This is a genomic window from Bradyrhizobium agreste (assembly GCF_016031625.1).
Taxonomy (GTDB): Bacteria; Pseudomonadota; Alphaproteobacteria; order Rhizobiales; family Xanthobacteraceae; genus Bradyrhizobium; species Bradyrhizobium agreste.
The window spans coordinates 1-461,373 of record NZ_JACCHP010000001.1 but is presented as its reverse complement, the minus strand read 5'-3'; the positions used below and the strand labels follow the sequence as shown (position 1 = coordinate 461,373).

General features: G+C 58.3%; 357 protein-coding genes, 1 tRNA gene and 46 pseudogenes (1 of these 404 only partly in view). 242 read left to right on the top strand and 162 right to left on the bottom strand.

The window, feature by feature from the left end; all coding sequences use genetic code 11:
• The 14 genes from sufB to HZZ13_RS37810 all read left to right on the top strand — a co-directional run.
• Positions 1–1,073, top strand: partial view of a Fe-S cluster assembly protein SufB gene (gene sufB, locus HZZ13_RS01880; RefSeq protein ID WP_197957950.1) — the 3' portion only. It extends 424 nt beyond the left edge of the window; the window shows 1,073 of its 1,497 coding nt (coding positions 425–1,497); its start codon lies off the left edge, out of view; its stop codon occupies positions 1,071–1,073.
• A 66-nt stretch (positions 1,074–1,139) separates the two neighbouring features.
• The gene (gene sufC, locus HZZ13_RS01875; RefSeq protein WP_197957949.1) at positions 1,140–1,892 is read left to right on the top strand and encodes a Fe-S cluster assembly ATPase SufC; all 753 of its coding nucleotides are present in this window, start codon (positions 1,140–1,142) and stop codon (positions 1,890–1,892) included.
• Positions 1,893–1,911: 19 nt separating this feature from the next.
• Positions 1,912–3,234, top strand: a complete 1,323-nt coding sequence (gene sufD, locus HZZ13_RS01870) for a Fe-S cluster assembly protein SufD (RefSeq protein ID WP_197957948.1) — start codon at positions 1,912–1,914, stop codon at positions 3,232–3,234.
• Complete coding sequence (locus HZZ13_RS01865; RefSeq protein WP_197957947.1) at positions 3,231–4,478, top strand: cysteine desulfurase; 1,248 nt, start codon at positions 3,231–3,233, stop codon at positions 4,476–4,478. Before sufD ends, HZZ13_RS01865 begins: the two co-directional genes overlap by 4 nt.
• A 446-nt stretch (positions 4,479–4,924) precedes the next feature.
• Complete coding sequence (gene nifD / locus HZZ13_RS01860; protein ID WP_197958104.1) at positions 4,925–6,427, top strand: nitrogenase molybdenum-iron protein alpha chain; 1,503 nt, start codon at positions 4,925–4,927, stop codon at positions 6,425–6,427.
• A gap of 66 nt (positions 6,428–6,493) precedes the next feature.
• A complete protein-coding gene (gene nifK / locus HZZ13_RS01855; protein WP_197957946.1) occupies positions 6,494–8,050 on the top strand; it encodes a nitrogenase molybdenum-iron protein subunit beta in 1,557 nt (518 codons plus the stop codon).
• Positions 8,051–8,147: 97 nt separating this feature from the next.
• Positions 8,148–9,794, top strand: a complete 1,647-nt coding sequence (gene nifE, locus HZZ13_RS01850; RefSeq protein ID WP_197957945.1) for a nitrogenase iron-molybdenum cofactor biosynthesis protein NifE — start codon at positions 8,148–8,150, stop codon at positions 9,792–9,794.
• Between the two features lie 9 nt (positions 9,795–9,803).
• Positions 9,804–11,210: a nitrogenase iron-molybdenum cofactor biosynthesis protein NifN gene (gene nifN / locus HZZ13_RS01845; protein WP_197957944.1), complete on the top strand. Its 1,407-nt coding sequence runs from the start codon at positions 9,804–9,806 to the stop codon at positions 11,208–11,210.
• Positions 11,207–11,602: a nitrogen fixation protein NifX gene (gene nifX / locus HZZ13_RS01840; protein WP_197957943.1), complete on the top strand. Its 396-nt coding sequence runs from the start codon at positions 11,207–11,209 to the stop codon at positions 11,600–11,602. The genes nifN and nifX overlap by 4 nt, the downstream gene beginning before the upstream one ends.
• Before the next feature lie 6 nt (positions 11,603–11,608).
• Positions 11,609–12,085, top strand: a complete 477-nt coding sequence (locus HZZ13_RS01835; RefSeq protein WP_027571429.1) for a NifX-associated nitrogen fixation protein — start codon at positions 11,609–11,611, stop codon at positions 12,083–12,085.
• Positions 12,082–12,282 (top strand): CCE_0567 family metalloprotein, encoded by a 201-nt coding sequence (locus HZZ13_RS01830; protein ID WP_027571428.1) that lies wholly within the window; start codon positions 12,082–12,084, stop codon positions 12,280–12,282. The genes HZZ13_RS01835 and HZZ13_RS01830 overlap by 4 nt, the downstream gene beginning before the upstream one ends.
• 15 nt (positions 12,283–12,297) lie before the next feature.
• Positions 12,298–12,597: a ferredoxin III, nif-specific gene (fdxB, locus tag HZZ13_RS01825; RefSeq protein WP_197957942.1), complete on the top strand. Its 300-nt coding sequence runs from the start codon at positions 12,298–12,300 to the stop codon at positions 12,595–12,597.
• An 856-nt stretch (positions 12,598–13,453) separates the two neighbouring features.
• On the top strand, positions 13,454–13,606 hold the full coding sequence (locus tag HZZ13_RS37815) for a hypothetical protein (protein WP_512699600.1): 153 nt from the start codon (positions 13,454–13,456) through the stop codon (positions 13,604–13,606).
• Positions 13,599–13,682 carry a hypothetical protein gene (locus tag HZZ13_RS37810; RefSeq protein WP_512699603.1) on the top strand — a complete coding sequence of 28 codons (84 nt, stop codon included), beginning with the start codon at positions 13,599–13,601 and terminating at the stop codon, positions 13,680–13,682. The genes HZZ13_RS37815 and HZZ13_RS37810 overlap by 8 nt, the downstream gene beginning before the upstream one ends.
• A 7-nt stretch (positions 13,683–13,689) precedes the next feature.
• On the opposite strand, the pseudogene HZZ13_RS01820 reads toward HZZ13_RS37810, so the two are convergent.
• A pseudogene (locus HZZ13_RS01820) lies at positions 13,690–14,785 on the bottom strand (transposase).
• A 310-nt stretch (positions 14,786–15,095) separates the two neighbouring features.
• Here HZZ13_RS01820 and HZZ13_RS01815 point away from each other — a divergent pair.
• The 3 genes from HZZ13_RS01815 (at position 15,096) to HZZ13_RS01805 (ending at position 17,564) form a co-directional block, all read left to right on the top strand.
• Positions 15,096–15,968, top strand: a complete 873-nt coding sequence (locus HZZ13_RS01815; RefSeq protein ID WP_210349179.1) for a host specificity protein — start codon at positions 15,096–15,098, stop codon at positions 15,966–15,968.
• Between the two features lie 1,003 nt (positions 15,969–16,971).
• Entirely contained in the window at positions 16,972–17,331 is a 360-nt protein-coding gene (locus HZZ13_RS01810; RefSeq protein WP_197957941.1) for a transposase, read from the top strand.
• Positions 17,328–17,564, top strand: coding sequence for a hypothetical protein (locus tag HZZ13_RS01805; RefSeq protein ID WP_197957940.1), 237 nt, complete (start codon positions 17,328–17,330; stop codon positions 17,562–17,564). Before HZZ13_RS01810 ends, HZZ13_RS01805 begins: the two co-directional genes overlap by 4 nt.
• A 611-nt stretch (positions 17,565–18,175) precedes the next feature.
• On the opposite strand, the pseudogene HZZ13_RS01800 reads toward HZZ13_RS01805, so the two are convergent.
• Positions 18,176–18,456, bottom strand: a pseudogene (locus HZZ13_RS01800) (transposase domain-containing protein); the annotation flags it as partial.
• 455 nt (positions 18,457–18,911) lie between these two features.
• Here HZZ13_RS01800 and HZZ13_RS01795 point away from each other — a divergent pair.
• Entirely contained in the window at positions 18,912–19,307 is a 396-nt protein-coding gene (locus HZZ13_RS01795; protein WP_197958102.1) for a Rieske (2Fe-2S) protein, read from the top strand.
• Positions 19,308–19,314: 7 nt separating this feature from the next.
• On the opposite strand, the gene HZZ13_RS01790 is transcribed toward HZZ13_RS01795, so the two are convergent.
• The gene (locus HZZ13_RS01790) at positions 19,315–19,905 is read right to left on the bottom strand and encodes a hypothetical protein (protein WP_197957939.1); all 591 of its coding nucleotides are present in this window, start codon (positions 19,903–19,905) and stop codon (positions 19,315–19,317) included.
• A 262-nt stretch (positions 19,906–20,167) separates the two neighbouring features.
• Between HZZ13_RS01790 and HZZ13_RS01785 the strand changes: the two genes are divergently transcribed.
• From HZZ13_RS01785 to HZZ13_RS01710, 15 genes and pseudogenes are all read left to right on the top strand, one after another.
• On the top strand, positions 20,168–20,488 hold the full coding sequence (locus HZZ13_RS01785; protein WP_197957938.1) for a HesB/IscA family protein: 321 nt from the start codon (positions 20,168–20,170) through the stop codon (positions 20,486–20,488).
• 38 nt (positions 20,489–20,526) lie between these two features.
• A complete protein-coding gene (locus HZZ13_RS01780; protein ID WP_197957937.1) occupies positions 20,527–20,817 on the top strand; it encodes a NifU family protein in 291 nt (96 codons plus the stop codon).
• On the top strand, positions 20,814–21,995 hold the full coding sequence (nifS, locus tag HZZ13_RS01775) for a cysteine desulfurase NifS (RefSeq protein WP_197957936.1): 1,182 nt from the start codon (positions 20,814–20,816) through the stop codon (positions 21,993–21,995). The genes HZZ13_RS01780 and nifS overlap by 4 nt, the downstream gene beginning before the upstream one ends.
• Complete coding sequence (gene nifT, locus HZZ13_RS01770; RefSeq protein ID WP_027571421.1) at positions 21,992–22,216, top strand: putative nitrogen fixation protein NifT; 225 nt, start codon at positions 21,992–21,994, stop codon at positions 22,214–22,216. The genes nifS and nifT overlap by 4 nt, the downstream gene beginning before the upstream one ends.
• 255 nt (positions 22,217–22,471) lie before the next feature.
• Entirely contained in the window at positions 22,472–22,696 is a 225-nt protein-coding gene (locus HZZ13_RS36640) for a hypothetical protein (RefSeq protein WP_246504248.1), read from the top strand.
• 687 nt (positions 22,697–23,383) lie between these two features.
• Positions 23,384–24,931: a nitrogenase cofactor biosynthesis protein NifB gene (gene nifB, locus HZZ13_RS01760; RefSeq protein WP_197958101.1), complete on the top strand. Its 1,548-nt coding sequence runs from the start codon at positions 23,384–23,386 to the stop codon at positions 24,929–24,931.
• 10 nt (positions 24,932–24,941) lie between these two features.
• Positions 24,942–25,166 carry a 4Fe-4S binding protein gene (locus HZZ13_RS01755; protein ID WP_197957935.1) on the top strand — a complete coding sequence of 75 codons (225 nt, stop codon included), beginning with the start codon at positions 24,942–24,944 and terminating at the stop codon, positions 25,164–25,166.
• 282 nt (positions 25,167–25,448) lie between these two features.
• Entirely contained in the window at positions 25,449–25,763 is a 315-nt protein-coding gene (locus HZZ13_RS01750; protein ID WP_027571419.1) for a nitrogen fixation protein NifZ, read from the top strand.
• The gene (locus HZZ13_RS01745) at positions 25,760–25,999 is read left to right on the top strand and encodes a nitrogen fixation protein NifZ (protein ID WP_197957934.1); all 240 of its coding nucleotides are present in this window, start codon (positions 25,760–25,762) and stop codon (positions 25,997–25,999) included. The genes HZZ13_RS01750 and HZZ13_RS01745 overlap by 4 nt, the downstream gene beginning before the upstream one ends.
• 14 nt (positions 26,000–26,013) lie before the next feature.
• Complete coding sequence (locus HZZ13_RS01740) at positions 26,014–26,373, top strand: DUF3024 domain-containing protein (RefSeq protein WP_197957933.1); 360 nt, start codon at positions 26,014–26,016, stop codon at positions 26,371–26,373.
• Positions 26,374–26,406: 33 nt separating this feature from the next.
• Complete coding sequence (locus HZZ13_RS01735) at positions 26,407–26,676, top strand: DUF6129 family protein (RefSeq protein ID WP_197957932.1); 270 nt, start codon at positions 26,407–26,409, stop codon at positions 26,674–26,676.
• Positions 26,677–26,825: 149 nt separating this feature from the next.
• Positions 26,826–27,156, top strand: a pseudogene (locus HZZ13_RS36630) (DegT/DnrJ/EryC1/StrS family aminotransferase); the annotation flags it as partial.
• 345 nt (positions 27,157–27,501) lie between these two features.
• Complete coding sequence (locus tag HZZ13_RS01725) at positions 27,502–27,747, top strand: hypothetical protein (RefSeq protein WP_197957931.1); 246 nt, start codon at positions 27,502–27,504, stop codon at positions 27,745–27,747.
• Positions 27,747–28,193 carry a Rieske (2Fe-2S) protein gene (locus HZZ13_RS01720; protein ID WP_376707013.1) on the top strand — a complete coding sequence of 149 codons (447 nt, stop codon included), beginning with the start codon at positions 27,747–27,749 and terminating at the stop codon, positions 28,191–28,193. Before HZZ13_RS01725 ends, HZZ13_RS01720 begins: the two co-directional genes overlap by 1 nt.
• Positions 28,194–29,584: 1,391 nt before the next feature.
• A complete protein-coding gene (locus HZZ13_RS01710; RefSeq protein ID WP_197957929.1) occupies positions 29,585–29,932 on the top strand; it encodes a (2Fe-2S) ferredoxin domain-containing protein in 348 nt (115 codons plus the stop codon).
• A gap of 411 nt (positions 29,933–30,343) precedes the next feature.
• Here HZZ13_RS01710 and HZZ13_RS01705 read toward each other — a convergent pair whose 3' ends face one another.
• Both HZZ13_RS01705 and HZZ13_RS01700 read right to left on the bottom strand, forming a co-directional pair.
• Positions 30,344–31,087, bottom strand: a complete 744-nt coding sequence (locus tag HZZ13_RS01705) for an OmpW/AlkL family protein (RefSeq protein WP_376707012.1) — start codon at positions 31,085–31,087, stop codon at positions 30,344–30,346.
• A gap of 449 nt (positions 31,088–31,536) precedes the next feature.
• Positions 31,537–31,950 carry an ArsC/Spx/MgsR family protein gene (locus tag HZZ13_RS01700; RefSeq protein ID WP_197957927.1) on the bottom strand — a complete coding sequence of 138 codons (414 nt, stop codon included), beginning with the start codon at positions 31,948–31,950 and terminating at the stop codon, positions 31,537–31,539.
• Positions 31,951–32,504: 554 nt separating this feature from the next.
• Between HZZ13_RS01700 and nifH the strand changes: the two genes are divergently transcribed.
• From nifH to HZZ13_RS01665, 7 genes are all read left to right on the top strand, one after another.
• The gene (gene nifH / locus HZZ13_RS01695; protein ID WP_197958099.1) at positions 32,505–33,389 is read left to right on the top strand and encodes a nitrogenase iron protein; all 885 of its coding nucleotides are present in this window, start codon (positions 32,505–32,507) and stop codon (positions 33,387–33,389) included.
• Between the two features lie 151 nt (positions 33,390–33,540).
• Positions 33,541–34,344, top strand: coding sequence for a nitrogen fixation protein NifQ (locus tag HZZ13_RS01690; protein ID WP_197958098.1), 804 nt, complete (start codon positions 33,541–33,543; stop codon positions 34,342–34,344).
• Positions 34,345–34,630: 286 nt separating this feature from the next.
• Complete coding sequence (gene nifV, locus HZZ13_RS01685) at positions 34,631–35,818, top strand: homocitrate synthase (RefSeq protein WP_197957926.1); 1,188 nt, start codon at positions 34,631–34,633, stop codon at positions 35,816–35,818.
• Positions 35,819–36,276: 458 nt separating this feature from the next.
• Positions 36,277–36,618: a nitrogenase stabilizing/protective protein NifW gene (gene nifW / locus HZZ13_RS01680; protein ID WP_197958097.1), complete on the top strand. Its 342-nt coding sequence runs from the start codon at positions 36,277–36,279 to the stop codon at positions 36,616–36,618.
• Positions 36,619–37,617: 999 nt separating this feature from the next.
• Positions 37,618–38,727: an electron transfer flavoprotein subunit alpha/FixB family protein gene (locus tag HZZ13_RS01675; RefSeq protein ID WP_197957925.1), complete on the top strand. Its 1,110-nt coding sequence runs from the start codon at positions 37,618–37,620 to the stop codon at positions 38,725–38,727.
• An 11-nt stretch (positions 38,728–38,738) separates the two neighbouring features.
• The gene (locus HZZ13_RS01670) at positions 38,739–40,046 is read left to right on the top strand and encodes an FAD-dependent oxidoreductase (RefSeq protein ID WP_027571404.1); all 1,308 of its coding nucleotides are present in this window, start codon (positions 38,739–38,741) and stop codon (positions 40,044–40,046) included.
• Between the two features lie 38 nt (positions 40,047–40,084).
• Entirely contained in the window at positions 40,085–40,381 is a 297-nt protein-coding gene (locus tag HZZ13_RS01665) for a ferredoxin family protein (protein WP_197957924.1), read from the top strand.
• A 236-nt stretch (positions 40,382–40,617) separates the two neighbouring features.
• Here the strand turns inward: HZZ13_RS01665 and ahpD are convergent, their stop codons facing one another.
• The 4 genes from ahpD to HZZ13_RS37585 all read right to left on the bottom strand — a co-directional run bounded on the left by ahpD (position 40,618) and on the right by HZZ13_RS37585 (position 43,630).
• Positions 40,618–41,166, bottom strand: a complete 549-nt coding sequence (gene ahpD / locus HZZ13_RS01660) for an alkylhydroperoxidase, AhpD family (protein WP_197957923.1) — start codon at positions 41,164–41,166, stop codon at positions 40,618–40,620.
• Positions 41,167–41,172: 6 nt separating this feature from the next.
• Positions 41,173–41,727, bottom strand: coding sequence for a peroxiredoxin (locus HZZ13_RS01655; RefSeq protein ID WP_197958096.1), 555 nt, complete (start codon positions 41,725–41,727; stop codon positions 41,173–41,175).
• Positions 41,728–42,332: 605 nt separating this feature from the next.
• On the bottom strand, positions 42,333–42,977 hold the full coding sequence (locus HZZ13_RS01650; RefSeq protein ID WP_197957922.1) for a hypothetical protein: 645 nt from the start codon (positions 42,975–42,977) through the stop codon (positions 42,333–42,335).
• 542 nt (positions 42,978–43,519) lie between these two features.
• Positions 43,520–43,630, bottom strand: coding sequence for a DUF2478 domain-containing protein (locus HZZ13_RS37585; protein ID WP_197957921.1), 111 nt, complete (start codon positions 43,628–43,630; stop codon positions 43,520–43,522).
• A 1,734-nt stretch (positions 43,631–45,364) separates the two neighbouring features.
• Here HZZ13_RS37585 and HZZ13_RS01640 point away from each other — a divergent pair.
• From HZZ13_RS01640 to HZZ13_RS37580, 3 genes and pseudogenes are all read left to right on the top strand, one after another.
• Positions 45,365–45,625, top strand: coding sequence for a hypothetical protein (locus HZZ13_RS01640; protein WP_197957920.1), 261 nt, complete (start codon positions 45,365–45,367; stop codon positions 45,623–45,625).
• A 156-nt stretch (positions 45,626–45,781) separates the two neighbouring features.
• Complete coding sequence (locus HZZ13_RS01635; RefSeq protein ID WP_246504247.1) at positions 45,782–46,027, top strand: hypothetical protein; 246 nt, start codon at positions 45,782–45,784, stop codon at positions 46,025–46,027.
• Between the two features lie 810 nt (positions 46,028–46,837).
• Positions 46,838–48,478, top strand: a pseudogene (locus HZZ13_RS37580) (NEL-type E3 ubiquitin ligase domain-containing protein).
• Between the two features lie 282 nt (positions 48,479–48,760).
• On the opposite strand, the gene HZZ13_RS01625 reads toward HZZ13_RS37580, so the two are convergent.
• The 10 genes from HZZ13_RS01625 to HZZ13_RS01585 form a co-directional block, all read right to left on the bottom strand.
• Entirely contained in the window at positions 48,761–49,480 is a 720-nt protein-coding gene (locus HZZ13_RS01625; RefSeq protein ID WP_197957919.1) for a hypothetical protein, read from the bottom strand.
• 58 nt (positions 49,481–49,538) lie between these two features.
• Entirely contained in the window at positions 49,539–50,288 is a 750-nt protein-coding gene (locus tag HZZ13_RS01620; protein ID WP_197957918.1) for a P-loop NTPase family protein, read from the bottom strand.
• A gap of 1,030 nt (positions 50,289–51,318) precedes the next feature.
• A complete protein-coding gene (locus HZZ13_RS37805) occupies positions 51,319–51,549 on the bottom strand; it encodes a hypothetical protein (protein ID WP_512699602.1) in 231 nt (76 codons plus the stop codon).
• Positions 51,550–52,025: 476 nt separating this feature from the next.
• Positions 52,026–52,478, bottom strand: a complete 453-nt coding sequence (locus tag HZZ13_RS01615) for a tetratricopeptide repeat protein (RefSeq protein WP_197957917.1) — start codon at positions 52,476–52,478, stop codon at positions 52,026–52,028.
• A 105-nt stretch (positions 52,479–52,583) separates the two neighbouring features.
• Positions 52,584–54,683, bottom strand: a complete 2,100-nt coding sequence (sctV, locus tag HZZ13_RS01610) for a type III secretion system export apparatus subunit SctV (protein ID WP_197957916.1) — start codon at positions 54,681–54,683, stop codon at positions 52,584–52,586.
• Between the two features lie 12 nt (positions 54,684–54,695).
• Positions 54,696–55,121, bottom strand: coding sequence for a hypothetical protein (locus HZZ13_RS01605; protein ID WP_197957915.1), 426 nt, complete (start codon positions 55,119–55,121; stop codon positions 54,696–54,698).
• A 2-nt stretch (positions 55,122–55,123) separates the two neighbouring features.
• On the bottom strand, positions 55,124–55,660 hold the full coding sequence (locus HZZ13_RS01600) for a hypothetical protein (protein ID WP_197957914.1): 537 nt from the start codon (positions 55,658–55,660) through the stop codon (positions 55,124–55,126).
• A 33-nt stretch (positions 55,661–55,693) separates the two neighbouring features.
• Complete coding sequence (locus tag HZZ13_RS01595; protein ID WP_197957913.1) at positions 55,694–56,587, bottom strand: SctD/MshK family protein; 894 nt, start codon at positions 56,585–56,587, stop codon at positions 55,694–55,696.
• A 119-nt stretch (positions 56,588–56,706) separates the two neighbouring features.
• On the bottom strand, positions 56,707–56,898 hold the full coding sequence (locus HZZ13_RS01590) for a hypothetical protein (RefSeq protein WP_027571392.1): 192 nt from the start codon (positions 56,896–56,898) through the stop codon (positions 56,707–56,709).
• A 42-nt stretch (positions 56,899–56,940) separates the two neighbouring features.
• The gene (locus HZZ13_RS01585) at positions 56,941–57,249 is read right to left on the bottom strand and encodes a hypothetical protein (protein ID WP_197957912.1); all 309 of its coding nucleotides are present in this window, start codon (positions 57,247–57,249) and stop codon (positions 56,941–56,943) included.
• Positions 57,250–58,215: 966 nt separating this feature from the next.
• Here HZZ13_RS01585 and HZZ13_RS01580 point away from each other — a divergent pair.
• Positions 58,216–59,631 carry a DUF1521 domain-containing protein gene (locus HZZ13_RS01580; RefSeq protein ID WP_197957911.1) on the top strand — a complete coding sequence of 472 codons (1,416 nt, stop codon included), beginning with the start codon at positions 58,216–58,218 and terminating at the stop codon, positions 59,629–59,631.
• Positions 59,632–60,334: 703 nt separating this feature from the next.
• Here the strand turns inward: HZZ13_RS01580 and HZZ13_RS01575 are convergent.
• The gene (locus tag HZZ13_RS01575; RefSeq protein WP_027571389.1) at positions 60,335–60,538 is read right to left on the bottom strand and encodes a hypothetical protein; all 204 of its coding nucleotides are present in this window, start codon (positions 60,536–60,538) and stop codon (positions 60,335–60,337) included.
• Between the two features lie 433 nt (positions 60,539–60,971).
• On the opposite strand from HZZ13_RS01575, the gene HZZ13_RS01570 reads away from it, so the two are divergent.
• The 4 genes and pseudogenes from HZZ13_RS01570 to HZZ13_RS01555 form a co-directional block, all read left to right on the top strand.
• Positions 60,972–61,910 (top strand): class I SAM-dependent methyltransferase, encoded by a 939-nt coding sequence (locus HZZ13_RS01570; RefSeq protein ID WP_197957910.1) that lies wholly within the window; start codon positions 60,972–60,974, stop codon positions 61,908–61,910.
• 545 nt (positions 61,911–62,455) lie between these two features.
• Complete coding sequence (locus HZZ13_RS01565; protein WP_197957909.1) at positions 62,456–63,598, top strand: TlpA disulfide reductase family protein; 1,143 nt, start codon at positions 62,456–62,458, stop codon at positions 63,596–63,598.
• Positions 63,599–64,184: 586 nt separating this feature from the next.
• Entirely contained in the window at positions 64,185–66,017 is a 1,833-nt protein-coding gene (locus tag HZZ13_RS01560) for an ABC transporter ATP-binding protein (RefSeq protein WP_197957908.1), read from the top strand.
• A gap of 803 nt (positions 66,018–66,820) precedes the next feature.
• Positions 66,821–67,003 (top strand): annotated as a pseudogene (locus HZZ13_RS01555) (ribonucleotide reductase barrel domain-containing protein); the annotation flags it as partial.
• Between the two features lie 629 nt (positions 67,004–67,632).
• Here HZZ13_RS01555 and HZZ13_RS36610 read toward each other — a convergent pair.
• The gene (locus HZZ13_RS36610; protein WP_246504245.1) at positions 67,633–68,499 is read right to left on the bottom strand and encodes a hypothetical protein; all 867 of its coding nucleotides are present in this window, start codon (positions 68,497–68,499) and stop codon (positions 67,633–67,635) included.
• A gap of 305 nt (positions 68,500–68,804) precedes the next feature.
• The gene (locus HZZ13_RS01545; protein ID WP_246504244.1) at positions 68,805–69,500 is read right to left on the bottom strand and encodes a secretin N-terminal domain-containing protein; all 696 of its coding nucleotides are present in this window, start codon (positions 69,498–69,500) and stop codon (positions 68,805–68,807) included.
• A gap of 172 nt (positions 69,501–69,672) precedes the next feature.
• On the opposite strand from HZZ13_RS01545, the gene HZZ13_RS01540 reads away from it, so the two are divergent.
• The 14 genes and pseudogenes from HZZ13_RS01540 to HZZ13_RS01475 all read left to right on the top strand — a co-directional run bounded on the left by HZZ13_RS01540 (position 69,673) and on the right by HZZ13_RS01475 (position 82,816).
• Positions 69,673–70,185, top strand: coding sequence for a nodulation protein NolB (locus HZZ13_RS01540; RefSeq protein ID WP_246504243.1), 513 nt, complete (start codon positions 69,673–69,675; stop codon positions 70,183–70,185).
• An 8-nt stretch (positions 70,186–70,193) separates the two neighbouring features.
• Positions 70,194–71,060, top strand: a complete 867-nt coding sequence (gene sctJ / locus HZZ13_RS01535) for a type III secretion system inner membrane ring lipoprotein SctJ (RefSeq protein WP_197957907.1) — start codon at positions 70,194–70,196, stop codon at positions 71,058–71,060.
• An 11-nt stretch (positions 71,061–71,071) separates the two neighbouring features.
• Positions 71,072–71,704 carry a nodulation protein NolU gene (locus tag HZZ13_RS01530; RefSeq protein WP_197957906.1) on the top strand — a complete coding sequence of 211 codons (633 nt, stop codon included), beginning with the start codon at positions 71,072–71,074 and terminating at the stop codon, positions 71,702–71,704.
• Complete coding sequence (gene sctL / locus HZZ13_RS01525) at positions 71,701–72,321, top strand: type III secretion system stator protein SctL (RefSeq protein ID WP_197957905.1); 621 nt, start codon at positions 71,701–71,703, stop codon at positions 72,319–72,321. Before HZZ13_RS01530 ends, sctL begins: the two co-directional genes overlap by 4 nt.
• Positions 72,318–73,673 (top strand): type III secretion system ATPase SctN, encoded by a 1,356-nt coding sequence (sctN, locus tag HZZ13_RS01520; RefSeq protein WP_311972583.1) that lies wholly within the window; start codon positions 72,318–72,320, stop codon positions 73,671–73,673. The genes sctL and sctN overlap by 4 nt, the downstream gene beginning before the upstream one ends.
• On the top strand, positions 73,649–74,185 hold the full coding sequence (locus tag HZZ13_RS01515; protein ID WP_197957904.1) for a hypothetical protein: 537 nt from the start codon (positions 73,649–73,651) through the stop codon (positions 74,183–74,185). The genes sctN and HZZ13_RS01515 overlap by 25 nt, the downstream gene beginning before the upstream one ends.
• Positions 74,182–75,303 (top strand): type III secretion system cytoplasmic ring protein SctQ, encoded by a 1,122-nt coding sequence (gene sctQ / locus HZZ13_RS01510; protein ID WP_197957903.1) that lies wholly within the window; start codon positions 74,182–74,184, stop codon positions 75,301–75,303. Before HZZ13_RS01515 ends, sctQ begins: the two co-directional genes overlap by 4 nt.
• Entirely contained in the window at positions 75,296–75,961 is a 666-nt protein-coding gene (gene sctR, locus HZZ13_RS01505; protein WP_197957902.1) for a type III secretion system export apparatus subunit SctR, read from the top strand. The genes sctQ and sctR overlap by 8 nt, the downstream gene beginning before the upstream one ends.
• 2 nt (positions 75,962–75,963) lie before the next feature.
• On the top strand, positions 75,964–76,239 hold the full coding sequence (locus HZZ13_RS01500; RefSeq protein ID WP_197957901.1) for an EscS/YscS/HrcS family type III secretion system export apparatus protein: 276 nt from the start codon (positions 75,964–75,966) through the stop codon (positions 76,237–76,239).
• Between the two features lie 10 nt (positions 76,240–76,249).
• A complete protein-coding gene (gene sctT, locus HZZ13_RS01495) occupies positions 76,250–77,071 on the top strand; it encodes a type III secretion system export apparatus subunit SctT (protein ID WP_197957900.1) in 822 nt (273 codons plus the stop codon).
• Entirely contained in the window at positions 77,068–78,105 is a 1,038-nt protein-coding gene (locus HZZ13_RS01490; RefSeq protein ID WP_197957899.1) for an EscU/YscU/HrcU family type III secretion system export apparatus switch protein, read from the top strand. Before sctT ends, HZZ13_RS01490 begins: the two co-directional genes overlap by 4 nt.
• Positions 78,106–78,285: 180 nt before the next feature.
• Positions 78,286–78,558, top strand: a complete 273-nt coding sequence (locus HZZ13_RS01485; RefSeq protein WP_197957898.1) for a hypothetical protein — start codon at positions 78,286–78,288, stop codon at positions 78,556–78,558.
• Between the two features lie 453 nt (positions 78,559–79,011).
• A pseudogene (locus HZZ13_RS01480) lies at positions 79,012–80,480 on the top strand (S10 family peptidase).
• Positions 80,481–82,229: 1,749 nt separating this feature from the next.
• Positions 82,230–82,816 (top strand): annotated as a pseudogene (locus tag HZZ13_RS01475) (GNAT family N-acetyltransferase).
• 2,962 nt (positions 82,817–85,778) lie between these two features.
• Here the strand turns inward: HZZ13_RS01475 and HZZ13_RS01470 are convergent.
• From HZZ13_RS01470 to HZZ13_RS01440, 7 genes and pseudogenes are all read right to left on the bottom strand, one after another.
• Positions 85,779–86,011: pseudogene (locus HZZ13_RS01470) on the bottom strand (IS66 family transposase); the annotation flags it as partial.
• Between the two features lie 219 nt (positions 86,012–86,230).
• Positions 86,231–86,404, bottom strand: a complete 174-nt coding sequence (gene tnpB / locus HZZ13_RS36605) for an IS66 family insertion sequence element accessory protein TnpB (RefSeq protein ID WP_311972582.1) — start codon at positions 86,402–86,404, stop codon at positions 86,231–86,233.
• Between the two features lie 352 nt (positions 86,405–86,756).
• Positions 86,757–89,030: a hypothetical protein gene (locus tag HZZ13_RS01460; protein WP_197957897.1), complete on the bottom strand. Its 2,274-nt coding sequence runs from the start codon at positions 89,028–89,030 to the stop codon at positions 86,757–86,759.
• Between the two features lie 1,248 nt (positions 89,031–90,278).
• Entirely contained in the window at positions 90,279–90,941 is a 663-nt protein-coding gene (locus HZZ13_RS01455; RefSeq protein WP_197957896.1) for a CpaD family pilus assembly lipoprotein, read from the bottom strand.
• A 10-nt stretch (positions 90,942–90,951) separates the two neighbouring features.
• On the bottom strand, positions 90,952–92,406 hold the full coding sequence (locus HZZ13_RS01450; RefSeq protein WP_197957895.1) for a type II and III secretion system protein family protein: 1,455 nt from the start codon (positions 92,404–92,406) through the stop codon (positions 90,952–90,954).
• A gap of 28 nt (positions 92,407–92,434) precedes the next feature.
• A complete protein-coding gene (locus HZZ13_RS01445; protein WP_197957894.1) occupies positions 92,435–93,124 on the bottom strand; it encodes a response regulator in 690 nt (229 codons plus the stop codon).
• Positions 93,125–95,040: 1,916 nt separating this feature from the next.
• On the bottom strand, positions 95,041–95,280 hold the full coding sequence (locus HZZ13_RS01440; protein ID WP_197957893.1) for a hypothetical protein: 240 nt from the start codon (positions 95,278–95,280) through the stop codon (positions 95,041–95,043).
• A 1,177-nt stretch (positions 95,281–96,457) separates the two neighbouring features.
• Here HZZ13_RS01440 and HZZ13_RS01435 point away from each other — a divergent pair.
• The 12 genes from HZZ13_RS01435 to HZZ13_RS01380 all read left to right on the top strand — a co-directional run bounded on the left by HZZ13_RS01435 (position 96,458) and on the right by HZZ13_RS01380 (position 114,936).
• On the top strand, positions 96,458–96,898 hold the full coding sequence (locus tag HZZ13_RS01435) for a VirK family protein (RefSeq protein ID WP_197957892.1): 441 nt from the start codon (positions 96,458–96,460) through the stop codon (positions 96,896–96,898).
• 2,364 nt (positions 96,899–99,262) lie between these two features.
• Entirely contained in the window at positions 99,263–100,603 is a 1,341-nt protein-coding gene (locus HZZ13_RS01430) for an NtaA/DmoA family FMN-dependent monooxygenase (protein ID WP_197957891.1), read from the top strand.
• 43 nt (positions 100,604–100,646) lie between these two features.
• On the top strand, positions 100,647–102,335 hold the full coding sequence (locus HZZ13_RS01425; RefSeq protein WP_246504242.1) for an ABC transporter substrate-binding protein: 1,689 nt from the start codon (positions 100,647–100,649) through the stop codon (positions 102,333–102,335).
• Between the two features lie 4 nt (positions 102,336–102,339).
• The gene (locus HZZ13_RS01420) at positions 102,340–103,296 is read left to right on the top strand and encodes an ABC transporter permease (protein ID WP_311972581.1); all 957 of its coding nucleotides are present in this window, start codon (positions 102,340–102,342) and stop codon (positions 103,294–103,296) included.
• Entirely contained in the window at positions 103,293–104,156 is an 864-nt protein-coding gene (locus HZZ13_RS01415; protein ID WP_197957888.1) for an ABC transporter permease, read from the top strand. Before HZZ13_RS01420 ends, HZZ13_RS01415 begins: the two co-directional genes overlap by 4 nt.
• Positions 104,157–105,881 carry a dipeptide ABC transporter ATP-binding protein gene (locus HZZ13_RS01410; RefSeq protein ID WP_197957887.1) on the top strand — a complete coding sequence of 575 codons (1,725 nt, stop codon included), beginning with the start codon at positions 104,157–104,159 and terminating at the stop codon, positions 105,879–105,881.
• An 871-nt stretch (positions 105,882–106,752) separates the two neighbouring features.
• Positions 106,753–108,234, top strand: a complete 1,482-nt coding sequence (locus tag HZZ13_RS01405; RefSeq protein WP_197957886.1) for a pentapeptide repeat-containing protein — start codon at positions 106,753–106,755, stop codon at positions 108,232–108,234.
• A 192-nt stretch (positions 108,235–108,426) separates the two neighbouring features.
• Complete coding sequence (locus HZZ13_RS01400) at positions 108,427–109,308, top strand: pantoate--beta-alanine ligase (protein ID WP_197957885.1); 882 nt, start codon at positions 108,427–108,429, stop codon at positions 109,306–109,308.
• Between the two features lie 331 nt (positions 109,309–109,639).
• Positions 109,640–110,881 (top strand): cytochrome P450, encoded by a 1,242-nt coding sequence (locus HZZ13_RS01395; protein ID WP_197957884.1) that lies wholly within the window; start codon positions 109,640–109,642, stop codon positions 110,879–110,881.
• A gap of 221 nt (positions 110,882–111,102) precedes the next feature.
• Positions 111,103–111,405: a hypothetical protein gene (locus tag HZZ13_RS01390; protein ID WP_246504241.1), complete on the top strand. Its 303-nt coding sequence runs from the start codon at positions 111,103–111,105 to the stop codon at positions 111,403–111,405.
• Positions 111,406–112,017: 612 nt separating this feature from the next.
• Entirely contained in the window at positions 112,018–114,222 is a 2,205-nt protein-coding gene (locus tag HZZ13_RS01385; protein WP_197957883.1) for a T3SS effector XopP-like protein, read from the top strand.
• Between the two features lie 507 nt (positions 114,223–114,729).
• Positions 114,730–114,936 carry a hypothetical protein gene (locus HZZ13_RS01380; protein ID WP_197957882.1) on the top strand — a complete coding sequence of 69 codons (207 nt, stop codon included), beginning with the start codon at positions 114,730–114,732 and terminating at the stop codon, positions 114,934–114,936.
• A gap of 1,169 nt (positions 114,937–116,105) precedes the next feature.
• Here HZZ13_RS01380 and HZZ13_RS01375 read toward each other — a convergent pair.
• Entirely contained in the window at positions 116,106–117,425 is a 1,320-nt protein-coding gene (locus HZZ13_RS01375; protein WP_197957881.1) for an MFS transporter, read from the bottom strand.
• Positions 117,426–118,387: 962 nt separating this feature from the next.
• On the opposite strand from HZZ13_RS01375, the gene HZZ13_RS01370 reads away from it, so the two are divergent.
• A complete protein-coding gene (locus tag HZZ13_RS01370) occupies positions 118,388–119,128 on the top strand; it encodes a glycoside hydrolase family 12 protein (protein WP_197957880.1) in 741 nt (246 codons plus the stop codon).
• Positions 119,129–120,672: 1,544 nt separating this feature from the next.
• Positions 120,673–121,368, top strand: coding sequence for a GntR family transcriptional regulator (locus HZZ13_RS01365; protein WP_197957879.1), 696 nt, complete (start codon positions 120,673–120,675; stop codon positions 121,366–121,368).
• Here HZZ13_RS01365 and HZZ13_RS01360 read toward each other — a convergent pair.
• The 4 genes from HZZ13_RS01360 to HZZ13_RS01345 form a co-directional block, all read right to left on the bottom strand.
• On the bottom strand, positions 121,277–122,974 hold the full coding sequence (locus tag HZZ13_RS01360) for an ATP-binding cassette domain-containing protein (protein WP_197957878.1): 1,698 nt from the start codon (positions 122,972–122,974) through the stop codon (positions 121,277–121,279). The two genes, HZZ13_RS01365 and HZZ13_RS01360, sit on opposite strands and share 92 nt — an antisense overlap.
• On the bottom strand, positions 122,961–124,592 hold the full coding sequence (locus HZZ13_RS01355) for an asparagine synthase-related protein (RefSeq protein ID WP_210349174.1): 1,632 nt from the start codon (positions 124,590–124,592) through the stop codon (positions 122,961–122,963). The genes HZZ13_RS01360 and HZZ13_RS01355 overlap by 14 nt, the downstream gene beginning before the upstream one ends.
• Positions 124,593–124,612: 20 nt before the next feature.
• Positions 124,613–125,170 carry a lasso peptide biosynthesis B2 protein gene (locus tag HZZ13_RS01350; protein WP_197957876.1) on the bottom strand — a complete coding sequence of 186 codons (558 nt, stop codon included), beginning with the start codon at positions 125,168–125,170 and terminating at the stop codon, positions 124,613–124,615.
• Positions 125,171–125,242: 72 nt separating this feature from the next.
• Entirely contained in the window at positions 125,243–125,389 is a 147-nt protein-coding gene (locus HZZ13_RS01345) for a hypothetical protein (RefSeq protein ID WP_197957875.1), read from the bottom strand.
• A gap of 587 nt (positions 125,390–125,976) precedes the next feature.
• On the opposite strand from HZZ13_RS01345, the pseudogene HZZ13_RS36595 reads away from it, so the two are divergent.
• A pseudogene (locus HZZ13_RS36595) lies at positions 125,977–126,188 on the top strand (IS256 family transposase); the annotation flags it as partial.
• Here the strand turns inward: HZZ13_RS36595 and HZZ13_RS01340 are convergent.
• Positions 126,185–126,610, bottom strand: coding sequence for an SET domain-containing protein (locus HZZ13_RS01340; protein WP_210349173.1), 426 nt, complete (start codon positions 126,608–126,610; stop codon positions 126,185–126,187). The pseudogene HZZ13_RS36595 and the gene HZZ13_RS01340 overlap by 4 nt on opposite strands.
• Before the next feature lie 949 nt (positions 126,611–127,559).
• Here HZZ13_RS01340 and HZZ13_RS01335 point away from each other — a divergent pair.
• Positions 127,560–127,805, top strand: coding sequence for a hypothetical protein (locus HZZ13_RS01335; RefSeq protein WP_197957873.1), 246 nt, complete (start codon positions 127,560–127,562; stop codon positions 127,803–127,805).
• 286 nt (positions 127,806–128,091) lie between these two features.
• Here HZZ13_RS01335 and HZZ13_RS01330 read toward each other — a convergent pair whose 3' ends face one another.
• A complete protein-coding gene (locus HZZ13_RS01330; protein ID WP_197957872.1) occupies positions 128,092–129,453 on the bottom strand; it encodes a hypothetical protein in 1,362 nt (453 codons plus the stop codon).
• A 643-nt stretch (positions 129,454–130,096) separates the two neighbouring features.
• On the opposite strand from HZZ13_RS01330, the gene HZZ13_RS37135 reads away from it, so the two are divergent.
• Entirely contained in the window at positions 130,097–130,219 is a 123-nt protein-coding gene (locus HZZ13_RS37135) for a hypothetical protein (RefSeq protein WP_283817101.1), read from the top strand.
• Between the two features lie 342 nt (positions 130,220–130,561).
• Here the strand turns inward: HZZ13_RS37135 and HZZ13_RS37755 are convergent.
• Positions 130,562–130,774 (bottom strand): annotated as a pseudogene (locus HZZ13_RS37755) (DUF4760 domain-containing protein); the annotation flags it as partial.
• Between the two features lie 1,103 nt (positions 130,775–131,877).
• Positions 131,878–131,949: transfer RNA gene (locus HZZ13_RS01325), tRNA-Arg, on the bottom strand.
• Between the two features lie 11 nt (positions 131,950–131,960).
• On the opposite strand from HZZ13_RS01325, the gene HZZ13_RS01320 reads away from it, so the two are divergent.
• Entirely contained in the window at positions 131,961–132,119 is a 159-nt protein-coding gene (locus HZZ13_RS01320; protein ID WP_197957871.1) for a hypothetical protein, read from the top strand.
• Positions 132,120–132,286: 167 nt separating this feature from the next.
• On the opposite strand, the gene HZZ13_RS01315 is transcribed toward HZZ13_RS01320, so the two are convergent.
• On the bottom strand, positions 132,287–132,670 hold the full coding sequence (locus tag HZZ13_RS01315) for a hypothetical protein (protein ID WP_197957870.1): 384 nt from the start codon (positions 132,668–132,670) through the stop codon (positions 132,287–132,289).
• A gap of 141 nt (positions 132,671–132,811) precedes the next feature.
• On the opposite strand from HZZ13_RS01315, the gene HZZ13_RS01310 reads away from it, so the two are divergent.
• Together HZZ13_RS01310 and HZZ13_RS37575 are read left to right on the top strand one after the other, a co-directional pair.
• A complete protein-coding gene (locus tag HZZ13_RS01310) occupies positions 132,812–133,183 on the top strand; it encodes a hypothetical protein (protein ID WP_197957869.1) in 372 nt (123 codons plus the stop codon).
• A gap of 53 nt (positions 133,184–133,236) precedes the next feature.
• On the top strand, positions 133,237–133,470 hold the full coding sequence (locus tag HZZ13_RS37575; protein WP_197957868.1) for a nucleotidyl transferase AbiEii/AbiGii toxin family protein: 234 nt from the start codon (positions 133,237–133,239) through the stop codon (positions 133,468–133,470).
• 189 nt (positions 133,471–133,659) lie between these two features.
• Here the strand turns inward: HZZ13_RS37575 and HZZ13_RS01300 are convergent, their stop codons facing one another.
• Positions 133,660–133,908: a hypothetical protein gene (locus HZZ13_RS01300; protein WP_197957867.1), complete on the bottom strand. Its 249-nt coding sequence runs from the start codon at positions 133,906–133,908 to the stop codon at positions 133,660–133,662.
• Positions 133,909–135,300: 1,392 nt separating this feature from the next.
• Here HZZ13_RS01300 and HZZ13_RS01295 point away from each other — a divergent pair.
• Positions 135,301–135,543, top strand: coding sequence for a hypothetical protein (locus HZZ13_RS01295; protein WP_197957866.1), 243 nt, complete (start codon positions 135,301–135,303; stop codon positions 135,541–135,543).
• Positions 135,540–136,733, top strand: a complete 1,194-nt coding sequence (locus HZZ13_RS01290; protein ID WP_197957865.1) for an AAA family ATPase — start codon at positions 135,540–135,542, stop codon at positions 136,731–136,733. The genes HZZ13_RS01295 and HZZ13_RS01290 overlap by 4 nt, the downstream gene beginning before the upstream one ends.
• A 1,595-nt stretch (positions 136,734–138,328) precedes the next feature.
• On the opposite strand, the gene HZZ13_RS37130 is transcribed toward HZZ13_RS01290, so the two are convergent.
• Positions 138,329–138,457, bottom strand: a complete 129-nt coding sequence (locus HZZ13_RS37130; protein WP_283817100.1) for a hypothetical protein — start codon at positions 138,455–138,457, stop codon at positions 138,329–138,331.
• A gap of 145 nt (positions 138,458–138,602) precedes the next feature.
• Here HZZ13_RS37130 and HZZ13_RS01285 point away from each other — a divergent pair, with 145 nt between their 5' ends.
• Positions 138,603–140,393, top strand: coding sequence for a hypothetical protein (locus HZZ13_RS01285; RefSeq protein WP_197957864.1), 1,791 nt, complete (start codon positions 138,603–138,605; stop codon positions 140,391–140,393).
• Positions 140,394–140,511: 118 nt separating this feature from the next.
• On the top strand, positions 140,512–140,868 hold the full coding sequence (locus HZZ13_RS01280; protein WP_197957863.1) for a hypothetical protein: 357 nt from the start codon (positions 140,512–140,514) through the stop codon (positions 140,866–140,868).
• Between the two features lie 1,017 nt (positions 140,869–141,885).
• On the opposite strand, the gene HZZ13_RS37570 is transcribed toward HZZ13_RS01280, so the two are convergent.
• Both HZZ13_RS37570 and HZZ13_RS01275 read right to left on the bottom strand, forming a co-directional pair.
• On the bottom strand, positions 141,886–142,089 hold the full coding sequence (locus HZZ13_RS37570) for a DUF6894 family protein (protein WP_376707011.1): 204 nt from the start codon (positions 142,087–142,089) through the stop codon (positions 141,886–141,888).
• A gap of 403 nt (positions 142,090–142,492) precedes the next feature.
• Positions 142,493–142,786, bottom strand: coding sequence for a hypothetical protein (locus tag HZZ13_RS01275; protein WP_197957862.1), 294 nt, complete (start codon positions 142,784–142,786; stop codon positions 142,493–142,495).
• Positions 142,787–143,160: 374 nt separating this feature from the next.
• Here HZZ13_RS01275 and HZZ13_RS01270 point away from each other — a divergent pair, with 374 nt between their 5' ends.
• From HZZ13_RS01270 to HZZ13_RS01235, 8 genes are all read left to right on the top strand, one after another.
• The gene (locus HZZ13_RS01270; protein WP_246504240.1) at positions 143,161–144,546 is read left to right on the top strand and encodes an ABC transporter substrate-binding protein; all 1,386 of its coding nucleotides are present in this window, start codon (positions 143,161–143,163) and stop codon (positions 144,544–144,546) included.
• Positions 144,547–144,616: 70 nt separating this feature from the next.
• On the top strand, positions 144,617–145,579 hold the full coding sequence (locus HZZ13_RS01265) for a carbohydrate ABC transporter permease (protein ID WP_197957861.1): 963 nt from the start codon (positions 144,617–144,619) through the stop codon (positions 145,577–145,579).
• A gap of 11 nt (positions 145,580–145,590) precedes the next feature.
• A complete protein-coding gene (locus tag HZZ13_RS01260) occupies positions 145,591–146,451 on the top strand; it encodes a carbohydrate ABC transporter permease (RefSeq protein ID WP_197957860.1) in 861 nt (286 codons plus the stop codon).
• 14 nt (positions 146,452–146,465) lie between these two features.
• A complete protein-coding gene (locus HZZ13_RS01255; protein ID WP_246504239.1) occupies positions 146,466–147,389 on the top strand; it encodes a ribokinase in 924 nt (307 codons plus the stop codon).
• The gene (locus tag HZZ13_RS01250) at positions 147,386–148,156 is read left to right on the top strand and encodes an SDR family NAD(P)-dependent oxidoreductase (RefSeq protein WP_027571328.1); all 771 of its coding nucleotides are present in this window, start codon (positions 147,386–147,388) and stop codon (positions 148,154–148,156) included. The genes HZZ13_RS01255 and HZZ13_RS01250 overlap by 4 nt, the downstream gene beginning before the upstream one ends.
• The gene (locus HZZ13_RS01245) at positions 148,149–148,976 is read left to right on the top strand and encodes an HAD-IIA family hydrolase (protein ID WP_197957858.1); all 828 of its coding nucleotides are present in this window, start codon (positions 148,149–148,151) and stop codon (positions 148,974–148,976) included. Before HZZ13_RS01250 ends, HZZ13_RS01245 begins: the two co-directional genes overlap by 8 nt.
• Positions 148,976–150,088 (top strand): ABC transporter ATP-binding protein, encoded by a 1,113-nt coding sequence (locus HZZ13_RS01240; RefSeq protein ID WP_197957857.1) that lies wholly within the window; start codon positions 148,976–148,978, stop codon positions 150,086–150,088. Before HZZ13_RS01245 ends, HZZ13_RS01240 begins: the two co-directional genes overlap by 1 nt.
• Positions 150,042–151,901 carry a phosphoenolpyruvate hydrolase family protein gene (locus HZZ13_RS01235; RefSeq protein ID WP_197957856.1) on the top strand — a complete coding sequence of 620 codons (1,860 nt, stop codon included), beginning with the start codon at positions 150,042–150,044 and terminating at the stop codon, positions 151,899–151,901. The genes HZZ13_RS01240 and HZZ13_RS01235 overlap by 47 nt, the downstream gene beginning before the upstream one ends.
• A 4-nt stretch (positions 151,902–151,905) precedes the next feature.
• Here the strand turns inward: HZZ13_RS01235 and HZZ13_RS01230 are convergent, their stop codons facing one another.
• The 4 genes from HZZ13_RS01230 to HZZ13_RS01215 form a co-directional block, all read right to left on the bottom strand.
• A complete protein-coding gene (locus tag HZZ13_RS01230) occupies positions 151,906–152,457 on the bottom strand; it encodes a hypothetical protein (RefSeq protein ID WP_197957855.1) in 552 nt (183 codons plus the stop codon).
• A gap of 669 nt (positions 152,458–153,126) precedes the next feature.
• Positions 153,127–154,125 carry an NrtA/SsuA/CpmA family ABC transporter substrate-binding protein gene (locus HZZ13_RS01225; protein WP_197957854.1) on the bottom strand — a complete coding sequence of 333 codons (999 nt, stop codon included), beginning with the start codon at positions 154,123–154,125 and terminating at the stop codon, positions 153,127–153,129.
• Between the two features lie 21 nt (positions 154,126–154,146).
• Positions 154,147–154,872, bottom strand: a complete 726-nt coding sequence (locus tag HZZ13_RS01220) for an ABC transporter ATP-binding protein (protein ID WP_197957853.1) — start codon at positions 154,870–154,872, stop codon at positions 154,147–154,149.
• Positions 154,869–155,639: an ABC transporter permease subunit gene (locus tag HZZ13_RS01215; RefSeq protein ID WP_197958089.1), complete on the bottom strand. Its 771-nt coding sequence runs from the start codon at positions 155,637–155,639 to the stop codon at positions 154,869–154,871. Before HZZ13_RS01215 ends, HZZ13_RS01220 begins: the two co-directional genes overlap by 4 nt.
• Positions 155,640–156,038: 399 nt before the next feature.
• On the opposite strand from HZZ13_RS01215, the gene HZZ13_RS01210 reads away from it, so the two are divergent.
• The 4 genes and pseudogenes from HZZ13_RS01210 to HZZ13_RS37565 form a co-directional block, all read left to right on the top strand.
• Entirely contained in the window at positions 156,039–157,133 is a 1,095-nt protein-coding gene (locus HZZ13_RS01210; RefSeq protein ID WP_197957852.1) for an LLM class flavin-dependent oxidoreductase, read from the top strand.
• A 290-nt stretch (positions 157,134–157,423) separates the two neighbouring features.
• On the top strand, positions 157,424–157,669 hold the full coding sequence (locus HZZ13_RS36590) for an FAD-dependent oxidoreductase (RefSeq protein WP_246504237.1): 246 nt from the start codon (positions 157,424–157,426) through the stop codon (positions 157,667–157,669).
• 83 nt (positions 157,670–157,752) lie between these two features.
• On the top strand, positions 157,753–157,992 hold the full coding sequence (locus HZZ13_RS36585) for a hypothetical protein (RefSeq protein WP_246504236.1): 240 nt from the start codon (positions 157,753–157,755) through the stop codon (positions 157,990–157,992).
• Between the two features lie 84 nt (positions 157,993–158,076).
• A pseudogene (locus HZZ13_RS37565) lies at positions 158,077–158,254 on the top strand (ATP-binding cassette domain-containing protein); the annotation flags it as partial.
• A gap of 10 nt (positions 158,255–158,264) precedes the next feature.
• Here HZZ13_RS37565 and HZZ13_RS01195 read toward each other — a convergent pair.
• Together HZZ13_RS01195 and HZZ13_RS01190 are read right to left on the bottom strand one after the other, a co-directional pair.
• Positions 158,265–158,747 (bottom strand): FAD/NAD(P)-binding protein, encoded by a 483-nt coding sequence (locus tag HZZ13_RS01195; RefSeq protein WP_197957851.1) that lies wholly within the window; start codon positions 158,745–158,747, stop codon positions 158,265–158,267.
• Positions 158,704–159,411 (bottom strand): FAD/NAD(P)-binding protein, encoded by a 708-nt coding sequence (locus HZZ13_RS01190; RefSeq protein WP_197957850.1) that lies wholly within the window; start codon positions 159,409–159,411, stop codon positions 158,704–158,706. Before HZZ13_RS01190 ends, HZZ13_RS01195 begins: the two co-directional genes overlap by 44 nt.
• Positions 159,412–160,314: 903 nt before the next feature.
• Here HZZ13_RS01190 and mblB point away from each other — a divergent pair.
• The 5 genes from mblB to HZZ13_RS01165 all read left to right on the top strand — a co-directional run bounded on the left by mblB (position 160,315) and on the right by HZZ13_RS01165 (position 166,085).
• Complete coding sequence (gene mblB, locus HZZ13_RS01185) at positions 160,315–161,481, top strand: anti-phage 6A-MBL system MBL-fold protein (RefSeq protein ID WP_197957849.1); 1,167 nt, start codon at positions 160,315–160,317, stop codon at positions 161,479–161,481.
• Positions 161,478–163,721 carry an anti-phage 6A-MBL system cap2_3 protein gene (gene cap2-3 / locus HZZ13_RS01180; protein WP_197957848.1) on the top strand — a complete coding sequence of 748 codons (2,244 nt, stop codon included), beginning with the start codon at positions 161,478–161,480 and terminating at the stop codon, positions 163,719–163,721. The genes mblB and cap2-3 overlap by 4 nt, the downstream gene beginning before the upstream one ends.
• Entirely contained in the window at positions 163,696–164,898 is a 1,203-nt protein-coding gene (locus tag HZZ13_RS01175; protein ID WP_283817099.1) for a patatin-like phospholipase family protein, read from the top strand. The genes cap2-3 and HZZ13_RS01175 overlap by 26 nt, the downstream gene beginning before the upstream one ends.
• Positions 164,899–165,306: 408 nt before the next feature.
• Complete coding sequence (locus HZZ13_RS01170) at positions 165,307–165,540, top strand: hypothetical protein (RefSeq protein ID WP_197957846.1); 234 nt, start codon at positions 165,307–165,309, stop codon at positions 165,538–165,540.
• Positions 165,541–165,890: 350 nt separating this feature from the next.
• On the top strand, positions 165,891–166,085 hold the full coding sequence (locus tag HZZ13_RS01165) for a hypothetical protein (protein ID WP_197957845.1): 195 nt from the start codon (positions 165,891–165,893) through the stop codon (positions 166,083–166,085).
• 179 nt (positions 166,086–166,264) lie between these two features.
• On the opposite strand, the gene HZZ13_RS01160 is transcribed toward HZZ13_RS01165, so the two are convergent.
• From HZZ13_RS01160 to HZZ13_RS01150, 3 genes are all read right to left on the bottom strand, one after another.
• Entirely contained in the window at positions 166,265–167,767 is a 1,503-nt protein-coding gene (locus tag HZZ13_RS01160) for a M48 family metalloprotease (RefSeq protein ID WP_197957844.1), read from the bottom strand.
• 26 nt (positions 167,768–167,793) lie between these two features.
• On the bottom strand, positions 167,794–168,252 hold the full coding sequence (locus HZZ13_RS01155; protein WP_197957843.1) for a hypothetical protein: 459 nt from the start codon (positions 168,250–168,252) through the stop codon (positions 167,794–167,796).
• 179 nt (positions 168,253–168,431) lie between these two features.
• Entirely contained in the window at positions 168,432–169,502 is a 1,071-nt protein-coding gene (locus tag HZZ13_RS01150) for a PD-(D/E)XK nuclease family protein (RefSeq protein WP_197957842.1), read from the bottom strand.
• 403 nt (positions 169,503–169,905) lie between these two features.
• Between HZZ13_RS01150 and HZZ13_RS01145 the strand changes: the two are divergent.
• Positions 169,906–170,193 (top strand): annotated as a pseudogene (locus HZZ13_RS01145) (ParB/Srx family N-terminal domain-containing protein); the annotation flags it as partial.
• 345 nt (positions 170,194–170,538) lie between these two features.
• On the opposite strand, the gene HZZ13_RS01140 reads toward HZZ13_RS01145, so the two are convergent.
• Positions 170,539–171,066, bottom strand: a complete 528-nt coding sequence (locus HZZ13_RS01140; RefSeq protein WP_197957840.1) for a hypothetical protein — start codon at positions 171,064–171,066, stop codon at positions 170,539–170,541.
• A gap of 89 nt (positions 171,067–171,155) precedes the next feature.
• Positions 171,156–172,664, bottom strand: a complete 1,509-nt coding sequence (locus tag HZZ13_RS01135) for a PIN domain-containing protein (RefSeq protein WP_197957839.1) — start codon at positions 172,662–172,664, stop codon at positions 171,156–171,158.
• A 139-nt stretch (positions 172,665–172,803) separates the two neighbouring features.
• Here HZZ13_RS01135 and HZZ13_RS01130 point away from each other — a divergent pair, with 139 nt between their 5' ends.
• Together HZZ13_RS01130 and HZZ13_RS01125 are read left to right on the top strand one after the other, a co-directional pair.
• Entirely contained in the window at positions 172,804–173,007 is a 204-nt protein-coding gene (locus tag HZZ13_RS01130; RefSeq protein ID WP_197953486.1) for a hypothetical protein, read from the top strand.
• Positions 173,008–173,019: 12 nt separating this feature from the next.
• Positions 173,020–173,616: a Fic/DOC family protein gene (locus tag HZZ13_RS01125; protein WP_197957838.1), complete on the top strand. Its 597-nt coding sequence runs from the start codon at positions 173,020–173,022 to the stop codon at positions 173,614–173,616.
• 380 nt (positions 173,617–173,996) lie between these two features.
• Here the strand turns inward: HZZ13_RS01125 and HZZ13_RS01120 are convergent, their stop codons facing one another.
• From HZZ13_RS01120 to HZZ13_RS01080, 10 genes are all read right to left on the bottom strand, one after another.
• On the bottom strand, positions 173,997–174,422 hold the full coding sequence (locus HZZ13_RS01120; RefSeq protein ID WP_197957837.1) for a CopD family protein: 426 nt from the start codon (positions 174,420–174,422) through the stop codon (positions 173,997–173,999).
• Positions 174,423–174,424: 2 nt separating this feature from the next.
• Entirely contained in the window at positions 174,425–174,496 is a 72-nt protein-coding gene (locus HZZ13_RS37800) for a copper resistance protein CopC (protein ID WP_512699601.1), read from the bottom strand.
• A gap of 59 nt (positions 174,497–174,555) precedes the next feature.
• Positions 174,556–174,783, bottom strand: a complete 228-nt coding sequence (locus HZZ13_RS36575) for a copper resistance CopC family protein (protein ID WP_246504235.1) — start codon at positions 174,781–174,783, stop codon at positions 174,556–174,558.
• Positions 174,784–174,829: 46 nt separating this feature from the next.
• Entirely contained in the window at positions 174,830–175,123 is a 294-nt protein-coding gene (locus tag HZZ13_RS01110; protein WP_197957836.1) for a hypothetical protein, read from the bottom strand.
• A gap of 137 nt (positions 175,124–175,260) precedes the next feature.
• Positions 175,261–175,746, bottom strand: coding sequence for a cytochrome b/b6 domain-containing protein (locus tag HZZ13_RS01105; protein ID WP_197957835.1), 486 nt, complete (start codon positions 175,744–175,746; stop codon positions 175,261–175,263).
• Positions 175,747–175,749: 3 nt separating this feature from the next.
• A complete protein-coding gene (locus HZZ13_RS01100) occupies positions 175,750–176,565 on the bottom strand; it encodes an FAD:protein FMN transferase (RefSeq protein ID WP_197957834.1) in 816 nt (271 codons plus the stop codon).
• 2 nt (positions 176,566–176,567) lie between these two features.
• Complete coding sequence (locus HZZ13_RS01095; RefSeq protein ID WP_197957833.1) at positions 176,568–177,023, bottom strand: FMN-binding protein; 456 nt, start codon at positions 177,021–177,023, stop codon at positions 176,568–176,570.
• Between the two features lie 18 nt (positions 177,024–177,041).
• Positions 177,042–177,905 carry a DUF6662 family protein gene (locus HZZ13_RS01090; protein ID WP_197957832.1) on the bottom strand — a complete coding sequence of 288 codons (864 nt, stop codon included), beginning with the start codon at positions 177,903–177,905 and terminating at the stop codon, positions 177,042–177,044.
• Between the two features lie 477 nt (positions 177,906–178,382).
• Positions 178,383–178,685: a hypothetical protein gene (locus HZZ13_RS01085; protein WP_197957831.1), complete on the bottom strand. Its 303-nt coding sequence runs from the start codon at positions 178,683–178,685 to the stop codon at positions 178,383–178,385.
• 57 nt (positions 178,686–178,742) lie between these two features.
• Entirely contained in the window at positions 178,743–179,057 is a 315-nt protein-coding gene (locus HZZ13_RS01080) for a hypothetical protein (protein WP_197957830.1), read from the bottom strand.
• Positions 179,058–179,376: 319 nt separating this feature from the next.
• Between HZZ13_RS01080 and HZZ13_RS01075 the strand changes: the two genes are divergently transcribed.
• Positions 179,377–180,324, top strand: a complete 948-nt coding sequence (locus HZZ13_RS01075) for a S1/P1 nuclease (RefSeq protein WP_197957829.1) — start codon at positions 179,377–179,379, stop codon at positions 180,322–180,324.
• A 343-nt stretch (positions 180,325–180,667) separates the two neighbouring features.
• On the opposite strand, the gene HZZ13_RS01070 is transcribed toward HZZ13_RS01075, so the two are convergent.
• The gene (locus HZZ13_RS01070; RefSeq protein WP_197957828.1) at positions 180,668–181,510 is read right to left on the bottom strand and encodes a hypothetical protein; all 843 of its coding nucleotides are present in this window, start codon (positions 181,508–181,510) and stop codon (positions 180,668–180,670) included.
• Positions 181,511–181,831: 321 nt separating this feature from the next.
• Positions 181,832–182,608, bottom strand: coding sequence for a site-specific integrase (locus tag HZZ13_RS01065; protein WP_197957827.1), 777 nt, complete (start codon positions 182,606–182,608; stop codon positions 181,832–181,834).
• Positions 182,609–182,984: 376 nt separating this feature from the next.
• On the opposite strand from HZZ13_RS01065, the gene HZZ13_RS01060 reads away from it, so the two are divergent.
• From HZZ13_RS01060 to HZZ13_RS01050, 3 genes are read left to right on the top strand one after another with little or no spacing between them, the layout of a single operon-like run.
• Complete coding sequence (locus HZZ13_RS01060; protein ID WP_311972577.1) at positions 182,985–184,235, top strand: Tm-1-like ATP-binding domain-containing protein; 1,251 nt, start codon at positions 182,985–182,987, stop codon at positions 184,233–184,235.
• Between the two features lie 52 nt (positions 184,236–184,287).
• Entirely contained in the window at positions 184,288–185,091 is an 804-nt protein-coding gene (locus HZZ13_RS01055; protein ID WP_311972576.1) for a phosphoenolpyruvate hydrolase family protein, read from the top strand.
• A complete protein-coding gene (locus HZZ13_RS01050; RefSeq protein ID WP_197957826.1) occupies positions 185,084–186,859 on the top strand; it encodes an FAD-dependent oxidoreductase in 1,776 nt (591 codons plus the stop codon). Before HZZ13_RS01055 ends, HZZ13_RS01050 begins: the two co-directional genes overlap by 8 nt.
• Before the next feature lie 330 nt (positions 186,860–187,189).
• On the opposite strand, the gene HZZ13_RS01045 is transcribed toward HZZ13_RS01050, so the two are convergent.
• The 5 genes and pseudogenes from HZZ13_RS01045 to HZZ13_RS01030 form a co-directional block, all read right to left on the bottom strand.
• Positions 187,190–187,558: a hypothetical protein gene (locus HZZ13_RS01045; protein WP_197957825.1), complete on the bottom strand. Its 369-nt coding sequence runs from the start codon at positions 187,556–187,558 to the stop codon at positions 187,190–187,192.
• A 491-nt stretch (positions 187,559–188,049) separates the two neighbouring features.
• Positions 188,050–188,227: pseudogene (locus HZZ13_RS36570) on the bottom strand (DUF6494 family protein).
• Positions 188,228–188,576: 349 nt separating this feature from the next.
• Positions 188,577–188,942, bottom strand: a complete 366-nt coding sequence (locus tag HZZ13_RS01040) for a tetratricopeptide repeat protein (RefSeq protein WP_197957824.1) — start codon at positions 188,940–188,942, stop codon at positions 188,577–188,579.
• Positions 188,943–189,016: 74 nt separating this feature from the next.
• Positions 189,017–190,327 (bottom strand): adenylate/guanylate cyclase domain-containing protein, encoded by a 1,311-nt coding sequence (locus HZZ13_RS01035; RefSeq protein ID WP_246504234.1) that lies wholly within the window; start codon positions 190,325–190,327, stop codon positions 189,017–189,019.
• Between the two features lie 559 nt (positions 190,328–190,886).
• Positions 190,887–191,861 carry a hypothetical protein gene (locus HZZ13_RS01030; protein WP_197957822.1) on the bottom strand — a complete coding sequence of 325 codons (975 nt, stop codon included), beginning with the start codon at positions 191,859–191,861 and terminating at the stop codon, positions 190,887–190,889.
• Positions 191,862–192,098: 237 nt separating this feature from the next.
• Here HZZ13_RS01030 and HZZ13_RS01025 point away from each other — a divergent pair.
• The 8 genes and pseudogenes from HZZ13_RS01025 to HZZ13_RS00990 form a co-directional block, all read left to right on the top strand.
• Positions 192,099–192,286: pseudogene (locus tag HZZ13_RS01025) on the top strand (IS110 family transposase); the annotation flags it as partial.
• A 518-nt stretch (positions 192,287–192,804) separates the two neighbouring features.
• Complete coding sequence (locus HZZ13_RS01020; protein ID WP_197957821.1) at positions 192,805–193,668, top strand: branched-chain amino acid ABC transporter permease; 864 nt, start codon at positions 192,805–192,807, stop codon at positions 193,666–193,668.
• The gene (locus tag HZZ13_RS01015; protein WP_018645259.1) at positions 193,665–194,885 is read left to right on the top strand and encodes a substrate-binding protein; all 1,221 of its coding nucleotides are present in this window, start codon (positions 193,665–193,667) and stop codon (positions 194,883–194,885) included. Before HZZ13_RS01020 ends, HZZ13_RS01015 begins: the two co-directional genes overlap by 4 nt.
• A 65-nt stretch (positions 194,886–194,950) precedes the next feature.
• Entirely contained in the window at positions 194,951–195,961 is a 1,011-nt protein-coding gene (locus HZZ13_RS01010; RefSeq protein ID WP_197958086.1) for a branched-chain amino acid ABC transporter permease, read from the top strand.
• Complete coding sequence (locus HZZ13_RS01005; RefSeq protein ID WP_197957820.1) at positions 195,948–196,682, top strand: ABC transporter ATP-binding protein; 735 nt, start codon at positions 195,948–195,950, stop codon at positions 196,680–196,682. Before HZZ13_RS01010 ends, HZZ13_RS01005 begins: the two co-directional genes overlap by 14 nt.
• The gene (locus tag HZZ13_RS01000; RefSeq protein ID WP_197957819.1) at positions 196,675–197,370 is read left to right on the top strand and encodes an ABC transporter ATP-binding protein; all 696 of its coding nucleotides are present in this window, start codon (positions 196,675–196,677) and stop codon (positions 197,368–197,370) included. Before HZZ13_RS01005 ends, HZZ13_RS01000 begins: the two co-directional genes overlap by 8 nt.
• A gap of 76 nt (positions 197,371–197,446) precedes the next feature.
• Positions 197,447–198,703, top strand: a complete 1,257-nt coding sequence (locus HZZ13_RS00995) for an amidohydrolase family protein (RefSeq protein ID WP_197957818.1) — start codon at positions 197,447–197,449, stop codon at positions 198,701–198,703.
• Between the two features lie 150 nt (positions 198,704–198,853).
• Positions 198,854–200,074, top strand: a complete 1,221-nt coding sequence (locus HZZ13_RS00990) for a substrate-binding protein (protein WP_197958085.1) — start codon at positions 198,854–198,856, stop codon at positions 200,072–200,074.
• Between the two features lie 58 nt (positions 200,075–200,132).
• On the opposite strand, the gene HZZ13_RS00985 is transcribed toward HZZ13_RS00990, so the two are convergent.
• Positions 200,133–200,915: an enoyl-CoA hydratase-related protein gene (locus tag HZZ13_RS00985; RefSeq protein WP_210349170.1), complete on the bottom strand. Its 783-nt coding sequence runs from the start codon at positions 200,913–200,915 to the stop codon at positions 200,133–200,135.
• 710 nt (positions 200,916–201,625) lie between these two features.
• Between HZZ13_RS00985 and HZZ13_RS00980 the strand changes: the two genes are divergently transcribed.
• Both HZZ13_RS00980 and HZZ13_RS00975 read left to right on the top strand, forming a co-directional pair.
• On the top strand, positions 201,626–202,951 hold the full coding sequence (locus HZZ13_RS00980; RefSeq protein ID WP_197957816.1) for an MFS transporter: 1,326 nt from the start codon (positions 201,626–201,628) through the stop codon (positions 202,949–202,951).
• 200 nt (positions 202,952–203,151) lie between these two features.
• The gene (locus HZZ13_RS00975) at positions 203,152–205,785 is read left to right on the top strand and encodes a CehA/McbA family metallohydrolase (RefSeq protein ID WP_210349169.1); all 2,634 of its coding nucleotides are present in this window, start codon (positions 203,152–203,154) and stop codon (positions 205,783–205,785) included.
• 164 nt (positions 205,786–205,949) lie between these two features.
• Here HZZ13_RS00975 and HZZ13_RS00970 read toward each other — a convergent pair whose 3' ends face one another.
• A complete protein-coding gene (locus HZZ13_RS00970; protein WP_197957815.1) occupies positions 205,950–207,041 on the bottom strand; it encodes a LacI family DNA-binding transcriptional regulator in 1,092 nt (363 codons plus the stop codon).
• 264 nt (positions 207,042–207,305) lie between these two features.
• Between HZZ13_RS00970 and HZZ13_RS00965 the strand changes: the two genes are divergently transcribed.
• The 4 genes from HZZ13_RS00965 to HZZ13_RS00950 all read left to right on the top strand — a co-directional run bounded on the left by HZZ13_RS00965 (position 207,306) and on the right by HZZ13_RS00950 (position 212,473).
• Positions 207,306–208,508 carry a CaiB/BaiF CoA transferase family protein gene (locus tag HZZ13_RS00965; protein WP_197957814.1) on the top strand — a complete coding sequence of 401 codons (1,203 nt, stop codon included), beginning with the start codon at positions 207,306–207,308 and terminating at the stop codon, positions 208,506–208,508.
• A gap of 248 nt (positions 208,509–208,756) precedes the next feature.
• A complete protein-coding gene (locus tag HZZ13_RS00960; protein WP_197957813.1) occupies positions 208,757–209,908 on the top strand; it encodes a glycoside hydrolase family 88 protein in 1,152 nt (383 codons plus the stop codon).
• 159 nt (positions 209,909–210,067) lie between these two features.
• Complete coding sequence (locus tag HZZ13_RS00955; protein WP_197957812.1) at positions 210,068–210,997, top strand: dihydrodipicolinate synthase family protein; 930 nt, start codon at positions 210,068–210,070, stop codon at positions 210,995–210,997.
• Positions 210,998–211,006: 9 nt separating this feature from the next.
• Positions 211,007–212,473: an NAD-dependent succinate-semialdehyde dehydrogenase gene (locus HZZ13_RS00950; RefSeq protein ID WP_246504233.1), complete on the top strand. Its 1,467-nt coding sequence runs from the start codon at positions 211,007–211,009 to the stop codon at positions 212,471–212,473.
• A 708-nt stretch (positions 212,474–213,181) separates the two neighbouring features.
• Here the strand turns inward: HZZ13_RS00950 and HZZ13_RS00945 are convergent.
• Genes HZZ13_RS00945 through HZZ13_RS00935 form a run of 3 tightly spaced genes read right to left on the bottom strand, consistent with a single transcriptional unit; the run spans position 213,182 to position 216,332 of the window.
• Positions 213,182–214,084 carry an NAD(P)-dependent oxidoreductase gene (locus tag HZZ13_RS00945; RefSeq protein WP_197957811.1) on the bottom strand — a complete coding sequence of 301 codons (903 nt, stop codon included), beginning with the start codon at positions 214,082–214,084 and terminating at the stop codon, positions 213,182–213,184.
• Positions 214,081–214,767 carry an HAD family hydrolase gene (locus HZZ13_RS00940; RefSeq protein ID WP_197957810.1) on the bottom strand — a complete coding sequence of 229 codons (687 nt, stop codon included), beginning with the start codon at positions 214,765–214,767 and terminating at the stop codon, positions 214,081–214,083. The genes HZZ13_RS00945 and HZZ13_RS00940 overlap by 4 nt, the downstream gene beginning before the upstream one ends.
• Positions 214,764–216,332, bottom strand: a complete 1,569-nt coding sequence (locus tag HZZ13_RS00935; protein WP_246504232.1) for an amidophosphoribosyltransferase — start codon at positions 216,330–216,332, stop codon at positions 214,764–214,766. Before HZZ13_RS00935 ends, HZZ13_RS00940 begins: the two co-directional genes overlap by 4 nt.
• Before the next feature lie 260 nt (positions 216,333–216,592).
• Here HZZ13_RS00935 and HZZ13_RS00930 point away from each other — a divergent pair, with 260 nt between their 5' ends.
• Positions 216,593–217,327, top strand: coding sequence for a hypothetical protein (locus HZZ13_RS00930; RefSeq protein WP_197957809.1), 735 nt, complete (start codon positions 216,593–216,595; stop codon positions 217,325–217,327).
• On the opposite strand, the gene HZZ13_RS00925 is transcribed toward HZZ13_RS00930, so the two are convergent.
• Positions 217,299–217,595 carry a hypothetical protein gene (locus tag HZZ13_RS00925; RefSeq protein WP_197957808.1) on the bottom strand — a complete coding sequence of 99 codons (297 nt, stop codon included), beginning with the start codon at positions 217,593–217,595 and terminating at the stop codon, positions 217,299–217,301. The genes HZZ13_RS00930 and HZZ13_RS00925 overlap by 29 nt on opposite strands.
• Before the next feature lie 234 nt (positions 217,596–217,829).
• On the opposite strand from HZZ13_RS00925, the gene HZZ13_RS00920 reads away from it, so the two are divergent.
• Positions 217,830–219,269: a hypothetical protein gene (locus HZZ13_RS00920; RefSeq protein WP_197957807.1), complete on the top strand. Its 1,440-nt coding sequence runs from the start codon at positions 217,830–217,832 to the stop codon at positions 219,267–219,269.
• A gap of 122 nt (positions 219,270–219,391) precedes the next feature.
• Here the strand turns inward: HZZ13_RS00920 and HZZ13_RS37310 are convergent, their stop codons facing one another.
• Positions 219,392–219,517, bottom strand: a complete 126-nt coding sequence (locus HZZ13_RS37310) for a hypothetical protein (protein WP_311972575.1) — start codon at positions 219,515–219,517, stop codon at positions 219,392–219,394.
• Positions 219,518–219,984: 467 nt separating this feature from the next.
• Here HZZ13_RS37310 and HZZ13_RS00910 point away from each other — a divergent pair, with 467 nt between their 5' ends.
• Positions 219,985–220,203, top strand: coding sequence for a hypothetical protein (locus HZZ13_RS00910; RefSeq protein ID WP_197957806.1), 219 nt, complete (start codon positions 219,985–219,987; stop codon positions 220,201–220,203).
• Positions 220,204–220,279: 76 nt separating this feature from the next.
• Here the strand turns inward: HZZ13_RS00910 and HZZ13_RS00905 are convergent, their stop codons facing one another.
• A complete protein-coding gene (locus tag HZZ13_RS00905) occupies positions 220,280–220,831 on the bottom strand; it encodes a Pycsar system effector family protein (protein ID WP_197957805.1) in 552 nt (183 codons plus the stop codon).
• A 9-nt stretch (positions 220,832–220,840) separates the two neighbouring features.
• Positions 220,841–221,953: a Fic family protein gene (locus tag HZZ13_RS00900; protein WP_197957804.1), complete on the bottom strand. Its 1,113-nt coding sequence runs from the start codon at positions 221,951–221,953 to the stop codon at positions 220,841–220,843.
• A gap of 291 nt (positions 221,954–222,244) precedes the next feature.
• Between HZZ13_RS00900 and HZZ13_RS00895 the strand changes: the two genes are divergently transcribed.
• The 3 genes from HZZ13_RS00895 to HZZ13_RS00885 are packed head-to-tail and all read left to right on the top strand — an operon-like array spanning position 222,245 to position 225,998.
• Positions 222,245–223,801 carry an adenylate/guanylate cyclase domain-containing protein gene (locus HZZ13_RS00895; protein ID WP_197957803.1) on the top strand — a complete coding sequence of 519 codons (1,557 nt, stop codon included), beginning with the start codon at positions 222,245–222,247 and terminating at the stop codon, positions 223,799–223,801.
• The gene (locus tag HZZ13_RS00890; protein WP_197957802.1) at positions 223,801–225,483 is read left to right on the top strand and encodes a ThiF family adenylyltransferase; all 1,683 of its coding nucleotides are present in this window, start codon (positions 223,801–223,803) and stop codon (positions 225,481–225,483) included. The genes HZZ13_RS00895 and HZZ13_RS00890 overlap by 1 nt, the downstream gene beginning before the upstream one ends.
• Entirely contained in the window at positions 225,480–225,998 is a 519-nt protein-coding gene (locus HZZ13_RS00885; RefSeq protein WP_197957801.1) for a Mov34/MPN/PAD-1 family protein, read from the top strand. Before HZZ13_RS00890 ends, HZZ13_RS00885 begins: the two co-directional genes overlap by 4 nt.
• On the opposite strand, the gene HZZ13_RS00880 is transcribed toward HZZ13_RS00885, so the two are convergent.
• Positions 225,979–226,908, bottom strand: a complete 930-nt coding sequence (locus HZZ13_RS00880) for a TIR domain-containing protein (RefSeq protein ID WP_197957800.1) — start codon at positions 226,906–226,908, stop codon at positions 225,979–225,981. The two genes, HZZ13_RS00885 and HZZ13_RS00880, sit on opposite strands and share 20 nt — an antisense overlap.
• A 496-nt stretch (positions 226,909–227,404) precedes the next feature.
• Here HZZ13_RS00880 and HZZ13_RS00875 point away from each other — a divergent pair, with 496 nt between their 5' ends.
• The 3 genes from HZZ13_RS00875 to nodU all read left to right on the top strand — a co-directional run bounded on the left by HZZ13_RS00875 (position 227,405) and on the right by nodU (position 230,871).
• Entirely contained in the window at positions 227,405–228,085 is a 681-nt protein-coding gene (locus tag HZZ13_RS00875) for an aminotransferase class I/II-fold pyridoxal phosphate-dependent enzyme (protein WP_197957799.1), read from the top strand.
• Between the two features lie 7 nt (positions 228,086–228,092).
• The gene (locus HZZ13_RS00870) at positions 228,093–228,593 is read left to right on the top strand and encodes an aminotransferase class I/II-fold pyridoxal phosphate-dependent enzyme (protein ID WP_197957798.1); all 501 of its coding nucleotides are present in this window, start codon (positions 228,093–228,095) and stop codon (positions 228,591–228,593) included.
• A gap of 523 nt (positions 228,594–229,116) precedes the next feature.
• On the top strand, positions 229,117–230,871 hold the full coding sequence (nodU, locus tag HZZ13_RS00865) for a nodulation protein NodU (RefSeq protein WP_197958081.1): 1,755 nt from the start codon (positions 229,117–229,119) through the stop codon (positions 230,869–230,871).
• Positions 230,872–231,053: 182 nt separating this feature from the next.
• Here the strand turns inward: nodU and HZZ13_RS00860 are convergent, their stop codons facing one another.
• The gene (locus HZZ13_RS00860; RefSeq protein WP_197957797.1) at positions 231,054–231,392 is read right to left on the bottom strand and encodes a hypothetical protein; all 339 of its coding nucleotides are present in this window, start codon (positions 231,390–231,392) and stop codon (positions 231,054–231,056) included.
• Between the two features lie 525 nt (positions 231,393–231,917).
• On the opposite strand from HZZ13_RS00860, the pseudogene HZZ13_RS00855 reads away from it, so the two are divergent.
• Positions 231,918–232,185 (top strand): annotated as a pseudogene (locus HZZ13_RS00855) (integrase core domain-containing protein); the annotation flags it as partial.
• Between the two features lie 48 nt (positions 232,186–232,233).
• Here HZZ13_RS00855 and HZZ13_RS37560 read toward each other — a convergent pair.
• On the bottom strand, positions 232,234–232,467 hold the full coding sequence (locus HZZ13_RS37560) for a type II toxin-antitoxin system YafQ family toxin (protein WP_376707017.1): 234 nt from the start codon (positions 232,465–232,467) through the stop codon (positions 232,234–232,236).
• A gap of 51 nt (positions 232,468–232,518) precedes the next feature.
• Positions 232,519–232,785, bottom strand: a complete 267-nt coding sequence (locus tag HZZ13_RS00845) for a type II toxin-antitoxin system RelB/DinJ family antitoxin (RefSeq protein WP_104464508.1) — start codon at positions 232,783–232,785, stop codon at positions 232,519–232,521.
• Positions 232,786–233,512: 727 nt separating this feature from the next.
• On the opposite strand from HZZ13_RS00845, the gene HZZ13_RS00840 reads away from it, so the two are divergent.
• A complete protein-coding gene (locus tag HZZ13_RS00840) occupies positions 233,513–234,844 on the top strand; it encodes an MFS transporter (RefSeq protein WP_210349168.1) in 1,332 nt (443 codons plus the stop codon).
• Positions 234,845–235,526: 682 nt separating this feature from the next.
• On the opposite strand, the gene HZZ13_RS00835 is transcribed toward HZZ13_RS00840, so the two are convergent.
• Positions 235,527–235,748 (bottom strand): hypothetical protein, encoded by a 222-nt coding sequence (locus HZZ13_RS00835; protein WP_197957795.1) that lies wholly within the window; start codon positions 235,746–235,748, stop codon positions 235,527–235,529.
• Between the two features lie 531 nt (positions 235,749–236,279).
• On the opposite strand from HZZ13_RS00835, the gene HZZ13_RS00830 reads away from it, so the two are divergent.
• A complete protein-coding gene (locus HZZ13_RS00830) occupies positions 236,280–236,756 on the top strand; it encodes a DUF3833 family protein (protein ID WP_197958079.1) in 477 nt (158 codons plus the stop codon).
• A gap of 262 nt (positions 236,757–237,018) precedes the next feature.
• Here the strand turns inward: HZZ13_RS00830 and HZZ13_RS36560 are convergent, their stop codons facing one another.
• The 3 genes from HZZ13_RS36560 to HZZ13_RS00815 all read right to left on the bottom strand — a co-directional run bounded on the left by HZZ13_RS36560 (position 237,019) and on the right by HZZ13_RS00815 (position 240,081).
• Positions 237,019–237,378 carry an ATP-dependent DNA ligase gene (locus tag HZZ13_RS36560; protein WP_246504230.1) on the bottom strand — a complete coding sequence of 120 codons (360 nt, stop codon included), beginning with the start codon at positions 237,376–237,378 and terminating at the stop codon, positions 237,019–237,021.
• An 845-nt stretch (positions 237,379–238,223) separates the two neighbouring features.
• Positions 238,224–238,427, bottom strand: coding sequence for a hypothetical protein (locus HZZ13_RS00820; protein ID WP_197957794.1), 204 nt, complete (start codon positions 238,425–238,427; stop codon positions 238,224–238,226).
• A gap of 1,432 nt (positions 238,428–239,859) precedes the next feature.
• Positions 239,860–240,081 carry a hypothetical protein gene (locus HZZ13_RS00815; protein ID WP_197957793.1) on the bottom strand — a complete coding sequence of 74 codons (222 nt, stop codon included), beginning with the start codon at positions 240,079–240,081 and terminating at the stop codon, positions 239,860–239,862.
• 239 nt (positions 240,082–240,320) lie between these two features.
• Here HZZ13_RS00815 and HZZ13_RS00810 point away from each other — a divergent pair, with 239 nt between their 5' ends.
• Genes HZZ13_RS00810 through HZZ13_RS00805 form a run of 3 tightly spaced genes read left to right on the top strand, consistent with a single transcriptional unit; the run spans position 240,321 to position 241,602 of the window.
• A complete protein-coding gene (locus tag HZZ13_RS00810) occupies positions 240,321–240,443 on the top strand; it encodes a recombinase family protein (RefSeq protein ID WP_197957792.1) in 123 nt (40 codons plus the stop codon).
• Entirely contained in the window at positions 240,440–240,769 is a 330-nt protein-coding gene (locus HZZ13_RS37555) for a transposase (RefSeq protein WP_376707010.1), read from the top strand. The genes HZZ13_RS00810 and HZZ13_RS37555 overlap by 4 nt, the downstream gene beginning before the upstream one ends.
• Complete coding sequence (locus tag HZZ13_RS00805; RefSeq protein WP_376707009.1) at positions 240,763–241,602, top strand: IS3 family transposase; 840 nt, start codon at positions 240,763–240,765, stop codon at positions 241,600–241,602. Before HZZ13_RS37555 ends, HZZ13_RS00805 begins: the two co-directional genes overlap by 7 nt.
• A 31-nt stretch (positions 241,603–241,633) precedes the next feature.
• Here the strand turns inward: HZZ13_RS00805 and HZZ13_RS00800 are convergent, their stop codons facing one another.
• The 4 genes and pseudogenes from HZZ13_RS00800 to HZZ13_RS00790 form a co-directional block, all read right to left on the bottom strand.
• On the bottom strand, positions 241,634–241,909 hold the full coding sequence (locus tag HZZ13_RS00800; RefSeq protein WP_197957791.1) for a hypothetical protein: 276 nt from the start codon (positions 241,907–241,909) through the stop codon (positions 241,634–241,636).
• Between the two features lie 12 nt (positions 241,910–241,921).
• Positions 241,922–242,050: pseudogene (locus HZZ13_RS37550) on the bottom strand (c-type cytochrome); the annotation flags it as partial.
• Between the two features lie 714 nt (positions 242,051–242,764).
• Complete coding sequence (locus tag HZZ13_RS00795) at positions 242,765–243,694, bottom strand: hypothetical protein (RefSeq protein ID WP_197957790.1); 930 nt, start codon at positions 243,692–243,694, stop codon at positions 242,765–242,767.
• 242 nt (positions 243,695–243,936) lie between these two features.
• Positions 243,937–245,052 (bottom strand): Y4kA family protein, encoded by a 1,116-nt coding sequence (locus HZZ13_RS00790; RefSeq protein ID WP_197957789.1) that lies wholly within the window; start codon positions 245,050–245,052, stop codon positions 243,937–243,939.
• 665 nt (positions 245,053–245,717) lie between these two features.
• Here HZZ13_RS00790 and HZZ13_RS00785 point away from each other — a divergent pair.
• Together HZZ13_RS00785 and HZZ13_RS00780 are read left to right on the top strand one after the other, a co-directional pair.
• Positions 245,718–248,093: a T6SS phospholipase effector Tle1-like catalytic domain-containing protein gene (locus HZZ13_RS00785; protein WP_197957788.1), complete on the top strand. Its 2,376-nt coding sequence runs from the start codon at positions 245,718–245,720 to the stop codon at positions 248,091–248,093.
• Between the two features lie 43 nt (positions 248,094–248,136).
• Positions 248,137–248,706 carry a hypothetical protein gene (locus tag HZZ13_RS00780; protein WP_197957787.1) on the top strand — a complete coding sequence of 190 codons (570 nt, stop codon included), beginning with the start codon at positions 248,137–248,139 and terminating at the stop codon, positions 248,704–248,706.
• Between the two features lie 203 nt (positions 248,707–248,909).
• Here HZZ13_RS00780 and HZZ13_RS00775 read toward each other — a convergent pair whose 3' ends face one another.
• Positions 248,910–250,805, bottom strand: a complete 1,896-nt coding sequence (locus tag HZZ13_RS00775; protein WP_197957786.1) for a ParB/RepB/Spo0J family partition protein — start codon at positions 250,803–250,805, stop codon at positions 248,910–248,912.
• Between the two features lie 655 nt (positions 250,806–251,460).
• Between HZZ13_RS00775 and HZZ13_RS00770 the strand changes: the two genes are divergently transcribed.
• Together HZZ13_RS00770 and HZZ13_RS00765 are read left to right on the top strand one after the other, a co-directional pair.
• Complete coding sequence (locus HZZ13_RS00770; protein WP_197957785.1) at positions 251,461–252,039, top strand: hypothetical protein; 579 nt, start codon at positions 251,461–251,463, stop codon at positions 252,037–252,039.
• Between the two features lie 50 nt (positions 252,040–252,089).
• The gene (locus HZZ13_RS00765) at positions 252,090–252,647 is read left to right on the top strand and encodes a hypothetical protein (RefSeq protein WP_197957784.1); all 558 of its coding nucleotides are present in this window, start codon (positions 252,090–252,092) and stop codon (positions 252,645–252,647) included.
• An 836-nt stretch (positions 252,648–253,483) separates the two neighbouring features.
• Here HZZ13_RS00765 and HZZ13_RS00760 read toward each other — a convergent pair.
• Positions 253,484–254,407, bottom strand: a complete 924-nt coding sequence (locus HZZ13_RS00760; protein ID WP_197957783.1) for a nucleotidyl transferase AbiEii/AbiGii toxin family protein — start codon at positions 254,405–254,407, stop codon at positions 253,484–253,486.
• Entirely contained in the window at positions 254,404–255,018 is a 615-nt protein-coding gene (locus tag HZZ13_RS00755) for a type IV toxin-antitoxin system AbiEi family antitoxin domain-containing protein (RefSeq protein WP_197957782.1), read from the bottom strand. Before HZZ13_RS00755 ends, HZZ13_RS00760 begins: the two co-directional genes overlap by 4 nt.
• 68 nt (positions 255,019–255,086) lie before the next feature.
• On the opposite strand from HZZ13_RS00755, the gene HZZ13_RS00750 reads away from it, so the two are divergent.
• Entirely contained in the window at positions 255,087–259,169 is a 4,083-nt protein-coding gene (locus HZZ13_RS00750) for a helix-turn-helix domain-containing protein (RefSeq protein WP_311972574.1), read from the top strand.
• A 194-nt stretch (positions 259,170–259,363) separates the two neighbouring features.
• Here HZZ13_RS00750 and HZZ13_RS00745 read toward each other — a convergent pair whose 3' ends face one another.
• The 4 genes from HZZ13_RS00745 to HZZ13_RS00730 form a co-directional block, all read right to left on the bottom strand.
• Positions 259,364–260,323 carry an alpha/beta fold hydrolase gene (locus tag HZZ13_RS00745; protein WP_197957781.1) on the bottom strand — a complete coding sequence of 320 codons (960 nt, stop codon included), beginning with the start codon at positions 260,321–260,323 and terminating at the stop codon, positions 259,364–259,366.
• Between the two features lie 134 nt (positions 260,324–260,457).
• Positions 260,458–260,949, bottom strand: a complete 492-nt coding sequence (locus HZZ13_RS00740; protein WP_027577596.1) for a phasin family protein — start codon at positions 260,947–260,949, stop codon at positions 260,458–260,460.
• A gap of 572 nt (positions 260,950–261,521) precedes the next feature.
• Complete coding sequence (locus HZZ13_RS00735) at positions 261,522–262,958, bottom strand: IS1182 family transposase (RefSeq protein ID WP_197957780.1); 1,437 nt, start codon at positions 262,956–262,958, stop codon at positions 261,522–261,524.
• A gap of 1,037 nt (positions 262,959–263,995) precedes the next feature.
• A complete protein-coding gene (locus tag HZZ13_RS00730) occupies positions 263,996–264,430 on the bottom strand; it encodes a protease pro-enzyme activation domain-containing protein (protein ID WP_197958077.1) in 435 nt (144 codons plus the stop codon).
• Between the two features lie 245 nt (positions 264,431–264,675).
• Between HZZ13_RS00730 and HZZ13_RS00725 the strand changes: the two genes are divergently transcribed.
• A complete protein-coding gene (locus HZZ13_RS00725) occupies positions 264,676–264,981 on the top strand; it encodes a hypothetical protein (RefSeq protein WP_197957779.1) in 306 nt (101 codons plus the stop codon).
• A gap of 138 nt (positions 264,982–265,119) precedes the next feature.
• On the top strand, positions 265,120–265,473 hold the full coding sequence (locus tag HZZ13_RS00720) for a hypothetical protein (protein WP_197957778.1): 354 nt from the start codon (positions 265,120–265,122) through the stop codon (positions 265,471–265,473).
• A gap of 344 nt (positions 265,474–265,817) precedes the next feature.
• Here the strand turns inward: HZZ13_RS00720 and HZZ13_RS00715 are convergent, their stop codons facing one another.
• The 6 genes from HZZ13_RS00715 to HZZ13_RS00690 all read right to left on the bottom strand — a co-directional run bounded on the left by HZZ13_RS00715 (position 265,818) and on the right by HZZ13_RS00690 (position 273,560).
• Positions 265,818–266,009, bottom strand: coding sequence for a hypothetical protein (locus HZZ13_RS00715; protein ID WP_311972573.1), 192 nt, complete (start codon positions 266,007–266,009; stop codon positions 265,818–265,820).
• Between the two features lie 187 nt (positions 266,010–266,196).
• Positions 266,197–266,934 (bottom strand): hypothetical protein, encoded by a 738-nt coding sequence (locus HZZ13_RS00710; RefSeq protein ID WP_197957776.1) that lies wholly within the window; start codon positions 266,932–266,934, stop codon positions 266,197–266,199.
• A gap of 1,455 nt (positions 266,935–268,389) precedes the next feature.
• Entirely contained in the window at positions 268,390–268,584 is a 195-nt protein-coding gene (locus HZZ13_RS00705) for a hypothetical protein (RefSeq protein ID WP_197958113.1), read from the bottom strand.
• A 136-nt stretch (positions 268,585–268,720) separates the two neighbouring features.
• Positions 268,721–271,804, bottom strand: coding sequence for an EAL domain-containing protein (locus tag HZZ13_RS00700; protein WP_197957775.1), 3,084 nt, complete (start codon positions 271,802–271,804; stop codon positions 268,721–268,723).
• 333 nt (positions 271,805–272,137) lie between these two features.
• The gene (locus HZZ13_RS36555) at positions 272,138–273,145 is read right to left on the bottom strand and encodes a sensor histidine kinase (RefSeq protein WP_246504229.1); all 1,008 of its coding nucleotides are present in this window, start codon (positions 273,143–273,145) and stop codon (positions 272,138–272,140) included.
• Positions 273,146–273,371: 226 nt separating this feature from the next.
• Positions 273,372–273,560 (bottom strand): hypothetical protein, encoded by a 189-nt coding sequence (locus tag HZZ13_RS00690; protein WP_197957774.1) that lies wholly within the window; start codon positions 273,558–273,560, stop codon positions 273,372–273,374.
• Between the two features lie 404 nt (positions 273,561–273,964).
• On the opposite strand from HZZ13_RS00690, the gene HZZ13_RS36550 reads away from it, so the two are divergent.
• Positions 273,965–274,165, top strand: a complete 201-nt coding sequence (locus HZZ13_RS36550; protein WP_246504228.1) for a hypothetical protein — start codon at positions 273,965–273,967, stop codon at positions 274,163–274,165.
• Between the two features lie 50 nt (positions 274,166–274,215).
• Here the strand turns inward: HZZ13_RS36550 and HZZ13_RS00685 are convergent, their stop codons facing one another.
• From HZZ13_RS00685 to HZZ13_RS36540, 7 genes are all read right to left on the bottom strand, one after another.
• Positions 274,216–274,602 (bottom strand): response regulator, encoded by a 387-nt coding sequence (locus HZZ13_RS00685; protein ID WP_197958076.1) that lies wholly within the window; start codon positions 274,600–274,602, stop codon positions 274,216–274,218.
• 9 nt (positions 274,603–274,611) lie between these two features.
• Positions 274,612–274,974, bottom strand: coding sequence for a PRC-barrel domain-containing protein (locus HZZ13_RS00680; protein WP_197957773.1), 363 nt, complete (start codon positions 274,972–274,974; stop codon positions 274,612–274,614).
• Between the two features lie 533 nt (positions 274,975–275,507).
• Complete coding sequence (locus HZZ13_RS36545) at positions 275,508–275,723, bottom strand: hypothetical protein (protein WP_246504267.1); 216 nt, start codon at positions 275,721–275,723, stop codon at positions 275,508–275,510.
• Positions 275,724–277,617: 1,894 nt separating this feature from the next.
• The gene (locus HZZ13_RS00675) at positions 277,618–277,794 is read right to left on the bottom strand and encodes a hypothetical protein (protein ID WP_197957772.1); all 177 of its coding nucleotides are present in this window, start codon (positions 277,792–277,794) and stop codon (positions 277,618–277,620) included.
• 276 nt (positions 277,795–278,070) lie between these two features.
• The gene (locus HZZ13_RS00670) at positions 278,071–278,385 is read right to left on the bottom strand and encodes a PilZ domain-containing protein (RefSeq protein ID WP_197957771.1); all 315 of its coding nucleotides are present in this window, start codon (positions 278,383–278,385) and stop codon (positions 278,071–278,073) included.
• Positions 278,348–278,725, bottom strand: coding sequence for a hypothetical protein (locus HZZ13_RS00665; protein WP_197957770.1), 378 nt, complete (start codon positions 278,723–278,725; stop codon positions 278,348–278,350). Before HZZ13_RS00665 ends, HZZ13_RS00670 begins: the two co-directional genes overlap by 38 nt.
• A 360-nt stretch (positions 278,726–279,085) precedes the next feature.
• Positions 279,086–279,280 (bottom strand): hypothetical protein, encoded by a 195-nt coding sequence (locus HZZ13_RS36540; protein WP_311972588.1) that lies wholly within the window; start codon positions 279,278–279,280, stop codon positions 279,086–279,088.
• A gap of 481 nt (positions 279,281–279,761) precedes the next feature.
• On the opposite strand from HZZ13_RS36540, the gene HZZ13_RS00660 reads away from it, so the two are divergent.
• Positions 279,762–280,550, top strand: a complete 789-nt coding sequence (locus HZZ13_RS00660) for a hypothetical protein (protein WP_197957769.1) — start codon at positions 279,762–279,764, stop codon at positions 280,548–280,550.
• A 670-nt stretch (positions 280,551–281,220) separates the two neighbouring features.
• Here the strand turns inward: HZZ13_RS00660 and HZZ13_RS37545 are convergent.
• Positions 281,221–281,421 (bottom strand): helix-turn-helix domain-containing protein, encoded by a 201-nt coding sequence (locus HZZ13_RS37545; RefSeq protein ID WP_197957768.1) that lies wholly within the window; start codon positions 281,419–281,421, stop codon positions 281,221–281,223.
• Positions 281,422–281,763: 342 nt separating this feature from the next.
• On the opposite strand from HZZ13_RS37545, the gene HZZ13_RS00650 reads away from it, so the two are divergent.
• From HZZ13_RS00650 to HZZ13_RS00630, 5 genes are all read left to right on the top strand, one after another.
• The gene (locus HZZ13_RS00650; RefSeq protein WP_197957767.1) at positions 281,764–282,441 is read left to right on the top strand and encodes a hypothetical protein; all 678 of its coding nucleotides are present in this window, start codon (positions 281,764–281,766) and stop codon (positions 282,439–282,441) included.
• Positions 282,442–283,554: 1,113 nt separating this feature from the next.
• Entirely contained in the window at positions 283,555–285,510 is a 1,956-nt protein-coding gene (locus HZZ13_RS00645; protein ID WP_197957766.1) for a gluzincin family metallopeptidase, read from the top strand.
• Position 285,511: 1 nt separating this feature from the next.
• On the top strand, positions 285,512–286,516 hold the full coding sequence (locus HZZ13_RS00640; RefSeq protein ID WP_197957765.1) for a M12 family metallopeptidase: 1,005 nt from the start codon (positions 285,512–285,514) through the stop codon (positions 286,514–286,516).
• A 389-nt stretch (positions 286,517–286,905) separates the two neighbouring features.
• Positions 286,906–287,208 carry a hypothetical protein gene (locus HZZ13_RS00635; RefSeq protein ID WP_197957764.1) on the top strand — a complete coding sequence of 101 codons (303 nt, stop codon included), beginning with the start codon at positions 286,906–286,908 and terminating at the stop codon, positions 287,206–287,208.
• A gap of 532 nt (positions 287,209–287,740) precedes the next feature.
• The gene (locus HZZ13_RS00630) at positions 287,741–288,406 is read left to right on the top strand and encodes a hypothetical protein (RefSeq protein WP_197957763.1); all 666 of its coding nucleotides are present in this window, start codon (positions 287,741–287,743) and stop codon (positions 288,404–288,406) included.
• Positions 288,407–288,583: 177 nt separating this feature from the next.
• Here HZZ13_RS00630 and HZZ13_RS37125 read toward each other — a convergent pair whose 3' ends face one another.
• Entirely contained in the window at positions 288,584–288,706 is a 123-nt protein-coding gene (locus tag HZZ13_RS37125) for a hypothetical protein (RefSeq protein WP_283817097.1), read from the bottom strand.
• A 688-nt stretch (positions 288,707–289,394) separates the two neighbouring features.
• Here HZZ13_RS37125 and HZZ13_RS00625 point away from each other — a divergent pair.
• Positions 289,395–289,688: a transposase gene (locus HZZ13_RS00625; RefSeq protein WP_197957762.1), complete on the top strand. Its 294-nt coding sequence runs from the start codon at positions 289,395–289,397 to the stop codon at positions 289,686–289,688.
• 1,240 nt (positions 289,689–290,928) lie between these two features.
• Here the strand turns inward: HZZ13_RS00625 and HZZ13_RS00620 are convergent.
• Both HZZ13_RS00620 and HZZ13_RS00615 read right to left on the bottom strand, forming a co-directional pair.
• Positions 290,929–292,419 (bottom strand): radical SAM family RiPP maturation amino acid epimerase, encoded by a 1,491-nt coding sequence (locus HZZ13_RS00620; protein ID WP_197957761.1) that lies wholly within the window; start codon positions 292,417–292,419, stop codon positions 290,929–290,931.
• 138 nt (positions 292,420–292,557) lie between these two features.
• A complete protein-coding gene (locus HZZ13_RS00615) occupies positions 292,558–292,932 on the bottom strand; it encodes a Nif11-like leader peptide family natural product precursor (protein ID WP_197957760.1) in 375 nt (124 codons plus the stop codon).
• A gap of 1,005 nt (positions 292,933–293,937) precedes the next feature.
• Here HZZ13_RS00615 and HZZ13_RS00610 point away from each other — a divergent pair.
• The 6 genes and pseudogenes from HZZ13_RS00610 (at position 293,938) to HZZ13_RS00580 (ending at position 307,017) form a co-directional block, all read left to right on the top strand.
• Positions 293,938–294,513, top strand: a complete 576-nt coding sequence (locus HZZ13_RS00610) for a hypothetical protein (protein WP_197957759.1) — start codon at positions 293,938–293,940, stop codon at positions 294,511–294,513.
• A 1,128-nt stretch (positions 294,514–295,641) separates the two neighbouring features.
• The gene (locus HZZ13_RS00600) at positions 295,642–296,484 is read left to right on the top strand and encodes a prolyl oligopeptidase family serine peptidase (RefSeq protein WP_246504225.1); all 843 of its coding nucleotides are present in this window, start codon (positions 295,642–295,644) and stop codon (positions 296,482–296,484) included.
• A gap of 816 nt (positions 296,485–297,300) precedes the next feature.
• Positions 297,301–297,602: pseudogene (locus HZZ13_RS36530) on the top strand (EAL domain-containing protein); the annotation flags it as partial.
• Positions 297,603–297,816: 214 nt separating this feature from the next.
• Positions 297,817–304,284, top strand: a complete 6,468-nt coding sequence (locus tag HZZ13_RS00590) for a non-ribosomal peptide synthetase (protein ID WP_210349166.1) — start codon at positions 297,817–297,819, stop codon at positions 304,282–304,284.
• Positions 304,281–305,615 (top strand): MATE family efflux transporter, encoded by a 1,335-nt coding sequence (locus HZZ13_RS00585; protein ID WP_246504224.1) that lies wholly within the window; start codon positions 304,281–304,283, stop codon positions 305,613–305,615. Before HZZ13_RS00590 ends, HZZ13_RS00585 begins: the two co-directional genes overlap by 4 nt.
• Before the next feature lie 667 nt (positions 305,616–306,282).
• Positions 306,283–307,017, top strand: coding sequence for an outer membrane protein (locus HZZ13_RS00580; RefSeq protein WP_246504223.1), 735 nt, complete (start codon positions 306,283–306,285; stop codon positions 307,015–307,017).
• Between the two features lie 144 nt (positions 307,018–307,161).
• Here the strand turns inward: HZZ13_RS00580 and HZZ13_RS00575 are convergent.
• Positions 307,162–307,311, bottom strand: a pseudogene (locus HZZ13_RS00575) (SOS response-associated peptidase); the annotation flags it as partial.
• Positions 307,312–307,320: 9 nt separating this feature from the next.
• Positions 307,321–307,504, bottom strand: a pseudogene (locus HZZ13_RS37540) (hypothetical protein); the annotation flags it as partial.
• Between the two features lie 985 nt (positions 307,505–308,489).
• Between HZZ13_RS37540 and HZZ13_RS00570 the strand changes: the two are divergent.
• Entirely contained in the window at positions 308,490–309,365 is an 876-nt protein-coding gene (locus HZZ13_RS00570; protein WP_246504222.1) for a TauD/TfdA dioxygenase family protein, read from the top strand.
• A gap of 1,291 nt (positions 309,366–310,656) precedes the next feature.
• On the opposite strand, the pseudogene HZZ13_RS37305 reads toward HZZ13_RS00570, so the two are convergent.
• Positions 310,657–310,800 (bottom strand): annotated as a pseudogene (locus HZZ13_RS37305) (LrgB family protein); the annotation flags it as partial.
• A 335-nt stretch (positions 310,801–311,135) separates the two neighbouring features.
• On the opposite strand from HZZ13_RS37305, the gene HZZ13_RS00565 reads away from it, so the two are divergent.
• The 6 genes and pseudogenes from HZZ13_RS00565 to HZZ13_RS37535 all read left to right on the top strand — a co-directional run bounded on the left by HZZ13_RS00565 (position 311,136) and on the right by HZZ13_RS37535 (position 315,479).
• The gene (locus tag HZZ13_RS00565) at positions 311,136–311,612 is read left to right on the top strand and encodes an Lrp/AsnC family transcriptional regulator (RefSeq protein ID WP_197958074.1); all 477 of its coding nucleotides are present in this window, start codon (positions 311,136–311,138) and stop codon (positions 311,610–311,612) included.
• Positions 311,613–311,965: 353 nt separating this feature from the next.
• Positions 311,966–312,541, top strand: coding sequence for a hypothetical protein (locus tag HZZ13_RS00555; RefSeq protein ID WP_197957755.1), 576 nt, complete (start codon positions 311,966–311,968; stop codon positions 312,539–312,541).
• 239 nt (positions 312,542–312,780) lie between these two features.
• Complete coding sequence (locus HZZ13_RS00550; protein ID WP_197957754.1) at positions 312,781–313,371, top strand: DUF6088 family protein; 591 nt, start codon at positions 312,781–312,783, stop codon at positions 313,369–313,371.
• Positions 313,364–314,381: pseudogene (locus HZZ13_RS00545) on the top strand (nucleotidyl transferase AbiEii/AbiGii toxin family protein). Before HZZ13_RS00550 ends, HZZ13_RS00545 begins: the two are co-directional and overlap by 8 nt.
• 346 nt (positions 314,382–314,727) lie before the next feature.
• Positions 314,728–314,853, top strand: a pseudogene (locus HZZ13_RS00540) (ABC transporter permease); the annotation flags it as partial.
• Positions 314,854–315,254: 401 nt separating this feature from the next.
• Positions 315,255–315,479: a ubiquitination-like system serine protease family protein gene (locus HZZ13_RS37535; protein ID WP_376707008.1), complete on the top strand. Its 225-nt coding sequence runs from the start codon at positions 315,255–315,257 to the stop codon at positions 315,477–315,479.
• Here HZZ13_RS37535 and HZZ13_RS00535 read toward each other — a convergent pair.
• Positions 315,393–315,641: a transposase gene (locus tag HZZ13_RS00535; protein ID WP_197957753.1), complete on the bottom strand. Its 249-nt coding sequence runs from the start codon at positions 315,639–315,641 to the stop codon at positions 315,393–315,395. The two genes, HZZ13_RS37535 and HZZ13_RS00535, sit on opposite strands and share 87 nt — an antisense overlap.
• 708 nt (positions 315,642–316,349) lie before the next feature.
• A complete protein-coding gene (locus HZZ13_RS00530) occupies positions 316,350–316,631 on the bottom strand; it encodes a helix-turn-helix domain-containing protein (protein ID WP_197957752.1) in 282 nt (93 codons plus the stop codon).
• Positions 316,632–317,249: 618 nt separating this feature from the next.
• Here HZZ13_RS00530 and HZZ13_RS00525 point away from each other — a divergent pair.
• The 3 genes from HZZ13_RS00525 (at position 317,250) to HZZ13_RS00520 (ending at position 318,455) form a co-directional block, all read left to right on the top strand.
• On the top strand, positions 317,250–317,522 hold the full coding sequence (locus HZZ13_RS00525) for a DNA -binding domain-containing protein (protein ID WP_197957751.1): 273 nt from the start codon (positions 317,250–317,252) through the stop codon (positions 317,520–317,522).
• A gap of 155 nt (positions 317,523–317,677) precedes the next feature.
• On the top strand, positions 317,678–317,872 hold the full coding sequence (locus HZZ13_RS37530; RefSeq protein WP_376707007.1) for a transcriptional regulator domain-containing protein: 195 nt from the start codon (positions 317,678–317,680) through the stop codon (positions 317,870–317,872).
• 61 nt (positions 317,873–317,933) lie between these two features.
• On the top strand, positions 317,934–318,455 hold the full coding sequence (locus tag HZZ13_RS00520) for a DUF2285 domain-containing protein (protein WP_210349184.1): 522 nt from the start codon (positions 317,934–317,936) through the stop codon (positions 318,453–318,455).
• 243 nt (positions 318,456–318,698) lie between these two features.
• Here HZZ13_RS00520 and HZZ13_RS00515 read toward each other — a convergent pair whose 3' ends face one another.
• Positions 318,699–319,649, bottom strand: a complete 951-nt coding sequence (locus tag HZZ13_RS00515) for a LysR family transcriptional regulator (RefSeq protein WP_246504220.1) — start codon at positions 319,647–319,649, stop codon at positions 318,699–318,701.
• A 111-nt stretch (positions 319,650–319,760) separates the two neighbouring features.
• Positions 319,761–320,042, bottom strand: a complete 282-nt coding sequence (locus HZZ13_RS00510; RefSeq protein WP_197957750.1) for a helix-turn-helix domain-containing protein — start codon at positions 320,040–320,042, stop codon at positions 319,761–319,763.
• 3,251 nt (positions 320,043–323,293) lie between these two features.
• On the opposite strand from HZZ13_RS00510, the gene HZZ13_RS00505 reads away from it, so the two are divergent.
• From HZZ13_RS00505 to HZZ13_RS00490, 4 genes are all read left to right on the top strand, one after another.
• Entirely contained in the window at positions 323,294–324,388 is a 1,095-nt protein-coding gene (locus tag HZZ13_RS00505) for a KamA family radical SAM protein (protein ID WP_197957749.1), read from the top strand.
• A gap of 117 nt (positions 324,389–324,505) precedes the next feature.
• A complete protein-coding gene (locus HZZ13_RS00500) occupies positions 324,506–325,366 on the top strand; it encodes a MaoC family dehydratase (protein WP_197957748.1) in 861 nt (286 codons plus the stop codon).
• Between the two features lie 482 nt (positions 325,367–325,848).
• Entirely contained in the window at positions 325,849–326,025 is a 177-nt protein-coding gene (locus tag HZZ13_RS37525; RefSeq protein WP_197958071.1) for an IS3 family transposase, read from the top strand.
• Between the two features lie 424 nt (positions 326,026–326,449).
• Positions 326,450–327,310 carry an acyl-CoA thioesterase gene (locus tag HZZ13_RS00490; protein WP_197957747.1) on the top strand — a complete coding sequence of 287 codons (861 nt, stop codon included), beginning with the start codon at positions 326,450–326,452 and terminating at the stop codon, positions 327,308–327,310.
• A gap of 154 nt (positions 327,311–327,464) precedes the next feature.
• On the opposite strand, the gene HZZ13_RS00485 is transcribed toward HZZ13_RS00490, so the two are convergent.
• Positions 327,465–327,626 carry a hypothetical protein gene (locus HZZ13_RS00485; RefSeq protein WP_197957746.1) on the bottom strand — a complete coding sequence of 54 codons (162 nt, stop codon included), beginning with the start codon at positions 327,624–327,626 and terminating at the stop codon, positions 327,465–327,467.
• A gap of 289 nt (positions 327,627–327,915) precedes the next feature.
• On the opposite strand from HZZ13_RS00485, the gene HZZ13_RS37120 reads away from it, so the two are divergent.
• The 3 genes from HZZ13_RS37120 to HZZ13_RS00470 all read left to right on the top strand — a co-directional run bounded on the left by HZZ13_RS37120 (position 327,916) and on the right by HZZ13_RS00470 (position 332,067).
• Positions 327,916–329,133 carry a M24 family metallopeptidase gene (locus HZZ13_RS37120; RefSeq protein WP_311972572.1) on the top strand — a complete coding sequence of 406 codons (1,218 nt, stop codon included), beginning with the start codon at positions 327,916–327,918 and terminating at the stop codon, positions 329,131–329,133.
• Complete coding sequence (locus tag HZZ13_RS00475) at positions 329,130–330,290, top strand: amidohydrolase (RefSeq protein WP_197957744.1); 1,161 nt, start codon at positions 329,130–329,132, stop codon at positions 330,288–330,290. The genes HZZ13_RS37120 and HZZ13_RS00475 overlap by 4 nt, the downstream gene beginning before the upstream one ends.
• A 400-nt stretch (positions 330,291–330,690) precedes the next feature.
• On the top strand, positions 330,691–332,067 hold the full coding sequence (locus HZZ13_RS00470; RefSeq protein WP_197957743.1) for an MATE family efflux transporter: 1,377 nt from the start codon (positions 330,691–330,693) through the stop codon (positions 332,065–332,067).
• A 593-nt stretch (positions 332,068–332,660) separates the two neighbouring features.
• Here HZZ13_RS00470 and HZZ13_RS00465 read toward each other — a convergent pair.
• The gene (locus tag HZZ13_RS00465; RefSeq protein ID WP_197957742.1) at positions 332,661–332,963 is read right to left on the bottom strand and encodes a hypothetical protein; all 303 of its coding nucleotides are present in this window, start codon (positions 332,961–332,963) and stop codon (positions 332,661–332,663) included.
• Between the two features lie 1,439 nt (positions 332,964–334,402).
• Here HZZ13_RS00465 and HZZ13_RS36510 point away from each other — a divergent pair.
• On the top strand, positions 334,403–334,870 hold the full coding sequence (locus HZZ13_RS36510; protein WP_246504218.1) for a hypothetical protein: 468 nt from the start codon (positions 334,403–334,405) through the stop codon (positions 334,868–334,870).
• A 923-nt stretch (positions 334,871–335,793) separates the two neighbouring features.
• On the opposite strand, the gene HZZ13_RS00455 is transcribed toward HZZ13_RS36510, so the two are convergent.
• Positions 335,794–336,798 (bottom strand): radical SAM protein, encoded by a 1,005-nt coding sequence (locus HZZ13_RS00455; protein ID WP_197957741.1) that lies wholly within the window; start codon positions 336,796–336,798, stop codon positions 335,794–335,796.
• 594 nt (positions 336,799–337,392) lie between these two features.
• On the opposite strand from HZZ13_RS00455, the pseudogene HZZ13_RS36505 reads away from it, so the two are divergent.
• The 3 genes and pseudogenes from HZZ13_RS36505 to HZZ13_RS36495 all read left to right on the top strand — a co-directional run.
• Positions 337,393–337,637: pseudogene (locus HZZ13_RS36505) on the top strand (transposase); the annotation flags it as partial.
• A gap of 1,904 nt (positions 337,638–339,541) precedes the next feature.
• Positions 339,542–340,222, top strand: a pseudogene (locus HZZ13_RS36500) (reverse transcriptase domain-containing protein).
• Positions 340,223–340,411: 189 nt separating this feature from the next.
• On the top strand, positions 340,412–340,636 hold the full coding sequence (locus HZZ13_RS36495; RefSeq protein WP_311972571.1) for a group II intron maturase-specific domain-containing protein: 225 nt from the start codon (positions 340,412–340,414) through the stop codon (positions 340,634–340,636).
• Between the two features lie 281 nt (positions 340,637–340,917).
• Here the strand turns inward: HZZ13_RS36495 and HZZ13_RS00440 are convergent, their stop codons facing one another.
• The 3 genes and pseudogenes from HZZ13_RS00440 to istA form a co-directional block, all read right to left on the bottom strand.
• Positions 340,918–341,895 (bottom strand): IS110 family RNA-guided transposase, encoded by a 978-nt coding sequence (locus HZZ13_RS00440; RefSeq protein WP_376707006.1) that lies wholly within the window; start codon positions 341,893–341,895, stop codon positions 340,918–340,920.
• 180 nt (positions 341,896–342,075) lie between these two features.
• A complete protein-coding gene (gene istB / locus HZZ13_RS00435) occupies positions 342,076–342,906 on the bottom strand; it encodes an IS21-like element helper ATPase IstB (protein ID WP_246504265.1) in 831 nt (276 codons plus the stop codon).
• A 17-nt stretch (positions 342,907–342,923) separates the two neighbouring features.
• A pseudogene (istA, locus tag HZZ13_RS00430) lies at positions 342,924–344,433 on the bottom strand (IS21 family transposase).
• Positions 344,434–344,728: 295 nt separating this feature from the next.
• On the opposite strand from istA, the pseudogene HZZ13_RS00425 reads away from it, so the two are divergent.
• The 4 genes and pseudogenes from HZZ13_RS00425 to HZZ13_RS37520 form a co-directional block, all read left to right on the top strand.
• Positions 344,729–344,965, top strand: a pseudogene (locus HZZ13_RS00425) (IS110 family transposase); the annotation flags it as partial.
• A 486-nt stretch (positions 344,966–345,451) separates the two neighbouring features.
• Positions 345,452–345,649, top strand: a complete 198-nt coding sequence (locus HZZ13_RS36490; RefSeq protein ID WP_246504217.1) for a hypothetical protein — start codon at positions 345,452–345,454, stop codon at positions 345,647–345,649.
• Between the two features lie 27 nt (positions 345,650–345,676).
• On the top strand, positions 345,677–346,774 hold the full coding sequence (ltrA, locus tag HZZ13_RS00420; protein WP_246504216.1) for a group II intron reverse transcriptase/maturase: 1,098 nt from the start codon (positions 345,677–345,679) through the stop codon (positions 346,772–346,774).
• Positions 346,775–346,887: 113 nt separating this feature from the next.
• Positions 346,888–347,098 (top strand): annotated as a pseudogene (locus HZZ13_RS37520) (IS110 family transposase); the annotation flags it as partial.
• Between the two features lie 171 nt (positions 347,099–347,269).
• On the opposite strand, the pseudogene HZZ13_RS00410 reads toward HZZ13_RS37520, so the two are convergent.
• The 3 genes and pseudogenes from HZZ13_RS00410 to tnpA (HZZ13_RS37515) all read right to left on the bottom strand — a co-directional run.
• Positions 347,270–347,488 (bottom strand): annotated as a pseudogene (locus tag HZZ13_RS00410) (IS66 family transposase); the annotation flags it as partial.
• 68 nt (positions 347,489–347,556) lie between these two features.
• Positions 347,557–348,003, bottom strand: a complete 447-nt coding sequence (gene tnpB / locus HZZ13_RS00405) for an IS66 family insertion sequence element accessory protein TnpB (RefSeq protein WP_376707005.1) — start codon at positions 348,001–348,003, stop codon at positions 347,557–347,559.
• Positions 347,979–348,272, bottom strand: coding sequence for an IS66-like element accessory protein TnpA (gene tnpA, locus HZZ13_RS37515; RefSeq protein WP_197957738.1), 294 nt, complete (start codon positions 348,270–348,272; stop codon positions 347,979–347,981). Before tnpA (HZZ13_RS37515) ends, tnpB (HZZ13_RS00405) begins: the two co-directional genes overlap by 25 nt.
• A 633-nt stretch (positions 348,273–348,905) precedes the next feature.
• On the opposite strand from tnpA (HZZ13_RS37515), the pseudogene HZZ13_RS37510 reads away from it, so the two are divergent.
• The 10 genes and pseudogenes from HZZ13_RS37510 to HZZ13_RS00355 form a co-directional block, all read left to right on the top strand.
• Positions 348,906–349,680 (top strand): annotated as a pseudogene (locus HZZ13_RS37510) (MaoC/PaaZ C-terminal domain-containing protein); the annotation flags it as partial.
• A 1,086-nt stretch (positions 349,681–350,766) separates the two neighbouring features.
• A pseudogene (locus tag HZZ13_RS36480) lies at positions 350,767–350,934 on the top strand (alanine dehydrogenase); the annotation flags it as partial.
• Positions 350,935–350,962: 28 nt separating this feature from the next.
• A complete protein-coding gene (locus tag HZZ13_RS37505) occupies positions 350,963–351,145 on the top strand; it encodes a hypothetical protein (protein ID WP_376707004.1) in 183 nt (60 codons plus the stop codon).
• Positions 351,146–351,265: 120 nt separating this feature from the next.
• The gene (locus tag HZZ13_RS00385; RefSeq protein ID WP_197957736.1) at positions 351,266–352,495 is read left to right on the top strand and encodes a CaiB/BaiF CoA transferase family protein; all 1,230 of its coding nucleotides are present in this window, start codon (positions 351,266–351,268) and stop codon (positions 352,493–352,495) included.
• 611 nt (positions 352,496–353,106) lie between these two features.
• A complete protein-coding gene (locus tag HZZ13_RS00380; RefSeq protein WP_197957735.1) occupies positions 353,107–353,880 on the top strand; it encodes an SDR family NAD(P)-dependent oxidoreductase in 774 nt (257 codons plus the stop codon).
• A 1,125-nt stretch (positions 353,881–355,005) separates the two neighbouring features.
• Positions 355,006–355,944: an ectoine/hydroxyectoine ABC transporter substrate-binding protein EhuB gene (ehuB, locus tag HZZ13_RS00375; protein WP_246504214.1), complete on the top strand. Its 939-nt coding sequence runs from the start codon at positions 355,006–355,008 to the stop codon at positions 355,942–355,944.
• A gap of 129 nt (positions 355,945–356,073) precedes the next feature.
• The gene (gene ehuC / locus HZZ13_RS00370; RefSeq protein ID WP_197957734.1) at positions 356,074–356,802 is read left to right on the top strand and encodes an ectoine/hydroxyectoine ABC transporter permease subunit EhuC; all 729 of its coding nucleotides are present in this window, start codon (positions 356,074–356,076) and stop codon (positions 356,800–356,802) included.
• Entirely contained in the window at positions 356,802–357,461 is a 660-nt protein-coding gene (gene ehuD, locus HZZ13_RS00365; RefSeq protein ID WP_197957733.1) for an ectoine/hydroxyectoine ABC transporter permease subunit EhuD, read from the top strand. The genes ehuC and ehuD overlap by 1 nt, the downstream gene beginning before the upstream one ends.
• 77 nt (positions 357,462–357,538) lie before the next feature.
• Positions 357,539–358,315 (top strand): ectoine/hydroxyectoine ABC transporter ATP-binding protein EhuA, encoded by a 777-nt coding sequence (ehuA, locus tag HZZ13_RS00360; RefSeq protein ID WP_283817105.1) that lies wholly within the window; start codon positions 357,539–357,541, stop codon positions 358,313–358,315.
• A gap of 497 nt (positions 358,316–358,812) precedes the next feature.
• A pseudogene (locus HZZ13_RS00355) lies at positions 358,813–359,863 on the top strand (phosphotransferase family protein).
• Between the two features lie 643 nt (positions 359,864–360,506).
• Here HZZ13_RS00355 and HZZ13_RS00350 read toward each other — a convergent pair.
• Positions 360,507–361,977: pseudogene (locus HZZ13_RS00350) on the bottom strand (aspartate ammonia-lyase).
• 334 nt (positions 361,978–362,311) lie between these two features.
• On the bottom strand, positions 362,312–362,788 hold the full coding sequence (locus HZZ13_RS00345; protein ID WP_197957732.1) for an Lrp/AsnC family transcriptional regulator: 477 nt from the start codon (positions 362,786–362,788) through the stop codon (positions 362,312–362,314).
• Positions 362,789–362,918: 130 nt separating this feature from the next.
• Here HZZ13_RS00345 and HZZ13_RS00340 point away from each other — a divergent pair, with 130 nt between their 5' ends.
• From HZZ13_RS00340 to HZZ13_RS00320, 5 genes are all read left to right on the top strand, one after another.
• Positions 362,919–364,454, top strand: a complete 1,536-nt coding sequence (locus HZZ13_RS00340) for an NAD-dependent succinate-semialdehyde dehydrogenase (RefSeq protein ID WP_197957731.1) — start codon at positions 362,919–362,921, stop codon at positions 364,452–364,454.
• A 10-nt stretch (positions 364,455–364,464) separates the two neighbouring features.
• Positions 364,465–365,865 carry an aminotransferase gene (locus HZZ13_RS00335; RefSeq protein ID WP_197957730.1) on the top strand — a complete coding sequence of 467 codons (1,401 nt, stop codon included), beginning with the start codon at positions 364,465–364,467 and terminating at the stop codon, positions 365,863–365,865.
• 41 nt (positions 365,866–365,906) lie between these two features.
• A complete protein-coding gene (locus HZZ13_RS00330; protein ID WP_197958067.1) occupies positions 365,907–366,461 on the top strand; it encodes a peroxiredoxin in 555 nt (184 codons plus the stop codon).
• Positions 366,462–366,467: 6 nt separating this feature from the next.
• The gene (locus HZZ13_RS00325; protein ID WP_197958066.1) at positions 366,468–366,992 is read left to right on the top strand and encodes a carboxymuconolactone decarboxylase family protein; all 525 of its coding nucleotides are present in this window, start codon (positions 366,468–366,470) and stop codon (positions 366,990–366,992) included.
• Between the two features lie 550 nt (positions 366,993–367,542).
• A complete protein-coding gene (locus HZZ13_RS00320; RefSeq protein ID WP_197957729.1) occupies positions 367,543–369,153 on the top strand; it encodes a GMC family oxidoreductase in 1,611 nt (536 codons plus the stop codon).
• Here the strand turns inward: HZZ13_RS00320 and HZZ13_RS36470 are convergent.
• Positions 369,127–369,598: pseudogene (locus HZZ13_RS36470) on the bottom strand (IS5 family transposase); the annotation flags it as partial. The gene HZZ13_RS00320 and the pseudogene HZZ13_RS36470 sit on opposite strands and share 27 nt — an antisense overlap.
• 877 nt (positions 369,599–370,475) lie before the next feature.
• Here HZZ13_RS36470 and HZZ13_RS00310 point away from each other — a divergent pair.
• From HZZ13_RS00310 to HZZ13_RS00230, 17 genes are all read left to right on the top strand, one after another.
• Complete coding sequence (locus HZZ13_RS00310; protein ID WP_197957727.1) at positions 370,476–371,177, top strand: integrase catalytic domain-containing protein; 702 nt, start codon at positions 370,476–370,478, stop codon at positions 371,175–371,177.
• The gene (locus HZZ13_RS00305; protein ID WP_197957726.1) at positions 371,174–371,566 is read left to right on the top strand and encodes a hypothetical protein; all 393 of its coding nucleotides are present in this window, start codon (positions 371,174–371,176) and stop codon (positions 371,564–371,566) included. Before HZZ13_RS00310 ends, HZZ13_RS00305 begins: the two co-directional genes overlap by 4 nt.
• Positions 371,567–371,925: 359 nt before the next feature.
• Complete coding sequence (locus HZZ13_RS00300; RefSeq protein ID WP_197957725.1) at positions 371,926–373,830, top strand: MBL fold metallo-hydrolase; 1,905 nt, start codon at positions 371,926–371,928, stop codon at positions 373,828–373,830.
• A gap of 1,070 nt (positions 373,831–374,900) precedes the next feature.
• Positions 374,901–375,104 carry a hypothetical protein gene (locus HZZ13_RS00295; RefSeq protein WP_197957724.1) on the top strand — a complete coding sequence of 68 codons (204 nt, stop codon included), beginning with the start codon at positions 374,901–374,903 and terminating at the stop codon, positions 375,102–375,104.
• Between the two features lie 528 nt (positions 375,105–375,632).
• Complete coding sequence (locus HZZ13_RS00290) at positions 375,633–376,523, top strand: ABC transporter permease (RefSeq protein ID WP_197957723.1); 891 nt, start codon at positions 375,633–375,635, stop codon at positions 376,521–376,523.
• A gap of 2 nt (positions 376,524–376,525) precedes the next feature.
• Positions 376,526–377,416 (top strand): ABC transporter permease, encoded by an 891-nt coding sequence (locus HZZ13_RS00285; protein WP_246504262.1) that lies wholly within the window; start codon positions 376,526–376,528, stop codon positions 377,414–377,416.
• A gap of 4 nt (positions 377,417–377,420) precedes the next feature.
• Positions 377,421–378,518 (top strand): ABC transporter ATP-binding protein, encoded by a 1,098-nt coding sequence (locus HZZ13_RS00280; RefSeq protein ID WP_197957721.1) that lies wholly within the window; start codon positions 377,421–377,423, stop codon positions 378,516–378,518.
• Positions 378,519–379,019: 501 nt separating this feature from the next.
• Positions 379,020–380,105 (top strand): ABC transporter substrate-binding protein, encoded by a 1,086-nt coding sequence (locus HZZ13_RS00275; RefSeq protein WP_197957720.1) that lies wholly within the window; start codon positions 379,020–379,022, stop codon positions 380,103–380,105.
• A gap of 1,129 nt (positions 380,106–381,234) precedes the next feature.
• Entirely contained in the window at positions 381,235–382,662 is a 1,428-nt protein-coding gene (locus HZZ13_RS00270) for an aldehyde dehydrogenase family protein (protein WP_197957719.1), read from the top strand.
• A gap of 740 nt (positions 382,663–383,402) precedes the next feature.
• Positions 383,403–384,422 carry a TauD/TfdA family dioxygenase gene (locus HZZ13_RS00265; protein ID WP_197957718.1) on the top strand — a complete coding sequence of 340 codons (1,020 nt, stop codon included), beginning with the start codon at positions 383,403–383,405 and terminating at the stop codon, positions 384,420–384,422.
• A gap of 341 nt (positions 384,423–384,763) precedes the next feature.
• On the top strand, positions 384,764–385,726 hold the full coding sequence (locus HZZ13_RS00260; RefSeq protein WP_197957717.1) for a D-2-hydroxyacid dehydrogenase: 963 nt from the start codon (positions 384,764–384,766) through the stop codon (positions 385,724–385,726).
• 362 nt (positions 385,727–386,088) lie between these two features.
• A complete protein-coding gene (locus HZZ13_RS00255) occupies positions 386,089–387,186 on the top strand; it encodes a DUF2817 domain-containing protein (RefSeq protein WP_197957716.1) in 1,098 nt (365 codons plus the stop codon).
• 1,071 nt (positions 387,187–388,257) lie between these two features.
• Positions 388,258–389,322 carry an amidohydrolase family protein gene (locus HZZ13_RS00250; RefSeq protein WP_197957715.1) on the top strand — a complete coding sequence of 355 codons (1,065 nt, stop codon included), beginning with the start codon at positions 388,258–388,260 and terminating at the stop codon, positions 389,320–389,322.
• A gap of 26 nt (positions 389,323–389,348) precedes the next feature.
• Entirely contained in the window at positions 389,349–390,449 is a 1,101-nt protein-coding gene (locus tag HZZ13_RS00245; RefSeq protein WP_197957714.1) for an amidohydrolase family protein, read from the top strand.
• Between the two features lie 2 nt (positions 390,450–390,451).
• On the top strand, positions 390,452–390,865 hold the full coding sequence (locus HZZ13_RS00240; protein ID WP_197957713.1) for a Rieske (2Fe-2S) protein: 414 nt from the start codon (positions 390,452–390,454) through the stop codon (positions 390,863–390,865).
• Between the two features lie 691 nt (positions 390,866–391,556).
• Positions 391,557–391,862 (top strand): non-heme iron oxygenase ferredoxin subunit, encoded by a 306-nt coding sequence (locus HZZ13_RS00235; RefSeq protein ID WP_197957712.1) that lies wholly within the window; start codon positions 391,557–391,559, stop codon positions 391,860–391,862.
• Entirely contained in the window at positions 391,859–393,070 is a 1,212-nt protein-coding gene (locus HZZ13_RS00230; protein ID WP_197957711.1) for an NAD(P)/FAD-dependent oxidoreductase, read from the top strand. Before HZZ13_RS00235 ends, HZZ13_RS00230 begins: the two co-directional genes overlap by 4 nt.
• Before the next feature lie 626 nt (positions 393,071–393,696).
• Here the strand turns inward: HZZ13_RS00230 and HZZ13_RS00225 are convergent.
• Positions 393,697–394,362 (bottom strand): integrase catalytic domain-containing protein, encoded by a 666-nt coding sequence (locus HZZ13_RS00225; protein WP_197957710.1) that lies wholly within the window; start codon positions 394,360–394,362, stop codon positions 393,697–393,699.
• 825 nt (positions 394,363–395,187) lie between these two features.
• Between HZZ13_RS00225 and HZZ13_RS00220 the strand changes: the two genes are divergently transcribed.
• The 4 genes and pseudogenes from HZZ13_RS00220 to HZZ13_RS00210 all read left to right on the top strand — a co-directional run.
• Positions 395,188–396,822, top strand: a complete 1,635-nt coding sequence (locus tag HZZ13_RS00220) for a thiamine pyrophosphate-requiring protein (protein ID WP_197957709.1) — start codon at positions 395,188–395,190, stop codon at positions 396,820–396,822.
• Between the two features lie 111 nt (positions 396,823–396,933).
• Positions 396,934–397,105: pseudogene (locus HZZ13_RS37500) on the top strand (hypothetical protein); the annotation flags it as partial.
• 149 nt (positions 397,106–397,254) lie between these two features.
• Positions 397,255–398,106 (top strand): IclR family transcriptional regulator, encoded by an 852-nt coding sequence (locus HZZ13_RS00215; protein ID WP_197957708.1) that lies wholly within the window; start codon positions 397,255–397,257, stop codon positions 398,104–398,106.
• Between the two features lie 137 nt (positions 398,107–398,243).
• Positions 398,244–398,447 (top strand): annotated as a pseudogene (locus tag HZZ13_RS00210) (adenine deaminase); the annotation flags it as partial.
• 412 nt (positions 398,448–398,859) lie between these two features.
• Here HZZ13_RS00210 and HZZ13_RS37110 read toward each other — a convergent pair.
• The 3 genes from HZZ13_RS37110 to HZZ13_RS00195 form a co-directional block, all read right to left on the bottom strand.
• On the bottom strand, positions 398,860–399,351 hold the full coding sequence (locus tag HZZ13_RS37110; RefSeq protein ID WP_197957707.1) for an alpha-hydroxy-acid oxidizing protein: 492 nt from the start codon (positions 399,349–399,351) through the stop codon (positions 398,860–398,862).
• Positions 399,348–400,124, bottom strand: a complete 777-nt coding sequence (locus HZZ13_RS37105; RefSeq protein WP_197957706.1) for an alpha-hydroxy acid oxidase — start codon at positions 400,122–400,124, stop codon at positions 399,348–399,350. The genes HZZ13_RS37110 and HZZ13_RS37105 overlap by 4 nt, the downstream gene beginning before the upstream one ends.
• Before the next feature lie 352 nt (positions 400,125–400,476).
• A complete protein-coding gene (locus HZZ13_RS00195) occupies positions 400,477–401,586 on the bottom strand; it encodes a M14 family metallopeptidase (RefSeq protein WP_197957705.1) in 1,110 nt (369 codons plus the stop codon).
• 1,759 nt (positions 401,587–403,345) lie between these two features.
• On the opposite strand from HZZ13_RS00195, the gene HZZ13_RS00190 reads away from it, so the two are divergent.
• Both HZZ13_RS00190 and HZZ13_RS00185 read left to right on the top strand, forming a co-directional pair.
• Positions 403,346–404,515, top strand: coding sequence for a M24 family metallopeptidase (locus HZZ13_RS00190; RefSeq protein ID WP_197957704.1), 1,170 nt, complete (start codon positions 403,346–403,348; stop codon positions 404,513–404,515).
• Between the two features lie 129 nt (positions 404,516–404,644).
• On the top strand, positions 404,645–405,526 hold the full coding sequence (locus HZZ13_RS00185) for a beta-keto acid cleavage family enzyme (RefSeq protein WP_197958065.1): 882 nt from the start codon (positions 404,645–404,647) through the stop codon (positions 405,524–405,526).
• 589 nt (positions 405,527–406,115) lie between these two features.
• Here HZZ13_RS00185 and HZZ13_RS00180 read toward each other — a convergent pair.
• Positions 406,116–406,718: a plasmid pRiA4b ORF-3 family protein gene (locus HZZ13_RS00180; protein ID WP_197958064.1), complete on the bottom strand. Its 603-nt coding sequence runs from the start codon at positions 406,716–406,718 to the stop codon at positions 406,116–406,118.
• Positions 406,719–408,271, bottom strand: a pseudogene (gene tnpC, locus HZZ13_RS00175) (IS66 family transposase); the annotation flags it as partial. It abuts the gene before it with no gap.
• 504 nt (positions 408,272–408,775) lie between these two features.
• Here tnpC (HZZ13_RS00175) and HZZ13_RS36460 point away from each other — a divergent pair.
• Positions 408,776–409,222 (top strand): recombinase family protein, encoded by a 447-nt coding sequence (locus tag HZZ13_RS36460; RefSeq protein ID WP_246504212.1) that lies wholly within the window; start codon positions 408,776–408,778, stop codon positions 409,220–409,222.
• A 101-nt stretch (positions 409,223–409,323) separates the two neighbouring features.
• Positions 409,324–410,847 carry a recombinase family protein gene (locus tag HZZ13_RS00170; RefSeq protein ID WP_246504211.1) on the top strand — a complete coding sequence of 508 codons (1,524 nt, stop codon included), beginning with the start codon at positions 409,324–409,326 and terminating at the stop codon, positions 410,845–410,847.
• Here the strand turns inward: HZZ13_RS00170 and tnpB (HZZ13_RS00165) are convergent.
• Together tnpB (HZZ13_RS00165) and tnpA (HZZ13_RS00160) are read right to left on the bottom strand one after the other, a co-directional pair.
• Positions 410,835–411,140: an IS66 family insertion sequence element accessory protein TnpB gene (gene tnpB, locus HZZ13_RS00165; protein ID WP_197957703.1), complete on the bottom strand. Its 306-nt coding sequence runs from the start codon at positions 411,138–411,140 to the stop codon at positions 410,835–410,837. The genes HZZ13_RS00170 and tnpB (HZZ13_RS00165) overlap by 13 nt on opposite strands.
• Positions 411,134–411,556 carry an IS66-like element accessory protein TnpA gene (tnpA, locus tag HZZ13_RS00160; RefSeq protein WP_197957702.1) on the bottom strand — a complete coding sequence of 141 codons (423 nt, stop codon included), beginning with the start codon at positions 411,554–411,556 and terminating at the stop codon, positions 411,134–411,136. The genes tnpB (HZZ13_RS00165) and tnpA (HZZ13_RS00160) overlap by 7 nt, the downstream gene beginning before the upstream one ends.
• 11 nt (positions 411,557–411,567) lie before the next feature.
• On the opposite strand from tnpA (HZZ13_RS00160), the gene HZZ13_RS00155 reads away from it, so the two are divergent.
• Positions 411,568–411,807, top strand: coding sequence for a hypothetical protein (locus HZZ13_RS00155; protein ID WP_197957701.1), 240 nt, complete (start codon positions 411,568–411,570; stop codon positions 411,805–411,807).
• Between the two features lie 848 nt (positions 411,808–412,655).
• On the opposite strand, the gene HZZ13_RS00150 is transcribed toward HZZ13_RS00155, so the two are convergent.
• The gene (locus HZZ13_RS00150) at positions 412,656–413,519 is read right to left on the bottom strand and encodes an SDR family NAD(P)-dependent oxidoreductase (protein WP_246504210.1); all 864 of its coding nucleotides are present in this window, start codon (positions 413,517–413,519) and stop codon (positions 412,656–412,658) included.
• 1,503 nt (positions 413,520–415,022) lie between these two features.
• On the opposite strand from HZZ13_RS00150, the gene HZZ13_RS00145 reads away from it, so the two are divergent.
• Positions 415,023–415,898, top strand: coding sequence for an acyl-CoA thioesterase (locus HZZ13_RS00145; protein WP_197957700.1), 876 nt, complete (start codon positions 415,023–415,025; stop codon positions 415,896–415,898).
• 438 nt (positions 415,899–416,336) lie between these two features.
• On the opposite strand, the pseudogene HZZ13_RS37495 reads toward HZZ13_RS00145, so the two are convergent.
• Positions 416,337–416,555: pseudogene (locus HZZ13_RS37495) on the bottom strand (IS66 family transposase); the annotation flags it as partial.
• Positions 416,556–416,787: 232 nt separating this feature from the next.
• On the opposite strand from HZZ13_RS37495, the pseudogene HZZ13_RS00135 reads away from it, so the two are divergent.
• Positions 416,788–417,959 (top strand): annotated as a pseudogene (locus HZZ13_RS00135) (IS110 family RNA-guided transposase); the annotation flags it as partial.
• Positions 417,960–418,225: 266 nt separating this feature from the next.
• On the opposite strand, the pseudogene HZZ13_RS37490 reads toward HZZ13_RS00135, so the two are convergent.
• Positions 418,226–418,413: pseudogene (locus HZZ13_RS37490) on the bottom strand (IS66 family transposase); the annotation flags it as partial.
• A gap of 942 nt (positions 418,414–419,355) precedes the next feature.
• Here HZZ13_RS37490 and HZZ13_RS00130 point away from each other — a divergent pair.
• Positions 419,356–420,204 (top strand): CmcJ/NvfI family oxidoreductase, encoded by an 849-nt coding sequence (locus HZZ13_RS00130; protein ID WP_283817096.1) that lies wholly within the window; start codon positions 419,356–419,358, stop codon positions 420,202–420,204.
• An 839-nt stretch (positions 420,205–421,043) separates the two neighbouring features.
• Here the strand turns inward: HZZ13_RS00130 and tnpC (HZZ13_RS00125) are convergent.
• From tnpC (HZZ13_RS00125) to tnpA (HZZ13_RS37100), 3 genes and pseudogenes are all read right to left on the bottom strand, one after another.
• Positions 421,044–422,705: pseudogene (tnpC, locus tag HZZ13_RS00125) on the bottom strand (IS66 family transposase).
• A complete protein-coding gene (gene tnpB / locus HZZ13_RS37485) occupies positions 422,620–423,087 on the bottom strand; it encodes an IS66 family insertion sequence element accessory protein TnpB (protein ID WP_376707003.1) in 468 nt (155 codons plus the stop codon). The pseudogene tnpC (HZZ13_RS00125) and the gene tnpB (HZZ13_RS37485) overlap by 86 nt, the downstream one beginning before the upstream one ends.
• Positions 423,068–423,502 (bottom strand): IS66-like element accessory protein TnpA, encoded by a 435-nt coding sequence (gene tnpA / locus HZZ13_RS37100; RefSeq protein ID WP_376707002.1) that lies wholly within the window; start codon positions 423,500–423,502, stop codon positions 423,068–423,070. The genes tnpB (HZZ13_RS37485) and tnpA (HZZ13_RS37100) overlap by 20 nt, the downstream gene beginning before the upstream one ends.
• A 937-nt stretch (positions 423,503–424,439) precedes the next feature.
• Between tnpA (HZZ13_RS37100) and HZZ13_RS00110 the strand changes: the two genes are divergently transcribed.
• The 6 genes from HZZ13_RS00110 to HZZ13_RS00085 all read left to right on the top strand — a co-directional run bounded on the left by HZZ13_RS00110 (position 424,440) and on the right by HZZ13_RS00085 (position 433,473).
• Complete coding sequence (locus tag HZZ13_RS00110; protein WP_197957698.1) at positions 424,440–425,552, top strand: ABC transporter substrate-binding protein; 1,113 nt, start codon at positions 424,440–424,442, stop codon at positions 425,550–425,552.
• A gap of 112 nt (positions 425,553–425,664) precedes the next feature.
• Positions 425,665–426,729, top strand: a complete 1,065-nt coding sequence (locus HZZ13_RS00105) for an ABC transporter ATP-binding protein (RefSeq protein ID WP_311972568.1) — start codon at positions 425,665–425,667, stop codon at positions 426,727–426,729.
• 7 nt (positions 426,730–426,736) lie between these two features.
• Positions 426,737–427,639, top strand: coding sequence for an ABC transporter permease (locus HZZ13_RS00100; RefSeq protein ID WP_197957696.1), 903 nt, complete (start codon positions 426,737–426,739; stop codon positions 427,637–427,639).
• Entirely contained in the window at positions 427,636–428,448 is an 813-nt protein-coding gene (locus HZZ13_RS00095) for an ABC transporter permease (RefSeq protein ID WP_197957695.1), read from the top strand. Before HZZ13_RS00100 ends, HZZ13_RS00095 begins: the two co-directional genes overlap by 4 nt.
• A 77-nt stretch (positions 428,449–428,525) precedes the next feature.
• Entirely contained in the window at positions 428,526–429,620 is a 1,095-nt protein-coding gene (locus HZZ13_RS00090) for an NADP-dependent oxidoreductase (protein ID WP_197957694.1), read from the top strand.
• A gap of 1,840 nt (positions 429,621–431,460) precedes the next feature.
• Positions 431,461–433,473 carry a methyl-accepting chemotaxis protein gene (locus HZZ13_RS00085; protein WP_197957693.1) on the top strand — a complete coding sequence of 671 codons (2,013 nt, stop codon included), beginning with the start codon at positions 431,461–431,463 and terminating at the stop codon, positions 433,471–433,473.
• Positions 433,474–433,877: 404 nt separating this feature from the next.
• Here the strand turns inward: HZZ13_RS00085 and HZZ13_RS00080 are convergent, their stop codons facing one another.
• Positions 433,878–435,563, bottom strand: a complete 1,686-nt coding sequence (locus HZZ13_RS00080) for an MFS transporter (protein WP_197957692.1) — start codon at positions 435,561–435,563, stop codon at positions 433,878–433,880.
• A gap of 1,584 nt (positions 435,564–437,147) precedes the next feature.
• Between HZZ13_RS00080 and HZZ13_RS00075 the strand changes: the two genes are divergently transcribed.
• Together HZZ13_RS00075 and HZZ13_RS00070 are read left to right on the top strand one after the other, a co-directional pair.
• Positions 437,148–437,609: a GNAT family N-acetyltransferase gene (locus tag HZZ13_RS00075; RefSeq protein WP_246504209.1), complete on the top strand. Its 462-nt coding sequence runs from the start codon at positions 437,148–437,150 to the stop codon at positions 437,607–437,609.
• A gap of 432 nt (positions 437,610–438,041) precedes the next feature.
• Positions 438,042–438,359, top strand: a complete 318-nt coding sequence (locus tag HZZ13_RS00070; protein ID WP_197957691.1) for a hypothetical protein — start codon at positions 438,042–438,044, stop codon at positions 438,357–438,359.
• A 1,853-nt stretch (positions 438,360–440,212) separates the two neighbouring features.
• Here the strand turns inward: HZZ13_RS00070 and HZZ13_RS00065 are convergent.
• Together HZZ13_RS00065 and HZZ13_RS00060 are read right to left on the bottom strand one after the other, a co-directional pair.
• On the bottom strand, positions 440,213–440,689 hold the full coding sequence (locus HZZ13_RS00065) for an Lrp/AsnC family transcriptional regulator (RefSeq protein WP_197957690.1): 477 nt from the start codon (positions 440,687–440,689) through the stop codon (positions 440,213–440,215).
• 3,827 nt (positions 440,690–444,516) lie between these two features.
• On the bottom strand, positions 444,517–444,999 hold the full coding sequence (locus HZZ13_RS00060) for a MarR family winged helix-turn-helix transcriptional regulator (protein WP_197957689.1): 483 nt from the start codon (positions 444,997–444,999) through the stop codon (positions 444,517–444,519).
• 469 nt (positions 445,000–445,468) lie between these two features.
• Between HZZ13_RS00060 and HZZ13_RS00055 the strand changes: the two genes are divergently transcribed.
• Both HZZ13_RS00055 and HZZ13_RS00050 read left to right on the top strand, forming a co-directional pair.
• On the top strand, positions 445,469–447,001 hold the full coding sequence (locus tag HZZ13_RS00055) for a porin (RefSeq protein WP_197957688.1): 1,533 nt from the start codon (positions 445,469–445,471) through the stop codon (positions 446,999–447,001).
• A gap of 1,080 nt (positions 447,002–448,081) precedes the next feature.
• Positions 448,082–449,206 (top strand): annotated as a pseudogene (locus HZZ13_RS00050) (IS256 family transposase); the annotation flags it as partial.
• A 420-nt stretch (positions 449,207–449,626) separates the two neighbouring features.
• Here the strand turns inward: HZZ13_RS00050 and HZZ13_RS00045 are convergent.
• Both HZZ13_RS00045 and HZZ13_RS00040 read right to left on the bottom strand, forming a co-directional pair.
• Positions 449,627–451,243, bottom strand: coding sequence for an acyltransferase family protein (locus tag HZZ13_RS00045; protein ID WP_197957687.1), 1,617 nt, complete (start codon positions 451,241–451,243; stop codon positions 449,627–449,629).
• Between the two features lie 1,082 nt (positions 451,244–452,325).
• A pseudogene (locus tag HZZ13_RS00040) lies at positions 452,326–452,577 on the bottom strand (transposase domain-containing protein); the annotation flags it as partial.
• A gap of 232 nt (positions 452,578–452,809) precedes the next feature.
• On the opposite strand from HZZ13_RS00040, the pseudogene HZZ13_RS00035 reads away from it, so the two are divergent.
• Positions 452,810–453,995 (top strand): annotated as a pseudogene (locus tag HZZ13_RS00035) (IS110 family RNA-guided transposase).
• On the opposite strand, the gene HZZ13_RS36435 reads toward HZZ13_RS00035, so the two are convergent.
• The 7 genes and pseudogenes from HZZ13_RS36435 to HZZ13_RS36415 form a co-directional block, all read right to left on the bottom strand.
• Positions 453,938–454,345, bottom strand: a complete 408-nt coding sequence (locus tag HZZ13_RS36435; protein WP_311972587.1) for an IS66 family transposase — start codon at positions 454,343–454,345, stop codon at positions 453,938–453,940. The pseudogene HZZ13_RS00035 and the gene HZZ13_RS36435 overlap by 58 nt on opposite strands.
• 116 nt (positions 454,346–454,461) lie before the next feature.
• A pseudogene (locus HZZ13_RS37750) lies at positions 454,462–454,728 on the bottom strand (IS66 family transposase); the annotation flags it as partial.
• Positions 454,691–455,341, bottom strand: coding sequence for an IS66 family transposase zinc-finger binding domain-containing protein (locus HZZ13_RS36430; protein ID WP_311972567.1), 651 nt, complete (start codon positions 455,339–455,341; stop codon positions 454,691–454,693). The pseudogene HZZ13_RS37750 and the gene HZZ13_RS36430, both read right to left, overlap by 38 nt.
• 55 nt (positions 455,342–455,396) lie before the next feature.
• Positions 455,397–455,744 carry an IS66 family insertion sequence element accessory protein TnpB gene (gene tnpB, locus HZZ13_RS00025; RefSeq protein WP_197957686.1) on the bottom strand — a complete coding sequence of 116 codons (348 nt, stop codon included), beginning with the start codon at positions 455,742–455,744 and terminating at the stop codon, positions 455,397–455,399.
• A 456-nt stretch (positions 455,745–456,200) separates the two neighbouring features.
• Complete coding sequence (locus HZZ13_RS36425; protein WP_246504207.1) at positions 456,201–456,473, bottom strand: hypothetical protein; 273 nt, start codon at positions 456,471–456,473, stop codon at positions 456,201–456,203.
• Between the two features lie 47 nt (positions 456,474–456,520).
• Positions 456,521–456,682, bottom strand: a complete 162-nt coding sequence (locus HZZ13_RS36420; RefSeq protein ID WP_246504206.1) for a hypothetical protein — start codon at positions 456,680–456,682, stop codon at positions 456,521–456,523.
• A gap of 8 nt (positions 456,683–456,690) precedes the next feature.
• Positions 456,691–457,617 (bottom strand): IS4/Tn5 family transposase DNA-binding protein, encoded by a 927-nt coding sequence (locus tag HZZ13_RS36415; protein WP_311972566.1) that lies wholly within the window; start codon positions 457,615–457,617, stop codon positions 456,691–456,693.
• Positions 457,618–458,824: 1,207 nt separating this feature from the next.
• Between HZZ13_RS36415 and HZZ13_RS00015 the strand changes: the two genes are divergently transcribed.
• Both HZZ13_RS00015 and HZZ13_RS00010 read left to right on the top strand, forming a co-directional pair.
• Complete coding sequence (locus HZZ13_RS00015) at positions 458,825–460,165, top strand: LLM class flavin-dependent oxidoreductase (RefSeq protein ID WP_197957685.1); 1,341 nt, start codon at positions 458,825–458,827, stop codon at positions 460,163–460,165.
• Positions 460,166–460,382: 217 nt separating this feature from the next.
• Positions 460,383–460,839, top strand: a pseudogene (locus tag HZZ13_RS00010) (transposase); the annotation flags it as partial.
• A 285-nt stretch (positions 460,840–461,124) separates the two neighbouring features.
• Here HZZ13_RS00010 and HZZ13_RS00005 read toward each other — a convergent pair.
• Positions 461,125–461,373, bottom strand: a pseudogene (locus tag HZZ13_RS00005) (IS110 family transposase); the annotation flags it as partial.

Here is a 461,373-nt window from a genome sequence, read left to right as displayed (position 1 = left end):
TCGCGGTCGACGCGGTGTTCGACTCGGTCTCGGTCGCGACCACGTTCAAGGCCGAACTGAAGAAGGCCGGCGTGATCTTCATGCCGATCTCGGAGGCGATCCGCGAGCACCCTGAATTGGTGCAGAAGTACCTGGGCTCGGTGGTGCCGACCTCGGACAATTTCTATGCGACGCTGAACTCGGCGGTGTTCTCCGACGGCTCGTTCGTCTACGTGCCGCCCGGCGTGCGCTGTCCGATGGAGCTGTCGACCTATTTCCGCATCAACGAGCGCAACACCGGCCAGTTCGAGCGCACGCTGATCATCGCCGACAAGGGCTCCTACGTCTCCTATCTCGAAGGCTGCACCGCGCCGCAGCGCGACGAGAACCAGCTGCATGCGGCCGTGGTCGAGCTCGTCGCGCTTGATGATGCCGAGATCAAGTACTCGACGGTGCAGAACTGGTATCCCGGCAATTCGGAAGGCAAGGGCGGCATCTACAATTTCGTCACCAAGCGTGGCGACTGCCGCGGCGCCAATTCCAAGATCTCCTGGACCCAGGTCGAGACGGGATCTGCGATCACCTGGAAGTATCCGAGCTGCATTCTGCGCGGCGACAATTCCCGTGGCGAGTTCTACTCGATTGCGATCTCGAACGGCTTCCAGCAGGTCGATTCCGGCACCAAGATGATCCATCTCGGCAAGAACACGTCGAGCCGCATCATCTCCAAGGGCATCGCCGCCGGCAAGTCGCAGAACACCTATCGCGGCCTCGTCACGGCGCATCGCAAGGCGACCGGGGCGCGCAACTTCACCGCCTGCGATTCGCTGCTGATCGGCGACAAATGCGGCGCGCACACCGTGCCGTACATCGAGGCCAAGAACTCCTCGGCGACGTTCGAGCACGAGGCGACGACCTCGAAGATCTCCGAGGACGTGCTGTTCTACTGCATCCAGCGCGGGCTCAGCCAGGAAGAGGCGGTCGGCCTCGTCGTCAACGGCTTCGTCAAGCAAGTTCTGCAAAGACTTCCGATGGAGTTCGCAGTGGAGGCGCAGAAGCTAATCGCGATCTCGCTCGACGGATCCGTCGGATAACCAAACCTCCCGCGAGCCACCTCGAATGCGGCTCGCCACATGATGCATTTCAGGGGGCAGATCAGAATGGCGCTACTCGAAATCCGAGATTTGCATGTTGGTGTCGAAGACCGCGAAATCATTCGCGGCCTGCATCTTAGCGTCCATGCCGGTGAAGTGCACGCGATCATGGGGCCGAACGGCTCCGGCAAGTCGACGCTCTCGCACGTCATCGCCGGCAAACCCGGCTATGAGGTCACCGACGGGCAGATCCTGTTCAAGGGCGAGGACCTCCTGCAGATGGAGCCGGACGAGCGTGCCGCCAAGGGCGTGTTCCTGGCGTTCCAGTATCCAGTCGAGATCCCCGGCGTGACCACCATGAACTTTCTGCGGGCGGCACTGAACGCCCAGCGCAAGGCGCGCGACCAACAGGAATTCTCCACCCCCGCATTTCTGAAAAGAGTCCGCGAGGTGGCCGGTTCGCTCAACATTCCCCAGGACATGATCAAGCGCGGCGTCAATGTCGGCTTCTCCGGCGGCGAGAAAAAGCGCAACGAAATTTTACAAATGGCGTTGTTCGAGCCGGGTCTGTGCATCCTTGACGAGATCGATTCCGGCCTCGACATCGACGCGCTGCGTATCGTCGCCAGCGGCATCAACGCCTTACGTTCGCCGGAACGGGCGATGATCGTGATCACCCACTATCGGCGGCTTCTCGACCATATCGTGCCGGACATTGTGCACGTGATGTCGAAAGGGCGGGTTATGAAGAGCGGCGGCAAGGAACTCGCGCTGGAGCTCGAGGCTTGTGGCTACGCCCAATTCGAAGACGCGGCCTGACGGCTCTAGGGATTTCCCGATGAAGCAGGTTTTGGTCAAAGCCGACGCTGAGCGTGCAATGGGCAATGTTTTCGCTGCAGCGCGTGGACGGCTGCCCGGTGCAGGCCCTGTCCCCCAAATCCGGGAGAGGGCATTCGAGATCTACGAGCGTACCGGCCTCCCGCATCGGCGCATGGAGGATTGGAAATACACAGATCTGCGCGCCCTGATCGGCGAGGTACTGCCGCTCGCTCCGCGACCCGATGCGGAGGCGCTGGTGCGCGCAAAGGTCTCGGTCAAGCAAGTGGCTGCCGATCAGGCGGTCAAACTGGTTTTGGTGGATGGCATATTCGCGCCGGAGCTATCCGATCTCGGCGACCTGGAAAACGAAGTCGTTGTGCGGTCGCTGCGAGAGGTTCTGGAGAATTCGGCCACTGGGGCCATGGCCGGTCTGGTGCTGTCGACGACGAGCGATCCGGCGATCTCGCTCAATGCCGCGATGGCGACAGATGGCTTGGTGATTACGGTCGCCGACGGCAATGCGCTGGAGCGTCCAATCCAAATCGTTCACGTCGCAACCGGACTGTCGGTGTCCACCTTTACACGCTGCTATCTGCAGCTCGGTAAAGGAGCGCATGCGGCCATCGTGGAAAGTTTCGTCCCGGCTGAACGCGCGAGCGGCTATCAAGCCAACGATGCGATAATCGCCCTGGTTGGTGACGAGGCGAGCCTTTCGTATATCCGCGTGGCAGCTGCTGCCTCTGACGCCGTAAATATCTCGTCGGCGATCATCGCAGTCGGCGCCAGGGCCAAGCTCGACCTCTTCAGTATGACCTGCAGCGGCTCCATCAGCCGCTATCAGGAATTCATCACGCTGGCCGGCGAGGGAACCAAGCTCTCGGCGAATGGGGTTAATCTCATCAGGGATAGGCTCCACGCGGACACAACGATCGTGGTCGACCACGCGATGCCACATTGCACCAGTCGAGAGAAGTTCCGCGCGGTCGTAGACGATTGCGGTCGCTCGGTGTTTCAAGGCCGAATTATCGTTCGTCCCGCCGCCCGGAACACGGATGCCACCATGACGACGCGAGCGTTGCTCCTATCCGACCAGGGCGAGGTCGACAATAAGCCGGAGCTTGAAATCTTGGCTGACGACGTGACCTGCGGCCACGGAGCGACATCGGGTGCGCTGGACGACACTCTCGTATTCTATCTGCGCGCCCGGGGGCTACCAGAGAAGGATGCGCAGATGTTGTTGATTAAAGCGTTCATTGGCGAGTCGATTGAGGAGATCACTTCCGAGAATCTGCGCGATCTTGTGACGGCGCAAGCTGAACACTGGCTGCGGGCCGGGCGATGAGCGCACATCCCGCCGTGAGCAATGGCAGTTACGAGGTCGACCGTCTGCGTAAAGACTTTCCTGCGCTCGCTATGACGGTGTACGGCAAGCCGCTTGTCTACCTCGATAACGCTGCATCCGCGCAAAAGCCCACCGCGGTGCTTGACCGTATGATGCAGGTGTACTCCAGCGAATATGCCAACGTTCATCGCGGCTTGCACTACCTCGCTAACGCGGCGACAGAGGCGTATGAAGACGCCCGTACCAAGGTGGCGCGGTTTGTGAACGCGCATTTAAACGAAGAGATCATCTTCACCCGGAGCGCCACGGAGGCAATCAATCTGGTGGCCCAGACTTTTGGCCGTGAACGCATTACCCCGGGTGATGAGATCGTTCTCTCGATTATGGAACACCATTCCAACATTGTGCCATGGCACTTTCTCAGGGAACGACTCGGTGCAGTGATCAAATGGGCGCCAGTGGATGATGACGGAAACTTTTTGCTCGATGATTTTGAGCGACTGCTGACCCCGCGCACCAAGATGATTGCAATCACGCAGATGTCGAACGTGCTCGGCACGGTATTGCCGGTGAAAGATGTGGTGAGAATCTCGCATGCTCGTGGTATCCCGGTGCTGGTCGACGGCTCGCAAGGATGCGTCCATCTGAGCGCCGACGTCTGCGACATTGACTGCGATTTCTACGTCATGACGGGCCACAAACTCTATGGTCCGACGGGGATCGGTGTGCTCTACGGCAAATCTGAGCATCTGGCATGGATGCCGCCCTTCAATGGCGGCGGGGAGATGATCCGCGAGGTCTCGCGTTCCGGCGTCATTTATGGTGATCCGCCACATCGGTTCGAAGCGGGTACGCCGCCGATCGTCGACGCCATCGGTTTGGGGGCGGCTATCGATTACATCAATTCAATAGGCAAGGCGCAGATCCGCAGGCACGAGAGCGTACTGCTCGCTTACGCGCAGGAGAGGCTGGCGGACATCAACTTCGTGCGCACGATCGGGACCCCGGCCGAGAAGGGGCCGATCATTTCCTTTGATATGAAGGGTGCGCATGCCCATGATATTGCCACCGTCGTCGACCGCGCTGGCGTAGCGATGCGGGCCGGGGCCCACTGTGCGATGCCGCTGCTCAAGCGCTTCGGCGTGCTAGCGACGTGCCGTGCGTCCCTCGGACTTTACAATACACGTGAAGAAATTGATGTGCTTGTGCGTGCGCTGATCAAGGCGCGGCAGCTATTCTCGTGATTGGCGAGCCTACGACTCCAGGTGGCGAGGCAGCTCGCATTGAGATCTGGAGCATGCGGTCATACACCTCATCGTCTACGCAGCACGTAAGCGCCTGCAGATCTCAGCAGGCATAGATAGCATTGGAAACCCTGTGTAGGCCAGCGGCCTTCCAGTTCGGTCCGGCGAGCGCGATTGCGGAGCATTGCTATCGCGGACACGTTCTAGAATTGGGCGGGCAATTTCACCCATAACCAGCCCTTGTTCCATTTCGAACAGCGCCAAACCAAGAGTTCTCTGCCCTAAGCGTGATGTCGGGTTCGCAACAATACCCACTGTCACTGCACGAGGTGCGCTAAGTGATCTTGATTGCTCTGTTTTTTGTGCTCACGAGACGCTGGCATGCTGGTTGCAAAAGTCTTGGTCAAGAAGCCGCCCCCGCAACAGCTAACTTTGAAGGACATCAGATGAGTCTCGCCACGACCCAGAGCATCGCAGAAATCAGGGCTCGCAACAAAGAGCTGATCGAGGAGGTGCTGAAGGTCTATCCGGAGAAAACCGCGAAACGGCGTGCCAAGCACCTCAACGTTCACCAAGCCGGCAAGTCAGACTGCGGGGTCAAGTCCAACGTTAAATCCATACCTGGCGTGATGACGATCAGAGGCTGCGCCTATGCAGGGTCAAAGGGGGTGGTCTGGGGACCGATCAAGGACATGGTCCATATCAGCCATGGCCCGGTCGGCTGCGGTCAGTATTCGTGGGGCTCGCGACGCAACTACTATGTAGGCACGACGGGCGTCGATAGTTTCGTGACCCTACAGTTCACCTCCGACTTCCAGGAAAAGGATATCGTATTCGGTGGCGACAAAAAGCTGGCCAAAATTCTTGACGAAATCCAGGAGCTGTTTCCACTTAACAACGGCATCACGATCCAATCGGAATGCCCGATAGGATTGATCGGTGACGACATCGAAGCCGTGTCAAGAGCGAAATCCAAGGAATATGGCGGCAAGACCATCGTGCCGGTCCGTTGTGAGGGCTTTCGGGGAGTGTCGCAGTCACTAGGCCACCACATTGCCAACGACGCGGTGCGCGATTGGATTTTCGACCAGCCCGAGTCGGATAGCAAACCAAGGTTTGAGCCGACGCCGTACGATGTTGCGATCATCGGAGACTACAATATCGGCGGCGACGCCTGGTCATCGCGAATTCTGCTGGAGGAGATGGGCCTGCGGGTGATCGCGCAGTGGTCCGGCGACGGTTCACTGGCTGAGCTCGAGGCAACGCCGAAGGCAAAGCTCAACATTCTGCATTGCTACCGTTCAATGAACTACATCTCACGCCACATGGAAGAGAAGTTCGGTATCCCGTGGTGCGAGTACAACTTCTTCGGGCCTTCGAAGATCGCCGAGTCTCTGCGCAAGATTGCGGGGTATTTCGACGATAAGATTAAGGAAGGCGCCGAGCGGGTGATTGAAAAGTACCAGCCGCTGGTGAACGCCGTGGTCGCAAAGTATCGCCCGCGCCTGGAGGGCAAGACGGTGATGCTGTACGTCGGCGGGCTGCGTCCGCGTCATGTGATTGGTGCATACGAGGACCTCGGGATGGAAGTCATTGGCACCGGATACGAGTTCGGGCACAACGACGACTATCAGCGCACAGCTCAGCATTACGTAAAGGACGGCACGCTCATCTACGATGACGTCAATGGCTATGAGTTCGAGCGCTTCGTCGAAAAGCTCCAGCCTGACCTCGTCGGCTCGGGTATCAAGGAAAAGTACGTCTTCCAAAAGATGGGTGTGCCGTTCCGGCAGATGCACTCCTGGGACTATTCGGGCCCATATCACGGCTATGACGGCTTTGCGATCTTTGCGCGCGATATGGACATGGCGATCAACTCGCCGGTGTGGAAGAAAACGAAGGCCCCCTGGAAGGAAGCTTCGAGGACCAAGCTCCTGGCTGCAGAATAAACCAACTCATCTCGCTCTCTGGGAAAGCCGGGGCGACACCAGTCTCGATAGTGAAGGATTTCAACAATGGCGCAGAGTGCCGAACACGTGCTCGATCATCTCGAGCTGTTCCGCGGTCCAGAATACCAGCAGATGCTGGCCAAGAAAAAGATATTCGAGAATCCTCGCGATCCCGCCGAGGTAGAACGTATCAAGGAATGGACGAAAACGTCCGAATATCGCGAAAAGAACTTTGCGCGGGAAGCGCTAGCGGTAAATCCGGCCAAGGCATGCCAGCCGCTTGGCGCCGTATTCGCCTCTGTTGGCTTTGAGGGCACGCTGCCCTTCGTCCACGGCTCGCAAGGTTGCGTGGCTTATTACCGCAGCCATCTGTCGCGGCACTTCAAGGAGCCTAGCTCCTGCGTCTCCTCGTCGATGACGGAAGACGCTGCCGTATTCGGCGGCCTGAATAACATGATCGACGGGCTCGCGAACAGCTACAACATGTACAAACCCAAGATGATTGCGGTCTCGACGACCTGCATGGCCGAGGTCATCGGCGATGACCTCAACGCCTTCATCAAGACGTCGAAAGAAAAAGGCTCGGTTCCGGCAGACTTCGACGTGCCATTCGCCCACACGCCAGCGTTCGTCGGCAGCCACGTTACCGGTTATGACAATGCGCTCAAGGGCATTCTAGAGCATTTTTGGGACGGTAAGGCCGGAACAGCGCCGAAGCTGCAGCGCAAGCAGAACGGGGCGATCAACATCATTGGTGGGTTCGATGGCTATACCGTCGGAAACCTTCGCGAGATCAAGCGCATCTTGGCGTTAATGGACATCCAGTACACGATTCTAGCGGACAATTCTGAAGTTTTCGATACTCCGACAGACGGCGAATTCCGGATGTATGACGGAGGCACGACCCTGGAAGATGCGGCCAACGCGGTTCACGCCAAGGCGACAATCTCCATGCAGCAGTGGTGCACCGAAAAAACGCTGCCATTCGTGGCTGAGCATGGACAGGACGTCGTATCCTTCAACTACCCCGTGGGCTTATCCGCAACGGATGACTTTATCCTGGCGCTGTCACGCATCAGCGGCAAGGAGATTCCCGAGCAACTCGCGCGAGAACGTGGCCGCCTGGTCGACGCGATCGCTGACTCCAGCGCGCATATCCATGGCAAGAAGTTCGCGATCTATGGCGATCCGGATCTTTGCTATGGGTTGGCTGCGTTTCTGCTCGAACTCGGCGCCGAACCGACCCATGTGCTATCCACCAACGGCAACAAGGCGTGGCACGAAAAAATGCAGATGCTGCTTGCAAGCTCGCCATTTGGGCAGGGCTGCCAAGCCTATCCGGGCCGAGATCTCTGGCACATGCGCTCACTCCTGTTCACCGAGCCAGTCGATTTTCTGATTGGCAACACTTATGGCAAGTATCTGGAGCGCGATACTGGAACGCCACTGATCCGCATCGGCTTTCCGGTTTTTGATCGGCATCATCATCACCGCTCCCCCCTATGGGGCTATCAGGGCGGCTTGAATGTGCTGGTGAAGATCCTGGACAAGATCTTCGATGAGATCGACAAGAAGACAAACGTTCTTGGCAAAACTGACTACAGTTTCGACATCATTCGTTGATGAGCGACCGTGCGCGTGCCATCGCCAAAGCACTTGACGATGGCACAAGCACACGAGGGTTGACCATGCAATTAGTTTCCGCTGAGAGGAAAACGGGATGAGTTCACTAGCGGCCACGCTCCAGAATATTTTCGACGAGCCGGGCTGCGCCAAGAACGGCAGTAAGTCGGAGGCTGAACGCAAGAACGGCTGCACCAAACAGCTGCAGCCGGGTAGCGCTGCCGGCGGCTGCGCTTTCGATGGCGCCAAGATTGCGTTGCAGCCGTTCACCGACGTCGCTCATTTGGTGCATGGTCCGATCGCGTGCGAAGGCAATTCCTGGGACAATCGCGGCGCGGCGTCGTCCGGCGCGAATCTGTGGCGTACCGCATTTACAACCGATTTGAGCGAAACCGATATTGTATTTGGAGGCGAGAAGCGGCTCTGCAAAGCGATCAAGGAGATCATCGAGAAGTGCGACCCGCCCGCCATCTTCGTCTATCAAACCTGCATCCCGGCGATGATCGGCGACGACATCAACGCAGTCTGTAAGGCAGCATCTCAAAGGTTCGCAAAGCCGGTGATCCCGATCAATTCGCCGGGTTTCGTCGGCTCGAAGAACCTCGGTAACAAGCTCGCCGGCGAGGCATTGCTAGAGTATGTGATCGGGACGCAAGAACCGGACTATACCACGCCGTACGACATCAACCTGATCGGGGAATACAACCTTTCGGGAGAGCTCTGGCAAGTGAAGCCATTGCTAGACGAGCTTGGAATACGGATTCTCTCCTGTATCTCCGGAGACGGCAAATATCGCGAAGTCGCGTCATCTCATCGCGCGCGGGCGGCGATGTTGGTGTGCTCAAAGTCCATGATCAACGTCGCACGCAAGATGGAGCAACGCTACAGGATCCCGTTCTTCGAGGGGTCGTTCTACGGTATTCAAGATTCGAGCGAATCGCTGCGTCAGCTTGCCCGCTTATTGGTTGAGCGCGGCGCTCCGACAGATCTGCTCGGCCGCACTGAAGCAGTGATCGCGCGCGAGGAAGCGTGGGCATGGGCTGCGATAGAGCCGTACAAGTCACGATTCGAAGGCAAGAAGGCCTTGTTGATTACCGGCGGCGTCAAGTCATGGTCGGTCGTTGCGGCGCTCCAAGAAGCAGGGCTTGAGTTAGTCGGAACCAGCGTCAAGAAATCAACCAGGAAGGACAAGGAGCGCATCAAGGAGCTCATGGGGCAGGATGCCCACATGATCGAGGACATGACGCCGCGCGAAATGTATAAGATGTTGAAGGACGCAAAAGCGGACATCATGCTATCGGGCGGCAAGTCGCAGTTCGTCGCGCTGAAAGCGGTGATGCCCTGGCTCGATATCAACCAGGAGCGTTGCCACGCCTATATGGGCTATGTCGGAATGGTCAAGCTGGTGGAGGAGATAGATAAGTCGCTCTCCAGTCCGATGTGGGAGCAGCTACGTCGACCGGCACCATGGGAGGCATTGGCCAAGGCGATGAAGCAAATGCAATCGCCGATCTCCGCGATCGCCCGCAATTCGACGCTCGCCGAAACTGAGCGCCGCGCGACGAAGATCTGCGTGTGTAACACGGTCGATCTGGGCACGATTGAGGATGCAATCTACGCGCACGGCCTGAAGAGCGTCGCAGCGGTCAGAGAGCATACCAATGCGGTCGGTGGCTGCTGCCAAAGACACATCGAAGATATCTTGGTTTCCGAGCCGTCTGCCCTGCGACAGGCCGCAGAATAGCGAGGCGTCATGGCAATCGTCACGGCGCCGACAAAAGCCTGCGCTGTCAACCCGCTGAAGATGAGTCAGCCCATCGGCGGCGCATTCGCCTTCATGGGGCTGCGCGGGGCGATGCCGCTTCTGCACGGCTCCCAGGGGTGCACATCCTTCGGTCTCACGCTCTTTGTCCGGCATTTCAAAGAGGCAGTACCGCTGCAGACCACCGCGATGAGCGAAGTCGCGACCGTACTCGGTGGCTATGAGAATCTCGAGCTGGCGATACTGAACATCTATAACCGTACCAAGCCAAAGATCATCGGAATCTGCTCGACCGGCGTCACCGAGACCAACGGCGACGATGTGGATGCCTACCTCAAGCTAATCCGGAGCAGTCATCCGCAACTCGCAAAGTTGCCACTGGTGTATGTCTCGACGCCTGATTTCAAGGGCGCGTTCCAGGACGGCTGGGAGAGGGCTGTGGCGCGCATTGTGGAGGTGCTGGTGGAGCCCAACGCCAACGGCCTGCGGGATCCATCGAAGGTGAATGTTCTGCCGGGATGTCACCTCACGCCCGGCGACCTTGATGAACTCCGTGTCATACTGGATGATTTCGGGTTGTGCCCGTCCTTCCTCCCTGATCTGGCGGGATCGCTCGATGGACGTATCCCCGATGAGTTTACGCCAACGACCATCGGCGGCATCGGCGTCGACGAAATTGCGAGCATGGGCCGCGCCGGGTGGACAATTGCAATCGGCGCGCAGATGCAGCGCGCGGCAGAGGTCATGCAGGGCAAGACCGGCGTGCCTGTTCGTGTCTTCGAGCGGCTGTGTGGCCTGTGTCCGAACGACGAATTCATGACGTTCTTGAGCGAGATCAGCGGCCGCCCCATACCGCTGAAGTATCGGCGCCAGCGCGGTCAGCTCGCCGATGCAATGCTGGACGCGCATTTCCATATTGGCGGTCGCAAAGTTGCGATCGGCGCTGAGCCAGACCTCCTGTTCGATCTGTCCGGCATGCTGCACGACATGGGCGCGCAGGTGACCGCGGCCGTGACGACCACTCAGTCGGGGGTGATTGAGCGGATCAAGACCAAGGAAGTACTCATTGGCGATCTTGAGGATCTGGAATGGCTTGCCAAAACGAGGCATTGCGACCTGCTGATCACGCATTCGCATGGCAGGCAAGCGGCGGCTCGGCTGAAAGTCCCGTTCTATCGTACGGGTTTTCCGATGTTCGATCGACTTGGTGCGGGACACCAACTATCCGTGGGCTATCGTGGTACCCGCAATCTGATCTTCGACATCGCCAATCTCGTGATCGCGCATCGCGAGGAGAACGATCAGCCTACGCCCGACAAATGGCGGACTGCGGCCGGGCTGCCACCATACTCGGGGTATCGCAGTCCGATCGGCGCAGATGAGGGGGCCATTGCATGAAGGTCGCGTTTGCCACTCAGGACCTGAAACGCGTCGATGCCCATTTTGGTTGGGCAAAGAATATCGCAATCTACGATGTCACGCCTGGCGGTCACGTGTTTCTCAAGGCGATTGAGTTTGAGGGCGATCTTAAGGAGGACGGCAACGATGACAAGTTGGCGCCGAAGATCGAGGCGATCAAGGATTGCGCGATTCTTTATGTCGCCGCCATTGGCGGTGCCGGGGCTGCGCGAGTGGTGGCCAACAAGATCCATCCTATTAAGGTGAACAAGCCAGAAAGTATTCTGGTGTTGCTCGAGAAACTCGAGCGCGTACTGAAGGGCACGCCACCTCCTTGGCTACGCAAGGCTATGGCAAAAGACCGACGCCGAACCTTCGAGTTCGACGAATGAGGTGATATGATTGCAAAAATAGAGCGGCAGGGGAACGCCGTCGACGCGCCGTTCCTCATGGAGTTGATCAAGGTTTGGCGTGCTCAGGACACCAACGGAGCCTGGAAGGCGAAGAGCGATCTCGATCTGCTCGAACTCTATATTCTAGACGAGGAGAAACGGCGTGCATTGCCGATTATCGGTGATCCCGATCCCGATACGCTGTGGCGGCTTAAGCTGTTCTTCGATGCGGTCGCGCTCTCGATCGAGAGGGAGACCGGCGTGATGACCCAGCCGATTCTGGATCTGCATCATGAAGGCTTCGCCCGCATGGTGCTCATCTCAGGCCGTCTGATCGCCGTGAACAAGCAGCTGCGCGATGTGTATCGCTTCGGATTCGATAATTTGGTAAAGCTCGCGCAGCAGGGCGATAAATGTGTCAGCGATGGAATCGAACTGATTCGGAAGTTTCCCGACGTGGCGAACTATTGGGGATACTCATGAGCGATCGTGAAGAACTGAAGGTAGAACTAAAGAAACTGTCCGTCAAGGCGACACAAGCCAAGATGGATCTGCACGACCTTTCGGAAGAATTGCCCGTCAACTGGACCTCGATCATGGTGGTGGCGCAGAAGGCGTACAACGCCTATGCCGAACTGGAGCGCAAGAGCCGTGATCTGAAGGCGATGGAAATTACCTGAAGGAGGCCCCGACCCATGTCATTTGCTACGCGAGATGGACGCGAATGGACGCCAGAGTATCTGATCTCGATCAATAGCAAGAAGTGCATCGGCTGCGGCCGATGTTTCAAGGTGTGCGGTCGAGATGTCATGACTTTGAAAGGAACCAACGAGGAAGGCGAACTTGTCGATCTCGACAATGACGAGGACGATGAGATCGAAAAGAAGATTATGGTTCTGAACGATGAGGGTGCCTGCATCGGCTGCGGTGCGTGCGCCAGGGTTTGCCCGGCGGACTGCCAGACCCACGTTTCGGCCGCAGCCGAAGCTGCATAAGCGAAGGCATCTCTCTCTCTCTCTCGCGCGCGCGCGAGGACGGCGCAGCAGCTGGCGGGATATGGAGGGAGGAGCCGTTGGTGATCAGGTGAACCCGCAACGGAGACGCGGCCGGCGGGCTCGAGTCCACGTTTTCGCCAAAGGCGCCTAGTCCTTACGCGGGGCGGATGGCCAAGTTGCCTTCGTGTTCTTCATAGATTGTGAATTGCTTATTTCCGAAATAGGGGACGTTCCCGCGGAAACAAGGTGCCGATCTTCTCCTGTAGCGTGCCCGGCTGCGGGATCGGCAGGAGCGTAAGTCGGCTGCGGTGCGCCGGTCGTGGTCAATTGTCTGCCTGATCATGGCCGATCGCGTCGAAGCGCATGTGATGGGGGCACCTGTGCCTCCGCAATTCTCCAATTGGGACGCTGCCCGGAATTAGATGGACGGTGCGACGCCGCGACAAAAGCACCGAGCGGTAATTCTGGTCGCAAGCCGCCGATCCTCGACACACGGCTGCAATGGCCAATGTTCCTGGTCGAATGGGTCTCTCAATGGTGGCGACGGTCCGAGGAAACGACGGTGGTGCAGGTCTGCACCGTTGGGTGTCGCATCCTTGATGGATCGAGCGTCGGCAATATCACGCTCCGTCAGCCTACGATTGGTAACCCGCGCGTGTGCATGCGCGTCGGAGTGCCGCGCAGATGCTGCGGTCAGGTTGTGGTCAGCTAGCTTGTATATTCTAGCGAACTTGCGAGGCACGAGCTCAATCGGGTGCAATTTTGCCGATAGGAGAGCGATCTAAGAGCAGGAGGCCCGGCACGAATTAAAGGAGACCATTTTCAGGAACAGTTTAGCCGCAACGATCCGCTGGTCGTGAACGCGGGCGATATCTTGCGGGAACATCAACTGCGGGAGGACAGCGAGCATCCGTTGGTTTTGTCACGTCCTGCCACAAGAGGCATGGACCCCCGTCTGGCGGAGATGGGTTTTGTTCACGTGGGCCGCAACCACTGGGCGGGTGCTTGACCCGAATCAGCACCCAGAAGTGTGGACGAACAGCGAAAACGACGAGTGGCGGCGGGTCGACAAGCCTACGAAGTAGTCGACCGTTAACAAACCGATTTCAGCGGTGAGCGGTCGCTGAGGACAGCGATGATGGTGGTCAGGAAGAGACGCCAAAGAGCCCTCGGGCAGACGAGGATGCGGCGGAAGTTGTCGCCGACGACGGAGACGATGACGTTGGCGGCATCGCCGGCGTGGCCTTTGAGGTAGCAGCGGCCGAGGTAACTGTCGGCCTTTAGTGTCCGACGACGGGTTCGATGCCGAAGACCCCGCTCTTTTGGCCGGAGATGAAGACGCGACGCGGGTGCGCCTAGCTCGTAAGGTGCGCTGGCCTTTCCCTTGCCGATGCACTTCCCCTCCCGCGCGTGGAAGGAATTCAGCTTCCGGCCGCACCGGCGCTGCTGCTGCGAGCGGATCTGCGTGGCCCGACCAAGCGGGAGGGCGAACGCGTCTCGAGCGCAACTGGCCTTCCATCTCGCGGCGGATGTCGCGGATGATCGGGCCTAGCCAGCTGCGCAGGATGCGCATGTGCCGCTGATGTCGCTTGAATAGGCGTAGCGGGAAGCCATTATTGCCGCAGTCTTGGCAATGCGAAGATAGGACTACCGCAGCTTGACCCCTTGCTTGCTCGCCAGGCGGTTGAGCCCCTTGATCGTCGCGTGCAGCTTGGCATCGGTTGGGAAGGTGATGGCCTTCTGCACGGTCGTGTCGACCGTGACCGCATGAGGGCCTGATTGCGTAACGCGCCGGCCTCGTGCGCCACCCGCAGGCTCTCGGCGAGCAACAGCTCCAGCTTGTGCTAGCCGCTTGCGCCAGTGGCTCAGGTCCGAGCGCTCGTGCAGGAAGGCGTGACGAAAGAACCCTTCGCCGATGAAGTGCTGGAAATACAGGTCGTGGAGCCAGTGCTCGCATACCCCCTCATCGGGCAGGCTGTAAATGTGCTTGAGCAGCAGCCCGATCACAAAGCGGGTCACGATTCCGGACCGGCCGTTCACGCTGTGCAGCGGTGCGATCTCGCTCTCCACCCAGTCGCAATCGACCCTGCCGGCGAGCTGACCAGCGCGTGCTTCATACTGATGATCTGGTCTAGCCTGGCCCGGAACAGATCGCCCGATCCGTCGTCCTGTGCTTCTTCGTTTGCATCGCCACCTCCGATGCGACCACGGAATCATGGCTGGCGATTCGACAGAATCTCAAAAATGAAGTTGCAAGGCTCCGATGCCCGGTGCACCAAACACTGCATCGCAAACCAGTCCACAGCGGCAAAAATGCGATCCTAGCTCAATCGCTTAGCCGTTCTTCGTGGATCACGAAGTAGCTTCCTCTTCACAAGAGCGCGCAACTGATGCTCAACCGGGCGCGTCAGCTCATAGTCAGCTACACCTCTTACCATCCTCGGTAGAGCTCGCGCGAGCTCAGAACCCCCAAACCGTACCGACAGGAGGACGATCCGATGTATGGCCGAATTGTTGGCTCATCCAGCCAATCCACAAGCGCTACCCAGGCTGATGAAGCGAGGCATTCAGATGACGAGGGCTTTTCGGAAAGGCTTGCAGGCATGGCACCCGATGCTGGCCCAAGTTCGTCTCAGGCAGCGACACGGCCGTATTCCGTAGTTTCACGACCTCCGATCGACGAGATCGACATCGAGACCTTTGGGGAAGAAGTGAAGGCTTTCTATAGCGATGACATCAAGCACATTGCTGATAATCCACAGGAATACTCGGATTATATATCGACAAAAGCTGAGCGCGCAGCATACGTTGCTAGAACCGAGGGTCACACCGATGAAGATACGGATGAGGCGCGATATTACGCCTATCGCTTGGGTGACAAAACTGTTGGGCTTCTGAGGACAGAAGGCGGACTTCGGGTAGGAGGAAGGCGATTCAGCGCCCAGTTTCCCGGTCGAAACCGGGTCACATCCCAAGTAGATCTTCGGGTTACTCATCCGCTCGTCGAGAACGCTGGCGATATTCTACTGGAGCATCAGCTTCGGCAGGACGGCGAGCGAGCATTGATTATGTCAAAACCTGCGTTGCCAGGCATCGAGCCCCGTCTGGCTCAGATGGGCTTTGTTCCTGTGAGTGATAAGCACTGGGTGCTTGATCCTCACCAGCATCCCGACAAGTGGACGCATAACGCTGAAGGTAAATGGCAACGGGCAGGCAAACCTGAAGGATATCTCGCCGCCGAGAGTAGTGGTGCTCAGGCAAGAATCGAGCGGGCTGCGAGTGAAGCGAGTGATGAGACAGAGTCATCCGGCGACAACCCGTCTTGGTACTTCGAGCGACTTAATCTAGGCCCGGGGTCGCCTGCAGAATAGTCGCTGTGAACGAGGCCGGACCTTCAAGCGGCGACTACTGAGCTCGTTGAGTATGTTGCTGCAGGAATGGCTCGCCACTTCAAAACGAGCTTAGGCGGCGGGGTCGCGCCCGGAGTGCTGTACCGACCAGCGCTGGGCCGCTCGCCGCCAGCGCGGCTTAGTCCTCAGCCGCCTTTGCTGGCGCTGCGCAGTCCCGTGCCCCCGGGGTCGGCTAGAGTCGGTCACCGAGCAAATCTTGCTGAGTGGGACACCATACAGTTGGCGACATCTCGCTCGCGAGCGCAATGTGTCTTGTCAATTGTGGTCTCTCTGCGAGATGGTCAAGCTTGGCCGCGAGCTTCGCTTGGAACTGTGGGGGAAAGTGGGTGATGACGGCCTGAGACAGGCGGCGTATCAAGACGGGTGTAGAAGCCTGCCAGACCTTCGAGGAGAATAATACGACATGAATGAGACTACCAATACTGTCCCGCATCGTCTGCCTACGAGATCGATGACCGACTAATCGGAGTCCGGCGCGGCCGGTGCGCGGCAGCTTCTGGCGCAGGCCGTCGAGGTAGAAGCCGAGGCATTTCTTGCCACGGTGGAGGATTCGAAGCTTGCCGACAGACGCGCCCGTGTCGCATGGTTACGGCCCGGCGCGAACATTGTGACCGGCGTCGGACTGGTCGAGGTGGCGCCAGCGAAGATTCGTGACCGCGGGGCGGCGGGAGATGGGCGGATCCGGTCAGCTCGGCGATCCTGCCGCTGTGGGCAAGGCGGACCAGAACCCTGGATGTCTGCGGTGCTGTACCTGCGCGGCAGCTCGAGCGGTGATTTCCAGGATGACGGCCTTGCGGGGCAAGAACGCGTCCAACCTGTCACCTGCGGTGATTTCCCGGCTGCCGGCGGAGTGGCAAGGCGAGTACGAGCGCTGGCAAAGGCGCGATCTGTGGGCGCGGCGATACGTGTACGTCTGGGCTGATGGGGTCTTGCTGCAGGCCTCATGGAAGATCATGGCGAATGCATGCTGGTGCTGATCGGGGCAACGCCGGAAGGCAAGAAGGAACTGATTGGCTTTCAAATTGGCGTGTTGGAGAGCGCACAGAGCTGGTGCGAGCTCCTGATCAACGTCAAGCAAGCGCGGGTTGCAGATTGCCCCCGCAATTGCGGTCGGGGACCGCGCGCTCGGCTTTCGAAAGGCGCTCGAGGTCTTTGCGGCATGCGACACCAGCGATGCTGGGTGTACAACACCGTCAATATCCTAGAAATGCTCCCGCTCTCGGTGCAGGCCGCCATGAAGAAGTATCCGCACGAGGTCTATTGGGCGCCGAACCGGACGTCCGCTCGAAGCGGCAATCGCGGAAGCTCGCGCTCGACTATGTGACCAAGAACCAGTCTTTGCGGAAAGATAACGGGCGGACGGTCGAAATCCCGGTTAAGGATCGCGAAACCCTGATGGACTTCTACGGCTTCCCTGCCGAGCATTGGGATCAATTGCGTACGACGGACGAGATCAATAAGCGATTTCTTCCTGGTGAGACGACGATTGCGGCGATGGCCGCAACTCCATTTTTTCTGTTCGGCTACGCTGGCGTGGAACGGACGGCTCTCGGCTAGAACTTGCCGTCAGCCACGATTATAGTTCTTGGGCGCGGGCGACCTCGTGGCGAAGCCTGATGCGTCGGCTGCAAGCGTCACCGGACTGCCCATTTGGTCTTGCCGAGCTGAGGCGCCCGCGCGCCGGTGTTTGGCCGCGGCGGTTTCCATTGCGACGCAAATCGTTGGCGGCTTTGCGCCGCCTGGTTGCCAATCAACATCTCGCGGTGGCGCAGCGCCTTGATGTTGTAGGATAGAAGGCAGGACCACGCCGGCTGCCTTTCTGCTGGGATGTCCGGCTTGAGACTCGACCTGACAGCCGGTGCGTGTAGCGGCAGGTGTCCGACAAAGATCTCACGTCCGGCGTCGCGCAATCGGTGCCGCGGTCGGTCAGGATCCAGCTCAGCGGAATGCCATGCCCGTCGAAGAGCGGCACGAGCCTGTCGTTCAGCCGCTGTGATCGGCGCCTTGGGGGCATACAGCTTGGCTAACGCACCTTGCTGTAGGTCTTGATAAAGGTTTCTGCTGATCGATGCGCCCGTTCCTGTTCATGTTGCCAACATAGAAGGTGTCCTGCGTGCCGCACCGGCCGAGGCACTCGCTCTCGAATGTAAGTGGAAAAGCTGCGGCCGTCACACGGCGTGGTTCCATGGCGTAAGCGCGTCGATTTCGCTGCTCGACCATCCGTTGGCGATACGCTGGAATTGTAGGGCGAGCCAGGCGAACGGATCGACGTTATTCATCTTTGCCGTCTGTAGCAGTGTTGCGATGGTCGCCCAGGTCGTCCGCCGCCGTCGTTACCGGCAAAGAGGCTATTCCTTGTAATTATTGGTAGCCTGATGGCGTGTTCGCAGATTTTGGAGTCGAGCTCAGAGCTTTCTGCAACATGCAGCTCGTAGAACTTGCGCCGGCTGTGTAACCAGCAGCGACGCGCGAGCGCAAGGGTCTTGGCCTAAAGCGGGCGCACGCTCGCGGCTTGCGCACCATCGGAACGCTGGAAGCGAGCGTTCAGCTTTCCTGCGAAGGCACTTGCGATGCCGGATACGCCATCGGACGGCATCGCCACGGGGCCTTTCACAGGTGGCGAACCAGCAGCAAAGACCAGCAGCCGCGTTTAGGTCTCCGAAAACTAGCCCAGAAATGTTGGAACACGAAAGCTGCAGCTGCGCAGCCAGCATGGAAACGGCAGCAAGGCTCAATGCTCGTGCGAATTAGTCTAACTGTGCACCCCCGCCAATGAAGTGCGATGCAACAGTGAAGCTTGCACGTTGTATTCCGGAAACACGAGCCGTTCCGGCACTTGTACGGTTCTTGCACGGTTGATTGCACGGCGACAATGAAGAACGTCTTGCAATGTACGAGCGATCAATGCAGCCAAATGCGATCTATGCGGTTTGCGGCTTTAACGACATTCCGAGCCGCCACGCCATGGGATTCCATCTCATGGTCGTCGATGATGGTGGCAATCACCGCCCGTGGTCCATCATTGTGGTGCGCTGGGGCAAAAAGGTGCTTGGCTATGTCAACGAATGCCCCCACAACAGCGTCAATTTGGACTGGGAGCGGAACCAATTCCTCGATCCATACGGTATCCGACTGATGTGCGGCAAACACGGTTCTACCTTCGAACTCGGTACTGGGCGGTGCGTCGAAGGTCCGTGTAAGGGTAGAGCGCTCACGCCGATCGCGTTGACAGTTCTGGATGGTGATATCTGTGTCGTCGGCGTGCGCCTTGTTGAAGACGATGCGGCCCAGAACGAATGAACCGCGCTTAGACTGGCCGGTTCTCGTTACGGTTTCTGACCGGTTCCATCCTCTTCAGCCCGTCCTCGTAGGAGATCTCGTTGTAGGCCAGATCGAGTTTCCTTGCCTCATCGAGCAGGTAATCGAGCTTGCCGCCCGCATCCAGCTTCTTGATGTCATCCTTATTGATCCCGACCAGGTCCATCATCTCCTTCCAAACCGTGGATTCATCGCACGGTAGGACGCGGAAGGTAATACCATCGAGCTTGGTTCGGTATTTCGCCAGCAAGTCTATGTTGTTACAGAACATGAAGTAACTGCCATTTGGGCTTAACGCGCCATCGAGCACAGTTGCGACGTCAGCAAGATAGGCGAATGAGTGCAGGTAGCCGGCCAGCACCGGAATGGTGCCTTCTCCCTCCTGCGCGATCGCCAAAACCTGCTCAATCGAATAGTCCGGCGGCCGTTTCTCGTCCGCAACTTGAGCCTGGAATTTTAGTGCGACGTCGCCGCGAAAACCGAACCGGCCCGGCTTGGTAGTCCCGCCTTTGAGTACGGCATTGAGCAGGCGGCCCTCGCTCTCAAGTCTGCCGAGTGCGGTGTTCTCGATTGCAGTCATTAATTCGTCCTCGATCTAAGCTCTTCACCGACGCGTTGGCCAGTGCCCGACGCGATGCAAATTGCTTGCCGTCGCGTGCGTCGCTGCCCCGAGCGTAGCTTAGAAAGAAAACGCGTCGAGGGGCTGCACCTAGTTCTGTCAGGAACCCAACACCGATCCAAAGCCAACAGGCGCGATTCGAAAAAGTGCGCATCATCAAGCGTCTGCGCGCTGGCACGTGACTTGCCCTTAGCAGCTAGATCCAAGCTGATGAGGGAAAGCCGTGATCAACCTGACGGACAGCGCAGTGAATGCAATCAAGAGCGCGATTTCATCGTCGGCGCGCCCGACCAGCGGTCTACGCGTCATGATCGAAGCAGGCGGCTGCAACGGATTCAAATACAAGATGGGCCTGGCCGAGGAACCGAAGCCTGACGACACCGTGATCGAATGCGACGGGCTGAAGGTGTTCGTCGATAAAAAGAGCCGTGAGCATCTGGTGGGAACGACCATCGATTTCGTGATGGCACTGGAGAGTTCTGGCTTTACCTTTCACAACCCGAACACCACCGCGAACTGCTCCTGCGGAAAATCTTTCAGCTGATGAAAATCGTTCAGCTGATGAGGAGGAGACATCGAAGCATGCCGGCCGAACCAGAACAACTGAGGCAATCGTTATCCACCGCGACAGACCGAGAGCGTCGCATTAGCGGCGTAATCGAAGAGATCCGATCCAATCTGAAACGCGACGGTGGCGACTGCCACCTGATCGGGATCGATGACAGCAGGGTCATGGTTAGGTGGACCGTTACCTGCACGTTGTGCAAGCTTTCGAGGATGACGCTGAAAGGCATTCAGGCGCGGCTGGTCGATAAACTCGGCGAATTGGTTCGCCTGATCCCCGTTGCTGCTGTAGGCGAGGCAGTGGATTGAGCGGAAATCGAGTGCCGATTTACCTCGATAACAATGCAACGACGCGGACCGATCCATCCGTCGTGCAAGCCATGTTGCCGTTCTTCACCGAGCAATTCGGCAATGCCTCGTCCACGCATGCCTTTGGCAGCGAGGTCGCGGTCGCTGTGAGGCAGGCCCGGCGTAGCTTGCGGGGCCTGCTAGGGAACGCACATGATCATGAAATCGTTTTCACCTCGGGGGGGACCGAGGCCAATAATGCCGCGGTCCTCTCTGCGCTTGCGACGCAGGAAGACCGCGACGAGATCGTCACCACCTCGGTAGAGCACTCTGCCGTTCTTGCGCTAATCGAGCAATTGGCGACAAGAGGAGTCAAGACGCACATCGTACCCGTAGATTCCCGCGGCCGGCTCGACATCGAGGCGTTTCGCCGCGCGCTCGGGCCACGCACAGCGATTGCCTCGGTTATGTGGGCGAACAACGAGACCGGAACGATGTTTCCTGTGGAGTTTCTGGCAGGGTTGAGCCGTGAGGCGGGCGCGCTGTTTCACACCGATGCAGTCCAGGCCATCGGTAAAGTGCGAGTGAACCTAAAGGACAGTGCGATCGATATGCTGTCGCTGTCCGGGCACAAACTGCACGGCCCCAAGGGGATTGGCGCGCTATATTTGCGCAAAGGGACAAAATTCCGGCCGCTGATCTGCGGCGGATCACAGGAACGAGGGCGCCGCGGCGGGACCGAGAATGTTCCCGGCATTGTCGGCCTGGGAAAGGCTGCCGAGCTTGCGGCGGAGCGGCTCGAACCGGAGAGCGTTCGCATTCGCGGATTGCGCGATCGGCTTGAGCAGGGAATTTTACACAATGGCGAGTGCGTTGCGCTCGGCGATATCGGCAATCGATTAGCGAACACGGCCCTCATTGCCTTCGATCATCTTGAAGGCGAAGCCATCGCGCACCATCTCAATCTGGCGGGCATTGCCGTGTCCCTCGGATCAGCCTGCAATTCCGGCTCAATGCAGCCATCGCATGTTCTGCGTGCCATGGACGTGCCGGCGTGCCGGATCCGTGGCGCGGTGCGCTTTTCTCTGTCGCGTGAAACCTCCTTCGCGGAGGTCGATGAGGTCGTGTGCGCAGTGTCCGAAATCGTGGCTCGCCTGCGCGCCACCTCCTGCGTCACAGCCAGGGAGTTGACCTCGTGAAAATCATGATCCGCCGGTCTCCGGACGCGGGCCTGTCGATCTACGTGCCAAAAAAGGATCTCGAAGAGCCAATCGTGGAATCCGAGCACGAAACGCTATGGGGCGGCTGGATCAAAGTAGCTAATGGCTGGGTACTCGATTTGCCCGAGATGGCGAGCGACACACGGCTACCGATTACAATCAACGCTAAAAAACGGGGCGAGAACGGGGACGATCCGTGAAAGGCGCCCCCGCAGATCGACTTTGTCGATGCGGCCGATACAAAAGCCACGCTCGTGGACACCGCTGCCGCCCTGAAGGCCGCGAGCATTGTTCCCCACCTCGGTCCTGGCCTCGCCGAATTGTGCAGGTCCGATATGCCGACCACACCGGAGGCGTTGGCCGGCTTCTTCGATCGAGGTTGCGCTGCCGCGGCGGGCTAGGGCAATGCGTGGGCGTCGGCGCAACATGTCGAGATCAACAAGGATCGCTCCACCGTGACGGCATTGATGACGCAGGCTTTCGCTCGGCCAGTCGAGCCGACGCTATCGCTGCCACTCATGGTCGACGTCTGGTATTATGCCGCCACGCTCGCGGCGCTCGGTAAGCGCGATCGATGGGGCGAAGTGCAAGGTATCACCGTATCACCCGCGTCGGCATTGGCGAAAATCGCTGGTATCGCTTTTACGATCTACTTGGCCGAGAGATCGGCAGTGCCGTGACCGTCAGCTGGGCGACGGGGGTGCTGTACAAGTCGCATGGCAGCGTGCAGCCGGCCAACAACTTCCTTATCTCCAACGCGGACTACGTCGAGGGCGTTGACCGAAATCGACATTCATCATCAAGGTCAACCGGAGAGACCTTTCTCTTGATCGGCTGTCGCTTAACGAACAGCTGTTGCCTAGCTATGCGAGGCAGATCATCGAGCGCTCGGCCCACACCCACTATGCGATCGTTGATTCGGACGCGCTCTCTCGCAACAAGCTCCGCTTTCTACTTGAGCAAGGCCTGACACCGCTTGCGATTGGGCTCCGTTGCGCGGTTGAGATACTGCTTACCCATTGGTGGCCTTGCGAAACTGGTATCCCCCAGCTCGTATTGGCATATTGTGAGAGCCGCAACGCGAGAAAACCCGTTCAGATGGGGCCGGGTTCCGGCGAGCTTAGCGCGAGAATGAATACGCAAGCCATGGAGCTCTGCGTGAGAATGACGACGTATCTGTCGCATCGTCAACAAGTGCATCATTGCTGTTCTTTCATGCGCCAGCGACGATCGTTTCCGCTAACTCTTTGGCGTATGGCTGCAATTTCGTCGTCTCCGCCATGGCATGCAAGTTGCTACTCAGCTCCTTGAGGCTCGCTCGCGGATGGTCCTGGGTGGCCGATGATGCCTGCAGGGAAAAATTTAAGATGAATGCGGTCGTGGAACGCGGAAAGCATGTCAAAGCTGCAGTGGATAACGGCAGGATGATGCAGTCTGCCGCCTGCTGCGCTTCGGCCAAGTCCGCGCAGGCGAGCTGCGGCTCGGAGGCAGGCCAAGGCGATCTGCCAACCGAAATCTGGGAAAAGGTCAAGAACCACCCCTGCTACAGCGAAGAAGCGCATCATCATTACGCCCGCATGCATGTCGCGGTCGCGCCTGCCTGCAATATCCAGTGCAATTACTGCAACCGAAAATACGACTGCGCCAACGAATCGCGTCCAGGTGTGGTGAGCGAGAAGCTCACCCCTGAGCAGGCGGTTAGAAAAGTGCTTGCGGTCGCGACCACCATTCCGCAGATGACAGTGCTTGGCATCGCTGGTCCCGGCGATCCCTTGGCCAATCCAACAAAGACGTTCAAGACGTTCGAGCTGGTTGCCGAGGCGGCTCCCGACATCAAGCTGTGTCTGTCAACCAACGGACTGGCTCTGCCGGACCATATTGATACCATCGCCAGGTCGAAGATTGACCACGTCACCATCACCATTAACATGATCGATCCCGAAATCGGCGCCAAGATCTATCCGTGGATCTTCTTCAACCACAAGCGCTACACCGGCATTGACGCGGCAAGGATACTCACCGATCGCCAGCTGCAAGGTGTCGAGATGCTGAGCGAACGAGGTATCCTGTGCAAGGTCAACTCGGTGCTGATCCCAAACATCAACGATGACCACCTGATCGAGGTCAACAAGGCGGTGAAGTCGCGCGGTGCCTTCCTTCACAATATCATGCCGCTGATCTCCGCGCCCGAGCACGGCACAGTATTTGGCCTCAACGGTCAGCGCGGACCGACGGCGCAAGAATTGAAGGCGCTGCAAGATGCTTGTGAAGGAGAGACAAAAATGATGCGGCATTGTCGCCAGTGCCGCGCCGATGCGGTCGGGCTACTCGGGGAGGACCGCAGGGCAGAGTTCACCACCGATCAGGTCATGAAAATCGACGTCCAATATGACCTAGAGATGCGCAGGGCATATCAGGTCAGGGTAGAGCATGAGCGCGCCGCTAAAGTCGCGGCCGCCCAAAATGAGCGTGCGGAATTTGCCGGAGAGATGAGCGCGATCACTCTTCTAGTTGCCGTCGCAACCAAGGGCTCGGGGTTGATCAACGAGCACTTTGGGCATGCAAAGGAATTCCAGGTTTACGAACTTTCTACATCCGGCGCCAAATTCGTCGACCACCGCCGCGTGGACGTTTACTGCCAGGGCGGTTATGGCGAGGAGGACAGGCTTTCCGCCATCATGCGTGGCATCCGTGACTGCCATGCGGTCTTCGTCTCAAAGATCGGCGGCTGCCCGAAAAGTAATCTGATCAAGGCGGGAATCGAGCCGGTCGATCAATACGCCCATGAGTTCATTGAGAAGTCCGCGATCGCCTGGTTCAGATCCTATCTGGACAAGGTGAAACGCGGGGAGATCCAGCACGTGCAGCGTGGTGACACCGCGATCCGGCAAGGATCTCTGATCTCTGCAGGGTAAGGGGGAAGATGTGCCATTTAAGATCATCGCCTCGCAGTGTACGAGCTGCTCGGCCTGCGAACCCTTATGCCCGAACGTTGCTATCTCGGAGAAGGGGGGCAGCTTTGTCATTGAAGCTGCGAAATGCACTGAATGTGTTGGTCATTTCGACGAGCCGCAATGTGCTGCCGCCTGTCCGGTCGACAATACCTGCGTGGTTGACACGTCCTTGCCTCGCTACCAGCCGCCAGCCTAAAGCGTGACCCCCATGAACGGCCTCCGAAGAGCTGGTGCTGAGAACGTCGCAAGCGTCGTGCTGCGCGTTGGCGGCGACGGCAGCAGGGCCCTGGCGGCATTTCATCCTGCGCGGCTGCCCAAAGGCGCTTCGCGAGTCCGAGAGTGGCCTTCCCACCCAGCGCTGCTATCGTCAATGAGACTGACCACGCCGCGCGAGCATGAAGTGATGCAGGATCTCGCCTGCTGTGGGCGAGGCGACTCTCTACATCTCTACGAAGAAGCGATGCAGGAGGAGCGGTACATGAACAGCATTGTTCGCGACAGCGACGTCGTCGAGCTCAGCGACCCGCCTGCCTTCAGCTTTGGCCAAAAGCTGCGAGCCAATCGCACCATCCGCAATGATGGCACCTATCGCGGCAAAGAGATTGGCGAGGTCTTAGTCAAGAAGGGGGAGGTGGGTTACGTCGTCTCGATCGGCACGTTCCTGCAGCAATTCTACATCTACGGCGTTGAGTTTCTGGAAAGCGGCTACCGCGTTGGCATGAAGCGCAAGGAACTAGAGCCGGTGCACGCCTGCGAGGAGATTGATGATCTGCCGTTACCGGAGGAGTCATGACTCAGCCCGGCTTTCCGAAGTATCGGCGGGGCCAGCGGGTCAAAACCGCAGTCGACCTCATCAACGACCACTCATATCCCGATGCGGAGCCCGAGGGAGTCTTACTTGCTGCCGGAGCGACCGGCGAGATCATCAACGTCGCGATCCATACCGAAGCGAACGTGCCGATCTATATTGTCGATTTCGGTGAGCAGATGCTCATCGGCTGTCTTGAAGAAGAGATCACAGTGCTCTGAACGGAGGCGTCACCATGAATGCCGCGTTGATGAGAACGGTAAGGGCCGGGCTGGTGCCTCACCCCAACGAGCTCGATCGCAAACGGATCGAGCGCGGCTTGAGCTCACGCAAGCGCTATCTCTACGTCTCGCCGAACGTGACGGCGGTGAGGGGCGGCTACCTGGTCGAGAGCCCCTGTTGCTCGCGCAACATCGACAAGGATGGCGCTCTCATCGATGTCGCACTGATCCATTATGATGCCGTGAGCGGGATATGGAAGCTATTTCGCAAGAACCACGCGCGAGGAATCTGGGAATTCTACAGCCTTTACCATCGGTTGACTTCTGCAATCGACGAATTGAATGCGGATCCGGAGCGTCTGTTCTGGCAATGACACCCGCCTTTGATGAGTCATAGAGGAGCCACGATGGCGCTCACCCCGGAGGAACTGATCGAAATCGAGCGGCTGCTTGCAGCCGATGGCGCCGAGATGCGTCCGTTTGTCGAGCTGCGGCGCCGCTTTCCGCAGCTTGCTTGGGTGCGCTGTGATGCGTCGGACGTGGCGGATCCGCCGTTCCGGCAGTTTCCGCGTTTCGACCTTCATCTGATCGATGGATCGGATCATTGCGTGCAGATTACCGCCGATCCGACGCGGGCGACCGGCATCGTATTGGCCAAAAGGAATGTTGGGTGGTGAGCACTGAACGAGCAGAGTATCCGCTTGATGGCGCTCACACTGTGGAGGAGAATACATCATTTATTCCACTGTCCGATCCCGATATCGCCTTCGCCGAGCTCTCTGCCGTGGAAACGCTGCTGTGTTCGCCGCAAATCTCCAACGGACGAATCACTGAGGCGTTTGAGCAAGCTTTCGCTGCCCATCTTGGCCGCAAATATGCTGTTGCGGTCTCGAGTGGTACCAGGCGCGACGCCACTATCGATGATCTGCGCGGCGCAAAGGTTGAATCCGCCGCCTATAGCCAACCGCCGCACCTGCAACACCACTACGTTGACTTCGGCTATCGGCGTGGCGATTTCCTGGTTACGGAAAAAAAGAGCGGATCGTGCTCTGGCGCTTCCGTTTCACCCCCATCTCACGAACAAGCAGATCGAGTTTATCGTCGAGACCGTGAAAGATGCGTCGATCAACGTAGGAGCGGGTGCAGCGAGTTACTGAGATGCTCGTCATCCACGACACGGAAGAACGAGGAGTGAATGGCGAATCGTAATTGTTGTCATCGCTACAGATGAGCAAGCGGACCGAGCATACTCGTTTTTGGCAGCTTTGCCTGGCGCGATCGTGATCCACACAACTGCGGGAGCACGCCGGATGCCCTGGAGGCATGCACTCGTCTTAAGTCCGCAAGAGAAATGTTCCAAGCGAGCGCGAAGAAGACCTGCTCGATGGTAAAAAAGCCTTCGCGTCTAAGGCGCGGCTTGCGGCCCACGCGCCAAGGTGCCCGCGTCGAGATCGTCTGGTGTCAGCTCGGGATCTTTGGAGTTACCAAAACAGGGGAGCGGTATGAACTCGCAAGAAGTCATCATCCACGTCCGTTTCGGTCCGAACGGGAGAGTGATCCAGATCAGTGAGCGTCCGGCGAAGCTCACGCCGAACCAATGGTTTGATGTCCTCAACGTCCGTGCCAGCTCGGCTTATCGGCCGCTCGCTCGTGGCCGCGGGATTTTTCGGCTGAGCCGGACTGCAATCGAAGCCTTCAAGCAGGAAACTGCGAGGCCGGGATTAGCGAACCGAGAATCGGCGACCTGATGAGCGATCAGATCGAGGTTTTTGTCGTCTGTCCGGCCGATGCCATCGAGCGGAGTGGGGCCATGGGCTTTAGCCTGTCGCGGATCGACGACAGGGGCGAGAGCCGGCCGTTTCCAATTATTGTGGTGCGCACCTTCGGCAACGACTATTTTGGTTACGTCAATCGTTGTCCGCATGAGAGCGTCTGGCTCAACATCGGCCCCGGTGTGTTTTTCTCGGCGGACCGCTCCTTTCTCAGATGCGGCCGGCACGGTGCAAAATTCGAGATCGGCACTGGGATGTGCATCGACGGCCCCTGCGCTGGACAATCCCTTGCGCCTGTAGCGCTCGCCGTGATCGAAGATGACGTCTGCCTGTGCGGCGTCAAGCTGCTCGAGGACGATCGGTTTGCCGACCCCTTTGGGGACAGCGACGAAACCATGGATATCACGATCCATCCGGACTAACGGTCCTATCGCATTGTTATGCTCCAGTCCCTGAGGCGCTTTGCCCTCGGATGAGGCCATTGTACTCGTGAGCGTTGGCAGATGCGTGTCACAGCTTTTGATTTGTGAGACAGAACGGGCACCTCGTCGCATTGCGGCCTTGCACTCCGCGACCTCCGCAGCACCAACAAGCTGCTCTTGCGCTGGCTCATCAAGCGAGCCGGCAGGCGGGACATGCTTCCTACGACCGGCGGTATGTTTTAGCGGGAAATGCCCTCGGCGGCTGGAAGTTCGCCGAGGGCATCGTCTGGGCTTGAGGGATGGAGGGACCCAGACTGACAGGATCGTTTGGGGAGGAGGAATGACGATCCTGTGTCAGTAGTCTCTGGCCGGCTGCCGCAGCTGGCGTTATTGCCTGCGTAGCAACTGCCATGCCAAGCCTCCGTTCGTGCGACGCCCTTAGCTGATCGCGCCACTATCGTCAGCTGGGCTTAGGAGCAAATGCATATGAGCAGGTGCTCGTTGTTCGTCCCCTAGTTGCCGCTGCAAGCGCGTCTTGTATCGTGTGAAGCGTGGGCCCATTCTGGGACCGCTGTGTTGTCGGTTTACCTTCCTGCGAATCGGGGTTGCGGCCGGCTTGGTCTGCAGCCTCAAAAATGGCTTAGCGATCTTCGCGGGCTCGTTGGGCTCTTGCGACAGGCGCTATCTGTTGAGCAAATGATAGATCGGCAGCGACGGAACGCTGCGTGCAGCTTCAGGGCTAAAAAGATGCTGTGGGCTCGGCGCGGTCAATGCGCCAACCCCTCGCCCCTTGGCAGAACAGAGCGCCCGATTCACTGCGCGATCGTCGAGCCCTTGCTAGGCGGCTTGAGGGGGTATGAAGATCGCTGCTCATTCCAAGATATGATAGCGGAAGAGGTGGGCAAAATAACCGATATTGTCAGTTATGCTGCGTACGAACTTGCAGAAGGTTGAGGCTGGAGTTCAAACGCCAGATGTTTGTCGTGTCCGAAACAGAAGCGAACGACGTTGTCGTAACCTCGGCAATAATTGTGAGTCGCGCCGGGCAAAGCAAGAGATCGTTGTACAAACGAACGTTACGCATCTGGTGTGCAACTTGCTTTGGAGAATTTGGATGGTGAGCAAGTGATGCAGGAGTAGAAAGATCGCCATGAGGGCAGAAGAGGTTGGAATTGATCAAGGAGGCTGCTCCGGAGGTGAAAGTATCTATCGCTGATCTTCAGCGACGACAATCACTATGGCGCCCGCTCATTTCATCTGCTTTGGCAAGTGCGAGTGGGAATCAGTAGCATCAATTCTTCGATGCGGCGTTTAATCGTAAGAGATTGTGGGGGGATGTGCTCGTACCTTGTCCCTTCTTAGATGAAGCCCATTGATCACAGGATAGGCGCATGAACCTAGAAACCGAATCCGAGCTTCCTCAACTTTATAGGCATCATGTCTTTGCCTGCAACACGCAGCGTCCGCCAACTCATCCGCACGGCAGCTGTGGAGCCTCCGGCGCGCAAGCCCTGTGGGATCGAATGGGCAAGGCAGTCGAAGCGCAAGGCCTCAACGATATTGGCTTGACGATGGCAGGCTGCCTTGGCTTTTGTAACTCTGGTCCCTTGATGGTCGTCTATCCCGATGGAGTGTGGTATCGCGCGACCACGCCTGAGGACGTTGACGAAATCGTAAACTCCCACCTCAAGCGGGGCAAACGTGTCGACCGCCTTGTGATGGTGCTAAAGCGAAGCTAGAGACGTCGCTTACGGGCCACGTGCGCGGGCTAGCGAGCATTGATGGCTTGTCCGCCCATGAGCTGGCCGCGCGGAGCTCGGATCGTCTGAGGGTCGCGGATGCCTCATGCTCAGGGTCTGCGAACAGCAGTCATTGACCTTGGCGCGGCGTCCCGCCTTTTTCAAAGCGGACTAAACAAAAATATGAACACATGCCGGGTCGATCTGTTTGTGTACCGTCACTCCGTGCCGCGCGATCCGTAGCTCACAACGAGAGCAATGCTGTGAATGGCTCTCCGTGTCTCGTGAGATGACGCGTCCTTCGCGTCATCTCGCTCCCTGCTTGCACTGCGGAGGTTAAGGGAAGCGCTCGATGAACTCGCCGCGTCCGGAATGATCAAACGGATTCCCCTCTCTGGTCCTGTTCTCGTGTCAGAACTTGTAAGTGACGCCGCCGCTGACGAGCCATGGATCGACATTGGCGCGCCCGGTGACGGCAATTGCATTGTTTACGGTCGCGGAGTACTCCGGCCGCAGCCACAGCTTCTTCACGTCAAAGTTGAGGCCCCAGTGGCGATCAAGCATGTAATCGAATCCGAATTGGACCGCCGCGCCGAATTGGTTACTGATGTGCAAATCCGTCACGGCAAGACCGGCGAGCGACGTATTGGCTGCCGATTGGTTGAAGAATGCGGTGTAGTTGATGCCCGCGCCGATATACGGCTTGAGTGCGCCGAAATCGGTGAAGTGATATTGCAGGGTCAGTGTTGGCGGCAACAGCCAGGCTTTGCCGATATCGAGCCCAGTGAGCGCGCCATTGCCGCTGATATGATGGCGGGTCACGCCGAGAATGAGTTCGGCGGCAACGTTTTTTGTAAAGAAATAGGTGATGTCGAGCTCGGGTACGGCTTGATCGCTGATCGAAAGCCCAGAACTTGGTGACGACAGCGAGGGCGCCCCAGCGACGCTGACTGAGCTGCCTGCGGTATCCGGCAAAATGCCAAGCACGCGCAGGCGGATCATCCATGGATTGAAGGGTTCGATCGGAGGGGCTTTATAGTAGACCGGCGCCCGACCCAGATCCGCAGCCTGTACCGAGATGCTGGCCAACGAGGTCCCGAGCGCGAGGAGCGATGCCCTCGTCAGAACTGTCCTTTGTCTCATCGAATTCTCCATTCCAAAATTCGCGCGAAGAGCCGCGCGAGATCTTTGTCACACACGGGGTATGGCGGAGGATTTGATGCCGATCAAAATGGGAGCGGTCAGAACGCAATTATGCCGCTAAGTTGCATAAGGATCACGGCCGTGAATCCTGGAGTCTGTTCTGATCGTTATTCAATTCAAGAGAGCCGTGTCTCTTCAAGAAACCGCCTCTCGGCCTGGTGCTCTCTGATCGAAATCCAGGCCGCGGATGTCATGTGCGATAAAGGCGGCAGCTGTCGCGGCCTCTCGCAAGCGCGACAAGCGCGGCATTCGAGCGCAATATAGGCGATGCCCTCACATCCGGAGCAGCCACTCGCGCGGGCCATTTCACCGAAGGTCCGTATTGCCTGTTGAAGGAAGCCGGAAGTAGGAAACGTCATCTTTGGCTTTTTTGATGGACTTGGGGACGCTCCTTCGCCTCCTCACGTCTGCGGACAACGCGTGCGGTTTGCTTCGTGCAAGCATCCATCGAGATCATCTTGCGTGTTGCCGACAAGCAGCGACAGCACGGGCTCATGATCGAATCCGGAACATCGTGCCCCGTCTACGTCGAGCAGCGGTCGTCGTATAAGGAGCGGATCGCTCACCATCAATGCGAGTGCGCTTGCCGCGTCGATAGTATCGGCATTGACTTCGCCTGACTTGATACGCGCCGCAGCTCGGTTGAACCAGGAGGCGACGGGCATATTGCCGAAGAAGCCGCGTAATTCCTCCGCATCCCATGGCTCCTTCAAGATGTCTTGCGCGATCACGTCGTGGCCGGCGGACTGCAGTGCTTGAATCTGACGCGCGTTAGTAGCGCAGCCGGGCTTCTGATAGAAGATGATTGTCGCCACCACATACCTATGTAGGCGCGCTGAGCTGAACGATTGGCACGGCGCGGATGCTTCGGGAGCCTGTTCAATTTCTTGCTGATTATCTCCAAAATCAACGCACCAAGCGCCGTGCCACGTATGCATCCTCGCCGCTGGTGCGCCAGGTTTCGGGCCCGACCGACAGATTCACTGTAGTCACATCGGAGCAAGTTCCGTTCCACACCTGAAGTCATCGGAACAGGTCCCGCCTAATCGGCTTTTCGCGTTGATGGGTGTGCCCCTTGTCGGTTTTCTGACAGCCACGCAGATCCTGTTAGATCCGAAACAGGCAGGGTTTTACTCACCGCCTAGTTGGTGTTCAGAAACGTAATCAGAAGCTTAAGGAGCTCGGTCAAGCGTTGGCACGGCGGTTGCTAATAAGCGGCAGCAACACTGAGTGAGGGCTGAGTGCACGCCGACGCGTAAGACGAGCGATGTGCTCCTTCCCTTGAACCCGTGTGCCCCCGTTTCTGAGAAAGAAACAAGCTCGCGCGCAAGAAGCGCAACTTTTGGCAAATCGGTTGATGGAGAGCAACATGGCTTCACTGAGACAAATCGCGTTCTACGGGAAGGGCGGCATCGGCAAGTCGACCACTTCGCAGAACACGCTGGCGGCGCTGGCCGAGATGGGTCAGAAAATTTTGATTGTAGGGTGTGACCCGAAGGCGGACTCGACCCGCTTGATTCTGCACGCCAAGGCGCAAGACACGATTTTGAGCCTTGCAGCGAGCGCCGGCAGCGTTGAAGACCTCGAGCTCGAGGACGTAATGAAGGTGGGCTACAAGGACATTCGCTGCGTGGAGTCCGGTGGTCCTGAGCCGGGTGTCGGCTGCGCCGGCCGCGGCGTCATCACCTCGATTAATTTCCTGGAGGAGAACGGCGCCTACGAGAACATTGATTATGTCTCATACGACGTGCTCGGCGACGTCGTTTGCGGTGGCTTTGCGATGCCAATCCGTGAGAACAAGGCGCAGGAAATCTATATCGTGATGTCCGGTGAGATGATGGCGATGTATGCCGCGAACAACATTTCCAAGGGCATCTTGAAATACGCGAACTCTGGCGGCGTACGGCTGGGCGGTCTGATCTGCAACGAGCGGCAGACCGACAAGGAGCTGGAACTGGCGGAAGCGTTGGCCAAAAAGCTAGGCACTCAGCTGATCTACTTCGTGCCCCGCGACAACGTGGTGCAGCATGCCGAGTTGCGCCGCATGACGGTGCTCGAATATGCACCCGATTCCAAGCAGGCCGATCACTATCGCAATCTTGCGACCAAGGTGCACAACAATGGCGGCAAAGGCATCATCCCGACCCCGATCTCCATGGACGAGCTCGAGGACATGCTGATGGAGCATGGCATTATGAAGCCTGTGGACGAATCCATCATCGGCAAGACCGCCGCCGAACTCGCGGCCTCGTAAGGGTCGCGAGTCGCGGCCTTGTGAAGGCGCGCAACGGATGCCGGTCTCCCTCACCGCCCATCCCGGGGAGGCCGGCATTCTGATGATCGACCCTGACCAAAACCCGGATGTGGCGGGGGCAAACCTGACTATTGTGGAAACCCGCAGAATTATGTCCGAAGCGAACTTCCTTCAGTTGATGGCTGCTTGTGCCGATGATGCCAACAGCCGGATGCATAGGGGAATTGCAACCTACCGTCTACTCACCGGTGTGCCTCCTGCAGATGCCGATATTACCATTGACAGCAATCTGGATCGCCATGTCCTGGCGTCTATCCTGGCGGCTGCAACAATGGATGGTGGCTCCCTTCCCGAGAAGGCCGGCCTATCCGCCCTTGAACTGGCGGCCTTGCTGGAGCAGTACTTTCCCTCACTTGAGATCAAGCTCGCGGAGCAGCTCTCGGTTTTCAAGTGCGAAGAGGACGAAGAGATTGCAATGCTGCGCGATCTCTTGCTCAAGCAGCGCTCGACGGAAGGGGATATTGGCCACTGGCTGGCTGCGATGATAGCGCGGCGCGCCATGGAGCCGGGCCATCTGTGGGAAGCTCTCGGCTTGCGCAATCGCGGCGAACTCTCTCGGCTGCTGAGCCGCCATTTCGGTCCGCTCGCCGCGCGCAATTTCAACAATATGCGCTGGAAGCGCTTCTTCTACCGCATGCTTTGTGAGAATGAAGGCCTCGTGATGTGCACAGCACCCGTGTGCACGCAATGTGTCGACTTCAACCTCTGCTTCGGCGAAGAAAGCGGTGAGAGCTGGATGGCCGAGCGCCGGCGCGATTTTCTGTTGCAGGCGGCTCGGCCGCTCGTTGCTGGCGACTGGCCATCTGAACCGCCACATGGGTCCGCGATCGCCCCGTCATCCGAGAAAGCCTCGCCGGATTTGGTAAGCCGCGCGGGAGGTTGCGGGCGCGGCTGACGCCGTTTCGATGCGAGCGAGTGACCATGTGTGCAAGGCGGCGGCGGGCCCCAAGTGTTCCGCGACAATTCTCGATATCCCGGCGCGCCGCAATTGCATTTGCGTTCGAAATCGGCGCGGCAACAGGCAAGGCGTCCGCTTCATGAGCCTGTCGCATTTGCGACAATCCATTTGCTGAAGAAGGTCGAGGACCGAAGCGTTAGCTTCGTCAGTGGGTTGCCTGGGACGACGGGCTGGCATGCTGGTTGCTGAAGCTTAGCTACGTTAAACAATGAGGAGCTCTCGCGTGATTGCCGCCAGCACCGCCAAATCGTCCTGGTCCGACCAGGTGCGCGCCAAGCCTATCGTGCTCAACGACACGACATTACGCGACGGCGAGCAGGCACCTGGCGTTGCGTTCACCACAGAGGAAAAGCTGGCGATCGCGCAGGCGCTGGCGCGGGCCGGAGTCACGGAGATCGAGGCGGGAACGCCGGCGATGGGCAGCGAGGAGATCGCCGCCATCCGCGCCATTGTCGAAGCAGATCTTCCGCTGACCACCATAGGCTGGTGCCGGATGCGGGAATCGGATGTCGACGCGGCGATCGAAGCAAAGGTGTCCATGATCAATATGTCGATCCCGACCTCCGACGTTCAGATCGCGGCCAAGCTAGGTGGACATCGCGACCTGGCGCTGGAACGGGTGAAGCGAGAGGTAGGCTATGCCTGTGAGCACGGACTTGAGGTCGCCGTCGGTGGTGAGGACTCCTCCCGCGCCGACATCGATTTTCTAATCAGACTGATGGCAACCGCAAAAGCCGCGGGCGCGCGTCGCTTTCGTATTGCAGATACGCTCAGCGTGCTCGATCCCGACGCAACCTATGCGCTGGTCAGGAATTTGCGTGCGACCACCGATCTCGAACTCGAATTTCACGGTCACAATGATCTCGGACTCGCAACCGCCAACACGCTCTCCGCCATCAAGGCTGGCGCGAGCCACGCCTCAGTGACCGTCATCGGGCTGGGCGAGCGGGCTGGGAACGCACCGCTAGAGGAAATCGCGGTCGCACTCAAGCAGCTCTATGGGCGCGAAACCGGCGTCATACTCTCGCAGCTCGAGAATGTCGCCGCGGTGGTAGCAGCCGCGGCCGCACGTGCGATTCCTATGAACAAGGCGATCGTCGGAGAGCATGTATTTACGCACGAATCCGGCATTCATGTCGATGGCCTTTTGAAGGATCAACGCACCTATCAATCGCTTGATCCCATTTTGCTTGGCCGCTGCAACCGCTTTGTGATCGGCAAGCATTCCGGACTTGCGGCGATCACCGCGTTACTCGATGAACTGAAGCTCGTCGCCAGCACCGATCAAGCCAGACAGATCCTGTCGCAAGTCCGCAAATATGCCATCGAGCACAAGCTGCCGGTCGAGCGCGAAACGGTGGCGGCGATCTGGCGCGACGTGTGCGGATGCCTGGCAACCCACCCCGCGTGAAAAGCCGTGTCCAGCAGCGTCTGGGTCGGTCAGTCGCAAGAGACGCGCCGCACGGACGGCGTCCGAGGTCGCTGATGGGCACGAACGGCGTCCAGCTTTCGCACGTCAGAGTCCCTGGCGCGAACTCACCTCCAGATCTTACTTCCCGTTCCGCCATACATGTTGTGATCTCCTACCCAATGGCGAGCCGTCGCCGGACTGCCAATCGGCGTCTTCTCGCGCGGCTGATCTCCGGTCCGGCGACCGTCCTGACGAGCGTCAACCTCGATCGTGGTTTGGCCATTGGTCCCGGATCTTCATCGGGGCTGACTTCGTCACCGGTGGACCCGCCGATCTGGGCTCTGGGCAGCGAAGTTGAGGGTACCGGTCTGGCTTTGGCGATGCGCACCCGCTGTGCGAGGCGTGACGGCGGCAGTCAACAGGTGCACCCCATCTCATTGTCCGAAGGAGAAGTTTCGATGATCAACCCATCCCCGGCAGCCGGTATCCTGGATCGGCTCAGCAAGGCCTCGTCGGCAGAGGATTTTTTTTCGCTGCTAGGCGTCGATTACGACCCTAAAATCGTGAATGTCGCGCGCCTTCACATCTTAAAGCGCATGGGACAGTATTTTGCCCAAGAGCAATTTACTGGTGCCGCAGAGCCGGAAATCAGAGCTCGATGCAAGGCGATGCTGGAGCAAGCCTATGCCGATTTCGTGGCATCGTCACCGATCGACCAGCGAGTGTTCAAGGTTTTGAAGGATGCCGTCGCAGACCCTAAAAAGGCCGCGGCCTTTGTCCCGTTGAGCGAGCTGAAGTGATCTCGCGCTCCACTGCAAGCAAGGTTTGCCCGACGGGGCGCGGTGGCAACCCGATGTGGGGCCTTCGTCGTTATCAGGGTCAACTCTCTGCAGCGATCACCCGAGCGGCGCCTGTCGTATTCCCGACCCATGTCTGGACTGGTCGTGTCCACGGTATCAGCGGCTATTTCAAGTGTCTGCCAAACCATTACTTTCGACAGACTTTCAATGGTTTTTGCAACTGGTACGACACTTGCTGTTGTCCTGCCGATCCGATCATCGAGGCCGACCGATGGTAGTCGTCCGAGATGAGAGTGAAGGAAGACCCATGATGCTGCTTTTAGTGCCTGCCGAGCGCTGCGCCATCATCCCGTGGCCTACGATCGCGCCAAGTCCGTTCGAAACGGTCTTTGACGCAATCGAAGCTCCGTATCGACGGTGAGATGGTGGTCAATGGATAAGTCGCCCGTTCGCGTCACACCTGGAAAGGCTATGCACAGCACCGTCCACATCAAACCGGCTCCCGATTCCGCTCAGATTTGTATCCATCTCATGGCGAATAGCAACATGCGTCAGGAAGAGGGCCAGCGTCGGCCCATACGGGTTGTCGGCACTGGAGGCTCGGCATGGATTGCGTGACAGGTGCGCTGACAAGATCGCCCTCGTCGTCACAGTCAATGTGGAGCCGCTGGGCCGAAAGTGAGGCGCAGGTATTGCGCAGCGAACGGACTAGCCAACTCAGGCATGAAAGCGACCGGTCAGAATCACCGCGGCGCCTTGACCGCCGCGGTGGCGCTCGTCGAACCCGGCGCGCAAGAGAGTCCAGTGTGGAAGACCTCTCCAAATGCGGCCGGACCGGTACGCTCTCGCGACGACGCGTCTTGTTGGGCCGCCGGGTCGGACCAAGAAGACGAGGCAGAGCAGCCGGCCACTTGCTGACCAAAAGTGATCTTCAGTGAACGAAGCTAAAAAGCAAACCTGTGGCGCGGGGCGCGCCTACCTTTGAGGGAAATTTAGAGTATGAGCAATGTCACCAAAACGACCCTGCCGGCGGCGGCCGGCCGCGCAGCAGCCAAAAAAGAACTGCCGGAGCACTTCAAGGCGTACAAGCACGTCTGGGTCTTCGTCGAGCTGGAGCGCAGCCAGGTTCATCCGGTTTCCTGGGAGCTCATGGGTGCGGGGCGTAGGCTTGCCGATAGGCTAAAGGTGAATCTTGCCGCTGTCGTTATCGGTCCGGAGGGGCAGCACACACGTAACGCCGCGCTTGAAGCTTTTTGCTATGGCGCCGATTTGGCCTATCTCGTGAGCGACAATGTTTTGTCGGATTACCGCAACGAATCCTATACCAAAGCGCTAACCGAACTGGTCAACACCTACAAGCCCGAGATCCTACTGTTGGGGGCGACGACGCTCGGTCGCGATCTCGCAGGTTCCGTGGCGACGACCCTGTCGACGGGGCTCACTGCCGACTGCACCGCGCTGGACGTCGACGCCGATGGTTCGCTTGCGGCAACGCGCCCGACCTTTGGTGGCTCACTGCTCTGCACGATCTATACCTTGAATTATCGTCCGCAAATGGCAACCGTCCGCCCGCGGGTCATGCCGATGCCTGAGCGTGTCGTACGCGATGCTGCTCGTATCATCGTCCATCCGCTCGGCCTTGTCGAAGACGATATTGTCACAAAAGTATTGTCGTTCCTACCCGACCGCGATGCAGAAACGTCCAATCTGGCCTATGCCGATGTCGTGGTTGCGGGCGGTCTGGGACTGGGATCGCCTGAGAACTTTGGGTTGGTGCGCGAGCTCGCAACTCTGCTTGGCGCCGAATATGGCTGCTCGCGTCCTCTGGTGCAAAAAGGGTGGGTGACGTCTGACCGGCAAATCGGCCAAACGGGCAAGACCATTCGGCCAAAGCTCTATATTGCCGCCGGCATTTCCGGTGCGATCCAGCACCGGGTTGGCGTGGAGGGGGCGGATCTGATCGTCGCCGTCAATACTGACAAGAACGCTCCGATCTTCGACTTCGCCCATCTCGCGATCGTCAGTGACGCCATCCAATTGTTACCGGCGCTGACGGCCGCATTTCGCGCCCGGCTTTTGCCGAACTCACGCGCCCGGATCGCGGTCTAGAGGAGATGATGATGATTGAAGAGAGATTCGATGCGATCGTGGTCGGAGCCGGTATGGCCGGCAACGCGGCGGCATTGACCATGGCCAAACGCGGCATGAAAGTGCTGCAGCTCGAGCGGGGCGAATATCCTGGATCGAAGAATGTGCAGGGCGCCATCCTCTATGCCGACATGATGGAAAAGCTGGTCCCCGAGTTTCGAGAGGAGGCGCCGCTCGAGCGTCACCTGATTGAGCAGCGGTTCTGGATGATGGACGATCGCTCCCATGTCGGCATGCATTACCGCTCAGAAGACTTCAACGAGGAACGGCCGAACCGGTACACGATTATACGGGCCCAGTTTGACAAATGGTTCTCTTCCAAGGTGCGGGAGGCTGGCGCTACCGTGCTGTGCGAGACGACCGTCACCGAGCTCGTTCGGGACGAGCGCGAAAGGATCGTCGGTGTTCGCACAGATCGCCGAGACGGCGAAATACATGCCGATGTCGTCGTGCTGGCCGAGGGGGTCAATGGCCTGCTCGGGACGCGCGCGGGCCTGCGCGCGCGGCCGAGACCCGACAACGTTGCGCTCGCGGTGAAGGAGATGCACTTCTTGCCTCGCGAGACTATCGAGGCGCGCTTCAATCTCAAGGGCGATGAAGGCGTCGTGATCGAGGCGGCCGGTACCATTTCCCGCGGCATGACTGGGATGGGCTTCATCTATGCCAACAAAGAGTGCATTTCGCTCGGCATCGGTTGTCTCGTTGCCGACTTCCAGCGCACGGGCCAGACGCCCTACGGCCTTCTCGATCAATTCAAGAGGCATCCCTCTGTGGCGCCCCTGATAGCAGGGTCCGAAGTCAAGGAATATTCGGCGCATCTCATTCCTGAAGGCGGGTACAAGTCGATCCCGCAGCTTTATGGCGAAGGCTGGGTCGTAGTGGGCGATGCGGCTCAACTCAACAATGCCATTCATCGAGAGGGCTCTAATCTCGCGATGACTTCCGGCCGCATCGCCGCCGAAGCGATAGATCTGGTGAAATCGCGCGGCGAGCCGATGAGTGCAACAAATCTGGCGATATACAAGAAGATGCTGGACGATTCCTTCGTCATCAAAGATCTAAAGAAGTACAAGGATTTGCCGCCCCTGATGCATACGCACTCACAAAACTTCTTTCTCACCTATCCGCAGCTCATCTCCAAGGCGATGCAAAACTTTGTGCGCGTCGATGGCACGCCCAAGGCTGAGAAGGAAAAGGCGACCCTGAAATCCTTTGCCAAGGCGAGGTCATGGACGGGTCTGTTCGGCGATGCTTATCGTTTTGCACGGGCCTGGCGCTGACCGCGACAGCGTGAAGGTCAACAATGGAAGGTCAAACCATGAATGTCGAACCCCCAGTGCGCGTCGAAGACAAGCTGTATTACAACCGCTATCTTGTCGACATCGGTCATCCTCACGTCAAGGTCCGTGCGCACACGACGCCATCACCGCAACTACTTGCACTTTTGAAAGTCTGCCCCGCGCGATGTTACGAGCTCAATGACGACGGCCAGGTTGAGATAACAGTTGACGGCTGCATCGAGTGCGGCACCTGCCGCGTGATCGCCGAGCCCACCGGCGACATCGAATGGAGCCATCCGCGCGGCGGGTATGGAGTGCTGTTCAAGTTTGGGTGATAGTGGAACAAAGGGCCGTGGTGCGACCGCGGTTAGGCGACAGGATCTCACCGCATGTGTGGCGTATTCCGCGCCAGTTGCACGGCGCCTGGAATTGGAGCAAGACGCTCTTCATGCGGACGCTGCGCAAGACATGATTTGCAGATGTCCCGCTCGTTCGGGAGCCGCAAAGGACCGGTTGTGGCGCCACTGAGTGGCGCCACAACGCTGTCAATCGGATGGCGGAAGAAGAAGAATCAGCCCCTCGCCTGAGAGGGGTTGGGCCCAGCGGCCTCGATTGCGATCGCCACTGACTGCATGATCGCGGCAAAGCGCACGGCGGTCTGGATCGCTTCGGAACTGACGCCCGAGGCTCTCAGTGTCTTCTCATGGGCATCGATGCAAGCACCGCAGCCGTTTATGGCGGAGACCGCAAGCGACCACAGCTCGAAATCCGGTTTGTCGACGCCGGGATTGCCGATCACGTTCATACGCAGCCGTGGCGGCATCGTCTTGTATTGCGGGTTGGAAGCGAGGTGAGCGAAGCGGTAATAGACGTTGTTCATTGCCATCACGGAGGCGGCGGCTTTTGCTGCGGCGATCTCCACAGATGTCATCACGGCGGCGGCAGCCGATTCGATTGCGGCAATCAGGGCTGCATTGCGGGTGGCAATCGCGCTCGCCAGCAGAAGCCCGTATTTTCGTTGTGGCGAAAGCGTCTCATCGGCCGCCAAGGAGGTCAAGTTAAGCCTGACGTCCTTCGCGAAATCGGGAATCCTATCGCTTAGTTGTTCGATCGGCGACATGCTGCCTCAAGCAACCTTCAAGGTTTCGCCGCCGATTTCACGGTTGCAGGGACAGAGCTCGTCGGTTTGCAGCGCGTCCAAAACGCGGAGCGTGTCCTTAGGACTGCGCCCGACACTGAGATTGGTCGCATAGACGTGCTGAATCGTATTTTGGGGGTCAATAATAAAGGTGTAACGATAAGCAACCCCTTCGGGTGAGCGCACGCCAAGACCATCGACGAGCGTTCCCTTTGTGTCGGCAAACTGCCAGATTGGCAGATTGTGCAGGTCGACATGTGAGCGCCGCCAAGCGAGCTTGCAGAACTCGTTGTCAGTCGAGCCACCGAGTACAACAGCATCGCGGTCGGCGAATTCCTTGGAAAGCCGGGCAAACTCAGCGATCTCTGTCGGGCAGACGAAGGTAAAATCCTTGGGATAGAAGAAGATGATCTTCCATTTTTCTGCAAAGCTCGCTTCGGTCAGTGTCTCGAATGCACTCTGTCCTCCTTCTTCGTGCGCTTGAAAACCGGGCTTCACGCCTGTGATTTCGAACGGCGGCAACTGACTTCCAATTCCGAGCATGCTGTCCTCACAAATGTGTTTTTTGTAGATCGTGACTTCACCGTTGAAGCAAACTGTATGCCATCCGTTCTCGGGAGTGGATTCCAGCGGCTTTGAGACGAACATGCTCGCTCGCTTGGGGAGCCCGATCGGCGCCAATAAAAAATCAGTAGCCAAGCGCTTCGCTCCAACGATTCACGATCACAAGGCAGCAGCGTGCCAACCCCTACAATCACCATTCCTGCCACGGTATCTTGGCCTGTCGGTCCAAACCTCTGTGTTTCTCGGAAATACATCGTACCGAACTCTTTGCAAATCGGATCGCGAACAAAACGAGCTGCGTCGACGCAGCTTGTTACTGATCGTCTCGATGCGTGCCCTTTGCGGCTTCAACCGCTTCACTAGGCTAAGCGTCATCCACCAACATCGGCGACGTTCCTAGCCCGGGGCAGCCGGTCAGGCGTGCAGTTGTCGGGAGTTGGTCCTACTGCGCCCAATGAGGGCATGCCCGTCTTAGCACGATTCACACATGCCGGACGCTCAAAGTGCTTGAATCGACCGTAGCGTCAGGTTGTAGGCCTTGCGAAGGCAGAACGCCATATTGGGAGCCAGCATCGCCACACATGCTAAACAGCCGATCTCTGTTGGACCTCCGACTTCGCGATGAGCATGTTATGCGTGCCTGGACGATGATTCGGGAGGCCGCAATCATTGCGGCTGCCCCGCAACAGCGCGTCCATGGCTGCCGAGGCGCCGGTAAACAGATTACGCTCGCGGAGGAAAGAATAATAGTTAACGATATGCGGCTTAAGACAGATTTGGTGGGCCAAGAGCGACGAATGAGCTGGATTCCCAATGCGCATAGCTGTGGAGCCGCCCTCATTGCGATCGTGATCGCGATCGCGGCGACGTGGTGCACAGGCTACGCTCGCGCGGGAGATCGCCGGGCCGAGGAAGTCTTGACCTCGTGCAGACAAGACGTGATGCGCTTCTGTGACCGCTTTACAGGGCGTGGCGATATGGACGTGGCCATGTTTTGTCTTAGGGACAATTTCAAGAACTTGCGCGGCGAATGCCGCCGCATGATGCCAATCGCGGCGGAGAGAAACGACCGACCGAGACGGCGTCTCAACAGGCTTCCGGTCGTCCTCCATCGAGAGTGAGGCGTCCGAGCGGCAGTTGCAGAAATCGAGCGACAGGGAGGTGTTCCAGACTGACAGGAGTCGGAGTTTGGCCCGCTTGGTGGCTGAAAGTCGATCGGGCTGAAGCATCAGCCTGCCGAGTCGCAGTTCATCTATCACGGGAACTGAGCTCTGTGAATCGATTCGCCTCGATCAGCGATCGATGTGCGCCCACACGTGTTACGAGGTTGTAATGCGCTCTGAACTCCGATTTCGTACTGCAGCAGTTGCGCTTTATTCTGAGCGGCTGCCATTCGCTGACTTTGAGGCCGTCGTGAGATTGCAATCGACTTGCTGTAACTGGCGGAAGGAGAATCTGCGTAAATTGTGGTGGTTACGGCCGGACATTTGCAGAAATCCGTGCTGCTCATCAATCTATGGCGTTGTGCTCGGCAAGCAAGTATTTTCCGGCAGGTGGCTAAATCGGCTACAACTGGCAAAAGATCGCCGGAATCCTGGCGTTGGATGTTTCTTCAGTAGCGGTCTTCCTCAGATTTCTCAGCTGGGACAGCTGCGGCCCTGGCAAGCGGATTTGTTACAGGAGCTCCGCTGCTGAGTGGCCGGGAAATCGAGATCTCTTGTCCCGTCGCAACGTCGATTGTGAGCAGGACGTGCGTGACATTTGCGCGCCTCTAGTGTCGCTGCACGATGCCGATGCGTAGGCCTTGCTGTGCGATATCCTGAGCGAACTCGGCGAGTAGCCTATCGGCATCGTCTTTTGGACGGTAGAGAATTGCCCACACTATTCGGATCTATCTCATCCGGATCATCGATCACGGCTGGGATCCTGTTGATGGTAGCGCTCGGTCCCAGAAAGACCTGTAGCAGTCAATGACGAATGACGTCCGTGTTCCGGCTAGGCTGCACCAGGCTGACGTTCTGCCGGTGTTAGTAGCAACCGGTGTGCGAGCGTGGCTCAAGGTCGATGCTGGCGGGCTCAAGGCACAGATACAGCTAGGAAGGCTCTTAGCCGCCCATCGACTTCCCGAAGGAACCGCTTGATGTTGTCGCGGCGTTCTCGATGGGCTCCTCAGGGGATTCGCTTCGCCCGATCGTAGTGCTCTTGGCCGAATACACTTTAGGGCTCAAGGTCAAAGGAAACGACGTCGACAAGAGCCGTTCAAAGGCAGAAAGCTGTTCAAGCAGATGCCTCTCAATGGCCTCGCGCTCCGCGTCAGGTAGGTCCCTTTTAAGGAATCGACGGCAGCGCCAGATTTCGTTCCGCAGCCATCTGATCTCACTTAATGTATCATCAATTGAAGTCATCACAGATCTAGTTCACTTCGTCCCTGGGGTATCAAGCCTATGGTCACCGAGCGGGCCATTCCTTGGCTCCGCATTCCAGCCGAATAGTTGATCCGAGAACTTACGACCTCCCGCCTGTTCTTCGCGGGAGTCGGCGAGCAGTTGGATGTATGCAACTCTTATCAATTCAATATCACCCTACACCGCGCGTGTGACGAGAAATCGAGGCAGATCCTCGCGTTTTCACGGCGCCGCGGTCGTGTGCCTTGCAAAATTCCAGCGCTCCACAGGATTGATTGGTGGCGAACACCGGAGAGTAGTTAAGTCCATGCCCGACACGCAGATGTCTCAAGCCGGAGCTGGTAACACACAACGCATGTCCCCATGGTCGATGGGAGCGGAATAAGTAAGCGTTTGACGGCTTTTTTGCCTGTTCAGGCGCTGGGCGCGACCTTAGGCCAGCAGCTCGCGACCCCGAACATAGCGATGTCGACCTCTAGCGGCCCAAGCGGCTTCATTGCGAGCTCTGATGGTGGTCGGACCCGCGCTGCTACGGCCATTCGCAGTCGCTTACCCGAGGTGGACCTCATCGACAAATTGGAAAGCCACGGGGGCGCGATTTTTGACGAAGGCGAGCCAGCCTGAGTGCGATCCACGGCTCGCGCCAGCCAATCAAAGAAACGCACGCGCCGGGATTGGATCTTGGTTCTCCAAGGCAAAATGTCGGCTAAACGCAGTGTCGAGCGAAATGAGCATTGCACAGAAAATCATTGCTATCGACATCCGCTGTGCACGCCTCAGCATTATTAACTTGAATCTCACGTTGCGACAGGTTGTACGCTTGCTGATGGGTAAATGGGCAGGGCCCGCTTGGCAGGCGTTGACGGCGCATCGCAAATGGAGACCGAGAGGACGGCCTGCTGATTGCCAGTTTTCTCGTTTTGCGGGCGATGGCCAGGAAAGCCATTTCCATCATCACACGGGGCAACGGGCCAGCCATTGCCAGTACACTGATCAGCTGGAGTCGCGCAATGATGGAATGATGCAGGCAGCAGAGATCGTTGACCACAGCCGTAGGCGCTTTTTAACGCACCAGCGAAGGCGCGCTGGGTAAACAGCCCGCGCTCGCGAGCAGATACTCCAACGGAATAGCCGGTCACTCCGGCCAGAGGCGATGTACCCGCAGCACTGATGGCCGCGCAGAGCGCTGCGGTGAAAGCTCCGAAGGTCTTATGTCCTTTCAAAACAGCCTCACGAGGGCGCTAGGCGAAATCGATCGCGCCGGCGACATCGTTAAATACTCAACAGTGGTGGTCACGCGCGACAAGCAACTGCGCAATGTCGACCTTTCAGTGTTCCAGAAAGGGGCGGCGGTTGAGTTTCAATTTCTGCCGAGTTTCGAGGAAAGCATCCACTCCAAAAGAGCGAAACGCCGCTGTGGAGCTATCAGAATCGTGCAACTCACTCAATCTGAAGCCGTGCGCCTGTGTTGAGGATAAGCGGTTCGAGCCGTGAGGTAAACGACCATCTCTCGATAGCAGAGTGCAACGGGCATGAAGCCGCGATGTTGAAGACGACTGTCCTTCGCAGCGACACTCTATGCGATGTCGTCGCCAAAGGAACTGAACAAAAAATCAGAGGACTAGGTCTTGAGCCGGGCGGAGAATGACATCGTCGAGCACATGCTCTCGTCATTGACGACCAGCTTGTTGCAGAATCGTATCGCGACCTCCGAGCAGCAGGTGATGCATCATTTTGGGGTAGCGTGCGAGAGAGTGGGGCTGATCGCGACCGAGGAGATAGCAATACGTATCCTGAAACGTGTTTCATGCGAGATCAACAAGTCGCAGTCGATGCTCAAGTTCATTGATCGCGGCGCGGCTCGATTACACTGAGCTCGACATATAAACTCTATCGTACCAGTGTAGATACAGCTGTCCGGTCATTCAGTCGAACGTGTACGGATCAAGAGCCGTCTCATGGGCGCTTGCCTGTCGAGGTTTGCGACGGTAAGCCGAGGGGGACGGCCGGTTCGCGTGGCCGATGTCAAAAACGCGAGGAGCTCGTCATCGAAGAATTTAGCGAGCCCGTGTTGCTAACATTCGAGTGCGCGCGCGTCTCGTAGCCAAGGGCGAGCGGCGTTAGGCGCGATGAGCTGCAAGCTTTTAAGCTCAGCTATTACATAAGCGTTTGAACGCGGGGAGAAGGGGGGCGCCTCGCCGCAAGCAACAGCAAAGTTGCCGGCGCAAGCGCGCCGCTGGCAGCGTGCCGGCACCCGGCATCGGTCGGCCCAGCTCGAAGTCATTCGCCTGCGGGGCGCTGAGCCTAAGCTTGAGAAATTGACAGGGCCATCCGCCATTTTGTCGCTCTACGGTCCGTCAGCTTATCGACAGCTAGCTCTCGTATCGTGAACGTCGCTAGTCGCTTGCAGGCTCGGCTCAATGGACGCAGATCTGGCAGGCGAGACCAGGGTGGACTCCAATATCAACCGATCCACGAGCGAGACTTCGCCTGGGTTCGCTGCACCGTCTGCAGTTCCTCGGTGGCACTCGTAGTCGCGCCAGTCGTGCGTGACGGCCTCGCTCTGTGATCACACCTCATTGCAGTTAGCCGGTGAAGCGTCATCCATAGTTGGGGATTACCGGCTCTAAGATGCGCCGCCCCGGCGAGTTCGCTTCATTTTTGCTACCGAAAAGACGACATCGATGAATGCAGAACAGCTCGGCGCTGGTACTCCTTCCGCAACTTCCGATTCGGAAAGCTCCGAACTGGGCTCTCCGGCCGCATCGCAGTGGGGAGAGGTCCTGACGAACGTGCAGGCGTCCGCTGCCGAGGCCGCTGCCTGGCAGGACGAGGTGTTGACGGATTGGGCTGCCGAAGACGGGCAGGGGCAAAATGAGGATCGGCAACAGGCGGTAAGTCGAACGAGAGCTTGGCGGCGCTCGGGTGATCTCAATGAGCCGCTAGATTGTCGTCTCTGTCCCTGACCGCCTTGTCTGCGCCCATTCTGGCCGGGGTCCGTCGCCTGAATGTCGACAACAATCAGCTGGCCAGCCTGCCTGAACGCCTTCCAGAAACGCTTCAGGAGTTGGACGCCAGCGTTAACCGCCTGATCCGCCTGCCCGGGCTTCCAGCCGGGCTCCAGCGTCTGAACGTCGAGTACAATCAGCTGACGGACCTGCCCGACCCTCTTCCCGCCGAGCTCGAATGGCTCAGCGCCAGCTACAACCAGCTGACCAGCCTGCCTGAGACGGTCCCGCCCGAGCTGATATGGCTCGGCGTCAGCAACCAGCTGACCAACGTGCCCGGGACCCTGCTGACGCAGCTAAGCCGTGACTCGAGCGTTAATCTGGAGGATAATCCGCTCGCCGATTGAGTGCAGGCCGGTTTGGCAACGGCGATGCATGCCGGAGACTATGCCGGCCCTCAGGTTTTCTTCTCAACCGCGGAAGGAGCGGTGGAAGTTCAGCCGCGGTCCCTGCAAGAGGTTGCCGCGGACTGGCTCGAGGGCGCCCCCACGGCAATGGCCACTTGGCAGCACTTCGCCCATGAAGCGGGCGCCGCGGACTATGCACGCTTCCTCGACAGGCTCCGGGGCAGCGTGAACTATGGCAACGAGGCGTTCCGCCAGGCGGTCGCCGAAGATTTGCGGCAGGCAGCCGTCAGGCCGCGTTTGCGCGAGCAGTATTTCGAGTTGGCTTCGGGAGCGAACGCGAGCTGCGAAGATCGCATTACTTTGGCCTGGAACGGCATGCACACTGCAAGCCTGAACGCTGATGTCGAGGACGGCGTCTATGACGGGCGACTCGGCGAACTGCTCCAGCACGGCCGCGTCATGTTTCGCTTGGAAGCTCTGGACCGAATCGCGCGCGAGAGGGTCAATTCGCTTCGTCGTGCCGCCCCCGACGCGGAAGTCGAGAGATCGAGGTCTATCTTGCCTACTACACCCAGCTGCGGGACGCGCTGGAGCTGCGGCATATCGCTCCCGACATGCGCTTCATGAACGTCTCTCACGTGACCGAGGACGATGTGGCCAGGGCCGAGGCATCGGTGCGGAACCAGGAAGCCGCTGAATTTCCGGACTATTTAGCAGCGCGCTGGCAACCATGGGAAAGCGTGGTGAGGCGCATCGCACCCGAAGACCATGCTGAAATGCAGGAGCGGCTCGTCGACGCGATGGGCGTACAGTTTCAAGCCCGCTTGGATGGGCGACTTGCCGAGCATGGCCTGGCAGGCGATGCCGTTGCCGAGCGGGTGCTCGGCGCCCAAGACGCAACTTGATCGCCCGCGAGATCAAAAGCGCGGTCATGCACCAGGTGCTCGGGAAACTCGGCCTTGAGCTTTGAGCGCCCTCCGACTGAAGGGCCCGTCGATCTGCCTAGCTGCTCACAAGCTCAAGACAGTCATCGATCCTTTCGAGGACGGGCGTGTCTGCATGCGGCATCCGGCCAATGAGCTGCCTTCAATTGCCGGTCGTGCGGTCCGTGCGGACGATCACGGTAAAGATGCGCGATCCAAGCGAAGATGCGTATTCCGCAATTCATGCGTTCGCGTTGCGAACGCCATTGAAGTCATTGGTCAACGACTACTCATAGGTCGGACGAATAGATGGCGAGCAGAGCGAAATCTCAAGTGGCCCTTGTACAACGTAGGCTATCGATATCCGTTCCCCGCGATCGATAGGACCCTCGCAGCATCACACTCGAGTCCAGATCGCGAAACATGCTGTAATTCCGTCGGATCCATTGATGCAGCTCGGTCGACCAGTCCTTCTCGTTGCGCAGATATCCAGTGAAGGAAAAGCCAAGCCGATCTATATATCTCTTGAGGAACAGCGGAAGTGCGCGAATCCGAATCACCCGCTCGCCATCCATCGCTTCAGGTAATCCGCCGCGCAGCACGAACTCATTGTGGACGGTGACCAGCGAGGCCGGCGGAATTCGCCGCCGCAGCATCTCATAACCGCGAAAGGAGATACGGTCTGCGCCCGCGACGTAGAGAATGATAGGGGCGACATAGCAGCGCGCCGTCTCCTTCATGAAGCCAATCTCCTCGCACATCTTGAAGAATTCGTCGAAGGCGTGAAAGCCGAGATCAATAACCTTGGGTACCCGATCGTGGATGATAAGAGGGTCCATCAGCTGCATCTTGCCGTAAGTGTCGATCACATCTGCGGTCTCCGTGATGTTGGGGAGGTAGTCGAGCAATGACGGCTCTTTCAAGTTGACATCAAACGACAGTGCTGTGCCGTTTTTCAGCAGCAAGAACTCGCTCATGACCCGAGCGATGAGAGTTTTACCGACCTGCGGGCTAGGAGAGCAGATGATGTAGATAGGGGTCGCTAACATAGCCAGCAGATCAATTTCTTTCGTACGTGGGTCCGACCTGAGCTCGTCGAATATGCGACTACTTCTCGCCGGCCCGGGTGGCGGACTTGGCGCCGGCCAATTCCGTCAAGTTGATGCGATCAAATTCACTCCAGACATTTGCCAGCCAGTGCCGGACGTAGCCGCGCAGCACGAAGGAGTTGTTCGCGGGTTCATCGTTCCGCCCCTTGTTTGCGACGAAGTCGACGAATGGGACGGACGCGACTTCCACCTGCTCATAGGCCATTTCGTTAAGCTTCGGTATGACCAACTCAGTCGCATGCTTGATGCGGTGAAAATAGGAATTATATGTCGCTTGATCCCACTGGAAGAATTGAGTGTCGTTGATGAAGTTCTTGACTAGGTAGTACTTTGCGCCGCTCATGAAGGTCGCGGTTTCAGCGATCTCGTCTAGAGAAGCGATGGATGATCCCAGGATATGGAACACGGCAAACGTGATCTGGCCAGACCGCGCCGAGTCCAGAAATCCGATGTCGCGCAAGGAAGCCAGCGCAGAGGACAGTAAGCCTGCGCGAGCATCGATGACAGTGACGGACAGCCCTGAGTTTAGGGTATCGAAGATCTTCATCTGGTCCGTCGTCGTCGTCATGTCGACGATCTCGGTGATCTCGGGATAAAAGCGCTTCAGCGTCCCCCGAGGCGACTCCGTGTCGAATGCGCGTGTTTGCACGTTATTGACGCTGAAGTAGTCCAGTAGCGTCCGTGATACGGTCGTCTTGCCTACTCCTCCCTTGTCCGCACCGACCACAATTACAACTGGCTTCACCATGGAAATCTCCTGAGACACTCGCTACTGCCGCGCGCAAACTGCGCAACCGGCGCGTCTCTGCTTTGGGTGCGAACATGGCAGAAAGAAGGGGCAATGAATCTTCGATGCGAGAGCTCTGCAACCGATGAACGTTTTCAACATCAAGCGAGTGACGTCCTTGGATCGCAACGACGATGCAGGCCGAGAATGGGGACTAAATCACTTGTACTGGTGATCTACGTGAGGTTTGTGGGTGGCTGGAATGGGTGCCGCCAAGAATCAACGGTCTGCCTGTGGTGATCGGCGATTGCCATCGGTTATCTATCGCTGCCGCTATCTAGATTGGCATGAAGCGACCGAATCTTACGTAGCGTCAGGTTGCGAGCTCGTGGTAGCGCAATCGAGGCGGTGCTACGCGGTCCGACTATGGCTTGGCAGATCATCAAAGGTCTGCTGGATCAGATCGTCGTGCGCACAACGCCTCAGGACAACGTCAACTGACAGAATGGAAGACCTGCAGAAAACGTGGAGTGAGCGGCGATATGACGTCGGTGTAACTTTCGGCAGGCTCACTGTTACACATCTCGCTCTACACGATGAGTGGCTTGGCAATATTTCTCATGGTCGCGAGGCGGGACTCGGCGAGCAGCTCCTTGGAGTACACTGCGCCGAAGTAGTCCAGGACGAAGGTGCCTGAGTAACGTAGACTATCGGCCGCGCGGATTAGGTTAGCGTTGAACATCGCTGGCGTAAGAGAATTGAATAGTTCTTTTGGACTCCAGTTCCGCCGAATGGGCGTAGTTATCAGCGTGCCCCAAATCGCGGTGCGAGCGCTCTAGCGTGCCATTGTTAAGCAAACGTTCGCAAAGCAGTCTGCGGCAAGCAACACGGGCCGTCACCTATTCGCTTTTGCAGGTTGATTCTAGGCCAGAGACGTCCGACCTGAACTGAAGCGTACCCTGGAATGGGGCAGCAAGTGCTTGTGGCCGAGGGTTCATCGATGCTCTTCCCTGGCTGAATTCGTAGACGGAAATCTATCGTCGAGGTGAGTTCAACGCGGCCAGGAAACTTTATCGCGCCAGGTACTGTCGCCGTTGAACAATTTACTCATCCGACCAACGGCTTCCGTTCTTAGGAGCCCCACACTCTTGTTGCCAAGCTGATAACTGAAATATCGCGCCTTTTCCGAGCCGGCCTTGGTGCTGAAGCGAAACGCATCATTAGCTGTGTGTTGGGCTTTTTGGGAGACCGGATGCGAGTACTTCTGCGGATTCGCTGCAATATGCTATATGTCGTCGCCATAATACTCCGCCAGCTTGTTCTCGAATAACGACCTTTAGATCTCAACCACCGGCGGTTCGGAAAATGACGGGGTGCGGGCGGGTCGCCGTCGAGGACCGGCCAGGGGTGGAATTCGAAGGCGCCGAATTCACGTTAGATAATATATCCCGGAAAGGTAGGCTGTCATCAACGTAGTGACCATTGCTCGCCCGCTGTCCCATTTCATCGAGCTCGGAAGCGCGCTGGGACAGGGATAAATCATTGATCAGCTGAAACATGACAGTTCGTTTTTCTCTATATAGGGCGTCACTTCGGTGGCCCGCCCTTCCAGATCCCGCGCTCATAGCGATTATCGGCTGTCGGCAAGCTGGCGGCTGTGCCTCGAGCATTTGCGATTCGCTCCGTGCTCGCCACGCTATCTCGATCGGATCAATGCGTTCCGGCCGTCAGCCATTGCTGCGGGTTGGCGTTCTCAGTCTACGTCTTGCCTTCAAGGGCGAGCGACAGTTTGAGATTGTTGCGCAACATCGGATTTTCGGGTTCAGCTGCGAGCGCTTGATTATAAAGCTCCTGGGCCTCCCGATGGCGCCCCTCGGAATCAAGGACAACAGCTTTGGCATTTAATATGCGCAGATCGCTGGGAGCGTCCAATAGGACGGTATCGAGCACCTTAAGCGCCTCATTCGGGCACCTGCGCTTCAGCAGGGCTCGCGCAAGAGCGATCGCTGCATCGATGTTGTTCGGTTGTTCCTTCAATGCATCGCGCAGCGTCGCTTCGTCAGCATCCCGACCGAGCGCCTGTGAAATGCGCTCGCGCATGGCAGGGTCGACCTCTTTGGCATCTGCTAGATCTGATGTGGACGGCTGCTGCGGTGAAAGGCCATGCCTATCCCGGCTGGCGCAGCCGGCCAGCAGCACAATAGCGAGCATCGCAAGCAGAGCCGGCCTCGGGCCTGGACTAGCCGAGCACAAGTAGCGCCGGCACCTGATTTCATTTGAATTCATAGGCCACTCACGGGGAACTGCTTCGCACTCTTAGGTCGCAGCTGTTAGGAGCCCTCCCGAGGAAGGCGCCTTGGGAAGCTTAACGGATCCGATTGGTTGGACCGTGAAGTCCGCGGCGAGGTCTTGATAGGATAGAACAGGCAGGTCGAGTCCGTTGCGCGTGAGAAAGCCGCGTACGAAACGCCGGATATCCATCGAACCGAGAACGACAGGCTGGCTCTTACTTTGCGCGATGGTCGCGTGGATTTGACGGAATTGTGCAAGCAGCTTCTCGCTCTGCCAATCATCCAAGACGAGGTATGGGCCGACGGCCGTTTCACGTACCGCGCTGCGGATGATTTCCTCGCTCTCGCGCTCTATGATAAATGCAACCACGACGCGATGGGCATTGGCATACCGAAAGCAGATTTGTCGCTTTAAAGTAGCACGAACATATTCGGTGAGCAGGACGGCGTTTTGCTCGCGTTCGCTCCACTCTGCAAATGCCTCCAGGAGCAAGCGGGTGTTGCGGATGGGAATGCCTTCATCGAGCAAGCGGCGCAGGACCTCAGCGATCCGAGGGACCGTCGCCGTACGCAGCACCTCCTTTACCAGGTCAGGGTATTCCTGCTCCATCCGGGCGAGCAATTGGCGAGTTTCCTGGATACCCACTAGGCGCTGTGCATAGCGTGTCAATGTGGAATGGAGACGCAAGGCAAGAACTTCGCTTGGCCGATGATATCCGATTCCGGCGGCTTTGAGAGCGGCTGCATGCCGTTCTTCGATCCAGACCCTATTCGTCTCTGGGTCTTGCCGAAAGGGGATGCCGCTCAATTCGATGTTCGCCACATCGTCGTTGAGCGCCAGGTGCCCCGGATTGATCACATCGCGTTCAACTGGCACACTGTCGACGTCCACCCTGAATTGCGAGATGGACAAGTTCTGGCCGATCTGGGCCGGGATGCGCGGAATGGTGATGCCAAGGTCTGCCGACACCAGCGTTGAAACACGTGCAATGCTCTCTTCCAGCTCGTCTTTGTCGATCGAGTCCGTCAGGTTCGGTGCAAGGAACAACGCAATCGGGAGTGCTTCCGCATGTACGGGTTGCTTCTGAGCCGCTTTGGGAGCCGACGCCGAAGCAGCGCCGCCAGCTCCTGTTTTGGGAGCAGCCTTATCACCTTTGGCGCCCACCTTGACATAGCTTGCCGCAGCGAACAGGACGGCCAAGATGACAAACGGGGGCAAAGGAAAGCCGGGAACGAGCCCCATGAATACCAACACGCAGGCGGCTAGCCTAAGTGCCTGCGTGCTTGCGGTAAGTTGGTGAACGATATCGGCGCCCAGTTTGAGCTTGGAGGGCCCGTTGACGCGGGTGACAATGGTTGCGGCGGTAATTGACAGCAACAACGCCGGAATCTGCGAGATGAGTGCATCACCAATCGTCAGAAGGGTATATTGATGCAGCGCGTCATCCAGCGACATACCCTTGGAGAGCAGGCCGATGCTGATTCCGCCCAGCATATTGATGCAGATCACGATTAGCCCGGCGATCGCGTCGCCCTTAACGAACTTCATGGCACCATCCATCGCGCCATGAAGTTGACTCTCTTGCTCCAACGCGGCACGCCTGCGGCGTGCTTCATGTTGATCAATGTGGCTGTTGCGCAGTTCGGCATCGATCGCCATCTGCTTGCCAGGTAGCGCGTCAAGCGTGAATCGCGCCGACACCTCTGCGACGCGTTCGGCACCCTTGGCAAGAACCATGAATTGGACCATGGTCACGATCAAGAATATGACGATACCGACCGCAATATTACCTGAAATGACGAAGTCGCCGAAGGTGTGGATGATGCTGCCGGCGTCGCCCTCGGCAAGGATAAGCCGCGTTGTTGCGATCGTCAGCGCCAGACGAAATACAGTGGAGATCAGGATGACGCCTGGCAAGGACGAAAAATCAAGCGGTGTGCTGAGATAGAGGGCAACCATCAGCAGCAATATAGCAAAGCCAAGATTGAAGCCGATCAGCATATCGATCACGATGATTGGGATCGGCATGATCATCATGCCGATCGCCAGAAGCAGCATCAAGGCGACCATGAAATCTGGGTGGGCCGGCGCGCGCACGATGAAGCTACGCAAGACGTTGGCCATAAAAGATTCCTATTACTGTTTGATGAGGACTGTGCTCGAGCGCAATGACACATAGCGCTGGAAAACCTCGCGAGCCTCGGCCATGCGGCCAGCTTGCCGCAGGGCGTGACTGCGCAACAGCGTCATCGGTATGCGGGAAGAGGGTTGCGTATCAAGTGCGTCCAGCCGGTCCAACACATCGAGCGCTTCGTCGCCTAGGCGCTCGGAGATAAGCGTGTAGGCTAGAATGCGGAGTAGACCCACGTCGTTGGAATGCTCGCGAGCCGCGATTCGCAACAGAGCCAGACTTTGTGCGCTCTGCCCGCACGCGAGGTGGACATAAGAGAGGGCGCAGAGCAGGTCGCGCTCCGGCCCGGAGATCGACAGAATATCGCGGGATTGGGGGACTTCTGGAACTACGGGCGCGGGGACATGCTGCAATCCATCAGGATCGGCCATGGCTAGCCCTTGATTAAGCTGTTTTGATTCTGCCGAAGCATCAACAAGCGCTGAAGTTCCTCCCGCAGGATCGCCAAACACTCACGCGCCGTCTTGTCATCCGGCGTCGCCTCCAACGCGCGGGTCAAGCGCTCCAGAAGAACACCATGCTTGTCGGCGCGCAGCACGTCCGGATGACGGAGGCGTGGAACGACGAAGGAGAGTAGGCCGCGTGACAGATTGGGACCATAAAGCGCAGCCAATACCGTGCGTAGATCGGCCTCATTTGCCCCTGCCTCGCTTTCGAACAAAGCGACGCGCGAGATGGCACCGACGGAGTTGACCTCGAGCGCCGCTTCGCTCGCACCATCAATTGGCAAATGATGCGAATACGCTTCGCGCCACGACGCGCGTTTCGTGCCGCCATCCGCATGAACGCCCCCGACTTCGATTTTGTCACCTTGTGACGGAGGCGAGCCGACGACCGGTGCGTGCTGACCCACATCTAACCCCTGCGACGAGGTGCCGGGCCCTACGGCGTGCTGGGGCAGCCTAGCCATTGCCTTCTCCTTCTTTCTTGCAGGGTAGAGACCTTAATATGGCAAAGCGGCAGATCGGCCGTTGCGACTGAGCAGAACTCGTCCATCCTCAATTCGATCAACGGTCCATCCATTACTCAAGAGCGCGCCGACGAAATACTTCTGGCCGGCAATAAGCAGATAAGGTTCGCTTCCGCGCCAGACAGCTTGGACAGCAATCGAAGACGGCATCTTCTCCTCTTTCACTGTGACAGCATTCACAAGAGTAGGAGTGCCGTTGGTTTGATGATCGAACCATTGCTGGATTTCCTTCCATTTTGCGACGAGGCTCGGCGTAATTGTGCCTTCCGCGGTCACAACGCCGAGCCCCGCCCCGATCTTGACATCAAGAAGGCCCGCTCGTGCGACCTGCTGCCGCAGCGATTCGGCTATTCCATCAGCAGCCCTTGCATCAAAAAGGTCGACGGTTGGTTTGGCGGCAATCTCGACCGCGCGCGATGACTCAGTGCTTAGCGCCACCGCGCTATCGCTGGGAGCGAAGATAGTTGAGACGGTGCCGATCACCACAGGGATGAGCAAGATCAGGCTGAGTGCCACGATCGAGCTGCGCGAGCGCTTGCTCGAAGCAACTGGCTTGAAATCCAATATCGACCAGCGGATGGACATCGCGCCAACATGAACGACCGCAGGAAGGGGCACACTGACGCGCTCGCCCGAAGTGATGCTCTCGTGACCGTCTATGCGGATATCGGCAGCGAGTGCCTCGACCTCAATCGAATCGCGCTGCGGGATGATGCGGAGGTGATGCGGTTCGAGCCCTTGTTCAACGAAGATAATGTCGGCATCGAGGCCGCTGCCGACAATGCTGCCGTCGCCCGCCGCCTTGCCCTTGAGGCCTGTATAGAGCCCCGAAAGCACCTCGAACTCGAGGGAAACCGATTCGTTCACGGACAATCTCCTGAATAACGAGAGAAGCCGTACGGCAGTGCCGTACGGCTCATCCAGATTTCGTCATTCACAGCGCGGCGGCGACGGTAGCAACGCGGTGAGCCAGGCGTCTTGCAGAATTACTGGACGCGCTCGTCGGCGACCTTCTTCTCGGACGAGAGTTCGGTCGTGATTCTGCGCATCGCCACGGCCTGGGCCTGAACCTTCTGGCTAACACGCTCGAATTCAGCCATCTGATTCTGGAAGCCCGCATCACCGGTCTGCTGGGCACCAGCAGCGCCGCCATTGCCGCCAACATTGTCAACCGCCATGTCTATTCACCTTTCTTTTCGGATATCGTTGGGTCTGATTTGTTACGAGACTCGGGCCGGCGAAACGATCGCAGGAATGGAAAGAAACATGGGCGTACCGCCGAGAGTGCTGAGACCAAGGTTGAGCTCCGGGCTCTTGCCGAGAGTGTCGGGCTTGGCCTGTACCTCGCTCTTTTCGCCGGCGTCTTTGTGGACTGCGGCCTTATCGTGGTCACCCTGCTCGGGCACCAAGGTGTGGACCACCTTGTCGAAGACCTTGTCCACGGTCCCGCCCAGTGCCGAACCAATGGCGGCTCCGGCGGGACCGCCAAGGTATCCGCCGGCAGCGCTTCCGATCATTTCTCCGATCATCGCATTCTCCTATGCTCGTCTTGTTGCGTTCAATAGACGACTGCTCGCCTAGATTTCAGCGGTCTCATGCTAGGGGCGCTACCTTTCGAGAAGCTGACGAGTCTCACGTTGAGCCGACTGAGTTGGTCTTTTGCGGCAGCCTTGCATCTGCTCGCAATCATCGGCTCGCCAGGGCGTTCCCTGCCGTGCGTGTAGTCGGCTTGGACGAGGCGGGCTGAGCGGTGCTTACCTGCGCGTTCAGCAATGATTTTACCTCACGGAGCCTGCTGCGGAGCATGTGGCTTGCGTGCAGCGAAAGGGGGAGACGGAAGCGGACGACAGGGTCATCGAGTTGGGCAGGTGTCGGTCTGCGCTTCACTCGTCCGTTCGCCTAACATGGGCGGCTGGCGAAAGCAGGTCTGGTTTCGGGAAGTCTTGATGATGGGGAAACTGACCGTGTTGCCTCGGGCGTTCACAAATCATCTCTGGAGGCGTTCCATCGCTGCTCGCGGATAGTGTGCAGGACCGGCGGGGGCGCTGATTTCGTGGTGCTATGGGATGATTGGTCGATTACCGGCAGCCGTCGCGTCACTCATCGTGAACACATGTGCGGGCGCCTTTGCTCCAGACGATTCTTGCCAAAGGGGAGGAGGCCTGAAGCTTGCGATACAGTTCAGGGTCATCGGACATCCGATCGATGTCAAAGTGGGGTGCGACTTCGGTCCCTCATCGTCGTCAGCTTTTCGACAGGTATTGGGGCTAAAGTTCCTGTGAGTTGAATGTGCGGCATGTGCTCGTGCCGTTACTGCGGCGGGATGAGTGGAAGGATCTCATTAGGGCTGCTGTTCTGGCAAGGAGAAGCAGCCATTCGCTCCGATGGGCAAAATGGTGCGTTCTCATGCAGATCTGAAGCGGCGTGCCTTGGTTAACTATGCGCGTAACGCTCGCAGTTTTACAGCTTTCTTCTATGCAACAGGAGTGAACTAAATGCAGTATCTTCCCGTGGCCGGTCTCCCCGTAGTCGGCGCGCTCGATTCGATGAACGGAGTGGCGCCAGAAGGTGCGGTTGTCACTCCCGCTTTCAACGCCTTGCTGGGGCCCAGTGCGGTCGTTCCGAGTGTCGTTCCCGTCGCCGTGACCCCAGTCATCGTTACGACCCAGGCGTACATGATGGCGCCTCCTCCTCCCACCATGCTGATGAGCCAGTTGAATCAGAATTCTCAGCCTGCTGTGGATCCAGTGTGGACGCATGAGGTCAAGGATGGCAAGGCCACGATCAACCTTGGCGATAAGTATACCATTACGGCCAATGAGAAGGATGGCACCTGGACAGTTCGCAATAACCAGACCGGCCATGTCACAGTGATTCATGGCGACCCCCACGTCGATGCCGACGGAGACGGCAAGGATGACTTCGATTTCAAGAAGGACATGACGTTCGAGCTCGACGACGGCACGAAAATTACTGTCAATAATGTCGACTACGGTAATGGTCAGGCCATCTCCTCAAGGCTTACCATTACGAACGGCCATAACGCGATGGTTGTCGAGGGGCTCGGGGACGACAAGGATGGCAAAAACAATCTGAGGGTGACGCAGTCGAATGCTGGCATGACCCTCGACGAGCTGACGTCCGATGGTGCCCAGACGATCCATGAGAGTGGCCAAGGCTGGGTCGATGGCGCCGGACGCGCGGTGAATCAGGCGAGTATCGATGCTGGCGAAGAAGGGCGCGGGCCGGGCAACTACCAATATGCGAGCGCGGCGCCTGCCTCTACGGCCCCCGTCTTCTTCGTTCCTCCGCCGCCGCCGCCTCTCGCGATGGTGCCCGTTGCGGTCGCTCAGGCACCCGCGCAGTCATCTCAGCGGTCGTCTCTGCCGGCGCCAGTGTGGTCGCATGAGGTCAGGGACGGCGTGGCTGAGATCAAGCTTGGTGATAAGTATTCGATCTTGGTCGCCGAAAATGACGGGACGGTGCTCATTCGTAACAATCAAACCGGTAAGGTCACGGCGGTTAAAGGCGATCCCCACGTCGATGCTGACGGTGACGGCAAGATCGATTTTGACTTCAAGAAGAACATGACTTTCCAGCTCGACGACGGCACGAAGATTACCGTCGACACCGTCGATATCGGCCACGGCAAAACCATGGCCTCGAAGCTGACCATTACCAACGGCGACAATGCCATGGTTGTCGAAGGGCTGGGAGACCGCTTCGACGGTAAGAACAATCTGAGGGTGACGCAGTCGAATGCGGGGCGTGCGCTTGATCAGCTGACATCGGATGGAGCGCAAACGATTTATGAACAACCAGGCTCGGGCTGGGTTGATCGGTCTGGACGCCAAGTGAACCAGGCGATCATCGATAGCAATGAGAACCCAGGCGCATCGTCGAAAGCCTGACGGGTACTGGGCAGCGTTCCAGCTTATCGGGTAAGTCACTGAAGCGGGCGCTAGCGCCCGCTTTTCGTGTTGGGCGAGATTTGAGGATATTAGGTGCGGCGGCGTATCGATCCAGGATCGCCGCTCTCGTCGCGCGATCCGGGCGGTCTGAGCTTTGGGGCCAATCGTACCGACAAACAGGCCGTGACTTAGGATCAGGTACCCGCAACAACCTTCAATGCTGGTGCCAGCGATCGAGCAGTTGCGCAGGTATGAGCGCCCCGAGCGCCAAAGCTGCCGATTTTAAGGAAAACTTAGAAGGCGGACGAGTTCGCGGGCGGCTGCAGATCTAATCGAGAACATCCTAGCTCGCACAATTTATCATCAAAATGGAGCGGTCCGTGAGCGCTCCGCGTGAACCCGCATCGGAGAATAGGGGGTAGGCCGCTGGACTTGGGGTGCCCTTAAGCTTGGGCCACCGTTAAGCCTCCTGAGTTGCAGTGCAGCTTTGCCACTGCGGAAGGCAAAAGAAAGTCGCTGCGGCGCTTTCCGATAGATCCGAGTGCGATCGGATTTGCGGACCCGCTCGCGCCGCCGACCTGGAGGATCACCTAAGACGCGTCCAGCTGCTGTTATTGCCAAGTCTGGCTTGCTTCGCCCGATCGTTCTCGATTTGACCGTCCGTCCGACATCCTTTCCCGTGCGCGTCCGAGAATCCGGGGGGCTACCCATCATCTAGCTCGCTCATGGCGTCATCCATATCCGACTGGAAATCGCTTATGACTTGGGTAGCGACGGAAACCAGAGCTTTTTCGAAGGCTCGCTGCAACAATGCTGCGGGCGAGTTGTCGCCGCCGTTCCCGGCGTTATCGGTGTTTGGGCCAGCCTCTGGCCCCGTTGCTGCGATGTCGGCTACGCCTGCGTCCATGTCGTAACACCCAGATAGCGGCGTTGCCGCGAGATGACCTATTCTCGTCATGCTAGCAGGGACAGCTTGCGAGAAGCTGACAAAGAGTGAGGCCCTGCCGATGCGATGATTCCTGCGCGCAGTGATGACAGGTTTGGTTCCGCGCCGGCGAGTGTTGATGCGCAAGGACTGTGCTGGCTCGAAGCTTTTGGCAGCCGCGTGTCCGCCGAACATCGGCGCGCATCGGTTCGGCTCGAGGCGCACCTAAAAGTACGGATCGGATGGGCATCTGCGTTCTACTACCGTGCAATAGAGAGCTTGGGCCTCTGTCTCACGATGCGAGCCGAAAAAAAGCACGATGAAGGTGCACCTCGCCCAACTTCTGAGATAGGTTATCGAGTACTTGGAAGCAGCAGCCTTTGGCTGGGCTGCAAAATGAGATGGGAGACAGTGGGTGCGAACAGATTTTTCGCGGATCAATCGGTCTAAGGCGATCTTCGACGATATTTATGCTTTGGATGATCCGAGGGCATACTTCACTGTTCTCGGAGGCTTGGATTATATGATCCCTGACGTGGCTGAGCCGGTGGTGCGGCAAATTCTAGCAGCGAAAGCTTCGGCAACCGGCCTTAAGCCGGTCGTGCTTGACGTCGGCTGTTCATACGGCATCAACGCGGCGGTGCATCGCTTTCCCCTGACCTTCGGGGGCCTGCGTCACCGCTACGCTCGGCGCGAAATGAGGGCGATTAGCTCTGAGACACTGGTGCGTCTTGATCGCCATTTTTATGCAGCTTGGCCTGATGTCGGTTTGGCGCGGTTTATCGGCCTCGACGTCTCGGCACCGGCAATCAGCTACGCAACAAATGTCGGTCTGCTGGAGCAGGGCATTGTCGCTGACCTTGAACAGGAGCCGCTATGGACAGACAGCGCGCACATTCTCCGCTCTGTGGATGTTGTCATGTCGACGGGGTGCATCGGCTACATCACGGAGAAGACGTTCAGCAAAATTCTCGATGCGACACACAAATGTCCATGGATCATCTCCTTCGTGCTGCGCATGTTTCCATTTGAGTCTTTTGCCTCGACGTTCGCCAGTCGTGGCCTTGTGACAGAACGTCTTTCCGGCGCGACCTTTGTCCAGCGTCGCTTTCGCGATGCTGAAGAGTTTGAAGGGTGTTTGGCCAGCTTGGCGGCTCTTGGCCTTGATGCCACCGGTCTTGAATCAGAAGGGCTATTTCACGCCGATCTGATGTTGTCCCGTCCTGAGGCGGACGCGCGCGCCGCTCCTCTGCAAAGCATTGTCACCGTCGCCAGCGGCAGGGGGCGGCCGATTGGGCCGCGTTACGTCCATGTTGAAGGGGCCGAGGGCTTGCAGGTCGCGCTTGAGCCGTAACAGGTCAGGAGCCGCTCCCCTGCGACAGTCCGTTCGGCGGCTGATCAAGAACTCTAACTTAGCGGACAGGGATTACCAAGTTTCCGTTCGGCGACTCACAGCATCAGATCAGTTTTCTGGCGGCGCGAAGTGCGCAATTCTTGTTCAAATTCCGACAGCGGCACAAAGCCCGTCGGGTTCAAAACACTGGTCGCCGTGAAGTGTCGTTGAGCTATTCGTGCGCAATTAGGCACTTAATGCGCGCAGACGATGCTGGCACGGACGTTGCTAGCAAGGTGCAGCAGTACTGAAAGTGCTGAGCACACCCAGACGCGACTCGAGCGATGCTCTCCTTCCTTGAACCGATGTGGCCCGCTTGTGAGAGGACGAGCTTGTTCTCTGTGACTTTGTGTGTCGTCGCGCTTAGCGCGGCGACACCGACATTCGCTACGATCTCGTTCGGCAGCCCGTCTACACCAAAGCACTACCCCTCTCGGTCGCGGTCGCCATCGGAGTCAGTAGCACAAAACGTCGCGCAGCCTATGACAACAACTTTGGAGAGTAACATGGCGCTGGGCTTAGAATCCCCGGCTCCCCCGATCAAGGTGGAGAACTGGCTGCGTGGTCAGCCCCTCACGAGCTTCCAGCCCGGGAAAGTGTACATCGTCGAATTTTGGGCAACTTGGTGCGCACCGTGTGTGGCGGCGGTCTCCGATCTGGTACAGCTGCAAGAGAAATACAGAGATAGCGGAGTTGAGGTCCTCGGAATAGCAGCTAGTGAGCGCGCTCAAACAGCGGAAGAGGCCCGAAGCAAGTTGGACGCATGGTTAACAGAAAAGTTGCCGAATCTCAACTATCGGGTCGGGTTCGACTACACACGCGAAATGAACAAGCTTTGGATGGAGTCCAGCTTTTCTGTTGGGATTCCCACCTCGTTCGTCGTCGACCGCGATGGCCACATCGCCTTTATCGGTTCCCCGACGCAACTCGAAGACGTCTTGCCGAAGATTCTGACCGGCAGCTGGCGCATCAGCGATGAAGCGAAAGCCGCCGATGCAGAGCGGATCGCCAACGGCGAACGCACAATGCCGATCTTCGCCAAACTGACGCCGGCGGTAAAGGCGCAGGATTGGGCGAAGGCGCTTTCGGTGGTCGAGGAAGCCGTCGCTGTTCTGCCGGATGACTTGACCTTCCGCGTGCTCCATGCGGATCTGTTGCTTCACAAAATGCGCGACTTGCAGGCCGGCCTGCCGGTGATGCGCCAATTGGTTCGTGACGCGATCAACAAAAAATCCGCGGCTTGGACGGCGCAGGCGATGCAACAACTCTTTGATCCGGCGAATGACAACGCTCATTTGCCGCAGGCCGAGCGCTTTGCGATGGGCAATGAGTTATCCGAACACATTCTTGCAGTAAATCCTCCGCAACGCGGCGAGGCCCCTAAGTTCGTGTCCTATCCGGCGGTCGCCCAGTACTATTACGAGAGCGGCAACAAGGATCGCGCGATCGAGTTGATCGAGGTGACGCTGAAGTCGCTGGACGGCCCAGCACCTATCCCGGACAACCTGAAACAGCATGTTATGTCGGAATTGGTCCAAACGCTGGCTAACTACAAGGGGCAGAAAGCTTGCTATGGGTCTCTTTGTGCGACTCCGCAACCCGGAGTTTCGCAAAGTACCAAAGTGCAAGCGCCGGAGGAGAGAAGATGAAAAGGGGTAACGATCTGAGCTGCTCGCTGGTTAATCGTCCATTTACCCGGTGGGCCATCGTCAATTAACGATCAGCGAGCACGGCGGTGGATCGTTTGTGGCACGTTGGAAGTTCGGGCTGCTATGACCTCCATCCGGATCGACGCGGAGGTGATCTTCTTGGTGAATTCGCGCGACGATCCCATAGCGCAAAGTCTCTGGCATTCATATGCTGAACACTTCCTTGATCAAAATAAACCTTTGCGGACGCCATGGCCGAGGCCGGAGCTACGTGGACATCCCCACGCTTGTGCAGACGGGCCAAGATGAGTGACGCCGATCCGCCTACCTCGCTCACACAAGCTCGGATCGCGCAAGGCTGGCCGATGTCTCAGATCGATGCTCTCAGCCCGAGGAGGTCGCAAAGCGTGATGCGCTTCAGCTAAGCGTTTAGGCGAAGAGTGGGTGGATGAGTAAGAAGATTTCGGCCGCAGCCCCCAGATTCCGGGCATTTATCGCATCAACTCGCACGGCGCGCCAAGCATTGGGCACATCGGGTCTGGATCGAACGGTTTTTACACCGCGTGTGCCGCAAACCCATAGCGCCATGACCAGTCAAGATGACAAACGACCCGCCGCAATCAGCTTGGTTCTCCCGTTTGCGTTGGAGCACTGGCTGAAGCAGCCAGTCCGTGCCACGATTATCCTTGTCGGCTTCTTAGGTGCGACGGTCGCCGACCTATTCATGCCGGTCTATTCCGGCCGTCTGGTGGATGCATTGACGTCGGGCCCCTCCGACCAAGCGGCGCGACATGCGGCACTGATTGCGTTCGCTGGTACCCTCGCACTTGGTCTGCTCTCAATTATATTCCGGTTTATGGGCTTGCAGGCGATCGTGCCGTTCACGTTGAAGACCATGTCGGATGTGGCCCGTGGGGCCTTCATGCGCGTGCAGCGCTTCTCAACCGACTGGCACGCTAACTCGTTCGCGGGCTCGACCGTGCGCAAGATCACCCGCGGCATGTGGGCGATCGACCTGCTTAACCACACGATCCTGATGGCATTGTTGCCGTCGCTCGCGGTGCTCGTGGGCTCGACGATCCTGCTCGGCCTGCATTGGCCCGAGGTCGGCGCAGTGATCGGCCTCGGCGCAGTGATCTATGTTGCCATCACGACGGCATTGACGATCGGCTACATCGCGCCGGCGGCGCGCGTCTCCAACGCCTGGGACAGCAAAGTCAGCGGCACGCTAGCGGACGCGCTCACTTGCAATATTGTGGTGAAATCTTTCGGTGCTGAGGCGCGTGAGGATGCGCGGCTTGACGGTGTCGTCAGACGCTGGCGGGCGCGGGTGCAGCGCACCTGGCTGCGGTCCAACGGCACGAGCACGGTGCAGCTCGTGATGCTCTTGTGTTTTCGTGCTTCGGTGATCGGCGGCGCCATCCTGCTGTGGATAGCGGGGCGCGCCTCTCCGGGCGACGTCACCTATGTGTTGACAAGCTATTACATCATCCACGCCTATTTGCGTGACGTCGGGATGCACATCAACAATCTGCAGCGCTCCGTCAACGACATGGAGGAACTCGTTACCTTCTATGGCGAGCCGATCGGAATTGTCGATGCCTCCGACGCCAAGCCGATCAACATTCACGGTGGGAGGATCACGTTCGAGGACGTCACCTTCCTCTATGAGGGCGATCGCGCGCCGCTCTATAACGGATTGTCGATCAACATCCGCGCCGGCGAGCGGATCGGCCTGGTCGGCCGCTCCGGCTCCGGCAAGACCACGTTCATCAAGCTGCTTCAGCGGCTCTACGACGTCTCCGGTGGCGAGATCCTGATCGACGGGCAGAACATCGCGCTGGCCACGCAGCAATCGTTGCGCAGCCAGATCGCGATCGTGGAGCAGGAGCCGATCCTGTTTCACCGCTCGTTGGCTGAAAACATCGCCTATGGCCGACCCGGCGCCAGCATGGCGGCGATCAAACAGGCAGCGAGGCTCGCCAATGCGCATGACTTCATCATGCGATCGCCGAAGGGCTACGGCACACTGGTGGGTGAGCGCGGCGTAAATCTGTCGGGCGGCGAGCGGCAGCGCGTTGCGCTGGCGCGCGCGTTCCTTGCCGATGCGCCAGTGTTGATCCTGGACGAGGCGACGTCGAGCCTGGATTCGGAATCGGAAGCGCTGATCCAAGAGGCGATGGAACGGCTGATGAAGGACCGCACCTCGATCGTAATCGCGCACCGCCTGTCGACGGTGCGCGGCCTCGACCGCATCCTGGTGTTCGATCGCGGCGAGATAGTCGAGCAGGGCACGCATCCGGCACTGATCGTGCAACCCGGCGGCATCTATCGCAGCTTGTTCGAGCGGCAGGCCATCGAGTTCGGCCCGCTCTCGGCGGAAGGCCAGCCTAAAACGTGGCTGGCCGCATCTCCGTAGCCCTAGTGCTATTTGGCCCTTCTGGAGGGACATGAGCATGGCCTGATAGTCCCACATCCCTTTAGCAATCTGGTGACGGAGGCGCGCGTGTGCGTTGATGCAAAGGCCCATGAAGAATTCTTCCGGACGTGGCTCGCAGACAGGGTTGTTGAGCCGGGCCGGTCGTTCCGCTTAAGCAAGGTCCGCGACGGCGGCAGCGGGATTACGGAGTCACGGCGGAAGCTGCCGCAGGATGCGCGGGTGCGCGGCCAGGCGTGGCGGCTTGGTGTGACCCTGGCGAGCCTCTGCCATCTCCTTTGAGGGAGGTGGTCGCGCGCAGCAGCGGCTGTGAGCAGGTGGTGTTCGGCACGGTGCTGTTCGGCCGCATGCATGGCGGCGCCGGTGCCGCCGCACGATGGGCCTGTCCATCAACACCGTGCCGCTGCAGCTCGATCTTGACCGCACCGCCGTCGAGGCTGGCCTGCACATCACACATGCCCGCCTGCCCGAGCTGCTCGCGTATGAGCATGCCTCACCGGCAAGGAGTTCTTCATTCAGGTTCGCATCTGATTTCTCCCCAGGCGTAGGGGACCGTAACGACTTCCGCCCAACGTGGTCAGAACGGGTAAGTGGGGCCGCTAAATTTAGAACGAAGCCAGTCTGGTCGACAGCGGGGCCCTAGCCAATGTCATTTGAGCGATGGAAAAGACTTCATCCGGATTTGCGCAAGCTTAAGCGATAACCGGAAAATGCAACCCAACGCATAGCCGACCATTTCGGGCGAGAAGCGATAGCGCGGCAAACATAACTACTGGGGGAATGTTCGATCGATCGGCGAGAGGGTCAGGGGCGTTGCTACTTCGTGCATCATCTCGTTTATCCACGTCATGGACGGCCTGACGCTGTCACTCAGTCAGGGCTCATTGTGCCGCGGCTCAGCGCCGGTCTACCTCGATGTCCAACATCCCGAGATAGAGGAGTTCCTGCGCTCGCGGCCTACAATCTGATCCGCCTGCCCAAGCTGCTAGCGGTGCAGCTATGAGCGTATGGGCAAATGGCGTGTCGTGGAAACGCCCGATCACCACATCGCTGGGGCGAGCTCTTGCATTCTGTTCACAAAGGAAGGCGGCGAATCCGCCTTGGACTGCCTCACGGGGGCAATACATGGCTGTTGCGAAGGCGATGCCGTCGAGTTCACATGGAACGAAGCGACGAGATGGAGCCGCTAGAGGCAGCGTTGGGCAGAAGACCTCGCCGATGGCTCGCTTGAAGTGAGATATACCTCGAAGGCGGCGACGACATTCGTCTTATCGCCCGCCGATTGGATTTCTTCAACAGCCTGATGGACCTGATTTCGCGTCAAATTGCAATGCTCTTCGGCGCAGGCGCTTCTGTTTTCCACTTGGCCATCTGAACAATGACCGGGTCTATTTCGTACATCCAGCTAGCGCGGTCTTTGAGACTTGGACGCAGCCCCCGCGCGACCTGGCCTGGGCACTTATGAAGCGGCCCCGAAAGGAAAAGCTTGGCCGCGGAATACCCGCCGGCAAGGCCGCCTCTCGCCAGGGGCTCGTGCCATCGGCAAGGTCGGCGTCCGCTCCGCGGAGATCACTCTGCTGTGGCTCGGCTGCAGCCGTTAGCGGATGGGCGGATCTTCCGCGTCTGCAGGTTGGTCTTGCTCGCAGTCTTCAGGCCATAGGGTCGGGTCTAGCGACGGTGTGAGACGAATGAAGTCCTCTTCTCTCCATTCGGCCGTATGAGGCACCCCGAGAATGGTGAAAACTGTCGGGTGGTCCTTGCTCGGCTTCACTCCGCTGCGCTCCAGCATGTCGATCTGAGCGCCTGTGGCTGTTTGGCCAGCAAACACCCAGTAATCCTTGGCGAGATGTCCGTCCTGCATACGGAACTCGGAAAGTTCTGGCGGTCCAACCGCGGAAGACCCAGCTTGAGGCGGTTCCGCTTGCAATGGCCCCGCATGGGAGGGGCCGGCTTGCGACGGCTCACCCTGCAAAGGGGCGCCGCGCGATGGTCCTGCATGCGATGGCCCCGCTTGTGATGGCTCAACGTGCGGTGGCTCGGCATGCAACGGGCCGACATCCAGATTCTGCCATATCAGGTCTTGATCGAAGCCGGGATGTTCCTCGATCGCCTGAGCGATGGACTGCTGCGAGAGGTGCTGCGAGCCGTTTGCCGGCTCTGGCGCGGCGTCGGCCGCAGGAGCCGTATATAGAGTATCCTGCCAACCAGAGTCTGGCGAATCGTGCGCTAAATCTGGATATGGCGGATAGAGGTGCCCAGTATCGAAGTATGGAGAGTAGGGATGGCCGGCGTCCAGATAGGGTGAATAAGCCTCGCGCTGCAGTACTGGAGGGGCAACGCCATGGGGCGAAGCGCCAGCCTGTGTGACGCTGAGCTGCCGCTCGAACTCGGTTCTATCTGTAGCCGTCCGCGGTGTGTCGGGCTCCGGGCTCGTATTCGCCAGGGCGACTGCATTGAGATCCACCCTGTTCCTCCTTTCAATTGATGGAGAGCGCATCGAGCGATGCGAAGCATCAGCCAGCTTAGAAGCGCGCGTTCGGAGGCTCGCATTGAACTTCTTGCGCCACGTTAAAAGATGGCGCTACCCACTTTTCCCTCGAGCACCCGGTCTCTGATCCATACATCCGGGGCTGCCACAAACAAGGCAGCCGTCCAGACCTCGCAGGCTCATGCTGGGGACCTTAGCTTTCGAGAAGCTGACGATCGGATGAATATACGCTGACGTCGGATGGACCGACTCCGCTCGAAGGGGTCTCGCATCTTCGACCATCACTTCTGGCCTGGACCGGGTTCGCGCGAAATGCTCTCCTGGTGTGGCGTTTCGAGAGAACCTTCCGGCCGCCCGTCTCGAAAGACCGTGCTCGAAGAGCCGCGAAATAACATTAAAACCGACTCACGCTGTGGCTTTTCGGCCGCGACGGGATTGCGCCGGGCCTGCGCCTCCGCCACGAGGCCCTTAAGGGTCTGGTCCACCAGCGCAACAAATCGGGGTGGGCCAGAAGCAAGGATGAGGCCCTCTCCCGGAGCCGGTTTCACGATATAGCGCTCATCAGAGATGTTGAGCGCGTCGAGCGCGGACTTGAACGCATCGAAGCTGATCGGGTTCAACACAATCAACCGGCTTTGCGCCTCGTGGGCAGCGGAGATGTAAAGGACCAGCCCGTCGTAATACCACTGAAGATTGTAGAGGGCGGTCAAACGGTCGAGGAATTCTCGTGGCGGCAGGTCCGGCATTCGTCCGCGAATCCGGCCCCTGACCTCGACGCTGACATTGACCCTGATATTGAGATTGTTTCCGAACTCCTGCAGTGCCGCAGAAAGGTCCTGATCGAGAACGGTGTAGCTATAAGGGGCGGACGGCAGTGAAAGGGATGCGCCAAACGAGCGCATCATTCCGAGACACACGAAAACGCCGACACAAAGAATCCTTTTCAAAATTTGTACCATGGTGGATCGCGCGAGCATTCCCGGACGTCTTCTCATCATGAAGTTGGAATTTCGCTCCAGCTTGGAAGCGAAACATGATCTTTAGATGACGCAGTCAGCCCGATCTTCGTCAGGTTTTCGTCAGCTCACCAGCCTATGAACTCCATCGGTTTATCGGCCCAAAACGCCTAGGTCTCATCACACGAGCACAATGACTCATTCCATGTTGTTAGGCGCAACGCCGATCTCTCCCAATTCAGCCGACTGTCTTTCCAATGCCTGCTCGCCGGCAGCTCTTGGCGAGCAGGTGCGCTTTGAGCAGTCCCTGGTGCAAGTAGCTTCCAATCAGGGATCTGCTTCCTCGCTCGCGGACAGGCCCGCAGCGCCTCCGCCGATATTGGAGGTCCAGCGCACGAATGTGCTAGCAAATGCGCCGGGTGACCGAATCCTCCAAACCCTTTCGGGCATGTACCACGGCCGTGCCATTCCTCCGGCGATTGCGCCAGCTGCCGTGACCGGCGTGCAGCCTGGGCCGGCTACGCAGCCGCTTTTGCAGACGGACAGTGCCGGTGCGCATACGACTGTTAAACCGGTTGGAGCCGACTTCGATTCGATGATGACGAATCTGCGAGACGTATACAGAGACGTCATTCAGGTTTCCCTCGTCTCCAAGGGCACCAGCGCTGTCAGTTCGTCACTGAATAAGCTGCTGTCGGCCGGCTGAGTGCGTCGATGACTGGCGTGATGAAAAGGGGTGGCTGTGGCGGCCGTCATTCGTGGCGGCGGTTTCGCATGTGTCTTGCTCTGCCCTTTCTCCTCCCGCTGATCGGCTGTAAGGCTGATCTCTACACCAAAATTCAGGAGCGCGAGGCCAATGAGATGCTCGCGCTTCTCCTTGGCAAGGGCGTTGATGCTGTCCGTGTTGTCGCCAAGGACGGAACCAGCACAATTCAGGTCGAGGAAAAGCAGCTCGCCTATTCGATCGACCTGCTAAATGTTGAGGGGCTGCCGCGCCAATCCTTCAAGAATCTCGGCGAGGTGTTCAAAGGATCGGGCCTCGTTGCCTCACCGATCGAGGAGCGGGCACGTTACGTTTACGCTCTAAGCGAAGAATTGTCGCGCACCATCAGCGATATAGATGGCGTCCTTTCAGCACGTGTCCATGTCGTTCTGCCGAAGAACGACTTGTTGCGGCAAGATGCGACCCCATCCTCGGCCTCGGTTTTCATTCGCCACGGCTCCAACGCGAAACTCTCGGCCCTGTTGCCCCAGATCAAGATGCTCGTCGCAAACAGCATTGAAGGGCTGTCTTATGACAAGGTCGCGGTCGTCTTCGTGCCGGTCGAGCGCGCTCCGCTCGAGCAGTCGGCCGCGCCGCCAGCCGCTGCGGCTCAGTCAGCCAGAGCCGGTTCAATGCCGTCACTTACCCTTGCTGTGGGAGGCGCCGGAGCGGTATTCGGCATCGTAGCTTACGTATTGCTGGGCCCGCGTGTGCGCCAGTTTGGACAATCATCGCGCAAGCTGAGCATGTTCGGTAGACGCTCGAGTGTGCCTGCTGAGCAATCGGCTGGCAAAAAGATGATTGCTGATGCGATATAGTCGGGACGCTCATGTCGGCATCGATGTCATCCACCGAAACCAATCGTTCCTTCACGCTCGCTGCCGATCGGCTGCGCGAGCTTGCTGCCTCGGTGGATCCCAGTCGTTTTGCTAGGCTTCTTGACCCGCTGCTTTCGCCTTCCACATTGGTTCGGCTACAGCAGAGCGCCAGGCTGCAGCCAAGACTGGCGGAACTGCTGCTGGGCAGCGAGGTGAAGGTGGGCAGCGCCGACTGGAACGAAGATCCTCTCCTCGGGCATGAACCGCGCCGGGCTGCGCTGCTCGCGGGCAGCATGTGGCATGCACGCTCCATCCTCAAGCTGGTTTCCAGGCACGATCTGTCAGTATTGGTCGAGATGATCGGGGCCGAAGCGCATGCTTTTGCAGTCCGACATCTATCCAGTGCCGTCGCAACGACCCCGATCGTCGATCCAGAGCAATTGGCCCGACAGATCGAATATGACGGGCATGCTTGTCTCGGCGCCTGGCTCGAAGAGGCTTCATCGCTTGATCGTATCCGCGTGCTTCTGCGCTTGCCCATTGGCACGGCCGCGGAGAATCCAGCTGCTGAACACCGGAGCGCAGCAGGCCTGCTACTTTTCCAAGTCGTGGCCCATTTGGGCACAGAGGCTGCGAGGGCATGACGGCCGATGCCCCAGCATCGCCCGCGGCCCCGCAGATTCGGCCTCTTGGACCGCTGATCCCAGCAGCGCAGCTCGAGATCTGGCACGATGCCGTACGGGCGCGGGACGCTGCCGAAAGGCATCTGCAGCGGGTTCGCGGTTGGGCACGCCAGGCGTATGAGCGGGAACGGGCGCGGGGCCGCGCCGAGGGTGCAAAGGCGGGCGCAGAGGAAATGGCGCGGCTGATTGCCCAGGCTACTTGTGAACTGGCGCAACGGAAGGCGGTTCTGGAGCGGGAATTGCCGCAGCTGGTCCTTGAGATCCTTAGCGATCTGCTTGGCGCGTTTGATCCGGGCGAGATGCTGGTGCGCGGCGTTCGTCATGCCATCGAGCAAAGATATAAGAACACGGAAGTTTGCCTTCACGTATCCCCAGTGAAAGCCGACCTGCTGGCCAGTGAGTTCAAGGACTATGACGGATTGGAGGGTCGGCCGAAGGTCCGGATTGAGGCGGATCCGGCGCTGAGCGCGGACCAATGTGTCTTGTGGAGCGAGTTTGGCAATGTCGATCTCGACCTTGCCGCGCAGCTGCGCGCGCTGCGTCTGGGGTTTGGCTTGTCGCAGGAGGGTGAATCGTGACCGTGCAACGACCAACCCATGATGCCGCTGCCGCAGAAGGAACTGTAAGGGCCGCACTCTCATCCTTGAGATCTTCCGCCAAGCGGATCGATACACGCGCCGTCCGCGGCCGGATAACGCGGGCAGTCGGCACGCTGCTGCACGCCGTCTTGCCGGAGGCGCGGGTCGGAGAACTATGCCTATTGCAGGATCCTCGCAGCGGATGGTCGCTCGAGGCCGAGGTGATCGGTCTGTTGCCGGACGGGGTGTTACTCACGCCGATCGGGGACATGGTGGGGCTGTCCAATCGTGCGGAGGTGGTGACGACCGGGCGAATGCAGGAAGTGGCTGTCGGCCCCGATTTGCTCGGCCGCGTCATCGACAGTTTTGGCCGTCCGCTCGATGGCAAGGGCCTGATAAAGGCCGGCGAAGCCCGCCCGCTGCGCGGCAGGGCACCCAATCCGATGAAACGGCGCGCGATTGAACAGCCGTTTCCGCTCGGCGTCCGGGTCCTGGATGGTCTTCTGACGTGTGGAGAAGGTCAGCGGATCGGAATCTATGGTGATGCCGGTTGCGGAAAGTCGACGCTGATGTCGCAAATCGTAAGAGGCGCTGCGGCCGACGTCACCATCGTTGCGCTGATCGGCGAACGTGGTCGAGAGGTGCGTGAATTCATCGAACGCCATCTAGGCGAGGCCCTTCGCCGTTCCGTCGTTGTGGTGGAGACCTCCGACCGTTCGGCGATGGAGCGGGCCCAATGCGCCCATATGGCGACGGCGCTGGCCGAATATTTTCGTGATCAGGGCCTTCGCGTCGTTCTGATGATGGATTCTTTGACGCGCTTTAGCCGCGCCATGCGTGAAATCGGCCTTGCCGCAGGAGAGCCGCCGACCCGGCGCGGCTTTCCGCCCTCCGTCTTTGCGCTGTTGCCGGGCTTGTTGGAGCGCGCCGGCATGGGCGAGCATGGCTCCATTACGGCCTTCTATACCGTACTTGTCGAAGGCGATGGTACTGGTGATCCAATAGCGGAAGAATCACGCGGCATCCTTGACGGCCATATTATTCTCTCGCGCGCGCTGGCCTCTCAAGAGCATTTTCCGGCTATCGATGTGCTGTCGAGCCGCAGCCGCGTCATGGATGCGATCGTGTCCGTGCCCCATCGCAAGGCGGCATCCTTCTTCCGTGATCTGCTCTCGCGCTACGCTGAGGCCGAGTTCTTGATCAAGGTCGGTGAGTACAAGCAAGGCTCTGATCCGCTCACCGATCGGGCCATCGCCTCGATCGAGGAGCTGCGGGCCTTTTTGCGGCAGGGCCAGGGCGAGACGTGCAGCTTTGAGGAGACGGTCGCATGGATATCGCGTCTGACCGCCTAAATCCCGTTCACGCCTCAAAGCTGCGGCTCGTCAAGGACATGCGGGAGCGAAGCGCCCGTCGTGAATTGTCCAACATGGAAGGCAAGCGCCATCTCGCGATTCAAGCTGTCCAACAAGCTTGCGAGCATCTTGCAAATGCCGAGGGGCGCCGCGCAACGGTCGAGGCGGAGCTCTATCGGGAGATGCTAGCGGCCGATGCGATATCGGTCTGCGAACTGCAGCGACGCTATCATCTCATCATCGGGCGGCTCACAGACGAGATCGCAGCGGCGCGGCGAGTTCTTGACAAGGCCCGTGCTGCTCAAGAGCAAGCTGAGGCTGCGGTTCTTGAGGCGAGGGCCGTTTGGACCAAGCGTTCAGCGGCGAGCCAGAAATGGCGTCAGATCGATGGCGACGTTCAGCGCATCACGAATGCTCATTTCGAAGCCGCCGGCGAAATCGAAGCCGATGATGAAGTCTTGCTCCGCTACCGGCGAGGCCCATCAGGGCGGACGGGAGGTGAGCCGACGTGATTGCAGATCCTCTTTCGCGGGAGCCAGGGGCCCGCGACGCGGAAGCCGCACCGGCGACATATCGGCCGGCTGAGCCCGCAGCCTTTATGCCGACGCCGACCCTCTCGCACGCCGTGGCCTCTTGGCTTAACGAGATCGCAGCGTTGCGTGCGCCTCTGCAAGGCCGCCTCGGCGAGAAGCCGCTATCTGTGCGGGTGAGCCGAACCGTCTGGCAGGCGGAGCCGGCTGCGACGTCGATGCTTGACTGCGTCTTCGAAGTAAATGGTGAAACCTTGATCCTGTCCCTGCCCGGTCCGCTCGTGGAAGCGCTGATTGGAACCGTGCAGGATGGCCTTACCCTTCCTTCTGAGCCGACGCGTTCGCTGGTCCTGGAACTTGCGCTTGAGCCCTTGCTTGCTCCGCTGGAAAGATTGACGAAGCGGAATCTGCAGCTTGTTCGCACCGAGGAAGCGCGGAGTACGAGGCCTTATCTTGAATTTGACGTCGCCTATGGTGATCTCGCCAGCAAGGCTAGGCTGCTTCTATTCTCGTCTCTGGACGGTCTGACGCCGCCGGCCTTCCGCGCCCTCGGTGAGCTTCTTGGCCGATCGCCGCGACAGAAGGCCAAACTGCCTTCCGAATTCCCGGTCATCGTTGCAGGCCATATCGGCTCGCTCCGCGTCGCGATCGGCGTTCTTCGCCAAGCAGGGCAAGGCGACGCGCTGCTCCCGGACGCAATTCCCCTCGCGCAAGGCCAGGTCATTCTCGCTGCAGACCGATTGTGGGCCCCTGCAGAGATCGGCGGCGACAGGCTGGTGCTGCGAGGACCATTCCGATTGCGATCCCACCCCTTAGAAAGTGGAGATATGATGCCCCAAAGTCAGGTGCAACAGCCGCCTCCGTCAGAGGCGGATATCGACAGCATCGAGATCACACTCGTATTCGAATGTGGCCGCTGGCCGATGCCGTTGGGAACGTTGCGAACCATCAACGAAGGCCACGTATTCGAACTTGGCCGGCCTCTTGATGGGCCGGTCGATATCCTTGCCAACGGCCAACGTATCGGCCGTGGCGACATCGTGCGGATCGGCGAGGAGCTGGCCGTCAGGTTGCGCGGCAGGTTGGCGCTTAATGGCTGAGATCCAACCCAGCATCCTTGCGCTTCTGGCGATAACCGTCGGGCTTGGCCTCCTGGCCTTTGCTGTCGTCACAACTACCGCCTTTGTCAAAGTGTCGGTTGTTCTTTTCCTAGTGCGCAATGCGCTGGGGACTCAATCGATACCGCCGAACATTGTCCTTTACGGAGCGGCACTAATCCTGACCGTCTTCATCAGCGCTCCGGTCTTCGAGCAGACCTACAACCGCCTTACCGATCCGCAGCTTCGCTACCAAAGTTTCGATGACTGGGTAACGGCCGCCAAGGAGGGACAGGAGCCGCTGCGTGCTCATCTGAAGAAATTCACCAATGAAGAGCAGCGCAGCTTCTTCCTGTCGTCCACTGAACATGTCTGGTCGGAGGAGATGCGCGGCAGCGTAACGGCAGATGATTTCGCCATTCTTGTGCCATCGTTTTTGATTTCCGAACTCAAGCGTGGGTTCGAAATCGGCTTTCTTCTCTACCTTCCCTTCATCACGATCGATCTGATCGTTACGACGATTTTGATGGCCATGGGTATGTCGATGGTGTCCCCCACGGTGATATCTGTCCCCTTCAAGCTCTTTTTGTTCGTGACTATCGACGGCTGGTCACGTCTCATGCACGGGCTGGTATTAAGTTACACGACGCCAGGAGGTTGATCATGAACGAAGCCAGCATCCTTACGCACCTGAGTCAATCGCTCGTCCTCTTCATGATCTGGGTTCTGCCGCCGCTGCTGGCAGCTCTCATCTCCGGACTGATCATTGGCCTCATCCAGGCGGCAACTCAGCTTCAGGATCAGACCCTGCCACTGACGGTCAAGCTTCTGGTCGTCGTCGCCGTGCTCGCCGGGTTTTCTCCCGTGCTCAGCGCTCCACTGATCGACCAGGCCGAGCACATTTTCAGCCAGTTTCCAGCACTCACCGCAAGATATTAGCAGAGCCTGGATGGCTGGCCTATCACCGGCAGAGGCGCAAGCTCTCGTTCAGGGCACGATCGAGCTCGTCGCCGCAACGGGCCTGAGTGCGGCCCGCGCCCTTGGCATCATGCTGGTGCTTCCCGTCTTCACCCGAGCGCGTATCAGCGGCCTGGTTCGGGGAAGCCTGACGATTGCGATCGGCCTGCCGTGCCTTGCTCACATCAAAATAGGTCTGCAGGACCTGGACCCAAACACGCGCCTGGTCAGCGTTACCATGCTTGGCCTGAAGGAGGTGTTCGTCGGTCTTATGCTCGGCATCCTGCTCAGTATTCCACTATGGAGCATACAGGCGGTCGGCGACATCATCGATACCCAACGAGGAATTTCAAGCCAAGTTGCGGGGGAGGATCCCGCGACGCACAGCCAAGCGTCCGGAACCGGGCTTTTTCTCGGTGTTACGGCAGTTACGATCTTCGTTCTGGTCGGCGGGCTGCAGACCATGGTGAGCGGCCTTTATGGCAGCTACCTAGTATGGCCTGTCTATCAGTTTCTGCCTGCCGTGACAGCGCAAGGGGCAATGGAATGTCTGGCCCTTCTCGATCGTATCATGATGACGACCTTGTTGGTCGCCGGGCCGGCGCTGGCCCTGCTGCTGCTGGTCGATATCTCGGTCATGATGCTCGGCCGCTTTGCATCTCAGCTCAAGCTGAACGATCTCTCCCCAATGATTAAGAATGTTGCATTCGGGGTCATCATGGTGAGCTACGTCGTCTATCTGCTCGAATACGCCGGAGCTGAAATCCTAACCTCGAACAATATGCTCGAGTATCTGAAGAAGCTGTTGAAATGAGCTCTACGAGTGAGGAAAAAAAGCTTCCTCCGACGCCCAAGAAGCTGCGCGATGCCCGAAAGAAGGGACAGAGCGCGCGCAGCTCGGATCTGGTGAGCGGCGTCAGCGCCTGTGCCGGTTTCGGCTGCCTGTGGTGGCGAGCGGGTGCGATCGAGGACAAGTGGAAAGAAACGGTCCAACTGGTCGATAAATTGCAGGAGCAGCCGTTCACAGGCGCGGCGCCACAAGCACTCAGCGGCTTGCTAGAACTTTCGATTGCCACTGTCGCGCCGCTGCTCGCCGCTGCCGTGACAGCAGCTCTTCTGGCCAATGTCCTGGCCAATGGCGGCTTTATGTTTGCTTCGGAGCCGCTCAAGCCGAAGCTCGAGAAACTGGATCCCATCAAAGGCTTGAAGCGCATCGCCTCGAAACGTTCGGCCATCGAGCTTGGCAAGACGCTGGCTAAAGTGGCTTTGCTTGGTGCGACCTTCTTTCTCATCGTGACCGCGAGCTGGAAGGCTCTCGTGTACATGCCAGTCTGCGGCATGGTCTGTTTTGGCTTCGTCTTTACCGAGGTCAAAGTGCTGACTGGGATTGCCGCTGGAGCTTTTCTGGTCGGCGGATTGGCCGACCTACTAATCCAACGCTGGTTGTTTATGCAGGACATGCGGATGACGGAAACGGAGGCCAAGCGGGAGAACAAGGAACAGCAAGGCAATCCGCAGGTGAAGCGTGAGCACCGGCGTCTGCGGCAAGAGTCGGCCAACGAGGCTCCGCTCGGCATCAGTCGGGCCACGTTGATCTTGCGGGGAGCGGCAACGTTGGTGGGGTTGCGCTATGTTCGCGGCGAGACCGGCGTGCCGGTCTTGGTCTGCCGTGGCGAGGGCGAAGCTGCTTCACAGTTGCTTGGTGAGGCGCGCGCGCTGCGCCTCAACATTGTGGATGACGATGTCCTAGCGCGTCAGCTGCTCGGCAAAGCAAGGCTCGGCAACCCTGTTCCCTCGCAATATTTCGAATCGGTCGCAAAGGCACTCTATGCCGCTGGGCTGGTCTAGATCATTATCCTGACGCTGCGATCCGCAACGCGCTCGATGGAGGTGAGTCTTGCGATTAAACAGGTCCAGCCGCGGGCCCATACCGCTTTGCTGGATACTCATCAGATGCACTCCTGGATTGTGCAATCGCCGAGCCGTTACTGAGCATTGATGAAGTTGTGTCATTCATGGCGTTCATCGATGTTAGTCTGCCTGCGGCTTTCTTCAAATGCGTCGCTGAAGAATTGGTGCGAAAAACTGTTTTGGATCGTTGTGGCTGTGGAACGCGGCACCGAACAATGTTCCGTCTCTGAGTTACTTGAAAAGGCGCAGCAACTAGAAGCGTTAGCTCCAGTGTTCACCATCTTCACAGTGACGTTTGTATCAAAGGGCCGCGCAATCGTGAGCCATCCAGAAAACCGCCGAGTTCTGGCTCGAGCCATTTCAACGGCTTTAATCGTGGCTCTTGAATAGACCCAACACTTTCTCAGCAGCCCCAGGGTTCGAAGGTTGGTCTCGAACCAAAATATCCCACAAGACAGGAAGCGGCTGGGTGGCGACGGCGGCTCCGAGGGGATGGCTCGGCCGGACCCCATGATCGATTTTGCTGAACTTGACGCACACAACTGTCAAGTTGGGAAGCGGCTACGATTCAGACTTAATACATTGCGGCCTCAGTAGGTGGGCTTGCTGTAGCTTGGAGGGCCCTGTCATTGGCTAGATGACGCCCTCGCGCAACCGTTCGCAGGGCATCCGGCGATGGTGACGGCTACTGGATTTGGTAGGTTTGTTGTCTCCCGGCCCTGAGCTAGTGGTTAGAGCCGCTTTGACAGATGGGCCTCGCGCACAGGGGGCGCGCCGGGACGGGCGAAACTCGATGTGATTGACCGCGCTGGGCCGTACCTTTATTGCAGCCATCCTGTTTGCCTGTGGGGAATAGGCAACGCGAGGGCCGACGATTCGCCGCTGCCCGTCCAAGTCATGACGCCGGCCGGCCAGAAGGCCGGCTCCGGCCAAACTCCTAGTATACCGTCGGCGGCCGAGCAGCATCGGCTGCCGCCCGACTCCAGCACCAGACAAACGCTTGAGCTTTCTGGCAGGACGCTCTCTTTCCTCGCGACCGCCGGCTCGATCCGTCTGTTCGACGACAAGGGCGAGCCGCAGGCCTAATCGTCTATACGTCCTATCAGCTTGACGGCACTGATCGCGGCACCCGTCCGGTAACATTCTTCTTCAACGGCGGACCGGGCTCATCATCAGCCTGGCTGCAGCTCGGCAGCCGGACCGTGGCGGTTACCGATCAATGCGGACGAGGTCACGCCATCGAGCTTTACGGAGGCGAGTCCAAACGCGGAAACTTGGCTCGATTTCACTGATCTAGTGTTCCTCCCCGTAGGTACCGGCTATAGCCGATTTGTGGGTACCGGCGATGATGTACGCAAGCGACTCTATTCCGTTGACGGCGACGCCAACGCGCTCGCATTGGTGATCCGCCGCTGGCTCGAGAAACATGACCGACTATTGTCGCCGAAGTACATCGCGGGCGAGAGCTATGATGGCATTCGCGGCCCAAAGATTGTCCACCAGTTGCAGATGCGGCAGGGCATAAGCGTTAAGGGTCTCATCATGATCTCGCCAGTGTTCGACTCCAGCGTCCGCGCGGGTCTATTGCAATACGTCGCGGCGCTGCGCAAGCTATGCCGCGACCTTCCGTGAAGCTAAGGGGCCGGTCAAGCGAGCCGATCTCGCTGACGTGGAGGCTTATGCACGCGGCGAGTTTCTGGTCGATCTTATGAAAGGCCAGCAGGACAAGGAGGCGACCACGCGTCTGGCCGACAAGGTCGCGGCGCTGACCGGCATCGACCAAGCGGTCAGTCGTAGGCTCGCGGGCCGCATCGAACTCGGTGAGTTCCGCCGTGAGTTCGATCGTAAGAGCGGCAAGCTAATCGGCTATTTTGATGCCTCGGTGCGTGGCCTCGATCCGTATCCGGACTCTAGTTTCCACCTTACCGGCGATGCCTCGAGCGATACGCTACTAGCACCTCTGACTATGTCGATCTCCTTACGCGCAAGCTTAACTGGCGGCCGGACGGCTCCTATGAGCTGGTCAACGGTTCGGTCGGGCAGGCTTGGGATTTCGGCCGCAGCCCTCCGGAGTCGGTTTCGCAGCTGCGCCAGATCCTTGCAACGGATCGAAAGCTGAAGCTGCTGGTCGGGCACGACCTGTTTGACCTCGTCACGCCTTATCTCTGATCACAGATCGTGCTCGATCAATTGCCGCCATTTGCCTCGGCACCTCGCGTAAAGCTTATCTCTATCCGGGCGGCCACGTGTTCTATTCACGACACACCTCGCGCCATGCTTTTCGTGCAGAGGTCGAAGCGATGATGAAGTAGTGGCCGATGGATTGGGCACAAGGTCCGGAGCTAGGTGAGAGCCGGCCAGTGCGCCTTTCGGCCTTTCCGATGATGCGTTCGATACGCCGAGCGCCGGCGCAGCTCGTGCTATGACACCTAAATCATCCGCTTCTGGGCAGATGTAGGCGCGCGGCGGCAGTTGCGCATCATGGCCGCGAGCAACCCGCAATGAGCCGCCTGTGGTGAGCTGATACTGTAGCGGCAGCTTCGTTGCCGGATGTGCGCTGCAGCTCGCAGTCGATTTAGCTTCCGGCTATACATGATACAACCCATGCGCGCCACGCGCCTGGGCAGCTTTTGGAGCATCTCGGTGCTTTTAACTTAGGGAGCTCACGGCGGCGCAACCGCTAGATCTCCTGCAGACCTGGCTTCATCTATCGTGGCCAGAAAAGGCTTTTGCCGCGTCGGGTGCCGAACTCCTTCATCAATTCCGCAGAACATTGTCATGAACGTCCAGGTCGCGGCCCGCTTGCGCACACCGAGACCCCGAGGCTGGTGTAATCTCCTCCCTTTCATCCGGCTCCATTCCGCCTTCGGGTCCCCCGTTCCAAATGGAGCTAAAAGCCGCCACTTTCCACTTTCGAGAAAGAGTTCCACTTTAGGCAATGCTCAATTTGAGCCTCTCGCGACCATGCTCAAAGTTAAACCCGGCCAACTTACATCATCAACGGCGGATAGATCCCCACCCATTTTGGGGAGGTCTTCGCTACAATTTCTTCGGATATGCTGCTCCGGTGACCATAGTTTTCCAAGACAGAGCGAAGCATACATGACTCAACGCGTGGATCTCGGACCTGGCATGGCAAGCATTACCAGCACCAAGAAACTTGGAAATCGTTCCGATCAGGGGCTTCTCAACGCCAGCGGCCAAAGAAATCTCTACGAGAATTATTCGTGCAACTACGCAACTCGGACCTGCATTCTTTCCCCGATGGCAAGAGCGAGGGCGGATACACTTGACCCTGAGCGTTAAGTTCGACGAAGGCACGATAGGAACGTTCTCGCTCGATTGAGCTCTGGAGCTTCAACTGATCGACTCGCATGACGATGCACGAAAGCTCTCGCGCGATCCCCCAATTTGCGATTTTCCGTAGGTCGTGGGCGCAGCATCGCGGTGTCCAGTCCCGTTGCCCTGGCCCGACAATGGCGAATCGCTGCAGTGGTGCGCCGAGAGCCGTAAGGACACAAGAACATCAAGGAGCGCTAAGAACATGCGATAACTGGAATGGTGGTTTCTCACCAACACGTGTTTTGAAGGAAGCCTATGCAGGACCGCTCAATGGGAGAGAGGTGATGATTCGCTGCCTGGTCTGAGCTCGACGCGCGACCCTCGCTAAGCTGCTCGTCGTGCCGGAACCCGGTTCAAAGGCTGCCATCGCCCCGATGTTCGTGTCGAGCGCATGCGGTGACTTCTTCGGGCGTGCAATTTCATAAGCGTCCTCGTGTCATTTCTCTGAGTGGTGGCAGGCTGACGAAGCTTGTCGAAGCTTCCTTTAGGACGGCGGGGCGACTTTCAGATGCCCCTTCTGGGCCTGCAAGCGCAGAAGCCGGCCAGGAAGATCTAGATCCAAGCAATGCCTAGCAAGGAGCTTAATCCGAAGTGACCATCAAGATCAGCCAGGCGGGGAGCTCAGGCCGACGAACCTTCGGTGTATCCATTCCGCTCCCATCAGAGGCCGTGGATGCCGTGCTCAAGGCCGAGGCCAAACAGAGACCCGAAATGACTTCATGACAGAAGAATCGGATATCAGTTTTGCGAACGCAGACCTTCGTGCAAGCACTATCTGCACAATTGTGCTCGGCTTTGCCGCCGATCCGTTGATGCGTTGGAGTTGGCCTGACCCAAGGCAATACCTTAGAAGCATGCCTCAGTTCATTGATGCCTGTGCCGGGCGAGCATTTGCACATGGCACAGCCTACGTCGTGGGAGAGGTTTTTGGCGCGGCCCTATGGCTGCCTCCCGACGTGCAGCAAGACGAGGAGGCTTTGGATGGAATTATGGCGCAATCCTTCGCCCGGAGATCACCGAAGATATGGCACACTTGCGGAGGAGAATGGCCGAGCATCATCCCCGCGACCCACATTGGTACCTGCCACTCATTGCTGTAGATCCGAACTGGGTCGGAAAAGGTGTTGGCACATTGTTGATGAGATACGCGCTTGAACAATGCGATGAGCAGGGTATAGCGGCCTACCTCGAAAGCTCGAACCCTGAAAATATTCCCTTTTACCAACGTCACGGCTTCAAGGTCGTTGGTGAGATACAACACGGTTCCTCGCCGCCGCTCACGCCAATGTTGCGAACGCCTTGTTGACCGGCAAGATGGGGATGCTTCAAATGTTTGCCGGAGCTTTTCTTGCACGGACCCGGAACTGATGTCTAATTTAGCGCAGATTCCGCAAACAAAGGCCGGCCTGCTAGCTTTGCGGCTCTTTTCTATTATGCCCTCTAAGGCATTCCAGCGCGAGGGAGCTGCAGTTCTCAATCGGCACGGCATTTGCTCTATTCAGACCGTAATCACAACTCGTTCCGGTTGTTGGCTCATGGCTCCGCAGGCTCAATCGGGAGTTGGTGAGCTGGTGCCCAAGCCCTTTCGCAAGCAGCCGATCTTAGCGCGCTGGACGAGATCGATGTGAGTGAACGTGGCCGCCATCCACACAACGAGTGCGTAACTCCAAGCAGACGGGCACGTCGGATAGGCGGAGTGAGTAGCCGTTTTCGTACTCGCCAGCGGAAAAGCAGTAACGGTCCAGGAATGCATTGCTCGGCGCCACCTGCGCCTACTCAAACGACCTGGTCGATATTCATCGGAACCGCCATTAGGAGCTGAGATCGAAGAGGTGCGGTCGATTGGGCATGGTGCCAACAGTGACCGCAGCACCATCTGGCTCGACTGGTTTCGGCGTGTTGAGCTCACACGACGAGTTGGTTGCATCGCTCATACCGTCGCCTCCTCCGGTTAAGTCTAGTTGGCAATAACTGACATGGCCGCGTTCGATGAGGTGGGGCTTATGTCCGCGGGCAGACATTGAGGCGGCTCGCCCGATCTGCGCAAAGCATACGAACCGTCTCTACGCCAAAGTTTGCACGTCTGATGCTGCAGACCCGCAATCATGCTGTTTCGCCATGGTCCACTTTGGCACGAACATTCTCTCGACTAATAAAGCGCCGGAAATAAGTGCAAAGTGGGCGAGCAGCATCTCTGACCGCAGGATGCGTCGGAGCCCATTGCGGCCGGGTTGGAACAGTAATGGCAGCCAACGGGACCCATACTCGTTCGTGCGTTACCGGATCGCGTAACTGGGCGATCTTGTTCGTGCGAATGTCCAGCCACTCGAACGAACGACCACGGACGGCGACAAGTTGAGCCGGCCGCAGAGCAGCGAAATGATCCGCACAAGAGACCCTTATCATTGCGGCGCAACCTGACATTAATATTGTGCAGTCGGTTTAAGATGATGCCGCCCACTTGTTCAACTGCAGGAAGGAGGGACTTGACACTCGGCAGGTGACCACACGACCTTCTCGCCGCTTCGATCGAATCTCTGCAGCCCTACCCTTCAGCGAAACTAACAAGCAACATACCAGTACCAGCAAGGCCGGACGCAAACTGATAATCCGGAGACGCTGGCGGGAGACTGTCTTGCCGATCACGAGACCGCGAGGCGCCCAGCCTATTAAATGTGGCGCGAGGGGGCCGCTGTCGGTTGAGCGCTTGTGCTATGAACATCCCAAGGTTAGCTAGGGCCTCCAGCTGCTCGGGCCGGCGCTATACGAGCTGATTGCGGGAAGCTAGCTGCAAGTGACCCGTCCGGGCGCACGCACAGGACGGGTCAAAAGGGGGGCCGTAATTTGGGGCGAAGGTGAGCTGAAGATAGAGGCACACGGCGCGTGGCTCTCGCCAGGACATTGGGTACACGCGCCGTGTGCGTTCCGCAAAGCGCTCAATGGAACGACATCTGCTACCCGCGGGATGTCTGTGCACTTCGGGCAGCAATGGCATAGCTGCGCTAGCTGACGAGAAGCTGACTACCATATCCTCGGCAGCCGCTCTTACTTTTGATCTGGAAGACGAAGAGGGGTTTACTGGAGGGATGGGCCCATGAAGCGACATGGAACGCCTCATGGCTTGCCCCGCTCGCAGTTTGGTAAAGCGCGGTCGATCACTTCGAGGTTTGCGGGGTATCATCGCCTCCCGTCCCATCATGTAGAGCACAGCTTCATGTAGGTCTCGGTGGGTCGGCAATGCTGCGCGCAGCGCGACCACCGGCACAACCATGTCTCGATTCCGATCGGCTCGATCATGCCTAGCCAGCGCTACGCTTTTGGGCAAGCGAGCGACGGCGGCTCCGAGGGGATGACTCGGCCGGACCCCATGATCAATTTTGCTGAACTTGACGCACAGAACGTCTCATCAGCCTGCGGGGAGGAAACGCACGGCGGAGCAGCAATTCCCACCGCCCTACGCAAGCAAATACTGTCCGCCCACTTTGCAATAGAACTGCTGTATCTATCATTTTGCGGAGAATAACGCGCTCTTGGATCGAGAGACGGCTCGGTAACATGGTCATGTTCACGAGGAATGCTGCCAGCTAGACCGCTACTTTGTAAGCGGTGGGACGTATTTGGTCCGGATGCGCCTGATGCGCGATCCACGTGGTAAACTCTCCTCCTCGAAGACCCGCACGAAGCCGGATGTCATAACCGGCGATCAGTCATAAAGCTTGCAGTGGATTAGCTGACCGCCCTCCGGTCGGTCGCGCCGCTGTAGCTGCCGCTGATCGTAAGCGGCGCCGAACGGCCTTTTGTCTGGACCTGAACGTCCGACGTCTAGTGGCACGCTGCCCTGGGGCCCCTTCCATTTGTGAATTGCCGCGCAGGTCTGTCAGCTTTCAGTAAGCTCGCCCGGATACAGAGCTGTTGAGGTTGGCGGGATGTGGCAGGGACAGTGCTAGCGTACCAGAACGGTCGGCGCCGAGTCATGTTTCTCGTCAGCCTCATCAGCAGTGCGGATGCGGCAGGAACCTTTCTTCAACTCAGCCCCCCGGCCGGTAGGGACCGGACCGCGCCCGCACTGCTTCCAAATTACGGGCTGATCCCCGTTCTAGTGGTTATGCCCGTTCTACCAGCATGACCTCCCGGTCAACTTCTTCCGCTACTTTGAGGCTGGCTCTGCGGGAGTCAGCGGCGCGTGGCAGGGACAGCAATTTCGCAGGCCGGCAGTGACAGCACGCCAGAGCAACGCCTTTCCAGGAGCCGAGTCGTAAGCGGCAAGCTATGCTCGCAGGGTCGAGCTTCTCCGATCGTCGGCCGAACCGGGCGCGGTCAATGGCCTTCAGGATCTGCGTCAGCCGCGCGATGCGTGCATCGGCATCGGCGTTGCGGGCCTTGAGATCGTCGACCTCGATCTCCAGCGCTTCGACACGCGTCGCCTTCTCAGCCATGGCAAGCACCATAGCCTTGAGCATCTCTACTTCATTCGGGAGGTCGAGAGATCGGGCGGCGTCATTGACCCGACCAGAGCACATTTGCTCCGGCTCTCTCGTCCTTTCAGGCCGCTGATTCACTTCGCCGCAGCGCTTTTACCCAACAATCTCCGGCGCCTGACCGGCACAGCCCGGACCCGCTTCCAGTCCGTCCCATCCACCAGTGGCATCAACTGCGCGGAGGTGAGTTACCCGATGTTATCCGATCCGCGGCCAGCAGAACTTCGCCTTTTCGAGGCGTTTCAAATGAGGCACACGCCGGAGCCATCCCACCATACGATCTTGATTCGCTCGGCTCTTTTGAACACATAAAGCGCCCCATCGAACGGATCTGAGCCGGCATCGCGGACAAGCGCAACAAGGCCATCGATGCCCTTGCGGAAGTCGACCGGATGGCTGGCGAGGAACACCTTCACACCGGGGGATCAGGCGTTCCCGGCTGAGCAGGCTCGCAGGCTGCTGAGAGGTTTGGAGTTCCATTACGCCTCGAAGCATACCAGTGTGCTCAACATGTTCGCGGTCGAGATCGGCGTGCTCGCCCGACAATGTCTCGACTGCCGCATCGACAGTTATGCCCGTCTCGTCAGAGAGACCACTCCATGGGAAAACATCGCAACGCCGAGCGCGCACGGATCGATCGGATGTTCACGACCGAGAAGGCGCGCGCCAAATTAGGCCGTGCTCTATCCCAAGATATCTTACAGAGTGCCGAAAGCACAAAAGAGTCAAAATCTCTGTGCCCAGATGCTAGGTGCCGACGAGCCCCGTTCAGCCAAATTGCGGCCGATGAAAGAGAAGAACGCGGCCTCCCGGTAGGCTTTCGGCCGTGTAGGGCTGACCGTGGATCAAAAAAACGGTCATTGGGACATCCCGACTCGGCAGAAGACCTAGGCTCTGCAGTATATCGATCACGACAGGCGAAGCCTCTTGGGGGCCGTGCGTCCAGTCGTCGGCGAACAACTCTCCCAGTTCAGGCACTTGCGGGGGGGCCTGACGGCTTGATGCCGGCGCGGCAGACGGCAAGGCAAAATTTTGCGCCAGCGCCGAAGGAACGTGCTCACGCCATTCGAAAGGTGCCGGCGAATCAAACCCTGGCGCAAGCACACCCGGCGTGGACCTAGGGTGATGAATGAGTTGAACATCGTTGGGGCCTTCCGGTCCCAAGATGGCCGTATAGCGTTCGCCGCCAATCTCGTAATTCATGACTGGATGTTCCGCAACAGGCAAGAAGTCCCACTCGCCCAAGGTGGACAGCATCATGTCGGGGGCCAGCTGGGTGCGATGGGAAAAATCCTTGGGAACGGCGAACGAAACATCAAACGTATCGCCGACAGCGGGAGACCGCAGATGGATGAGCTGAACATCATTGGGCCCTCCCGGTCCCAACACGGCCGTATAGCGTTCACCGCGAATGTCGTAGGTCTTTACCCGCTGTGCTGCATCCGGCAAGAGGCCCCAGCGGCCAAGCTTGGTGCGCATCATATCCGGCGCGGCCTGGGTGCCGTGGGAGAAATCCTCTGGAATGGCCAAAGACGCATCAAAGGTGTCGCTGGCTGCGGAGAACGTCTGCTCAAGCGTGGTCTGGGCCGCAGCGCCTTCTTTCATCATCCGTCCAAAGTGGTCTTCAGAGGCGGAATTCGGCTGCCGCGAGCTCGGCTGCCAAGTCGCGGCATCGAACAGCGCTTCCTGAGCGAACGTTTGCGCCGGGGAGTGGGCGATTGAACTCATCGTTGGCCAGGGCACCGGTGCATCGAACGTCGTCGGCGGCTGGAGGCCCTCGCGATCCGCGGCATCGAAAAGCGCTTCCTGAGCGACACTCTGCACCGGCGAGTGGATGTTCAAACTCATCGTTGGCCAGGGCAACGGTGCATCGAAGGTCATCGCTGCTAGGAGGCCCTCGCGATCCGCGGCATCGAAAAGCGCTTCCTGAGCGACACTTTGCACCGGCGAGTGGGTGGTCCAACTCATCGTTGCCCAGCGCACCGGTGCATCGAAGGTCGTTGCCGACAGGAGGCCCTCGCGATCCGCAGCGTCGAAAAGCGCTTCCTGAGCGACACTTTGCACCGGCGAGTGGATAGTTGAACTCATCGTTGGCCAGGGCACCGGCGCATCGAAAGTCGTCGCCGGCAGGAGACCCTCGCGAGCCGCCGCATCGAAAAGCGCTTTCTGGGCGACATTTTGTATAGGAGGATGGGCCGGAAACCCGATTGCATGCCTGACCTGCGGAGTATTGAACCCGGGCGGCAATGAGCCGCGCCCATCCGAAACGTTCCCCACCGGCTGCTCATCGGCCGAGCGCATGGGCGAGGGGGCGGGCGGTTGGATGACCTGGCGCGAGCTTCCTCCGCCCAAATTGTTCTGCCGGGCAATCGCGCGATAGTCGCGGAGCCCGTTCAAGGCGGCGAAGACTATCTTGTCATCCGGAAACAACCGGTCGGCGTAGCCAAGCAGTGTATCGTCACTGAGCTTGGCAATGGACAAGGGGCGGAGTGCTGCCGCCAACTTCCGCAGACCGCTCGCATAGCTGTCGGCCGTATTCGCACGGAGCCGTCGACCGAAACCCGCCGCGGCGGCCTCCCTGATGAGGCGCTCATCGTCCCTGGAAGCACGATAATGCGATGAGATGGGGCGAGCGTTGGCATCAGGCTCGCGGTACCGAGTGACCATCGACAATGCAGCGGCGATGACTCTGTCGTTTGGCAACAGCTTCCTGGCGCAACTAACCAACGTATCGTCATCGAGGCCAGAAATTGATTTGCCAGACTGCTTCAGCGCGTCAGCCAATTTGCGCAGCCGACGATCATAAATACTGATGGTCGTGGAACTCGGCGGTGGCCCTCGCTCGAGAGCAGCGCCAGACGCTGCTTGGATAAGGCGATCGTCCTCCTCAGTGACATCATAAAGCTCGCTGTGGGGATAGATGGGGCCGCCCCCTGGCGCGTTTAGCAGGTGCTGCTCAAATGCCGCTTGTGGCTGTTCCACGGTGGCATCTGACGCAACGGACCCTGTGTCGGCTGGGTTGATCGTGTTGAATCGGTCCATGGTCAGTCCGCTGGCATCGCTCTCTCGTTATTTCGCTACTCACGTTAGCTTTCCAAAATCTGACGTGGTCGATCGCAAAGATAGAAGAAAGGTGAATGATGGCAGGCATGTGCCTTCTCCAAGGCTGCAGCATCGCTCGTGGCGGCCAAAGAAAGCGCCGATGAAAATTACGTCTTCAACTGAAAGCAATGCGTTGTGTGCTACTCTACCGACGTTCTCTCGACCTTCAGATCGCGATCACGGCGCTATGATCACGAGCACTGGTCCCATTCGGCGGGCTTTCGATTGGTCGGCGGCATCAGAACCGTTAATTTTTCGCACTCTTCCGTGTTCCTGGCCAGCATTCGAAGGTGACGTGCGTATTTAATGAAGCTCGCAATCTCTGCTTTCTTGTCGTCTGGCGCGAGAATAGCCGCGAAACGAAGCCATTTTTATACCAACTCGGTTATCCATGTCGCTTTCTGACACCGGCGCCGACACGTTGGGTGGCACCAGCTCAGGGACTGCCGGGGGTCCTCGTCCAAGAAATCAGAGGCCGAGCGCGTTTGGACTGCTGATCGCACTTTCGTTGCCATTGAGAGGCGATGATAACTTGTGAACCCGGGTGCATTCAGACAACCAGCACAAACCACGCTCATATTCGGCTAAACCGATGTACCCTTTCCAGAGCGGTAGCTGCCGTACTCGCTCAATAGGGCGTTCCATTGATCGGATGGACAACGATGAGGCAAAGCAGCCGCCGAGCACGTTACCGAACTGGCGACTGGAAACGGGTGCCCACTAGCCATAACGGCTGCGCCAAACGAGCGACGTGGACGCAATGATCGCTGATCTGGGGTCATGCGAACACCCATACAACATGGAATTGCGCGGTATGCTCTTGCACATTCCCCTGGCGTGCTGTCGACATGCCTAAGTTACGCTCTTGGACACGCCTCATAGATCGTAGGCGCTTCTTCCCTCAGCGCCGATGATCTCGGAGAGGCGACCTCCGGTGACGCTTTCCCTGTCGAAGCGTTCAGGGCGTTTGATGGCAGCCTTATTGAGCACGCCACGTGGAAATTCTGGGCGAGATCGAGTGGTGCGGGTGAACAAGATAGGCCAACCGTTCTCGATGAGAGCCAAACCAATCGCTGCCCCATGTGCCAGCAATGGGGGCGGCTCGAATTCGCGCCGTGTTACGGGCGTGGTGACGACGCTCAAGCGCAAGGTGTTGCACAGCGAGTTCGGAGACGCGCCCAAACCCGCCTATCGGAGCTGCTGCACATTCCGTGTTGTCGTTCCCGCCGCGTCCGGCGCTACCGTGCCTACTCCATCTTCTCCGTTGCTCTTGTTGCGCGGGGCGGAGGTACTGTAGTTGGCAAGAGGATTGGCGGCGCGATCGCCATTACTCGTGATGACAGACCGATTGTCCAGCAAGTCGAGCGGATCGTTCACCATGACTACCAGATTGTTTCTGGTCGAGCAGCCAAGCGTTGGGTCGAATGAATTGTCATTCACGGCAGGTCCCACGATCAAAAGCGATGGACAGATCGGAACATGGGCTTCAAAGGTGATCGCCTCGATCCTCACGCCGGAACGGGGCGGTAAATCGACCTGGGAAGGGGACAGGCGGATGTTATAGGGAGCAACGCCCATGGCGCGGGCCTCGTGCGCCGCTTGGGCCATGAGCCTAGGTGAGCCGGTGACATCCACATGGAGTGCGTCCCGCCGGCCGCCACTGACGTTCGCGATAAAGCTCCGCAGCTGAAGCTTTTCGGAGCCACGAAGGCTGTGCAGGAACAAGACACGTTTCCTCTGCTCGACCTGTATTGCTTGTTCAGCCGGCCCGAGATGGATCGACGCACTATTTGCGCAGCCGCCCAATGTTGCCCCAATAATGATCAAGTGACACAAATATCGCGAGGTCATTTGACGATCCTTATTCGATGATAAATCCGGCGCTGCCGGTCAATCCTGGTGTGCTGGCGCGAGGCGCATCGCGATCTCGCGGCGGCCGGGCCACCGTGTTCGTCAAAATCCGCCCCGCGTCTGAGGGCGGTGAGATGCGGTCGCTTGGCGCACTCATCTTGTTCGGGTTCGATGCGGGCCGCACGATGTAGGGCGTGACAATAATGACCAGCTCGGTTTCACGTTTTTGAAACGATGAGGAGCGAAAAAGCGCACCCAGGATCGGCACATCGCCGAGCCAGGGAAACTCGCCGATATCAGAGTTGAAGTTGCGCCTGATCAGGCCGCCGATTGCAAAGCTCTGACCGCTGGCGAGTTCGACAACGGTGCTCGCCCGCCGAGTCGAGAGAGCAGGGACCGCCATGCCATTGATTTTGACTTCGCCTTCGCTCGACAGTTCGCTAACTTCGGGCTTCACACGGACATTGATCTGATTGTTGTTGAGCACAGTCGGGACGAATTCCAGGCTCACGCCGAACTGCCGGAATTGGACCGAAACCTGTCGATTATCCTGCATGACCGGGATTGGAAATTCCCCGCCGGCGAGGAAGCTTGCGGCTTCGCCGGACATCGCCGTCAGATTCGGCTCAGCCAGGATTGAGGCGAGGTGCTCGCTCGCGAGAGCGTCGAGAACAGCACTGAGGTTGGTGTTACCGGCGCTAAACCCGATCCCGATGGTGCCGCCGCCGCCGGCCGCGCCGGACCCGCCCCCTTTGCCGGTGACAAGGAAAGCGCCGTTTGGGCCGGAGGCGGTGAAGTTGATATTGAGATCCTTTACGGCGCTGCGGGAGACTTCTGCCACCCGTACGCTGAGATTCACCTGCAATGAGCCGGCGACCTGGATCTTGTTGACAACCAGCGCCCCCGCCCCAAGAAACTGCTCAGTGACCTTCCTGGCGGTCTCGACGACATCGGCATTGGGCGCCGTACCGCTAAGGATCGCGCCGCGAGGGGTATAGCTGACTTGAATCGGATAGTCGCCGACTTCGGCCTTCAGCGCCGCCCGCAGATCCTCGATCGGTTGGGTAACGATAACACGCAGCTCAGCGAGAGCCTCTCCATTGTCGTTCAGGGCGAACAGGCTCGTCCGTCCGGACTTTTTGCCAAACACAAATATCGTGGTGTTCGAAGGCGCCTGATAATCCGCAATCGCCGGGTCGGCAATAAAAATGCTCGCAGCCGGTGCGGTCAGATGAACTGTCTTGCCCTGTGAGGAGGTAAGGTTGAGCGTGCCGGTGGTGCTGCCTGGCGCCGCGCGTGGCGGTTCTCCTTTGCCATCCCGCTTTGTCTGAGCTGTGGCAGCAAGCGGAAATAGCAGAGCGACTGCGCACAGGACGTAGCAGAGGCGGGGAAAAGCGGCATGCTGCGAGCCATTGGCGACCATCGAAGGCTCATCAGCGCCGGCGGCATTGTTAATGACGTTCAACGGAGTGTTGCTTTCAGGTTGGATCGGCTTAGGCAGCCGATGCTGCGCCAATGAGTTCAAGGGTGTAACCGACACCGCGTGCGGTTTTGATCCTTAGCGTTGCACCCGCCTGGCTCAAATGCGTGCGTAAGCGATAAATCCCGACTTCCAGCGCATTGGTCGAGACCTCGTCGTCAAATGCATACAAGCTATCTTCGAGCGATGCGCGCGGCACGGTACGGCCGGCGCGGTTGAGCAGATGTTCAAGAATGCACACTTCGCGGCGCGCAATTCTGAGGATTCGACCACCGACCGAGACCTGTCGCGCGATCGGATCGAAATGCAGATTCCCGAATGTAACCACCGGCGCCGTCATTTGCGTTGACCGCCGCAAAATAGCCCGCATGCGAGCAATGAGTTCGTCGATAGACACGGGCTTGGGCAGAAAATCATCCGCGCCCGCATTGAAAATCGCAATCCGCCGGCCGAGATCATTGAGACTGCTCATCATCACGGCCGGCATTGACCGTCCCTCGCGCCGCAGCTGCTTCAGCCAGTCCAATCCGTCTCCATCGGGCAAATCCGATTCGAGCAGGACCATGTGGTAGTTCGCGCAATCGATCGCGGCCGCCGCCTCATCCAGCGTGCGTGTCACGTCGACGGCGAAGCCGCAATTTAAGAGCGCTTCCTTCACGTCGCGGGCAAAGTCCGCATGATGATCAACAAGGAGAATTCGCATTTCATTGCCTCTCGTCCAAGACTTGAGCGCGTCACGATTGAACATGGGGCTCGATGGAACTGAGAGGCGGCTGGATTGGTGTGACTTTGGACAGCCCGAAACGATAGGGCGGAACATGTTGACAGCCGATCAATATCTGCCGATCCATCGTCATCGGATGGACCACGGACCCCTCGGGACTGCTTACGGCGTCGGCGCCGCTCAACATGCCGCTCATGCGAGCAAGAGAGCTGATTCTGTTTGAAAGACTGAAGGCCGCGGCAGCCCGCTGACGCGTTCGTGGGCCGATCACGGCCGTTCTTGCACGCACTGACCCGACCCCCGCAGTACGAATAGCACCGAGCCGCGCAATCGAAACCAAAGCGCGTGAGACGATCGGATTTGTGGCTGAACAGATGAGCGAAACCGACATGGAAACTCCCCAATTCGTCTTGGTCTGCGGTCAGTTTTGCTGGGCTGTCGAGCCTGTGGTGTCGTGAAGTCACGACAGCGCAAGTCTTTCCGGCATTCAAGGACACTTACGCGAGGCATCAGGCCAATGGCTTCACAGGCCGAGATGCACGCCGAAACGATCAATGCCCCTCGCGGCCGGAAGAGGACCCTCTCGCTCGCAATTGTTCACACGCAAGGCCTCAACCATCCTGAAGTTCTGACGCGCCCGAGGTCCCCTCATACGTCGCAGCCCAGCGAAAGCTTCGAGCGATCCAATCGAGCTCCTCGGTGCTGTCATCGCGCATAGATCCCGGTGCCTACACCAGCACAATTTCGTCTTACGGGTGCACGGCGCCAGAATGATCGGATCTCGACTTTGGAGTTGGCGTGTGCCCAGCAAGGGCAAGATGGAGACCGCCAGCGTTTTGCTCGCGCGCTGCATCTTGATTCCCTTGCGAGGGGATCGGCGCTCCGTCCTTCGATCTGCACATAGGCGATGTCGGACGCTCGCCCCGGAGAGGAGCAGTCCAGTAGCGTGACGGGGCGGAGCGGCTGAGCATTGTGCTTTTGAGACGTTCGCAATTCTTGCTACCTGTCAGGAAGAGTACACGCGAACGGGTTCTGTGTCGCGGGGCTGTCGGAAATCCTACAATCTGACGCTAGGTGAGATTCAAGTGCCTTTGACCGCTGGCAGTAGCAGTGCTCTCGAACTCGCAAGGTGTCTGGAGCGATGACGACAGGTCCGAAACCAGACTGTCGCAGGCAGTCGTCCTTGCTAGCCCTTAAGGCGTGACCTCACGCTCGTCCGATCGATCTCATGGGTGCCAATTTAGCAAGGAGGCGGTGGCGAGCCGCGTGAGGCTTCTAGGACGCGTGGGAGCTAACTTCTGGGATGCAGACGCCCGAGCGCGCAAGCCGATTTGATCGGCAACGGACTGAGAAAGGAATCGATTGCCAAACGACATTCTTGAAGGCTGCCTCCATAGATTACGATCGAGTATGGGGCTTTTAGGCAAGATCGGCAAAATCGATTGTTTTGATGGAACGCATCCAGGTCGCGAATAGGCCGCTCTGCGACGGTACGGCTCAGCCGCTGAGCGACACTCCATTGACCTGATCCTTGATGTGCTCGCACCCGAGCTCTTTTGATTGATCGCGCGGTCGATGGCGGGTCGATCTGGCGAAGGGATCGATGCGGACGGCCGCCGCACTCCAGTGGAGAGCCGTGGAAGAGCGAACAACGGTGCGAGTGTGTCCTCCTCCACAGCGTCGGATACTTCTTGGGATGTGGGTGCGCCTTCGTCTGTTGCGCAGGTCAGGAATGAGTTGATCTGAACATTATTCGCGAAATCCTTATCGTTGTCCGTGAAGCGGCGCCGCTGAGGCGGACCTTTCCTTAGGGTTCGTCCTGGTCAACATCAAGGAACCTGCGAGAATGGCGCGGTCGCCAGTCGTCTAAATCGTCGGTCTCCACTCTCCCCCTTCTAAGGATTGTCTTCGCTGGCCATTCGGTAATTCTCCGAATCGCCGCCCTGGAACAAGCGCTCGGTCTCGATGCTTGGCGTTCTGTCCAGTGAGCATATCAAATCCACGTCCGCATCGATGTTGTCCTGATTCTCCACATTCATTCCAAGGCCAATACTGCTCAGTGCGTCGTTGGGCGTCCAGACCGCGGACTTTGGTACGACGTAGGTGTGCAGCGTGTTCGCGTTGTTGGCGATCACTCTCGCTCAGTGGTCACACGACACGTTGAGTTTTCAAGGGTCTTCGACCAACGACACGAATGGAGAAGCCGTCTTACCGCGCATATGCCATCCAGCCGGGCGCGCTCCATGGGATATCGCTCCAAAGGATCTCCCATGGAAGAATGATCCCGCGCCGTGTTAAGGACATGATATTGCACATGTGCTGGCTTCGGTGCGTGGTTTGCAATCGCTGTCCTGGCTCTGGAAACGATGCAGCTTGAGATATGCGCCGATGCCGCTACATTGTCGAAAATGTGGTCCTGGTCGACACTGTCGTCCCCCGCTGGCGCCCATCGTGCTGATTGTCGATCGGCCAGGGCTATCTCGTTCTTGAGCGCTTCAAGAGTGGCGCCCGTTAGCGTTGCGGCAAGCCAGGCGCGCGCGCTGACAAATGATGCGGCTGGATAGTGACTGGTTTCCGGCGCCGCCTCATTCGGCGCACTCGATAACTCAGCAGGATCCGGTGTTTGGTGAACCGAATGCAGGCCATGTAGCTGGTCTTCAAATTCTGCTTAGTGGCCGACAGCCGCACCGGTGAGCTGGCTTGCCGTACCTGGTGCCGTTGCGGCAGCGCATCGTGACCGTCAGCGGAGGCCTCTGCGGCATTCCGCGATCGATGTTCATCTGTTTCCTCTCGCAAAATGGTTGTTGGTGTCCATTTCATTGCAAAGACAGCTTTCGAGAATCTGACGGGGCGAAAAAGGATGCTGTTTGTTTTAGATGAGGATTGACGGATCTAATGAGCCGAGCTCAGCCGCCCCAAAGCCGCAAGTTGGCGCTGCATTGCGCCATCTAAAAAGTGTATTTCGAGTGGGTTGCGGCAAGGACTTGTTACTGCGGCGCAAGGTTCGTGCCAGTCTAAGTCCGGACCTCTCGTTCAGGCGGCAGATACCGGCGCCGTTATGTTTTCTAATGGCTCGGCTCGATGAATCATTTCGCACCATGAGGCTCGCGAGGAGGCGGCTTCAGCAAACCTGACCTACGATGTTGTGACGTCGGAATAGCCGTCACAACCACTTGCGTCTGATTGTGGCTGCTTGTCTTTGTTCGAAGTGCGACGGCGTTTGATGTCTGTAATCCGCCAAGCGGCTTGCGACAACCGTCTTACGACGCTGCGCTTACGCGACCTGTGGTTCCTATGGAGGGAGAAGAGCATATGAACTTAACTGGCAGAGCCCTGTTGATCCTGTTGTCCGTGCTTTCTGCGACAACCGTGAGCACGGTGGCTAGAGCCGATGAGACCTCGCCGAAATACGCCGAGGTGCTCAATGCCCTGCAGACGGGCAAGAACGTAAAAGTCGTGCTGGATATGAACCGCTGTACCACCGCCGACGGCGCCAAGCCCGGGCCTGCGACCCAGGCCGGGTTGATCATCAATGCCTTCAGGGTGACCGCCCAGAACGGCATCAGCTTTGCCAATGCGCACCAGACGGTGGATAGCTCTGGACATGCCGTGACCGAATACATTCGTCACAGCCTCAGCCGCGAGGGCAAGCTTACCGTACGGGCCTCCAAGCTTGTCGTCGGGACCACCGAACTCGTGAACCAGGGCGAATTCGTCTGCGAAGTGCCTGATGGGGCAAGATTCATCTGGTAGACGAAAAGCACCGCGGGAATGCGCGTTGGCCTTGATCCTCTAGGGGTGTGGACGACATCGCAAGCCATCACACGACAGTCTCGATAGTGACGACGGCCAGATCGTTTCTGGCCGTCTTTTCGTCGGGGATGGCCAGGTTGCACGAACTTGCGTCAGTTCGCTCGCTGCACCCTGAGGGGCTGGCGATGCGCATGGGATCGTATAAATCGCCCCGGTATGCTCGTATGGCCAGGCGCCAGGTCCTCACACTCAATCACAGCGCATATAGACGTCGACAAGGTGCCTTCGTATTTTTCATCAGCGTCTCCCGTGAGGACATATTTTTCCAACTCATTCAATCTGCTGGCGGCGATGATGAGCTTCAGCCAAGCCAGGGTGTGGGCAACGCGCCTCGTATTTTATAGCCGGAATTCCCGGAGCTTGTCGCCTTAAAGGGGCGTAACGGCGATGTGGGCCCAAAAGTGTGATGATGCATCCTGCTGAGATCACGCTAGAACTGGCCCAGTGGCGTTTACTTAGAGCCTGCCCCTCGCTCGGACGTAGGTCTATCAGCGCTGGGGCCGGCTCCGCTCGGGCGGCGCCATCATCAACGACGAGCCGCTCGTGCACCCAAATTGCGGCCGATGGAGAAGAACGCCGCCTCCGGCTAGGCTTTCGGCCGTGTATGCCGTGATTCTGTCTGGTCCTTTCGGATGCCGGAGCAAGCAATTCCTAGAAAGGGAGCGCAGCAGTCGGTGCGCCGCGGATTGCTTTGCTGCTCAGGCGATTGCAAGTCCAGCATCGGGCATTTGTCAAAATGCTCTAGACGAAGCTCGTATCTCATCGCCGATAAGGCGCCGAGTTCGACAATCCGCTACCGAAAGGGGGACTGCTCTACTCGTCGGCTCGCCTTTCTACACGTTTACCGCAGCTTGGCGCCATAGCCGCCACAAACATTCTCGTTGCGTCTCAGCACCCGCCAGATGCCGGGTTCGATGCCTCTTGCCGAGTTGCTCTGTTGAAGCGGCAGGGTTTGGCTTGGACCAAGCATTCGATCCTGGAATTAATCGACAATCCGTTTCAGCCGGCTGTGCACGAGCGCAGATATTGGGGTTCCCACGGCAACATGCGTCGTGCCGATCGGAACCAATGCCTTACCTTTGACACCAAAGATGGTGGCCGGGACCAGCCATCGCTATCGGAGCCGGGTGGCTCACTGACTTGCCACATAGTTCTACTTTGAGACCATACAATATAACGCTCCGTACATTGGTCGTCGTGTTCCTCCGGTAGTTTAGCAACAGCAAGTGCAGTAGCGTTCACTTTCCAGCAGTGCCCGGTGGCAGGCGCAGGCCGATCCACTGACCGTATTGCAGGGAAGTCACGCTTTCGGGTTTTCCTCGGTGTACTGGCTCCGCGGTGCCCGGCCAATTCACTACCGCTTTCGTTCCTGACCATGAAGTCTCGTCTCCACCTCCTAAAAGTTGGCACTTCTTAACGTCCACGCAGAGATCCGGGCAACTGCTCTGTCTGCGACCTACATAGTCGCCCAGCAAATGCTGGCCGAGCCCTTCCAACAAGCCAGGCCTTTTCTTACAACGAGCATCGCGAATTTCGAGTGTTTCATCGCATTATTGGATGGTTTCCGAACGCAAGCTTGCCGGCTGCTCTTATTTGCCAAAGTCGGCAGGTAAGCTGCTGATCAACACTGTGGCGCCGAATGTCCGATGTGTTCTCGAACGCATCTATTCATGGTCGATCGGTTCGAGCCCCTCCTGCAAATTGAAGCCGGTGCGATCGTAGCATCGATTGCCATCCGTGAGCCTGATCGGGCATCAGGCTCTTGAACAAACAGGATAGAGACATCGCTAGAGAAGAGGATGCCAACTGAGGCGAGTATAATGGAATACTCAACTATTGCGTTTGGCTGCGTTCAACCTCTACACATCCTTTCGTGACTGGCGCTCGCGCCGGCGGCGGGAGTCCAGGCGCTTGTGATTGCGAAGACGCGTTCAAAACGCCTTCCAGCGAAAGTGGCGGGCATCTTGATGAGCTATGGAGAACCAATATGAAGGCGCCCGCTTTGAAGCAGCTCAGCGTTGGAATCGAGTTGGACGCACCTGGGCGCTATTGGGCGTGCGTCGTGGTCGAAAGCCTCCTGCGCCTCGTCCGCTGCGAGAAGGTGCCAAGAGGTAGCCAGGGCGTCTTTAGTGATATCCCTCTCGCACCAATGAGCGGCTTGTTATTAACCTCCTCAAGATGGCTGTTCGCGAGCATTCAGGGCGGGCCTTCGAGAGAGCGCAGGGTGGTCGCCGAGACCGCTGGCAAAGATCCAATTGTCAAGACGTATCGAGCGGCTAAGCCGCCGCTGCATTCGGGGGTGTGATGTCTTCGATCGACCCTATGCTCCATATCGGCTTAAATCTCCATGGTGCTGGCGGTCACTCTGCCGCGTGGCGCTGGCCGGGCACAAATCCAAGCGCGTTTTTCGATATCGAGCACTACGTCCGGGCTGCGAAAATTGCGGAGCACGGTCTGCTGGATGCCGTATTCCTCGCCGATACCCCCGCGATAAGTTCCGACATTACGCACCAGCCGCCGCTCAACGGGCTCGAACCTACGCTGGTCCTCACTGTGATTGCCCGCGAAACGGAGCGGATTGGGCTGATCGCCACCGCATCGACAACCTACAATGAGCCATACAATCTCGCCCGGCGTTTCCAATCGCTCGACGTCATCAGCGGTGGCCGCGTCGCGTGGAACGCGGTCACGACATCGAGCTCCGCGACGGTGGCGAACTTTGGCGGTCAAGAGATCGCACGAGCGGATCGCTACAGACGCGCCGAGGACTTTGTTGAAACCGTCCGTGCTCTCTGGCTAAGCTGGAGCGAAGAAATGATCATCGCGGACCAGGCTGCGGGAGTTTACGCAGATCAGAGAAAATTCCGGCTGCTCGACCCTGATACGAATAGTTTTGGCATCAGAGGCCCACTTACACACCCCGCTTCGCCTCAAGGTCATCCAGTCATCGTTCAAGCGGGCGGTTCGGATCCCGGATTACGGCTTGGCGCGCGCAGTGCAGATGTCGTGTTTGCGGCAGCCGGGGATTTGACAACGGCGCTGCAGGAGGCCGAACGCCTCCGTGATCTCTCTCGTCAATTCGGCCGCCCTGCGGCTCCGCTCATCCTGCCAGGTCTTGTCACCTGCATCGGCGGAACCGAAGAAGAGGCAGCTCGTCGCAAAGAGCAATTGGACGCGTTGCTCGATCTGGAGCGCGCCATCGCCGCTCTTGCACGAAGCATGGGCCTTGCAGCCGAGAAACTCAGCCTGGAAAGCCCCATCCCTGAAGAGATTTTGCCCGATGCAGATAACGTCCCGTTTTCTGTCGGTCACCATCGCACGATCGAGACTCTGGCGCGTCAAGGCCGGACCGTCCGCGAGATCATCAGCAGCGTCCAAGCTTTTGGCCACCGCTTGCTCGTGGGCGCGCCCGAGCAGATCGCGGATTCGATTGAGGCCTGGTTCCGCGCTGGCGCGGTCGATGGCTTCAACATCATTCCGGACGTGCTGGCCGACGGCACTGCGGCCTTTGTCGACCACGTCGTGCCACTCCTCCAGAAGCGTGGTCTATTTCGCACAGAATATCGGGGGGAGACATTGCGCGAGCATTTGGGGATTCCCCTCCACATCGAACCGGCAAAAAAAGCCGGTACGTCAGCGGTCTGACGCTGCTTTCTCCCGTCCGCATTCATTGCCCTGGAGCTTGGATATGTCTGTATCGGATGCGCAATCATCGAGGCGTTTCACCCGCCAGTCGAACCATCGCGGAAGAAAAGTCGCGGCTAGCCTGTTCGTGCTCCAAAGCTTGTCACAGTTCGCGCCCAGCGGCCATGCCCAAGAGGCGCCGGCCGGCAACGTCAAGCGAGGCGGCGTTATTCGTTACGGGCATTTTCAAGAACCGGCGTGCCTGTTCGGAGGATGGGTGCAGCAATGGTATCTGCAACGCCAGTATAGCGATAATCTGGTTGCCCGCAGCGAGGATGGCCAGATTGTGCCATGGCTGGCTGAGTCTTGGACCATTTCCGACGACAAAAAGGTATACACATTCGAGATTAAGCCGAATGTAAAGTTCACCGACGGGACTGCCCTCGATGCGCAGGCCATCGCTGACAATATCAACGGATGGCTCAGCAATGACCCCGATCTTCGCAACCCGACTGCCGCTCCTTATCTCGGCGATAGCTTCGAATCGGCAAGGGCAATTGCTCCTCTGAGCTTGCAGGTAACATTGAAGGTGCCCTTCCAGCCCTTGCTCAACGTGTTCGCCCAATCCTCACAAGGCATTCTCTCGCCATCGGCACTCAAACGTGGCCTTGCGGTGAATTGCGAGAACCCTGTCGGATCAGGTCCATTCATCGTCGACAAGTGGCGCCATGGGCGGGAAGTCACCTTCCGCCGCAATCCCGACTACAATTCGGCGCCCGCCACCGCGAAACATCAGGGGCCGGCTTACGTTGAGGGGATCAGCTGGAAGTTTCTGCCAGATCAGACTGTGCGATACGGCTCGCTGATCACGGGGGAGACCGATGCTATATACGATGTGCCGGCTATCGCATGGAAGGACGCCAATTCCCGCTTTCCAGTACTGCGACACGTTACCGGCGGCACCCCTCTGCGCCTGGCGTTGTATACGGCCCGGCCCCCATTTGACGACGTGCTCGTCCGCAAGGCCTTTGCCTATTCTACTGACCGGAAGGCCGCGGTCGACACATCCTTCCTGGGCTCTTTGCCATTTGAAGGCAACGGTGCGCTAAGTCAGAGCTCGCCGGAATACCTGCGTGAGCTCGGGCAGTCCTATGCGTACGATATTCGGAAAGCCAATCAGCTGCTTGATCAGGCGGGTTGGACTGAGCGCAACCTTAACGGCGTTCGTATTAAGAACGGCAATCCGCTCATCGTGCGCATTTCCTATTCGTACGCGTTTCTCAAGCCCGATGGCGAGCAAGCCTTGCAAGTTATCCAGCAGCAGGCAAGGGCGGCCGGTTTTGACGTACGTCTTCAACCCACCAATCCGGCTGATTTCTTCGCCGGAAAAAACCTAGGGCCCAACGATTATGAGATCGTGCTTCTATATTGGGTTGCACCCGGTGCTGAGATATTCCGAATTTCGTGGAAGCCGGACCAGAATGGCGAGCCCAATCGCTTCAATCCATCGCGCTTCCAAGATCCGAAACTTTGGGAGCTGATCCAAAAGGCGGAGCAGGATTTCAATAGCGCTGAACGTACCGGCCTCTATCAGCAGGCGGAACGGAAGATCGTGGATGAGGCTCCTGTGATTGGCCTTACGGTGCTGGATGTGACTTTGGCCACCATCCCGCACCTGAAAGACGTGTGGCTGGACCACGGGTCAGTGGGCGAGCCCGTCTTCTATGACGCTCATTTCGACGAGAAGAAATGATACCGTGAAGGTCGTATCCCACAATCCGCTTGTTTGGTTCGCGCGCCGTATTTTATCCGGTGTGGCCGTCGTGTGGGCTGCAGCAACATTTACGTTCCTAGTTCAGTGTTTGATGCCCGGCGATCGCGCGCAGATCGTCATCAATGTGAGGAGTGGCGACGTCGGGCCGGCACCTGCGGCCGAGCTCGCAACGATCAATGCGAAGTACGGCTTTGATCAACCGCTTGCCGTTCAATACGGCAAATACATATTGCGAATCCTGCATGGAGATCTTGGTGAATCATACCAGCAGCATCGACCCGTCGCGGCGATCATCGCAGAACAGATTGGCCCCACCATTGTTCTGGCGATCGCCGCGCTGCTGATGGCTTGGGTTATTGCGATCTTGACCACTCTGTTGATCGCCGGCAGAGACAACATATGGTCGAAGCTGCTCAGCGGCGCGCAAATCTTCTTGGCAACCGCACCGCCTTACTGGCTAGCTACAATTCTGCTCGTCGTGTTCGCGGTAAACTTGCGCATTTTTCCAGTTGTCGGGGAAAGCTCGCCGATGGGACTCGTTCTCCCAACACTTGCTCTGGCTCTCGAACTGTCCGGCTTTTTCGGACAAGTCGTTCTGAACGAGTTCACGCGCGTGCTCGAGCAGCCCTTCGTTACGTCCGCGCGGACCCGAGGTATGAGTGATTTCGGCGTCAGGCTTCACCATGTCCTGCGCCATGCTGCATTGCCCGGCGTAACCTTATCAGGCTGGGCGCTCGGCAAGCTTCTTTCAGGGGCGATTTTGATAGAAATCGTTTTCGCTCGCCAAGGGCTCGGTGGAGTTCTTGTTGCCGCAACGTCCTCGCGAGACGTTCCGATTGTCTCGGGGGCTGTTTTGATCTCTGCGGGCCTATTCGTCACTGTTAGTCTGATTGTCGATCTATCTTATCGGATGCTCGACCCGAGGATTAGGTTGACATGAGCATGCTCGCAGAAGTGACCGTGTCTCGGCCGCTCAGAGAACTCCTGGCATTCGCCCGCCATGTTCCCGTCCGAGTTGCTGCCTCGCTTATTATCATTTGTTTCTTTGCCCTCGCGGCGGTGATGCCAAAGGTGCTACAGACGCACGACCCGTTCGCTATTGATTTGAGATCGTCGTTGCAGTCTCCTTCGATCGCCCATTTGTTGGGGACAGATCAACTAGGCCGGGATCTTTACTCCCGATTGCTCGAGGGGGCAGGCCAATCGCTTGCCATCGGACTCGGCGCGACCGCGCTGAGCATGTCCATTGCACTCATTCTCGGCGTCGCCGCCGCACTTTCTGGTGGCGTGTTCGACAGCATCCTCAGCAGGATCGTCGACGTGCTCTTCGCAATCCCCACGCTCTTGCTCGCCCTTGTGTTCGTGACCGTTTTTGGGCCGTCGGTATTGACTGAAGTCATAGCTGTTGGAATCGGCACAGCGCCAGGCTATGCGCGCATGATCAGGGGCCAGATGCTTTCCATCAAAGGAACAGGGTATGTGGAAGCCGCCAAGGCGCTGGGCCATCCATTTCCCCGTATCGTCTGGAGGCATATTCTTCCCAACGCCATGAACCCGCTAACAGCAATGACGACGATCGGCGTGGGTCAGGCCATTATCTGGGCCTCCGCGCTTGCCTTTTTAGGGCTTGGCGTCGCTCCCCCGGCCCCTGAATGGGGCGCGCTGCTCAATGCCGGGCGGAATTATGTGATCTACGCCTGGTGGCTGGAGATCATACCCGGTCTGGCCGTGACAGCGTTTGCCCTCAGCGTCACCATCGTCGGGCGCCATATACAGGCACGTCTGGAAGGAAAAAGCTGAATGTCGCAGGTTCGTCCCAAGCCTGTCTCGCAGCAGGCAGACCTCCTCACGGTCGACTCGCTGCGTGTTTCCTTCGGGCGCGAAATCGCGGAGAAAGCGGTTGTGCGCAGTATGTCCTTCTCCCTCCGACCGGGACGGTGCCTTGCGATCGTCGGTGAGTCCGGCTCGGGTAAGAGCGTAACTGCCCGGGCTCTCGTAGGCCTCGCTGGTCGCCACGCCGATGTCCATGCACGCCAGCTGAGCTTTGACGGGACGGACCTGATCGGCCTTAACGATCGTGGCTGGCGGCGCATTCGCGGCAATGAGATTGGCTTTGTATTACAGGATGCACTCGTCGCGCTTGATCCGCTTCGCCAGATCGGCAAAGAGATCGGTGAAGGCTTGCTCCTCCATGGTGCGGTATCATCACGCGAGGAACTCGCGCAGCGGGTCATTGCTCTTCTTGAGCTCGTCGGTGTCCCTGAGCCCGAGACCAAAGCCCAGCAACTGCCGCATCAATTATCCGGCGGCCAGCGTCAACGGGCTCTCATCGCTGCAGCACTTGCGCTTGATCCACGCGTCCTTATCGCCGACGAGCCGACTACCGCTCTCGACGTGGTCGCGCAAGCTCATGTGCTGGCACTGCTCGAGGAGACCAAAAAACGGGGGAAGGCTCTGATCCTGATCAGTCACGATCTGGCAGTGGTCTCCCGCGTGGCGGATGAGATCCTCGTCATGCAACGAGGCGAGGTTGTCGAACGCGGCACCGCCGCCGAGTTATTCAAAGATCCGCGACACCCCTACACCCGCCAGCTGCTGGACGCCGTGCCATCAGGCCGGCCGCGCGGCTCACGACTGTCACCATCGACTATTGTGCGTTCGCCTGGCCGGCAAACGCAGCCCCCCGTGCAATCGCTGCCGAAATCTCGTCCCATCCTGCTCGAAGCGACAAGTCTGGTGAAGCACTTCAAGGGCCCGGATGGCACTCTGCGGGCGGCCGTGGACGGCGTCTCCTTCGAACTGCGATCCGGCGAGACTTTGGGCATCGTCGGTGAATCTGGATCAGGAAAGTCAACGATGGCGCGCATGATCCTGGCGCTCGACGAGCCTGACGAGGGGGCCGTTCAGTTTGCAGGCCGGCCTTGGACCACGCTCGCTGAACGCGAACGCCGGGCTCGGCGGCGGTCCATATCGATCATCTACCAGGATCCTCTTGGCTCGTTTGATCCACGCTGGACTGTCGGACGCATCATATCCGACAGCCTCTCGAGCGACGTTGAGACGCGGCGCAAGCGGCAGGAGCGCGTTATCGAGCTGCTCGATATGGTCGGACTCTCCCAAGCCTTGCTGGACCGACGGCCGCTCGAACTCTCCGGCGGTCAGCGCCAGCGCGTTGCGATCGCCCGCGCGATCGCACCAAATCCTGCCGTAATCGTCTGCGATGAACCGGTTTCGGCGCTCGACGTCTCGATCCAGGCCCAGGTCTTGGACTTGCTCGGCGATTTGAAGGACCACCTCGGCATAAGTTATCTCTTCATCTCGCATGATCTTAGTGTTGTTCGTCATATCAGCGATCGCGTCATAGTTATGCGCCGGGGAAGAATCGTCGATAGTGGCCCCACTGAAGAGATATTTCGTAATCCACTGTCTGAATATACCAAGAGTCTTATCGCCGCCATGCCGCGTCTTGTGCGCGAGCAAGAGATAGGTCAATCATCTACGATCCTCGAAGAGGGCATCGCATGAATGCCTTCGAATTCGATCCTTTGTCATAACAATGTTTATCTCCGATCGCGTGGGCATTCGACTTGCGCGCCGATTTGGCGACGATTGCGCGCTCATTCATTGCTCGACCAGGACATGGACCGGCGGGCGCGCGGAGCAGGGCTAGCCGAGTTCGAGCAGTCGCTAACCGTGAGGTCGGCGATCCGCAAGTGTCGGATCGCAAGTCATCGATTGCCGCCCGCAAGGACACGCGGCTCTTGCTCTCTTGCAAACGAGCTCGGAATTTTCGCTTTCATGATAGCCTTGCGAACATGGTGCGGTCTCTGACAATGAGACTTGTGTTTGTCAGGTTCAAAACATTCGGCGTCAATATCGATTTCATGACGCCTATTCAGCCCTTAATTGCGACTGATGCGGCTGGCACGGTCATTGCTATCGAAAATGAGGTAATGCCGAGTAAGGGCTGAGTGCAGCCCTAGATGAACGATCACTTTTCTGACCGCAAGCCGTGGTCCATTGAATGGAAGCAAGACGTTGAATTTTTCGCATTCAGTTTGATGGAGAGCGATGTGGATTTGCCTGCGAGAGCCCACGAGACAAATCGCAACTTCTGGACATATCGTCACTGTCAAACGACCGTTGCGTTGCCAGCGTTGCCGGTCTCAGTGAACAATCGCAGCGAGCGGCAGTGGGGGGCGCATGACGAGAATTCGGCTGACGTGCTCAAGCGTGCTGGCTGCGGAGGCCACCGACACAATAGGTGCCTCATCGATGCATCTTGTCGCCATTTCGCCGACGAGTTCGCCACAAGTCGCATAGCGTAACTCCAAGGACGCGCAAAAAGAGGTCAATAACAGATCCCTCGTAATCCGGGCAATACGGAATCGTCGACATGTCGCAAACAATCGGTGCTCATAGCGAGTGCACCGCGCATGAAGGGGCAGAGCACTGGTCAGAGTCGAAAAACAAACTTTCATCAGATGGCGAGTTTGTTCGGTACTGGAGCAGAGCTGCCGATCGGCTGCGCGCGGTGGCCGCTGTCGGGAGCCGAACCGAGGAGGCGATCAGAAGGACTGGGATTGGTTTGCAGCTATCCTCGGAGAACTTTAACGGTCACGACCTGTCAGATTTCCCGTTACGGCGCTGTACCCTCAATCGTGCGCAGCTCTACGGAGCAAAGTTGGATCGGGCAGACCTTTCTGGGGCGAACCTTATCTGTCCAGGGCTAGAGAGGGCAAGTTTCCGCGGGGCCAAGCTCGATTTTGCGTATATGCACGCGATTGCAGCGCAGGTCTGCAATTTCGATGATGCCAGTCTGCGCAGTGTAATTGATGCAACCGGCAGCCTGTTTCACGGTTGCAGCATGAAAAGGACACGCTTTGACAACGCGATGCTCAGCGGACTTCTCGTTTACCAGTGCGACGCGAGTGATGCTGTATTTGATGGCGCGGAATTACAGGGGGCGACCATCAATGAATGCTTCCTTCCTTCCGCTTCCTTCCGCTTCGCCAAGCTGAGCCAAGTCACGATCACGAAGGCGCATCTGGCGGCTTGCTCGTTCTTCCAGTCAAAGGGGGACTGTTTATCGATCGTGCGTCCCACCTCGGTCGACGGTCTTGCCCTAGAAGGCGCTCATCTTCCGTATCTGAGACTCTCAATGGTGAGCGGTCGCATTACAGCGAGAGCCCTGAGCGCTCCATTCGCCGATGTTCACCTGTCAAATCTTTCAAGTGCGGAGCTTGAGCAGGCAGACTTGACGAAGGCGCGGCTTCTGTCCGTAAGCTTGTCCAACGCGAACCTAATCGGTGCTGTGTTGGACGGTGCCTCTATTCATTCCTGTCAGCTCGATGGAGCGGATCTGTCTCGGGCATCAGGCGAAAGCATTTCGATTACAGAGAGCACAATGCGAGCCTCCAAATTGACGGGCTTTCGTGGCCGCTGTGCCTTTGTGCGCGACTGCGATCTTGAACATGCAGACTTATCCCAGGCTTACCTCTACAGGTCGATGATGACCGGTGATCCCCCGCAATCAATGGCATTGAACCACGCAAATCTCGAAGGATCCAATCTCGTTCAGGCATATCTCGCCGCGGGAATGGCCGACACCAACCTTGAGGCAACGCGCGTCGCATACGTTCGCATGAACCAATCGTCGTTGCGCGACGCGAATCTGAGTGGGATATCGCCATTCCAGGCGAGCTTCGTAAAGGTCGACTTCTCGGGCGCCAAGATAACCACATTCGAGCCACCGTTCTTTGCAGACCGATGTCCAGGACTGCAGGCCGCTTTGAAGGGTGATCAGCCGCGCGAGCCATCAAGCTATCTGGCTGAATTCTCATCGTTGATCAGACGTGGCCGAGAAGGGTCAACCTGACTGCTTTGGAAACGCAGAAGGGATTGCCCGTGAGCATAGAGCAGCTTGGTGCGGTGGTCCGAACTGTGAGCGGGCGTTAAAGCTCTTTGGGGCTCGTTGGCGTGCGCCGCCAATACGACACCTAGGGCAGACCTTCTGCGATCCGACCGATCAGACCACTTTTTCGGCGTCCAACATACTGGAGTTAAGAAAATGCATCTGGGATGTCTTTCCGCAGGCAAAGCGTTCATCCGTGAGGTGGCGAGAACAGGTCAGACTATTGGGACGGTACACACTCTGGGCGCGCTGCATCTTGGACATGCAGAACTGATCAGAAGAGCGGCATCGGAGAATGACGTCGCGATTGTCACAGTCTACCCGAACAAGACCCAGCTTAGAACGGGCGGGAGCTACGATTTCGATTTGGACGCTGATATTGGATTTGCCCTACGTGCGGGAGCAACCGCCGTGATTTCCTCGAACGACACCGAAATGTTCCCGCCTGGCTATCGAACGTTCGTGTCGCAAGGCGACTATCATTTGCGTTTAGATGGCCCTGAGGCGTACTTGAAGGAAGCCGTTACGGGGGCAATCCGCTGGATTTGTTATGCGCGACCAAGTCGCAGCTACTTCGGTCTCAAGGATATCGGTCAGGCGATCCTGGTAAAGCGCGCCGTCGCAGACTTGCTTCTTGATTGTGAGATACGATTTGTGCCGACCGTGAGATACAGGAACGGAGTGCCCATTTCGTCGCGCTTGCGACGATTTAGCCGATCCGAACTCGATGAGCTTTCGTGTCTCTTCACGGCACTCAACCGTACGAGGAAAGAGATCGCCCAAGGAGCATCGAGCATCAAGGATCTCGTCGCGTCGGCTACATCTCAAATAAGATTCCGACAGTTTAAACTCGATTTTGTTCGCATTGTTGGCGCTGATAGCTTCGAAGACTTGGAGCAGGTCCAGCTCCCTTTAATAATTGTTGCAGCAGCAACGGCTCATGGCCTCAGGGTCTTCGATAGTATCTACGTTCCGGATCAGGATACACTCCTGAATGGTCCTCCGGATGTCTGGATCGATCTGCCTGAAAAGTCCTAGCCAGACGATTATGCATGTCGTGATCTTGACAAAAGTAGCCATTCCGGCCGCGCCTGAACGCAGGGGCTACCTTATGACTGGGCATTCGGCTTTACGCTGCCTCCAGGGCACAGCCACCGTTCCACCAGCGGTGCAGCTCTCACGATCCACTGAGTAGATCGACTTGAAAAGTCAATCCAATCCGGACAGCCCGATATGGTAGGGTCGGCTAGCCGCACTTTGAGATACTCTGCTTGAGCGGCCCGTCGCAGCCAAACGCTACGGCAGCTCGAAACGGTGAATCGCGACCTTGGATCCGTAAGCTCTCGAGAGCAGAATCTGCGGAGACGATATGAAAAGGCGATTGGAAGATTGTAGAGCTGACGACGCGTGTGTTATCCCGCTAAGCAGTCTCGATGTAAGCGAGACCAAGCGCTTTCAAAACGACAGCATATGGAGTTGCTTCGAGCGGTTGCGAAGGGAAGATCCCGTTCACTACTGTCGAGAAAGCCCTTATGGCCCATATTGGTCCCTGACGAAATACCGGGATATCGTAGCGGTAGATACAAACCACAAGGCATTCTCGTCAGAGCAAGGTGTCACCATTGTCGACGTGCCTGTCGAGCACTGGACCCAGAGTTTCATCAAGATGGGACCTCCCCAGCACGCCGAGCAGCGCAATACCGTGAGTCCGATAGTCGGACCGGAGAACCTGACGAAACTCGAAAGCTTGATCCGCTCTCGGGTCAGGGCGATTCTAGACGGCTTGCCGCGCAATGATGCCTTCAATTGGGTGGAGATGGTCTCCATCGAGTTGACGACGCAGATGCTCGCCACGTTGTTCGACTTTCCATTTGAGGATCGGCGACTCCTGACCTATTGGTCGGACGTAGCTGTTGGAACGCCGAAAGCAGGACATGAAATCGACAGCTGGGATAAGCGAAACGCAATCTTGTCCGAGTGCCTGGACTATTTTACCCGACTTTGGAACGAGCGCATCAATACCGAGCCGCGCCTCGACCTGATTTCCTTGATGGCGCACTCGCCCGCCACCCGCCATATGAAGCCGAGTGAGTTTCTCGGGAATCTGATTCTGCTGATCGTTGGGGGGAATGACACCACGCGCAACTCGATTACCGGCGGTCTCCTGTTCATGAGTCAGTATCCCTCCGAACTGCGAAAACTAACCCAAAATCCCAAGCTGGTCTCGAGCGCCGTGTCCGAGATTATTCGATACCAAACGCCGATCGCACATATGCGCCGCACCGCCGCGACGGATAGCATCGTAGGTGGGAAACAGATCAGGAAGGGCGACAAGGTCGTCATGTGGTACATCTCCGGCAACCGGGACGAAGAGATCATTGAGAACGCCAACAGTTTCGTCATCGACCGCAAGAATGTGCGGCAGCATCTCTCGTTCGGTTTCGGCATCCATCGCTGTCTTGGTCGACATCTTGCGGAACTGCAGTTGCGAGTCCTCTGGGAAGAGATTTTGGGTGCGGGACTGGAGGTCAAGGTTGTCGGCGAACCCGAGCGAATTGCGTCCAACTTCGTGCACGGCTATTCCGCTCTCCCCGTGCGGATTGCAGCCTAAGCCCTGATCGCGCCGGTCTGGCAGCCGGCACGCGGCTGGCTTGGGCTGGTCCTACCATCTTCGCTTCTGAAGCAGCGAAGATCGTTCCATCGACGCGAAACGCTTGCTGCATGACGGGATCTAGTCATCAGTCGGGCAGATGCTTGAAGTGTCCGTGAGGAGCGATAGTGTGGCGCGCGGACTCTCCGGGCTGCCTTGGATGGCCGGAACCGCAGGGGCCGATGAAATTGATGTTGAAGATTGTAGCGGTCGCAGCGATTTTCCTTGGAGAAGCGCTTTCGATATTCGCCGAGTTGATTGTATCACGGCAATTTGGAAAGGCCGGCGGTGATCTGGCAATGCTGTCGCCGATGTTTCTCCTGATATCGTTCGGTGGCATCCTCCTCGTGTTCGGATACGCGCTCGGCTACATGCATCTGAAGGATTTCTGGATCATTGTCGCGATATCGGTGGGAGCTATTCTGGTAGTGGAACCGACCTCACCCTTCTGCTCTTTAGAGACGTGCCGACAGCCGGTTCGCTGATAGGGCTGATGTTCGGCGCGATTGGTACGCTCGCTGCCATTTTTCTATGAGGTTGATCGACGGCCTGGTGGAGCCCGGCTTGGCGAGATGTAGAAGAGCACTTGGGCAACGTCGATTTTGCTCGATTCGGATGGGGAAAAATGTTGTTGCTGATCGGCGTTCAGCGTCTCGTCACAACGGGTGTATGGTGGCTGGGTTAGTAACCTCTTCGGTCGAAGTCTGCTTACCGATAGCGGACGAGTCCAGCGGTCGTAGGTCTGCCAATCGATATACGTTGGCCATTTCTTCCTGACCACAATTCAGCGTTAGGAGGCGAGCGGTCTCCTGGCTGCTCTCCAGCGTTTGGGATGACTTGGCCCAGTTCGCTTGCATAAAGGCAGGACATTGGGGCGGGACCATCTCGCGGGCAGGTAGTCGGGCCCGGCCACGTCTCAGCTGATCACATCGGCGCTGATGCGGCTAGTTCAGTAACACGAGGAGCTGCGATGGAAGCGGAACTCAAGGTGACATCTTCTTTCTTGTGCATCCGGATGAATGCTCTTGGTCAGCTAGTCGTCAGCTAGGCGGCCTATCCAGACAGGCTGCGCACTCTCGACAATTCGGAGATGAAGTATGAAAGGTATTGGCCGAGCTGATCCATCGCAGGTGGAGGCGCCGGGAGCGGACAGCACCGGGGAATTGAGCCGTTCGAGCCTGGAGCCTGGTCTCCTCCCTGGGGAACGCGGTCAGTCCTTTGATGCCGTCGTGGAGCGGATGCGCTCTGGGCCTCAAGACAGAACCGCGGCTTCAGATGTTGCGGCGCCAACGCGCAACGAGATCAAGGCAGCAAAGCGAAATATGGACAGCCTGCTTGAGAAGTTTGAAACTTGCCGTCGAGCGGCCACGCAACCCTGCAACTTGCAACAGGCGCAAGAGCTGATCGATCGAGTGGTCGAAGCAGGCTCAACAGTTCTGGAGTACTACGCGAATCTGCCTGCCAGTGTGGCGCGTCGTATCCTGCCCGACGATCAGGCTCGCCGGCTCCGCGATGACACGCTGGATGCGGGCAACCAATGTAACAAAGTGGCCACCCAGATTATTTACCCACTTGAGAACAGGAGAAAGCAAGCAGAAGCCCTGCTCGACAATGTCAAAGACACCGTTCCGCCCGACCAGCTCAGCCGCGTCATTGCGGGCGTCGCGAACCAGTATGGTGCCTGCATGGAGTGGTGGGGAAAGAAGGCGTTGCGCTTCGAGCGGATGCAGTCAGTCTGTGCGGCTACTGCCAACTTGCCGAGCAGCACGCCCGAGATGCGCGAGGCGGAAGAGGCCCAACTCAGGCTCAATACGGGCTGGGCGCTCAATACCAAGTGTATGTATCTGCAATCGCGGATCGCCCTCGCGCAGCTCTTGATTGAGTCGCAAGCGAGCACGTTAGCACCAGACGTGCGAGCCGTCCTGATGGACGAGGGCGGGAGGGTGCGTGTGCTCGGGACCTTTATTGGAGATGTTTTTCCGGCATTTCTTTCGACGGGCGACGCCGTTCGCGGGGGAGCGGTGCTCGACGCCGAGCACCGCGCCGTTCTGGAAGGAGTCATGGAACGGCTTTCGGAATTTGCGTCCCAACTGAGGGGCATGCTTGACCCCCTGAGGGAGGCTGGAACGGAACCTGACCTTCCGTTGCAGTTGCTGGGCGAGATCGTGGACGCTGCGTGGGTGACGGCGAACGATGTCATGCGGCTGCTGGCATTGCAGCCAAAGACGGAAGTGACGATTGAACCGCCGGCTTGGGCTGCGCTGCCAGAAAACACTGCCCTGGTGGGTGAAGGCACTCAAGTGCGCAGAAAGGGCAAAGCAAGGCGCGCGGCAGCCGCAGGCGAGGGGAGTTCGACGGCCAGCCCACCCGCGCCGCAACTCGTCAGGCCCGATGCCGCCAGGGCCGCGAGTGGCAAGGTCATTGTGCTCTCGGATCTCGGTACAAAGAAACTCGCCACGGCGGAGGAGGCAGCAGCGTCATCCTCTGCGACCGATCACCTCCAGATGTGGCAGGCTCCGCCCTCTAGGAAAGCACTGCCGGGATTACTTGAGAGATTGGACGAGCTGCTGCAGTTCGATCTGCCGGCTCAGCAAAGCGCCGCCTCGCAAGCGCGGCAGATGAAGCCCGAGGACGCCGAATACGTCTTGGATCGCGTGATCAAGCGCTTGCAGACGCAGTCCTCCGAGATTAAGGCCTGTGTAGCCGCGCTGGAGGAGCCTCGACGACGAGGCCTGCTCACGGCTGCGCAGGTGCCCGAAGTGCACGAAAAGATAGTGCGGCTCCAAAGGATGCGGTCCGAGGTTCAGGGGCAAGCAAACTCATTCAACGCGCGAAAGGCAGCAATCACGAGCGATTGCATGAAGAGCTATGCGTTTCCATCGCAAAACTACCTTGTACAGTTACGGGAAGCGGGGGAACTGGCGTCAGTGGATCCACCTCGCGCCTTGAAGGGAGAGCCAGGGACGCTGTTCGAAATCAAGCTGCAGCCCATGGCGCTGAGCAGTGGTGCGACGCCAAGGCCGATGTGGGTGCACATCCATACCAAGCGGCCGGTACATGCCTGGCAATTGGCAACGCTGGGCGATCGCGAATTCGCAGCTTGCCACGTGAAGTCCGACGAACAGCGCGGCTACAATCAGCACTGGCAGAGCGCTCGAGCCGCCGAGGGCCACGAGAATGTCGTGATCCACCGCGGCAAGCTCAGCCCTGCGTTCTGTAGGTCCTTGTTGAGTACCGCGGACGGTCGTTACCCGTGGCCCCTCCTTCCCGATGCGGAGCAGATGGCTCGACTGGGAATCTAGTGAGCTGGTCGTCTTGCGGCAGTGTGAGGTTCAATCGGGCGAGATAGTCCGCAAAGCCGCTACCCTCCCGGTCCCGCAGTGTCACCACGTGCTCGGGGCGGTCGAAGCCTTGCGGCTTGGCCTAGAGCTCAGCCGAACAAAGCCGCCGTAGTCCTTCTCGGCCATCAATAACTCGCTTGTCCATCTCGTCCGGAGGGTGCCGCTGGGGCCTTGGGAGCGCACTTCGTTCTCGAACCCGTGCAATTCACTGCGTCCCAGCGCGCAAGCGAAGTCCGGGGTACAATGCGCAGTATGCGAGTGCTCCGGGAAATGCGCGGACGACGTTGAGCCGGAGAGAGGGGCGGACCACAAACGGCTTCGCTTGTTCTTCGCGGCTCAATCAAGCCCGCGGAGATGTTCAAACTTATTCATTCCGTAGATAGAACCAATCACGAAAATCAATTTTACCATCGCGGGGTCGTCATATAGATCTTAGAGGACGGCTGGGCCTACAAGAAGGACTCTCGAATGAAAAAATTGCTGTTTGTAGCTGCGAGTGTCGTCGCGCTTGCGACGGCGGCGGTACCGACTTTTGTCGCAGAAGTTGCCGCGCAACCGGTCGAAGCCAAGGTACAGGTAGCCGATACATCATATCCTGAATGCGAGGAGGACCCGTTGGATGGTATCTGCGATCTCTTCTTTTGCTTGACCGACCCCGCGTGCGTGAAGCCCTGACAACGGAAAGCAGACCAAGAACAGAATGAAGATAGAGGCCTCCTACACCGACCGCTCGTGGAGACAGCGGTCGCGTCCTCTTCACGCCCTGCAGACGTGCAAGGCGCGCCATTTTCGGTGTTCTCTTAGGTGACAATTCCGCGAGCAGGGCCACACGTCGAGGTGAGACTAGTCAGGCGAGCACTGCTGACGCAGCTCTTGCCCAATATAATTGGCTAACTCGGTTGCGAAGAGCACCGGGAAGGCAATCAGCGCCAAAGCCGCTGTTGCTAGGCTCATAACTCAGTCTACAAAAGACAGGTGGCCGGGCAATGGGTATTCGGTTTTACAGCTAACGATGAGAATTGCTGAAGTTGGTATCTGTGAGTTCTGTTGAAGCTGGCGCTGTTACCATCGATCTGGCACGCCTTCTTGTGCGGCGCGTACCATGCTGCTCTTGCAGCCGATGGCTCCAAACCCGTCTTTTGTAATGGGCCCTTCACACCGTTTCGATTTCAGGTCTTTAGAACTATCGTCCGATGGACCGCGCGCCACGATCTGATGACTGAGGAAAGAGTACGCGCGCAGGGTGAACGACGCGAAGTCCGGATGATGAAGTTATCCGCTGACGCACGCCTGTAGGCGAGAGGGCCGGGATGTCGCTTAAAAAGGGTGCTTACTTGCTCTCTTTACTTAGGAGCTAAAGCTGCCGAGCCGGTTTGGGGGGAATCCGGTGAGCAAGGCTCGCGAGTTTATCGATTTGGCTTAAAATGCGTTCACGCGGTCGAGCAGATCGAACGCCTGGCGCATCCCAGGATGTGGCTGAACTCACCTGGCGCACTGTCGAGCGAAGGGGCATGCTATTTCGTAACCTGACTTGCACGCTGTGATCGGTGATATCTCCGCTACATCGCAGACCGACTCAAAGCAGTGAACAAAGCTGACAGCGAATGGCGAAAAGCTACCCAGCTATAGCGGACCATTCTTCAGGAGGAAACGAACAGTTTGCTAGCCAACGCAAATTCAACAAGAAGGCGCGGTTGGACACAGGGCTTCGTGCAAGCGAATGCTTCATCAAGACAACTGTTCCCGGTCTCTCAGGCCGATCTACATTGGTGCCAACGGTGTGAGGCGGCCGCGATATAGCTGGAAGGGACCCGCGATTACATCGTCCAGCGCTATCAAGAGCTTCACTTGTTCGCAACGCTCTGAAGTTTCGGCGGTGCGGTTTCAGGCATCATAAGCATGGCACAGAGCCCGGCCGCGCTAGCGGCAATCATGTACCAGGCCGGAGCCAGCGCGTTCCCGGTTACGTGGATCAGCCAGGCGACGACGGGTTGAGCCGTGCCCCCGAAGATCGCTATCGCAAAAGCGTAAATCGTCGCGAACGCGCCGCCGCGAATGTTCTTGGGCAAACCTTCGGTCATACTCACATAGAAGGCACTATACGGAATCGTTCCGATCAGGGTGAGGGCGCCGAGGCCTCCAAGAAGTGCGAGGGCACTGCGGCTCTCTGCAATCCACAAGAAGACCGGATAGGTCATCAGCAACGCAGTGATCTGCGGCCATATCATGGTGTGACGGCGTCCGGCCCGGTCCGCGAGCCACCCCCCCAGCAGTGCGGCAGCAATTCCTACCGTATTGCTGACGAGCGGGGTCGCAAAAGCGAGAGGCGCGGAAACTTGCAGGGTGCTCAGCGCATAGGTGGTCATATATCCCGTGACGTAGGTGATAATCGTGCAACTGGCCAAGATGACGAATCCCAGGCTCATGATGCGGCGAGCGGCAGGCGACCTCCTTACAGGCTGGTCGACGGGAGGTGGGACTTCGGGGCGGTGCAAGGTTTCGGGCAAGGCGCTCCGCAACCAAAGTCCGAAGGGCAGCGTACCGGCACCGAGCAAAAACGCGATCCGCCATCCGTACGTATTGAGAGCCTCGCTTGTCATGGTGAGGGAGAGTATTTCTCCAACCAACGCTCCGGCCGTCGCAGCTATCTGTTGGCTCGCAGGCTGAAACGAGACAGAAAGACCGCGGGCTTGCGCCGGGGCCGCTTCCATCAAGTAGGCAGTAGTCGGACCGACTTCACCCCCGAGAGCGAAGCCCTGGAGCAAACGTGCAAAAATGGCCAATGACGGAGCTGCAATTCCTATTGTCTCATACGAAGGCGTAACAGCCAACACAAGTATCGCCGCGCTCATCATGGCAAAGCTGGCCGTCATCGCGGGCCGGCGCCCGATTCGATCCGAGTACGAGCCGAGCACGACGGCCCCGATCGGTCTGGTCACAAAACCCGCGCCAAACGTCGCGAGCGACAGCATAAGGCTGGCGAAAGGGTCCCGCGCCGGGAAGAACGCCTGACCGATCTGGATCGCGAAAAAGCTATACGTTCCGAAATCGTAGAATTCTAGGATATTGCCGATCGTTGCGCCCAACACGGCGCGGCTTGTCAAGCGTTCGTCTGCCGGAACGAGGACCGGCTCCAGTTTTTCTTGGGTGAATTGCCTGACCATGCTCGCCCTGTCTCGAGTACGATCCCGGGCGCGAACATTGCGACCAGGTAGCTCGCGCACATCGCGTTACACTTTCCGCACACGTCTCTACCTTGATGGATCTGGCAAGCCACCAGTGCGCGAGTCCACCTGCAGCTGTACGTATCACGACGAAGCTCATGATAACGTGTGCAATAAGAATGCCTGCCTCTTGGGGCCCCATTCAACCCTTGAACTGATCGCGCTCCTTGCCAGCAAAGAGAAATAAGAGAACCCGCTGCAGTTGTCGGGCGGCCGCAGGCACTGCGCTGCTGTGCAGTGGCGAGTTTGTGACAAAATTGGCGGGCGCCGAACAGGTGGCGCCCGCTCTGATCTGGCGATCGCCGCGGTGAAAAAAGCGATCGGCGACGACTCCAGCCGGGACATGGTCCGCTCGTCGGCTGGGTCATGGGGCGGCGACGTGTTTAAAGGGCGCGGGCGCCGCCCCGAACTCAGGCTTGGCTCGGCGCGCCGGGATCGAAACAAAGCTAACTCGCCCGTCAAGAGCGAACGCGGGTTCCAGCGTCTAACCCACTCCGTCGTGGCAGGCTCGGTAGGGCGGTCTAATTTTCGGAGCAATCGGGGCAGGTGTCGCCGGGCAAAGCCAAAACGTCACGCAGCTCGGCGAGAGCCTCCTCGGGCGAGAATCTCTGCGGGGTATCGAATCGGGTTAGATCGAAGGCGCGCTCGCGCGCATATGGATCGGCGGATCCTGCATCCAGCCGTGCTTTTCGGAATCACGAATAGCGCCGGTCTCCTTCAGCAAGCAGATTGCCCACCCACGGAGCGTGCGGATTACGGGCCGACTTGCTTTCGTGCAGCACGATCGCGTCTCATTGATAGCTTGATCTGCGTTTTGAAGCCGTCGCGAGGCACGCGAACACTGGCACCACTCTTGCTTGCTTCCGCGTCGCTGACGGGCAGATCTCAGTCGGAGATTTAGAATGTCTGAGTTGTCGAAGCGAAACGTTCTTGCGCTGCCCTTTGTGGCCATGATTGCGCCATTCCCGGCATCCGCGAAAGCGCCGATCTGGAGTTCGAGTGATCGATACGGCACCTATTCGCTTGATGGCTATTCCTGGAATAACGACGTATATGGCGAAGGTGCTGGCCCTCAGACGATCTCTGTACATGCGGTCGATCGATGGAGTGTGTGGTCGAACCATCCTGATAGCGGCGGCATCAAGAGCTATCCCCACGAGACGTTCAATGTTGGTAAACCGCTGAGCGCGATCAAGACCCTGACTTCAAGCTTCGATCAGAGCGTCCCGGCTCGCGGCCGTTGGAACTTCGCGTACGACATTTGGGACCGCTCGAATGCCTATGAGATAATGCTCTGGACCAATTACACCGGGAATCCCGATGGAAGCGGCGATGTCAAGCCCATTTCTTACAAGTACACCCCCACGGGGGGAGCCGCGATTCCAGTCTACACAGGCGTCGACGTGGGAGGGACGACTTGGAATGTGTTTGAAGGCTGGAACAACCACAAGGTCATCTCGTTCCTGCGCACGTCCAAGGCCAATACAGCGACCGTGGACATCATGAGTATCCTGCAATGGATAAAGTCGAAAGAGTATTTCGGCGATATAGTCGTCGGCAGCGTCCAATATGGTGTTGAGATAACCTCAGCTCCAGGCGGCCTGAACTTCGACGTCAACCATTGGGCTGTGACCTCGAAGTGAATGCTTTGTGGCCATAGAACCCGAGAGCGGTAATCTCCGTGCTCCACGTAGTTCGCCGCTTCGACAGCGTGACGCAATGCGTTTCCGAAGCGGCTCAGTGCTGCGGCCCTTAGCACAAACCCACTGCCGCGGTTCGATCGAGCAGTTCGTGCGTCGGGTTGCCTACATTGAGGTCTACGTTGAAATTGCTCAGTGGAGGAAAGGGGGAGCCTACGGCGACCTGGGCCTGGCCTGATATCCGGAGGCGCCTTCAAGAACGCGCTGGTCGCGTCTTCCTCGGCGCTGCGCAACGGTCGTATCGGGAATCTGTGTCGCACTGCTTAAGTACTTCAAGTAGTGGGTCGCGAACTGGACCTCCTGGTAAGGGTGCAGCTTGACGGCGTGCCTCTCTCCCGCGTTCCGCGATTTTGCTTGTCAGTTCCTCCGTCTCGCGATCCATCTGAACTGGCGGCACCTTCGGCAAATTTGTCGATTGCTCGGCCATAGCTTTCTGTGTCTCTGCGTGCCAGGTCAGGGCGCCCGCATATTGATGCAGCCGAGGGTGTTGGCAGCTTTGTTTCCCCGCTGAGAATCAACGCCTTCTGGGTGTCGGAAATTTTGAGGCCTTCATCGTCTGTCACTCCTCCCAGCTGAGAGGATTCGGCGGCGAAAACTCTAGCCAAAAATGTCCAGTTTGACGGCCTCAGATCCCTTGAATCGCACGTAGCGTCAAGTTGTATCTCAGATGGGTGGGGATGGCCCCCGACCACGCCAAGGCTAACCAACGGGCGACAAGGATTGCGAATGTTTCACCCTTAGACTCACGGCGCAGGACTTCTGTGATCAGCGAAAAAGCAGGGCGGTTTGAACGGCCTCGACGGCTCTTCATTAGCGATGGTGGCGGTGTTGTTCACCCGATGCAAGCCCGTTCCCCCTTCGGATGCACCTGGGAGCACCAACACGCCATTGCGCAAGTGGCGGCTTACGAATCGCCGATGCTGATCTCGTTACGAACGCGGCTGCGCCTTCAAACGCGGTCATGAGCGATCGCCTTTAAGGCGGGTAGCTTCGATCTCACAAGCGGTGAAATCCAGCGTGCCAAGCGATGCTCTTGTCGACGAGCGGAGCTGGAGCTCTCCACCGATCCAACAAACGATTAACATTTTGATGAACGAAATGGGAGCCACGATGACCGGCGATTCTTTCGTGATTCTAGGCTGCGGACCGCGAGTGCGGACGCAACATCGTGAACAGCGAAACCTGCATGTTGGCGCCGACGTCGGCACCAGTGGCAGCGACGCGGCTTCTTGGGCGAGTTGCACAATCGCAGAAATGCCGCTCGATCATCGCCTCTACCCGTTCCGACCGCCTATTCCGCTTTGGACATACCCACCCCGTACTCGGCAGCAGAGCTTCGTGGCCCTGGCGGACGGCCTGCCATGGCGGTCTATCCTAGCAGCCATTTCGCCGCGGACCGGACCGCGCATGCCGTCCGGCATGAGCTATGCCAAGAGGTGAGGCTCCCTTGGCCTCCTCAGTCAGGACGCTTGAACGGGCGAGTAATCATGGCTTTTGAGACACAGCATCCAGTATTCCAGGCCTTGCGCGAGCGTCTATTACTGGGCCATTGGCTACCCGGCACAGCCTTGAAGCCTAGCGACATTGCCGATGAGCTTCGCGTCGGAATTTCGCCCGTACGAGAGGCTTTGATACGGTTGACTGAGCGCGATGTGGTGCAAAATGTCGACCACAAGGGGTTCAACGCCAGGCCGATCGACCCACATCAAGCCATCCTGTTCTGCAATATGCTGTCGCAAATGTATGTCGATAGCATCAGCGATTTCACCAAGGCGAAGCTGATTGATGAAGTGGCGGCAAGCTTCTGCGATGAAATTAAGCCCATCTACGCATGCAATGAGGATCCTGCCAAACTCTTCTTGAAAGTAGGCGAGTGCTATCGGCGCGCATTGCTGGTCAAACAGCATCGCCACATTGCGGATCACGTCGCGGACGTCGTTTATGTCTACCTTTCACGCGCAATGGGAATACGTAAGTACTACAGCGATTTGCTTGTCGAAAGCCAAAGTATTAGTGCGTTGATGGTCGAAGGGCAGCACAAAGGCGCAGCCCGTGCCATCCAGGACTTTTTCAGACGCCGAGTCACGGAAGTTATGCGGGCACAGGCGAGGCTCTCGCGGATTCCGACCACGACAAATCTAGCACGTAGTCATGTGGACTTATCACGCTCCGGCGGTGCGTGATTGCTATGATCGTCGTGTCCGACGCGAGTTGCCGAAGTTCGGCGAAGATTCCGCGCTCGGTCCGCTCGTCCAACCCAGAACTGGCCTCGTCGAGGAGCAACAGCCGGGGCTTTGCGATGAGTGCACGGGCGATCGCAAGGCGCTGCCTCTCGCCGCCGCTTAGCAATTGGCCCCGCTCGCCGACGCGGTAGTCCAAACCGTCCCGCAAGGACGTCACCTTATCAGCCAGATGGACGCATTCTAGGGCGTGGAACACGTCCGCATCCGGAAACGGGCGGCCCAGCAGAACGTTTTCGCGGATACTCAGATTCATCATCATAGGCTCTTGGGGCACGTAGCCTACGTGCGCCAAGTAATCTTCTGGATCGATCGTGGCCAGGTCTAGAGAGCCAACGCGTACCAGGCCGCTGTAGCCTTGATGCATTTTTAGTAGGAGTTGCAGGAGCGTCGATTTGCCAGCGCCCGACCGTCCGATGATGAAGTTGATGACCCCGGGCTTGAACTCGCCCGTTATCCCAGAGAGAAGCGGCGGGGCGGCTCGCTCATAACCAAACGAAAGCGCGCTGATGGAAATGGTGAGTGAGCCCGATATCGGCATAGTACGTTTGAGCATGGCGGGTCGTGCCGCTGGGGCATGGGCATCAAGCAGCGCCTGCAGCGGCTGGGCCATGCCACGCGCAACGATGATGTCCCGAATTGACATGCCGATAAGCTCGAAAGGCCGGTTCAGTTGAACCAGGATCATGCTCACCATGACGAGCCCACCTATCTCGCCTGATCGGTCATAGAGCCACAGCGAAAGCCCCAAGATAGAGGCATACTGAACGAACAAGAGGGTCGCTTGCAAAGCGCCATAGCGCAACCGGGCGCCATAGAACGAGAGCCAAGCTCGGCGCGTGGCGGCCGCCTGGCGGGCATACAACTGAGCTATCCAGGGTTGAGCGCGGAACACCCTTATCGAAATGATGTTTTCGATTGCATTTCCTAAAACGTTCGAGCCCTCGTTACTTGAGGCCTGCGCCTCAGCCTGATACACCTTTGTAACTCTATTGCTCTTCCACGTTATCAACACGAAGACAGCGCCGTAGGCTAGAACGAACAGCGCAACGAACCAATTTGCTGCTCCACCGACAGCAAGGAACGAGAACGCAACATCGGCGCCCCCGCCCATCAGCACCATCAAATACAGCTGGATGTAGATCTTATTGGACTGGTGCCAACTCTCTACCATTGCCGAAATCTTGCTCGGATTGTTTTGAGCAAACAGCGATCCATGGGCGCTCACCAGAGCGGCCATGATCTTCTTGCCGGAGAGATTACGAACGTCCTGTTCCAGCCTATTGGACAGGACCGCCTTGACCTCCTGCAAGCACCGAGCAAGCCCGGCCGTAACGGCAAACAGCAACAACGAACTGAGTATAAGAAGCGGCGGCGCACTGGCCAGCCGGACGACGGCCCATGAGAACAACAGCGGCCCGGCGACCGCGCAGGCAGACGCTGCGATGCTCGTGAGCAAGAAGCCCGCGACAAGAAGGCGGGAAGATTGCAGGCTCGTCTTGATGATGTCCCCTTGGAGCGGGGGCAAGAGCGGCTTACCCCAGTTCATAAAGGTCCATCCAATCGGCAACAGCGCAGAGACGAACGAGCGCAAACGCTGAGTCGTAAGACAAATTATCGATAGCTGAACGGAGGCGATCGCGGGAGATGAAGCCTTGCCGATACAATGCACTACGCTCGATGCGCGACACCAACGCACCATATTCGTACCGCATTAGCATGTCGCGACCGGCACCTTTGCCAACGCGATAGTAGATCACGTCGGGCAAGTGTTCCCGGAAGGCCTCGCGCTCAAGTGCACGATCAATTCCATTTGAGTGATGATGTCGGCGAGCCGCGACGAGACCTGCCTTGATGAGCGGCCAGAACACAAACGCCTTTCGCTCTTCTACCGCAATGTCTCGTAGTGCGATGCGATTGAGCTCCGCATTACGCATGCCGCAGAACTGAAACAGTCGCGTCGTCGGGAGGTGGCGCAGGGACTCGGCGCCTGGTACGAGCTCTGCACCGAAATTCGCCCGCACTGACGTGACAGGCGACTGCGGCCGATGATCACCGAGCATCTGTCGGCGTAAGTCCCAGCCGCTCCTACCGGTGATCACCTCGCGAAGAACACGCCAAACAGACGCTCGGGCCTGAATCGCAAGGCCGGCGAGCTCGCGCAGTGCCTCTTGTGGTGATCGGGATTCGACGAGCAGCTCTCTGGCCATCGTCAAGCGGCGCATTCTGAGAAATAGTTGATCGCCACCATCTCCTGTGAGCACCATGCGCGATCCTGCGGCCTGCGCAGCCTCGTGAAGTTGAGCCGTTGTGGGGATCGTGGCCGCTAGCTTACAAGGTCGCGGCGTTGGAGCCAGCAATTCTGAAGATAGGTGGGTCATCGACGAGCGAGCATTCGTTTCGACATAGGTTGGCGCGCCGCCCACCTGCTCGGCTAGCGCGGCAAAAAAGAAGCGTTCGTCACCATTGACGTCCGTCTCTGAGTAGCTGTTCAGGAGGGAAAGGGGCCTGCCTCGGTGGAGGTCGGCCGCAGCCAGCGCCACTACCGACGAATCTAGGCCCCCGGAACATTCAATACTGAAAGCACCGCCATAGCGGCGCGTTTTGTGAGCGACGCTCGCTGAGATCAATTGGCGAAAACTGACGACGTCATCCTTGAAAGAGACCGTCGAGGTGTTGAGCCTGGCTACGGCGGCCGCCAGAAAATCGACTTGCCGAAAAGTCCCCCTTGAGACGATGAGCGCCGCGCCACTCAGTAGCTCAAAAATCCCACACAACCCTGTTTCCGGGGTCAACCAGGACGCGTTGCATATCAGGCCAGTCAAATAGCCAAAGTTGAAGGCGTGGCGTTGCGCCAAGGCGGCATCTGGCAACTTCAGTCCTGCCCAGCACTCAATCTCATCATTTCTGACCTGGTAGAAGATGGAGATCTCCGAGAAAGGGGGGCGTACGATCGCCATGCCACTTGGCGTGCGAACAATGAAAGTCGCATCGCCAGCGTACCGATCCTGCAACAAGGCGACAATCTCCGGCAGAGACGTGCCTTTGAAGTGTCTTGGTTCCAATTCAGTCGGCATGCCGGTATCGGCGTCAACAATATCGTTGAGCACCGTAATTTCCACGCGGCCGTTTACAATGATGGTGGCAAGCTCCTTCGCTGAATCCAAGAGCCCGTCTACATTGAGTCTCATTTCTCGAATCTCAAGATGACGCTGTAGTCCTCCACAGCACGCTTCGCGTCGTTCAAAATGAGATCGCCAGATTGCAGCCAGGCGTGGGCTCTGAAAGGTGGCTGCTTCACACCCACGAGGAGCTCGAGCGATGGGATGTAGGGATAGAAAAACAGATAGCCCCCTATGGAATCCTCAAGACAGCGCGGGCGGCGGAACCGAAGATTGCGCAGATGTTGGAATACGCTGGCGTAGTAGTGGATTCTTTCGACTCCCATGGACGCCGGTGCCGTACCCCGACGCGAGGCACGTAAAAAGTCGAGTTGACGAGCGATGGTCTGGCTGCGAATGAAACGAGCAGCATGAGCCGCACGCGCATAGTGCCACACCAGATGGAGGGGTGGGAGAAAGGCTGGCGGTGAACTCAGGCAATCGCGCAACTTTGCCGTCGTCTCGGTTAGCCGTTCACGCTCCTCCGGACAAGCTGCAGATGTGCTCGCCATGCTGTAACGATTGGATTGCAGGTCGAGGCTGATCCAACGCCCGTTAGACCACGCATGAAATATGTCGCTCACAGCAGCGATCCCTTGCCCACCGCCTCTAACTGATGGGATGGGCCGAAGCCCATCCCATCAAGACGGTCCGCGTCAATCGGACTCATCCACGTAATAATAATCGCCGGTCGTGTGTTCTGCGCGCCACGAGCCCCCAAAGCCTTTTGTGAGCTCGGTGGCGTCCCCGAGGTCCTGCACCGTTTCATTGATAGCGGTTTCATTGATAGCGGTCGTATTCATCCACTTTCTCCATACTGACCGGCATATCGCCAGCGCGCGGACGCTAGCATCGGGATATAAAATAGGGCTTTTATTTTTTGAGTATGATGTCGATCGATTCGAAAAATAGTTTGACGTTACGGAGAATGCGGGAGTTGGGCGACGAGGCAATTAGGTGGCGCTTTTGCCGCCAGCGGCTGAGGGGACGATGATTCGATCTCCTATGATCGCCTGGCCTATGTGCCGAGTAGCCCCTTTTGCCTGGCGATCATGAACCCGTTCATTGGAAGGGGAAAGCCATGATCTACGTCGGCCGGGATGTTTGCCTTAATTGCTTGCGATATGCGAGGTCGACGGGACCGGGAAGGTTGTTCTGTGCCTTCGATTGTGGGCACCTTGAGCCTTGGACCAGTCAAGTTGAGCGGGTGGGCCTGGAAGCAGGACCGACTTCAGAATGGCTGACGCGAATTAATCGGACAGGGGCTTCCGGCCGTTAGTTTGCCCGCCAGGCAAGGCAGTGCTTTCAGCTATGCCGGTGAAGACCGACTGGAACGACGCCCGTGGGATCGCGCAGTTGTGGTTGTTTCAAACCCGTCCATGTCAACGTGAGCGCGTTCGCGACCGTGCGCCACCACACAATGCGCGCCAAGGAATGTCTGTCGAACAAGATGGCGCTCGCTATGATCTTCAAGCTCGGGAGGTCGCCGAGAAAAGCTGGCCTAGTGTCAATGGCCACAAAAAGTTGCCGAAACTCCCCCCATGTAAATTCGCCGACGGAATAGAAGTCGCCAGACCGCAGGCTCAATCCGCTGCCGCCTAGCCTCTTGAGGCACCAACATTCGGCGATAGCTCTTTGACCCACGATAAGTCGCACCTTGGATCGAACGACAAGTAATCGCAAGTCAGTTCTTCGCCCGGTTGTATCTCACGGGCTGTGAAAATTCGGCAATGATCGTCTTGATATGTGTTTGGCTGACTGCTGTGATTCATGAAACGGGCGTTGTCAGCATTGTACTCTAGAACACCATCATCAACGTCGAGGTCTCTGGGATAGGCATGCTTGTCCAGTAAAGCTTGAAATGTTCGAGGTAAAGTTGCGTACTGTTCAGGTGTCACGGCAATGTCAACGATTGGGTTATGAATCCAAATCAATGCACCTTTAGGCAAAAGAGTAGCAGAGAAAAGTCCAATACCGCCAAACCGGTCTGGCTTCAAAATAGTTTCAACAATCAACACTGACATATCTCCCAAACTCACTAACACTAGCAAGCTAACTAACCTGGGCCATCGGATCTCCTGCAAAAGCTGGTAGGTCTTTAACCGGTCTCCGTCACAATCTCGAGTTCTCCTCGATCTCTGCGTTCGTTTCGGCAGCGGCTGCTACGGATCAGGATTTCGGCTGTCGCTTCACGAGAAGATGCTGCAGGACTGGCGCCAGCGTTTCGCCGTCGGGACATTGGCATCATCCGCGCGACGCACGGCGAGGCTGGACTCCATGGTCCAGCATCAGGTGCGTAGCGGTCGACGGACAGGGGTTTTGCAAAGCGGCTGATGCTGCCCGAAGGACACGCCTATGCGTTTTGTCCGACGCCCCAGCCGTTCGCAGGCCGATTGTCTCATATCATCGGCAAACCCAGGCCAGGCTGGGCGGCGCATGAATGGCTATGCTCTCCCAGTGTCGAGACCCACAGCGGAGCTGACGCAGGGTAGACGTTAATTTCCCTGAATCGAAGGCTCACCTCAAGGGAACATGGCCAGGAGTTAATCGAACCATCAACCAGCGCCTGCCTTACTTGTTCGGCCCGTTTCTTTCTAAGACGTCCCGGCCGAACACTGTGACATTCAACGACGGGATCGAGGTCATCGCCAAGCCGACCGACCATCAGCTCATAATCGCCGCGCCTGACCGGCAACGCCGTCACCAAATTTGGCGATAGCTCGCTTCGGTCCCGGAGCCCCTGATGTCAAAGAGTTCAAACCCGGAGCAGCGACAGACACTGCCACGATTTATGCACTAATCTTAGAGGTTCAGCGACTATCTTGCGTCAAGAAAACAAGAAGGGCATTGCTGGCCGACTTCCGCGGAGGCGCTGAATGCAGATCTCACGAGCTATAACCGGGACACGAGCGGTGGCGGCAACGTCGGGCAGCACGGGCTCAGCTGCGGAAGCCGTCGATCGGCGCTAGAGCAATGAAGATCGCGCTCGGTATTCCGACCATTGCTGATCCCGAAGATACGGCAGTGACAGACGACGACGCCGCTGCAGCGCGCGACGTTGAAGGGCTTTCTGCGGAAGGCCGCGACCAGGATGTGCATACGGGGCTAATGGACGACCAAACCCATCTGCAGCCAGCTAAGCTCAGCCGACGCGTGTTCAACGGGGCGCCGGAAGCGACCTCCTTACTCCGAGGATGCTTCCCCTGTCTCGGGACTTGAGGAGGTCCCGAGTAAGGGCAATGCTGTAAAACGCAACGGCAATAACACTGTAGGTGTTCTTCTTTGGCGCCGCCGGCGCTTCGCAAAGAGGGCGATGGCTGTGCGGCTCAACGAGGAGCCGCACAGCGATGATGCGCGGAATTTAATCGGGTCAGGTAGCGCTCACCCGCACCGCCCGGAACCGCGCCAAGCTCGCAAGAGTCGCTGGAGCAAGCTATGGTCCATTAACAAATCCAATACCGAAGCTATGTGGACGGGCTCCCAGCTTGAGATTGCCCCTCGGCATCTACATTCTCGGGTGATGAATGAGCCAAACGTCGTTGGGCCCTCCCGGCCCCAGGAGCGCGGTGTAGAGCTCGCCGCGAATGTCGTATTGCTTTACCGGCTGCGCCGCGTCCGGCAGGAGGCCCCAGCGGCCGAGCTTCGAGAGCATCGTGTGCGAGGCGGGTTGGGTGCCGTGCGAAAAATTCTCGGGAACGGCGAATGATGCAGCATAAACCTCGCGGGCCGCGGGGGACGTCCTCTCAGCCCTGGAGGACGCCGGAGCGGCTTGCTCCATCGAACGTCCAAGCAGCGCTGGTAAGACTCGATTTGCTGGCTGCGCGCTGGGCTGCGGAACGTTTTCCGGTCGAGATCCGAGAGGAATGGCAGGGCCTGGCGCATTGAGTGGGGTGCTTGGCCTCATCGCCGCCGCGGGTACGAATAGCGCTGTGTAGCGGTCATTGTGAACGATAAAGCTGTTGGGCCGGCTGTCCTGGCTCGGGATGCCGCTACCGTCAAGCGCAGCCGACGCGTGCTGGTGGCCCTGCCGAAAGTTGAAGGGACGAACGACCGTTCCTAAATTCAGGGTCGGCTGATGGCGCGCGGTTGGCTCGAGAGACGATGATGGGCCGGCGTCTTGCACCATCGCCCACAGCTGATCCTGATCGTAACCTTCCTCAGGAAGGACCAATGGCGAACTGTCCGCTGGCCCGAAAGGCGACGGTGCGCCGTTGCTTTCCATCAGCACACGAACCATTGAATTGCCCGGCTCGCTCAGCTGGCGCTCAATGACATCCAGTTCCGGCTGGCTTAGCGTCCTCTGCCTCTTCGCGGGCCTCAACTGCTCGCTGTAATCCTCACCCATGAGGGGCGCGTGACTTGAAAGGGGGGCGCTCCCGGTCAGTTCGTTCGGAGCCAGCTGGTAGCCGTCGCTCCAGTTGAACTGACGAACGGCTTCTCCGGGATCCGGTGCTTGGTGGTCATGCGCGGTTGGCCTGAGAGACGATGCTAGGACGGCTTCACCGATCATCCCTCGCAACGAATCTTGATCGTGACCTTGCGCACTCAGCTCGCTCGGCCAACTCGAGGCTTCCCGCGCGCTGTGCTGCGCAGCGACGTGCCCGATGCCTCTGGTGACTGCGTTTTCGGGATGAGGACCGCTGGCCCCCAATTCCAGCGCCTCGGCGAGTCTACAGTCTTCGTCAGGCAGATGAGGATAGTAGCGATCTGGAGACACAGGAAACCCTGCGACGGCAGTGGTATCAAGCTGCGGGATTTCAGCCAAGTACGGCTCAAACTCCGCTTGCTGCTGTTGCGGTTGTGTCACCGCGGCGTTGTAAGCAGCGAAATCCCGGTCGAATGGGTTGATGCTGTTAAATGGGTCCATATCCCTCTCCGTTTGAGTCGGTTCGCCATCCTGAGCAGATTCGCTCTCTGGTTCTCCCTCTATTAGGATCAGCTGTCGGCAAGCTGACGCGCTTAGAGACTTGAGTGAGCCAAATTGGCCAGCCCGACTCCCACACTCGCCCGAGGGACGCGCCAAGGATGCCGGATTGCATTTTTCGGAAACAATCGGAGTCGGACTTTGAGCGGTGCGCTCAGGCGATCAAGGCCGGCTAATGGCGCGCCGACCAACAGGTGGACGGCTAGGTTGGTATCGCGGTCGCGAAGACGCTGGGCCTGTACCGAGAAGCGGAATCGGGCCAAGGTCGTGGCGCTGCTCAAGACATGGCGGGAAACGGGCGCTTTGGTCGAGTTCGAGTGGTCCGACGAGCGCCGCAAGCCGAAGAAGTTCATTGAGGCCGCTGACCACGATTAGGAGCTCTGGCTGCTCAAGTTGAGCGGAGCAGAACCGGAGCAACTGGCGCACCTGATCTGCTCCGCTCCAGTTAAATCCCTTTAGGGGTTAACTGGAAGCGGAGCAACAGATCGGCGGTCGGAATGATTGGAGCAGAACGGGGGCGTCGGAGTGAGAAAATCGACTCGGGACGGCGTTGGCGGCGTCACCTCGCAACTTTGGACCAGATCGAATGCATGTGACCAACCTGAACCTGATCGAACTGTACTTCCGCCAGTTCGCTGAAAAGCACGCTGATGCGCCCGGCGCGCAGCACCTCGTCCGAGCTGGCCCGGACGGCAAAGGCCCAGCCTGACGACCAAGGTCGCCGGGCTCGTCCGCACGTGGTCAACTGGACATTGGAGACGCTCGCCGAGGAGATTGCAGAGGGCCATATCAACTACGGCGCGGCGCGACTGGGTTCGCGCAGATGCTGGTGCGGGACTGGAAGCGGCCTGAGCTGATCGAGCTGGCGGCGAGCAAGGCGGGGCGCTGGGAGCGATAGGCAGCCCGCACTGACGCCGCTTGCCCACTTAGGCAGCTTGGTGATGTAGACCGCGGCGGACAGCGGGCTCTCTCTCTCTCCAGCCACCGCAAAGCTAAATCCACAAGCTCGGTGTAAGTATCGTGCTCGTCGGCTTCCTTGGTTTGGATGTACTCAATCAAATTGCTTGGTGCGCCTGTAGGCATCACCCAATTCCCTAGACCAGAAATTAAAGCAAACATGATCGTCGAACACATCGTTCTTAACGCCGACGGCCATAAGCTCATGCAGATTTAGATAGTCTCTGATATGCCAATACTCTGGAGTAGAGACAAAATCGGCGCACGGTTTTCCCGCCTTTAGGTGGGTATCGAGCACCGCGACCGCATCGGTGAACTTCTTGTGTGAAGCGAGCGTGTCTTTGCGAAGAAGTCCATTGCGCCCCGCTTTCGCGCGATCTCGCGCTGACTGCTAATGGACACCATAGCTGCAATCAACGCCCCACCGGCGATCAAAGCCGTAAGCCACTGCGGAACTGTTCCCCAATTAAACATCTCGCCCTCAGACATATAAAAAATAGGTAATCAACGAACAGCCAAGCGGTGAATGCAAGCAAAGTCGCGCAGACCACCTTGTCTTCCGGAGACGTTGGCATTACCGGTGCCGAAATTCTCGTGGGTCTCACGTTGTTCTCAATCTGTAGTACGTCTGCCTCGATAGTAATCTCAGGTTGTTGATAAAGGAAGCGACAAGGCCTTTGGTGGCCCTCACCGACATGATCGTGTCTCAGGATGAGCCCCAGTGAGGCAGCGGGTCCTGTGGCTTCAGACAATGTGGGTCTGGCTGCAATGTAACCTAATGCGGTTCGGGTGCAAGCTAGCGCGATTCCAGCACCAGCCCGGCCTTAAGCAAGGGAAGCTACTACTGCCACTTAAGCCGCGCACCAAGTCGACTTCAACCACCAAGAAAGCTGCCTAGAGGGCGGAACTAGGTGCCGTTGTGGGTCTTTATTGACGCTAAGGCGATTTTGAGCCGCGCGACCGTGGCCAACTCAGGCACTGTCGAGGGAGAGAGTGGCGATGGCGAATGAACAGGTGCTTTCGACCGGATCGATGAGTCGGCGGCGGTCATAGTTGAGTTGAGCAGGCCGATGACGAGATTCCCGTTGTTTTCGCAAGCGTGGTAGGCGTTCATTTTCAGCTAACGCCAGATCTTCTCGGGCCTTGGCTGTTGCCGCAAGGATGCGAAAGAAATTCCCACATCAACCGAGGCGCGGCGAATATGTCGCATGGTCGGCCCGGAACGAGCGAAAAAGCTGCAGAATTTGGGGAAATCCTGCTGCCGTCTCGCGAATACAACCACAACACTGACGGTTTATGCTAAATCCCGATCTACTGTTTCTGGTCCTGGGTGGTCTTACGCTCGGAGGCTTTGTTGGCACCCTGACTAAAGCTCTGATCGGCCGCCGGGAGCTACGCGACCGTGGATGATGCCCTCGGTAGGGCTTGAACCTACGCCACGAGACGTAGAAACTCCCCGCTCTTTCCACTGAGCTACGGGGCTCATGACAGAGGTGAAAATCACGGCCAATCGATCGGACGAAGAAATCTGGCGCATCGAGCGCCTCGAGGAAGTCCGCGATAGTATCCTCGACGCCGCTGCCAAGGCGTTCGTGGTCGACGATTTCAAGACGGATCAGCTTCGGGCAGGGCGAGCGAAACTGATATCGTAGTGGGCGATTACCGTGGTTGAAAAGCCGCCGCTCCTCTTTGCCTCGACACTGGTTCGGGCGAGCCCCTAGTCGTCGGGCTTCAGAAGGGCAAATTCCACACGAAATAGAGAAGCGCAGCAATGCAGCCCCAGAAAAGTATGCCGCGGAAGATGAAAGCGAGCGCCATGTTAATCGCCGTCTCGCCCAAGCCGCTGCGCCATGGCGACTCCATCGATCGCGTCTGCCAGTCCTTCTAAGAAAATCTCATACCATGCGTCATCATCGGGAACTTCCCACTCTCGTAGGCTGCCGACGTAACGGGTCAGAGCAATAACGCCCGCGATCGTCGTTGGCCTTGAGCGGATGAGCACATTCGCATGCTCCGCGAGAGCATGGTTCCTTTGACTGCTGATTTCATCGGCGGCATCAAACTCGGGCCCATCGAGCTTCGCCGATACGGATAAGGCCGCATCGTAATGTGCCGACAGCTCGCGATGACGCTCAATCACTACGAAGGTGAGATCCCGATCGGCTGCAGCAGTCGACTGGGTGGAAATTTCCTGCGATGACAATGTTGGCCCCGAGCAAGTAGCGGGCCTATGTTAGCATCGCGGCCATGATGATAATCAGCGTAGAAGGTCCTTCATCTGCGGTATTTCTGCTCGATCGATTGGGCATTCAGACGAGGTCACCGGCTCCATTTGGAGATCTAGATGTTTCGGGGACAATCGCACGCCTTACTCGCGCCGGAAAACGGCTCGGCTCCAATTGCTCCCCGCGTAAAGATGCATATTTTGCGCGAATCAAAGGTTGTTATCACGCATCGGCTGCGCTTGGATACGCTTGCACATTTGAAGGAGGGCGAGCGAAATATGAAGTTGATTGCAATAGTTGCCGGTCTGTTGCTGCTCGGCGTGATCGGACAAGCAAACGCACGCGGAGGACATGGAGGGCGCGTCAGCTACGGCGGTGGACATCACACTACCAGTCATGGCGGCAGCTATTTGGGCGGGTCCGGCTCATCACACCGTGGTGGGACTTATCTCAATTCGAGAACTGGCAACCGTTACGGCACGCATCGATAACGAGCGACAGGACCCGAGGCGCGCGCCCATTCGATGGGCGTTTTTACGCGTGGGTGGCGCCGGTCCCCGCCGACATTTTTCATCCTTATTCGGACATGCCTGAAGACGGCATCGAGGTTCTGGCCTACGACTCCGTTGAGGCCTTTGCAGAAAAGTTCAGGGCTTTGGCCGAGCGAACGCGACCGCGCGATCTCTACGATGTCGTGAATCTTTATCGAAACGCCAATTGTCGAGCGGACAGAGTGTTGTCTCGAAAAGCGGCGTCCCTTAGGCGAGTGATAAGATAATCTCAGGCTGATCGCCTGCCTCTTGGAGCGCGTACCCAATATCGTTGTGAGGCAGAGACTTATAGTGGCCGCCTCGCGACGTAACGATAGGAATCGAATTAGAGGCTTTCACCCGTTCTGTCGACGTAAGATAATCTGGACTTCGGCATCGCGCTTGCCGAACTGCAAGCGCGTCGAGATCAGATATATTCACTCGACCTCATGGTATTCGGCTCGGTTGAAATCCGAGCCGAACAGCGCTGCTGCGGCGTCGTAGAGCGCGACGGTATTGACTGTTGACTGCATGGCATACCAGGCGCGCAATGCCTCGATCGCCAATCCATGGGCTCGCAACGATCGCGCCGAGGCTTGGCAATCGAGCACCTCCAGCTTGGATGCCTCCAGCTTGGGTGCCTCCCGCTTCGCGCCGCTCTCGAGGATATTCCGATCGACTGTCATTTCTCCGCCTTCACCGTCCTAGTTGGTCCGCCAGAATCTATGCGCTCGCTAGCAGCCAGCCAGTCTGCGCCGTGTTGACGGATCATTTCGCGATGGGACCGTTTGATGAGGGCGCGCTCGACGCAAAAGCCGGCGGTGACTGAAGCGGCTAGCGCTAGGCCGCACGCGACGTAGTCATCCAGCAAACTCCAAACTATGTTACTGCCGGTGACGACGACAAAAGTGAGTGCCATGACGGTACTGCGAAATGCCCTAGCCATGCTTGTTCCCCCAGCCGATCGGCGAGGGATGTTAACATTGCAACCAGGACGTTCCGCGGCGTTTAACGGGCAGGATCCGTCGTATTTCTGCTGGATCAGCTTGTGGTCGCGCGCGCCTAGAGGGCCCTCAGCGGCGTGCCAGTTCGCGCGACGGATCTAGAAGGCGTTCCGCGCTCATCGAACCTCTCGCCGGCTTGAACTGTCCTGCGACGATGCCATGTAGCCGCAGGTCAGACGAACGACTCCAAAGAAGTGGCGGCGGACGAAATGGAAAAGCCGGTGACCGACACGGGATGTGATCACCCGGCACGATGTTTGGCGCGCCGAAGCAGCATCAGCAGCTCAGAGCGTTCCACTGCCACCTCCGACGACATGTTAGGAGAGCCGCATGGTATGAGAGAGGCTTCGTTAACTCCGGACGGGGCGGAATTGAACAAAACGACAGGCTAATCTGCTGAAATCCTGCAATGTGAGGCTGCTGACCAAACGATCATAGCGCGCGAATCGCGCTAATATCGTCAGAGCGATGATGTTTTCGTCCGGCCCGTAGCAACGATATCGAGGCGCGAAGGCCACGCGGGCGTCCAAAGTTCCCTTGAGTCGTCAAGGCCGGTGATGATGCGCGAGCAACGAATCCCATTCCGAATTTTATATGACGGCGAGTGCTTCATCTGCTCTCGAACTGTGACTGGCAACAGAAAGTTGCGTCAGACGGTTGCTGTCCCTGGGTTTGGCGTCGAGGTGGACCTGGCCGTTTATAGTGAAAACAACGCTCATCCAATCTCGAGCATGGAGGACGCGGCCATCCTTATTGCTATTCAGATGGTCGCGCGCGCCAGCCATGCTCGTGTTGCGCGGCGCCGTGGCGCCCCAGGCGCATAGCTGTCTTTTGCTATGCTCGGAAAGTTCGATGAGTTGCCCCGGATGCTTGGAGGCCGGCTCGGACGACCAATGAGGCCGCTTGGAATTCATTCTGTACGAAGCGTACAAAGGACGTGCTGTCTGTGAGGTTGCGAAGGCACCCCTCGTGTCAAAATGAGCGCCGAATCTCTTGCGCGCGAACCGTGAAAAAAACCAAATGTGCTTGCGGTTCGACATGAGACGATGGAAGACGATGTGCTGGGGGACTATAGTGGCAAACAATGAAATTGCGTTTGAGATCGATGACAAAAATACCGTTGATCAAAACATCTCGGCGCTCGCGGCCGCGCTGAAACGAATCGATGATCCGCTAGCGGACGTCCTGTCGGGGGCCCTTGCAAAGCTCAGCCTGGAAATCGCCGTCGATCAGGGGGCGCTCCTCGATGCGTTGTACGAAGCGACTGCGCCGGTGCAACCGCATCAGACCTCCCCTAAGGAAAGCACTGCCCAATGAGCGGCTGGTATCTTCAGAAGGTTTCAATCGAAGGCTTTCGCGGCATTAACAATGAGGGTGCTCCCCTCGTTATCAAACTCAAGCCGGATTGCGTCAACTCCATCTCCGCGCCGAACGGTGTCGGGAAAACGTCGATTTTCGATGCGGTGGTCTACGCGATTACCGGTCGCATTCCCAAGCTCGACGAGCTGCCAGCGGCCGAAAAAGGCTCGTCCTACTACCTCAACCGCTTCCATGCGGGTGGTGTTGGAACGATCACCCTGACCCTTGTGCCAGCCGGCGGCGGCGCCGAGGTCGATGTGACGGTCCGGCGCGATGCGGGCGGCGGGCGAACCGTAGCGGCAAGCACCGGGGCAGACGGAAATGCGATTCTGGCTGACCTCAATCGCGAGTTCGTCCTTCTCGATGGAAAAACATTTCAGGACTTTATCGATCTAGCGCCCCAGAAGCGCGGCCGATCGTTCGCCGGGCTACTAGGGTTGAAGCGGTATTCGGCACTGCGACAGGGGTTCGCCTCTCTGACAAATACGAGAGCATTCAACAATCACTTTGGCGTCGCCACCAAGGAAGCCAAGCAGAACACTGCGACCGTCTCCCTCAAGCGAGCGCAGGCCAACATAAGGGAGGCTTTCACTGCGCTTGTCGATGACGAGTACGATCCGGCAGAAGCCGAGACATCTATGCTCGCGAAGGCGCATTCCGCTCTCAGTGGCATTGAACTGCTCAAGCCCCTCTGCGAGGGGCGGACGTTCGAGGAGATCGACCCCACGAGTTGCGTCAATGCAGCGAAGGCCGCGGAAGGAGGTGAGGCGAGAGCAGAGCTCGCAAAAATCTTGCGCGATGAGGCGAGGTGGTCGGAGGCACTGAGAGCCGCGCCAAGCGAAGAGGATGCCAAGCGCCTCGTGGAGCTGGCCGATGCTCGTGATGCCGCCTTAAAGCTTACTCAAGGCGATCTTTTCCGCCAGCTCTACAGCCTCAGCGAAATCATCATCGCGGATGACAGTTGGGTGGATAAATGTGTCTGCCCGACATGCGATCGATCTGGTGCCGGTTCGCTACGACCATGTTCGCCACAAGCTCGCGGCCTTTCAGGCCGTGGAGACAGCTTCGGCCAATCTGGCCCAAGAATGGACCAAAAAAGGCTGGAATCAGCTCGACGAGCTGGAACGATTAGGACAGCAACCAGATGAGCAGGCTCTATTCGCCCAGGCAAAGGACATCGGACTGAAGGGGGCCATCGACGGGGCGCGCGCGCGCTCGGTCGTAGGTTGGAAGGAGAATTTGACTGATCGCGCGGTCGCCAAGCTCAAGCACCTCACCGACAGCAAAATCACACTGGAGAAGAGCCTTCCCGACAAGCTCACGGCGGTCGTGGAGAAAGCTGAAGCCGCACGCCGCCTCCAGAGCAATTTGTCGGACCTGCGCGCCGCCCTGAGAGAGCAATCCACCATCGCTGCCGAACTTGCGCGAATTGCTCGGGTCAAGAGCTTCCTTGACACGGCCAACTCACGCTTCGCCAGTGCCGAGTCCGCCGCAAGCGCGCGTCGGCTCGCCGCGATCGAGCCGGTTACGCGAAGTATTTTCGCGGCGATCATGTACACCGATGTGGTGCCGGCCCTGAAAAAGCGCGCCGGCAGCGAAGATATTTCCATCTCCCTCGCTCAATTCTGGACGCTGCCGGACATCTCCGCTCAAGCCGTCCTCTCCGAGAGCTATCGCAACGCCTTCGCGATCAGCGTCTATTTGGCGGCCGCCTCGCTCTATGGCGGGGGTGCCAAGTTTCTGATTCTCGATGATGTCACATCGAGCTTTGATTCCGGGCACCAGTTCCATCTGATGAACGTGATCAAAGGACAATTTGCGCGCCCTGGGGTCTCAAATGGTCCGCAGGTCATCCTGCTTAGCCATGACACAGTCCTGGAGAAGCTTTTCAACACGAATGCCAACGAGGGCGGTTGGTGGCATCAGTGCATCCAGGGCACTGCGCGGACATCGGTGCTGCCGCAGTCGGGCGCGATCCACAAGGTACGCGATGCGACTCACGCCTTTCTCGATACCGGAAACACCGATGATGCCGCGCCCCGGATCAGACAGTACCTCGAGTTCAAACTCGAGGAGGTCATCGCAAGGGTCGGCATTCCTGTGCCTATCGGCATTGCCTTCAATGACGATAAGCATATGGCAAAAAACCTGATAGACGCCATCAAGGCAGCCGTCGACCTCCATGACACGGCCGGGCGCCTGATCCTAGAGCCTGCCCAGCTCGCCGGCCTCGGCACCTCTGTGACGACGATCGTGAGCAACTACCTCTCGCATTGGTCGACAGGACAAACCCATGCCTTCACGGCACCATCCCTTAAAGGGGTCATGCGAGCGATCGAGAATTTTGCGGGTTGCTTTCAATTCGAGCATCCGGCAGGCTCGGGTCAATACCGCTACTACAAATCTCTTAGCCAAAAGCTTTGAGCGTGGGTGTAGCGCTTCGAGCCCTGCGAAATGATCTAGATTGCGGCGTTTATATCCTTCGCCGCGAAGACGAGCTACGTTCGAGGCATCAAGCTCTGACCCCGGTCGTAGAATCGGGTCGCGCCGTTGGCACGATCCAGTGCTAGCCCCGCAGTCTGATTCGTTGCAAGTAGTTGTCATGTCGCTGACTCCCGATGAGCTTTCCCATCAGAGCAAACTGAAATCTGCGCTTCAGGCCGATAGGAGCGCGCACAAGCTGGAAAATCTCGCAGCCGGACTTGTGGGCCGCCTGCTCGGCATTTCGATTGCGGTGGCTAAGTCAGGCTTTCAACATGGTGGCGATGCGGGCGCGGTCGGCCAGCAGGATCGCCGGTTCCGGTTGGAGTGAAAAAAATACGGCGACGACACCAGCCTGAGTGATCGCGAACTCCTTGGCGAAATCGATCATGCGCTGGCACGCGATGAGGCGCTAGAAGCATGGGTCCTGATTGCCACTCGCAGCGTTCCCGAGCAACTCCGACAAAGCCTCGTGCAAAAGGCCCGAACCCACAGCTGTTGCCCTGCGAGACCTGTCGGAGGATATCCGCTCGCGCGTGCCCGAATCCGGTATTCATCCGCAGCTTCCTGCTCGGGTCGCAGCACTGCTGCTTTGGCTAAGCGGACAGGAAGCCGACGAGGAAAACGCCGCCATACTCGATCCCGGCATCGACCGGCAATACACCTATGAAAAAGACTACTTACCAAACCCGGGCCGGAGTTTCTTTGCCCTTGAGCGGCGACACGCGCGAATTGCGCTCGAGGATCGGCAGCAGGCTGTCCATTCCCGCCTGCAGCGCACCAGGGAGCTGTGGCTTGATCCGACCTTTCAGCCGCCGCCTAGTTTCGTCGAGGAGTTGCGCTCCGCCGCGGCAGACTTCGACGTGGCGAAGCTCCATCGGCAGGTGGGGCGTACCGCCGAAGAATTGTTCTTTGAGGAGCTCCAACCGGCACTCGCTCGATGCGCTCCGGACGTTCTGGCCGCGCTGCAACGCCGCAAGATGGAAAGCTTCGCGTCGTGTCCGCCCGAGTCACGCTATTGGAGTGCCGTTCACGCGAACGAATCTTTCATCTTGGCAGGACCGGCGGAGGCATCAGCAGCACAGCTCTTGCGCCTGAGCGCCCACGAGAACGACGATAACAATGCGATAGCAACCAGCGAGTTGATCAAGATCGAGCTGCAGTCCCTGGGTGATGCTCAAAGTCAGTTCGATAAGCTAATCGCGGCCGATCTCAAATTCATTCCTGCTGATTTTGTTGAGGTCATGCGAAATCCGTCATCCGCGGATGTCGATGCCCTCATTGCGCGCTATGGCGCGGCGTCCGCCAAACAGCGGCGTGATCTCGTCGTGCTTTTATCGTTTCACCCGAGCGGCTTTAGCGACAGCGCCTGGTCATGGCTGGTAAACTCGATCGGCCAACCCGATGATGAGCTGGACGGTGTTCTGTTTCGAATGCTGACCCTGGCCGATGCCGCTCGGTTTGGGCGTTATCTTGCTGCGGAGGCTTGGGGCTGGAGTCCCTCGTCCAACATCTGGGTCAACCATTATGGCACCGGCGCGCTTATCAGAGCCGAGCTGGCTCTGCCGTTCGACCAATTGGGGCCGCGGCTTGCGCCTTGGCGCTTGCTTGAAGCTGCGCGTCTACGTGGCGCCGATCCCACTGAGGTGCGCCTTGCCGCAGAGATCTTCGGTCACGTGCTGACCGCCAATAAAATCGAAGAACCGGACCCGGGCTCGACGCTCACGGTTGATCGTACTGAAAGGAGGTTCACACCATTTTTTATCTCTGTGCGGCCTAGGCCAAGTCCTGAAGAGCGAGACAATCCCGCACCGTCGATGCGCGCCGCGCTCGATGCCGATGCGCAGATCAAAGCCCACGAACGCGCGATAGAGACCGCAACAGCGCGCATCGACGAGGCACGTAAATCAGGCGCGAGCCTGTATCTCACCAATGTTGAGGCCGTCGACATGGATCCCGTGATCCAGCATGCTTCCGACATAATTGATCATTGGCTCGAAGGCTCGCGTGACATCAGCACGGACTTCCGTAGACGCGTGCGCCTTGCGGAGACCGCGTTCCTTGCACTGTGTGAAGCTTTGCTCATTCAAGAGCCCACTCGCGGTGCCGCGCTATGGCGCGCACTTCGCATGACCGTGACAACACGCTACATTGGCCCTGCTGGTATCGATGAGTTGTTGCATATCGTGTTTCGCGTTCCCCGATTCTGCGCCCGTCGCCGCGCTTCGGGACGAGCTTATAAGCCTGCCGTTCTGTCATTCGGATCAGATTCTCTTCAATGTCGCCCTGGCAGCGTCGTACAATGGCAAGGCTGCCTGGATCGCTGATATTGCTGCTGCGGATCGTGCGTCGCCGCTGGCGTGGCGGCAGCGGCGTGGCGTCCTGCTGGACGGGCTCGGCACCGGCTACAAGCTCCCTATCCCAGAGGCCTGGCCTGAAGGACAGATGCGCACAGATAGTGCCGATCTTCGCCGCAAGGCGGCGCGGCTGCGCTGGCGCGAAGCCTGTGGTCATCACTGGTGGCGGAGCTATCTTGCTGCCCAGGATGCTGTTGAGGCTTATGCCGCTTGGGTCCTGTTTCTACATTCGGCGGACGCGCGCGCCTGGACTTGGATGCGTGATGACGAAGGACAGAACAATAATGACGCCTTCTTTGCCCTTAAGCTCGCACATGTGCAGCTCAACAGGGCGGGACTAAAGCGTGCAATGAATAAGGTTCTGGAAAAATGCGAGAAGAAGTTTCTTGATCATGATATCGTGGAAGGGATTGGGCCTTGGGCGAACGCGACCAATACGGGTTAGAATCACAGCAGTCATAGGAATGCAGCCTGTTAAGGAGCTCCGGCGGCACTTGAGACTTATCTAACAGCGGCATCTGGCAGGCTACGGCAAATGGACCTGTCAATTTCTCGCTCTTTTCCGTCTGCATCGTGAAAATGCGGGTTATGTCCAGAGTGACGGGCCAAACGCAACATCGTCTCTTGGGCTACAAGGGTAAAGCGATCCCGGGCCGAAAGGTGGGGCTCTGGTCCACCGGCTCGGGTGGATCGTCGATATTGATACGCTGCAGTCGGCCACACACCGCCGTGACCTCTGGTGGTCGAATCTAGTCGGGACTTTGGCGTGAGCAAACGCATTCCTCACGTTGCGGATCAGCCTGAAGTTCTCTTGTGACACTGGACCGATGATGTCCAATGCGGACGCTAGAGTGATTGTTCTGGAAAGCGTACCCATCGGTCCATCGCGATCGTACATGTCCCTACGGATATTGCCCGCGAGATCACCGAGCCAACTATCAATGCTTCGGTCCAGCTCGTTCTCAAGCATGGCCGTGTAGAGAAGGCAGTAACTGCGGTCATCGGACTGAGCGCCAGCTTGTTTGTCGTATTCCCCCTGATACTCAGCAGTAGCGGGCTTGGTGGTGTGTTCTGAGCTTCGCGACGGGGGACGCCATGATGATCTCCGAAGGGGGCGTTCGTTTGAGGAACCAGTGCTCGAAATGAAATCGAGATCACCCTCAAGTGACTGAGGCAGCCGCCAATGCTGGAGGACAGCCAATTCGGGACGAGACTTTCACATCGGTCTTGCTCTACTCGCAGAAAGTGCGGCGGGCTGGAGCTTAGAAAGTATGTTCGACGCATAGGTTGCGGTCTGTCTCTACTTTCGGAGGCGGCCCGCCCGTTGGCAAGCCCAGGGCGCCTAATGCGAGCGAGGGGCCGTGCCCGACATGCCGACACCGGGCCGTCCCACAGCTCGGGGTGGGTGCCCCGGCAGATGGCACGTTAGTAATGGGCGAGAGGTTTGATTTGGAAGCCCCGGTTACACGCTTACATAATAAGACTCACCTCGGTCCCTGCGCGTAACAACCACGCAGGTCGTACCCCGCAGCGGAGGTTGAGCGCTCGCTAGGTCCGTTGCTAGGCGCTGCGCCGCACGGAAGGCTTGCAGCTCATTTTCGAATGCCAACCCGCCGGGGTCATCGACATTCTGCTTGCCTACCAAGTTGAAGTAGAAACGAGACATTTGTGCTCGCCGCGTTGGGCCAAGGAGCACGATGGATAGTACCGGGCAGCTAAGCAGAAAATCCCTGATGTAAGACTTATGCCGCCGAAAGTCTGCGCTTATCGCAAAATGCGAGGCCATTTCGTGCATGAGCATTGGGACGATCAAACCCGCACGAATTGCTGCTAGTGCGGTAACGTCTCGTTAAGCCGGTGTTCCGGCGCTTCTTCCGAAAGCGAGTGCTATTGTTGAAGGGCTGATGCTATGTGTGATCGCTTTCCAGCCTTCGACACTTTCTTAAAGCGGCGCGGCCGAAGGTGGTTGTGGTCGGTCTACACGACCGAGGGCACCTTGGTCATGGCGGGTTCGCCTCAAGCATTGTTGACGTGCAGCGCGGGGCCAATGAAACTGGCGCGGCTTCAGGTCAGCTCATTGCTTCAGCGCAAGTCCTGTCCAGCGACAGCTCGCGGCTGAGGACAGAAGTGGAGAAGTTTCTGCAAAGCGTTCGCGCAGCCTGAGCCTTCTCTTGCTCAATGCAAATAAGCAAAAGCTTTTGAATGGATTGCGAAACAAAACCAGCAGCTGCTCCGAGAAAAGCAGATCTGGCAGTTTCCCAAGCTGCGGGCGCAACCGTGATCGCTCCGCCATTTGGCCAGTCGAGACACCAGATCGTCGGGGCGATAGGAGATTGCGAAAGGTTGCGGTAATGCATCGCCATTCTGCAGCAAGCTCTCGTCTCTCTCGAAAGAGCCACTCGAGAGCAAGATCGCCGCGTCTGCGACGAACGGCGAGATCAAATAGAGCATTGAACCAGCTGCTGATGCACAAGCGCGAGCAGCTATCCCGCGTCGACCGGTCGTTGCGGGACTGGCTTCGCGGCGCCTAACCATGCGCCTGCATTTGATCATTTCCCACCATGGCTTCCTGAAGCGGCTCCTGCGACGTTGTTCTCTTGACTTACCCAACGTTACCCAACTTCGATCTGAATGGGTGGATATGGGCAGAAAATGACGGTTAGCGTTCCCAACACTCGCGGCCCCAAATGAGGAGGGCACGTGAATTTGCAGGCCAATGAGCCCGGAGGAGGGACTAATGCCAAGGACGCCAGCCGCTTTGCGCGGCCATTCTGCTCATTTTGTCAAAACCGCTCTGATTTGCACAACGCTCTTGGCCGGTGCGGCCGCATCTTTCGGCCACGCCAAAGCGGAGGATATCAATTGGCGCCAGTTCGAGGGCGCTTCGATTGTGTGGGCATACGATATCCATCCGTATGCTGACGCAGTCGCAGCGCAGCTGCCTGAATTCGAGAAGTTGACAGGCATCAAGGTGACGCCCGAGCTTTATCCGGACGACGCCTACTGGAACAAGCTGACCATCCAGCTGAGCACAAAGTCGCCCTCGTGGGACGTCGTCGGCACTGGGATTCAACCAGCTTGGGATCTCGCGCCCGGTCAACTGCTCGAGCCGCTCGATCGATACCTGAACGATCCCAAGCTCACCTCGGCAAGCTATGATTACAAGGATTTCTTCCCCGCACTGCGTGATGCGCTCACATGGGAGATCAAGGGCGGGCAGATCGAGGCCGGCCGGGGGCAGGTGTGGGCCATCCCGCACGGTTTCGAAAACATCCAATTGTTCTACCGCAAGGACATTCTGGACAAGCACGGCATCAAGGTCCCGACGACTCCGCCGGAAATGTCCGCCGCTTGCGAAAAGCTGAAATCTGCCGATCCCGGGATCACGCCTTTGGGCGTGCGGGGAGTGCGCTTTTGGAGCAGCATCCACACGGCCGCAATCTCGATCGCCAAGTCCTATGGTGTGCACGACTTCGTCGTCAAGGACGGCAAGTTGGAAACCGGTCTCGATTCGCGCGAGTCGATCGCCTTTCATAAGGATTATGTGGAGATGATCAAGAAGTGCGCTGCTCCATCCTTTGCCAACGACAACTGGTATCAGGTGGTCGATGGCATCAATTCGGGCCGGACCGCGATGGCAATCGATTCCAACATGTTCGGATTCTGGAACGACGTCGCGGGCAAGCCCGCGTCGGGCAAGATCGCATTCGCTCCCCCGCTGCGCGCTCCGAACGGCAAGAATTTCGAATCGAACATCTGGATCTGGTCCCTGGCCATGAATGCTGCCTCCCAGAAAAAGGGAGCGGCCTGGCTGTTCATTCAGTGGGCGACGTCAAAGCAGGTCGAGCTGAACGGAGCCGTCGCGGGGAAGCTCGTCAACTCTCCGCGCGCTTCGACCTGGAGCGACAAGGTTTGGCTCGACTACGCGGCCAAACCGGAATTCACGAACTTCGTGGATACCTTCAAAAGCGTGCAGGACAGGGCAGCGCTCGCCTTTACGCCGCGCGTAGGATTTGCCGAGGCGATGAACGGCTGGGCGGTCGCCATGCAGAAAATGGTCAATGGCGCGGACGTGAAGGCGACGTTGACCGATCTCGCCTCCGAGATCCGCTCTTCCATGTAAGGCGATCGGGGGGGCGGCATGAGGGTTTGCCGCCCCCCACCACGCCCGAGTATCTTTTGAGAAGTGAGCGATGGACCTTCGAGGCACCGAGGCAACCGTGACGTTACAATCATCGGCAGGCCAACTGGCACCATCCAAAAACGAGCAGGTGCAAAGCGCCGAGCAGCACGCGCTTGACTGGTGGAGCCTTGCTGCGATTGCGCCCGCCATCATCATCCTGCTTGGATTTCTTTTTCTGTTTTTCTATGGGGTCTTTCAATCGCTGACCGATCTCAAGTTTGGTCGTCCTCTGGTTCGCTTCATTGGATTCACCAACTATGAAGTGGCGATCAAGACCCAGGATTTCTGGAACAGCGTGCGGGCGACTATGGCGTATGCCTGCTCCGCGGTGCTCGCGGAGGCGTTGTTTGGGCTTGCGCTTGCCAAATTGTTCGCAAGTGGGGTGTTCCTTGCCCGGCTGATGCGACCCGTCATGCTCCTTCCGTTGGTTCTGCCGCCAATGAGCGTCGCCTTGATGTGGACCACAATGATGGATCCGCAGAATGGGATCCTGAACTATTTGCTTTCGCTTATTGGGATCGGCCGGTTCGCATGGATTTCAGACGCCAGCACGGCGATGTTCTCGCTGGTTCTCATCGATATATGGACTTATACGCCATTTTTCGCGCTGATCATCTTCGCCGGCTTGCAGGGCATCAACGATGAGGTCAGAGAAGCTGCGCGGATCAATGGGGCGAAGGGTTGGGCAACGTTCCTCCATATCGAGCTTCCGCTCATTGCGCCATACATCCTGATCGCCGCGGTATTTCGGCTGATCGAATCGCTCAATCAGTTCGATATCATCTTCGGAACGACGCAAGGAGGCCCGGGTGACAGTACCTCCGTGCTCTCGGTCCGCGCCTATATTACGGCCTTTCAAAATCTTGCCTTCGGGCGTGGTGCAGCGCTCATGGTCGTCAACTGGTTGATCGTGCTTCTCGGGACTTTGGCCCTGGTGAAATTGTGGCGCTCGGTCCGGCAGCGTGTAAGCTAGAGGAGGCTGAGATGCGGCTAAATCGCTCAACGCCTGCAAGCGTGCTCCTCAATTTGCTGGTTCTCGCCTGTGCGCTGATCCTGACATTTCCGCTGGTCTGGATCGTGATGATGTCGCTGAAGCAGCAGGCGGAGGTCATGACCTGGCCGCCGCGCTTCATCTTCAAGCCGACTCTCGAAAACTTCCGCGTCTTGTTCGATGCAGCCCAGGCCGGGGCAACAAGCTACGGCACCATCAAGGTTGATTTCCTGACGCCGGTCACCAATAGCGTGGTGATCTCGCTTGGTGCGGTGCTCGTATCGCTGATCGCCGGGGTGCCTGCAGGCTACGTCCTGGCGAGGCGCGATATCCCGATGAAGGAGGACATCGCATTTTTCATTCTGGGCTTTCGGTTCGCGCCGACGCTCCTTGTCGTCATACCTCTGTTCAGTGTGTTCCAGACGGTCGGTCTTTATGACACCTATTTCGGTATGATCTGGATCTATCAGGTCGTCACGCTGCCGATGATCATCTGGCTGAGCCGTTCATATATCGAGGACATCCCAAAGGACCTTGAGGAGGCGGCGGCCATGGATGGTGCAAAACCATTCCGGGTTGTCTGGTACATCGTCCTTCCGCTTCTAAAGCCCGGCTTGATAGGCGCTTCATTACTCATTTTCCTGCTTGCGTGGCACAACTTCGCACTCGGCCTGATCCTCAGTTCGACGAAAGCACCGGTCACCGTCGCCCTCCTCAAGCTGCTCAATCCGGGCGTTCAGTTCTATCCGGTCATGGCTGCGGGTCTGGTGGTGACCATGATTGTGCCGGTCGTGCTGATCATCCTTGGCCAGCGTCATCTCGAACGTGGTCTTACCTTCGGGGCCGTGAAATGAGCCCGAGGCCATTGATGTTCTTTGGAACGACAAATCTCGACCTCTGCTTCAACGTCGAGCGGCTTCCAACGCCCGGTGAAAGCCTGATGGGAAGCTTGAAGCGGCATGCGGGAGGCAAGGGCGCCAATCAGGCGGTCGCCGCCGCTCGATTGGGCCTTCGGCCGAGCTTTTACACCCGGCTAGGCGATGACGACGACGGTCGATCATTGCTGCAAGCGCTGCGTGAGGCAGGTGTCGGTCTCGATGCAGTGGCGGTGTGCCCAGGGGAGATATCGGGTTCAGCTCTCGTCCTAGTCGGTGACGATGGCTCCAACATGATCGTCATAGACCCCGGAGCCAACGCAAATGTCACACCAAGCATGGTCGAAAAGGCCGCCGAATTCATTGAGCGGGACGCAATCGTCGTTGCTGAGATGGGCATGCCGGTCGGCGCCCTCAATCACCTCTTTGCAATGAAGAGCGTCAAAGGCTTCGAACTCATTTTCAATCCGGCCCCCGTGAGGGCCGGCCTATCGGCGGCGGCGTGGAGGAGTGTTGATTTCGTCACTCCAAACCAGACCGAAGCTTTCGAGCTCACCGGCGTCGAGGTGCACGACTTCGACAGCGCCGCTCATGCCGCCGGAAAGCTCCTTGATCTCGGCCCGAGAGCAGCCCTGATCACGCTTGGCGCGCAGGGCGCCTACTACGCCGATGCCAGCGCGTCTTTTGCGCTCCGGGCATTTCCTGTGAAGGTCGTTGATACGACCGCCGCAGGCGATGCCTTCAATGGAGCCTTCGCAGCCTCTCTTGCTCAGCGGCTACCGATACGGCAAGCGGTCAAGAAGGCCCTTGCAGTGGCAGCGCTGTGTGTAACGCGACGCGGCGCGCAAAGCGCAATGCCAAGCAGCGAAGCCGTTGACGAGTTTCTCAAGTCTCAAACTATCCTGGAGTTGGAATGACCGAACAGTTCTCAGTTGCAGACAGGACCGTGCTCGTGACCGGTGCGGGTGGAGGCATTGGTTCAGCCATTGCCAATGCTTTCCGTCAAGGTGGTGCGAACGTCCTGGCAACCGACGCAAATGTGGAAAACCTCCGGGACATTCTAACGCGCTTGCCGTACGGCAACGGCATCCTGCCGATGAGCATGGATGTGTCACGAGAAGACGATGTCGGCAGGGTGCTTGATGAGATCGCCAAGCGCTTCGGCAGGCTCGATGTCCTGATCAACAACGCCGGAATAAAATCGGCTCAGCCGCTTCTGACCGGCAATGCCGATCGAATCGAAAAAACCATCCAAATCAACTCCGTCGCAGTGCTTCGCTGCGCCAAGCTAGCTATCGAGCGCTTCATGAAGAGCAAGGGCGGCCGGATCGTCAATGTCGGATCGTCGTTGTCATCGCAGGGCGCGGTTTTCAACTACCAGGCTGGCGGCGCCGACTATTGTTTGTCAAAAGCCATTGTGCACGATGTGACAAAGCTGCTCGCTTATGAATGTGCTCCGCTCAAGATCAACGTCAATGCAATCGCACCCGGGATTATCGACACGCCCATGCACGGGCGCCCTCGGGAAGAGACCGAAGCGCGTCATAGTGGCCGGATTCCACTGGGCCGGGTCGGATTGCCGGAAGATATCGCAGGCCTCGCTGTGTTCTTGGCTAGCCCCGCAGCCTCCTACATGACCGGGCAGATTGTCCATGTGAATGGCGGGATGCTGATGAATGGTTAGCACAAGCTCCGCCGTCAACTGGCCGCCAATAGATGGGATCATCTCCGATCTGGATGGTGTCGTCTATCGTGGCAGCACCGCAATCGCGGATGCCATAGAAGCGTTTGCGCGATGGCGGAAAGCCGGCGTGCCGTTCTGTTTTGTGACGAACAATTCCACGCATACCCCTGAGGACGTCGTCCGAAAGCTGACGGGATTTGGCCTCGCGATCGCACCGTCACAGGTCGTGACAAGCGCCATCACGGCTGCAGAACTTATTCGAACGAATTATCCGGAATTGACGAAAGTCTATGTCATCGGCGCTCCGTCGCTTGTCACGGCCATGCGCGAAGTCGGGCTGGAGGTCACTGACCGGAGCCCCGAAGTTGTTGTGATGGGGCTTGACCGGGATATCACGCACGAGAAGATGCGAATTGCCGTTGAGGCGATCCTCAATGGCGCTGTCTTCATCGGAACCAATCCCGATCTTCTGTTGCCGACGGCCAACGGGTTCGAACCTGGGGCTGGTGCGACGATTGCAGCTGTAGCTGCCGCGACGCAAGTGCAGCCTTCGATCGTCGGAAAGCCGCACGTGCCGATGATCGAGACAGCGCTTTCACGCCTCGGTACGAACCGGGCTTCGACGATCATGATCGGGGACCAAGTTCCTACGGATATTCAAGCCGGAAAGAAAGCGGGGCTTGCTACGGTGCTTGTTACAACCGGCGTGCCGATGCGTCAGGATCCGTCCCAGATGGCCCCCGACTTCATCGTATCGAGCTTGCGCGACATTGAGGTAAGTGCCGCTCGCGCGGCTCGCCCACAACAGAGGAGGGCATAATGGCCGATGTTCGCCTGGAAGGTTTGAAGAAGGCCTATGGGACGATCGAGATCCTGCGCAATATCGACCTTGCGATTGATCACGGCGAATTTGTCGTCTTCGTCGGTCCATCCGGATCAGGCAAATCCACGCTTTTGCGCATGATTGGCGGGCTCGAGCCTATCAGCGGTGGGCGGCTCCTCATCGACAATGAGCTCGTCAACGACATCGACGCGGCCGATCGCAACCTCGGCATGGTCTTTCAAAGCTACGCTCTCTATCCGCATATGACGGTCAGGGAGAATCTGGCCTTTCCCCTGCGCATGGCCAAAGCCTCGAAAGCCGAGATCGCCGCCAAGATAGCCAAAACAGCGTCGCTCTTGCAGATCGACCATCTATTGGATCGCAAGCCTCGACAGCTTTCAGGCGGGCAACGCCAGCGCGTCGCAATCGGACGCGCCATCATGCGAGAACCAAAAGTGTTCCTGTTCGATGAGCCCCTGTCCAACCTGGACACCGAGTTGCGCGTGCAAATGCGGGTTCAGATCGCCAAGCTCCACAAGCAGCTCGGAAATACCATGATCTATGTGACGCATGACCAGGTCGAGGCGATGACCATGGCTGACAAGATCGTCGTGCTCAAGGACGGCAACATCGAACAGGTCGGCAGCCCGCACGATCTGTATCACAGTCCCGCTTCGCGCTTTGTGGCAGGATTCATCGGCTCGCCCAAGATGAACTTCCTGGGCGGCAAGGTCGAGGCAGCTCATGAACATGGCATGGACGTCCGGTTGAACGCCGGGCCCACGATCTCCGTTCCGGTTCAGCCGGACCAGATGCTGGTTGGCAAGCCGGTCACTGTTGGAATTCGCCCGGACGACTTCTCCTCGTCAATGCGCGGGCAGCAGGAGATCTCGATTGAACTTGGGGTCGATTTCGTCGAGCATCTCGGCAGCGTCACGTACATCTACGGTAATGCCGGAAACGAAGCTCTCGTCGCCAGGGCGCCACAATCCGGTTGGCCCAAAGGCGCCTCCAAGCTCACCCTCACCGCCGCTCCAGCCGATTGCCACTTGTTCATGAGCAATGGAAAGGCGGTACGGCGGTTGCGCGCACCGGCGAGTTGGAGCTAGTCTTCACGTAGAGCCGTGCGATGATGCGCGGCTCAGGATCGACAGGCGGACGGCTGAGGTGAAGGGAGCCGGTATCAGGCAGTTCTTCCGCAATTCCCGCTCGTTTGTCCTTGGTGCGGGGATCGGGTCGGGCATGACCGCCAGGGCCGCCGAGCGGGCGGGGGCCGATTTTGTGCTCGCGCTCAATGCGGGCCGTTTTCGAGCCATGGGTGGGGCCTCACCTGCCTCGATCCTCCCAATCCGCAACAGTAACGAATTCGTGGCAAGCTTCGGACGGACCGAAATCCTGCCCAGCACGAAATTGCCGGTCTTCTTCGGCGCCTGTACCTTCGACCCCGAGCTCGATCTTGATCGTTGGCTCGATCGGATCATCAAATGGGGATTTGCCGGTGTGACCAACTTCCCATCGGTCATACACATCGACGATGAGCGCAGGTCATTGCTCGAGAAGTGTGGTCTCGGTTACTCCCGGGAAATCGAGTTCCTCGTGAAAGCTGCAAAACGCGGCCTGATGACGATTGCCTATACGCGCAGTCAATCCGAGGCGCGTCGAATGGTCGAAGCGGGCGCCGAGGCCATTTGCATCAACTTCAATCTAAACCGCGGGGTTGAAAGCGAGTCCGATCCATCGATCAGCCTGTCTGAACTTGCAGCCCGTACGAATGCCGTTGCGCGCGTTGCTCAATCCGTCAACAAGAGCACCATCTGCCTGCTTGGTGGGGGCCCGATCACAAAGCCGGATGAACTCCTGGACATCTGTCGCGAGACCGGAATCCAGGGATTCATCGGAGGGTCTTCGCTGGACCGCGTGCCTCTGGAGATGTCGGTCCTCGAGGTGACGTCGGGCTTCAAGACCATCCACCTGTTGCGCGAGAAGGTGGATCTACTCGAACGGCAGCTGCAGTTGAGTGGTTTCAGGCACGGCGTGATCGCGCAGTCCTCGGCAATGAAGCGCATCCTCGAGATCACCAAACGCGTTGCGGCCACCCCCCGCCCGGTCCTCATCTGGGGGGAGGCTGGCTCCGGCAAGCGTAGAATAGCATCCCTGGTCCACGCGTTTAGCGACCGCAGGCACGCCAAGGCGACGCTGTTTCATTGCCGTCCCGGTCCGGCAATGGATATACTTGGCCCGTTGTTCGGCGCCGAGCGTCTTGAGAGCGGCAAACGTCAATTGTCACTCCTGGAGGCGTCGAGTGACGGTGCCGTCGTGCTATTGCATGTCGACCAACTTTCGCGCGATGGACAGGAGCGCCTTGCCGATTACCTTGAGACAGGCGGATTTACCCCTCTGTACGGGGTAACTGTCATGCGTTCCAATGCCCGGATCATTGCGACCGCGACCGTGGCCCGAGGCGCTGGCCTTGAAACGGTTCTGTGCGCGCGGCTTCTCGACCTTTTTGCCGGGCTGGATGTCCAATTACCTTCGCTACCCGACAGGCTTGAAGATCTGCCGCAACTCGTTCAACACTTCACCGTCGAAGCCAAAGGAGATTCTAGCGCCCAGACGCTCACGATAGAAAACTCTGCATTCCTTGCGCTCGCCGGCCACGATTGGCCAGGCAATTTGCGCGAGTTGCGGCAGGTCGTGAACCAGCTCGTGACGCTGCCATCAAGTCACATCACCGGTGAGGTGCTAAAGCCGTTGTTGGGGCCACCTTCAGGCGCACGGCCCGCGGCCTCGCTGTCCGAGCGAGACTGGATTATCGAGGGCCTGAAGAGAAATCGGCTTCACCGCGGCAAGACTGCTCGCTCTCTCGGGCTTTCGCGCAAAACCCTCTACAACAAAATCAAGAAACTGCGGATCCTCGAATAAGGCCTCATGCCCGTCGGAGCGGCTGCTTGGCCGTGGCGGCATGTTCCAGGGAGAACTTCGGTACCGATGACGAGCCATGAGAGCCAAGGCTTACGAGGCTGATGTCCGATCCAATCGGCAGCTCAAGCGCCTCGGGTCGCAGATAGACGGACCCATCCAGCTGTGAACCTAGCCGTTGCTCGGCTGCTGTCATCCTTGCCTCGTCTGCCGCGATAAACAGGACTTTGAACCCTCGCCTTGCAAACCACTCCATACGGCGAAGCTCGAGCTCCTGACCGCGATCGAGCGGCACTCCTGCCGGTGTCCGTTCGATCATGGAGGCAGGCGGAAAGTTCGTCACTCCGGTCATCCTTGCAGCTTCCAACAAATCACCAAGATCTTCCCAGCATGCAAACGGGTCGATCATGACGATCGCCGCATAGCAGGAAAGGGGCACTTTGGGCCCCGCTTGCAAGTCCCGCAGGAGACAGTCGTTCCAGTCGATGACGGGAAGCGTGGCCATGACCAGCATGGCGTTCGGTGGAAGGGTCCGCAGTGACGGCGCATAGATCGTCATCTGATCACCGCGAGACGCGGAGAGACTTGCGGCAAGGCGACCTAAGACATTGGCTCTCACGGTTTCTACCCAACCCTACCCAATTGATGCTTCAGCCGATCTTACACGCCGCTTCATGCAGGTCTAGACCACGACGTTCGTCCTGCTTTCTTTGGCGCAGGAGCCAGGTTCGGCTGGGAAGGGATGGTCGTCGGCGCCGTCTCCTGCTGGCTGCTTAATTGGGCTCTCCGCGCCTGTCCTGAGTGCCGGATGCGATTTGCTGCAGCGTACTGAGCGAGCTCCGCTCGCGGTGAAAGAGGGTCCGTGAAGCGTCTCGGGTATGAAAATTTCGGGCGAGCTATCTGCGCCCTACGGATCCGCTAGCAGACCGGCTCGTCTGCTTCCTCCCTGACTGGCGCCGCTGCTGGAAAACTCCGGCAGCGGCATCTTTTTGAAGCGGAGCGCGCTTCGCCGCGCTGTCGGGAACTGGTGTCGCGGAATTGGACGGCTCGCGACCATGCGGGAGCCCAATCCAACAAAGATCCGCCGGCTACGCTTGCCCCAGTCAGTTCAGAGAATTGCTTCGAAGGCCTCCCGTGACGGTGGCCGCCGTTATGCGGGGCTTCAAAAGAATGGGCAGAGACTGACTTGTTCATGCGTGGATCCGGCTGAGGCTAGGGCGGCGTTGGTTCAGAGCTGAGCCAGGTAATCGCTGACCTTGACTGGCTCAGGCAGCACCTTGCGCGCGACCAGCCAATCGGTGGCCTTTTGCAATTCGGACACGAATTTCTCGTCGTTGACCGGGAAGTAGCGATATGTCCGGTTCAGTGCGATGAACTGATCGCGCACCTGGTCGCTGTATTTGCCGGCCTTCTGCGCGATGTACTCCGCGTCCTTGCCGTTCTCCGAGATCCATTTCCCCTCGGCGCGAAATGCTTCGTTGACCGCGCGGACCAGCGCCGGGTTTTCGGTCGCGAATTTGCGCGTGGTGAGATAGGAGGTGTAGTCGATTTGGAAATCCAGGTCGCGGCCCTCGAGGAAGATATCGTGCGCCTTGTATTCGAGCCGGGCGATGTCGACGCCGGGGCTCCACATCGACCACGCGTCGACCTTTCCGGAGGCGAGGGCCGGTGCCGCATCCGGCGGATTGAGGTAGACGAATTTCACTGCGGAGCGATCGACCTTGTGCTTCTCGAGCGCCGCGACCAGCAGGAATTCGCCGAGACCGGAACGGTTCACCGCCACCGACTTGCCGACCAGATCCTCAATCCTGTTGATGCCGGAATCGTCCTTCGCGATGATCGCGGTGGTGCGCGGCTCGTAGACCACGAACTGAGTGAACACGAGCGGGGAGCCCGCGATTATCGCGGCCAGCGCCGGGGTCGTGCTGCCGCCGAAGCTGAAATCGGCGCTACCGCCGGTCACCGCCTGCAGCGTCGGGGCGTGGTTCGGGAACGGCCCCAGCCATTCGACCTTGATGCCGTCCTTGGCGAGCAGCTTCTCGAACTGGCCGCGCTCCTTGGCGATCAGGTTCAGGCCGCTCAAACCCCAGGTCAGGCGAACGGTGTCGGTGACACGGCCGGTCGCCGCCTCCGCGGTCTGGGACAGGTCAAAGCCCGCCAGCGCGCCGATGCCGAAGGCGGCGCCGCCGAGGAAACCGCGGCGGGAAGGGTTTGCGAATTTAGACATGACAGTGTCCTTCCGGAGAACTCAGGCAGGGATGGGGTGGGAGGCGACGACGCCGAGCTCGGCCAGCAGCTCGGCGCGCGCAATCGACCGCGCACCATGACCGCTGGTGCGATGCTCGAAGGCGATCCGACCGTCGCGCATCACCAGGATGCGGTCCGCTAGCGCGATCGCTTCATCCACGTCATGGGTGACGAGGAGCACGCCGGGCCGGTGCGTGGCCACCAATTCGCGCACCAGATGGTGCATGCGGATGCGGGTCAGCGCGTCGAGCGCGGCAAAGGGTTCATCAAGCAGGAGCAACTCGGGTTCCTGCATCAGGGCGCGGGCCAGCGCAACGCGCTGCGCCTCGCCGCCGGAGAGGTTACGCGGCCAGTCGTCGAGCCGGTCACCGAGCCCGACCTCGGCCAGCGCCGCGGCCGCACGCTCGCGGGCATCGGCTGCCTGCAGGCCGAGTGCCACGTTGCGCCACAGGGTGTCCCACGGCAGCAGCCGGTGCTCCTGAAAGACCACCGCTGGGCGACGCGGTGCGGCGATGCGCCCGCCGTCGATCGGGTCGAGCCCGGCCAGCGCACGGAGCAGCGTGGTCTTGCCGCAGCCGCTTTCACCGAGCAGGGCAACGAACTCGCCGCGCTCGATGCGCAGGTTGAGGTTCTCGATCACGACGCGGCTGCCGTAGGCGCGATAGAGATGTGTCACGGCGACGGCCGGCGAAGCCGCGGTCGAAGAGGGGACAACGTGCAAGGTCACCGTGTGCCCCCATAGTTCGGATGCCAAGCCAGCAGGCGACGCTCGAGAGTGCGGGCGATCGCGTCGGCTGCGACGCCGATCAGCGCGTAGATCACGATCGTCAGCACGATCACGTCGGTGCGCAGGAATTCGCGCGCGTCCATGGCGAGAAAGCCGATCCCGGATTGCGCGCCGATGGTTTCGGCCACCACCAGCGCCAGCCACGCGGTGGCCAGTGCATAGCGAACCCCAGTCAGGATCGAGGGCAGGGCGCCCGGCAGGACAATGCGCCGGATCAGGTCCAGCGTGCCGAGCCCTTGCACGCGGCCAAGCTCGATCAGCTTCGGGTCGATCTGCCGGATCCCGAGCGTGGTGTTGATATAGATCGGGAAGGCCACGCCAAGCGCGACCAAAAAGATCTTCTCGGCTTCGCCGACGCCGAGCCAGACGATCACCAGCGGTAGCAGGGCGAGGAACGGTATCGCACGGATCATCTGGACGCTGCGATCGATGGCGGCCTCCGCGATCCGCGAAAAGCCGACCAGGATGCCTAGTGCGAAGCCGATGCTGGCGCCGATGGTAAAGCCCCCAATCGCGCGCAGCAGGCTGATGCCGAGGTCGTTCAGCAAACTTCCCGAGGCCGCCAGCTTGAATGCGGTCCTGAGCACCTTGCTCGGCGCGGGCAGTACCTGCGGCGACAACCAGCCGGCCTGCGCCAGCAGCTCCCAGACGATGAGAAGCACGACCGGAGCAAGCCACGACAACAGCAGCAAACCGCGCCGGCCGATCTCGAACGGAACCTTCCGAGCGCGTGAGACGGCATTGTCGCTGGGCTGCGCGGCATCGAATGCGACCGATGAGGCGGTCTGTTCGAGGTTGCTCAAGATGAATTCGTCCTTGTTAATCGCTGCGCACGATAGTCGTTGATGCGGCGCATGTCTTCGTTCACCCGGTCGGCAATGTGTCGCCATTCGAATGAAACCGTCGTTCACGCGCCGCAAACTGTCCCACGATTTTCGGCGGACAGAAATAGAGTGGTTTTCCAATTGTCGTTTGTTCCCGAGTTTTCTGATTTATCCGTGTGCGCAACACGACAAGGAAAATCTTTTGATGCGGCGTCGCTTGATCTCTCGCCGCGCTTTGCGGAAAACGGGTCAATGCGAAGGAGAATTCGGGAGAGACAGCCGATGACGATACGACCGCTCCGTTTTGGCATCTGGGCGCTGGTGCACGGTTCGCGCGCTGCCTATCAGGATCCCGAAGAGCCATACGATGCATCATGGGAGCGCAATCGCGATCTCGTGCTCGCGGCGGAGGCGCTGGGTTACGATTCCACGCTGATCGCGCAGCATACGATCAATCCGCACCAGGAGGATCTCGATCAGCTCGAGGCCTGGAGCGCGGCGGCCGCACTGGCGGCCCTGACCAGCCGGATCGAGATCATCGCGGCCATCAAGCCCTATCTCTACCATCCGGTCGTGCTGGCCAAGCTTGCGCTCGGGATCGAGAACATCAGCCAAGGCCGGTTCGCCATTAATCTGGTCAATGCCTGGAATCGGCCCGAGCTCGACAGGGCGGGCATCGGTTTCGCCGAGCACGACGCCCGCTATGCCTACGGCCGCGAATGGATCACGGTGGTGTCGCGCCTGATGCAAGGCGAGCGGCTGACCTATAAGGGCGAGCATTTCGACGTCCGCGACTATGTGTTGCGGCCGGCGAGCCTCTACCGGCCTCGGCCGTTGATCTATGTCGGCGGTGAATCCGAACCGGCGCGCGCATTGGTTGCCGATCACGGCGATGTCTGGTTCATCAACGGACAGCCGCTCGAGGATGTCGCCGGCTTGATTGCCGACGTGGCGGCCCGGCCGCGTGCCGGGGCGCCGCTCCGTTTCGGCCTGTCCGCCTTTGTCATCACGCGCGAAACGCACGCCGAGGCGCAAGCCGCCTATGAGCGGCTGCTCGATCTGTCGAAGAAGGATGCGCCGATCAAGGCGATCCAGAAGCAGAACACCGACCCGAAGGTCGTCATGATGCAGACCATGCAGAAATCGGCGCGGGTCGGCAGCAACGGCGGGACCGCCGCGGGGTTGGTCGGCAGCTACGACGAGGTGGCGGCCCGCATTCGGGCGTTTCATGCCGCTGGAATCGAATTGTTCATGCTGCAATTCCAGCCGTTCGAGGCGGAGATGGAGCGTTTTGCCAAGGAGATTATCCCGCGGGTGCACGCGGCGCCGCCGACCAAAGTCAACGACAGGCCGACGCTCGTGACCGGCGCCTGCTAAATGGCGCCAGTGATGCCGATGGGACACGCGTGAGAGACTGAATCACGGGCGGCCACGAGCAAGACAAAAATATCCGTCTCCGCTGGCCGTCCTTGCGCGGAATCTCGTGTCGCGCCTCATCGCAGCGGCGAAACATTCGGTATCCGGCACACGAATCTTCTTCCGCCGGTGAGGGCTGAGAAAGCTTCGTCCAACTCTCTGCAAATATCTGAAATTGCCGGCGGCGTTTGCGCGCGTAACGATGGTGGTGCAACGCGGTACGCGATCGAGTCCGCCCGGAGACGTGAGTCATGACCATCCAACCCGACCGCGCCGAGCGGCTATCCGCGCAGCCCGGATCCGTGGAGTTTGACGCCGATGTGTTGGTGCTCGGCGGCGGACCGGCCGGTACCTGGGTGGCGGTGAGCGCCGCTGAACGCGGCGCGCGCGTGGTGCTGGCTGACAAGGGCTTTTGCGGCACCTCGGGCGCGACTGCGGCGGCCGGCACCGGCGCATGTCGATCCGGATCCGGCGTCGCGCGAGGTCGCGATGGCTAACCGCGAGAAAATGGGTAGCTACCTCCAGGATCGTCGCTGGATGGCGCGCGTATCGTCTGGCCGATTGGGGCTATCCCTATCCGATGGACGAGCGCGGCCGGTCGCAACGCAACTCGCTGCAGGGGCCTGAATATATGCGCCTGATGCTCAAGCGCACCAAGCAGGCCGGCGTCACCATCCTCGATCACAGTCCTGCGCTCGAACTGCTCGTGGACGACAGCGGCGCCGTTGCCGGCGCCAACGGCCTGCGCAGGCAGAAGCATGACCGCTGGACGGTCTCGCTGCGCCCGAGCGGCCAAGGCCACCTGCAACTGGATGACTGAATGGACGCACATCAATTCCTGACTGCGGTGCGGCCTATCGAATTTCTGCCGCCCGTCGCACCTGCACCGGCCGCAAACGACGCCATGGTGCGGTACGAGGCGGCCTCGAAGGTCTATCGCGCCTACCGCGACAATCCCTGCAGGCGCTGCAGGACATCGATTTTGCATCCCGCGCGGCTCGATCAACGGTGTGATTGGGCGCTCCGGCGCCGGCAAATCGAGCCTGGTGCGGCTCATGAACGGGCTGGAAAAGCCATCGACCCCAGCCGGCTTCAGCAGGTAGACGCTGGCGAGCTGACGATGGGTTCCGGCGGTTGCTCGCTGTCGGTTTTGGCCAGCCGCGCGGCGAGTGCCGCACATTGGTTGCGGATATCGGGGATCGCAATGATCTCCCAGAAGGCGGCGCGGGTCAGCGGTCCGATTGCGAACAGCCGGCGCGAGCCAATGCCGTTGCGATCTATGATCGCGCAGTCGGCGTCCGTATCGATACCAATACAGAGCGGGTCGACCCGTGCGAGGCCCCGATCGACCAGGCTGCGTACCGCTGGATTTGGCGTGGCGCGGGGATCCTTGACGATGCCGGTGCAATGGATGACGGCGCCGACCTGCATGTCGCGAATGTCGACATCGCCGCGTCGGCAATATCTGACCCAGACGGCGGCATTAGGCTCAGTACCGATCACCTTCACCGCCAACAGGGTGAGCTGCCCCTTATAGATGGCTTGGGTGATCCGCCCCTCCAGTTCGGGCGCCATACGATGGCGATGCACGTCCCACCAGGCGCGCGTGCTCCAGGAAGCGACGCTTGGAGATCGGTGAAAGTTCGCGCCATAGCCGCTGGGTATACGGACGAAGACCGTCGATGACACCGCGCCAGTCTCCTCCCTCAGCGATGTGGCGGTCAATGCGGTCCCGCAGCCAGCGCAGCAACCTGTTGATTCCGGCGCCGAACGGAACCTCGGTCTCCGCGATAGGCACAGCATCGACCCGGCGACGGGGTCTTGCGAGCACGCCTCGCAGCGACATCGCGATGATCGGGCCTCGGTGCCCATCGCGGAGCAGCGACAGGACGTAGTCGACCATCGTCAGTCCGGTGCCGAGGATCAGAACGGTTGCGTCGGGGGAGATGGGAGCGGCTGAAGGCGACGCCCAGGGATCTGCATGCCCCGGACTGCTAGCTCTTGTGTCATGTCCGGTCGCGAGGATGACGGCGTCTCCGAGAAGCGCGCGGCCATCCTCCAGAGTTGACCAGGACGTCGGCGTCGCTTTCGCTGATGCCGACGCAAGTGCCATGCACGAGAGAGGTGGCGCGTCCGCCCGATCCGATGCCTGCTGTTCGAGCAGGCTCGCGATGTAGTCGCCAATATATGCGCCGAGGCACAAAGCAATAGGGATCTGGACATGCGTGATGATGATCACGTGACGCTCGCCGCAACCCGTCATGCTGTGGCTCTACCGATCAGCCGGCCGCACACGATTGTGCGGTGCTAGGGATAATTTTCAAAGTGCCGCGACGTAATCTAATTTCGGTGCCGGATGCGGTGGCGCCAGCGTGGAATTGGGCCACTTTCGACCCAAGCGTGGTGGATGCGTGAGGCGCGGTTAGCCGTGCGGCCCGAATAGAAAGAGCTCGTGGAGATTATCCCGTCCGTCGGCCGCCGCCGAGCGCGCAAGTCTTCGGCGCCATCTCTGTACTCGCCGAGTCATACGACGAAGAACCTGAAGCCAAGACGCTGCCGGCTGCATAGACTGTCCTCCGCATTGCAGATGTTGTGGAACATAGCATATCTTGGTGCGGGCCGGACCCGAATGTCGGCGGTTTATGCAACTTTGAAACCGAAAACGCGCGGCGCGTTTCCTTGCAGGAAGATAATTCGGCCGGCAGGCGCGCCAAAGAGAAATCCATTCTTGCAGACTGACGTAACGACGATGAGCCACGCGCGATGCTGTCGTGTTCCACGTTGCGCGTGTGACATCTGTCGGCCAGCTCGAAGAAGCCCCGTCGTGCATGGGCAAAGCAAAATGCTGGCGTACCAGGGTGAAGGGATAGTCCAGACCACGAACGCCTGATGGGCGGCGGCGAGAGCCGAAAGGTGATAAAAATCCTGGGGCTGCAAGGCCTGTGCCGGCTCGGGTCCGCCGCCCGCACCATTTTACATTGGATATCTGCCACTTTCTGCGCCACTCGCGTGGCTTGCAACCAGGAATCGATGTATATTTTTTAGTTAGCGGCAGCCGACCGTCCCATGGGAGACGCTCCCCTTCGCGCTGCAGGATTGGTTGAAAATCAAATTGTAGTGCCAGCTCGGCCGAGGAGATGTGATGTTTGCAGACGTGAAAGGACCATCCTTCATTTTTTGGCCTGTTGGCTGCGGAGACAGCACGACCATTGTGATCAGTGAATCCGAAGTGCTCCAGATTGATTTGAACGACAAGGTCATGGCGGAGGACGACGATAATGAGCACATCCCGCTAGTTGATGAACTGGTCGCGAAGCTCCCCGAGCGCGACGGGAAACCCTACCTGTCTTGCTTCGTGCTCACGCATCCTGACCAGGACCACTGCCGTGGCTTCGCAGATCTGCTCAAAAGGGTTGTTATCGGAGAGCTATGGCATAGCCCGCACATCTTCCGGGAGTATGAAGACGAGAAGGTCCTATGCGAGGATGCGGAAGTATTCCGCAAGGAAGCCCATCGTCGTGCGGCAAAGACGATAAAAGTCGGCGGCGATCCCGGTGCCGGGAATCGCGTGAGGGTCATCGGTTACAGCTCTCTGTTCGAGCCTGGCGAAAAATACCATGATCTGCCGAAGCAGTTCTACACGCGACCGGGCTCTTCGATCACCCTACTTGATGGCGCAGACGTCAGCGACAGATTCCACGCCTTCATTCACGGTCCCTTCAAAGAGGGGGAAGCCGATGCCCGCAACGAAACCAGCGTCACGATGCGCTTGATCATTGGGTCTCAGGACCACCCGATGTATGGATTGTTCCTAGGCGATGTCTCCTACCCGACATTGATGCAAACCTTTCAGCAAACGCACGATCACAACAATGATCCCATGTTGAATTGGAACGTGCTGCTGGCCCCGCATCACTGCTCGAAGAAGGTGATGTACGAAGACGATGTGCTACAGCAGGACGCGATGGACGAGCTTCAAACGGCTCAGCTAGACATCGGTTACATCGTCGCCAGCTCGCCGGAATTCCCGGCGTCGAACTCCTCTGGCGACAACCCGCCACACGTAAAGGCGAGGAACCGCTATGAGGAGATCGTCAACACCGCTTTCTTGTGCACGGGTGAATACAGCACACCTGAGAATCTGCGGCCGATCATCTTCACCGTGAATGAGAACGGCGTTTTCCTCGACGACGATGAATACGAGGTGTCTGATAGCGCGCGAGAAACGTTGGCGTTGGCAGCGGCCGTGGCCGCCGCTCGCGGGCGCGCCGCACCTCCAAGCGCCAAAGTTGGTTTCGGCCGCGAATGAAATCCGAAGGACAGGCTTGGGCGCTCGGCCAACTAGCTGAAATTGTTCAAGCCTCCTCCGGATCGCTCGAGATTATCGAAATCGTCGAGCCGGCCGTCCAAGGCGAGACAGCATCCGTCTCGCTGTCGGTGGATTGCTCAGGGTATCCTCGCAAAGAGGGCGGCATTCCGCTTAAGGCGCGGGAAAGGCTGCTACTTAAGCTTCCAGCCAAATTCCCCTTGGAATTGCCGCGCTTGCACTTCGCGCATAAGCGCTATCGTGACTTCTCGCACGTGCAATGGGGTGACTATATCTGTCTCTATCAAGCACCCGATAGCGAGTGGCAGCCGGAAGATGGTCTATTCGGCTTTATGCAGCGTGTCGATGATTGGCTCCGAGCGGCCGCTGTAAGTGAACTAGATCCCGCTGGGATGCCCCTGCATCCGCCCGTCACCTATGGAGTCAGCGGCACAAAGGTCGTCCCGACACAGAATACACCCACGCCAGAACCGCCCTTCTGGGCGGGATATGCGAAGATCACGCGCGAGAACGAGAACCGCATCGAACTCGGCCAATGGATTGAGCACTCCGGCACTATCCCTGACGGCCGGTTGGCTGCCGTCGTGCTTCTGCCAACAGGGATGCCGCACGAATATCCAGACACGCTCTCGGGGCTCCTGAAGGAGCTTAAAGCTCGTGATGTGCCCGTTGAGATTATTCGGTTGATGATCCAGCTCGGCGTGCTGAGAAGTGAAAGCGGCAAGTCACTCATCTTCGTTTTGGGCGCCGCCATGCGAGGCATTGCGGGCGGACAACGTCTGCAGCACCAAGCTTGCTGGCAGATCGACGCTAAGCGCGTCGATGAAATCCGCGAGGCTATCAAGGCTTCTACGGACGATAGTCCGGTTGATATCGCCGACTTCTATATTTGGGCCGAAAAGGCCAAAATCGAGTGGTGCGGCGTCCTTGAGGACCGCCCCGAGATCGTTACGAGAAGGGATGCCGAAAGCGCTTTGGCATGGTGGGCTGGGCGCCATGTTGTTCTGTTTGGTTGCGGAGCGATCGGGAGCGCTGTCGCCATGCTGCTTGCTCGGGCAGGTGTCGGCAAATTGCAGCTGTATGACAAAGACTCGGTCAAGCCAGGCATCTTGGTCAGACAGTTGTTCGACAGATATCAGATCGGCGTCAACAAAGCGAAAGCGACTGCAGAAAACGTCCGCTTCGCGAATCCTTCTGTCGAGGCTCTCCAGTCGAGCGCGGATGTCGTTAGATTGCTTGAAAACACCGATAGACTGGCAGATGTCCTGGCCGCTGACGTGATCATCAATGCAACTGCTTCGACGATGGTCGCAACCTCACTTGAGAAGCAATTTCAGGGCTGGCCGAAAACCCACCCGCCAATCATCTCCATGGCTCTTGGGCATAAAGCCGATCAGGCGCTAATGACCATGGCAGTACAAGACGCCCCCGGCATTACGCTGGACATTGACCGCCGCACAAAGATCGCCTTGTCCAATCTACCCAAAGCAAAGCACGTCCTTGACGAATTCTGGCCTGTAAGTCCCGACCGGACGCGCTTGTTTCAGCCGGAACCTGGTTGCTCCAGTCCTACCTTCCGCGGCTCTGCCGCTGACGTTATGGCACTCACCGCGCAAATGACGAACGTCGCAAGCCGATGGTTGGCAAATCCATCGGCTGCTGTCTCGCGCGCCAGGTCCTTTGATCTGACGGGGCAACGCACAGGCGCTCTTCGTGAATTCGAGTTTGACTGGCCAAGTGATGTCATTCTTCCGGACGGTCGCAACGATTTCCAAGTCCGCGTAAGTCAAGCTGCCCTTTCCGGAATGCGCTCGTGGATGCGCAGATCAGAGCGGGTGAATGGTCGGCACGTTGAAACAGGCGGCATCCTGTTTGGCCACACCGATGAATTCCTGAAGATTATCTGGGTAGACGAGATTAGTGGGCCGCCCCCGGACAGCGTTCAGTCTGCCGCCGCTTTCGTCTGCGGCACGGCGGGGGTTTTCGAAATGAATGCGGAAAAGATCAAAAGGACCAGGAAGTCTGTTGCATTTGTCGGAATGTGGCACACGCATCCAGGGGGAATGCCTCTTCCTAGCCATACCGATTATAGCGCGATGGCGAAGCTCCTCACGGGGGATGAATTCCAGGCCAAGCGCTTTCTAATGATGATCATAGGGGCTGACTCATCGCGGCCCCTCATTTCGGGGACGGTCTTTGAGCGCGCCGACTACCAGTCCTAACCCGCAGCCTAAGCGGCCGTTTATCGGACTCGCCCTGTCTGGAGGAGGCGCACGTGCAATGGCGTTCCACTTGGGATGTTTGCGGGCACTTCATGACCGAGGCCTCCTTGACAAAGTAAAGGTGGTCTCCACCGTCTCGGGGGGCAGTGTAATCGGTGCGTGCTATGCTTACAGCTCCGATGATTTCACCACATTTGACAAGAAGCTGGTTGAGCTGCTTCAAAATGGCATCCAGCGGATGATCGTGAAAGAGACGCTGCTAAGCTCTCAGATTGCGAAAATTCTCCTGACGTTGATTATAACCGGCCTGCCGACCCTAGCTCTGTGGTGCTTATCATCACTTCTCGCGTTGCTGCGAATTTTTACTGGAATTCCGACGAGAAGAATCGAGCGTAGCCTAGCAACGTTTCGGCAATCCCTACCCATCTTGGGCAGCCTCACTACGGCATTCGAGCAGGCTTTGACCAGGCTTTTTGGATCGAAGACCGTCCGCGACGTTGCGCGCCCAGGATTACATGTGGTCATAAATGCCTGTGATCTGAAGACAGGCACGGCGTTCCGATTTGGCTCTCAAAGGTCCGGTGGTTGGCGATATGGCCAAATTGACGGTGTGGCTCCAACCGTCGCAAAAGCGGTGGCCGCCTCAGCGGCCTTCCCGATCATTCTGCCGCCGTTGATCGAAACCTTCCGGTTCACCAAAGCTGGCCGCGCCCAAACGCAGACCGTCGTCCTGACTGATGGCGGAGTGTTCGATAACTTGGGTGTGGCTGTACTGGAACCAGGTCGGGACGGGGACATTACTGACACATATCCCGTCACGCACATCATCAGCCTGAATGCGGGCCCCGGCCAGCTCGACGGAGGTGACCACCCATTCTGGTGGGCCAGCCGCGTAGCAAAGTCCTTTGAAGCTGTGCATCGGAAGTCGCAGGACCACGTCTATGCCCGGCTTCACCGCCATGTTGAGACCGGAGACCTAGAGGGTTTTGGAATGGTCTATCTCGGCCAGCAGGACCAACGATTGCCCCATCGTCCGGCTGACTTGGTGAGCCGCGACGAAGTGCGCCAGTATCCGACAGACTTTGCGCCTATCCCTGCCAAAGACCTTCATCTTTTGGTCAAACGGGGCGAACAGCTCACCCACATTATCATTGATCGCTATATGCCGCATCTCTGAAAGGTGTTGGCGATCGACCGTACGGCATGGACCTTCATTTCCGAAGTTTCTGCCCGGACGTCTTCTCACCGTACTTCTGTTAATGTAGCTGAATCCTATGCCGTCCAAGAGCTCGCCATTAGGCGCTCTGGACGACTGAAGCTTTTCCTCTCTCATCCCGACACTAAAAAGTTCTTGAGCGCGGTTCTATTGCGTCTCAAGCCCATCTCCCGTTGCGCATCTAACCCCAATGCACGGCCAATAGGGCGGGGAAACTAGGCCCGAGGCGCATCTGCGCAAGGCATCCAACGTATCCCTAAAGGAAGCCCTCGGCCGGACCCTCCATTGCGCCGCTGCTATCCCCTCGTTCCTCGAAATTTCCCGTCCGGCCGCGATTGGCGCAGCCGATAACGAAAGGGAGATCCTCAAATGACCAAGATCCTTAATGTCAACGACCTTTGCGACGCGATCGCCGCGTCCACGCTCGACGACGACACACAACGTGTCCTGATCGATGCGCTGAAAACCTCCGTAGCCCATGTCGCCAAGGTTCTCGCAGATCACTACGGAATCATCTCCGAACACGCCGAATACGAAGGCGGCTTCGGTGGGCTCTGCGTCAATTTCCGTCCAGCCTACGAAGGCCAGGAATGCCGAAGGTGATCGATGAAGGCGACGAAGGCGGGGATTGGCCGTAAGCTTGCGAAAGGCCCCTCTGAGGGTTTTCACCACAAGGCTTGTTCACGCATTTACGAGCACCCTCCAGTCCTTTTGTATTCTCAAGCCCATCTTCGGTTGCGCAGAAACCAGCTTTGGCTTCCCCAAACCTATCCTATGTCCGACGAAGCGTGCCCTCGTCGCCACCCTTCGACGATCGAAGTGACACTCAGCAATCATTGTCGCGCCGCATCCTGCTAAGTTGAAAGCAACCGCAAGCCGGTAACGACCGGCACCAGAACGTTTTTGTCTCCGGCCGGTGCTGCCCCTGCGGCAAACCCAACCTGGAGAATGCAATGCCTGCAAAACCCAAAGCCAAGAAGCCGAGCCACGAGGCCTTCGTCATCACCGGCGAAGGCGAGAGTGCGTTCTGGACCAAGATCGGCGCGATCTGGCCGCATGACGACGGCAAAGGTTTCAACGTCGAACTGATCGCACTGCCCGTCAGCGGAAGACTCGTCATTCGCGAGCGCAAGGACGCCGCCGGCTGATTGTCACAGAAGACCAGACACCGACGTGGCTCTGTGCGATTCATCCCGGAGCAGCGGCGAGGCACGCTGGCGTGGCAAGGGAAACCATCCTCGTAGGTGGTAGAAGTCCGTTGAGAGCTGATGACCCGCAAGGTGCAGAGCTACTTGCCCCGCGCCGGAAACGGTGCGGGGCACTTTTGCTAACAATCGCGTCTGTGCATGTAGTCACGATCGGTACACGGTGCCGGTGGGGCCGGCGTGGCGATTGCTATTCCCAATGCAGTTGCTAGCACGACCGAGATTGGCAGCACTGAAACCCAACTGAAACGTTTTTTCGAATTCCCAAAGGCCGTCGCAAGACTCAAAGCAACCGCTACTGCCAGGCTGCTTGCCGCCAAGAGACAAAAAAGGTCCCATTGGGCTGTCCACAATCTGGCAACTCCACGCGTGACAGGCCTCAAGGAGTACCAGATGGATTGACTTGTAAGGATCATCAAGGCCGCTCCCGCTACGGCGCAGGCCAGATAGTCGGCAAACTTGACGAAAGAGAATCTCTTCTCGGCGCGCCAGGAAAGGGTCACCCTGCTGACCATGATGTGCGTTGACGCAATATAGAAAAGTCCAGCCAGGAACGATGGGATGAAGACGGTGATTGGTTCGTCACGCCATCTCCAAGCGATCATCATGGCCCGGTGTCGCGCATCATAGCTCGCGAGTTGCAGGGTTACGTCAATGAAATAGCTGAGCAGAAAACAATGTGTGACGAGAAACACCCTGCTCACCCCAGTGAACGGATTGTGCTCCTCAAGCGCCAAGGCCCGCTCTGACCGATCCGGATGCGGCGCGAACCACTCATTGAGCGAGCGAACTATGCGGTTGGTCTTGCGCGCGGGTTCGACGGCGCTAAACGTCGGGAAACTCTCTTTAGTGATGCGCGAAGCGATTCCGTCCGCATGGAGTTCACGTGACCGGCGAGTCGCCATGCGCTCCAGAAGCAATAGCGCAACCACGAGCCCAATAAGCGATGAAATCTCCAAGCTGCTTGCGAGTCCTGAGAGAATCGTACTCATCGGGGTGGAACTGCCCACCATTCCCGGACGGGATATGATGTGGATCCAGCGGATTGCATGCGCGATGTAGCCATAGAGGGATTCCGCGAGGACTATCCCCATAAGCACTGCGAAGCAGATATAATGCGTCCTTACGATGCGGTCCGCGCGATAGTCGTTCGCCGCCAGGTGTGTCAGCTCGTGCGCCAGCCGGAATGCAAACTCACCAGGAGCGACTGCCGCCAGGGGCAAGACGCCAGCCCCGATCAGCACGATGGGTTTTGACCGGATTGACGTGGCCACAATCCGTTTTTCCTCGAAGTTGCCGAAGGAAAAGAGCAGCGGCCTGATCGCCAACTTACGGGATAGTTGTGCGCTCGCCTCCACGACAAGCGGGCTCCGGATATGCCGGGGAGCCAGCCGCTTGAAATTGTAAATCGAAGCGAATGTCCCCCCATAAAAGGCCAGGGAGAAGAACAGCCCGTAGGTGAGTGCCCCAACGACGAGATGATGCTCTGGGATCCTGGCTTCGACCCAGCTGCCTCGAAGCGCGGGAAAGATCGTCGTACCAAAGTACATCACGGAAATGACGAAGCACAGCAGTGAGACGGACCAGGACCTCAGTGCGTTCTCCCGGCGCAACCTCTTCAGCATGGCCCGCCTCCCGGATGACGTTCTTCTCAGGGCTCGAAAAGTCTCTTCTCGAGCGCCGTCATGATTTTGTCGACCTTCTCCTTTTCGATCTTCTTACCCCGTAGGGAAGCCCGGACCATCACCATGACTTCGGACTTCCCCTCATCGGTCAGGACATCCTTCAGACCTCCCTTCTTCGGGGCGCCTAACCAAGCCGCGAGCAGACGTTGCCCGCCTTGCTTGATCATGGTCTTGATGGCTTCCTCGGCGCCGGAGAGAGCCCACTTGCCCAAATCCGTGAAGAGGGTCGTTGACACGAGTACGACAAGTGGCCCGAGCGCTTCGACAACACCTTCGATCCCGAACTCAAGACCATCGACCGACTTGGCTTTCGCCGCGTCGACAGCTGCTATGTAATCGGGGACCAACGGCGCCTCGGCCGGTGCCACATCGTTCACGAGTTGGCGAATGAAAACTTCGCGGCCATCTGAATTGTCGGCTGACATGGCAATACTCCATTGAAATCGCTCACATATACGGAAAGTTGCAGGAGACGACAAGCGGAACCTGTCTGGACATGAGCTGCCGATGGGGACGCGTCGGCAAGCCGACCGGGCTCTACGCGCAAGCGCGCCGGGCCGAGGTCCCGGCCTTCGGTCACGATCCCTCGCGCGACGTGTTCGCGCTACGCGTATTGCTTTTGCAATGCTCGTATAAGTTCCGCAATGCGACTGTGCGATTGGTCAATCCAACCCGTCATCGTGCTTGCAAACAACTTGGGCTCTGCCAATGCCGGATGCAAAGGCCGGAAGGTGGCCAGCACGGACTGGTCCGGGAACGAAACGTGGTGCCATTCAGGACCCAGGTCTTTTGATCTCGCTTCAAGGAGATTCCTTTCTCTCCTGGTTTCAACCCCGATGCTCAAGAAGATCGAGTCCTCATCCGGCAGAGCTTCGTTGGCGAGCGATCGTCGCGGTTGGAGGCAGATGCCGTATGCGAAACAGAGAGTTTTTATGGGATCCGCTGAAAGGTATTTCCATCCGTGGATCAGGTTCGTCTCGGAATCGAAGTCAACGAACGCATCGTCTTGGTAGAAGCCCCTCACAAACGGACCGCCAAGTTCCGAGACGTGATCGTAGATCTTCTCGAACGTAGATGAAATGCGTGTTCCGGATTTGACGTAGACTATAGCGGCCGCGAAGTCCTCGAAGCGGGCGAATTCAGTGGTCATGTTCTGCTCCAGCAAGAAGAGGTGGAATTCGCGGGCAAAGGTACGGACGTCGAGGGGAAGCGTACCGCTGTTTGCGAGCACTTGGACTTCGCCCGCAATCTGCGACCATCTCACCACCTTGGAAGCCGTCCCGTCCTGATCCCGCTGATCTTCCTTGAAATCCTCGGGCGGATCGGTGATGTGCGTGAGCAGGCACAGCACCGCGAACTTCTGGCCGGCTCGGTCGGCAGTCCGCTTCAGCCACGCGCCATAGGCCCTTAATTGGTCGACATTGTCAGAGCGTTTCCCAATGGGAGCCGCAACCTTGTTCTCAATGACGAAAGTGGGCTTATTGTCGAGCAGGATTACAATATCCAGGCGTCCGTTCGGTATCTCATATTGGGTTTTCATGTTGACGTTCGTCACGTCCGAGATGGACGAGCGCCAATCGCCTGCGCAGACCGGAGGCACGAACATTTTTTGCACGAATGCGATTTTAGCTTCATGGGGAAGCCGATTGAAGAAGTCAGCGAGGCATTCGGACAAGTAATCTTCGAGCGGCTTGCGGATTGGCCGTTCGCGGTATCTAAAGAGCCGCCCGTACAATGATCGCATGGCAATAAACTGCCTCTAATGTCACAAGGCGAGCCTTTAGATCACGGCAATCTTTGCTTGTAAACGCAAAAGCCATCTGCACATCCTTTCCGTGTTTTCGACCGAATTTACTCCCGTTTGCTAAGGGGCGCTGCCCCTGGCGCCTGCAAGGGGTCGCGTGAAGAACGCTCGGCCGCAGCCGTTTCCCCAGTCTTCCGCGCTTACGCTTGTGCAGACCGGGAGATACCCCACGGGCTGCGTCCGCCCTTGCACTTGCCTCCCCGGTCTCGCCGACGGGCAGAGGTTCAGCGCGGCTTTTGCGCTGAAACCTGTAAACCAACGGAAGAGACCTAAGATGACCAAAAAAACCCAACCCAAGAGCGGCAGCGAGATTTTCGTGCCGCTGAACATGCTGAAGAAGTCCCCGCGCAACGTGCGCAAGACCGGGCATACGGCGGCGGAGATTGAAGGCTTGGCGGCCAGCATCGCCGCCAACGGCATGCTGCAGAACCTTGTCGTGGAGCCGGAGCGCGACGGCGAAGGCCGCGAGACCGGACACTACTTCGTCACCATCGGCGAAGGCCGCAGGCTGGCGCAGTTGCTGCGGGCGAAGCGCAGGCAGATCAGGAAGGACGAACCCATTGCCTTCATGAGCCACCTGAGAACGTGCCTTGTAGAATTGGTGAGCCCACTCATCGAGGCGCTCCGTTCGACCAAGCAACAGCGAGATCGCGTCCACCAGACGGTCGGTCTTCGAAGGTTCCGGCAAGCGTAGGAGTGTTTCGAAGGCTACGGCCAGGTTGAGGACTGCCTGGCTTTGACTAAGGCCATTTTCGTTGGCGGCATTGAACCAATGCAGGGCGGAAAAAACGCGCAGGGATGTCGGCGTTTCTGGTTTCTCCAATAGATCAAGCAGCAGGTGGTGATAAGGGCGACGAGCCATCCGGTGCTCGAAATCAATGTGGATGTCTTGCGAGATGTTTCAATGTCATTTGCGGCTTCGGGCCATACAGGCGTGAGCGGGTTCGACCCAGAAGGCATGTCTGAGGTTATAGAGGCCATTATAGCCGGGGACATAGTCTCCCTTATCGGGTTCTGGCCCCGATAAGGGTGTGACGCTTTCTGTGTGATGTTCCGGGCGAGTCAGAAGAGCGCTCACGCGGCTAGGTGTGAACAGCACAAGGCTGATCTCTTCGGGCGATAGGAACACGGTTTCTAAGACATCATGAGGAGCTGCGTATAAGTAAGCTACGACATCCCTTAAGTGCGCGAGGTGGCGGAGACGCGGATCGCCGGAGTGAACCTCGATATCCGGTAGAATTGCATAAGAGGCCGATTTCACACGCAGATCGCTTTGCACAAAGAGCATCCGTGCAAGCTCATCGATTGCAGTTGCTTGATGTGGTGGCAATCCTTCCACGTCCTCAGTTGACCGGAAATTATAGCCGCCGATGCGTACCGGCGAAGACGTCTTAAGGAAGGGGAAGATTGCAACTGCGAAATCTGAGTTGGTCATGAAGGTACTGTACCACGAGCAGGTGAGGGGCCGACCATCATCTAACTATTTGAAAAAAATGGCTCCGGACAGGCGATGTTGGTAGATGCTCAGCTCTTAGTACCGAAGCGAAAGTTTTTCGACTTCAAGAGCATCTCGACCTTTTCTTCAGCGGTGCTAAGGACGCTCTTCCGCGCCACGGTTAGCCGTACGGGGACCAGAAGCTTTGCCGGGCTTGTCAGATTCTCGGCCTGGATTTCACATTCGATAGCGCCTGAAACCGTGTCCTGGTCAGGGCTGAACCAAATGTATCCCCAGAACGACTCGGGGTCACCTCCGTGTCGCCATTGCTCGCATTCGTAGACGAACTGAGGAACGGGAATTCCATTATCCGGGCGCGGCTTCCAAAAGAACTTGTTCGGATCTCGCTTTCGATCCCGGAAATTATGCAAGCTGTGTAGGCCCAATAGGTCGAGCGGCCGCTGAGAAACTTCTGCTCCCACTACGGGGACTCTTGCGAGAGCGGACAATGCAAAGCTGCCTTGAGGAGCCCAAGTCCCAGTGGGAGCCGTGGGTGGTGGTTGAAACTCGGAAACCAACGGTTCGTCGTCATCCTTTTCGCGATTGACGAGTTCGAAGTTGCCCTTCGCCTTGACGGTCACGAGCACGTCTTTAGCTGGTCGGCTGCCGGTGTTGGCTGCATAGAATGCAAACCTATTGTCGTTCTGTTCAGCCTGCATGATGTGGTGCAGGCCTTTGAGAATGGATTCGCATTGCGAGATCCAGGCCGGGTAGTGCTTATCTCTGTATCGCGCAATCGCAGGCTTGCTCGGAGGTTCGTATTGGTACACCGCGTTCGAGAACGAGTGTCCCCCGATTTGTGGAAACTTTGGCGCGGGCGTCGGTGGCGTCGTAAAATCCGTAACCATAGGGAACTGCCCAGAAATTTTGCCCATCAACTCCGAAACTTCGGATGATGTGAGCGGCTGATAGACGATCACTTCGCCTTCAAGCCGCTTCAATGGCTTCTGATCGACATCAATGCACGCAATTCTTATGGCCGGCTCTGACCGTTCGAGTTGTTTTACCTTGGTTTCAAGGGCCTTGATTGTTTTGTCCTTCTCGGTCGACTCAGGCTCAAGCAGCCAGTCGTCCGGTATGGGAGCGATCGCGACTCCGACCATTTTGGCGGAAGCCATAGGGCCGGTGTCGTGGGTGAGAACACGGACATCCTTGCCAGAATGCTTGCTTGCGAAGGCATGCGCGATACCGACGAGAGCATCGTCGTTATGCTCGTAGTCGAGTTGATCCTTGAGAGCTGAGTCCGGCTTAAGACTGTTGAGGATGAACAGCTTCACGGTGGGGGAGGGACCAGCGACGACCTTGTGATCCGATGTACTCAGAATAATCTCGCGGAACAGGCTGGAGGTTGCTTTGGCGCGGCGCGCCAGACGGTCGCTCCCCTTGTTCTTTTGGCGGTCGATTTCGGCCTGAACCGGTCGCGAGACGATGAGGTGTATTTCATCAGCATCGCCCCAACGTGCCCAATCCAGTTCGTCGAGGGCTCGGCATTGGGCAAAGAGATTGGTATCGGGAAATAGGTAGAGGATCTTTTCCATCTCTTCCAAATATTCCTGCCGGAGAACCTTGGCTGTCAAAGACGATTCAGGTCTGCCGAGACTGACAACTAAGCAACAGGGGATGCGATCTCTAAGCTTAGTGAGTGGAATTTAGCGCCAAATGTGATAGATTCGCGACATGCCCATTCGCAAAAAATCTGGTTCTAACAAGCGCGTCTCCGCTAAGTTCGTGCTTGGCAGGGAGCGTTTTGCGAAGATCAGTGCCGTAGAAGGCATCAAGCCGACCGCAGCCATGAAAAAGCGTGCCTCTGACTTTGAGGTGAGGGGGCTTTCGGCTAGCGAGCGGCGCCGTGAGATCATCAAGGCTTATCGCAAAGGTTGATGATCGAGTCCCATGTACGCGGCCATTGATGACCCGTACTGCTATCCCGGCACGACCGTCCTCAAAAACAAGCTAGGCCTCCGCGAGCAGCGCGATCTCGATGCTTTCGAGACGGAAATCTCGTTCCAGCGATCGACCGAGGCGATGCCTACGGGCAGGCTTAGTTACACGCACTACCGAGCGATACACCGGCATCTCTTCCAGGATGTATACACGTGGGCGGGAAAGGTGCGGACTGTACGGATTTCCAAGGGAGGAAGCACCTTTTGCTATCCTGAGCATATCGACCAGGAGATGAGCAAGCTGTTCAAGGCCCTAGCCAAAGCGAAGCATTTCAAGGGCAGCAATCCCCAGGCTTTCGCCAAACAGGCGGCCCATTTCCTCGCCGAGTTGAACGCCATCCATCCCTTTCGCGAAGGGAACGGCCGGGCGCAATTGACCTTCCTAACGCTTCTGGCGGAGAAGGCGGGCCACCCCTTAGTGCTCAGGCGGCTCGATCCGGAGCGGATCATGAAAGCCGTCATCGCAAGCTTCGGCGGCAACGAAGCGGCGCTCACGGCAGTTATTCAAGGGCTGTTGGAAGAGCAGGGCAGAGGCTCCGCCCGATGAGCTCGGTAGCGAGGCGATAGCAGACCATCCATCCCGGCTGGGGAGCTCGTCAAGATCGTTGCTTAAATGTGTGACATCTATCACACTTGAGGCTGTTTAAGTCTCTGATTTAGCACAAACTCTAGCACAGAAAAATTTTCAAGCTAAATTTATCAATCCATATCAAGTGCTTATTCCAATTGCTATCCTGAAGGTCATAGGTTCAAATCCTATCCCCGCAACCAAATTGGCAAATAACCCCAGCAATTCGTAAGGCTTGCGGGTTATTTTTGTCTTCGAAATTGCCGCTTAGGTCTTGTGCTCAAATTACCCCCGCAACCAAGTACACGACGTCGTCATGGGTGCATACTTCGACCGGCTAGCCATACATCTTTTAAAAGTCAGCGGCGGAGCCGCTGCGCCGCGTGGGCCTCGGATCCGTAGAGCGGCCGAGACCACATCAGACAAGCGGCCGGAACCCACTTTCGTGCTGCGGCAAATGTGCATTGTCCTTTGCCGCCGATCGCTGCAATCGTCGCCCCGAGCCGCAATAATGCGACGGCTCCAAAGGACGTATCCGTCAGCACGAAGCTGGCCGTTTCCCAGTTCACGCCGCCTCCAGTCATGCTGGTCGCGACGCCGATGAACCACAAAATGCCGCTGGCAAGGACGAGAAGTGAAACCGACAGCGAGATTGCCAGCGCGCGGCTGCCCCCGTCGCGACTTGTCGTTGGCGGACAGGCGTAGAAGGGGAACAACACCAAGCCAAATAGTACGAGAGACGCCGCGTAGTGCACGAAGCGGACGAGGACGAGCCATAGCTCCACGGCTAGTTGCCGATCGTGAAGGTGTATTCGCCCTTGACTCGGTGGGTGTCCTCAGAGACCGCGTGCCATATCACCCGGTACTTGCCCGCCGGTAACGGCGCATCGAGAGGCACCACAAGCTGCTTCTTGTCCTTCAGGTCGACGCCGGGGTACCTGTAGCAATCGATTTGCCGCTCTCGTCCCGCAACTCCAGGCCTGAAAATTTGGCAATCACTCCTTCCGAGAAGTTCAGGCGGATTTCCTTGGTCGTCGGCGCGGCGCGCGCGATGCCATCCGCCGGTGGAGCAGAGGATGTGAGCTTCGGATGCGCCATTGCTTCCGTCGCAGCAAGGGCGAGGCCGATGGCCGCGCTGATGGCCAAAAGTCTAGCGCGCATATTTCATTCTCCTCGCCTCTAAGCCACGTGGCTACCATCCCCAACTGCGGTAGTTGGGATAGTAATAATGGTAGCGCGGCCGGTAATAGCTGTAGTCGCCACGATCCTCATGATAGTTCCCGTGCAAGTCGCGGAGCGCGCGGTGATAAGCGCGATGCTCGGCACGGCTCTCAAACCCTTCCTCGTGGGCCCGTTCATGCGCTTCCAATAGCTGGTCATGAAATGCGCGGTGCCCATTATCCCACTCGTCATGGGCGAGCGCCGGTAGTGTGGACAGTGCCGTAAAGGCAAACGCAGTGGCCAGAAGTGCACTCTTTAATTTCATGACCCATCTCCCGGTTCTAACAGACCGGCGCTTCGAGACGCGGAGCCTGTTCCGGGAAAACTAGGCATTCTCACTTGAATGAATGCTGAACTAATCTTGGCTGGACAGAGACCGGTTTTGAGAAAGCGCCTAGCTACCTATCGTCGACCAGCATCTGCGGATGCATAGCGACTCCGGCTCTCCGCCGTGCCATCCCGAGATGATATCGCGCTGTCCGCGCTGCGCCTGACCGTTGCCGCAAGTAGCGCATGGACAGGAAACAACGCGAAGCATGCAATCCCGATGGCGATGTGAATCCACCGGGCCGGCTCCCGCGTTGCTTCGCCCCCGTAGTAGAGCACGAGACCCGTGATGGCGAGCACGACAAGCATGGCTAGCGTGCTGCCCCCGGTCCATCGCTTGCGCCGCCGGTGCCAGCCCGACCGCACGTGCAGCGGAAGCAGCGAACCGATTGCGATCAAAATGGCATAGGCGGAGATACCGTGGACCATCAATAGCAACCGTTCGGCTTCACCGGGCTCGGCGTCGACGAGGTCGTGCAGGACGAGCCAGGCGCCGCCGCTCAGCGCGACCACCGTGGCTGCGGTCCAGATGGCGCTCTTTTGAACGAAGCCGAGGCGCATGGATCAGGCCGCCACCGCCTGGAGAACGCCGCCGCTGATGAAGGCCGTCGCGCCAAAGCGAGCGAAGCAGGGATGCTGCGGCTCGCCGCTCTGGACCAGGATCTTTGTCAAGGCGTCCGCGACGATGCAGCTTGCTGCGACGACCGAATAGGCTCGTCTGTCCGTTGTTGAGCCCGGCGAGTCCAACGCTCCGCGCCGGCCGACGGTGGCCGTGGAGGAGGAGGTTGCAATGGCGCCGTTGCGCAAAAATCCAGCCTGCAGCAACCCCTGGCCTGGCACGTGCACATGGATCGGCTGGTCGATCTCGCCCATGACGCGCAGGTCTCCGCCGGCGTTGACAGTCGCGCGTCGGACGCCCGCTGCGCGAAGCGAGGCGATCGCGCGATCGACCGCGTAGCCCTTGGCTATTCCGCCAAGATCGATCGCGACCGGTGCCGTCAAGCGCACGGATCGATCCTCCAACAGGCGGACCGCGCTGAAGTCGCCGTCACAGATATGATCGAGATCGTTGGACGGCAGCAACCCGCGGCGCATCAGCTCGAAGCCGACCGCGCAGTCGAACAGGCCGTTGCTCGCGGCGTGAAACGCTGCTGCGTGATACAAAACTCGCGCCGTCCAGGGATGGACCGCCACGGGCCTGCGAAACGCCTCGCGGTTGATGCGTCCGATGTCGCTACCTGCATCGTGAAAGCTCATCAGGCGCTGCACCAGCGACACCGCCTCGAAGGCGCGGGCAATCGCTCGTTCAGCGTCGGCTTGCGCGACGCCGTCGACCTCGATCTCCACGATCGTGCCCAGCAGCGGACGTGCGCGCCTCATGGCTACTGCCCCTTCAGACTCTGGTACTGCCCGACGACACGCCTCACGCCATCGGTGATGTGCTTGCACGACAAGGTCGCGCCGCTGATGTTCTTGATATCGACATTGAGCTGCAACGGCGAACTCGCGCTCTTGTCTGTGAATTGCGAGCGCCACGAGGCCTCGCGAACCTCGTAGCCATAGGACTCGTTATACTCGAGGATCTCGATGTGCTTGACGGTGCCGCCGGCGGTGATGCCCACGGCGTATTTGATGTATTCGTGCTTGCCGAGCACGCGGTCGATCACGACGATGCCCCCCGAGGAGGCGCGGAAGACGCCCGCCCTGCCGCCGGCGGAGAACGATGCGCCGGGAAAAATCGCCTGCATCGCCTGCTGTTCGCTCATATACACAGTGGCGCCGGCCGGCGCGATCAGAACGATCGCCGTCGGCGCGGTGAGGAGTGGTGTCCACTTCATGCTGCCTGCCTCGAAACCCTACTTCACGGCGAACGGCACGCCGAGGCGGAACATCACCTCGTCCCGCGCGTGCTCGTCGCCGTAGATGCGACCGTGCTTCACCACCGACGCCTGGTCCTCGTTGTAGGTGATGACCATCGGCAGTTGGTGACGCCAGGCCAGCGTCCACCAGAATTCTTTCTGGCCGTAGTGGATGACCGGGCCGGCAAAGAACGCGGAATGTTCGGGATTGTTGAACCAGTAGCCGGTGAACTCGTTGTGAATGCGGGTCTCGAAGCCGATCATCCAGTTCGGCATCACCAGATAGGACATGCCGAAGGTCACGTCGATCGGCGAAGCCCTTTCGATCGAGCCGTCGGCGTAAACTTCGCGCTCATGCTTGCCCATGATATTGATAGCGGCAATGAGGCGGTCGTCCAGGAAGTTTTTCTGCAAGATCACCCGCCATTCCAGCTCCTTCGTCTTCGGCCCGATCTCCGGCTCGATGTAGAGCGCAAGCCCGATCGGATCGGTCACGGGATTGAGAACCTGGTAGATCGCCTCGAAGGAAACCGAATCGAAGCGCGTCTTCTCGTAACGCGAGTACGGGTCGAAGGAAGCATCGAGAAACTGAGAGACGCCCGGTCCGCCCGTCGTCCCGTCGAAGCCGTTGCGGAAGGCGTTGGCATAGCTCCAGTTGAAATAGCCGGAGATCTGCAGCTGGTTGGTGAGACCGTATTCGATCTCCTCCTTGTTCTGCATGAAAAAATACTGCCCCTGCGACTGCCCGGCCTGCATGAACGATTTGTGTTCGTATTCAAACGTGCCCTGCGGATGCACATCGGCGGTGTAAATCCAGCCGAACGGTGATTCTCCTGCACGTGCCTGCCAAGCGGTCAGCATCACAGCTGCCGCGCATACCGGTCTTACGAAACGCTTCACTGCTGTCCCCTTCAAAGAAAAGCCTGAGGGCCCTCGCCTACAGTGACACACGAAAGTGTGACAATACGCCTCAGCTCAGAATTGATCTAAACGTGCCCGCCGCCTTCGCCCGCGGGATGCTCAGCGTCTTTTCGCAAGGCTTCGGGAAAAATAAAGTAAGTGAGCAATGAGAACGGCTTGCTCTCTGTGCGCATTTTACCGAGCTGTTGTTTGAACGATTCTATTTTTGACAAATTCCAATTTGCCTACGGCTGTTCGGTCCGGCTGGTCGTCGCTCCGTGCGAAGGATTGGATGAGATATCGTAGGTTTGGCTGGTGTTGGGATAAGGGATTGGTGCTTTCAGATCGACACCGATCAGCGCGTGTCGGTATCGGTGGCCGCGCTTCCCCGCCCCCAAATTTCTGATGTACCAAGGGTTAGGCGAGTGCCTAACCCCATCACGCGCGAAGAAATCGACTAATTGGCATCGTAGGCCACCGCATCATTGCCAACACGAACGCATTTGACTTTTCAGTGTAAGCATCGTCGGGAGCGCGGTCCAACCGTCCGAACAGCGTGCCTGCCAGCAAAGTTGCGAGCCCTTTCGCATCTCGCGTCTCAGGGGTCTGATTGAGCACGATGAACAGAAGGCCGGGAAATTCGCCACCGACGAGCTTCTCCTTGGGACTGATAGTAAGGCGTGGGTGAAGGAGGAGCGCCCGCGCCGCATCGTTCGGCGCCGTGCTCTCGAGCAGCGCCATAGGTGAAATCAGTGAGTCTTCGAACCGGACAATCTCGCGTTGAGATCCTCTGGCACCTTATACCGTTCCCCGGTCTCGATGCGCATTGCTCTGGCAGCTGAGCGCCTGCTGCTCGAAGACGCGTATCGCTCCAACGCCCGCATTGAAAAGACCTTCCGCATCCTCCAGCATGCTCTTGATTTCGGGGATCATTATCTTGGAAAGCTCTTCCTGCTTCTTCAGCGCAGATTTGTATCGTTCCATGAGAACGCCGAAGATCGCGCCCGCCATCCCAAGGACACCAGCGAGAAGCAGTTTTTCGAACGCCATCTTGAGCAGATCGAACTTCTGCGTGTCGTTCAATGTCGAAAGCCAACTCCAGATCTCGGTCATGCCGTGTTCCTTCAGTTGAGCGGCGAAGAAAGTAGTGGAATTCAGCCAAGGATCAAAGGGTGTGGTGAGGGGCAATCACACTCTAGGGAAGAGCGTGACTTTCCAGCTGCAAGACGCGCAGTTTAGCCATTGGCTGCTGGTCGGACAGAGTTGGCGCGTTCCTCCTCCAGCCGAATGTGGGCCAGTTCACACAACCGCAGGCAGAATCGTGGTTACAGTGCTTTCGGACATGAGCCTGTGTCATCAGCGTTTCATCCGGATCGTGAAAATGCTGGGCGTACGGTCGCGGGCCCATGGCCGGAGCTCAAGGGAGATGAACATGCGCCGTGTTGTCCAGATCCCGGCACTCGCACTCGTGTTGGCATTGGTTGCCACGGAGGCATCCGCATGGTGGGACGCCGGCCACATGCAGATCGCCTATGTCGCGTACAAGAAGCTCGACGCTCCGGTGAAGGACAAGGTCGACGCGCTTCTCAAGCTCAACAAGGATTATGCGAAGTGGACCGCAGGTGCGCCCGACGAGCGCACGGCAAAGCTCTACGCTTTCGTGCACGCGGCGACCTGGGCGGATGACATCAAAACCAAGGAATATAACTATACGCGAGACAAGGTCGACAGCCCGACGGCAGGACAGAACATCGGCTACGCCGATCGTAATCAGCACGCCTACTGGCATTACAAGGATACGAATTTCTCGCCGGACGGCACACCGCTTCCGCAGCCTGATCCCGTCGACCTGGTCACCCAGCTCAAACTGATAATCGCGGCACTACCGTCAACATCCGGCGCCACCGACGACGTCCGCTCGTATGACCTCGTCTGGATGCTGCATCTGGTCGGCGACGCTCACCAGCCGCTTCATGCGATCCGCCGCTACACCCGACAAATTCCGGGCGGAGATGCAGGCGGCAATGCCGAGCAGGTGATCCCGGCAAACGGTGACACCATGGCGCTCCATGCCTACTGGGACAGCCTTTTCGGCGGGTACGTCTCGCCTTACGGTGCGGTCTTCGATGCCGAGGATAAGGACGGCCTCGCGCATATCGCCGTCAACGAGACTTCCGCGCAAGTCTCCGATCCACAGGCATGGATTGACGAGAGCGCAGAACTCGCCAAGCAATACGCCTATGCCGCACCGGTGAGCGTGGGATCCAACCCGGTGCTCCTCACGCGCGAATACGAAACCAACGCCCGCAACATTGCGCGTAGCCAGGCGGCACTGGGAGCCGCGCGGCTGGCGCGCCTCCTTAACGATGCCCTGAAGTAGCGCTGGGGGTGGACTGGTCTAGCCAAAACGCGCAGAACTGCCGTTTCTGCTGACCACCTGTTGGCCACTCACTTCGCGCCCGCACGACAAGTCGCGCAATCTACAACTTCGCCAAATGGCGGGATGCTGTATGCGCCGGTTTTTGGATCTCGTCGATACCGCAAACAAGGTGCCGGCGGAGGGCCGGTCGGCACACAGATGTAAGGAGGAGGACCCATTGACGCGGTCGTGCGTGCAACCAGCGCATGAGCCTCGGGTTCGCTGAATCTCCGGGGCCTCTTGAAATCCTTTGGTAAAGCAACCGTCGGTTTACGTTTACCTATCTTGGCCACTGTCTCCCCCTCTAGCGTTGAAGTGCGTTCCTCACTCCGGTTTCAATCCCGTTTGCTATTTGCGCGGAAAGATGCAGATCTGCCGCACGCCTGTCCGGCACCCTGCCTGCCACTGTGGTCCTCCGTCCATTCTTCACCACTTCAGCCACGACCGCCGGAACGGCCGGCCCCAACGTGATCGTGAGATCATTCGTTCTGGTGCGATCGAGGCTCAGGAAGTTACCGCTCGGATTGACGGTGACTCTGGTCAAAGTCCAACTCGGCGTGGCCGTGGCATTCGTGCTGATGACGAACTTGACCTGATGCTGCAGGATCGAGTCCTTCACTGCGAGCGTGGCGGTCTTGAAGTTCACTGTATTCGTCATCGAAGCGCTGACGGCGGTAAAGAGCCACTCCGAAAGCTTCAAATCGCTTTGTAGCAAGAACGCGCCATTCGGGCGTGACTCGTCAGAGCACGTCGCCTTCTGCAAATCGGAAACCAAATAGTAGGCGTCAATCTTGTTCGTCCGGGTCGCGTCAGACGATACGGTAAGGCCGGCGCCCAGGGAAAAGACCGCATCGGCGGGGCTGGGAGGAGACCAGTTCACTCCGGGCGCCAAGGCGCCCTTTTCATCGTACGTCAGCGTGAGGGTTGTTTGAATCCCGAATCCATCGAGGAATGTGCCCTCGGGATATGCCGCACGCAGATCGGTTACGGCGGCCCTCAGCTCGCAGGTTATGTTGATGAGAATCGCCTGGACAAATCGCTGACCCTCGACGCGGTCACCGGAGTCATCGATGGGTGGCACACGAAGCCCGCAGCCCATCAGCGCGCCCATTGCCACAGCCAGTGCAAGCAATCGAATTGCGAACATGCGACTTCCTCATCAAATCGTTTGGTCTGAAAATCTTCGAGGCTGTCGAGCCGAGGAGATACGACTTATTGAGAGTGCGCAAGAAGTCAGGTTGTCGGAAGTCATTATTTCAACCAGTGCGTCTTTAATGCAACAGACACGGCTGCTTCCTTGCGCCGCAAGCGGCCTTGAGACTTCGCTGCGCCGAGGCGTTACCACGGTAGTGCAAGCTGCCCTCAAGGCCGAGCATTTGGCCGGACTTCCGGGATACGAAGACGGCCGCCTGCCTCTTCGGCCTTTGACCCGGCTGTGAAATGGCCCGCTTGTCGGCCTTCAGCACCTTCAGCCAATGCGCCAAGTACGGCGCATGGTCTCCAGCTCACCTTGGCGGATTTCCGCCACTTCCTTCTTCGGCGGCTTCTTGTTCCGGACGTTGATGGCGCTGGCGTCCAGCACGTCCTTGAGGTGGGCTGCGTAATATTTCTCGATCATCTCAACGCTGGTCCGGCAGTTCTTAGCCAGCATGTTGATGTCGGCGCCCTCCGTGAGCCGGAAACAGATGTAGGTGTGCCGCAGACTGTAGAGCGTGCGGGGCCGTCCTTCCCGGTCAAGCTTGAGGCCTTCTTCCTCCAGGATGCGGTTGAACATTTCATGGTGGTACTTGGGGAAAATAAAATCATCGGGCTTGGGTTTGTTGCGCTTCTTCAAACGCTCAAATACGGGCACCACGTTCTGCGTGCTTTTGCAAGGACCGTAGCCACGCTTTCCGCGCACCTCGATTTCAAGGATGGTTTCCTGGGTGCTTTCATCGAAGGCTTTCGTTACATCGCAGTATTGGAGGCGCCTGGCCTCATCCGGCCGCAGGCCGGTATTGCTCATGAAGACGATGAGGTCGTGCAACTGCTCGCCCCACCAGCGCCATCTGCTGCTCTTGGGCTTTCGGGCCCTCCGCCCGCTCGCCTCGTAGAGCCGGCGGTACTCGTCGCGCGAGAACCATGCACGATGCGAAATCATGCCGTTTTTGCGATAAGGCTCTGAAAGATCAGGAAGTGCGTTGAGCCATTGATGCCGTAGGGCCGTTTTCAGGATCTGCCGAAGGCACACGATCTCCTGATCCATCGTCGCGCCATCGTTCCTTGGACTGCTCGACGCGGCTCAGGCGGTACTCGTTCACGCGACCGCCCGTGATTTCTAAAAGGCCCTTCTTGCCGAAGAAGGGGATGAGGTACTTGCGCGCCCGGCGCTCGTGGCCTGCAACGTAGACGGGGTTGCGCTGACCTTCCGTCAGCACCGGAAACTTCCAGGAATTTTTCTGCAACGGCCTTGAAGGTCATCTCCTTCTTACGAGCGTTCAAGTCCTCCGCGAAGCGGCTGCTACTCCTATGGCCGCTTGGCGCCTACCCAACTTTACCCAGTCGCGCTCGTATCCGGGCTTATGAGCCATTTTACTCCGATCTAGACCTCCAAGTGTCCAGAAATGTCCAGGAGGAACATCGTGTCTCACCATTGCGCGGACGACCAGAGGTCGGTCCGGGATGGTCACCCGTCCGATCTTGCCGGCAAGGTCGCGATCGTCGCAACCCTGGACACAAAGGGCCACGAGACCGCTTATCTCGCACGAGTGATCGAACAGTGGGGCCGCGAGACTCTTACGATAGATGTAGGCACATCAAACAGGAGGGGCAGAAGCGAGCCGGACGGCAACGATGCACGGGTGGCTGCACCCGCCGAGCTCTTACGGCAAATAGCTGCAAGCGCGCGTGAAGAAGTCAAGGAGCTCCTGAGATCAGGTGCGATCGACGCTGTCGTCGGAATAGCGGGCGGCAAGGGCAGCGCAGTCTTCGGTGAAGTTGTTTCGGATTTGCCGTATGGCTTCCCGAAGTTGCTGGTGAGCAGCGCGAGGCCAGCCCTCCTGGCCGAACTGGCCCTCCACAACGACATCATCCTCTATCCGACCCTGGTCGATCTTTTCGGGATCAACGCGTTCACCGAACGCGTTCTCTGCAATGCGGGGCGGGCCATTGCGGCGATGCGCTATGTGCCTGCTCGAGAGCGGCGGGAGAGGAAGACAGTCGCGATAACCGCCTTTGGAGTCACGACGCCGGCGGCAAATCGCTGTGTCGATCGGCTGGCGGAAGCAGGCATCGACGCGATTGTCTTTCCGGCCAACGGCGCCGGTGGGCGCAAGATGGAGCAACTCGTGTCCGCCGGTGAGTTCGATGCGGTGCTCGATCTGACCACAACCGAACTCGCTGACGAGATTGTGGGCGGCACCGCCAGTGCAGGTCCGGATCGGCTCAAGGCAGCTTCTCACCGCTTGATTCCGCAGCTCATAGCCCCGGGGGCCGTCGATATGGTGAATTTTGGCCCTGCCTCGAGCGTGCCTGCCGAGTTCACGGGGCGCCAATTCTATTCGCATACTCCCTTCACGACGCTCATGCGCACGACCGTCTCGGAGAACGAGCGCATAGGCAGGCTTACAGCCGAGCGCCTTTCGCAAGCAAAGGCGCCCGCCCTCGTTTTGTGGCCGGCCAAGGGGGTGTCTGACTATGACCGGGACGGCGGCATCTTTCGAAATCCTGAAGCCGATAGAGCCTGGTTCGACGCGGTCAGGCGACACCTGCCGCGCTCGATCAGCGCCCGCGAGTTGGACTGTCACATCAATGATCCGGAATTTGCGGAGGCAGCCGCATCGTGGATCGTCGAACAATTGACACCAGGAGGTTCATCCCGTGCGGATGTTTGATCGGGCCGAAATACTCGCAAAGATCACAGCTCAAGTTGCGGCTGGAAGGGCGGTGCTCGCCGCGGCGAGCAGTTGCGGCCTCGTCGCAAAATGCGCAGCTCTCGGCGGCGCCGACATGCTTGTGGTCTACAGCACCGGGCTATCGCGGTTGATGGGGCTGCCGACGAGCCGGATCGGCGATTCCAATGCGCGCACGCTCGAACTCGCGGCGGAGATCCGCAACGTTGTCTCCTCCGTTCCTGTTATAGGCGGTGTTGAGGCCTGGGATCCCGTCCGGCTCGACCTCGATGATCTCTTGGACAAGTTCTGGGCTGCCGGATTCTCCGGCGTGATCAATTACCCGACCATTTCAACGATGGGTGAGAAATGGCGCGATCGTCGAGGCCGCGTCGGGCTCGGCTTTGAGCGTGAGGTCGAGATGGTCGCGGCGGCCCGCAAGAAGAAGATCTTCTCGCTCGCCTATGTCGCAAGCCCGCAGGATGCCAAAGCGATGGCAACCGCGGGAGCCGACTGCATCGTCCCACATGTCGGCGCAACGCGCGGCGGACTTGTTGGTCATGAGGAGGGACAGTCGATCGAAGAGGTCATCAGGCGCATCAACGAGATCAATGCTGCGGTTCAGGCCGTCCGTCCGGATGTGATCCTTCTCTGCCATGGCGGGGCAATCGCTGAGCCTCAGGATACCTCGGAAGTCTACCGATCGACCGGATGTGTCGGTTTCGTTGGCGCCTCCTCCATCGAACGGATCCCGATTGAGCGCGCGGTGAAGGCTGCAGCCGAAGAATTCAAAGCCGTTCCGCTCCCGCGAAAGCGTCAGCATTTACTGCAGAATCTGCACCGAGGCACGAATGAATAGCCCAATCACCAAATTGAAACCAAATTCCCCTTCCTTCTCCAAAGTGAGCAAGCCAACGCACGATTGCGAGACGGACGTGCTCGTGATCGGCAGCGGCGCGGCTGGACTGTCCGCAGCGCTCTATGCGGCAAAGGCCGGACTTCGCGTGACGGTGTGCGAGAAATCTGACCGGCTCGGTGGCACGACTGCCCTGTCGAACGGCATGATCTGGATTCCATACTCAATGCAGGCCCGAGCGGCGAAAATCAATGATTCGATTGCGAATGCGAAGATCTATCTGCAACACGAACTTGGCAACTACTATCGGCCCGAGTTCGTAGACGCCTATCTAGAAGACGGCCCAACGGCGCTCGCCAGCTTGGAGAATGGGAGTGAAGTCAAGTTCACACTGGCCTCCGCTCCGGATTATCATTCCAGCCAAATCGGAGGGATCGACAAGGGCCGGGCGCTGAGCCCCGCACCTTACGACGGACGGCTTCTAGGCAAGGATTTCGACCTGATAGGTGATCCGATTCGCGTCGTGCTCGGCGGCATGATGATTTCGTCCGGCGAGGTCAGAAGCTTCCTCAATCCATTCCAGTCGGCTGCCTCGCTCAAGCACGTCCTGCGCCGGGTCAGCCGCTACGCACGCGACCGGCTGCGCTACAGGCGGGGCACTGAACTCAGTGGCGGCAATGCTCTGATCGCGCGGTTATTGGTAAGCCTTCGCAGGTATGGCATTGAAATCTGGCCAAGCTGCCCAGCGGTTGATCTGACGAGCGAGGGCGGGAGAGTCACTGGCGCAATCGTCAAGCGTGATGGCGCCGATCTCCGCATCCGCGCCTCTCACGGGGTGATCCTGGCAACTGGTGGCTTTGCGCGGAACGCTCAATTGCGAGCCCAGCTCAGCCGAGCCCACCAGCACAATGATACGCTGGCCCACAGCGATGTCACTGGAGACGGCATTGCGCTCGCAAGTAAGCTCGGAGCTGCGATCGATAATGACGTTGCATCGAGTGGATTCTGGACGCCCGTGTCGATCCTCAGGAACGGCCGCGCCTCGCAAGTGGTCCCGTACGGCTGGCTCGATCGTGGCCGTCCAGGTGTCATCGCCGTAGGGCCAAATGCCAAGCGCTTCGTCAATGAATCCAATTCATATCATGATATCTGCCTTGCCATGTTCAACAACGGTTATCCGGCGGACAAGCGGTTTTATTTCATCTGCGACAAGGAATTCGTCCGCCTCAGGGGGATGGGACACTTGCTCCCCTGGCCATGGACATTGAGTATCAAGAAGTATGCTTGGTTGGGCTACATCGAAATTGGCCGGACGATTGCGGAGCTTGCGGCGGAATTGGACCTCGACCCGCAAGAGCTCCAAAAGACCGTTGAAGAACACAACGCCCACGCAGCTGAAGGACGCGATCCGCTTTTCAAACGCGGTGAATCGGCTTTCAACCGAACCCTGGGAGATCCCGCGGTCGGAAAGAAAAACCCGAACCTTGGAGCTATCAAAAACGGGCCATTCATTGCGCTTCCGATTGTCCCGGCGACCCTTGGAACTGCGACCGGCCTGTCAACGGATCCTGGCGGTAGGGTCCTAAATGGAAATGGCGTGCCGATCGCAGGTCTTTATGCCTGCGGCAACGACATGACCTCACCGATGCGTGGGATCTACCCTGGGGCAGGCATTACGATCGGGCCAGCCATCGTGTTCGCCTACCGAGCGGTGAACAGCATCGTACAATCCACCCATCAGGGACAGACGGCGGCAGCATCCACAGCGTAAGCGAACTGTTCTCACCTGGTCGCCTAGCAACGACGGACAACGGCGAGAGCAGAACTACGCAATGTCGGCCAGCTCGCTTTGAATATCTTATGAGCGGCCCTATCCCGTCTGATACCGGGCTTATCTTCTGACCTGGACGGCAACGGTGCGCCGCTAACGCCATGCCAAGATCGTCGCAACCGTTGGGCCGGCAACCGCATCACCCGGGCCTTCGCGACATATTGCGCCGCCACAAGACCTCGGTCGCGAACGGGGCATAGCGGAAGTTGATGCGCGGCCGAGTGTTGCAGAGGGCGACGCTCGTGACCCAGAGCAGACGTTGGTGTCGGTCTAGAGACGCTTCCACTCCTGAACTACGATCTGGAAGTCGTCCTCATAGACAACCTTTCCGGGGTTCTTCGATCTGAGCAGGCGCACTGCGGTGCCGTGATCCTCAAGGAGTGTCGCGATTTCCCACATCTTTTTGATCGATGGCTCGGCCGTGTCCTTAAACCAAGAAGCTGCTTCCGGTCCCCAGTTGCTCGTCGAGAATGGCGGACAAGGGAGATGGTCGTTTAGCCAAGCGTAGGTGTCCTCAAGCCAGGCCGTCTGATAGGGGGCGAGTTGTCCGCGGTCGCGAAGGAGCCGCGCCTCAGTGATGATACCCGTCAGCCAGCGGTGGTTCTCACCGTCAGTGCCGACGACAAACCGGACAAACATGGTAAGTCGCGCCTCCACGGTAGCAAGCGTGCCAATTAGCTCAGCCTGAGTTCTTCGCAGTCTGCCCCAGAGCTGACTTTGCTCGACGTTTGTCGCTAGGAGCGCTTAGTTCGAAAAATCGCCCCCGGGACCTCCGCCGGGAAACCTCTCTGGGGTATCGTCGGGCTTAACGCTGTCGCCTTTGACGAACCCTACAAAGATGATGGTTAGCAAAGCGATCCCACCGAGAACCGTTAGTTCCTTGGAAGAGCGTCATCAAGCTTCCTCGATAGAAGACCCAATCCTTTTACCCCCACTCAGGATTAAGGTTGTATCCGCTCAGCAATCCAAAATTTGATTGAAAAGTCGGACGGCGGCTTCTGGCCCAGAGGCGAACTGTGGCGATGACGTCCGGCTCGGCAGCGGTTAAGGCAAGACCGGACCTCGCGGAGGCGCAGCCAAACCAACGCGATTGACCCTGGACGGACGTTGGGTCGCAGCGTGTGCCCTCGTCAGAGTGCGACTGTTTCCTCCACAACATGTTTCAACGGCATCCCCTCAGCGGACAGGGTCATTCGCAGTTTGAGCTCGCCACAGGTTCTCGATTTCACGCTGCGATGTAACTCCGACATGCTTCAGAAACTTACGGATAGCCATATTGAAGCGGACTTCATCGAACTCGGCGGTCATGGCTTTTCTTCCTGATCGGCTGGGCAAAGTCTAACACATTGGCGATCCGGTGGTTACAGTCCCCCAAGTCCCAGACTAGAGATTAATGATCGGGACGTTCATCGGCGGCTTGCTTCTGGGCATCGTGCCGAGTTCAATTTGTTGCTTGGACTGGCTGCGATCTTGGTCACCTCAGCGGTCAAGGTTTGACGACACGAGTAAGCCGCCTCGCTTCGCGGCGTCGCTCGTCAGAATGTCGCCTCTTGGCCCTTCGCGACGGTTTGCGCGCATGGGCCACGTCCGGAGACAGGGCTGAACCGGAAGTCGTCGACTCAGGTCCAGACTAGCGCTCGTGACTCCGAGGCGACATTCATCGTCCCTTGTTCTCCCATTGCCTCCAGCCGGCCTTACGCAGACCGTCGACGAGATGCGCGTGGTCTTCTGGCCGAAACCACGGAGCTCTGTTGCGGACATACATGTCGAATGCTCCCGGTGCACGCGAGATGGCCTTTTCCAGTTCTTCCTTCGCTTCCGCTGCGCGGCCAAGCTGGCCCAGCGCCGCCGCGGACCAGCGGTAGATCATCGGAAAGTCGGGATATGACCGGATCAGACGTTTTGCGGCCTCGATCGAAGCCTCGTATTCGCCGCAGAAATACAAACCGCATGCAATGTGCAACAAGCGGACCGCCAGATAGGGGTCGCGGGGATCGAGCCTGATACACGCGTTGAGAGCCATGACCCCCTCCTTTGGCCGTCCGGCAAAGATCAATGTCGCGCCTCGATGGCCATGCGCGATCGCGAGATTTGGACTCATGGAGAGAGCTCGCTCAATCTCCGCCAACGCATCTTCAGCCTCGCCGCGGCTTGCAAGGCCCAGCCAAGGCACGAACGGGCTTCCGCATCGGCACCATCCAGCGCGACCGCCCGGCGGGCCAAGGCCTCCGCCGAGCGTTGCGCGTCCCGCAGTCCCATCTTCTGGTAAAGCGCGGCCGCTTGCAGCTGGTAGAGACCGAGCGCGCTGTAGCTGCCGCCGAAGGTCGGGTCGAGATCGATCGCCTGTCTGAAGAATTTCTCTGCGATCTCATCGTCGTCTGCGGTCGCTTTGCTCAGATGCCACAGGCCGCGCTGATAGGCTGCCCAGGCATCAAGGCTCCCCGGCGGCCTGCGCATGGCGCGTCGGAGCTCGGCGTCCGCAATGGCGGGGGCGATCGCAGTCGTCAGCGCTTCGGTAAGCTCATCCTGCACGGCGAAAACATCAGCGAGATCGCGGTCGTAGCGCTCGGCCCAGACATGATTGCTGGACGCCGCCTCTATCAGTTGCGCGGTCACGCGGATCCGGCTGCCGGCCTTGCGCACACTACCTTCGAGCACGTAGCGGACGCCAAGCTCGCGCCCGACCTGTCTCACATCAACCGCTCGCCCTTTGTAAGTGAACGACGAGTTCCGCGCGATCACGAACAACGAGGGATAGCGCGATAGGGCCGTGATCACATCTTCGGCAATACCGTCGGAAACGAATTCCTGTTCCGGGTCGCCGCTCATATTGGTCAGCGGCAGTACGGCGACAGAGGGCTTGTCAGGCAACGCGAGCGCCGGACCCCCGCGTTTGAGCGTTGCGGTCCGCGGGCCTGGGTCGATGATGATGCGGTAAACGTGGACAGGCCGGGCGATGTTCTTGAGAGTTTGCTCGCCCGCTTCCTCGACGTCGAAAGGCACCTTGTCGCGCGCGTGATTGAAGACGGTCTGAGAGATGCAGATGCCGCCGGGTTCGGCGATGCTCTCGAGCCGTGCGGCGATGTTGACGCCGTCCCCAAAGATGTCATGGGATTCGACGATGATGTCGCCAATATTGAGCCCCACACGGAAGAGAATGCGCCTGTCCTCTGCATCGTCGCTGGTAAGTTCGTTGATGCGGGACTGGAACTGCATGGCAGCCCGCACCGCTTCGACCGCACTTGGAAACTCCGCCAAAAACCCGTCGCCGGTGTTCTTCACGATGCGGCCGCCGTGCTCCGCAATTGCGGGCTCAACACCTCCGGCGAGGAGTGCTGTCAGCTTGGCGTGGGTCGCCTCTTCGTCATTGTGCATGAGCCGAGAATAGCCAGCCACGTCGGCGGCCAAGATCGCCGATAATCTACGCTCGACTCGGACCCGCTCGTGCACCATGCCCGCACCACGGCCCACCAACCCACCATATTCTACAATGGATCAGACCGCAGCGCCAAACCGAGCTCTCCGCTGAATTGAAACGCGTCAGCCGGGCTGACCGAGGTTTGTCTGGGAATATGGAAAGAGCGCGAATGCGCGCCCGTGCTGATGCTCGTTCGCGCTCAGACCGAGCTCAGCATAGAAACGAGCAATTTCTTCCCGGTTTACGGTTCTGAGTATGAAGTCTGCGATCGCCGCGACCTTTGGGCTCCTGCATACTAAATTGATCATGGTCGACTAACCAAATTGCGCGAGGGGCGAGGCTTCAGGTTCTGGCCCATCGCTTCCGTTGGTGCATCGCGGCGAGATGTCGGAGTCGCGGGTAAACCGGAAGCGCCCGAGCGCTGGTCAAAACGGCGCATCTGACCCAAAGCGGACCGTCCGGACATTCTTTGGATGATACCTGCTTCTAACTCAAAAAGGGAAACCGCGACGGGATCGAAATCACTCGATCTTGATCTGTTCGACGAGGCTACGTTGTACTGGCTGTAACTGCGGTTGCTTGATCTACTTTGGGCAAGGCTTGCTGCCGCCGCAGCCTGAGACACCGCAACGTCTCAGGGTGAGAGGTGCTGTCGATCTTCACTGAAAGCCATAGCAGGAACGCCATCAGGGTAATTGAGACTGCCACAACATACAACTGATACGTATTCCTGTGCGGTCCCCCGTAGGCGAAGAGGAAGTTTGCGACGCCAAGGGAGATCAATGGCGCCAAGGGCAACACGTAATACCAGATGAGACGTCGTTTATATCTTGTGGTGAAATATCTTCGACAGCCAATGGACACGATCGCCAGCGTGCTTGCGTGTGCAGCAGCGATTTGTGTTCCCAATACGATAATCATTACAGTTTTTATATAGGCCGCGTACGTGCGATCGATTCCTGAAATATTTTGTTCTGTGTCGATAAATGAAATGTACCAAGCGTCGATCCAGCCCGCGTCGCGAAGCAGCTCTCGGCGGGGGTTGCCTGTTCCACATTTCGCAGCCGCCTCGTCAAGCCTGAGTGCCTTAGGCGCCGCCGCGTCCTGGGGGGCTAGGGACAACGCACAGGCTAATTGTACGCCGAGCATTCGGCTCGCGATCAATCTGTGAGAGATATTCCCGTAAGCCATAAAGAGATACAGCAGAAGGATTGGAATGAAAGCGTGCAACCAACTCAGGGGAATTGAATTTCCGAAGAAGTTCAACGAATCGGATCGGCGGATGATGACGAGGACGGCTGTCGCCACAACGAGTGCCTGAGCACTAAGGTTGGTATCGAGCGCGGTAAGTCCGGCTTTGTAATCGCGGAGCGTGTGGTCGAAAAGATCTTTAAGATTTGAAGATTCCACCGTGGCGCCGGATGCTGGAAAGTGAGGCGGCCAGCCTTTCAAGGCGTATACTGCGGCGATGACGAGCAGCGATACCGCGGCCACCACGTACGCGGGGCCGAAGAGGTGCAGCAAAAATCCGATTCGCCTTTTGCCTGCTACCTTAGCCGACGGTCGACCTGGCCGCCCTTGCTCAGTGGCATCTGCCTCGCGTCGCGAGCCTTCCGACGTGGTTGCCATTGTAGGTAGCCCCTCCGCACGTAGCTCACTTTTTCAACGTGATCTATTCCTCTGCGTCCGACAACAGTTGTATGCTGCCATCATACACATTTCACGTGATCCTGGATAGTTCGTGGATCAATTGATGCTTCAAAGAAGAACGACGCGATTGATGCTGAGGCGATCTGCGAAGCCGCGCAGCGGCCCAGCATGCGGTTCGTTGCCGTAAAGACCGAGGAGCAACAGGCTGCGGGCTTGGTATTTCGAACCCGTTAGTGCGGCAACGAACCCAGCTCATCAACGCGATCCGAGGACACCTCACGGAGTATGGTTGGATCGCGCAAGCCAGGTATTCGGCCCACATAACTTCATCCTTTTGGCGCTGAACTAACCGCCGGCGGTCATTAGTGAAGTGGTGCGTCCTCTCGTCTGGTTTCCTCCCATGGTTCGGCATCGTTCGCCGCGGAACGCGTGTCCCCGCCTGCGACGCGGTTAGGGCATGCGGATAGCTCTTCTATCGCTTTTGGCCGCGTAATTGGGCTGGCGAGAACGTTAGGCACCCGCCGGAGGGCTCCCTTTGACGCGGGCGCAATGTCGCTTGTCCGGCGAACATTACCCAAGATTACTCAGATATCCCTACGTTTTTTCTAGGCAATCTCGCGCCGCATGTCGTGAATGAAGCGCCGAGAGGCGGGCCGCTCAAGAAGTCCGCCATCGCCTGCAACTCCCATTGCCGGGATGACCTTCCAGGAGCGCTCTCGTGCCAGCAGCCCTTCGCATTCCAACGTGCAGCTCACGCCTTCGAGCGCTCGGCGTGAAGATGATTTGCTCGCAAGCCCAAGGAATGTGACGCAGCAGCATGGATACGCTACTTATCGCGACCTTCGAGATTTTGAGCTTTGGTGCCATTGTTGTGCTGGTCGTGCTCGGTCTTGGGATCATTGCCAGCATGATGGGCATCTTCAACTTCGCCCAAGGCGAGTTCGTCCTGCTCGGCGCTTACGTCACTTATCTCGTGCACAGCGTCGGTTTGCCGGTCCCGCTCGGCATGCTTGCCGCGCCCGTCGCGGTCGGCACGCTTGGTTTCGTCCTGGAAAAACTCGTGGTGCGCCGATTCTATGCCGCTCCAATCGTCGCCATGCTTGGCACCTACGCGCTGGGGCTGATCATTCGCGAAGCCGTGCGCGGCCTGACCGGGGGACTGTATCTCTCGGTGCCGGAGCCAATCAGTGGCTCTATCACGATCGGAAATCTGCATTTCGCCACCTGGCGCGGCGTCATCGTCATCATCACTTTGCTGGTCATGGCCGCGAGCCATGCACTGCTCGCCTACACCTCGTTCGGCCTGCGAGTCCGCGCCTCGTTGGAGAACCCACAGCTGGCGCGTGCCTCGGGCATCTCCACGGGCCTGATCTACAGCATCACCTTTGCATTTGGTGCGGCACTCGCAGGTCTCGCCGGCGCGCTGATCGTGCCAGTCTTTTCATTATTTGCCGATCTCGGCATCCGCTTTCTTATCCAGGGTTTCGTTGCCGTGATGGTCGGTGGCGTCGGGTCCTTCGCCGGCCCAGTCGCTGGCGCCAGCGTCATCGGCACGTTCAGTGCCTGGCTGCCTTGGCTGATGTCACCGGTTATCGCCGACGTTCTGGTGTTCGTGCTCGCCATCATTTTCATCAAGCTCCGGCCGCAAGGCCTTGTTTCGGGAAGAGGGGTCAACCGATGATCAACGCCAGCCGTCAACTGAGCCGCCGACGCTTTCTCGGCAATTTCGCCTTCGCCTCCGCCGCCATCGCGGCGGGTCCGGGCAGCTGGATAATTCGCCCGGATTGGGCAAATGCCGCGGAAGGCCCGATCAGGCTTGGCATTGCGACCGATCTTACCGGGTCACTCGGCTTTGCCGGCAACACCGACGCCAATGTCGCTCGCATGCTGGTCAAGGAGATCAACGACTCCGGCGGCCTATTGGGACGCCCGATCGAACTCCTAATTGAGGATACTGCCTCCGACGAATCCGTCGCCGTGGGAAATGTGCGCAAGCTGATCCAGCGAGACAAGGTCGACTTGGTGATCGGCGGTATCTCGAGCTCGATGCGCAATGCGATTAAGGACGTCATTATCTCTCGCGGCAAAACGCTCTATATCTATCCGGAAGGTTACGAAGGTAAAGAGTGCACGCCCTATCTGTTCTGCACCGGGCCGGTACCGGCACAGAATTGTGATCAGTTCATTCCCTGGTTGATCAAAAACGGTGGCAAACGCTTCGCGTTGCCTGGCTCCAACTATGTTTGGCCGCAAACAATCAATGCCTATGCACGCAAGGTAATCGAGAGCAGCGGTGGCGAAGTCGTCTTTGAAGAATACTACCCGCTCGACCAGATCGACTTTTCCTCTACAGTTAGCCGCATCATATCCAACAAAGTCGACGTGGTGTTCAACGCCATTGTCCCCCCCGGCGTTAGCCCATTCTTCAAACAGCTCTATCAAGCCGGCTTCTCCAAAAACGGCGGGCGGCTGGGGTGCGTCTATTACGACGAAAATTTCCTGGAAATGAACCAGGCCCAGGAGATTGAAGGGCTCGCGAGCAGCCTCGACTACTACAAGGTGCTCGCGGCGGAGGATCCGGTGAGCGCCAGGATTCAGTCGGCTTACGACAAGCAGTTCCCTGCCAAATTCCGGTTCTCGGCAGGCAGCGCCGCAACCGGCACCTATCGAGGATTGAAGCTGTGGGAAGCTGCGGTGAAGGAGGCCGGTACAATTGACCGCGACGCGGTAGCCGCCGCCCTCGACCACGCAAAGATTGCGGAAGGGCCGGGCGGGCCAGCCGAAATGGCGCCCGGCAAGCGCCACTGCAGGATGAACATGTACATTGGAGTGGCGAAGGGCGGCCAGTACGAGATTGTCGCGCGTAGTGCCGGCCTGGTCGATCCGAAGGAATGCTGATGTCATCGACCGGCACTGGCATACGGCCCCCGCCACAGGTGATTGGAGCTGCTCGTTCGCCCGTCATGGCATCTGCCTTCGCAGCGCGAACGAAGGTGCTTCCAATTCTCGAATTGGCATTGCTGATTGCCGCTTCGATCGCACCGCTCGTCCTGCGGGATTACATCACCGTCTATGCAACGCGAGTGCTCATCCTGTGCCTCTTCGCGTTGTCGTTCGACCTGGTGTGGGGCTATGCCGGGATATTGAGCTTGGGCCAGTCGCTGTTCTTCGGCATGGCCGGCTACGCTGTAGCGCTGCTTTCACGCGACTTCGGAGTCGGATCGATCTTTGCCGTTCTTCCGGCCGGAAGCCTGATAGGCTTTATCGCGGCATTGTTGCTGGCAGGCTTCCTGCTGCTTGGCCGTCACCCCTCGAGTGTGGTCTTCGTTTCGCTTGGTACTATGACTGGAGCTTACGCAGCCGACCGGCTGGCTCGGGGTTCTCATTACCTTGGCGGCCAGAACGGTATCCCTTCGATCCCACCGATGACAATCGGCTCGCACGAAATGAGCGAGGGACCAGGATTTTACTACCTAGTTCTCGCCATTCTGGTTCTGATCTACCTTCTGTCGCGCTTTTTGCTGCGGTCGCAGTTCGGTCTGGCACTGGCGGGATTGCGAGAGAACGAACAGCGCATCGCCTTCTTCGGGTACAAAGTGCAACATTTAAAGGCGATCATATTCGCAATCAGCGGCGCGATCGCAGGTACTGCCGGCAGCCTCTATGCGTTTCACGAGGGCTTCGTCTGGACGAACATGCTGGGCGTGGTCATGTCGACCCAGGTCGTGCTCTACGTCTTGTTCGGCGGCTCCGGGACATTGATCGGTGCGGTCATCGGCACCGCGATTGTTGAGGGCCTCAGCTTCTGGCTCTCCGACAATTATCGCGATATCTGGCCGATCATTCTCGGCGTTTTGCTGTTGCTCGTCATTATGTTCCGCCCCCTCGGCTTGATCAGCCTCGTGCTGGGCGAGCGGGAACGTGTAGGTCATTTCGGCCCGGGCGTGAAGGAGAAGCGCAATGCCGCTCCTTGAAGCCGTGGGCATCTCCAAGGTCTTTGGCAAGCTCACCGCGCTGGACGGAGCAGCGCTCACCGTCGGCGAGAGAGAGTTTCATGGCCTGATCGGGCCGAACGGCTCTGGCAAGAGCACGCTGATGAAGTGTCTTGCAGGTGCGCTCGTGCCGACCCGAGGCAAGGTGACCTTCATCAATACTGACGTCACCTCCTTGACGCCGCCAGAGCGTGCGCGAGCGGGCATGAGCCTGAAATTCCAGATCACCGCCGTGCTACCAACCCTCACTCTTTACGACAACATCCTGCTCGCGCTGCAGGCCCAGTCCTCACTGCTGGATCTGGCGTTCTCGCGTAGTCGGGGACGACTGCACGAGGAGGTCATGACGATGCTCCTCCAATTCCGGCTCGCCGATCGCGCCTTTGATGCTGCGGCGACCCTGTCTCACGGGCAGCAGCAATGGTTGGAGATCGCAATGGCGCTCGCATGCCGGCCGCGCCTTCTGCTCTTGGACGAGCCGACCGGAGGCATGAGCCTGGAGGAGCGTCGCGTCACGGGCGAGTTGCTGCAGCCGATCAAGCAGCATTGCTCGCTTGTCATCGTGGAGCACGACCTGGATTTCATCCGCGACATCTGCGACCGGCTAACCGTGCTCGATCAGGGCAAGGTTCTGGCGTCGGGGACGGTTGCCGAGATCCAGGCCAACAGAAGCGTCCAGGAGATCTATTTGCGCCGTGCCTGAATTCCTCAATATCAAGCATCTCGACGCCGGCTATGGACGCAGCCAGGTCCTGTTCGGCGTCAATATGGCCGTCCCGCCGCGCGGCGGTGTGGCCGTCCTCGGCCGCAACGGAGCCGGAAAGAGCACGCTCATGAAGGCGATCGTGGGCGAACTGCCGGCATGGAAGGGCGGCGTGCAATTCAACGGCCAAGACATCGATCGCCGCCGCACCGAAGAGCGGGTGCGGGCCGGCATTGGATATGTGCCGCAAGAGCATTCAGTGTTCGCGCGCCTGTCCGTGCGCGACAATCTCGCCGTCGGATCGCTTTTGCACCGCGATGGATCGGCAGTGGACAGGGTCATGAGGATGTTTCCAAAACTCGGCCAGCGCCTGGATCAGCCGGCCGGAACGCTGTCCGGTGGCGAGCGCAAGATGCTCGCAATCGCCCGCGCGATGCTCGGAAACCCTAAACTCCTCCTGCTGGATGAGCCGACCGAGGGTGTCTGGATCGGCGTCATCGAGGAGATCACCGAGCGCTTGATCGAATTAGCCAGAGAGATCGCCATCATCATCGTCGAGCAACATCTCGATCTCGCAATGCGTGTCGCGGAGCACGCCTATGTGCTCGATCGCGGCCGTGTCGCGCTGTCGGGCCCGTCGCAACAGCTGCGCGACGACCCGCGGCTGTTGACGTATCTAGCGCCCTAGAGGCGTCCCGGCTGCCATCTCACGCCCGAAAGATGGCGCGTTGAAGTTCCTTGAGATGACTGAACAGAGAGGGACGATGTCCAAAACCATGAGTGATTTTGTGAATGCGTGCCAAGTCATCGATGTCCATGAACATCACATGCCCGAGGTCGCACATAGCAGGGACGTAAATCTGTTGAAGCTCTTCCAGCAGAGCTATGCGGCTTGGACAAGCCGGGTCCTGCCATCCGAACCCAGGGCGACGGGCGATATGTTATCTACCCCTACCGAGCCAACCACCTGGGAGGCCCTTGCTCCATTCCTAGAGAGCAGCGGCTCAAATGCATTCGTTCGTAACCTCACCGGCGGTGTCGCCGAGCTTTACGGCTTCGCCGAGACCGGCATCACGCGCGACAACTGGGAGGCGGTAGACGCCTCAGTGCGCTTGCGCCACAAGCAGGCGACATGGCCAAGTGAAGTGATTAGGCGCGCCGCCATCGGGAGGATCGTAACGGACCCTTTTCTCGATCCGTTAATGGATCCGCGCCCGGTCCTTGGGCAAAGCTACGATGCGGTCCTGCGGATCAACGCATTCGCGCTCGGCTGGCACCCCGAATCCCGCGACCATAATGGAAATTGCGGCCATACGTTGCTGCGGCGCCTCGGCATAGAGGTGAAAACCTTTGACGATTATTGCGCCGCGATCCGCGAGCTCGTAGCCGGCTGCGCCCGGCGCAATCACGTTGCGCTCAAAAACGCGCTCGCCTATGACCGGGATCTAAGCTTTGACGAACCGAACGAGGAGCTGGCTCGGCAGGCCTGGGGACAAAGGTCTCCATCCCCTGCGGCGCGCAAGGCGTTCTGCGACTTCGTCGTCGACTTGTTTTGTCAACTCGCAGGCGAGGCCGACCTGCCAGTCCAAACTCACCTCGGAACGGCCATCATAAGCGGCTCCCACCCGCTACGTATGACCGGGTTGATTGAGCGTCATCCTCGGACGCGCTTTCTGCTGATGCATATGGCCTATCCCTGGAGCCGGGACTTGTTGGGCATGGCCTTTGTGTATCGAAATGTTTGGCTGGATTTGTGCTGGTCCTTTCTGTTGAGCCCGTCACATTTCAAGCTCGCTCTGCACGAGGCTATTGAAGTTTTGCCCGATGAATCGCGAATGATGATCGGAGGAGATTGTCTTCACGTCGAGGAGACGTTTGCCGCGATACAGGGCGCACGCCGGCTCATTGGCGAGGTTCTGAACGAAAAAGTCGCGAGCGGTTACTTTCGGTCTCGAGACGCAGAGCGCTTGGCGGTCAGAATCCTTGGCGAGAACGCGAGGGAGTTTTTCAGACTGTCCTGATTGCTGCACTTCGTTACGCGATTTTACCCAAAGTTGAGCCGAAGAGCCCGCTCGAAACGGAAAAATAACGGATAGTTTTCCGGTTACAGCGCCCCGCGGGAAAGAGCAGGGCGCGTGGAGCTCGGCCATGAGCCAAGGGAGGTCAGTTCGATGCTGAATGATCACCGACAACTCAGCCGCCGCCGCTTTCTCGGCCATTTCGCCTTTGCGTCTGCGGCCATTGCGGCCGGCCCGGGCAGCTGGGTGATCCGTCCTGACTGGGCCAACGCTGCCGAAGGCCCGATCAGGATTGGCATTGCGACCGACCTTACGGGGGCACTCGGCTTTGCCGGAAATACCGACGCCAATGTCGCTCGCATGGTCGCGAGCGAGATCAACGAGAACGGTGGTCTCTTGGGGCGCCCGATCGAGCTCCTGATCGAGGACACCGCGTCCAACGAGTCCGTTGCTGTTGGCAATGTCCGCAAGCTGGTTCAACGAGACAAGGTCGACCTGGTGCTCGGCGGCATTGCGAGCTCGATGCGCAACGCCATCAAGGACATCATCATCTCTCGTGGCAAGACGCTCTACATCTATCCGCAGGCCTACGAGGGCAGGGAGTGCACGCCCTATCTGTTTTGCACCGGGCCGGTACCGGCGCAGAATTGCGACCGGTTCATTCCGTGGTTGATCAAGAACGGTGGCAGACGCTTCGCGCTGCCTGGATCGAACTACGTCTGGCCGCAAACAATCAATGCCTATGCGCGCAAGGTGATCGAGAGCAGCGGCGGGGAGGTGGTGTTCGAGGAGTACTACCCGCTTGACCAGATCGATTTTTCATCAACCGTGAGCCGCATCACGTCCAACAAGGTAGACGTGGTATTCAACAGCGTCATTCCCCCGGGCGTCGGCTCGTTCTTCAAACAGCTTTATGAAGCGGGCTTTTCCAGGAATGGGGGACAGCTGGGCTGCGTGTACTATGACGAGAACACGCTCGAGATGAACCAGGCTCACGAGATCGAAGGCCTCGCCAGCAGCCTCGACTATTACAAGGCGCTCGCGGTGGAAGATCCGGTGAGCGCCAAAATTCAGTCGGCCTACGAAAAGCAGTTTCCTGGCAAGTTCCGGTTTTCAGCAGGTAGTGCTGCGACCGGCACTTATCGAGGCCTGAAGCTGTGGGAAGCCGCAGTGAGGGAAGCCGGTACAATTGACCGCGAGGCCGTCGCTGCCGCGCTTGACCACGCCAAGATTGCGCAAGGGCCTGGCGGGCCGGCGGAGATGGTGCCGGGCAAGCGCCACTGCAGGATGAACATGTACATTGGCGTGGCAAAGGCCGGCCAATACGAGATTGTCGCCCGTAGCGCCGGCCCGGTCGAGCCGAAGGAGTGTTGAATGCCGCATGTTGCGCGGGCGAGCTTCGCCGGCGCCGCGTGCGAGCCGATCGCGGGGGCTACTTCCCGCGATAGTTCGGCGGCCTCTTCTCAAAGAAGGCGTTCATTCCCTCCTTCTGGTCAGCTGTGCTGAACGCAAAGCGGATCGCTTGCCGCTCAAACTCGAGCCCCGCATCCAGCGTGGTCTGAAACGCGGCGAGAACGGCCGCTTTGGCAAGTTCAGCCGAGCGGGGAGGCTTTTGTGCGATCAGATCGGCTATTTCGAGCGCTCGCGTCTGCGCCCTGCCGCTTTCGACAACTTCCGCCACAAGGCCGGCCTGCATCGCACTCCGCGCCGTGATGGATTGGCCGCTCAGGATCATCAGCATGGCCAGTGATTTGCCAGCCACGCGTGTTAGCCTCTGCGTCGCGCCGTCGCCGGGCAATATTCCGATGTTGATCTCAGGCTGCCCAAATACCGCCCCTTCACCTGCTATCACGATATCCGCGAGCAGCGCCAATTCGTGGCCGCCGCCGAAGCAAATGCCCTCGACCGCGGCAATGAGAGGCTTGGGGAAATTGGCGACATCCCGCCAGGCAGAACGTCGGGTGGAATTGTCGATTGCCTCAAAGCCGCGCTCCCGCATCTCCTTGATGTCCGCTCCGGCAGAGAAGAACGCATCGCTGCCACAAAGCACGACACAGCGGACATCCTCATCGAGTGCGGCACGGCGTAAAGTGGCGCCAAGCTCCACGATCAGCTCGTTGCTCAAGGCGTTTCGTTTTGATGTCCTATTCAGCGTCAATAGGCGCACGTGGGGCGCGACAGACGTCGCAAGGATGAGATCGGACGACTTGGTCATAGAGCGGTTCTCCTGAAGGAATATGAGAACCACTTAAAATGAAATCGATTTCGTAGCAACAAGCCTTCTTGGAGCCTGTTTTTGGCTGTTCGGCTCGCAGCCCCGACGGACCCGCGCTCAAGGCGGCGCTGACGGTGAGCGGCGAGGCAGCCCTAACTGCTGAAATCCGCTTGACTCCGTGGTTCCGAATGCGTATTGACGTTGAAATCGATTTCAGAAATCGCACGTTAGAACTACGCGATACTGCGGGAAACCGGAAGCATGCGACCGGCGAGAGTGGGTCGCATCTGAAAGATCTCACTGACGATGCGAGGGGTCTTGTGACGCCGCGCTGTCCAATAAGAACATCAGCTTCTTCAGAAGCGCGCTTAGAGCAACAGGAGGAAGGCTAGCCATGCGAATGGCACGGAATCTCGCGCGCGCTTTATGCGAGCTGCCGCGCAAGTCGGAAGCAGCGGTGGAGGCGTCCTGCGCCACTGGGCTCGTGCAATGGCCGCTCGTGAGGCGAGGCCCACAAATACCTGAAGCCAGGCGGGCTTTCCGCCGGCATCCCGGGCACCTTTTGCGCCTGCGCTTCCGCGGTCCGGCCTGCTCAAGGCCGCCGCTCTCGTAGACCCCCGTCGCGGCGGGCGCAGTTGAGCCGACGAGCGGCTGCTCGTTCTCGCGCGACCCGCAACATCATTAACGTCATCATTAGAGCCCGAGGACCCATGAACATCATTGCTCAGCCCAGCGCCGTCCCCATCCAGCTTGACAAGCAAACTGCCAACAAGCGGATGACCGCCGGCCTTGGAGGAGGGGTGGCGCTGGAGTGGTACGACTGGAATGTCTACGGCGTAATGGCAGCGTTTCTCTCGCCGCATTTCTTCCCTTCCGATGATCCCACCACCTCGCTGCTGGCGGGACTGGCCGTGTACGGGGCGGGCTTTTGCGCTCGACCGCTGGGCGCTGTTTTGCTGGGGCCGGTCGCAGATCGCATCAGCCACAAGCGCGTGATGCTGATCTCAGTCACGGCCATGGCGGTTTGCTCGCTTTTGATATCCTTGTTGCCCACCTACAAGGATCTCGGCGTCACGGCGGCCATAGCGCTGCTGATCATGCGGCTGATTCAGGGGCTTGCCACAGGCGCTGAAGCTGGTGTCGCCAACGCCATTGCAATTGAACTGGCGCCACCTGGAAAGGAGGGACACTACCTCGGTCTGATTGGCGGCACATTCATCCAGTTGGGAAACCTCGGATCCAGCCTAGTTGCCTTCCTGGTGAGCGCCTCGGTCGCACCTGAAGCCATGCGCGAGTGGGCCTGGCGTATACCCTTTGCAGTCGGTGGCGTGCTGGGCCTTTTGATCATCTATCTGCGCACGACGGTGCCGGAAACCTTGATCAATCGAGCCATGCATCGCCAAGACGAGTCTTCGCGCATTCAGGAAACGACTGGCGGTGTGTGGACAACGCTATGGAGCGTCCGCCTTTCGCTGCTCGCCGTCATCCTGGTGATCGGGTCGGTGCAGATCGCAAACTATGCCTGGAACACCGGTCTGCCCAACATGGCTAACACGGTCTTCAAGGAGAATAGCACGTATGTGTACGGGATCATGACGCTGATGGTCCTGATCTGGATGTCAACGGCGCCTCTTGTCGGCACTTTCGCGGACAAGGTGCGACCCTCGCGCGCGTTCACGCTGCTGCGCCTGTTGCTCATCCCATGCTTCTTCCTGACACTGCTCTATTCGGAAAAGGGCATCGTCACGTTCTTCTTTGTCACCGTGTTCGGCGGCGCGATCGTAGGCTTCAACATGGCCCTCTATAACTTCATCGCCACCACGCTGATGCCGCGCGCCGTGCGGACCACCGGAGTGGCTCTCGGCTATGCGCTCGGCGTCTCTCTGTTTGGCGGGACGTCACCCTATCTGCTGGTCTGGTTGCAACGCGAGCACATCGCCTGGATGTTTCCGGTCTACGGATCGTTGATCGCGCTCCTGAGCGTGCTGGTCTACCAGATCGCCAAGAAGCGCGGTCGCCTCTACATCGGTGAATGAACACGCTATGCCCCTGCGCTTCGCCGTGCCCGCGACGGACGCAAGCGTCCACGTCAGGTGCAAAACATAAGAGCTCGCGCGTATCTCTTCATGCTGGGCATGAGCGTGGGGGCGGCGCAAGCGTCCTTGCGCGAGCAGTCATTCACAACAAACAAAGAATGCTTGCGAGGCACTGAGTTTCTGAAACTGGAGTCCGAAGCATGAAAACACCTTCATCGCCGCACTTCACGCCTGTGGACTTGAAGCGATATTTCAACGCCAAGCGCGCAAATGCCGGTGAAGGGTTCGCCGCCCGCCCAGGTGACACCGGCTGGATCGATTCGCTTCGCGGGCTCCAGACCCATCGCGGCATGCCCTTTCTCTTCGGCAGCGAAACGGGGCCGGATGTGCTGGAGCTGCGCCCCGGGGCCCCTCCTGCCGTCATCGCGTTGCCGCCGACAATGGCGAGCTATGTGCTGTTCGTGCAAGTGGCGGCAGACCGCCCCAGTGCAAGCCCCGATGGTTTCGGAGAGATCGGCCCGGCTACGCTGCCTGTCGAAGGCAATCCACTTGGCGAGCGGGTGGCGACATACGGGCTCCGCTATGCCGACGGCAGCGAGACCGACGTGCCGGTGCTGCGCCGCTTCGCGATCCAGCAGAACCACATCTCCTGGAGTGCGAGTGCGTTCGCCGCACTGCCGCTGCGCGGCCCTATCGTGCATGCAAGCAACGGCGAGGATTTTGTACTCGGCAGAGCGCCAGGGGCGAGCTTCTTCCAGGGCGAGGCCCGCACCCAATCGGGACGCATGGATCGACAAGGTGAGAATGTGTGGCTTTACGCCCTCCCGAATCCTTATCCGGACAAGGAGCTTTCGGCGTTGAGCTTGCGCGCGGAACAGGAAATCTCGCTTGTGTTTGCGGTGACCACGACAGCTCTCACCCAGCACCCGCTGCGCCTTCAGGGCCGTCGCAAGCTGAAGGTGAGGCTGCCGCCCGGGGTCCATCTAAACAAGCTTGGCGAGCTCGATGTCGACGATCGGGGCGAGCAGATCGGCATGGACCTCGGCACGGTCATCTCCGCCCGCGCAGTGCTCGAGTACTCTAGAGCCGATTGGCTGGGCGCCAAAGTTGATGTGCAGCCCGTGCGCTCCGGGAGCGAAGTCATCGTGGAGTACTCCGCGCATCCGGACGCAAGGCTCTATCTGCGGTCCGACGATGGCCGCTTGCACATGTTCGAGCTTCGATCGTTGGAAGGTGGCGGTAACGCAGGCGCCTCGCTCAATGTGGCGACAGTCGAACCGGCCACAAGGCCGGTCAAGATCCGCATCGTGGAGAAGGGCAGTGGCGTGCGTGTTGCCGCGCGGCTGCATGTCCATGGTGCGCACGGAGAGTATCTGCCACCCAAGGGACATCACCGCAAGGTCAATACCGGCAGGTTCGAGGACTTCTCGGGCGAATTTGCCAATGGGCTGAACCAGTACGCCTACGTTGACGGCAGTTGCGAGGCGGACCTGCCACTCGGGCCCGTGTTCGTGGAGATCTGCAGGGGTTTCGAGGTGCGCCCGTTGCGCACCATCGTCGAAATCACTGCAACGACGGACAATCTCACCTTTGAGCTCGATCGTGTGCTGCGCTGGCGCGAACAAGGATGGGTTAGCTCTGATACGCACGTCCATTTCCTGAGCCCGCAGACAGCGCTGCTTGAGGGCAAGGCGGAGGGTGTCAACGTCGTCAACTTGCTCGCCGCACAGTGGGGCGAGCTATTCACCAACGTCGCCGATTTCGACGGACGCACGACGATCGGGGCAAAGGATTTCGGCGGGGACGGAGAATTCCTGGTTCGGGTCGGCACGGAGAACCGGATGCAGGTTCTGGGGCACATATCGCTGCTCGGCTACGAAGGTGAAATGATCAATCCGCTCTCTTGCGGCGGGTCCAACGAAGCTGCGATCGGCCATGTGCTGGAGGCGACCATGGCCGACTGGGCGGAGCGCTGCCGTCAGCAAGGGGGGCTGGTGGTCATGCCGCACGCGCCGAACCCGCAGGCGGAACGTGCGGCCGACATTGTGCTCGGCCTTGTCGACGCCATCGAAATGATGTCGTTCAACCCGCGGACCGCGCAGATCAGCGCATTTGGTCTCGCCGATTGGTATCGCTACCTCAACATCGGGTACCATCTGCCGCTGGTAGCCGGCTCCGACAAGATGGACGCGGCCGCACTCCTCGGGGGGGCGCGGACCTATGTGCGGCTGGGTGAACGCGACTTCACATATCGCAACTGGATGGATGCTGTACGCAGCGGGGACACGTTCATCACTGTCGGGCCTCTGGTTGAGATGACCGTTGAAGGACGTCGCCCTGGAGGCACGGTGGCCCTTCCCCGTTCAGGCGGCACTCTCACGATCGACTGGCGGATCGAATCGGTCAGCGTTCCGCCGGCCCGGGTGGAGCTCATATGTAATGGCACGGTCCTCGAGGAGGTTCGATGCGAAGGCTTGGCGTGCAAGGGACAGCTCTCCCTGCCCATCGGCGAGTCATGTTGGATCGCGCTGCGCGTTCGGGGCAGTGTCGCCGGACGCGAGGCTGACATTGCGGCGCACACCAGTGCGGTATATGTCAAAGTAGGCGGAATGCCCATCTTTGCCACCGCGGATGCAGTCTCGGTCCTTGCTCAAATCGAGGGATCGATCGCCTATATGGACACGCTCGCTCCCAAGTCCGACGAAGCGCGACACTCGCGGCTGCGAGCTGCCCTGGAACTTGCGCATCATCGCCTGCATCATAGATTGCACGAACTGGGCGCCAGCCACCACCATGCGCCCGTTCACTCCGTTCACGTTGAACGCGAGCATTGAGAAGCCTCTTGTGCCATTGACGGGCGCGCAGGTGGCGCATCGCATGCTCAGCCACCTCTACTTAACGGCGAATAATGGTATGGGGCGAGCAGCTTGCGACACCGAGTCCTGGGACACGAAGGCCAGGCTACGGTTCTGCAATACTTATCAGGACCGTGGCCCGGTCAATGATCTCGACTGCGCCCGCGACGGGCGGGACGGACGCTGGAGCGCGGCGGGGCGCTCGATGACCGCATGACCAGCCGATACGGCAACACGACACTTCTCGGGACAGGACTTCCGGCAATGGCATTGATGAGATAATCGGCGGCTCCCCGGCCGATTTCTGCTGCCGGAACGCTGACTGTTGTGAGCGGCGGGTCCATTTGCGCCGCCAGCTCCACATCGTCAAATCCTGTGATGGAAAGCGTGGACGGTACGGCCAGCCCCATCTTGCGAGCCTCTGCCATTGCACCGATGGCAAGCGTGTCGGTGGTGCAGATTACTGCTGTCGTGTCCGGATGATCGGTGAGGAGTTGACGAAGGGCACTACGGCCCTGCGCAAGCGAATAATCGGCCTTGACGATCTGGCTTGGCTTGAGCGGGAGACCGGCGTCCGAGAGCGCGCGCTGAATTCCCTCGAGCCTGGCGCGGGATCTGTCGTTGGACGCGGCGACAACGTTGGCAATCGCGCCGAAACGGACGTGTCCAAGCCTTAGCAGATACTCCGTTATCTCGCGGGTGGCGCTTTCGTTGTCGATTCCGATCGCTGGGATGCCGCCGCCGGCCTTGGCAACATAGGTGGTGATGACAGGTACGCCTGCCTGTTCGATCAGGCTCCTCAGCTCCCGTCCGTGGGAAGCTCCGACCAGCACGATTCCATCGATGCCGCGTTCAATGAGACTTTGCAGCTCCTGAAATTCACGCCGCTGGTCATATTGCGAATTCGCAATGAACAGCGTGTAGCCGCTTTCGCTGAGGCGGTTCTGGAGCGCTTCCACGCCTTCTGCAAAGATACCGAGTGCCAGTGTCGGAACGATGACGCCGACGGTCCGCATGCGTCCCGATTTCAATGCTCTAGCTGCGCTATCGCGCGTGTAGGCGAGGTCATTGATATGCCGCATGACCTTGTCACGAAGCTCCGGCCGTACGATATCGGGGTGATTGAGAACCCGCGACACCGTCGCCGGCGACACATTCGCCTTCCGGGCAACGTCCTCGATCTTCACGCGCGGCTGCTGGCGGCCTTTTAGCGCGATTACAGGTTTCTTGTCCATTTGCGTTGGTCCACCAGGAGAAGGAGAGGGTCTCCCCTCAAAAGGGTTAAACCATCACGAGCGCCACCTTCTCAAGCCCTCTATGCGGGCCATCGGCGCTATTTTCTGGCCCTCTCATGCGCAGATGGAGCGGGATGAAGCGAATCTCATCCGAAAGTTGGTCGATGCGCTTGACTCCGGTTCTTGCAAAGCCTAAGTCTGAAATCGATTTCATAAATCGAGAGCCAACAGCTCGATTTCAGGTCAAACCGAAAGCAAGGATGTATGGTCGATCTCTTGAAGGGCATTCGTGTCCTCAGCCTCAATCACTTTCTGATGGGTCCGGTTGGCGTGCAGTTTCTCGCCGACCTCGGTGCGGACGTGATCGCCGTGGAACCGCCCGGGGGAGCCTTTCAGAGGAAATGGGGCGGGGCGGACAAGCGGGTTGACGGCCAATCGATGTTGCTTCTGACGGGAAACCGAAACAAGCGCAGCCTCACGCTCGATCTGAAAAAACCCGAAGCCGTGGTCATCGCAAGGCAACTGATCGCTAAATCGGATGTCATCGCAGAGAACTTCCGCCCGGGTGTGCTCGACAAGCTTGGTCTCGGCTACGAGGATGCAAAGAAGATCAATCCGCAGATCATCTATGCCGCTGCCTCCGGCTACGGACCTGACGGGCCCTATGTCGATCGCCCAGGCCAGGATCTCTTGATCCAGGCGCTCTCAGGACTTGCGATGATCACCGGAAGTCGCGAGCAGGGGCCGCGGGCTGTCGGCGTTTCCGCCATCGATCATCACGGCGCCGCCTTATTTGCGGCGGGGATCCTGGCTGCCCTGGTGAGGAAAGCGCGGACGGGGCAGGGTTGCCGCGTCGATGTTAGCCTGCTGTCGGCTGCGCTCGACCTGCAGATGGAATCTTTTACCTGCTACCTGAACGGCCAAAGGCCTGACGACGTCCGCCAGCCGGGCCCGGTGGCCGGCTGGTACTACGGTGCACCTTACGGCATCTATGCGACACGCGATGGACACATTGCGATTTCTTTGGGATCGCTGGAGGCGCTCTCAGACGCGCTTGGCCTTCCGGCCGACCAGCGAATTCCCGACGAGGAGGCCTATCGCCGGCGGGACGAGGCCTCAGCCATCATTGCGGCCAGCGTCGCCAAACGCACAACCACCGAATGCATCGTCTTGTTCGAGGCGCGTGGAATTTGGCACGCTGCGGTGAACGATTATGCGGACGTCGTTGCGGATCCGCAGATTGCGCACAACAGAAATTTTCAGGTCGTGACCGGCGCGACCGGAACTCCTATCACCCTTGTCAGCCATCCGGTGCGCTACGACGGCGAGCAGCCGGGCGTGCGTTTGCCGCCGCAAAAGCTCGGTGCGCAAACGGAAGAGATTCTGAAAGAGCTGGGCTATGACGCCGGGAAATTGAAGGATCTCTACGATACTGGCGCCATCGGTGCTGCGGACTCGTATCACTAAACGAACAACGAGGATTCTCGAAAGTAGCACGCTTACGTCAGGAGGGTATGGTGATCCGCATAAACTTGCACGCGGCCTTCCCTGGGGTGCTCTGACGAGGCGTGCTCCTCGGCAGCGACGCAACCAAGGCACGCTTGGAAGTCTGGTGAACACTAACCGTTCACGCCAGTCCAGGATCTGTTGGTAAAGAGCTTTAAGTTGCCGTCAGGCCAAAGCCGCGCGGCGAGTATTATGTTGGGCCAGAAGCCATGTCGGAAAGCCAATATCTGCTAGCGCGCGAGCGTATGCTGAAGCGCATTGCCGAGACTCGGGACGCTGCACGCTCGGGCTTGCCACACTGGGCGAATGCCGCCGACGGAAAATGGACGTTTACACCCGATGGCGATTGGACCGGCGGGGCATTTGTTGGTGAGCTGTGGCTCGCGCATCTCGCTGATCCCAGGCAGTTCCCAATCGAAGACGCGCGTGCTGCGCTAAGCCGAATGTTGCCGCGTGCCGAGCGGCTTACGGCGTTCAAGGGCTTCGGCTTCTATCATGCCGGCGCCCTCGGCAGCATCCTGTTCAAGGAAGAAAACGCGCGCGCGGTGGCTCTGACAGCAGCAAGGTCGCTTCGTGATATGTTCGATCCACACCTCGGACTGATACCGTTGGGCAGGGATGCCGAGGAGGCGAGCGCAGTCGGAGCGTCCGAGAGCAGCATCGACTCGCTCCAGGCGACGGGCCTGCTCTATTGGGCCGCGGACGAGCTTTCCGATGCCCGGATGGAGGAGGTCGCCAATGCACATATGCGGCGTGTCCTGGAGATCCATGTGCGGCAGGACAATTCAGTTATCCAGTCTTCCACGCTTGATCCACACACCGGCAAGATACTCAGAACGCACACGCACAAGGGATATAGCGATATCAGCACCTGGGGCCGGGCGCAGGGATGGGCGATGCTCTACACCGCTCACGCCGCCATGGTCCGCCCGGACGAACCGCTATGGCGCGACTACGCCGTGCGCCTTCTTGATTGGTGGATCGACCATGTCCCTTCGGATCTCATTGCCTTCTGGGATTTCGACGATCCGGCGATCCCCAACACCAGCAGGGATACTGCAGCCACTGCTATTGCTGCTGCCGCGGCGCTGCGCCTCGCATCCGCACTTGGTCCTGAGCAGGGCGCCAAATATCGATCATTTGCGGAGCGCACAGTTACTCAGCTGAGCTCGAAATACCTGACACCGACTGCTCCCGATGACCCGCGCCCGCCTGGAATGCTCACCGGCGGCTGCTTCACCCGAAAGGCGATCGTGCGCGATATCGATGCGGCCCAGAACGTCGAGCTGATCTTCGGAAGCTACTTCCTGTTTGAATGCCTTGCCATCCTGACCGATCTGGTGCCGCCTGGCTGGATCTAATGAGGAGGCGCGAAAGGGTTCCGACGCGAGCAAAGCTCCAAACCAATCTTGTTTGTGACGCCACGCCAAATCTGTCCAAAAAGTGCGACGGCATCGATGTCTGCGATGGGCTGATCGAGTTCGACAGCAACTGACTGCTTCCTGTCTGGAATCCTCTACATGATAAATGCGAAAACTCCCGTCTATCGCGGCCTGTTCCCGGTCGCTCCGACGCCCTTTACGGAATCTGGAGATCTCGATCTCGAAGGGCAGCGGCGCGTGCTCGATTGCATGATCGATCAAGGCGTGGACGGAATCTGCATTCTGGCCAACTATTCCGAGCAGTTCCTGCTGTCGGATCAGGAACGCGATATTCTGGTCGATCTCTGCCTCTCGCATGTCGCGGGCCGCAAGCCCGTCATGGTGACCTGCAGCCATTTCAGCACCCAGATTGCGGTGCAACGCGCCCGCTATGCGGCCGAACGTGGCGCAAGCCTCCTCATGCTGATGCCGCCTTATCATGGTGCAAGCCTCAAGGCGGATGAAGGCGCCATGATCGGGCATTTCGGCCGGGTCGCCGATGCCGCCAACATTCCAATCATGGTCCAGGACGCGCCGCTCTCCGGCGTTACATTGACGGTGCCTTTTCTCGTCCGGCTCGCTTGCGAGGTGCCGCTCGCCAGATATTTCAAGATCGAGGTGCCGTTTGCGGCTGCCAAGCTGCGCAGTCTGATCGAGCTCAGCGGTGAGGTCATCATCGGTCCTTTTGACGGGGAGGAAGCCATCACCATGATGGCAGACCTCGATGCCGGTGCGATCGGAACAATGTCAAGCGCGCTCTTGCCTGATCTGCTCCGCCCCGTGCTCGATCATCACAAAGCGGGCGACAGGCAGGAAGCCGCTCTTGCGTATGCAAGGGTGCTGCCGCTCATCAATTTCGAAAACCGCCAGTGTGGCCTGCGCGCCGCCAAGAGCGTAATGGCTGAAGGTGGCGTGATCAAATGCGAAGCCGTGCGGCATCCGCTCGAGCAGATCCATCCGGCGACGAAAGCTGGATTGATCGAGCTCGCGCGTGAGCTCAACCCGCTGGCTCTTCGCTGGGGACATTGAGGTGCGGGCATGATGCGCCGTAAACAAGCCACGCAGGCAGAACCTGTGTACCCCAAGATCAGGATGTTCATTGCCGGCGAATGGACGGAAGGGGGTTCGGATCGCTCGGAAAAGATCCTCAACCCCGCGACCGGACAGCCAATTGGCGAAACTCCTTATGCGTCCCGCGGCGATCTCGATCGTGCGATCACGGCCGCTAAGGAGGGCTTTGAGATTTGGCGAAAGATTTCGGCCTTTGACCGATACAGGACGATGCGCAAGGCCGCCGATCTCATACGCTCGCGCGCAGCCAGCATCGCATCGATCATGACGCTCGAACAGGGTAAGCCGCTCACCGAATCGCGTGCTGAATCGCTCCTTGCTGCCGATATCATCGACTGGCTCGCCGAGGAAGGGCGGCGTGCATATGGACGGATCGTCCCGGCGCGCTTTGGCAATATTGCCCAGCTCGTGACCAAGGAGCCGGTCGGGCCGGTTGCGGCATTTACGCCCTGGAATTTTCCGATCAACCAGGCCGTGCGGAAGATCTCCGCCAGCCTTGCAGCCGGCTGCTCCATCATCGTCAAGGGACCTGAAGAGACGCCAGCGAGCTGCATGGAGCTGGTGCGTAGTTTCGCGGATGCGGGCTTGCCGGCGGGCGTGATCAATCTCGTCTTCGGGGTGCCATCCGAAGTTTCAGATTATCTCATACGCCATCCTATCATCCGGAAAGTTTCCTTCACCGGTTCGACCGTGGTCGGAAAGCATCTCGCAGCCCTTGCCGGCGCCCATATGAAGCGCGCCACCATGGAGCTCGGCGGCCACGCGCCTGCCATCGTTTTCCCGGATGCCGACGTCGAGAAAGCCGCAAGAATCTTGTCGGCAAACAAGTTCCGCAACGGGGGGCAAGTCTGCGTCTCGCCGACGCGGTTTCTGGTGCATGAGAGTATCTATGAAGATTTCGTTAAGAGGTTCGTTGCCGAGGCCAGCGCGATCAAGGTTGGCAATGGCCTTGAAAGAGATAGCCGGATGGGGCCGCTCGCCAATTCGCGGCGGGTCGATGCAATGGAGAGCCTTGTCGCGGACGCTCTCGATTGCGGCGCCCAGTTGCGCACCGGCGGCAAGCGTATCGGCAATACGGGGTACTTCTTCGAGCCGACGGTCCTGACCGATGTTCCACCTCAAGCGCGCATCATGAATGAAGAGCCGTTCGGCCCTGTCGCGCCGATTGTGCGGTTTGAAACCTATGACGAGGTTGTCGCGGAGGCCAATCGACTGCCTTACGGGCTCGCCGCCTACGCCTACACGCGATCCGCCGCAACGATGGCCGCTATCGGGACCGATCTCCAATGCGGGATGGTATCGATCAATCATCATGGGCTTGGGCTTCCTGAAGTGCCCTTCGGAGGAACGAAGGAGTCCGGCTTCGGTTCGGAAGGTGGCCTCGAGGCAATCGAGGGCTATCTCGACACCAAATTTGTGAGCCAGGCGAGCTAGAACGGCACTACCAGATACCAAACCGGAGCAGAACGACTTCGTTAGTGCCGCCGGATCGCCTCAAGCGCTCCGTCCTTCTCCGCTGGCAGACCGGTACGTCTGCCTTCTCCCCAGACTTGAGCCGCTGCCGGAGAAATCCGGCAGCGGTCCTTTTCTTTGCTGGACCCACACCTTCTTGTTCTTTCAGGCGGGAGCAGAAATGAGATACTTTGTCCGGCAGATCAGCGCGGATGGATAACAGCTGCGTGTGCCAAAGCCCTCAAGTATCCGCGCCAATGATAGCCCGCGAGCACCACGAATATTGGTGCGGCCCAGCATGACCATCGGCTGGAATTTCTCGGCGATGATCGTCTCACGTGCAGAAGCGCGAGAGATGCAGAGCAGGAAGATCGTGGAGAACCGACAGGTCCATTTCCAGTAGACCCGATTCGACCGCATCACCAAAGGCGATATTGATAACGATACGGGCCTTGGCGGTATCGACCAATGCGTCGGCGGTGATACGCAGGCCGCCTACTCGGTTTCCTCGCGAATGCGATTGACCTTGACGCTGTTTGGATCGAACTCCACTCCATCGTCATAAGAAACGCCCCCTGACTTCTTTGAAGATGCGGACCATCTCGTCCCAATCATTGCTCTCGATGCGGAGGGAGTCGAGGGCATCAAGGACTCGTGGAGAAATGCCGCGCTTGGAGCCATACCAAGCGTCTACGATCGGGCCAAATGTGGTAGGGTCAGTTCACCTTTGCCTGCGACAACTGAGAGGTTGAGTTCCTGCGCGGCAGCATCCAGGACCGGCACGGAAACGGCACTCTCGCGCGCTAGGCGCACAGCACACTCGATGTCCTTTGCAGCATTTGCAATCGAGATTGCCAGTGCATCTGGTTTCTCTCCCAACAAGAAGGCGGCGAAGGCTTGGAATATTCCACTGTTCGTAGAGCCCCGACTGACCAAAGAGCGTAGTGTTACAAGATCTATCTGTAGACTATCCGCGAATTGGCAGACCTCAGCGGCGACCGCAGCTATGCCCATAGTCATGCTGTTGTAAACAAGCTTGAGCTTGTGGCCGTGTCCGACATCTCCAACATGCATAATGGTCTCGCAAAACGCAGCAAGAATGCGTTCAGCGACGGGAAAGAGTGTTGCATCCGATCCGACCATCGCATTGAGAAGGCCGAGCTCTGCTTGCTCGGGGCTTCGTGTTACTGGAGCATCAATAAAGCTTAGACCTCGTCTTTGCGCCGTTTTCGCCAATGTAATGGTCGATGCCGGATACGAGGTCGTACAATCAATTATCAAACCTCCTCGGCACATATGAGCAAACAGTCCATCGTGATTGAGGCACACCGTCTCAACTTCGCGGCTGGACGGTAAGGACAACACCACCACACTTACATGCTGCGCCAACTCAGCGATCGACGCATGCTCGCGGGCCCCTGCACCTATCAGGCGATCAGCACCGAACCGGTTCTTGTTGACTTTGATGTGGAGTTCGCTTTGCTGACGCAGCAGGCTGATGCCTATACCTGTTCCCATGCGCCCCGCTCCGATAAGCCCTATGCTCTGCTTGATCGTTTTGGGAGCCGCGTTCGCTGATGATCCGTCGCTCATAATCTAGCATTCCGAAAGAAGCCATGGCTTTGTAGGATGGGCAACAGCTCGTGATGGTTGTTGATGGTGTAATCTGGGCCTGCGGCTTGCAGGCGCGACGCCGAAACAAATCCCCCGGTAATGGATATGCTTTTCAGCCCGAGATTGCGTGCAATATCAGTCTCGACGGGCATATCGCCGATGATGAAGGTTGACGACGGCTTCAGGTTGTACCTGTGCATATAAAGGCGAAGCCGCTCTCCTTTGCTCATCGATTTGTATTGCATGGCGCGGCTTTCAAAGGCGAGCACCTCGGTGACGTAGTCATCCACTCCAAGTCTCCTCAGCTGGAGCTGTAGAGGCGCGACTATGTGGTTGCTGAGGATGATGAGTAGTGCAGATTCTCGTCGCGCTAACTCGAGCACTCTGCGCGCCCCCTCACGTAAATCAGCTTTACCCGCAAGAGGCTCGTATGTGTCGTGAAATAGTGCGCCCTCATCACGCTCCACTATCTCAACCTCCTCCTGCGACATTCCGAGGCCACGATAGAGACGAGAAAGGGGAACATCAAAATGCTCTCGAAAGGTGTTTATATCGATGATCGGACGACCGAAGCGGTCCAAAATGACGTTCGTCGTTTCGAGCACCGCGTACGTGTCATCGAGCAGTGTTCCGTTCCAGTCAAATACGAGAGTGGGTTTCATGATGCTGACCTCAGACGGGTATTGACAGGAAGAGCGGCCAGCACAGCTTCCAAGTTTCTGTCCGCGCGCTGCCGTCCAGCGGGGGTCGGCATCTCCAACGTGAAGGGTGACAAATCGATGCCCTCTAGCCTGTTGGCTAATATGGATACAAAGGCACGGAAAGGCAGATAAGTGATTGTTGCTGCTTGGATCGCCGTCGCAATGTTGCTTTCAATGATTTTAAGGGCTGGCGGGTCCATCCTGTGGAAGCGAAGGCACTGGGCGCGTAGTTCGGGCGGCAGCCGCTTCAATGCCTGCCAGAATGCGAGCTCATCTAGAGTATCAATACCCATGCCGTAGTAGTGTGGAGCAACTATCGGCGGCGAACCAATTGCCCAATGTACGGCTTTGGCTCCAGCGGCAAGTAGCATCGTTGTGACGGCTTTGCTGGTATCACCTCGAATGAGGGCCTCGTCGACAACTATGATGGTCCGTTTGGCGACGGCAGGTTCAGAGACGCGATACTTCTGAGCAATGCGAGATTGTCGGGCCCCGGCTCTGCCCAGGAGCGTTCGCTCAAGAAATTGCGTTGCCACTACGTCACTACGCTCGGCGAGCACGCCCTGTTCGGCGAGTGATTCAAATAGACCATCGGCGTACGGCCCCCCAGTATTTGGCATGGAGGACACGATTGGCGGGATCAAGAGTGGGTCTGCTTGGAGTCGCTCCGCAACGAATCTTCCCAAGGCGAGCCCGATGTTGTGACGAGTCTGGCGATGTGAATGGCCCTCGACCGACGTGTTCGGACTTCCCAAATAGAGGGTTTCGTAGGCGCAGAGTTTGGCCTTACATCCTCGGCTGTTCAGGGTATGGTCAACTCTGCCGCCCGTCTTGGCGTCCACGCGCTGTATGCTCCCAGGCAAGAGCTGCTGGGTCTCCCCTTCCAAGCCAGCGAAGGCACAATTTTCGGAAGCAAAGAGCAACAATCCATTACTTGCCCGCATAGTCTCCAATGGTCGCAAACCGCTTCGATTGCGATATGCAACAAGATCACCGTTCTTATCTAGCAAAAGCGCGGAAATGGCACCATCGATACGATCATCGAGCTCGCGAAAGATAGCTTCGTAGTCCGCGGGCAAGCCGTGACGCCAATATTCTCGTTCGCAAGATCGTTCAATCCACCTCAGCAAGAGCTCGGCGTCTGTGTTGGCATCTATCAGTGGTCCTTGAGAGAGCAATTCGCTCCTGAGTTCATGAGCGTTCACCAAGGCGCCGTCCAGAGAAATTGCAAAATGGCGGATAGGAATTGACTGCACGTCGCAGTCATCACCTCCGCTACGGATCTGCGCGATTGCAACATGAGGCCGAAAGCGCGGGTCCTGTTCGATGCCGTCAATGCGTACTGAATTATCGTTCGATTGAAAGGCCCTCCCATATCGGATCCCACGCTCTTGCATGAAAGCAGAGACCGCGACACCTGCTTGCCCACGGAGTGCAAGTGTCGGAATCATTTTCTTCAGCTGATCAATAACACGCGACGATGGTTCGCTTGAAGCGCAGAGAAACGCACCGGCGACACCGGACATATAGTCACCCACTTTTTTAAGGAGCCGATCTGGCGGGGCGCCTCGCATGGCTAATGTGCCCTGTGAAGGCGGAAGTTCGCTTCATCCTTAAGCAAGCGTCGTACCACTCCTTTAAAAATGCTGGCTGCCAGTTCTAGAGCGAGGAGAATTGGAAGACGAGCCACTCTCAGTGAGTGTTGTGCGTCGTTCAGGCCCTCACACGGTGTTCAAGATGCTACGACTGTGTGCGAAAAGCGCCACACCGGAGCGACAAGGTGCGAGTGCTTGAAGTCGTTGAAAGCCTTCCTGTGAACGCGAAGCGGAACCTGCAAATCCCAATCGTGTTGTCGGGCGATACGCATCACTACAGCCGATATTCAGGCAACGACGGCGTAACGCAGTTCATCACCTCCGGCGGCGGAGCGTTTCTCCGCCCCACGCACCAGCTCGAGGACAACGTGGTTCTCGATCCGAAAGACGACAACAAGTCATGGCTCGGCAGGCGGGTGACCGAACTCAAGCTCAAAACGAAGCCGGATTCACCGCACGAAGATTGCGAGGCGGCAGCCTGCTATCCAAGCAGGACGGAAAGCTTGGAATTGCTGAAAGGCAACTTCAGTTTCGTGAGCCTGAACCCCGGCTTTTGTTTTCTGCGCGGAGCAATCTACTGGCCGGCGGGGCTCGCAACGGTGCATCTCTGGCCGGACTCGCTGGTGCTCGTGCCGCTTCTCTTCGGCCTGGGCTTCTGGGCCTATACCAAGCGCCAGGAAGGGAACAGCAGGGTTGTACAGTTGATCTCCGCGGCCAATGGCGCGGTGCATTCGACGGTCGCGATCCTTGCGGCTCAGTTATTCGATTATCTGAGCGGGCTGGCTTCCGCCGTTTGGAGGCTGGCACTTGCCGGGCATCGTTGTCTTCCTCGCCGAGATGACGCTCGTCGGCGCATTGCTCGGGGGCTACTGCTTCGGAATCTACCTGTACCTCACGTCAGCCCGCTACAAGATGAACCACAATGACGCTTTCAGCTCCATGAGGCTTGATAGTCACCGCAATTTCCTGCGGATGAGGATCACGGAAGACGAGGTGAAGATCTACCCGATCGGCCTTACGCGTCCCCAAGCGCAGCGAATGGCGCGTCAACACCGAGAAGAACGGCTCGCCACCGCCCGCGTATTTCCGGTAGATCCACTGTCTCCGCATTTGATTGAAGGGGTCGATTGTCGTCAAAGCGCTGGGGAAGCCGGTCATCGTCGCCACTTCCAATGCTCCGAGCGGGAAGTCCACGGCTTAAGAAGCTCCGGCGGCTATCTGCGGCTACGGTGAGGCTGGTGCCCGGCGCCTTGCGCGAGGGATCGTAACCGAAGGCCGGCACGTTTTGGCCCGGCGCGCCTGCGCGTAGAGCCCGGTCAGCTGTTGTTGACGCGCCAGTATTTCGCCCGTGGCGCATATGATAGGCTCACAAATTGGTGGGGTGCCGTATAAAGAAGCTGGTGGATGATCAGGTGAGAGGAATGAGACATGCGCTTCAAGCGTTCTGAAGGCCTGACGGCCTCCGAGAATTTGCTGGCAGAACTCTGCGACAGATCATTCCTGAAGCTTTGGACCTATCCCAACCTGTTCAAGAAACCACCGGGCAAAGAGCTGATTGATCTCCTGGTCGTATTCGGAAACGACGTCATCATCTTTTCAGATAAATCGTGCAGCTATCCAGACACAGGCGATGCCGATCTCGATTGGTCGCGCTGGTACAGACGGTCGATTGCGGACTCGGCGCACCAGATTGCACAGGCGGAGCGTTGGATACGGCCGTGCCCCGACAGGGTATTCTTGGACGCGAAATGTACTGAAAAGCTTCCGATCGAGCTGCCGAACGCGAACGATATGAGGGTGCATCGCATCTGTGTCGCGCTGGGTGCTCTGGATCGTGCGGAAGTCGAAACGGGGACACGTGCACTGAAGATCGAACCAGCCGTGCTGAACGACGCCGTACGGTTCACCGTAGGCCGGACGGACAAGGCGTCTGGCTGGGTACATGTGTTCGACGATACGAGCCTAACGACGATTCTCAGCGAGCTTTCGACGATCAAGGACTTTATCCACTATCTCGACAGCAAAGTCGCCTTGATGGAAACGGGCAACTTCAAATTCGCGGAAGCGGAAACCGATCTTTTGGCTCGTTATCTCTGGCACGACCGGACATTTCCGGCGGAAGAAGGACCATACCGGATTGTGCCCTCCCTTTGGGAGCAGGTGGAGTCATCGCCAGAGTTTCTGGCGGGCCGGGAGGCAAATGAGGTCAGCTATTTTTGGGATGGGCTCATTGAATACATTTCCGATCATTACCTGAACGAAACGCTTGAATTCGGCAATGAACTCAGCATGTCGGATCATGAGCGCACAGTTCGGATAATGGCGGGGGAGACGCGGTTCTTTAGAAGAATATTGTCCAAGGCTATTCTCGAAAGAGCGGAGATAGCTAAAAAACAAGCGATCAGTACGTTGCTGCCGTCGGATCAAAGCGATGTCAGCTACGTGCTGTATATTGGGCGCGGTGATCAAGGAAAGGATCACGCTGCTTATCGTGCCGAGCGCGCCAAGGATCTTCAGCTGCGCTGCGTAGCTGCAAAGGCAGTGAACCCAGAGAAGCGATTCATTGTGGGTATCGCAATGGACGCCCGGGGCGTGAAAGGATCATCGGAAGACTTCTTCTTCATGGACACTGTGGATTGGACCGCGGAAGACATCGACAAGGCTCAGAAAATGAGGACCGAATTCGGGTACTTCGAGGCCGGCAGCGCTATCATGTCCCGTCTCTCGGAGGATGAATATCCGGGCAGCCAGAAAGCGGTTGATGTTCGAAGACTGGCGCATGAGCTCTCGGGCCTGACAGTCTCCGAGTCGCTTGAGCTGGCAGCGATGCTCAAGGCGGCATGGGTTCTGCCCGATACCGGTAACTAGACCGCACGCGGAAAGAATCCAGCAGAAATGCCCCCGAAGGGGCATCTCGTCACGATTTTTCAGTTTCCTTTCTCTCGCGAATGACGAGCCTTCCGCTGACGGGTAGGGCGATCAGATCGACGTTAAAGCCTTTTGCCGTCGTCATGCGGCCAGACCGCGTCGATCTTGGTCCAGAACGCACTCTCGCCTTCGCCGGTGATGACGAAGGCCTCGTGGCTCGGCTTCTTGGCTTTGGGTTTTGCAGGCATTGCATTCTCCAGGTGGGGATTTGCCGCGAGGGCAGGACCGGCCGGGAGACAAAAACGTTCTGATGCCGGTCGTTGCCGGCATGATCCGCTGCCTCGAACGGGGAACACGCGAGCGTCCGAGCGGCTCGGCCCGAATCATGCCTCCCGAGAAGGGAAGCGGGAGCGGCGGTCTTTCTAGTACAATTTCAAAGGCTTGTGACAATTTTCGAAAATCAGAAGTTTGACTTGTCCCGTCGCGCAAACAGTGATGGAGTTCGACCAAGAGCGTATCGGGAACATACATCCAGAAAATGCTAAAGAGGGGGATATCCGGCGCGATTTGAAGAATCCGGCGGCTTTCGGTGGCACTACTGGGTCGCTGATTTGCTCGTCGGCTCACGCGAATGAAGGGCAGTTTTACGAACGGCTAATGGCCTTGCGGTGAGGTCAGGACAAAGAGGCGCCGCGATTCAAACAGGAGGTCGGCTGTGTCTGACCAGGACGTGCGGAATCCGAACTTCATCGAAGTGGTGAGGCGCAATCAGGAGTATCCTGAACGCTACGGCCCGTATCTCGGCGCCGTGGTGTATCTGCTTACGATCAGGGCGGCCCGCCAGAAGTCACCGCCGTGGTGGACGGCCGTGATTGCTATTGTAGGAGCGATTGGGGGGTTGGTTTGGAAATACGGTGTGCCCGGCCTGTTTTAGATCTTTGCACCGGACCCGGTGGGCTGTCGCTGGGTAATGCTGAAGCTTCGCGCTTTAGAGGCGATCCCACCCTAGGTTAGCGCAGCAAGTGTCGGATACCCCACCAGATTGGTGGCAGCGAAAGAACCAAGATTGCCGCGAACACGAACCCAGCCGCAACGTTGAACATTGTGAACTTACGCGTGGCAATGCGGGCATTGACGGATATCTGCACACATAGGTCATCGAGGTAGCGCTCGGTGACGCTGTGGTTCTCTTGCGGCTTATAGCGCTCCGTTACCCGCACATGATAGCGTCCGACCGGTATCTCGGCGATGTGCCCCCAATAGAGAAGGCTTTTGTCGTCGTCATCCTGCTGATGAAAGCGGTCTAAAATCTGCGGAACGAACGACAGAATGCACACAAGGCCGGCCGCGGCGAATAGAGGCAGGGCAACACAGAAGGCTACAGCGTAACCAGCGGGTAGGGTGGCCTGCCCGGTCAGGAGGTTTATAGAGCCGATGATCCATGCTGAGGAAAACGTCAGCAACGCAGCGTTCTTTGTCTCCGCAAATTTGACGAAGTCGATGTTGCGGCTCAGTTGAGTTGAGAGGAGTTTCTCAAACGCTTCTTCCTGGTCGTCCTTCATCGTTCGCCATCAGGTTTGTGTGTCGACGAGCGAGTAGCTGGTGCTTCTGCCGCCGGCCGCATCTTTCTTGAGGATGCCGTATGCAATCAGTTCCTCAATGTCCCTTGCCGCCGTCGCCTGGGACACCTTCGTGAGCGTTGCCCACTTCGACGACGTCAGCTTGCCCTCAAATCCATCGAACAGCCGGTTGAGGACAATCCGTTGACGTGCATTGAGCGGGCGAGCCGCGTGACGATCCCAGAAGGCCGCTTTGCGGAGGATTCCCCCGAGAATGGCATCCGCGCCATCAAAGGCGCGATCCAGGCAATCGAGGAACCACGACATCCAATCGGTGATGTCGAGGTCTCCTTTCTGGGTTCGCTCAAGGATGGTGTAATAGTCACTCCTCTCGCGCCTGATCTGCGCGGACATGCTGTAGAACCTTTGCGCGCTCTGTTCTGAGCGGGCGAGAGCGAGATCGGCTATCGCACGCGCAATGCGACCGTTGCCATCTTCAAACGGATGGATCGTCACGAACCAGAGATGTGCAAGCGCGGCCTTTAAGACAGGGTCGATGCTGCCCGGGCTGTCGTTAAACCACTCCAGAAAACTTTGCATTTCCTTCTCTAGGCGCTCAGCCGCTGGCGCTTCATAATGCACGCGCTCCCGGCCCATTGGACCTGAAACAACCTGCATCGGCCCGGTCTCGGCTGTGCGCCACGCGCCGGCGACGATCTTCGTCATGCCACTGCGTCCCGTCGGAAAGAGGGCCGCATGCCAGCTGAAGAGGCGTTCAGCTGTGAGCTCGTCCGCGTAATGTTCGGTGGCGTCCAGGATCATCTCCACCACCCCTTCGACGTGGCGGTCGGCGGGGGTGAGAGCACCAATGTCCATGCCCAGGCGACGGGCAATGGACGACCGGACTTGGTCACGGTCGAGCACCTCACCTTCGATCTCGCTCGACTTCACCACTTCTTCGGTGAGGGTCTGAAGAGTGGCTTCAGCTTTGAGCGGGAAGCCGAGACGCTCCATCCGGCCGAGCAAACGACCCTGCTTGTGACGCACGGCAACCAAGCGATCGGCAATTCCCTGCAGATTCCAGCGGAAAGTCGGCCACTGCGGTAATTCGTGGATATACGTCATAATCTCATCATTCTTTGCAGAGATTATGGGGCGTATTCTCATCACCGGCAAGCCTATTCTCCCCAAAAGATGCAGAGAAAAGTGCCGCCAACCTCTGCATGGCGGAAAAGAGGGGAAAACTGCCCAAATCTGTTACACCCGCCTTCTATCAGTTCTTCTTATGTTCTAAATATACGCGTCATGCGTGCAAGGTCAACGAGGCACCTTCGCACAGCAGAGATCAATACGCGCTGCCATCGCCGTCGCCCTTCCGGGCACCGCTCGTGCCGCGCATCAAACGGAGCACCAGCAATGGCAGGTCGGAATTGGAATAAAGAGCGTGCCACAAAGCGGATCGATGCCAAGATCGACGGCCTTCCGCTCAAGGCGATCGAGATCAAGGAATACGTCCGCGACACGGACCTCTCAAACCTGGCGAACACGGTCGCCTACCGCGTCAATGGTGTGCATCTCTACGCGGACATTCTCAACGTCAAGGATATGCTGGCGGTCACCGATATCGAGGGCGAGACGTGTCACAAGCGCACGCTCCGCTTCTTGAACTTGCACTACCGCGCAGTGCACCGGATCATCGGGCGGGTGGATGCCATCCTGGTCGACTTCCACAACCAGCGGCTCCACTCCGTAGTAGCCAAGCCTTACGATAACGAAGCAAAGCGCGTGCATCGCGCCGTCGCGACGGCGCAGCTCATCATCGAGGTCCTGGCCCAGACTGGGGAAGACGCGGATCACCCGGCTGCAAAGGTGCGGGTCGGTATCGATACCGGTAAAGCCCTAGCGGTGAATAATGGTCGCCGTGGCCATCGTGAACCGCTGTTTCTGGGCGAGCCGGCGAACTACGCCGCCAAGCGTGCCGGAGGTGGCACTGCGACTGGAATCTACCTCACCAACAAGGCGCGGAAAGCCATCGGGCTTTCCGAGGTCAAAGATGTTGATACGACGCCCCTCACCACTGCCGAAATTCAGGCCAGCCAGAAGGAAGCCAAGCTTGAGGTCACGGCCGCCGAGATCGTGAAGGAGTGGCAGGAAGATCTGAAAAATAATCCGATCAGCGCATTCGAGTTTTCCGGGCACACACCACCCTATTCGACGCTCGATATCGAAACCCTTTCCGCGAAGAACTCACGCCGCCAGGATGCCTGCACCGTGTACGGCGACCTGGACGGCTTCACCAAATACGTCGGCAACAACATCGCTACCGACGCGGGCGCGAAACATGTCGTTCGGGCTCTCCATGTCTTGCGCGCCGAACTCGACGCGGTGCTTCATGAGGACTTCAAGGGGGTGAAGGTCCGATTCATCGGCGATTGCGTCCATGGCTTGCTGGTGGAGGGTACCGCGCAAACCACTGATGTGGAGGAGACCATCAGCAACATGACCCTGTGCTCCGGCGGGATGCGGAGCAGCTTTGACCTGGCTCTTACCCGCCTGAAGGCGAACGGCACGGATGCGACCAGTCTGGGCTTGGCCATCGGCTTCGATTTTGGGCCGATGAACATTACGCGTCTAGGCATGAAGGGAGAACTCATCCGCTGCTCCGTGAGCCGCGGCGTGTTGGCGGCGGAGAAGGAACAGTCCCGCTGTGCCGGCGCGGAGACCGCGATCGGTGCCAACGCCTATGCCAAGGCCTCAGAGCCGGTGCGGACCATCTTCGGTTCGGGCCGCAAGCGCTCCGGACTAAACTATGACTCCGCGGTCGAGGAGATGTCCGCCAAGGGAGATAAGGCGGCAAAGGCTGCCAAAGCGCTTTCTGCAAGCTCCTTGCTGCAGCCGGCCTCCGCGGCCGCTCAGCCGTATCGCTTTCCAGATCGAGCGGCCGGACCCGCGAAGACGGACGGCTTCGCTTAATGTGGTACGTGACGAACCTGGCGAGGTTCAAGTCCGAGCGGGAGGCGTTGGATGGCTTGGCTGCCGACGCCGAATGGCTCAGGCCGCTAGGATGGCGCGTCGATCAATCGATGCGGTTGGTTTTCGACGCTGACATATGCGTCGGCGAGCGTGAATTCCCCCTCTCCCTTCAGTACCCGGCTCATTTTCCGCATACCCCGCCGTCGGTGCTACCTCGCGGCGACGAAACCCGCTGGTCTGTTCACCAATTCGGTCCAGGGGGAGAGCTTTGCTTGGAGTACCGGCCCGACAATTGGACATCGGATATCATGGGCGTGCAACTGGTTGAGAGCGCCCACCATTTGCTCGCCACAGAGAATCCGGCATCAGGCATACCTCAGGCCGTTGCATCGGCACATCGTCTGTCCTTGGGGCAGTCGCTGCGAGCAAGATACCTGAGGTTCTTGGTCACGCGCGAACTGAATGGTTTCCTTGCCGGCCTCACCGTGGGGACCAAACTCACGGGACATGCGGTCATGCTTTTTCGCCCGGAGGCGATCATCTACGTCGTTGATAAGATATCGCGATCAGAAGCCGACGTCTGGACGAATGAAGCCGTTCCGGCCAGCCTCAGTACCGAGACATATGAGCGGCAAGTCTCAATTCTGCGCATTCCGAACGATGTACCTGTGCCATCCGCGGCCAACTTCGAAGAATTCAGGATCGCGGTCAGCGAATTCGGGTTCTCCGATGATGAGACGTTCCTCGTTCTGGTGCGGGATGAGCAGATCCATCCTTTCGCGGTGTTCAAAGATTCCGTGTACGCAGTCGCCACCGTGCCTCCCCATGTTGAGGCAAAGAGGTTGGACGACGGTCACCAGCATTTGCAATCGAAGCTGGTCGGCGTCGTTGGCTGCGGTTCGCTGGGAAGCAAATTCGCCACCATGTTGGCAAGGTCCGGTGTGGGCCGTTTCTATCTTGTCGACGACGACGTGTTGCTTCCGGATAATTTCATGCGCCATGATCTTGATTGGCGCGATGTGGGAACGCACAAGGTCAATGCAACGGCACAGCGGTTGCGGCACGTTAACCCCACGGTAGAGGTTGCCGTACGTCGCATCCGTGTGGCTGGTCAGGAAGCAAGCGAAGATGCGGAATCCGTGCTCGGTAGATTGGCGGCTTGTGACTTGATTGTCGATGCGACCGCGAATCCAAATGTATTCAATTTGTTGGCTTCCATTGCAGGCTCTGCTCAAAAGCCGATGACCTGGGCGGAGGTCTTTGGTGGGGGCATCGGTGGCTTGATAGCTAGATCCAGGCCGAACATCGAGCCGTCGCCGCAGCTGGTGCGCAGGGCAATTGAGAACTGGTTCGGCGAAAGAGTCGCAACCCCGGTCCGGGCGACACGAGATTATGCGACTGGCGGAGAGGGCCCGCCGCTTATCGCTGATGATGCCGACGTGACATCAATTGCTGCACCCGCGGCAAGGCTCGCGATCGATACCTTGCTGAACCGCGATCCCTCGTATTTCTCTCACTCCGCATATGCGATCGGGCTCGGGGCCGGGTCCGTCTTCAGCCAAGCTTTCGAGACATACCCCATTGATCTCGGGGTCGCCCCAGAGGAGGAAAAACGGACCCTCAACACCGAGGAGGCCGGCGCACAGTTGACCGCCATTGTGAAACTGTTCAAGCCGCAATGAAGCTCATCCTGCCTGCCGCGTTGGTCGAGACATTGAAGCAGGAGTTGAGGCGAGCCGGCTCGCGCGAAATCGGCGGCGTCATGGTCGGCGAATACCTTTGTGATCAAACCTTCCGGCTGGCCGATATCTCAGTGCAAACGTCAGGCGGCTCGCGCGCTCACTTCGAGAGGGACCTGGAGCACAGTACCTCCTTCCTCAAAGAGTCCTTCGCACGGACGGGCCACGACTATAGCCGCTTCAACTATCTTGGCGAATGGCACTCACACCCTTCTTTTGCAGCGATGCCAAGTGGCCAAGATGTGGCCACCATGCGGGAAATAGTCGAGGATCCGAAGGTCGGAGTTCATTTCGCCGTGTTGTTGATCGTTAGACTCGTACGGCGCTCCGATCTTGAGCTTTCCGCGACCGTATTCCGCCCGCACGCCACTCCCATCAACGCCGAGATGGAGCTGGAAGTCTTCCAACAGTCTCAAAAGGAAAGTCTATTTCAACGGCTTATCGATCTTTTTCGATAGCAAAGGTGCGCACACCCAATCGCCTGACGAGTTCGCGGATGGTTTCGCAGACTGGTTCGATCCGTTCGGCGATCGTCGCGTCTTCGCCTGCTTGATAGGGCACAAGCGTCAAGCCTTGGAGATCCGAAGGAAGCCTAAGATCCTTGATCCTCGGATGGACAAGGATGGTCCGGTACCGGCTCAACTTGCCCATAAACAGCCCCAGCTCGAAGAGCACGTTGTCTCGCACGGTGGGCGACCGTTGACCGCGGGATTCCGTGATGTCATCGGGTTCGGCGATAGCAACGGCAAAATCCGCCTCGCCGACTTGCTTCTCAAGCGCTTCGAGGGGATAGCCGCCAGCGAAGAAGACGCCATCGTCCCATACCGTGCTGAACACGTCCTTCTCCAATCCGGTGCGAAGGGCGTGCGCGATCTTGAGCGCCTCGGATGAGGACATGACGAACAGCTTAGGGGCTTGATTAGGGAGATAGATTGTCTTGTTGCGCTGATGCAGTCGCTTCGACAGTTCTTGGGCGATCGGCAGCCATACGCCGGGAAATTTATCGCCGACAGCCATAAACGCCGCGCTGGTCAACTTGAGTGCCACGGCCTGCTCAAGAGTTGTTACAGTTGCCGCACGCGGAAGCGATGCCTCAATGGCGGCCATTTCACCCACGTGTTGCCCGGCTGAGCGAGTTGCAACGTGGGCACCATTGACGATAACGGCGACAGCTCCGGCTACCAGCAGATAAATGTCGTTATCGACGGCATTCTGGACGATGATGTTATCGCCCGGCTTGAATTCGACAAGCTCTCCGGCGTTAGCCAAGGCGTTGGCGATCTCCAACTGGCCCCCCGCAAAATCCTGGCGGCGAAGGGACGCAATGAGCTGAGGGCGGTTCTGCTCTCCTTCAAATCGCTCTTTCATCTCCACCTCAGCGCATTGATTGAAATCCTTGGTGCGGGCGGCCGGACTCGAACCGGCACAGGCCTCTCGGCCCCACGGATTTTCGTACCACTTCGGCTTTCGCCGCCGCCTATCCGGCGTTCGTGGTCTGGACTATCCCTTCACCCTGGCGCTTGTCCGCTGTAGGTGCTGCCCGTCTAGTCTCTACACCTTCCCCCTGGCGGGGGCTTGGCTCGGGATTGCCAGTGAAGGTTTCCCCGACTTTGAGCAGTTCTGCTCCTGGGGTTTCCCCCAGGGCACTCAATGGCTTAAGTCCGATGCGTCTACCAGTTCCGCCACGCCCGCATCCAGCCATCTATACGGCGCAAATCGCCTAAGGCAAGAGAATACAGTCTCTATGTCGCCGGCCACGAGCGGCGGCCAACCACGCGCGGTGGGAGATCTTCCTGTTGCTGCGATAGGGCTGCGTCGCGAGCTTTGGCTCGCTGCTCAAGTTCGACGACCGTAGGAGGTCACTTTGCCGTCAGGCTCGACATCGTTCTGTTTTACACAGCGTGTGCCCGGCGCTCAGGACGTGGCGTCGGGTTCTGCTTTTGGCGAGCATCAATTTATCGATCTCGCAAGTGATGAGATCTTGCAGCCACTCTCATTAGCGCACGAGAGGGCGATGGTTACTGTCGATTCTGGGGCGAGCGGCGTCGTGGATCCGATTGGCCTCATGCCGCTCCGCAAAGCTATTGCGGAAAGGCTCGCGGCGCAGACAGGCTCTGATTGGAGTGCGGAAGAGATCGCAATCGCTGCCGGCTCAAAGGAAGCGCTGCTTTATGCCGGCTTGGCCGTCCTTGAGCGGGGCGACGAGGTTATCATCATCCGCCACTGGCAGCCGTTTGTCCCAGCACTGGTTCACGCCGCTGGCGCAGTACCAGTGTTCGTCGACACCCAGCGCCCACGATATACGCCTGATGTCAACTCAATCCGAGCTGCCATTAGATCGCGGACTAAAGCGATGATTATCAATTCACCCAACAATCCGACGGGCGCAGTCTACAGTCGAACAACATTGCAGGAGGTCGGCGAGCTTGCTATCGAATTCCGAAGTTTCGGACGAGCGCTACTCAACGTTAGTATTCACTGGTTTACACTCGCCATGAGTCGATCGTCGTGGCGCACCTCGCCGTGCGATCGCGAACGATCATAGTCAATCCATGTTCAGAGGTGCTGGCGATATCAGGCTCTCGCTTGCGTTATTTTGCGGCTCCCAGGCCATCCTTTCCGCCGCAAGAAAGCTTCAGGGCTATGCAGCGATAATACCAAGTCGAGAGGCGCAGCAGGCTGCGCTGAGCCACTTTCAGGTCGCCGGCGGCCGCATTGAGCGGGAGATATACCAACGGCTTTTCGGTGCTCGCGACATGGGTCTTAACATCCTTTCTAACCTACGTGATGTCACCCCACCTCGTGCCGACGGGGCATTCTTCTTCTATCTTGATCTGAACAGGCTTGCATCTGCTTTGCAGGACGAAGGTCGCGTTGGAGTGACGGATGATTTTGCAAGCTGGCTGCTGAAGCAAACTAATGTGGCCTGCGTTGCGGGAGACGCGTTTGGCGACGTCAACGGCCTGCGACTCTCATTCTACGCCCCACCGGGGACATCGGCGATCGGACTGACGCGCATCGTCCAGGCGCTAAATAGCCTTAGGATAAAATAACCGCCGGCGTCCAGTCCCAGACGAAAGGCATGGATATGAATAGCTGCGCGTCAGCTGATGACTGGCACTTCGCAATGTAAGCAGCTCCTATGTCCGTTAACGGCGAGCATCGGTTGAATTGTGACATCAAAGACTGCGGTTCGCCGCCGCCTCTGGAGGTCACGTCTCCTGATCTGGTCTGGAACAGAAGGATCGGTTAACGATCTCACTATCCGGTAAAGAGTTCCGCTGCACTCGTTCACTCGATGTCGGATAAGGCACAAAGGACCGCAGGTCGCAGGCACGCAGATTGTCGCCGCAGGCGGGAGTGCTTGGTCCGAAACCGAACGCGTCCGGTGTCACGAATCGGTCAAGTCGCTTCCAACTCCGACTTTGATCAGACAATCGCCAGCGATTCCTCTGATTGGAACTGGCCCAGAGCGTGCATCGTGACAGATGGGAGCCCATCTGAGTCTCGCGATATGAGCAGCAGTTGCGGCGCCTTCAAATCGAGTTGGTCACCGACATTAGGTTCGAAGACAGTATGCGCATCTGCGGTATCAAACTGACCCATGACGGAGCAGTCGCCCTTATCGAGGACGGACGGCTTGTCTTTTGTGTCGAGCAGGAGAAGCGGGGCAATAATCCGCGATATCAAAAAATCAACAATCTCGATGCGGTTGTTGTCGCCCTAGCAGAGCACGGTTTAGATCCGCGGGACGTTGATCGGTTTGTCATCGACGGATGGTGGGGCGAGGTTGAGTCACAATTTGAGGTTTTCAGTGGGACTGCACCCATCACCCTTAAAGGGGCGCCGTATGTTGAGGGCGATGCCGAAGGCCTCCTCATAGCGCACGACGGCTCTGGGCTGATGCTCAACGAGAGCGCCTTCCCTTATAAAAGCTATCCGCATGTCACAGCCCATGTGGCTTCCGCTTTTTGTACTAGCCCGTTCGCCAAGGCTGGCCAGCCCGCGTTCTGTCTGGTGTGGGACGGAGCTTCCTTTCCACGTCTCTACCATGTAGAGCGCCGCGCCGCCAGGTTCCTCGAGTGCCTCTTCCCGCTGATCGGGCATGCTTATGCTGCCGCGGGCTATCACTTCGGACCATACAAGCAGACGAACCGGACCAAGTGGGACCTCGGTGTTGCGGGCAAGTTGATGGCCTACATCGCGCTCGGTTCAGCCGATGAAAGCATTGTCGAGGTATTTCAGGAGCTCTACGAAAAGCACTTTAGCACGTTTACGGAGCCAGTCGATCGTTGCAGCGAGGACGCCGCGCTTGAGCCTGTCCACGAGTTCTTCGATGCCTGCGCGCTACGGTTCAAAGCCAAAGCCCCCGAAGATGTGCTTGCATCCTTTCATTGCTTCCAAGAGCGTCTGCTCGTTACCAAACTCGCGAGTGCTATACAGAGACATTCGAGGCTTCCCGCGCGCAATCTGTGCATCGCCGGCGGTTGCGGTCTCAACATAAAATGGAATAGCGCAGTACGAGCTGCTGGCTTGTTCGATGCTATCTGGGTGCCACCCTTTCCGAATGACAGTGGCTCGGCAATAGGTGCCGCTTGCTCCGCATTGGCGGCGGACCAAGGCTTTGTACCATTGGAATGGTCCGTCTATAGTGGTCCAGCTGTGGAGCGAGGCGAGGTGCCGCCCGGATGGGGCGGCTCACCATGTAGCATGCGTGAACTTGCAACCATTCTCGCCAGCAACAAGCCCGTCATTTTCCTTTCCGGCCGCGCGGAACTTGGACCTCGGGCTTTGGGTAGCAGAAGCATACTGGCCGCGGCGACATCGCCGCGAATGAAGGACCATCTCAACGAGATCAAACTTCGCGAGCACTTCCGGCCTGTAGCGCCAATATGCCTAGAGGATCGTGCGCCGGAGATTTTTAGTCCTGGAACGCCAGACCCTTACATGCTCTTCGAGCACCTAACACGAGCAGAATGGCGGGACAAGATCCCCGCTGTTGTGCATCTGGACGGATCTGCGCGATTGCAGACTATTTGCAGGACCTCTCAGCACAAAATCGCCGAACTTCTCGTCGAATACGAAGCCCTTACGGGCATTCCGCTACTATGCAACACAAGCGCCAATCACAATGGACGCGGGTTTTTCCCGAATGCGGCATCTGCCTGCCAGTGGGACCGCGTTGGCCACGTGTGGTGCGATGGCGTGCTGTGGACGAAACGCGCGGGCGGCGACCAAGCGCCGGCCAACGGCATCTTTCTCTCTCAGCGCAGCGAAGCTGGACCGTACGCCGAAGATCGGATACCTCCCGCCAGAGGCCACCTTGCTTGACGAATGCAATCGCGGCAGGCCCCAGGGGTAATCCTAGGGGCAGCGCCATGACGATTTCGAGCGCGGGGGTGATCACATCGCTGGAGCGGCGGCGTGGTGGTCGCTGGATGAGAGGGAGCGGCTTGTTGCAGCATCTCTGGAGCTTGGCGCCAGCGTTTCCGAGGCGGCTCCATGTCCGGCCTTCATGTGAGCCAGCTGTTCAGGTGGCGCAAGTAGCTTTGCAAGCACGCTGAAGCGAGTATATGGCGCCTTCCTGGCGGTCGAGATTGGCTCGTCTGTGCCACCGCGGGAAGTGGCCGAAGCGCCATTGACGACGACGGCAGCGCGTCGATCGAAAGGGCCAGGGCATCATCGACATTGATCTTGGTACGGGGCACCGCATCCGGATCGATGGCGAAACTGATACCGTCGCTCGTCTTTGGAGGAATCCGAAACTCGACATTCGGGAACATCATGCCGATGTTTGCAAGCCTGCCGTCCGCCTTGAACTGAAGTATTCGACGATGGTTGGCGATGCTCATGTAATCAGTTATTCCGAGCACATGAAGGTCGCTCTGCGTCTCAAGCGCTGCTAGGTAGGGTGCCACCCTCCGACAAAATTATCAGCAAGAATGCAGCCTGGAGTGTGAATGTGAGGATCCCATCTTCTCCAAATCGAACCTACTTCGAAACTCAAATTGATACCCCAGCAATATGGGGGCAACTCCGGTACCATGCCGGTGACATCTTCGTTCGACGACCGCGAAAATAGATTAGGAGGCAGGCGCGCAACTGCAGAGGGATGAATAGGACTAATGACTCAGAAGCGACCCACCACTTAAGTTTGACGCGTAATAGTTGGCTAACTTGGCGCTCGCGCTCGCCTCTCCGGAGGCGTTGGTGACCGGCCACTTGGCCTTGGCCATCAACTGTATGGACGTGAAATACGTGCTTCGAAATATCCAAACCAATTGTCGCGGCTTCCATTGGTGAATTGCACCTGTTAGCGGGTTCGTCCATCGCCAGTATATCGCCGGCGCCGAGGAAGCGGGGCCGTCTTCCCCATCAACGGCCGGCTGCGGGATGAATTGTTGAACGAGACGCTGTTCACGTCGCTGGCCCAGGCCCGCGTCGCACTCGGATGCTGGCGGGCCGACTACAACGATGCACGACCACCCGCGGCTCGGATGGAAGACGCCCTCCGAGTTCGCCATCACCTGCAACCCGCGCCGGGACCTGGCGCTACGCTATGCCGAGAGCTCCGCGCCAGCTCCCGTCGCTACCATCGCCCAAACGGGCAGACCCAACTGTCAGACCGAACTCAGGACTGGATAAAACTTCGGGGCAAGGTCATTATCCGCCCCGTGTGAGTCACACAGGCACCTATCTCTCAAATAGATCGGAGTGAGTCCCGGTTCGCACAAGCGCTAGAACGTCGCCCTCATCCCGATAAATGAGACACCAGTCGCCTTGGACGTGGCAGCCTCGATAGCTCTCCCAAGGCCCCTTCAGCGGATGGTCATCGTCAATCGGCAAAAGTGGAGTCCCGGATCGAAGCTTGTTCACGATGGTGACAAGCTTGTCGATCCGGTAGCCCCGGCTCTTAATCCGCATCAGATCTTTCTTGTACTAGGTTGTGAGTCGGAGGGGCTTCATCCCCTCCTAGTATCACTTTTCGTTCAGGATATCCTCAAACAGCTCCTCAGTTGTCCCCTGAACAACTTCGCCGCCGCCTGATTCTGCTTCCTGTAGGGCCGCCAGTGTGACCGCGTTAGGAACGCAGACATCAAAGGGGAGACCTTTCCGAAAGACAACTTGACGATAGAACATACCAATGGCGTCAGTAGCACTTAGCCCAATGGCGGCGAACACTTTCTCCGCCTTCGCCTTAATAGTGGGTTCAATCCGAGCGTTGATTGTTGCTGTCTTGGCCATGTGTCCACCTCTCAAGGTGCGCAGTACGATCTTGATGTGTCGCACTGCTTCGTCTGTACGTCCGGTGTACTCACGAACGCCACACACCCGCAACACGTTTCCACACAGGAAAAGAAAATTTAATTAATCGGGAATTTTGTCCGTACTTCAAAGGCTTACGGCCACTTTTACCATTTTGGAAGGGGCCAATTCGGCCCATTTCGCGTATTGCTGCCCGAACGTGTGAAAACTGCCACACGATGGCTAGCTCTTTCCTCCATCGACACCCGGAAGTTCCGCGTTACCCAAACGGCCGGTTCGGCTCCAGCGGCAAGCCCCGCATCAATCAAATCCCAATCGTCCAGACACGATCAGCGATGCCCAGCGCGACCACCGGCGTGGTCCGCACGCTTCATGTACCCAGCAGAGGTTGTAATGGGACACGTACAGACTGACCGCCGCAGCATGGTTGGTGAGTTTCTTTGAAGAGCCGTTGGTGAGGCGAGCGAACCGGCGCTGCGTCATGCGCAGGGGTCAGGTTCTGGAGCTCCAACCGTTGGACAATTTCGGCGAAACGATCGCCGTGATGCGGATGATGGTGCGCTGTCTGCTCGCGTTGCACTCCTTGCAGCTGCCCGGACTGAAAGTTGGGTAGCCCGCGACCAGGAGCAGCACCAGCAACAGCAACAGCACTATAGCAGCGCCGCCGATGCGAGGGCGACTACGGTGCTCTGCTGGCGCAGCAAAAATGACAGACGCCTCAAAGCTGGAACGAGCAGTAGGTAATCTGGCGGAATTCGGCTCATTTGGAGTGAGTTTCCGCAAGTCGTCGAAACGGGAATGGAGCCAGCTCCGATTTGAATTGCGCCTTGGCTCAGCGTTCGCACACCATGCAGGCTGTAAAGCAACTGATAAGGCTCCTGTGCGCATTCCCGCACCAATCGCATATATAGTGCTCTACGTCGCCCTCTACGCGGCGTTCGGCGCCGCATCTCCGTTCTGGCCAAAATTTTTCGAAACGAGAGCTCTGGCGTCCCAGCAGATCGGGCTGATCCTTGCAGCCGCAATGCTGACGCGGCTCGTGTCCGGGCCGTTGGTTGCCAGGCTTGCGGATCAGCTCGGGTCACTGCGCCTCGTGCTCGCAGGCTGTGCTGCCGTGGCGGCCTCAGCAGCCATCGCATTGCTCTGGGCTGATAAATTCTGGTGGTTGCTTCTTGTCGCGTTGGTTCAGGCTGCCGCTCTCGCCCCCACCACCTCGATCGCCGATGCGTTATCGGTCAATACAGCGAGGCCTCGCTTCGAGGGACGGTCATTCGAGTACGGGTGGATACGCGGAGCTGCCTCCGCGGCTTTCGTCCTGGGAACACTGGTCGCCGGACAACTCGTCAGCCCAGCCGATCTCACGGCGGTTATCTGGATGAACGCTGTCTTCCTGATCGCCGCCACTGGCGCCACTGCATTGCTACCTGAGCAAGCCAGAGCGCAGAGATCGCCGTCCTTCGCTGTGTCAGGGCTGAAAGCTCTGGTCAGCGTGTCGCAGTTTCGCATCATGATTGTCGCATCGGCTTTGATCTATGGCAGTCATGCAGTGCACGATGCATTTGCAGTGATCAGGTGGAGCGATGCGGACATCAGCACTTCGGCGATTAGCTTTTTGTGGTCGGAAGCGGTGGTCGCTGAAGTGTTGGTGTTCATGCTGGCCGGTCCAGCACTCCTGGATAGGTTTGGCGTGCGTGGCGCGGCTATCTTGGCAGCTGCGGCTGGAATCATCCGCTGGTCCGTAGCGGGCGTGACCACCTCCGTGTTGCTGCTCTCGCTGATACAGCCATTGCATGGATTAACGTTCGCTCTGCTCCATCTCGCTTGCATGCGGATGATGGGAACGCTGGTCGCAGCAAGCGTCGCCGCAACTGCGCAAGCTCTCTATGCGTTTGGCTCAGGATTGGTAACGGCAGTACTGACCTTCCTGTCCGGCGCACTGTATGCTTCCTATGCCGGGGCGGCGTTCTTTCCCATGGCGGCGCTCTGCATCATCGCGCTCCCATTAGCCTGGTTTGGCTTCGCCAATGCGAGAGACTGATACTTCGGTCGAGCAAACGGGGGCAAGGGCCGCCGGTATATCCTCCGCCGAAGGCGCATCCGGGCTGCATCTCCTGTCTCGCGCGGTCTGTCACTTTGACAGTCGGACGACATCCTTTACGAGCTCAGTGGCGCCGGTTTCTGCCGTCATGCGCGACTTGCAGAAAAGTGTTCCCATCGATGTCAGCTCGTCTTGGATCTCCGCTATGTCAATCTTTCGCCGATGTCCAAGCGAGCACCGTTGCGGCTCAACCAAGGAGCCGACTTCGTCCGAACGTAAAACCAGTCGGTGCGAACCTTCTGGCCACCTCAAGCGCGTGGTTCTCGCTGCATTCCAGCGCGATCTTTTGGGAAAGCATAACATCTCCGACCGGCAGATTGCCACGCGGCATGAAACACAGACCGCTCATCGGGCGGCCCTTTTTGTCGACCTCGCAGACGTTCGTCGACGCGCCCGCGTAGATCCTATATTTCCTGCCAGTATCGCCCCCGGTGACCTCGAAGTAACCCTTTTCCGTGAACTGTGCACGCTGGGCCGGCGAAAGCCACGCCCGCAAGAGCTGCAGCGAGCGGCCCTCCGGAGTTCGTTCGGCGCCGTGCCTGATGAAGAGAGCCCGAATGGCTCTCGCGCGCCGGCCTTCACGCGGGCGAGATGATCTGAAGCCCAACATAGCGCGGGCCAATCACCCGCCGACCAGCCTGGGGAAGAAGACGGTTTCTTCCGCGTTCGGGTCGAACGATCGCATTTGCGATACTTGACCCGGACCCGTCCGGACTGCCGCGGTGAAGCCGGCGTCGGTTAACTTGTGGAACCGCCGTTCGGCCTTAGCGAGCTCTCGCGCGTCGTCTGGATTGAAAAAGTGACGGCTATCGCCGGTACTGTCCATCACGATCTGGATCGCCATGCTCGTCTCCCTCGGAATGATGATGGGAAAGACTTGTCCAAGTATCCCGCCGAAGTCGCGGAGTTTCAAGACAAGAGATTGCCGACCTAGCCCAGATCTTCTCTTGGCGCGGCAAGGACGCCGGCGCGGCCACACCGAACCGTATGCCGTCGAGCCTCAAAGAGCTTCTGAGGCGGCTTTCCAGCCCGCTAGCTCGTCGCGCATCGCGCCTTCAGCGGCCGCTTACGAGATGCAAGCGCCAAGGCTGAGATCAGCCGCTCGATTTAGCCGTTGGTGGCCGTCCAGCATGAGCGCGGTCTGCAGTGAAGCCGCAGTCGATATTTTGAAAGTGACGCGCTGTATGCCTTGCGATAAGCCCCGAACGCATCTGAAACAGCGAACCGACGGCTGAGCGGTATTAGATCCGATCGTGTAGATGCACAGGGCGTGCGGCGGATGGTTGAGCGCTCCGAGCCGAGCATGTGCCCGCCAGCTAGGAACCAGCCGAAGAAAGGAGATTTATTCGTTAAACGCATTTTGAAGGGTTTACCAATGGCGATCGATGCTTTTAGAGGAACAACGCCGCTGTTTCTTCCTGAACGCTTTTTTGTAGGGCGGCTAGAAGGTTGGGCAGTGCTAGAAAGTCTAGTTGGCGGATTACTGAAGCGCGCAACAATTACTGGTCACGGCGAACTAGATGCCGACACTGATACAGTGCTGTTCACTGAGGTATATACATTTGACGATGGTCATAGCGATACTCTGCATTGGACGATCCGAAAGGGTGAGGAAGGTAAGTACACCGGCTTGGAAAACAGACTGGAAGGTGAGGCCATCGGGGAGCAAGGAGGTTGCGCATTCCACTGGAAATACACGCGCGATACGCCGCAAGGGGGCGGTAGATCGTTTAAGCTGAATTTCGACAATTGGTTCTATGGAATCGATGAACGAGCTTGCATAGTCCGCGGCCGTGCTGGCCGTGCCGGTATCCCATTTGCGACGGCGCACGTTACTTACCGTAAGCTTTAGCCTCGCTGGTGTCTGCCACCGCCACAGGCGAGAGCAGGTGGGGGCACAGAGAAAATCGGACCGCGGGCGAAGGTTGTCGGCAACCGCTCGCAGATCTCTCCGGGTATTGAAAGGGCACAGCCGCAAAGGCGGCGGGCGGGTCTGGGCAGGTGGGGTCGGGAGACGTCCTCGTTCTGCATCGCACGAAACAGGTCGGGCCCGATCGCGCCGCTCTCGAATGGGGCGATGAACATGCCGTCGGGCCGGCCGCGGACCAGCCGGGCTAGATCTTGCGCATCTCGAGCGGGAGCTGGCGCAGATCCTCGCCGCCGAGCGCGAGCAGATCAAACGCATAGAGCTGCACCTCACCGTCGTGCCGGCGCGAGTGCAGCGCGTTGAAGTCGGAGACACCGTCGACGCCGAGCACGACAGCCTCGCCGTCGATGTCGAAGTGCTGCTCGCGGTTGCGCTCCGCCGCCTGCACGATCCAAGCAAAACGGTCGGTCCAGTTGCGCCCGTTCCTGATGATCAGGCGCTCGGTGCGGCCGTTGCGCTGGACGCGCAGGCGATAGCCGTCATACGTGATCCCGTGGAACCAGTCGGGGCCGGAGCTGGGCAGGTAGAACTCGAATGTGCTTGGCATGAGAAGGTCACGCACCCGCGAATATGCGAATCTTGCGGTCGATTTGAGCGTCGGGATTCCTCAGTGAGGCACCGATTTCAATTGCATTGCCATACCTTGGAATTGCGGTCTGCTGCTTGCTCATGTCTGGTTGGTGAGCCTGGTGCTTTAGGACTGGAGCGGAAGGCTGGCTGCACGCCCGAGCCGCCAAGTTGGCTTTCGACGAAATCATTCAAGGAGATCTCGTGACCTTCAGCAGTAATCCTGCGCTCGAGATCGCGGGCAATGTCCTCGGACGCCTCGCGCGACCAGCCCGACCGGGTTGAACGCGGCCACACGGAGCACCCGGTCATATTGCCCGGCGAGAAGATCGCCGATCAGCGTGGAATGCCTTCCTCGATCTCGCGGAAGGCCGCACCGTCTCGGAATTCCCCAAGGACGATGTAAAAGTCGTTGTCGAGGCGATCGTTCGGAACGATGGACGGCGAGGCCATACGCAGAACTCCACTGACCAGAGTCTAAGAGAGGCAACGTTGGGGCCGAAGCTGGGGCCTCGCGCGATGCAGAGCCCTTCACCCTTGTTCTCCTACTCCGCTCTCACGCACCAGGCGAGCAACTCGGCGAGGGCCGTCCCACACCTCAACAGTAGGGTAGGCTTCTGAGAATTTCTCGGATCGAGCTTGGGCGTCTTTGTCCGTTGGGCAATCGATTTCATAAACTGAACAGACAACGCCTCCTGCATCGACCGCGTACGCAATATATCGCATCGCAGTTCCCAGATTGACGAGAACTGCTATCGAGACCTGCTTGATCGTCCCTGCGGCTGCGTCTCATCGTGAAGGAGGCTGGGGCCTTGGATCATGGCGTCACCTCCGCAATTCGACGCCGGGCGCTTTCAGCCACTCGCTCATATGCAGACCCTCTTCGAACTGGCGGGCTTTACGCAGCAACTCTTCCCGTCTGATACCGGGGGGAGCCGTCTTTGCACTTGCCCGCAGGCGCTCGGCTTCTGCGGCAAGTCGCTCTTGTAGAGATTGCGTTTGTTTGAAGCGACGCCGGCGCTTGGCCATGATCCGCTCCCCGGTTTGAGTTGGGCGGGAGCGCTGCGCTGCGTTCCGATGTTTGCCACTGTGTCTTGCGGTGATGATTGCAAACTACCTCAGTGGACGGTTTTATTCCTTCTCAATTGTTAACCGCCGAAGTTAGGATACCCCCGACTTTTAGGGTACTTCGCCTCTACGGTTTCATCTGGAGACGGCTCATAGGTCTTGACGTTGCCCCCAGATTTTATCCAGTTCTGAGTTCGCTCAAGCCGTTGGATTTGCCAAGTTGGGCGGTGGTAGCGACGGGAGCTGGCGCGGAGCCGTCGGCATAGCGTAGCGCCAGATCGCGCACGCTATGGATGGGGGATTGGTCGGCCGTGGCGACGCTCCTTTTGCTATGCGGGCGCTCTCGGTCTCTCAGGCACAGACGCCTACCGACAGAGCCGAAAGCCGGTAACGCCGGAACAAATGGGCCTATAACCCATGGTTCCTATTGAAATTAAGGAAACAGAGCGGCCTAGCTTTCGCGCGGTTTTGACGAACCGTAGGGATAGGCTCGCTGAGCAGCTCTTTGGCTTTGGCAAGCAATTCGAAAGATCGCCGGATCATTTCCCTCTCGCGCTCGGTCTTGGCGCGCATCCGTTCAATCTTTCGTTCGATCTGTACTAGTCATTCCAAGTCGCCTGTTGCCATAAAGCGCCTTCCGGTCAATCCGGAAGATTAACTCATGTTAAGTTCCAGGGTTTTGCGGATCACTCCCCGGCTTCGTTTTGGGGCAGGAAGCTGCATTTCGCTTATTGCCGCCCAGACAGTGACAGACCTCTCGGTCCTAGCTCGGTTTTTCGATCCGGAAAAAACCCAGGCTGGGGCCGATGTGGTCCACTCTGGAAGCACAGTAGTCTTTGGCGCCGAAGTTCCGAGAGGAGCCGAGGGCGTCCAGCGGATCGGGTTCCGTATTCTTCCGGCGTGTTCCCTCCGCGCGCAGGTTGTTGCGGAAGATTGCGAGCTGGCTTTACAATCTCGCCGTGTACCGTCTGCACATGACATTTGGGATTTCGGCATCCGCGATTCACATATGTACTCGCGGATCACTGCAGTTCAGTCGATGTTTGAGAACTCATTTTGTAACGCATTTGGAACGACATGTCCTGTAAAGCAATAATCTCAGCTTACGTACGCTTAAAGGAACCAGCAGGAGCTTGAAGATATGAGAGACCTTCGGCGCGGATTGCTCGAGTCCGCGTCCGGCTCCGCAAGCAAGCACCTTCACGCAGATCTCCGATTGATCGAGGATGGGTTGGAACAGCTCCGCCGTCGCAAACTTTGAGGCCGGCACCGAATTCGCTGCCGCGGCCCTGCCACCCCTGCATGGAGCGCCGTGATCGCCTGCTCCAGCGCGCGCTTAGCGCCGATGTACAGATCCAACAGGTCGCTGGGGCGACGCCGTTGATGTTGCATATCAGCGCTCCTTTTGAGCGTGCTCGGCCTCGACGGCGCGGAGCAAGGCGGCAAGGCTGGAATATTCCACGCCATTGCGCGCGTACCGGTTGACGCGCTCGACATATCGGGCCGATCCGTCGGGCTTGCCGCGCCAGCTGAACAGCAGCACGGCGCTGTTGTGCTGGCGCAGAACGTGGCCGGCGCCATTACCAAAATACTTGCTCATGGCGTGGGGCTTCATGGCCGGCCTCCAGCTTCGCCAGCTCGGACTCGTCCATTCCCGGATGAGCGTCCCGGACGGGGACGTTCCTATTGTAGGCGAGGAGAGATTCGGCGGGGGTGAACAGCTTCACACTTCTTGGTTTTCAGGCGGCTTCGAATAGGCTGATAGCTGCACAGGTCGGGAGCCTTCCATGGGAACAGAGTGCCCGGCTGCCCCGGCCCCGGGAGCGCGAGCTCCGGGCTGCGCAGTACGTCCCTATGTGGACGGATCGGCAGCAATATTCGATCGCAAACCAGATGGCTGTCATCGCCGCCTATGCAGCCGAGCATCGGCTCACGATCGTGCGCACTTACATCGACGAGGGCATCAGCGGATTGTGACCTGCCACTGCGTATTTCCTCCAGAAAGAGTTAGACTCCGGCCCGAAGAAGGACGGACAGATGAAGCGAGCAAGGTCCACGGAAGAGCAGATTATCGCGCTATTGAAGGAGCAGGAGGCTGGGCGAAGACAGCCGACCTGGCTCGCAAGCACGGTGTTTCCGAGGCGACGATCTACAATTTGAAGGCCAAATTCGGCGGCATGGACGTTTCCGAGGCGAAGCGGCTGAGGGCCTTGGAAGAGGAGAACGCGAAGCTGAAGAAGCTTCTGGCCGAGCAAATGCTCGATGCGGCCGCACTTCGCGAGCTGCTTTCAAAAAAATGGTAGGGCCCGCCGCCAAGCGCGCTGCCGCCGCACATCTGCAGGCCGTCCTGAGCCTGTCGGAACGGCGGGCCTGCTCGATCGCCGGGCCGGATCGGAAGATGATCCGCTATCGCTTCAGCCGCCCGCCGGATGCAGTTCTGCGTGGGCGATTGCGCGATCTCGCCAATGAGCGGCGGCGTTTCGGCTATCGCCGTTTGTTCGTCCTACTGCTGAGGGAGGGCGAACCATCGGGGATCAATCGGATCTACCGGCTTTATCGCGAGGAAGGGCTCACCGTCCGCAAGCGGCGGTCTCGCCGCAAGGCCGTGGGGACCCGTGCCCCGATCCTGGTCGAGGCCCAACGCGCGCTGGTCGCTGGACTCGTCCACGACCAGTTCGCCAATGGCCGGCGCTTCCGCATCCTCAATCTCGTCAACGACGTCACCAAGGAATGCCTGGTCGCGATTCCAGAGACGTCGATCTCGGGGCGGCGCGTGGCCCGCGAACTGACGGCAATCGTCGAGCGACGCGGCAAGCCAGGAATGATCCTGTCCGACCATGGCACCGAGTTCACCTGCAACACCATGCTCGCTTGGTGCAAGGACGCAGCCATCGATTGGCACTTCATCGCACCCGGAAAGCCGATGCAGAACGGCTTCGTCGAGAGTTTCGATCGCCGGATGCGCGATGAATTGCTCAACGAGACCCCATTCTTTGATCTGGAGGACGCCCGCGCCAAGATCGCCAATTGGGTCGCCGACCACAATCTCCAGCGGCCTCACTCGTCGCTCAAATATCTGACCCCCGCGGCCTACGCCGCCCACCTCACCGCAACGGACGAGGAAGCTCGACGGTAGCAACGACAGGTCGAGGGGCAACGCATCGTCCTCATAAAGTCTTGAGATACTCAACAAGCGCTCGGCGCTCGGGTTCGGTCAATTCTGGTCCAATAACGCCAGGCGGCAGCTTCGTTAGGTCGGTTTCCTTGCCCTCGAACGAATGTCCGCGATTGCTGTTACCAAGCAGCGACACATCAAAGTTCGTCAGGCCGGCCGCACAGCTCTCGGTCGCCTTTGCTTTCGTAACAAGCCCGACCTTGGCCGGGTCGAACGCACGACTGCCGACGCAAAACGACGTCGGCCGTTTGGCTTGCGGCACCAACATGTCTCTGAGTGTCGGAACGGACCCATTGTGCAGATAAGGAGCCGTTGCCCAAACACCGTGCAACGGGCGCCCCCCGATACTGAGGCTCAAGGGCGAGAACGACTTCGTCCTTGTCGTTGCGGCTCGCACGCGCCCCGACATAGACTCGCTGGTTTTGGCAGTTCTTCCTCGGTCCCCACATTTGCCGCTTGGTTTTTTCAGAAGTGCCGTTCGCAATGATCCATTGGTCGATCGTTTTGCCGACCACGTCCATGAGCGCGAGTACAAATAGAGGATCTACACCTTTATCTGCCAGAAGTCCGCAACCTCCGGCTTTGTTGAGGTCATCTGCAGGATTTAATCCGAGTGACTCGGGTATTCTGGTCGAGATTCTCATGAGGCGTCGGACTAGCAGGCGGCGGGCTGCCGACCTTGCCGACCGTCATGCCCGCAGGCGGCACAGCCGGCGGCGTATTCGTCCCCTTGAGATCCTTCAACGTTACCGGTGCGCCAGTGGTCACCTTGTCGGCCAACGTCGGTTGCGTTGGCTTGGGCAAGTTGGCCGGGATCTGCGGTTGCGGTTGCGGCTTCGGCATAAGCTGCTAATTGGTCAGCACTGGCGCCTTCGGGGCAGGCGCTGGCGCCGCTGCACGGGGTGCAGACGGCGCCGGGCGGGGAGCGGGAGAGGTCGCATTCGCGTTATGCACGGTTGCAATGTCCTAGCGAGGCTGCAGCAATGCCTACCATCAGTGTCGAACGCATGGTGTTTGGGTCCTTTAACCCGAGTTGACCGGCGACATCATTGCGACCGTCAACGTGAGGATCGGGCTGCGGCGCTTACGCACAGGAAAGATCGGTGTCATCGGTAGCTTCGCGTCACAATTCAAAAGGGTCGCCACCAGGTAGCGGATCGACCACTCTGCTTTCAGGGCCGCGTCTTGCCAATTCAAATGGATCGCCACCTGGAAGCGGGTCGACCATGGCGGCCAACTCCGTCAAGAGTCGCCCGGCGTGATGCAGTACAGCCGCGCGAGGCGTTCTCGTGTCGGCTGCTAATCTGGTTTCCGTAACAAGTGCTGTCGGCAGATTGACTCTGGCAGCGCGTACATTCGCTATTCGTTTGCGATATTCGCTGCGATGCATAGTGCGATCTTCGACCTCATGGAAATGGCGCTCCTTGTGGCGCGAGCCGAAGATTTCTCGAGCTGCTGAACCGTTGCTGACGATTTGATAACCGTTTTTCAAAGTCTGGAACGGTTTGCTGACCTTGTTTAGATGATCAAATTGGACAGACCGCGGCTTATGCCAGGATTCGAAGAAAGAAGGATAGACGAAGTTGCTTACGGCGATGCCGTCGATTTCATACTCCCCATCCTCCACCGCGTCACACATTTCGTAAGCGTAAAATAGGCCGTTGCCGCCTTGAGCCCACATCTGCGCGCCGGGATCGATCAACATTTCGAGCAACTCATGGGACGTGGTGACGCTCACCTTCTCCCCGGCTGCGATGGTACTCTTGACGAAGACCTTCGACACAGGCTGTCCGTCCTTGGTCAGATCATGATAACCGAGCGCATCGGCCGCATCAGAATCATCCAGAAAGACAATTTGCCATTCATTGGGCTTCGGCTTGTCAGAAATCTGAAGCTTCGCAGGATAACCCCATATGGGTACGAAATCTCGCTCCAATTGCTTTTCCAATGCTGCCACCAGTTTCTTGAGGTCGACCTCAAGGGGTGTCTTCGCCAGATTCGCAAAAGTTATGGTCGGAAATTTCCCTTGATTAAATGCGGCTGCTCTAATCATCGCGAAGCTCCTTCGGGTGGCGAATAAAAAGGGTTATGTCTGCATGCGCGGGAGAAATCACAAATCGCCAAATGGATCTTCAACTTTGTCGCGGGGTATTGGGTCCACCACCCTAGGCGTTCGGGTCTTCGTTTTTGGTCGCTTGGTGACCAGTGCTTTTGCTTTCTTTGTACGCCTGGAGGGGCGAGGTGGCGCGCGCTTTTTGGCTTTTGAGGCTGATTTTGCCATTCGGAGGTGATCCCTTATGGAGCGCGGATGAGCTGGAGCTCGCGGCTTTTCAGTTGGTCGACCGCCCTGGCCGCAAGTTCTTCGGCCCAATTACGGGTCTGGGCAGTAAGAGTGTTTCCTATGAATATGTCGTCCGCCGGTAGGCGTGGCGTGCGAACAGGGCGGGGCGGCACCCTTGCCACGCGCACAGAAGGGACGATGACGGAGGCATCGCCGCTTCGTTCTCGGGAGAAGAGGTAACTACGCAGCGAAGTAAGATAAGTAAGGACGTCCTTATCTACAGCAAGGCCCACAGTGACCTTATGAGTGTCCGTCCGGTTCAGCGTACCAGTGAGCGAAGCATCGGCGAGTTGGAAACCGGCGCCGACGGGAGTAAAGATGACTTTGGGTGTTGATGACCCGTCAATTGTCGTCGTGAAGGTAAGTTTGTCCGCAATAGTTGGGGCGCCGATCGCGCCGGCTGCGGCGTCCTTTTCAGATAACTGCCCGAGATAAACCAGCTCGAAGAAGGTCTTCACAAGTTCATCCACGCCGATATGACCGGCGATAGGATAGACGTAGTTGGCCTGCTTAATTTGTCCCTCGCAGTATCGGTGACCTCGCACAGGCACATTTACTCTTACCAAGAGTTCGCTGAAGGTGTCGGTGACCGTGAAGGATCGCTCGTTAGTCCGGTTCCTGTTGAAATCGCCTGACACAGCAAGCGTTAATTTTCGTGCCCAAGGACCCAATAGGTTCACGGTGGTGCCAAGATCATTTTGTTCACTCATGGTGAGATCAAAATTGTAGGCGATCGCTGTCGAGTAGATCACGCGGTAAAAATTTCGCACTTGTTCATATTTCGGACCCGGAAATCGATCTGGATTGAAGCTGCTAATCGAGTCGGGGTCCGCTTCGTAGTCCGCTAGTACTTGTCGGGCGATTGGATCGCCGAGTTGATCATCATGATCAGTGGCAAGCCGCCTAAGTTGTCGGATCACAAATTGCAACGCGGCTTCGCGCGTTTCACAGCGGATTTGCCGAGCAATATGATACGTATTAACACCGGTGACGTCTTCTGGCAGCGGATGTATGGAGCAATTCACCAATAGAAACGCGGCCAAGCTTGCGGCGAGTATTCGAATAAACATCGGATGTCCCCCGCCAACGTTTAATCCTCTGATTGTATATGCACATTATGATTGTATTGTATGTTGCATTCGCGCAACAGATCGTGAAATTCACAAACCGTAAGTGTGAACGCTGCGCGCTTTCGCGCGCGGCAAAGTTTAGCAATAGAAACGCTGAGCCGCTTAAGCAGCCCAGCGCGATGCTCGGTCTGACTACGTGGCCAACGCCGTTTCCGGCGCCCGCACCGGCAGCCGCAGCCCTGTGTCAGCCAGCTCCTCTCGGCCAGCATCCGCTCGGCAGCCTCGGCTATAGCGGGCTTTTTCAAGTCCGCGAGCTGCATGCCGCTTCCTCCGACATCCCTTCATGCACCGCCTCGACAATTACCGGGAGAGTCCGACTGAGGGACCCGCTTGCGGGATACGGTTGGATGCCTTGCGCCGACGAGCCTCGGGCCTGGTTTCTCCGTCCTCCTGGCCGTGCACTGGGGTTAGACGCGCAAGGGGAGGCGAGATTGAGACGCAATAGGCCCACGCCAGAATTCGTTCTTGGTCGAAGACAATGGCTGGCATCCCCTTAATCGGTCTTGACTTACGATCGGGCGGGCGTTCAACTGGTCTGCATTGCAACCACGTGTTGTGCATTAGTTGCGGCAGTTTGCTGAATTCATTTGAGATTGAGGATGAGTATGCCTAGGCGCATCGTGCTCCTCTCCGATGGTACGGGTAATTCATCGGCCAAAGTCTGGCGGACCAACGTCTGGCGTATGTTCAGTGCGCTGGACCTCACCAATGACGATCAGGTTGCCTGCTACGACGATGGGGTCGGAACATCGTCGTTCAAGCCGTTGGCGATGCTCGGTGGCGCCTTCGGCATAGGCCTCCGCCGCAACGTCATCACGCTCTACAAATTCGCCTGCCGCAACTACCGCGCCCCTGGTGACGAGATCTTTGCCTTCGGGTTCAGCCGGGGCGCGTTCACGATCCGCGTCACCATCGGCCTCATCCTGGATCAGGGGCTCATCCCCGCGAAGGACATCTCGGATAGCGAGCTCGACCGCCGTGCCAGGGAGGCGTACCGCGCCTACCATAGGCGGCACTTCCACACGAATTGGTACCTGATGATCCACGGCATTAAGAAGCTGTTGGGAAAAGCGCCGACCGCATCCGCCCCGACAGGGGTGCCCGCGGGAAGACACTCGCCGGTCATCCGTTTTCTTGGGCTTTGGGACACCGTGGCTGCGTACGGCCTTCCTGTTGATGAAATGACCAAGGGCGTCAGTCAATGGATATGGCCGCTCGAACTTCCGAGCCATATGCTGCATTCCTCCGTGAGACGTGCCTGCCATGCGCTCTCCCTTGATGACGAGCGGACGACCTTTCACCCTGTGCTTTGGAACGAGAGGCGCGAGCCGCCTCCGCCTCCAGGAGCCACGCGGTATACGTTCAATGAACGGATTACGCAGGTTTGGTTCGCTGGCGTACACGCCAACGTCGGCGGCGGCTACCCGGACGATTCACTCGCCCACATTCCGCTGTACTGGATCATGGAAGAGGCGCGTGCCTGCGGCCTATCGTTCAAAGAGTCCGATCCTGCGGCGGTGGCTGAGATCAAACAGGCTCAGGACAAGGACGGCCGACTGTATGACTCACGGGCTGGTGCGGCCAGCTATTATCGCTATGGTCCCAGGCGGATTTCCCGCCTAACCCGTCAGAGTTTCTCGTGGACCACGGGGGACGAGGTCTACGTGGAGAAACCCAAGATCCACGAGACCGTCTTGCGACGTATCAAGAATAATGCGCACGTCTATGCGCCGATCGGAATTCCCCACAACTACGATGTGGTCTCGCCCGAGATAGCCCCGGATGGCTGTGTCCACTTCCGCATCGATGGTCTGCCGGACAACGCATCGGGGCCGGCCGTCAACACCCCCGAGACCTCTGATCAGGCTGAAGGCCGTGTGGTCGCCGAGCGGCAGTTCGTTTGGCCGTTGGTGTACCTGCGCGCCTCGCTGTATTTCCTCACGCTCGCGGCGACGATCGTCTTTCTGGTCTTTCCATTGACTGGACGTAGCGACCCTCTTGGAGAACGGGTGAACGCGCTCAAATGGGTCTCCGACATGATCCGCACCTTGAGCGGCTTCTTGCCGTCGTGGGGAGCGCAATGGTTGGCATCCTACGCCCAGTACCCCGTGGTCTTCCTGCTTCTGGTGGGCACAATCAGCGCGCTGCTCTTCGGCGGGAAGCGCGTCGCTGCGGCTATTGACGACCGTATGACGGCCCTGTGGAGGGACGCATTCGCCGGTGAGCTTGCCGCCCCCGAGACGACTCCTAGCAACAGCCTTCACGGACGCGAGCTCGTCCTCGCCGGTGCGCGCGCTGCGTGGCGCTACTACTTAGGGCCGGCACTTTCAGCCGTTGCGATTGTCTATCTAGCAGTCACGATCGGCAATCGGCTCGCGTTCACGGCTGTCGACCAGGCTGGACTGGTCTGCAAGCCCACGAAGACACTTGATTACATCCCGGATGCCGGCGCGCTGGTGTCCTTTGATGCCTCGGACCTTTGCTTCGCCACGGGCTACAGGGTGGGACGCCTTGAGCGGTACTTCGTCTGGACCAACCCCGACCCTGCCGCACTTGCCAGGCAGTACAGGGACTATTCCACCAGCCGCGCGACATGTCAGGCGAGTACGGGAGAGCTGCGCAACGGCGGCGTTCCTACCGACGCACGAGGCTATTCGACCTTCAACAACCCGGACGGCGGCACCGAGCTTTCCTGGACAGAAACCGTCATTCACGTCTTCGCATTGCCGCTGCGACGGTATTATTCCCAGCCCTGGTTCCAACCAGTGGCGCGCTATGGCTCGCTCGGTAACGAGGTGGATTTCCTCGAACCTGATCCGGATCGCCGCGTGAAGAAAATCTCTGAATACGTGACGCCCAAAGTGACCGGCGAACTGTTCTTCTACTTGAATGACGGCGTTCTTCTTCTCCCGCGCAAGTATCAGTGGCTTTACGGTGACAACAAGGGCTGCATTTCGTTCTTCATTAAGCCGTCCAGGTAATCGTGTTGCGAATTGGCAAGCCCATGTTGGGGGTATGATGGACTTGAGTGGAGTCTACATTGCCGGATTGGTCGTTTCCGGCATAGCGACGATCGGCTTCTTCGGGGTGAACCACAAGTTCAGGGCGGAGGTCGACCGGGCGGTTGCTCCGATGATCGTGCCTGAGCGGCAATGGCGCGGATATAGTGCCCAGGATCTCAACGAGTTCAGAATAGTCGCTGTCGAACAGTCCACAGCGTTCGGGAAATCTGCGCTTGACCTGTACCGCGACAACGTCTTGCGGCTCGATATGGGGTTTGCCGTCGCGTTAGGCCTTTTCAGCCTACTGGCTTGGGTCGTCGCTACGCAGCAAATCGGCTCGTCGATCGTGTCGTCCGCCGCGATGTTCGGCGGAATTGCGGGGGCCATTTACGGTATATCCGACCTGGGCGAGGACATCATCCTTCGCATGCTTCTCCGCCCAGAGCGGACCATCCGCGACGACGATGCTAGGACTGCGACGGCCCTTACCTGGCTGAAGCTCGCGACGATTTGCATCTCAATGGTCGGAGCTATCGTGTTCGCACTTTTATCTATTGTCTTTGGGGCGATGCGTTCCAGTGCCAAGTCATAGAGCTGGCGTCCACGAGAGCGAACGAGATGAGGAACAGACGCGATGGTCCCGCTGCGAGCATGAGCGGCCCAAGGACTTAAGAACAACGTAGTTGATGCCTGATGGAGGTCATCGGCCTATGCCGCGCGCCGAAAGCGCGCGGAAATTTTTTGAGGCGGCAAGCCGGGCCACGCGAGCGGCCCGGCAGCGTGTTGATGGATGGCTTAAGCGGCCAGCATTCGCGCCGAAGCCTTTTGCGTCAGCCGCAGCACCTGCGGCAGCCAGCCCTTGTCGGCCAACAGTCGCTCGGCCGCCTCAGCCATCGCGGGCTTCTTCAAGTCCGCAAGCTGCGCGGCGGCTTCCTCCGACACCCCTTCACGCACCGCCTCGACGATCGCCGCCTTGGTCACCCGCCCAAGGTGGTTGGCGGCGGTGGGCTGCCAGTGAGCCGCCATGTCCAGCGAGACTGCCTGGGACAGCGCCTCGGCGTGTTTCAATGGGGGAGATGAGGTTGAGCCCGGCCGGACCACTGCATCGAACGTAAGAGCCGCACAATGCGCCAACAACCGCATCAGCTGCTCCTGCGTGAACCCCAGCAAGGCGTCCCACAGGTCCTCCACCTCGGCAGGCAACAGCTTGGCAAGCTCCGCCTGCCGGTCGCTGCACGCGCGGCCCTGCGGGCTTTCATCGATGCCCGCCGCATGCCCCGACAGGTAAACCGTACGCACGGTCACGTCGAGGCACGACACCCGGTTGCCAAAGTAGAACGTGGACGCGACGAACGCATGCACCACGGCGATGAACGCAATGTCGGGACGCGACGCCACCGCTTCCCGCAATGCCGCCGTCCGCTGCGCGGTGAGTTGCGCCACCAGCCGCTCGGGTAGGGCAGCCGAGCCCTCACGTCCTTCCGAAGGCTCCGGCTCGCGCTCGCGTCGCTGCGCAGCCGGGGCCTCATCCTCCTTGCGGATGAACCCGCGCTCCACCCGCACGCCGCCGTCATAGCCGAGCGAGACGAACGCGCCGCCCGCCGCGATGTCGGCCGGGCCGTAGACCGGCTGGCCCCTCAGGGCCTCCATCTCCGCCTCGAGCCGGTCGACGCGCGCCTTCATGGCCTCGGTCATCGGCTCGTTGTCGGCGACGGTCTCCAGTTCGCGGTACTCCGCCTCCTGCTTCTCCATCCGGCGTTGGGCCTTCGCCGAAAGCTCCGGCTCCGACGGATAGACCCGCCGCATGGCGCTGGTGGCGCGGAAGTCGAACTCGGGCGTGACCATCACCCACGCCCAGCCTTCCGCCCGCACCGCCTGCGCCTCCTGCTCCAGCCTGGACAGCACCAGCCGGTCGAGCAGCCCAGGGTCGGCGAAGTAACCGCCGTTCTCGTCGTCGAACAGGTCGCGGGTGATGACCCCACCCGCCGCCAAATACGCATCGGGGCCGACGAACCGCGCACGCCGGTCGTCCGCGTCCACCTGGCCCTCGGTCAGCGCCCGGCGGATGGCATCGGCCCCCTTGTCCCAGCCGAGGCCCTGCCAGACCTCCTGCTGCCGCGCATGGTCGTTGGTGAGGGTGAAGGCCATCACCTGCTCAAGGCTCATGCCGCCCTCGCGGTAGAGCGCCATCAGCGCCGGGCTCACGGCAGCGAGCTTCAACCTCTGCTTCACCACCGCCGGGGTGACCCCGAACCGCGCCGCGATGTCGTCCGCTGCCATCCCCTTCTCGTTATGCAGCAACGCGAAGGCATCGAACTCGTCGGCGGGATGCATCGACAAACGGATGACGTTCTCGGCGAGGCTGATTTCGTGGGCGTCATGCTCGGTGTCGAGCACGCAGCGGATGAGGTCGGTCTTCTTGATTTGCCTGCGCTTGACGCGAAGCAGCTGCGCCAGCCTGCGGCCTTCGCCGATGGTGACGAAGTAATGGCCGGTCTCGCGGCCTTCGCCGTCACGCTCCGGCTCCACCACAAGGTTCTGCAGCATGCCGTTGGCCGCGATGCTCGCCGCCAAGCCTTCAATCTCCGCCGCTGTATGCCCGGTCTTGCGGACGTTGTGGGGGGACTTCTTGAGCATGTTCAGCGGCACGAAAATCTCGCTGCCGCTCTTCGGTTGGGTTTTCTTGGTCATCTTGGTCTCTTCCTTTGGTTTACAGGTTTCAGCGCAAAAGCCGCGCTGAAGCCCTGCCCGTCGGCGAGACCGGGGAGGCAAGTGCAAGGGCGGACGCACCGTGGGATATCTCCCGGTCTGCACAAGCGTAAGCGCGGAAGACTGGGGACACGGCTGCGGCCGAGCGTGACTTCACGCGATCCCTTGCAGGCGCCAGGGGTGGCGCCCCTTAGCCCTTCGCGCGAGGGATCGTGACCGAAGGCCGGGACACTTGGCCCGGCGCGCTTGCGCGTAGAGCCCGGTCGGCTACCGGCGCGCCCTGGTATTGTCGGAGTTGTTGAGGCACCAAGCGGGTAGGAAGAACGTCCCGGGGCTGCTGGTAGGGCAGATTTTCTCTTGGAATCATCAAGTTTTAAGCTTAAAAATGGAACTTATTCGTGTGATGGGTCATTTTCATTTACCTTAGCGTGTACTGCGTTTTGCGGAGGATGCCGTCTTCGACAGCTTCACGACCATATTTAGCTCGCTCTTCACTGCGGGTCATACAACGCGAGGTGCGCAGCTAGCATTCGCGACGATCCTGCTATTTTCCAGTGTCCAAATAATACTCTCGACAAAGACTCTCCTGCTTGCCCGTTATCCGGTCAAGCAACAGTATCGTGGCGTAGGCTACGAGTTGAATTTACTCTATCTCCTTCTCAAGAAACATATTCTGGGAGTGGTGCTGAGGCAGCCACTGACGCAGGCAGAGTTTAAGCGCTACGATCGTGCGCGCGAGGTTGCGAAGAACGTCTTCTTCAGCTTCCTTTTCTTCCCACTCTCACTTGTGGTGATCGCGTCAGCAGCAGCGTCTTTTGCAAGTGATCCGGGGATAACGGGTACTGACTACATTCTTCTATTCATTTCGATGGTTACAACTATTGTGCAACTTCGGATTTACGACAGCGAGCGACGGATATACAATGGGAAGGTAATCAATCCACCGTTTTCCCACGCTCCAGAGGAGGTCTCAGTGCCTCCGCGTAGTGGAGCTGATGATCTTGGCTCTGGGCTCCAGCAGGAGTCTGCGATGAGCTCAAAACCTATCTATCAACGTATCGACCCTAAGTCTTTTGCAAGGACAGCTAGCGAAGCCAGCAAGAACATCGACGAACTTATTGAGGCGGATAAGCGCGAGACTGAAGAAGCGCTTACCAAATCGAAGTGGTCGAGTATGTTTGAGCTCTCAGGAGCACCTGCAAAAGACAAGAAATAGAAATCGTTTGGGGGAGGCGACGGCGCGCAAGCGCCGTCAATTTTTGTGTCATGAAAGTTGTTGGTTTTCACGGGACGACCGAACAAGGACGTCTCGACATCGAAAGAGATGGGATCCGCACCACAAGTCGACTCAATCGCCGGCCGAAATGGCTGGGGATGGGCTTCTATCTATTTCAGGATGCGCCTGAGGCAGCCAAGTTATGGGCAACCGAAGTAGCTCGGCGTCGCGGCCAAAAGCCAGCGGTACTCAAAGCGACAATCAACTTGAGAGACTGTGTTGACCTGACTGATATCGGCTACTGGAAGCTCCTCAAGGACAATCAACACAACTTAGGTATGCCGGATCGAAATCAACTTGGCCCGGAAGCTCTGTTTCGAAATCTAAGCGAAGATGAGAGGAAGGAGCTTTATGCTAATTACGAGGATGATCATTACATCACTGCGTTTGTAGCGCTGTTGAAGAAGGAAGGCCACCCGGTGCGTTCTATACGTGCAGCCTTCATTGAAGGAAGCCCTATCCATACCCGCTCATGGTTATTCGACCGTTCGCATGTTGCGATTTGCGTCCGGTCCGAGGACGTTATCGAGCAAGCAGAATGGATCTGAGGCACGGCATTCGGAATCACCGGTTCAGGAATAAGAACTGCGGCGCATCATTTCTGACGCGGGGCAGCTAGCGCTGCACCTTGCGGGCCATCCGTTCTCAACGACTTCGACCATTTCCTAGTTTCTATTGTTCGCTGACAGGGGGATTCGTGTCCGTACATAACAGGATTTGTAGTCTGGCTTCGGCTTTGTGTGCTTTGATACTTGGCGGGTGGGCAACGGATGCAATCGCGATGGCCGAAGTACCTGCGGCGGGAAGGGCAGTTGTCCGATACGGGGTGCCAGCTGCGCGCTTCATAGCACCAAGGGCGATTCCGATGTATGTCGGATCCAGAATCCGCACTCTTTCGAACGAACGATATATCGCTCCTCCTGTGCGGACTCGGACTTACGTCCAGCCTCGGATTGTAGCTCCTCCGGCGAGGTATGTAGCGCCGACCTATGTAATTAGGCGCCGATAACGACCTTATATTGTTTGAGATCGACACATGGGGGTGGCCCCGTCTACTAGAATGGGATCAGCATAAGTGCCATCTTCTGAAGTAACGCCACTATGCTCTTAAGAGCAGTGCAGCAGAACATCCTGAAAGTTCGGGGCATACTTTTCATGCGAAACGATAGAGCCATGATCTGCTGATTGTCTTATGCGATGCGCAGCGTTTATCTACGGAATTATTCAGCCGGGCACGTTGAAGCAGCGCGTTAAAATGATCGAGGCGGTGCGGTATTCCGGATTGTAAGCGGCGCCACGACCGCCACAGCCTCACAAATATCGGTGTAGGGCACGGGATGCAGTGAAAACGATTGGATGGAAACAGCCTGTTTGGGGCTTAATCCTAGCGCCAAGCACCGGCGTCCCTGTCCCATCGGCCCTTCACACTCTCCGGGACGCGGAGGCCGTCGATAACAGGGCCGAAGAACCGCCGCAGATCCTTCTGTAGTTGTGGAAATGGCGGAGGCTCGAGGCTCGGCGGAGTCCGGCGGAGAAAGCCCGTCCAGAGCCCGCGCTCTTCGGCGATGGCGGCAAATGCCTCGGTGAGGCCCACAGGCATCTCGGTCGGGAACGCCGTCTCTCGGCGTCGAAGTGTCCCGCCGACGGCCTCGACCAAGCTGGCCAGGTCGAAGGGGAATGTGCGCGTCGTGATCCAGATGTCGTGGAAATCCTTGATCCGGCTGTTGATCTCGCCGAAGCGGACCATCGCTTCGAACTTCTCGGCGACGACGGTTTCGGGTGGGTACATCAGGATATTCGCCTGCGGCAGGCCGGGCAGTAGGCTGGGGAACTTCTCGCGTTTCGGCGGCGGATAGACGTGGTCTCCGAAGCCGATGTCAACGATCAGACGGATAACAGCTCCGGCGAGGCGCCCTTTCAAACTCAACCGAGCGCCCTGATACTTGTCGGCTTCGCGGAGTGGCTCGGCTTTCAGCGTGCTTGGGTCGAAAACGATGCCATCGTCGGGGACCTCCACTTGGCAAATGCGCGTGAAGAGTTCAGTAATCGCCGCAGGATCGGGATCGCCTTGGCCGAGCAGGTCGAGATCTCCAGTGGGACGAAAGACATGCTGGGGCCAAGTGACGAACAGCATCGCGCCTTTCAGCACGTAGCGCTCGGCGGCGTCTGTCTGGCTGAGACGGAATAGCAGGCGTTCGATAGCGTAGCGAGTCAGCACGCGTGCGAAATCGTCACGGTGCTGTTTGGCATGTGCGAGCAGCTTGGCCCGGATCGAGGCAGCTGGATCCTTGACGATCTTGCCCGTCATTCCATGGCCTTGAGAATAGGCTCCAGCCGGCTCGCCACGCGGTCGATCGCCGCAAACTTCATCAGTTCGCTCGGCGTGGTCTTCCTCTGTTGCAGGGCGTCGCGGAGCGCTTCGATCGCCACGTCCTCGCCGACGTGGCGGCGATGCTTAAAGCAATCGGCGACAGTTTTCGCCACGCCGTAGATTGGCACCTGCACACCTTCCACGTCGATGTGCTCGACTCCGGCCGTTAGACCATCGCCGGTCGCGCGGACAATTTCCAGCCGCAGTCCCGGCGCATTCGGCGTCCGGGACTTGTGAGGTATGGTCATCCAGACAGCGTGTGGCAGCTGGGTGGTCAGCTCGTGGTGACGAAGGGCGCTGATCAGGCTGATGACGCCGTTTGGGACCAAACGCGCCGCCTCGGCCAGATTATGCGCGACGTTTTCGCCGACGCGCTCGGGATCTTGGTAGAGGCCGCGACCGAGGCGGACAAGGTCGCCGGCGTCGGTAAGGCGCTTTAGGTAGACGAGGGGGATGCCGGCAGCCTTGAAATCGCGCGCGCGCGCGATCCCCCGAGCACGGGTGAGGCTGAGGGCGCGGTCGCGATAATTATGCTGACGTTCGAGCATATTGTTATCTAATGTAGGCAAAAATCGTTAATTGTCAACGAAAAGGAACAGTCTGGAGTTCTGAACTGATGTCATATATATTCTATGACATGACTTCGTCTAGTATTCCTACTGATCTCACACCAAAGCATGTGCGGGCGGCACGTGCCCTACTCGCATGGTCGCAGCGCGACCTTGCCAAGGCGGCTGGAGTGGCGACCTCGACCGTCGCCGACTTCGAACGCGGCCAGCGGACGCCGGTGGCAAATAACGCCCAAGCCATCCGTGGCGCCCTCGAAGGGGCTGGTATTCGGTTCCTGCCCGCTGGCGCCGTCATTGGGCCGGCCGTGCCAATCATCACTAAGTCCGATCGTCCCGGCGCGCCCATCCGATGGGTCACCGCTGAAGATCTCTCGAACTGGGCCAACCGTACGGATGGTGCTGTCAGCCTGCCGACGCTTCTAGCACACCTGATTCAAGCCACCCATGGTCCGGCCGCCCAACTTCGCTTCCCTGCCGATGAGGGCGTTCGGCATCCTGGCTGGGACGGGCGTACAACGACTGTGGTCGGGAGCGCGTATGTGCCCGTGGGAAACGCCGGATGGGAGATCGGCGCTCAGCGCAGCAACATCGCCCAGAAGGCGAGCGACGATTACCGAAAGCGAACGGCCAACCCCGAGCCACTCGACCCTCCCAACGCAACCTATGTATTCGTCACACCGCGCCACTGGCCGCAAAAGGACGCGTGGGCGACGGCGCGTCAGGATGAAGGTCCTTGGCGGAAGGTTCTCGCTTATGACGCCGATGACCTAGTTCACTGGATCGAGCAAACGCCTGCCGTCGGACTCTGGCTTGCGGCCCGTCTGGACAAACGGCCGCCTGGGACACGAGAGCTCGAGGAGGTTTGGGAAGAATGGTCGCTCGCGACCCAATGGCCCCTGACCGAGGACCTGGTTCTGAGCGATCGAGACCAGGACGCCGCCGAAGTGCTGCGTTGGCTTCGTGGTGAACCGTGCGTATTCTCCCTCCAGGCGACCACAAGCGAAGAGGTGGTGGCGTTCTTCCACGCAACCCTCAGCGAGCTGCCGACCGACTTAGCGACTGCGTACCGCGCCCGCTGTCTTGTCGCGACCACCGTGGCTGCGGCCCGGGCCCTGGCCAATGCTCCCGCGCCTCTGATCCTGCTGCTGACAGAGCCAGAGCCTGGTCTAGCCCGCAGTCTTGCCGAGCGCGGCCACTACGTCCTCCAGGCCTATGACGAGCGCCCGATCTCGCGCGGAGAAGTCCGCACACTTGCCCGACCGTCACGCGACGGGATCGCCAGCGCGTTGACGTTAGCAGGCATTGCCGAGCCGCGCGCCAAGGCGCTCGCCCGCGACAGTGCCCGCAACCTCGCCGTCTTGCGTCGTTTGATTCCTGGAGCTCCCGGGCGACTTCCAAAATGGGCGGAGGAGCCGCCGCCCCGCGCTCTACTGGCGGCGCTTCTGGCCGGGGGCTGGGATGAAAACGCCGAAGCTGATCGGGCTCGGCTCTCGGAGCTCGCCGATCAGCCCTACGACGCGGTGATCGCCGCTCTAGCGCCGTACGTCGGGCAATTCGACAGCCCGCTTCAGAAAATCGGTTCGACTTGGCGCGTCGCGTCTCCGTCAGATGCTTGGTTCCTGCTCGCGCACAACCTGACGAGCGCCGACATCAAGCGGTTCGAGGCCGCGGCGTATGCCGTCCTAGGGTCGTCGGACCCGCGCTTCGACATGGATCCAGACGAACGCTGGATGGCGGCTGTTCGCGGCATTCACCGGGAATACTCGGGCATGCTGCGCCATGGCATCGGTCAGGTCCTCATCATGCTAGCCCTATGGGGCGATCGAGTTCGCGCTGTGCCCGACGCCGCTCAGCGGGCCGATGCTATTGTAGGAAAGCTGCTTCAGAACGCCGATCAGCGGCGGTGGTGGTCGCTTTCCCGCGACTTTCGCCTGCTTGCCGAGGCATCGCCGGGCGCTTTCCTGAGCGCGATCGAAGATAGTCTCGACAAGAACGACCCACCCATTGGCGCCCTCTTTGGTCACGACGAGGGTGGAGTATTCGGCGCCGAGCACCTGTCCGACCTGATGTGGGCGCTCGAAGCGCTCGCGTGGTCGCCCGACTGGATGCCCCAGGTGACGCACGTCCTGGCGCGCTTGGACGCCATCGACACCAAGCCACGCCGGTACACAAATGGCCCAGCCAACAGCCTGCGCGAGATCCATCTGCTCTGGATTCCGCAAACCTATGCCAAGCTCGACGAGCGGCTTCGCGCGCTAGATCTGATCCGAAAGCGGGAGCCAAACGCTGCGTGGAAGCTGATGCTCGGTATCCTGCCTCGAGGGCACGACACGTCGACCCCGTCACCCATGCCGCGTTGGCGCGACTTCACTGTCGACAATCCGGAAACGGTTAACTGGGCCCTGATCGGGCGGGGGGCTGCCGCAATCAGTGAGCGCCTGCTTGCCGACGTTGGGCTGAGCCCGGCGCGGTGGTCACTCCTGCTCGACCGCCTTGGGGATCTGGCGCCAGACCCAGCAGCTGCGCTTGAGGCGCTTGAAGCGACGGAGCCGCGGATCACAGATAAGAACGATCGGACGACGTTCTGGGACAAGCTGCGGCGGGTGCTCCATCATCATCGACAATTCCCCGACGCCGAGTGGAGCCTGTCAGCCGCAGTGTTGGATCGACTAGAAGCGGTCTACAACAGGTTCGCGCCCACCGATCCGCTCGAGCAGGCTGGCTGGCTTTTCCAGCAATCGGTTCAGCTGCCGAAGCCTTCAAAGGCTGGCTGGGAAGCGGAACAGCGGGATGTCGAGACCGCTCGGCAGAAAGCAGCGCAGGCGGTCTACGCCGAAGGCGGGATTGCGGCTGTGCTGTCACTCGCCAGACTGACCGATACAGCTGGCTATCTCGGCAAGGCCCTCCATGAAAGCGGGCTGTCGGCACCCGAGCTCGACGTCCTACTCGAAGCAGCAGTTCGAAGCGACCACCCCCGCGAGCGCGACGTCGCGCACGGTTTGATTATCTCCATTTTCCGAGACCGGAAGAAGCCCTGGGCGGCGGCGCTGATCTCGAAGGCGCGAGCTGAGAGATGGGGCGACACCGCCCTGCAGACGATCCTCCGCGCCCTTCCGGTCGAGCGCTGGACCTGGGATCAGGTTTCCGAGATCGGCGGCGAAATCGAAACAACGTACTGGCGCTTGGCGCCGGTGTTCTGGATCAGCGACGACGGCGAAGATGTCGCTTACGCCATCCATAAACTGATCAGCGTCGGCCGCGCCCGCCACGCCCTGCCGCTGGCTGAGCGCGGCAACAAGGCTCATCTGCCAACCAACTTGCTGGTCGAGGTACTGCAGGAGGCCGCCCGCCAACCGTTCGAAAATGACGGTGACAGCAACGAGGCGACTATGTTCCAGCACTACGTCGCAGAGATTTTGCAGTTGCTCGACGAGCGTAACGATGTCGACCGAAGCGCTCTAGTCGCCTTGGAATGGAACTATCTTCGGGTGCTGGAGCATTCCCGCCGACCGGCGAAGGTGCTGCTAAGCGCGCTCTCCGAGCAACCGTCGCTGTTCATCGAAATGCTGAGTGTTGTCTTCAAGGCGAGCGAGGAAAGTGGCGTCGTCGATCCCGAGCCGGAAAACGCTGAGCATGCGCGCGCGGTCGCCACCCAAGCTTATCGCTTGCTGGAGCTTTGGAATCAGATCCCCGGGACACGCGATGACGGCATGATCGATGGCAAGGCGCTGGAAACGTGGATCAAGGAGGCCCGAGCCCTGGCCAAAGCGGCCGGGCGGGAGGACGTCGCCGATAGTCGTATCGGCAACATGCTGTCGGCCTCGCCGATAGGCGCGGACGGCAATTGGCCGGCCGAGCCTGTCCGGGAGGTGCTCGACCTTTTTCGTAGCAAAGCGATGATCGAAGGCTTCCAAATCGGTAAGGGCAACCGGCGCGGCATCACCACCCGCATGCCCGGCGACGGCGGCGAACTCGAACGTCAAGAAGCTGCAAAGTACCGAACGTGGGCCAAAGCGATCGCCTATGATCACCCCCATACTGCTAAAGCGCTCGATGCTCTGGCGGAGAGATACGAATGGGAAGCGCGTCGACACGATGAGGACGCCGAGCGTCTCGATTGGGAGCCTTAGGATCAGTTAGCGAAGCGCAACGTCGGGGGTGAAACGAACGGGCCAGTCAGGTTGTTAGGCCGTGTACCCATCAACCGAGCGGCGTGATGCAACGAACGCAATGTCCGCTTCGCCCCTATAGCGGCTGAGTTCGTGCTGCGGCGCAATATGTCGCGATGGGCCACTTCCGGACGCCCGCAATGCAACAAGAAAGCCTATGCGGTCCTCACCGGTGCGGTTGGCGCCAGCGCCGCCACGGCATCCGCTATTCCCGCCGCATCTGCATAGGTAACCATGTGACCGGCATCCTCGACCAGATGAAGCAGGGAGCTGGGCAACACCGCGTGGAGGCGGCGCGACTGGTCGGCCTCGATGAGCCGGTCAGCCTTTCCATGCACGATCCTAACTGGACACCGGATACCCCGATATTGAAGCCGCAGCTGCGCAGCAGCTGGAATAAGGAACGCACTCTCCTCGGCGGCCGCCCTCAACTGCTTGGGTCGGAGAGCCAACGAGATCGGAAATTCGTTCTTGAATTCCGGCGGGATGGCGCGCGGCGCGAACAAGGTGCGCATCAGCTTCGGCATAATGGCGCGCGATATGATCGGCGAGATAGTGTAGCGCATCAGATCGCCGAGCAGCGGCAGTGCCGGAGCTGACATGAGCCAAAAGTCAGTCCGAGCGGTTGGAAAATAGTAGCCGGACACAAGCACCAGCCCACTCACGGCATAGCCGCTTCGCAGCGCCAGCGCGATCGCCACCAGCGTTCCCCAGGAGTGGCCAAGCACCACGGGGTTGCGCACCCCAAGCTGATCAAGAGCCTGCGCGAACAAGGCAGCTTGCCTTGTGGCCGTCCAGATGCGTGTGCGCGGACGCTGGCTGTAGCCAAACCCTGGACGGTCGAAGCAAACGACGCGATAGTTCTGGGCTAGGCGGTCGACCAAACCGCTTAGGACGAGATCCTGAACCATGGTGCCATTCCCATGAAACAGGACCACGCAAGGCGCGGCGGCATCGCCCCGTTCGATATGGTGAAGGCGGACGCCGTCGCAATCGGTAAAGACGCCGATCGGGGGATTGTTTCGCTCCGCTGCCACCTGAAACGCGATGTTGGCGAGGATCAGAACGACAAGTCCGGCCAAAACGATCAGCAGCACGGTTTCAGTTGTGGACATGGTGTCAACCTATTCGCCGATGGCAGGCACTGATTCCACTCCCTCGTTGTGAGCCGCGCTCCCCAGCCGACAGCAACCAACCGTGATCGGCGCGTGCGTGATCCGAGTTTGCGTCCATCCTTTGCCGCCAGTTATCATCCCGGCAGAGCCGTGAGCTCTCGGGGCGGATTGATGCGCCAGAACGGATATGCCGCCAGTTCTTTCGAATGCTGCCCGAACATATCGAACCGCCTGTTTGTAAACTCCGTAATGACGCCGAAAAATTCAGTTGGTGACCTGATCGACGCAAGTCTGAGGCCGAATTCAAAAGCTAATTGCGCGTTGGCCCCGGCAATCTCAAGAAGCTTCGCTTGATACGCCTGCATGTTTGCGGTCGCTAAAGCAAAGCCTTTCATTGGATCGCTACCCGTCATTCTCTGACTGAGGTCATCGGGTAAGGCATCCACCCGAGGCTCTTTAGGATCATCATGAAGCCCAAGAGGCGGCTCAATCGGGACTGCCGCAACAGAGCGAAGTAAATCCTCTTTCTGGCTTCGAACAATGGCCTGCTTGTTCCGTTGGGCCCGCGCGGCCAATTTAGGATTGCGGGCGCGCTTCAGCGCTGTCGCAGGTTTGCGTTTGCTCATCTGACGCTCCAAGAAAATAGGGGGCGACTTCATTTCTGAAGGTCAACAGGCATTGTGATGAGGCGTTCCAAACCCGTGGATTGTTGGAGCTCCGCATAAACCGAGATCAATCGCGCGTCCTGCGATGTCGAGATGATTTTAGGTAGCAACTCCAACCAACAAACGTCTAGCTAGCGATCTTCCAGATCTATGCTCAACGGCGTCAGTTTGAGAACAATCAGCCCTCCGCGCGTTGAGTCTCCAAAGGACGTTTTATCGCCGACGTTCTCATCACGGACATCAAGCTGCCGGAGGCATCGACGGATGGTTGATCACCGAACGTTGCGGAGACTTGAACCGCGTCGGTTTTAAGCAGTAGCGTGCTGCCTGTGAATGACGGCTCAGGGTCAGTTTTCGACGGTTTCAATGGGATTGTCGGCGGGCTGATGTCCGCTTCTGCCCCAGGCTGTGTGAGAACCTCTTTTGGGGCAGATCGAAAGTCCGGCATCGGCTTCGCGGCTTGATTTGCGCAGCCCGATGAACAGCCAGAAGCTTCTGAACCCGAATGCCGCCGATCTGGCGACAAATATCCCTTACGTTCGCATCGCCTCCAACAGTGTTCGGCAACCCAGAATCGCTATGACACGCTTCATATTGTAGGCGAGCACATTGAGCGCCATCTCGGTCGCAACCTTGTGCTGTCTTCGCATCAGGAAGTGCGTCGCACCCATCCAGGCCTTTATGGTCCCGAACGGATGCTCCGCGGTCTGCCGGCGCAAGGTCATCTTGTTGGGGTCTTGGTCGAGCCGCTGCTGAACCTTCTCCAGCACAGCCTCGTGCTCCCAACGCGCGATGCGCCGTTCAGGACCAGTCGTGCACTGAGCTTTGAGCGCGCAGGTTTGGCAAGCGGTCGTCCAGTAACGGCGCAGCATCTTACCGTCCTCGTAGCCGGTGAAGTGGTACGTCAGCCGTTCACCGGCAGGGCAGCGATAGATGTCCTCAGCCGCGACATAGATGAAGTCCTGCTTGCCAAAACGGCCTGCGGCCTTTGCTCCTGAGGTCAGCGGTTTTGGCAATGTGACCGTGATGCCAGCCTCCTCGCAGGCACGAATCTCTTCACCATCGTAGTAGCCGCGGTCAGCAACGGCATCGATCGCCTCGACAACCATCTCGTCACGCGCCTGCCTGGCCATGTTCGTGAGCTGGTGTCGATCGCTGCCCACGTTGGTCACCTCATGGGCCACAATGAGATGATGCTGCGTATCAACTGCAATCTGCACATTGTAGCCGACAATGCCGGTGTCCTTGCCACTTGTCGCCATCGAGCGGGCGTCAGGATCGGAGAGCGAGATCTGCTTGTCCTCGCTCTTCATCATCTCCGCGTTGATCGCGTTGAGCCGAACGATCTCTTGCGTGAGCTTTTCGATCTTGCCTTTCAACCGCTCAACCTTCGCCTCCGGCACCGCATCGCCGTGGCGATCGGCGGTTTCAAGCTGTGAGAGGTAGCGGGCAATGCTCTCATCGATCCGCTCAAAACGCCTCTTCATCTTGGCTTCGGTGAAGTTCTTGTCCCGTGCATTGACAGCCTTGAACTTTGATCCATCAATCGCGACGCTCGCTGCACCGAACAGATCAAGCTTGCGGCATAGCGCGACGAACTCGCGACAGACCTCACGAATGGCCTTGCCATTGTCCCTTCGGAAGTCCGCAATGGTCTTGAAGTCCGGCGCCAGTTGCCCGGTCAACCAGATCATCTCGATGTTGCGCTGGCATTCCCGCTCCAGGCGCCGGCTCGACGGAATCCGATTAAGATAGCCGTAGACGTAGAGCTTGAGCATAGTGCTGGGGTGATAGCTGGGTCGGCCGGTCTCCAGTGGCTGGACACCCACGAACCCAAGCCTGTCGAGATCGAGACCGTCGACGAACACGTCGACTGCTCGCACCGGGTTATCCTCGCTCACATAATCGTCCAGCGATGCCGGAAACAGTGTGCTCTGGTCGCGATCCAAACCTTCGACAAAGCGCTTCATCAGATGCCCCGCAAAATCGCCAGGAATCTTAGCGCGCGAATCACTTCAGACAGAGCGTTTTCACACAGCCTGGGCCGTAAGCGTGCAACCGGCGCCTGCCTCGAAGCGTTGGGTGCTTGCGTCAACGCGGTGGCTAATGCCTCGACGTCCGGCGCACCCAGGTCGGTGACACGGTCATAACCGGTACTGGCTCTAAACTCGCCATTGCTGCCGACGGTGATGTCTCGGAAGCATCCGGTGCCATTGAGTGGATAGATGAGTGGGTTCAAATAAGGAAGCGCGCGTAATCCGCTTTTTGGCGCGCCTCATTGATGAGGGCACAGAAGCCAGCCCAAATCGGCGCGGACCAGCTTGTCCCGCCAATTCCGGTGGGCTGCCGGTGCAGGATCAGAAACGCCCCTTCATTGGGATCGGCAGCGGCTCTCACGCCAGGAACGGACCTTTTGCTCCCAGCGGCACGCCTTTGCCCGTCTGCCAAGCGGGGCGATCGAAGAAGACGCTGTCCCCGCCACCACTTCCCGCCCAGCCCTCCTCATGTGCAACAGCCCCGTCGGCTGGTGCTAGCCTCAAACTTGTCCCGCCGACCGCGACGACGGCCGTATCTGAGGCTGCATACTCCGCCTGAAGGGGGCCATTGGCGGTGTGCCCGCCGACGCTCGGATTGGATCCGGCGTCACCGCTCGACACGAAGATGTTTACGCCCATTGCCGCGAGCCTCAGGAATTTCTGATGCTGTGTCGCCACCTCACCATTTGGGCCTCGCATGAAGTGCCCCCTAGTCCGAGGCTGATCGACAATTGTCTCAGGCTTGGATCCGTGGATGCGTCAGCAATGATCCGGTCAAGCGCCCGGTCGAGGGCCACAAATTGAAGCGAACCGGTCGCGTAGATCTTAATCTTCGCCCCGGAGCGATCCTGCTGGTCCAGGAGACGTCCAGCGTCTCCTCCCTTTCGGGAGCTGGCAAATGGCCAGCGCCCACTTTGATCTTGCCGATCCTCGCCAGATCAACGGCAATGCCGTTCGCTTTCCAAAATTCGCTAATGATCGTTCGGAAACGTATCGATCAATATCGCAATTGTCTGGACCGCGCCGGTGACGCCCAATGCGCCCACGTTGTACGCATGGAGAACCTCGGCGACGAGATACGGCGGTGAATTGGCGATATTTGGCGAGGGCAACCCGTGTCGATCTAGAGTGACGCGATTGCCGTGAACAAGCTTGCGGGCCATGTGCTTGTAAGCGTGACGGAATGGCTGCAAGCCAATGATGGCATAGACTGGCGCGCCGACCGATATGGGAAGGTTGGGCGCATTCTGCGCGGCGGTGTAGGTGATTCCTTGTTTTGTAACCTTCACCATGTGAACGCCGAGACTTTGTTCGATCTGACCGACCGTGGCCTTGGCATATATTCCGGTACCGCCGGGACTTTCGCCGACGACGGTGAAGCCTTGCTCGGTTAGCCAGGATTTCAGCGCATCGCCAGCGACCTGAGCGGCAGGTTGTTTGGCTACACGCTAACTTTATGAAAAATGAACAAAGCCAGGTTGCGGTATGCCAAAAGCCACGGGCAGTGAGCCACGTTTAACATGGATTAAAGGATTGCCGATTTTCCCCGGTCTGCCGTAGAATCCTCTTCGTGTGAGGATTTCGAGGGAATAGCTTCCGTTCAGCTCCAGATTTGTAAATTCATTTTAAGGATTCTGTGGGGGACATTGCGATGGCTAAGCCTTCCGTTTCCCGTGACGCCTTTCGTGGGTTGTTCGCCTTTTACGCGGCTAAGGCCCATCATGATCATAACGATGTCGCCGAAAGCCGGCTCCTCAATCTATTTGGATCGAGCGAACACATTCCCGACGGGCTGTTGGAATTGTGGTCATCACGGACTGAGCTGATTGGCCCTGAAGCCGTTGGCAATATAGTGTCACCGCTCGCTCATCAGATACTGGACGGCGGCGCACAATATAACCACGCCAGCGACTTCCTGCATCGACTGCTGCGAGAGCTAGACCGAGACGTCCATTAGCTCCGAATGCGTCGCTAAGCGACTGTCGAGCGGACCCGTCGGGCTGCCTTCGCTGCGCCTTGCGGGACTTGTATATTCGTACAGCAGGACGAACTTCTATCGCCTCCAAGGCGCGGCATTCTTTCAAGCGAGCTTGTCATGCAGCCTCTCTTGATCATCCCGCTGTCGATTGTTCTCGTCGCTGATCCTCAACCGACCAACATTTCAGCGTGGCAAGCCGCCATCCCGCTGTTCGCAGCTATAGTAACTGCCCTTTTCGGCTTCATTGGGGTGCTTGTTGGGCTCAGATGGAATGCCAAGCAAGCAGAGAAGACGGAGCAGCGCTTGCGTAGAAACAAGCGTGAAGTGTTGCGCATATCTCTTTGGGCGGAGCTGAGCAGTTTGGCTCACGTCATAGAAGAAGAGAGATTAGCTACATTGAAAAGAACACTTTCTCCTGGATTCCGTTGGTTGAGAGCTTCAAGATCTACATCGAAAATATCGAGAACCTAGGCCTGCTCACGCCTACCGAGGCCGAGAAGATTACAGTAGCTTACTATCGGTACCAAGAAAACGCCGGATACTTAGCTCGGATAGCAAAGGATCAGCCAGATAAGCCGGCCATCGGTAGGCACATCGAATTTGATTTCAGTAAACCTACTTACCCCAATATGAAAAACGACGTGCTGGACACACTTCGAGGTATCCTCGTATCTCTTACAGATGCCATAGGGGCAACTGAACACGAGTTGGAGGGTACTGACTGGTTTCGCGCTAACAAACAGACTCAGCAGCGCGAGGGCGTCCGATCAGCGAGTGTGGTATAGCCTGACCCGGCGGCGAGACAGGCCTTCTACTCAGGACAAGCGGTCGCTTCGATTTTCGTCGGACCTTGCGCCTTGAAACACCGCGACGAGCCGATCGCCTTCCCAAAGCTCGACGTCGTGCTCGCCACGCATTTGTTCGGCTCGACGTCTCGCAGCCTGCTCGTCGATGCAGTCGAGCTTTGCCGCGCAGATCACTTGCCGGCTGCTGTCCACCACGAACACTCTGTACCGCACGATGGCAGTCCCTCCTAAGGGGAACAGCCATCGTAGTCGAATGCTCGTTTAAGGCAGCGCCAAAGTAAGCGCAGGCGCGAGAAACGTTTGTACGTGTGGCAATTCGGCTATACCAGCGCCTGAACCTCTTCGATCCCGACGATGCGTAAGGTATCCCTGCCCAGTGCAGCGCGCCTCAGTAGCGTAATCTGACCGCGTGCCGAAGCGAGCGGCTCGAGCTCAAGATGGAGAGCATCCCAAGCATCATCAGCAGTACGCCGAGCCAAGTTGCCGTCCGGCTCGGCGTTTCGTTGCGAGCTCCTGCGGTGAGCACGAACGCGCCGATCGACGGAGTCGGAGGTTCGGACGAGGTCACCACATCGTTGGCCGGCGTGGCCGCGAGAAGTTGCTCAAGGTTGACTTGATCTTGGCTCGCTATGAAGGGCGTGGGCCGGTGACTGTGCTGCGTAACGAGGGCTGCCGACGGCCGGGCGGTGCTTGTACCGAGATCAGAGGCAGCATCAGCCACCTTGACTTCCGGATGAGGCAGCTGAGACGGCTCGGCCGGTGCGGAGCGCAGCAACTCCGCCCGCGCATCAATAACCGCGCTTTGCTGCGGCCGCACGCGCCCGTTCTCGACCAAACTTGCGGTGCTAGCTTTGGGCGCGCGACGAGCGGTCTTCTTCACCTTCGCAATACCCTCGCTCAGGAACCAGCATTTGCGGTGCCCATCCCTTCGATAGACCCAATGCTGCCCGTCGGGGGTCGAGTCGCCGGCGCGCCCCAAGCATTCCGCTTGCGGTGGAGAGGGTGCCGCAACTTGGGGCGCAGCCGTATTGAAGATGCCCGCAAGAGGATTGGAGGACGCCGGTGCCGTGGCAAAAGCTGCAACAAGAATCAGACTGACGAAGCACCATCGCAAATAACCGGACATCGAAAACTCCCGGTGTTGCGCCCGCCCAAGGCACGACCCTTCGCGGCGACATGGGCCGCCATGTGGCTCAAATCCGGCGGCCCGGCGGATTCATTGTGCTCCTGATGTGAGATCTGGGTCGAACGTGCCGCCCAGCTCGCGGTCGCAAAACACAGTCCGGCCGCCATTTGGTCGAGCTTCAGGGTGAGCGCCAGTTAGCACGCGTTTAGTTTCTTGCGCGATCCACTTCGCTCTTATTCGTGCTGACGGCACCGGCCGTTAAGAGTTGGTTTAGCTCCCGGCATAATCATTGGGGACCACAAGGGGCCCCAGCATGCAATTGCACCATGCCCATACCTTGGAAGGGATCGAGGCGGTGGCGGATCACGGCAATGGCAGGCTGACGACCTGGCCCGTCACTCTCGACCAATCGGATTTCTCGACCTCCAATCGCGATGAGATCATGGCGTTATTGGCGCAAAGCGGTCCTCCAAAGCGCACTATTTGGCTCGTCGGGGCCGCATTGGCTGGAGGTTTTGGATTGGGATGGGCTGGTGCTTGGTACGGCCCTGCGACCGTCTCGGCTTTAAACCCAATCGCTCAGAGAGAAACCGGCTCGCACCGCATGGCGGACGCAAAGTCAGGCGGTAAGGCTGAAAGCGTGCGAAGGACAGCGTCAGGCTCGCGAACATCGCCTGCTTTGGGCCAACCCTCTACAGTCGTCGCAATCGTTGCTCCGAAGCCTCTGGCCACAGCGTCGAGTGCGACACAATCGGCGGAAGCTTCGAACCCAGCTTCTTCGGTTGTCGAGGCCGACGTGTCTGCGACGGGCTCGCTGGCGCCTATGGGACCGCTCCTGTCAGCCCCCGAGACACGACCAACGACGATTGCAGGTTGGGCAGTGCTTGACGTTCGCGGCGGAACGGCGGTGCTTGAAGGGCCCGAGGGGATTCGAATGGCAGCACGGGGTGACGTGGTCCCCGGCGTCGGGCGGATCGATTCCATCGTGCGTTGGGGTAACCGTTGGATAGTTGCAACAGCTCGTGGATTGATCTCGACCCCCTAGGGCGTGAACGCTTGCGACGCAGTCCTTCGTGGTAGTTCGTCGTGCGAGTCCCGGCGCTCTAACCTGACAGCTGAGGGCACGAGATTCGGATAGTTCTGCAAACTCCGACCGGGGTGTATGTGTGTCTTTCTCGCATCTAAACCATTCCCTCCAGGCGCTCGTTCGTCGGGGAGGGGCGGAAGAGTTTGGCTAAGCCCCGTCTTTCCTCAATAGAGCCTGATCTCCCGGGCCGTGACCTCCGCTAAGGCTACGGCATCGGCCACGCCCCCTATGGCGCGTACTCTTATTTTCTTCTTTTCTTCGTCGATGTTCGGTTCGCACCCGGGCATCCCCAATCGGCCTCAGCTTCATCCCCCCTGGAGCTCGGGTCATTTTTCTTTCCACATGAGTCCGAATGAACTGGGGCGGCCTCAGTTCTTCGTCAGTGGCTTCTTTGGCTCCGCGGCGACCACCTCAACGTCAACCGGGGGTAACTCGCCCATGCGGTCCTTCAGGTCGGCCGCTCGCTGAATCAATCCCGATGCAACCTGCGGGTCCTTGGTTGTTTTTGCCATTCGCAGCAGCGTGGCTGCCGCCTTTCGGGCGAAGGAGGTGTAACGCGGCACGTCTCTTTATCCCATCAAGACCCCATTGATGAGTCAGAAACCCGGACTGCGTTCCGGTGCTTTGTACAAAAATGTACACAGGCGACAAAAAAGACCTCAGCTCCGGGGGTGGGGAGGGATGCCGAGCACTCGCCGTCTACGACACCGCCCGAAGCTGGAGCGTCTTGCTTTTCTTGAGGCCGGTCTGGCTTCGAGGCCGGCCGATCAAGTAGCCCTGCATCTCGTCGCATCCCTCCTGCAGGAGAAGCGACATCTGAGCGTCGGTCTCGATGCCCTCGGCCAGCACCGGCACGCCGAGCCCGTGGGCCAGGCCGATCACGGCCCGGACGATCGCCAGCGACCGCTCGCTCTGCCCGAGCCGGGCGACGAACGACCGATCGATCTTGATCCGGTCCAGAGGAAAAGCCTCGATGTACGATAAGGAGGAATAGCCCGTGCCGAAATCGTCGAGCGCAATCGATATGCCGAGTTGCTTGAGCGCCTGCATCGCCCGCTTGGCGCGCGAGATGTCCTCGATGAAGACCCCTTCAGTGATCTCAAGCTCCAGGCGGGACGGCGGCAGCCCGCTCTCCCGCAGTGCCTTGCAGACCTGCACATCGAGGTTGTCCCGGCGGAACTGCGCTGCCGAGACATTGACTGCGACCCGGAGAGGTTCGGCCCAGGAAGCCGCCTGCCGGCACGCTTCCATCAGCACCCAGTCGTCGATCTGCGCGATCGAGCCGCTCCGCTCCGCGACCGGAATGAATTCGGCGGGAGGGACGATCCCGCGGACAGGGTGGCGCCAGCGGACGAGCGCCTCGTATCCGCTGATGTGGCCGTCCCGGTGCCGCTGCGGCTGGTAATCAAGATGGAGCTCGCCGCGCTCCACCGCGAACCGCAGGTCGTGCTCGACGGCGCGCCGTTCGCGAAGCTGCTGGTCCATGGCGCTCGTGAACAGGCGGATCGCGCCTCGGCCCTCGTGCTTGGCTCGATAGAGGGCGGCATCGGCGTTCGCCAGCAGCGAGACGGCATCCTGCGCGTCCCGTGGAAACGCCGCCACGCCGATGCAGAGATCGACGTTCAGGGCGCGCCCCTCGACTTCGATCGGGCGTTCGAAGGCGGCCCGCATCCTCGTCGCCAGCAGTTCCGCGCTCGCCGGCAACGGCAGATGATCGGTGATGCCGATGAACTCGTCGCCCCCGATTCTCGCCACATAAGAACCTTGCGCGGCGTCTTGCAGACGTCGCGAGGCTTCCCGCAGCACGGCGTCGCCAACGGCGTGGCCGAACAGATCGTTGATCTCCTTGAAATGATCGAGATCAATGCAGAGCACCGCAAAGTCGCTGCCGGTGACCTGCGCCCGTTCGATCGCGGCGACCAGATGCCGGTCCAGCGCAGCCCTGTTGGGCAATTCGGTCAGGGCGTCATGGGACGCCAAATAACTGATCTTCTCCTGGGTCCGATTGCGGTCGGTGACGTCGAAGGCGACGCTGACGTGGGCGGCGCGCCCATCGTAGAGGAGCGGCCGGGACTCGATCGCGACCTGGATCACCTCGCCGCATGCGGTCCGGTGCAGCTCGAAGTCGCGCTCCGCCCAGTCGTCCGGCTCGCCGCAACAGAGCTGCGGCTCGGTCATGGCGAGCAGCTCGTCGCGCCGGTAGCCGTAATGCCGGCACATCGCGCCATTCACGGCAAGCACCTGCCGCGTCTTCGCGTCGGCCACCCACATCGGAAGTGGATTCTCTTCGAAGAGAAGGCGGAAGGACGCCTCGCGCCGCTTCAGGTCGGTAATGTCGATCCTGACGCCGATGCTGCCGCCGTCGACGGTCCGTCTCTCCTCGACGCGGATCCACCGGTCACCGGCCAGATGCTGTTCGTGAGAGTGCCGCGGCAATGCGTGACGAGCCATGCGCTCGGCGAGCCACTCCTCCTCGTATCCCACCGCCTCGGGGTACTGTCCTTGCGCGAGACCGACTCTGAGGATGCTTTCGAAAGGCGCACCGGCCGCAAGGGCCTCCTCGCTGGCGGCATAGAAATCGGCGTATTGCCGGTTCCAGAGAACCAGCCGATCATCCTTATCGAACACCGCAAGCCCTTCGGGGACGACGTCGAGCGCCTCGGTGAGGTGGGTGTGGGCAGCGCGTGCGGCGGCCTCGGCCCGCTCAGCCGCCGCCTTAGCCTCGGCAAGCGCCGCCTCGGTCCGGTAACGCTCGGTGATGTCCTCGTGGGTCGCGACCCAGCCATTGCCCTCCATGGGGCGATGCCGAATGCGGACGATGCGCCCGTTGACCAGCTCCACCGTGGTGTCCGATTGCCGGGCGATGATCGGAGCGCTGTTGCGCCAGACCAGGTACTCCTGCTTGGACATCTTCGGTGCGCTGCCGACCGAATAGCGCAGATCGACGATATCGTTCAGCCTCATGCCCGGCCGCACCATTTCCGGGTCGAGATCATAGATCTCCAGATACTGCCGATTGCAGACGATCAGGCGCTGATCCTCGTCGAAAAAGCAAAGTCCGTGGGACATATTGTTCAGCGCTGTGTCGAAACGCTCAGCAAAGGCCGTCGCGGTCTGCTCCGCGGCCCTCGCACGCACGCCTTCTTCGGCCAGTCTGGCTTGAGCTCGGACCATCTGAACGAACGACCGGAAGTTGGTGTTGATCATCCGGCCGAGCAGAACGAGCAGCAGCAGCAGATTGATCCCAAGCGAGATCATCATCCCGTCACCAGAGATCAGCAGCACCGTTGCGACCGGGGTGCCGGCGATCAGCATGGTCAGGCGCGACGCCGGCGGGAAGCTGCCGAGGCAATACGCAGAGCCCACGCAGCCCATGAAGACGAGCAGCGCCACCGGCGCACGGAGGTTCGGATCCACGACGCCGAACAGCGCCAGAATCCAGAGCACGAATCCGGCGTTGAGCAGGCTCGCGACGAGGCGGGTTCGGCCGAGTTGACGGAACGCCGCCTCAGGGGTGAACTCTTTGCCCTTCAAACGCAGCCACTGGATCAGTCGGAGGAGACAGACGGCTAGGAGTGCGGCGGGCAGGGCAAATCGCAGCCATGGCGACACCGTTGCCGGGAGCACGAGCCCAACGCTGATGCTGTCGACCAGCAGCACGGCGTAGAGAACCGGGATTTGCTTCCGCAGCACGCGGAATTGCTCGACGAGCAACGAACGACCGAGCGGGTCGGTGGTGCTGCCGATGGAGAAGGCACCGCGCATTCCCGAGAGTAAGCCCATGAGGAAGTCCCCTTGCCGATCAACAAGCTAGGGCCGAGTGTCGAACGGCACGTAAAGGCGCATGGTGTCTTTGAGCTTAACCGTGCTGCAAGTGCGAAGGCGCCGCGGCCGTACGGCCCCATGGTGCCCTGGAGGCCAGGCGCCCGACTGACCTGCCTCTAAGCGAATGGCCGGTCGACCGACCGCGATTCGGCCTGCTCGAGATCTGCTCTCAGCTTCGGGACCTCGCTGGAAGCATTAGCAATCTCCAAAGCAGACGCTGCTTGCCAACGGCGAGTTCCAATCGTCTTGGCGAGAGCTCGATTTCAAGCGAATCGCCTGTCGCCACCCGGATCAAGACTGGCGAGGATGTGCCCGCAGCACCACACGCAGACCGGGATCGAGCCGCTGGTACGATATCTCGCCCTCGAGTTGCTGGATCAGCAGCGAGATGATGCGTGAGCCCAATCCTTCCGGAGTGCCCGCGCTCGGCAGACCGACGCCGTTGTCGCTCACCGAAAGTTCCACACCCTTGCCGTTCGCGAGGGCTACGACAACATGACCGGCCCGGTTGTCGGGAAAGGCGTACTTGAGGCAGTTCGTGACGAGCTCGTTCGCGATCATCCCGATGGCCAAGGCCTGATGATGTGATAGAGCGATGTCGTCGCAGACGACCTTGAATGCGATCGGGCCGGATGGCGCCAAGGACTGGAACACCTTTTCGACCAGGTCTGTGAGAAAGTATCGCATGTCGACGACCCGCGAATCCTGCCTGGGCGAGAGATGGCTATAGACCTCCGCCATGACCTGCAGCCGCCGCGCCGTGGCCTCGAGCGCCGCAGCGACCTCGGGGCCTCCGTTCCTGGCCTCGAGCCTGATCATCGAGCCCAGAATGGCGAGGTTGTTCTTCGTCCGATGCGCCATCTCCTGCAGCAGCACGGTCTTGGTCTTGTCCGCCTGCATGACGCGCTTGAGCTCGACCCGCTGGAATTCGGCAACGACTGCCGTCCCGGCCGCCGTGATCGCGAACAGCGCGTTTGTCGCCAGATAGTTGACGCCGTATCCGCCAGCATAGCTGATGTAGGCCCCCACGCCGACGGCGATTACCGCCGCCAGGATTCCAGAGCCGCGGTCGAAGATCAGTCCGGACAGAAACACGCCGGGGAGCAACAGGAAGTAGCCGGGAGCACCGGTCTGAATCTGCAGTCCCATCTGCAGCACGGCGCACACCAGCATGATGCAGGCCGAGATGAGATGTCGTACGAACCATGGAAGCCGGTGCTGCAGCACCAGCAGAGACAGCCTGTTCATGGGAATCAAACTGCCCGCTGCGGATCCGCGTTCCTTTGGCACGTGCAGCATTTCTGGAGGCCAGCAAGGAAGGTTGGCGGAATGGCCGGGAACAAATACCCCACTCCTACACATCAGATCGAAATCGCAGGGAAGATTCCGCGGCGCCATCCAGCTCGACGATGTGGCTCTCCAGGCGCTGGCAGTCGCGGTCCCGTACTCCCGGACCGGAGATCCATTAAATTCGGCGATGCAAAGCTGATCCGGCAGTTCGGCAAGGTGCCGTACTGAACACGTTTTAACGGGCTCGGCTTCGGTTCATTCGTCGCTCGAGACCGGCGACGTCTTGCGGTTCAAGCAGCTTCAGCGCCGTCTCGATCTGGGCGAGCAGCGCCTGGATTTCCTCGCGCTCGTTCGGGCCCGGCTCGCTCTCCAGCCGCTCCAGCAGCGCCTGCTTCCGGGCGAGCAGCTTTGCGACCGTCGACATCGCGCCTCCCGACGTTTGCCATCTACGAACGAGGTGGTGCGCCCACGACGAACCTGCCAGTCCCGACGCTGTGGGGCCCGGGTCGGGCGAGCGGATTTTTTCTGGACCCTATTTCGCCGGCGGTCGCAGCGGGCCGTCCACCCACTGCCGGGCGGGGGGATCGTGTAGCGGATCGTCGTCGCAATCGGGGCAGACGTAGCGCTCCCCGCCTCTGGCAGCCTCGTCGCTGACAAGCTTCATCGGCCGTCCGCAGTGCGGGCACGGATAAGGTGGAGCATCGACATTTGACTTCCCCCGCGCCCATCAGCCTAGTGCCGTTTGCAAGGCGGGCACAAGCAATCTCTTGACGTGAGCCTCGCCGACGATCGAAGATCGGCGCTCGAGTGATGTTGTGGGGTGGCGTCATGGAAGAGTTCTATAGCGACTTCGCGCAGCGGGCGCGGGATTTGGCGGAGAAAGCTGACCCGTTCACCAGGCGGCGGCTTCTCGATCTGGCCCAAAGGTACGATCTCAAGAGCAAACCCGGATCCAGCCGCGGACGATCATCGCCGCCTCCGCGCGCAACCCCGCCGACGGTTCTCTTCTCTGGCTCCGGCGAATCCTGACACCGGGGACGCTTTCGGCCTGCGAAGCGCGGTTTCCAAACGATCCCCGATCAATCCGACGATGTTGCGCCACCGAGCAGCTGCGAGATGGCGGCGGCCAATTGCGCCGGCGCAAAGGGCTTCTGGATCAGGACACTGCCATTGACGCCCCGCGATTCCCAGTCCGGCGCGCTGGCGCTCGTCACGTAGAGCACGGGAAAATCAGGCGTGATTTCTCTGATCTGCCGCGCCAACTCCCATCCGCTGATGCCGTCACCCAGGTTGATGTCCGTGAGCAGCGCCCGACACCCCTCGCGGCCGTTGCGAAAGGTTGACATGGCAGCCTCGCCCGAATGGACCGAGCAGGCCTCGAAACCACCCTCGAGCAAGGCCTCCTCGATGAAGCTGCAGATCAGCGCTTCATCCTCCACGACCAGGACACTAACGGCATTGCCCACTTCCAAGCCTCAAGCCACCGGCACACCGTAGTAGGCGTTCACGGAGCGCGTGGTCGCGGGGTCGCTCCAATTCCACGTGCTCTCGTCGGCGTATTTCGGGGCGCTGCGGAGCTGGTCCTGGGTGATGCCGGTGACGTAGCCGCCGAGGTTGGTGTCGTATTTCAGCGCCTGCCAGGGCAGCGGGTAGTGATCGTCGCCAATGCCGAGCAGACCGCCGAAGCTGAGCACCGCATACGACACCTTGCCGCTGACCTTGTCGATCATGACGCGTTCGATGTAGCCGACCTTTTCGCCGTCGGCCCCGTACACGTTCGTGCCCTCGACCTTGTCGCTTCCGATGAGACTGAACGTCTCGCGATCTTCCATGGTCATGTTGACCTCCCGGGTGTTGTCTTCCGGAGTCAACCGCACGACGGTCTCACTGTTCCTGGCCGAAGCCCTTGGCGGCGGCCAACCGGACCGACGAGACTGCCGGGAGGCCTGCTCTAGAAGGCGCCATGGCTCGACGTCCTGCGCGTTGCGGATTGCGGACGGGGCCAGCCTCACTCTTGCGGATCGTGTAGTTCGGCGCTCGATGGAAGGCCGGAGGAACGATACTCGGCGCACCCATCACGATCACCTGCCGTTAAACTACGGCGCCTGTCGCGGATAGCCAAAGGTCTCACGACTCGGATGGCCAAAGACGGCAGTCTCTCTAGGAATCCGAGCCTTCTCGGCGCAATCCCGACGACCGGAGCTTTTGCTCTCCGGATCAAGCGTTCCCTCCTCAAGCGCTAGGCTGTGCTCCGTCAATTTTTCGTCTCAAGCCGCAGGCCGCTGACCTTGGCGCTGCGATCCCGAGACCTGGAGCTGCGCCGGACAGAAAAGTACAATAAATCAGCAACTGATGGGATTGTTGTCACAGTTTAATCGGTATAAGCGCGTGGTCGCCCGGTTTCGGCAGCCTCGTTTGACGCCAAGCAACGTCGCGCCCGTTCGATCTGTGCGTCGGTAGCCCCGTGATTACGAGCGTACATCTCAGCCATTGGTGCCGAATACTTCGCGACGTAGTATCTGACCTCGCTGCAAGAGATGCGTGTTGTGGGCCTGTGGTGACGCGAAGTGAAGGCGTCGGACCCCAGCGGCACCAGCAGCAAGATAGCAATGGCCCCGCCCGCACAATCATTCCCCGCTCCCCCTACAGTCTGCGTGCTTCGTGCTTCGTGCTTCGTACAGAGAGCAGGTCTGAGTCGCGCGCACGACGCAAATTGCGAATCGCGCGCTGGTGAAAGTGCCGGGAAACTGTTGCTCCAATGTTTCGGATTGCACGGGCAATGCGTGCAGATGCGGGTGTCGTAAAGCGACCGGATGCGTCTTCGCATAGACGCCGAAGCAATTGTCGCATTGAACGGTAGTTACGGCTGCTGAAGAACTCTCCTTTTCCGGGCAGCCTTCGAGATGCGCCGACCCCTGCCGATCCGTCTCGCGTTAGCGGCGCGCAGGCGACGCCGGAGCGTCTGCAGTTCCCCAAATAGAGCGATGAGCCCCTCGACCCGTTCGCGCAGAATAGCCGAATAGTTGTAAACCTGACCTCGATTACTCATTACTGCCTCGAACAATCATTATTGAAAACGACATGCAGGCGATAACAGGAAAAGTATGCAATCGGAGGTAGGAACATACAACCCCCAAAAGACGATAGCGTGAACGTCGAAGGGGTCTGGCAAACACGACAAGGGTGCTCGTTGCACGTTCCTTTCGGTTTGTCTTTCGGGTCGGCTTTCGTTCGAAAGTCCGGGTCACTTAGGTAACGCCGCGGGTCTTATGCGCAGCACAACGCACCCGCGGCCGGTATCGACGCGTGAGGAGCCTACTTTCCCACCGCTGGGTGGGCCCGTGGGCGGTCCAGAGGCGGCCGAGGCTTGGCCAAACCGGTGGTGCCGGAGGCAGTCTCGCCATTAGCCATGATGGTCCCAACCCGCTCAAACGTCGTGACGAATGCCGCGAAGGCTGCGACTGTCACTGCAATCGCGAACAACAGGATCGCGGTGCGGTGGGGATTCCGCTCAGTACTCATGAGCAACTCCACTCAGACGCCGTGGCAGCTGAGCAGCCGCGCAACTAAGCTCCGCATGGCGGCGCATCAGCTTTCGCTCGAGAGCGTCGGGAAGCGCGCTTTCAGATATCAACGCGAGCTTGCGGAACGCGGTGTTTATGCAGGTTCAAAAACAATCTGTCGGTCAAACCGGGGCGCTGGTTCAGATCTGTCTCTGCTCTTTATGTTCGGGGATCGAATACGTTGGTCTTGTGGGCAGCGCTTATTAGAGCGCTGCCCAAGCTTACATGCCGGGGCTGCCAGTCTGCCTTATGCGACTTGGTTACCATTCGGGATCATCGAAGCTGCCATACTCCCGCACGATGTACTCCCGCGTGAAGCGCTCGACCGGACGCCAGTGCTCGCGAATGACGATTGTTGGAGTGGGGGGCCGCCAATGGTCAGGATGGATGACTATTGTCGGAGACGGCGCGTAGAGATAGGGAGCGTGAACACGCCAGCAAACGTCTCCGCTACACGCAATGGCAGCCGAGGCGCCCGTAGTGGAGAGCGCGAGAAGACCAGCAGCGACGCTGCCACCTAAAACTGCGCTCCTGCTCAATGACCGATTTAGCTGGTTCATGTTTTCCTCCTCCTGGCGTTTCTTCTTTGCTGCGTCGAAACAAACCCCAGCAGAAACTCTCTAGTTTCAAGCTTCGAACATTAAAACTCACCTGACCTGAAGGCTAGCGGATCAAGCTGTCCAGCCGTCTGGGATGGTTCACGGCTCCATCTGTCCCGCTTCGCGGTAGCGCAATGAACGGCGCCGACAGCATTCAGTCGGCTTCGGCGTAGGGACGATCAGCGTAAGCTTGCTTGCGGTTGTCGAAGCGCTAGGATGCATCCGCAATCGCAATACTGACGGCTCATTCTGAGAGACACCGCCAAACCCTGCGATCGAGGCCGCGCTGTTGGCTGATTTCGAATGCGCGGCGGCGAGGCTACTTTGGCGGTTGCTTGCTGGTCAGCTCGCGAGCAGCCAAATTAACCTCTAGCTCATTGAGCTGCTCGACTAGCTGCTCGACGATCGCTTCATAGTCAGAGGGGGTCAATGAATGCACGCCGCGCGATGCCAGTTCGTCCTGAAGGATCGTCGCCATTAGGGCCTTAACGCTCATGGGCCATTGTCCAAAAGTGAGCTGGTCACAACCGGGTCGCGAGTAGACGCTAAACATCTTGCACGCGCACTCCGTAAAGTTACGGAGGTGCGCCGCGAGGGGCGCTACTTCTTCAGCAGCACTCCGATCGTCCGCGCAATCCGTCTCACCGAACCAGCGTGGCGGCCCAGTTCGGCGGCGATTTTCGATGCGCCAACTCCTTGGCGAGCGAGCCTGGCTAAGCGCCGAACCTCCTGCTTTGGCTTTTGGTGTTTTCATGCTGGGCGTGCGACAACGTCATTGTGAGCTGACGAGACGTTTCCCTGCATTCGTCTTGGCCTTTGTCTTTGCGGTGACGAATTGAACTCCGACGTGAGACCCATCCACCCAGATCAGCTCGCAACGTCGAAATGCCAAGCCAGTGGAGGACAGCACCAGAAAGAATTCCTGTGCTTTTAGCGGGTCTGTTGAGCCCTCGACTTCAAGCTTAGCCCCGGTCACAGAGGCGTCGATGAGGATGCAGCTTCGTCGCCACGTTCCATCGACACCCATGATGCTTACGATGTGCTTGTGTTCAAACCGAACACGGTGCGCCTTTCGGTTGTTCTCCATGAGCCGCAATCCTCAACTTCAAATCATTCTCTCCAAATAAATGCGTCGTATCCCTTCTCGCCTCAGCAATACGCACATCAATCATCGCCGCCTCGGCGAGCAAACTCGTTATGGTCGCTTCATCCAGTTTGGTCTGCTGGATGAGCAGCCGGATGCAGCTATTCGCGAGTTCGAGAATGAAGATTACCTGACGGACGTCATCCGCTGTTTGGATGTCGAGAGCTTGAACTTGCGACAGCAGAGTAGCGACGTTCGCCAGAACCTCAGGCAGTGTCTGGCGCGAGTGGCTTGTCTTAGACTTCGCGTGGCGCGGCTGGCGAAATTCAAGCACCGACGACATCGTCGCAGATCTCTATTTGGTTCGGCGGCGGTGCCGAAAGTGATCAAAAGGAACGATGAAAAATTCAGCTATACGCAAGTACGAGAACAGGCCGATTCGGACTAATCCAACAAGCATGGCCACTCCGACCATACAAGCAAGAACTTACGCCAAAGCGGTTGACAAACAGTTATAGGGTCGCGAGCAGGAGGCATCGTGGTATGCGGGTTGCGTCCTGAGCACTATCGAAATTCGGCAAAGCAGAGGCGCCGGCTGCATGTTAGCAAGTAGCGGACGACGCCCGGAAAGCGAGAGCAAAGCGGCCGGCTGGGTGGTGGTTTTCGAGATGCAAAAACCACCCGTCCGAAGCACCGAACCAAATCACCTCTTCTTCGTGACCGGCAAGCTCCGAACGTAATATCCTTGTCGCTGAACCGTTGACCTAATCTCGTCGCTTACTTTGAGAATTCGCTTTCTGCTCTTACGCCACTTATTTGCAGAACAAGCCCCAGGTATCGCGGAGCCTGTGCTTAGAACGAGAAAGTCACGTTTGCCATTGCGATAGACATCAAACACTTTTCGCCCCCGTTTATCGTTCGAAGTAGAAACGAAGTATGTTTTCGTCATTCCGGTCGACCAGCTTACTCTCTTGAGCGGCCGCGCGGGTTGCAAATGTGCAACGCTCCGCGACTTCTGCTTCTCGACCCGCAAAGCCAGCGGTGACGCGGTCGCAAAACGGACTGCCAGATGACGATGGATGAAAGAAATGCCCCATAGAGCTGCCCACTGCAGCGGACTGCCGAACGCGTTTGCCTAACTTAGCAGATTGTCCCGCCGACGGTTCGTCAAGCTTTGTTGGTCAACCTCACAATGGGATAGGTCTGGGACCTGCGGTTTGGGAGAGATCCGATGGAAAGGACGGTCCGCTGGCCCGCTCGCGTTAGGCGGTGAGTTATTTATATCGCAACCTGTGACCCAGTTCACTCCGCGAGATTGCGAAAGCGATAGGATGTAGTGAGCGCCAGGCTGGCTGGCGCGCAGCTGAGGGAGGACAATCATGAAAGTGATTCGTGGAGCTCAGGCTGGACAGGGCGGCCAAGTGAGTATTGCCTGCATCAATAAGGCAACCGTCGATCTGGGTGTGCCGTTTGAAAAGCTAACGCGTGCACTTCAGAAGTGCTACGACAACTACTTTCTTCCAGTTTGGGGCTACCCGGTAAAGCTGTACAACACCGACGCGGCGAAACCTTCTGATTGGCAGTTTATTTATTTCGACGATGCCGATGCGGCCGGTGCGCTCGGCTATCACGAGCTCACAAAGAAGGGACAGCCCGTTTCCAAAGTGTTCGTCAAGACCACCCTGGCGAATCACCAATTGGTCAGTGTTACTGCCTCGCACGAACTGTTTGAAATGGTGATTGACCCGCTCGCGAACCTTTGGGCGGAAGCGGCAGACGGCACCGAGTACGCCTATGAAATGAGCGACCCCGTCGAGGAAGATACTTTTCCCGTGGATGGCGTTCCCATGTCGAACTTCGTACATCCGGCCTGGTTTGAGCCATTCAAGCACCCGCCGGGGACCAAATTTGATCATCTTGGCCTGCTCCGAAAGCCATTCAGCATGACAAGAGGCGGCTACGTGATCACGAAGAAGAAGGGAGTTGTAAGTGAGCAATTCGGTTCGCACGCAAAGAGCGCCCGCTTCGCGCGCGAAGATCGCGTCGGCCATCGCAGCGAACACCGAAAGCCTGCGGAAGGTCTGCGTATTCCTAACACTCGCAGCAAGCGACGAGTCGCTGTGCACGGGGCGAGCGCCTTGGAGTCGGCGGTGCACGGCAAACCTTGATTTCTGATAGCGTACTAGAACAGCTTATCCATTAAGCGGGAAACGGCACTGCTAATCAGGATCGACTAAATATTTGAGGCTGCGAAGAGGCCAGTGTCGCTGGGTTCCTGTGCCAATGACTAAGCCGCGTGCACACGGCTAGCGTCCTTGGAAATTGAGCCGAAGTGTTGCGAATGTCCTGTTTTCAAACTAGCTGAGCACGATTAAGGAAGCGTGCCGAAGAGAAAATGGATCAATCCAAAAAGTTAGTACACGTGTCGCAAGAGACGATGGTGCGATTGCGATTAAACTGACGAGTGTCTGGGTTGTAATTCATAGCGAATGCATTGTTTTTCGTCTGCAGTCGGCGTGCACGCATACCGTGGTGTCGTGGCGGCCCTCGCTCTCCTGGTCGTTGTCGTTGCACTCTCTTTTATGGTCGTCTTCTTGCGAGATTTTCGCTTGGCCATACTCGTCAAACCATTTCCAGGCGAACTCCTCGAACGAAACTCTCTTATTGTCCGTTGCTCGATGGATCGATTCGCCCCGCGCTAGTCTCTGTCGGAGGGTTGCCTCAAACGCCAGCGCGCCAGTCCGCGAGTTCTCTGGGCTCCGTTTTCTGTAGCGCATTTAGTCAGCTCGGAGATGTACCCACCATGATTGTTTTATCTTTCGTACGGCCATATCTTTCTTAGTCGATCGTTTTGACCCGTCTTTTCACCAGGTATGAGACGATGTCGCTTCTGGTGAAACGAACGCTGCCACCGACTTTGATGAAGGGAATTAGCTGGCGCTGTTGCATTCTCCGCATGCTCGGCACTGATAGTTTTAGTAGCTCTGCCACTTCAGCAACGGTTAGCAGGTCGATTGTTGGATCGAAATCAGCCGACATATGTTTCAAAAACCAATGCAGGATCGGCCGCGATTGCCGATGAGCAATATGACTCTAGCATGAGGATCGAAATTGCTGGATTCATGCTCAGCATCATCTCTCGACGTGAGATTCATTGTAGACGTGAGGAGTTGCCGACGGGGCAATGATGGCGGGGCCGTTCCAAAGGCGATCGTGCAACAATCGGTATCGCGCATCGCGCCGGCGGGACGCAGCGCGAGTGGCAGGTTATTTGCAGAGGAGGGGCGACAACGCATATACAATGGGTTGTATATTCGTGACGGGCGATTTGCAGTAACCTCCAGTGCATGAGGCGCGGCATCTTCTCCAAGCGAGCTTGTCATGCAACCTCTTTCATTCGTTACGTTGGCCGTCGCACTGATTGCTGATACTCAACCAAGCAATATTTCGGCTTGGCAATCCGCGATTCCGCTGTTCGCGGCAGTAGTTACTGCCCTTTTTGGCTTCGGCGGAGTCATTGTTGGGCTTCGATGGAATGCAAGACAAGCAGAGAAGACGGAGCAGCGCTTGCGCGACAATAGGCGCCAGGTGTTGCGCATATCTCTTTGGGCAGAGCTAAAGAGCTTGGCTCGCGTCATAAAGGAAGAGATCGCTTACATTGAGAACAACAATTTCACTTGGGTGCCATTGGTCGAGAGCTTCAAGATCTACATTGAGAATATCGAGAACCTTGGCCTGCTGACGCCAGCTGAAGCGGAGACAATTACAGTCGCTTACTACCGGTATCAAGAAAACGCCGGGTACATAGCTCGGATCGCGAAGGATCAGCCAGAAAAACCGGCCATTGGTAGGCATATCGAATTCGACTTCAGTAAGCCTACTTATCCCAACATGAAAATCGACGTGCTGAACACACTGAGCGGTATTGTCTTGTCGATTGAGGAGGCTATGCGGGCAATCGAGAAGGAGCTACGGCGTACTGACTGGTTTGGGGTGGACAAACAAGAGCTCCCGCAAGCGGGCGGTCCCGATGCCCATGCGCCGCTAGATCCGGTCTGATCAAGAACCGTCGAGCTCCGCCGCACCAAGCATGGCTGCGAACACGAGCGAGTCAGGGGGTGGGACATTATTTGAGTAATCGCGGTCACAAGCTGCTCCGGTGCGAACGGCTTTGTGAGCAAGGGTGCTGTTCGCTACACCCGTGCAGCCCACTCCTCGGTAGTAGCACTCGTCACATAAACGGCGGGCGCATAGATTTCTCGGCGTTCAAGGGCACGTGCCATCGGCCTGAATATGACCAACGTCCCCGTCTCCAAAATCCCATTCGAATTCAGTATAGCTATGCCGCCTCCTCGCAATTCGCGGTTGATCACACACGGGAATGAGAAAGGACAAATGCTCGGGACGTCCGTCCCTAGAGTTGAGGCAACAGCATGATTCCATGCGCTTTCATAGTGCATGCCTAGCGGCGACGAGAACGAGCGGCATTAAGATGTCGCTGCAGTGCGCATTCACGGCGTCGCTCCGGGTTCTTACCCCAGCTACCCTCAGATCTCATTTTTACTGTTAGGTCTAGGTAGGCGCTTCCTATCATTAGCGCTTGTCGCTGGATCAGGCGTCGATCTCATGATGACGACAACGATGACGCAATGGCTTTTGATTTTCGATCTAATTGCGAACCGCAAGAAGGCAAACGCAAGGACCGGCAGCTCTATGCCGATGCGGCGTGAGTTTTTGGTCCGCGGAGCCGTTGCGTGACAAGTTGTCCTAGAGACAAGAACTACCGAACGGTTGAGATTTGTTTATGAAATTCGTCGTAGGACAGAATCAGTGACCTTCGCCCTCGGCAGGCCATCGATTGGGAGAGCCTCGACTGCGGGAGCATACCTTACCTTTAGCAATACGTTCGCAGGCGCATTGGCGGACGCGCATTTTGGTGAGAAGTGAACCAAGTGAGACTGCTGAATACGTCCGTTGGCTTACCAAGCTTGGAGAGTGAACCAGCTCACACATCGACGACTAATGACGTTGTAATATCTGCGTGCTCGTTTTGACGTGCGATGTCGGACTTGGGTCGCCATTCTTACAAAAAGTAGTTGGGTGACGTCCTGAGTGGGATGCACGCGGTAAGAAATCGCGCTCTACTAGCTGATTGTGCTGGGGAGTCGTTTTATGGATACTCAGGCGCATTCGACCCTGCAGAAATGCGTGAACCCTGAAGTGGCATCGAGTCTACCTTGGCCAAGGATCGGCAAGGTACGGCATGATTTGGCTTCGTCGGCCAACTACTTTGTGGTGGATCCGGTTTTCTTAGCCACTGCCTCTATGCAGCCGTATCAACGGACGCATCAGGACCCGGTCCGTCGGCCGCTGAGAATCTACACACTCGATCCAGCTGCAAGTCGGCAAGATGGTGCTGTGGCGGTCTTAAATGTCCCATTTGAGCGATTGTGCTCAGGACCGGTCGGTAGCGTCCTGGAGGTGGTCGATTGGGACGAGACGACCGGGCAGCTAAACAAGCCGGTAAATTTAGATGATCCTCGCATCCTGATAGAGAATGGGCGCCCCCCCTCGACGTCCGACCCTATGTTCCGGCAGCAAATGGTATACGCGGTCTGCGCGTCTACCTACGATGTCTTCCGACGTGCGCTCGGACGCGATCCGTGCTGGGGCTTCCATTCCAGGCTTGGCCAAAGTTATGCAAAGCTCAGGATTCGGCCGCAGGCGTTCAGCGACCGCAATGCCTACTACGATTCGTCGGCAGGGGAACTTAAGTTCGGCTATTTCGATGCCGACGATACTGTCCAGGGACGAAATCGCCCCGGTGGTCGCGTCTTTACCAGTCTCTCACACGACATCATCGTGCACGAGATGACCCATGCATTGTTGGACGGTCTCCGGCCCCGCTTTCGACTAGCGACCCACCCGGATGTGCCGGCCTTCCATGAGGGCTTTGCCGATCTCGTGGCAATGCTCATGCACTTCTCGTATTCAGATGTCGTACGTGCCGCGATTGAGCGATCAGGTGTCAAGCTCGAGACCGATGCGCTCCTTCTCTCGCTTGCATCGCAATTCGGACATACCACGGGTTCCGGCGGACCATTGCGATCGGCGATCGATCCAGCGGGGCTCGGACAAGACGCAGGGCGAGGCATCCGACGATATGACCAGGCCGGAGACGAGCCGCACGAGCGCGGCTCACTCCTGGTAACGGCGATTTTCGAAGCATTCGCAGCGGTACTACAGCGAAAGACCAAACGGTACCTTCGCCTGGCACATCTCGCTCCCGGTGAAGCTCCGAGCTCCGAGCTCGCCGGGATCCTCGCGGATCAGGCAAGCGCATTGGCATCACAGTTCCTTTCAATATGTATACGCGCTATCGACTACTGCCCCCCATTCGACCTTCGCTTTGGTGAATATCTGCGAGCGTTGATCACCGCGGACTTCGACCTCGTTCAGGACGATCCCTTTGGCTATCGCGAGGCTATCATCGATTCCTTCGCCCGCCGCCGCATCTACGCCGATGACGTGCCGGATCTTGCAGAGGTCTCGCTGCTTTGGCGACCGCCTGACAGGGAAATGGAGCCAATCAAGGACCTGCACTTCAAGAGATTACGCTTCGCGGGCGACCCGGGACGAGCAGCCGACGAGACTGAACTGCGCCGTCAGGCCGAAGCGCTCGGTTCTTACGTCATGCGGCCGGGATACGCACGCGCGTTCGGCTGTGCCTTGCCGGGCGACGTGCGATTGATGGGCGATCACGTCGACCCTGCAGTTGTTGGTTCTATTCGATCCCTTCGCCGTATTGGCCCGGACAGGCAGGTCACGTTCGATACTGTCGCCGAGATCACCCAGCGCCGTTGGTGCAAGCAGAGCTCGGGAACGTTCAGCCAAGTCTTCGGAGGCTCAACCGTCATCCTAGGCCCAGATGGTGGAGTTCGTTACGCGATCCGCAAGTCCGTGACGGATCAACGGCGAATCCAGGCGCAAGCAGATCATATTCACGGTAATGGCAATTCTAAGGGGTGGGCGAGACTCGGCGTCCGCCGACATCTATCGCGATCGCGCATATGCCATCTCTTTGGTGAAACAGTCGATGCCCAGCAACCAGCAACAGGAGGAGAATGATATGAGCGATAGCGAACAGAAACTCCGCCAGGCACTGATGAGAATCGCCGAGGTGGCTCAAGCAGCCGCGGATACCGGCCGATATATCGACGAGAACGACAGGACACATACCGAAACGGCGCGGCGCACCGATAATCACGCGGGTGGCAAAAACACGCATTGTTCGATTAAGCAACTGCCCGGCCGTCTCGTCGAGAAGGCGGCAAAAACTGCAACATCTATGAACCCCCTCAACCGCGTTAACTTCGGCCCTATCGGCGCGGTGGCTCGCGACCTCGTGCTCTCGCCGGCAGCGATTTCAGTTCTTGTAAGCAAGTATTGGGGTCCGCAACAACGGAAGCTCACAGTCAGTTTTTTGGATGGCGGGCCAAGTGATCTCCGTCGTCGAATTGTTCAGCACATGAATGCCTGGAGTCAGACCGCCGGAATCTCCTTCGTGGAGACCCGTGGTGTAGGAAAGGTACGCATTTCTCGAAATCAAGCTGGATATTGGTCGTATCTCGGCACCGACATCCTGCACATTCCTAGCAATCGTCCGACGTTGAATCTCCAGGGTTTTACGATGAACACTGAGGACGGCGAATTTCACCGCGTGGTTCGTCATGAGGCCGGACACACTCTTGGCTTCCCGCACGAGCACATGCGCGAGGAGTTGGTTGCCCTCATAGACCCGCAGAAGGCGTACGACTTCTTTCTGCGCACACAGGGTTGGACGCGCGAGATGGTGGACCAACAGGTGCTGACACCGCTCAGCCAGGATTCGATCATGGGCACTCCACCGGACCAGGATTCGATAATGTGCTATCAGCTTCCCGGATCAATTACGAAAGACGGCCGCCCGATCCGGGGAGGCTTGGACATCAACTCCACCGACTACGCGTTTGCTGGGCAGGTCTACCCGAAGGTCCCGTCCGAGAGTGCACCATCGATCCAGGCCCCGATGGGCCTCGCCGATGAATGGTCGCCATCCGAAGATGTGGAGGTGGACGAGGAACTGGTACCGTAAGGCTTTGGCCCGCCTCGTCGAAATCCAGGCGTGTCAGGACCTCCCGCCGTTGCTGCACGTGCGTGTGGGAGATCTCCTTGTGTTCGGAGCAACCGGCGGACGCCTTTTAGAAGGCGGGACGATTGTCGAACTGCTGGGAGTCTTCTCTACGGGCGTACTCTCAGGTGATGGCCGCGTGCTGAGCCCGGCCGGACCGCCAACTAACATATTGTTTCGCGCGGTTCAGTTCGGGCAAGCCCGCATCGAGGTGATAAGGGGGGATCCATGGCAAGCTATCCCACAACGGCACGAGATCGCGATTATTGTCACTAGCTGACTAAGATGTCGTTCGTCCAGATCGTATGAAGTATGGTTCCAACGCCGTGACCTCCAAGAAGGAGCCAGGTGCAATGTTCAGAGAGCTTACCCTTTCATCTTGCATCGTCGCTTCAGCGGTTGTTCTGCCGGCCCAGGCTCAGGCGCCACCAATCTCGTCGCAACCGACCATTTTTTCAGTTTGCGAAGGAGAGTTTGAGCGGAATTGTCCAGATCACGACGCCTTTACGTACTGTGGTACAATTAACGGCTGGGCAGAGCAGGCCTGCAAGATTCAAAACTCACGTGAACCACCGAAGTATCGCTTGATCAAACTGCAAGATCGTTCTGGCAATAAGTGTGGTTATGCACAATGGAAAGTGATCTGCGTTAATTGACGCTTGGCAACAAAGCCATAGGGTTGTGAGAGGCAGCCATGTCTAGAACAACGCATCTTGGTGATTCACAAACAACTAAAGACGCGTTTAGCTTCATTAGCCTCAAACAAGCGAAGGACGGCTTTGTCCTAGTACTAGCGTTGGTCTTCGCCACTTACCTGATGCTGGTCTCGATCCTGGCCGCGCAGATCTTTGATCCAAAGCTCTCAGACCTTTCTGGACCGAGAGCACGTCTCGATCAAGGTCTATCCAAAATTGTAAGCAGAGGCCCCCCGAGACCTTAAGGCAATTCTCGACCACGATTTCGATGGAATTTGGCAATCTGGACCCGCTGCTGCAATTAGTTCGGCAGAATTCTGGCTTAGGTGAGTACGTCAGACGGCTAGCAGATCAGCTCCAGTTCTATGCCGCGGTGCTCGGAGAGCAGTCAAAGGCGTTTGGACCTAGAACCAAAGAAGAAGTGGACTTTCTGACGCAACAATTCGAAATTGAGAACCACGATCACTTTGGAGTCCGTCAAGCATAAGCTCATGTGGACGATCTTATTCGCTTCTTCCAAAAATGGGTCTCTGATTGGGGTCTATCAGCGAAGAAGTGCCGAGATGCCATTAGCACGGAGCTATCTCTATTCACCGACTTCACTGATAAGATCAAGATCGCAGCAAGCGCTCCGCAAGGAAATGGGGATTTTCCACCATGGCCAAATCCTTTAATGGGAGTCGGCATGACGAGCGCCTGCGACTTCAACACCGCGTTATCAAACTCGGACGTGCCGAAGAGGAAAGCAACAGACGAAACACTCGGCCCAATTGGCCAGATCTCTGACTGGCTTTTAAGAACTGAATCGCGCGACATCGCCTTAATGACAGGCCTTCTTGGTTTTGGCCTCTTTGGCGCTCTTTCTGCCTCATTTATTCGACCATCGCAGGCGAAGGATCGAGCTACAATCATCATTTTCGTACGCGGAATGGCAGCGGCGATTTTGGTATACCTCGTAGTTGTCGGTGGCCTAGCAGTCTTCACTCGAGACGCGACCCCAAATCCTTATGCGGTATATTTTGCGTGCCTAGTTGCAGCGGTGTTTAGCGACGATGTTTGGAAATGGGCGCGACAGCGTCAGCAAGAGAGGTTCGCCGAACCAAAACCGAAACCGAAGCCGAAAACAGCGCTTCACGACCATACAGCCGAACACTCATAAGCATGAGCCCTCCGCGGGCAAAGAGAGTCGGTCGCGCCCTAGAACGCGGCCCCAACTAGGTGTCGACCATTGTTTTGCACGCTACCCTACAAGTCATGTCCTGCGGCGAATTGCGTGGCCGACATAACACAACGATTCTCATTTGCCACATCGGTTCGCTTGTTCTGTCAGCTCGCTTTACCAAAGCGTCTGCTGTTTAAGCGGCTTGCTCCCCTCGACCTCATCTCTTGTCTCGCCGCGCGCCTTTGCGTCATCAATCGACTTTCTCAACTCAAGCAACATGTTCTTGACCCAGTCCATTGATGTTTCGAGGGCCGTGAACTGACGTTTGAATACCAGGCCATTGCGATTAGTGCGCCCAGGATGCCGATGAAGTAATCCCAGCCAGTATGAATTATTATCCCGTTCATACACGCTAACGCTAGCTGCAGAAGGTGCTTTCGCCAAGACTAGCGCATGTATACTCGCGGCACGACTTCTGGTCTCGTCAAGCTCGATACGAGCTGCGATTGTCGGCACATGAACGATCTTTCCGCCTGCCACGAAAGCACAGCTAAGCCGAGGAGCCGTGAAGGAGCTCGTCTCTGACGTTATAGACTTCATTCATCGCTTCGCCGATCTCAGCCCGGCGTTCGAGCAGGTCGCGGGTCATTACGTGCTGCTAACCTGGCTCTACGACGCATTCAACCCTGCCATAGCTCCGCCTTCGGCGCGATTTGGGGACGGGGAAGACGCGCTCACTCCTCACGATTGGTTCGCTCTGCTACAAGCCGTTCTTCGCAAGCGGCGCTTCGACAGTCTCGCTGATCTTTCACACGCTCGATGCTTTCCGCGGCACGCTTATCTTCCGATGAGGCAGATTTCCGCTTTAGCGACGAGCGATGCGAGATCGTAAAGATCCTCAACAACGGCGACGTCTGAAATGGACCCCGATTTAGGGACCACGTGCTTAGTTGGAAGGGGCTGCTCCGTTTGATAGACCGAGCGCATGATGACGACAAGGACGAGACGCAAGATCGACGCGGCACTGAAGGCAAAGATCGCACTGGAAGCCGTGCGGGAGCAGGCGACGGTGGCCGATTTGGCCCAGCGTTATGAGGTTCACCCGAACCAGATCTATGCCTGGAAGAAGCAACTGCTGGAACAGGCGGCGCGGGCCTTTGACGCGGGTGTCGGGCGGGAGAGTGAGGAGCCTCGCGAACGCGAGTTCGAGAAGCTGCACGCCAAGGTTGGACAACTGGCAGTCGAGCGCGAGTTTTTAGCGCGGAGGTCCGGAAGATGAGCACGCCGGACCGTCGAGGAATGTCGATCGCGCCGACATGGCGCTGTCGATCCGCTGGCAATGCATGTTGCTTGGCATCGCACGCTCTGGGGTCTACCGGCCGCCCCGGAACGCCAGCTCGACTTCCATGGACTGAAGCGAGTTAAGTACCTCTTACTCAAATTGTGCCGTCTTACCGTTTTGCATTTGTCTGTACTCCGTATTCGGGTTGGAGCAGGGGCGCGCCGGGTTAAGCAGTAGCCGGTATCAATGACCGTCTAGCCACTCTCGTAAGTTACTCCTACCCGGTCCGCACAAATAGTCGAAAAAATAACGCGCAGGCTGAATCGTTGACGAAAGAGGACCATGCCAACTGGAGAGCTCCAGAGCGCGGCTCTGGTCGCCGCCCGCCAAACCCCAAAGCCCGCTCCCCGGCCGGTCGCTTCGGCGACGATCTGGCAGCACAACTACTGCGGCCGCCGCAAACAGGCGTGGCAGGACGGCAAAATCAGTGAAGTCATTGGGACTATGATGTTACGAGCTGTCCCGCCCTTCATCAAGCTGGCCTGGCTCGCAACCGTGTACGGATCGTAGTGATCATTTCGTGGATAGATCCGGTAGGTGCCCGGTCGTCGCTAGGGGCGTCTTGTGGATCCTAGCTACCGGATTGGGAAACGCGAACAAATCTGTCGAGCCTTCGACGAACATGTTTGCTCCGACGGGCGTGAGGGACGGCAGATGATCTTCAAGATCATCCATCTGAGGTCGATTTGGAAGCAAGCCGGTCCGACGGATAGAACGTCTAGCGCCCGCTCAAATTGGCCGCGATAATCTCAATCGCTACAAAGTACGTCCCGACCCGGTGAACATCCTGGGTAGTACCCAGCGCGACTGCAGCAGTTTAAGGTGCTCCCATTTCCAGCGACCAGGAAATCAGTTCAGTCTCTCAGGTAATTGAGCATACTGTCGCAGGCGTCCTTGGCCTCAGCGAAGCTCTGCAGCGGCGAGCCGAGCACCCTGATCGAGCCACGGCTCTGATCAAGCGGACGCCACGAAGCGACGTAGCCGAACCTTCCGCGAAAGCCAGGGCCGGTCGGGCTCTGCAAGCTTATAACGAACGAGTAGCCGCCGCTGCATGCACTCCAAATTTCCATGTTTTCGACAGCGCGGTGGAACTGCAGGGGCATCACGTACCGTTCGCCTGGGCAACCCGACAATGAAATTCTTCCGGCGGATCCAATGGCGTACAAAATCCGAGACTCTAACCGCTGCCGGATGAAAGCGCAGTAACAGGTCCGTTGGTGTGCCAGGCGAAGCTGTCGTCTAAGTCCTCTTCAATCACCCCGGCCGCGTATAACTGATCGAGCAGGTCAGCTACTGCGAGCACGCTCGCTCCGTCGGTCGTGACCTGCCTAACCAGCTCCGACGCTGTGCAGTTGCCGTAGGCGATTAGATGGCCAACGGAAGTCGGAGCGATGTCGTCGAGCACCCGGTGTTCCATGTTGCGTGAGCGGAGATGAAAGCATCGGTTCCCGGCCTTGTATTGCAGGTCCCTGCGGAAGCGGATCGGCAATTTGGGAGCTGGACTCTCGAGCATATGCTGGTCGATCATGCGCTGGAGCCCCTCGCGGAACTCGTCAGGCGTCCTGAAGAAGTGCTCACTCAAGACGCGGTAGCCGAGAGGCCAGCGTTTGCTACCCGGCACCGGCGTCACCAATTGTAAACGTCCCTGCAGCATATTTACGAGAAAGCCGGAAACGCAGGCGATGGTCGTGTGATCGCCCTGCAGCAAGGCGATTGCATCATCTTTGTTGGCGGCCCTAAGTTTCTCGCTCCGCTCGCGCGCGCGTCCAGCAAAAGCCTTTCCAGTCAGGGCCTCCTTGCCCTGCAGGACGAGTTCGACGCCGATCAGCTCCTCAGGCGAAAACGCCATGTGAATCTGGTCGAGATGTGTTGTGCTCAGCACGGAAAAACGATTCGTCACGGTGCGATAGCGCTTGAACAGTTCGAGCACGCGCGTGGTGAGTGCGCGATCCCTGAGCGGGGCCGCCGTCGTAGTTTGTGGCAATGCGCCCGTGATCTGATAGTAGTCGAATAGAAAGCGGTCGTAGTGTGGGTTGTCCATAGGCTCTGTGGCCCAGTAGCAAAAACCAGTACGGGCTGCCGAACCAAACATCTCGCTCGCGATACCGACTACGCCGCGCCAAAGCGTTGCATGCTCTTCGCTATATTCGTAGTAGCCTTTGAAGCGGTCGGCCGAGAGGCCGCAGAACCAGCAACCGACGGTGCATCCGTCGCTCAGCTCGAAAGCGATGATGGGGTACGTGACCGAGGCCGCCGTTCCGCCCAATTCGTCGTTGCAACGCCGGATTTGGCGCTCACGCCAAGCATGAAAGCGAGGGTTGATCGTCGTCATTTCGCCCTCTTCGCGCAGGAGGTCGCGATGGCGCAACATCTCGCAGATAAACTCGTCCCACATCATTGCCAGGGGCCAGCGCGTAGACTCCGGCTTAAAGCGGTATTTCAGGTAGCCGCCGCGCCAGAGCGGCAGCATTTTCATTGGGTCAACTTCGATGCCGTAGCGCTCTGTTACCGCTCGAGGAGAATCAACGTTCTCCGAAAGTGCCCTGCGGAACTCCAAGTCACCAGCCAGCCGCTCCATGAATCGCTTGACGTGTGACAGCGTGCGCAGTTGCTCGGGGGTGCGCCGGTCAAAAATCTGTCGGCAGTGTTCGGTGGCAGTGTGCGTCATACGGTACGGGTGCGCCCTGAAGCCGCATCTATAGGCCTGAAAGCGATGATCTCACCCCTGACGAGGCGTGCTTTCAGTTCTCTTGGGACCGGATGGTCTCCTTGAGGACGAGCCATTGGGATCAGAGCTAAAAACATGTCAGGCCGCGACCGCGACAACAACTACAATAAGTAAAACGATAGCAACTAGGTCACGGCCCGCTTCCGCGGCTTGCACGGCGCTCGTGGGTGCCTTAGACGTGGAACTAGCCAACGCAGTGGTATGCACAATCCTGCTCGAGCCCGCACCACTCAAATCCTGCTTGCCGCCGACAATCGCGTCGAGCTGCATCAACGCGTGTCGGCCTGGCGCTCGCATGCAGCTCCTAACCTCGTCAAGCGTGAAATCGTAGCCGTGGCTCTTTCCGACCGCTACAATCGGTGCCAGGCCTGTAGCACTCTGCTTAAGGGTTTCGAGCAGACTACCCTCTTTCGCTAGATTCTTGACAAACCGTTCTACCTCAGCTTGCGCCATAGCCGGGCCTCTGCTAAATGTTGCTACCTATCCGTCGCCTTGGAAGCGATCGGTAATGACGCCTTAACAAAGCAATCCGCATACCAAACTGAAATTGCTGCTTTTGCGCTTTGTCTGACCGTGCGTATCGTCAACTTGCCGACATTGGTCTCGAACCTGACAAGCGATCAGAGTCGAAGTCGTCGCTGAAATGTCCGCTTCCTCTAAGCGCGCCCTGACACGAGCGCCATCTGCATCACGTGACCGTCAATAGCGGCCGGGACAAAGTTGGCCGTTCGTATTGCCTCGCCTGAGGATTTAACATTCCGCTTGACCGATGTAGCTCCGGTTGTCAGTCGGAGGTTGCATCATGGCGCGGGACCGGAGGCACTGGGGACGTCGCGAATGCCCGTTACACGCAGTGGCAGCCGCAGTCCCGGGATCGCCGGCACGGCCGCACCTTTAGCCGTACGCGGGATGATCGGCTCGGCTGCTTTGCGTCTGAGCGATTTCGTTCTTCATCTAAATAAGTGAACAGTTCACTCCGCGCTTGCCGGACTCTCACGTAGCTCGCGCTCTCGTCTGTTTTCGCGCTGGCGCGGCTATGGTTAGCGGCCCGAGCATAGGCTCAAAGTGTAAGCAAGAACGACTGGTCGCGGGCAGAGATCAAAATACACATGTTCGGTGCGAGACTGGGTCTGGCCGCGGTCCGCATCTCCTGGACCTCCTAACCAGCTTTACCGCCAGGTGAATGCGATGCACGACGGAGACCTGCGCATCGACTGCGCGGTCAGGCGGAATGAGACTTTGCTCGGAGATGATCGCATCAGATGTGGCAGATGAGGTCGCCGGTTTGTCTCCCTTGTTCGCCCTTTGTCAGCTTCTCGAAAGCTAGCCTCTTTAACACTCGAACTTGGCCTCTCGATGATGAAGCCGCCCATGTCTGAATTCGTGACGAACTTCAGCTCACTCCCTGGGGGAGATCGTCCAAGAGGCCTTTGTTCTCATAATAGAAAGGGGATCTTTATGGATCCGAACACGATTGATAATGTCCGTTCACCAGAATCGCCAACGGCGCACATCTGGACACAGGAAGATCATGATTTGTTCAGTCAGATCATGAATGAAGCGGGACCATCATCATCTGCCGCACCTGAGGAAGCGGTAGATGTCTCGTTCGCCGTTCCCCAGAGATTTTCACACGGTTCGCAAATCGCCCCTGACGTGATGGTCGAGAGGCTGTTCCACCGAGGTCTCTTGCCGGACTCGGACCAGCCGACGATGACCTATGAAATCCGGGGTCGCCGCTATACGGCCGGTTTGGATGAGTCCAATCGCGTTCTTCTTGTTCATAACCCTGCGGAGGACCAAGTGGTTGGGGCAGGCCGGGCGGGGGTACCGGACTTCGGAGCTTTCTTCACGGAGAACCGGCGCTTCGGAACGCCGCTACCAGAGCAATGGGCCACACCTGCCCTAATGGACAAGCTGCGCGAAGAAGGTATCATGCCGACCGCTAATAACCCCACAACGATCCAGCTTAACGGACGAGCCTACGAAGCCAAATTAGCCGAAGGAGGGTTCGTGAAGCTTACGCGGGTATGAGGCGCAACTAGATGGTGAAGCGATCGCGCCGGACTGGAGCCTTGCGGTCACTTCGGTTGTCCTTACCTGGATAGACAACTCGCCGCTTAGCGGCGGATTGCTCGCGCCGCCAGTGGGTACGGATCATCGGGGCCCGCTGGCGGCCCACGAGATGCACCGTCATCCTGGCCATTTCGTCTGGGTCGTGCCGGACCCGTCATGCGGGCTGCAATATTACCCCCCTTATGCCTCACCTGAGGATGTTACTTTCGCTTGAGCGATGTAGCTCCGGCTGTCGGCCAGTCCGAGGTTGCACCATAGCATGCAGGATCGGAGGACTGGAGGACGTCGTGGAATGCCCATTGCACGCGACCAGCTTCGCACCTTTAGCCGTGCGCGGGATGATCGTCTCGGCTGCTTTGCGTCTTATCGATCCAACAAGTGCTGCACGATGGTGTGCTGCGGCGGGCGAACTGCCCGAGGTGCTGTTCAGCGAGGCGGAGACTTGCCTGCGCGCTCAGACGGGACTTGGCCACCAAACCAGCGCTCCGTGTCGGCTGGGTTTCGCGCAAATTGGGCAGCGAAACCGATGAACGTGGAGGGCACTCGAAGCCGCGTAGTCTTTGCCGGTGCGAGCCCACATAGTCTTCGGACGCGGAGGTATTCTTGAGGTGCCAGCAAAGGTCGCGTAGCCGCAACCGACCGTCGCAAGTGGCGTAGTCGCTTTGCGTAGCACGAACGTAATTATCGGATGGGAGTCCTGTCAATCGGCCCTACCAGATCTGGGCGTTTTGCAAGCAGCACCTCCACCGTAGGCTCGCGGTAGATCGCATGCACATAGGCGTGTGCCGCCAGCTTGGAAACGCGGAAAAGAGCGCATGACGAACATAAATCTTAGTTGCCGGTCCATTGCGGCTGCACGCGCACAGCGAACCATCACCGATCAAAACACGAAATGGAGAACGCGGGCCCCGAGACGTCGAGGTTTCCAAATGATACGAGGAATGAAGCCGATGGCGCGGATGGTCGTAGCAATAAGGCGCGCGCTGGCCATGTGCGATCTCGACCGGTGCTGCGCAATCTGGTGGCTCTATCGTCTCCATTTCGGATTTACCGGCGACGTGGTGTTGGGGCTCGCCGCGGTCACGGTTGCTCAGGAGAGATCCCGCTGCGGAATTTAGGAATCGTGGCGTCGAGCGCCTTCCATACGGGCTCGGCCGCCGAACCTGCCGCAGGTTACGCGTTTGGCTGGCGGACAAAGGCTTTGCTCAACGCCAATGGCCTCAAGTCTCTCCGAGCCAACAGACCGCAAATCACATCGAGTATGGTGGGTTTCAGATTCCGCCCATCCCCTCTTACGTAGGCCTCACCGGACGACTCTGGCTCGAGCAGGGCAACGCGTATGTTGTCGCGAACCTGCGCGGCGGGGGTGAGTTCGGGCCCCAATGGCACCAGACTGCCCAAGGAGCAACGAAGCAGCGCACATGGGATGATTTTATCGCCGTCGCGGAAGACTTGATCCGGCGCAAAATCACTTCTCCCCGCCGGATGGGCGTAGTCGGCGGTAGCCAAGGAGGCCTCCTGGTAGGGACCGCAATCACCCAACAACCCGAGCTCTTCAATGCCGCCATCTTACAGGTTCCGCTGTTGGACATGGTTCGGTTCACGAAGCTGGGCGCGGGAGCCTCCTGGATCGGCGAGTATGGCGATCCCACCATTCCCGAACAGCGCAAGTGGCTCGAGGGCTACTCGCCCTGTCAGAGGTTGGTGCCAGGCAAGACCTACCCGGCCCCTTCATTCTCACGTCCACCAAGGACGATCGCGTGCGTCCAGCGCATGGCCGCAACGCAGCGGCGAGGCTCGCTGCGTTGGGCCAACCGTACCTCTACTATGAGAATACCGACGGGGGGCATAGCGCCGCCGCCAACCTCATTGAACAGGCACGCGGATCGCTTTAGAATATACCTATGCATCCCGGCGGCTTGTCGATGAGTGATGTCGAGGACTAAGATCTACTTCAATGATGGCGCTTGGCGGACGACGTTATCGGGAGCGGCGTCAGCAAGCCCGTCTTTGCTCTTTCGCCGCAGACTACGGTAGCCGAGGCTTTGCAGTCTAAACTGAATGGGCGGGGCGGAAAGCACGAGGCACCTCTGACAACGGCTTGAGCGGCGCCTAAAGCTTCAGTTTCGGCACCTTTTCGGAGGCAAGTCGAAGTATCCAAAGACATTCGGACACGGGAGCTTCGTCTCGGCTCTGCGTGTCCGGTTACCCGATGTATTTCTCACCATGGAAGAGGTTGTTGCGAATTTGGCAAACGCCACGCTCGAACAAATCCACGACATTCTCAATCGGATCCGGGACATCGGGCTCTAGGTCAGGTCGGCCATCAAGCGTCGTGGTGGCTCATGCATGAGAGTGGGAGCCTTCTGAGATTGCCGGACCTCCTCGAAGAACTCCGCTCCTAGTGATTCCGCAAAGGCCCGCCAGTCGGCCTCCGCTCGTTTTTTCGGCTTGAGGAAGTCACCACGCTTCGACGCATGCTCAAACCTGCGAAACATGCCGTGAAGGCTTCCGATGGAGACATGCGCGTTGCTCTTTCGGAATTCCGCGTCACAACTCCAGCGATAGCTGGCCGATCTCAGACACCTGGACAAGCCCATTGATCGGCCAAGTGTCGGGATACTGCGAATGCGTTCCAAACACTGCAGGTAGGTACTTTTCGGTACCAACGGCGATCGCGGCGGCGAATGCGAGCAGGATAAATGCCAACTCGGCAGTATCTCTGACGACGGTGCGAATCGGAGTAGCGATGAGCCGATTCACGACCTCGATTTTCTCGCCGAGATCGCTCGCGAGATGACTTTCCACAATATCGGCCTGTCGATCGACAATCTTGGCGCCAATTGGCCGGAGGATGGGACCGGACAGGATTCCCTTCATCAAGCTGAAAGCTGACCGGCAATTCGTCCCGGCTGAGGCAATGATCGGCTGACACGCACGATGTGCCGTCACGCCGTCGAACTGGCGCAGGGCTACGGCGCGCACGCCGTAGCGGAAGGCGTCGAGAGCGGGGCCGATCTCGTGGCGTGAGCGAGCTCGGCTTCGACCACGCTACAAGAGTCGGTAGGTGCCAAATCGAACCCGGGGTCCTACGGTCCGCCCGCGTTCCTCTGCCGATGATCGAGGAAACAGAAGTGAATGAAAGAACGAGAAGCCAAGATACGGACGAACCGTTATGACCGGCGGAATCAGGGTGGCTACGCAATGCACACCTCGATCAGGAGCGTTGGCGCTTGGATTTGAACACCGCAGAAGCGACGAATGGCGGGGCGCGTGCCTACGGAAAATCAATCAGGCAAAAATCAGTCTGTGGAACGTCAACCGGTCAACGTGATCACGGCGATCGATCGACTTGCACGATCGGATCCGGAGAGGGTTGCGCTGAGGCACGGCGCAGACGAACTCACATATGAGGCGCTACGATTAAGATCGGATGCCCTTGCAAGGACCTTACGAGAGCAGGGCGCCCAAGGGGCGGTTGTCGGCTATTGGGGGCAGCGGGACCTCGACTGGGCGACGGCGGTCGTCGCAATATTGAAAGCTGGATCGACGTACCTACCGCTCGATCCATCGTTACCGGCTTCCCGTACATCATTCATGATCGAGCAGAGCCGCTGCGCTCTGGTGATTGGCCGAGATAAGGCGTCGCTGAGCCTATTGCAGGCGAGCAGCAAAGGCGCCACGCAATTCGTAGCGATAGCGGCGGCGCTGCGCCAGGGCCAGACTTCGTCTGTGGTGCCCTCGCAAAGCGAGGATGGACTCGCCTACATTCTGTTTACGTCTGGTTCGACGGGCCAGCCTAAGGGCGCAATGATTGAGCGCGGCGCCCTAAACAATCATTTGGCGGCAAAGATCGATGCTCTAAGTCTCACTCAGACGGATTGCGTCGCGCAAACGGCGTCGCATTGCTTTGATATCTCGCTGTGGCAGCTTCTGGCTGGGCTTTGCGTCGGAGCCTCTGGCGCGATCATTGATGATGAAACATTGCGATCGCCATTGTCCCTCCTCCAAGCAATTCAAGGAGGCGGTGCTTCGGTTATCCAATTCGTTCCGTCGATGCTGGCAGTATTTGTTGAGTATCTGCAGTCGCTTGCTCCGGCGGAGCGAGCTCTGGATGGTTTGCGGATTATTTCTACGGTCGGAGAACCGCTAACACCCGGATTGGCGCGTGCCTGGTTTGGCTTATATCCCCGCGTCCCCATTCTCAATCACTACGGGCCGACCGAGTGCGCCGACGGCGTGACGCATCATCTGGTTTCCGTGCCGCCTGCGCTGGCTGAGCTTTATGTACCGATCGGCAGACCAATTCAAAACGTTGAGGTTTATGTCGCGGACGGACCACGGCTCTGTAATGTAGGAGAACTCGGCGAAATCTGTGTGAGTGGCGTTGGTGTCGCTGTCGGTTACGCCAATGACGATGTCCGCACCAAGGATGCCTTTGGGCCGAACCCGTTCTCAAACGACTCGTCGTTCCGGCGCCTATACCGGACAGGTGATCTTGGCCGCGTTCGTTCCGACGGACTTCTGGAATGTCTCGGTCGACGGGATCGTCAGGTCAAAATTCGCGGGCACAGAATCGAGCTGGGAGAAATCGAAGCTCGTTTGTCCGCTCATCCCTTGGTTCATGGCGCCGTCGCAGTCGCCTCTGTCTGCGCAGGTGTAAAGCTTACGGCGCGAGATATAGCTGGGTCGGAGGCGCAAGTCGAATCGCGGCGGCTGGTTGCGTATGTGTCGGCTCCAGCTGAACTGGCGGAAAGCGACCTGCAGAATTTTCTTGCTGAGGCACTCCCCAGCTACATGCTTCCGGAAAGAATCATCCACGTCAGCGGTATTCCACTGACCAGGAACGGAAAGGTCGACTTTGCAGCATTGCCTGACCCGGACAGTGTTCGGCCGTTATTGTCAACGCCATTCGAGGAGCCGCAATCAGACCTCGAAGTCCGGCTACGTCAAATCTGGTCCGGCATTTTGCGTATAGAGAACATAGGTGTGAATGACCAATTCATAAGCCTCGGCGGAGACTCGCTCCGCGCAATGCTTATATTGGGACAGCTGCAGACCTTGCTCGGAGTGAAAGCGGATTTCAGACTGGTCCTGAATGGCACAATTCGATCTCTTGCCGCTTCGATAGAGGCTCGCGCTGAGCTCAATCCATGCACGGCTTTGACATGCCAAAAGCGAAGCCGATCACCTCTGACGCACCTCCAGGAGCACCTGTGGTTTTTGGCGCAGCTTGATCCATCTGCCAGGAACTACATCATTCAAGGCGGGCTGCGGATTAAGGGAGCCATCAATTTAGCTCGGTTCAATCGCGCCTGGACCGAGGTCATTCATTCCCACCAGGCGCTTTCGGCGCGCTTTATCGACGAAGACGGTCCGGTTCAATGCTTTGATGCTCCGCCATGCACCAGTCTTGAATTGATCGATCTATCTCATCTCACCTCCTCCGAGGCTGAGGAGCTCATCGCACAGTTTCGGCGAACGGAGCTGAAAGACAATTTCGATCTCGGACAGGGCCACTTGTTTCGCGCGCGTATGGTCCGTCTTGGTCCTGACAATCATCTCATATTGATCGCCGCTCACGAAATCATCCTCGATGCCTGGTCGATCTCTATTCTGCTCAGAGATCTTCAGAGAAGGTATTTAGATGCCGCCGCGCCTTGGCCAGAGAACCGGGCGTCACTCTCGGCATACGCGGCATGGGAAAAACAACACGTTTCTCCAGAGGCCTTGGAGAACCAACGTCACTATTGGCGTCGTCAGATCGGTGATGATCCGCCGGTGCTTTCGCTCGGAAAGGCGCGCCCGCAAACAAATTCATACCGCGGCGGCTCGCATCCAGTGCTGCTTGGCAGCGATCTCTCCAGTCGCGTAAGAGAATTCGCGCGCCGAAATGGCTGCACCACGTCGACAACATTGCTGGCGTGCTTCCAGCTGCTGCTACGAATGTATAGCGGTCAGGATGATATTATCGTCGGCATGCCACACGCTGTACGTGATCAACCTGGCAGCGCCGACATCATTGGCTTTTTCCTGAATATGCTGCCGATCCGTGCCGCGATCGATGCCGGTCAGTCCTTTGCTGCTCATACCACGCGCATCCAGGGCCTGGTCAGCGATGCCATCGCAAATTCGGCCTATCCATTCGGATGGATGGTCAGGGATACAAGGTTATGTCGCGAACCTGGTCGATCACCGATCTTCCAGGTCATGTTCAACATGTACTCCGAGGCCGCCGAGCCACTTGGTCAAGACGAGTTGGCTCTGACATTCCGCGAATACGACACAGGCTATGTCAAATTCGACTTAACACTGTACGCGCAAGATCAGCGCGATGAAATTGCGCTCCAGCTGGCGTATGCGGAAGAAATATTTTCGAGTGATCTAGTTGTTCGCACGGCGAAAAATCTGCGCTGTCTGATTGCCGCCTGCGTTGACAAACCGCTTGCGCCCATTGAGGAGCTGAGCTGCCTTAGCGCGTCAGACGTCACTCTACTGAACTCGCTGGAGGGGTCCAGGCAGCCATATGAGTCTGAATGTCAGCTTGTTGAAGCCTTCGAGCAGATCAGTGTCTCCAATCACAGCAAGGTAGCATATTTTGGCGAGTTCGGGGAAGTCACATTCGGCCAGCTGCGTGAGCGCGTAGCAGCTATCAGGTCCTTCCTGCGGGATTTGGACGTGGGCGCTGGCGATATGGTCGCCATGCTGGTCGACCGGTCGCCTGACGTTGCCGCTGTTATGCTGGCGGCGCGAGCTTTGCACTCTATTGTCGTGCCGATACCGCCGGATTATCCGCCTGATCGGATCCAACATATCCTGCGAGATAGTCAGGCAAAGGTGTTGGTTCACGCAAATACCACGGACACTGGCTTTGACATACCTTCGATTTGTCTATTGACGTTAGACAGGTGCAGGGCGCTGAGGGATAATTTCGAATCCAGCGACTCACCCTCAGATCACCAAATTGCGAACCTTATATACACGTCGTCCTCAACAGGGCGGGCGAAGGGGGTTCTTATTCCGGAATCGGCCATCCTCAATCGGCTGAACTGGATGTGGCGACGCTTTCCTTTCGATAGTACCGACGTGATGGTTGTCCAGAAGTCCGCTTCCCTTGTTGCGTCCGCTTGGGAGTATTTTGGTGGGCTTCTGAGAGGTGTGCCCACGCTGATCCTCACTCATGGGCAGGTGCTAGATCCGGATCTATTATTGTGCAGTTTGGCAAAACATCGTGTGACACGCTTTTTTGCCTCTCCGCCACTCCTGTCCGGTCTCATCGGGTCCCAGGAACGACGACCGCAAAGGACAGCCTTGAGATTGGTCACAAGCAGCGCCGAACCGATGCCTTCCTCGCTGCCCGCTCGCTGGCGCGGGTCTTTTCCGGGCGTGCCGTTGTGGAACTTCTATGGTGCGACGGAATGTGCGTCCAATGCAGCCGTGCACGAAACGTCGGATGCCGATGACAACTCGGCGCTTGTGCCGGTGGGGCGGCCGATCGACAACGTCAAAGTCTATGTGCTCGATTCACGATTGAAGAGAGTGCCTGTTGGAGCCCCCGGCGAACTGTGCATCGCGGGCCGCTGTCTCAGCGCTGGGTACTGGCGGGATCAAAATCGGACTGACCGCTGTTTCGTGCCGAATCCGTATGATGGCGGACAATACGACGTGCTTTATCGAAGTGGGGACATCGCACGCATCTCAACCAGCGGCCTTCTCGAGATTTGCGGCCGATCGGACAACCAGATCAAGGTGAGGGGCTTTCGCATCGAGCCGGAGGAGGTCGAATTTGCCCTTGAGTCTCATCCGGCAATCGCAAAGGCCGCGGTCTTCGCAGAAGGCATCGATGAGGATCGCCGCTTGACGGCGAGCGTGGTGCCCGCTCGGAAAAATCTAAGCACTGGAGAGATTCTCGCCCACCTGCGCAACAGATTGCCATCTGCCATGGTTCCCACAGCCTTCAGGTTCGTTGACAGTGTTCCCCTGACGACAAGCGGAAAGATAGACCGTGCTCGCCTTTCCTCCGTTCCTTACCGCGAGATAGAAACTCGTCCATCTGCTGAGCCCCGCACCAGGAACGAGCGAGTTCTTGCTCGGATCTGGGAGGATCTATTAGGCGCCAAGGGGGTGGGAATCGACAGCAGTTTCTTTGATATCGGCGGCGATTCTCTTCTGAGCGTACGTTGCGTCACGCTGGCGCGCAAAGCCGAGCTGAATTTCACCGTCAACCAGCTTTATCGAACACCGACCATCAGGGAGTTGGCAGCCGGGGAAACGGAGGCGGCACCCCATAACGTGGCGTCCGCGGACGGCTTCCTGCCTGTGCCCCCCATAATATCGTTTTGGAATTCTCTTCTCGGCTTTGACGAGCATTTTAACATTGGCGATCTGTTCTTCTTGCGCGGCGGCATCCTGAACATCAAAATCCTGGACCGGGCTCTCGCCCATGTCATCGAGAGGCACGAAGGCCTCAGGCTCCGCGTTGCCCGAACCCAAGATGGACTACGACTGGGGATTGGGCCTTGTCCGGCCGAGCACATCGTGGAGGAGATCGATCTCGTCCGGATGACCGGCCCAGACCAGCGCAGGACAATCGAGAGCGTCTCGGCAAAACGTCAACACATGTTTCGGTTTGACGGCCACACGCCTCTTGTTCACGTCGAGGCCTTCCGTACTTCGGAAAGCGGCGATTACTATCTGCTGGTGTTGATGCATCATTTCGTAGCGGATGGGATGGGCTATCGGCTATTTCTGGAAGCATTGGAGAGCGCATACCACGCTCTTGCTGCAGGCCACGATGTGAACGGTCCCGAGACCGTACAAAGGCTCTCTCCCTGGTTGAAGCGCCTCGAGCACTACGCGAGCAGCGAAGCACCAGACGAACTCAAGTACTGGGAGGGCATCGACTACGCCCAATTCAACTTGCGTATCAGCGACGCGTCATCGCGCGGCACGAGTGTTGCCGAAGGAAGCGCGAGAGAGTTTCACGATGCAAGTGTGGAAGGTCGTCGGGAGGATGCGAACGGCCGTTCGCTTTGCGTAGATCAGGCCAAGTACCATCTTGAGATCAACCGGGAAACAACAGCGGGTCTCCTCAGTATTGGAGCCAGATCAGCGCATTGTCAGGACTTTGATGTGTTTCTTGCTGCGCTGTCAGGTGCGTTTGGCGCCCTGTTCGGCAACTATTCGCTCTGGATTGATAGCCTGACCTCGACACGAGGTCGGCTGTTTGACGATTTCGATTCATCTCAGATCATTGGACTTATCAGCGAGATCGTTCCGCTTTCATTGAATGTCACAGGAAGGGAGTCGCGTTCCGACCGTGCTCGTTCAATATACCGGCAGCGCAATGCGCTGCCGCGGGGGGGAATAGGCTTTCGGGCCATGAAATTCCTAAACCGAGATCCAGCCGTGCGGCGTCGGCTTGATCGCCTGCCACTGCCCAGAATTGGGGTGAATTATCGCGCCCGTTTGCAGCGCCATTTCCCACGCCGTTTTCTCGACACAGACCCTTATCCACTTTGGATCGGTGAACACATGCATCAAGCGGCGGCGATCCACGTCTTCTGGTTCGATGTCGGATATCAATCGGGCAATCTACAGATTGATGCCACGTATGATCCGAGCGTGGCCGATTATGAGGTGACCCGCCATCTTTGCACGGTCTTGCAAGACGAGTTGTTGCAGACGATCAATGAAATTCGGAAGATCTCGGGACACCTTCATTCATGAATGACCCCGATGCGGAATTCGCCGCCGAGGCCGATCACGATGTGATGCCGAACAACAACCCCCACATCGATTTATCAGGCCCCAGTCTTTCCATACTTATCCTGCGGCTCGCCATTCCATCTGTTGTTGGCTTGTCGATCAACGCTTTGCAGCAGGTCGTCAACGCAATCTTTGTTGGCGCACTCGGCGCGCAGGCGATCGCAGCTGTTAGCATGACCTTGCCGATCGTGGTCCTGCTCGCGGCGGCGGGACAGGGGATAGGTGTTGGAGCAGCGTCGTTCATATCTCGTCATCTTGGTGCTGGCGAGTACCTGGAGGCGAGTCGAGGCGCCAGTACCGCTCTCGCGCTCGCCGTGCCAGTCGGCATCACGGTAACAGTCGCTTTGTTTCTAAATATGCGAGAGATCTTCCTAGCGCTCGGGGCAACTCCAACCATCATGCCCCTGGCGCTCGACTACGCGACGACGCTTTTGTTCGGATGCACCCTCATGCTTCTGAATATCGTCAACGGCTTCATCGTCCGAGCCGAGGGCAACACACGATTCAGCATGTGGACGATGATGACCGCCTTCGTACTGAACGCTGGCCTTGATCCGGTGCTCATATCCGTGCTGGACCTCGGTGTGCGAGGCGCCGCTATCGCAACGCTTGTTTCTCAGGCCGCAGCTATTAGCCTCTATATCGCGTATTTTACCAAGCAGCGAGGAATGGTCGTCGTCAGGATGTCTCACATCTCGTTGCGAGCAGATCGCATCAGACAGATCGCGTTCGTGGGGACGCCAGCGACCGTGACCAGCATCTTATCTGCTATCGCCGTTATGCTCTTGTACGGAGCAGCTGCGCCGTTCGGCGAAGAGTCCATCGCGGCCGTGGGAATAGCCCTACGAATCTTAACGATTGGCGCACTGCTTATCAGCGGTTTCTGTGTGGGTTCTCAAGCTATCCTGGGTTTTGGCTGGGGCGCACGCGATTTTTCTCGTGTATTGAGGGCTGCAAAAGTCATGCTTTCTATGACTATCGCTCTTTCGGTGACATATTCAGCGGCCGTTGTGATTTTTGCCCGACCTTTGGTCAGGCTGTTCAGCGATAGCGATAACGTCAGGGAAATTGCCGTTTCTGCCTGCACTGTCTTCCACCGTTTTTTGGGCTGTATGGTATTGAGAGTGTCGTCACGGCGATGCTTCAATCGCTCGGCAGAGCGCGTCTCAGCGCGGTTGTGTGTTTTGCGAGGCATTATCTCTTCATTCCGGCTGTACTGTTATTCCCTGCCATATCGGGCTTTAGCGGAGTATTGGCCAGTCAAGCCATCGCTGAGCTGGGCGCCGGAATGATCGCGCTGTTTGTGATGTTCCGCCAGTTCGCTGAGCTCAGACAAGGGGACCGGCACATTCAGCCAGGAATGGGAAGTGCTCTTTGATCTGATAAGGAGACGATCGGAGCAGGCATTTAAGCCTACATGGCCGGCGAGGGGATGGCTCCAAAATTAGTATGATGTGCAAGAGCGAGTCGCTATGTATCGGTTTTTATCGCTGCGATCGCGATGGAGTGTTGCACGCGCCGGTGATGGACATTTCAGAGCGGTCAACGCGGAGGCGTGCTTGTTAGGTGCGAACCAGGTTGTGATCGCCAAGTAGTCCAGCTCGGCGCCGCTGGCGTCGGCCTCGTTGCTACCACCTCACGCGCCGATCGCATCGACGGACCTCACCACACACTCCTTGGAGTGGACCCATCTCAGCGCCGGACTCCCGACGGGCTTGTATAAGCCACCGGGTATACGCGCCTTGACACTGCGATGATTGCGCACCTCGGCGCTCGCGCGACTTGTCGCAGCTGTGACGGGTCTTGTCGGCTATCCGACGTGGCCATGGAAAAAAACATCGAATACGCAGCGTTCAGGGCGGCACGGAAACTGCTCACTGCGACCGTCGTGGGAGCGACGCCAGAGCAACGACCGTTCGGGCTACGTTGCTGATGGCGCGCATGTTATTGTGAGGTGATATGCGAACTGGAGTTCTTGGTTGCGGCGCGGCAGTAGTTTCGCTTGCAACATGCAGTCTGGCTAACTCAGCGGAGCTGACCCCGGCGGCGAGGGTCTCGTCGACATTGTGGAGCTGGACTGGAGGATATGTGGGCTTTCACGGCGGTGGTGGTTATGGCCGCACGTCCTTCACTGATCCCTACGGGCCGTCAATCTATGGCGACATCGTCAACACCCCAATATTCCTGGCGGGCGGTCAGATCGGCTACAATTGGCAAAGCAACGGATGGGTTCTTGGCGCCGAGTTGGATGTAAGCCATGCTGTGTCCGACGGCACAAACAGCTGTCTTGCCTTCTCCGGTAATGTTGTGATCGCCACCTGCAAGGCAAGTCCGAACGTCTTTGTCACAGGCACCGCTCGGGTCGGTTACACTTTTGGTGCCCAGGGTCGCACGCTCACCTATGTCAAGGCCGGCGCAGCCTGGCAGAACAATCGCGGGAGCATCGCTAACAACGACGAATTTCACGACGAGGGGTCTTCTGGATTTCCGCAGCACACTACGCAATTTAACTACGGTCGTTTCGGATGGACTGTCGAATTCGGTGTGGAGCAAGCCTTGACGGCCGCTTGGTCTCTCAAATTTGAATACGACTATTTGAGGTTTGCTGGACCTCACCTGGCGACGCCCCCCGACCATGCAGTCCCCGCCGCTCGCCATCATCCCCGCCAGCGCAAGCGATTTATCGAGCAGTGATCAAGTTGGAAAGGTCGGATTGAATTATCATTTCGGAAGCAGCCCGAGTCAGCCGGAATGGTCCCATGGATCGCTGTTCCCCGACAGAGGGTGGGCCGGTCATCGTGCATATCCCGATGATTGGTCGATAGAAGGCGGCTCACGGGTTGCGAGCTCGCGACCGTCGGCGCCGGTCCGGACGATCGGCGCTTTGTAGTCCGGAAAGACTCCGGGCATCGGTACGAGATTGCCGACGTAGCGGTTGACCACGCGGATCAGGGCGCTGATCGCCGCCTCGTTGAGGTGATGAGGCACATCTTCACATTCTCGAGCAGTGTGACGTGACCGCTGCGCAAGCTGTAGCAGGGTCGCCGAAGGGCGGCGGCGCACTTGCTGCGGCGGAGTCGGCTGGCCAGGATCTTGACGGACGTCGTGCGCGGGTGGCGCAGCGCGGCGAGATCGACGTCGCGCCTGGTCTTGGCGAGCACTCGATCTCAAGCCAAGCATAAGAGAGAGCGATCATGAGGAAGCTACATCGGTGGCTTTTGATCTGAAATCCGACCGCACTTTGGTGTCGTGTCGCTCATAGGGAGGCAAGATAGCCAGCCGGAATTTGCGGCTTGCAGTCTGAGAACGCAAAGACGCCTTCGGAGCGATATTCCTGGCCATGGGCGCTCTGTTTCGATTGTGTGTGCTGAACTACCGCGAAGCCAAGCGGCATGCACGCCGTAAGGAAAATCGACGTCTCCGGGTAGAACGAAAGACACGGCATCACGGGGACGACCTGCATTCGCGCCGAGTGCAAATCTCGAAAATCGAGGGATTAAGTCCGTTGTTTAAGCTGATCTGAAGTTGCAGCCTTCTTATTTTGCGCCTCTCCCGCTAGTCCAAGGCATGACAGCAAGTGATCAGCTGATAAAACGTCGCGCATTGAACAACTCCAAGTCGCAAAAATATGATTAGGGGTCCAGTTGAAGTAGTTTGTAATACGTTATACATCTTTAAGTAGATAATGTTTCGAGGCGGTGGATCCCATTCGCGAGTGCATGCCGCGAACCAGTTCTAATCTTCATCGTGCGCATGAGGCCTTGCGGATGAATGAGGTACGACACAGTCGGTGTTCGAGGATTTTCCAAGCATGAGTTCTGGGACGAGGCGAACGTCGCGCGAGCTTAAAAAGAAAGCTGGTTTCGTTTCATGGACTGGACATGGACTGCGTCTATGATCTGCACTGTTGATCAGGCTGTAAATCGAGCTGGTGGTCTCATATGCGAGTGTCCTTCGATGAGAGCGGCACTAGCCGTGCAGACACGCAAAGGGAGTCGGATTCTAAGATGCTGGTGGTGTGTATCAGAATTCAGCCGCCTAATTGAGCGGCACGGTGACGCATGCTCAGACAAATCAAGCTTGTTTTGCCGGGTTTGTCGCCAGACGCGACCACCACTGAGCTTGTTTAGACATCCACAGAAAGAGGCGCCGTCATGAGTGCAATAATGGCTGTCGAAAATGTCATCCCGCGAGCAGATATCGTCAAGCACGCGGACCGGCTCGGTGCCGAAATCAAGAATATTGCGCTGTCGGACGATTTGCCTGACGATGTCATCGTAGCGTTCAACCGGCTTCTGCTAGAGCATAAGGTCATCTTCTTCCGTGATCAGGGACATCTCGACGATGCCCAGCAGCAGCGTTTTGTGCTCCGTCTTGGCTCGCTGGTACCCAATCCCACAATGGCGGACACAATGGGCGGTTTAACGATCAGGCAGGAGCTGTCTGGTCGCGCCTGCAGTCATCTCAACCAGATGAACGATGAGCGGATCCCCGCAGCCATTTCGGTGCTACGGCTTGCAGCGGTCCCGCCTTTTGGCGGCGACATTGCTTGGTCGAGCAGGGCGGCCGCTTATCTTGATCTTCCCGATCCCCTGCGGATGCTCGCAGATAACCTTTGGGCTGTGAGCTTCGTCGCATCTGATCTCACTGCGACAGAGAGAGTCACCGAAGCCAATAAGCGGCCTTGGTGCGGCGTATCCACTGGAACGATCTACGAAACGACACATCCGATTGTTCGTGTTCATCCCGAGACCGGTGAACGCATGCTATCGCTCGGTCGTTCCGTGAACAACTTCGTCGGCCTGCAGCGCTATCCCAGCCAAAGACTGTTTGAACGGCTGCAATCCTATCTCATTGCGCCCCGGAACACCCTGTGCTGGAACTGGAAATTAGGCGACGTCGTAATTTGGGACAATCGCGCGACTGAGCCGTATCCTGTCAAGAAAGCCGGCAGCCCTTACTGGGCCATGGACCAGCTTGCGATTGACGCCCGCGTACGGCACGAGAAGAGGCCAAAATCAAGCGCCGCAAAGGCTGCCTGACATTGTCCGCCCTCCCGGATTTCGTAAAACGCCGGAAGACCTAACACTAAGTTGCGGCCCTGCAATGTCGAGCGGAGCCGGCCTTCTTATGCGCCAGACCGGCCAACGGCGCAGCTGCCACCTGGTAGGCTTCTTCCAGGCCCAACAGCATTGATCTTCAGGCATCGTCTCTGCTCGCGGTCAAACCGATGACGCTGCATTTTTGATGATTTGATGCAAGCGTTGGCTCTCGCTCGGCGAGCCGCATCCCCTTCATCGCATCGGGATCGTCAGGCCCGGCCTAGCTCACACCGAATTCAGAACATTTTCGCCACCATCTCGCGACGCGTCGGATGGCCTTTCACGGCGCCCGGCGCCGGCAAACTATCCCGCTCGCGATCGTGCCGACATCTGTAAGCGGCAAAGAGACCCCATCTGGCGGACTGGATGAGCGATCGGCTAGGCGCCGCAGGCAGGCGCAGAGCCAAGTGAAGGCAAAGGCTGAGGGCCGCTACAAGGGAAGGCCCCGAGGACATCGAGCGCAACGAGGGCATCGCTCGCTTGCTCGCTGCTGTCCGGTCATGAGGCGCCATCCAGCGGGCCACAGGATGCAGCCGCGCCACAATTGCCCAGATTGCCAAGCGTCAAGAGGAGCCGGCGTGAGGAAACTGGCGCTAAGCCCCTCACTCCGCCTTCTCCCTCTGGCGACCTAGAGAAGCACGCATTTGGCGCGAGAAACCTTTGTATTGGGAAACAAGAGCGCCCCGTATTGTGCTGACGAAGTATCGGTTCCACTTTGACGACCGCGCGGGCCGGTAGTGCCGGCCATCTGTTGTGAATCGTGCCCGAGCGGCTCCGCAAATATCGCGCTTGCAGAGCCGTGAGACGGTCACTGTCGCGTGAGACCTGGAAGACAGCTGCGTCTAATACTGTCGGCTTACCCAACTTTACCCGGATGCTGAGTTCGTGCGCTGTGACAAATCCGACAACTTTTGAACAATAGCGACCGGGGGGCCAGAATTCCTTTCTTATCTCTTCTCCGCTGGCAGGACCGGTTCGTCTGCTTTCTCCCAAGACTTGAGCCGCTGCCGGAGAAATCCGGCGGCGGTTTTTTGGAGCCTCATCATACCCACTTTGCAGTCGAGATATTGAGTTGATTGCAGCCGGTCCAATGGACGGACAGCGTAACGATAGTCGTGCCTGACACATCCCGCCCGTTGCGGCGTGTCATGTAACGAAAAGACGGGCTACGAACAAGATCATGGGACGGAGCAGCACCGGAAACGATGTGATAAGTGGTTCATGCTCATACGAGGCCCGAAAAGGAGCCGGCGAGTTCATCGAGCTGGAAGGGCGCGCTGTCGCTGCGTCCCGATCCTGTGCATCCCCGCTGCAAAGTCGCGCGCTCGGAAATCTGTAATCCAGTGCGGTTCTTCAGCGGCGTCACTACGATCGCCTTGACCGTCTACCACCCTCGTTTGTGGCGGGGAATATGTGCTCGGGTCCGGGGCGCGCATCGATAGAAACGTCGACCCCGACCCGCGACATCCTCGAGAGGGCGGCCGGGTTGGAGTTTGGTGAGCCCCGGTGGAGGGGGAGATCGCCGCACCAACTGTCTTCGATGTATCGCAAAGAGCTGGGCTCCCAACAGGTGTTCCAAGACATATGACAGCGGGTGAAAACGATCGTTCAACAGCTAGGCGGCGTGGTGAGGAGTCGAAAATGTCAGGACAAGCGGCGCAGGCGTCTGCTTCCCCGACGCGATCGCAATCCGCTGGCCGCGAGGCAGTGATGCAACTCGACAAGATCGATTTTCGTCTTCTTGATCTCGTCCAACGAGACAATCGCCTCTGTAGTGAACAACTTGGAGGGAAGGTCGGCCTATCCGCATCCGGAGTTCAACGGCGGCTGAAGCGCCTTCGATCGACGGGTGTCATAGAGGCCGATGTTTCCATCATTTCTCCAAAATCAATTGGGCGGAATGTGACCGCAGTGGTTCTCATTTCCTTGGAGCGCGCGCGTGCCGATACCGTTGATCGTCTAAAGAGGCAAATTACCAAGATGCCTGAAGTGATGAGCGCATTCTACGTTACAGGTCTGGCTGACCTCGTCTTGCTAGTTACCGTAAACGATATGGAACATTACGAGCGGTTTGCCCGGCGCCTTACAGACGAAAGTTCAGACATAAAGCGCATTGAAACAATGGTTGTCATGGATCGGTTCAAAGCAGGATTTACTTTGCCAATAGCCTCCATCGCATGGCGTTGAGCGACTGACGAAGAGGACATTGGCTTGCTCAACTACCGTCGACCGCAGTCCGGAATGCTAGGCTTTGCTCTTTACGGCTAGATAGATCACAATCGTCGGATGGGGGACACGTTGCGTCGCTCGCGTCACGCGCCAAGATCGTGGCAACAGTCGGTCCCGGCAAGTGCCGAGCCTGAGAGGATACGTGCTCTCTACCTTTCCGGGGTAGATATCTTTCGGCTAAACGTCAGTCACGGAACCCACGAAGGCCACGCCAAGAGTTATGTGTGTGGTCGCCGATCTCGCCGTTGACAGCTGGGCGCACTCCTCTCAACGCAGAACTCCGGTGGCTCGCCGTAGCGATAGCTCGCTACGTGACGAATACGGCCGCTCTGGCGCACGTCCTCGAGATTGACGAACGCATGGTTCATTTCGATGATTTTCGCGATCGGGCTCTCGGCCGGAACAGCAACCGCGACTTGCATGAAGCATGGGACGTGTTGGCGTCGCTTCGCGATTTCGGATCGATCGTGACGGTAAGAATCGAAGGTCACGATCTCATTCAATCGCATCAGAAGGCATCCATCATTGTGGGCTTGGCCATCGATGCAATTGGCTTCCAGGTTGAGGACGCGCGGCGACTTGCCAAGACCGGCCGACAACACCTCTATTCGGAAGACCGCTTGGCGATATCCGCAGAGGGGCACTTCCTGAAGGGCTGGAGTATGCAGCTGCCGGAATTGAGATCGGCGCCTGGAGCTCTAGCGGCGAAAATGAAGGCCGAGCAATCGTTCCTAGATGCTGCAGGTAAAGTCCTTCAGGTCTATGTCCAGAGTCGACAAACCGGGCCGGCACCGCACCTGGTCGAGCGCTGGGCAAACGCGCTTTACTGGGTGGGCGAAGCACGACGCGAGGGCTCAGACTTCATGTGGTGGGCCTCAGCAATGTGAAGCGATTGCGGTTGCTGCGCCCGGCTCTTCCGCGCCAAGGACCGACAATCAGGCGGTCTGAATACCGATCCGGCCCCAGCACATTGGAGGGAGGGCAGAACCGCTTTTTTGCCCCTCAAAAAAGGTCCGAATCGGTCGTAATGAGGTAAATCCTTGATTTGACACCGAAACGTTTTTGAAACTTAGCTCTTGTAGGCTGTCAGAAGTCCTCCTATATTTCTGACACTGGAGTGAGAGCCATGACCGCCCTTAGCACCCGGATTTTGGAAGTCACCAAAGAACTGCCCGAAGGCGCACCGATTGCTGCCAAGGCGCTTTTGCATCTTGGAAAGCGTGCTGCTGTTGATCAGGCCCTTTCGCGCCTTGCCGAGCGAGGAAAACTTCTGCGCGCGAGGCGAGGGGTGTATCTGCGTCCGGTCGAAAGCCGTTTCGGGGTTAGAGCTCCGTCGGTCAAAAAAGTCGTTGAGGAAATCAAGGCTCGCAGCGGTGAGACCATTGTTTCCAGCGGCGCGGCGGCGGCCAACCATCTTGGTTTGACAACGCAGGTACCTGTCCGTCAGGTTTACCTGACCTCTGGTCCTTCTCGCGAGCTCCACCTTGGCAAGCAAGTTGTCCAGCTCAAGCATGCGCCGCTTTGGCAGCTTACGCTGGCCAATCGTCGTGCTGGTGAGGTGGTGCGTGCGCTTGCCTGGGTTGGTCCCAAGACGGCAGAACGAGCATTGCGGTCGGTCAGTCAGAAACTGACCCCAACAGAAGTGAGTGAACTAAAGTCCGCGGCGTCTTCATTGCCGACTTGGCTTGCCAAGCCGGTAAGCGAACTGCATGTCTGACAAGTTCCTAAATCTGTCTGACGCCGAGCGCCGAGAGGCGCTCGGCGTTGCTGCTTCCAATTCAGGACGTCCGGCACATCTCCTTGAGAAAGATGTCTGGGTTGTTTGGTGCTTGAATGCACTCTTTTCCTCTCCACTAGGAGAGCACCTCGTTTTCAAGGGCGGAACGTCCCTTTCCAAGGCATACGGCGCAATCCGCCGCTTCTCAGAAGACGTCGACCTTACCTACGATATTCGGGCAATAGCCCCTGATCTCGTGAAAACAAGCGAGAGCAATCCCGTCCCTCAGACCCGTAGCCAGGGCAAAAAATGGAGCGACCAGGTCCGAGGGCGACTTCCAGTTTGGGTGAAAGAAAAGGCGCTTCCCGTTATCAATCAGTGTCTGGAAAACGACAAGCTGAGTGCGAAGGCGGAAGCCGATGATGACAAAATCTTCGTCCGATACGCTCCCTTAGAGACAGGCAACGGCTATGTGAGCCCCGCCGTCATGCTTGAATTCGGCGCAAGATCCACCGGCGAGCCGAGCGAGCTTCACGACGCGGTTTGCGACGCCGCCCAGTATCTTGAAACGCTCGAGTTTCCAACTGCCAAGCCAAGAACCATGAAAGCGGAGCGCACCTTCTGGGAGAAGGCGACTGCCATCCATGTTTTTTGCACCCAGGGTAAACTGCGAGGCGAACGTTTCGCTCGCCACTGGTACGATCTCGTGAGGCTGGATGACGCGGGGATCGCGGACGCTGCATTGAAAGACCGAAAGCTGGCTGACACGGTGGCAGAGCATAAAACATGGTTCTTCTCTGAAAAGGACCGTGCCGGCACGACGATTGACTATCACAAGGTGGTCAATGGTGCGCTGAAGCTTGTCCCTGAAGGCGAAGCGCGAGCCCGTTTTAGAACGGGACTATCAACACATGGTTGACGACGGGCTCTTGCTGGACGAGCCAGAGACCTTTGATACGCTAATGCAACGGTGTGCGGACATCGAAAGCCGAGCGAACAGACCAGCCTAAACCTCCAAAGATGGTCGGAGTTCATGCGCCGGCCTCGATCAGATATCGTGCAGATCACCCAATTGCCCTCCACCGAGTGCGAATGATCGATGTCAATCAAATGCGCAAGCCCGATATCGCCCTGCATCAGCTGACGCGCGCAGAATCGGTCTATACACTTTACTACAACGAGACAAACAACATCCGCCGCCTACATAACCGAGCTGATGGTCTCAATGTCAGTGAGCCAAAATGCTTTGTGATCGCCGGCATCGCGCACCACGGCGAGCCCCGCGCCCTGGACATTGAGGATCTTCGGAAGCGGTGTCGGATCCAGAAAACGATCAAAGACATAAACCTTGAGCACATCGCCAAGGCCGGCAATCTCATGCAGACGGATCAGTTGTTGGCCGGTGTGGTCATCTTGCCAGTGTTCGGCTTGGCGGTGGGAAAGCTCATAAATCTGCTTGAGGCGAGGTTGTTGCGTTGGCGTGTTTCTAACGACACACATTGCTTCAACAGACGCTCCGCAACTTGGAAACGCCTCGAAGGTGTTCTGCATCGAGCTGCGCAATTTCACCACCAGCCGGCCGACGGCAGGTTGATCGGCGGCTATGCGCGCGCCTGAATTCAAGTTCTAGGGCCGGGCTCAGGCGGGTAGTCGATCTCGACCATTTGCGCGAGCTCGAGCAGCATCTGCTCCTGGTTTTGCCGAATGGTCTCCGACGAGACGAGGCCACGATCGGTGCCCTATCGGATTGGCGCCGGTTAGTTGGAAGATGTGCGGTATGCTCGGCAGGTTACCGACTCAGCCGTGCCTTGACGCTTCGATGTCGCCGCGGAAAGAAAACGGCAACGGCCAGCCGTCCACGAGAAGCCGCGAACCATCATTCGATGACAACGAACGTTGAGGCGATCCTCATGAAGTGTCCGGATCACTGCGGAGAGGTAAGGAGGGTTAGTTTGTCGGAGGCCATGTCTCCAGCATGGAAATTCCGAGCGGAAGCCGATGGCACGATTTCGCTGTTTCCTTCAGTTCACCTGACCTCCGGGTGTCGAGTCCATTTCGTCCTGCGTCTTGGCTTGCCGGCGCCAAGTGAAGACTTGTTGTGGGGTTAGCCCGTGTCGCCGGGCAACCTCGGAAACGACCGCGCCTGGTAGCAGCGTCTCTGCGACGATCCGGGCCTTGTCGTCCTTGGAGAACCAACGACGGCGTCCCGTCTCCGTGATCACTTCCAGCCGGCGCGCCGTCACGTCCGACTTAAACGTATGGTCAAGCATAGATACAGGCCGATCCCTTCAAAGAGATCGTGAAACTCGCCTATCCCATGTGCCGCGAGAAGGTGGGAGCGGAACGACGCTTACGCTCTCGCTGCGCGAGCACCATCCCTTTATCGCATCGGGATGGTCAGGCCCGGCCTAGCTCACAACCAATTCAGAACGTATTCGCCACCATCTCGCGACGCGTAGGATGGCCTTTCACGGCGCCCGGCGCCGGCTGAAACTATCCCGCTCGCGATCGTGCCGGCGTCTTTGTCCCATGAGCAACCCGCCAGTCGAGCCTTTTCAGGATCGCCTTAGTGCGCGCGTGCAAGCGCATCACACCTTCCGATCTTCGGCCAGCGGAAAGGTCCTATACTCGAGGCGCACACCAGCTTGCTCTCATGCTCTTGCGCACCAGGATAGCACAGTCCCTCCATACCCTCGCGGACTCCCGGTTGGGGCGCTGCCATCAACCGAACCGCACCCGTCGCCCCCAACCAGGCTCTTCGAAAACCTCGGGTTCAAGCGACCGGCGCTAGGTACGCGAGCGGCGTAAGCCCTCATTTCGAAGATGCTCAACAGACCGTTCCGAGGGAGCGCTAAGCGGAACCCTGCTGGGGCCACATCGGCTGGGATCGAAAGCGTCGGCTATAGATCGATGAAGCACGTGGGCCGCTCCGGCTCGATTCGCCCCAAGCGTTAGCCGAAAACATGGCTCGCTCATAATTAGGTCTTGTTTCGGCCAAGCCGTGCCGGCTTGCGTCCTCTGGACATCGTCTTGGGGGGCATTGCACCTTTAGCCGGCTGTGTGAATAATTCGGACAAGTGAACGCCCAAAGTCGCGGCGATGCGTTCCAGGAGATCAATAGTTGGGTTCTCTTTCTTCTGCTCAATGCGTCCCATGTATGAGCGGTCGATCCCGGCATCATAGGCCAATTGGTCTTGCGGAATGCCGCGCTCTACGCGGATCCGGCGCACATTCCAGGCCACAAGCGCACGAGCGTTCATGCGCAGAGGCAGCCATTCCGACGATTATGAAACCACTGGTTATAGCCAGAGTATTACGATAAGCTCGCACCAGCTTTGACTGTCCTCCGCTATTGCTTCGAGGAATCAGGCAATGGTGAATGCAGACGCAGCTAGTGCGTGCCCGTCTTCCCGTTGATCATCACAAGCGTTCTCGTGGGCAATAGCTTGCCATTGGCGGCAGAGAAGAATGGTCCTCACCGGTACGTGCGGCGTTGTCCCGAAATCGCGTCCATATAGAACGAATATTCAACTGTGGGTCGAAACGGAAGCAAATATTCTCCAGTTGACCGGTTCTGGCTATTGCCGTTCACAGTGCGACCGGGGCTCCTCACCACGACCATCACGCCTTCCGCCAGGAACAGCAAGGACAACCGAGTTACAGGGCACATATGCAATCGCTTGGAGTATAGAGCGCGATGACAAAGAGAAAGCGCAGGAGGGAGCCACCTAACCAATGTGAGCCGATATGGCGATTGCCATCTGAGCGGAAAAAAGGAGGTCGGCGTGCGACCATTGAGTAGGTACCAAAACAACATCAGATTGGTTATCGTCGCTCTGATTTCGGTAGATTTTTCAGCTGGGTAGGAGTTTGAAGCAGTGCCAGCCGAGCCGAAGATCGCAGAATTCGCCCCGTGCGTCGACGAGCTCACGCCCTATGACAAGGAGCACGCCGTTGCCTACATGCGACTTCTTGATGCCGATGCTGAAATGGCAGATTGGCGTGAAATTTCGCGCATCGTGCTTGGGCTTGACCCGACCGCTGAACCGGATCGAGCGCGACGCACGTTCGAAAGTCATCTGAGGCGGGCCAAGTGGCTAGCAGCCAAGGGCTATCGTGATCTGCTGCGCAGCGGATGGCCAAAGCACTGATCAGCGCGGACGTCGAGGTCGTCGCAATCGTAAAAGTTGATTGTTCCATCGATTTGTTGCGTCGAAGAGGCGCACACGGGTAAGCAAGCGGCCGGAAAGCGCCACAATCATCGGCTGCATTTCGCCGCGTCTGAACATTGTGCGGGAAAGGTGCGATGCCGAATACTGACTGGAGATCTGAGGAAGCGTACAGCGGCCTGAAGACAGCAGATGCTGCCGACCTGGCCTGGGAGTGGCTGCGCCGGGACCACAACTACCAAGAAAATTTTAAGCGGTTATCTCGCGGCGAACGTTCAAGCGCCGCGGCGGGCGAATTCCGACGCAAGTGGGGGCTTTCGTTTTCCTGCTGATCCGGAAAAGACTTTCGACGAGCAAGCAGTCTTTTGGGCACCTGAGGTGCTGCCGACTGTAATGGCTGTGCGGGCGGCTGGCCTCATTGCGCCCAAAGCCTATCAGCTCGATTTCGACAATCTGCCGGGCGGCGAGCTTCGCCGGGCGCCGGATGGATGGCATGCGATCGTGCCGCTCGGGGGCACGAAGCATCGCCTTTGGTTAAGAGAGTTTCCGGCGAGCGGATGTGCTGTCGTCGTTGATCTGCCGCTAGATAGCGATTTCGGGCTTCGCCTCCGGGCCGCACGTCGATTTTGGCTTGCATTTCAGCGTCCGGCGCTCGGAGAGCCGCCACTTGCTTTGCCGGCTTTGAAGCGGCGTCGGCTGATCCTGGCGTTGCGTGCCGTGGATGGATGGCAACAAGGGAATAGCTATCGCCAGATCGCGCAAGGCCTGTTTGGAAGTCATCGTATTGCCGAGCGCGCCTGGAAAACAGACGATTTGCGCAGTCGAACCATTCGACTTGTTAAGCTGGGGCAGCGCCTCATGCGCCTACGCTGGCGAGCGTTTCTCGACAAACGCAGGGGCAGGGATGACAAGTAGTGGCTGTGCGGCGCGATAAATGGCCAGCACCCGTTGTGCAATTTTTCTGCTGCCTGGCACGATGGTGGATAGGATAAAGTCTTTGCCCTCCGATATCTCATTGTTGCCGTCTTGATTGCGCTGCAACAGAGGGGGCGATCTCCGTGGGCTTTGCGGATTATACTTTAAATAGTTTTCTTGAGTTGAGCGCTCTCGAACTGAATATTGATCTCTTTCTGCAGCGGATCGAGACGCCGCTAGACCTCAGGCAACGTGCGCAAGTGCTACCTTCTTGCAAAGACGAGCGAGCCATCGGCAAAAAGAACGTGCGATCTCGGGGTGCGCGCTGCGATCTACGGCATAGGCGCGATATTGCATGCCACTTGGAGTGCGGCTGCCAGGGATGATTTGCAAAGCACCCCCTCTGACTAGATCACCGACCACGATCTCCGGCGCGACAAGAAGGCATTTTCCCGTCATGACTGCCGCCAGAGCAAGATAGTTGTGATCATACCGGGCGCCCACTCGAATGTCGCTCGAAGACAAGTTCATGGCTCTCAGCCATGTTGGCAGGATGTCGGGGCGGGATGTAATATTCAGTAGCGGGGTTGAACGGACAATCGAGAGCTCTCTACCCCCGACCAGATTTGGTGGGCCGACACACACCAGCTCCTCTTTATAAATCTCCCAACTGTCAGCGGGTTCGATGACGGAAAGATCCCGTGTAATCAAAACATCGAAATCATCCGAAGATGTCGGGTGCGCCAGCGAGCTGATGATGTCCACGATAACGCCCCCCGCTTCCGAAGAGAAAGCCTGCAGATTTGGAATAAGGATAGAGAAAGCAAAGATCGATAGTGACGTGCGGACCACGATCCGATTCGTTCCTGCGCCGGCCCGGCGCCGCATTCTCTTGGCCGTGAAACTGACGGTTTCGAGCGGTTCAGACACCGCGTTTGCAAATAGCCTTCCGAATTCGGTCAAATCGTTGCGCCGGCCACGCCGCTCGATGAGGTCAGCCCCTAGATAATCCCGCAGTACAGCCAAATAACGGCTGACCGAACTTTGCGTTGTCCCCAAAGTGGTGGCCGCGCGCGTAACGCTGCCTTCACGGGCGACCGTCACAAAAGCCCGAATGGCATTTAGAGGAACGTCATCGTCTCGAGCCGCCATTGTCTGCTCCGGCGCAAGCCCATCACAATATTCGATGCTCATGGCCGGATCGCTGCGTATCAGCGCCCGCCACGCAGAAAATCCTCTTGCGCGCGCGATACGTGCGCCGGTAGCGCACGGCATCATTGTCTCAGATGGTGGTTGTCTGGGGACTTACGTCCTTTTGCCGCGTTTAGGCTTCGGTTTGCGGCCTTTAGGTAAGATTGCAGGTGGCGGGGCGCCCTTGGATGGCCGAACAAACAGTTCGGAGACAGCTACGCCGAGCGTCTCGGCAAGGCGATCAAGAAGATCGACTGTCGGGTTCGCTTCTTGGCGCTCAAGTCCGCTCATGTAGGAGCGATCAACTCCTGCATCGTAAGCCAGTTGCTCCTGCGGAATACCGCGCTGGACGCGGATCCGGCGCACGTTGTAAGCCACAAGCGCACGAGCCCTCATGCGCGAAAGCAGCCATTTCGATGGTCATCAATCCACTGGCTATAACCCGCCTAAAAGGATTATCGGATTGGTGCATATGGGTGCCACCGTATCGCCTTTCCGAACGCTACTGGGGCGGCCCGCACAAGCGATGGTATGTCGACTTCTTCCGATTTGCGGCGGGCGCAGGTTTTCTGGGCGCTGGCCGAAGCTCATCCGAACTGGCGGCTCGGCAGCGGTTCGATTCCGCTGCCCAGCTCACACGAGCGGCCTCGAGGCAAGCAAAGATGCTGACTGGGCGAGGCGATGCTCCTCCAGTCATCGAAATCGAGTTGCAGCTCCGATGAAACGAGCCGGCGCAGACGATCACGATCGCAGCGACAGCCGGTCAGCCATTTTTATAACGGTCTTTAGCCTTGTATCAGCGCAGTCAGCGCGTTTGAGGGACCCTAATCTCGTTCATTCTCTGGGCTGAGAATTTACGTCTACCGGTACAACATCTCTGCGCTCGCCGCCATCAGCCATGATACGGAATTTTAGGCCCCTCCGCTCAAGAGGCACGCCGGCGAACCCTCTTAGCTGCGGCTCTTGCAACGCGCGCCAGTCAGGTTATTAAGTATAACGACCAGTTCAAATGAACGCGGTACGGCAAGTTGTAACTTTTTTGGCAGAAGCCATTGAGTGCACAAGGGTGGCATCCAGACAGCAAGGTCTCGTAGTTTCGACTTGAAGCGCGTAGGCGATAGCGCGAGGGCAAGCGGCGAGACATCGCGGATTGGGGTCCGCTACTATGAAGTCGCAGATGACCAGGTATCGTTAGCCATGACGCATGAGGGTGAACGAATTAGGATTCGGCGAGCGGTTGAGACTAGCTGAGAGGTTTGGGCTTGGCCTCTTGTCCGGTCCATTAGAGCGCCGTGGGCCGGCATACCCTTCAGGTCACTCAGCTGAGAGACTTCGACGTGCCCAGCGGTGAGCAAGAGCGACGAGGGTGTAAGAAAACAGGTGTTGCAGAACACGGAGAGCAGCGCAGACGCGACTGGCGCCATAGAAGGAATCCGATGCTGCTCCGGCTTGCCGCTATGCTAGCGAAGCGAGCGGGTGGCTCGGCGATCGGGTCGTGAAACCTGAAGGCGCTGTTCCTGGCTGATGCCACAAGCCTCTCTAGTCGCTGGCCACCTTTGCTCCCGTGGGGGGCAAGCCCCTTGCAGTGCCAGCTCAGTATTACCGAGAGGTACCGGAGGGCACCCAGCTCTACTAGCGGGCAAGCCCTTCGAAACCGCTTGTCGTACCGCCCCAGCGACGTCAAAGGTTAACGGCGACGTGACTCGGCGCTCAATCCCTGGAAAAGCGCTGTCCCTGCCACGCGCCGCTAACCTTGACACCAGCCTTGTCCCATTCGGTATCACGCTGACACCTCGCGAAGTTGTAAGCTTCGTACGACTGCCAATCACCTACCTGAATTGGTTGGATCGTCTGCTACTTTTGCAGGCTCGCCCGCTACCTTCGCAGGGAAATTGGAGATGCCCAGCATTCCGAACCGCTCTGCTGCATGAAAAAAAATGCTTACACGCTGCCGCTTTATGACAGAGCCTAAGAATGTTGGCGGGGTACGACGGGAGGCATGGAAGCGATCGCTTGAAAGACCACATGCGATGCAAAATCTAACGTCGCGAATCTCCCTCGGCCCAAGGGGGCCGGGTGTCCGTTCCTGAAAAAAGCGCGACGGTGCGGCTACCTGGGTCGTTTCTCGGATACTGGAAGCAGCGCGGGCGCGACTCGGCCCCGGTCGGTTTTGGGACTGGATCGGCGCTGTTCCCGCCGCGCCTGCGCTCCAGATTGAGGTTAGCAGGAACGTGACTCGGCGCTGTCCCATTCTGGTAGTGGCGCTGTCTCTACCACGCCTCGCTAACCTCAGTGGCTCTGTACCCACGCTAGCTTTCTAAAAGCTGACGAACCTATGCGGCAATTCACATACGAACAGCAGCTGTTGTGGCTGATTGCGGACCATGCTCACTGGTTTCCCCTGACCGCGCCATCAGCGCGCGCAGTAAAATGAAACCGATCGCTCGCAAGCCTGGCACAAAGTATTTTGCGGTATAGGCGGCGCAAGGGCAGACTTCGACGAACTCTGTCCCTGCGATTAGAAAATTGGTCTTGGAGCATGCGTGTGCGCACAGCATGATAATGCATTGGTAGCCTATTCAGTTGAAGGATCGTCCTCGGGGTGGGTGGTGCACGCCAAATTCGTATTCGGTTGGCTTCAATATTCGTGAAGGCCACATCAGCTGCGCAACGTGGTGTCGACCGTACCGGGCCAGTGCTGTGGGCTGGCAGCTTTGCCGTATGCCCTGGCTTTACCGCGTGTCCGATCGTTTTAGGCGGTCGGCCGGCGAGTTCTTCAGATGACGAATACACATTCATTGACCGCATACCCACAGCGGCAAGAAGTCGCAGTGGAACACCGTCTCTAGATCACGGCCAGTCGCCAGAGGCGGGCCATCACGCGCGAACAAGCTCAGGATCAACAGTCATCGACGAGTTGAGGCCATATCACATCGCTCGGGCCCGCGCCGCCAGAGCCTACCTCGTTTTCCGAGGTGCAGCCAATGCCATCGACTCCGATCGGTTTGATGCGCCAGCATTGGGTCTGCGAACTAACGAGGTTGCGAAGTTTATGGTCTCTATCCCCATTGTGCTTTCCGTTGCCCATTCCGCAGGCCTTATCGCTTTTGTCCGACCGTTGGCCCGGTTGTTCAGCGGTAGCGATGATGTCACTGATGCCGTGTCGAGCTGCATCGTCTTTCACCTGTTTTTTGGATTTTACGGTATTCAGAGTTTCGTGACGACACTGCTTCAGTGGCTGGGAAGAGCTGGCCGCAGCGGAGTCGTGTCTTTCGCCAAGCAGGGTATCCCTTCATACCGGCCGTACCCTATTCCCTGTCATATCGGGCTTCAGTGGATTGTTGGTCAGTCAAGGCATTGCTGAGTTCGGCGCTGGAGTGGTACGCTATTCGTTATGTTGCGCCAGTTCGCTGAGCTACTACGACTTCGGCCGATTTTGGCATCCCGTGCGATACAGTGCGATCTCAGCGTGCTCTTGTATCCTTTCGCCGCAACCTGGCGCGAGTACCAGTGCGCTTTACCCATTGTCGATTTCGAGAGCACTTACCACACTAGGTAGGTATGGATCTATTGATGGTGCTGTATTGTAGATGAGGAAGACAGCATTAATCAAAAAATGCGCCTGATTGGCGCAGACGAGGTGCGTGATGGAAACGGCAGCTGGTCAGCTGGATTGCAGAGCACACGCCTTCAAGTTCATCGAAGAAACTCGCATCGTTAGCGAGCGTGAGCTGCAAGTCAACAATATCACGCCCTATCATGTCACAAAGTCTTATCGCGAACAGATCATCAAGAGCGGTTATTCCGATCAGTTGAAGTACATCGTGGAGCCCTCAATCCAAGAGTTCGACAGCCCCGGCACATTGGATACGAGCGGCGAGCACGACAACACGGTTGTGCCGGGATTGCAGCACAAGTACGCGCAGACAGGCTTATTGCTGGTTACGGAGCGCTGCGGCTCGTATTGCCGTTACTGTTTTCGAAAGCGCATTGTGGGCAAAGTTTCGGATGAAATCGCTCCCGACTTCGGCCAGGTCGCGCAATATATTGCTTGCCATCCTGAGATGACGAACGTGCTCCTTTCCGGAGGTGACCCGTTCGTGCTCAGCACGTCCAATCTGAACAAGATCGTCGATCATCTGCTGTCAATAGAGCATTTGAAGTCGATCAGATTTGGCACAAAAATGCTGGCCTATGCGCCAAAGCGGTTTGACGACTCCGCTCTACCGGCGTTATTCCAGCGTATCCACAAGGCGGGTAAATCCCCAATCATCGTCGCGCATTTCGATCACGTAGGTGAGATCTCATCCGCCGTGGAGAGAAAAGTTCGCGCTTTGCGAGCACAGGGTGTGCAGTTGCTCAATCAGTCCGTGCTTCTGGCCAAAGTCAACGATGATCCCGAAATATTAGCTGCGACGTTTGCCAAATGCCAAGAAATCGGAGTGCGGCCGTACTACCTATTCCAAGCGAGGCCGGTGAAGGGCGCCTCGCATTTCCAAGTCGCGCTGGGGCGCGGACTAGAAATTGTGCGCGGCATCAACCAACGTCTGAGCGGGATAGAGAAAACTTTTAAATACATCATGTCCCATTACACAGGAAAAATAGAGATGTTGGATTTAGGGCAGGATGGCCGGGTGTATATGCGATACCATCAGAATAAGGTCCCCGAGAAGATCGGCAAGATCTTTTCCCGACCGCACGTAGCGACAGCCTGCTGGCTTGATGATCTGCCCGACGAATGAGATCTGACGCATGCCCTCCAGACCAAGACGGAGCTCCTGCTGTACGCCCCACCCCACGAAACACACTCAGGTTGAGTTCGCGGCGGCGCCCAGGTTCTCAACGGAGGAAAGGTTCGGATGCCGATCGACTATCCAGCTGCGCTAAGCCTGAAGACTTGTGGAGTTCCCTACTCCTGGACTGACAGGGAGGTCATGCTCTATGCACTTGGAGTGGGCATGGGGGCAGATCCCTTGAACGAGGAGGAGCTGAAATTTGTCAATGAAGCATTTGCAAGGTCCAAGCCGTTAAAGGTAATGCCGACGTTTGCTTCCGTCTGCGTTTGGGGCGCGCGCCCTGGTGCGATCGATCTCAATCGCGTCATGGTTGTTGACGGCGAGCGGGACATCACGTTTCACAAGTCTATGCCGGTCGCCGCGAACGTGACAGCGGACGCGCGTGTGAGGGGAATTTTTGACAAAGGTAAAGAGAAAGGAGCGATCATTCAGAACGAGGTGGTTGTCAGAGACGGGAGCGGCGACAAGATCGCCACAATCGTTTCGTCGACCTTCGCCAGAGGGGACGGCGGCTTCGGCGGGCCATCGGGCGGGATGCCCGAGCCACATCAAGTGCCGCGCCGGCCGCCAGATAGATCACTCGATATCTCTACCCGACCTGACCAAGCCCTGATCTATCGTCTCTCTGGCGACCGAAACCCTTTGCACAGTGATCCAGAGTTCGCCTGTCGAGCCGGCTTTCCAAGGCCCATTCTGCACGGAATGTGTACGTATGGGCTGACCTGCAGAGCGGTCCTGCAGACTTACGCCGACTACGATCCGTCTGCCTTTCATCGTCACCGCGCCCGCTTTTCGGCGCCGGTTTTCCCGGGAGAAGTTGTTACCGTCAATCTTTGGAAGGACGACAATTCGATCTCATTCGAAGCTTGCGTGCGAGAGCGCCGGGTGACGGTCGTCAAGAACGGCCTGACGCTGCTGCATTGAGCAGCGGGCGGGCGGTTCCAGTCACCAAATCGGCTGCCCGGTTGGCTCGCTTTAGCGGCTCTCGCCGACATGCACGAAGGCCCGAGGCAACGTCCGCATGGATGCGTCGCGCAGGCTAATTAGCTCACCTACGATGTAGGGAGCATTCAATAGCGGCCTTCATGCCCGCGATGATACGGCTGATCGCGCGCTTGAGACCGAGAGTGCAATGGCCGTTTTGCCGTTCTCGGAGCCGAGCCCACGCGTGAGGGGACGTCGAAGCTCGCTTTGAGCGCTCCAAAGAAGCGAGGCAGGCTTGGAGACCCACAGCATATGGCCGCCGTGCGGTTCGCCGCATTGAGATGGAGATCAATGGCCCAAAGTCCGATGTCGACCTGATCCGTCACGCGGCACCCAAGATGCTTTAACCGAGTGTCAACAAACGCCGCAGGCCACCGGCTTCCGATTAGGCGGGCAGCAAAGCCGGTGGTTACGACAATGCCCTGGAGCAAAGCTTCTTCAAAAGGATCAAGACTGAACTGGTCCATAATCGCAAATACGAAATCCGAAATGGTGCGGAGTGCCAGATGTTCACGTACATCGATCGCTTCTACAATCGCCACCGCTGGCACGCGGGCATTGCTACAGCAGCCTGTGGAGATGAAGCAGAGTCGGCTTAAGCCGCTTTCGCAAGATCTGGTTCCTTGAGCCGTTGGACCTGCGGATCTAGGAAGGAGCTCATATGAGCTTCGCAACGAATATTGCCCAAGCCAGTCGCATGCCGGCTGTTTGGTTCACGACATGTCCTGGACCAATCGCTCACAAGGCTCCCAATGCTGACGCCATAAGAACTTCGTTATTGGTCCATCTCCTGTGCTGATGTGCGGCACGCCAATTGCAGCAGCCAGAATGATTGTCACAGGCGGGCGGCATTCAAGGTTTGGATATGTGAATCGTCGCTCCTCGTGTGATGCAAGCGGAGAAGCACTCAGAATCCCGGGCGCCGAAATGCGGGTTACAATAATGCTTTATCCATCGAAGGCCCACGACCCTGGGCCCTCGGCCGCACCGCTCCGGTGACACTAAACACGTAAGAGTTTTTGAATGCAAAAAGACCTGATCGGCCTTGCAGCAATTCTCAACCTCGACTCGATTGGGGGCGACGTATTTCTCGGCAAGAGCCCAAACCTCGGCGAGCAACGGGTATTCGGAGGTCTTATCATTGGACAGGCGCTGTTTGCGGCATGTCGCACAATCGAATCCGGGCTACCGAATTCGCTGCATTGCTATTTCATCCACACCGGCGATCCCCAGGTGCCCTTGATCTACAGTGTCGAGCGCCTCCGCGATGGCAGAAGTTATTCGACACGGCGCGTCACAGCGACCCAGCAGGGTAGCACAATCTTTTCGAGCATGGTCTCGTTCCACAAGGGTGAACAAGGGGTGTTCGAACACCAGGATAAGATGCCGCCTGTCCCAGCGCCTGAACATTTCGCAGCGGAACAGTTGTCTAAGATCGCACTACAAACCGATCTGCCCGACATCGTTCGCCGCTACTATGAGCCCGATCGTGCAGTCGAGCTTCGTCCCGTCGAAATCGGCAGGTATGTTGGCCAAAGAATTGAGGACGGAAGGCTTCATATGTGGATGAAGGCCGCGAAAAAGCTGCCCGATGATCCCGCACTGCACATATGCGCACTGGCTTATGCCTCGGATTTGTCGCTGCTGGATGCGGTGATGGCACGCTATGGGCGCACACTGTTTGACGGACGAATCTATTCCGGAAGTCTTGACCACGCAATGTGGTTTCATCGTCCTTTCCGTGCCGACGATTGGTTGTTGTACGCCAAGGACTCGCCCAGCGCGCAGAGCGGCCGTGGTCTCGCCCGAGGGCTTATATTTAGGCGAGACGGTACACTTGTGGCCTCGATCGCTCAGGAGGGCTCGGTGCGTGAGCGGCGCTGAGCTTGCCCAAACGGGAAAATTCGTGGCTTGTGCCAGCAAACGCGGCCGGCGGCTTTGTCGTGTTGCCAGTAAACCTGCCTTCGCGAGAAACAAAGGACTGGCGACCATTTGATATCTTAGCAAGTCTTATCGTCACGATTAATCAGTGTGATTGTTACAGGCGCAGGGATATATTGTTTGAGAAAGGCGGCGGCCTCAGAAGTTTTCTCTGCTCATAGCCATATTTGGTCGTGCCGTTATCAATCACTTCGCGTGCCATCGCCAGCGCCGCACCATCAGGATAGGCAGCTGTTGGAGCGCGGCGTTCTTCATGCAAGTCAAGTAGCGCACTGGTCGATGCCTTTTCGGCTCGATGCCGTGATGAAGCACCTTGTGAAGCTAAATCAGACGATTGGCTGAGATGTGATCCTGACGGTGCTCCTTTTTTGCTCGAATTGAAGCCGGTCAGCTCGGACGAGGCCCCGACGAGGTGAAACTACTAAACCCGGCAGTTGCGAGCTTCTTCTCGGAGAGCTTCAATAGTCGCTACGGACGGTTGAGGCGCCAACCACGGATCAGAGATCGCTCTGTCCAATCCCTGAGTGTTTGACGAGAACGCGTGCTCGATGAAATTCGCAGGCGCGGGACCGCCGAAGCTGGAGAGCTCCATGCAGGCAACGATAGGTTCGGGAATTCCTAGGGCTGGGCTTCCATTCCCAACGTCGGAGTACGATCGCCGTCAGCGGAAGGTGCTTGAAGCGGTAGCGCGCGCAGAACTTGACGCAATTGTGGTTACCGCTATCGGCCACCTCAGATACCTTACTGGTTATCATGGATTTGGCGGGTATTTCGCTCCGTTCCCATTAATTTTAGCACCCGGGCACGCGCCGGTTTTCGTTGTAAGAGAGTACGATGGCGAGGCTGTCCGTGCCGAGGGATGCGTCGATAAGGTCGTTTGCTATAGGCACGTAGGTGATGTTGCTAGGACCTGCGCAGATGTTCTTCGCCAACATCGGCTGCACGATCGGAGAGTGGGTCTCGAATTCGGATGCTGGAATCTTGCGCCGGCTGATCTGAGTGCCATACGAGAACTGTGTCCCGGCATGAAAGTCGCCGACGCTTCTCATCTAGTTGCATTAGTCGCCGCAGTCAAAAGCCCGCTTGAGGTCGATGTGATGCGTCAAGCAATGACAACAACCGATCTCGCCGTACTCGTGTTTCAAAATACGGTGTCCGAAGGTGTAAGCGAAACGGAAACGTACGCTGCCATAGCTCGAGAGGTCAGCAAAGCTGGCGGCGAAATATGGCGATCCGTCACTCTCGTGTTCGGCGACCGGACGAAGATGCCGCACGGTGTCCCAACGCCTCACGTCATCCGAAACAATGAACCGGCCATGATCGAGATTGGCGGCATCAAGCACGGCTATGCCGCAGGCCTGGTCCGGAGCGCGGTGCTTGGTCGGCATCGTGAGACCGAAGCGCTGCACGCTCTTTCGGTGGAAGCCCTTGAATCCGCCATTGCCGCAATAAAACCAGGGGTGGCCGCGAAGGCGGTGGACGCTGCGGCCAGCAAGGTGATTGAGCGATCTGGACGGCCAGCGGCGTTTCGCCATCGTACCGGGTACCAAACTGGCATCCATTGGACAGAACGTGGAAACCTTAGCCTAGAGCCAGCCGCGGAGGAAATTTTAGAGCCGGGAATGACCTTTCATCTTCCGATTATCTTGTTCGGGGAAACTGGGCATCTGTTCGGCTGCAGCGAGCATGTGCTTGTTACAGAATTTGGCGCCGAAGTGCTCAGCTGTACAGATCACAAGCTTTTTCAAGCCGCGGTCTCAGCATGAATGGCATCGAAACGTTTCAGCATCTGCAGGCCGAGGCAACTGCTTGGCGCCGCCAGCTGCATGAAAATCCTGAACTTGACTATCGGCTTGACAAGACGGCCAGAGTTGTAGCCGAGAAGCTCGCTTCCTTCGGCGTGGATCATATCGAAACGGGGGTAGCGGAAACCGGAATCGTCGCCGTGATCTACGGCCAGTCTCGAAGGGGGCCCACGATCGCACTACGCGCGGATATGGACGCACTTCCAATACTTGAACAGTCCGACAAGCTCTGGTCTTCGAAAGTACCGGGCAAGATGCACGCCTGTGGGCATGACGGTCACATGGCCATGCTATTCGCCGCGAAATACCTTGCTGCGTCTCGGCGCTTCAAGGGATCGGTTGCCTTGATCTTCCAGCCGGCTGAAGAGAGTGGAGAGGGCGGCCAAAGGATGGTTCAGGCTGGAATCATGGACCGTTTCTCAACAGCTAAGTTGTTCGGGCTGCACAATGTGCCAGGAATAAAAGTTGGCCGTTTCGGTATTTGCCAAGGTCCGATCATGGCGGCTCTCGACGAGTTCGATCTTGTTGTGAAAGGCAGGGGTGGCCATGCCGCTAAACCTCAGGAGTCCATTGATCCGGTAGTTATCGCCGCACAGATTATCGTCGGGCTGCAAGCATTGGTGTCTCGCAAGACAAACCCGATGGAGGCGCTCGTGATATCTGTGACCAAACTCAAGGCGGCGCAGGCCTACAACGTCATTCCTGATCAAGTAGAGCTGGCGGGCAGTGTTAGAACTCTTGTGCCTGACCTGCGGGACTTCGCACAAGGGCAGAGTTTTGCTGCGGCTCAAGGCATCGCGCGCGGATTTTGCGCAGATGTCGAATTTGAATACCGAAGGTCGGCCCCCGTCACGATCAATCACCCGGGAGAAACTGACCTCGCTATAAAAGCGGCGCGCGCTTTGGTCGGACCTGCGTGCGTCGATGAGAAGATAAGCCCGCGGATGGGCTCAGAAGATTTTGCCTACATGCTTGAAGCGAGGCCGGGTGCAATCATCTTTCTGGGCAACGGATCGACAGCTAGCTTGAATCACCCAGGGTATGACTTCAACGATGAGGCCTTGCCATATGGAATCGGCTATTCGGCGAGCGTAGTGGAGACGGTGCTCGCTCTCTGAAGATCGAGGGCGCCCCACTAGCCACCTTATGTGCGATCACAAGGCTGCGCTGCGCTAGACTAAGCGGACCCATGTCAATTTCGGCGATAGATTGCGGTCGTGCTCTCGTTTGCGAAGAGCCGCGACTCGAAGCTTTAGCCTTCGCTGTCGCGTTTCGCGCAACTCTAAGGACGGCTTCCGCCTTGGCTGTCCTACTCCGGACCAGATACGCGGTCCTGGCGTTCTGACGTTTCTCTTCGCCTGGCCGAGGATGGCACGGCACTTGCTCAGCGTTTTTCAAATGCACGAGGCACTTCGGTCTCAATATCCGCCCCGCGCTCGGACGCCTCGAGTGCGGAGCTCTCGTGCGCGTCTCTGCGAACACAGACTGAGGCGGAAGCTCCAGAGCGATCGCAAGGCGATGCCCAAACAGAACCACCAAATCGATCTATCGGACCCAAATCTTCCGAGCCTTCTCCTGCGGCTCGCCGTCCCTTCCGTTATCGGCTTGTCGGTCAACGCGTTACAGCAGCTCCTCAACGCGATTTTTGTTGGGGCACTCGGCGCGCAGGCGATCGCAGCTGTCAGCATGACCATGCCGATCGTCGTCTTTCTAGCTGCGGCGGGAGAGGGGATCGGTGTTGGAACCGCCTCCATCATATCTCGCCATCTTGGCGCTAGTAAGGAGGTGCAGGCGAGTCGAGATGCGAGTACCGCGCTTGCGATCGCTGCTCCGATCGGCGTCGTTATGACGGTCGCCCTGCTGTTAGGCCTACGAGGCACCTTCGTCGCACTCGGGGCAACTCCCACCATCCTGCCCATCGCGCTCGAGTACGCGACGACCCTCTTGCTGGGATCTACCGTGATGCTCCTAAACATAGTCAGCGGCTTTATTGTGAGAGCCGAGGGCAACACACGATTCAGCATGTGGATCATGCTGAGTGCTTTCACATTGAACGCCTTGCTCGATCCCATTTTCATCTTCCTATTGGGCCTGGGCGTGCGAGGCGCAGCCTTAGCAACGTTGCTATCTCAGGTAGCTGCCATCAGTCTCTACATCAGATATTTTGCCAAGCGGCGCGGGGTCGTCCTCGTCGGGATATCTCGGGTCTGGTTGCGACTAGATCGCATCAGGCAGCTCGCGTTGATTGGTGCTCCGGCGACGACGACGAGCGTGTTATCTGCTCTTGCGGGTATGTTCTTGTACGGAGCTGCTGCTCGGTTCGGTGACGAGTTCATCGCAGCGGTTGGAATAGCTGTAAGAATTTTAAACATCGGCGCGCTGCCTATCACCGGCCTCTGTATAGGCTGTCAAGCTGTCCTTGGGTTCGGTTGGGGCGCTCGCGATCTTGCCCGTGTAGTGAAGGTTGCGAAGTTCATGCTCTCTATCACGGTGGCACTGTCCTTTGCGTATTCCGCGACCGTTATGGTTTTTGTCCGGCCTTTGGTCAGGCTGTTCAGCGACAGCGATAAGGTCACGGAAATTGCTGTCTGGAGCTGCATCGTCTTTCATCTATTTTTTGGACTTTACGGTGTTCAGAGTTTCGTGACGACGATGCTTCAGTCTCTCGGGAGAGCGCGCCTCAGCGCGGTTGTGTCTTTCGCGAGACAAGGATATCTCTTTATACCGGCGGTACTTTTGTTCCCTGTCATGTCTGGCTTCAGCGGGGTGTTGGCCAGTCAAGCCATCGCCGAGTTGGGCGCCGGAACAATTGCGCTGTTTGTCGTGCTCCGACAGTTCGCTGAGCTCAGGCGAGGAGGACGGCACATTCGGCCAGGAATCGAGAGTTCTCCTTGATCTGATAAAGAGATCATAGGAGACGGCAGTTAAGGCTGCATGGCCGGCGAGGGCGGGGCGCCAAATTTTATGTCGCGTGTAAGAGCGAGTCGCTATGTATCGGTCTTGATCGCTGCGATCGCAACGAAGGCAAACGAGATTCGCAATGCCAGAAGCGACGCTGCTCGACATTTTAAGCGCGGTCAAGGCGGAGGTGCTTGATTAAATGCGACCAAGGTCAAGATCGCGAGCTAAAGCAGCTCGGCGCCTCAGACCTCGGCCCCCTGCTAGCACCTGACGCGCCCATCGTATCAGCCTATGTCGCGACAGACTCATTGGAGTGGAGGCCATAAAAGAACATCGAACACGGAGCGTTCAGGCGGCTATGGAGTCTGCTCATTCTACGGTCGTGGGAGCGACCGCAGAACAAGGACCTTAGGGCCACGTTGCGGTTGGTACGCATGCTATTTGTAGGGTGATATGCGGCTCTTGTTAGCGGACCTGACCGGGCGGTGAAGGTCTCGTCCGAGCTTGTGAAGCTGATCTGGGGATATTTTAGTTTTCATGGCGGTAGTGGTTATGCCTGCACGTCATCCAGTGATCCTTGAGGCCACTCATCCATGGTGATATAGGCAGCGCCCAAATGTTCGTTGCCGGCGGTCAGACAGCACAGGTGGGCTATTGATGCCGAGTTGGATGTAAGCCGTGCTGTTTCCGACGGCACGATAAACTCTCTTGCCTTCCACGATGATTTTTTTGATCGCCACCTGCGCAAGGCAGATCCCAACGTCTTTGTCACAGGCCCGGTGGGATCGGTTATACTCTTGGAACTCGAGGGGCGCACGCTCATCTATTTCGAGGCGGGCGTAGCTTGGCAAAGCAATGGCTGGAGCACCGCTAACAACGACGAACTTCACGACGGTGGGCCTCCGTGTGGCAAGCGCTAACGGTGGCTTGGTCCGTCAATTTGAATACGACTATGCGGGTCTTGCCGCGACGCCTCCGGCGATGCCCTCCACCGTGCAGTTCCCGCCGGCTGCTATTATCCCTGCCAGCGCGCAAGCGATTTATCAAGCAGCGATCAAGGTGGAGTGGTCGGCTTGAATTATCACGTGGCCCGAATCAGCCACCCCATTGACTATTCCAAGTAAATGCGGCGGCCGGGCATGATGCATATCTGATGACGGTCGATGGAAGGCGGTCCGCGGAGGGCTCAGCCGGGGAACATTCCAGTGCGACTTCAATCGTCCACTCCAATGCATTGTGACAGCGACATAACCATCGTAATTAGTCTGATCATAGCAGACTACTTCAGCGGAATTGCTCGCGCGCACATCGGGGGCTCAATGTTCTAGGTTTGGGGTGAGCCTTCCGTGCAGTAAACGGGCCCAGTCTTTGTCGAGCAATGGCCGGCAAAGAATGAACACCACCCTGCAATAGCGTATTTGATTCCCTAGACTCCATTCTCCGTTGCAACTCTCGGCCCTTGGTCGGTTAACAATCCCCTGACTCAAAGAGCTAACTGGAAATGAATGATCGCACTCGAGCGAAAGGCGGACGAGCGATGGTAGCTCAGTTGAGCTTGTGAGCCCGAGCGCCCGGATCGGCATCTTGGAAACTGAAAATGCCGAGTGGTGAAGGCCAACCTTCGTGTGGGTTTTAGTTCGCTTTCGTTTGTCTGGACAGGCACATCATGAACGCTCTTTTGCTCCTGATGCGGCCGGTTGATTGCCTGCGAACCTCCAAGTAGGTTGTCGGGCGTGTGACAAGCGTCGCAAAGCTGACGGGTTGGAGTAGGAAAACTGAGTATCCCCCAGTGCCAGCTGGTTGGCATGCGACTTGCTAGTTCACGTAGTAGGGCCAGCGGATTGAGTTGAGGGATGACCTGTTCGAGTGAGAGTGCAAGTGAAGTTCAGTTGGAGAAAGCGTTGGGCGTCGGTTCATTGGCTTCACTGATCGAAGTGGAAGGCTCGGTACATGGCTGGGCCCTCACAAACATCGAGCGCGAGCACGTGTACATTGTCAAACATTTGGGTCGACGTTGTGCAGGCCATGTCTCGCCTCCATGCCGAACTTGGCGCTCCTGCAAGACAAATATGGGAGCAACGGAGTTGAGTTCCCCGGGATCGCGGCTGACGAACAGCGTTCAACGGCAGACGAAGCGAGAGCCAAGTTGGATCGGTCATTCGACACAGCTCGATGGCGTCCTGCCTAAGGTTCTGAACGGATGCTGGTCGAACACCAAAGAAGCGAAAGCTCTGGATGCGAGCGGATAAAATCGGGCCGACACAAAATGCGCGAGGTATCGCAGAAGCGAGCGCTGAGTGAGCCAATCCTCGCCAGACTTAGATCGGCCATGAAGCGTGTGGATTGGCCGATGGCCCTTTCGGCGGTAGAGGAGGCCCTTGCGGCGACGCCAGAGGAGGTTACCTTGCGTGCGCTTCAAGCGGAATTGCTGCTTCACAAGGTGCGCGACATGTCGGCTGGCTTGCCCGTCTTGCGCCGATTGGTTCGTGACGCAATCGATAAGAAATCCGTGGTCTGGATGAGCGTGGCGCTTCGCAAGCTGTTCGATCCGTCGAAAGACTACTCCGATTTCCCCCGTGCTGAGCGCTTTGCGATGGGCCAGGAGCTGTCCGAACACATCTTGGCGGCGAAACCGTCGCGAGGCGGCGAGGGTGCGAAGTTCCTGTCCTATGGGGCGATTGCACAGTATTACTATGAGGCCGGTAAGAGGAAGGAAGCAATCGAATTGGTCGAGCTGGGACTGAAGTGGCTGGACGCAGCGCCTGCCGCGGATGCAGCAAAAACGGATCTTGTGTGATGCTCTCACCCGGCGTTGGTCGCGGCGGTCCAAGGCGATTCCGCCGCCGCGCATCCTAAGTGATGCGGAGCTGGCGTCTCTTATTGACGCCTATAGCTTCATTTCGTCAGGTAACCCTCTTGGGGCCGTACGATGACGACGCCAATCGGATTGTTGACCAGTACGGGATTACGATCGGGCGAAGTGGTCCCTCTTGATCGCGGCGACGTCGATCTTACCAAGAGCCGCCCTCGTCCTTAAAGCCAAGCTCCTTAAAGACCGCCCAATTCCCGTTCACCGGACGTCCCAGGCAGCTCTCGATACCCACGTGCGCGGGATACCGGATTGGAGCGAGGTCTCCCGCAGGTGCTGCTTCACGGCAAAGGAGCCCGAGATCGCCTCATTCCTTTCCGAGGGTCTAGTGCGCTCGCTGACGGACCCATCGACCGAACACGGCCTCGTCCATAATGAACGGCGGCCGGTCTTCGTCGGGGTCCACAACGACCGCCTATGCGCGGCGGAAGTTCTGGGACCTTCACGCCGCGACGAAATCGCCGATTGCTGCGGCGGCGATGCAACGGATCTGGCGAGCCAGTCCCTCAATCCGGGCATCAACCCCTCTGTGGCGCTGCTTCCGCCGCAAGGCGCTCACCAGCAGTTCCGGCACCGGCGAACAGCGCCGCGATCTTCCGAAGCTTCTCCCTTAGCTGCGACTCCCGGGTTATTCCGAGGTCACCGTTGCCCCCTCGAACCTGCGATCACCCCATCATCATGGAACGGCAGCGTCAATCACCTCGATCGGCCCAATCCAAAGCATTGCGAGCAAAGTCAAGGCCGAGCACGGTGATCCTCTCATGATGCTCGCGGAAATCCAGGGGGCATTGCACCACGCAAAGTCGACTCCCGCTGAAGTCGCGGGATGTGGCGAAGGGCCGTTCTCTCGATTATGCGCAAGCAAGCGCACGGCTTTCAATCTGCATCGGACAGTGAGCGCAGCCGCTGTTGGACTGATATTTCTGAAGGGCTCTTCGCCAATAAGCTGCTAGGTCAAAGCCCGGACACCGGACGTTGCCGACAACAAACTTGTGGCTGTCGGGATCACCGATTGCGTAGGAACAGGGGTAGAGGTCGCCGTTTGTAGAGAGGTAGCCCGAAGCAAGACAACAGTTGCATCCGGTGAATCTTACGTTCGGCCGCGGTTCAGCCCTTTCAACGAGAATTGGAGTCGGCAGCTCGAGGCGTGTCGACGTCTGCGCAGCCATTGCGATTAGGGCCGCCAGAATTTCTTTAATCTCCTCAGCCGCGTCTAAAGGTGCGTTCTCGTCGTCGATAACGATACGTGCGGCGAATGTCGACATAATTCTGAAAGAGTGGACGCCAATCGACGACAGTATGCGATAGGCGTCCAGCGCCTCGTGTATGTTGTGCCGATTAGCGATCATCCTAGCCTGTACCAAGGCTCCGCAATTGACTGCCTCGGCCATCTGCCGGAGTGCCGATTTGTGAGCTCCCCGCTTGGTCCGAAAACGGTCAAGCGCCTCCGCGCTTGCAGCATCAAAGTTGAATTGGAAACTTAGCTTCTCGCGATCGTCGAAGAGCGACGCAACATCACGAATCGGAATCTGGCCAAGTCCCCCAGTATTTAACTGGACATGAATGCCCCGTTTGTTTGCGGCATGAGCCATCAGGGCTGCAGAGCGAGGAAACACGATTTTGAGGAGCGGCTCGCCGCCGGTGATGATGACTTTTTTCAAGCTATATCTTTCAACGAGAACGTCGACAAAATTGGTGATTTCTTTCATAGTCAACAGTGATGGCTCCAGACGTCTCTTGTATCGAGCTCTATACTGTTCGGGAACATAGCAGTGCTCGCAATGAAGATTGCAGTAATAGGATACGCTTATTGCAATCTGGCCAAAGACGAGGGGAGGCGGATTGCGAAGTGGCATGACGTTCTTCCAACTTTGGATTATCGAGGGCGGAGCAGGTTTTGTGCCAGCCACAACGCGGCGATTGCTGACGGCCTTTCGCGGCAAAATGTCGCGCCCGAAACAACCCGGTCAGTTCTACACATCGGCATTTGCATTCAAGTAGAAGCACGCGCACCCGTGGCGATCCAGAGCTTAGCGAGAAGCCCCGAGATCGCGCCCTCCTCGCTTCCTCGCGCCACAAGCCGCGCGCCGGCCGAGGAACCATAGAGGCCGTGCTCGCGCGCCATGCGAAGTGGCACAAGCCCGATCCACCAGCCACTCGGCAGCGCAGTCACGTCCTGCGAACTCGATACAAATGCGCTCGCCGAGCGCCGCAACTGTCGTGTCCTGCGCGTTCAACGGTGTCCCAGAGGGTGGCGTAGCTGACTAGCAAAGCCGCTCGCGAACCGCGCCCTCAATAGCGCCGTAGCGAGCGAGCGGCTTTGCGGGTGGTCACCGATGATTCGTCGGTAAGGTTTGGACTGTGACAGCCAACCTGATTCGAGGAACCAGGTGAGCGGCAAAGCTGATCATCTCTCGCAAGAGGTCTGCATCGAGGATCTTCTCTACGAGCGTGCGCAGGTTCATGATGTCCTCGGTTGCTCGATCAATCCGCTCGAAGGGGGCAATGGCGAGATCAAGCGCCGAACTGAAGTAGCGGCGTCTTCCCGATGAAGACGCCATCGTCCGCGTCGTGGGTGCAATCCTGCTCGACCAGAAGGACCATGGCGGTCCAGCGCGGCGGTTATATGAGACTAGAAACCATCACTTCGTTGGGCGATGATCCCGCCGTCAGCTTCCCGGCAATCGCCAGCTGACCGATCCGGTTCATGGCGGCAAACGTGGTGACCCGCACTCAGCTACACCGCCACGGGAGTACGTCATGCCAAGCTGATGATTGCTTGTGGGTGGAAGTCCCATCGGGCCAAAACCGAAGCGGGCAAGACGGGCCTTGCGGCAACGCCGCGGTCCAAAGTGTAGACAGGAGCCATCGGGGTGCGGGAATGAGCCTCGAAAGGTGGATGTTTGCGGAGGCCGAATGTGTTCCCCAAACAAGAAAAAGCAGCATGAGCATCGTCGTTATTCGAGACGCCGCCGCTTCGTCGGGGTGGATGGCCGCATCACGCATGGAAGGTAATCATCGTAACATGAGAGGCCCGACCGGGTCCATTGGATTGGTCTCCAGTGGCGGACAGCGACAAGGCAGTGTCAGAGCCGCGGTCCGAGCCGAGGTCGGGAGTCGGACTCATCCATAGTACCTGTGAAGTCGTCGAAGGTAACAGAGACGCGTGGAGGGGAGAGGCTAGCCCGAGGGGAGTCTGCGCGAGGAGGCCGGGGCCGGACACAGAGCCGGGTTGCTTTGCCGCCGAACCTCGAGCGCTGAATGCAGCGGCCAAGCAGGCCGCCCGAACCCGGTTCACGGCCCTGCTGCATCACATCGACGAAGACGCTCTACTTCGGGCGTTTCGACGACAAAAGCGGCAGGCCAGCGTGGGGATCGATGGGATAAGGGTGGCGAGTACGAAGAAGGGTTTACGGATAACATCCGCGACCTCTGCGCACGGGCCCACACTGCTCGCTACCGGCCACAGCCGGTGCGGCGCGTCTACAACCCGAAAGCCGATGGTGGTAAGCGACTTCTCGGTGTGCCGGCGCTAGAAAGGATTTGTCCAAAGCGCCGCGGCCGAGATGTTGAGCGCCATCTATGAGGCCGACTTCCTCGGGTTCTCCTACGGCTTCCGGCCGGGGCGGAATCGTTCATATGGCGCTTGATGCCCTGCATACGGCGATCATGAACCAGCGTCGTGAACTTGGTGCCGACATTCGTTGCTTCTTCGACTCGGTCGACCACGAGTGGCTGCTGCGGATGGTGGCGCACAGGATCGCCGATCCTCGCATCCTACGGCTCATTGAGAGAGCGGCGAGAAGTAAGAGACGGACAGGGGTAGGTACGGCGCAAGGGGCAGACATCAGCCCGCTGCTTGCCAACATCTTCGATCTCTGCGCCCACAAATGGGCGTCGTCGCCCTGCACGAGGTCGCATTGCGACCGTGCGACACGCGGACGACTGCGCGCCAGGTCGGCGCGAAGGGGGTGTGATGTAGAGCACCTTTGAGTAGCCTTGCTGCACAGAAGATGGGGTTGGACCCTCGAACTCGGGTCGCAGGATGAGGGTTCAAACCACCGGCTGCTACTTCGGCCCAATGGTCGAGATGGTGAGCGAGACCAAGAAAGCAGAGCAAGACTCTGTCAGGTAAGGATTAAGGAGACGATCGCAAGCGAGCCATCGATGAACTGTCGAAAGCGTAGGGAAGACGTCGAAACCAAGGGGTACTCGTTATCTCGAGATCAGTCTGAGCGATACCTGTTTACGGCTCAGGCGGCGTCCGGCGAGCGAGGTTGCGTGACCTCGGTTCAGGCTTCTGTGCGGAACGTGCGAACTTGTATCGCGATGCCAGGGGAATGGTTCAAGTGGAAGCCCCACAAGAGTCTGAGTGTGCGATGCAGGCGCGGAGCCGTGTGTAGCAGTGACGAAGGCACTGTAATGGTGGCGGAGCGAAGGCACGGCACTGTCCCGCTTAATTGAAGAACAACCGGAAACGGGAGGACTCTTTTGGATCAAGCAAAGCCGTATGACATCCCGAGCGCTGGGTTTGGGAGGCGTAACAAACGGGTTAAAGCAAATCGGGGCGCAGCCGGTGTGGACGAGCAGTCGATCGAGATGTTCGAGACGGACTTGCAGAGCAATCTGTACAAGCTCTGGAATCGAATGTCTTCGGGCAGCTACTTTCCACCGCCGGACAAGCGTGTGCAGATCGACAAGCGCGATGGTGGGAAGAGGCAGCTACGAATTCCTACGGTGTCGGATCGCGTTGCTCAGGCGGTCGTCAAAGGATATCTGGAGCCGGATTTGGAGAAACACTTTCATCCAGATTCGTTCGGATATCCACCCGGAAAATCGGTGCTCGATGCCATTGGGGTCGCTCGCCGATGCAGGCCACATCCCTTCGTGCTCGATCTCGACATTCGAGCCCATTTTGACTCGATATCGCATGAGCTTTTGCTCAGGGCGAGTCGGAAACACACGGACTGCGCTTGGGTGTTGATGTACATTGAACGGTGGCTTAAAGTTCCTGTTCAAATGCAAGACGGCACCCCTGAACCCTGAGAGAAGGGCACGCCGCGGGGCTTGCTGGTATCCCCGCTGATGGCGAATCTCTTTCTCCACTATGCCTTCGAGATGTGGATGCGTAGAAATCATCCGAGCGTCCCGTTCGAGCGTTATGCCGACGATATTCTCTGCCATTGCGACAGTACGCGGCAGGCACAAGGACTGAGGACGCGCTTGCGAAGCGCATTGCCGAATACGGACTGGAGCTTCATCCGGCAAAGACGAAGATAGTCTCTGTAAGGATGACGACCGGCGAGGTGATTATCCTGAACAGAAATTCGACTTTTTGGGCTACACGTTCCGCGCCGCCGGTCGAAGAACCGTTGGGGAAAGCACTTCGTCAACTTCAGCCCCGGTGTCAGCAATACCGCGACGACGCAATCCGACAGGAAAATCCGTGCGTGGCAACTACGCTGCCGGGTGGATAGGGGAATCGGCGACCCGGCGAGGATGTTCAATCCGATCATTCGAGGCTGGATGAACTACTATGGTCGGTACTACAAGTCGGCGCTTTACCCGACACTACGCCATCTCGACCGATGTCTCGCGCGATGGCGATGTCGAAGTACAAATGTCTGCGGCGACATCGAAGACGGGCAGAGCACTGGGTACGGGACATGGCTTGCCGCACCCCCACGCTGTTGATGCTGTTGTCTAATCGCAACGGGGGCGTCAAGCGTCTAATCGCTGAGGAGACACTGCCGGGTGCATGGTTGTCTTCGCGGTCGGCATCAGCCGCCGCATGATGGCGCTTCCCGGGACGAGCCTTCAATGTGGACGACGCACTTTGCTGAGTCAGCAGTGCAACAGCATCAGCGGAATGGCTCGGCTCACGTCCCGGCAGGGACGCCTTAGGCGTTCAGGTTCGGAACGCTATCCGGACTTATGCGGCAGCTCCGGCATTCGGATTAAAGAGCTCGCCGGTTTTAAGCATCGTTTATCACCGCCAGTTTGCGCGCCACGGCCACGGCAGCTCTTTTGAAGCCGATCCTCTGCCGGAGCTGCAGACCCCACGTGCGCAGAGTGCTGTCGGTTGAGCTGCGCGTTAGAGTGACCGCAGCTGCTTCGTACAGAAGCCCGCGCAAATGGTGGTCGCCACGTCGGGATATATGGCCGTCATAATCGACTTCTCCGGATTGATAGCGGCTCGTTCTCAGGCCGATCCAGGCGCCAACAGATCGGGATTTCTTGAAGTTGTTCGGCCTCTCAATGGCTGTTGTGAGGGCGGTTGCGGTGATCGCACCAATGCCGGGAATGGACATAAGGATGCGGCAAGCCTCACTCTGGCGCGCGTCCCGGACCAACTGGCGTCCGAGTTCGGCGGCGCGGATGCGAATGCCACGCCAGGCTTCCAGCATCGGAAGCACGATCGATGCAAGTCCGTCCTGATCGGCAAGAAGGCTCCGGACGTTCTTCTCGAAGGTGCTTCCCTTTCCGGCGGGAACCAGCAGACCGAAGGTTTTCATGACACCGCGGATCTGATTGGAGAGCTCGGTAGTGATCCGGACCAGCCGCGTCCGCGCCGCGACAAGCGTGCGTATCAGCATACTGTCGAATCCCTTTACGCGCACCTCACGAAAGAACCCGACTTCCGCGAGCTGCGCCAGACCATCGGCGTCATTCGCGTCCGTCTTGTTCGCCGCCATGTCAAGCGCCGCTTTAGCATGTCGCGCATCGATGCAGATCGCCGGCAATCCTTCGGTGCGAAGAGAATGATAAAACCATACCGACAGCGGTCCGGTCTCGAACACCACTCGCTTTACGGCCGGCGCCCGCTTGCCGATGAGCTCGGCGACGATACTTGGATCAGATGCGCACTTGCCGCGCCAGATCCGTTCACCTGCTCGGCGGATCGAGACTGCCGTCTCTCTCATCGACACGTCGAGACCAATATATTCTTCCATGGCTGTTCTCCATTCGATGCTTGGGCCCGGCGGCCAGTCGTAAGCCCGTATCTCCATCCTATCGGGGAACAGCCACCAGCTTCCATTGTCGGTTGACCCGGAATTAGGGGCGACTCGCTCCCGCTGCGCATTTCGCAAAAACGGGACAGCAGTTTCGCTAACTGACGGACAGCAGTTTCGCTAAATCGCGGACAGCGTAGCGGCGCTGGCTTTTGGTTGCCTGGTTGTTGAAGTCAGTTGGTATTCGTTTCGCTGTTTTCGACGTCGGTCAAAGGGGCGTGCAGCTTTTTTCCTTCGCATGCTGTCGCCTTCGAGGGCGATACGGTGGGAGTTGTGGATGATCCGGTCGAGGATAGCATCTGCGATGGTTGGCTCGCCGATCATATCGTGCCATTGGGCAACGGGCAGCTGGGCGGTAATCAAGGTCGATTTGCGCCTGTAGCGCTCTTCGAAGATTTCGAGGAGATCGAGGCGCTGCTGGTCGTTGAGGGTGTGGGTGCCCCAGTCGTCGAGGATGAGTAACTGGACACGTGCGAGCTTATCGATGAGGCGCGGGAAGCGACCATCGAGACGGGCCATGGCGAGGTCTACGAACAGGCGCGGCATCCGCAAATAAAGGACGGAATGATCGAGCCTGGCCGCCTGGCGTCCGAAGGCACACGCCAGCCAAGTCTTGCCAGTCCCGGTCAGGCCGGTGATGATGAAGTTCTCATGGGCTTTCAGCCAGGCGCCTTGCGCCAGCTGCAGGGTGTTGCGCCGGTCAAGGCCGCGGCGGGACGCGAAGTCGACGTCTTCGATACAGGCGTCGACGAAGCGCAGCTTGGCTGCGGCCAGGCGATTGGTCAGGCGCCGGTCGGCGCGCATGGCGGCTTCGCGATCAAGCATCAGGCCGAGCCACTCGTCGCGGCTGAGATCGGCGGCATTGTCCTGTTCGGCCAATTGCCGATAGGCGCCCGCCATTCCGGCAAGGCCGAGGGCCTGCATCTGGTCGAGGGTCGGGTGGGTCAGCATCACGATCTTCCTTTCCTTCATTGATAATAGGCGCCGCCACGAATGTTGGCGTGGGAGGGCGTGGCTTTGATGGGCTCGGCGGCAGGGCTCGCGCGGTCCAGCCCGGATTTGAGGATGGCGCTCACGGAGGAGTAATTGATCGCGTTGATGGCGAGCGCCCTCTCACAGGCCGCTTCCAGCCGATTGCGCTCGTAGCGCCCGAGCCAGGGCGATGATCCCCATGGCGGAGCGATAACCCTGCTCGGGATGCGGGCGCTCACGCATCATCCGCTCGACCAGGGTGGCGGCGTTGACGCCGACCCGCGCTGCCATCTTGATCAAACTCGCCGGTGTCATATTGGCGTAACGCTGATGGGCCTTGGGCATGTGCTCGTTCACGGTGACATGGCCTGAGAGCGGCGCACATGGCTGGCGACACGCGTGTGATCCTGGAAGATCTCGACGGCTCGATACGTGAGCCGGACGTCCACCCGACGGCCGATCAGTCGGTGCGGCACCGAGTAAAAGGTGTTGTCGACTTCGACGTGATAATCGGGATGGACCTTCGCCGTTCCACTCGGCGTATTCGAACGGTTCGCTCGCCAGCGGCGCCAGCGCCTCGCGCTCGATCTCCTCGAACAGCTGCCGGCGGGATTTGCCGATATGGCGCATAGGCCGATTGTTCAGCTCCTCCAGCAAACCGCCGATCGCGGCATTGAGATCGGTCAGGTTGAAGAACCGCCGATGGCGCAGCCGTGCCAGAATCCAGCGCTCAACAATTAGCACCGCGCCTTCAACCTTGCCCTTGTCGCGCGGCTTGCGGCTGCGGGTCGGCAAAATCGTCGTGTCGTAGTGCTCGGCCATGGCGGCAAAGGTTTGGTTGAGCGTCGGCTCGAACCACAACGCCTTGACGACCCCGGCCTTCAGATTGTCGCAGACGATGGCCTTGGGGACTCCGCCGAAGTACGACAGGGCCCGGGTCTGGCCTTCGATCCAATCTGGCAGTCGCTGACCGAAGCTCGCCATAGCGAAGGTCAGCGACGAGGCCCCGAGCACCGCGGCAAATATCTGCGCCTGACGGATCTCGCCGGTTTGCGGATCGGTCACCTCCACCGTCGGGCCGGCATAGTCGGTCTGCATCACCGCACCCGCCGCGTGGCGGTGGCGGAAGGTTGGGTTCGCCCGCCGCCGATAGGCGTCAAACTTCTCGCAGAACCAAGTGTAACCGTAGCCGTCGGGATGAGCCGTCCTGTATTCCTGCCAAAGCAGCGTCAGCGTCACGCCCTTGCGCTTGAGTTCCTGCGCCACCCGTGGCCACTCAGGCTCGCTCAAGTCCTGCGGCGGTCGCCCGACCCGCCGGAACAAGGCCCGCTGTAACGCCGCCTCGCTCTCGCAAATCGGCGGCAGCGGCCAGCTCAAGCCCGCTTCGCGCGCCCGCAGCAGGTAGGTGGCAACCGAGGTCTTGCTGATCTGCAGCCGTTCCGAGATTGCCCGCACCGACAGGCCCTGATCGTACGTCAGCCTCAGGATCGATCGTAGGTCCTTCACAGTGGTTCGTTTCGCTTGCTTCCGTCTCGGATTGCCCCTCTCAAACTCAGCTTGAGAGAGAACATTGCCTGAACGGCGCTCCCCAAAACCAACCTCCCGCATCTGTCCGCGATTTAGCGGAATCCCTGTCCCGGAGTTACTGAAATCGCTGTCCGCGAATTACCGAAATCGCTGTCCGGGAATTGCCGAAACACGCACTCCCGCGATTACCCCATGTGGTCGGCTCCTCCACCGGCGCGACAGCGCCAAGGAGTGGGTGCCGTTTTGAGGCTCCCACGATTCGGAGGAGCAGCCTATGCAGTCAATTTCGACGATTGGCCTTGATATTGCGAAGTCGGTCTTCCAAGTGCACGGCGTTGATGCTGCCGGCCGAGTGGTCGTACGCCTCAGTTGAGGCGGCGCCACGTCTTGGCGTTTTTCCAGAAGTTGCCGCCATGCCTGGTAGGGATCGAAGCTTGACCATTGGTCCCGTGAATTGCAGGCGTTGGGACATACGGTGCGATTGATGCCTGCGGCCTATGTGAAGCCCTACGGTGCGCCCCGACGGCGCGTATTACCAGTGGAGGAAGGATCCACCCAGAGAGTTGTCGATTGATCTGGTAGCTGACGAGCGGTTTGGACGAGCAATCGGACGGATCGAAGCCTCGTGACAAAGTTCGCTTTAGGCGGCCGAGCAATCCAGCGGGCCGTAACGTGAGTGAAGCCTGAGCACGCCTCGAAAGTTACGATGTGAATGCCGACCCGATCGTATGGCGGGGAAGGCCGTGCGGACAGGGAAGCAATCGAGCGCACGCACCTGTCTGGTTCACCGGGGTAATGGGCACGGCACGTTGGAAAGATAGTACGGGTAATCGGGGAGACCCGTCTTGGTCGAAGGTCGCGCCTTCAGCATTGAGTAGTCGATGGACCGGACGGGAGTCGGACAGGGTCAAAGGTGCCGATGACACCGGGTAATTCCGGCGGAGCAAAGGACCCTGACTTCAGGTGCGCTTTTGAAGATGGCGAGGGAAAGGGTAGATTGGCGATGAGCCTTGAAACGCCCGATAAGATCAGGAGCCTTCAAAGAAAGCTTTATTGCAAAGCGAAGGCGGAGCCTGCCTTCCGCTTCTACGTGCTGTACGACAAGATCTGCCGCGAGGACATTCTGAGCCATGCCTACAAGCTGGCCCGGGCCAACGCGGGTGCGCCGGGAGTGGACGGAATAACTTTCGAATAGATCGACGCGTCGGGACTCGAAGCATGGTTGGCTGGCCTGCGCGATGAACTCGTCACGAAGACCTATCGGCCCGATCCGGTGCGGCGGGTGATGATCCCAAAGCCCGGCGGCGGCGAACGTCCGCTCGGTATCCCAACAATCCGGGACCGGGTCGTCCAAGCTGTTGCAAAGATCGTGCTGGAACCGATCTTCGAGGCGGATTTTGAGGACGGAGCTTATGGATATCGCCCGCGCCGCAACGCGGTCGATGCCGTCAAGGAAGTGCACCGGCTTATGTGCCGGGGCTACACAGATGTTGTTGACGCCGATTTGTCGAAATACTTCGACACGATACCGCACTCGGACCTCCTCAAATCGGTGGCCCGACGCATCGTCGACCGGAATGTGCTGCGGCTGATTAAGTTATGGCTGCGAGTACCGGTCGAGGAGCGGGATAGCAACGGGAAACGGCGCATGAGCGGCGGTAAGAGCAACAAGTGTGGCACGCCACAGGGTGGTGTCATCAGTCCGCTGCTCTCCGTCATCTACATGAACCGGTTCCTGAAGCATTGGCGTCTCAGCGGTCGGCGTGAAGCATTCCATGGCCAGATTATCTCCTATGCCGACGACTTCGTCATTCTCAGCCGCGGCCACGCGGAAGACGCATTGACGTGGACGAAAGCGGTGATGACCAAGCTTAGGCTGACACTCAACGAGACTAAAACCTCGGTGAAGAATGCCCGATTGGAAAGCTTTGACTTCCTTGGGTACACGCTCGGACCCCGCCACTTCCGCAATGGGGGGCGGTGGTATCTTGGCGCGGCTCCGTCGAAGAAAAGCGTGCTGCGGATCAAGAGGAAGGTCAGCGAACTGCTGACGCCGGGCAACAAGGGCGCTTGGCCCGAAGTACAAGCACGACTGAACCGCCTTCTGCGCGGCTGGTCCGCTTACTTCAGCTATGGCTCGCTTGCTACGGCTCATCAGGCCGTTGATCGACACGTCTTTGACCGCGTGCTCGCCTTTCTGCGCAGACGACATAAGACGCCAGGACGTGGCGTCAGACGGTTCTCTGACCAGATCTATGGGAGCCCTGGCGTACTTGTGCTGAACCGCGTGCGCAAAGTGTCGCCGACGTGCGCCTTGTAACGAAACCTGTCGGAAAGCCGGATGCGGGAAAACCGCAGGTCCGGTTTGATGAGCGGGGAGAGGAAACGGAACGCGCAACAAGCGCATCACCGCGCCTCTCCTCGACTCTACTCAAGCGGCAGAAGAACGACGCTACGGACGCGGAGGCGATCTGTGAAGCGGTGACGAGGCCCAACATGCGGTTCGTGCCGACCAAGACAGCCGAGCAACAGAGCAGCCTGATGCTTCACCGAGCGCGCCACCTCTTCATCCGCCAGCAGACCGCGATGATCAACTCGATCCGCGCCTATCTTGCCGAGTTCGGCATTGTCGCCCCCGTCGGGCGGCGAGGCGTCGAGCAACTGCTGGAAGTCGTCGCTGATAAAGCCGAAGACCGAGTCCCGGAGGTCGCCCGGATGTGTCTTGCTGCTCTTGCCGGTCAATTGCGCGCGCTGAAAGCCCAGATCCTGGAGTTCGACCGCCGTATCATCGCCTGGCATCGATCAAACACGATGAGAGCAGCCGTGCCGTGCGCTCGGAGCGCTGCCCGTACAGCTCGCGTTTGAGCTTCTCGATCCGTAGGTCGAGATGTGCGATCACCGCCTCGTTGTCCGACAGCTCCGCCCGTGCACTGGCGGCCATCGCCTCGGCTCGCAGCCGCGCCTCACGCTGGGCCTGCAGCGCCGCCAGGGCACTCACAAGGTCCGATGGAAGATCGTCCGGCTTCGATATCATGAAGCCCATTGAATCAGATCAAGCAGCAGATTTAAACCGTAAAGCGGCTATCCGACCCGCGTCGGACGCTAGGTTTCTTGAGGGTTGCGCCAATCGATCCCGGACAGCAGATAGCTCAACTGCGCCGGCGAGATCGTTACCGATTCACCGGCAACCGATGGCCAGATGAACTTTCCTCTCTCGAGTCTTTTTGTGAACAAGCAGGCTCCCTGGCCATCGTGCCAGATCGCCTTCACAAGATCGCTGCGGCGACCACGGAAGACGAACAGATGACCGCTGAGCGGGTCTTTGCGCAGCACCTCCTGGACTTGGAGTGCCAGCGACGGAAAGCCTCTGCGCATATCCGTGTAGCCTGTCGCGAGCCACACTCGCACATTCCCCCGGTATAGCAATGATCGGCGTCCAAGCACATCGAGGACCCGCGCCAGCGCCTCCGGATCGACGTGCGCATCCACCCGGACGCACCGTCGGTTGCCGAGATCAATCTCTATCAATCCAGTACGCGCGGCTGCCACGGAGCGACTCGGCCATCAGCCGTAGTCGGAGTTTCCTCAGCCGAGGCCGCTGCGGCGGCGATCTGCGCCGGCGCAAAAGATGGTACAACTTGTTCCGATGTCCGTGCTTGTCGACGCCAGGTAAACACCAGGCTGGCCGCTACTCCGTTGCGACGCGCAACCTCAGTCACCTTCGCGCCCGGCGCCAACGTTTCCTCGACAATCCGTGCCTTGTCGTCCTGCGACCAGCGCCGCCGCCGCTCCGGCCCGCCCAAAACCTCGACCCGCATCGCCTGATGACCTTAAAGCTAGACTTAAGGCCACACGCTTCGCGAATTACCAGCCGTCACGCAAGACGGCCCCTGTCGGATGCGTACATCGCTATTTGCGCAGCCTGTTTACAGCTGCCGCGCTCGCCGTGATCCGCTATGCCAAGATCCATGGCACGGGCCATCGGCCCGGCTCACCGCGTTGTTGGCGCGACGCCCCACCAAGGTCGCTGCGATCGCACTCGCCAATAAGCTCGCCAGGATGGCATGGGCGATGATGGCCAGGAGCGAACGCTACAGGGAACCCGCCGCTCTTACGGCGTGAACGAGATCACAGCCGGTCATCCGGGTGTGACGTAACGGTTGAAAGGACGAACAGCACTTAATGCAGCGCCGGTCGATCCGGCGATCAGGACAACCCTCATGGGCCAAGGCATCTTCGAATGCGTGCTGTTGATCGGGACCTGATCCGCGGAAGGCATTACGGCCAGCGGTCATCTGTGTACCGCGCAAATAGGCCGAACACATGGCTGCTCCGACCAATGCTGCAAAGTGAAGATTCTTCTTGCCAACCCGGAGCCGTCGACACATGGCCCATTGGCCGATGCTACACAAGACGGCGGCTAGACGGTAAGAGCCGGATGAGCGGAGACGATGCCAATCGATTACCGTGCGGTTCTCAATCTCAAGACCGAAGCCGCTCCCTATTCCGCGGAGCGATCGGGAGGGGATGGTTTCTGCGCTTGGCGTTGGAATAGGCTCCGATCCTCTGAACGAAAAGGAGCTTCAGTTTGTCAACGAGGCGTTTGCGACGCCCAAGCCGCTGAAGGTTGTTTCGGTCTGCGTCTGGGGGCCCGACCTGACCTAATCGACCTCAACCGTGTCGTCGATCGCGAACGAGATTATTTCAACAAACCGCTGCCTGTCGCGGCCAGCGTTACCGCGGACGCGCGCGTGCGGCGTCTACGACAAGGGGCAGAGAAGGGCGCGATCATTCAGAACGAAGCCGACGTTAGGGATGGCGAGGGTGACAAGATCGTCACAATCGTCTCTTCGACCTTTGCGGGTGGTGACGGCGGCTTTGCGGACCACGGGATGGAATGCCCGGGCCGCATCAAGTCTCCCGCCGCGCGCCCGATAGATCAATCGACATCCCAACACGGCCCGATCAAGCGCTGGTTTATCGTCTATCGGGTGATCGAAATTCCTTACACAGCGATCCGGAATTCGCGAGCCGGGCCGGCTTCTCCAAGCCCATTCTCCATGGGATGTGTACTATGGACTGACGTGCCGGGCAATGATGTAGACGTACGCTGACTACGATCCTTCTGCCTTCCATCGTCATCGCGTCCGGGGCCCATCGGATCGATGGAAGGACTTCCGCCTTTCCTCACTGATGGCTTTGATCTCGGGGAATGCAACGTCGATCTCCGCCCGATCGCGCCTCGGCGCGGAGTCGTTCAATTTTACGACGGGGACTGAGGACGCGCCGTTTCTAGAGCCGCGTCGCGTGGGAGTGGAGCTCGGGCACGCGGGTCGCGCGGGAACTAAGCAGGGTGATCACCGAGCGCCGCAAGCGCAAGAAGGTGGTAGCGACAACGGCACCGAACTCAACAGCAATGCCCTTCTGTCGTGAGCCGATCAGAGCCGCGCCACCTGGCACGACATCGCGCCGGCAAGCACATGCAGAGCGCCTTCATCGAGAGCTTCATGTATGGACGGCCCCGCGGATGCAAGGGATTTCAGAAGCACATTGGATATCGGTCGGGTGCGTCCATGTATACGGCCTGTTAGCGCGACCGATGCCATGGCCCCTGGCCGTGATGCGATCGCGGATCGGGGCCTCATCAGCAGGTCGCGCTTGTTGCGCCTAAAGCTCTTCGGGCTTGCTCGATCGCCAGCTACGCCGGTGTCAACCATGCTGTCATTTGCCCTCATACTAAGGTGGCCAACATATGCGGAAAGTCGGCCGCGAGATGGGCGAAGGTGCGCCGTATGCCAGCCGCCCTCGCGTTGTAGTGCAAATATGGCTCTAGAGATGGCGCACCATCATGAGATCGTATTCAGTCCTAAGTGGGCTTTCGGCGTTGACGCGCGCAATTAGGCTTCATTCGTGGTTTGTGCGGAGCTTTCGTTCTGATGTTCGGACGGGTGCCACCCACTCGCGGCAGCAATGGTCGCACCAAGCGGGTATCCTTGCGGATGGAACGTTTCATCGGTCCTAGCCCGTCAGCGCAGCCAGCAGCTTCTCCGGTCAAAGTGCCAAATCTAAATAAGGCGGCCGTTGCCGGGAGTGCGCGCACGGTTATTTTCCCTCTCTGGACGGGGCCGTCCGCTTCGCTGAAATTCCGGCATGGTTATCTTGGCCGGAGAGACTCCTTCAAGCCTGTCGTCGGCCGGTAATCCTGCAAGCTGGGCCAGTTGATCGCCGAATTACTGCGCCGTTTAGCCCTTTCGAGTTGAGGTTTGTGCCCATCTTGCGATTATAAAGAGCCGCCCACCAAGGACATTGCATATGAACGTCGGAGTTCCCAAGGAAATCAAGACCCAAGAATACCGCGTCGGTCTGACGCACGGGGCCGTGCGCGAATGCGTGGCCGCGGGCCACAACGCATTGGTCGAGACCAGGGTCGGTGCGGGAAAAGGTGTGACAGGTGATCATTACCGCAAAGCTGGCGCGAGAAGGCAATGTTCATTGTCGCGGCGCCAATATGCCCGGAGCTGTCCCGGTCACCTCAAGCCAAGCGTTGAAGAACACTACGCTGACTTTTGGCTTGGCTCCGGCAACAGGGCCTCGGAGCCGGGCTCATGTGCACGGATCCCAATGTGCATCGACGCCGGCTAACTTACAAAGCTGTGGAAAAAAGCCTGGGCCTGCCATTCTCACCCATTGAGCAGGCTGCAGCCTAATCCATCGAGACTCCCTGGGCGGCAATTCCTCCCCAACTTAGCGGACCCTCCTGTGGGGGGCCGTTTTCTCGCAATCCGCAGATCGTCTTTGGAAAAGAATCGACATGTCCGTCCTTCCGCTCTCAGGCATCAAAATCCTTGACCTCACCCGCGTGCTTGCCGGGCCGCTGTCGGCCCAGATGCTGGGCGATCTCGGTGCGGATGTGATCAAGATCGAGCGGCCCGGCACCGGCGACGACGCCCGCGCCTTCGGCCCACCTTACCTGACCGACCCCGAGGGCAAGGCCAACAACAATAATTCGTTCTATCTCTGCGCCAACCGTAACAAGAAGTCGGTCACCGTCAACATCGCCAAGCCCGAAGGGCAGGCGATCGTCCGCGAGCTCGCCAAGGACGCCGACGTCTTCATGGAGAATTACAAGGTCGGCGATCTCAAGCGCTACGGCCTCGACTACGAGACCATCAAGGCGATCAATCCCGGCATCATCTATTGCTCGGTGACCGGCTTCGGCCAGACCGGACCCTATGCGCCGCGCGCCGGCTACGACGCCATCCTGCAGGCGATGGGCGGCCTGATGAGCGTCACCGGCCATATCGACGGCGAGCCTGGCGAGGGCCCGATGAAGGTCGGCCCGTCGATCGTGGACTACATGACCGGCATGAACGCTTCGATCGGGATTCTCTCGGCGCTCTACCATCGCGATGCCAGGGGCGGGCAGGGACAGCACATCGACGTCTGCCTGCTCGATACGGTGATCGCATCGCTGTCGCACTGGCTGCAGATCTATCTCGTCAACGGCAAGACGCCGCCGCGCCGCGGCACCTGGGGCAATGGCGGCATGCCGGCCGGCGTGTTCCGCTGCGCCGACGGCGAGCTGATGCTGGTGGTCGGCAATGACGGCCAGTTCCAACGCACCTGCGCCGTGCTCGGCGAGCCCGAGCTCGCGAACGATCCGCGCTTCGTCAAGAACAATGACCGCGTCGTGCATGGCAAGGAGATCATGGCGATCTTCGCCGGCCTGTTCCTGAAGCAACCGATGGCCTACTGGCTGGAGAAGCTGGAGGAGGCCGGCGTGCCGTCAGGTCCAATCAACAATTTTGAGCAGGTGTTTGCCGATCCCCACGTGCAGGCGCGCGGCATGCGGGTGAAGTCCGAGCACAAGTTTGAGCAGGAGCTATCGCTGATCCGCAACCCACTGACCTTCTCGGGCACGCCAGTCACCGAATATCGCGCTCCGCCGCTTCTTGGTGAGCACACACGGGAGATCCTCTCAGCTAAACTCGCCTATGACAATGCGAAAATCGCCGCACTCAAGCGAAACGGGGTGATTTGAAATCAGACGTCCCGGGGTTTGATTCACTTTGCGAACGCGAATTGGGCTTGCGCTGCAAATTCGATTGCGTTCTCGGTCCCCTGGAGAGCCTGCCCCGACGCTATTCAAGAGGAGCGTCCTGGGTCTCTTTTAAGTGTAAGGAGTACTCCGGGATTGAGCTTGCGGGCAAGGGAGATTAGGCCAGGAAGCCCAGCGTCTTGGCCGCACGTGCCAATGCTCGTCTGCGCAGCGATCTGCGCTTAGGTGGAGCGGGGTGCCGGTGTAATCCGATGAATGATCCGCCGAGAGTTACGGTTGCGTTCGCTCAGACTTATCAGTCTGGTCACTTTTTTCACCGAGCCCTTCAATCCACTCAACCACGATTTCGCTCGTAGCACCTTCAGTCTCATCCTTCCCGTCTGTGCACTGAGCCAAATGAGCGCCAAGCGCAGGCTGCGTTTCACCGAAGTTCGCGGTTGGGGATAAGAATTCCGGCTATGCTAGGCCGTATTTTAAACGGCTTCGGCTTGAGCAGTTCGTATTATCACATCTCGCGTTTAGAGCTCACACGATGATCGTCATGGGCGCCACTATGAAGACGCGGAACCGCGAATAACAAAGAGAGCCTTACCGTGTCAAAAAATCCCTTCGATCTTTCCGGTCAAGTCGCCGTAGTCACTGGGTCTAGCCGCGGTATCGGCCGTGCCTGCGCCGAATTGCTGGCCCAGCTTGGTGCAAAAGTTGTGATCTCCAGCCGCAAGGTCGAGCCGTGCCATGATGTGGCCGAACGCATTCGCAATGCGGGGGGCGATGCACATGTCCTTCCCTGCAATATCTCGCGCCGCAACGAAGTCGAAGGGCTGATTGCGGGTGCAATCCAGCATTACGGCAAGATCGACATCCTAGTCTGCAACGCCGCCGTAAACCCGTATTATGGTCCGCTGCTCGAGATATCAGATGAAGCTTTCGACAAAATCATGGGGGCGAACGTCAAGAGCAATCTTTGGCTCTGCGCACTCACAATACCTCAAATGGCCGCCCGTGGCGCTGGTTCGGTCGTCCTCATCTCTTCCATCGCTGGTCTTCGCGGCTCGACGGCAATCGGTGCATACGGAATCTCCAAAGCCGCCGATTTTTCGCTTTGCCGAAGCCTCGCTGGCGAGTGGGGCCCGAAGGGGGTGCGCGTTAATTGCATCGCTCCAGGTCTGATCAAGACCGATTTTGCGCGCGCGCTTTGGGAGGATGAAGAGAATACGACACGCCGTTTCGCAACCACACCTCTTCGCCGTATAGGTGAGCCGCATGAAATTGCCGGTGCCGTCGCCTTTCTCGCCTCTGAAGCGTCCACGTTTGTAACTGGCCAGACCATCGTAGTGGATGGTGGCGTGACGACAGCGGCGGTGTAAGCCTTGTATTTCTGCCTAAAGTCAGCACTCGCTCACGTGCCAGCCGCCGCGGGACGCCGGCTCCAGCTGCGTCAGCGCCCTCAGCGCGATGGCACCGGCGAGCGCAATGCCTAGAAAGGCACGAGCCGTTCGGCGATCATGCATGTACCAATCGCGGCGACGGGATTGCAACTTGCATAACCTGGAGACGTCAGCGCAGTCTCTACTAGTGCAACCATGTCGGCCGACGAGGTCATCTACGCCGCTACCAAGCGGCGCGGGCGCCCATGCTCGAATCAGGGCGTCTAGACGGCGCGCCATCTAGGCGCGCCGAAACGTGACATGGCCAAGCGGCGCGCGAGTGCGTCTACGGCGAACGTTTGGCACTTGCGCGGTTCTGCCATCTCAGCCCTCCCATACCACGCACCGGTGCTCTGGCCGCCAACAAGGCGGTGGGAGTGAGCGCCAGCGGTCAGTTGCTTTGTTCCGCTTCACTGCGCTCTCATCAGAATGAGGCACGCTGATGCCCCCCGCTTCCGCACAGTCAGGAACGTCTTTCCTGCGCAGTTCTGGACGTGGATGTCGCAATGGATGCGCTCGCACAATACTTGAACCTCATACTCAGGTATGGAGTCCCTCGTTAATGGTGCTGAGCGTCCAACTACGCTTGGACCATCGGCGGCGCAGATTCTCGCGTTAGATGGGACAGAGCGATGAAAAAGCGCACATAGGTCAGGCTGAGGGGTGTCTCCTGAAGCCGCAGCTCAGAAGCAGGCGCAAAAGTTGATCGCCTTCCTGAGTCGGCCCGTATTCCGGTCGGTTTGACCCAGGGCTCTATTACGTCCTGGACAGTTTGCCTGAAGCCACAGGGGCTGACATGGTCTCCCGCTCCAGCGTCTATCCAAACACATAGGGGGCCATCCCGCTGTGCAAGTTCAAAGCTAACTCGCGCAGAGAACCTTCACATTAGTGGCTTTCTTCGCGCAAATTCTATATAATAGTCGGAATATCTGCGGTTTTACTGCGGGTTGCGCGATTACTGTTTCGAGTTGTCTGCCGAGCAGTTTCAGTGGCTTCGCTCAGAGAGCTTATATCGATGCTTGACAGCACGAGTGGGGCCTATGAGCTGCGCAGACTGTGAGCCTGATGTTCAACTGGCTGCCCAAAGTTATAGACCAGCAGAGTGCAGCGCTGATGCTCTGTCAAGGCAAAGGGGATTGTGAAATGAAGAGCGTTCAATTTGTGCCGACCAGCCTGATGCAGACGTTAGTGATCCTGATGACTCTTGGAACGATCAGTAACGCCGACGCAGAGACCACGCTGGAACGGGTGAAAGCGCAAGGAAAAATTCGAGTTGGCTCCATCATTGCACCACCATTCGCCTACCGAGAAGCGGACGGTAAGCTCACCGGCGACGACCCCGAGATCGCGAAGGCCATACTGAAGAAGCTGGGCGTCGACGAGATCGAGCCTGTTATTAGCGAATTCGGCTCGCTTATTCCGGGGCTAAAGGTCCAGCGCATCGACATGATCGCTGCTGGCATGTACATAACGCCGAAACGTTGTGAGGAAATTGCCTTCTCCGAGCCGATCTTCCGCTTGGGCGAAGCTATCCTGATCAAACGAGGCAACCCAAAAAAGATCGAAGATATCTTGAGCTTTGTGAAAGACAAGAATTTGAAGCTTGCGGTGGTAGTCGGGACGACCGAGCCCGGCTATTCAAAAGACGCCGGCGTCGATGCGTCCCAGATGCTCATTGTACGGGACAACGCAAGCCTTGTAGCGGCTGTTCAGTCCGGGCGCGCCGATGGCGGCGCGTTGCCCGCCATTCAATTGGCCGACATCGTGAAGAAGAGCGAAGATCTCGAGACGACGCGGCCCTTCTTTGAAGTGGCCGGCAAGTCGGTGGCCGGCTATGGTGGATTTGGCTTCCGCAAAGAGGATAAGGATCTTATCGAGGCGTTCAATGTCCAGCTGAAGACCTTCATAGGCTCTCCGGAGCACATCGCGTTGGTGAGCCCTTTTGGATTCGGAAGAGACTTTCTGCCTACCAAAAGCACCGCCGAGCTCTGCGCCGGCAAGTGACAACAGTCGTATTCAATACAAAGAGAAGTCGAGGGCGCTCCGTTCCGGTCGTTTTAAGGGACCCTTGAACTTCGGGGCTAGCACTCCTCTCTGTTTCGTCGCAGAGCAGGGGCAACCGTAAGGTGATCCATGGGAGCGCGGTCGATCATCGGGATGCTTGTGGGGGCAATTGGACTTTTGGCATGGTTCTCCACGCTTGAACGATTCCGCGCTTTCATGCCTGTACTGCTTCATGGAGCTGAAACGACGCTCCGCATCACGGCCATCGCATCCGTCCTGGCGTTCGCATTTGCGATTATAGCGGCCCTCGCCCGGCTCTACGGCCTGTTGCCGATTCGCTGGTTAGCGCGCGTTTACATCGAGATGTTTCGGGGCACTTCGCTACTGGTACAGCTCTTCTGGTTGTACTTTGTTCTGCCTGAGTTCGGTATGTCGCTTGCGCCTTTTACAGTTGCGGTGCTGGCGCTGAGTCTTAATACAGGCGCTTACGGCGCTGAGGTTGTCCGCGCCGCGATCGAAGCGGTACCAAGCGGCCAGTGGGAAGCGTCGACTGCAGTCAATATGACACGTACACAAGCCCTTCGCCGGATCATTCTGCCGCAGGCGTTGATACTGATGATCCCCCCTTGGGGTAATCTCTTCATCGAGCTGCTCAAGGCGACAGCCCTTGTTTCGCTCATCACGATTCCCGATCTCACCTTCAGGGCGCTTGAACTGAACTCAATTACGCTGAAGACCATCGATATCTTCACTTTAGTCCTGCTGATCTATTTAACAATATCGCTCATGCTTACGATCATCATGCGCGGCCTCGAAGGCGCAGCCTCGCGTGGCCTCGCGCGCGGAAGGGTGCACTGATGCTGTGGGAATGGAGTTATGCCCTGGAAGTGCTCCCGCCGCTGCTGAGGGCGGCAGCCATCACGGTAGAGGCTACGCTACTTAGTTTTGCGATTGCGGCGAGCCTCGGTCTTGCGCTCGCGGTGCTACGCATGCTGGGCCCGATGTTCGCGTGGCCGCTGAGCATCTTTATCGAGTTCGTCCGCTCGACTCCGTTGCTCATCCAAATGTTCTTTCTTTACTTCGTCCTTCCGCAATTCGGGGTCACGCTTGATGGTCTCACGGTCGGTGTGCTGACGATCGGCGTCCATTATGCGACCTTTTGTGCGGAGGTCTACCGCACCGGTTTGGAGAACATTCCCCGAGGGCAGTGGGAGGCTGCTGTCGCTCTGAACCTCGGCGTATTTACTACCTTCAAGGACGTCATTCTGCCGCAAGCAATCCCGCCGGTTGTGCCTGCGCTCGGCAACTATCTCATTGGAATCTTCAAGGCGACACCGTTGCTGTCTGTAGTTGCGGTGTTGGAGCTTATGGGGACAGCGAAGATTCTTGGGTCGGAAAGCTACCGCTATGTTGAGCCAATCACATTAGTTGGCTTGTTTTTTCTGATTATGAGCCTCGTCTCAGCGACAGCCATTCGCGCAGTCGAGCGGATGCTCAACAGGAGAACCGTGGGATGACGCCAAATGCGCAACCGACAGCACCTTGCACCCCAGTAAGTAAGCCGCGTGACGCGGCGGATTGCGCGGTGACAGCGATGGTCGAGCCGATGGTCCGTTTTCAAGGCGTAGTGAAGCGTTTTGGAGCACACACTGTGATTGACGGACTCGATCTCGCGATTGCGCGCGGTGAAAAGCTCGCTCTCATTGGTCCATCGGGATCAGGAAAGACAACCGTGCTGCGCATGCTGATGACGCTCGAGCGCCTCGATGCCGGTGTCATTTGGGTAGATGGCGAGCCACTTACGCAAGTCCAGCGCCATGGCAAGACAGTGCCTGCCGACTCCGCGCACCTTCGTCGGGTCCGCGGCAAGATCGGCATGGTGTTCCAACAGTTCAACCTGTTCCCGCATATGACGGCGCTGAAGAACTGCATGGAAGCACCGATCACTGTTCTCGGTCTCTCGCGGCGCGAAGCTGAAGAGCGTGCAGTGGATCTGCTTGCAATGGTCGGCTTGGCTGACAAGAAGCACCATTATCCGAACCAACTTTCGGGCGGGCAGCAGCAGCGCGTTGCTATCGCGCGAGCTCTCGCTATGCGCCCCAAGGTAATGCTATTCGACGAGGTGACTTCGGCCCTTGATCCTGAACTCGTAGGAGAAGTTTTGAACGTTATCCGCAAGCTCGGGGCAGAGCATGATCTGACGATGCTGATGGTTACGCATCAAATGGGATTTGCTAAAGAATTCGCCGACCGAATCGCACTTTTCCACGGCGGTAAGATCGAGGAGGACGGGCCGCCCGCGACATTCTTTACAAATCCCCGGAGCGAACGGACACGCCAATTTCTGAGGGCGGTACTCGAGGGGACGTGAAGGCTCGGGCACCAGCTAAACATTGTCGAACTTACTCAGTTCGGCATGGCTTTCGGTGCGCTGTGCCTCGGCTCGGCCTGGTATTCACGAAGGCCGGGGCGTCCAATGTCAGCGGCAATATGCGGCAGGAGTTTTCAGGACTACCGAGGCGCGTGGATCTGATCCAAGTCAGCTCGCACGATTGGCCAAGCTTTATTTTTCGAAGAAGGGAGACGGAAGGAAGCAGGTATTTCTTTTCGGCCGCCGTCGGCGATGTACGGTTCTTTGCGAACAAGCTGGTTATGACAAGCAAGAGGCACGGCCATGGAGCCATGCGCCTGCTGATTTGTTCGAGAGGGCTCACTGGTAGACTTGAACTTCGAAAGTATGCAAATGCTACGAGCAAGAGAAATGAGTTGCAGCCAGCAGCGCAGAGGAAGGCAGAATGGAATCTGACTTCCCTTGCGTCTTGGCCGGTTCTGCAGCGGGCGTAGTTCCCGAATTGAGAGAGCGTCAACGTGGCAAACCGCATTAACAAAGACGAAGACGTTTCCGGGACAAAGCCGGTAGAAGAGCGGAACCGGATAGACGAGGTGAATCTCGCGCGCTGGATGGAGGAGCATGTGAGGGGCTTTGTCGGCCCATTGACCGTGCTGCAATTCAAGGGTGGGCAATCGAATCCGACCTATCGGCTCGATACGCCGACGCGCTCCTATGTCTTGCGCCGAAAGCCGTTCGGTCAGTTGCTGCCGTCCGCCCATGCGGTCGACCGCGAGTTCCGCGTCATCTCTGCCCTTGGCAAGAGCGGGTTTCCTGTTGCACATGCTTACGCACTTTGCACGTTCAGGGCATCATAGGCACTTCCTTCTCCATCACGTCGATGGAGGAGGGGCGAGTGTTCTGGGACCCGACACCCAACCACCGCAGGTGCGGAAAAAAATCTTTCAGAGCAAGATCGAGACGCTCGCAAAACTCCACATGTACGATCCGAAGCAGCTCGGGCTTGGCGATTTCGGCAAGCCCGGCAACTATTTCGCCCGTCAGATCGATCGGTGGACCAAGCAATATCGCGCTTCGGAGGCACAACATATTGCAGAGGTTGAAAAGTTAATCGAATGGCTGCCGAAGACCGTACCTGAGCAGAGGCGCATCTCTATTGTTCACGGCGACTACCGTCTCGACAACATGATTTTCGATCCCAGCGAGCCGCAGGTGCGCGCCGTGCTAGATTGGGAATTATCGACCCTCGGCGATCCCATGGCGGACTTCACCTATTTGCTGATGCAATGGACTATGCCGAGCTTGAAGGACATTGACCTAAAGGCCCTAAACATTCCAAGCATGAAAGAGGCTGCGCAAATCTATTGCCATTACACCGCCAACGCGCTGCCCGATCTCAACTGGTATTTTTCATATAATCTTTTCCGCTTAGCGGCCATTACACAGGGTATTGCGGGCCGCATCCGCGAGGGCACCGCAGCCAATGCTAAGGCTATCGAATCCGCCAAGCGCACAATCCCGCTCGCAAAGGCATCTTGGGAATACGCAAAGAGGGCAGGAGCCGTGTAGGGAAAGAAGGGCGTAGATAGATTCTGCCTGCAGCCTGTCTGTTAGGTGTGGCCAATTGTTGCTGGAGGGCGAGCCTGTTGAGTGAGTTCAGGGCAAATGATTAGTCTACGGTTGGTTCGACCCGTGCATAACCAAGCAGCATGTCTTCAGCGTGGTCGGAAATTGTTTTCCGCCAGCGCACTCAACCGGACGGACGCTCCAGCGTCCGGCACCCCGCACACCGGGCGCTCGCTTTTTCGATCCAGGGCACGCTCTCGGATCTCGTAGAACGGTTGCGCTGCCGTAGATGATCGAGCCGTGTCGGGCAATGACGGCGCTCTGTGCTCAACTCAGGACCGGCGATATCCCGCGCGATCGACTAGCCATACGCACCAATATGCTTTCGGAACAACTCGACTTCCTGGATCTCGTGGTGAAGTGCCCTCGCGTTCTCTTGCGTCATAGGATTTTCGATGTCGACTACTAACGGCCTGCTGCGGCCGGTGAGCGGAAGCTGCATCTCGGGATGGCCAATAGCTCGGCCTCCTGTTCACTCACGCGGCATTCGTAACCAGAGCCCAAGCGCCGGGGAAATCAGCATGAGAGTTGCGCAGCAGGGCGCTCTCCACGCCAGCGGCATCGCAACCCAGTGCGGCGCAGCAAGTTAAGTCGTCTGACGCTGGGTTTCCGATTTTCTTGACCGATCTTGGGGTGAACTTCCTGGTATGCCGACTTCCTGCACTTTCCATGGTCTTGTGAGAGTGGATGGATCACGCAATTGATTGAGCAATTCGGGCTCGAGGTGCAGCTCTGATTGGAGAACCTCCCAGATCTTCTTGCCGCTCTTGAGTGTTGCCTTCGCAACCTCGGACGCACGCTCATATCCGATCAGCGGGGTTAGGGCGGTTACAACGGCGGTGCTGGCCTAAAGATGTTCGCGACATCGATCTACGTTAGCTGTTATCCCGACAATGCATTTTTCGCGAAGCACTTGCACCGCGTTTGTTATCAGCGCCATAGATTGCAGCATACTATAAGCAATCACCGGCTCCATTACGTTGAGCTGCAGCTGGCCAGCTTCGGCGGCCAACGTTATAGTCAAATCGGCGCCGATGACTTGGAACGCGACCATTCACTAGCTCGGGAATAACTGGGTTAACTTTGCCCGGCATGATAGACGAGCCTGGCTGCAGTGCCGGTAGATTGATTTCGGCAAGACCTCCACGGGGCCCGCTTGAAAGTAATCTCAGGTCGTTCGAGATCTTGGAGAGCTTTGTCGCCGTGCGTTTCAACATCCCGGAGAACAAAACGAAGGATCCTGTGTCCCAACATGCTTCGATGAGATCGTTAGCTGCGCTGAACTGAAGCTGAGTAAGCTTTGAGAGCTCCTCCACGACGACACGGGCGTAATCCGGCTTTGTATTGATTCCGGTCCCGATAGCAGTGCCGCCGAGATTTACTTCTCTGAAAAGAGACACGAGCTCTTCGAGCCGGACTACATCCTCCCGCATCGTCGTAGCGAAGGCAGTAAATTCTTGGCCGAGAGTCATTGGAACTGCGTCCTGTAACTGTGTCCGGCCTAATTTGACGACACCTGCGAACTCCGATCCTTTTCGCTCCAGCGCGTCGGCGAGCTGGCGCAGGGCTTGGTCCAAAGAGCGATGAGCCAATAAAATGGCAAGTCTGATCGCCGTTGGGTAGACGTCATTCGTGGACTGAGAAAGATTAACATCATCGTTCGGATGGACGACGTCGTAGCGACCCCGAGGAAATCCCAACCGCTCGAGGGCCCGGTTCGCGATGACCTCGTTAATGTTCATGTTCGTGGAAGTGCCGGCGCCACCTTGAAAGACGTCGATGGGAAACTCAGTGTCCAAATCGCCGGCAACGATGTCGTTACAGGCGGCAGCAATCGCGCTCGCCTTGCGAGATGAAATATCGCCAAGCCTGGCATTAGCCAGGACAGCCGCCTTTTTGACGAAAGCCAACGCATGGATCAATTGCGAAAGATGGCTTATCGGAATTCCTGAGATCGAGAAATTTCGGATCGCTCTCACTGTCTGGGCGCCGTAGTAGACCTCGCTCGGGACTTCCACTTCTCCTATACTGTCGGCCTCGGACCGTGTAGTAGCCATTCTTGTTCTCTCTTGAAATCGTATAGTCGTCTGTGTCCGTGGCGCCAAACGCTGCATTCGGCCTTTGAGCTTCGTAGTACGCAGTCGCACCAACGCGAAGGACGAGGGCCGCTTCGTTGTCCGTTGACCTCAGTTACATTGGGAGTTCGTCGTAAGTGCTAGATGACGTGCTTGCTGTCCATGGTCGATCCAGAGCTCAAAATCAAACGAATGCTCAGTTTGAGAACTGACCAAAGCGATACATAGACAATCCGCAATGCGGATTTCTCGCTTTCTGGGCAAAGGTGGCGTGGAAAAACCGCGCGGCAATCCCAATCCGTGCGAGAAGGACAACTCAGTCCTCGGATGGAGAGTCAATTGGAATGGCGAACCCCGCTTTCACGCGGTCCATGATCACCATCGTCTTGAAGCCCTTGATATCCGAGTTCTCGTAGAAGAAACGTCGAGTGAATTGCTCATAGTCTTCCATGGTGCGAGCCGTGACGTATAAGACGAAGTCCGCATCGCCGGTAACGTAAAATCCGTTAACAACGTCGGCGGATGCTTTGATGGCCTTCTTGAACTTGTCGATGATATCTGAGCGTTCGCGCTCCAGAGTGACCAGCACTAGCATTTGAATTGGCCTGCCTACTGCCCTTGGCGAAACGATCGAAACATCGGCCTCGATGATTCCGTCTGAACGCAGCCTCTTTAGCCGACGCTGACACGCAGTCGCAGAAAGCCCGGCCAGTTCGCCGATCGTCTCGGACGTCAAGCGGTTGTTCTTCTGCACGATCTCGAGGATGCGGGCATCAATTCCGTCGTACTGCATAAGCGGCTCCAGCCTGGTGAATTTCTCCGCATATTCCTAACAGCATGCAGGAAATCATCCTGGCATCAGGAAATGCGACGCAAAAGAACTTCGCGGCAAAGTATCCTGAATGCGTACGTGATTTCAAGAAATGACCGCGCGAGACCCTCAAGTGTCCTTTGGAATTGTTTACCAAGCAAACCCGCATGTCATCGGTCTCGCGTCGAGGAGTCTGCAAACGTTGCGGCGGCGCGATTTTGTTGCTGGGGCGGCGCTTATTGAGGGTCGCTGGATTGCGGGCGAGCAAAGGGATGTTGTCGTCGACCCGGCCACTGGGGAAGAGATTGCTGATGTTGCTCGTTGCACCGGGGCGGATATGCACCGAGCAATCGCGGCGGCGGAGCGATGTTTTGCCTCTTGGCGTGGGCTGTTGCCAGCAAAGAGGGGGGCGATCATTAGGGCTTGGGCGAAGTTGATGCTCGAGCACGCGGATGAGCTCGCTGTCCTGACCACCAGCGAGCAAGGCAAGCCCATCGCGGAAGCGCGCCAGGAAATTGCATATGGTGCCGGCTTTCTCGACTGGTTCGCTGCGGAGGGGGAGCGTGCATACGGAGAGACGATCCCCAGTCACAAGTCTGAAAGTTTGCTTCAGGTGCGAATGCAGCCCATCGGTGTTGCGGCGGCGATCACCCCTTGGAATTTTCCTGTGGCCATGATTACGCGGAAGGCTGGAGCTGCGCTTGCGGCTGGCTGTCCGATGATAGTTAAGCCTGCTCCTGAAACTCCGCTTTCTGCTCTTGCGCTGGCCAGGTTAGCTCAAGATGCGGGCGTGCCGCCGGGCGTGTTTCAAGTTGTCGTCGGCGATCCGGTCGAACTTTCCACGCCGCTAGTGCGCGATGAAAGGGTGCGTGCCCTCTCATTCACGGGCTCTACCCAGGTCGGTCGTCTGCTTCTGAAGGGGGCGGCCGAATCCGTAAAGAAAGTGTCACTCGAGCTAGGAGGGCATGCTCCTCTCCTCATCTTTGATGATGTCGATATCGCCAAGGCCGTGAATGGGGCGATGGCCGCAAAGTTTGCCACGTCGGGTCAGGATTGCCTCGCAGCCAACCGGATATACGTGCAACGGGGGATCTACGGTGCTTTCGTCGAGAGCTTTGCCGCTGCCATTGCTCAACTCAGGGTCGGCCACGGCCTGGACCCTGCAACAAATATTGGGCCAATGACGAAGCTGGCAGTTGCCAAGAAATGCAGAGCTCAGATCGACGATGCTGCGGCAAAGGGAGCGCGAGTGTTCTCTTCGGGCAGGGGCGAGGACTTAGGTCCGAATTTCGTCTGGCCGACGCTGCTTACTGAAGTCACCGAACGGATGCTTATCGCAAATGAGGAAACATTTGGTCCCGTAGCGGCTGTGCTCCCCTTTGACTCTGAAGAAGAGGTCGTGGCTCGAGCTAACGCGAGCGAAATGGGGCTGGCTGGTTACGTCTACACAGATAACTTGCGTCGAGCGCTCCGGCTTTCCGAGCAAATTGAGTGCGGCATGCTTGGTATTAATACCGCGTCATTCACAGGGCCGCCCATTCCGTTTGGTGGATGGAAGCAATCCGGGCTCGGTCGTGAGGGATCGCGGCACGGCTTAGCCGAATACATGGAACTGAAGTACATCTGTTTTGGTGATCTGGCGACTTAGGAGAGGCGGCATGAATGACTTCAAAACCATCGCTGAACGAGATCGCTCAAGTGTTCTCCATCCTTTCACCCAGCTTAAGGAATTCGCTACCGGCAAGATAGGCGATCCGACGATTGTCACGGGCGGCAAGGGGGTTCGCATCGAGGACGCGCAGGGGCGCAGTTACATTGATGCATTTGCAGGTCTTTACTGTGTAAACATTGGATATGGCCGGACGGAAGTAGCTGAGGCTATCGCCCGGCAGGCCTACAAGCTCGCATACTATCACACATACGCGGCGCACACGACCGAAGAGCTGGCGACACTTTCGGATCGTCTCGTGCGAATGGCGCCTGGCAAGCCGAGTAAAGTATTCTTCGGATTGTCGGGATCGGATGCGAACGAAACTCAAGCTAAGCTTGTTTGGTACTATAATAATCTGCGTGGCCAGCCGAAGAAGAAGAAGATTATCTCGCGGCAGCGAGGCTATCATGGCTGCTCAGTAATCTCAGGATCCATGACGGGTATGTCGTTCTACCACGATCACATGGACCTTCCCTTTCCGGGCATATTGCACACGGGCGCACCGCACCATTATTGGGGTGCAGAAACGGGCGAGACGGAAGAGTCGTTTTCTCGCCGGCGTGCAGCAGAACTTGAGCAGCTCATCGTGGGAGAAGGTCCCGAAACAATTGGTGCCTTCATCGCGGAGCCAGTACTGGGCACCGGGGGTATTACACCGCCTCCCACTGGATACTGGCGCGAAGTGCAAGCCGTACTGAGGCGCTACGACATTCTTTTAATTGCAGACGAGGTAATCTGCGGATTCGGTCGAACTGGTGCGGACTTCGGGAGTACGCTTTACGGCATCGAGCCTGACTTGGTGACCGTGGCAAAAGGTCTGACGTCCGGCTACATGCCGCTCTCGGGAGCCATTGTTGGCGAGAGGGTCTACGCCGTTATGGAGGAGGCTGCCGATCGCGTGGGAGCATTTTCTCATGGATATACATATTCTGGTCATCCGATCGCGGCTGCCGCTGCGAATGCAGTTCTCGATATTGTTGAAAGTGAGCGACTGAGCGACCGCGCGAGAATAGTCGGTTCGCACTTCCTCAAGCGGCTTAACGAACGCTTTGCACAGCTTGAAATCGTCGGAGAAGTTAGAGGCGTGGGGCTGCTCGGCGCCATCGAATTCGTTGCGGACCGTCATACCAAACGGAGATTTGATCCGCAGCTAAAGGTGGGGGCCCGCATCTCCAAGGCGGCTCGTGATCGTGGGCTCATCGCCCGAGCAATGCCGCACGGTGACATTCTTGGTTTTGCTCCTCCTCTCGTGGTATCTGAACATGAGATAGACGAGATTGTGGATCTGGCCTATCGAGCTACCAAGCAAGTCATGGATGAACTCGCGAAAGAGTCGTCAGCCGGCTGAGACGTGAATTCGTGAGCCCTCAGAAAAAGTTGCCGAAAAAAATGCTCGGAATTGGAAGCAAGCTCCCGCCTTTCGAAGTTGTTGGCGTAAAGCCCGGATTTCAGGTCCAGGAGGAAAAGGGACAGAGCGCATTCGAAACACTCGATGAGAAGAGTTTTCCGGGCAAGTGGAAAATAATCTTCTTTTATCCTAAGGACTTCACCTTCGTCTGTCCCACCGAAATCGCTGAATTCGCCCGTCTGTCGAAGGACTTCGAGGATCGTGACGCCGTAGTGCTGGGCGGCTCGACCGACAACGAATTTTGCAAGCTCGCCTGGCGACGCGACCACAAAGATCTTCATCGCTTGCCGATGTGGCAGTTTGCCGACACCAGGTGGACTCTTGTTGACGGCTTGGGCGTGCGGTCGCCGGACGGCGTCGCATATCGCTACACGTTTATTGTCGATCCCGACAACATCATTCAGCACGTCTATGCGACTAACCTCAATGTCGGCCGCGCGCCGAAGGACACGCTGCGCGTGCTTGATGCGCTGCAGACAGACGAACTCTGTCCATGCAACCGCGAGGTTGGCGGCGAAACGCTGAAGGTGGCATGACAGATGATGTCGATCGGCGAGATTAGCGATCAGATCCCTGACTTCGCCAAGGACGTAAGACTCAACTTCTCGTCCATGGTAGCCGATGAGACGCTTCGCGAGCCTACGCGATACGGCCTGTTTCTCGCCTGCGCCGTCGCAACCCGCAATCGGCAAATGATGTTAGGCTTCGAGACACTCGCCGCCACGAAGCTGACGCCTGAAGCGATCGAAGCCGCCAAAGCGGTCGCATCTGTGATGGCAATGAGCAACATCTATTATCGCTTTGTGCACCTTGCCTCCAATAAACAATATAGGACGATGCCCGCGCGACTGCGCATGAGCTTGATCGGTAATCCCGGCGTAGACAAGGCGGATTGTGAGTTGTGGTCGTTGGCAGTCTCCGCCATCAACGGCTGCGCTGCGTGCATCGATGCGCATGAGAAGGCGCTGCAGGCTGCGAACGTCGCGGCCAGCACGATCCAGACCGCAGTCCGATTCGCGGCGATCATCCAATCGGTGGCGGTCGCGATCGAGTCCGGTCGGGTCTAACCGCTGTGTACTGTTTGTATTTTGCTCGAACGCGTTCACAATGAACTGAAGGCGTATCAGGGGCCACTTAAGCTGAGCTTCGAATAGCTCAGATCGAGCTCATACTGGCGGAAGGCGCTCCGGCATCCCACATCATGGGTGGCGTCAGGGCCAAGATCGCGATACTTCCTTCCCGGAGATCGGGGCGCAGTGAGCGGTTGATAAGGCATGCTCTGTAACTTGTCCGGGTGAAATTGAGAGCCGCCCCAAGAACCCGAAGAAATTCTATGTGAGTTTGGGCGGAGTGGAGTTTCTACGTACTCGCCTGCGATGGCATCGACGCGCACTGACATTGCAATGCCAGGAGCGCTCATGTCCTCGGAAGGGGTGAAGAAACCGCGAATGCATTCTCGTATAGACGGTGCAGTCATTCCCACAATGGCGGTCTGCGTTAGCTTTGACGAGCGGTGGGGCGGTTGCGCTCCGCTTACCTCGGCGCCACGGCCGCGCGTGGAGATCACTCCCGACGCGCTCGTCCAAATGAACCTTGTGCAGGAGAATCTTTCAGATCATGTCAGAATGGGATTACATCATCGTCGGAGGCGGCTCCGCGGGTTGCGTGCTCGCCAATCGTCTCACTGAGGATGCTCGAGTCAAGGTGCTGCTTCTCGAAGCCGGGCCGCGGGACCGCTCTATGTGGATCGATATACCAGCAGGCTACACTAGGGACCAACTGCGAAAAAGATTCAGTTGGAACTTCCAGTTGGACGCTCTAGACGGCACGGCGCGCCAGCGCCTTCCCTGCGCGAGCGGCCGCGGGCTAGGTGGCTCGAGCTTAATCAACGGCTTGCTCTATGTGCGCGGGCAGCCGCTTGATTACGATGGGTGGGACCAGCTTGGCAATCGCGGGTGGTCTTACGGCGACGTGCTGCCGTACTTCAAAAAGTCGGAAAATTACGAGGGGCGAGGCGACGACTCGCGTGGCAAGGACGGCCCGCTCATTGTGAGTGACATTAGGGAGCGCCACGTGCTTTGCGACGCGGTCATCGAGGCCGCCAAAGCGAGTGGCTTCCCGCGCAACGAAGACTACAACAACGGGGAGCAGGAAGGTTTCGGCTACTTTCAGGCCACGATCAAGAATGGTCAACGCTGGTCGGCGGCTCGCGCCTTTTTGGATCCAGCGCGCGGCAGGCCGAACCTGCATATCGAGACCAATGCCCTTGTTAGCCGCATCCTGCTCGAGGGCAAGCGGGCGGTTGGCGTTGCGTATACTCTGCATGGCGAAAACCGCGAGGCACGCTGTGAAGGTGAGGTGATTGTCTCCTGCGGCGCTATCCAGTCGCCTGGGGTGCTGGAGCTTTCGGGTATCGGCCAGCCGGAAGTCCTCAAAAGGTTTGGGATCGAGGTCCATCAGGAGTTGAGAGGGGTCGGAGAGAATTACGGCAACCACTTCTGTGTCAGTATGGCCTGGCGCATCAATCGACCCATCACATTCAATGAGCAGGCGCGGGGTTTCAGTCTCCTTCGCGAGATCATGCGGTACTATATTAGTCGGACGGGCCTGCTCACTCGACCAAACGGCATAGTGGCCGGCTTTGTTCGCACGCTGCCCGGCCTCCAAACGCCCGACGCGCAGTTCCACATGGCACCAGCCACTTACGATCCGAGGCGGCGCGGAAGCCTTGAGGTAGAACCTGGAATGACCTTTGCGGTCAACCAGTGCCGACCCGAATCGCGCGGTTCGATCCATATCAAGTCGGCGATCGCCGGCAACGAGCCCGCAATTCAGCCGAATTTCTTATCTGCGGAGATGGATTGTCAGTGCACGGTGGCCGGTATGCAGATCGCGCGCAAGATCATGCAGGATGCCGCGATCGCCAGATATACCGCTTTCGAGATCCATCCACGCGAGAAGGTGCAGAGCTACCGAGACTTACTCGACTACGCTCGCCATGCCGGACGAGGAGTCCACCATTTCGTCGGCACTTGTAAAATGGGCAGCGATCCTATGTCAGTCGTGGATGAGCGCCTGCGTGTGCACGGACTCATTGGGCTGCGCGTCATTGATGCTTCGATTATGCCGACCGTGCCTTCCGGCAACACCTATGCGCCAACCCTTATGGTAGCCGAGAAGGGTGCCGACATGATCAAGCAAGACGGTAGACGAGGACGTTGGGAATGACAGCGCGTCTGCGGTGAGGAGCGTAAACGGTACGGGACATCCTAAACCTCGATGGGCCATATCTATCCTGGTGCTGAAGCCGCCGCGCGAGCGCCCGATTGCCTGACCTTCGGACCTCTTTCTTCGCCCCGGTGGCGTTCTGATGCGCCCGATTATCGTGGTATCGACGATCGGTTATTCGAAGTCCGGATCGTCGGACAGCGCCTCGAACATTCACCACCAAATACCCCCTTGACGCTCCATTGAGTGAGGTCCCGGAACACGCTGTTCCAGTCTCCGCGCGCCGCCGGAAGATCACGCCAAGGACAGCCCGTACAAGCGATCCAAAGCACCCCTTATGCTAACAACCAGGTTGTCGCGTCCTGTCGAACCTTTCTGATCGGGCCGGCCTATCATGCGTGGTGCTGCGCTTGCAGGTCACGTCGCTCACCAGCAAACCATCCATCACACCCGTGGCCGCGATGCCGAATGAACTCTCGCGCAGCCAACAAGGCCATCGAGCCGTTTCGCCCGCTCAGGCGACTTGAACGGCTTCACCCCGGCCGGCGCCACGTGGTCCTTCACCGTGTGATGGCTGCAGCCCAGCTGTCGCGCAATCCGCCCAGATCCCACCGCACGCCCTCAGGCGCAACATCTCCGCCACGTCATCCGGCGTCTTCATCACCTGCCCTCGTGGATCACTCCACGACAAGCCTTCCGTGATTCGTTCCTCGTTCATTCGCTCTCTCCTCGGCTATCCAAGGAGGGGCCAACTCCTCGTGACGCCGAGGGCGCATTGCCTCACTAAAAATGTTACCGAGAACTTGCCTGTCGTGTCTGGGGCGGAGCTGCCGAATCGGTTCGGTGGCGGGTATGGCAGGGAAGATCAGCATGCGCGCAAAGCGCGAGATCACATCAGCGCTGGCCGAGCGTTATCGGGCAAGCGGGCGGCTCGAGAAGGGACGGATCCTAGACGAGCTGTGCGCCGTTGCGGGCTGGCATCGCAAGCACGCGATCCGAGCACTGTCGGTGGACAGGGCATCGGGATCGGCCGTGCCGCGACGACGAGGCCGGACCTACGGAGCTTCCATTCGCGTTGCACTGATTGTGCTATGGGACGCCTCTGACCGGCTCTGCAGTAAGCGGCTCGTCGCGATGATCCCATTTTTACTTCCGGCTCTTGAACGGCACGGCAGATTGAAGCTCTCTGCCGATGACAGGTCGAAGGTTTTGAAGGTGAGCGCGGCGACGATCGATCGTCTGCTGAGCGACGTAAAGATCGCAGCAGCGGAGGACGCCGACGGCGGGCGGGCTTTTCCAGTGCCGTACGGCGCCAAGTCCCGGTGCGTACATTCAATGACTGGGGATCACCTCCGCCGGGGTACTGCGAAGCGGATCTGGTTGCGCACGGCGGCATGTCCGTGTCCGGCGCGTTCATTCAGACGCTAACGATGGTAGATATCGCAACGGGGTGGACCGAATGCTTTCCGCTCGTCGTGCGTGAAGCCGCTCTTGTGGTCGAAGCTCTCGAGCGCGCGCAGAACCTATTTCCCTGGCCCGTTCGGGGGCTCGATTTTGACAACGACGACGCCTTCATGAACGACACGGTCGTAACGTGGTGCCGTTCTCACGATGTCGAAGTCACCCGTTCGAGGGCCTACAAAAAGAACGATCAGGCATTCGTTGAACAAAAGAACGGAGCTATCGTTCGCCGCCTGGTGGGCTACGGGCGGTTTGAAGGCATTGATGCCGCTCGCTCATTAGCTCGCCTGTTTGCGGCGGCACGGCTGCACATCAATTTCTTCCAGCCCTCGTTTAAGCTGAAGGAGAAGCACCGCGAAGGTGCCAAGATGATCAAGCGCTATCTTCCTCCCGCTACGCCGTACGAAAGAGCGTTGGTCCACCCGAGGCTTAATGAGGCATTCAAAGGTCGGCTGCGGAGATTTACCGGACGCTCGATCCGGTGGCATTGCTGGCACAGATGCGGGATGCTCAGAATGAGCTGGGTAAGCGGGTCGATCAACGGGCCGGAAAGTCAGCAATGACTGTAGCGCCGGTGCAAAGCGACTTGGCGGCCTTTGCCGGAGGGCTCGGCGATGGTTGGAAACAGGGTGAGCAGCGGAGCATTCATCGGCGCCGCTACGTGCGGCGCAAGCCTGTGCCACGTCGGCCATCGATGCTCGGGCCCTACATTCCCATCATTGAGGAATGGCTCGCTGCGGCTCCGCACTTGTCCGCGGTCGATCTTCTCTCCCGGCTGGAAGCGCATGCGCCCAGTCGGTTCAGCGGCCATCAGCGGCGTACCGTGCAGCGACTGGTGAAGAGCTGGCGATCAAAGGCCGCTCGACAGCTCATCGGCAGCGCAGAGGTCACGTTGAGCACCGACCCACCCTCCGTGCCTGAGGTTCAAGGCCCCACAAGTGCGTTCGCCTAATCACCGCAAGCCGCTCGCTCGCTACAGCGCTATGGATGGCGCGCTTCGCGAGCGGCTTGCTCGGACTCGCGGCAGGCCGGATCCGGCAAGAACAGAGCTCCGTTTCGGTAACATTCTCATCTGAGGCAATATGAGGGGGCAATTTTCCATGGCGCGCGACTGATAGCTGAGAAGTTCAAGCTCGACGTTCGCGCTTGAGAGGTTGACCAGCTCTGCTGGGGCCGATCAGCATTGGGAAAATCTATCGATGGAGATCGCTCGACGCACAATTTACTCAGTAAATGAGGATCCATTGCATTAATCGATCCCGGCATCTCGCTATTGTGCGTACTGCTTTGAAGGGTGCGACAGGAGATGTCATGCGCGAGGAACATGAATTGGCTTTGATCCAGCGTTCCAATAATCTTTGGGAATTCCGGGACACTTGCAACGTCTACGTTCTGAAAAGCGGCAAGGAGTGTCTGTTGATCGATACAGGATCCGGCGCCATTATGCAGCATCTTGCCGCCATTGGCATCGAGCGGATCGACTGGATCCTACATACGCATCACCACAGAGATCAGTGCTGGGGAACGCCGTCTCTAAAGAAGGCCGGCGCAAAAGTGGCTGTCCCGGAATACGAACGCCACCTATTTGAAAATACCGAGGCTTATTGGCAGGCTCGGCGCATCTACGACAATTACAACAACAGCAATACGTTTTTTTCGTTGGCGGAAAATCTTTCGGTTGATGCTGCGCTGGAAGACTATGGCACTTTTGTCTGGAAGGAATACGAGTTTCGTGTTCTTCCTGCCAAAGGGCATACTTACGGCATGGTCAGCCTGATAACAAACGTCGATGGCAAGAAAATTGCCTTTACAGGCGATCTAATGACAAGCGGCGGTAACCTCTATCAGCTTCATGCGATGGAGTATGGCTATGGTGAACTCCCAGGGGTTAGTTTTACGATGCAATCGATCCTCGCCTTAAAAAAGGAGGACGTCGAGACCGCTTATCCGTCTCACGGGACTCCGATCCGTGAGTTGAACTCAGATATCGAGAGGCTCGAATCAAAGCTTGAGACGCTCGCTAGTATAGGCAGACTTTTTACGTCCTGCCGCGGTACCAGTCATAGTGACATGCAGCTGATCCGTGAGAGCCGATTGCAGCCAATTACCGAGCATTTGTTGTGGGCTGGACCATACACTTGCTCTAACTTTTACATTGTTTTGAGTGGCTCCGGCCACGCGATGCTCATCGACTACGGGTTCTCCCATTTTGGACATCTCCATGCGGGCCCGGATCACGATGGCTTGCAGGCTTTACGATTCGTCGAGCACCATCTTGATCAGTTGCGCGACGATTATGGAGTGCGGGATATCGAACTAGTCGTTCCCACGCACATTCATGACGACCATATCGGCGGCATACCTTTTCTCCAGCGACATTTTGGAACCCAATGCTGGGCTCTCGATTGTGTTGCCGAGGTCATTACTGATCCAGCTGCATGGGCAAGTACTCCGTGTTGCTTTCACAAACCGATCGAAGTGCAGCGGATTTTGCGCGCTGGTGAGGCCTTTCATTGGAGAGGATTCGACTTCGAGGTTCATTACGCACCAGGACAAACCGAATACCACGCGATCATATTCGGCAACATCGATGGCAAGCGGATCGTCTTTGGGGGAGACAACCTATTGCTTTTCAATCCGAACGCCAGAGGGATTGATCGCGACATTGCCGTCCAGACTACAGTGATGCGCAACAGCTTCCAACTGGAGATGCATCGTCGCTGCGCGGATGTGATCCGCGCGACCCAGCCTGATCTCGTGTGCCCTGGGCACGGAGAGCTGATTGTTATGGGCGAGTCAAGAATTGCTGAGTACACGGACTACATCGAACGGAAGGAAGAGGCTTTCCGGGATATCGTAGGTGAACCAGCAAATGAGTTCATTGATCTATTCTGGGCGCGAATGCTGCCATATCTTTCGGAAGTCCGTGCAAATAGTGAGGTCACATACAGGATCAAGATTCGCAACAACTTGGAGCGTACGGCCGTGTATAGCGCTCAGCTCCTGCCGCCATCTGGTTGGACTTCGAGAACGGCTGAAAGCATCTCGCTTCAGGCGGGGGAGCAAGGCGAGATAATGCTTCAGGCGACTACGCCGTCTCAGGGCGATCCGCGGCGGAGGCTCATGACCGCCGAGATTTTCATCGACGGAGTAACGCAAGGCCCCGTTTGTGAAGCCCTCGTCGTGGTTATCGGATATCGAAGGCCACAGGCCTAGCCCTGTTACTGGCATCCTGCGTCTCTCGTGAAATGCGATAACAGGACTAGTGGCAACGAATACAGAATTCGCGAAGGACCTTGGTGAACACGAAGACTACCTGGGCGACAACTCGATTGAAATGGAGATCGAAGACGGCGTCATTTGAGTCTATGGTGTCGGCGAAGACGGCGTCAAAGCGCTCACCGATTTCGAATCGAAAACCTGATCGAACTTATCAGGTCTACAAAGAAGATCCAGGACTGCTCGGGTGATGACCCTGCCGCCTACGCCGAATGGATCAGTTCAGGCGCTCCGACTATTCCCCGTTCGGCAGTGACGTCGTCGGCCCCTGTGTCGACCGCCGCATCAAGACTTCGTGCTGTCTGTCGTCGAAAAGAGCGAAATCCAGGCACTCAACCGCCTCCAGCCCGGCCTGCCGCATCGTTGATGCCGCCAAACCGGCGGGTCGTACTCCGGCACCTAATCCTCCGAGGGCCGAGCAGAGCGCCTGTCGCAGCATGGCCGGCAGACGTGTCTGCGGTTGCATCGACCCTGACATGCGCCGCAAACTCTCATTCTAGCGCAACCAGCGCATTCCTCGACGATCTCACGCAGCGGATGATCACGCCGCACCTCGCATCGAGGTCACAACCTGAACAGCTCGCCAGTTCGATCGCCGCCGCGCTGCATGCGCGTCTTCGAATGGCCCCCAGCCAATGATCAAGCTCACCTCGACGGCGGGCGACTTCTTCAACAGCGTGGTAGTTGCGCTGTGTTTCCGCGATCCACGAACGGTCGAACCCGGATAGACTTTGGTACCTACCTTTAACAACGCTTTCAGGCTAAGGTGTGAAGCTCGGCGGGCTGGCGAGTGCGAAGTGATGAGCGAAACTTAATCGTCGTCAGGTTTTGGCCGAAGCTCGAGCGCTAGCTAGCGGAAACGGACCGAGTCGCCCGGTCAAGAGAAGGACAAGCTCCACGGTGCGCTGGCTTGCGACAAGCTGCCGGTCGGCTTGCCGACAAAAAAGGGGTAAGGTGGAAGCAGCAAGAGGCCCGCCATCTGCAATGCCGGCGACCAGGATCAATCAATGCCGCTGGTGGATGTGGGCTCGAATGGCAGCGCGACGCAAGCCGCCGGAGGCCTCAGCCGATCCTGCCATTGCCAGGCTAGCCTTGCCATCGTATCCGATCGCGATATCGTCGCTTACGCCGCCACCGGGATTGTTCCAAGCACCTCCGGAATCGAACGAACCATCGCAAAGGCCAACTCCTCCTCTGCGGACAACACTTGACCCCGCGCGGCCTGCGGAAAGACTGTCAAAGAACGCTGTCGAACGCAGGAATTGAGCTTCAGCGCAGGGATTAATGCATTAAATCGGCGATCAGGCACCGTTATTGTTATTAGAGAGACACGGGTAATGGTGCTTTCGGGACGACGGCATCTTGCACTCTTGCAATCCCAGAGATGCAGGCAGAAGTGCGAGATATGCGGTCAAGTCAAATCGGACCCGAACTAAAGACAGCTTATCTGCGGGGAGGAACTATGTCCGCCGGGAACTACATTTTTATCAGTGGTGGCTCTGTTGGGTGTGCCGACGCCGGTCACGACGGATGGTGCGCTCGTCGGCGCAGTCTTCACAAGGATGGGCAACTCAACTGGTCGGTACAGACGATGTGCGCGCGGGCTAACCAGGCTGCAGCGCTTTGAAATAAAAACTACTCGGAGCTGCTAGGTTGACGAGTTAGCGTCCCGCGAGGGGACACAGTGCTTGCGTGCAGCGATGTCGTGAACCCGTTCCGATTAATCCGATTTGCGGTCTTTGATCGATCTTTCCATTGTAAAGGGTTGTCTGCGTAAGATGAAGACGAGTGCCCGAACCACAATACTGCTGCTGCTTCCTGCGGTAGCAATATACGTTGTCCTCCTTGCATTGCCGCTATCGACGGTGCTTGAGCAAAGTTTCCGCGTCTTCACGCCGGGTCGAATTGGATCCGAGGCGGGCGCTTCGCTCACAACGGAGAATTATAGCGAGCTCTTCGTTCCGGTCTATGCGCACTACTTTATCCGGACTTATCTCCTAGCGTTCTGCGCATCCGTGATCGCCCTCATCTTTGCGTTTCCGATCGCCTATTACATCGCCAGGAATGCCTCCTCGATGGCGCGGAAGTCTTGGATTTCGGCGCTCATCGGGCTGCTGTTCTTGAGTTCCTTGGTCCGGATTTATGCAATTCAGCTGACCTTGGGCCCCGTGGGGATACTCGGTCCAGCCATGTCCTTTTTCGGAGTCAACATGAGTGGCGGGCCATATCTTAACTTCGTTATTGTAGCGGGATTGCTCCATTACCAAATCCCCATGTCGATTCTGATTCTGATCGGCGCAGTATTGAACCTCAACCCGCGACTGACCGAAGCAGCTCAGGCCCTCGGCGCCTCGGCGTTTAGTTCTCATCGAACCGTAACGCTCCCGTTGTGCATCAAGGGACTGATCTCTGCATTTTTGGTCTCAATGACCCTTGGTGTGAGTGCGTTTGCCGTACCGTGGATCTTGGGGCAGGGGCGTGTACTATTCATTTCGAATCTCATCTACAGCCGCTTCGGCGAGGTCGGAAACTATCCGAGCGGCGCGGCATTTTCGGTCGCCATGATCGTTCTTTCCCTGCTTCTGATTTTCCTGATGTCCAGACTGACCACCTTGCTGGATCGGACGTGAAAATGTTCAGGAATTCTGGCGCCACTCTTGTCTTCCGTACTGCGCGTGTGATGGGACGTAGAGCACTTTTCAGCAAGCGACACGCCGATGCTGGCCTTACCTGGTGCGTAAAGGCGATCATTGGTCTGACCGCAGTATTTTTGCTGCTCCCGGTGATCATAACAGTGGTCATGTCGGTCGATTCGCGCGACTATCTCGGTTCATTTCCTCCTCCAAGCATCTCGATGCACTGGTTCGACCGGTTCTTTCACAACGCCTATCTATGGCCCGCATTTCATACCAGCCTGTTGCTCGCGATCGCGACGACAGCTGTTGCAACTGCGATAGGAACCCTGGCCGCGCTGGGCATCAGCCGGATGTCTCCGCATTTGCGTGATCCTATCACCACAGCGTTCTTGGCGCCTCTCATGCTGCCTGGAATTACTATCGGTTTCGCGCTCGTTATGGTCCTTTCGGCCGTGGACGTGCTGCCAACCTTTTACAAGCTGCTCGCTGGTCACCTCATCGTTGCAGTCCCGTACACCATCAGAATGACACTGATCGGTCTGAGTGGGATAAGCCGAACGCTACGTGAAGCCGCACTGATTCTTGGTGCCAATGAGCGCCAGGCTTTCTTCACGATTACTTTGCCGCTGGCCAAGAACAGCATTGCTGCTGGTGCGATCTTTGCCTTCGCGTTCTCTATGGACGATTTGACGATTAGTCTCTTCCTGAGTGACTTCAATACGTATCCGCTTCCTGTCGCTCTCGTTAGTCTCATGAGATCGAGTTTTGATCTCACACTCGCCGCGGCCGCCGTCTTCCTGATGGGGCTGACTATCGTCATTTTGATCATGCTGGATCGCGTGCTCGGTCTCGATCGCGTTATCGGCCACGGCATCTATAGGGCGTAATCGCATGAATGTTCTTGAATTGAAAAATGTCACTAAGAAGTATGGAGAGCACGTCGCGGTCGATGGCGTCTGCTTGGACATCGAAAAAGGAAAAGTCCTCTCACTTCTGGGGCCAAGCGGCTGTGGCAAAACGACGACGCTGCGGATCATTGCGGGCTTCACGTCGCATGACAGCGGGATCGTGGAAATCTCTGGCAAAAATGTTGGCCATCTGAGACCTTATGAGCGCAATGTCGGACTCCTCTTCCAGGATTATGCGCTTTTCCCTCACCTGACGGTGGCCCAGAATGTCGCCTATGGGATGCGGTACCGCGGAACTCCGTCATCGGTGATACCGTCCCGCATCAAGCAGATGTTGTCGCTTGTACGTATGAGCGGCATGGAGGGGAGATATCCCGCTCAGCTAAGCGGTGGGCAACAACAGCGTGTTGCTCTTGCCCGGGCCCTTGCCACAGATCCCCAGATTGTTCTGCTCGACGAGCCTCTGTCGGCGCTTGACGCAAAGCTTCGTGTGGAGCTCCGCATTGAGCTGAAGGAGATCCTGAGATCCGTCGATGCGACGACTATTGTCGTCACCCATGATCAAGAGGAGGCCCTCAGTTTGGGCGACGAAGTCGTCGTCATGCAGGCGGGAAAGATCGTTCAGCGTGGAACGCCGACGCAAATTTACGCCGCGCCGGCGGATAAGTTCGTTGCCGAGTTCGTGGGAAGGTCGAATTGGTTTCATGGTGCGACACGCGATCGCTTCACTGGAGGAGTAAGCTCCTACATCACCAGTGAGGGAGCTGAAATCCGCGCGAAATCAGCGCAGTCCGAGCAATGCGGCCGCGCCGATCTCTGTATTAGACCGGAAAGCATCGAACTGGTGGAGGAGGCCGCGGGTGCAATTGCGCCAGATCCAGAACGCAATGTTCTGACCGGTGTCGTGTTTGACGTGGCACCGCTCGGCGCTGACGTGCATGTGGTCATTGAACTTCCAGGGAAAACCCGATTGCTGGTCATTCGCAAGAATATCGACAGAATTCCGGCAGTCGTGCCGGGGCAATCGGTGCGCGCCGTTTTTGCGGCGTCTGATGTCCTCCTGTTCTCAGACCGGCGGTGAAAAAATCTCGTCTGCAACAGGCTGCAGTCTGATGCTTGCAGTGCTGTTTCGATATCCGTCTCGCAGCGGTTACACGTTGCGGCGAACGGCGCACAGGAATGACGGAAACTTCAAAGCTATGTCCCCGCTGGTACCCATTTTACAACTGCGATGATCTATTCTCCTAGCCCTCGACGCCCTAAAAACCTTAATGGTTTTGTCTGGTTGTCTCTATGTGCGGCGGTTAGTCAGCTGAGCCCTCGCGACTTGTATCGCGACGCCGAAAATCGGCGCCGTAGGGGCTGAATACGCGATAATAAGGCGAGAAGTAGGAACAAACGCAGCTTAAATAGCATCAAGATCAGGTACCGATCTGTTGACGAGGCCATCGTGCGTCCGGACGTCGAGATGAACGTCCAGTGTGGATGGACTGCTACAGCGCTGAACGACCAGGACTAGAAGAAAAAACAGCTGCCGGTCAGCGCGCACTTTCGCAAGTAGTTATCACTGGGAGGGATATACATGTTTACGATATCACGCCGTGGAATTCTAAAAAGCGCGGCTTCGGCGATGGCCTTGGGATCCGGCATTTCAGCCGTGGGCGTTGGCGGGGCTCTCGCAGCAGAAACTATCAATGGTGTTACATGGGGCGGAGATTGGGGTGAAGCGACGAACGCGGTTACCGCCAAGCAGTCGCTCGTCAATGTTAATTGGCAATTATATTCGGGGCCGGCATCGGTCTTTCTGACAAAAATCAAGGCTATGGGGGCGCGCCCCAATGTAGATTTAATAGCGGCGTTCGATGCTACATACCCGATCGTTGCCCAGGAAGGCTTGGGTGAGCCAGTCACGCCAGAAAAAGTACCGAATATTGTAGATATTCCCCAAACGCTCCTGGTCAAAGATGGTGCGGGAAATGTCATCAATGTCCCGACAAGTATCGGTACATTTTGCTGGTTTTATCGGGAAGACCTCGTTCCCTTCCAGATTACTAAGCTTGACGATCTTTTGGACCCAAGGCTCAAGGGAAAAATCTGCTTTCCGATCCCCACGGCGGGAGGGAATACGCAGATGTTATCGATTGCCTTGTACAAGGGTGGCGACGAGAAGAACTTGGATCCGGCTTGGGATTTCGTGAAAAAGCTGGCGAGCAGTGGAAACATAGGGCGCGTATTTAATTCGGACGTTGAGCTCACAAATTCGATCGTTTCTGGCGAAACGGCTATAGGTTGGGCTCCAACTACTGACATCGTTAAGTTCTCATCTAAGTTCAAGATCCGGTTCCTGATGAAAATGGACCCGAGCACCACCGGATTCAGGGCGTTCGTCTTCTCATCAGGGTGGTGCGTCGTGAAGGGCGGAAAGACCGATGCCGCCCTTAAGCTCGCAAACTATTTTATCAGTCCTGAGGGCAACACACTATTTTGCAACGTCTCGCACGGTTTGCCCGCCAATCCTAAGGCAAGCGTATCCGACGAGAAGAAGCCTTTTATGTGGAGCAGTGAAGAGATGGATAAATACGCCTATTTGCCCGATTGGACCTATCTCGGCAAGCAGAAGGATGCCTCGATGAAACGTTGGGAGCAAGAAATCCAACCGCTGCTTTAAGCTGGAGCGCGAAAGAGCCTCACTTTGAAGCTGCTCAACAGTGTTTGAGGTGGATTCGGTACCGTTCGTTGGTGGCTCGAGATCGGGGTGCCACGACCACAGCCAGGCTCTCGTCGCCTGTTGCCGTCGACAATCTTAAGGACCGCACAGCAACGGTCGCAGTCGAACTATTTGTGAATGACCAGCGCGCGTTGGGCCGTTCCTCTACAAGGAGCGGCGCTCGCGCGCCGAGGTTCGTGAGCTGATCGTCCGCGGTGGGCGCGGTTTTTCCACGACTACTCGCGCTCGCGCCGCTGCAGAACAACACGGGTCTCGTTGGCTATCTCGCGCAGCTCGCCTTCCGGTGCTGGGGATGCTGCGACCGGTGCGCTGCTGACTCGCGCCAAGCCCAAGGCTATCCCTGCGCTCCATGGCTTGTCGTTAGCTGTCGCATCATCGTATCGATCGTTGGGCAGTTGTTGACATGTGAGCCGGAACGCTCGTCTTGGCTTCGCAGAAATTGCGGCGAGCGGAATCCTTCCTTTTCCATGGAGAAACGGAACTCAGGTCCGACAAATGTAAACGGATCCGAGGCGCTGCTGATCAGCGGCCCCTTCAGCGCTCTTCTCGATTTTCAATGCTGCCGTGCCGGTACTCACTTCAGAGGGTGTCCGCTCGTAGCGGCGTTCGGCCCGCCAATGAATTGTCCTTCGGAATCCACAGTAATCCCGAATGGCCCTTATCAACATCGACGTCTCGATACATGGGGCTCGCAAACCAGACGATAACAGCGAAAGCTCTTTACCAGCCCGGCATGGGAGTCCTGCTGTCTCTCCCCTTCTGGCCGGCATAGCTGGTTCTGCGCTGTCTATCTAATCTGCATGCGGGGACGTAGGCGCACCACAAAGAAACCGGAATTGCAGAATTTCTCTGGTCGACGCCTAGATTTTGCAGTTTCGGGGCGTCTCCGCTCCTTTATAGAGGCAGTCGCAGCAACCCTTCGCCGGAGTAAAGCCCTGGTTTAGAGGCTTGCGCAGTCCGAAGTCACCCTAGGGCGCTGCTCACATTCACTCGTGACGAAGCACCAGACCGATCCCTCTGAGAAAACTTCGCGCGTCGGCAGATCGGCTCGACACAGACAGGAGTGCACATGCGTGAGCATATGAAATTTTACATCGACGGCGAATGGGTTGCCGCGATGGGTGACGCGAAATTGAGTGTGATTAATCCTGCCACGGAGGCTGTCGCGGGTAGGATCGCCCTCGGTTCAGGCGCCGACGTCAATCTTGCGGTCGGCGCTGCCAAACGTGCGTTCGCATCCTGGTCCCGCTCTGACCGCCAGCAACGAGTTCGGGTTTTGCAGCGTATCGCTGCGGAATATGAACGACGCGCCGGCGATCTCGCCCTGGCGATGACCGAAGAGATGGGCGCGCCGACCTCCGTCTCGGGCGGCCCCCAGGTTGATCTGGGGCTTGTCCACCTCAAGTCCACGGTGGACGTTCTGCTGGAGTTTCCTTTTGAAGAACAGCGCGGACGGACGGTTCTTCGTCGCGAGGGCATCGGCGTGTGCGGCCTAATCACGCCATGGAACTGGCCAATGAACCAGATCGTCTGCAAGGTGGCACCCGCGATCGCTGCCGGTTGCACAGTAATCCTAAAACCCTCGGAGTTGGCGCCTTTCTCGGCTCAAATCTGGGCGGAGATTGTCCATGAAGCCGGTACACCAGCCGGCGTATTTAACATGATCCAGGGGGATGGGCTTGGCGTTGGGGTGGCTCTATCGACACACCCCGACGTGGACCTGATCTCCTTTACCGGTTCGACCCGCGCTGGCGTTGAGGTCGCTCGAAACGCCGCGCCGTCCGTGAAGCGCGTGTGTCAAGAGTTGGGTGGCAAGAGCCCGCTCATCATCTTCGACGACGATCGGTTTGCTGACGGGGTTGCATTCGGGGTGAAAGAGGTCATGTACAACTCCGGGCAAGACTGCGGTGCGCCTACTCGAATTCTTGTTCCGCGTCATCGCATGGACGAAGCTATCGGCATAGCAGGCAAAATCGCCGCCGGCCTCACCGTCGGAGATCCGCTAAGTGATCCTGATCTCGGGCCTGTAGTTTCGCAGGCGCAATTCGAAAAAGTTCAGTGCCTGATCGAAGCCGGCATTGCAGAAGGCGCCACTCTCGTGACGGGAGGACTCGGTCGCCCGGAGGGTCTCGATCGCGGCTACTATGTCAAACCCACTGTATTCGCAAACGTCTCCAACAACATGAGGATCGCCCGAGAGGAGATCTTCGGGCCAGTCGCGTCTATCCTCTCTTACGACAATCTGGAGGATGCGGTGGCTATCGGCAACGATACAGACTATGGCCTGTGCTCCTACATCTGGGGAGCGGACGCTAAGACGATCGATCGCATTGCTATTCAACTGCGGAGCGGACGTGTGAAAGTTAATGATGCCGCCGGCGATCCCATGGCGCCGTACGGCGGGTACAAGCGGAGCGGCAACGGTCGCGAGTTCGGGGAGTTCGGCCTTGCCGAGTTCTTGGAGGTGAAAGCAATCGTTCGCCCTGCGGTTTCCTAAACCCTTCCTTCGCATGCTTGTGCGTTCATGCCGACCTTGTAGGCACAAGCCTCGCCGCAGCAGAATTTGTCAGGCCAATTCGCCACGGCACCAATTAAGCGGCGAGGCAAGCCATCTTCAGGGGCGCCTGCCACGAGCACATGATTGGACTCGGAGAGCCCGCCGCCAACGCAACCCGCTGTGATGGATTGCCACGAGTGCGGGTTTGCAGGACGCACAAGCTCTGCTGTTCTTGGCAAGTGCAGTGAGCATGATGGCAAGTAGCGTGGACCGAGATGCGCAATGCTCACATCAGAAGCCGCGCAAGCAGGATGCTTCGTCGGTGTCGAGCGTCGCCGGACAGAGGCATTGGCAATTGGGCTTGCCTGCTCGAGCACCTATCCGGGTCTCTTCGCACCCTAATAATAGATAGCTTCAGCACGACGGCGGTTGTTGGAGTTTCACCGGTGAAGCATGCGAGAATTGCTTTTGCAGAAGGTATGCGCTCTCAACGATCAACCGTAGGCCAGACAAGCCGAACAGATGGTGTGCGCCAAGAAGGCACTAAAAGGCGTCATATTTGCACAAAAGTCTCAATTCTACGCCGTTTTCGCAGGTTTTCAGCGTGGGCTCGCCTTACAATTGCTTATCGCGGAATTTGTTTATCGCGCTGCTTCAGATCGGGCCGCGCGTCTTCAGAGAGTAAAAAAATGCTTGCTCAGTCCCAAACCAACCAAGAGCCATCGATCCCGAGTGGGTCCGTGATTGATCCTGCGGATTGGCGCGGACCAGAGGTCAAAAATAGCCGCGACTGGGTTTACCAGATTGATGAGGCTGATATTGCCGACATCGAAGCAGCGTTGGCGCATGTCGAGCGCAATGTCCCCAATCTGGTCTCCATGACCAGAGACGAATTCCCGCTCAAAGTCTTCGGAGGCAAGCTAAAAGCCGTCAAGCGCCAGTTAAACGACGGACTCGGGTTTGTCCTCGTCCGCGGACTGCCTATCGACCGATATTCGCGAGAGCAGGTCGCCGCTATCTACCTGGGAATCGGTCTGCATCTCGGTAAGCCTGTGCCCCAGAATGGTAAGGGTCACCTGCTCGGCCACATCATCAATCTCGGCAGCTCGATGGCGAACCCCAATCAGCGGGGACATGAGTCGAAAGAAACGCTGCGCTATCACACTGATGAGTGCGATGTCGTCGGTTTGCTCTGTCTACACGAGGCCAAGGCTGGAGGCGCCAGCACGCTGGCGAGCGCTGTCGCGATCCATAACGCGATCCAAGCGGAGCGCCCCGACCTGCTCCAAGTGCTATACCAGCCGTGGTATATCGACCGCAGGGGAGAAATTCCTGAAGGTCTCAAGCCTTGGTATACCATGCCGATCTTTACCTATCATGAAGGTCGCCTGATGGTGTGGCTGGAGCCTGGTTACTCGGCTTCAGCCCAGCGCTTCCCGGAGGTCCCTCGCTATACCGATGCGCAACTCGAGGCGATGCGGCTCGTTGAAACGTTGGCTCACGATCCTCGTTTCCGTCTGGATATGACTTTCGGAAAGGGCGACATACAATTTCTGAATAATCATGTGATCCTGCACTCGCGGACCGAGTACGAGGACTATCCAGAGTTGGAGCGGCGGAGGCACCTGCTTAGGCTGTGGCTGACTTCAGAGGATACGCGGGCGCTATCCCCGTGGCATACCGCTCGTCACGCGCCAGGGTCCCGAGGCGGCGTCTATCTAAAGGGCATAGCGCCGAACATTGCCATCAATCCGGTGTGATTGCTTCCCATGGCGAGTCTGCGTCTGGGGTGTTGGTGATTGAGGCAGTTTGTTGGTGGAGTCATAAACACTCGCAGGCCGGATCCATCTCCGTAATCGGAATTGACGGCGAGCTGTTTGTGTGGCGATGACCGGACCATAGAAAATGGTGATCGCCTGCTCTGTACCTCAACCGCCGGAGCTCTAGATCAGATCGATGGGCCGATTGTCGGTTGCCATTCGGCGGAGATGCCACCTGTGCGTCCCAGCCTAACGGGCTGACTTTGTCCAACACGGTTCGTTAAGGCCTCTTGCCTTTCTGAATGTGCACATTGCGACTCATTACAATGAATGGACAGAACATGACTGGCGAAAGCCCAGAGCTCACCATACTCCTTCACCACCCGGCTGCCGAGACTTTTGCTCGGCTCATAGGAGAGCGCTTTCCACAAGTTCGGGCTATCGTGGCGCCGGACTCTGGCCGGCTCAAGCAATACATAGGGGAGGCTGACGCCTTGCTTGCATTTCACTTCCCGGTTGAAGTGTTCGCGCAGGCGAAGAAGCTGCGCTGGTTCCAGTGCACCGGCGCCGGGGTTGATTCTATGTTCCCCATCCGGGAGAAGGCGGGTCACATCGCGGTGACCACTGCACGCGGCATCCATGGCGACCTTATTGCGGATTACGTAATGGCCGGCGTTACCATGCTGCATTGGGACTTCCGCCGGTTTCTGCGCGAACAATCGGAGCGGAAATGGCATCCCCGTGTTGTGGCGCCCCTAGCCGATATGACGCTTGGCGTCGTCGGACTGGGCTCGATCGGGTCCACCATCGCCCGGCGCGCGAAGAGCGCCGGGATGACGGTAGTTGGATCGAAGCGAGACATTTCCGTTCCGGTCGCAGGGGTCGACCGGCTGTTCGCTTCGGATGATCTACGAAACCTGCTGCCGCGCTGTGACTTTGTTGTACTGGCCGTGCCGGCGACCCCGGAGACGATCGGCCTCATTGGGCCCGCTGAGATCGCCCGCATGAAGCCTCACGCCTTCCTGATCAACATCGCAAGGGGCAATGTCGTTGTGGAATCCCAATTGATCAGCGCCCTGCAGAGAGGCGCAATTGCCGGTGCGATGCTCGACGTGTTCGAGAGGGAGCCCCTGCCGCATGACAGCCCCCTTTGGGACATGCCGAACGTGATTACAACGCCGCATGTTGCCGGAAATCCTGCAGACTATGCGGAGCGGGTGTTCTCGATTTTTGGGGACAACATCGAAAGATTTTTGAAGCGCCAGCCGCTAAAGAATTTCATAGATCTCGCTCGCGGGTACTGACGAAGCATGCTCTGAGAAGCCAACGCGGCTCATCTCACAAATGTGAGCTACCGGCGTGCGCGGCTCGCATGAAGGCGCATCGTGGAGCCGAACAGTTGAACGTGATGAAGATGACCGCAGGGCGCCCAATCTTCAAGAACGTGATCAGGCGTTTCTGCAAGAGTCGATCTGCGAGTCGGCCGATGTGAGGAGCGGGCTCCGGGGGCGCTAGTATTTGTCACATCGGGTCTCCTCAACGCAAGTTTTCTGCGCCGATCGCGGAAACCGGCTCGGAAAAAATCATCACATTATGAGAACATGCGGCAACATGCAGCTCGATGTCGAGCGTTTGATGTCGGAGTGACTCACGGACTGCGAGCAGAATGACTCTTAACTGCGCAAAATATCTTTCGTCCAGCTTGTTTTCTGACAGTTATGCAGAAGCGAGACAAAAATTCATGGCCGCTGCGCCGGCGTCCAGAGCATACCAATGCAGTGCAAATGGACCGGCTGGCCAGGCACTCTTCACTGATGCAGCATATTTTGGTGCTGCAGATGCTAAGAAGCTCTTAGTTCTGGTGTCCGGAACGCACGGGCCAGAGGGATACTGCGGGTCCGCAGCCCAACTTACATTCTTGGAATCTAAACTCCATGAGACACTCCCGCCGTCCGCGGCGGTTCTGTGTATCCATGCGCTGAATGCCTACGGTTTTGCGTGGGATCGCCGGGTGACTGCAGAAGGGTGCGACCTCAATCGAAATTTCATCGACTTTTCCAAGACCGTCCCTCCGAATCTTGGATACGAGGAGCTGGCGGAACATTTTGTGCCAATTGACATGACTAAGGAGGGAATCCAACGCGCTGAAGCTGCGATCGCAGCGTATCGCTCCGTGCATGGCGAACTGAGAGTTCGAGCAGCGCGATCTTCTGGGCAGTACACACGGCCGGGCGGTTTGTTCTACGGGGGAGCTGGTCCTACCGAAGCCAGGAGAATTCTTGAGCAAATTGTGGCGGAGTTTGATGTAGTTCGCCGCGACAGCGTTATCATCATCGATTACCACACAGGCCTAGGCCGTTACGGGTATGGAGAGCTGCAATGCGAGCAGGCGTCCGGAGTACGGGGCTACGAGCGGGCAGTCAGCATGTTTGGTCCGTCCGTCACCTCACCGGAGCTGGGGACTTCTTCTTCCGTCGTTATCTCTGGCTCGCAAGACGAATTTTGGGAGTGGGCTCTGGGGAATCGGCACACCTATGTTGCCCTTGAGTTCGGTACTTACGATCCCAAACCTGAGGTGCTGCGCAATGATCACTGGCTGTTCATGCATCGGCCTCAAGACGCTGATTCCGAGCTTGGGCGCCAGATACGCAATGCCACTAAGCGCCACTACTACCCACAGAGGCTAGACTGGAAGGAGATGGTGGTTTGGAGATCACATCAAGTGCATCGGCAGGCAGTAGAGGCGCTCACGACTGGAAATTAGCATCAGAGATCTCCCTCAAAGACGTCTGCCTGCTTGGAGCTTTTCCTCGGCACTACTGCGACCCAGCGCATATGAATTTTATGCGAGTTTGAGGTCGCCATCGGTATGGCCGAATGCAAGGACTGGCGCACCATTCGACAGAGTCCTCGTTGAGATGGCAAAGCCTTGAGAGCCCGTTGATGAGGGTGGAGTCGGTTGGGATTGAGGAGAGCGCGATATGGCCAAGACCGCCGTCAGGCAGCAGCAAAGCGGCGCCAACCTAAGGATTGTTGGAAGTGGTGGTGGTCTGGATCGACCTCCCCGACCCGACGGAGGCGACCAGGCCGCTTGCAAGGTGCAAGTGTACAAGAAGGGCGTAGGGGATCATCCTTCCGAGCGAATGGCTAATCATGAAATGCAAGAGTGTCTGGAGGGGATCAAAACGTGCGGGCAAAGGCAGGGCCGTCCGGGGGCGGCATGCGCGAGATCGCCCGCTCCATCGACGGACTGAGCTCAAGCAACGCAGCCCTTCTACCACTCGAGCACAGTGGCAAAGGTCCATGAGGGAGGGAGGCTTCGTCCGGCGCCGGGTCAGCGCGCGCCCATGCGCTCCTTTGAATGAGGTCACTCTATCGAGCTCGACCCGTTTGCCGGTGTCTCGCCGGGGACGGCGCTGAATTCAATTGTAATCGTTCAGAATCGATCCTGCTCTCGAGGACCTTGTCTACGCCAGTGGCCAAGATAGGAGTGCTGTTTGTCAGCACTATCACTTGGCGTGACCAATCAAACTCCCCGCGGGGCGAGGCGAGGTACAGGCTGGGCTGGCGGTCAGCCAATCACGACGATTTGGTTCGCCTGACCGATTGGCAAAAACTGCGAAATGGTACGATATGCTGCAGGATTTCTGCGATGCCGATCGGGTTTTCGCAGCGCTAAGTGGCATCCGTCCGATATATGTTTGCTGTGCAAGTTGAGGCTACCGCTGTAGTGCCGGTTCACTAGCCGGCGTTAGAAGGGCCAATGGTTCAGCGGCGGATGATCTACTTGGCTGTTTCGCGCTAATCGCTTACTGTTGCCTTTGAGGACCTGACCATGCTTCCGTTGGGAGTCCGCCCGATAGACTGCGACGTCCACGTGAGCCTGCCGGACACGCGTACGCTGCTGCCGTATCTCGACGAGTACTGGCGGGAGCATCTCATTCGCCGCGGTATCGATCGCGACAGCCTTGAACTAACTTCATACCCATCGAACGCGCCCCTGACATGCCGCCCCGATTGGCGCCCATCACAGGGGCATCTCGGATCGCAGTTTGAACAGTTGCGAGATCATGTGCTGGAGCCGTTCCAGACGCAGTTCGCCATCTGTAACGTGTTGCATGGCTCGCAGATCATGTTCAGTGAGGATCTCTCCGCGGCAATGTGTCGTGCCATAAATGATTGGATCGCGGCAGAATTTCTTGATCGAGATACACGGCTGCGTGCCTCCATCGTTGTACCCCTACATAGCCCCGAGCTGGCAGCCGCAGAGGTTGAGCGCCGCGCGACCGACAGGCGCTTCGTGCAGGTGCTTATGCTGGCTATGACCGAGATGCCGCTCGGGAAACGCCAGCATTGGCCGATCTATGCGGCAGCGGAGCGCCACGATCTGCCGATTGGTATTCATGCGGGGAGTAGTTTTCGTCATCCGCCGAGCTCGTTGGGGTGGCCGTCGTACTACATCGAAGACTATGTTTCGCAAGCGCCCGGATTCTCAGGCGTCCTCAACAGCTTGGTGGCCGAGGGCGTGTTCAACAGGTTCCCGCGCCTGAAGGTCGTGCTGATAGAATCGGGTGTGACTTGGTTGCCAGCGCATTTCTGGCGCATCGACAAGACGTGGCGTGCCGTGCGATATGAAACTCCTTGGGTCAAGCGTCGGCCGTCCGAGATCATTCGCGAGCATGTCAGGCTGACCGTCCAGCCATTCGACGCGCCTCCAACGGCGGCCCAAGTGCAAATGATCATCGATGAAATCGGCTCCGACGAAATGCTGCTGTTTTCTACGGACTATCCGCATTGGCACTTCGAGGGGGCGGATGCTATTCCCAACGGTCTGCCTGATGAGTGTTTGTCGAAGATGCTGGTGAGCAACGCTCTGGCAACCTATCCGCGCTTGAGCTGAAGGGAAGATCGGAGGAGGGTATCGACATGAACACCGTCGTCATGGAGCGTCAGCCGGTGACCATCAATCCGAGTCACATGGGTTTCATCGATTGCGACATCCACCCCGCGTGGAACTCATTGGCCGAGTTAGATGAGTTTCTGCCACAGCGCTGGCGCGAGCATCGCGCGATTATCGGCACGCGCGCGCGCAAGGGGCTGGCGAAGACGCAGAACTATCCTCGCATGTCGCCGGGTGCCGGAATGCGCATGGACGCATGGCTGCCGGATGGCGCGTGCCCAGGATCGGACCTGCCATTCATGCAAAAACAATTGCTCGATTTATTCAACGTCGAATACGGCATGATGCTGCCATTCGTCGGCGACGAACGCAATGTCGAATTCGCCGCTGCCCTCGCGACCGCAGCCAACGAATGGCAGCTTGCACATTGGTGCGATCGGGACCGGCGGTTGAAGGGTGCCGTGCAAATCAGCATAGAGCACGAACGCGCGGCGATTGCGGAGATCGAGAAGCGGGCGGGTGATCGGCGCTTCGTGCAGGTACAACTTCCGCAGCGTGGTCTGGAGCCGCTCGGCCGCCGGCGCTACTGGCGCATCCTGGAGGCGTGTGCAGCCAACGGCTTTCCGGTCGTCGTGCATATCGGCGGGGAAGTGCACCCGTCCACCGGAGGCGGCTGGCCGTCCTACTATCACGAGGAGCATCCTTCCTACGTGCAGGCGATGCAGAATATGGTGACCAGTCTGGTTTGCGAAGGCGTGTTTGAGCACATTCCCAATCTCAAGATTGTCCTGGTAGAAGCCGGCTTCGGGTGGCTGCCCTCGTTATGCTGGCGGCTGGATAAGGCGTGGAAACGGTTGCACGCGGAAGTGCCGTTCCTGCGTCAAAAGCCATCCGAGTATGTGCGCCAGAGCATCTGGGTAACCACCCAACCTATCGAAGAGCCTGAGCGACCTCATGACCTGCTATCGACGCTTGAATGGATTGGCGTGGATCGCGTGATGTTCTCAACAGATTATCCGCACTGGGATGAGGATGATCCGCGCTATGCCTTCAAGGCCCCCCTGCCTGAATCGTGGAAGCGCAAAATCTTCCATGAGAATGCACGCACCTTGTATGGTCTGGACTGATCATGAGCCGTCATGTTGTTGCTAGGGTCGACGAGATTACACCAGGCGCGTGCAAGATCGTGACCGTCAAAGGCCGGGAAATCGGTATCTTTCGCGTCAATGACGAGTTCTTCGCTCTCGTCAATCGCTGTCCGCATCAGGGTGCCCAGCTTTGTAAGGGCGCCTTGGTCAGCGGAGTAGATTCGCCTGGTCCCGGCGAATACAGCTTGACCCGTCCGGGAGAGATGCTGCGCTGCCCCTGGCACTGCTGGGAGTTTGACATTCGCACTGGCCAATCCTGGTGCGATCCCGATAGCGTGCGCGCGCGAACTTATGCCGTTGAGGTGGAACCCGGCGCCACGTTGGCCAAAGGACCTTACAAGGCAGAGACGCTGCCCGTCAGTGTTGACCAGGATTACGTCGTGATCACTGTCTAAGCGGTCAGCCGGCACAAGGAGCCGGCTGTTGGACCCATTCCTTCCAATACACCAAACGAGCTGATTATGCTTACCCATGTTGATGAGCCGCTTCACCGGCCGAGACTTCAGCGGGGTTTTGATGTGCTTCGCAGCTGACTTCGGCGCACTATGGCCGCCGTTGTAGCTCGCCCATCTAGGCGGGGCAGCATTCACCGGCTGTGAAGCTGCCTCGAAGGCTTTTTTGAGATACATTAGCGTTTGGGCGATTCCGCACGGCTCAGCATAAGTTGCGAGACGAAAGGTCGATGTCGGTGGAGCTGCTCGCTTTACCCTAGAAGGCACCTCAGGGGTGCATTAACGTCGCCACCCTGTCGTCGCCGATGCAGCCGCATCGTCTCCCTGAGAAGCTTGAGTGATTACTCGAGCGTCGATCATCGTCCTGCCGCTACCAATATCGTCCGGGGGTGGTCAGGCGTAAGATGGCCTCTTAGTCTGAGGCGAATGGCCGGACTTGCGCGATGGATCATCGTCAAATTCCCGAAATTTGCAGGTATTCTGCAGTTCCGGTCAATTTTTGCGGGCTTTGGGCTTATATTCCCTATTACAAATCCGATTCAGCCGTTGCTGTGACTGCAAAGGGGCGGGCGCCTCGCGAATCTCATCGACAGCAGCTGTCGAGGGACTGTGTGTTTTCAATCGAGATGAAATAATGGCCTGGCATGACGTCGCTTCGGTAGATGAGTTTGAGGTGGACGCGCCCAAAGTGGTGCAGGTGGGCGAAGTACCAATCGCCGTGTTCCAGTTGGACAATGGCTTTTTCGCCATCAGCGATGTCTGTACGCACGAATACGCTCGACTCTCTGAAGGCTTCTGTGAGGACGGCAAAGTCGAGTGCCCCCTTCATCAGGCCTGTTTCGACATTAGGACCGGCAAGGCTCTGGACGAACCGGCCGAAGTCGACGTCGCAACGTATCCAACGCGCGTCGATCGCGGCATTGTTCAGGTTGATCTGTGACGCGCACCATCATAGTCGGGGCTGGCCAAGCCGGTCGCCGTACGGCGGAGCTGCTACGCGGACTCGATTCGGAGCGAGAAATCTTGCTCGTCGGCAACGAAACGGATCTGCCCTATGATCGGCCACCGCTCTCGAAAGAAATTCTGCTTGGCGAAGAGCAGCCTCGCGGGTTAATGCAGCGTTCCCATGATGCTTTCGCAGCACAGCGTATCGACCTTCGCCTTGGCACGCACATAGCACGCCTCAATGCCACAGCGGCGCATGTCGAAACGCAGACCGGCGATCTCATCCCATATGACTCTTTAGTCATAGCTACCGGTGCGCGAGCGCGCACGCTGCCTCTCCCCATCGCCAGTGACCCGCGCGTGCTCACTTTGCGCAGTCTTGCCGATGCTCGAGCTCTGAGAGGACACCTCCGGCTGGGGTTGCGTCTAGCTGTAATGGGCGCCGGCCTTATCGGGCTTGAGGTCGCCGCTGCTGCGGCGAGACAAGGTTGCTTAGTCACTGTGCTGGAGCTTGCGGATCGCGTCATGGCACGATGTGTGCCGTCCAGGATCAGTGCACGCATAGAGAGTTGGCATCGCGCTGCCGACGTTCAGCTCCGGCTGTCCTGCCCAGTACGCGATGTAAGAGCAGAGCGGGATTGCTTGCGCATTGCTACAGATACGGACGATATTGAAGTCGACCTCCTTCTCGTTGCTATCGGTGCAGTTCCTAATACTGAACTCGCGCAGGAAACTGGAGTCGCCGTGCAGGACGGCATCCTCGCTGACGAGTGTGGGCGCACCAGCGCCCCGTCGATCTTCGCAGCCGGAGAGGTGGCTCGTATCCTTCAGCCAAGCGGCCACTATAAGCGTTTTGAGACCTGGCAGGTCGCGCAGTACCAGCCAATATCAGTCGCACATGCAATCTGCGGCGTCGACAAGCCTTATCTCGATCTGCCTTGGCATTGGACCGACCAATATAAGCACAACGTTCAGATCATAGGAGATTGTGGTCTGGGGCTTGAGTGGCTAGAGCGGGAGGATGCAGAAGGGCGCCTAGCAGCACTTGGTGTCGACCCTGACGGACGCCTCCAAGCGGCCATTCTCATAGACAACGGACGTGAGGTGACGCCGCTACGTCGGCTTATTATGGCGAACCGTCCAATCCCACGGGAGCGGTTACTCGACGCCGCCCTTTCATTCAAGCAGCTCCACGTTGCCTAGTTTCTGGTGCGCTAGCGGCAACGCCTTTGGGCATTGAGTGGCCTTTATCACCGCATAAGACCCTTGAATCGCGCCGAGCGATCTCGCCGGCCCGCAAATGCTGATCTCGCGAGGGCCTGGAAGTGCAATCAAGTTTCGGCTAGCGTCAAAGCAGAGGTCACCAGTGGAGATCTGTCGAGCGCTGTAGCGCTGATCAGCAGTCCTTGAAATCGAGAAGTCTGCGACAAATCCTTTATAGCACGCACTCGAGCGTAAGACTCGGCTGTTCGAGCAGTGGAGCTTGAAGTTCAGAGAACTGGAAGCATCCGCACAAGACGAAGTGTGAGCGCAAGCGGCCGCCGTGCAAATCGCTCCCTGACGACTTGCCACGCGAGCACGCCCGGCCCTGACCTCGAACAGCGGACCCTGCTGCTGATCGCCGAAGCTCCAGAGGCTGCGCAAGAACTCCAGACACTCGGTAGATGGTGTGGGTCCTAGGGATTCCCTCTTTGAGCGCAACTCAGATTCAATGCCTCGCTTTGGAAGGCGGCCTTGGGTTGTGATGGACGCTGTGGCCAGGGACCGCATGGCGTTATCAGAAAGGTTCGATCGAACGCGATAGCCGATGTCGTGGGCGGATTTGGATCCTACGTACGGCTCTTCTTGACGTGATCTTCCGGAGGCGTCGGAGAGTGGAACAGCCGTGTTACGGCGCCTCGGTCGATGGAGCAGATGCCGCGCACCGCTAATGAGCGAGCGGCATCAATGCCTTCAAACCGCCCGTAGCCCACCAGGCGGCGAACGATAGCTCCGTTCTTTTGTTCAACGAATGCCTGATCGTTCTTTTTGTAGGCCCTCGAACGGGTGACTTCGACATCGTGAAAACGGCACCACGTTACGACCGTGTCGTTCATGAAGGCGCTGTCGTTGTCAAAATCGAGCCCCCGAACGGGCCAGGGAAATAGGTTCTGCGCGCGCTCGAGAGCTTCGACCACAAGAGCGGCTTCACGCACGACGAGCGGAAAGCATTCGGTCCACCCCGTTGCGATATCTACCATTGTTAGCGTCTGAATGAACGCGCCGGACACGGACATGCCGCCGTGCGCAACCAGATCCGCTTCGCAGTACCCCGGCGGAGGTGATCCCCAGTCATTGAATGTACGCACCGGGACTTGGCGCCGTACGGCACTGGAAAAGCCGGCCCGCCGTCGGCGTCCTCCGGCTGCTGCGATCTTTACGTCGCTCAGCAGACGATCGATCGTCGCCGCGCTCACCTTCAAAACCTTCGACCTGTCATCGGCAGAAAGCTTCAATCTGCCGTGCCGTTCAAGAGCCGGAAGTAAAAATGGGATCATCGCGACCGAGCCGCTTACTGCAGAGCCGGTCAGAGGCGTCCCATAGCACAATCAGTGCAACGCGAATGGAAGCTCCGTAGGTCCGGCCTCGTCGTCGCGGCACGGCCGATCCCGATGCCCTGTCCACCGACAGTGCTCGGATCGCGTGCTTGCGATGCCATCCCGTAACGGCACACAGCTCGTCCAGGATCCGTGCCTTCTCGAGCCGTCCGCTCGCCCGATAACGCTCCACCAGCGCTGATGTGATCTCGCGCTTTGCGCGCATGCTGATCTTCCCTGCCATACCCGCCACCGAACCGATTCGGCAGCTCCGCCCCAGACACGACAGGCAAGTTCTCCGGTAACATTTTTAGTGAGGCAATGCGGGGGGCAATTTCCCATGTCGCCCGACACTGCAGCGGAGCCACATCAAAAAATGGAGGCTATAGACCCAAGCACTAGCTTATCCTTGCACCAAGCATCGTAGCGGCGCGGATTTCGAAGGAGAGCCTGGTCAGATGCCTGCTTGACGGCACTGTCGGGCATTGGACTCGGTCGCAGTGCAAGGATCTTTCAAAAGCGCGTCTGAGTTCTCAAAAGACGCGTGTCAAGCCATCGATTTGTGCGGCCGCCAACAACTCAACAAGGCGAGGCTTAACGCATGAAAGCCTCGCATCCACGGCGACAGCCGCAGTATTTCAGCCTCAACGGTCACCAACTAGCGGAATTCGGCTTCGACCTCGGTGTAGTTTGTTCCGATCGGTCCAACAAAGATAAACGGACTACTTTGCGGAGAGATGATCAATGAAACTCGGCGCCGCCATTGCGGAAATTATGAAGCGCGAAGGCATCGAAATTCTGTGCGGCTATCCGGTCAATCACCTGATCGAATATGCCGCGGATCGCGATATTCGTCCCGTCATGGTGCGCCAAGAGCGCATCGGCTTGCACATGGCGGATGCGATCTCGCGCGTCACCTCGGGGCGTAGCATTGGCGCGTTCTGCATGCAGCACGGCCCAGGCGCGGAGAACTCGATGGGTGCCGTCGCGCAATGTTTTGGCGAGTCCGTTCCGGTGCTGGTGCTGCCGATGGGCTATGAGCGGCGCATCAGTCATGTCGAGCCGAACTTCAATTCCAGCGAAGCGATGAAGGCGTACTCGAAATCAACCGAGCCGATCATTTTGGCGTCTGAGGTTGAGAACATCTTTCGTCGAGCCTTTACAAAACTGAAGAACGGGCGTGGCGGGCCTGTGCTTGTCGAAATCCCCGCCGATATGTGGAATGAGGAGGTAAAGGAGCCTCTGAACTACAGCCCGGTGCTGCGCACGCGCTATGGAGCCGATCCGGCCCATGTTAAGGAGGCCGCTGCCCTCCTGATCAATGCGAAACGTCCAGTGATCTATGCCGGCCAGGGGATCCACTACGCGCGCGCTTGGCCGCAGCTGAAGCGCCTAGCCGAACGGCTCGCCATTCCGGTTACCACAAGCCTGGGCGGCAAATCGTCCTTTCCCGAGACGCATCCGCTCTCGCTCGGCTCGGGGGGGCTCGCTGTGCCGCGCGCGGTACCAAAGTTTCTTAACGAAGCCGACGTGATTTTCGGCATCGGTTGCTCCTTTACTGAGACATTCTATGGCATAGCCATGCCGAAGGGCAAGACCATCATCCATTCAACGCTTGATCCAAACCATCTAAACAAAGACGTCGAGGCCAAAATCGGTCTCGTCGGCGACGCTGGCCTTGTGCTCGATGCTCTCTTGGAGGAGATCGGCAAAACGGTGACAGCGGATCGTGATGTCCGTGGCATTGCGGCCGAGATCGCTGCTTCCCACAAGGAGTGGCTTGAAAAGTGGATGCCAAAGCTCACGTGCAACGACGCGCCACTCAACCCTTACCGCGTGCTGTGGGATCTGCAGAACACAGTCGATGTTGCGAATACCATCATCACCCATGATGCTGGCAGCCCGCGTGACCAGCTCTCACCATTCTGGAAGACGGTCGAACCTCTCACTTACCTCGGCTGGGGTAAGACTACCCAGCTGGGCTATGGGCTCGGACTTGCGATGGGCGCTAAACTTGCGAAACCTGACAAGCTCTGCATCAATGTCTGGGGCGATGCCGCGATTGGCTTCACAGGAATGGACTTCGAAACTGCTGTCCGAGAGCGAATCCCGATTATGTCGATTCTGCTCAACAATTTTTCGATGGCGCTCGAATTGAAAGTGATGCCAATCTCGACCGAGAAATACCGATCGACCGATATATCAGGCGACTATGCCGCTATGGCGCGCGCCTTCGGCGGCTATGGTGAGCGTATCACTCGACCGGAGGAGATCGTGCCGGCCATCAAGCGGGGCATCGAGAAAACGCAAGCAGGCATTCCTGTGCTCTTAGAGTTCATCACCAGCAAGGAAACCGAGGTCTCGCGGGTAGGGGGGTAACCGGCAGGGCCAGCTCCGCTCAGCTCTCAAATCGTTCACCAGACCAAGCGTTAGGCTCAACCCTGACCGGCCGACTAGAAAATTTCGGCTTCACAGCATTGTTTGGTGGGCGCCTCGCTCGGCGGCGACGTCGAAGTGGGGGAAGCCACCGAGTAGCTCTACCCGGCACGGCATCCCGGCCTACGCCTATTCGACCGAGCTGCCGGTTGAGGTGCTCGGTGCCAAGTACAGATGGGCGCGGGGCTGCTCTGAGCGGCGGCTAAGAGATGCTGTTTCGGAGTGATCCGGAACGGCATTTCTCTAGGCAGGTCGTTCCGGGGCGGTGCGAGCATCGAAGCCTTACGCGCAATTGCGCATTGTGGAAAGTCGAGATTCCGGGTCTGGTCCTTTGGACCATCCCGGAATGACGAACGACCAAAGCGGCAGGTCGCGATGAGCAAGAACGTGATCCGGCGCAAGGTGCTTGCGCCGAAATCGGGCGCCGATGACGAGCACGAGAGCCGGAACGGCGGCGTGCAGTCGGTTGACCGCGCGCTGTCGATCATCGAAACGCTGGCCGAGGACGACGAAGGCTATCGCCTCAGCGATCTCGCGGTCCGCACGGCGCTGTCGCCCTCGACCGTACACCGGCTGCTGGCGACGCTGGAAAGCCGCCGCTTCGTGCAGTTCGATCGCGCCGAGTCGAAATGGCATGTCGGCGCGCGCAGCTTCACGGTCGGCGCCACCTTCGCCAGGCGCCGCAATTTCTCCGCGCAGGCGGTGCCGTTTCTGCGCAAGCTGCGCGACCTGACGCGGGAGACCGCCAACCTCGCCGTCGTCGACGACGAATTCATCATCGTGCTGACCCGCATGGAAAGCCGAGAGATCATGCGCTCCCTGACCAAGGTCGGCGGCCGCGTGGCGATGGTAACGTCGGGTGTCGGCAAGGCGGTGCTGGCGACCTATTCGGATGAGGATGTAACCGCGATCATCCGCCATCACGGCATGCCCCGGTTGACCGAAAAATCGATCGTGCGGCCCGGCGATTTGTTCCGGGAGCTTCAGAGGATCCGCAAGCAAGGTTATGCCATCGACGACGAGGAAGCGCAGATAGGTCTCCGCTGCGTCGCGACCGTGGTCTATGACAATTGCGCCGAACCGCTCGCTGCGATCTCGGTGTCCGGCATGACCAGCCGCGTCACCGACGAGCGGTTGCCGGAGATCGGGCGCGTGGTGCGGGAGGTGGCAGCGGAATTCACTGGGGCGCTGGGTGGCGTGATGCCGGGGGCGGTGGACAGGGACTGAAAGCGCGAAGAAAGCGGCTCCACTTGGCTTTGCCCAATGCGTAAGCACGCTTTTATTTGAGCTTGCTCCTCCCTCGCGCACGGCACAACCATCGCGGGCCAAAGTCGCAAAGTCGATAAAGCCAAATGAGATTCCCGATGATCAAACTGACCCGCTTCGCTTTCGCGCTGCTGCATACGATGACCCGCCGCCTCGTCGATGTTGCCTCATGGCGCATCGCGCCCGGCCTCGTCACTACGGGCGCGCGGGTGCTGCCGACCTATTCGGAACTCGTCCATCCCTCGCCCAAAGTCTGGATCACGGGTGGCCGTATTGCCGCGGTGAAGCCGGCACGGCCAGCCTGCTGTAATGTTGCCGGACGCGTGGATTGCAGGATGGCTGATTTTTGGAGCAAGCGGCCGCCCCCAAAGCGCCGGACCGATTGCCTGCCAGCCTCGCCTACCGAGACGCACTCGGTTTCAAGGTTGTGCCTCCGAACGCCGATCAGCGGTAAACACATTCCAGCCCTGAAATCCTACGTAGTGCATCAAGTACGCGCGATTTGCTCCGCCGCTTTTGTAACAGGCGCCAGCTTCTTCCTACTTGGCACCGCAGTGACGTGAACCAGAGTTTCCCTCCAGACACTGAATAGGCCTGTCGTTGGGCCAGGCTTGACTGTCATGGACCAGCAGAAAAGCGCAACAAACCGGGGCCGTGCATGCTCCATACGATCGATGCCGCGACGAGCATAAAACTAGCGGCTGATGAGATCGATCAAGATAGAGTCTCTCTCAGCGTCGGCTTATACCGCAAATGCTCCTCGCCCTTCCACATCAAAAGATGTGGACCGAGATCGGCGATCCTGCTGGCGCCGATTTGAGCCATGCTGATGTCGATCTCACGATGGAAGATTGCTAACGCTTTCGCCGCGCCGGCTACTCCGCCGGCAGTTACGCCGTACAGCGTTGGCCGGCCCTGAAAGACAAACCGGGCACCCATGCAGATCGCAACCAGCGCGTCTAGACCACGGCGTACGCCGCTGTCGAGCATTACGGTCATCCTGTCACCAACCGCATCTCTCATCGCGGGCAGCACCTCCAGCGGCGAGGGCGCCCTATCGAGCTGTCGCGCGCCATGATTGGAGACGATGATGCCGTCAACTCCAAGCGAATGCGCACGGATAGCATCGTCAGGGTGCATGATTCCCTTAAGCACGAAGTAGCCTTTCCACAGCTGGCGATAACGCTCCACATGCTTCCACGTCATCGGTGCGCGGCACTGCGGGAGACGAACTCGGCCACCTCATCGGCCGTCGCATTGGGGCTGGCATACCTAGTCCAATTGTCGAAATACGGCCTACCGTGCTGCAGCCACTGCATCATCCAGGCCGGATGACGAAGCGCCTCAAATCTAGTCATCCAGAAAAGCTTTAACGGCCGCCCCCAGCCGTTTCGAATATTGCGCTCTTGGTTAGAGCCTTCCGGCACGTCGACAGTAAAGACCAGTGTCTTCAGCCCGGCGTCGCTCACCCGCTTGACCAGATTCTCTGAGATGGACTGGTCGCGGGCCGAGTAGATCTGGTACCAGCCATGGTCCGGTGCCAGCTTCCCGAGATCCTCTATCGAACCCGTGCTGACGCCCGACATGATAAAGGGCACATTGGCGCTGCGCGCCGCCTCCGCGAGCATCAGGTCGGCCCCGAAGCGGAACAGGCCCGCAAGCCCGGTCGGCGCTATACCAATCGGGCTCGAATAGGTCCGCCCGAACAGTGTTGTCGACTGGTCGCGAGCGGCGACATCTACCAAGTAGCGCGGCACGATACGCGCTTGCCGGAAGGCCTGTTCGTTGGTGACGAGCCCAAGTTCATCGTCGGTGCCGCCTTCGATGAAATCGTAGATCATCCTGGGTAGTCGCTTTTTCGCGAGCTTGCGCAGATCGTCGATGTTCACTACTCGATTCATTACGTTGCCTTTTCGCTCGGGCGGCTGATTGCGCGCCCCATGTGGATCCGGCGGCAATTGATTGAGTGCGTCAGACACACATCGCCGTCCGGTTTAACAACGCGCTACCACGTCGCGGTAGTCCTGGTGATTGCTTCGCTTGATGGTCTGCTGCCCGGTACCGCGCCGAACTTTCTCAAGATTGTGAGTCCTGGCCGAAGGACTGGGTGGACAGCCTCCACCGCACAGATGCACTGTGACCGGATCCGCTAGTATGCCGCAAAAAAACCAACCTCGCTGGAGCTAGTCGTACATACGGCCAACGTTCACATGAGGCTTGCCTGCTACAGCTCCATTTCGGTCAGGGGTCCGAGCTTCGCGGGCGCGGCGCTTCATTCGCCTCAGCTCCAGAAGAGGATTCGCGAGCTGGCCTTTCGAACCGGGATCTCTTTCAGAGTCGCAGCCCTTCGATCATCTGTCGTTGGACCTGGCGGCTACGGTAGAGCACCATCTCTTTCCAATCGTCGGTCTCCGGATAGAAATGCTGTCTCACGCGACGTCGAATTTGGTAACCCACCTCCGTTTCGACCTGATCTTGGCGATAGGCGTAAAGCCAGTGGTCAGCGCGCAAAGCACTCCTGGCCGTTTCCGGCGAATAGGTTCCAAACTCCACACAAATGTAGACATGGCGATCACCGAGAATACGCTGCCAATAATCATCTTGGGTGCCATTAAGCACAACAGCCGATGAGGTTCCCAGATCTGGCGAAGTGACCGAGGGGCCGAAAATGCTGCGGGCCCGCTCGTAGCCTGACATTCCTGATGCCTGCTCGCATTGCAGTTCACCATAGCCATAAGGCCCGAGGCCCGTGTGGTAGTCCAGCACTAAAACAAGCCTGCGAGATTCGACGTCGTAGTCTGCCACGATCTGTTCCAGCGTTTGACGCGCGACTGAAGGACAGAAACCGCCGAAGAACATTCCGGTCGGATGTCGATATTGCCCGCTAGTACGCGCCTTTCGAAGAGCAAGTTCGCCACGGGTTGCTCTGAACTTCTCTATTGTTGCTTCGGCGGCCTCCAAAGCCGGTCCGTCAAGTTCACGTGGCACAAGGCTATCAGCGAGGAGGTCATATGCTTCATTGTTAGGTAGCGGAGCATTAAAATCGACAAAATTTCTGTTGAGATCGCAGCCTTCTTGCGTGACCCGCCGGTCCCATGCGAACCCGTAGGGATTGAGTGCGTGAACCAGCAACATCGCCTCATCAGATTTGAGTGCCGCGTAACCCCGCTGCTCTAGCCAGTCCAGCTGTGCTGCTGATCCGCAATAACCTTCAACGCCATGCGTAGCCGAAACCATGATCCCCAGCTTCGGGGCTCGTCGATCACCAAACCAAGCAACATCCGTCGACAGCTCTTCTCCACGAGGCCCACGGGCCGGTGAGGGATAGACTGCCATTTCGCCGGCTGCGGTCTCTTGAACACAATCGCGGAACCGTTGCCGAGCTTCGAAATAGTCTGCTGCAAAATGTCTGTTCGCGGCGTTCAAAACAGTGTCATTCATCGGCGCTCCAATCACAGTGTCACCATTAATGTTTCAGGCAAAGTACCCAGCGGCTCATGTCCTTGCATGGCTATGGTCCCAGGTCACCCGCGCAGCCGTGAACTGTGAAGCGCGAGGCGGGTTTGCGGATGAGAGGTCGATCCGCCTGCGAATCGGCAGCTTGTCCGAGCCAATTTATTCTTCCAGTGTCACACATCGGTGCGGGGAATAGTAGCGCGAAGGACCACCCCACGTTTGAGGGCACGAGTCCTATATAGCTTAGGTGTTTGGGAGACCATGAAGTCAGAGCCTAGCGTCCTTCATGGTCCGATTTCTCCTATTATAGTGAGGATTTTGCGGAAATTCTGCGTGGACCCATGACAATGAAAAGAGGTTTGCGGCAACCACCATACCGGCGCCCCGCAACAATCCTCGGTAATTGTCCGCAAAAGCCGTATTCAGCTCCTGAAAGCGAATGCCGGCGCGCTTCCGGTTTTGGTTGCCTGAGACCATTAGCGCCAGATAGAAAAAAAAGTTTAGCAGGTGCCCTCCGAGTCCTGCCGAATCAGACCTGTGCACCAATGGCTGCCAATTGCATATGCAATTGGTCAATCGAGGTGGTCATTGGCCGTGATCGCGCGTCAAATGCTAGTTGACCATGCGCACTCTTTGCTGGCTCGAGAAGTTTCCTAAATCCCGCCTGGCGCGTGTTAGAATCTATCTGCAAGGAGTAGATCCGATCACCCTTACACAGGTGTTGCTCGCTCGTCGGCGGGGACGGCGCCGTCTGTCAATCAGAGGCAATCCGGGATGTGATCATGGCGTAGCGCTGGCTGCAGTTTTCAACGGCAGCAGGCTAGAATTGGTTGGGGCACGTTGGCATCTGCCATATCATCCGGATGCAGAGGGGAGAGCAGTCCCGCGGCTCTTCAGAGGCAACTCCGGTGAAGATCAGTCAGCTGCAATCGGACCTTGCTGTCTAGACTAATAGCCCGACCAAGGCATGACAACACTCCGCTGAAGGCCGGCCTCTGCTTACCTTTTTTCGATTTGGCGACTCGGATTTTGTCCGCGACGCCGCCCTAATAGCCACCCGATCCCGGTTGAAAATATCCGGCTGTGCGCTGAGACTTGATCCCTGAAATGGCTGCGACACCGATCATGTCGCTGCAAACATGCGCATTTGCCAATATCTTGCAGGATTGCTGCGCGAGGACTGGACAGAGTTGGTGCTTTCCGTCGATCTCGATCGGCTAGACTAACTCAACTTGGCTCTGGCGAGATGACATGCAACCAAACGCAAACAAATCGCTTTCCGATGCCGAACAGAATGCCACGATCAAGATGATGCGTCATGCCCTGTTTCGTGAGTCCGAGCTTTCTAACGGCCCATGGAAAGTTCGGCATCTGGTCCGAGAATCTCTGGGACGAGCCAGCCCGACTGGCGCAAAGATGGGCAACAATCTCGGAACCTTCCGGCGATACCAATTGCCCGCCCGAGCCCGGTTCTACGCAGCAGTATCGAAGCGTTGCCGATGCAGACAACGCGAGATGACCTGCCTTATCATTCGCAACTGCCCGGTCTTATGCGGTCCTGTGGCCACGAAGCATGCAAATACCGCGCGTGCACCGCTCGCACAGGTTTTGACCTGGTTTCAAGGTGACACGCTGGCTGAGAGGATAGGGCGCTCCCTGCCTTTCGCTGCGGATTGACTATTCGCGGATGATCTAACCAATACACAACCGAAAAACCCAATATGGGTATGGAAGGAGTTGAATCATGGCAATGCCAAAAGGCGCGCAGGCGTTTCCACGCTCTGAGTATCTACGAAGGTTGACCGCCGTTAAGTCTGAGATGGAGCGGCGTGAGGTTGAAGTGCTGGTGGTCACGAGCCCAGCCAATCTTACATACCTTTCGGGATACACGTCAAAGTCCGGATATGTTCCTCAAGGTCTGGTCGTCTCCTTGAGGGATGAGGAGCCGACCTTCATTACGCGCCGCATGGACGCGCCCGCGGCGCTCCATCAAATGTATATCGATCGTGGCAACGTAATTGGCTATCCAGAGGCGCTCATCGCCAATCCCGATCGGGACGGATACGATGCTATAATCGACTTCATCTTGGACAAGGGGGTTGGCCATAGGGGGATCGGACTTGAAGCAAAGCTTTTGCCCGCCCTGACCGTCGAGAAATTTAAGTCTCGAGCAGCCGAAGCGAAAATCGTCGATTGCACGAACGCCGTCACCTGGATTCGGGGTCTCAAATCGGATCTGGAAATTGCGATGATGCGTGAAGCCGCCGCTATTTCCGACGCCGGAATGCTTAGGGCCAGGCAAGTTATTCGCGCGGGCGTGCGCGAAGCGGATGCATCCGCGGAGATCATCGCTGCGCTAATACGCGGCACCGACGGTAAGCCTGGCACCGATATCGCGAGCTTTTTCCTGTGCTCCACGCCGCGCACGTCTACGTGTCACATTCGCTGGACCGAGGAGGTCTTTCAACAAGGTTCACAGATTAACCTCGAATTTAGCGGCGTGCGCCACGGCTACACTTCACCGCTGATGCGTACGATGTCAATCGGCAAGCCGTCAGACTATATACGGCGGCTGCATGAAGGAGAGGTTGCTGGTTTGGCAGCAGCACTCGCAGCCGCCAAGACTGGAAACACTTGTAGCGACGTTGCAGTGGCCTTCAATGCTACTCTGAGAAAGCATGGCTTTGAGAAGGAATCGCGGTGCGGTTATTCCGTTGGGATCGATTGGACAGAGCCGACGGCCAGCCTAAAAGAGGGTGATATGACCATCCTGAAGCCAAACATGACTTTTCATCTCATGCTTGGAAATTGGATTGATGAAGATATTGGCTACGTGATCAGCGAAACATTCCGTGTGACTGACGCAGGCGGTGAGCCATTCACAAAGTTGCCGCGCGAGCTGTTCGAGATTTAATGCGGAGCGCTCATGCTCTGCGACCAGCGACATTGGTTGTCTCTGCAGCCCGCGGCTCATTGAAGGAAACCTATGGCCTGTATGGCCAGCTGGGACGGATCGAGTTTCCAGCGAGAGGAGAAGGTGAAAATGATTTCGGAGGTGTTCGTCACCTGTGCCGTGACGGGTGGTGGCGCGGCGAAGCGGCCAAATGTGCCGGTGACCCCGGAGGAGATCGCTGAGTCGGCGATCGAGGCGGCTCGGGCTGGTGCGGCGGTTGTGCACCTTCACGTGCGTGATCCCGAGACTCGGCGGGGCTCACGAGATCCAGCGCTGTATCGGGAAGTGGTACGGCGCATCCGGCAATCGAATGTGGATGTCCTGCTCAACTTGACAGCTGGGATGGGCAGCAGCCTCGTTCTAGGTGGTGGAGCTTCTCCGCTGCCTCCGGCGCCTGAGACGGACATTGCGGGCGCGCTTGAGCGCCTCGTCCATGTCGAAGAGCTGCGTCCCGAGATATGCAGCCTGGACTGTGGCTCGATGAACCTGAGTGGCGAATCGGTTATGGTTCACACCTCAGGCATGGTGCGCGCCATGGCTGCACGCGTGCAGGAACTGGGGGTTCGTCCTGAGCTCGAGGTGTTCGATACCGGTCATTTGGGCTTGGTACACGAATTGATCAAAGAGGGACTGATTGACGATCCTCCGCTGATCCAGCTGTGCATGGGGATTCCCAACGGCGCGCCGGACGACTTGTCGACCCTGATGGCGCTGGTGCACCGGCTGCCGCCGGGCGCCATCTACTCGGCCTTCTCCATCGGGTCCATGCAGATTCCGTATGCGGCGCTGGCGCCTCTGGCCGGTGCGAACGTGCGGGTGGGTCTGGAGGACAACCTATACCTCTCGCGTGGCCGGCTGGCCTCAAATGCCGAGTTGGTGCAGCGAGCGATCGAAATTCTCGAGCGGATTGGCGTGCGCGTGATGCGCCCCGATGAGGTGCGCGAGAAGCTCAAGCTCAAAGGGCAGTCCTGAAATGTTGGGTCGCGTCTGAGAGAACCGCGTTGACCGCAAGGACTGGGAGCGCGGTCATCGCGGCTGCGGCCGTCAGCGGAGGCGGCCGCACGCTTCATCCTAAGGGAATGGATCTACGACATTTAGCGCGCGCGCCTAATCAGGCCGACTACGTACAGAGTCGTAGGCTTGGCAGGTCTTAAGGGATGCGCCTACAGCGATGTCAATCAATAAGCAGCTTTTTCAGAGCTGCGCTGTGAAGTCAATGCTCGCTCAAACTTCCAACAAAGGCATCCGTTGCACTGAGGAGCCTATTCAGAATCCTGCCGAATGACAGGGGGGGGGATCGATTTCGCGGCCGCCCATCGAGTCGCAGTGATCCCGGACTTCAGCGAAGGCATTTTTGATCATTTGACCTTGGCTGCGCCTGGCAAACGCGACCGCTTCCTCCTGATTCCGTTTACTCTGCATTAGTCGCCGTTCGGCGCCAGCTCTTTCTTGGGAGTGAGCTACGGCGGCAGATATTGAGCGGCCAGGGGAGATCGAACGCCGCGCATTCTGCAACCAAAGTAAGCGTAGCTCTGCGGCCCTTTTGATTGGCGCTTGATGTCTATTTTGAGCGCGTGGCGCGTCGGCGCGGCTTCCATGTTTCCGACAATGCGTTGACGGCGGCCTCGAGCGCCTTCCGGTCGATGACGTTAGGATCGAACTGTTCGGGCCCCCAGAGACGCATTTGTTCGTGCTCGGGATGGGCGGGGTCACCGATGGCATCGAGGTATTCGGCATAGCCTGGCGCACCGCCTACGTCTTCCGGAGGGCAGCGGCCGGCAGCATCGAGCAATAGAGGAAGTCCCTCCGACGTGGTGTTGTCGAACCATTTTTCGAGCTTGATCACATGGTCCCAGCTGTCGCCGAAGTCATAGAGATAATGGATCGTCTTGGCGCCGGTCTCTTGAACGATATCAGCGAGCCGCGCCTTGCGGGCATCGATGGGCTGGGGGCCAAAATCACCGTCTGGATCGGGGATCCCCCAACGTTCTTCACCAGCGAAGAACTCGAACAGGTGGCTGTTCGTCCAGCCAAACGCCGCCTGAAGCGTCAGATGCAGCCGATCAAGGCGCAGGGTGACGGGTACGACAAGGCGACGCATCACCTCCGGCTTCACGTCGTTGAGGATCACCTCGATCCGGACTGCGGTCGTGTTGACGCTCATGCTGCCAGTCTCGGATCGTTGGCGCATCGTATAGGTCGATGCCCAGGGAAGCAGTTCGTGCCGCAGGCCAGCCATTGACGAGCTTCGCGAGGACATCGGAGAGCCAGTGCTCCGCACTGACGCTATTGAGCTTACAGGTCTCAATGAGCGAAGCCAGCAATGCCCAACTCTCGGCGCCCTCGTCGCAACCGGCAAAAAGGGAGTTCTTGGCGTTGAGCTTGATCGGCCGCATCGCTCGCTCGACCGCGTTGGTGTCCATCTCGATGCGCCCGTCATCAAGGTAGAGCGTCAGTCCGTCCCAATGACGCAGCGCATAACGCAAAGCCTTCGCCGTGTCGCTCTTCTGCGCAAGGTGATCAAGCTTGGCCTCAAACCATTGCTTCAAGGCTGCAGCCAGAGGCCGGGCATGCGCCTGCCTGCCGGCATAGCGCTCGTCCGCAGATCGGCCGCGGAGTACCTTCTCGACCGCGTAAAGCTGGGCGATGCGCTCGAGAGCCTCGCGGGCAACCAGAGCCGGGCGCCAGCGCAGCCTCGCGCTCGATCTTCACAAACTGGCGTCGCAGATGCGACCAGCAGAAGGCGAGCGTGCCGGACAGTGCGTCCGCACGCGTCTCTCGGGCCATGGTTTTGTAGGCCTGATACCCATCGCAATGGATGACGCCGCGATAGCCCTCAAGTAATCGCAAGCCATGAACGGCGCCGCGGCCCGGTGCATAGGCGTAAACCACCCCAGGCGGATCAGGCCCGGCCCAAGGCCTGTCGTCGCGCGACAGCGCCCAGAAGTAGCCGGTTTTGGTCCTGCCGCGCCCCGGATCCAGCACCGGTGCCGGGGTCTCATCGACACAGAGCTTCGGGGAGGCGAGCAGAAGCTCGCGCAGACGGTGCCATAGCGGCTTCAACTCGTGGGCGGCGTAGCCGACCCAGAAGGCGAGCGTGGAGCGGTCGATGGCGATACCGCGCGTCGCCAGCATCTGCGCCTGGCGGTAAAGCGGCAAATGCCAATGATACTTGGCGTCAATCACATGTGCGACCAGCCGCTCGGTCGGCAGTCCCCCCTTGATCAATCGCTCGGGTGCGGCGTGCTGGAGGACGACGCCATGACAGGCGCGGCAGGCCAGCTTGGGCCGGCGGGTCACGATCACCCGGTACTGCACCGGAACGACGTCGAGCCTCTGGCTCTCATCGCAACCAATCTCAGCGAGATCGCCTTTGCAGGACGGACAGCAGGTTGCAGCCGGCATCAGCGTTTCAACGATGCGTGGCAAATGCTCCGGCAGCTGACCACGATTGGCCCTGCGCTCAGCAACTCTCTTCTCGCGTGTTTTGGGATTAGCACGGTCCTCGGCTGCTTCGAGAGCCGCAACGGCCTCATCGATATCCTCCAGAACAAGCTGTAGCTGATCAGCGTCCAGCTTTTCCGAGGATCGACCGAACTGTGCATCTTTTGCAAGCTTGAGCAACCGCTCGAGCCTGGCGCAGCGATCCAGCAGAGCCGCGGCAAAGACACGCAACTCGGCTGGATCGCTCGGCAGCTCATCAGGCAAATCACTCATTGACCGAGTCTGCCATGCTTCGCGCCCGGATGCAGCGAAGATTTTGTGTCTTTACGCAAGCGCTTTCGGCTGCGGAATCCGAGGTGCGTGCATGCGTGTCCAATCCATGCCAGCAGAGAGGGGATTGAGGAATGTCCCCGATAGTGAGTCTGACGAATCATTTCCGGAGGTGGTCGAGGTTAGGGACCCCCACCATCCTTTGTGGGGCCGCTCATATCGAGTGATCAGGAAGATCGGCCAGCGAGGCCGAGGCATTCCCGCTTCGTATGAAGTTGAGTATCGCGCAGGAAGCAGTCTTCTGATTCAAGCAACCGCAATCGAATATTATGAGCAAGAAGCAAATCAGATTAATCTGAGTATGGAGGCTCTACTCGAGCTTTTATCGACAGCGGATTGTCCCGACGCACATGAGCATGGATCCAGCCGATCTTTGGTCGACGCTGACGCCCGCGCTCCGACGCCAGATCGTCGAAGACGTCGCCGCAATTTTGGCGGAGATCCCTCATGAAGTCCGAGCTGGTCACACCAAGCCACTTGGCGCGCAAAGCCGTAGTATACATCCGGCAGTCGACGCCCCACCAGGTCGTAAGCAATCAAGAGAGTCTGCGCCTTCAATACGCGCTTCGCCAGCGCGCCCGCGAACTCGGATGGCGTGAGGCGGCCATCGACGTGATTGATGCGGATCTGGGGTTGAGCGGCGCATCTATAGCACAGCGTAACGGTTTCAAGGAGCTCGTTGGCCGTGTTGGCCTGAGTGAAGTGGGACTCATCCTATCGATCGACGTGACCCGCTTGGCGCGTAATTGTACCGACTGGTATCCGCTCCTGGATATCTGCGGTCTACGTGGCTGCCTGATCGCCGACCGCGATGGTGTTTATGATCCGGGCACTCCCAACGGACGTTTGCTTCTTGGGCTGAAGGGTTCGATCTCCCGATCCGCAGCCGGCTGACCGCCGGCCTGCTGGCTAAAGCCGAACGCGGCGAACTTGCGGTTATGCTGCCAATTGGGCTGATGCGGGACCCGAGCGGCGTGGTCGTTAAGGATCCCGACATGGCCGTGCAAGGGCGGCTCGGTCTCGTCTTCCAGTTGTTCCTGCAGCTGCGCAGCGTTGCCAAGGTCATGCGAGCGTTGAACGAGCGGGACCTGGAACTGCCGCGTCGTGATCGGTATGGCGATTTGTGCTGGACGCGCGCGACGCTGGCTGCTGTCGCGGCGATCTTGAAGAATCCCGAATATGCGGGCGCCTTCGTCTATGGACGGACCCGCTTCCAGCCACCGAAGCGGGAGGGTGCCCTGCCACAAAAGGCTCCGCGGCCGATGGAGGAGTGGCGGATCGTCGTTAAAGATCGATATCCAGCCTATATCGACTGGCCAATTTATGAAAAAATCCGAGCCGTCATCAGAGATAACCGAGCCGAATACATGCGCATCAAAACCCGCGGCGCGCCTCGCAATGGCGAGCTCCTGCTCCACGGCATTGCCTGGTGCGCACGATGTGGCCATAAGATGTACGTCCGCTACAAGGGCGGCGGCGAGTATGTATGCAATCACCTGCGTATCCAGGTAGGTCAACCAACCTGCCAACACATCCGCTCCGCCCATATCGATGCAGCCGTTGGCGGCGCATTCCTAACCGCACTAGCGCCGGCCGAACTCGATGCCTTGTCGCGCTCCCGCCGGGTGCAGCAGCAGATGAACAATGCGTTACGCTCCAGTGCAGAACGAGAGCTCGAGCGCAAGCGGTACACGGCGGCGCTCGCCGAACGGCAGTTCAACCGAGCTGATCCAGATAATCGGTTGGTCGCCTCGGAACTCGAGCGCCGATGGGAAGCGGCGCTAAACGACGTACGCGCCGCCGAAGAGGCGCTCGCCCGACAGACGCCGCCCAAAGCCATCACACAAGTGGCCATAAGCAAGGAGCTCAACGACAAGGTCATCAGCCTCACCGGCCGCCTCCCGCAGATATGGGGTGACGAGACTATCTCAGACGCGCATCGCAAGGCGTTGTTGCGATGTCTCATCGAAAAGGTCGTTCTCGACCGCGGTGAGTGCGACTTGGCCCTGGCTAGGATCGTCTGGCGGGGAGGCGCCGTGACGGAGCTCAAAGTGAAGATGAGCGTCAACTCCGTCACCAGATTGACGCGAGGCACAGAGATGCGGGAACGCCTTCTGACACTCGCTCGCGACGGCGTCCCGGACGATGAGATCGCCGCAATCCTTACCCAAGAAGGTCACCGCTCTCCGCGTTGCGCCGATAAGGTGCTGCCTATCACCGTTGGGTGGCTCCGTCGTGCCGCCGCCATCAAGGTAACTGCCCAGCGCACCCGATGGGAGCATGACGACTCACTCCTCAGCCCACCCGAACTGGCCCAAAGGCTCGACATTCCAGTGAACTGGCTCTATGTTCAGATCCGAACCAAGCGCTTGCTGATTGATCGCCAGCCCAGCGGCGCCTATCTCTTCCCAAATACACCATCCGTTCTTGACGCCATCGGTGACCTTCGAAACCGCGTCATTGCGCAACTTGATCTAAGAATCTGTCAGCCTAACAAGGAGGGGCATCAACATGGGTGATCGAGCAGCGCCGACAGCTGCGCAGCATTCATCCGCATCACGCCAGCCACGATGGGAGGCCATTTGAAGCCGCTGCCATCGAGCCGCTTCCAGTACATCACAAGGCCGGTGCCGTCCCAGACGACAATCTTCACACGGTCAGCGCGCTTCGCACGGAAGACCACCGCCACGCCCTTCATCGGGTCATGGCCCAGCGTCTCCTTCGCCAAGAGCGCCAAGCCACCCGCACCCTTTCTGAAGTCCACAGGTTGCGTCGCCACGTAAATCATGAGGCTCGCGGGCGGCGTCAGCATGAACGTGTCCGTCGGAGCGCCAAGAACACATCACTCAACACAGCAAGGCCAGGCGTTCCGCGCACCTCCACCCGTGCCCCCAGGAGCTCAACCGTAACAATGGTTGATTCCGGCGACCCGGAAGGCTCCGTGGCCGCCGGTAGCGCTGATTCTGACACCAAAGGCACGAACGACAGTGCATCCGCCGAAGCCGGCAGCACCAACTGGCCCAAACGCGCCCGGCGCCGCCAGTCATGCACCTGCTGGGGCCGGCAGCCATGGCGGCGGGCGATATCTGTTACAACCGCGCGTGGCTCAAGACTTTCCGCGACAATCCGCGCCTTCAAATCATCAGGCCACTGCCTTCGACCTGTGCCAGCATACACTTCGATACGTGGTGACAACGGTCGTCTTATGTCGTCCGAATGGTCGTCCATTATGAGCACCCTTGTCGAAGATGACTCTTCTAACGGCGCTCCCAGGACTGCGCACAAACAATCTGAAGGGCCTCAGCGCTACGCTTACCAACCAAACGCTTATCCATCGCCTCAATCCTAAGGCGGCCGATGTCTTCCTTACCCACACGCCCGATGCCAGTGAGCTCACCCCACTCAAGGACTTAATCTTCCAAGCGATCGGCCAGACCGAAATCGGTTTCATCAACCAGATCGCTTATCACGAGCACTAAACCGGTCTGCTGCTAAACCGGAAAGGCACCGTCTTGCCGGACTCCTCGGGAATTAATCGGTCCTGGTCATGGCGAACCATGCCGACTTGAGCATCGGCGTGACCGAGACCGACGACCGGTTATACTAATGGAGCACGCCTGGCGGATACAACTCCACGCGATGTGGACGCAGCAGGCACTGTTGATCTAGTGGGTTGTGAAGCACACCAAGGCTCAAGCGGCTGAGAACGACACACGCGGCAAGCGCAATTCCTCGCGCAATCACTGCGAACTTCACTTTGATGCGCTGAAGCGCGTGCTTGAGCGCAAGGAGCCCCCAGATCATCGCGAATGAGGTGAATGTTGGTCCACGACACGGGCCGACGTGAGACGGCCTGCTGACGACTCTCCAATGCGCGCACCTATCGCGGCATCTCGCTCTAAGCGCCGTGATGCGGTGGCCTTCACAACCGTGCCGAGCTTGCACATCACTTATGCGATAGCATCGTCGGCCCAAGTTCGACGGTACGTCCGTAACTAGAGATCTCACCTTTCTGGAAGATCGGTTCCGAACATCGGGCTAGCGGCGCGACGACCCAATTTCGTATTCGCGCCTCTCCACCGCTTGCTTATGATGGGCACGATGCTGCGCATTCACGATGTGTGTCACCGACAGCACCGTACAAACCGGCGCGAATCCACGACGATAGAGGGAGACGGAGAATCAGACAGTTTCCGCGCTCGGACAGGAGCCCGGCTCATGTCATTCCTTTCAGCTTATGACGTGTCGATCAATAGCCAAGGTCACCCTCACGATTGGCGAGTTCTATGCTTGCTCGTCAGTTTGGAAATGCGCCGAGTATTCGCAGCTAACCACTGATGCTGACGCATGCACCATTCACCCCGGACGCACAAGGACTTACGAGAAAGCCAACGGTGGCCGCGACCTCGCTAACATCCACAAAACGACCGCCTGGTGTCTCCGCGTGGAAACGGGCGATGACCTCGTCGGTGCTCATATTGAGGGTCTGTGCCTGAGCCTCTAGCTGACCGCGCATCATGCCGGTATCCATCCAGCCGGGCGCGATCGCGTTGACAGTCAGACCCTGTGCAGCCCCCTCCAATGCGGCAACACGCACCAGACCGAGGACGCCGTGCTTTGCCGCAATGTACGCAACTTTATGTGGCGCGCCGCCGAAGCTAGCAGTTGACGCCGTAACCACAACACGTCCACCGGCCGATTTCGTCAAAGCCGGCCACGCCGCCTTAAGCGCGAAGAATGGCCCATCCAGCATTACAGCTCGAAGACGAATCCATTCCTCGTCCGGAAACTGATCGAGAGGAGCGACGTGTTGACATCCAGCATTCAACACAAGGATATCCAGACGTCCGGCCTTGCCAAGTACATGGGCGATCATGTCCCGATTACCGGCCGCAGTAGCGAGATCCGCATGGAATACACCTTCGCCGGCGATATCCACACCATGCACGTCTGCCCCGCGTTCACGCAGTTCAGCCACAATGGATTTTCCAAGCCCTCCGACCGCTCCAGTCACCAGCGCAACGCGACCCTCAAGTGACCATCCTTTCGCGTGCGCCTGCTGTTCAAGTTGTCTGGAACCCAACTTAGTCATTCGTTTTTCTCCTGCCACTGCGCGGTAAACGGACGCAACCTTCGTCCAAGAGGTGTTCGTGATGTCAGACTTGAGCTGCTGCAGGTGCACCGCATTCATCGCGCTGCCAACCCACGCGCTGCGCACTCGAGCAGGGCGCCTGCGATCTCTGCGAGGCCAAGGTGAAACTGCGCAAGGCAATTGCCGATATCGCGTCTCGACGCCGCCGGGTAGTAGTTGCAGTCGCCTCGTGCCAGTTCTTCCTCCGATATCGCCGACCAGGATTCTCACCAGTTTGTCGCGCCCAAGCGCATCTCGCGAAGTGCCAAGGCCGTCGATCGCGACTGTACCTTGGCAGGGCGAAGCTTTTGAGGAATAGGATCATCCCTACAACGATTGCTATAGAGAAATAGCTACCTCTGCGCGGTAACCGATACACGAGCGCGGTTTGTAGTACTTGCGATCGCGCCCCGTTAGCTCGGAACGCTATGCCCTGCGAATCGAGCGCTCGATCGTAGGCGATGACAACATCCTCCTGAGCTTCCGCTCCGGTTTCGGAGATAGACCACAAATCGTATCGAGCCCAATCCTTCAAGACGCCGGGCCGAGCCCTGCCGGCCGGCAGTCTGCATCGCAATTAAAGTTTTCGGAGGCACGTCTCACCTGCGCTTTCGAGAGGGAATACTAACCTAGCCATTCAAGTGGTATTCTTCGAAAAACACATCAGTCTAGCAGAACTCCTGCGGCAAGACCCATAAATGCGACGCTTCTGTGATCAGAGGTCTTGCCCGAAGCCCTGCTGGCGGTCCTTAATTTCCTCGCTCAAGAAGTCGCTTGGAAATTGCCTGAAGCGCAAGTTACTTCCCGTCATTTCTCAATCCGGTCTAGGCCTACCACTCGAAACTCTTTCGGAGAGCGGCCTCGCTGGCATCAGCTCGGTCGTTCCAGGCGCACAATGTAAATGCTGATAATTTTCGCATCGGCCCACGGCATGGACGAGGGGGACCCAGCCGGGAGCCGTCTTTCGGCGGGGCTCCCGATATTGGCAGGAGAATTAGGTGTGCCGACAAGCAGCTGCTTGTTGGCCGGAGGCCCTGCGCGTAGCTCGTTCCAACTAGGCCGAACTATTTCCGGTATGTTTCGCCGACGTTCCTTCTAACACGAGGACGATTTCGCCCGCCCATTTTGCCTGATTCACTGAAAAAAGAGAGTTTCTATAGGTCAAAGTTGACCGGCTTCGAGCTTTCCTCCTCCAAGCAACCAAGCGTTACTTTGCCATGGGACAGTCGAAGTCCCACTCGTACGTTCAGAGAGGGAGCCGCTGCTGACGGTCTCAGGAGAGTGGTTGCTGCTCGCGCCGGGCGCCCCGATCGCTGATGCGCCGCATCACGCGACGCTCTGGAACGCAGGATTCACACGTGAACGCGCTGCTCATTGCATAAATCAAGATCAGCAGGTCGCTAGAGTTATTCGAGTTGGAGCACGTCGACTGAGCGCACCGCCTCGCTAGGAAGCTCATATCAGAGTCAGGCATCGCATCGGACAGAGACTGACCCTGAACCCAATGGCGTTATCCATGTGCCATGCCAGAAAATGCCGCCAAACAAACGGAAATCACGTCAAATGTCCACGACCCAAACCGACCTGCTCGCCATTCTCGACCTCGATCCGATCGAGCCAAACCTCTTTCGTGGCAACAGTCCGAATGCCGGCGTGGAACCGGTATTCGGCGGCCAGCTGATCGGACAGGCGATGAGAGCAGCATCCCGTACGGTGGAGGGCCGGAGGGCACATTCGCTACATTGCTATTTCATTCAGCCCGGTGACCGGAGAGTACCGATCATATATAAGGTCGAACCCCTGCGCGATGGCAAGAGCTATTCGACCCGGCGAGTCATCGCCATTCAGCGCGGCGACGTGATCTGCTCTGTGATCGTGTCATTTCACATCGATGAGCAGAGCGTCTTTGAGCACCAGGATAGGATTCCCGACGCGCCTATGCCGGAAGCGCTCACCGCTGGAGAATTATCTAAGATGCCGATGTATGCCAAAATCCCGGAACGCATCCGCCGCTGGTACGAACCCGGTTGTGCAAATTCAGAAGGCGCGATTGAAGTGCGCCCAGTCGACATCGGCCCTTACATCGGTCAGAAGATCGATAGCGGCTGCATTCGTTTCTGGATCAAGCCTACCGCGAAGCTGCCCGACGATCCGGCATTGCATCTGTGTGCGCTAGCGTATGCTTCGGATTGGTCGCTGCTCGATGCAGTGATGGCTCGCTACGGCCGCACGGTCTTTGACGGGCGGATGCTGGCGGCTAGTCTCGACCATGCAATTTGGTTTCACCGTCCATTCCGTGCCGACGACTGGCTGCTTTACGTCAAAGATTCGCCAAGCTCGCAAGGCGGGCGCGGCATTGCGCGCGGCCTGATTTTTAAACGTGATGGCACGTTAGTAGCATCCGTTGCTCAGGAGGCCGCGTTGCGCGAGCGGCGTTGATCTCCACGTGATTCACGAGGGATACTACCCGGTTTAGATCGGAGTTGTTTCAACGTAGCCCCCGATACGGCCAAGATTCTGCGCGCCGGCCGGGGGCTTGCGAAGATCATCACAAGGAGACTCATCGCACCCGGCGCTTGAGAGCCGGATGCTATGAGCTTTGGTGGTCAACGTCTATCTAGCAAGTAACTCCTAGCGAGCATATCAAATGCGGCGGACGAGTGCCTCCTGCACAACGATCCTCGTTCACATCCCGCCGTTTCGCGCACACTCTGATGCTCCTGGACCAGTAAGACCTTGCCATTGATCTATTGACATCATAGCTGCAGGCGTCCCTGGAAGAAAGAACCCTAGCGCCTCTCTATCCTCGAGAGAAAGGTAACCCTCCCACCAAGGCCCGCGGAATGGTCACTTTCGCCGGGCAGGCGGCCGAAGACGTTAGGGTCGTGTTCTATTCGCATGTTTTTGCGTTGTGTCGGCGATGTGGGCGACCACGCCGGCCGGTAAGAGCTTGTAGATCGACATCATTGAGCTTCGCCGTCATAAACGGCGTTACCATGGTCGCGGCTCGATCGGCTTCCCGTTCGGAGGCGGCGAACAACCGGGATTTACGCCCCATGGCGAAGCCCCCCGCAGCGGACGCTCGGCGGCGTTGTTAAAGGGCATGATGCTATCGACGTCTCGTTTCCGGGTTAGCTTACCAAGGCCGGGATAGGGGCGTCTGGAGCATGAAACGGTGGCAGGCCGTCCTGTCCATGAGCTGCGAGCTCGCGTTGTTACTTGGCCGCCCCCTACGACTTGCCCGGCTGCGCTGTGAGCGCGGATCCGTAGATGTCGTGCAAGCCACTGGCTCCGAAACAAAGGAGAACCAAACATGAGAATCGTCGGCATGGACATCCACCGATCCTTCGCGCAGGTCGCTATTCTGGAGGACGGTGTGATAACCCGACAACTCCGCGTAGATCTTGTCCACGATAGACTTGTCGCGTTCGCCAAAACACTCAGCCGAGAGGATGAAGTGGTCATCGAGGTGACGGGCAACAGCGCGGCGGTCGAACGTCTTCTGCGCCCGCATGTTAAGCGCGTCGCGGTCGCCAACCCGAGGCTTGTTCGAGCGATCGCCTATGCGCGAATCAAAACGGATAAGATCAATGCTGTAACCCTGGCAAAGTTGCATGCTGCCGGTTTTTTGCCTGAGGTCTGGGTTGCCGACGAGGATACCTATGGCCGCCGGCGGCACATGGCCGAGCGCGCTGGCGTCTTGGCGCAGATCGTCAGAATTAAGGGACGCATGAAGGCAATCCTACATGCCAATCTCATACCGCCCTACAAACGCACCTCTTCGGCCAGTCCGGGCAACGTTGGCTCGAGAGTCTGCCGCTTCCACCGGAAGAATATGCGATGCTCCAGCGTCTGATCGCGGAACTCGAACGCGTGACAAAACAGCTGTTGGAGATCGACAAAGTCGTGGCGCAAGAGGCTCTGGATGATCCACGGGCCCTCAAGCTGATGACGATTCCGGGCGTGAGTTCGGTCGTTGCTTCGACTGTGCTGGCTTCGATCGGCGACATCGCACGCTTCCCGTCACCGGATAAGCTGAGCAGCTACTTCGGTTTGACCCCTCGGATTCGACAATCGGGAGAGCGCCCGGCAAGACATGGTCGCATCTCGAAACAGGGTAATCGTGACGCCCGCAAGATGCTGGTTGAAGCGGCCTGGTCAGCCAAGACGGCGCCAGGGCCGCTGCGGGCCTTCTTCAACCGCATTCAGAGGAAGCATGGGCCTGGAGTCGCGGCCGTCGCGACGGCACGTAAGCTCGCAGTGATGATCTGGCACATCCTGACGACCGGGAAAGATTATGCTTACGCGCGCCCAGCGTTTACAGCGATGAAACTCCGGAAGGTGGCCCTCAAGGCTGGAGCGCCCCGTGCCTATGGCAAGGCCGGCCCGGGTCGGGACTACTGGATCAAGGAACTCCGCGAGCGGGAAGCTGGCTACGTCGCACGCGTCGAGCAGGCGTACGAACGGATGGTGGCGGCCTGGAAGGAGAAGCCAAAAAAAGGTTGTCATGAACTGACGAGAGAGCTTCTCAACACCATCCGTAACAAGCAGATGCGGCCAGCAGGCGACCCGATCCTAGCGCTTAAGCATATAGTCGATCGGCCCGGAGACCGACGCCGAGCGCGACAGGCGGCCCCGCTGCTCGCGAAGCCAGGTCTCCAGCGCGTCAGCAGTGACGGGCTTCGCTCCCGCGGTCTCGCAACCGCTCGTCGGCGGCAACGCTGTTGATGTCGCGTTAGATCTCAAACCTCTCAAACAGCGCATCGTGCGTTTGACCGCCTCCAGCGCAACAGTCGAGATCACCGTTGCCTGCTTGCCGCGCCGGGAATTTGCCGCGATGTCCACAAGCTTAAAAACTGCCTTCTGGCGTGGCCCCAACAGAGCGCTGATGTGATCAGCCCCGGCGGGAGGCCTCATAAAGCTCATTGTATCCATCATAGGCATCGGCCTGCAGAATGGAGCTTTTCCGTGACCTGGCGTTAAAAGCCCGGACCGACTCAATATCCCTCGCGATCTCGGGGGCGAGTAGATCGAGAGACCGTTTATGGTAAAACGTTCCGCAACCCGAAGAAAAAACTCACATTTCAGCAAGATCGTGCAGATCTTTCTCTGATTCGCGCCGCACTTTAGTTCTTCTCGCCCCTTCGTGCGCGTAACCTGACCAAGAGCGAAGATAAGCCGATCGTCGACGAAGTCGGTGCCGCTCTTCTTGATGTTAAAACGACTGGAAATCTGTGCCCTTCGAAGTAGCCCGAGGATCCATTCCAAGTCAAAGAATGTGGAAAATTCAGATGCCGTACTACTCCTTTGATCTTGTAGTTGGTGAGGAACTCAAGAACCAGGGCGGTCTCATCCTCGAAAATCTCGAAGTCGCCTCCGATAGAGCTGACCAGCTTGCGGCCGAATTATGTATTGTCCGTCCCGAGCTTAAGGGTAGTGGTTGCGCCGTACGGGTCACGAGTGCGGAAAACACAGAGGTGTATCGCACGTCCCTCGATCCGATCCCATCATGGATGAGAGCACCGCCGAACGGGGACAACGGTACACGATAGAGGCGCCCACACTATCGGGATGCGGACGCGCGAAGGCGAGCTCAGCGGGATCCGGCTATTTTTATGTCGAGCGGCCAATCGCGATGAACAATTGATCGCTCATTGAGAAGCTCTGCGAGACTAGTCAGTCGCCAGCCTCGCCCCAATGAGCTGTATTTTGCCACTCTTGAGTTGCTCTGCATGATTGTTCTTCCTTACTTCACGCGTTTGTCGTTGAAACCGACGCAAATGGCGAGAATATTTGCACAATTTCCGCACAGAGGCGCAATTTTTCGCGGGAATTGAGCGTGCTCTCTTGCCTATAATCTTTCATCAGGGAACTCGGACGAGGGAGAAAAACAGCCATGGGCAATATGGAACGAGCTTCGTCGACAGCGCGAGTAAATCGTGACGGTCTCGAGTGCGTGCAGGGGCAAATGGCCTTCGCTCGGCGATCGCCTGAGGAAAAGGCCACGGAAGTTTCGTTTCCGAGATACGAAAGTCTCTCTATGCTCAACTATGATGTGACCATCCGCGACGCGCGGCCCATCGTGAATGAGCTATCGCTTGACAAGGAGGGCTTTGTTTTAGTCAAGCACAAGACCTCGTGTGCAAACGAGCTAAACGCAGAGGGCATGGGCGCCAGATATTTGGATGAGATGGTTCCCTTCATCAAGAACTATTTTAATGCGTCATGGGTAGTACCGAAACGAGATGGCGTTATTGTTCGTTCTGCCGCTCAAAGTGCCGCTCCAGGAGTGAGGGGGGCTGCCGGAATGGCTCACATCGACTATGCGTCGATCTCCGTCCCTATGGTAGCCGCGCGTGAGAATCAAACGCTGGGCATTCCCATTCGATCTTATTCCCGGTTGATGCTCATTCAAGCTTGGCGGGCTGTCTCGCCTCCTCCGCAAGATAATCTCTTAACGGTTTGCGATCACTCTACCGTTCCGGACGCTGACATTGTCGTGCACGACTACACCTCAGATACGGGCAGCGAATGGAAGAGTGCCGTTCTTCACCATAATCCGCTTCACCGCTGGTACTACTTCCCCGAGATGGCGCCGGACGAAGTTATCCTGTTTAAGGGGTATGACTCCGAGATAAGCTGCAATGCCCAGGCACCGCACACAGGATTTGATAATCGTCGCGCTGTTCCCAATGCGAAGCCTCGTGAGAGCATCGAGGCTCGGTTCTTTGTATACTTTGCTTGATCGGTCGGCTCACCTCTGCACCGGGTGCAGTCATTCGCAAGCGGCCTTCACGAAACGTTAACCTCGATAAAGGTGTAAGCGCTCATCTTGCCCGGCAGGCCAGCGCTCATACGGGCTGTCCCGCCAGCGCGCGCTCGGTTCTGCGCTGACCGCAAATTCAATCGGCTGATATCCTGAGCGCCGCTCTTGAGACGACATTGCGCTTCTTCGAAATCCCGGAAAGTCCGTTGCGGCCTATGCCCGTGTCCGGTTTCCCAAACAGGCGCGGATCTCGTCCAGCATTAACGGTGGGCTCCGAAGTTTCAGGAACTCGCTCAAGCATATAGGTCTGATTCCGCCGGTTGGTTGCACGGTAACTTCTTGCCCAATGAGACCACATAGCACTGGTTGATTGCAAAAGCTGGTCACGGCCACAACTGGCGAATCTTCCGCGACTTGCGACACTGATCAATGAGTGCTCGTCGTCATGCGTGGGCCGCGATTTCGGTCATTACTGGCTATGCATGACCAAACGACCAGGATCGTCAACGAGCATCCAAACCGCGACATCGACCAGCTACTGCCCAAGGCTGCCTACCGCGCTCAAGCCCTCCAAGCCGTAGCCTGAAAGCGACGCTTACCATGCAATCGTTTGCACCGCTTTGGGACCCGCTGGCGGTGCGCTGGCCGGCTCGCAGCTCGCGCGTGCATCGACGTTAGTCCCGCCAGCCCCGAGCTGGTACAGATGATCGAGTTTCAGTTGGTCTGAACTCACCTTTTCAGTACGCATACGACGAAGGCCGCCTGATTGACGCATGCGCGCGAGCACGGCGAGTTCTACGATGGCGTTGCGTGAAGGGTCAGGCGGCTTGCTGATTGGCGGACTTGCCGGCTTCGTGCAGGAGCTTCCATTCCCAGGGCAGCAGTTCGCGCAGACGCGAGGTGGGAAGATCAGCGATCCGGGCGAGGACGTCGGCGAGCCAAGCCTTGGGATCGACGTCGTTGAGGCGACAGGTCGTGATCATCGTCAGCATGATAGCTGCACGATCGGCGCCACGCTAGCTGCCAGCCAAGGTCCAGTTGCGCCGTCCCAAGGCAATGCCTCTCAATGCACGCTCAGCGCAATTGTTGGTCAAGCAGATCCTGCCATCGTCGAGGAAGCGGACGAAGTCGTCCCAGCGCTTAAGCATGTAGTTCATGGGCTTCAGGACCTCGGCGGAGCGCGAGAGGCTTTCTCGCTCGCGGAGCAGCCAGTCGTGCATGTCGTCGAGCAGCGGCTTGCTCCGCTCCTGGCGCACGGCACGCCGCTCGTCGGCGCTACGGCCGTTGATGGCGCGCTCGATCTCGAACAACGCATCCAGACGCCTGACCGCCTCCAGCGCGATCGGAGAGACCGGTTTGCCCTTGCCTTCCCGGGCGGCTTTCTCGATGTCAGCCAGCTCGAAGAACCCCCGCCGCGCATGGGCCAGGCAAAATGCCGGCGTGATCGGCATTGCTTTCCTTTTTGGGTCGAACAACGGCTCGAAGCCGCCATAGCAATCCGCCTGTAGAATGCCGACGAAGGCGGCCAGATGCCTCTGAGGATTTTCGCCCCGTCGATTGCCCGAGGCATAATAGACCCCCGCCGGCGGCGCAGGCCCGGCGAACGGCCGGTCATCCCGCACATACGTCCAGATCCGGCCGGTCGTGCATTTGCCCTTCGCCGGGATGCGGATGGTGGTGTCGTCGCCATGAAGGCGCTCGGCCGCGAGCACATGACGCTCGATCAGCTGGAACAGCGGCATGACGGCGAAGGTTCCGTGGCCGACCTGGTCGGCCAGCGTCGACAGCGGCAGATCGATCTTCTCGGCCTTGAAGCGCACGCTCTGGCGGTTGAGCGGGATATGCATGCCGATTTTTTCGAACAAAATCGTCGCCAACAATTGTGGGCCGATGAAGCCGCGGGGCGTCGCATGGAACGGTGCCGGCGGCTGGCTGATCTTCTCGCAATCGCGGCAGGTGAACTTCTCGCGTACCGTCTCGATGACCTTAAAGCGACGCGGAATCTCCTCCAGCGTCTTGGTCACATCCTCGCCGACCTTCGCCAGCCGCGATCCGCCGCAGCAGGCGCAGGTCGTTGGAGCCTTGATGACGACGCGCTCACGTTCGATGTCGTCCGGCCACGGTTTGCGCACCGGCCGCTTGCGCGTGAAGGCGCTCACGCTCTGGGTTTTTGCCGCGGCAGCCTGCGCAGCCAGCTCATTCTCGGTCGCCGTGGTGGCGAGTTCTTCGAGCTCCAATTCCAACTGCTCGAGTAGCCGCGCCGTGCCCTCGGAGCGCTGCCCGTGCAGTTCGCGTTTGAGCTTCTCGATCCGTAGCTCAAGATGAGCGATCAGCACCTCGCTGTCCGATAGCTCCGCCCGCGCGTTGGCGGCATCCGCGACTGCCACATCGCGTTCAGCCTGCAACGCCTCGCGCTCGGCCAGCAGCGCAAGGTAGGCGCTTGCGAGATCCGACGGAAGATCGTCCGGCTTCGATGTCATGAAGCCATTGAATCAGATCGAGCATCAGATTCAAACCCAAAACGATTATCCGACCCGCGTCGGGCGCTGGGTTTTCTTGCGGATTGCGCCAATCGATCCCGGACAGCAGGTAGCTCAACTGCGCCAGCGAGATCGTTACCGCTTCACTGGCAACCGATGGCCAGATAAACTTTCCTCTCTCGAGTTTTTTTGTGAACAAGCAGGCTCCCTGACCATCGTGCCAGATCACCTTCACAAGATCGCTGCGGCGACCACGGAAGACAAACAAATGACCGCTAAGCGGTTCTTTGTGCAGCACCTCCTGCACTTGGAGGCCGTGTAGCCTGTAGCCAGCCACACTCGCACATTCCCTGGTACAGAAATCATCGGCGTCCAAGCACATCGAGGACCCGCGCCAACGCCTCCGGATCGACGTGCGCATCCACCCGGATGCACCGTCGGTTGCCGAGATCGATCTCTATCAATCCAGTACGCGCAGCTGCCGCCGAACGAACTCGGCCATCAACCGTAGGCAAAAGCTTCGGAGTTTCTTCAGCCGAGGCTGCTACGGCGGCGATCTGCACCGGCGTAAAAGATGGTGCAACTTGTTCCGATGTCCGTGCTTGGCGACGCCAGGTAAACACCAGGCTGGCCGCTACTCCGTTGCGCCGCGCAACCTCAGTTACCTTCGCGCCCGGTGCCAGCGTCTCCTCGACAATCCGTGCCTTGTCGTCCTGCGACCAACGCCGCCGCCGCTCGAGCCCGCCCAAAACTCGACCGGCATCGCCTGATGACCTTAAAGCTAGACTTAAGGTCACACGCTTCGCGAATTACCACCCGTCACGCAAGACGGTCCTCGTCGGAGGCGTACCCTTTTCATCTCGCGCGTGGCGATTCCAAGAACGCCCCTGGCGCAATGTAGCGGCCCATTAGGCTGAGGCCGCCCGCATGCGATCGAGGAGGTATTGCGCCGTTTGGCAGGAAGCCTTGATCGCGGTAAAGACGATCGAGATCTCACTTAGGTTCTATGCACTCAAGCCGACGCTCTGAGTGACCGTGTAACCCAAAGCTACGGACAGCTCATTATGTATGAGCGCTTCATATCGCGCGCAGTGCCGGCGGAAGGCCGGCCCTCGGCAAGCAAGACTATTCTGTCGCGCTAGCCACGCTGATTGCGCTCGGACGGCGAAGGGGCGCACGGAGGGCGCTAGTTTTAAGACAGGAGCTCATGGATACGCCCGATGGGATGATCCGGCAGGCGCGCCGCATGTCGCCGAACCTAACCGGTCGCTCGCGAAGAACTCAGATCGGCCTAAGAGATGGGCAGAAGTATTCGTTTTCGCAGGAAGCCAGGTATTGCGGCGCGCTTTTTGCGTTTTGGGATTCTGGTTTCGGGCGCTCGCTGATTCCGCCGTGCCGTCGGCATCGAGGGAGGGCGATGAACGCCGCGGGATGGTCATCAGAAAGACCTGCTGCTTCCTGTCTTGCGACCTGCCTGGCGTCAGGGAGGTCCTGATTTTGCAGAATTTCTTCAACCTCCGAGAGTTTTCGCTGTTCTTATGCGCGGACACGCGTTTACCTTCGCATAAACGAACTGCTCGTGGCCCCCCAAGAGGGGAGGAATGCGATGTTGGACGAGTGGTAGTTATTTGCTTCGAGCATAATCGCTTTCGAATCGTAGCAGGTTCAGCCGTGCGCGAAGCGTAATCTATTAGGGCGATAGCAAAGCTGTTCCGAGAAACGAAGGGGCAATTCATGGCTCAATATCCAGTTCACACCATCAACCGCCGCCGCGCAATACGCCTGATCACGGCCGGTGTTGGAGCTCCGTTTGTCATCCGCTTGGCAGGTGCCCAGCCTGCCTTGCCCGAGCAGGCGAATGTGCCAGACATCCTGAAGGGATCAGGAGAAGTCCGTATCGCCAATTACGGTGGTGCAACGGCTGAAGCGCAGCTCAAGGCGTGGTTTGAGCCATTCGAGAAAGCGACTGGCATCAAAGTCCGCACGTTTCCGACTGCTGACACCGCGAAAGCCAAGGCGATGGTCGAGACTGGCAATCTAGAGTGGGATCTGGTCAATCTTGGTCGTGGCGACATCTTGAAGTTGATGAAGGTCGGGGATTATTTTGAGAGTATTGACTACTCCCTGATCGACGACGGCCTCGGCAAGGAATATCGCTTCGGCTTTGGCGTCGAGATGAATACATTTGCCCAAGTGATGGCTTACCGCACCGATGCCTTCAAAGGCGCAGTGCCTGCAAGCTGGGGCGATTTTTGGGACACGAATAGATTCCCCGGCGATCGGGCCATGTATGGTATCGGCGCCGGCGGACCGCCAGAGATCGAATTCGCGCTGATGGCTGCGGGAGTGCCTGCGGATAAACTTTATCCGCTCGATATCGAGAAGGCGCTGGCGAGCTACGACAAGATTAGAAAAAGCGTGGCCAAGTGGTGGACCACCGGTGCCCAGCCGCCGCAGATGCTGAGCGACCGTGAGATCGTTATGACCACGGTCTGGAATGGCCGCATGTCCGCCTTGCAGGAGCAGGGAGTGCCGGCAGCAATTTGCTGGAATCAAGGACTCTTAAAGCGGGATGCTTGGGGCATCCTCAAAGGCGCTAAGAACAAAGCCAACGCGATGAAACTGTTGGCCTACTCTACCATGCCAATTCCGCAGGCGCGTTTCGCTATGTTGATCCCGTATGGCAATACCAATGAAGGCGCCAACGAGTACATCCCGCCGCAGCGGCTCGCGATGCTGCCGAGTGCGCCCGAGAACAAGAAGCAGCTTGTCTTCTCAAATGTAGAGTGGTGGATCGAGAACCGGGACATCGTCCAGGCCAAGTTCAACAAATGGTTGTTGGGCTAGGTCGGTGCCACCGTTGGCAAGCGCCTAAGCGACTCTTTAAAGGGACACTATGGAGCAAGCGTTACGTTTTCCGGCTCGGTCCGGGGATGACAATCGTGTCCGCGGCGCTTCGGTGTCGCTGACCAATTTGGTGAAGAGTTACGGCGGTGTTACTGCAGTCGCAGGAGTGTCGCTCGACATTCGGTCTGGTGAATTTCTTACCTTGCTGGGCCCCAGTGGCTGCGGCAAGACTACGACGCTCATGATGATCGCGGGCTTCGAGTCTCCCAGCATTGGCGACATCGCCATTGATGGGGCATCGGTAACGGCGATGCCGCCCTATCGCCGCAATATCGGAATGGTATTCCAGAACTACGCCCTATTCCCGCATCTCACCGCGGCCGAGAATATCGGCTTCTCGTTGAAGCAGCGAGGCGTGCCAAAGGCGGAGAGGGCTAGACTGGTGAGCGAGGCGCTCGAGCTGGTACAGCTGTCGACGTATGGCGAGCGCTATCCGCGCCAGCTGTCCGGGGGGCAGCAGCAGCGCGTGGCGGTCGCGCGGGCTATCGTCTTTAAACCGCGCCTACTCTTGATGGACGAGCCGCTCGGTGCGCTCGACAAGAAGCTGCGCGAAGATTTGCAGATCGAGATGCGGCGCCTGCACGCCGAGCTGGGAATCACCTTCATCCTTGTCACCCACGATCAGGACGAGGCCCTCATCATGTCTGACCGCATCGCTGTCATGAACGAGGGGAAGATAGCCCAGATAGGTCGACCGGTGGATCTCTATGACAGGCCCTGCAATCGTTTCGTAGCGGGATTCATCGGCCAATCCAACTTCTTGCCTGCGGTCGTGTGTGGCTTGGAGGGTGACGTTGTTGTAACCAAATGCCAGGGCGTGCTGGTGCGGGCCGTCACCTCCCAGCGTCCGGCGATCGGAGCTGAGGTTAGCGTGACGATACGGCCCGAGCGTCTGCGTTTTGCGGACAGCACTACCGAAAGGGCGTCATCCGCCAACTGTTTGAATGTCACGGTAACTGAAGCCGTGTTCGCGGGCGAGCGCTGGCGATACGTGCTGAGTTCCGATAGTGGCGGATCAATGGTGCTCAATGAAGCGTCGGGTGCCATGATCCGCCGCAGAGCGGTTGGCGAGAGCGCGGAGATTACTTGGTCCGTCGCAGACACCATTCTTGTGTAGGTGCGGGATGTCTGTCCCGATCATGACTCCCCCCTCGGCTCCCGGGTACAAGCGCAACGTCGTAATCGATTGGAATAACGCGCGTACACGGGCCATTCCGTGGCTGCTCGCAAGTCCGCTGCTTGTCTACATGGCGGTTGTCTACGCCATGCCGGTCGTGGCAATGCTGTTGCGGAGCCTCAACGACCCCAGCTGGTCGCTCGATCACTACGCTGCGCTTGCCGGCGACGCAGTCTTTCTCAAAGTCTTCTGGATCACGCTCGGAACCTCGCTGGCTGTCACGTTCGGCTGCGTAGTACTGGCGTATCCGGTAGCGCTCGCATTGTCGCGTGCCCGCTCGACTGCCCCTCTCATCTTGATGGTGATCCTGCTACCGTTCTGGACGTCGGTTCTTGTACGCAGCTATGCGTGGATGGTGCTGCTTGGCCGTCATGGCGTGATCAATGAGGCTCTGCTGGCGCTTGGCCTAATTGACCAGCCACTAAAGCTTCTCAATACGACGATGGCGACTCAGATCGCGATGATCCACATCCTGCTCCCCTACATGATCCTGCCGATCGCGAATGCGTTGCGACAGATCGATCCCTCATTGCCACGAGCCGCCTGGGGCCTTGGAGCCACGCCGTGGGGCACTTTCCGTCAAGTCATCTTTCCTTTGTCAATGCCGGGCGTAGCGGCCGGAATGCTGCTGGTGTTCGTCCTGGCGCTTGGGTTCTACATCACGCCCGCGATGGTCGGAAGCTCAAGCGATATTACGCTGTCGATGCTGATTGCCCAAGAGGTCGAGCAACTCAACTGGGGTTATGCCGGGACTCTTTCCGCCGTTCTCCTGGCGCTCGCGCTGGCAATGATTGGCATTGGACAGCTAGTGCCCGGCGTGAGCAACGCTCTTAGGACGACAAAATCATGATCGCCACCCCGCTTCTTCTTCCAATGATTGTTACACTCGTGTTGCTCTTCCTGGCCGCACCCATTCTCGTGGTCTTCGTTGTTTCCTTCTCCTCGGCATCTTATCTCACTTTCCCTCCGCCCGGCTTTGGCTTGAGATGGTATGAGGCTTACTTTGGCAGTGCAGATTGGATTCAGTCCACCTGGCTGAGCGTCTGGATCGCCACAGCTGTCATGGCGCTTTCCTCCATTCTTGGTACGCTTGCCACGATCGGCATTGCTCGTTTGCCGCGTGCGCCGCGAACGGTTGCCATGGCCCTAATCCTTTCGCCCATGATCGTACCGGGGATCGTCATGGCGATCGGCATCTACTACGCGTTCTCGCGCTATGCCCTCGTGGGCTCGCCTTGGGCAATCGTGCTGGCGCACACTTGCCTTGCTGTACCGTTTGTCGTGACTAGCGTGAGCGCCAGCCTCGCCGGAATCGATCCTAGGCTCGAGCAGGCGGCCTTCAGTCTGGGCGCAACGCCTGGCGGTACATTGTGGCAAATAACGCTGCCGCTCATCCGACCGGGCGTTCTCGTTGGTGCCCTGTTCGCCTTCATCACGTCATTCGACGAGGTCATCGTGGCTCTGTTTCTGTCAGGATCCGGTTCGATCACGTTACCGCGGCGCATGTGGGACGATCTGCGCTACCAGATCGATCCCACGATCGCGGCCGTGTCAACCCTAACAATCATCCTTACAACGTTGCTGCTTTTAGCTGCACATTTCTTGCGTAAAGCTCACCTTTCAGCTGAGAGCCGAGAGGCGGTCGATCTGAGACCGTAGCCTTCAAGTTCTGAAAGAGGGACTAAGAGCGAAACCTCATCACGAAGGGCTGTCGGCCAAAAGGGAATTGCCGATTCATGAGAAATCGATACTGGACCTTGGCGGACGAGGCGGTGCCGGCGTGGCCACGGGAGAGCGCGTTCGCGCTGAAGGAAAGCAAGGTCCCGCCCCCCGGTTTGGGCCAGGCGCTGACCCGGACAATTTATGTATCTCTCGATCCCTATCAGTTGTATTACCAGCGGGAGCGAACCGGGCCGGCCGGCGCGCCCTGCCATGCGCGCACCGTCTCTCAGGTGATCGAGAGCCGGATGAACGGGTTTGAGGCCGGCGACTTCGTATTCAACACCAACGGCTGGACCGAGTACGCCCTAATGGGCGAGGGAATCTGGCGGCCGGACTACATGGTACCGCGCAAGCTCGACCCGTCACTAGGACGCATCTCGCAGGCGGTGGGCGTCCTAGGCATGCTGGGACTGACCGCCTATGCCGGTATGGACCTGATGGCCTCGCCCAAGCCGGCCGAGACGGTTGTGGTCTCGGCGGCTTCCGGCGGGGTCGGCCAGATCGCCGGCCAGCTCGCCAAGCAGCGGGGTGCGAGGGTGATTGGAATCGCCGGGCGCGACGCCAAATGCAAGTTCGTGACGGAGGAGTTGGGTTTCGATGCCTGCCTCTCGCACCTTTCGCCGACCCTGACGGAGGATCTCGCCGCCGCCTGCCCTGCCGGCATTGACGTCTATTTTGAGAATGTGGGCGGCAAAGTGTTCGAGGCGGTGCTGCCGCTGCTCAATCAGGCCTCGCGGATGACCATCTGCGGCCTCATCGCATACTATGGCGATAGAGACGGTGGCGTCGACAACCGCGCGGCGCTGATGAAGCTGGGCGAACCGATCTTCAATGCGCGGGGTGTGACGGTAAAGAGCCTTTCGGTCAGCGAGTTCGCCGCAAAACATGACGAGATGCTGGCCTATGTCGCGCCCCAGGTGACCACAGGTAAGATCAGGTACCGAGAGGACATCCGCCAGGGACTGAAAACCATCCCAACAGCTTTCGTCGAGATGCTACGCGGCGACAATTTCGGCAAGATGCTGGTGCAGGTGAGCCCCGACCCGACGCTTGGGGCGCGTGCGCCCGGAAGGCTCCTCAAGGTCAATCCAGCACGCAAACCTGAATAGATTCGACCAAGTCTCGCTGCACTCAAACGGCCCACCGCCGATCTCGTTCTGGCGGACGCCAGCGAAGCCTCTGCATGCCCATCCCGTGGTAGTGGCAAATGGTACATTGAACACAGCTGGAACACGATAGAGTCGGATTCACGTGGCCAGACTTGTGCGAATTTAGTGCCTGGGAGTTGTCGATTCGTCGACCAGAAAATCATAGCGCTCGATCAGGAGGAATACCGGTCATCCCGCGGAGCTCGGTTCGAGGCTTCAGACTTTCTGTAAGGAGCGGATGCGCGGACTCACCGGCATCGTTTGTCGTGCTGCAGCAGAATCGATGCTGGGCCTGAACTTCAGCCTAGGGCAGAAGGCATTTGGATACTGCCATGGCACAACCCAAGGCTGCCTGCGCATGTCGATACCTTAGCTGAAGCTGCCGAGCCCGTGGTGTGCAAACTTGATCGGCCGAAATTCCTCAGTGAAAGGTCTCAAGGTGCAGGATTTATCCGTCGGCGCCGCGCTGATTGCATGAAATAAGATCGGATAGGCGATACAATTTGAAAATCTCGGCGAAGCGCCTCGGAAGGAGCGCGCTCCTTGCCAAGGAGGCGCACAACAGAGTCAATCTCTTTGCGCCTGGTATCCGTAAATGTCGCGAGCCCGGGCATCCTGATGCCGCACTGCAGGTGCGCGCGTGGCGCTGCCGCGACGAAAATGCAAAGCGAGCAATCCACATAACGCCGACCGGAGGCGATAATGAGCAACAGCCCCCATTCATTCTATCATCGCTCACCAAGGTGCTGCGCCATATGCGGCGGAAAGTTCGGACTAATCCGGTACTACTCCTGGCGAACGCCCCTTTGCTCGAAGAGATGTGTCGCTCGCTTAAAGCAGCGCCAGGAGACCGACCAGAAATGGCTCCGCCGGGCACGAGCAGTGTAATGTGGCACCGGCATTGCGCAGGCCGGAAGCAGCCACCGGCTAAGATCTCTCATTCAAATTGGATTTCTGCTTCAAAGCATGTCACGGAAGTATCAACTGCCGGAGACATCGGCAATAATCACAGGCCGGCCTAGGCGCTCCGCCTCGGGGCACTTTCCGCCAAGTCATCCTTTCTTTGTTGATGCTTACACGAAGGACGACGGCCTGCCACCATTCAAAGTTTAATGACGCAATCCCATTGAAGGGTGAGATCCCCACTGCAAGCCGTCACGCTTGCGGACACATGCCGCTTTTGACTGCATTCCTGCTAACGACGCGGCCACTAGCGTCTGGAGAAGCAGCAGGCATCGGAAAGGAAATCCGCGGAAGCCTGTACACTCGCGCTTGTGCCGGCCAGATCATCTCCAGTAGTCTGGGCGTCTCGATCAGCCATGAAAATGGCCGTGCGAGGATTTCGCACGGCCAAGTCAGGGAGGAAACGCCCCAAAGGAGGCGACTGAGGGAGTATCGAAGTGAGTGAATCGATCACTCAGCGAGTACTCCAGGACTTGCGCTGACTGGTCCGACCGCGCAAGTCCCACATTCGAGTACCCGTTTTTCACGCTTGTTGTCTGCGATTTCGCTGCTCATTTCGCATGTTTTATGCGCAAAAGAGGCTTCCGCTGCAGCGTTTCCGTTGCGCGCTCAACGCTCATCCGTCGAACCTGGATACGCACCTGCGTGCGCTCGATCGAAGCAGAAAATCTTATTGCTGCAGTTGCCCGCGCTTTCGTGCACGGGTTCAGAATTTCGAAATCAATCTAAACTAGGCAGCGGCTTGTTATCGACCGAGTGAAGCAAATCGAGCCAAGCGTCGCTCAACGTGAATATGTACTTGTGGTGCCAACCAGCACGCCACCTGCAGGATCAACTCATGAATCAACCGACAAAAATGAGCGGCTTTGCCACCGCCCGTCGTCAGAGATCGCCGATCCGCAGCGCACTGCGAATTGGACTGCGAGAGCAGATGACACTGCTCGGAATTTTCGGCGTCCTTGTCACGGCTGCAATCTGCATTGGCGCTTGGAGCTATGCGAGCCTCGTCCAGCGAGAGTCGATCGCTAGCAACGAACTGAAGGCGATTGTCGTATCGTTATCACAAAGCTTCCTGGAATCCGGCCAAATTGCGAGCGACTTCCTCCGCAGGCCGACTGAAAAGTTGATCGAGAGGCATGCCGATCATCACGAGCATCAGCTCGCAAACTTAACTCGCCTCCAGGTATTGGCGAGCGCTTTACCGGACAATAGCCCGCTCAGGCAGGCAGCCGCCCTGCAGCCAATCATCAATCTCTATGCGACTCGCTTTCAGAACGTCGTCGCGGCGCAACGCAACCTCGGCTTCAATGAAGATGAGGGTTTTCAGGGTAAGCTGCGCAAGGCCGTGCACGCGGCCGAGCAACGGCTGATCGACGTGAGCGAGCCCCGCCTCACGATCCTGATGCTGATGATGCGTCGGCACGAAAAGGACTTCATCTTAAGGGGCGATGAGAAGTACGGCGATCAGCTGACCGACCGCGAGACCGAATTCGAAACAGAGCTTGCTCGGACCAGCCTGCCTGCAGACGAGAAGTCCGAGATCCTCAGGCTTGTCCGCGCTTACAAGGAGAACTTTGTGTCGTTCATGGTGACCCAGCAAACGCTGGCCGATCAGGTGAGCGATCTCGGACAGATCTATGATCGCATTCGACCGGCAATCGTGAGGATCATGACCGATGCTGACGCGTATTCCCGGGTTGCGGAAATGCGAGCAGAAGAGATTCGCCGGAAGATGGTCTGGGGCGTTGGGCTGGCAACGCTGGCCGTCGGACTGCTTGCCTTGCTGTTTGGCCAGCGCATCGCAAGAACCGTCGCCTTGATGGCGGCGGCCATGCACCAGCTAGGTGAGGGGCAATTCGACGTGGTTTTACCAGGTCTTGGCCGAAGAGATGAACTGGGCGAGATGGCCGAAGCGGTAGAGAAATTCAAGCTGAGAGCGCGCGAGAAGATGCAGGTTGAGCTCGACGCCAAGGCCGAACGGGATCAAACGGCTGCCGATCAGCGCAAAGCAGACATCGCTCGGCTCGCGGGCGAATTCGAAGCGGCCGTAGGGCAGGTGATCGATACCGTCTCGGCCGCTTCCAGACAACTTGAAGCGTCGGCACGAAGCCTTACTGGATCCGCTGATTACAGCCAGCAGCTCTCGATCGAAGTTGCGAGCTCATCAGAGGAGGCGTCCGCCAACGTTCAACGCGTTGCGGTTTCGACAACCGAAATGGCGGCAACCATTGCCGATGTCGGCCGCCAGGTCGAGGAAGCTTCCGATATGGCGCGGGAAGCGGTTCATAAAACTGAACTCAGCGATCAGCATGTGATTGGGTTGGCCGCTGCAGCCGAACGAATCGGCAGCGTCGTTCAGCTGATCGCAGCGATTGCGCGGCAGACCAACTTGCTCGCGTTGAATGCCACAATCGAAGCCGCCCGCGCCGGCGATCGGGGCAAAGGTTTTGCGGTTGTAGCGCAGGAGGTCAAATCCCTGGCGACGCAAACTGCGCAAGCGACTCTTGAGATTAGTGAGCAAATTGGCGGCATTCAGGCCCTGACCACTGAAGCGGTCGGTGCGATTACCGAAACGGGCACGATCATTGGTCGTATCTCGGAGATCGCCACGAGTGTCGTTGCCTCCATCGGGAAACAGAAGACGACGAGCGAGAATATCGCGTTCAATTTGCAGGAAGCGGCCACCAGGACGAATCAGGTCGCGGCAAGCACCAGCGATGTTACCCATCGCGCAAAGGAAACCGGAGGGGCTTCGATGCAGGTGCTGAGGTCAGCCGAACTGCTGTCTGAGGAAAGCTCTCGGCTGAAGCGCGAGCTGGACAATTTCCTTGGGAGAGTTCATGCAGCATAACTGGGTATCTCAACTAGCACGCATCCGAGCTCCGACGATCGAGCCCGGGATGACCCGCAGTGTTGTCCTTCGCCCGCCTTGGTTCTGAGCTCGGTTAGGTCGTTACTGGAGAGTATCGATTTCCTAGAAGAATCCCGATTGTACTTCAGGGTATCAATCCCGGTATTCAGCGTTTTGTTTCGAGAGTTCGCACTTCTCTTGGAATGGAAGGGGGAGCACACGGAGGAAGCCAAAAGCCCGAGACAGCAGCCGATTTTAGGGGGGACAGCCCTTGAGCTCGGTCTCCGGACCACGCTGGCGCGGAAGTCGGTTCAGCTCGCAGAGAAGATAGCCTTCGATTGCCATCACGCCCATAGATGGATTGCCAAAGCTGTCGCTCACGGCATTCGTTCAAGAGGCCGCGGCTATCGGCTCCTGCCGGGGATATTCTCATGGAGCAGGGCGTCATCCTCGGAATAGTTGGCGTTATCCTCCTTCCAGCGCACGGATCCAAACGGGCGCTCCAGCATGCGACGAACCCGTATAGGCTCGGGGCCTATGTGAAAAGCTGCCGCCCCACGCTCCAGCGCGCGCTCCGATTGTGTCGCACGGTTACGTTGACGGAGGTAGTCGAACCACGTCGGGCAGTGGTAGCGCTCCGTCCAGGATTCCGGATCGGCAATGTTGCGCGCGATCGACCACCCATACGCGCCATTGCGCTGACGGAATAGCTGCACTGCTTGCATGGCGTTGTGGAACGCGCGCGCATTCTCCTGCGCAACTCGATACTCGATTTCAACTACCAACGGGCCGCTTCGGCCGCTTAAGTCCAGCCGCACATCGGGATCTTCGAGGGGCTCGGCTTCTTCACCACGCGCGCCTATACGCGGCATGGGAAACCAGAGCCCTAACAGAGGTGAGAGTAGCATCAAGGCGCCCGATATCAGGAGCGCAGTTTCCACACCAGCGGCATCAGCCAGGTTGCCCCATCCCCAACTGCCGATGGCAACCCCGCCTGATCCGGCCGCCTGATAAGCCGCCAGCGAGCGTCCGGCAACCCAGCGGGGCGCCGACAGCTGCACACCGACGTTAAAGAGCACCCATACCATCATCCACACGGCCCCGGCCAGCACCAATGCGGTCGCGGTCAAGACCAGGCCGCGGCACAGCGCCACGGCGAGAAGGCTTCCACCCATCGACAGCGTGCAGGCGCGAATGGCCGCCTCGCCACTCAAGCGCTTGCGCATTTCGGGGATGTAAAGTGCGCCGATCACCGCGCCAATGCCAAAGGCGCTCAGCAGAAGGCCGTAGGTCTGCGCGCCACCATGCAGGAGATCCCGCGCAACTATCGGCATCAGGGCGATGATCGCACCTCCGACGACGCCAGTCACCATGGACCGGACCAACACGATCTTAATGGAAGGAGAATTGGTGATGTATCGAACGCCGGAGACGATCGCGCGACTGAACTGTTCACGCGGCAGCCGGGAAGGTTCGGCGACCCGTTTCCAAAAGAAAAGCGCGAGCATTAACGGCAAATATAGAAGCGCGTTTATTGCGAATGCGGCCACTGCGCCCGCGGTAGCAACGACGATGCCGCCGAGCGCTGGGCCAACGCTGCGCGCGATATTGTAACTGATGCTGTTCAGGGCAATGGCGGCGGGCAGTGCGTCGGGCGGCACCTGCTCACTTATCGAAGATTGCCACGTCGGATCCATGAGCGCCACGCCGCTGCCAACCACGAAGCAAAGCGCCAGCAGCAGAAGCGGCGTGACCATATTGAGCCATGCAAGCACGGCTAGCACACCGGCTCCGGTGAGTGCAATTCCAAGTGAGATGAGCGACACGATCCGGCGGTCATGCATGTCTGCGATTGCGCCGGCCGGCATTGCAATCAGCATAACTGGAAGCGTCAGCGCTGTCTGAACGAGCGCGACCATGTCGGCCGAAGACGTCATTTGCGTCATCGCCCAGGCAGCTCCGACGCTGCGAATCAGAGCCCCCATATTCGACAGAAGGCCCGCAAGCCAGATGCGACGAAAGGTAATATGGCGGAGCGGCGCGGTGATCTCATCGCCACGAAACGTCTCTGGCTTGCGTGCTTGGCTCATATCAGCGGCTGCCGTGCCTTCGAACTGAGAGATCCAACCGGCGGTAGGAGGCAGGCTGACGAGGTGAAGCTTCTAGCCAGGATCAGGTACTCCCTCCATGCAGTGGTGGGCCTGATTCTGGGCGGAGAGGCGCTCGCGGAATGGTCGAACATTTTATGCGCGGTCGCTCAACGTTTAAGTCCGTAAAACTAGCTGGGAATTGAGATCGCCGGCCAGTTCTCGCATCAATGCCACTCGCATCCATCGTTCAAGAGCGCTGAACCCTCAGCAATTTCCTAGGTTACTGCATTTGCGCGCAGAAATTTTTCGGAATGGAGCCATAGGCGACGAAAAAGCTCGCAGAGAGGTCGATCTTTGGGAGGCGCTGCGTCTCTCCAGCGATTCGTCTGCCACGATTTAGGCAACTCGCCGCCGGAGTAGTCATCGCAAAAGAGACGCGAACAAAAGAAGAGCTCGGGCACCGAGGATCGGACGTGGGTGACGCACGTGAGTACATCACGCTTGAGCCAAGTGCGAATGGACCGCTCAGACTGGACGTGAAACTGCTCAAATCGTCACATTCGAACGAGGTGCCGTCCTTCAGCTTGACTGAAAGCTGTGTTGCAACTCACTTTTCGCTGAATAGCGCCATTCAATTTCGAACGCTCATCGGCATAACCGAGGCGACGCCTGCGCAACATCGATTAGAGATACCTCGCCCGCACAGAGTCCAGCACTCGCCGGCGATAAAAGCAAAAATGGACGTGACGAACGAGGCCAAGCTGAACGTAAGCCCGAGCCGGACAAGGCCGCGTAGAACCCAATACCACCCTATGATCATTTGGATGCGCTGAACAGCGTGGCCGAGGCGTAACATAGCAGGCAGTCTTGAGTGTCAGGACAATTTGACGTGAGTGGGACGGCGGTCATGCCGGCGGTGCACAGCAGGATTGCTCTGATAAGTGGTTCGGGATCGCAACCCAGGCTTTGAGAAGGGCGCATCCGTAGTGATTATAGCTCCCTCTCACGTTGCGAGATTAGCAAAAAACTTCGGCAACAAGCCGTCCTAGCCGGGGAGCCTGTGCACGACAAGCCATCGACGCGGGTAGCTGATTGAGACAGTGAGTCGACGGTCGCCGCCTACCGCGGCAACAAACGATCCCTTCCTTGTGAATCTAGGAAAGCGGATTTTCCAATTGCGTTGAAATATGGATGTCTTCGACTCGTGCGCTCGAGTGTTCTTTGAGAATATTGGTCGACCAAGTGTGCTCGAATGGCAGGAGCGTTGCTGATCTGAAATGTACCCCACTGAGAACGCGCTGTATCCGACCCTCGCATGTCTTGCTCGCGCGATGGGACGGAGTGTTGTTGGCCTTCCATCTACGTTCGCTAAGATCACAGAGTCCGACTAGTACTCAACCCGCTCCTTCACGATCTTCCGAGAATCGTTTCAGCTCGGGAGAAGAAAAAGCTTATTGCCTCTCAATGGTGTGAACAAACACGTCATGGTTTAACATGGCAGATTATCTGCTCTGGGACGATGCTTCGGTAGGTCTCCTGGTCCGACGGAGCGGCCAAACTATGTAGTGCGAAGGAGAGTTTGACATGGTGACCACACGTGAGGTGTCTGTCGATGACGCTGCAACGGTGACCCAGATGGTTGCTGACCTGATTGCCGAGCTTGGGTCCGGCCATACTCAGGCGGCATCAGATGCAGAGCTCGTCGGCGACCTCCTCGGCATGAAGCGCCGCGTGTCAGGATTTCTCGGTTTTGCCGAGCAGCGCCCCGTCGGCATCATCATGTTGTCGGAGAGCGCCGCTATTTTTGCGCGCGGAACCTACGGCATCATTACCGAACTTTACGTGGTGCCGGATCAGCGATCGTCCGGCGTCGCGATGCGGTTAATTGAGGCCGCGGTCGGCTTAGGAACGAGAAAGGGCTGGGGCCAGCTGGAGGTGGGGGCGCCCAGTCAGCCAGTCTGGAGTCGCAGCGCCAACTCAGCCTTGTACCTAAAGGCCGGTTTCGCAGAGATCGGCCCCGGCTCAAGTTGCCATTGCATGGACTAGCCAGCCGACAACAGCAGACCTGCGATCCGGCGACTCCGCGATTGGACCCCAGGCGACGACGTGCAGCGCGCCGGCGTATCTCAGGTTCATCCGCTGCAAGGTTTGCATGAGCGCCAATTGGCAGCCACGTAATTGGCCATGATGAAGCAGGTGGTGGCTGGCTGCAACTCCGCCGCTAGGTAAATTGAAGGAGGCTGCGCAGCACGGTCCTCTTATCCAGGTCCACCGACAAGACCGGCGACCTCGCAAGGCGCTGTTGGATTCTTGCGGCTCAATCGCTTTGCGCGCAAGCTGATTGCTTATCTATTGGTCGCAGTGACCGTCCCGCTCGGCAGGACAGTTGGCCGATACGCGGTTCTTTAGACTACCGAAGCAACACCGCTCGCCTCGCACTGTTGCCGGTATTCATCCTGTTGCTGGGCATCGGGCGCGATGTTGAAGACCAGCAAGAAGTCTATGCCACCCCTGCTCAATACAATCGCCGCAATGAAGAATGCTGATTTCCTTCTGATCAGCTCGAAGCCGCAGCAGCTCTTCGGCAACACGGTCCTGCCGGTTCCGGAGCTCGTGCGATCGCCGACGGAGCTTCGATCCTGTGCACGACCGGACAACGAGGATTTGCGAGCCATCATTCTTGGGAAGATGGGGGCGCTGCTCGGATTTGCGAAGTTTCAGAGCGCGCCGTTTCATGGTCGCGGGCAGCTTCTTGGCTTTCGGTCTAACCGGCATTTTGAAATCCAGCCGCACTGATGATCCAAGTTGCCGTCCATCTTTACTCGTTTTCATGGCTTCCTCCGGTAAACAGGCTTGTGCCGGACAGCAGTGTCGCCAAATGAGGCGCGAGACCGCTGGGCTGCCAATGAATGATATGGGGACGAAGTGCGGAGCCCCGGTTCGTGTGGCCGGGAGAATGCCGATAGCGGGATTCATCGACAAGAGTCAGGGGAGCCGAAAGCCCTGAACCAATGCGGCACCCAACAAGATCGCAAGGGCGGCTCCTGATTATGTCGCGGGCGGAATGGGCCGCCTCTTGAAGTCGTCATGACTTGTGCCCCCCATCTCTCAGTCTTGCGATAACCTCGGTTCGCCCTCGCAGCACTGGAAGCTCAAGCACTCAAAAGAGCCATTACACGCATCCCGGAAGCTTGTCGGAGTTCACGATCCTCGTGAGGCTTTCAGACGAACTCTCTCCCGCCGATGCGTGAGCGCCGTGAGCCAGCTAGCCAGTTTGTCCAATTGCTGAACACGTAGATCTCAACACAAAACATTCAAGCTCTTCCTGCTGTGCGGCGATGTTCGCAAGGCGTTTGCGGGCGTCAACAGTTTAGCGAGAGGTGCACGATGCGTCTGTCCGACTGACGCAGGGTTTGCGTCGCAGGAACCGCCTCTTCTCGAGCGGTTTAGCAAGAATCAATAACATTATTCGGCTGGCGAACCTCGACTTCCGAAGCGTTACGTGATGGTACCGGATATTGACTTGCATCGGCTCCGCATCAGGTGCTGGTCACTTCTATGCAGAACGGTCTGCCGGCCGATTCACAGCAACGGACTCGCAATGCGCCGCAAATGACGCTTGGTCCCGTGCACTTGGATACGAAGCAACTTCGCATAAGCCCTGCGGGGGAATCCGTCGAAAGGACCCAATCGAATGGGGAATTTGAGCGTCAACTCAGTGACCATGGCATATATATGCCCGGTAAGCGATCATATTGCCCTTCGTAAGAGAGCTCGTTTCGACATCGAGCTTGCGGCTATCGTCGCAATACGACGAAGTGATCAGTCAGCAGGCGCATGCCTGGGAAGGAGAGTAGAGCGCAGAGATAGGCCGAGCGGCTGACTTGAAAACAGTTTTGGATTTCCTTTCGCGCAATGCATTCAAACTCGAGAACGGATGCTATGATTTTGCCATAGCGCGGGGAATCTCCGATGTTAGACGCCGCTACTACCGCACTTGTGCGCGCGGTCCTCGAAGAAGTCTGCGAACACGTTTCTCCTACTAGCGGGGTGCGCGCACATGTTACCTCGAAGATCCTGGAGGCCGCCAGCAGAGGTGAAAGGACGCGCGAGCATCTCAAACAGATCGGCATAGATGCCCTTCGCCAAGCGCCAAGCATGTGGCGGTAAGCGACAAAAAAATCGGTTTGGTAATATTCGGCGAGCAATCTGGATGAGCTCGTGCCGAGAGATCAAGCGGGATGTCATTCGGCGATGAGCGGTTGCGCTGGCGCGAGCACACTAAGAGGTTTGGGCACCCACGTTCCGCACCCAAACATTCTTCCTCAGAGGCGTAGTCTTTGCCAATGTGCCAAGTCCAGCTGACCCCTATCATTGTGGTCGGGCGCTCCTTGCGGCAGATTAAACCATCTCGCAGCAGCGGCTTGCCATTAGAGATGCTTGACCTTGATGCATTCGCCGCTCCGGAAAACAAACGCAGGATCGCCGGTAGCGAGGCTGAGAGATCGCGTCCAGTGATGGACGCTTAGCACGATTACGGGGTTGAAATTGCGTATCTTCACCACTCCGACCAGCGGACAGGGCAGTGTCCTGTGCGAATGCAAATCTCGACCTGTGTGCATCCCGGGTCAGGCATGCGCAGTCGGCGCTCAAGCCTCTGAGGGAGCCTCGACTGGAATAGCAAACCCTGCCTTTATGCGATCCAAAACGACCATCGTCTTAAAGCCCTTTATGTCTGGGTTCACGTAGAAAAAGTTCCGGGTGAACTCCTCATAATCTTCCATGGTGCGGGCTGTCACATATAGAACAAAATCCGCATCACCCGTGACGTAGAAGCCATTGACCACTTCAACTGACGATCTAACTGCCTTCTTGAATCTGTCGATTATGTCGGCACGCTCCCGCTCCAGGCTTACGAGCACGAGCATCTGAATAGGTCGTCCTACCGCCTTCGGTGAGACAATCGAGATGTCGGCCTCGATGATGCCTTCCGAGCGGAGTCTCTTCAGCCTCCGTTGACAGGCCGTGGCAGAAAGCCCGGCCAGTTCGCCTATACTGTCGGAGGTTAGACGGTTATTCTTTTGCACAATCTCGAGGATGCGGGCATCTATCCGATCGTACCCCATAATCGGACCCCAACATTGAGATGAATTTCACCGCGAAATGCCCTCACGGTGCAGAAAACCCTCCTAGTTTATCCAGACTCGAGATTGTTTTCAACAGATAGCCGAAGGTATCCTCCCAGGTGCCCTCTTCCGGGAGGGCTGGGGTGGTTTTGCACCGCGGCGTCCAGCAGCGGGTTTGCGGTTCATCAGCGATCCTGGGCGAAGCAACTCATCCGCTTGTGGCTCGATGTCGTTGAGCTTGGCCGTCCCGATTAGCATCAGCGAAATGGCTGAGCAGTCGCCGCCTATTAGGGAAAAAGCGGGCCCGGCACTGTTAAGAATGAACCGGCGAAGCGGAGGCGCAGTGCTTGGCCGCGTTGCTGGTATCAAGTCCGTTCAATAACCTCGCAGGCTATACGCGCCGCGATGATCCGTCGCAGAAGCATTGACACTTGAAGTGCACACCTGCGGCCGTTTCGCGCACAACATTGCAGAAGAATCTGGCCTTTTCCCCTCAAGCGGAAGCTTGAAATGGAGAAGAGGGGGCGGTACTCGAGCTAGTCCGCTGAGTGTGCATTGCGAAGCGCCGAGGATAGCTTTCAGGTGACAGCAGCAGCGAGTTCCACTGGCGCCCGGATTCGATCCGATCTCGTGCTAATGACGAGCCGCCCGGCGCCCGCTGGCAACTGCGAATAACATAAGTTTAACATCAAGCTCAATGGGCTTTCGACGTGCGGTGGTCCATGCAAGGCCTGATCAAGGGGGAAGCGTTGACCAGACTGACCCGTAGGTCTGCGCACGTCCGAACGGGACGAATGTTCGAAGGATCGTCGGCTGGCCCGCAAACACTAAACGGGGCGATGAGAGTCTGGGCCACGCGAAGCTTGCCTGATTTGGGCACGTAGCAGCAAGGTGTCTTTTTTTGTTCTGCAGGATAGCCCCGCTTATATTTGGCTTCTGTCATTGGGAGTTTCGAGTGCTCATGAAGCAGCCAGAGTCGGACGAAGCGGGGTCGCAACCAAAATGGCTCACCTGCGACCAGGAGGTCATATGCGTCGCCAAATTCGTAGCTTCAAAAGATAGAGACGCACTCATAGGTTTATCGAAAGGCAGGATCGATGGAAGGCGCATCCTTCCCTGGCTTTGACACTTGGACTTGCGGCGCATTGGCGTCATGTATCGGCATGTCGAAAAACTGCGTACTAGCTGCTCGGGCGCAGTATTGCAGATCGACTTCCCCAAAAATCAGAGGAACTCGCTCTTTGTGATCACTAGTATTTCCTGGAAAAGATGGAGAAAAATCGACTGGCCGGAGCGGCAGCTCAATCAATCTCCGCACCATCAACTCTGACAGAGAGGCTTAATTTTAAGCGGGTGCAGAGCTGCACTCAAGGGGGGCGAATTGAAAGAGTGCGCTGCTTGGCCTTATATGAAAGGCAATGTTACAACACCGCGCGACGCTGCGGCCCCTCTAGACAATTATGATCGCATTTTTACGCCTGACGGACCGAAGGCTTGGTCTACCTCGTGCGCGAACATCGCACATGCGCATTCCACTACCCCCGATCTGCGCGTTGACGCAGGCGCGCTCGATGTGACGGCCGAGGATCGGCTCAATCCACTAACCGCCTTTGAAGTTTCCAGGCGCCCCGGTCGCGATGGACACGTCGATTACGTTTCAACGGAAATTGAGGTAGATCTTCAGAGGCTTGCAAAAGTCGGGCTGAATGTCGAGCGCGTACAGATTGCTCGTGGAGATCAGGCCAACCTTCAAGTCTACTACTTGCCGTGCGCGCCGGGACTACGCTCTCCCGCAGTTATTTGCATTAGTAACGAAGGAGAAACAGCAACGGCGTTCCTTGGAAGAATTTGGCCCTTTGTGACTACTCGAGGCCTATCGGTCCTCGTTGTCTCTCACGACGACGTCTCGAGTCACTCGCGTGGTCAATCAGAGGTTTCGTTGTCTTGCTGTTTGGATTACTTGTCAGGCCGAGCAGATGTTGATCCCGCTCGGGTTGGAATCCTTGGTGATGGTTTGTCGGCTGTTATCGCAACCGATTTCGCAGTATCTGATAGCCGAATTGCTGCGGCCGTTTGCGATGGCGGCCTATGGAATTGGGCGCGGACTTTGGCCTCTGTGCGCTGGATGAGCAGTACTGGGATAGACCTCGTAGACGAGGGCGTGGAGTCGGTTCGTCGCTCGCGATTAGCGCGACAGTTGAGATGCCCAGCTCTCGTGGTCGTTGGCGGATCTGGGCCCGTCAGCGCTTCAGAGGCAATCAAGCTACAAGCGGACTGCAGAACGGCGCGCATTGATCTCGAATTGATCATGCAGACGGCCCGCCGGTCTTGCTCAAAGGGAATCGAGCATTTAGTGAGTTCTGACGATTGCGTGTTTGCCTGGCTAGATCGAAAGCTTACAAATGGTGCGGACGCGAAACCATTGTCTCTCGGCAGGCGCGGGACCGCGCAGGGTTAGCAGGCTTTGAAGAGGTGCTCGCCGCCGACCAGCGATCGTGATTGATTGGCTCCGACGGCGTTCGAAGAGTGGGGCGAGTGCGGCGTGGTCATCGCTGCGAGCGATCTGGACGATTGAACGAGGCGCTGCCGGCACTAGAGCTCGCGATTGCCGCACCCTATTCGCCGGTTGGGCGGCGGCCACCCGAGAACCTGCCCCGGCGGATGCCGTTGCAAGCGTTTATTTGCGCCGCTCGGAGGGGTTTTGATGGCACAGCTGGAGTGGCCCCTGCTGTTCCGCTGGTTCGTCGAAATTGGCGTCGGCGATGCAGCCTAGAACCATTCAGGGTCTCGAATCGCGACCGGTTGCCGGAAGGCGGCATTCCGGCCAACTTCCTGGCCGCGACTAGCGCAGACCAAGGCGAGGAAGCTGCTTTCAGAATCACTGCTCGGTCGATGACAGACTTTGCGAGGCCTCGCCCGAAGAGGAGCGTCAAAGAAAAGAATGGCCTGGCGAGTCGAAGGTGCAAAGCGGCGGAGGCAATGTCGAAGCGGATTCCACGGCCGGGAAGCACTCGAACGGCACCTATGCTTCAGCCACCGGTCCGGATGCCAGGCTGTACCGCAAGGCTAGGGCAATGAGACGAAGCTGCACTTCATGGGGCATGGGTTGGTGGAGAATGGCCGCGGCCTGCTGGCCGATCCCTGCGCCACGCCGGCTGGTAGCCGCGGTGTACATGATGAACCGCGCGCGGATTGGCCGACAGCGATGACGCTTGGCGCCGGCAAGCCTATGGCCCGGAAGACGAAACTAGCTGCGCTCGATGAACGTGACGCCGGATTCGCTTCCGTCGCCGTGAGCTCCGGATGGGCCCCTGCCGCCGCCTAATTGGTGCGGCCGCCCAAGCTGATCACGGAAGTTAGGCTAATGGCCAATTTGCCAAGGCCAATGCTGGCGGTCAACGCAGCGAAATGGAGACCTGGAACGGCGGCTTCCTCGATCTCGCCGACTAGGCGCATCTCTCACCTTCTTCAGGGCAAATCCGACGGTGAAATGGTGAAAGTGCCTTCGGTGAGCTGAATATCTTCCTCATGTCCAGTACGGCGCACGGCGCCGGTTCAGCCGTCGTGGAGTTCTCATAGGAAGGGTGCGATGAGATGACCGCTAGCGGACGTGGATGCGCTACGATCGGCACCTCGTCGGTCACTTCCACATACACAAAGCGAGGATTCAGCCTCGTTTGAAACGAGGCTGAGTTTCTTCAACTGCCAGTCACCAGAGTCACGTGCGTGAAGCAATTTTCGGCTGCCCGTTGTCATCGCAACGGTCGCATTGGCCTTGCAACTCACGACATGCGCGAGCGTGTGGAGAGACTCGGCGGTGTGCGGGGCTACAGTACGCCGATACTGAGTTTTTGAGAGGCCAATTGGCTGTTTTTGGCGATGGCGGCCAATCGCTTGTTGAGGTAGTCGAGGGACGTCTCGTCTAGGCCGGTGAACATTGTCGAGTTCAGAGCTTCTCGCATCTTCGACAGGTTTGTGATTTCCGACAGCGCCTTCTGAGTCAGCGAGATCTGCAGAAACCTTGCATCATCGGGGGATGTCATCCGAGACAGAAAACCTGCTTCTTCAAGTTTTTTGGTTTGGTTCGTCACGAAAGCGGGGTGAATTCGGAGCTTATTGGCGACCGCTATCCCGGGGACACCTCGACCTTGGTCCAGCTCGTCGATAGCCATCAGGATCAACCATTGGGGTTCGGTGATTCCCATCATCCCAGCCCAGCCCTTATTTATTTCCTCGAGCTGTGAATGGATTTCGACAATGTTCCAGATGAAATCCTTAACGGCCCTATCTAGCTGATCGTTTTCGCCCATTTTGGTCTTTCACCACCATGTTGATGCCCGCGGCAGGCGCACAACTGATCATTAGCCCGCAATGCGGGGGGTCGTCTCGTGGCGGATTGCCGAGACATACCAGTCATACCTTAAATTAATTGACATATTCAATTTATTTCGGCTATGTAGGGCGCAGACCGAAGGACGCGCACGTCGACGGTCATGTTAGATCTCCAAATGGAGCCCTCGGGATGCCCCCTGAGGGCTCTTTTTTTGTTTCTTTAGATGTTCTTTCCATGCAAACCGGCGATTGTTGCTGAATCGCAACTATCGCGCTCAATAGAAGGATACATGAAATTAATTAATTGAAGCAATTGTTGGAGCGAACTATACGGGACTGGACGGAGAGGGGGCGCCTCGAAGTCGTTCCGTCAGCACCGCCCAATGGGGGCGCGGCTCGTCGCGGCGGATCTGGACGGAAGCGATATTTCAACTTGGAGGTCTATCCATGAAGCTGACGAAGAGTCTCATCCTCGGTTCTGCGGCTATGCTCGCGGGTACCGGAGCGCAAGCTGCCGATCTGCCTGTGAAGGCAAAGGCGATCGAGTATGTGAAGATCTGCTCCTTGTATGGCGCGGGGTTCTACTACATTCCCGGAACTGACACGTGCATCAAGCTCGGCGGTTATTTGCGTGCTGACACCGTGTTCAACACGCACTCCGACTTTGATGCCCCGAACAACGATTTGGGTGGAGCGCGAAACCGCCTCAGCAACTATTACAACACCTTGGCCCGTCAAGACTTGCAAATCGATACGCGTACGGCGACCGAATACGGCGTCGTTCGAAGCTTCTCTGAAATTGTGTTCAGCTGGAGATCCGGTGGATACAATGGTGCGGGCACATCTGTCGGGAATGGTTCGACGGCCTATAACGCGGCGCCGGCAGGAACGAATGGGGCTGGTTCGGTCGCGGGCGGCTCTCTTGGCCTCTATTACGCCTTCATCCAGTTCGCTGGGTTTACCTTCGGTAAAGCGGAATCGCAATTCAGGACACCTTGGGCTGAATACCCGGGCAACAACTTTGAGCTGCCAGGCAGCGGCGGCTGGGATCCAGTCAATCAGATCACGTATACAGCGGACTTCGGCCAAGGCATTACGGCTTCGTTCTCGGCCCAAGATCAAACGGTTCACGATACGACCAGCATTCGGAACGTGAGCGGCGCGACTGCAATAGGCCTGGCGACCGGGGCGTACGGCGCAAACGATATCGGTGGCACGCGAGCTCCGGACCTTATCGCGAGGGTTCGGCTTGACCAAGCTTGGGGCCTGTTCCAAGCTTCGGTTGCCGCGCATGATAATCACGCTGCCTACTACGGCGTTGATGAAACGACTGGCCATCCGGACGACAAGTGGGGCTGGGCCGCTCAGCTCGCGGTATCGATCAAGAACCTTCCGACCGGCCCCGGTGACTCGATCAATTTGACGGGCGTATATACGAACGGTGCGAGCCGCTACAATTTCCACGACTATATGTCCAGCACGTTTGCGATGTATGGCGGGACTGGGCTAGGGGGGGCTTACCAGAGCGTTGGCATTGCTGGCGCCTCTGACTCCGTGTTCGTAACGGGGAAAGGCCAAGAGCTGACGACAACCTACGGCTTCAATGCTGGCTATAACCACAATTGGAATCCGAACTGGAGCTCCTCCGTTTACGGAGGTTGGGCTGCTGTCAGGTACAACGGGACAGCCAAGGGTTATGTTTGCGGTGCGTTCGTCACAACCCTCGCGTTGTCAACCGGCCTCGCGGGCTGCAATCCAGACTTCAACTATGCGGCCGTAGGTACGAAAACAACTTGGACTCCGGTCAAGAATCTAGCCTTCACGGCTGAGCTCACGTACATGATGCTCGATCAGAAGTACGCCGGCGGGAGCACAGTGACGCTTCCGTTGCAGTCAAATATCGCAAAGCCTGGCGCTGTGTACGAGCTGAAGGACCAGAACAGCCTCGTGCTGTTTCTGCGGGCTCAGCGCAACTTCTAAGCATCGAATTATCAACGGAAGGAGTAAACAGGCGACTCTATAGCCTAACGTCTAACCTCCAAGAGGGCCTCCGGCATGCCCGCCGGGGGCCTTTCGATGGGGTCTGCGTCTCTCATCAAGCATGAACTAGCTTGATGATCGCTGGAGCAAGACGGACCCATACCCCTGGATCAGTAACTTCTGCAGTGAGGAAGGGTTGATACGCTCATACGATTCAGTTTCTCGCTAAAGAACTGTATCGTGCTCCTCCCAGCGCTGGAGTCACCAACGATCCCTCATGTGCTCATGCCATCTCGTGGATTCGGTTTGTGGACACGGCGAGTGCGGTAATTTGGCTAAGTCTCAGTTCTGTGCGTCAAGTTCAGCAAAATTGATCATGGGGTCCGGCCGAGCCATCCCCTCGGAGCCGCCGTCGCTCGCCTCATCCAAAAGCGCAGCGGGCGAGCGACGGCGGCGGAGAGGGGTGGCGTGCATCCCCTTTCGAAAGCGCCCGCTTGCGCGCCGAGCTCGACCGCTTCATGGCGAACATCCGCGCGGCATAATGCGATTCTAGAAGAGGCACGAAGCTCTTTTGCTGCTTCCGCTGAAAGCGGCTTCATCTTCGAGGCTCCCACCTCAAAGCAAAAATGCCTGAGGTGGCTGGCTGGGAGCGAAGATCTCCCGGCCGAAGCGAAGCGCGGCGCTTGCTCTCTCGCAACTGCTTTTGCGGCCGAGCGCCGAGCCGATGCACGGTTATCTGTGAGGCGGATTAAAACGACTGTAGATTGTCGAGCAGTGGCTATAACGTAGACCTCTGGACATCGCGGCTACCAGCCCGCGGGCATGCCGATAACTGCGTATCGAAGAGGCGAACACACTATCTGCAGTGAATAGTATTTTTAACTGACTCAACGGTAATCCTTGACAATGCGACAAGTTGCTCAGGTCCTGTTCCCAGTGATTTTGTAGCTCGGTAGAGCAAAGCCGTCCGCACGCGCGCCCTCAACTGGCGCCGTAGCGGGCGGACGGCTTTGCGCTGGTCACCGGCGATTCGCCGGTAGGGTCGGGTTGCTGACACCAACCTGATTCGAGGAACCACCGATGACCGACGAGATGATGAACCTGCCGACGCTCGGGGAGAAGACCCCTGATGCGGATCTGCTGCGCGAGATGATCGGCTTTGCACCCAGCGCCTGATGGAGCTGGAAGTCGAAGGCCAGACCGGAGCCTATGGCGAGAAGAGCCCCGAGCGCCTGGCTCAGCGCAAGACGGCTACCGCGACCGCATTTGGGAGACCCGCGCCGGCGCGGTCGAACTGCGCATCCCCAAGCTGCGCAAGGGCTCCTACTTCCCCGGCTTCCTGAAGCCCCGTCGCATGGCTGAGAAGGCGCTTACCGCGGTGGTACAGGAAGCCTACGTGCAGGGCGTCTCGACCCGCTCGGTCGACGATCTCGTGCAGGCCACGGGCATGAGCGGCATCTCCAAGAGCCAGGTGAGCCGGCTCTGCGCCGAGATCGAGGATAAGGTGAAGGCGTTCCTCGCCCGTCCGATCGAGGGCGACTGGCCGTATTTGTGGATCGACGCCATGAAGGTGCGCCAGCAGGGCCGCATCGTCTCGGTCGCGGCGATTGTCGCGGTCGGCGTCAACAGTGACGGCCGGCGCGAAGTTCTCGGCATGGATATTGGCCCGTCCGGAGCCGAGAAGTTCTGGACCGCGTTCCTGCGCAAGCTTGCGCGCCGCGGCCTGCGCGGCGTCAAGCTGGTCGTGTCTGATGCCCATGAGGGTATCAAGGCCACCGTCGCCAAGGTGCTCAACGCCTCGTGGCAGCGTTGCCGCGTCCACTTCATGCGCAACGCGCTCGCGCATGCCGGCAAGAGCGGCCCGCGCGTCGTCTCCGCCTTCATCGCCACCGCGTTTGCCCAGGACGATGCCGAGGCCGCAAAGACCCAATGGCGAAAGGTCGCCGACTCTCCCCAAGCTCGCTGGCTTCCTCGACGAGGCCGAGACCGATGTGCTCGCCTACATGACCTTCCCGCCCCAGCATCGGACCAAGCTGCACTCGACCAACCCGATCGACCGAGATCAAGCGCCGCCCCGAGGTGGTCGGCATCTTCCCCAATGAGGACGCCATCTTTCGCCTCGTCGGTGCGATCCTGCTCGAGCAGAATGATGAACGGGCCGTCCAGCGCGCCCGCTACATGACGCTGGAAACCATCGCGCCGTTGAGGCGTCAGCTTCTTCCCGGCAATCGCCAGCTGACCTGTCCGGCCCTCGCCGGCGAACGCGGTGTCCCACCGCCAGTTACACCACGTCTAGGGACACGATCGCGCAATAAGCAGCGAATGCGTCGAGGGCACAGCCAACTCCTGCCCATTGGCTCCTTTTCTGCAGCACAGTTCGTCGATTTTTGGGCGCGAGGTATCTTTCTTTGTGTCGGCGGTTCCGGAGTTCGAGGAAGCGCCTTCCCAGGATGCGAATTTAGCCCCATACTGGCAGGCCTCTCCTTCAGGTCATGGAGCAGGGGTTTCGCCTCCTCACGTGCTGTGCTTAGGCGTAACCAAAAGTTGCTTTTCCGGCGAATATCTGGCCTCACCATCCGCCGCTACGAAGGCCTACGCTGCTCGCGAGCGCTGAAGACGCCCAGTTTAGTGGTCGCAGGAGAGTTGCACCGTCGAGCCGAAGCCGGAGTCAGCTCGAAACGAGGTAGAGCGGATCGTCCGATCGCCCTTGCAGATCCAGGCTGCCATGAAGTCCTTCGCACAGCCCGGAGCAGGATCACCGATCTGCTCCGTCCTTACTGTGAATGTACACTCGTACTTGCCACTACAAGCTGCGGCAAGCGCACGCGTCGCGTTGCCGTGTACTGAAATCCAACGGCAATTACCGCCATAGGTGGCAGCGACAACTGAAAGGCCTTGTTGCGTGAGGTGGTCGCCGGTCACAGCTTGGACCGCATATATGACGGCCGCGAGGATGAGAGTTACAAAGCCTGCACAGCCCAGTCGAATCACGCGCCTGCGATGCTCTGCTGACGACCTTTGAAGGCATCCACGTATTAGCCTTCTTGCGGGCGCCTCAAAAATGAAGTGCAGCAAAACAGCGAGGCAAGTGGCTACGGCGAACGCCAACGCGAGCGCACCGAGGTGTCCAAGTAGTTCGCTACTGGTTTGCCAGCGTACCAGCGGAAAACGCTGGTAGATGACAGAGTGTACAAGATAGAGACCAAAGCTCGCTTCTCCCAGGAAGACAAGCCATCTAGCCGACAACAATCGCCCTGCAGTGCTGAGGGGCTGGGCGGTCGCGACAAGGATCAGTGCGACCGGCGCCGCAAGTGCAATATTGTAGCGTACTATATCGAAGAAGCTCATTTCTAAGCCAAGTGGCGGTTCATGGGCGGAAAACCAAAAAACCCAGGCTACCGCGACGACACCAATCCCTGCGAGGGTATCAAGTAGGACTCGAGATGGCCTGAAATTCTGAGCCAACCACAGTTCATGAAGTTTCGCCAAAGAGCAGCCCAGAAAAAATTCCCATACCCTGCAAAAGGGATCGAAGTAGACGATCCAAACTAAGAGACTGGTTCGGAAATTTGGCAGGGACGTTTCCGTGCCATAAGCATGAGTTGCAAAGAGATTGATGCGGCTCTGAAGGATCCACACCGTTAAGTCGATTCCCAATTCGATCGTAACTGCTCCGATCGCGCACAGGATCGAGCCACTGACGGTTCTGATTCGCGAAAGGAATGGACAAACGATCGGAAAAGCGAGGTAAAAGAACCATTCGGCACTGACTGACCAACTGACACGGCCGACCGACTCAAACTGATAGATCGGTGGGGCACCAGCCACGTTAGCGAAGAACCAACTTTGAACCATCCCGAGTTCAAATGGGACAATGTGCCAGGAAAATCCCCCTGCCGCCTGCTCCGGCGTTCCGAGAAGCCAGTGCCAAACCATCGGGCCCGTCAGCAATTCAACAAGGAAAAGAACCACAAAAAGTGGATAGATACGCCCCACGCGCGCCACAAGGAATTCCGGGATTGCTTTACGAGGGCAGCGAGCAATCGCGGCACCGTAGTTGTATTGAATAACGAAACCGCTCAGCGTGAAGAAGAGGGACATTCCGAACAAGGCAAGCGTCACAATATTGAGATCGAGCGTCAGGCGGTTACCCGCGAAAAACCACACGCCGCCGTGAGATATTGCCACGCTTGCTGCCGCGATAAATCGGATTCCAGTCAACGCAGGGATCTGTTTCGCCATCGATGTTCTCGCCAGTCGCGATAGTGGTGCCAATCCCGGGAGCAGATGGAACGAAGGCAGCCTAGCCCTCGGCAGACTCAATCACTCCCCCATCCGAGAGTAGCAGAGAGACAAACAGAGGCGACATCGCGCGGCCTTGACGTATCCGGTGGTGATCCGCCTAAGTCCTCCAGTTGGTTGAATGCGCCCTTGATCCGCCCCGCATCTTATAAGAAGCTTATTGAGGCTGAACCGCTGCTTTCTAGTAGGGACGGTTGGAGTGGCCGGGGTCGGTTCCGTGCTCACCGCAACCCGCGCAAGTAGTCATGATGGGCGGCCCGTTTGGTGAACGGCAGCGATGCATAATTGAGCGACAACAGATCCAGACCGCGAGGCCGGCGAGCGCGTGGGCGTCAGCCTGGAAAATCGACTCGTTGTGCCCCTGCGTGGATTGCGATGTGAATGGTGAAGCGGGCTGCGATGATACTGAGCGGAAAGGAGCGTACGTTGTTGTAGCTATCGACGGTGACGTCACTAGAGCGAGTCGCTGAACTAACCAACAAGCGGCGCAGGCACTGCGGCATTATGTCTTTGATTGCAACGTGGCGTATTGTCATGACTTTTTGAAGCGCTCCAATTGTCACGGAGCCGCCGGAGCGGACGAGATTTATTGTAAATTCATAAGATCCGCGGCATAGGATGGTCTAATACTTACCGATGTGACACTCAAATGATGTCCAAGCCTTGCTTGATGAAGAAAAAACCATACGACGCGACTCTACCATTCAACATCCGCGTTGTGGTGTTAAGCCTCGCCGGTAGTTAGGCAAGGCGGCTGGAGCATCGACCAAGCAGCGTTGAGTCGTGCACCGCCTGTGAATCTCATGCATTGTAGTGCTTCGTCCATCGCAGCGGGCACAAGCAAGATATAGCCCGCCTCCGATGCTATGAGACAGCGATCTGCGTGTTATCGCGCGATGCACTGCGCTAATTGCCTGAACGACCGAACAGTCTGCTCGTTTCAGCCCGGCGAAGTGCGTTGAAGCGTACGCGTCTGGTGACGGCCCCTGGTTAGGCCATTTTGAACGCATGGCTGACCGCGCTTATGCGGCCTGAGCGACGTTCTGAGGTTGCCAGTTCCAGGGCATGAGTTCGTGGATGCGCTTGGCGGGATGATCTGGTAGGCGCGCCAGCACGTCGGCGACCCAAGCCTGCGGGTCGATGTCATTGAGCTTGGCGGTGGCGATGAGGCTGTAGATGGCAGCTGCGCGCCGTCCTCCCTCATCGGACCCGGCGAAGGTCCAATTTTTTCGCCCCAAGGCGACCGCCCGTAGCTCACGCTCAGCAGCATTGTTAAAGGGCATGATGCTGTCGACACCTCGTTTCCGGGTTAGCTTACCAAGGCCGGGATAGGGGCGTCTGGAGCATGAAACGGTGGCAGGCCGTCCTGTCCATGAGCTGCGAGCTCGCGTTGTTACTTGGCCGCCCCCTACGACTTGCCCGGCTGCGCTGTGAGCGCGGATCCGTAGATGTCGTGCAAGCCACTGGCTCCGAAACAAAGGAGAACCAAGCATGAGAATCGTCGGCATGGACATCCACCGATCCTTCCCAGGTCGCTATTCTGGAGGACGGTTTGATAACCCGACAACTCCGCGTAGATCTTGTCCACGATAGACTTGTCGCGTTCGCCAAAACGCTCAGCCGAGAGGATGAAGTGGTCATCGAGGTGACGGGCAACAGCGCGGCGGTCGAACGTCTTCTGCGCCCGCATGTTAGGCGCGTCGCAGTCGCCAACCCGAGGCTTGTTCGAGCGATCGCCTATGCGCGAATCAAAACGGATAAGATCGATGCTGAAACCCTGGCAAAGTTGCATGCTGCCGGTTTTTTGCCTGAGGTCTGGGTTGCCGACGAGAATACCTACGGCCGCCGGCGCCAGATGGCGGAGCGCGCTAGCGTCTTGGCGCAGATCGTCAGAATTAAGGGACGCATGAAGGCAATCCTACATGCCAATCTCATACCGCCCTACAAAGGCCACCTCTTCGGCAAGTCCGGGCAACGTTGGCTCGAGAGTCTGCCGCTTCCACCGGAAGAATATGCGATGCTCCAGCGTCTGATCGCGGAACTCGAACGCGTGACAAAACAGCTGTTGGAGATCGACAAAGTCGTGGCGCAAGAGGCTCTGGATGATCCACGGTCCCTCAAGCTGATGACGATTCCCGGCGTGAGTTCGGTCGTTGCTTCGACTGTGCTGGCTTCGATCGGCGACATCGCACGCTTCCCGTCACCGGATAAGCTGAGCAGCTACTTCGGTTTGACCCCTCGGATTCGACAATCGGGAGAGCGCCCGGCAAGACATGGTCGCATCTCGAAACAGGGTAATAGTGACGCCCGCAAGATGCTGGTTGAAGCGGCCTGGTCAGCCAAGACGGCGCCAGGGCCGCTGCGGGCCTTCTTCAACCGCATTCAGAGGAAGCATGGGCCTGGCGTCGCGGCCGTCGCAACGGCGCGTAAGCTCGCAGTGATGATCTGGCACATCCTGACGACCGGGAAAGATTATGCTTACGCGCGCCCAGCGTTTACAGCGATGAAACTCCGGAAGGTGGCACTCAAGGCTGGAGCGCCCCGTGCCTATCGCAAGGCTGGCCCGGGTCGGGACTACTGGATCAAGGAACTCCGCGAGCGGGAAGCTGGCTACGTCGCACGTGTCGAGCAGGCCTACGAGCGGATGGTGGCGGCCTGGAAGGAGAAGCCAAAAAAAGTTGTCATGAACTGACGGGAGAGCTTCTCAACACCATCCGTCGACATGCAAAGCCGTCCGTCATCAATGAAGCGGCTAAATGCATCCCAGCGGCTGAGGCAGTAATTGATCGCTTTGGTCGTGTCGTTGTTCCTGGAGAGCTTGGCGCGCTGCTCGCGCAACCACGCCTCCAGCTCGACGATCAGGGGGCGGCTACGCTCCTGGCGCACACGCAAACGCTCCTGCGCAGTAAGACCGTTGATCTCGCGCTCAATGGCGAACAGAACATCGACGCGCTTGACCGCCTCGGCCGCGATCGGCGCCTTGCTGAGCCGCGCGAGGTCAAAGAACTTGCGCCTGCCGTGCGCCCAGCACGCGGCCTCGATGATCGGGCCGCCCTTGCGATTGGCCTCGTAGAGCCTGCCAAAGCCGGCGTAGGCGCGGCATAGCCCGCCAGATGCTGCTCTGGATGCGCACCGCCACGGTCGGGCGAGTAGAAGAACACGGCCGCCGGCGGATCTGGGCCGGCAAACGGACGGTCGTCGCGCACATAGGTCCAGAGCCGGCCAGTCCTGGTCTTGCCCTTGGCCAGGACCGGCACCGTGGTGTCATCCGCGTGGATGCGCTCCGCCGCGAAGACGTGGCTTCGGATCGCATCGACCAGAAGCATCAGGGTTGCCGCGGAGGCACCTACCCAGTCCGCGAGCGTCGATACGTCGAGGTCGATGCCTTCACGCTGATAGACATCGCTCTGACGATGAAGCGGCAGGTGCAGGCCGTACTTGGCGAACAGGACATGGGCCAGCAGCTTGGACCCTGCACGCCCGCGCGATCGGATGCGAGGGGGCCGGCGGTTGAGTGATCGCTTCGCAGGCCCGGCAGACGAGCTTCTCGCGCACGTGCTGGATCACCTTCCACTGGCGCGGAACGAGCTCCAGCGTCTCGGTTACGTCCTCGCCAATCTTGCGCAATCGACTCTCGCCGCAGCATGGGCAGGTGGCCGGCACGGGATAGACAATGCGCTCCCGCGGCAAATGCTCCGACGGCGGCCGACGGGCTGGCTTGCGGCGCTCGAACGATGGCACCGCAATCTTCTCGGCTGCTATCTGCGCCGCGGTCTCGGCTTGCGCCGCGTTCTCCTCCAGGTCGGCGAGCTGTAGCTCGAGCTGGTCTAGCAATGCGCCTCGCTCGGAGGACTGTCCGAACTGCTCGTGCCGGAGCTTCTTGATCGTGAGCTTGAGCTTCTCGATCAGCAATGTTCCCGCCTGGGCTTCCGCTTCCGCGGCCAACCGGGCCGCTCGCTCGGCGCGCAGCATCGTCTGCAGCGTGATCACATCGTCGGGAAGAGAATCATCGGCGCTCATCGCCGACCAGAGAATCACAAGACGCGGTCTCTGTCCGAACCGCTGATGCTGTCACCGGTTCAAATCCCAGCGATCAGCCAGCCGCCTGCGGTCGCCAGGTCTGTTGCGGCATCCGCCAGTCGATGCCCTCCAGCAAGTAGCCAAGCTGGGCAGGGGTGATTGTCACCACGCCATCAGCCGACGACGGCCACAGAAAGCGGCCGCGCTCCAGCCGCTTGGCGTAGAGCGACATGCCCAGTCCATCGTGCCAAAGGATCTTGATCAGCTTGCCGCTCCTGCCACGGAACACATAGAGGTCGCCGCCGTGCGGGTCTTGCTTGAAGGCTTCCTGCACCAGCAAGCCCAGCGAGTTCATGCCGCGGCGCATATCGGTGTGGCCGGTCGCAATCCACACCCGCACGCCCGACGCAATCGGGATCACCGTAGGCGTCCATCTGCCAGTGCCGCCACGACGGCCTTCAGCGTCGCTGCGTCGACCGCGCCCGTGATCCGCATCCGAGCCCCGGCCGCAAACTCGATCTCGATCGACCCGCCGTCGTTGGCCGGAGCGACTGGACAGGACGTCGGTCCTGCTTCCGCGACCACTACCGCCGGTACGAAGCCAGGTTGATCGGCGGCATCCTTCGGCTCGAGCCGAAACGACCGTCGCCATCGCAGCAGCAATGAGCGCGAAACGCCGTACCGCCGCGCGCAGCGACCTGGCGCGGCGCCTGCAAGCTCTCCAGGACGATTTTGAGCTTCTCATCCTCGGACCAGCGCCGTCGCCGGCCCGTGTCCACCACCTCAAGCCGTTCGACTTGGGCACTGCGCCTATCACTGTCCATAAGGACAGTTCTCAACAATACGCCTCATTCGGCAAGGCGGCCCTCACCGGCTTTCAATTACCCACAAATTCTGCTCCGACCATGGCGCCCAGCGCGATGTCGGTGAGGCGTGATAGCCCGCGCCACATGACGGTATTACCGGGCGGCGGATCGCTGGCGCGGGCGAGATAACCGCCGAGCCGGGCGATCTTGATCAGAGAGTGCGAGAGCGTTTTCTGGCTTCCTTTTAGTTTGTCGTTGACGAGGCGATCGAGCACGCCGATTTCAGTCGCAGTCAACGCGAGGGTTGGCGGCGCGTCTGGGACGGAGCGGTTGAGCATCGTCATCCAGAAGACCCGCCAAGTCAGGATGCAAAACAGCGAGATCAGATTGGTCAGACGAGGATCTTGTGGAACACCTCGATCTTCCATCTCAAAGCATACCATTCGAGCTTCTCAATGGCGTCGGCGCGGGAACCAACAGGCAGGTCGGTGATCAGCTTCCAATCGATCTTCTTTCTGTTTTTCGGCGTCCCGCGCTCTTCGGCATGGATCACCGTCAGGGTCAGAGCGGGATAGCGCTTCTGCTTTCCAATCGGCGGCAGGACGCGAATCTTGCGATACCTGATCTCAAGAACGGCCTGGTCGGAATCGCCGTTGCTGTCTCTGACTTCGATGCGATGGAGCCCTTTGACGGCGCCTCGTCCATTTCGTCGGCGATCGTGTGATCCCCGTCTCCAGCCAAGCGGTCGACGCAGGTCCTGATCAGGAAATGAGTTCCGGTCTCCTGCGCTGCGCAGAAAAGCTCGTAGATGTCACTCTCGCGATCACCGATATGGATGCATCGTCCCGGATGATCCAAGAGTTGCGTAGAGTGCTTGAGATTTTCCAACCACCGGACGCTTTCCTTTTTCTCGATGGGAATCCGGGGCGGATTGATCTTCTTTTTAAGCGCTGCTGTCCCCTTGAATTTCTTCCGGGTCCAGAACTTGACGGCCGCCAACCCCAGCGGCACACCTTCGATTGTAACCGCGAGGCTCGAATGCATCAGGATGCCGCAAACCGTGTGCGATCTGAGGCGACCCGCCTTATCCCGTCCACTGTTTATGCTCTTCGTGATGCCGATCGCTTCTGACTTCTCGCGTTGATAGCTAAATTCGGTCGTGTCGTGCAGCACAAGAACGAGACCTTCAGTGGCGGCGGCACGATCACGTGTCGATTGGAAATGGCCGGCCAGAATGTCCGCTTCGCTGACCCGGTCATTAGAGAAGAAGCGGTAGGCTGCCTTGGTATTCGCCCAATCCTGGCAGACTAGCGGAATGCTTTGTCCCATGGCGCTTCCAATCTGCGTGAGCAGTTTGCGGAATCTGTCGCCGAGCCGCGCGTCCCTAAACTCGCATCCGCTACTCTCTCGATCAATCCAACATTCACCTTCCAAGGACCGCAAACAGCTTGTGCCGATCGATCCCTTAATGTCAGCCCCATAGAGCACCCCCTCGCGAATCAGGTGCTCAGCAAGGAATCACAAGTGATTCTTTCGATTCAAGATTTCGCCGATCAGCGGATCAGCCCGAGTAGTCAAAGTTATGGGTAATTGAAAGCCTCACCGGGCGGATACGTTGAAGCAACCGGCCGGATAGCTTTTTAGTTTTTGCTTGAAGGTAACCGCCTGACTTCGACAGTCTTCCATCAAATGGAAATGTTGATTTCGTAGATGCCATCAAGCGCCACGATCCATTTAAGCGCAACTATTTAGACTTTAGCCTCACGATGCACTCGGGACCACGAGGGTCTTGTGAGAACGCAAATTATGTACAAAAACGCGAGCTGCACATTTAGCCATTGAGCACCCTTGGCCAAAGAGTTCCTCTGCGGATAGAGTCCACGGGGTGTGTGGGCGCCTGATCGCCGCGAGAGCGCATGCACGTTTGCGGCTCCTTTTATTCTCCTCCAGCAATGAAACGAAGTGATTCGAGAGTGATCCAAGAGCCTGGGCCATCTCTCGCGATGCACGAGTACTCGTCTTAGGCAACTACCAGCATGAGTAATTGATCCGGAACGTCGAGCATGCCATTTCGGTTACAGATCACATCCCTCCTGCAACACACCTCTCCTGCAAGGAGTCCGAATGCAACATCGATCTCGCCAACGCCCTGATGAGTGCGCGCTTCGTTTCCTGTCGGTTTTCCGCGGGGTGAGGTCTGCTCTGGCGACAACATTTCGGTGCGTTGGAAGCACAAAATGAGCTCTGCAGGACGACCAACTACAAACGTGCCTTCGGCCGATACTGGCCTCGATCGACGACACGTGCTCACGGCGACCGTCAGACCAATGGGGCCTTTATCCGCCCTTCGCATGCATTGGAGCTTTGCCGGTGTTGCCGAGAGCAGGTGCTAGTCCAAAAGAACCGCTGTGGTTTTCGAAGCTGGTTGGCCATCAATGGAGGTTAGCCCGACCTACACCGCAAGCCCGATTTCGAAAAAGAATATGTTGTATGAGCGGTATCTTTTTCACTTTTGGGAATGCTTGATCGAAGCATCCTCCACTGGGTTCAGACTCTCGAGGCTCATCTTAGAGAAATCATATAGCAGCGACTTCGTTGTACCAGTACTAGTCCAGATATTTTACCCGATGAAATTGACCAGGCCCGCGATCATGCCACCGGGTCAAACCAAATACGTGCACAAAAGGAGCGCAACATGCCACGCAAGGGTGAAATGAAGCTCGGAGTATTCGTTAATCAAGCTGGATACAGCGAGGGTGCATGGCGTGATCCGAGCACGCCAGTGAATGGCAGCATTGAAGTAGACCACTATGCGCGAGTAGCAGCAGTTGCCGAAAGTGCGGCTTTTCACTTCCTATTTCTCGCTGATCACTTAGGCTCAGTGGAGCAAGGTCAAGCAAGTGTCGCTCGCGAGAGCGGAAATGCTGGGCTCGAGCCAATCACGCTGTTGGCGGCGCTTACAGCGAGAACGCAAAACATAGGGCTTGTCGCGACGGCGACCACGACGTACAACCAACCGTATCACCTTGCACGCATGTTCGCGTCGCTTGATCATCTCTCTCGCGGACGCGCGGCTTGGAATGTCGTCACTTCTGCGTCGAAGTTCGAAGCACCAAATTTTGGAGAAACGGAACTTCCGGATCACGACACTCGTTATGCCCGAGCGAGTGAGTTCGTAAAAGTTGTCACAGCGCTTTGGGACTCTTGGGAGGACGACGCTTTCATTCGTGACAAGCAGAGCGGCATTTTTGCCGACAGTACGAAGCTGCATGTGCCTAATCACCAGGGGAAATACTTCTCAGTCAGAGGCCCGTTGAATGTCGCCAGGCCTCCCCAAGGATATCCCGTGTTGGTTCAGGCTGGCGCATCCGCTGCCGGAACAAGGCTGGCTGCGGAACTCGCCGAGGTGGTGTTCACTGCGGCACCTGATGTGGAATACGGTAAGAAATACTACGACAGTATCAAAGAGAAGGCGCGCGCAGTGGGGCGGGAAGACAACCAAGTGCTCGTTATGCCAGGCATTATCCCGATCGTTGGCAGGACCAAGCAAGAAGCGTCTGACAAGCTGCAACGAATACAATCGTATGCGCACATCGACGTGCAAATTAGTTTGGCCGAGCGGATGCTGGACGTGGACCTAAGTTCAATAGATCTTGACTCGCTTGTTCCCGCGACTTTGCCGACGACGAATATATTCCAGAGTCGTCAAACTGTACTGCTTGAGCTCGCCGCACGCCACAAATTCACATGGAGACAGCTGATCCGATTCGTAGCGGATGGCCGTGGCCATCGGATCATTGTTGGGACGCCGGACGAAATCGCTGAGAACATGGTGGACACATTTAATCAATCTGCGGCGGACGGATTCAACGTAATGTCGGCGACCTTGCCTGGCGAATTCATGGAATTTGTTGAACTCGTCATTCCAGAATTGCGCCGGCGAGGCAAATACAGATCCGCATACGCCGGACAAACACTGAGAGAAAATCTTGGTCTTATGCGGCCTCTGAATCGGTTCACGCAAGCAAGCAGGTAAAAGAAGCCACTATAGGTCCAGGTCATTCAGGGGTTGTGCGTTTGGGTCGGCGCTGAAGTTTAGGGGGCGAAATCGAAAATCCGGCAATGTCATGGTTAGGCTTGTAGAACCTAGGCGGTGGTGTGCGGAAGGTTCTGCAAAAGCTGAGAGGCTGAAGCGGTCATGGTAAGTCCGGTGATTGCGAAGATCACCGCTCGTAGAGGAGCTTGGACCCGCCATGACCGTGACAAAGATTAGGACGGATGTCTCTGCAGTCAAAGAGTTGAGGTCGGACAAGGAGTTCCTGAAGCCGCTGATCCAGGGTGCGGTGCAGGACATTCTCGAGCCGAGATGACGGAGACGCTGGGTGCGGAGAAGGGGGAGCGCAGCGAGGGACGGCTTGGCTATCGCTCCGGCTACTATCCCCGCTCGCTGATCACCCGGGTAGGCAAGATCGAGCTGAAGGTGGCGCAGGACCGGCAGGGGCGGTTCTCGACCGAGCTGTTCGAGCGCTACCAGCGCTCGGAAAAGGCGCTGGTTGCGGCCCGGGCCGAGATGTACGTGCAAGGCGTCTCGACGCGGAAGGTCAAGCAGGTCACCGAGGAACTGGTGGGCATGCCTTCTCGGCGTCGGCGATCAGCACGATCAACAAGCGGCTGGATGGGTCGCTGAAAGCGTTCTGCGAGCGTGACCTTGCCCCCATATGTGGAACGGCCCGCGTGGCAAGAGCTTTTTCAGTCGATTTCACACATTGGGGCGGTGCGGTCATATGTCCGGCCTTTGCGCGCGGCACAATATGGCCGCTGGCCTCGATGAGATCCGCGGAACGAGGAGCTAAATCAAGTTTACGCGTTTGAGCGCATTGGGGGCAGTAGCTTCACTCGTTTCGGGATGTCGTCCGATGGGTTCATCGGCTGTTGTTGCACCTTGCCCTCTGCCGGCCTGCGCCGGTCAGATCGCTTTGGCGGTCACTGCGTCCATCAGACGGCGGCCGCGGCAGTCAGCGGGTCGGGACGTCGGTACGTCCCGCCCTTGTTCAGAAGCGCCCAGATGATCCGCGCCGTCTTGTTGGCCTGCGCGACCGCGGCAACCTTGAAGGGCCGTGTGGCGAGAAGCGCCTTCAGCCACGGCCGCGCCCGAGCGTCGTTTCGGACAACCCGCAAGACGGCCGTCGCCCCGACAACGAGCAGAGAGCGGAGTTCCGGATTTCCCATCTTCGATATTCGTCC

Excerpts from the sequence above, each read along its gene's own strand:
- sufC (WP_197957949.1), top strand. The coding sequence starts at position 1,140 with ATGGCGCTACTCGAAATCCGAGATTTGCATGTTGGTGTCGAAGACCGC.
- sufD (WP_197957948.1), top strand. The coding sequence starts at position 1,912 with ATGAAGCAGGTTTTGGTCAAAGCCGACGCTGAGCGTGCAATGGGCAAT.
- HZZ13_RS01865 (WP_197957947.1), top strand. The coding sequence starts at position 3,231 with ATGAGCGCACATCCCGCCGTGAGCAATGGCAGTTACGAGGTCGACCGT.
- nifD (WP_197958104.1), top strand. The coding sequence starts at position 4,925 with ATGAGTCTCGCCACGACCCAGAGCATCGCAGAAATCAGGGCTCGCAAC.
- nifK (WP_197957946.1), top strand. The coding sequence starts at position 6,494 with ATGGCGCAGAGTGCCGAACACGTGCTCGATCATCTCGAGCTGTTCCGC.
- nifE (WP_197957945.1), top strand. The coding sequence starts at position 8,148 with ATGAGTTCACTAGCGGCCACGCTCCAGAATATTTTCGACGAGCCGGGC.
- nifN (WP_197957944.1), top strand. The coding sequence starts at position 9,804 with ATGGCAATCGTCACGGCGCCGACAAAAGCCTGCGCTGTCAACCCGCTG.
- nifX (WP_197957943.1), top strand. The coding sequence starts at position 11,207 with ATGAAGGTCGCGTTTGCCACTCAGGACCTGAAACGCGTCGATGCCCAT.
- HZZ13_RS01835 (WP_027571429.1), top strand. The coding sequence starts at position 11,609 with ATGATTGCAAAAATAGAGCGGCAGGGGAACGCCGTCGACGCGCCGTTC.
- HZZ13_RS01830 (WP_027571428.1), top strand. The coding sequence starts at position 12,082 with ATGAGCGATCGTGAAGAACTGAAGGTAGAACTAAAGAAACTGTCCGTC.
- fdxB (WP_197957942.1), top strand. The coding sequence starts at position 12,298 with ATGTCATTTGCTACGCGAGATGGACGCGAATGGACGCCAGAGTATCTG.
- HZZ13_RS01815 (WP_210349179.1), top strand. The coding sequence starts at position 15,096 with ATGTATGGCCGAATTGTTGGCTCATCCAGCCAATCCACAAGCGCTACC.
- HZZ13_RS01810 (WP_197957941.1), top strand. The coding sequence starts at position 16,972 with ATGCTGGTGCTGATCGGGGCAACGCCGGAAGGCAAGAAGGAACTGATT.
- HZZ13_RS01795 (WP_197958102.1), top strand. The coding sequence starts at position 18,912 with ATGCAGCCAAATGCGATCTATGCGGTTTGCGGCTTTAACGACATTCCG.
- HZZ13_RS01790 (WP_197957939.1), bottom strand. The coding sequence starts at position 19,905 with ATGACTGCAATCGAGAACACCGCACTCGGCAGACTTGAGAGCGAGGGC.
- HZZ13_RS01780 (WP_197957937.1), top strand. The coding sequence starts at position 20,527 with ATGCCGGCCGAACCAGAACAACTGAGGCAATCGTTATCCACCGCGACA.
- nifB (WP_197958101.1), top strand. The coding sequence starts at position 23,384 with ATGAATGCGGTCGTGGAACGCGGAAAGCATGTCAAAGCTGCAGTGGAT.
- HZZ13_RS01750 (WP_027571419.1), top strand. The coding sequence starts at position 25,449 with ATGAACAGCATTGTTCGCGACAGCGACGTCGTCGAGCTCAGCGACCCG.
- HZZ13_RS01745 (WP_197957934.1), top strand. The coding sequence starts at position 25,760 with ATGACTCAGCCCGGCTTTCCGAAGTATCGGCGGGGCCAGCGGGTCAAA.
- HZZ13_RS01740 (WP_197957933.1), top strand. The coding sequence starts at position 26,014 with ATGAATGCCGCGTTGATGAGAACGGTAAGGGCCGGGCTGGTGCCTCAC.
- HZZ13_RS01735 (WP_197957932.1), top strand. The coding sequence starts at position 26,407 with ATGGCGCTCACCCCGGAGGAACTGATCGAAATCGAGCGGCTGCTTGCA.
- HZZ13_RS01725 (WP_197957931.1), top strand. The coding sequence starts at position 27,502 with ATGAACTCGCAAGAAGTCATCATCCACGTCCGTTTCGGTCCGAACGGG.
- HZZ13_RS01720 (WP_376707013.1), top strand. The coding sequence starts at position 27,747 with ATGAGCGATCAGATCGAGGTTTTTGTCGTCTGTCCGGCCGATGCCATC.
- HZZ13_RS01710 (WP_197957929.1), top strand. The coding sequence starts at position 29,585 with ATGAACCTAGAAACCGAATCCGAGCTTCCTCAACTTTATAGGCATCAT.
- HZZ13_RS01705 (WP_376707012.1), bottom strand. The coding sequence starts at position 31,087 with ATGGAGAATTCGATGAGACAAAGGACAGTTCTGACGAGGGCATCGCTC.
- nifH (WP_197958099.1), top strand. The coding sequence starts at position 32,505 with ATGGCTTCACTGAGACAAATCGCGTTCTACGGGAAGGGCGGCATCGGC.
- HZZ13_RS01690 (WP_197958098.1), top strand. The coding sequence starts at position 33,541 with ATGTCCGAAGCGAACTTCCTTCAGTTGATGGCTGCTTGTGCCGATGAT.
- nifW (WP_197958097.1), top strand. The coding sequence starts at position 36,277 with ATGATCAACCCATCCCCGGCAGCCGGTATCCTGGATCGGCTCAGCAAG.
- HZZ13_RS01675 (WP_197957925.1), top strand. The coding sequence starts at position 37,618 with ATGAGCAATGTCACCAAAACGACCCTGCCGGCGGCGGCCGGCCGCGCA.
- HZZ13_RS01670 (WP_027571404.1), top strand. The coding sequence starts at position 38,739 with ATGATTGAAGAGAGATTCGATGCGATCGTGGTCGGAGCCGGTATGGCC.
- HZZ13_RS01665 (WP_197957924.1), top strand. The coding sequence starts at position 40,085 with ATGAATGTCGAACCCCCAGTGCGCGTCGAAGACAAGCTGTATTACAAC.
- ahpD (WP_197957923.1), bottom strand. The coding sequence starts at position 41,166 with ATGTCGCCGATCGAACAACTAAGCGATAGGATTCCCGATTTCGCGAAG.
- HZZ13_RS01655 (WP_197958096.1), bottom strand. The coding sequence starts at position 41,727 with ATGCTCGGAATTGGAAGTCAGTTGCCGCCGTTCGAAATCACAGGCGTG.
- HZZ13_RS01650 (WP_197957922.1), bottom strand. The coding sequence starts at position 42,977 with ATGCTTCAGCCCGATCGACTTTCAGCCACCAAGCGGGCCAAACTCCGA.
- HZZ13_RS01640 (WP_197957920.1), top strand. The coding sequence starts at position 45,365 with ATGTCCTTTCAAAACAGCCTCACGAGGGCGCTAGGCGAAATCGATCGC.
- HZZ13_RS01625 (WP_197957919.1), bottom strand. The coding sequence starts at position 49,480 with ATGTTAGCGACCCCTATCTACATCATCTGCTCTCCTAGCCCGCAGGTC.
- HZZ13_RS01620 (WP_197957918.1), bottom strand. The coding sequence starts at position 50,288 with ATGGTGAAGCCAGTTGTAATTGTGGTCGGTGCGGACAAGGGAGGAGTA.
- HZZ13_RS01615 (WP_197957917.1), bottom strand. The coding sequence starts at position 52,478 with ATGCTCGCTATTGTGCTGCTGGCCGGCTGCGCCAGCCGGGATAGGCAT.
- sctV (WP_197957916.1), bottom strand. The coding sequence starts at position 54,683 with ATGGCCAACGTCTTGCGTAGCTTCATCGTGCGCGCGCCGGCCCACCCA.
- HZZ13_RS01605 (WP_197957915.1), bottom strand. The coding sequence starts at position 55,121 with ATGGCCGATCCTGATGGATTGCAGCATGTCCCCGCGCCCGTAGTTCCA.
- HZZ13_RS01600 (WP_197957914.1), bottom strand. The coding sequence starts at position 55,660 with ATGGCTAGGCTGCCCCAGCACGCCGTAGGGCCCGGCACCTCGTCGCAG.
- HZZ13_RS01590 (WP_027571392.1), bottom strand. The coding sequence starts at position 56,898 with ATGGCGGTTGACAATGTTGGCGGCAATGGCGGCGCTGCTGGTGCCCAG.
- HZZ13_RS01585 (WP_197957912.1), bottom strand. The coding sequence starts at position 57,249 with ATGATCGGAGAAATGATCGGAAGCGCTGCCGGCGGATACCTTGGCGGT.
- HZZ13_RS01580 (WP_197957911.1), top strand. The coding sequence starts at position 58,216 with ATGCAGTATCTTCCCGTGGCCGGTCTCCCCGTAGTCGGCGCGCTCGAT.
- HZZ13_RS01575 (WP_027571389.1), bottom strand. The coding sequence starts at position 60,538 with ATGGACGCAGGCGTAGCCGACATCGCAGCAACGGGGCCAGAGGCTGGC.
- HZZ13_RS01565 (WP_197957909.1), top strand. The coding sequence starts at position 62,456 with ATGGCGCTGGGCTTAGAATCCCCGGCTCCCCCGATCAAGGTGGAGAAC.
- HZZ13_RS01560 (WP_197957908.1), top strand. The coding sequence starts at position 64,185 with ATGACCAGTCAAGATGACAAACGACCCGCCGCAATCAGCTTGGTTCTC.
- HZZ13_RS01545 (WP_246504244.1), bottom strand. The coding sequence starts at position 69,500 with ATGCTCGCGCGATCCACCATGGTACAAATTTTGAAAAGGATTCTTTGT.
- HZZ13_RS01540 (WP_246504243.1), top strand. The coding sequence starts at position 69,673 with ATGACTCATTCCATGTTGTTAGGCGCAACGCCGATCTCTCCCAATTCA.
- sctJ (WP_197957907.1), top strand. The coding sequence starts at position 70,194 with ATGACTGGCGTGATGAAAAGGGGTGGCTGTGGCGGCCGTCATTCGTGG.
- HZZ13_RS01530 (WP_197957906.1), top strand. The coding sequence starts at position 71,072 with ATGTCGGCATCGATGTCATCCACCGAAACCAATCGTTCCTTCACGCTC.
- sctL (WP_197957905.1), top strand. The coding sequence starts at position 71,701 with ATGACGGCCGATGCCCCAGCATCGCCCGCGGCCCCGCAGATTCGGCCT.
- HZZ13_RS01515 (WP_197957904.1), top strand. The coding sequence starts at position 73,649 with ATGGATATCGCGTCTGACCGCCTAAATCCCGTTCACGCCTCAAAGCTG.
- sctR (WP_197957902.1), top strand. The coding sequence starts at position 75,296 with ATGGCTGAGATCCAACCCAGCATCCTTGCGCTTCTGGCGATAACCGTC.
- HZZ13_RS01500 (WP_197957901.1), top strand. The coding sequence starts at position 75,964 with ATGAACGAAGCCAGCATCCTTACGCACCTGAGTCAATCGCTCGTCCTC.
- sctT (WP_197957900.1), top strand. The coding sequence starts at position 76,250 with ATGGCTGGCCTATCACCGGCAGAGGCGCAAGCTCTCGTTCAGGGCACG.
- HZZ13_RS01490 (WP_197957899.1), top strand. The coding sequence starts at position 77,068 with ATGAGCTCTACGAGTGAGGAAAAAAAGCTTCCTCCGACGCCCAAGAAG.
- HZZ13_RS01485 (WP_197957898.1), top strand. The coding sequence starts at position 78,286 with ATGTTAGTCTGCCTGCGGCTTTCTTCAAATGCGTCGCTGAAGAATTGG.
- HZZ13_RS01460 (WP_197957897.1), bottom strand. The coding sequence starts at position 89,030 with ATGGACCGATTCAACACGATCAACCCAGCCGACACAGGGTCCGTTGCG.
- HZZ13_RS01455 (WP_197957896.1), bottom strand. The coding sequence starts at position 90,941 with ATGACCTCGCGATATTTGTGTCACTTGATCATTATTGGGGCAACATTG.
- HZZ13_RS01445 (WP_197957894.1), bottom strand. The coding sequence starts at position 93,124 with ATGCGAATTCTCCTTGTTGATCATCATGCGGACTTTGCCCGCGACGTG.
- HZZ13_RS01435 (WP_197957892.1), top strand. The coding sequence starts at position 96,458 with ATGAACTTAACTGGCAGAGCCCTGTTGATCCTGTTGTCCGTGCTTTCT.
- HZZ13_RS01430 (WP_197957891.1), top strand. The coding sequence starts at position 99,263 with ATGTCTTCGATCGACCCTATGCTCCATATCGGCTTAAATCTCCATGGT.
- HZZ13_RS01425 (WP_246504242.1), top strand. The coding sequence starts at position 100,647 with ATGTCTGTATCGGATGCGCAATCATCGAGGCGTTTCACCCGCCAGTCG.
- HZZ13_RS01415 (WP_197957888.1), top strand. The coding sequence starts at position 103,293 with ATGAGCATGCTCGCAGAAGTGACCGTGTCTCGGCCGCTCAGAGAACTC.
- HZZ13_RS01410 (WP_197957887.1), top strand. The coding sequence starts at position 104,157 with ATGTCGCAGGTTCGTCCCAAGCCTGTCTCGCAGCAGGCAGACCTCCTC.
- HZZ13_RS01405 (WP_197957886.1), top strand. The coding sequence starts at position 106,753 with ATGTCGCAAACAATCGGTGCTCATAGCGAGTGCACCGCGCATGAAGGG.
- HZZ13_RS01400 (WP_197957885.1), top strand. The coding sequence starts at position 108,427 with ATGCATCTGGGATGTCTTTCCGCAGGCAAAGCGTTCATCCGTGAGGTG.
- HZZ13_RS01395 (WP_197957884.1), top strand. The coding sequence starts at position 109,640 with ATGAAAAGGCGATTGGAAGATTGTAGAGCTGACGACGCGTGTGTTATC.
- HZZ13_RS01390 (WP_246504241.1), top strand. The coding sequence starts at position 111,103 with ATGAAATTGATGTTGAAGATTGTAGCGGTCGCAGCGATTTTCCTTGGA.
- HZZ13_RS01385 (WP_197957883.1), top strand. The coding sequence starts at position 112,018 with ATGAAAGGTATTGGCCGAGCTGATCCATCGCAGGTGGAGGCGCCGGGA.
- HZZ13_RS01380 (WP_197957882.1), top strand. The coding sequence starts at position 114,730 with ATGAAAAAATTGCTGTTTGTAGCTGCGAGTGTCGTCGCGCTTGCGACG.
- HZZ13_RS01375 (WP_197957881.1), bottom strand. The coding sequence starts at position 117,425 with ATGGTCAGGCAATTCACCCAAGAAAAACTGGAGCCGGTCCTCGTTCCG.
- HZZ13_RS01370 (WP_197957880.1), top strand. The coding sequence starts at position 118,388 with ATGTCTGAGTTGTCGAAGCGAAACGTTCTTGCGCTGCCCTTTGTGGCC.
- HZZ13_RS01365 (WP_197957879.1), top strand. The coding sequence starts at position 120,673 with ATGGCTTTTGAGACACAGCATCCAGTATTCCAGGCCTTGCGCGAGCGT.
- HZZ13_RS01360 (WP_197957878.1), bottom strand. The coding sequence starts at position 122,974 with ATGAACTGGGGTAAGCCGCTCTTGCCCCCGCTCCAAGGGGACATCATC.
- HZZ13_RS01345 (WP_197957875.1), bottom strand. The coding sequence starts at position 125,389 with ATGAATACGACCGCTATCAATGAAACCGCTATCAATGAAACGGTGCAG.
- HZZ13_RS01340 (WP_210349173.1), bottom strand. The coding sequence starts at position 126,610 with ATGTCAGTGTTGATTGTTGAAACTATTTTGAAGCCAGACCGGTTTGGC.
- HZZ13_RS01335 (WP_197957873.1), top strand. The coding sequence starts at position 127,560 with ATGAAGATCGCGCTCGGTATTCCGACCATTGCTGATCCCGAAGATACG.
- HZZ13_RS01330 (WP_197957872.1), bottom strand. The coding sequence starts at position 129,453 with ATGGACCCATTTAACAGCATCAACCCATTCGACCGGGATTTCGCTGCT.
- HZZ13_RS37135 (WP_283817101.1), top strand. The coding sequence starts at position 130,097 with ATGCATGTGACCAACCTGAACCTGATCGAACTGTACTTCCGCCAGTTC.
- HZZ13_RS01310 (WP_197957869.1), top strand. The coding sequence starts at position 132,812 with ATGTTTCGGGGACAATCGCACGCCTTACTCGCGCCGGAAAACGGCTCG.
- HZZ13_RS01300 (WP_197957867.1), bottom strand. The coding sequence starts at position 133,908 with ATGACAGTCGATCGGAATATCCTCGAGAGCGGCGCGAAGCGGGAGGCA.
- HZZ13_RS01290 (WP_197957865.1), top strand. The coding sequence starts at position 135,540 with ATGAGCGGCTGGTATCTTCAGAAGGTTTCAATCGAAGGCTTTCGCGGC.
- HZZ13_RS37130 (WP_283817100.1), bottom strand. The coding sequence starts at position 138,457 with ATGATCGATTTCGCCAAGGAGTTCGCGATCACTCAGGCTGGTGTCGTC.
- HZZ13_RS01280 (WP_197957863.1), top strand. The coding sequence starts at position 140,512 with ATGCGCACAGATAGTGCCGATCTTCGCCGCAAGGCGGCGCGGCTGCGC.
- HZZ13_RS37570 (WP_376707011.1), bottom strand. The coding sequence starts at position 142,089 with ATGTCTCGTTTCTACTTCAACTTGGTAGGCAAGCAGAATGTCGATGAC.
- HZZ13_RS01275 (WP_197957862.1), bottom strand. The coding sequence starts at position 142,786 with ATGGCGATGCATTACCGCAACCTTTCGCAATCTCCTATCGCCCCGACG.
- HZZ13_RS01270 (WP_246504240.1), top strand. The coding sequence starts at position 143,161 with ATGCCAAGGACGCCAGCCGCTTTGCGCGGCCATTCTGCTCATTTTGTC.
- HZZ13_RS01265 (WP_197957861.1), top strand. The coding sequence starts at position 144,617 with ATGGACCTTCGAGGCACCGAGGCAACCGTGACGTTACAATCATCGGCA.
- HZZ13_RS01260 (WP_197957860.1), top strand. The coding sequence starts at position 145,591 with ATGCGGCTAAATCGCTCAACGCCTGCAAGCGTGCTCCTCAATTTGCTG.
- HZZ13_RS01255 (WP_246504239.1), top strand. The coding sequence starts at position 146,466 with ATGTTCTTTGGAACGACAAATCTCGACCTCTGCTTCAACGTCGAGCGG.
- HZZ13_RS01250 (WP_027571328.1), top strand. The coding sequence starts at position 147,386 with ATGACCGAACAGTTCTCAGTTGCAGACAGGACCGTGCTCGTGACCGGT.
- HZZ13_RS01245 (WP_197957858.1), top strand. The coding sequence starts at position 148,149 with ATGGTTAGCACAAGCTCCGCCGTCAACTGGCCGCCAATAGATGGGATC.
- HZZ13_RS01240 (WP_197957857.1), top strand. The coding sequence starts at position 148,976 with ATGGCCGATGTTCGCCTGGAAGGTTTGAAGAAGGCCTATGGGACGATC.
- HZZ13_RS01235 (WP_197957856.1), top strand. The coding sequence starts at position 150,042 with ATGGAAAGGCGGTACGGCGGTTGCGCGCACCGGCGAGTTGGAGCTAGT.
- HZZ13_RS01230 (WP_197957855.1), bottom strand. The coding sequence starts at position 152,457 with ATGACGATCTATGCGCCGTCACTGCGGACCCTTCCACCGAACGCCATG.
- HZZ13_RS01225 (WP_197957854.1), bottom strand. The coding sequence starts at position 154,125 with ATGTCTAAATTCGCAAACCCTTCCCGCCGCGGTTTCCTCGGCGGCGCC.
- HZZ13_RS01210 (WP_197957852.1), top strand. The coding sequence starts at position 156,039 with ATGACGATACGACCGCTCCGTTTTGGCATCTGGGCGCTGGTGCACGGT.
- HZZ13_RS36590 (WP_246504237.1), top strand. The coding sequence starts at position 157,424 with ATGACCATCCAACCCGACCGCGCCGAGCGGCTATCCGCGCAGCCCGGA.
- HZZ13_RS36585 (WP_246504236.1), top strand. The coding sequence starts at position 157,753 with ATGGACGAGCGCGGCCGGTCGCAACGCAACTCGCTGCAGGGGCCTGAA.
- HZZ13_RS01195 (WP_197957851.1), bottom strand. The coding sequence starts at position 158,747 with ATGGCGCCCGAACTGGAGGGGCGGATCACCCAAGCCATCTATAAGGGG.
- mblB (WP_197957849.1), top strand. The coding sequence starts at position 160,315 with ATGTTTGCAGACGTGAAAGGACCATCCTTCATTTTTTGGCCTGTTGGC.
- cap2-3 (WP_197957848.1), top strand. The coding sequence starts at position 161,478 with ATGAAATCCGAAGGACAGGCTTGGGCGCTCGGCCAACTAGCTGAAATT.
- HZZ13_RS01170 (WP_197957846.1), top strand. The coding sequence starts at position 165,307 with ATGACCAAGATCCTTAATGTCAACGACCTTTGCGACGCGATCGCCGCG.
- HZZ13_RS01165 (WP_197957845.1), top strand. The coding sequence starts at position 165,891 with ATGCCTGCAAAACCCAAAGCCAAGAAGCCGAGCCACGAGGCCTTCGTC.
- HZZ13_RS01160 (WP_197957844.1), bottom strand. The coding sequence starts at position 167,767 with ATGCTGAAGAGGTTGCGCCGGGAGAACGCACTGAGGTCCTGGTCCGTC.
- HZZ13_RS01155 (WP_197957843.1), bottom strand. The coding sequence starts at position 168,252 with ATGTCAGCCGACAATTCAGATGGCCGCGAAGTTTTCATTCGCCAACTC.
- HZZ13_RS01140 (WP_197957840.1), bottom strand. The coding sequence starts at position 171,066 with ATGACCAACTCAGATTTCGCAGTTGCAATCTTCCCCTTCCTTAAGACG.
- HZZ13_RS01135 (WP_197957839.1), bottom strand. The coding sequence starts at position 172,664 with ATGGAAAAGATCCTCTACCTATTTCCCGATACCAATCTCTTTGCCCAA.
- HZZ13_RS01130 (WP_197953486.1), top strand. The coding sequence starts at position 172,804 with ATGCCCATTCGCAAAAAATCTGGTTCTAACAAGCGCGTCTCCGCTAAG.
- HZZ13_RS01125 (WP_197957838.1), top strand. The coding sequence starts at position 173,020 with ATGTACGCGGCCATTGATGACCCGTACTGCTATCCCGGCACGACCGTC.
- HZZ13_RS01110 (WP_197957836.1), bottom strand. The coding sequence starts at position 175,123 with ATGAAATTAAAGAGTGCACTTCTGGCCACTGCGTTTGCCTTTACGGCA.
- HZZ13_RS01105 (WP_197957835.1), bottom strand. The coding sequence starts at position 175,746 with ATGCGCCTCGGCTTCGTTCAAAAGAGCGCCATCTGGACCGCAGCCACG.
- HZZ13_RS01100 (WP_197957834.1), bottom strand. The coding sequence starts at position 176,565 with ATGAGGCGCGCACGTCCGCTGCTGGGCACGATCGTGGAGATCGAGGTC.
- HZZ13_RS01095 (WP_197957833.1), bottom strand. The coding sequence starts at position 177,023 with ATGAAGTGGACACCACTCCTCACCGCGCCGACGGCGATCGTTCTGATC.
- HZZ13_RS01090 (WP_197957832.1), bottom strand. The coding sequence starts at position 177,905 with ATGCTGACCGCTTGGCAGGCACGTGCAGGAGAATCACCGTTCGGCTGG.
- HZZ13_RS01085 (WP_197957831.1), bottom strand. The coding sequence starts at position 178,685 with ATGGCGCTGCTCGAGAGCACGGCGCCGAACGATGCGGCGCGGGCGCTC.
- HZZ13_RS01080 (WP_197957830.1), bottom strand. The coding sequence starts at position 179,057 with ATGACCGAGATCTGGAGTTGGCTTTCGACATTGAACGACACGCAGAAG.
- HZZ13_RS01075 (WP_197957829.1), top strand. The coding sequence starts at position 179,377 with ATGCGCCGTGTTGTCCAGATCCCGGCACTCGCACTCGTGTTGGCATTG.
- HZZ13_RS01070 (WP_197957828.1), bottom strand. The coding sequence starts at position 181,510 with ATGTTCGCAATTCGATTGCTTGCACTGGCTGTGGCAATGGGCGCGCTG.
- HZZ13_RS01065 (WP_197957827.1), bottom strand. The coding sequence starts at position 182,608 with ATGGATCAGGAGATCGTGTGCCTTCGGCAGATCCTGAAAACGGCCCTA.
- HZZ13_RS01050 (WP_197957826.1), top strand. The coding sequence starts at position 185,084 with ATGAATAGCCCAATCACCAAATTGAAACCAAATTCCCCTTCCTTCTCC.
- HZZ13_RS01045 (WP_197957825.1), bottom strand. The coding sequence starts at position 187,558 with ATGTTTGTCCGGTTTGTCGTCGGCACTGACGGTGAGAACCACCGCTGG.
- HZZ13_RS01040 (WP_197957824.1), bottom strand. The coding sequence starts at position 188,942 with ATGGCTCTCAACGCGTGTATCAGGCTCGATCCCCGCGACCCCTATCTG.
- HZZ13_RS01020 (WP_197957821.1), top strand. The coding sequence starts at position 192,805 with ATGGATACGCTACTTATCGCGACCTTCGAGATTTTGAGCTTTGGTGCC.
- HZZ13_RS01015 (WP_018645259.1), top strand. The coding sequence starts at position 193,665 with ATGATCAACGCCAGCCGTCAACTGAGCCGCCGACGCTTTCTCGGCAAT.
- HZZ13_RS01010 (WP_197958086.1), top strand. The coding sequence starts at position 194,951 with ATGGCATCTGCCTTCGCAGCGCGAACGAAGGTGCTTCCAATTCTCGAA.
- HZZ13_RS01005 (WP_197957820.1), top strand. The coding sequence starts at position 195,948 with ATGCCGCTCCTTGAAGCCGTGGGCATCTCCAAGGTCTTTGGCAAGCTC.
- HZZ13_RS00995 (WP_197957818.1), top strand. The coding sequence starts at position 197,447 with ATGTCCAAAACCATGAGTGATTTTGTGAATGCGTGCCAAGTCATCGAT.
- HZZ13_RS00990 (WP_197958085.1), top strand. The coding sequence starts at position 198,854 with ATGCTGAATGATCACCGACAACTCAGCCGCCGCCGCTTTCTCGGCCAT.
- HZZ13_RS00985 (WP_210349170.1), bottom strand. The coding sequence starts at position 200,915 with ATGACCAAGTCGTCCGATCTCATCCTTGCGACGTCTGTCGCGCCCCAC.
- HZZ13_RS00980 (WP_197957816.1), top strand. The coding sequence starts at position 201,626 with ATGAACATCATTGCTCAGCCCAGCGCCGTCCCCATCCAGCTTGACAAG.
- HZZ13_RS00975 (WP_210349169.1), top strand. The coding sequence starts at position 203,152 with ATGAAAACACCTTCATCGCCGCACTTCACGCCTGTGGACTTGAAGCGA.
- HZZ13_RS00970 (WP_197957815.1), bottom strand. The coding sequence starts at position 207,041 with ATGGACAAGAAACCTGTAATCGCGCTAAAAGGCCGCCAGCAGCCGCGC.
- HZZ13_RS00965 (WP_197957814.1), top strand. The coding sequence starts at position 207,306 with ATGGTCGATCTCTTGAAGGGCATTCGTGTCCTCAGCCTCAATCACTTT.
- HZZ13_RS00960 (WP_197957813.1), top strand. The coding sequence starts at position 208,757 with ATGTCGGAAAGCCAATATCTGCTAGCGCGCGAGCGTATGCTGAAGCGC.
- HZZ13_RS00955 (WP_197957812.1), top strand. The coding sequence starts at position 210,068 with ATGATAAATGCGAAAACTCCCGTCTATCGCGGCCTGTTCCCGGTCGCT.
- HZZ13_RS00950 (WP_246504233.1), top strand. The coding sequence starts at position 211,007 with ATGATGCGCCGTAAACAAGCCACGCAGGCAGAACCTGTGTACCCCAAG.
- HZZ13_RS00945 (WP_197957811.1), bottom strand. The coding sequence starts at position 214,084 with ATGAGCGACGGATCATCAGCGAACGCGGCTCCCAAAACGATCAAGCAG.
- HZZ13_RS00940 (WP_197957810.1), bottom strand. The coding sequence starts at position 214,767 with ATGAAACCCACTCTCGTATTTGACTGGAACGGAACACTGCTCGATGAC.
- HZZ13_RS00935 (WP_246504232.1), bottom strand. The coding sequence starts at position 216,332 with ATGTCCGGTGTCGCCGGTGCGTTTCTCTGCGCTTCAAGCGAACCATCG.
- HZZ13_RS00920 (WP_197957807.1), top strand. The coding sequence starts at position 217,830 with ATGCGCTTCAAGCGTTCTGAAGGCCTGACGGCCTCCGAGAATTTGCTG.
- HZZ13_RS37310 (WP_311972575.1), bottom strand. The coding sequence starts at position 219,517 with ATGCCTGCAAAACCCAAAGCCAAGAAGCCGAGCCACGAGGCCTTCGTC.
- HZZ13_RS00905 (WP_197957805.1), bottom strand. The coding sequence starts at position 220,831 with ATGAAGGACGACCAGGAAGAAGCGTTTGAGAAACTCCTCTCAACTCAA.
- HZZ13_RS00900 (WP_197957804.1), bottom strand. The coding sequence starts at position 221,953 with ATGACGTATATCCACGAATTACCGCAGTGGCCGACTTTCCGCTGGAAT.
- HZZ13_RS00895 (WP_197957803.1), top strand. The coding sequence starts at position 222,245 with ATGGCAGGTCGGAATTGGAATAAAGAGCGTGCCACAAAGCGGATCGAT.
- HZZ13_RS00890 (WP_197957802.1), top strand. The coding sequence starts at position 223,801 with ATGTGGTACGTGACGAACCTGGCGAGGTTCAAGTCCGAGCGGGAGGCG.
- HZZ13_RS00885 (WP_197957801.1), top strand. The coding sequence starts at position 225,480 with ATGAAGCTCATCCTGCCTGCCGCGTTGGTCGAGACATTGAAGCAGGAG.
- HZZ13_RS00880 (WP_197957800.1), bottom strand. The coding sequence starts at position 226,908 with ATGAAAGAGCGATTTGAAGGAGAGCAGAACCGCCCTCAGCTCATTGCG.
- HZZ13_RS00870 (WP_197957798.1), top strand. The coding sequence starts at position 228,093 with ATGTTCAGAGGTGCTGGCGATATCAGGCTCTCGCTTGCGTTATTTTGC.
- nodU (WP_197958081.1), top strand. The coding sequence starts at position 229,117 with ATGCGCATCTGCGGTATCAAACTGACCCATGACGGAGCAGTCGCCCTT.
- HZZ13_RS00860 (WP_197957797.1), bottom strand. The coding sequence starts at position 231,392 with ATGAGCATCGCCAACCATCGTCGAATACTTCAGTTCAAGGCGGACGGC.
- HZZ13_RS00845 (WP_104464508.1), bottom strand. The coding sequence starts at position 232,785 with ATGGCCAAGACAGCAACAATCAACGCTCGGATTGAACCCACTATTAAG.
- HZZ13_RS00840 (WP_210349168.1), top strand. The coding sequence starts at position 233,513 with ATGACAGACGCCTCAAAGCTGGAACGAGCAGTAGGTAATCTGGCGGAA.
- HZZ13_RS00835 (WP_197957795.1), bottom strand. The coding sequence starts at position 235,748 with ATGGCGATCCAGATCGTGATGGACAGTACCGGCGATAGCCGTCACTTT.
- HZZ13_RS00830 (WP_197958079.1), top strand. The coding sequence starts at position 236,280 with ATGGCGATCGATGCTTTTAGAGGAACAACGCCGCTGTTTCTTCCTGAA.
- HZZ13_RS36560 (WP_246504230.1), bottom strand. The coding sequence starts at position 237,378 with ATGCCAAGCACATTCGAGTTCTACCTGCCCAGCTCCGGCCCCGACTGG.
- HZZ13_RS00820 (WP_197957794.1), bottom strand. The coding sequence starts at position 238,427 with ATGGCCAAGCGCCGGCGTCGCTTCAAACAAACGCAATCTCTACAAGAG.
- HZZ13_RS00815 (WP_197957793.1), bottom strand. The coding sequence starts at position 240,081 with ATGAAGCCCCACGCCATGAGCAAGTATTTTGGTAATGGCGCCGGCCAC.
- HZZ13_RS00810 (WP_197957792.1), top strand. The coding sequence starts at position 240,321 with ATGTGGACGGATCGGCAGCAATATTCGATCGCAAACCAGATGGCTGTC.
- HZZ13_RS00805 (WP_376707009.1), top strand. The coding sequence starts at position 240,763 with ATGGTAGGGCCCGCCGCCAAGCGCGCTGCCGCCGCACATCTGCAGGCC.
- HZZ13_RS00800 (WP_197957791.1), bottom strand. The coding sequence starts at position 241,909 with ATGTTGGTGCCGCAAGCCAAACGGCCGACGTCGTTTTGCGTCGGCAGT.
- HZZ13_RS00795 (WP_197957790.1), bottom strand. The coding sequence starts at position 243,694 with ATGATTAGAGCAGCCGCATTTAATCAAGGGAAATTTCCGACCATAACT.
- HZZ13_RS00790 (WP_197957789.1), bottom strand. The coding sequence starts at position 245,052 with ATGTTTATTCGAATACTCGCCGCAAGCTTGGCCGCGTTTCTATTGGTG.
- HZZ13_RS00785 (WP_197957788.1), top strand. The coding sequence starts at position 245,718 with ATGCCTAGGCGCATCGTGCTCCTCTCCGATGGTACGGGTAATTCATCG.
- HZZ13_RS00775 (WP_197957786.1), bottom strand. The coding sequence starts at position 250,805 with ATGACCAAGAAAACCCAACCGAAGAGCGGCAGCGAGATTTTCGTGCCG.
- HZZ13_RS00765 (WP_197957784.1), top strand. The coding sequence starts at position 252,090 with ATGAAAGTTGTTGGTTTTCACGGGACGACCGAACAAGGACGTCTCGAC.
- HZZ13_RS00760 (WP_197957783.1), bottom strand. The coding sequence starts at position 254,407 with ATGACGGGCAAGATCGTCAAGGATCCAGCTGCCTCGATCCGGGCCAAG.
- HZZ13_RS00755 (WP_197957782.1), bottom strand. The coding sequence starts at position 255,018 with ATGCTCGAACGTCAGCATAATTATCGCGACCGCGCCCTCAGCCTCACC.
- HZZ13_RS00750 (WP_311972574.1), top strand. The coding sequence starts at position 255,087 with ATGTCATATATATTCTATGACATGACTTCGTCTAGTATTCCTACTGAT.
- HZZ13_RS00745 (WP_197957781.1), bottom strand. The coding sequence starts at position 260,323 with ATGTCCACAACTGAAACCGTGCTGCTGATCGTTTTGGCCGGACTTGTC.
- HZZ13_RS00740 (WP_027577596.1), bottom strand. The coding sequence starts at position 260,949 with ATGAGCAAACGCAAACCTGCGACAGCGCTGAAGCGCGCCCGCAATCCT.
- HZZ13_RS00735 (WP_197957780.1), bottom strand. The coding sequence starts at position 262,958 with ATGAAGCGCTTTGTCGAAGGTTTGGATCGCGACCAGAGCACACTGTTT.
- HZZ13_RS00725 (WP_197957779.1), top strand. The coding sequence starts at position 264,676 with ATGGCTAAGCCTTCCGTTTCCCGTGACGCCTTTCGTGGGTTGTTCGCC.
- HZZ13_RS00720 (WP_197957778.1), top strand. The coding sequence starts at position 265,120 with ATGCAGCCTCTCTTGATCATCCCGCTGTCGATTGTTCTCGTCGCTGAT.
- HZZ13_RS00710 (WP_197957776.1), bottom strand. The coding sequence starts at position 266,934 with ATGTCCGGTTATTTGCGATGGTGCTTCGTCAGTCTGATTCTTGTTGCA.
- HZZ13_RS00700 (WP_197957775.1), bottom strand. The coding sequence starts at position 271,804 with ATGGGCTTACTCTCGGGAATGCGCGGTGCCTTCTCCATCGGCAGCACC.
- HZZ13_RS36555 (WP_246504229.1), bottom strand. The coding sequence starts at position 273,145 with ATGCTGCACGTGCCAAAGGAACGCGGATCCGCAGCGGGCAGTTTGATT.
- HZZ13_RS00690 (WP_197957774.1), bottom strand. The coding sequence starts at position 273,560 with ATGTCGACGGTCGCAAAGCTGCTCGCCCGGAAGCAGGCGCTGCTGGAG.
- HZZ13_RS36550 (WP_246504228.1), top strand. The coding sequence starts at position 273,965 with ATGGAAGAGTTCTATAGCGACTTCGCGCAGCGGGCGCGGGATTTGGCG.
- HZZ13_RS00680 (WP_197957773.1), bottom strand. The coding sequence starts at position 274,974 with ATGACCATGGAAGATCGCGAGACGTTCAGTCTCATCGGAAGCGACAAG.
- HZZ13_RS00675 (WP_197957772.1), bottom strand. The coding sequence starts at position 277,794 with ATGAGCGTTAAGGCCCTAATGGCGACGATCCTTCAGGACGAACTGGCA.
- HZZ13_RS00670 (WP_197957771.1), bottom strand. The coding sequence starts at position 278,385 with ATGGAGAACAACCGAAAGGCGCACCGTGTTCGGTTTGAACACAAGCAC.
- HZZ13_RS00665 (WP_197957770.1), bottom strand. The coding sequence starts at position 278,725 with ATGTCGTCGGTGCTTGAATTTCGCCAGCCGCGCCACGCGAAGTCTAAG.
- HZZ13_RS00660 (WP_197957769.1), top strand. The coding sequence starts at position 279,762 with ATGAAAGTGATTCGTGGAGCTCAGGCTGGACAGGGCGGCCAAGTGAGT.
- HZZ13_RS37545 (WP_197957768.1), bottom strand. The coding sequence starts at position 281,421 with ATGTCGGCTGATTTCGATCCAACAATCGACCTGCTAACCGTTGCTGAA.
- HZZ13_RS00650 (WP_197957767.1), top strand. The coding sequence starts at position 281,764 with ATGCAACCTCTTTCATTCGTTACGTTGGCCGTCGCACTGATTGCTGAT.
- HZZ13_RS00645 (WP_197957766.1), top strand. The coding sequence starts at position 283,555 with ATGGATACTCAGGCGCATTCGACCCTGCAGAAATGCGTGAACCCTGAA.
- HZZ13_RS00640 (WP_197957765.1), top strand. The coding sequence starts at position 285,512 with ATGAGCGATAGCGAACAGAAACTCCGCCAGGCACTGATGAGAATCGCC.
- HZZ13_RS00635 (WP_197957764.1), top strand. The coding sequence starts at position 286,906 with ATGTTCAGAGAGCTTACCCTTTCATCTTGCATCGTCGCTTCAGCGGTT.
- HZZ13_RS37125 (WP_283817097.1), bottom strand. The coding sequence starts at position 288,706 with ATGGACTGGGTCAAGAACATGTTGCTTGAGTTGAGAAAGTCGATTGAT.
- HZZ13_RS00625 (WP_197957762.1), top strand. The coding sequence starts at position 289,395 with ATGATGACGACAAGGACGAGACGCAAGATCGACGCGGCACTGAAGGCA.
- HZZ13_RS00620 (WP_197957761.1), bottom strand. The coding sequence starts at position 292,419 with ATGACGCACACTGCCACCGAACACTGCCGACAGATTTTTGACCGGCGC.
- HZZ13_RS00615 (WP_197957760.1), bottom strand. The coding sequence starts at position 292,932 with ATGGCGCAAGCTGAGGTAGAACGGTTTGTCAAGAATCTAGCGAAAGAG.
- HZZ13_RS00610 (WP_197957759.1), top strand. The coding sequence starts at position 293,938 with ATGGATCCGAACACGATTGATAATGTCCGTTCACCAGAATCGCCAACG.
- HZZ13_RS00590 (WP_210349166.1), top strand. The coding sequence starts at position 297,817 with ATGGCGGGGCGCGTGCCTACGGAAAATCAATCAGGCAAAAATCAGTCT.
- HZZ13_RS00585 (WP_246504224.1), top strand. The coding sequence starts at position 304,281 with ATGAATGACCCCGATGCGGAATTCGCCGCCGAGGCCGATCACGATGTG.
- HZZ13_RS00580 (WP_246504223.1), top strand. The coding sequence starts at position 306,283 with ATGCGAACTGGAGTTCTTGGTTGCGGCGCGGCAGTAGTTTCGCTTGCA.
- HZZ13_RS00570 (WP_246504222.1), top strand. The coding sequence starts at position 308,490 with ATGGCTGTCGAAAATGTCATCCCGCGAGCAGATATCGTCAAGCACGCG.
- HZZ13_RS00565 (WP_197958074.1), top strand. The coding sequence starts at position 311,136 with ATGCAACTCGACAAGATCGATTTTCGTCTTCTTGATCTCGTCCAACGA.
- HZZ13_RS00550 (WP_197957754.1), top strand. The coding sequence starts at position 312,781 with ATGACCGCCCTTAGCACCCGGATTTTGGAAGTCACCAAAGAACTGCCC.
- HZZ13_RS37535 (WP_376707008.1), top strand. The coding sequence starts at position 315,255 with ATGACAACGAACGTTGAGGCGATCCTCATGAAGTGTCCGGATCACTGC.
- HZZ13_RS00535 (WP_197957753.1), bottom strand. The coding sequence starts at position 315,641 with ATGCTTGACCATACGTTTAAGTCGGACGTGACGGCGCGCCGGCTGGAA.
- HZZ13_RS00530 (WP_197957752.1), bottom strand. The coding sequence starts at position 316,631 with ATGAACGCTCGTGCGCTTGTGGCCTGGAATGTGCGCCGGATCCGCGTA.
- HZZ13_RS37530 (WP_376707007.1), top strand. The coding sequence starts at position 317,678 with ATGCCGAATACTGACTGGAGATCTGAGGAAGCGTACAGCGGCCTGAAG.
- HZZ13_RS00520 (WP_210349184.1), top strand. The coding sequence starts at position 317,934 with ATGGCTGTGCGGGCGGCTGGCCTCATTGCGCCCAAAGCCTATCAGCTC.
- HZZ13_RS00515 (WP_246504220.1), bottom strand. The coding sequence starts at position 319,649 with ATGAGCATCGAATATTGTGATGGGCTTGCGCCGGAGCAGACAATGGCG.
- HZZ13_RS00510 (WP_197957750.1), bottom strand. The coding sequence starts at position 320,042 with ATGAGGGCTCGTGCGCTTGTGGCTTACAACGTGCGCCGGATCCGCGTC.
- HZZ13_RS00505 (WP_197957749.1), top strand. The coding sequence starts at position 323,294 with ATGGAAACGGCAGCTGGTCAGCTGGATTGCAGAGCACACGCCTTCAAG.
- HZZ13_RS00500 (WP_197957748.1), top strand. The coding sequence starts at position 324,506 with ATGCCGATCGACTATCCAGCTGCGCTAAGCCTGAAGACTTGTGGAGTT.
- HZZ13_RS00490 (WP_197957747.1), top strand. The coding sequence starts at position 326,450 with ATGCAAAAAGACCTGATCGGCCTTGCAGCAATTCTCAACCTCGACTCG.
- HZZ13_RS37120 (WP_311972572.1), top strand. The coding sequence starts at position 327,916 with ATGAAATTCGCAGGCGCGGGACCGCCGAAGCTGGAGAGCTCCATGCAG.
- HZZ13_RS00475 (WP_197957744.1), top strand. The coding sequence starts at position 329,130 with ATGAATGGCATCGAAACGTTTCAGCATCTGCAGGCCGAGGCAACTGCT.
- HZZ13_RS00470 (WP_197957743.1), top strand. The coding sequence starts at position 330,691 with ATGCCCAAACAGAACCACCAAATCGATCTATCGGACCCAAATCTTCCG.
- HZZ13_RS36510 (WP_246504218.1), top strand. The coding sequence starts at position 334,403 with ATGAAGCGTGTGGATTGGCCGATGGCCCTTTCGGCGGTAGAGGAGGCC.
- HZZ13_RS00455 (WP_197957741.1), bottom strand. The coding sequence starts at position 336,798 with ATGCCACTTCGCAATCCGCCTCCCCTCGTCTTTGGCCAGATTGCAATA.
- HZZ13_RS00440 (WP_376707006.1), bottom strand. The coding sequence starts at position 341,895 with ATGGAAGAATATATTGGTCTCGACGTGTCGATGAGAGAGACGGCAGTC.
- istB (WP_246504265.1), bottom strand. The coding sequence starts at position 342,906 with ATGCTGACCCACCCGACCCTCGACCAGATGCAGGCCCTCGGCCTTGCC.
- tnpA (WP_197957738.1), bottom strand. The coding sequence starts at position 348,272 with ATGCGGGTCGAGGTTTTGGGCGGGCCGGAGCGGCGGCGGCGCTGGTCG.
- HZZ13_RS37505 (WP_376707004.1), top strand. The coding sequence starts at position 350,963 with ATGCCCGGAGCTGTCCCGGTCACCTCAAGCCAAGCGTTGAAGAACACT.
- HZZ13_RS00385 (WP_197957736.1), top strand. The coding sequence starts at position 351,266 with ATGTCCGTCCTTCCGCTCTCAGGCATCAAAATCCTTGACCTCACCCGC.
- ehuB (WP_246504214.1), top strand. The coding sequence starts at position 355,006 with ATGTTCAACTGGCTGCCCAAAGTTATAGACCAGCAGAGTGCAGCGCTG.
- ehuC (WP_197957734.1), top strand. The coding sequence starts at position 356,074 with ATGGGAGCGCGGTCGATCATCGGGATGCTTGTGGGGGCAATTGGACTT.
- ehuD (WP_197957733.1), top strand. The coding sequence starts at position 356,802 with ATGCTGTGGGAATGGAGTTATGCCCTGGAAGTGCTCCCGCCGCTGCTG.
- ehuA (WP_283817105.1), top strand. The coding sequence starts at position 357,539 with ATGGTCGAGCCGATGGTCCGTTTTCAAGGCGTAGTGAAGCGTTTTGGA.
- HZZ13_RS00345 (WP_197957732.1), bottom strand. The coding sequence starts at position 362,788 with ATGCAGTACGACGGAATTGATGCCCGCATCCTCGAGATCGTGCAGAAG.
- HZZ13_RS00340 (WP_197957731.1), top strand. The coding sequence starts at position 362,919 with ATGACCGCGCGAGACCCTCAAGTGTCCTTTGGAATTGTTTACCAAGCA.
- HZZ13_RS00335 (WP_197957730.1), top strand. The coding sequence starts at position 364,465 with ATGAATGACTTCAAAACCATCGCTGAACGAGATCGCTCAAGTGTTCTC.
- HZZ13_RS00330 (WP_197958067.1), top strand. The coding sequence starts at position 365,907 with ATGCTCGGAATTGGAAGCAAGCTCCCGCCTTTCGAAGTTGTTGGCGTA.
- HZZ13_RS00325 (WP_197958066.1), top strand. The coding sequence starts at position 366,468 with ATGTCGATCGGCGAGATTAGCGATCAGATCCCTGACTTCGCCAAGGAC.
- HZZ13_RS00320 (WP_197957729.1), top strand. The coding sequence starts at position 367,543 with ATGTCAGAATGGGATTACATCATCGTCGGAGGCGGCTCCGCGGGTTGC.
- HZZ13_RS00305 (WP_197957726.1), top strand. The coding sequence starts at position 371,174 with ATGACTGTAGCGCCGGTGCAAAGCGACTTGGCGGCCTTTGCCGGAGGG.
- HZZ13_RS00300 (WP_197957725.1), top strand. The coding sequence starts at position 371,926 with ATGCGCGAGGAACATGAATTGGCTTTGATCCAGCGTTCCAATAATCTT.
- HZZ13_RS00295 (WP_197957724.1), top strand. The coding sequence starts at position 374,901 with ATGCCGCTGGTGGATGTGGGCTCGAATGGCAGCGCGACGCAAGCCGCC.
- HZZ13_RS00285 (WP_246504262.1), top strand. The coding sequence starts at position 376,526 with ATGTTCAGGAATTCTGGCGCCACTCTTGTCTTCCGTACTGCGCGTGTG.
- HZZ13_RS00280 (WP_197957721.1), top strand. The coding sequence starts at position 377,421 with ATGAATGTTCTTGAATTGAAAAATGTCACTAAGAAGTATGGAGAGCAC.
- HZZ13_RS00275 (WP_197957720.1), top strand. The coding sequence starts at position 379,020 with ATGTTTACGATATCACGCCGTGGAATTCTAAAAAGCGCGGCTTCGGCG.
- HZZ13_RS00270 (WP_197957719.1), top strand. The coding sequence starts at position 381,235 with ATGCGTGAGCATATGAAATTTTACATCGACGGCGAATGGGTTGCCGCG.
- HZZ13_RS00260 (WP_197957717.1), top strand. The coding sequence starts at position 384,764 with ATGACTGGCGAAAGCCCAGAGCTCACCATACTCCTTCACCACCCGGCT.
- HZZ13_RS00255 (WP_197957716.1), top strand. The coding sequence starts at position 386,089 with ATGACTCTTAACTGCGCAAAATATCTTTCGTCCAGCTTGTTTTCTGAC.
- HZZ13_RS00250 (WP_197957715.1), top strand. The coding sequence starts at position 388,258 with ATGCTTCCGTTGGGAGTCCGCCCGATAGACTGCGACGTCCACGTGAGC.
- HZZ13_RS00245 (WP_197957714.1), top strand. The coding sequence starts at position 389,349 with ATGAACACCGTCGTCATGGAGCGTCAGCCGGTGACCATCAATCCGAGT.
- HZZ13_RS00240 (WP_197957713.1), top strand. The coding sequence starts at position 390,452 with ATGAGCCGTCATGTTGTTGCTAGGGTCGACGAGATTACACCAGGCGCG.
- HZZ13_RS00235 (WP_197957712.1), top strand. The coding sequence starts at position 391,557 with ATGGCCTGGCATGACGTCGCTTCGGTAGATGAGTTTGAGGTGGACGCG.
- HZZ13_RS00220 (WP_197957709.1), top strand. The coding sequence starts at position 395,188 with ATGAAACTCGGCGCCGCCATTGCGGAAATTATGAAGCGCGAAGGCATC.
- HZZ13_RS00215 (WP_197957708.1), top strand. The coding sequence starts at position 397,255 with ATGAGCAAGAACGTGATCCGGCGCAAGGTGCTTGCGCCGAAATCGGGC.
- HZZ13_RS37110 (WP_197957707.1), bottom strand. The coding sequence starts at position 399,351 with ATGACGTGGAAGCATGTGGAGCGTTATCGCCAGCTGTGGAAAGGCTAC.
- HZZ13_RS00195 (WP_197957705.1), bottom strand. The coding sequence starts at position 401,586 with ATGAATGACACTGTTTTGAACGCCGCGAACAGACATTTTGCAGCAGAC.
- HZZ13_RS00190 (WP_197957704.1), top strand. The coding sequence starts at position 403,346 with ATGGCAATGCCAAAAGGCGCGCAGGCGTTTCCACGCTCTGAGTATCTA.
- HZZ13_RS00185 (WP_197958065.1), top strand. The coding sequence starts at position 404,645 with ATGATTTCGGAGGTGTTCGTCACCTGTGCCGTGACGGGTGGTGGCGCG.
- HZZ13_RS00180 (WP_197958064.1), bottom strand. The coding sequence starts at position 406,718 with ATGAGCGTCAACACGACCGCAGTCCGGATCGAGGTGATCCTCAACGAC.
- HZZ13_RS36460 (WP_246504212.1), top strand. The coding sequence starts at position 408,776 with ATGAAGTCCGAGCTGGTCACACCAAGCCACTTGGCGCGCAAAGCCGTA.
- HZZ13_RS00170 (WP_246504211.1), top strand. The coding sequence starts at position 409,324 with ATGGCCGTGCAAGGGCGGCTCGGTCTCGTCTTCCAGTTGTTCCTGCAG.
- tnpB (WP_197957703.1), bottom strand. The coding sequence starts at position 411,140 with ATGCTGACGCCGCCCGCGAGCCTCATGATTTACGTGGCGACGCAACCT.
- tnpA (WP_197957702.1), bottom strand. The coding sequence starts at position 411,556 with ATGGACGACCATTCGGACGACATAAGACGACCGTTGTCACCACGTATC.
- HZZ13_RS00150 (WP_246504210.1), bottom strand. The coding sequence starts at position 413,519 with ATGAATGCGGTGCACCTGCAGCAGCTCAAGTCTGACATCACGAACACC.
- HZZ13_RS00145 (WP_197957700.1), top strand. The coding sequence starts at position 415,023 with ATGTCCACGACCCAAACCGACCTGCTCGCCATTCTCGACCTCGATCCG.
- HZZ13_RS00130 (WP_283817096.1), top strand. The coding sequence starts at position 419,356 with ATGGGCAATATGGAACGAGCTTCGTCGACAGCGCGAGTAAATCGTGAC.
- tnpB (WP_376707003.1), bottom strand. The coding sequence starts at position 423,087 with ATGTGCTTGGACGCCGATGATTTCTGTACCAGGGAATGTGCGAGTGTG.
- HZZ13_RS00110 (WP_197957698.1), top strand. The coding sequence starts at position 424,440 with ATGGCTCAATATCCAGTTCACACCATCAACCGCCGCCGCGCAATACGC.
- HZZ13_RS00100 (WP_197957696.1), top strand. The coding sequence starts at position 426,737 with ATGTCTGTCCCGATCATGACTCCCCCCTCGGCTCCCGGGTACAAGCGC.
- HZZ13_RS00095 (WP_197957695.1), top strand. The coding sequence starts at position 427,636 with ATGATCGCCACCCCGCTTCTTCTTCCAATGATTGTTACACTCGTGTTG.
- HZZ13_RS00090 (WP_197957694.1), top strand. The coding sequence starts at position 428,526 with ATGAGAAATCGATACTGGACCTTGGCGGACGAGGCGGTGCCGGCGTGG.
- HZZ13_RS00085 (WP_197957693.1), top strand. The coding sequence starts at position 431,461 with ATGAATCAACCGACAAAAATGAGCGGCTTTGCCACCGCCCGTCGTCAG.
- HZZ13_RS00080 (WP_197957692.1), bottom strand. The coding sequence starts at position 435,563 with ATGAGCCAAGCACGCAAGCCAGAGACGTTTCGTGGCGATGAGATCACC.
- HZZ13_RS00075 (WP_246504209.1), top strand. The coding sequence starts at position 437,148 with ATGGTGACCACACGTGAGGTGTCTGTCGATGACGCTGCAACGGTGACC.
- HZZ13_RS00070 (WP_197957691.1), top strand. The coding sequence starts at position 438,042 with ATGTTGAAGACCAGCAAGAAGTCTATGCCACCCCTGCTCAATACAATC.
- HZZ13_RS00065 (WP_197957690.1), bottom strand. The coding sequence starts at position 440,689 with ATGGGGTACGATCGGATAGATGCCCGCATCCTCGAGATTGTGCAAAAG.
- HZZ13_RS00060 (WP_197957689.1), bottom strand. The coding sequence starts at position 444,999 with ATGGGCGAAAACGATCAGCTAGATAGGGCCGTTAAGGATTTCATCTGG.
- HZZ13_RS00055 (WP_197957688.1), top strand. The coding sequence starts at position 445,469 with ATGAAGCTGACGAAGAGTCTCATCCTCGGTTCTGCGGCTATGCTCGCG.
- HZZ13_RS00045 (WP_197957687.1), bottom strand. The coding sequence starts at position 451,243 with ATGGCGAAACAGATCCCTGCGTTGACTGGAATCCGATTTATCGCGGCA.
- HZZ13_RS36425 (WP_246504207.1), bottom strand. The coding sequence starts at position 456,473 with ATGACGATGCTCAACCGCTCCGTCCCAGACGCGCCGCCAACCCTCGCG.
- HZZ13_RS00015 (WP_197957685.1), top strand. The coding sequence starts at position 458,825 with ATGCCACGCAAGGGTGAAATGAAGCTCGGAGTATTCGTTAATCAAGCT.